This is a genomic window from Stenotrophomonas sp. SAU14A_NAIMI4_8, from assembly GCF_003086695.1.
Classification (GTDB): domain Bacteria; phylum Pseudomonadota; class Gammaproteobacteria; order Xanthomonadales; family Xanthomonadaceae; genus Stenotrophomonas.
Genome location: NZ_CP025999.1, coordinates 2,326,676 through 2,786,045, shown reverse-complemented (window position 1 = coordinate 2,786,045; position 459,370 = coordinate 2,326,676). Strand labels below are relative to the sequence as shown.

The following is a 459,370-nucleotide window of genomic DNA, read 5'->3' as shown; positions in this document are numbered from 1 at the left end:
GCTGCCATCCTGGCGGTGCGGGAACGGGCCGCCGCGCTGGATGAGGGCGATGGTCTGCCGCGCCTCGGCCGGCAGGAAGGCGGGCAGGGCGTCGTTGCGGGCGCTGGCCTTCGGTGCCGCCACGGCCGGTTGGCCGGCAAGGCTGGGCGCGAACTGTGGCGGCGCCGGCCGCTGCAGGAAATGGTTGGCCAGCAGGCCCAGCAACAGCAGGGCGATGGCGGTGATCAGCAGCCGGGGGTTGCGCATGGGTGGGCGGGGCAGGGAAGGTGCAGGCACTGTAGCGCCTGCGCGCTGCATCGCGCATGAGGACAGCGACAGCGTCACCGCTGCGTAACAATTGCCGGAGGGCTCACGGGCAGGACGCAATTTCCTTTACATCCCCCTTGGTAATCTGCGCGTCTGTCCCCATCATTCAACGCGCACTGCCCGGCGACACCGCCGGGTGCCCTCGCTATCAGGAGATGCATCATGGCCTACACCCTGCCCAAGCTGTCCTACGCCTACGACGCTCTGGAACCGCATATCGATGCGGCGACGATGGAAATCCATCACACCAAGCACCACCAGACCTACATCAACAACGTCAACGCAGCGCTGGAAGGCACCGAGTACGCCGACCTGCCGGTGGACGAACTGGTGAAGAAGCTGAAGTCGCTGCCGGAAAACCTGCAGGGTCCGGTGCGCAACAACGGTGGTGGCCATGCCAACCACTCGCTGTTCTGGACCGTGATGGCCCCCAACGCCGGTGGCAACCCGGTGGGCGACGTGGCCAAGGCCATCGACAAGGACCTGGGCGGCTTCGACAAGTTCAAGGATGCCTTCACCAAGGCGGCGCTGACCCGCTTCGGCAGCGGCTGGGCCTGGCTGAGCGTCACCCCGGACAAGAAGGTCGTGGTTGAAAGCACCGGCAACCAGGACAGCCCGCTGATGGAAGGCAACACGCCGATCCTGGGCCTGGACGTGTGGGAACACGCGTACTACCTGAAGTACCAGAACCGCCGTCCGGAATACATCGGCGCGTTCTTCAACGTGATCGACTGGAACGAAGTCGAGCGTCGTTACCAGGAAGCGATCGCCTGATCGCGGCACTGGAATGAAACGAAGAGGCCGGGGCAAACCCCGGCCTTTTTGTTTGCGTGCGATGGCATCCGCCGGGCATGGCCCGGCGCTACCGGGCGTCGGCGCGGCGCATCGGGATGCCCGGCCGGCAGGACGAGGCGATCATTCGCTGGACGCGGGCACACCCTGCAGGCGCAGCGTGGCCATCACCCCCAGCCGCACGCCGGGTGCTTCCCCTGCGGCCGGCAGGTCGATGGCCTGCTGGCGGATGCCGCCGAAATGTTTGACCTGGAACAGCACGTCCAAGCCGTGCCCGCTGGCACCGCCACCATTGGCGGCCGCCGTGTCCGGGCGTCCGCCGGGATTGCGCCGGGCCGGCTGGAAGCCCGGCGTGCTGCGTACCAGTTCGGTGGTGGGCGCGGCGAAGTCGCCGGCAATCAGGCTGGGCAGCCCTTCGGCGGTGGCGCCGATCCAGGCCATAAGATCGCTGGTCTGGTGCTGGCGCGCGCTGGCCTCGTCCGCTTCCGGGCGCAGGCGCGCCACATAGACGTTCAGCAGCGCCTCGCCCAGCCGCAGCCGCAGCATGCCCGCCGCGCTGAAGGTGCCCGGCGGATGCAGCAGGGTCACCCCGTCTTCGCTTACCGGCAGTCGGGTCAGCATGGCGTTGCCGTGGCGCAGTGGCTGGCTCGGCGGGTCGGCGGTGACGAAGTCGCAGCTGTAACGCAGGCGGCTGGCCAGCCAGCACGCCGGGTTGCGGCCCTGTTCCTGCAGCACCTGCTGCACGGAAATGACATCGGGCTGCAGCTCGGTCAGCAGTTGCAGCACCTGTTCGCGCCGCTGCTTCCACTGCGCGTCGTCGCGGCTGGGCAGTTCCAGCGCCGCCACCGTCAGCTGCCGCACGTCGCTGGCCGCGCCGGGCGCCGGCGGCAGCTGCGGGCGCGCCAGGGCAGGCAGGACCAGCAGCAGCGCAAGGCTGCCGAGCAGGAAGCGGGCGGGGGCGAGGGGGCGCATAACGATAAGTTTACGCTTTCGCCGTGCAGGTGCCGTGACTTCCGGCACGGTGTGGTGCGCCTGCCATGGATTGGCGGCGCTGTCATGCAGCCCTGCAGCGTGCTTCGCGGGCGCAGGTTCCGGTAACCTTCACCCTTTCGCTTTGCAGGAATGCCTTACAGGATGAGCCACGACGCAGTCGCCCCCATCGCCGGCCAGGGAAAGATGCCGCGCCAGATTCCGTACATCATCGGCAATGAGGCCTGCGAACGGTTCAGTTTCTACGGGATGCGCAACATCCTGGTGCAGTTCCTGATCACCTCGCTGCTGCTGCAGGAACTCACTGCAGAAGGCCGCGCCGGTGAAGCCAAGGACATCATGCACAGCTTCATGATCGGCGTGTACTTCTTCCCGCTGCTCGGTGGCTGGCTGGCCGACAAGTTCTTCGGCAAGTACCACACCATCCTGTGGTTCAGTCTGGTCTACTGCGCCGGCCACCTGTGCCTGGCGCTGTTCGAGAACAGCCGCGAAGGCTTCTTCCTGGGCCTGGGCCTGATCGCGCTGGGCGCCGGTGGCATCAAGCCGCTGGTGGCCTCGTTCATGGGCGACCAGTTCGACCAGAGCAACAAGCACCTGGCCAAGATCGTCTTCGACGCCTTCTACTGGATCATCAACTTCGGCTCGCTGTTCGCCTCGCTGCTGATCCCGCTGGTGCTGAAGAACTGGGGCCCGCAGTGGGCCTTCGGTATTCCCGGCATCCTGATGTTCATCGCCACCTTCGTGTTCTGGCTGGGCCGCAAGCGCTACGTGCTGGTGCCGCTGCCGCCGAAGGATCCGCATTCGTTCGCCAACGTGGTGCGCACCGCGCTGACCGCGCGCGTGGCCGGCCGGGGCCGTCCGGGCCTGGTGATGGCCGTTGCCGGTCTGGTGCTGGCCGCTGCCTCGTTCGGCCTGGTCGGTTCGCTGGGCATCGTGATCTGCCTGTGCCTGGCGCTGGTGGCCATCCTGGCCGGCATCGGCGGCGGCACCTGGCTGCAGCTGGACCGCGCCCGCGCGCAGCATCCGGCCGAAGCCGTGGAAGGCGTGCGCGCCGTGCTGCGCGTGCTGGTCATCTTCGCCCTGACCACGCCGTTCTTCTCGCTGTTCGACCAGAAGGCCTCCACCTGGGTGCTGCAGGGCCAGCAGATGCAGATGCCGAGCTGGTTCACCGCCTCGCAGATGCAGGCACTGAACCCGCTGCTGGTGATGATCCTGATCCCGTTCAACAACCTGGTGCTGTACCCGGCGCTGCGCCGCTTCGGCTTCGAACCGACCGCGCTGCGCCGCATGACCGCCGGTATCGCCTTCAGCGGCCTGGCCTGGATCGTGGTGGGCGGCATCCAGGTGGTGATGGACGGTGGCAATGCCATGTCGATCTTCTGGCAGATGCTGCCGTATGCGCTGCTGACCTTCGGTGAAGTGCTGGTCTCGGCCACCGGCCTGGAGTTCGCCTACAGCCAGGCGCCGCAGGCCATGAAGGGCGTGGTGATGAGCTTCTGGAACCTGACCACCACCATCGGCAACCTGTGGGTGCTGCTGTCCAACGCGGCGGTGCGCAACGAGGCGGTGACCCACAAGATCGCCAGCACGGGCCTGAGCGAGGCGGCGTTCCTGATGTTCTTCTTCGCCGGCTTCGCCTTCATTGCGGCGTTCGCCTTCGGTTGGTATGCACGACGCTATCGTATGGTCGACAACTACCGCAGCGCCTGAGCCTGACCTGACATGACCCCCGTCAATCTCCTGTTGATCGCCATCACCGCCGTGCTGTCCTGGATGGCGTTCAACAACCGCAAGCTGGCTGACCGCCTGATCCTGTGGCCGCCGGCGGTGGACCGCCACCGCCAGTACGACCGCCTGGTCACCTACGGCTTCATCCATGCCGACTGGCCGCACCTGATCTTCAACATGTTCACCCTGTTCTTCTTCGGGGGATACATCGAGAGCGTGATGGTGCAGCTGACCGGCAGCTTCCTGACCTATCCCGCGTTCTACCTGGGGGCGCTGCTGGTGTCGATCCTGCCCAGCTACCTGAAGAACCAGAAGAATCCGAACTACCTCAGCCTGGGCGCGTCCGGTGCGGTGTCGGCGGTGCTGTTCGCCTACATCCTGCTGAACCCCTGGAAGATCATCCTGGTGTTCTTCATTCCCGCGCCGGCGATCGTGTATGCCGCGTTCTACGTCGGCTACAGCATCTGGATGGACAAGCGCGGCGGCGATCGCATCAACCACAGCGCGCATCTGGCGGGCGCAGCGTTCGGCATCATCTTCATGCTGGCCATGCAGCCGGCCATCTTCAGCCACTTCCTGCGCGAGCTGTCCAACCCCACCTTCAGCCTGGGCGGCTGAAGCGTGCCTGGGGTCGGATCCGCTGGATCCGACCCCGGTCTACCCGGTTTCAGGCCTGGCTGGCCTGGCCGTAGGTATCCAGCAGCCGCGAATACACTTCCTCGCCGATGCGCTGGAAGTCCTGCTCTTCGGTCTGCCCTTCCACAGCCAGCTGCAGGAGGCCTTCCAGCAGGGCGCGGTCGGTATCGGATGGGGACGGGTTGGGGTGCATGACGGGCCTCCACGGCAGAGTACGGGGACATCTTTCGCAAGGGCCGTGCCAGCGCGGCCGTACCCCTGCGAAGGGGTTAGCGGCCGCCCGCGCTGCAGCTTGAGGGGCACAAACTGACGCAGCCCGGCAGTCCTTGCCCATGTTCAGGCTTCACGCGATCATGGCGCCCGGCTGCGCACCATCCACGCAGTCGCCGCAGGAGACAGTCCCATGGCTTCGGTCACACCCCCCGGTCTGGCCTATGAGGTCGCGCATGACCAGGCCAACCACCGTTTCACCGCCCGCGTACGCGGGCACGTGGCGGTGCTGGACTACCAGCTCAAGCGCAAGCGCATGGTGATCACCCACACCGAAGTGCCCGAGCCGATTGCCGGCCGCGGTGTTGCCGGCGAGTTGACGCGGGTGGCGCTACGCTTCGCCCGGGAGCACAAGTACAAAGTGGTGCCGGCCTGCGCCTATGCCGAGGCATTCCTGCAGCGGCACGAGGAGTTCCACGACCTGCTGGTGGGGTGATGCCGGCGGGCCACGCTTCAGCCACCGCGGGCGATGATGTACGAACATGAACAGGGGATCCCGATGAAGAACGGAAACAACCGGCCGTTGCGCGCAAGCGTGCTGGCCGGGGCAATGGGCGTGCTGCTGCTGGCCGGTTGCCAGCGCGGCGACGATGCGGCACCGGCCACCGACAGCGCACCCAGCGCGGATGCCAGCGCGCCGGCCACGGTGCAGGCGCCTGCCGCTGAAGCGCCGCTGGACCTGCGCGATGTGATCGAGAACAACGAACGCGAGGTGGTGGGAATCAGTTACCCGGCCGGCATCGACCGCTACCCGGGCCTGGCCCGCGCGCTGCAGGACTACGCGACCTCGGCACGCAGCGATCTGCAGCAGGCGCTCGATGGCCTGGGCAACGACAAGCCGACCATGCCTTACGAGCTGTCGCTGAGCTTCGAGAAAGTGCTGGAAACCCCGCAGCTGGTGGTGGTCAGTGCCGATGGCAGTCGCTACACCGGTGGCGCCCACGGCGAACCGCTGGTGGCACGCTTCGTCTGGCTGCCGCCGCAGCAGCAGATGCTGAGCGCCGACAAGCTGGTGGCCGACAGCAAGGGCTGGAAGGCGGTCAGTGATTTCGTCGCCGACCAGCTGCGCGAGCGCGTGGCCACGCGCCTGAGCGGCGAAGACATGGAACCGGCCGAACTGCAGGAATCGCTGCGCAATGCCTCGCGCATGATTGCCGAGGGCACCGGCCCGCAGGCCGACAACTTCAGCCAGTTCCAGCCGCTGACCGATGATAAGGGCCAGATCACCGCCCTGCGGTTCGTGTTCCCGCCCTACCAGGTGGGGCCGTATTCGGATGGCACGCAGACCGCTGATGTGCCGGCCGCCGTGCTGCTGCCGCACGTGGCCAAGGACTACGTGGAGCTGTTCGCCCGCGGTTGACCGCCCAGCAGGAGGTGTCGTGGATACAGGGTTGCAGGAGCGGGTGACCGGCCTGCTCCACGAAGCCGGGGTCCGCATTGGCGGCACCCAGCCACAGGACATCCAGGTACATGACCCGCGCTTCTTCGCGCGGGTCATGGGCCAGGGCTCGCTCGGCCTGGGCGAAAGCTACATGGATGGCTGGTGGGACGCCAACGTGCTGGATGAATTCCTGGTGCAGCTGATGCAGGCGCACCTGGATGAGCGCGTGCACGGCTGGCGCGAAGTGGCCGATGCCTTGAAAGCGCGCCTGTTCAACCTGCAGGCCGGGCAGGGCAGCTACGAGGTGGGCCGGCGCCATTACGACCTGGGCAACGATCTCTACCAGGCCATGCTGGGCCAGTACATGGTCTACAGCTGTGGCTACTGGCGCAACGCGGTGGACCTGGATGCGGCGCAGGAGGCCAAGCTGGATCTGGTCTGCCGCAAGCTGGGCCTGCGCCCGGGCCAGCGGGTGCTGGACATCGGCTGCGGCTGGGGCGAAGCATTGAAGTACGCTGCCGAGCGCTACGGCGTCAGCGGTGTGGGCGTGACCATTTCCCAGGAGCAGGCTGCGTTCGCCCGTGAGCGCTGTGCCGGGTTGCCGATCGAGATCCGCCTGCAGGATTACCGCGAACTGGACGAACCGTTCGATGCGATTTTCTCGATCGGCATGTTCGAACACGTGGGCGACAAGAATTACGGCAGTTTCTTCGAGGTGGCACGGCGCTGCCTGTCGCCACGTGGCCTGCTGCTGCTGCACACCATCGGCAGCAACGTTTCCCGCCACCGCACCGACCCGTGGATCGCCCGCTACATCTTTCCCAACTCGATGCTGCCCTCGGCGGTGCAGATCAGCCGCGCGTTCGAAGGGCAGTTCGTGCTGGAGGACTGGCACAACTTCGGCACCGACTACGACCTGACGCTGCAGGCGTGGCGGCGGAATGTCGAAGCGGCCTGGCCGACCCTGGACGCGCAGCGCTACGACGAGCGCTTCCGCCGCATGTGGCGGTTCTACCTGGCCGGTTCGATGGCCAGTTTCCGCTGCCGCCATGCGCAGCTGTGGCAGCTGGTGTTGTCGCCCGACGGCGTGCCGGGTGGATACGTCGCGCCGCGTTGAGGGCAGGCATGGGGTCCAGGCATGGGGTCAGAGCCCTTTCCTGCGGAAAGGGATCCGACCCCGGGGTCGGATCCCATTTCGTAGAAATGGGCTCTGACCCCGACCAACAAAAAACCGCCCGGTTTCCCGGGCGGTTTTCGTTTCACGCTACCAGGCGGGCGATCAGTTGCCGGCGCCGGTCAGGCCACGCTTTTCCAGCAGCGGTTCGATCTGCGGCTCGTGGCCGGCGAAATCGCGGAACAGCTGCATGGCATCCACGCTGCCGCCCTTGGACAGCAGGGTGGCGCGGAAGTGGTCGCCATTCTTGCGGCTCAGGCCGCCGTTGTCGCGGAACCACTTCTGGGTGTTGGCGTCCAGCACTTCCGACCAGATGTAGGCGTAGTAGCCGGCCGAGTAGCCGCCCATGATGTGGCTGAAGTACGGGGTCTTGTAGCGCGGCGGCACCGGCGCGTAGTAGATGCCGTCCTTTTCCAGGGCCGCACGCTCGAAGGCCATCACGTCCTTGGCCGCCGGCACCTGGTCAGCGCCGATCTGGTGCCAGCGCTGGTCCAGCATGGCCGCACCCAGGTATTCGGTGGTGGCAAAGCCCTGGTTGAACTTGGCCGCGGCCAGCACCTTGTCCAGCAGCGCCTGCGGCATGGCCGAACCGTTCTGGTAGTGCTTGGCGTAGTTCTTCAGGATGGCCGGGTTGTCCGCCCACATCTCGTTCACCTGCGAGGGGAACTCGACGAAGTCACGCGGCACCGCGGTGCCCGAGAAGTACGGGTACTTCACGTTGGAGAACATGCCGTGCAGGGCGTGGCCGAACTCGTGGAAGGTGGTGGTCACTTCATCCCAGGTCAGCAGGGTCGGCTGGCCGGCCGGCGGCTTGGGGATGTTCAGGTGGTTGGCCACCACCGGCTTGAAGCCGGTCAGTTCCGACTGCGAAACGTAGGAGTTCATCCACGCACCGCCACGCTTGGACGCGCGCGCATACGGGTCGAAGATGAAGATCGCCAGCTGGCTGCCATCGGCATCGAACACGTCGTACACGGTGACGTCATCGTGGTAGACCGGCAGGTCGGTGCGCTGCTTGAAGGTCAGGCCGAATTCCTGGTTGGCGGCGAAGAACACGCCGTTTTCCAGCACGTTCTTCATTTCGAAGTACGGCTTCAGCTGCGATTCGTCGAAGTTGTACTTGGCCTGGCGCACCTTCTCGCTGTAGAACGCCCAGTCCCACGGTTCCAGGGCGAAGGTCGGCTTGCCGGCGGCCTTCTGTTCCTTGTCGATCATCGCCTGCAGGTCGGCGGCTTCGCGCTTGGCGTTGGCCACCGCGGCCGGGGCCAGCTTGCCCAGCATGGCGTTGACCGCTTCGGGGGTCTTGGCGGTCTGGTTGGTCAGGTTGTAGGCGGCGAAGTTGGCAAAGCCCATCAGCTTGGCCTTGTCGGCACGCAGCTGCATGATGCGCGAGACCAGCGCGGTGTTGTCGAACTCACCGCCACGGCTGCCACGGCTGATCGACGCTTCGTAGATCTTCTGGCGCAGCGCGCGGTTGGCCAGGTTGGTCAGCGGCGGCTGGCCGGTGGTGTTGAGCAGGGTGATCACGTACTTGCCGTCCAGGCCACGGGCCTTGGCGGCTTCGGCAGCGGCGGCGATCTGTTCCTGCGACAGTCCGTCCAGTTCCTTCACGTCGTTGACGGTGATCGCCGAAGCATTCACTTCCGACTGCACGTTCTGGCTGAACTTGGTGCCCAGGTTGGCCAGTTCGGCATTCATCTTCTTCAGCGTGGCCTTGTCGGCCTCGGACAGCTTGGCGCCGGCGCGCACGTAGTTGTCGTAGTACTTCTCGACCAGGCGCACGCCTTCGGCATCCAGGCCCAGCTGGGTGCGGGTGTCATACAGCGCCTGGATGCGCGCGAACAGCTTGCCGTTCAGGGCAATCGCATCGCTGTGTGCGGCGAACTTCGCCGAGTAGTCGGCCTGCAGCTTCTTGCGTGCGTCGTTGGTGTCGGCGCCGACCAGGCTGAAGAACACGGTGGTCGCACGGTCCAGCACGTCACCGCTCTTTTCCAGGGCGATGATGGTGTTGTCGAAGGTCGGCTTGGCCTTGTTGTTGGCAATCGCCTCCACTTCCTTCAGTTGCTGCGCCATGCCGGCGTCGAAGGCCGGGGCGAAGTCGCTGTCCTTGATCTTGTCGAACTGCGGGAAGTGCAGCGGCAGCGGGCTGTCGGCGAAGAACGGGTTGGCCTGCTGGGCGTTGGCGGCAGCCGCCGGGGTGGCAGCGCTGGCCGAATAGGCGGGCAGGGCAAGGCCGAGGGTCATGGCCACGGCAAGGGCAAGGCGGGTGGTCAAGGCGTAACTCCGGTAAGACAGACAAGGGCCCGAGCGTAACCTGCGCAGCGGGCTGGGCACTTGTGTCGAAAGGCATGGACGCCGCCCGCGCGGGGTGGCCCGCTGCGATTACCATGGGGGTTTCCCGCCCGGAACGCTGCCATGGCCACCGCCTTCGACTTCACCTTCGTAGACCTGGACGGCCAGCCGCAGGCCCTGGCCCAGTATGCCGGTCGCCCGCTGCTGCTGGTGAACGTGGCCAGCCGCTGCGGCTTCACCCCGCAGTACACCGGGCTGGAGCAGCTGTGGCAGGACTACCGCGAGCGGGGTCTGGTGGTGGTCGGCTTCCCCTGCAACCAGTTCGGCGCGCAGGAGCCGGGCGATGCAGCGCAGATCCGCCAGTTCTGCTCGCTGGATTACCCGGTCAGCTTCCCGCTGTCGCAGAAGATCGAGGTCAATGGCGAAGGAGCCGACCCGCTGTGGGCGTGGCTGTCGCAGCAGAAGCGCGGGCTGCTGGGCAGCGCGCGCATCAAGTGGAACTTCAGCAAGTTCCTGGTCGATCGGCAGGGCAACGTGGTGGACCGCTTTGCCCCCACCACCAAGCCCGAGCAGCTGCGTGGGGCCATCGAAGCGCTGCTGTAACCGCCACGCCCCGGGGTAGCGCCGGGTCATGCCCGGCGTTGCGCGCGCTTGCCGCCGCTCAGTTGGCTGCCGCGCCCGCCTGCGATGGGCGATTGCGCACGTCTTCGGGCAGCGCAGCGATGATTTCCTCGAGGATGCCCGGCAGGCTCGCTTCGCTGTAGCCGCGATGGGCATGGGCGACCTGTCCATCGCGACCGATGATGAACATGTGTGGCACCGCGGCGATGCCGTACTGCTCGGCCAAGGCGCCACGCGGATCGTGCAGGTAGTCCAGCTTCGGCCAGTCGCGGTGGCGCACCAGCCGGTTGACGTCGTTGCGCGGCTCGCCCCAGTTGATCGCGTAGACCTTCATCGCGTCTTCGCCGACGACCTTCTGCAGGTGCGCCAGGATCGGCAGTTCCTTGCGGCAGGGCCCGCACCAGGACGCCCAGAAGGTCACGATGACCACCTTGCCGCGTTGGTCGGCCAGGTTGACCGGCTTGCCCTGGCGGTCGTTGCCCAGCGCCTGTGGCGGCACCTCACCGGGGGCGGGCGATGCGGCCAGGGCCGGAACGGCCATGACCGCAAGCGCGGCCGCACATACCCACGCCCGCACCGACTGCGGGAACCGCTTGTTCGTCATCCTTGAGCCCCTGTTCGGACCGACGGCCCGTGCAGCGCAGACGATGCCGGGAAGGCAGCGTCCACGCAAGGGGCAGGGCAGGGCAGGACTTACTTTTCGACGAACGCGCGCTCGAACACGTAGTGGCCCGGCTGGCCGATGCGCGGCGAGACCTGGAAGCCGCGTGCATCGAGCACTGCGCGCAGGTCGGCCAGCATCTGCGGGCTGCCGCAGATCATCGCGCGGTCGTTTTCCGGGTTCAGTTCCGGCAGGCCCAGGGTGCGCTGCATCTCGCCGCTTTCCATCAGCGAGGTCAGGCGGCCCTGGTTGGCGAACGGTTCGCGGGTCACGGCCGGGTAGTACAGCAGCTTGTCGCCGATCATTTCGCCCAGGAACTCGTGCTCACGCAGTTCCTTTTCGAAGTAATCGCGGTAGGCCAGGTCCTTTTCGTAGCGCACGCCGTGGCACAGGATCACCTTGTCGAAGCGCTCGTAGGTTTCCGGGTCCTTGATGACTGACAGCCACGGCGCCATGCCGGTGCCGGTGCCCAGCAGGTACAGGTTCTTGCCCGGGTGCAGGTCGCTGATCAGCAGGGTGCCGGTGGGCTTCTTGCCAACCAGCACCTTGTCGCCCGGCTTGATGTGCTGCAGGCGTGAGGTCAGCGGGCCGTCCTGCACCTTGATGCTGAAGAACTCCAGATGCTCTTCCCAGTTCGCGCTGGCGATGGAATAGGCGCGCAGCAGCGGCCGCGCCTCGGTTTCCAGGCCGATCATCACGAACTGGCCGTTCTCGAAACGGAAACCGCTGTCGCGGGTCAGGGTGAAGCTGAAGTAGGCGTCGGTCCAGTGGCGGACCTCAAGCACCGTTTCGGCGCCGAAAGCAGAAGACATGGGGGTAGTCGGGGCATGGTTTCGTCCCCTCCATTCTACCCCAAATGAGAGAAGTTCTCATTGGCCGGAACGAGAGGCGTTCTCAGGCCGCCGGCACGGTTCAGCGATAGCCCGCCGCCTGCAGTTCGAACAGCTCGGCATAGCGCCCGCCCTGGGCCATCAGTTCGGCGTGGGTGCCGCTGGCCTCCAGCCGACCTTCGGCCAGCACCAGGATGCGATCGGCCATGCGCACCGAAGAGAAACGGTGCGAAATAAGCACCGCGGTGCGCTGCTCGGCCAGCTCGCGGAAGCGCTGGAACACTTCGAACTCGGCGCGGGCATCCAGTGCCGCGGTGGGCTCGTCCAGGATCATCACCTGCGCATCGCGCATCCATGCGCGGGCGATGGCGATCTTCTGCCACTGCCCCCCGGACAGGTCCACGCCCTGCTTGAAGCGCCGCCCGATCAGCTGTTCGTAGCCACCGGGCAGGGCATCGATCACCTCTTCGGCCATGCCGCGGCGTGCCGCATCTGCAATGCGCGCCTGGTCGGCCATGGCCTCCACCTGGCCCACGCCGATGTTCTCGGCGGCGGTCAGGTTGTAGCGCACGAAATCCTGGAAGATCACGCCCAGGTTGGCGCGCAGGTCGTCCAGGTCGTAGTCGCGCAGGTCGCGCCCGTCCAGCAGGATGCGGCCTTCATCCGGCTCGTACAGGCGTGCCAGCAGCTTTACCAGGGTGGTCTTGCCGGCGCCGTTCTCGCCCACCAGGGCCAGTACTTCGCCGGCGTGCAGCTGGAAGTCCAGGTGGCGTACGGCCCACTGCTCGGCATCGGGGTAGCGGAAGCCCACGTTCTCGAACACGAATCCCTGCTGGATCGGGCGCGGCACGGCCACGGCGTTGTCGTGCGAATGGATTTCCGGCTGGATCTGGAAGAACGAATACAGATCGTCCAGGTACAGCGCCTGGCTGGCCACCTGCGAGAACCCGATCAGCAGTCCTTCCAGCAGCTGGCGCAGGCGCAGGAAACTGCCGGCCAGGAAGGTCAGGTCACCGATGCTGAAATCCCCGCGCACGGTGCGCCAGGCGATGTAGGCGTAGGCGGTGTAGTAGCCCAGCGTGCCCAGCGCCGCCAGCAGCGTGCCCCAGAACGCGCGGCGCCGCGCCAGCGAACGGTTGGCCAGGAACAGCGCCGCCGACAGCCGTCGGTAGCGCTCCACCAGGAAACGGTGCAGGTTGAAGATCTTTACTTCCTTGGCCGTTTCCACGCTGGCGCCGAGCTGGCGCAGGTAGTCCAGCTGGCGGCGCTCGGGCGTCCACAGGAAGTTGAGGCTGTAGCCGGCCGCGTTGAAGTGCGATTCACCGATGAAGGCGGGCACCAGGGCCAGCGCCAGCAGCACGATCAGCCACGGCGCGTAGACCAGCAGGCCCACGGCCAGGCTGACCACGGTGATCGCATCCTGCACCTGGCCGAACAACTGGCTCATCAGGTTCATCCGGCCCATGGTCTGGCGCCGGGCGCGGTCCAGTTTGTCCTGCAGGTCGGGGTCTTCGAAGTCTTCCAGGTCCAGCGTGGCGGCATGTTCCATCAAGCGCACGCTGGTGGCGTTGGCGAACAGTTCCGACAGCAGCGCGTCGGCGTAGCTGACCAGCCGCCCCAGCAGGTCCGAGGCGATGGCCAGGCCGAATTCCAGCGCCAGCAATCCCAGCAGCGGGTTCAACAGGCCGCTGGACAGCGCTTCGTTCAACGGCGGGAAGCCGGCACCGTGCTGGCTCAGGTGCAGGGCGGTATCGATGATCAGCTTGCCCACGTACAGCATCGCCACCGGCAGCAGGGCGCGGATGATGCGCAGGCCAAGGCTGGCCAGGGTCAATGCCGGGCTGGTCTGCCATACCTGGCGCAGGAACGGCGGCAGGTTGCGCATGGCCTTGAAGCGCTGGCGCAGGCTGGGTTTCTTTTCGTTGGCAGCAGGCATGCCGCCATTGTGCGCGCGCACGGCGTGCAGATGGGGTCAGATGGGGTCAGATCCCTTTGCAGCGCAAAGGGCTCTGACCCCGCCACCGCACCTCGGGGTCAGAGCCCTTCGCCATGCGAAGGGATCCGACCCCATCTGAGCTCTCACATCCACGATCGATGATCAGCTTGCCCACGTACAGCATCGCCACCGGCAGCAGGGCGCGGATGATGCGCAGGCCAAGGCTGGCCAGGGTCAATGCCGGGCTGGTCTGCCATACCTGGCGCAGGAACGGCGGCAGGTTGCGCATGGCCTTGAAGCGCTGGCGCAGGCTGGGTTTCTTTTCGTTGGCAGCAGGCATGCCGCCATTGTGCGCGCGCACGGCGTGCAGATGGGGTCAGATGGGGTCAGATCCCTTTGCAGCGCAAAGGGCTCTGACCCCGCCACCGCACCTCGGGGTCAGAGCCCTTCGCCATGCGAGGGGATCCGACCCCATCTGAGCCCTCACATCCACGCATGAGGTGGACCCATCGTGTCGACCAAGGTCGACACCTACCAACAGCAGCGGGACATCTGTCGACGGCGGGGCGGGCCAGGTCGCAGGGGCGTGAGCCGCATGGATGCGGCGACCGAGCTTACATGGACGTACGTGCAGCGTCCCCTGCGACCTGACCCGCCCCGCCATCCCACAGAGCCCCAGCTGTTGACGTTGCTCTTGCTCTGGCCGTTGCCTCTGCGGGTGCCGGGCGCAGCCCGGCCAGGCAACCCCCTTACGGCAGCGGCGGCAGCAGGCCGGCGCCCAGCCGGTTCCAGGCATTGATCACCGCGATGCCCATGCTCAGGTCGCTGATGCCCTTGTCGTCGAAGTGCGGCGCCAGCGCGTCGAACGCCTCCTGCGACGGCGCACCGTCGGTCAGCCGGGTCAGCGCCTCGGCCCAGCCCAGCGCCGCGCGTTCGCGGGCATCGAAGAAGCGGCTTTCGTGCCACGCGGGCAGGGTGTCCAGCTTGCGCGGCTCGATGCCGCCCTTGCGCAGCGCGGTGCCGTGCATGTCCATGCAGTAGCCACAGCCGTTGAGCTGGGAAACGCGCAGGAACACCAGTTCCATCAACGTCGGGTCGATCGAGCTGTCATGCACCGCCTTGCTGGTGGCCAGCAGGCCCTTGAAGGCCTCGGCGGCCAGGCGGGTGTAGGGAACGCGGGGAGAGGCGTGGTCGGACATGTTCGGCTCCACGGCGGCCACGATGGCCGCCTTTCACTACCAGGACGCCGCCGCGTCCGCCGCCGTGACAACCGCCGACAATTTTTCCGGGTTCAGCACGCTGTAGACCTCGGCGATGCGCCCGTCCACCACCTGCACCGTGGTGACCGAATGCAGGCGTTGACCATCGAAGCGCAGGATCGCCGGTTCGCCGTTTACATAGCCCAGCTGCGCGGTGTGGCCCAGGCCGCGCTGGGCAATGGCCCAGAACAGCCGGCCGATGCGCTCGGCGCCCAGCAGCGGCCGGATCGCGGCGGTGACCACGCCGCCGCCATCGGAGACCAGGCGCGCGTTGGCATGCAGCAGGGCCTGCACGGCCTGGCTGTCGCCCTGCTGGGTGGCGTGCATGAAGCGCGCCAGCAGTTTGCGGTGCTGGCTGGCATCGGCGTTGAAGCGCGGGCGCCCGGCCTGCAGACGCTGCCGGGCCCGATGCACCAGCTGGCGGCAGTTGGCCTGGCTGTGGCCGATCAGCTCGGCGATCTCGGCATAGTCGTGGTCGAACACTTCCTTCAGCAGGAACGCGGCGCGCTCTTCCGGTCCCAACTGTTCCAGCAGGGTCAGGAAGGCCACCGACACATCGTCGGCCAGCGCGTGGCGTTGCGCCGGGCCAGGGGCCGGGTCGGGCTCGAGGCTGATCGCGAGCGGTTCGGCCAGCCACGGGCCCACGTAGTGCGCGCGCTCGCGCCGGGCCGCGCGCAGGCGGTCCAGGCCCAGTCGCGTGGTGGCGGTCACCAGCCACGCCTCGGCATCGCGCACGCTGGCCGGGTCGGCGCCGGACCAGCGCAGCCAGGCGTCCTGGACGACATCCTCGGCGTCGGCGCGGCTGCCCAGCAGGCGGTAGGCCAGCGCCATCAGGCGCGGGCGGTGGGTCTGGAAGGTCGATTCAGCGTTCATGTTGGCAAGGACGCCAGAGAGGACGGGGGCGTGACAAGGGGGCGGGGTCAGAGCCCTTTCCCGCGGAAAGGGATCTGCCCCTGCGAATCTACGCGCAGTCGGCGGAGGGGGTAAAATGGGCGGATTACCCCCGCCAGCCTTGAGCAAGCGAGCAAGCCGTGACATCGATCAAGCAGGAAGACCTCATCCAGTCCATCGCCGACGCGCTGCAGTACATCTCGTACTACCACCCGGTCGACTACATCAAGAACCTCGCCGCTGCCTACGAGCGCGAAGAGTCGCCGGCCGCGAAGGAAGCGATGGCCCAGATCCTGATCAATTCGCGGATGTGCGCCGAAGGCCACCGTCCGATCTGCCAGGACACCGGCATCGTCACCGTGTTCCTGGAAATCGGCATGGACGTGCGTTGGGACGACGCCACCATGGGCGTGGAAGACATGGCCAATGAAGGCGTGCGCCGCGCCTATCTGCACCCGGACAACAAGCTGCGCGCCTCGGTGCTGGCCGATCCGGCCGGCAAGCGCATCAACACCAAGGACAACACCCCGGGCGTGGTGAACGTGAAGGTGGTGCCGGGCAACACGGTCGATGTGATCGTGGCCGCCAAGGGCGGTGGTTCGGAAGCCAAGACCAAGTTCGCCATGCTCAACCCGTCCGACTCCATCGTCGACTGGGTGCTGAAGACCGTGCCGACCATGGGCGCTGGCTGGTGCCCGCCGGGCATGCTCGGCATCGGCATTGGCGGCACCGCCGAAAAGGCGATGCTGCTGGCCAAGGAAGCGCTGATGGAGCCGATCGACATCACCGAGCTGCAGGCCCGTGGTGCATCCAACCGCATCGAAGAGCTGCGCCTGGAATTGTACGAAAAAGTCAATGCGCTGGGCATCGGCGCGCAGGGCCTGGGCGGCCTGACCACCGTGCTGGACATCAAGATCAACGATTACCCGACCCACGCGGCCAACCTGCCGGTGGCGATGATCCCGAACTGCGCGGCCACCCGCCATGCGCACTTCACCCTGGATGGCAGCGGCCCGGTGATGCTGGACCCGCCGTCGCTGGAAGACTGGCCGAAGCTGACCTACGACGCGTCCAAGGGCACCCGCGTGGACCTGGACACGATCACCCCCGAAGACGTGGCCAACTGGAAGCCGGGCCAGACCCTGCTGCTCAACGGCAAGCTGCTGACCGGCCGCGACGCCGCGCACAAGCGCATGGTCGACATGCTCAACAAGGGTGAGGAACTGCCGGTCGACCTGAAGGGTCGCTTCATCTACTACGTGGGCCCGGTCGATCCGGTGCGCGATGAAGTGGTGGGCCCGGCCGGCCCGACCACCGCCACCCGCATGGACAAGTTCACCGAACAGGTGCTCGCCCAGACCGGCCTGCTGGGCATGGTCGGCAAGGCCGAGCGCGGCCCGGCCGCCATCGAGGCGATCAAGAAGCACAAGTCGGCCTACCTGATGGCCGTCGGTGGTTCGGCCTACCTGGTGTCCAAGGCGATCAAGGCGGCCAAGGTGGTCGGCTTCGCCGATCTGGGCATGGAAGCGATCTACGAATTCACCGTGCAGGACATGCCGGTGACCGTGGCGGTCGATTCCACCGGCGAATCGGTGCACAAGACCGGCCCGCGCGAATGGCAGGCCCGCATCGGCAAGATTCCGGTGGTGGTGGAGTAATCCGCAACGGGATTACGGAAAACGGCGCCGCAGGGCGCCGTTTTTCGTTGGCGGGCCATGATCGCCCGCGACACGACGGGGTAGAGTCGACTGTCAGTCGACTATCGCGCGCAGCGCGGGGTTTTCGTGGCCTGCGCGAAGGGCAGTCGACTGACAGTCGACTCTACCGAGCGGGTTTGATCGACCGGTGGCGGTCCCGTGGTCAGATCCCCGAAGGGGCTCTGACCCCAGGGCCAAGCGCAGGGCCAGCCGAGCATGGCTCGGCTCTACCGGGGCGGGTGGCCGCGCGTAGCGCGGGATTTTCGTGGCCTGGGCGAACAGCAGTCGACTGACAGTCGACTCTACCAAGGCGGGTGGCTTACAGCAGCTCCAGCACGGTTTCCGGCGGTCGGCACAGCCGCGTGCCCTTGGGCGTGCGCACCACCGGTCGATTGATCAGGCGCGGGTGTTCGGCCATCGCGGCCAACAGCGCGGCGTCATCCGCATCGGCCAGGCCCAGTTCGGCGAACTGCGCCTCCTTGCTGCGCACCAGCTCAGCGGCGCTCAGGCCGGATTCGGCCAGCACCGCACGCAGGGTCGCGATGTCAGGCGGGGTGCCCAGGTAATCGACCACCACCGGTTCGATGCCGGCCTCGCGGATCAAGGCCAGGGCCCCGCGCGAATTGCTGCACGCCGGGTTGTGCCAGATCGTCACGGTCATCAGAACCACTCCAGCAGCGACACGCCAACGCCCACGTAGGTGGCCTTGTGGTTGTAGTCGATCAGGCTTTCGCCGTAGCCGTCGAAGATCTGCACGTGGCCGCGCAGCAGGTTGCTGATCGGGAAGCCGTAATCGAGCTGCAGCGCGCCGTGCGAGCGGTCGCCGGTGCGCAGCGAATGGCGTGCCATCAGCGAGACCTCGTGGCCGTTGCGGTTCCAGATCAGCGTGGCATCGCCACGGCCCATGTAGTCTTCGATGTCCGGGTTGTTGTCGTCGCTGCGCGTTTCCGGAATGCGGTACCAGGGCCGCAGTACCAGCGCCCAGTTCTCGCGGTCCAGGCCGATGTTGAGCATCACCCGGTTCCAGCTGCGCGACAGCGGGTCGGCGCGGCCGTTGGACTGGTGGTTCAGGCTGATGCCGGTCATGCGCCCGCGCCAGCCGCCAATCGAATAGCCGTTGCGGAACACCATCATCACTTCCGGCTCGTAGTTCGTTTCGCGGAAGGGGCGGGAATTCTCGGCGTTGTAGGCCTGCCAGCGGGAGCTCTGGGTGTAGCCGGCCCAGATATCGCCGTTGTCGCCGAACAGGTTCTCGGCGATCTTGGTCTTGAAGCTGATCTGGAACTTCAGCTCGGTGCTGTCCAGCACCTGCGGCGTGGTCACGCTGTTGGCCGGGTTCGGCGACTGCGGCATCTGGTTCTTGTCGCTGGTCCAGAACGCGGGCAGCAGGTACACCGGCTTATAGGCGCGCAGCTGGAACGGGCCCAGCTTGGAGTCTTCGGCCAGTTCCCAGCGGCTGTCCAGCAGCGAGCCACGGCCGGCGTTGGCCAGCGCGCTGTCATCCGGGGCAGGGCGGAAGATGTCACCCACGCGGGCGCGCAGGTTCTCTTCACCCTGGCTCAGGCGTGCGGCGCGGCGTTGTTCGCGCAGCGTCTGTGCGGCCTGCTGGGCGGCCGCATCGGCGGCGGCGGTGGCCTCGGCACTGCGGCCGAACAGCCGGTCGTAGCAGGCCAGGCGGGCGGCGTCGGTGTCGATGGCCGCGCAACCGGCCGGTGTGGTGGTGGCGGTCGGCACGATCTCCTGCGCGGCCACGGGTGCGGCGGCCAGGGCCAGCGCCAGCGGAGCAAGGCGGGGGAGCAGAGCGGGGAGGGTCATTGCAGCAGGCCCTTCAAAATGAATACGGTGGATGCACAGTGTGGCGGCTGCCCGCACCTGCGGCCAGCCCCTTCGGTTTATGCCCGGCACCGGCGTGCGTGGGGTGTGAAGACGGGGGCGTCAGAAGAACCACGCAAAGGCGAACAGCCCCAGCATGGCGATGACCAGCGCCAGCTTCAGTGCCAGCCCCAGCAGGATGCCCAGCCAGGTGGCCAGGCCCACCTTGGTGGAGCGGCCCAGCTCGCGGCTGTGCCAGTACTCGCCCAGCAGGGCGCCCACCAGCGGCCCGGCGAACAGGCCGATGGGCATGAAGAACAGGCCCACGATGCTGCCCACGAAGGTGCCCCACAGCGCCTTGCGGCTGGCGCCGACCCGTTGCGCACCCACCACCGTGGCCAACACGTCGACCAGCAGCGACAGCACGGTCAACACGGCCAGGATCACCAGGGTGGGCCAGCCCACATGCGCGAAACCGTCAGCCCAGGCAGCCAGCAGCAGGCCCAGGAACACCAGCGGCACCCCCGGAAGGGCCGGCAGCACGATGCCGGCCAGGCCGACCAGGACAGAAATGACCGCTAGCAGATACAAGATGAATGAGAGGTCCATGCTGTTCCGTATGGTTGGCTTTTTGGGGTTGACAGTGAAAGATTTTGCCAGTTGCTTTTTCGTTTTGGTCGGGTTAAGTTGCAGTCGCTGAGCTTGGCAAGGTCACCGTGGATCGTGGCCTGATGAAGCAAGATCTCACCGATCCGCTGCATCGTTGCACCTCGCTTCCCCCTTGCTTGTCAGCCGCCCAACCAGGCGTATCCAACAACAAGAGAGAGTCACCAGGGAGTTAGTGAGATGTCTGATCGCGAGAGCGGTACCGTCAAGTGGTTCAACGATGCGAAGGGCTTCGGCTTCATCAGCCGTGAAAACGGCGAAGATGTGTTCGTGCACTTCCGTGCCATCCAGACCCAGGGCTTCAAGAGCCTGAAGGAAGGCCAGAAGGTCACCTTCACCGTTGTGCAGGGCCAGAAGGGCCTGCAGGCCGATGCCGTGCAGCCGGTCTGACCGGAACGCATCGCGTTGAACGAAAAAGGCCCGCGCAAGCGGGCCTTTTTCTTTGCCAGTGGCCCGGGGAGGTCAGCGCAGGATCACCCGGCCGTTGACCACGCGCACGTAGGTGTTTTCGCGGATGCCGGCCAGGTCGCGCTGGTTCACCACCACGGTGCGGCCATCATCCATGCGCACGGTGATGTCGTAGGTATCGCTGGTCACGTTCTTCTGGATCTGGTTGCCGGCCAGCGCGCCACCCACCGCGCCAGCGGCGGCGGCGATGTTCTTGTTGCCGCGGCTGCCGCCGGTGTGGTCGGAAATCTCATGGCCGGCAACGGCGCCGACCAGGCCGCCCAGGATCGCGCCGGTGGCGGCAGGTGCGGTGCGGCCCGAGGCCACGGTGTTGATGCGGGTGACGATGCCGCAGTCCGCGCAACGGCCCTGGTTGTAGCCGGAGTTGTTGCCGTAGCCGCCGTTGTTGTAGCCATTGTTGTAACCACCGCCGCCGTAACCGGGCGAGGTGGCGCAGCCGGCCAGCGCGAGGGTGGCGATGGTGGCGGCAGCGATGAGCTGGATCTTCATGGGGCGTCTCCTGGCCGTGAAAGCGGGTGCGGGTGGTACTGCGTCATGCAGCGGGGTGGCTGGAATCGTCCGCTTTCACACGTGAACAAGGTGCCAACCGCGACAGCGCATTCCGGCTGGAAGATGAATCAGCGGAAATCCTGGTGGCAGGCGCGGCAATCGTCCTGCACGGCCTGCACCAGTGTTGCCAGTGCTGTGCAGTCGGCGGGCGGCGCGGCCAGCGCGTCGTTGAGCCTGCCCCGGTAGGCACTGGCATGGGCCTGGAAGCGGCGGTCGTGCTGCAGTTGCGGGAAGGCCAGGTCCAGGTCGTTGGACAGCAGGCGCAACGCCTGCAGGCGCGGCACGCTGTCGGCCAGGCTGCAGCGGTTCTGCTGCTGGGCCTGCTGCAGCAGTTGCGACTGCCGCTGCATCACCTGCATCAGGCTGTCGGGAAACGGATCGCGACGGGCCTGCAGGGCACGGCCTACCATCACCGTGGCCACCAGACCGATCAGCAGGCCAAGGGCCAGCACGAACAGATAGCGGTAGGCCGTGGTATGGCCGGGGGAGGGGCTGGCAGTCATGCGGGCACTCCGGGCATGCAACGGTGGGTTCGGTTGCGGCGCGCTGTGGCGACCGCCGCCTGCACGTTAAAATAGCCGCATGAACGAACAGGTCAAAGAACGCTTCGCCGGCATTGAACGGCTGTATGGCGTGGGTGCGCTCGAGCGCCTGCAGGGCAGCCGCGTGGCGGTGGTGGGCATGGGCGGCGTCGGCTCGTGGGTGGTCGAAGCGCTGGCGCGTTCGGCGGTGGGGCACCTGACCCTGATCGATGCCGACGATATCTGCGTGTCCAACACCAACCGCCAGTTGCCCGCCATGGAAGGCAACTACGGGCGCAACAAGTCGGTGGCGATGGCCGAGCGCTGCCGTGCCATCAATCCGCAGATCCAGGTGGATGCGGTGGAGGCGTTCCTGACCACCGGCAACATGGCCGAACTGCTGGACCGCAGCTTCGATCTGGTCATCGACGCCTGCGACAGCTTCCGGGTGAAGGTGGAAACCATTGCCTGGTGCCGCCGCCGCAAGCTGCCGCTGTTGACCGTGGGCGCAGCCGGTGGCCGCACCGATCCCACCCTGGTGCGCATCCGCGATGTCTCGCGCACCGAACATGACGCCATGCTGGCGCTGATCCGCAAGAAGCTGCGCAGCGAGTTCAACTTCCCCAAGAACGCCAAGCGCTACTTCGGTGTGCCGGCGGTGTATTCGCTGGAAAACGTGAAGTACCCGCAGGCCGATGGCAGCGTCTGTGGCCTGCGCCCGAACCTGGGTGCCGATGCGGCGCTGAAGCTGGATTGCGGTGCCGGCCTGGGTGCGGCCACGCACATCACCGGAGCCTTCGCCTTCGCAGCAGTGGGCAAGGCGCTGGAGATGCTGCTGGAGCCGAAGAAGGTGAAAGCCGAAGCGGACGCCGCGTAGGACCGGTAGCGCCGGGCCATGCCCGGCGACGCGTCAGACTGCGGGCAGATTGAACAGCCGCCGGGCGTTGTCGGCGGTCGCCTGGGCCACCGCCTCTACCGCTATCCCGCGCAGCGCGGCCACGTGGCGGGCAATCACTGCCAGCCGCGCCGGCTCGTTGCGCTGGCCGCGAATGCCGGCATCGGGCTGGTCGGGTGCATCGGTTTCCAGCAGCAGCTGTTCCAGCGGCATGTCGCGCACCAGACGGTGCAGGCGCTGGGCGCGCTCATGGGTCAGCGGCCCGCCCAGGCCCAGCAGAAAGCCCTGCTTGTGCAGCTGCACGGCCTGTTCGGGGCTGCCGGAATAGCTGTGCACCACCCCGCGCAGCCCGCCGATGCGGCGTATCGCGGCGATCACCGCATCCACTGCCTTGCGCGCGTGCACGATCACCGGCAGGTCGAATTCCCGCGCCAGCTGCAACTGGCCCAGGAAATAGTCCTGCTGGGCCTGCATATCCAGATCGCCCACGAAGAAATCCAGGCCGCATTCGCCGATGGCACATGGGCGCTCGCGCTCGATCCAGTCGCGCAGCTGCTGCAGATGCTCTGGCCGGTGCTCGGCCAGGAACATCGGGTGCAGGCCGTACGCCGGGTACAGCCCCGGCGCCTGCTGGCAGACCTGTCGCAGCTTCGGCCAGCTGGCCGCAGTAACCGCCGGCACCACCTGGGCCTGCACCCCGGCCGCCTGGGCGCGGGCGATCACCGCATCGCGGTCGGGGTCGAATTCGCTGGCATCCAGGTGGCAATGGCTGTCGATCAGCACGCTCAACCCTGCTGCAACGGCGGTGGCACGGCCGCGCCGCGCTGCTTCCAGTTGGCCAGCAGCAGCGTGCCCAGGCCCAGCAGCAGCTCATCCACGAACGGAATCGGGTCCGGGATGAAGAAGGTGATGGCAAACAGACCGGCGGTCAGCTTGAACAGGGTGGGGTAGCGCAGCCGGCGTGCCCATTGCAGAACCGGCAGCAGCATCGGGTTGGCCATGGTGGAAGTCCATGCGGGGAATGTGCAAACGCTACCACGGGCACAGCATTTCCAGATGCTGAATGGGTTACGGCCGTGAGCAGGAAATGTGGAGATTCCGTTCAGGCGGACCATGCTGCAATCTGTCCCAAGAACGTTGCGGATCGTCCGCAGGGAGCAGGTCATGAAAAGCACAACTACAACGGTCCTGGTCGCAGCAGGCGCACTGCTGGTCGGTGGTATCGCTACCGCCGCCTTCATGAAGAGTGGCTCGTCGGCCGATGTGGCCGGTTCGGCCCAGCCCTCGGCCGAATCCCGCCTGGCCGACGGCAGCACCGCCGATGACGGTGCGCGCACCGATACGCTCGACCCGAGCGCGCCGCGCGGGCTGGAATACGCCGATGTGCTGAAGGTCGATCCGATCACTGAAAAGCAGAAGGCCTACGCCACGGTCATCGGTACCGATGCGGTGCGCGAGACCTCCACCACCCAGACCCCGCACGAAGTCTGCCAGGACGTTGTTGTGCAGGAGCGCCTGCCCGAGCGTGATGGCAACGTCGGTGGCACCGTGGTCGGCGCCGTGGTCGGTGGCCTGCTGGGCAACCAGGTCGGTGGCGGCAACGGCAAGAAGGCCGCTACCGCTGCCGGTGCCGTGGCCGGTGGCTTCATCGGCAACCAGGTGGACAAGCGCCACGTGGGCGGCCGCGTGGTGAACCGCACCGAGCGCCAGTGCCACACCGAAACGGCCACCTCCGAATCCAGCCGCGTGACCGGCTACAACGTGACCTACCGCAACGAAGACGGCACCACCGGCACCATGCGCATGGCCAGCAAGCCGGGCAACCGCATCGCCATGGGCACCAACGACGTGGTGAAGGGGTACAACGTGACCTACCGCTACGACGGTGCCGAAAAGACCGTGCGCCTGGACAACAAGCCGGCCAGCGATCGCCTGCCGGTGGTCGACGGCCAGCTGGTCACCCAGACCGCGGCAGCGGGCGATACGGCGGCCAACCGCCAGTAACGCACGCAGCGCAATGGGAATCGGACAGGCCGGCATTTGCCGGCCTGTTTCGTTTGCGGGTCTGGATTCCGGGCCGGTATCGACGATGATGTCCGGCCATGGTCTGGCAGAGGAACCGGAATGAGCATCTTCGATCTGCGCATCGAAACCGAGCGGCTGATCCTGCGTCCGCCGCAGGCGCAGGACCTGGAACCTTACCTGGCGTTCTGTGCCGATGAAGAAACGATGCGCAGCCTGGGCGGGGTGCAGCCACCGTCGGTGGCCTGGCGCAGTTTCTGCAGCCTGGCCGGTGCCTGGCAGTTGTTCGGGTACTCGATGTTCAGCGTGATCGAAAAAGCCAGCGGTGAGTGGGTCGGCCGCATGGGCCCCTGGCAGCCGCTGGGCTGGCCCGGCCCGGAGGTGGGCTGGAGCGTCCGCCGCGCCAGTTGGGGCCAGGGCTATGCGCCGGAAGCGGCGGTGGCGGCCATCGATTGGGCCTTCGCTACGCAGGACTGGCAGGAAGTGATCCATACCATTGCCGAGGACAACGAAAAATCCAGGGCCGTGGCGCGCAAGCTGGGCAGCCAGCTGCTGCGCATGGGCCAGTTGCCGCCGCCCTACCAGGGCGCGCCGCTGCAGATCTGGGGGCAGTCGCGCGCGCAGTGGCAGCAGCGCCCGCGCTGATTGTGTGACGGCCTGCGCGGCGATGCTGCATCCGCGCTTGGCAGCGCTGCCAGCAGTTGCCAGACTGCACCCAGCCGGCCGTCGGCCGGGTTTCGCTGGAGCAGGCAATGGTGGAAGAACGCGTTCCGTTGACGGTGCATGGCATGTCGGTGTCCGGCAACTGCCACAAGGTGCGGCTGCTGCTGGAACAGGTGGGCAGCCGCTACCGCTGGGTGGAAGTGGACAGTGCGCATGGCCAGACCCACACGCCTGAATTCCTGGCGCTCAATCCCAATGCCAAAGTGCCGTTGATCGTGCGCGATGACGGCCGCGTGCTGACCGAATCCAATGCGATCCTGTTCTGGCTGGCCGAAGGCACCCCGTACCTGCCGGCCGATGGCTGGGAGCGCGCGCAGGCCCTGAGCTGGATGTTCTTCGAGCAGTACACCCATGAGCCCTGCATCGCGGTGGCGCGCTTCATCCGCGGCTGGACCGAGCAGGATTCGCCGCGCCGGGCCGAGCTGCCGCGCCTGCACGAGCGTGCGCAGCACGCGCTGGCGGTGATGGAACAGCACCTGCGGCAGGCGATGTGGTTCACCGGCAGCCATTACGGTATTGCCGATATCGCGCTGTTTGCCTACACGCATGTGGCCGAAGACGGTGGCATCAGCCTGCAGCCGTTCCCGGAAGTACGCGGCTGGCTGCAGCGGGTGCGCGAACAACCGCGCTTCGTGCCCATGCCGGCGGTCACCGCCGAGGTGCAGGCACGCCTGGATGCACGCGGGTAGGTAGCGCCGGGCCATGCCCGGCGGAATGCAGCAACGACACGGAGGGTGTTCGATGTTTGCAGTCGTTCCAGATCCGATTCCCGCACGCATGCGCGCGCTGAACCGCGCCGAGGTGTGCGACGTCAATTTCCTTGAAGCGGTGCGTGGATGGGATGGGGTGGCGCGACAGCGCCCGGCACCGAATGCGCCGATCCTGCCCGGCAGCGGCCTGGGCGCCGCCGCGTTCGGCGAGCTGTTCGAATCACAGCTGGCCAGCCGCCAGCTGGACCTGATGGCCCGCGTGCTGCGGGTACAGAACAAGGTCTTCTACACCATCGGTTCGTCCGGGCATGAAGGCAACGCGTTGCTGGCGCGGGCGTGCCGGCACACCGATCCGGCCTTCCTGCACTACCGGTCCGGGGCGTTCATGATCGAGCGTTCGCGGCACGTGCCCGGGCTGGACCCGCTGCGTGATGCGGCGCTGTCCTTTGCCGCCAGCGCCGAAGACCCGGCCAGCGGGGGGCGGCACAAGGTCTGGGGCAGCCGCCCGCTGTGGGTGCTGCCGCAGACGTCCACCATTGCCTCGCACCTGCCCAAGGCGGTCGGCACCGCCCTGGCCATCGAGAGCGGCAAGCGCCTGGGGCAGCCACTGCCGATTCCGGCCGACAGTCTGGTGCTGTGTTCCTTCGGCGATGCCTCGGCCAACCATGCCACCGCGCAGACCGCGTTCAACACCGCCATGTGGGCCGCCTACCAGAAGCTGCCGGTGCCGGTGCTGTTCGTCTGCGAAGACAACGGCCTGGGCATTTCGGTGAAGACGCCCGAAGGCTGGATCGCCGAACGTTTCAGCCGCCAGCCGGGCCTGGATTACTTCTTTGCCGATGGTCTGGACCTGGCCGCCGGCCACAGCCAGGTGCAGGCCGCGGTGGAGCACTGCCGGCGCACGCGGCGGCCCACCTTCCTGCACCTGCGCACCACGCGGCTGATGGGCCACGCCGGCACCGACTTCGAGGTGGAATGGCGCGCGCTGGCCGACCTGTGCGCGGCCGAGGCGCAGGACCCGCTGCTGCGCTCGGCGCAGATTGCGCTGGAATCGGGTTGGATGACGGCCGCGCAGATCGAGCAGGCCTACGAAGACCTGCGCGCACGCTGCCTGACGGCGGCCCATCAGGCCGATGCACGGCCGAAGCTGCAGTCGCTGGACGAAGTGCTGGCGCCGCTGGCGCCGTACTCGCCGGCCGCGGTGCAGGCCGAAGCGGAGCGGGTGCTGGCGCCGGCGCTGCGTGAATCGATGTACGGCGGCGCCGATCATCTGCCCGAGGTGCAGCCGCCACGGCATCTGGCGGTGCAGATCAACCAGGCCCTGCAGGAGCTGCTGGGCAAGTACCCGCAGGCGGTGCTGTTCGGCGAAGACGTGGCACAGAAAGGCGGGGTCTACACCGTCACCCGCGACCTGCTGCGCCGCTTCGGTCCACGCCGGGTGTTCAACACCCTGCTGGATGAAACCATGATCCTGGGCATGGCCCAGGGCCTGGCCAACCTGGGCCTGCTGCCGATACCGGAAATCCAGTACCTGGCTTACCTGCACAACGCCATCGACCAGCTGCGCGGCGAGGCCTGCTCGCTGCAGTTCTTCTCCAACGACCAGTTCCGCAACCCGATGCTGGTGCGGGTGGCCGGCCTGGGCTACCAGAAGGGCTTCGGCGGCCACTTCCACAACGACAACTCCATTACCGCCCTGCGCGATATTCCCGGGCTGGTGGTCGGCTGCCCCTCGCGCGGCGACGATGCGGTGATGATGCTGCGCACGCTGGCTGCGCTGGCGCGGGTGGATGGGCGGGTGTCGGTGTTCCTGGAGCCGATCGCGCTGTACATGACCAAGGACCTGCACGCAGCAGGCGATGGCCAGTGGCTGTTCGACTATCCGCCGCCGGGGCAGGCACTGGTGCCCGACGAAGGGCGCATCTATGCGCCCGAGGCGCAGGACCTGCTGGTGATCACCTATGGCAACGGCGTGCCGATGGCCCTGCGCGCGGCACGCAGTATCGAGCAGCAGCTGGGCTGGCAGGTGCGCGTGCTCGACCTGCGCTGGCTGGTGCCGCTGCCGGCGGCGTTCATTGCCGCCCAGGCCGCCGACGCACGGCGGGTGCTGGTGCTGGACGAGGGCCGCCACAGCGGCGGGGTGGGCGAGGGCGTGGTGACCGCCCTGGTCGAGGCCGGGCTGGGCCACCTGCCGCTGCGCCGGGTCTGCGGCGCCGATACCTATACGCCGCTGGCGGGGGCAGCAATGTTCGGGCTTCCAAGCGACAATGCAGTGGTTGGCGCCGCCCTGGACCTGGCGCAGGAAACCTGATGCATGTGTGGATTGGCGGGAATGTTGTTGCCGGCGGCGCAGGCCCCGGCCGAGCGGCTGCAGGCGCAGGCGCTGGCCATGGGCCAGGCGCTGCACCACCGTGGGCCCGATGACGGTGGCACCTGGGTGGATGCGGCCGCCGGCATTGCCCTGGCCCACCGGCGGCTGAGCATCCTCGACCTGTCGCCGCTGGGGCATCAACCGATGGCGTCCAGCGATGGCCGTTACGTGATGGCCTACAACGGCGAGGTCTACAACTTCGCCGAGCTGCGTGCCGAGCTGGAACCGCTGGGCCACAGCTTCCGCGGCCATTCCGATACCGAAGTGCTGCTGGCGGCGGTGTTGCAATGGGGCGTGGAAGACACCCTGCAGCGCGCCAACGGCATGTTCGCCATCGCCCTGTGGGACCGCCAGCAGCAGTGCCTGTGGCTGGCCCGCGACCGGGTGGGCAAGAAACCGCTGTACTACGGCTGGGCCGGCGACACCCTGGTGTTCGGTTCGGAACTGAAGGCGCTGTGGCAGCACCCGGATTTCGACAACGAGATCGACCGCGATGCGCTGACCCTGCTGCTGCGCCTGGATTACATTCCCGCCCCGCACAGCATCCACCAGCGCTGCTTCAAGCTGATGCCCGGCCGGGTGCTGCGGCTGGATGCGGCCACGGTGGCCGCCGGTGCGGGCGCACACCGTCCCGAGCAGGCGCAGCGGCCGTACTGGGATGCGCGTGCGCGCATGCAGTCGGCGCTGGCCGCACCGTTCCAGGGCAGCATTGAGGAGGCCGAAGAACAGCTCGACGGCCTGCTGCGCGATGCGGTATCGCTGCGCATGGTGGCCGACGTGCCGGTGGGCGTGTTCCTGTCCGGTGGTACCGACTCCTCGCTGGTGGCCGCGCTGATGCAGGCGCAGAGCGCCACGCCGGTGCACAGCTTCAGCATCGGCTTTACTGGTTCGCACCACGACGAGGCGCCGCTGGCGCGGGAACTGGCCACCCACCTGGGCTGCGACCACACCGAACTTTATGTGAGCGGTGCCGATGCGCTGGCGGTGGTGCCGCAGTTGCCGGCCATGTTCGATGAACCCTTCGCCGATGCCTCGCAGGTGCCGACCGCACTGGTCGCGCGGCTGGCGCGGCAGGGCGTGACCGTGGCGCTGTCTGGCGACGGTGGCGACGAACTGTTCTTTGGCTACATGCGCTACGTGCGCGCGCTGCGCAACTGGCAGATGCTGGGGCGCGTGCCGGCGCCGCTGCGGCGCTGGATGGGCGCGCGTGCGCACCAGCAGGGCGAGGCCTCGCGCACCGGCGGGCTGGCCGCGCTGCTGGCCGAAACCGGCGCGCGCGGTATCGGCGATGTGTACCGCAACCGCATTTCGCGCTGGCGCGACCCGGCGGCGGCGGTGATCGGTGCACGCGAGGCGGGCAGCTTCTACGACCTGGCCGACCCGCTGCACGGGGCCGGCACCCCGGCCGACGCGATGATGCTGGCCGATTTCGTGTCCTACCTGCCCGATGACCTGCTGTGCAAGGTGGACCGCACCTCGATGGCGGTCAGCCTGGAGGCGCGGGCACCGCTGCTGGATTGGCGGGTGGCCGAATTTGCCTGGTCGCTGCCGCTGGCGTTCAAGCGCAGCCAGGACACCAGCAAGGTGCTGCTCAAGCGCGTGCTCGGCCGCTACGTGCCGCAGAACATGGTGCATCGACCGAAGCGCGGCTTTGGCGCACCGGTGAGCGACTGGCTGAAGGGCGACCTGCGCCCGTGGGCCGACGATCTGCTGCAGCCGGCGCGGCTGGAGCGCGAGGGCGTACTGTCGGCGGCGGCGGTGCAGCCGCTGTGGCAGCAGTTCCTGGGCGGCCAGCGCAAGTGGCATACCCATCTGTGGAACGTGCTGATGTTCCAGGCCTGGCAGGACCATTGGCGGCAGGTGCGCGCAGGCGTCACCCGCGGCTGATCTTCACCGGGGCACATCGGGCCGGCCGCTAGGCTGGCCCTTTCCCCGTCAGGAGTGTGCCGCCATGCCTGTACCCACCATCGCCGTGTTCGTTGGCAGCCTGCGCAAGGAATCGTGCAACCGCCGGTTGGCGCTGGCCCTGGAGAAGCTGGCCGGCGAGCGCGCGCGGTTCCAGTACGTGCGCATCGACGATCTGCCGCTGTACAACCAGGATTTCGATGGCAGCTACCCGGCCCAGGGCACCCGTCTGAAGGACGAGGTGCGCGGTGCCGACGCGGTGCTGTTCGTCACCCCCGAATACAACCGCTCGGTGCCGGGCGTGCTGAAGAACGCCATCGACATCGGCTCGCGGCCGTATGGCGACAGCGCCTTCGGCGGCAAGCCGGCGGCGGTGATCGGTGCCTCCATCGGCCAGATCGGCACGGCCGTGGCCCAGCAGCACCTGCGCAACAGCCTGGCCTTCCTGGACATGCACGTGCTCGGCCAGCCCGAAGCGTTCATCCACTTCAAGGATGAGCTGATCGGCGCCGATGGCACGATCCACAACGAGGGCACGCAGAAGTTCCTGCAGGGCTATGTGGACCGCTTCCTGCAGTTGATCGCGCTGCACGCCAAGGGCGACTGAGGTTGCCAGCGGGGTCAGAGCCCTCTGCTGCCGGGGTCGGATCCCGTCGCGAAGCGGCGGGCTCTGACCCCCGTTTCCCGATCTGCGATAATGACCAGCTCAGGCTTGGCAACCGCGCTGTGTCGCGGTAGCCATCCCCCGTTCGTCCACGGCTTATCCACAGAGTTGTCCATGGCCGCCGGTGTGGGTGCATGCCTACACTGGCCCCGGCCACTTTCGCAGGAAACACCGCAGCATGTCCGCCCGTCCCGGCTTCCGTTCCAACCGCAAAGACCGCGGCGATGGCTTTGATCGTGATCGTGACGATTCGCGCATCGACCAGCTGCGCGTGCCCCCGCATTCGGTGGAAGCCGAACAGGCGGTGCTGGGCGGCCTGATGCTGGCCCCGGAAGCCTACGACCGGGTCAACGACCAGCTGAACGAAACTGACTTCTATCGTCGCGATCACCAGATGATCTACCGGGCGATCCGCGAGCTGTCCGAGCGCGAGCGTCCGTTCGATGCGGTCACCCTGGGCGAGTGGTTCGAGTCGCAGGGCAGGATGGAGCTGGTGGGCGATGGCGCTTACCTGATCGAGCTGGCCAGCACCACGCCGTCGGCGGCCAACATCGTGGCCTATGCCGAGATCGTGCGCGACAAGGCGGTGCTGCGGCAGCTGATCCAGGTCGGCACGGACATCGTCAACGACGGTTTCCAGCCCGAAGGGCGCGACAGCAGTGAACTGCTGGCATCGGCGGAAAAGAGCGTGTTCGCCATTGCCGAACAGGGCGCGCGCGGCCGTACCGATTTCGTGGCGATGCCCGGCGCACTGAAGGACGCCTTCGAAGAGCTGCGCAACCGCTTCGAGAACGGCGGCAACATCACCGGCCTGCCCACCGGCTACACCGACTTCGATGCGATGACCGCCGGCCTGCAGCCGACCGATCTGATCATCCTGGCCGCGCGCCCGGCAATGGGCAAGACCACCTTCGCGCTGAACATCGCCGAGTATGCGGCGATCAAGTCGAAGAAGGGCGTGGCGGTGTTTTCGATGGAAATGTCGGCATCGCAGCTGGCGATGCGCCTGATCTCCTCCAACGGCCGCATCAACGCCTCGCGCCTGCGTACCGGCCAGCTGGAAGACGAGGACTGGAGCCGGGTCACCAGCGCGATCAAGATGCTGAAGGAAACCAAGATCTTCATCGACGATACGCCGGGCGTGTCGCCGGAGATCCTGCGTTCCAAGTGCCGCCGCCTGAAGCGCGAGCACGACCTGGGCCTGATCGTGATCGACTACCTGCAGCTGATGAGCGTGCCGGGCAACAGCGAAAACCGCGCGACCGAAATCTCGGAAATCTCGCGTTCGCTGAAGGGCCTGGCCAAGGAACTGAACGTGCCGGTGATCGCGCTTTCGCAGCTGAACCGCTCGCTGGAAACGCGTACCGACAAGCGCCCGGTGATGGCCGACCTTCGCGAATCGGGCGCAATCGAGCAGGACGCGGACATGATCGTGTTCATCTACCGCGACGATTACTACAACAAGGAAAATTCCCCGGACAAGGGCCTGGCCGAAATCATCATCGGCAAGCACCGTGGTGGTCCCACCGGTTCGTGCAAGCTGAAGTTCTTCGGCGAATACACCCGTTTCGACAACCTGTCCCACGATTCGGTGGGTTCGTTCGAATAACGCCTGCGGGCGTTACCGTAGCGCCGGGCAATGCCCGGCCGCTTCCCGCGGTTTCGTCAGCCCCAGCCCGGTTTCGTCGCAAACCGTTTGCGGGCGGGCGGGCAGGGCGCCAAGGTGATCCCAGGCGGCAGGGTGCCGCTGCAAGGGAGACCTGTCATGAAGACGCTGTTCGCGCTGGGCGTGTGGTGCCTGCTGTTCGTGCTGTGCTGGCCGTTGGCGATCCTGGCCCTGCTGCTGTGGCCAGTGGTCTGGCTGCTGAGCCTGCCGTTCCGCCTGGTCGGCATCACCTTCTCGGCGCTGTTTGCCTTCCTGCGTGCGCTGTTCATGCTGCCGGCACGGCTGCTGGGTGGCCGGGCGGTGGCGGCATGAGGGCGCTGCTGATGCTCGGCCTGGCCCTGCTGGCAGGCCCGGCCCTGGCCGAACCGCCGCCGCCGGCACCCACCTCGGCCTGGCTGGAGCGGCAGCAGGTGGCTGCCGCCGATGAAGCCAACGCCGCGGCGGCCACGCCGTCGAAGAAGCCCGAGGCCGAGCAGAACTGCCGGGTGGTCAAGCAATGGAAGGTGGGTGACACGGTGGTCAAGCACCGCGTGTGTGACGACGCGGCGAAGCCGGTCCCGCCCGCCAAGGAAGGGTAGCGCCGCGCCCACGCTCGGCGCGACATCAACGTGAGGGCACTGCCGGGAAGACCTGCTGCTGCCCATCGCGGTACATCATCATGATTCTCTCGCCGCGGTAAGGCAGCACGACATCCGGCCGCCACGTTTCTTCCTTCGGCGCGATGGTCCTGGCCACGGCGGTACATGCGCTGTTCTTGATCCCGCAACGGCGGATGGCGACCTGCAGGGTGCCGTTGGCAGACCTGAAATCGACGCCGGGCGAATGGAACAAGGTTTCGCCCGGCACGCTGTAGCGGATCCTGATCTGGTCCGATCCCATCGGGGTCACCTCGACGGGTTGCACCGAGGCCCTGCCGTAGTCGCCCTCGAGGGGTTCGCCGGTGCAGGCTGGCAGTGCCGCCAGCATTGCCAGCAGCGCCACTGCGATGCAGGAACTGCGGCCGAGCGGCATCCGTTGCATGGAATCGTGGTCCGTACGTGTGTGCCACGATCATCGTGGCCGCAGCGGGCAGGCGTCAATGCGCAGGCGCCGCAGTGGTGATGAGCGGTCTCCCGCTCTAGACTGGGCGCCCCGACAACATGGACGTTGTGCATGGAAACCGCCGCCCCCTGGTTCAACGAACTGTGTACGCAGCACGGCCTTGCGGCCGAAGCCGATGCACTGTCCGCGCTGCTGCGGCCCAGCCTGGCGTTCGCGCCCACTGCCGCGGATACGGTGGCGCTGGGGACATCGCGCAAGGGCGGCGGCCCGGATGTGCCCGACGGGTTTGTCTGGCCGGTCCACCGGGGGCGTGCGCTGGACTTCCTGCTGCAGGTCAACCTGGCCGATCTTCTCGATGCACCGACCGGGCTGGATCTGCCGGCCACCGGCGTTCTGTCGTTCTTCTACGATGTCCACGAGCAGCCGTGGGGCTACGAGCCCGAACACCGCATGGGGCATCGTGTGTTCCTGTTTGACGCTGACATGCTGCTGGAGCGTCGGCCGCCGCCCGATGAGGCACTCGCCCTGCTGCCGTCGGGCCTGTCCTTCAAGCGCGGCCTGCGCCTGCCGCACCGGGAATCTGCCGAGGGCGAACGCATCGGTATTTGGATGGCGCAACACGGCCTGGACTGGGACGAAGATCGCGAAGAGGCCTACTTCGAACTGACCCAAGCTGTGGCGGCCCACCATGCGGGCGCGGCCCAACCGCTGCATGCGCTGGGTGGGCCTGCGCACAACGTGCAGGGCGACATGCAGATGGAAGCGCAGCTTGTCGCCCATGGCCTGTCGTGCGGCGACGGCACGGCGTACAAGGATCCACGCAGGCCAGCGCTGGAGCGCGAACGCGAGCAGTGGCAACTGCTGCTGCAGCTGGACTCGGCCGATGATGATGCGATGTGGGGCGACTCGGGGATGCTGTATTTCTCGGTTCGCCGCCAGGACCTGGCCGCGCGCGATCTGTCGCAGACCTGGGTGGCGCTGCAGAGTTGTTGAGCTGGCTGTGCCGCGCGCACAAAAAACCCCGCCGAAGCGGGGTTTTCCGTTTGCGGTTCAGTGCCGACCAACAGTCGGCACCCACCCCGAAGACGAACGATCAGTTCGCCTTGTGGATGGCGCGCTTGCTGACCGCCATGGCCGCGTCGTGGATCACTTCCGACAGCGACGGGTGGGCGTGGCAGATGCGGGCCAGATCATCGGCCGAACCGCTGAACTCCATGGTCAGCACGCCTTCGTGCACCAGCTCGGACACGTTGGCGCCGACCAGGTGCATGCCGAGGATGCGATCAGTTTCGGCATGGGCCAGGATCTTCACGAAGCCCGCCGGCTCGATCATCGCCACGGCACGGCCGTTGGCGGCGAACGGGAAGCTGCCGGCCTTGTACGGAATGCCTTCGGCCTTCAGCTGGGCTTCGGTCTTGCCAACCCAGGCCAGTTCCGGCTCGGTGTAGATGACCCACGGAATGGTGTCGAAGTTGACGTGGCCCGGCAGGCCAGCGATCAGCTCAGCCACCGCGATGCCTTCCTCGAAGCCCTTGTGCGCCAGCATCGGGCCGCGCACGCAGTCACCGACCGCCCACACGCCGTCAACGCCGGTGTGGCAGTGCGCGTCGACTTCGATCTGGCCACGGTCGTTGATCTTCACGCCGGTGCCTTCGGCCAGCAGGCCCTTGGTGGCGGCGCGACGGCCAACGGCCACCAGCAGCTTGTCCACGGTCAGGGTCTTTTCGCCGTCGCTGTCGGTATAGGTGACAACGACTTCCTTCTTCTTGCCCTTGCCGGTGATCTCGGTCTTGGAGACCTTGGCACCCAGGCGGATATCCAGGCCCTGCTTCTTGAATTCCTTGGCAGCGGTCTTGGCCACTTCGGCGTCGGCCACGGCCAGGAACTCCGGCAGTGCTTCCAGGATGGTGACTTCAGCGCCCAGGCGCTTCCACACGCTGCCCAGTTCCAGGCCGATCACGCCGGCGCCGATCACGGCCAGGCGGTTCGGCACTTCGGTGAAGTCCAGGCCGCCGACGTTGTCGACGATGGTCTCGCCGTCGAACTTGGCGAACGGCAGTTCGATCGAATCCGAACCGGCGGCGATGATCACGTTGGTGCCCTTCAGCTCGACGATGGAACCGTCATGCTGGGTGACCTTGACCACGTTGCCCGGCTGCAGTTCGCCGAAGCCGTAATAGGCGGCGACCTTGTTGGCCTTGAACAGCATGCCGATGCCGCCGGTGAACTGCTTGACGATCTTGTCCTTGCGGCCAACCATCGCTTCGACGTCGATCTTGGCGTCCTTGAAGCTGATGCCGTGGTCGCCAAAGATGTGGCCCATGTTCCAGAACTGGCGCGAGGAATCCAGCAGCGCCTTGGACGGGATGCAGCCCACGCGCAGGCAGGTGCCACCCAGGGCCGGCTTGCCGTCCTTGCCCAGCGCTGCGTCGATGCAGGCGGTCTTCAGGCCCAGCTGTGCGGCGCGGATGGCCGCGTGGTAACCGGCCGGGCCGGCACCGATGACGACGACGTCGAATTGTTCAGCCATTGAATTATTCCTTGTTGCTATACCAGAACCCCTCCGCGCGGACGCGGAGGGGCGGGAGGTCTCTTACAGGCCGAACAGCATGCGGCCCGGGTTTTCCAGCTGGTTCTTGATGTCCACCAGGAACTGCACCGAGTCCTTGCCATCGATGATGCGGTGGTCGTAGGACAGCGCCAGGTACATCATCGGCGCGATTACGACCTGGCCGTTCTGGGCGATCGGACGCTCCTTGATGGCGTGCATGCCCAGGATGGCGCTCTGCGGCGGGTTGATGATCGGGGTCGACAGCAGCGAACCGAAGGTGCCGCCGTTGGTCACGGTGAAGGTGCCGCCCTGCAGTTCGTCCAGGCCCAGCTTGCCGTCACGCGCCTTCTTGGCGTAGTCGGCAATGGTCTTTTCGATGTCGGCGAAGGACATGCGCTCGACGTTGCGCAGCACCGGGGTCACCAGACCCTTTTCGGTCGACACGGCAATCGAGATGTCCGAGTAGCCGTGGTAGATGATGTCGTCGCCGTCGATGGAGGCGTTGACCAGCGGGAAGCGCTGCAGGGCGTTGGCCGCGGCCTTCACGAAGAAGCTCATGAAGCCCAGCTTGATGCCGTGGGTCTTGACGAACTCGTCCTGCAGTTCCTTGCGCGCAGCCGACACCTTGGACAGGTCGACTTCGTTGAAGGTGGTCAGCATGGCGGTGGAGTTCTTCGACTCCATCAGGCGTTCGGCAATGCGCTTGCGGATGCGGGTCATCGGCACGCGTTCTTCCGGACGTGCGCCACCGGCCTTGCCGGCGCCGCCGTTGCGGGCGAAGTTGACGATGTCTTCCTTGGTGACCGCGCCGCGACGGCCGGTGCCGTCCACGTCGGCCGGGTTCACGCCTTCGGTGATGGCGGTGAAGCGGGCGCCCGGGGGCAGGCTGTCGGCAGCCGACTTGGCAGCCGGGGCCGGTGCAGCAGCGGCGGCCGGAGCGGCAGCAGCCGGGGCAGCGGCGGCAGCCGGAGCGGCTTCAGCGGCCGGGGCCGGGGCAGCAGCCACGGCGCCTTCTTCGATGATCGCCACGACCTGGCTGGAGGTGACGGTGTCGCCTTCCTTGAACTTGATTTCCTTGATCACGCCATCGACCGGCGACGGCACTTCCAGGACGACCTTGTCGGTTTCCAGGTCAAGCAGGTTTTCGTCGCGCTTGACGGCGTCGCCCACCTTCTTGTGCCAGGTGGCGATGGTGCCGTCGGCGACGGATTCGGGCAGTACCGGGGCTTTGACTTCGGTGGCCATTGCGGGAGCTTCCTGGTTTGTCTTCTAAATAGGGGGAGGAGTTATTCAGCGACCTGGTCGTTGAACGGGTTGACCAGTGCGTCGGCGACCAGCTGCTGCTGTTCACGCACGTGGTCAGCCATGTGGCCGGCAGCCGGCGAAGCCGAACGCGCGCGACCGGCGTAGTGCAGGTTCTGGCCATCGGCCAGGCAGAACTGCAGGTGGTGGCGGATCTGGTACCACGCGCCCTGGTTCTGCGGTTCTTCCTGCGTCCACACCACGTCGGTGGCGTTGCCGTACTTCTTCAGCTCGGCGGCCAGCAGCGCGCGCGGGAACGGGTACAGCTGTTCCACGCGGATGATGGCCACGTCGTCCTGGCCGCGCTTGGTCTGGTCTTCCAGCAGGTCGTAGTAGACCTTGCCCGAGCACAGCACCACGCGCTTGACCTTCTTGGCGTCTGCGTTGGCGTCGCCGATCAGGTGCTGGAACTCGCCATTGGCCAGTTCGTCCAGGGTCGACACGGCCAGCTTGTGGCGCAGCAGCGACTTGGGCGACATCACCACCAGCGGCTTGCGGGTGGTCAGGTGCAGCTGGCGGCGCAGCATGTGGAAGGCCTGGGCCGGGGTGGACGGCACCACGACCAGCATGTTTTCCAGTGCGCACAGCTGCAGGAAGCGCTCCAGGCGCGCCGAGCTGTGTTCCGGGCCCTGACCTTCGTAGCCGTGCGGCAGCAGCAGGGTCAGGCCGGAAATGCGGCCCCACTTGGCTTCACCGGCGGCGATGAACTGGTCGATGACCACCTGCGCGCCGTTGGCGAAGTCACCGAACTGGCCTTCCCAGATGCACAGGGTGTTGGGGTCGGTGGTGGAGAAGCCGTATTCGTAGGCCATCACCGCTTCTTCGCTCAGCAGCGAATCGATGACGGTGGCCTTTTCCGGCGAATCCACCAGCTGCCGCAGCGGCAGGTAGTAGTTGTCGGTGGCCTGGTCGTGCAGGATCGCGTGGCGGTGGGTGAAGGTGCCGCGGCCCACGTCCTGGCCGACCAGGCGCAGGGCATTGCCCTCGTCCAGCAGGGTGGCGTAGGCCAGGTTCTCGGCAAAGCCCCAGTCACCCGGGATCTCGCCGGCGGCCATCTTGCGGCGGTCGTCGTACACCTTGGCCACGCGCGAGTGCAGCTGTACTTCTTCGGGCACGGTGTTGATCAGCTTGGCCAGCTCCAGCAGCTTGGCCTTGTCGACCTTGGTCGAGATCGGATCGGACAGCTTGCCTTCCAGCAGCTTGGGCCAATCGACGAACAGCGGGCTGGTCGGCGGGGTCTTCTCGACCTTGGCCAGCTCGGTGGTCACTTCGCCGCCGTCCAGCTTGTCGCGGTATGCATCGACCATCGCCTTGCCGGCGCCGGCGGCGATCACGCCTGCCTTTTCCAGCTGCTCGGCGTACATCTCGCGGGTGGTCGGGTGCTTGCGGATCACCTGGTACATCAGCGGCTGGGTGATCGCCGGTTCGTCGGCCTCGTTGTGGCCCCAACGGCGGTAGCACATCAGGTCGATGACCACGTCCTTGGCGAACTTCTGGCGGAACTCGAAGGCCAGCTGTGCAGCGAACACCACCGCTTCCGGGTCATCGCCGTTCACGTGCAGCACCGGGGCGGCGATCATCTTCGCCACGTCGGTGGCATAGCGCGTGGAGCGCGTGTCCTGCGGGTTGGAGGTGGTGAAACCGACCTGGTTGTTGACCACGATGTGCACGGTGCCGCCAACGGCGAAGCCGCGGGCCTGCGACATCTGGAACAGCTCCATGACCACGCCCTGGCCGGAGAAGGCCGCGTCGCCGTGGATCAGGATCGGCATGACCTGCTTGCGCGCGGTGTCCTTGCGGCGCTCCTGGCGCGAACGCACGGAACCGGCCACGACCGGGTCAGCGATTTCCAGGTGCGACGGGTTGAACGCCAGCGCCAGGTGCACCGGGCCGCCTTCGGTGGCCACGTCGGCCGAGAAGCCCATGTGGTACTTCACGTCGCCGGCCGAGGCGTGTTCGTCGTGCTCGAACTTGCCTTCGAATTCGTCGAACAGCTTGCGCGGGTTCTTGCCCAGGGTGTTGACCAGCACGTTCAGGCGGCCACGGTGGGCCATGCCGACCACCACGTCCTTGACGCCATCCTTGCCGGCGCTGCGGATGATGGTGTCCATCATCGGGATCAGCGAGTCGCCGCCTTCCAGCGAGAAGCGCTTCTGGCCGACGTACTTGGTGTGCAGGTAGCGTTCCAGGCCTTCGGCAGCGGTCAGGCGCTCCAGGGTGCGGCGCTGGGTGTCAGCGTCCAGCTGATAGTTGCCACCGGCCAGTTCCAGCTTCTTGTAGATCCACTGGCGCTGCTCGACCTCGGAGATGTGCATGAACTCCGCACCGATCGAGCCGGTGTAGGTCGCCTTCAGGCGTGCCAGCAGGTCGCGCAGCTTCATGCGCGGCTGGCCGCCCACTCCGCCGGTGCTGAACTCGCTGTTCAGATCGCCATCGGACAGGCTGTGGAAGGGCAGGCCCAGGTCCGGGGTGTTGACCGGCTTGGTCAGGCCCAGCGGGTCCAGGCGGGCATCGAGGTGGCCGCGCGAACGGTAGGCGGTGATCAGACGACCGACATTGCGCTCACGCTCGTCGCCCGCACCGCTGCCGGTGCCGGCTTTCAGCGCATCCTTGGCCGCGTCCGCAATGTGGGAGATGACGGCCGAGTGCGGAATGTCGCCTGCTTCGCGGCCCTTGAAGCCGTCGAAGTAGGTCTTCCATTTGGGATCGACACTATCCGGGGAGACCAGGTACTGCTCGTACAGGTCCTCGACATAGGAGGCGTTGCCGCCGGCGAGTTGCGAAGATTGCGCAAACTGCTTCAGTTGATTGTCCACGATGGAGGGTGTTGATTCGCTTTGTGGGGTATGGCTTCAGAAGGACCCTGCAGGAAAATGAATAGCCCTGCACGGGCGCGTTCAAACAGCCAAATTGTACCCCCATCCGCACGGGATGGGGCAGCAACGGCGGCATTGCGCGCGCCGCGGTGTCGGTGCCAGACAGGTTTGTCCGCGTCGGCCGTGTCAGATGCCCAGGGCGCGCAGTTCGCTGCATTCGCGCGAACGGTCCCAGACGCGCTGCAATTGCTGCTCGAACGGCTGTGAACGTGCAGGCAGGGCGATCGCTGCCTCGCCGTCGAGGCGGTGGCCGATAAGACGAAAGTAGAAGTCGCCCGCGTCGTTGACCAGGCAGGCCGAGGCCAGTGCGCGGTCGACCGGATCGCTCACTTCGCGGAACTGGATCACGCTGGGCAGGCGCTGGTACAGCGCCAGCAGCGGTGCCCCGGCACTGGCAATCGCGGCAGCGTCGTGCACGATCACCCGCAGCTGCTTGTCATGGCGGGCCGTGGCGAAGCGGCGCAGGGCCGCCTGCACCGGCGGCGCATCCAGCAGCCCGGGGTCCAGCTGGCGGCTGTGCAGCCAGAGCTGGCGGCGGGCGCGGTGGATGATGGCGGTGGTGATGGCCACCGCCTCGGCGCGGCTGTCGATGGCGCTGGCCACGCCCAGCCGCCGGCGCATCTGCTGGTGGCCGATCCCGGCTTCCTCGAATACCTCGCCTTCGGGCAGGAATCCCAGGCGCGCGTAGAAGTCACGCGCCGGCAGCTGCGCGTGCAGGTGCAGGTCGGCCAGGCCCAGACGGCGACCGGCGTCCACCAGCGCCTCCAGCAGGGCCTCGCCAACGCCCTGGTTGCGGTGGCTGGCCAGCACGGCCATGCGGCCGATGCGGCCATCCGGGGCCAGGCGCCCGGTGCCGACGGGCTGGCCATCGGCATCCAGGGCCAGCACATGGGCACTGACCGGGTCCAGCGCGTCGCGCTCCAGTTCGGCGGCAATGCCCTGTTCCTGCACGAACACCCGCTGCCGCACGTCGTGGATGGCAACGTGGGCATCGGCGTGGCTGACCTGCTGGACCCGGATCATGGCCATGGCTCAGGCGCGACCGTCGTCGCTGTCGTCTTCGTCGTGGTCATCGAAGTTGACAATGACCTCGATCCCGTCGTCGTGCACGGTCACGGTGTGGACATCGTCGGACACGACCTCGTCGTCCAGTTCGGCCACCTGGTCGTGGCCTTCCACCACTTCGCCCAGCACGTCGTGGTCGCCGGCTTCCTCGTCTTCATCCTCGTCGGCGTAGACCTCGTTCGGGTCGATCAGCTGGAACACGCCGCCGACCAGCAGCTGCTGCAGCACCGCGCGGCCCTTGTCCGACAGCCCGCGATAGGCGGCGGCATCGAGCTGTTCGGCGCCGGCCAGGCGCTGCGCGTCCTTCACCGGCAGGGCGAAATCCTGGCCGCTGACATACAGGCTGGCGCCGCGCTTGGCCCGGCGCCAGGCCAGGCGCGCCCAGGGGTGGCGCTGCAGCAGCAGGCCCGAGGCCAGCGCCTGCACCACTTCTTCCGGCGCCGGCGCGGCCTGGTGGGCCATCACTTCGCCGGCGGCGCGGTAGGTGGTGATGAAGCGGCCGAACCAGTCGCCCAGCTTGTCCGGGTCATTCATGCGGATGGCGTTGAGCGCGGTGATCACCCGGGCCATCGCCACCGTATCGATTTCGTTCGGGTCGGCCGGCACCTTCAGGTCGGCATCCTGGTAGCGGATGTTCTCGTCGGCATCGGCGATCAGGGTGTCCAGGTAGTCGCTGATCAGCTCGGCCGAGGACGGCGCGCGCATGCCGAAGGAGAACGTCAGGCAGGGGTCTTCGGCCACGCCGTGGTGCGGCACGTTCGGCGGCAGGTACAGCATGTCACCCGGCGCCAGCACCCAGTCGTGGGTGGGCTTGAACACCTGCAGCAGCTTCAGTTCCACATCCGGGCGGAAGCCCAGCGGCGGGCGCTTGCCCTTGATCGATTCGCTGGCATCGATCTGCCAGCGGCGGTGGCCGTGGGCCTGTAGCAGGAACACGTCGTACTGGTCGACATGGGCGCCGACCGAGCCGCCGGTGGCGGCGAAGCTGATCATCACATCGTCCATGCGCCAGCGCGGCAGGAAGCTGAAGTGCTCGATCAGCGCGCGCACGTCCTTGTCCCACTTGTCCACGTCCTGCACCAGCAGGGTCCAGTCGTGGTCGGGCAGGGCGGGGAACACGTCTTCCTGGAACGGGCCGCTGCGCACGCGCCAGCTGTCCTGGGCCTTGTCATGCTGGATCAGGCGCGCCAGCACGCCTTCTTCGCAGGCAAGCCCGGCCAGGTCTTCCGGCTGCACCGGGGTCTGGAAATCGGCGAAGGCATTGCGGATCAGCAGCGGGCGCTTCTGCCAGAAGTCGCGCAGGAAGGTGGCCGGGGCCATGCCCAGCGGCTTGCCGGGGCGGGCGGTGACTTCAATGAGCGGAGCGGAGGACTTGCGGGCGGCCATGGGGGAATCCTTGCAGCGGAATGCGGGAGGGGCGGCGCGGCGGGCCGCCAAGGTCTCCATTGTCCGCCGTTCGCTGGGATTGCGCACGTGCGATGGTTTGTCGCGGGGTTCCGGCCAACGGCGAAGCCCCTCGTGGCGGGGTCTGGATTCACCGGCAAAAGCCGCGCTTGGCCGGGCGGGTGGGCTGCGCGGGGGACGCCGTTAACCCGTCCATGGGGGCTTGGCCGCGCGCAGCCCACCCGCCCGGCCCCTGACAGTTTCCTGCGCGGCCCGCCACGCCAGTAGATCCACGCCATGCGTGGATGGAGCTTTCTCCCCGCAACGTCATCCACGCATGGCGTGGATCTACCATTGTCGGGAATGTGCGGGCGCCCAAAACAAAGAGGGACGCGGCGAAGCCGCGTCCCTCTTTCAAATTCCGTCCCGACAACGTCATCCACGCATGGCGTGGATCTACCCATCCGTCACCGGGAAACTGTCAGGGGTGGGGCGGGTTGGGTTCGCGGGACCGCAGGCGCCATGGATGGCGCCTACGAGCCTCCATGGATGGATTCACGGCGTGTCCCGCGAACCCAACCCGCCCCACCCAGCTCGCAGCAACCCAGAGCCCGGATCGCAGTTGCAGTTGCAGTTGCCTGCCGCAGGCAGCGCCCGCGGCCGCCGCCGCAAAGGAAACCCTTAGATCTTCTTCGCCAGCGACTCGGCCAGGCCGGTGTAGCTGCCCGGGGTCATCTCCAGCAGGCGCTGCTTGGCATCGGCCGGCAGCTCCAGACCCTGCACGAACGTACGCATCGACTCGGCCGTGATGCCCTGGCCACGGGTCAGCGCCTTCAGCTGCTCGTACGGGTTGGGCAGGCCGTGGCGGCGCATCACCGTCTGCACGGCCTCGGCCAGCACTTCCCACGCCGCATCCAGATCGGCATCCAGGCGCTGCGGGTTCACTTCCAGCTTGCCCAGGCCCTTGGCCAGCGAATCCAGCGCCACCTGGCTGTGGCCGAACGCGGTGCCCAGTGCGCGCAGCACGGTGGAATCGGTCAGGTCACGCTGCCAGCGGCTGATCGGCAGCTTGGCGCTGAAGTGTTCGAACAGCGCGTTGGCAATGCCGAAGTTGCCTTCGGCATTCTCGAAATCGATCGGGTTGACCTTGTGCGGCATGGTCGACGAGCCCACTTCGCCTTCCTTCAGGCGCTGCTTGAAGTAGCCCAGCGAGATGTAGCCCCAGATGTCACGGGCCAGGTCGATCAGGATGATGTTGGCGCGACGCGCGGCATCGCCGATCTCGGCCACGTTGTCGTGCGGCTCGATCTGGGTGGTGTACGGGTTGAACACCAGGCCCAGGCCGGTGACGAAGCGCTCGGCGAACGCCGGCCAGTCCACGTCCGGGTAGCTGGCCACGTGCGCGTTGTAGTTGCCCACCGCACCGTTGATCTTGCCGGTCAGTTCCACCGCGGCGATCTGCCGGCGCTGGCGCTCCAGGCGGGCGACCACGTTGGCCAGTTCCTTGCCCAGGGTGGTGGGCGAAGCGGTCTGGCCATGGGTGCGCGACAACATCGGCTGGCCGGCATGGGCGTGGGCCAGGGTGCGCAGCGTGGTGGCAATGCCGTCCAGGGTCGGCAGCAGCACTTCGCGGCGGGCCTGTTCCAGCATCAGGCCGTAGCTGAGGTTGTTGATGTCTTCGCTGGTGCAGGCGAAATGCACGAATTCCAGCGCCGGGGCCAGTTCGGCGTCGTCCTTCAGCTGTTCCTTGATGAAGTACTCGACGGCCTTGACGTCGTGGTTGGTGGTGCGCTCGATTTCCTTCACGCGCGCGGCCTGGGCCGGGCTGAAGCCAGCGGCCAGGGCGCGCAGGCGGGCGATGGCGCCCTCGGAGAACGGCGCCAGCTCGACGATGCCCGGCTCGGCGGCCAGCGCCAGCAGCCATTCCACCTCGACCACGATACGGGCCTTGATCAGGCCATATTCGGAGAAGATCGGACGCAGGGCGTCGACCTTGCCGGCATAACGGCCATCGAGCGGGGACAGGGCGAGCAGGGCGGAATCGGACATGTCGGCAGGGCTGGGGCAGGCGGCGGGGGCCATATTCTACGACGCGGGGCCTTTGCATGCTCGGTAGCGCCGGGCCATGCCCGGCCGATGGCGGCCGCGCTGCGCGCTCGCTGGGCACGGCCCGGCGCTACCCGTGTAAACGGCCTTGCGGACGGAACGATCTGGCCCGTCCTCGTCATCCCATGCTTCGGACAAGAGAGTATCGTTACCGCAGCCGCCAGCCCGGGAAGCGACACCCTGCCAGCCGCCGCTTCCCTTTCCCCAACAGAAGTAGTGCGGAGTCGATGCAATGAGCAAAGCTGCAAGCAAGGGTGGAACCGCCGGGTTCCGTGTTGAACATGACAGCATGGGTGAACTGCAGGTACCTGCCGACGCCCTGTGGGGCGCGCAGACCCAGCGCGCGGTGCAGAACTTCCCGGTGTCGGGCCAGCGCATGCCGCGCGGCTTCATTCGTGCCCTGGGCCTGGTGAAGGGCGCCGCCGCCGGCGTCAATGCCGACCTGGGCCATCTGCCCAAGGGCGTGGCGAAGGCCATCCAGTCGGCCGCGGCCGAGGTGGCCCGTGGTGACTGGGACGCGCATTTCCCGATCGACGTCTACCAGACCGGTTCGGGCACGTCCTCGAACATGAACGCCAACGAGGTCATCGCCACCCTGGCCAATCGCGGCGGCAAGGCCGGCAAGGCCAGCGTGCACCCCAATGACCACGTCAACCAGGGCCAGAGCTCCAACGATGTGATTCCCACCGCGCTGCGGGTTTCGGCCGTGCTGGCCGCGCAGGAGCACCTGCTGCCGGCGCTGGCGCACCTGCGCAAGGTGATCGATCGCAAGGGCCGCAGCCTGCGCAAGGTGGTCAAGACCGGCCGCACCCATCTGATGGATGCCATGCCGCTGACCTTCGAGCAGGAGTTCGGCGCGTGGTCGGCGCAGCTGGCCTCGGCCCAGGCGCGCATCGACGACAGCCTCAAGCGCCTGCGCCGCCTGCCGCTGGGCGGTACCGCCATCGGCACCGGCATCAATGCCGATCCGCGCTTCGGCGCGCAGGTGGCCAAGGCGTTGAAGCAGCAGACCGGGGCGAAGTTCGACAGCGCCGACAACAAGTTCGAGGGGCTGGCCGCGCAGGACGATGCGGTGGAACTGTCCGGTCAGCTCAATGCGCTGGCGGTGGCCCTGATCAAGATCGCCAACGATCTGCGCTGGATGAATGCCGGCCCGTTGGCCGGCCTGGGCGAGATCGAACTGCCGGCGCTGCAGCCGGGCAGCTCGATCATGCCGGGCAAGGTGAATCCGGTCATTCCCGAAGCGACCGTGATGGCCTGCGCGCAGGTGATCGGCCACCACACCGCGATCACCGTGGCCGGGCAGACCGGCAACTTCCAGTTGAACGTGACCCTGCCGCTGATCGCAGTGAACCTGCTCGATGGCATCGGCCTGCTGGCCAATGTGTCCACCCTGCTGGCCGACAGTGCCATCGACGGCCTGAAGGTGCGCCAGGACCGCGTGGCCGAAGCGCTGGCCCGCAACCCGATCCTGGTGACGGCGCTGAACCCGATCATCGGCTATGAGAAGGCCGCGGCAATTGCCAAGCGCGCCTACAAGGAACAGCGCCCGGTGCTGGAGGTGGCGCTGGAAGACAGCGGGCTGGCCGAGGCCGAGCTGCGCCGCCTGCTGGATCCGACCGCGCTGACCGCCGGTGGCATCCAGGCCGGTGGTGGTGGCGCCGGCGGTTGATCGTCCGGTTGCGTACGTAAACGGGAAACGCCGCCCTGGGGCGGCGTTTTTCGTTTCAGCGACGGTCGGCGACGATGTTGCCGAAGGTGTCGGTGTAATCCTTGAATTCGGGGATGGTCTGCACCAGGTTGGCGGGGATGACCTCCAGCCCGTCCGGCGGCTGGATCTTCACCGGCTGCATGTCGGGGTCGGCCGGGGCGGCCACCAGGGTGTTCTGGCGCAGCACCTGCAGCTTGCCGAACATGGTCTGCAGCATCTGCCGCTGGGTGTCGTCCAGCGGAATCTGAATCTCGTCCATCTTCATCGTGCCGTCGGCCAGGATGATGATGTTCGGCGCGGGCTGGCGGCGCACGGTCACCATGGTCTGGCTGACCGAAATCTTCGGCTTGCCGCGTTCGGCGCGGTGGTTGCGGTACTCCTGGTCGCAGCCGGCCAGGCCCAGGCAGAGCAGGGCGGTCAGCAGCAGAAACAGCTTCTTCATGGCGGTCGATCGGGGCAAACGGGGTGCTTAGTGTAATCCCGCCCGGCCGCGGCGGCCGGCAACGCGGGGGCGCTGCCGGCCGGGTGCGACGAAATGTCTCAGGGCGCGCGCACGACTACGTCGTCCTTGCCGCAGTCGTCCACGTCGCTCTGGTCCATGGTGGCGTAGGGCTGGAAAGCCGGCAGGTCGCGTGCCAGCGCCTGCTGGCTGGCCAGCATCGCCGGCAGGCGGTTGCACAGCTGCTTGGCTTGGGCTTCGATCTTGGCCGCTTCGTCGTTGATGCGCTTTTCGATGCCCTCGCTGTCACCGCTGAAGACGCCCTTCAGGGCTTCGCCGGCGGCATTAACGCCCAGCCGCGCACCGGCCATGCCGATGTCCATGCCATCGCTGGCGATGCCGGCGATGTGGCCGCGGTATTCCTGCAGCTGGCGCCGCTGCGCTTCATTGGTCGGCGACTCGGTGCCGCCGATCAGCAGGCGGCCGTCCGGGGTGATCTCGGCACGGGCCTGGCCCTTGCCGGAAATCTTGATGTTGCCCTGGGCGATCTCGCGGCGCGCCTTGTCGGTGGCGTCCTTGATCTCCTTGCCCACCGTGCTGCTGGCCTCGGCCACGGTCTTGCCGGCGCTGTCGGTGGTGGACGATGGGGACGTGCCGCCGCAGGCCATCAGCGGCAGGCACAGCAGGGTAGCGGGCAGCAGGCGCAGCAGGTTCATGACAGTTCCCTTCCGTTGAATGAGGTGGAATTACTTGCCGCGCGGCAGGGTGACGCTGCCGCCGATATCGCGGTGGCGCACATCGCCACTGCCGCTGTGCTGCACGGTCAGGCTGCCGCGGGCGCCGTTGACGGTGATGTCGCCCGAGCCGTGGCTGCGCACGCGGACGTTGCCGCCCACCTCGCTGATCTCCACATCGCCGGAGCCGACCACGCCCACCTCGACATCGCCCTTGACCCGCTGGAAATCGATATCGCCCGAGCCCACGGTTTCCAGACGCACGCTGCCGCCCACGTCGAACAGGTCCAGATCGCCCGAGCCGACGGTGCCGGTGCGGGCATCGCCACGGATGTTGCGCGCCTTCACTTCGCCCGAGCCCAGCGACAGCAGCTCCAGCGAGCCGGCGCCGTCGATGTCCAGGTCGCCCGAACCGACGGCGGCATGCACGCTGCCGCGGGTGCCGCGGGCACGGCCATCGCCGGAGCCCACGTCCATGCTCAGCGACTGTGCGTTCTCAACGCTGCCATCGCCGGAGCCGATCTTGAACTGCAGCGGCAGGTTGTCCGGCACGCTGCCGCCGATGTCCAGCCAGGCGTAGCTGTTGCCCAGCGACAGCGCCGAGCGGCCGTCGCGGCGCAGGCTGACCACCAGCTTGTCGCCCACCCGCTGCTGGTCCAGCACCAGCTGGTCCAGCCAGTCGGCAGTGGAGGCGCAGGCGCGTCCTTCCAGCTGGCCGCCACCACTGCGGGCGACGACCTTCAGGTCATGCTGGTTCACTTCGAACACCACCGCTTTCACCCCGGCCGTTTCCAGCTTCAGCGCGCGTGGCGCCGAATGCTTGCAGTTCGGGGCATCGGCAGCCAGCGCCGACAGCGGCAACAGCAACAACGCAGAGCAGGCAAGCAGGGTACGCATATGGGTGCCTCCAGTAGTGGTAGAGGGGAGCGTCAGATTTCGCCAGCGCGCCTGCGCAGGCGGATGGCGATGAAGATGAAGGCCACGCCGAACGCCGCGCCGATCCATAGATCGGGCATCGCCAGCGACTTCAACTGCTGGGCAGGGTTCATCAACGAGACGATCGTATCCAGGCTCTTGTGTTCGTCGCTGGCGCCAAGGCGATACAGCAGATCCACGCCTGGAACGGTGCCCAGCAGCAGGCGGCCGACGATGTGCTGCCAGAACCAGCCGGTGCTCATGTCGAACAGGTGCATCACCTTGGTGGTGCTGACGATGATGCCGGCGAACAGGGGCAGCATCACTGCCCACAGGAACGGCTTGCTCTTGGCCCAGGCCGAGCAGAGCAGCAGCCAGCCGGCAGTGGGCAGCGCCCACAACGCGTAGACGGGGATGGCCGCGAGCAGGCCGGCGGACAGGGTGAGCGGGCTGGCCGGCCCCCAGATCAGGGTGGTCGGGCTGCCGCCATGGGTCAACGCAACCAGGCTGATGATCAGCAGGAAGCCGAACATGGTGGCGATGGCAGCCAGGGTGGCTACCAGCGGGGCCACGACCAGTGCGCTGAGCACCTTGGACAGGACGGTCTGGGTATCGGACAGCGGCAGCGACTTCCAGAACAGGATGCTGCGGTCGCGGCGATCGTCGTACAGCGCACCCAGGCAGTAGAAGAACACCACGAAGGCCAGTACCAGGAAGGGCCAGGTCGAGCTGAGGATGAGGGTCAGGTCCAGGCCGTTGCCCAGGTCCGCCATGTCCTTTGCGCTGATCTGGCGGGTCAACAGGCCCAGATCCAGGCCGTTGATGTTCACGTCCTCGCCGTCGATGTGCAGGCCGCCATCGCGCGCGGCACGATGCAGGGCGAACAGGCCCAGGCCGATGCCGATGCCGCTCATCAGCAACGAAACAATGCCGGCGATAACCGGGGCGTACAGGAAACCACCGCGGTTTTCCCAGTATTCGCGCTTGAGCAGCCAGCGCAGCGTGCCTGCGGGGCTGACCGGATGATTGACGGCATTCATGCGTAGGTCCCCTTCATGACAGCAACGAACAGATCGGCCAGGCCCGCAGTGCGGGTTTCGCCCAGGGTGGAAAGCTGGCTGCGCGGCACGCCGTCATACAGCAGCACGGTCTTGCCGAAGGCCTGGCTGCGCTCGTCGATCGGCTTGAGGGCGCGCGCGGTTTCCAGCTGTTCGGCGCCGACCAGCAGTTCGGTATAACGCTCGCCCACTTCGTCCATTTCGGCGCTGAGCACGATGCGGCCGTCACGGATGAACATCACATCGCTGAGGATGTGCTCGATCTCTTCCACCTGGTGGGTGGTGACGATGATGGTCTTCTGCTCGTCGAAGTAGTCTTCCAGCAGGCGCTGGTAGAACTCCTTGCGGTACAGGATGTCCAGGCCCAGGGTCGGCTCGTCCAGCACCAGGATGCGGGCGTCGATGGCCATCACCAGGGCCAGGTGCAGCTGCACGATCATGCCCTTGGACAGCTCGCGCACGCGCTGCTTGGGCTGCAGTTTGGTGTTGGCCAGGAAGCGTTCGCAGCGGGCGCGGTCGAAGCGCGGATGCACGCCGGCGACGAAGTCGATGGCCTCGCGCACGCGCAGCCAGCGCGGCAGCACCGCCACGTCGGCGATGAAGCAGATCTCCTTCATCAGCTCGTCGCGGTGCAGGCGCGGGTCACGGCCGAGCACGCTCAGCTCGCCCTCCACCGAGGTCAGGCCCAGGATGGCCTTCAGCGCGGTGGTCTTGCCGGCGCCATTGGGGCCGATCAGGCCGACGATGCGCCCGGCGGGGATGTCGAAGGTGGTGTTGTCGAGGGCGAGGGTGTTCTTGTAAGCCTTGCGCAGACCCTTGGCGGTAATCACCGCTGGGCTGGATTCAACGTTCACGACACTGGCATTCATGAGGATTTCCCCTGGGGCAGCAATTCGTTCAGGCTCAGGCCCAGGCGCTGGATGCGCTCCAGGACCGCCGGCCATTCTTCGTTGAGGAAGCGGTCGCGCTCGCTGCTGCGCAGCTGCGTGGCCGCCTGCTCGGTCATGAACATGCCCAAGCCGCGGCGCTTTTCCACCAGGCCTTCATCGGCCAGTTCCTGGTAAGCGCGCGAAACGGTGATGGGGTTCAGTTGATAGTCGGCCGCCACCTGGCGGACCGAGGGCAGGGCATCGCCCGGCTTCAGGATGCCGTCGAGCATCATGGCAATCACGCGCTCCTTCAGCTGGCGGTAGATGGGAGCGCCGTCGCTCCACTGGATGTCGCTCATGGTCAGCTCCGTGGGGTCAGCGGCTGTGCGAACGAGAAATACGGCATGGACAGGGAGCTGTGCAGCCGACGCGGGGGGGAGGGTTCGGCGGTCCCTGCCGGGGTGGAGATCGCGTCCTGCGTGGAATCGGGGGAGGGGGAGGATTCTGCCGGCGGTGCCGGCAGCAGCAGCCACGTCAGCACGAACAGGGTTGAAACAGCGGTGACCGCGGGAGCGGTATGGCTGCGACGCATCCGGATGTTCATGGTTCCCCCTGTCTCAGGTGACTGGTGTTGTATGCAACTATAACACCGGCACGCCTATGTGCAACCCCCGACGCGCCCCAACTGATGGCAGGGGCCATGAACGGGCGCGGTTGCAAATCCAAGCTGTTGATTTCATTGCAATGGCATCGGCGAACGCCGTCCTGGACACGGGCCTGGCATTCATACATGTGTACGGCGTGTCCAGCAAGGGCGCGCCAATCGGGCCCCGCGCGTGCCGCCACGGCGGGCAAAGTGGATGCCCGGCGGCCGCGACAGTGCGCTGGCAGGCCGGTGCTATAGTTCGGCCGATCCCCGGTCTGCAAGGGCCGGGCCCCTGTTGCAGCTACCGTGGAATGTCCCGCATGCCTGTGTTTCTCACTGCTCCGCGCCGCCTGCGCGGCCTGTCCCTGCTGGCTGTGCTGGCGCTGGGCCTGGCGGGTTCCGCCAGCGCCGTGGCCGCCGACCTGTTGGACGTGAATTACCGGCCGCTGGCCGGCAAGCAGCAGGTGAACCTGCTCAAGCGCTACCAGGGCCAGGTGCTGCTGGTGGTCAATACGGCCAGCAAGTGCGGCTACACCCCCCAGTACGAAGGGCTGGAAGCGCTGCAGAAGCAGTACGCCAGCCGCGGTTTCGCCGTGTTGGGTTTCCCGTCCAACGACTTCAAGGGGCAGGAACCGGGCGATGAGAAGCAGATCCAGGATTTCTGCACGCTCACCTATGGGGTGAAGTTCCCCATGTTCGAGAAGGTGCACGTGGTGGGCGAACAGGCCACGCCGCTGTATCAGCGCCTGACCGCCGCCACCGGCGTGGCACCGGGCTGGAACTTCCACAAATACCTGATCGGCCGCGACGGCAAGGTCATCGCCCAGTTCGCCAGCAAGGTCACCCCGGATGATCCGCAGCTGGGCGCGGCCATCAGCAAGGCGCTGGCCGCACCGGCACCGCGTTGATCACCGGCACGCATGCCTCGACATCTCCGGCATGCGTGCGACAATGGTTCTTTTCGCGCCGACGTCGGCGCCCAGACACTTCCAGGAATGCAGCGAATGAAGATGGGAATGCGCGGCGCCGCGGCGTCGGTTCTGATTCTGGCGATGGGTACCTCTGGTGTCGCCCTGTCGCAACAACCGGCCGCAGCGGCGGCCGCCAAGGAGACCGCAACCTTGAATTCCCCCAAGCAGAAGCTCGGCTACGCCATCGGTCTGGATGTGGCCAAGTCGTTCGCGCCGATCGCCGATGAAATCGACGTGGCCGCCCTGCGCACCGCCGTGGAGCGTTCGTTCGAAGGCCTGCAGCCGCAGATCACCCAGGACCAGGCCAAGGCCACCGATGCCGCCCTGCGCCAGGTAGTGATGGCCCGCAACGGCCAGCAGGTGCCGGGCGTTGCGCCGGGCTCGCAGCCGCCGAAGGTGGACCGCGTGAAGGTCGCGCAGATGATCGGTTCGTACTCCATCGGTCCGTCGCTGGCGCAGCTGAAGGACGATATCGATACCGCCTCGCTGTTTGACGCGATCAGCACCGGCCTGACCAAGGGCCAGGCGAAGATGACCGAAGCCGACGCAACCGCCACCATCCAGTCGTTCATGGGTGCCAAGCAGGCCGAGATGCAGGCCAAGGCCGCGCAGGCCGCGCAGACCAACCGCAGCGAAGGCAACGCCTTCCTGGCCAAGAACAAGACCCAGCCGGGCGTGGTGACCACCCCGTCGGGCCTGCAGTACCAGGTGATCCGCCCGGGTAGCGGCGAGCGTCCGCTGCCGAGCAGCAAGGTGCGCGTGAACTACGAAGGCAAGCTGCTGGACGGCACCGTCTTCGACAGCTCCGCGGGCCGTGGCCCGGCCGAATTCGGTCTGGACCAGGTCATCAAGGGCTGGACCGAAGGTGTGGCGCTGATGCCGGTGGGCTCGAAGTACCGCTTCTGGATCCCGGGCGAACTGGCCTACGGTGAGAACGGTACCCCGGGCGGCCCGATCGGCCCGAACGCCACCCTGACCTTCGACGTCGAGCTGCTGGGCGTCCTGCCGTAAGCGACCACGGAGCCAGCACGGATATGCGCGTTGCGATTTTCGGTACCGGGTACGTCGGTCTGGTGACCGGCACTTGCCTGGCCGACGTAGGCCACCAGGTGGTCTGTGTCGACATCGACCAGGCCAAGGTGGATGGGCTCAACCAGGGCATCATCCCGATCTACGAACCCGGCCTTGAGCCGATGGTGAAGGCCAACCATGCCGCGCTGCGGCTGTCCTTCACCACCGATGGCGCCAGCGCCATCGGCCACGGCCAGGTGGTCTTCATCGCGGTGGGTACGCCCCCCGACGAAGACGGCAGTGCCGATCTGCAGTACGTGCTGGCCGTGGCCCGCACCATCGGCCGCCACATGGCGGTGCCGACGGTGGTGGTGAACAAGTCGACGGTGCCGGTGGGCACCGCCGACAAGGTGCGCGCGGCCATTGCCGAAGAGCTGGCGGCGCGCGGTGCGGACATCGCCTTCGATGTGGTGTCCAACCCCGAATTCCTGAAGGAAGGCGATGCGGTGGCCGACTGCATGCGCCCGGACCGCATCATCATCGGTGCCAGCAGCGCCGACTCGGTGGCGGTGATGCGCCGCCTGTACGCACCGTTCAACCGCAACCACGATCGCGTGGTGGAAATGGACGTGCGTTCGGCCGAGCTGACCAAGTACGCGGCCAACGCGATGCTGGCGACCAAGATTTCGTTCATGAACGAAATCGCCAACATCGCCGAACGCGTGGGTGCCGACGTCGAACAGGTCCGCCAGGGCATCGGTTCGGACCCGCGTATCGGCTGGCACTTCATCTATCCCGGTGCCGGCTACGGCGGCTCGTGCTTCCCCAAGGACGTGCAGGCGCTGGCGCGCACCGCCCAGCAGTACGGCCTGGAGCCGAAGCTGTTGAACGCGGTCGAAGCGGTGAACGATGCCCAGAAGGGGCACTTGTTCGCGCTCATCCAGCGCCACTACGACAAGGGCGAGGACGAAGGTGTGCGCGGCAAGACCTTTGCCGTTTGGGGCCTGGCCTTCAAGCCCAACACCGACGACATGCGCGAAGCCTCCAGCCGCCGCCTGCTGGCGCAGCTGTGGGAAGGCGGTGCCACGGTGCGTGCCTACGATCCGGAAGCGATGCACGAATCGCAGCGCATCTTCGGTGAACGTGACGACCTGGTGTTCTGCGCCAATGCCAGCGAAGCGCTGGAAGGCGCCGATGCACTGGTGGTGGTGACCGAGTGGAAGCAGTTCCGCAGCCCCGATTTCCAGATGCTGCGCGAGCGGCTGAAGGATGCGGTGGTGTTCGACGGTCGCAATCTGTACGACCCGGCCGAGGTGGAAGCCGCTGGCGTGGCGTACTACGGCATTGGTCGGGGGCGTTCGCTGCATGTCTGAGCTGCCCACCGAACGCGAACAGGCGCTGGAAGCGCGCCTGGTCGAACTGGAAATGCGCGTGTCCTTCCAGGAACACGCGCTGGCCGAACTGAGCGATGCACTGGCCGACGCCCGCATGCAGGGCACGCGCAACGCCGATGTGCTGCGCGTGCTGCTGGAAGACCTGGGCAAGGTGCGCAACGCACTGAATTCTTCTGATCCGGCGAGCGAACCGCCGCCGCCGCACTACTGATCTGCATTCCTATGAGCGATACCCTCCGCGACCAGCTGATGGGCCTGGGCTTCAAGCCGGCGCCCAAGCCCGAGCGCAAGAACGATGCCCCCCGCCGTGATGGCCGCCCGCAGGGCAAGGGCGGCAATGGCAATGGAAAGCCGCAGGGCGCAGGCAAGGGCGAGCACAAGCCCGGTGAGCGCCGTGGTGGCCACGGCCACGCTGGCGCAGGCAAGCCCGGGCAGTCCCGTGGGCCGGGCGCGCAGGGCCCGCGCAAGCCGCGTTCTGCCGAGGAAATGGACCTGGCCAAGGCCTATGCCATCCGCGCGCAGAAAGAAAAGCAGGAACGCATTGAAAGCGAACGCCTGAAGCAGGAAGAAGCGCGCGTGCGCCGCGAGGCCAAGGCCAAGCTGGAAGAGCTGCTGAAGGACAAGAGCCTGAATGCCGAGGCGGCCGACATCGCCCGCCATTTCCCGTATGGCGGCAAGATCAAGCGCATCTACGTCACCCCCGAACAGCTGACCGCGCTCAATGCCGGTGAACTGGGCGTGGTCCAGCTCAATGGCCGCTACCTGCTGGTGACCGCCGAAGTGCTGGCGCAGTCCGAGGCGGTGTTCGCCGCGTCGGTGGCGCTGAAGGTCGACCCGAACGCGCCGGCCGAGGAAGACCCGTACGCCGATCCGCAGTACCAGGTGCCCGACGACCTGGTCTGGTAACGCACGACCGCCGTGGCGCCCCCTGCGGCAGCAGCGGCAGGGGGAGACGGATGTCCACTGATCCAAGCCGCGGCTACGTGCCGCACATTGACGGCCTGCGCGCGATTGCCGTGCTGGCCGTCATCGTGTTCCACCTCGATCCGGCCTGGCTGCCGGGTGGCTTCACCGGGGTAGACGTGTTCTTCGTCATCTCCGGCTTCGTGGTCAGTGCGTCGGTGCATCGCCTGCCGGCCCTGTCCTGGCGCGCCTCGATGCTGCGCTTCTATGCGCGCCGGGTACGCCGCATCGCGCCTGCGCTGGTGGCCTGCCTGCTGGCGACGGCCGTGGCCAGCGTGTTGTTCATTCCCGATTCGTGGCTGAGCGAAGCATCCGACAAGACCGGGTTGATGGCCTTCTTCGGGCTGAGCAACTGGGTGCTGGCGGCCGTTGGCAACGACTACTTCGCGCCCAAGGCCGAGTTCAATCCCTATACGCACACGTGGTCGCTGGGCGTGGAAGAGCAGTTCTACCTGCTGTTCCCGCTGCTGTTCCTGGCCTGGGCCCGCGGCCCGCGCGGCCGTTGGCTGAGCCTTGCGCTGTTCGCCGCGGTAAGCGTGGGCTCGTTGCTGCATGCGGCCCTGCTGGGGTTGCGTGATGCGCCGCCGGCCTGGGCGTTCTATGCCACCAGCACCCGCTTGTGGCAGCTGGGCGTGGGCGTTCTGCTGTTCCAGCTGCTGCATGTGGCCGATCGTGGTGAGCCTGGCAGTGCTGCACCGGTGGTCCGTTGGCGCTGGGCGTGGTCAGCGTTGGCCCTGCTGTCGCTGGGCGCACTGGGGTGGGCGCTGTGGACGGCGCGCGCCGGGCGCTCGCCGTGGCCGGACGGCGTGCTGCCGGCGCTTGCCACCGCCGGCCTGCTGCTGGCCCTGCACCAGCACCCGCAGGCATGGATCGCGCGGCTGTTGGCCAGTGCGCCGATGCGGCGGATCGGCCTGCTGTCCTATTCGCTGTACCTGTGGCATTGGCCGGTGTTCGTGCTGATGCGCTGGACCGTGGGCCTGGAAACCGCCCTGCAGATGGCCGCGGCCAGTGCGCTGGTGGCGCTGCTGGCATGGATCTCGTGGCGCTGGATCGAGCAGCCCTTCCGTGGCCCCAGGTGGCAGCATCTTGCACCCGGGCGCTGGGTGGCCGCCGGCGTGCTGACCCTGCTGCTGGCCGGTGGCCTGCAGGCGTTGCTGTACTGGCAGTCGCCCCTGCTGTCACTGAGCACGGTCAGTCGCCATCCGGCGGACTGGTACCCCGACGGCAAGAGCGTGGCGGCTGATTACCCCGGGTGCGCGCTGCAGGTGAGCAAGCACCGCTACCCCGGTGGCAGCGCGCGCACCTTCGCCCGCGGCGATTGCCCGCGCGCAGGGGCCGTGCAGGGGCCGGCGCAGGTGTTCCTGGCCGGCGATTCGCATGCCATGGCCTACCGCGAGCTGCTGCAGCGGCTGGCGCTGGAGACCGGTTCGACGGTGTCGCTGTACGGCCGCGGTGGCTGCCCGCAGATCAGCCTGCAGCAGTGGCGGGGTGCCGGTGCGGGCTGTGCCGAGCATGATGCGGCCGTGCGCGCGGACATCGCCGCGCGTGCGCAGCCGGGTGATGTGGTGGTGCTGGTGTCGCTGCGGGTACCGCGCCTGTCCGACCAGTACGTGCTGTTCGACGCGCAGGCGCAGTTGGCGGGCGAGCGCAGTGCGCAGGCCGCCGCCGGCCGCAACGCCGAGGTGGCCGAGGCCATTGCGCAGTGGCTGCCGCTGGCCCAGCGCGGCGTGCGTATCGTGATCGAAGCGCCCAAGCCGGTGCTGCCGGCACCGCCGTACCGGTGTTCCGACCGCTTCAATGCAGGCAATGCCGTCTGCCGCAACGGGCTGGATATTGCGCGGGCGGACATGGAAGCGCTGCGCGCACCGATGCTGGGCAGTCTGCAGCAGGTGGTCGATGGCCTGCCAGGCGCAGTGCTGTGGGATCCCTTGCCCGACCTCTGCACGGCTACGACGTGCGCGGCGCAGCGTGATGGCCGACCGTTGTTCTTCGACGGCGACCATCTGAGCGGTCATGGCAACCGCGTGCTGCTGCCGTCCCTGCAGCGGGTGCTGCAGCCCTAGCGCCGGGCCGTGCCCGGCACACGGGCCATCGGCCATCAGCGCTCGACCGCTTGCCCGGCCTGCCACACGGCGTGGATGTGCTGTGTATTGCCGATGTCGGCCAGGGGATCGGCATCGAGCACCAGCAGGTCGGCACGCTTGCCGGCGGCAATGCGGCCGCGATCGTCCATGCCCAGCAGCGTGGCGGCGTCGGCGGTGGCGGTCTGCAGGGCCTGGGCCGGGCTGAAGCCGGCCTCGGTCAGCAGCTTCAGTTCGCGGTGTTCGGCAAATCCAATCACCCGCTGCGGCATCGCCCCGGCATCGGTGCCGAAACCGAACTTCACCTTGGCCGCGCTCAGTCGGCGCAAGTTTTCCAGGTTCATCGCCACCGCTGCGCGCGCACCGGGAATGTTGGCCCCGGCCAGCTGCTCGCGCTGCCACTGCGGCTGCTGCCAGCGCGCGCGCACCGCAGCGGGCAGGGCATCGCGCAGGAACGGCTGCTGCAGTGCCTGCGGGTTTTCCGCATACCAGTAGTTGGCTTCGTCGATGTTCACCGTGGCGATGTACCAGGTGCCCTGGTCGTGCATTTTCCGCGCCAGCATCGGGTCCACCGCGCGATCGCGGATACCGTGGGCGATGATGTCCACGCGTGCATCCACCAGGTCGCGCGCCTGGTCAAGGTCGTGGATGTGCGCGGCCACCTTCAGGCCGCGCGCGTGGGCCTCGGCAATGGCGGCGCGGTAGATCTCCGGCGCCATCATCGGGAACTTGCCGCCCAGCGAATCCACCCAGAGCTTGATCACGTCCACGCCGTCGGCCTGCTGCGTGGCGACGGCGGCGCGGGCTTCTTCGGCATTGCGTGGCCGCGCCACCGGGTCGTGGGCCAGGCCCATCGCGGCCGCCGGCGGTGCACCGGCGAAGGCACCGATGCCGGCGCCAGCGCCGTACAGCTGCGCGCCCAGCGCGGGCGAGGCGTTCACTTCCTTGCGGATATCGAAGAAGGCCGGGCCGTTCATGCCCAGCGCGGTGACGGTGGTGATGCCGTAGCGCTGGAATTGGCGCAGGTCGCGCACCACGTTGTCGCGGGTGTAATAGCGATCACCGTGCTGCAGCCCTTCGGTGTTGCCCACGTGCGCGTGGTTGCTGACCAGGCCGGGCAGCAGGGTCTTGCCCTGGTAGTCGATGCGCCGGGCTGCGGTGGCGGCGGCCGGCAGCGGCGTGCCGACATGCACGATGCGCTCGCCGTCGATCAGGACCGGGGTAATGCCCAGGTCGCGGCGGCCGTCGAATACCCGGGCATTTTCCAGCAGGATCGGCTGCGCGGGGGCAGGAACGGCGGCGGTGGCGGCAAGCAGCAGCGCCCACAGGCGGGTCGGTCGCATCGGCAACTCCGGTCAGGGGGAAGCCCGAGGGTAACCGATGGGCCGCCCGCAGGCGTGTGCGCCGGGTCTATTCGGGGTCGTAATCCAGGTTCGACGCCAGCCAGCGCTCGGCCTGTGCACGCTCCACGCCCTTGCGCCGCGCGTAGTCGGTCACCTGTTCACGGCTCAGGCGGCCGACCACGAAGTACTGACTCTGCGGGTGGCTGAAGTAATAGCCCGACACGGCAGCGGTGGGCAGCATAGCGAAGCTTTCGGTCAGTTCCATGCTGGCGTGGGTTTGTGCCTGCAGCAGATCGAACAGCCGGCGCTTCTCGCTGTGCTCGGGGCAGGCCGGGTAGCCCGGGGCGGGGCGGATGCCGCGGTACTGCTCGTCGATCAGCGCGTCGTTGTCGAGCGTCTCGGCATGGTCGTAGCCCCAGAACCCGGTGCGCACCCGCTGGTGCAGGCGTTCGGCCAGCGCTTCAGCGAAGCGGTCGGCCAGCGCCTTCAGCAGGATCGCGTTGTAGTCATCGTGGTCGGCCTCGAAGCGGGCCACGTGTGCATCGATGCCGATGCCGGCGGTGACTGCGAATGCGCCGATCCAGTCCTGTTTGCCGCTGTCGGCGGGGGCGATGAAATCGGCCAGGCAGAAGTCGGGGCGCTCGGCCGGCTTGTCCACCTGCTGGCGCAGGAAGTGCAGGGTGGTCTCACCTGACGGGTGCTGCACGCGGACATCATCGCCCACGCTGTTGGCCGGCCACAGGCCGAACACCGCCTTGGCGGTCAGCCACTGCTCGTCCACGATGCGCGCCAGCATCGCCCGCGCATCGCGGTACAGATCGCTGGCCTGGGGGCCGACGATCTCGTCGGTCAGGATCGCCGGGAACTTGCCGGCCAGTTCCCAGGCCTGGAAGAACGGGGTCCAGTCGATGTAGTCGACCAGCTCGGCCAACGGGTAGTCATCGAAGACATGCAGGCCAGGCTGCTTCGGCGCAGGCGGGGTGTAGCTGTCCCAGCCGCCCTGGAACTTCTGCCCGCGTGCATGTTCCAGGCTGACCAGGCGCTTGGCGTCACCGCGGTTGCGATGGCGCGCGCGGATCTCGGCATAGTCCGCTTCGTTGGCGGCCACGAAGGCATCGCGCAGCTCGCGCGAGATCAGCGACTGTGCAACGCCCACCGCGCGCGAGGCATCCTTCACCCACACGGTGGGGGCCTGGTAATGCGGGTCGATCTTCAGCGCGGTGTGCGCGCGCGAGGTGGTGGCGCCGCCGATCAGCAAGGGCAGGTCGAAGCCCTGCCGCTGCATTTCGCGGGCAACGTGGCTCATCTCCTCCAGCGAGGGGGTGATCAGGCCGGACAGGCCGACCAGATCGGCGTTGTGTTCGCGCGCGGCGTGGAGGATCTTCTGCGCCGGCACCATCACGCCCAGGTCGATCACTTCGAAGTTGTTGCAGGCCAGGACCACGCCGACGATGTTCTTGCCGATGTCATGCACATCGCCCTTCACCGTGGCCATGATGATGCGGCCGTTGCTCTTGGCGGTATCGCCGCTGCGTGCCTTTTCGGCCTCGATGTACGGCAGCAGGTAGGCCACCGCTTTCTTCATCACGCGCGCGGATTTGACTACCTGCGGCAGGAACATCTTGCCGGCCCCGAACAGGTCGCCGACGATGTTCATGCCATCCATCAATGGGCCTTCGATCACGTCCAGCGGGCGGCTGGAGCCCTGCCGCGCCAGTTCGGTGTCTTCTTCCACCCAGGCATCCAGGCCGTGCACAAGCGCATGCGCCAGGCGCTGCGCCACCGGTTTTTCACGCCAGGACAGGTCCTCGGTCCTGGCCGCGCCCTTTTTGCCCTTGTAGCGCTCGGCAATCTCCAGCAGGCGCTCGGTGGCGTCGCTGCGGCGGTTGAGGATCACATCCTCCACGCGCTCGCGCAGGTCCGGTTCCAGCTCGTCGTAGATCGGCATGGCGCCGGCGTTGACGATGCCCATGTCCATGCCGGCGGCAATGGCGTGGTACAGGAAGACCGAATGGATGGCCTGGCGTACCGTCTCGTTGCCACGGAACGAGAACGACACGTTGGAGACGCCGCCGGAGACATGGCAGTGCGGCAGGGTCTGCTTGATGATGCGGGTGGCTTCGATGAAGTCCACCGCATAGTTGTCGTGTTCTTCGATGCCGGTGGCCACGGCGAAGATGTTCGGGTCGAAGATGATGTCCTGCGGCGGGAAGCCGATCTCATCGACCAGGATGCGGTAGGCGCGGGTGCAGATCTCCACCTTGCGCGCGGAGGTGTCGGCCTGGCCGGTTTCGTCGAAGGCCATCACCACCGCGGCAGCGCCGTAGCGCAGCACCTTGCGCGCGTGCTCGCGGAACAGGGCTTCGCCTTCCTTCAGCGAGATCGAGTTGACCACGCTCTTGCCCTGCAGGCACTTCAGGCCGGCTTCGATCACGCTCCACTTCGACGAATCGACCATCACCGGAATGCGCGCGATGTCCGGCTCGGACATGATCAGGTTCAGGTAGCGGGTCATCGCCGCTTCCGAATCGATCAGGCCTTCGTCCATGTTCACATCGAGGATCTGCGCGCCGCTGGCCACCTGCTGCCGGGCAACGTCCACCGCCTCTTCGTAGCGGCCTTCCTTGATGAGCTTGCGGAACTGCGCGCTGCCGGTGACGTTGGTGCGTTCGCCGACGTTGACGAACAGCAGGTCGGGGGTGATGACCAGTGGTTCCAGGCCGGACAGTCGGGTGTAGGGCGTGGTGCTCATGCGGCCTGCTGCTCCTGTGCGCCGGGCACCGCGCGCGGTGGCAGCCCGGCCACGGCCTGGGCGATGGCACGGATATGGTCCGGGGTGGAGCCGCAGCAACCCCCGACCAGGTTCAGCAGCCCATCTTCGGCAAAGCTGCGCAGCGTGGCGGCCATTTCCTCGGGCGTTTCATCGTATTCGCCGAAGGCATTGGGCAGGCCGGCGTTGGGGTGCGCGCTGACGTAGCAGTGGGCGACCTGGGCCAGGGTTTCCACATGCGGGCGCATCGCGTCGGCGCCCAGCGCGCAGTTCAGGCCGATCGACAGCGGCCGCGAATGCGCCAGCGAGGCGTGGAAGGCTTCGGCGGTCTGCCCGGACAGGGTGCGCCCGGAGGCATCGGTAATCGTGCCGGAGATCATGATGGGCAGCCGCGCACCGCGCGCATCGAAGGCCTCTTCGATGGCGTACAGGGCGGCCTTGGCGTTCAGTGTGTCGAAGATGGTTTCGACCATCAGGGTGTCCGCGCCGCCATCGATCAGGCCGTCAATGGCTTCGCGATAGGTATCGCGCAGCGCATCGAAGCTGGTGTTGCGGAAGCCGGGATCGTTCACGTCCGGGCTGATCGAGGCGGTGCGGCTGGTCGGGCCGAGTACGCCGATCACGAAGCGCGGCTTGTCCGGGGTGCTGGCCTGCACCGCATCGCAGCAGGCGCGCGCCACGGCGGCACCGGCCTTGTTCAGTTCGTACACCAGGTGTTCCAGGTGGTAGTCGGCCTGGCTGACCGAGGTCGCGTTGAACGTATTGGTTTCCACCAGATCCGCGCCGGCCTGCAGGTAGGCGGTGTGGATGTCGGCGATGACCTGCGGCCGGGTCAGCAGCAGCAGATCGTTGTTGCCCTTCAGGTCATGGCCTTCCGGCGCGCCATGGTCGCAGCCGGGGCCGTGGCTGTGGTCGTAGCCATCGGCGAAGCGTTCGCCGCGGTAGTCCGCTTCCTGCAGACCGTGGCGCTGGATCATCGTGCCCATTGCACCATCGATGATCAGGATGCGCGCGCGCAGGGCGTCAAGCAGGGCGTTGGCACGTTCGGGATGCAACCACGGCAGGCTGGACACGGCGACCTCAGGGTTTGTTGGCGATCAGCGAAATGACTTCAAAGTGCGGCGGGCGCTTTTCGCGGGTCACCGTTTCCAGGCTCGATACCTGCAGGCCGGCCTTGTCCACGAACTTGCGCAGTTCCTTGTCGCTGAAACCGAGATTGACGTGGCCATAGGCTTCCACCGCCGCCTTGTGTTCGTGGCGGGCCAGGCTGCACAGCAGCAGGCGACCGCCCGGGCGCAGCACGCGGGCCGCCTCGGTCACCGCCTGTGCCGGCTTGCTGGCATAGGTCAGCGCGTGCATCAGCACCACCAGGTCGAAGCTGCGGTCCTTGAAGGGCAGGGCATGCATGTCGCCTTCGCGCACTTCCACGTTGGGCAGGCGGCGCAGGCGCTCGCTGGCCGCGGCCACCACGCGCGCGCTGGTGTCGATGCAGATGTAGCGCTTGGCATGCGGGGCCACCAGCTCGGCCAGCACGCCATCGCCGGAAGCGATGTCCAGCACGTCGCCGGTTTCCAGCAGCGGCAGTGCGGTGCGCGCCAGCGCCTCCCAGGTGCGGCCCGGGGAATAGTGGCGTTCCATGTCGCCGGCCACGCTGTCGGCCCAGTTCTGGTCGGCGGCGCGGTGGGCCAGCACGGCGGCCACGCGTTCAGCATCCTGGCGCAGCAGCGGATCATCGCTTCCATTGCTCAGGGCATGCCACAATGCACGCTGCGCCGGGTCCAGCTGGGCCTCGTCGAAGCGGTAGTAGGCCGACACGCCCGAGCGGCGGTCGCGTACCAGGCCGGCTTCCTTCAGCCGCGCCAGATGGGTGGACACCCGCGGCTGTGCCAGCCGGGTGATGGCCGACAACTCGGCCACGGTCAGCTCTTCCTGCTCCAGCAGCGCCAGCAGGCGCACGCGGGTGGCGTCGGCGAACACCTTCAGGCGGGTCGACCAGTCTTCCAGATCCATAAATATCTACCTATCGCGATATAGAGATATATTCGCCGACGGGTGCTGTCGTGGTCAAGCCGGTGCGAGGGGCGAGTCAGCCGCCGATGCCCGCCCGCAGTTACAATCGGCACATCCGGGGGCGCCTGTTGCGGCCCCCGTCATCATGTACCTGGGAGGGTGTTGTGGATTTCAGCTTTACCGAAGAGCAGTTGATGCTGCAGGACGTGGCGCGGCGCATCGCGCAGGAAAAGATCGCCCCCAGCGCGGAGCACCATGACCGCACCGGCGAGTTCCCCCTTGAGAACATCCGCCTGCTGGGCGAGAACGGCCTGATGGGCATCGAAGTGCCGACCGAGTACGGTGGCGCGGGCATGGACCCGATCGCTTACGTGCTGGCGATGGTGGAAGTGGCCGCCGGCGATGCCGCGCATTCGACCATCATGTCGGTGAACAATTCGCTGTTCTGCAACGGCATCCTGACCCACGGCAGCGAGGCGCAGAAGCAGAAGTATGTGCGCGCCATTGCCGAGGGCGAGGCCATCGGCGCCTTCGCGCTGACCGAGCCGCAGTCCGGTTCCGATGCCACCGCCATGCGCTGCCGCGCGGTGAAGCAGGCCGACGGCACCTACGTGATCAACGGCAAGAAGAGCTGGATCACCTCCGGCCCGGTGGCCAAGTACATCGTGCTGTTCGCGATGAGCGAGCCGGACAAGGGCGCGCGTGGCATTACCGCCTTCCTGGTGGACACCGACAAGGCCGGCTTCGGCCGCGGCAAGACCGAGCCGAAGCTGGGCATCCGTGCGTCGGCCACCTGCGAGATCGAGTTCAACGATTACGTGGCGCAGCCCGATGAAGTGCTGGGCCAGGAAGGCGAGGGCTTCAAGATCGCCATGGGCGTGCTCGACGCCGGCCGTATCGGCATTGCCTCGCAGGCGATCGGCATTGCCCGTGCTGCGTATGAAGCCACGATCGAATACGTGAAGGACCGCAAGGCCTTCGGCGCGGCCATCGGCACCTTCCAGATGACCCAGGCCAAGATTGCCGACATGAAGTGCAAGCTGGACGCAGCGCTGCTGCTGACCCTGCGCGCGGCGTGGGTGAAGGGCGAGGGCAAGCGCTTCAGCAACGAGGCGGCCATCGCCAAGCTGACCGCCTCGGAAGCGGCGATGTGGATCACCCACCAGGCGGTGCAGATCCACGGCGGCATGGGCTATTCCAAGGAAATGCCGCTGGAGCGCTACTTCCGTGATGCCAAGATCACCGAGATCTACGAAGGCACCTCGGAAATCCAACGCCTGGTGATCGCCCGCAACGAGACGGGGCTGCGCTGAGCCGCATGGGGGCCCGCCCTGGTAGGTGCCAACCTTGGTTGGCACGCATCCAGGGCGCCAACCAAGGTTGGCGACTACCGGACTCCCGCCGCTCTGGCACCAACACGAAGACCCCGGTGGGCTGCGCCGCTGCAATGGCGGCGCATGGGAGCCCCCTCGGTAGGTGCCAACCTTGGTTGGCACGCATCTACGAGCGCCAACCAAGGTTGGCGCCTACCGCAAGGCCAGGCGCAGGCTAGCGCGGCACCTGGCAGTGCAGCTGCCTGCCATCCCATCGGCAGATCGGGCCGGAGGGTGCCGCACCCGGGTTGACCTCGATCTGCACCCCGTACAGGTGCGCCGAGTCCAGCCAGCGCTGGTAGTCGTCATCATTGTTGAAGTGGTAGTTGCCCACATACCCTTCGCCGGTTTCTGTATTGGATGCGGCGCCATCGGGAATGCGGTTGCCCTGGGCATCCACGCTTTCACCGGTCACGTACCGGGCCTTGTCCACGGCGTCTGGTGAGATGACCAATCGGGTCTGCGAGCCGTCCCGCCAGGTGATGACATAGGTGACGGTGTCGACGCCGAACAGCTTGCTCACCCAGCTCAGGACAATGGATGAAATGGTCGTCGCGAGTGAATTCCAGGCGGGTTGCTGGCTGTCAGCGCCGCTGAAGGCCCGGCCGATGGCCAGCTCCAGTTGGCTGCGGTAGGTCGCTGACTGCACTACGTCGTACGCGTTGAGAGCTTTCATGGCGTCAGGAAAGGTGATGCCGTTGGCCATCTGCGGATCGTCCGGATGCACGGGCACCACGGCGCCGCGCCCGAATGCCTGCGGCACGAACTGGGTGCCGGGGCCGAGATGCGCGTTTGGCAGGCCAAGAATTCGGTTGAACATGCGCGTGACCTCGGCCGGGGCCGGCGTGGGCAGCGCGCGGTATCGCTGAAGTTCGCGGTCGTATTCCACGTTATAGGCGCTCAGTCGCTGTTGCTGCGGATCGACGACGACGGTAAGCCCGGTGCCCGACTGCAGCGCCGCGGCGCGAGGGTCTGCACAGTTGACGCAGGGCACGACGCCTCCGGCGCGGGCATCCAGATGCGGGGCCAGGCCGGCCGTAAGTAGAAGCCAGGCCGCGACAAGACGTCTGGCAGAAGAGAGTGATGGGTGCATGGTTCGGTCATTCCATTGAAGGAATGCTCTGGATAGCGTTCTGCGCGCGTGCGAACCGGGAACCGGATCCCATCCGCCGAATGTCTGATCGCATGCGTAGGTTTGAGTCGCGATTGACGCGCTGGAAGGCCGCAGACGCAGCGCGATACCCAGCACAAGGCGCTGGCAGCCGCAGTCAGGCCCGACAATTGCGACACAACGCGCGCCGCCATGGTCAAATGCGATCCGCTTTTCGTTGTGGAGACGTTGAATGATCTATCGCGGTTGGGGGGTTGTGACCCTGGTGACGCCGATTGCAGCGATCCTGCTGCTGGCGTATTTCTTCCCGCAGGAAGGCCCGAAGGGCAATATTCCACTGCAGCAGGTGCTGCTGGGCGCGGGCCTGGGTGCTGCGCTGAACGTGCTGCTGGGGCTGTGGTTGAACCGCGCGCCGCGGCAGAAGGGTGAGGCCGCGCCGCATCATTTCTTCTTCGTGCCGATGCAGTGGGTGGCGCTGCTGATCGTGGTGGTGTGCGGCGCGATCGCGTTGCTGCGCTGAAGCGCGGCGAGTGCCAACCAAGGTTGGCACCTACCCGAAGCGCCCGCACATGGTGGGTGCCAACCAAGGTTGGCACCTACCCGAACCGCGCGCACCCGGTAGGTGCCAACCTTGGTTGGCACCCATCCCGGTAGTCGCCAACAAAAAGGCCCCGGATCGCTCCGGGGCCTTTTCATTTCACTTCACTGCCGGATCAACGATCCGGACGGTGTGCCGATTCGGCGTCGCGCTGGCGTTCCATGAACTCCTTGGACGGCTCGTCGAGCTTGTCGCCCAGCATGCGGCGCACCACCACGAAGAACACCGGGATCATCAGCAGACCCAACAGGGTGGCAAACAGCATGCCGCCGATCACGCCGGTACCGATGGCATGGCGCGAGTTGGCGCCGGCACCGGTGGAGATGGCCATCGGGATCACGCCCATGATGAAGGCGAACGAGGTCATCAGGATCGGGCGGAAACGCAGGCGGGCCGCTTCGATGGTGGCATCGCGCAGGGTCTTGCCCGCCGCACGCTGCTCCACCGCGAATTCCACGATCAGGATCGCGTTCTTCGCGGCCAGGCCGATCACGGTGATCATGCCGATCTTGAAGAAGATGTCGTTGGGCAGGCCACGCATCATCGACAGACCGATGGCACCCAGCACGCCCAGCGGCACCACCAGCAGCACCGCCACCGGAATCGACCAGCTTTCATACAGCGCGGCCAGGCAGAGGAACACCACCACCACCGACAGCACCAGCAGCAGGGTGGCTGCGTTGCCCGCCAGGATTTCCTGGTAGGACATGCCTGACCAGTCGTAACCATAGCCGGCCGGCAGGTCGTTGTTGACGATGTCTTCCATCGCCGTCATCGCTTCACCCGAGCTCTTGCCCGGTGCCTGCGAGCCGACGATGTTGATGGCCGAATAGCCGTTGTAGCGGCTCAGCGACGGCGGTGCCGACACCCACTCGGAACTGACCACGGTGCTCAGCGGGATCATCGCGCTGGTACCGTCGGCATTGGTGGTCAGGCTGGACGGGCTGTAGAAGCTCTTCAGCGATTCCTGGCCGGTACGGTACGGCGCGTCGGCCTGCATGGTCACGCGCTTGATGCGGCCCTGGTAGAAGAAGTCGTTCACGTACACCGGGGCCAGCATCAGCTGCACCGTGCTGTACACGTCCGACACCGACATGCCCATCGACTGCGCCTGCACGCGGTCCACGTGCAGCTGCAGCTGCGGGGCGTTTTCCAGGCCGTTGGGGCGCACGCCGGCCAGCTTGTCGGTTTCCTGCGCGGCCTTGCCCAGCAGCATGTTGCGCGCCTGGGTCAGCTGTTCGTAGCCCTGGCCGCCACGGTCCTGCAGCCACATGTCGAAGCCGCCGAACTGGCCCAGACCCTGCACGGTGGGCAGGTTGACCACGAAGATCTGCGCTTCCTTGATGCCGTAGAACGCGCCGTTCATGTTCTGGATGAACTCCGGAACGGTGACCTTGCGCTCGTCCCAGGGCTTGAGGCGGATGAAGCCCATGCCCACGTTTTCGCCGGAACCGACGAAGCTGAAGCCGGCGATCTGCATCAGGCCTTCATAGCCTTCCTGCTTTTCCAGGATGCCGCGCATCTGGGCGAAGACTTCGTTGGTCTGGCTCTTCGGCGAACCCGGCGGCAGCTGCACGATGGCCAGTGCGTAGCCCTGGTCTTCTTCAGGCAGGAAGCTGCCCGGCATGCGGGTGAACAGGAAGCCGCACAGTGCGGTCAGCACCACGGCCAGGATCATCCAGCGCGGCGCATGCTTCACCGCCGAGGTGATGTGGCCGACGTAGGTGTGGCTGATCTTGTCGTAGTACTTGTTGAAGGTGCGGTAGACGATGTTCGGGTGGTCGTTGTGGGTCGGCTTCAGGAAGGTGGCACACAGGGCCGGGGTGAAGCCCAGCGCCAGGAACGCCGAGAAGCCCATCGAAATGGCGATGGTCAGTGCGAACTGCTTGTAGATCTCACCGGCCGCACCGCCCTGCAGCGCCGAGGGGATGAACACTGCCGCCAGCACGACGGTGATGGCCACCACCGCGCCGGTGATCTGGGTCATCGCTTTCTGGGTGGCCGGCTTGGGCGCCAGGCCCTCCTCGGTCATGATGCGCTCGACGTTCTCGATCACCACGATCGCGTCATCGACCACGATGCCGATCGCCAGCACCATCGCGAACAGGGTCAGCTGGTTGATCGTGAAGCCGATCATCCACATGCCCAGGAAGGTACCCAGCAGGGCCACCGGAATGACCAGGGTGGGGATGATGGTGGCGCGGAAGTTCTGCAGGAAGATCAGCATCACCAGGAACACCAGCAACACCGCTTCAAACAGCGTCTTGACCACTTCCTCGATGGAGATCTTGACGAAGGTGGTGCTGTCGTACGGCGAGAACCAGCTCACGCCCGCCGGGAAGCTGGGCTGCAGTTCGTCCATCTTGGCGCGCACCGCATCGGCCACGTTCAGGGCGTTTGCGCCCGGCAGCAGCTGGATGGCGAAGGCGCCGGTGGGGGCACCGTTGTACTGGGTGTCGAAGCCGTAGTTGTTGGCACCGAAGCCGATACGGGCGATGTCCTTCAGCAGCACGCGCGAGCCGTCGGCGTTGGCGCGCAGGATGATGTTCTCGAACTCTTCGGGCGAGCTGAAGCGGCCTTCGGCCGAGACCGTGGCGGTGAAGTGGCCATCGGGCGAGGGGTCCGAACCCAGCGAACCGGCAGCGAACTGCACGTTCTGGGCGCGCACCGCCGCCAGCACCTGGCTGGCCGACAGGCCGTAGCCCTGCATCTTTTCCGGGTTCAGCCAGATGTTCATGGCGTACTCGGAACCGAACTGCTGGGTGCTGCCGACGCCGGGGATACGCGAGACCTGGTCGAGCACGCGCGAGCCGACGATGTCGTTCAGCGCATCACGGGTGATCGACGGGGTTTCCGAACGCAGGCCCACCACCATCAGGAAGCCGGCGTTGGCCTTGGCCACCACCACGCCCTGCTGGGTCACTTCGGTGGGCAGGCGCGGCGTGGCCAGCGAAACCTTGTTCTGCACCTGCACCTGGGCGATGTCCGGGTCGGTACCGGTTTCAAAGGTCAGGGTGATCTGCGCTCGGCCGTTGGACGAGGACGACGAGCTGAAATACAGCAGGTGATCGATACCGGTCAGCTGCTGCTCGATCACCTGGGTGACCGATTTTTCCGTCGTGTCCGCGCTGGCGCCCGGGTAGGTGGCCGACACGGTCACCTGCGGTGGGGCGATGTTGGGGTAGGACTCCACGCCAAGGTTGAGGATCGCGATCACGCCGCTGAGCGAGATCAGGATCGCCACCACCCAGGCGAAGACCGGATGTTCGATGAAAAATTTAGGCATGACGGAAGGGTCCCGTTACTGCTTGTTCGATTCGGTGGCAGCCGGTTCGGCCTGGTCGGCCGCTTCGGCCGGGGCCTTGTCGGCGGCCGGTGCGGCACCGGCGGCGGCCGGCTTGGCGCTGGCATTGGCGTCCTGGCCCGGGGTCCAGGGCTTGGCCGTGGCCGGCGCCCCTTCCTTGACCTTCTGCACGCCGGCCACGATCACCTTGTCACCGGCGGCCAGGCCGTCGCTGACCAGCCAGTTGCCGCCCTGGGCACCGTCGGTCTTCACGTTCTTGCGCACCACCTTGCCGTCGGCGCCGACCACCATCACGAAGCCGCCCATGGTGTCGCGCTGCAGGGCCTGCTGCGGAACCAGGTAGGCGTTGTTGCGGTCACCCAGGTTGGCCTGGAAGCTGACGAAGGCGCCCGGCAGCAGGATCTGCTGCGGGTTCGGCAGCACCGCACGCAGGGACACCGCACCGGTGGTCGGGTCCACGGTGGTGGACGAGAAGTCCAGGGTGCCCTGTTCGCCGTAGGTGGTGCCGTCGGACAGCTTCACCGCCACGGTGGCCTTGCCATCGCCGGACAGCGCCAGCGCACCCTTGGCCTGCTGCGCACGCAGCAGGCTCAGTTCGTCCACGCTCAGCGAGAAGTTCACGTACAGCGGGTCCAGCTGGTCCACGGTGGTCAGCAGGGTCACATCGCCCTGGCCGACCAGCGCGCCTTCGGTCACCTGCTGCTTGTTGGCCACGCCGCTGATCGGCGCGGTCACTTCGGCATAGCCCAGGCTGATGCGCGAGGACGACACGGCCGCCTCGGCCTGCTTCACCGCGGCCAGCGCGGTGCGCTCGGTGGCCTGGGCCGCGTCCAGGTCGGACTTGGACACGTACTGCTGCGGGGCCAGCGAACGGGCGCGGTCGGCGGCGACCTTGGCGTTGGCATAGGTGGCGCGGGCCGAGGCCAGCTGGGCCTCGGAAGCATTCAGTTCGGCGCGCAGCGGGGCCGGATCGATCAGGAACAGGGTCTGGCCCTGCTTGACCTGGCTGCCTTCCTGGTAGACGCGCTTGAGCAGCACGCCGGGCACGCGGGCGCGCACGTCGGCACTGCGGTAGGGCGACAGGCGGCCGACCAGTTCACGCTGCAGCGGCAGGGTCTGCGGCTTGGCATCGATCACGCCCACTTCCGGCGGCGGGGGCGTCTGCTGTTCCGGCTTCTTGCAGGCCGCCAGGGCGACAGCGACGGCGCACGTCAAGGCAAGGGTGCGGAGTGGGGCGGTCATCAGGAGAAACTCCGGTGTTGGTTTGTAGACGGGACCGCTGCCGGTTCCGGCGCGAACGCGCGCAGGAAACCGTCAACGGAGAACTCGGCCCAGCGCCTGCGCGCACGCGCGTCATCGCGATGGGGGGTATGGAAGCGTTGTTTGTCGAAATCCTGACCGGCGATCATGCTCAGCAGCAGTTCGGCCATGTAGTGCGGGTCGTCATGCCGGAGCAGGCCACGCCTGCAAACGGTTTCAATCCATTCAGCAAGATGAAGTGTCAGCGCCCCGGCGCCTTCCCGGTACAGCGTACGCGCCTCTTCGGGGAACTGGGATGCATCGGCGGCAATCAGTCGGCAGGCCTGGCCCACGTGGGGCTGGTTGAAGTGCTCCAGGAAGTCGGTGGCGAACTGCAACAGGCTGGCACGCAGGTCGTCACTGCGGAGTGCACGCAGCAGGATGCCGCTGGCATCGCCCACGTGCCGCTGCACGACCCGGCGCAGCAGGTCCTGCTTGTTGCCGTAGCGCGAATAGAGCGTCTGTTTGGAACAGCCGGCCTGCTGGGCCACCGCGTCCATGCTCATCTGCATGCCCTGGCGGCCCAGCAGTTCGCGCACGGCATCGAACACGCGCTCATCGCGCGCGTCCACGGCAACGGGGAGGGTAGTGGGGTTCACGCGGTGGACTATACCGTCCAGTTCAGGATTGTGGAATCGTGCCGATAGTCCTGCCTGTTACCTGCCGCGTGGTTTTCCGTAACACGCTTTGCCGATCCTGTCGGCAGCGGCGCAACGCCCGTGCGCGCCATACCGGTGCGAACTGAATAGGCGTCTAAACCGCAGCAAACCCGAATCTGGTTATTCCGTCCTGCAGCAAGGCCTTTACGCGGGATAGGTCTACAATTTCATTTTCCCAACTGAGCAAGCGCATCGCTCTGCCATGAAACCGCAAAAAACCGCAGCCAAGACCGTGAAAAACAAGACCAAGCCAGCTGAGTCGGAGGTCGCAGTGACCGCTGGTTTCTCCCTGGAGCCGGTGTACACGGCCTTGCGCAAGCGTTACCCCTCTGCCGCGCAGGCCGAGGCAGTGGCATTCGCCGCGGATTTCTACAAGCGCATGGAGTCGGACGAGTTCCCGCACCACAGCGCTGACGAGTGGGCCGCGCTGGCCGCCGACACGCTGGAATTCGCCCGTGCCCGCAAGGCCGGCAAGGCCAATGTGCGCGTGTTCAATCCGACCACCAAGGCCAACGGCTGGGAATCGCCGCACACGGTGCTGCAGATCGTCAATGACGATATGCCGTTCCTCGTCGATACCGTCACCATGACCCTGGCCGAACAGGGCGTGGGCGTGCATGTGCTGGGCCACCCGGTGCTGCGCTTCACCCGCGACAAGGCCGGCAAGCTGGCCAAGGTGGGCGAGGGCGACGCCGAATCGGTGATGCTGCTGGAGATCGACCGCCAGCCGGCCGATGCCATGGCCGCCATCGAGCAGGCCATCAACAAGGCGCTGGACGAAGTGCGCGCCATCGTGCGCGACTGGCAGCCGATGAAGGACAAGGCCCTTGCCCTGGCCGACGACCTCGGCAGCCGCACCCTGCCTGTGGACGACACCTCGCGCGCCGAAGCACAGGAATTCCTGCGCTGGGCCGCCGACAACCACTTCACCTTCTTCGGCTACCGCGAATACCGCGTTGAGAAGCAGGGCAAGGAAGAAGTGCTGGCACCGCTGAACGACACCGGCCTGGGCCTGATGCGCGGCAAGGACAAGTCCGCTGCGCGCCCGGTCAAGACGCTGGCCGCGCAGGGCCTGAACACCACGTCCGGGCTGAAGGACGCGCTGATCCTGACCAAGACCAATGCCCGTTCGCGCGTGCACCGCGCCGGCTACATGGACTACATCGGCGTGCTGGAATTCGACGCCAAGGGCAAGATCATCGGCGAACAGCGCTTCCTGGGCCTGTTCACCTCCAGCGCCTACAACCGCCGCCCGTGGGAAATCCCGCTGGTGCGCCAGCGCCACGAACACGTGATGAAGCAGTCCGGCCTGGCCCCGGCCAGCCACAGCGGCAAGGCCCTGCGCCACATCCTGGAAACCCTGCCGCGCGAAGAGCTGTTCCAGTCCAGCGAGGACGAACTGCTGCGCACCGCCATGGGCGTGCTGGGCCTGCAGGAACGCGTGCGCAGCCGCCTGTTCCTGCGCCGCGACAAGTACAGCCGTTTCATTTCCGCACTGGTCTACCTGCCGCGCGAGCGCTTCAACACCGACGTGCGCCTGCGCATCGAGGCCATGCTCAAGGAAGCGCTGCACGGTGAGTACGTGGACAGCTCGGTGGTGCTGGGCGAATCGCCGCTGGCCCAGGTGCACCTGATCGTGCGCCCCAAGCCGGGCGAAATGCTGGACGTCGATACCGCCGAACTGGAACAGAAGCTGGCCCAGGTGCTGCGCAACTGGCAGGACGACCTGCGTGAAGCGCTGGTGTCGCGCCATGGCGAAACCGAAGGCCTGCGCATTGCCGCACGCATCGGCAAGGCACTGCCGGCCGGCTACATCGAAGACAACAGCACCGCCGTTGCCGCCAACGATGTCAGCCAGCTCGATGCGCTGACCGGCCCGGACGACCTGCGCCTGAGCCTGCAGGCCGTGCCGCGCGAAAGCGGCGATGGCCTGCGCCTGAAGCTGTACCGCCAGCTGGACGACATTCCGCTGTCGGACGCGCTGCCGATGATGGAAAACATGGGCCTGCGCGTGATCGCCGAGCGCCCGTACCGCCTGTCGGTGGACAACGCGCCGGTGTACGTGCAGGACTTCGAAGTCGAATCGACCGCCGGCGCCATCGATGCCGCGCGCGTGGATGAAGCCTTCGGCGAGACCTTCGCCCGCGTCTGGCACGGCGATGCCGAGAACGATGGCTTCAACCGCCTGGTGCTGGCCGCCGGCCTGCACTGGCGCCAGGTCGCCATGCTGCGTGGCTACTGCAAGTACCTGCTGCAGACCGGCGTGCCGTTCTCGCAGGCCTATGTGGAGGGCACTTTCGCCCGCTACCCGCTGCTGGCGCGCCTGCTGGTGGAGCTGTTCGAAGCCCGCTTCGATCCGGCCACCGGCCACGAAAGCAAGGACGACATCGCCGCGGGCCAGGCCCATCTGAAGGCGCACTTCGATGTGCTGGCCGCCGGCGACGAGGCCACCCTGAAGGTGCTCAAGACCGTGGTCGACGCCCGCAAGGGTGACCGCGATGCGCAGATGCAGGCCGCGCGCGATGCGCTGCTGAAGCTGATGGACCGCGTGTCCAGCCTGGACGAGGACCGCATCCTGCGCTCGTTCATGGGCGTGATCGACGCGACCCTGCGTACCAGCTACTACCAGACCGATGCCAATGGCCAGCACGGCCATGTCATCAGCTTCAAGTTCGATTCGGCGCTGGTGCCGGACCTGCCCAAGCCGCGCCCGTACCGCGAAATCTTCGTGTACGGCCCGCGCGTGGAAGGTACCCACCTGCGCTTCGGTGCCGTGGCCCGTGGCGGCCTGCGCTGGTCGGATCGTCGCGAAGACTTCCGTACCGAGGTGCTGGGCCTGGTCAAGGCGCAGATGGTGAAGAACACCGTGATCGTGCCGGTCGGCGCCAAGGGCGGCTTCTTCGCCAAGATGCCGCCGGTGAACGGTGATCGCGATGCGATCTTCGCCAACGGCGTGGCCTGCTACAAGCTGTTCATCCAGGGCCTGCTGGACATCACCGACAACATCGTCAACAACAAGATCGTGCCGCCGGTGGACGTTGTGCGCCACGACATGGACGACCCGTACCTGGTGGTGGCGGCCGACAAGGGCACGGCGACCTTCAGTGACATCGCCAACGGCCTGGCCATCGCCCACGGCTTCTGGATGGGCGATGCGTTCGCCTCCGGTGGTTCGGTCGGTTACGACCACAAGGGCATGGGCATCACCGCGCGCGGTGCGTGGGAATCGGTCAAGCGCCACTTCCGTGCGCTGGGCCGTGACAGCCAGACCCAGGACTTCACCACCGCCGGCGTCGGCGACATGTCCGGCGACGTGTTCGGCAACGGCATGCTGCTGTCGCGCCACATCCGCCTGCTGGCCGCGTTCGACCACCGCCACATCTTCCTGGACCCGAACCCGGATGCGGCCACCTCGTTCGTCGAGCGCGAGCGCATGTTCACCGTGCCGCGTTCCAGCTGGGCCGACTACGATGCCAAGCTGATCAGCAAGGGCGGCGGCATCTATCCGCGCAGCCTGAAGTCGATCGAGATCACCCCGCAGGTGCGTGAAGCGCTGGGCCTGGACGAGAACGTCAAGGCGCTGTCGCCGAACGATCTGATGAGCGCGATCCTGAAGGCGCCGGTGGACCTGCTGTGGAACGGCGGCATCGGTACCTACGTGAAGGCTGCCAGCGAGCAGCACAGCGACGTCGGCGACCGCGCCAACAACGCGCTGCGCGTGAACGGTGGCGAGCTGCGCTGCAAGGTGGTGGGCGAGGGCGGCAACCTGGGCATGACCCAGCTGGGCCGCATCGAAGCCGCCCAGGCCGGCGTGCTGCTCAACACCGACTTCATCGACAACTCGGCCGGTGTGGATACCTCCGACCACGAAGTCAACATCAAGATCCTGCTCAACGATGTGGTGCGGGCCAAGAAGCTGACCGTTGAACAGCGCAACAAGCTGCTGGCGTCGATGACCGACGAAGTGGCCGATCTGGTGCTGAACGACAACTACCGCCAGAACCAGGCGCTGAGCCTGATGGAGCGGATGGCCGTCAAGCGCCTGGGTTCCAAGCAGCACTTCATCCGCACGCTGGAACAGCAGGGCCTGCTGGACCGCCAGATCGAGTTCCTGCCGTCCGATGCCGAGCTGTCCCAGCGCAAGGCACGCGGCCAGGGCCTGACCCGTCCGGAACTGTCGGTGCTGCTGTCCTATTCCAAGCTGGTGGCGTTCGCCCAGCTGCTGGATTCGGACATTCCCGAAGACCCGTACCTGTCCAAGGAACTGCAGCGCTACTTCCCGACCCCTCTGCAGAAGAAGTACGCCGACGCGATGGAGCGTCACCGCCTGAAGCGCGAAATCATCGCCACGGCCGTGACCAACCAGACCATCAACCGCATGGGTGCCACCTTCCTGATGCGCATGCAGGAAGACACCGGCCGTTCCATTGCCGAGGTTGCCAAGGCCTACACCATCAGCCGCGAAACGCTGGATGCCCGCGCGCTGTGGGCGCAGATCGATGCGCTGGACGGCAAGCTGCCCGAATCGGTGCAGATCGACGCACTGGAAGTGATCTGGAAGCTGCAGCGTTCGTTCGTGCGTTGGCTGCTGTCGCGTCCGGGCCCGATGCCGGGCATCACCGAGGCGGTGAACCGCTACCAGGGTCCGTTCAACGACATCCGCGTCGCGTCGGGCGTGCTGCCTGATTCGCAGCGTCCGACCTACGAAGCCCTGGTGGCTGAGTGGAAGGAGAAGGGCCTGCCGTCGGCACTGGCACAGCAGCTGGCGGAACTGCACTTCCTGGAGCCGGCGTTCGACATCATCGAACTGGCCCGTACCCGCAAGCTGAAGCCGGTGGACGTGTCCAAGATCCACTTCCGCCTGGGCGATGCCCTGCAGCTGCCGTGGCTGTTCGAGCAGATCGACGCGCTGGAGGTCAACGGCCGCTGGCATGCCGTGGCCCGTGGCGTGCTGCGCGACGAGCTGGCCCACCACCACCGCAACCTGGCCGGCCAGGTGCTGGCGACCAAGGGCAGCAGTGCCGAGGCCAAGGTGTCGGCGTGGATCGGCCGCGACGACAACAGCCTGCGCTTCACCCTGTCGATGCTGGCCGAACTGGCCGAGCAGAAGACCCTGGACTACCCGACCGTTTCGGTCGCGGTGCAGCGCCTGGGTCAGCTCGCAGCACATGGTGCGTAACTGAAGTAGTGCCAGGCCACGCCTGGCATGCATGAACCAGAACGGCCCCGCGAAAGCGGGGCCGTTCTGCGTTGGGGGCCGCCGTTCGCCGGGCATGGCCCGGCGCTACCAGCGTGCGGGATTGCAGGTGGCGCCGGGCCATGCCCGGCGAGCGCAGCGGCGCTCGGTTATGCTCTTGAACAGCCTTCCCCCGGATCCACCCATGAGCGACACCCCCCGCATCGCTTTCCTGGCCAGCACCACCGAACCTGCGCAGATGGCCCGCGCGGCCATGGTGTCGCGCTATGGCGACCATGCGCCCGACCAGGCCGATGTGCTGTGCCCGCTGGGCGGCGACGGTTTCATGCTGCAGACCCTGCACCGCCATGGCCACCTGGGCAAGCCGGTGTTCGGCATGAAGCTGGGCACGGTGGGCTTCCTGATGAATCAGTACCGTGGCGACGATGACGTGCAGGCCCGCATCGCCCGTGCCGAGCCGGCCAACCTGCGCCCGCTGGAAATGATCGCGCTGACCGAATCGGGCACCAGTACCGGCTCGCTGGCCTACAACGATGTGTCGCTGCTGCGGCAGACCCGCCAGGCCGCGCATATCGGCATCGATCTGAACGGCCAGGAGCGCGTGGCCGAGCTGATCGGCGATGGCGTGCTGGTGGCCACCCCGGCCGGTAGTACGGCCTACAACTATTCCGCGCACGGCCCGGTACTGCCCCTGGGCTCCCACACCATCGCCCTGACGCCGCTGGCCCCGTACCGGCCACGCCGCTGGCGCGGCGCCATCCTCAAGGCCGACACCGAAGTGCGCTTCCGCGTGCTGGACCCGTACAAGCGCCCGGTGAGCGTGACCGCCGATTCGCACGAGACGCGTGACGTGGTGGAAGTGACCATCCGCGAATCCAAGGACCGCCGGGTGACCCTGCTGTTCGACCCGGAGCACAACCTGGAAGACCGGATCCTGAGCGAACAGTTCGTTTTTTAAGGGACAATACGCCGCCGGCCCCCGCCGTCCGCTGCAAGGAACCCCCGCCATGGGCGACAACACCCCCCGTTTGCTGACCGTCGCGGTAACCTCGCGCGCGCTGTTCGATCTGGAAGAGAGCCACGCGCTGTTCGAGAGCGATGGCGTGGCGGCCTATGCCGAATACCAGCGCCAGCACGAGGATGACATCCTGGGGCCGGGTGTCGCGTTCCCGGTGGTGCGCAAGCTGTTGGCCCTGAACCAGGGCGCCAGCCCGGAAAACCCGCGGGTGGAAGTGATCCTGCTGTCGCGCAACTCGGCCGATACCGGCCTGCGCATCTTCAATTCCATCCAGCATTACGGGCTGGGCATCATCCGCGCCACCTTCACCGCCGGCGAGCCGACCTGGCCGTACGTGAAGCCGTTCGGCACCGATCTGTTCCTGTCGGCCAACCCCGAGTCGGTGCGCAGTGCGCTGCGCCATGGCATCGCCGCCGCCACCATCCTGCCCAAGCCGCCCGGCGAAACCGCCGCGGCCGCCGAGGACCAGGTGGTACACAGCGAGCGCAACGCCGGCCAGCTGCGCATCGCCTTCGATGGCGACGCGGTGATCTTCGGCGATGAAAGCGAGCGCATTTCGCGCGAGCAGGGCGTGGAAGCGTTTGGTCGCCACGAGCGCGAGCGGGCGCGCGAGCCGCTCAGCGGCGGGCCGTTCCGCGGCTTCCTGTCGGCGCTGCACACGCTGCAGGAAGTGTTCCCGGCCGGTGAGAGTGCGCCGATCCGCACCGCGCTGGTGACCGCGCGTTCGGCGCCGGCGCACGAGCGGGTGATCCGCACCCTGCGCGAATGGGGCGTGCGCCTGGATGAAGCGTTGTTCCTGGGCGGCCGGCACAAGGGGCCGTTCCTGCAGGCCTTCGGCGCGGACATCTTCTTCGACGATTCCCAGCACAACATCGACAGCGCCCGCGAACACGTGGCCGCCGGCCACGTGCCGCACGGCGTCGCCAACGAGGGGTGACGCCATGATGGGTGGGTGCCAACCGTTGGTTGGCACGTCATCGCCCCGGTAGGTGCCAACCTTGGTTGGCACGGTTGTGCGTCAATGCCCACCAAGGTGGGCATCTACCAAAGTGGGGCTTAGGGGCTGCCCGACATCCCCAGCTGCAGGTCCACCACTTTCCAGCGCAGGCCCTGCGGTTCCAGCACCACCTTCAAGGGGGGCTGGCCCGGCCCGCGGTCCACGTCCACCACGAAACGGTCCAGTGCCTCGAAATGGTGTTTGGCGTGTTTCAGCGGCTGCGCCGGTTCGGTCGGGCCGAAGGCATCGCCGCCCTGCAGTTCGTTGCGGCCACGCTTCCACAACACGTGGCCCTGCAGCAAGGCGCCGATGCCCGTAGGCGTGATCATCGTGTCCACCGCCGCGCCGCCCAACTGGTCGCCCAGGCCATACAACAGCGCGCCGAAGGGGCTGCTGGCCACCTCGGGCCCGGCCTGGCGCACCAGGTAATCATTGAGCTGCGCGCGCAGGCTGCTGCGCACGCGCGGGAAATCCACGTAGCGCTCCAGCCGCGCGGTGTCGCGCTGCTCGATGGCCTTGGACAGGCCGTGGACGGTCAGGTAGGGGCCGCCGAACCACCACGCACACACGGCCGCAACCGCCAGGATCAGGACGCCGATGAGCTTCTTCATGCCGCCCAGACTGCCGCAAACGCCGGCCGCGCAGGTGAAGACTCAGTGACTGGGTGAGCCGCGGCCGTCACCGAAGGCGGCCACCAGCCGCTGCCGTTCGGCGGCGCTGAGTGCGTCCACGCGGGTAGCCAGCACCTCATCCAGGCTGCGCAGGCGGGTAGTGCCGAGGATGCCGCTGGCCACGCCCGGGTGTTGCAGCACGTAGGCGAAGGCGGTCTGCGCCGGGCGTTGGCTGTGGATGCTCGCTACCGCGCGGCGCATCACGCCCGCACTGCGCATCAACTGGCGGCTGCTCGGTTTCAGCCATGCGCGGGCCAGATACCAGGCATCGGCCAGCCGGGGCAGGCGCGGGCGTGCGGGCAGCAGGTGCCCCTGTGCCAGCACCGTGCCGGCCAGCACGCCGATTCCGGCCGCGTGCAGCCGATCGATCAGCGGCGCACGGTCCTGCTGCAACGCGTTGAAATCCAGCAGCACCACGTCGAAGGCCTGCGGGTGGTCAATCATCCATTCCAGCGTGGCGGCCGAATGGGTGTTGATGCCGGTGTGCCGGATCAGCCCGCGTTCGCGCAGGCGGGCCAGCGCGTGCAGCAGATCGTCGTTGATGTCGTGCTGGCTGGCGCCGTGCAACTGGTACACGTCCAGGTAGTCCAGGCCCAGGTTGCGCAGCGACGCCTCGCAACTGGCGGTGATCGCCGCCGGCGAGAAATCACGCTGCTCGGCACCGCTGATCCCGGCCTGCCCGGTCAGCGTGCCGCCCTTGCTGGAAATCACCAGCGATTCGCGCGGAAAGCGTGCCAGCAGCGGGCGCAGGATGCGGCCCAGGCGCGGTTCGGCGTGGAAGCCGGAGTAGTTGTGGCCGGTGTCGAGCAGGTTCACGCCCTGCGCCAGCGCGTGCTCGACCACTGCTGCAGCGGCGTCCTCGGCGAAGCGCGGATGGCCCCAGAAGCCGGAACAGCCCAGCCCGACCGGTGAGACGGCCAGCCCGGTGCGGCCCAGCATGCGGCGCTGCAGGGGCAGGGCGTTGCCCATCAGAACTCCAGGTCCAGTGCCGCGCACAGGTAGTCCACGAACGGCGCCAGAGTGGCCAGGTCCTTGCCCAGGGTGGACAGCAGGCGCGGGCCGGTCATGGTGTCATCGTCCAGCGAACGCCACATGACCCAGTTGCGATGCTTCAGATCGTCGATGAATTCGAAGTCGGCCGGGAAGCCGCGCGGCGGCCGCACCAGCTTTTCGCTCTGCTCGAAGTCGAAGCGCTTGCGCAGGGGCGCGCCGTGCGCGGCCGCCTTCCAGCTGCCCGGGTTGTCCAAAATGAAGTGGCGCACGCGCCGCTGGGTCTCCGGTTCCGGGTGCCACAGGCCGGCGCCGACGAAGCTTTCGCCGGGCTGCAGGTGGATGTAGAACGAGGGCGCGGCCACTTCACGGCGGCGCTCGTGGAACAGGCGCGCACCCTGCCAGGTCTTGTACGGCGACTTGTCGTTGGAAAAGCGTGCATCACGGTGGATGCGGAACAGCGAGCCGCCCACGCCGCGGGTGTCGGCGCGGAAGTGCTCGCTGACCTCGCCCAGGGCGGGCTGCAGGTCGCCCAGCAGGCGCAGGAACGGCTGCCGCACGTGGTCTTCGTACTGCTGGCGATGGTCGTTGAACCACGCCTTTTCGTTATGCCGCGCCAGGCTGCGCAGGAACTTGAAACTGGCCTCGGAAAAATACGTACTCACAGCTGCTCCTGCAGGTGGTGGCCCCAGTCGCGCAGCGACTGCAGCAGCTCGGCGCGGCGCACGTCGTCGGGCGCTTCGGCGGCCAGCGCGTCGATCTGCTGCTGGTACTGGGGCAGGTTCAGTTCGCCGAGGCCCTGTTCGCCCAGCAGGCGTTGGCGGCGGTACGCCTGCCATCGTTCCTGTTCGGCCGGCGACAGGGTGCCGGGATGGTTGCGGGCGCGGTAGCGGAACAGCAGTTCGGGCAATCGCGGGTCGCGGAAGCGTTCTTCCAGCGCGGCCAGCTGCTGCGGCGCACTGGTGCGGGCCAGGGCCAGCAACGGCTTGTCGCCGGCGCCGAGGAAACCGTCGTACAACGAGGCGTCCACATCGGTCAGCATTGGTGGGCGCGGCTGGTTGAACACCTGGCGGGCCTTCTCGGCCAGTTGCGGCGCCACCTCGCGCAGGCGCGCGGCCTTGGCTTCGATCGCGGCCACGTCCAGTCCCAGTCGCGCATGGTCATCGGCACGCAGGTGGTTCCAGGCCACCAGCGCCGGCACCTTGTTCAGATGCACTTCCTTCAGCGGCACGCGGGCCACGCCCTCGGGCAGTTCGCTGGCGCGCAGGTACAGGCGCTGGGCGATCACCTCGGCCGGCAGCGCCAGCAGGTCGTCCACTTCGCCGTCCAGATCGAACACGATGGCGCGGTTGCCGATGGTCGGGTGCATGGCCAGCGGCAGCACTGGCGCCGCGCACAGGCGGCTGGCCGGGTAGCGCATGGAAATGTGCAGTACTGGCTGCATCGCGGCCACGTCCAGCAGGCCGCCGACGAAGCGCTTGTCGCGCAGCTTCAGGGCGTAGTCCCACAAGCGCGGCTGCGATTGCTTGAACAGGCGGGCCATGCCCAGCGTGGCGCGCACATCGGAAAGCGCTTCGTGCGCATCGCCTTCGCGCACGCCATTGGCCTCGGCCAGGTGTTCGAGCTTGAACGAGGTCGCGCCGTCTTCGCGCTGCGGCCACTGGATGCCGTCCGGGCGCAGTGCGCGCATCAGCCGCAGCATGTCCAGCAGGTCCCAGCGCGAATTGCCGTTGCGCCACTCGCGCTCGTAGGGATCGTGGAAGTTGCGGAACAGGCCGTAGCGGATGAACTCGTCGTCGAAACGCAGGGTGTTGTAGCCCAGCGCACAGGTGCCGGGGCGCGACAACTGCTCGTTGATGCGGTCGAACGCCTCGGCCTCGCTCACGCCCTCGGCCATGGCCTGCTGCGGGGTGATGCCGGTCACCAGGGTGGCCATGGGCGAGGGCAGCAGATCATCGGCCGGGCGCACGAAGAAGCTGACCGGCGTGTCGATCACGTTCAGATCGGCGTCGGTACGCATGGCCGCGAACTGCGCGATGCGGGTGCGGCGCGGATCCTGGCCGAAGGTTTCCAGGTCGTAGAACAGGAAGCTGTCAGCCATCAGTGCGCGCCCTCCAGCACCGGCAGCTGCGCGTGGATCTGCGCTTCCAGTGCGGCCCAGTCGATGTTGTCCAGCGTGGTGTGGCCGGCACTGGCCGCCACCAGCATGTCGCGCTGCAGTTCGGTGCGGCGCAGCGCTTCGGCATACGGCGTGTGCAGGAAGGTGACCATGGTGTAGTGCGGCACGAAGCGGGTCGGCCAGCGCCGCTGCAGTTCCTGTTCCAGCTCGCGCTGCAGCAGGAAGGCCGGGTCGGCCACGCGGTCACGCATTTCCAGGTAGTTTTCCAGCGCCATCTGCTGGATCGCCTGCGCATTGGGCTTGCGCTCGGCTTCGAAGGCGGCGAAGGCGCCCTGCAGATCGTCGGCGTCCATCAGCTGCCGGGCCAGCGCCACGCAATCCTCGAACGCGCAGTTCATGCCCTGGCCGTGGAACGGCACCATCGCGTGCGCGGCATCGCCGATCAGCACGGCGCGGCCGTCCTGGTGCCAGCGCTCCAGGGTCAGCGTGCCCAGCAGGCCCGGCGGGTGCTGCTCCCAATCGGCGCGCAGGTCCGGGATCAGCGGCAGCGCATCGGCGAATTCGGCGGCGAACAGCGCCTCGGCCTGCGCACCGGTGTTGACCGTGGCGAAGCTGGGGTTGCCCTGGTTGGGCAGGAACAGGGTGACGGTGAAGGTGCCTTCGTGGTTGGGCAGGGCGATGCACATGTAGTGGCCGCGCGGCCAGATGTGCAGCGCATTGCGCTCGATGCGGAAGCTGCCATCGGCGGCCGGCGGGATTTCCAGTTCCTTGTAGGAATGGTCGAGGAAGGCGATGTCCTCACCCAGCGGCGCGCGCCGGTTCATTGCCGCACGCAGTGCCGAACCGGCACCGTCGGCGCCGATCAGGCTGTCGAAGCGGATGTCATGCGGGCTGTCGTCGCGGTCATCGATGAAGCGCGCGTAGCCGGCGTCGAAATCCACGGTGTGCAGGCGGCGGTGGAAATGCACGGTGGCACCGGCTTCTTCGGCCAGCTGCAGCAGCGTGGTGTTCAGTTCACTGCGATGGATCGACCAGATCACTTCGCTGTCGTCGCGGCCATAGCGTTGCAGCTGCGGCTGGCCGTCGCGTGGGTGAACCATGCGCCCGCGCATCATCACCGCGCGGGCCATCACTTCGTCTTCCACGCCGGCCTGGCGCAGCGCATTGCGGCCGCGCTCGGCCAGGGCCAGGTTGATCGAACGGCCGCTTTCATAATCGGCCACGCGTGGGTCGCCGCGGCGTTCGTACAGGGTGATGCGCCAGCCCTGCCGCGACAGCAGGATGGCCAGCAGGGAACCGGCCAGGCCGGCGCCGATGATGCTCAGGGAGCGGGAGGCGTGTGCGATCAACGAACTGTCCAGCAATAGGGGAGGGCGCGGCTTACAGGCCGGCCCAGGCTTCCACTTCCTCGACGAAATGGTGCACGTCCAGGTAGCGGTTGTAGAGCGGGGTGGGCGAAATGCGGATGACGTCCGGCTCGCGCCAGTCGCCGAGCACGCCGACGCCACGCAGGTATTCGAACAGCGCGCGTCCACGTTCGCGGCCACCGATCACCCGCAGCGACAGCTGGCAGCCGCGGCGTTCCGGTTCGGACGGGGTGACCACGTCCAGCACCTGCGGCAGGCGCGCGCGCACCAGTGCATCGAGCAGGCCGGTCAGCGCCAGCGATTTGCTGCGCAGCGCTTCCATGCCGGCGCGCTCGAACAGGTCCAGCGAGGCGCGCAGCGGGGCCAGGCCCAGGATCGGCGGATTGCTCAGCTGCCAGCCCTCGGCGCCCACCGCCGGGGTGAACTGTGGCGACATCTGGAAGCGCGTGGCTTCTTCATGGCCCCACCAGCCGGCGAAGCGCGGCAGGGTGGTATCGCGGTGGTGGCGCTCGTGGACGAAGGCACCGGCCACGGCACCCGGGCCGCTGTTGAGGTACTTGTAGTGGCACCACACGGCGAAGTCTGGCGCCACATCGTGCAGGTGCAGCGGCACGTTGCCGACCGAATGGGCCAGGTCGAAACCGATGCGGGCGCCCTGCAGGCGCGCGGCGCGGGTGATCGCGTCCAGGTCGAACACCTGGCCGCTGCGGTATTGCACGCCCGGCCACAGCACCAGCGCCAGGCGCGGGCCGTGTTCGGCGATGGCGCGCTCGATCGCGGCCAGCGAAATCGTGCCGTTGGCTTCATCCGGCTGCACTTCCACCAGGCAGTCGGCCGGGTCGAAACCGTGGAAGCGGATCTGTGCTTCCACCGCGTGGCGGTCGGTCGGGAAGGCGCCGGCTTCCATCAGGATGACCGGGCGCTGTGCGGTGGGGCGGTAGAAGCTGACCATCATCAGGTGCAGGTTCACGCTCAGCGTGTTCATCGCCACCACTTCGCTGGGCAGGGCGCCGACCACGCGGGCCAGCTGCGCGCTCACCAGGCGGTGGTAGGACAGCCACTGGGTAGGGCCGGTGAAATGACCTTCCACGGCCAGCTCGCCCCACTGCTTCATGACCTCCTGCACGGCGGCCTGCGCGCCGCGCGGCTGCAGGCCCAGCGAGTTGCCGACAAAGTAGGTCTGCTCACCGCCGCCATGGCGCGGAATCAGGAATTCGTTGCGCAGCGGGCGCAGCGGATCGGCAGCGTCCAGGGCAATGGCGTGGGTGCGGCTGAGCAGATCGGACATGGGCGGGCAACAGGCTGCAACGGGATTGCCAGTGTAGCGCCTGGCGCCTGCCCGGGGCGTCGCGGCCGCGCTTCGGGCGCCGCGTTTTCTGGTAGTGGCCAACCTTGGTTGGCGCTCTTAGATCCATGCGCCCACCAAGGTGGGCGCCTACCGGTGCGGGCGTCGCGTTTTCTGGTAGTGGCCAACCTTGGTTGGCGCTCTTAGATCCATGCGCCCACCAAGGTGGGCGCCTACCGGTGCGGGCGTCGCGTTTTCTGGTAGTGGCCAACCTTGGTTGGCGCCTACCGGTGTGGGCCTCAGCCCGCTGCGGGTGCCGGCAACGGGTCCACGTGCCCGCATTCACTGCAGGTGCGCAGTTCCAGGCTCGCCTGGTAGCGCGCGAACACCTTGGGCAGGTCGGTCTCGATGTTCTGCAGGGTGAAGTACTCTTCGTACAGCTTGTGGTTGCACTGCTCGCAATGCCAGATCACGCCATCGCGCTCGTGCGCCAGGCGCTTGCGCTCGACCACCAGGCCGACGCCGCCGGGCGGGCGCCGCGGCGAATGCGGCACCTTGCCCGGCAACAGGAAGATCTCGCCGGCGCGGATCGGGATATCGCGCACGGCGCCCTCTTCCTGCACCTTCAGCACCATCTCGCCTTCCAGCTGGTAGAACCACTCCGGGCCTTCGTCGTAGTGGTAGTCGGTGCGCGAGTTCGGCCCGCCCACCACCATCACGATGAAGTCGCCGTTCTCGATCATCTTGTTGCCCACCGGCGGCTTCAGCAGGTGCCGGTGTTCTTCGATCCAGGCCAGCAGGTTGATCGGCGAGGCGAGCATGGCAGTCTCCGGTCGGTCAGTCGCGCTTGCCGTGGCGGGGCACGAAGGCCAGGGCCTTTTCGTACGCCGGCTTCAGCTCGTCCTGGGCGCCGACGTCGATGCCCATCTCGCTCACCCGGCCGTCCTTCAGGCTGTATACCCAGCCGTGCACCATCAGCTTCTGGCCACGCGCCCAGGCGTCTTCCACGATGGTGGAGCGGCACAGGTTGGCCACCTGTTCGATCACGTTCAGTTCGCACAGGCGCGCGTGCTTGAGCTCGTCATCGTCGATCGCATCGAGGATGGCCGCGTGCTTCTGTGCCACATCGCCCACGTGGCGCAGCCAGTTGTCGGCCAGGCCCACGCGGGTGTTGTGCAAGCAGGCGTGCACGCCACCGCAGCCGTAGTGGCCCACGATCAGGATGTGCTTCACCTTCAGCTGGTCCACCGCGTACTGCACCACGCTCAGGCAGTTCAGGTCGCTGTGGGCCACCACGTTGGCCACGTTGCGGTGCACGAACACCTCGCCCGGGGCCATGCCGATGATCTGGTTGGCCGGCACGCGCGAATCGGAACAGCCGATCCACAGGTATTCCGGATGCTGCTGCTTGGCCAGCTGGTGGAAGAACTCAGGGTCTTCCTTTTCGATGCGGTCGGCCCATTCGCGGTTGTTCTGCAGCAGCTTGTGGATGTCTTTCATGTTCGTGTATCCCTGACGTCAGGTGGGCGCACGAGGCGACCCTGCCGGCCGCGTCGTGGTGGGGAAACGGGCGCTCAGCCGCCGGCGGCGGCCTCGTCGCGGTGCCAGCGCATCCACTGCGCCAGCTCGGTGGATGCGGGGGTGTGCAGCTCATCCAGCGCAGCGATCACCGCCAGCTGGTTGGCTTCAGGATGGTTCTGGCTCAGCTTCAGCTTCACCTGCACCTGTTCAACCTGGAAACGGAAGCCGACGATGGCGCGCAGTTCCGGACCGTGTTCGGGGCGGTCGGCCTCGAACTGCCACTGCTGGTCGACACTGGCTTCGTAATGGTCGCTGATGGCGCCGACCAGGTCGGCCAGTGCGGCAGGGTCGTCGAACCGCTGCAGCTGCCCGCGCAGTTCGGCGGCGGCGTAGTTCCAGGTGGGAACGCGTGCGGCGGGTTCCTTGTCGGGGTACCAGCTGGCCGACACGTACCCGTGCGGGCCATCCACCAGCACCTTGGCCGGGCCGTCGCGGCGCGACTGCGGGTTGGCCCGGGCCCAGTGCCCGCGCAGTTCGATCTGCGTGCCCTGGCGCTGGTACAGCACCGGCATCCGGGTCAGTTCCGGCAGGCCGTCCTCACCGGTGGTCAGCACCGTGACAAACGCATCGCGGGCCAGCAGGCGGTCCAGCCAGCGCAGGTCGGTTTCGGCGAAGGCGCGCGGGGTGAACATCGGCCTGGGCTCAGGCGCGCCCGCCCAGCGACTGCACCATGCGGCCGCGCAGGCCTTCATCGCTGCCGGCCTGCGGCGGCTGCACTTCATGCAGGCTGAAGCCGCGGACCAGCGCGTCTTCTTCGTCCAGGCCGTCGTACTCGACGAATTCGGCATCGAACAGCTGCGAACGGGCGGTGTCTTCGCTGTCGTAGCTCAGCGTGTTGCCGTCGCTGTCGAGCACTTCGGCGGTGCCGGCCGGGCGCACGCGCAGGCGGGCCCAGATCAGGGTGTTGCCAAGGCTGGCCAGCCACCAGCTGTCGCGGGCGTCGTTGTTGTCGTTCATGTGCGTATTACCAGAGCGAGGCCAGCCAGAGCAGGGCAGCCATGCCCAGTCCGGCCAGCAGGGTCAGCAGCGATACCCAGGCCGGCGTCGCCAGCCCGGACAGCGAGCGGTCCGGCTGCTGGCGATAGTCGCGGCGCAGCAGCCAGGCCAGGGCGTCGGGCTTGAGGAAGGCGCCACTGCCAAAGCGCGCGGCGAGCGCCGGGTGGCGGTCGCGCACGTGTACCAGAGTCAGCGGCCAGAAGATCACGAAGGCACTGAACCCGGCCACTGCAACGCCGACGAAACAGAGGGCGAAGAACAGGGTCATGGGGGCAGTACCTCCGTGCTCGTGTGGGGCTTAGAAGTCCGCGCTGCCCGGGGCGCGCGGGTAAGGAATGGCATCGCGGATGTTGGACAGGCCGCAGACGTAGACCACCAGGCGCTCGAAGCCCAGCCCGAAGCCGGCGTGCGGCACCGAGCCGTAGCGGCGGAAATCGCGGTACCAGCTGTAATGCTCGCGATCCAGGCCGAACTGCGCCATGCGCGCGTCCAGCACGTCCAAGCGCTCTTCGCGCTGGCTGCCGCCGATGATCTCGCCGATGCCCGGGGCCAGCACGTCCATCGCGGCCACGGTCTTGCCGTCGTCGTTCAGGCGCATGTAGAAGGCCTTGATGTGCTCGGGGTAGTTGGTCACCACCACCGGGCGGCCGACGTGTTCTTCGGTCAGCCAGCGCTCGTGCTCGGTCTGCAGGTCCAGGCCCCATTCGACCGGGAAGTCGAACTTCTTGCCGGACTTCTGCAGCAGGCTGACCGCATCGGTGTAGTCGATGCGCTCGAACGGCGCGTTGATGAAGTCTTCCAGCTTGGTGATCGCGTTCTTGTCCACGCGCTCGGCGATGAAGGCGAGGTCGTCACCGCGCTCGTTCAGCACGGCACGGAACAGGTACTTCAGGAACTCTTCGGCCAGGCGTGCGTCTTCGGCCAGGTCGGCGAAGGCGATTTCCGGCTCGATCATCCAGAACTCCGCCAGATGGCGGGTGGTATGGCTGTTTTCGGCGCGGAAGGTCGGGCCGAAGGTGTAGACCTTGCTCAGCGCCAGGCAGTAGGCCTCGACGTTCAGCTGGCCGGACACGGTCAGGAAGGTTTCCTTGCCGAAGAAGTCGCGGCTGAAGTCGATCGCGCCCTTCTCATCGCGCGGCAGGTTCACCATGTCCAGGGTGGACACGCGGAACATCTGACCGGCGCCTTCGGCGTCGGAGGTGGTGATGATCGGGGTGCTGATCCAGTTGAAGCCGTTCTCGTGGAAGAAACGGTGCACGGCCTGGGCCAGGCAGTTGCGGATGCGGGTGACCGCGCCGAACAGGTTGGTGCGCGGGCGCAGGTGCGCCACTTCACGCAGGAACTCCGGCGACATCGGCTTGGGCTGGATCGGGTAGGTCAGCGGGTCTTCCACCCAACCAACCACGTCCAGCGCGCTGGCCTGGATCTCGAACGACTGGCCCTTGCCCTGCGACTTCACCAGGGTGCCGGTGGCGATGACCGAGCAGCCGCTGGTCAGGCGCTTGATCTCGTCGAAGTTGCCCAGGGTGTCGTTGGCCACGACCTGGATCGGGGCGAAGCAGGAGCCGTCGCTCACATTCACGAAAGCCAGATTCGCTGAACCGCGCACCGTGCGCACCCAACCGCGTACCGTGACTTCGCCGCCTTCCGGGATCTTCCCGGCAAGCGCATGTTCAACGCTGACCACCGTCATGACTTGAATCCTCTGCTGATCGACTCGATCTGTGAACACGGGAGTTTACCGGTTGCAGCGTTCTGCTTGCGAGGCATTTTTCGCGCCGCTGGGCTCCTTATAATGTCCCCGTACCCCTGGAGTGAGCCTCATGGCCGTCAGCCTGACCCCCATCGCCTTCGAGCGCGTGCAGCGCTTTGTAGCCCAGACCCCCGGCGCCCTGGGCCTGCGCTTCGGCGTGACCAAGACCGGCTGCTCCGGCTGGGGGCATGTGACCGACCTGGCCCGCGACGAGCGCGAGGGTGACACCGTGTTCGACCAGGACGGGGTGAAGATCTATGTCGATGCCAAGAGCCTGGCCCTGGTGGACGGCACCGTGATCGACTTCGGCAAGCATGGCCTGAGCGAGACGTTCACGTTCAGCAACCCGAACGCCACCGCCGAGTGCGGGTGCGGTGAAAGCTTCACCACCGACGCCGACAAGGCCTGACGCACGGTTGTGGCGCCCGCCGGGCATGGCCCGGCGCTACCTCGCCTGCCATGGCCCGGCGCAACCCGCCTGGCAGGTGCCGACCGCACCCCGCCTGGTAGGTGCCGACCTTGGTCGGCACGAATGGACCCACGGATGGAACGCCCGGTTTTCACCTACCACCCCAACGCCTACGCGATCGCCTTTGAAGCGGTCGATGGGGTCTGTGACGGCTGCGGCCAGTCGCGCACGCTGCGCTACCGCGGGCCGTTCTACGCCGCCCGGAAACCCGACTACCTGTGCCCGTGGTGTATCGCCGATGGCAGTGCGTCGGCACGTTTCGATGGCGAATTCACCGGCTGGAGTGACATCGAGGGGGTTTCCCCGGACCCGGCCGACCCGCCGCCGACCATCCCCCGCGAGCATCTGCTGGAGATCTGCGAGCGCACCCCGGGCTACCGGTCCTGGCAGCAGTCGGTCTGGCTGAGCCATTGTGAACGGCCCTGCGCGTTCCTCGGATTCGCCAGCGGCGAAGACCTGCTGCCGATCCTGGACCAGGTCCGGCCGGACGTGGCGGCGGTCAACCCGCGCGACGCCGACGGGGTACTGGAATGCCTGACCCGTGATGGCGAGATGGTCGGTTGCCTGTTCCAGTGCCTGCAGTGCGGCCAGCACCGCCTTCACGTCGATCTGGGCTGAATACGTTCGCCGGGCCCGGTAGGTGCCGACCTTGGTCGGCACGACGGCAGGGCGGGCCGGGTTGCCCGCCACCCCCATCTGCGCCATAATGCGCGGCTTCCTGCCCTCTGGGCGGGAACCCTTGCCCCACCGCGGTATCCACGGCGGGGGGCTGTCCGGCCGCAAGGCCACATCCGAAAGGTAGAAAAAACATGAGTCGTCATTACGAAATCGTGTTCATGGTCCACCCGGACCAGAGCGAGCAGGTCCCGGCCATGATCGAGCGCTACAAGTCGCTGGTCGAGAACGGCAACGGCACCATCCACCGTCTGGAAGACTGGGGCCGCCGCCAGCTGGCGTACCCGATCCAGAACCTGGTGAAGGCGCACTACGTGCTGCTGAACATCGAAGCCGACCAGGCCGTGCTGAACGAGCTGACCGAAAGCTTCCGCTTCAACGACGCCGTGCTGCGCAACCTGGTCATCAAGCGTGACGAGGCTGACACCGAGCAGTCGCTGATCATGAAGAGCAAGGACGAGAAGGGTGACAAGCCGGAGCGCGGTGAGCGCCGTCGTCGTGACGACGAAGAAGGCGAGTCCACCACCACCGCTGACAACGAAGCCGGCGACGACGCCGCTTCCGCCGCCTAAGGAGCCTTCCCATGTCCAAGTTCTTCCGTCGCCGCAAGTTCTGCAAGTTCACGGCTGAAGGTGTGAAGGAGATCGACTACAAGGATCTCAACACCCTGCGCCAGTACCTGACCGAGAACGGCAAGATCGTGCCGAGCCGCGTCACCGGTACCAAGTCGAAGTACCAGCGTCAGCTGGCGACCGCCGTCAAGCGCGCTCGCTTCCTGGCCCTGATTCCGTACACCGACAACCACGACGTCTGATGCCCGGCGGGGCGGCCCCGTGCCGCCCCGCTGTGCCAGCTATTCGGACAGCCACAGTTGCGGGGCGCTGCCTCGCTAACGAATAACTTATCTGGAGCACTACCATGCAGCTGATCCTCCTGCAGAAGGTCACCAACCTCGGCAACCTGGGTGACCTGGTCACCGTCAAGCCGGGCTACGGCCGTAACTTCCTCGTGCCGCAGGGCAAGGCCGTGCCGGCCACCGAGAGCAACAAGGCCGAGTTCGAAGCCAAGCGCGCCGAATACGAAGCCAAGGCACAGGCCATCCACGCCGACGCTGAAGCCCGCAAGGCCAAGCTGGAAGGCGCGAGCGTGACCATCGCCGCCAACGCTTCGACCGAAGGCAAGCTGTACGGCTCGGTCGGCGCCCGCGAAATCGCCGATGCCTTCACCGCTGCCGGCCTGGAGCTGAGCAAGAGCGAAGTCATCCTGGGCGAAGGCGCCTTCCGCAACATCGGTGAATACGACGTCCTGGTGCACCTGCACGCCGACGTGGAAACCACCGTCAAGGTTGTGGTCGAAGCCGAAAAGGCCTGATTCCGGGCCGAAAGGCCGGGTATCACCGCAGAACGGGCGCCCGCAGGGGTGCCCGTTTTGTTTTGGGCGGCCGCCGCCCGCCCTGCCATGTTCCACGCCCCGCGTAGAACATGCCGTGTAGAACCGGGCCACATCGGTATACTCAGGGCGTCACGCCCATGTCATTGTCGGCGATCCCAGTAGGATCAATGACTTGCAGGGCAAGCAGGCCGCCCGCCGGCCCCAGCCCGGAACCCCTATGCGTCTTTCCACGATCAAGCTGTCCGGCTTCAAGTCGTTCGTCGATCCGACCACCCTGCACCTGCCGACCAACATGACCGGCGTGGTGGGCCCCAATGGGTGCGGCAAGTCGAACATCATCGACGCCGTGCGCTGGGTCATGGGTGAGAGTTCGGCCAGCCGTCTGCGTGGCGACTCGCTGACCGACGTGATCTTCTCCGGTTCCAATGCGCGCAAGCCGGTCTCGCAGGCCACCGTCGAGCTGATCTTCGACAACTCCGACCATACGATTTCCGGCGAGTACGCCTCGTTCAACGAAATCTCGGTCAAGCGCACGGTCAGCCGCGATGGCACCAGCAATTACTATCTGAACGGCACCAAGTGCCGCCGCCGCGATATCACCGATCTGTTCCTGGGCACCGGCCTGGGCCCGCGCAGCTACTCGATCATCGAGCAGGGCATGATCAGCCAGATCATCGAGGCGCGCCCGGAAGACCTGCGCGTGTACCTGGAAGAGGCCGCCGGCATTTCCAAGTACAAGGAACGCCGCAAGGAAACTGAAACCCGCATCCGCCATACCCGCGAGAACCTGGACCGGCTGGGCGACCTGCGCGATGAGATCGGCAAGCAGCTGGAGCACCTGAAGCGCCAGGCCAAGCAGGCCGAGCAGTACCAGGCGCTGCAGGAAGAGCGCCGGGTGAAGGACGGGCAGTGGAAGGCGCTGGAATTCCGCGGCCTGGATGGCCGTCTTTCCAAGCTGCGCGAAGGCCTGCTGCAGGAAGAAACGCGTCTGCAGCAGCTGATTGCCGAGCAGCGTGAAGCCGAAGCTCATATCGAGACCTCGCGCGTGCGCCGCGAAGAGGCGGCCGACGCTCTGAACACCGCACAGGCTGCCGTCTATCAGGTGGGCAGCACGCTGGCCCGGGTAGAACAGCAGATCCAGCACCAGCGCGAGCTGTCGCAGCGCCTGCACAAGGCGCGCGACGAAACCCAGCAGGCGCTGGCCGAGCTGGGCCAGCACATCAGCGGCGACGAGGCGCGCCTGGGCGTGCTGCGCGAGGCCGTCGAAGACGCGACCCCGCAGCTGGAAGCGCTGCAGGAAGAGCACGAGATCAAGCAGGAAAGCCTGCGCGAGGCCGAGGACCGCCTGGCCAGCTGGCAGCAGCGCTGGGAACACCACACCTCGCAGAGTTCGGAAGCCTCGCGCGCCGGCGATGTCGAGCGCACCCGCGTGGACTACCTGGACAAGCAGATCCTGGATGCCGACCGCCGCCGCGAGGCGCTGGCGGCCGAGCGCGCCGGCCTGGATGTCGAGGCACTGGAAGAGGCGTTCGAACAGCTGCACCTGCAGCACGACACGCAGAAGACCGCGCTGGACGAGCTGACCGAAGAGGTCGAGCACCGCAAGGAAGGCGTGGCCGTCGTGCAGGAACAGCAGCGCGCGGGCCAGAACGAGCTGGCCGAGCTGCGCAAGCAGGTCAATGGCCTGCGCGGGCGCCTGGCCTCGCTGGAAACCCTGCAGCAGGCCGCACTGGGCCAGGAGCAGGGTGCTGCGGTGGCCTGGCTGCAGTCGCACGGCCTGGATTCGGCGGCGCGTGTCGGCGAGCGTCTGGACGTCGATGCCGGCTGGGAAAATGCCGTTGAAAGTGCGCTGGGCGAACTGATCGAAGGCGTGCTGGTCGACGACCCGTCCCGCCTGGTCGACGCGCTCGGCGAGCTGGGCGAGGGCCGCATTGCCCTGGTCGCCAGCGATGACGCCGCGCTGGATGTGGCGCCGACCTCGTTGGCCGCGCGCGTGCGTGGCCCGGTGGCGATCCGTCGCCTGCTGGCGCACCTGCACGGTGCCCGCGACCTGGCCGAGGCCAAGACGCTGCAGGCCGGTCTGCCTGAAGGCGATTCCATCATCACCCAGCACGGCGAGCGCCTGGGCCGGGGCTGGCTGCGCGTGTCGCGCTCCGGCGCCGCGCAGCAGGGCGCCTTGCTGCGCGAACGTGAGATCAATGAGCTGCGCGAACAGATCGAACAGCTGCAGGACCGCGAGGCCGAGCTGGAAGAGCGCTTGGCCGGCCTGCGCGAGCAGTTGCTGGCCGCCGAGCAGCAGCGCGAGGACGCGCAGCGCACCTTGTACCAGGCCCATCGCGGCGTATCCGAACTGGCCGGCCAGCTGCAGGGCCAGCAGGGCAAGGTAGAGGCCGCGCGTGCCCGCATCGACCGCATCGAAGGTGAGCTGAAGCAGTTGCTGGAGACGCTGGACGCCAACAACGAACAGGCGCGCGAAGCGCGTTCGCGGCTGGAAAACGCGGTCAGCAGCATGGGCGACCTGGAATCGATCCGGCAGGGTCTGGAAGGCGAGCGCCGCCAGCTGACCGAAGCGCGCGACCTGGCCCGTGATGCTGCACGTGCAGTGCGCGAGCGTTCGCATGCGCTGGCACTGACCCTCGAATCGCAGCGTGCGCAGCTGGCGTCGCTGGGGCAGGCGCTGGAGCGCATGAGCACCCAGCGTGGCCAGCTGGATTCGCGCCTGGGCGAACTGCATTCGCAGCTGGACGATGGCGATTCACCGGTGGAATCGCTGCAGGCCGAGCACCAGAGCGCGCTGGAAGAGCGTGTGCGCGCCGATCGCGTGCTGACCGAGGCACGCACCCTGCTGGACGGCATCGATGCCGACCTGCGCACCTATGAACAGACCCGCCACCAGCGTGACGAGCAGGCATTGGCGCAGCGCGAGCGAATTTCTCAGCGCCGGCTGGACCAGCAGGCGCTGGTGCTGAGCGCCGAAACCCTGCAGGCCGCCGTGGAAAAGGCCGGCTTCGTGATGGCTGAAGTGCTGGAGGCGCTGCCGGATGATGCGCGCCTGGGCGAGTGGGAACAGGCCGTGCACCAGATCGACGCGCGCATGCGCCGGCTGGAGCCGGTGAACCTGGCCGCCATCCACGAGTACGGCGAGGCCTCGCAGCGCTCGGATTACCTGGATGCGCAGCACACCGACCTGACCACCGCACTGGAAACCCTGGAAGATGCGATCCGCAAGATCGACCGCGAAACCCGCGGGCGCTTCAAGGACACCTTCGACCGGGTCAACGCCGGCGTGCAGGCGCTGTATCCGCGCCTGTTCGGTGGCGGCCATGCCTACCTGGAACTGACCGGCGAAGACCTGCTCGACACCGGCGTGACCATCATGGCGCGCCCGCCGGGCAAGCGCGTGTCCAGCATTTCGCTGCTGTCCGGCGGCGAAAAGGCGATGACTGCGGTGGCTCTGGTGTTTGCCATCTTCCAGCTCAACCCCGCGCCGTTCTGCCTGCTGGACGAAGTGGACGCGCCACTGGACGAGGCCAACGTCGGTCGCCTGGCCAACATGGTCAAGGAAATGAGCGAGAAGGTGCAGTTCCTGTTCGTCAGCCACAACAAGGCGACGATGGAAGCGGCGCACCAGCTTTCCGGCGTGACCATGCGCGAACCCGGCGTCAGCCGCCTGGTCAGCGTGGACCTGGAAGAAGCCGCGCGATTGGCGGGCGCGGCCTGACGTGCCATTCTAGTTACCTGAATGAACTAGCCGGAGAACCCATCGAATGTCCGACACGGCACTGTTGCGCATCGGCATCCTGGCCGCCGGCCTGCTGCTGGTGGCTGCGATCTTCCTGTTTGGTCGCCCCAAGAAGAAGCCGCAGGGGCGTCGCGTGGACGGCCCCGAGCCGGCTGCAGGCGAGCGCCGCGAACCGGTACTGGGCGAAGACGGCGTACCGCTGGCCGAGACCCGCAGCGAACCCGGCCTGGGCGAAGAGGGCCAGCAGGCCGAACTGGGCCTGGCCGATGCAGACGGCGCGGCCAACGACCTTGGCAAGCGCGCCACCCAGGATTTCGACAAGATCGTTTCGCTGTTCGTGGCCGCCCGCGCGGGCGAACAGCTGCGCGGCGAAGACATCGTGGTGGCGGCGGAAAAGACCGGCCTGGTATTCGGCCACATGAACGTGTTCCACCGGCTGGTGGAAGGCCACCCCGAGCGCGGCCCGATCTTCTCGATGGCCAGCATCATGAAGCCGGGCAGCTTCGACATGGCCAACATCCGCGCCATGGAAACCCCGGCCATCGCCTTCTTCCTGACCCTGCCGGCGCCGCTGACCGCGCTCGATGCCTGGGAAAAGATGCTGCCCACCGTGCAGCGCATGGCCGAACTGCTCGATGGCGTGGTGCTGGATGACAGCCGCAACGCCCTGGGCCGCCAGCGCATCGCCCATATCCGTGACGAACTGCGCGCCTACGACCGCCAGCACCAGGCCCCGCCGCTGACCAAGACCCCGCGCTGGTAACAGCGTTCTTTTCGGTGTGCCGACCAACGGTCGGCACCCACCCGTACCGTCGGGCGGCACCCACCCGTACCGTCGGGCGGCACCCACCCGTACCGTCGGGCGGCACCCACCCGGGTAGATCCACGCCACGCGTGGATGGGGCGAACCGAGGTTCGCCCCCACCTTCTACGTTACGCCGGTACGCCGGCCACCTTTGCAAACGCGCGGCGGAATGCCGCCATCTCCGCTTCGGTGCCCACGGTGACCCGCACGCGCTGCGGCCAGATCGGCCAGCTGCGGCCGATCACCACGCCGTTGTCGGCCATGGCCTTGGCAAAGGCACTGCCGTCGCGCTGCACATCCACCACGAAGCAGTTCGCTTCCGACGGCACGCAACTGAAACCTCGCTTGCCCAGCCAGGCGATGGTGGCCTGGCGTACCTGCGCGTTCTGCAGGCGCCGCTGCGGCACCAGCTGTGCGTCGCCCAGGCTGGCCAGCGCGGCGGCCAGGGCGGGTACGGGCAGGGGGTTCTCGCCCAGGCTGGACAGTTCGCGCAGGCGCTCGGGATGGGCGGCGGCCACGCCCAGGCGCAGGCCGGCCATGCCATACAGCTTGGAAAACGTGCGCAGCACGATCAGGTCATCGCGCTGGGCGACCTGGCCGATCAGGCTGGGCAGGTCGCTGTACTGCAGGTAGGCCTCGTCCACCAGCACACGGGTGGACGCCGGCTTGTTGGCCAGCAGCCAGGCCAGTTCGGCCGGCGCACTGATCGATCCGGTCGGGTTGTTCGGGTTGCACACGTAGATCAGGCCCGTGGGCCGCGCGTGGGCTGCTGCCACCATCGCCCGCAGGTCGTGAGCACCGTCCTCGCGCAGTGGCACCTTTGTTACCTGCGCGCCGCGCGCAGCAGCCAGGTCACCCAGCGCCTCGAAGGTGGGGTCGGCCACCACCAGCGCAGACTGCGGCCCGGTCCAAAGCGTGGCGGCGCGGTTCAGGGGTTCGCTGGAACCCGGGTACAGGCGCACATGGTCGGCCGGCACGGCGTTCTGGGTGGCGAAGACATCGCGCACCTGCCCGGCCAGCGCAAACTGATAGCGGCCGCTGCCGGCGATGCTGTCGCGAGCGGCCTGTTGGGCGGCGGACGCAGGGCCGTAGGGGCACTCATTGAAGTTCAACAGCACTGGGACAGCTGCCACGGGCGCCGGTTGCGCTGCAGCAGCGCGGGGCAGACCCGTGCCGGCAACAGCCAGGCCGACGCCGGCCAGGTGCAGGAAATGGCGGCGCGATGTGGGCAGGGTCACGGGCGGGATTCCAAGGGGCGGTTGCCGCACGCTAGCGCTGGTAGGGGCAGGGCGGCAAGCCCACCGCCCGGTAGAGTCGAGCTTGCTCGACTGCCGTCCAGACCCAGTCGAGCAAGCTCGACTCTACACAAAGCAGTCGAGCAAGCTCGACTCTACAAACCATCGGGCAATACGGGGCCTGACGGCCGGGCGCGGTAGAATTCCCGGCCATCCCAGAACCACCGGATTCCGATGAGCCCCAGCCCCGCCGAACGCGCCGAGGATCTCCGCCGGCAGATCGCCCAGGCCAACCGTGCCTATCACGAGCTGGATGCGCCGGAAATTCCCGATGCCGACTACGACCGCCTGGTCCGCGCGCTGGAGGCACTGGAGCGCGAGCATCCCGAGCTGGCCCGCGCCGACAGCCCGACCCAGCAGGTGGGCGCGCGCCCGTCCGGCCGCTTCGCCGAAGTCGCCCACGCGGTCCCGATGCTGTCGCTGTCCAATGCGTTCAGCGATGAGGAAGTGGCGGACTTCGTGCGCCGTATCGACGAGCGCCTGCGCCGTGGCGCGCTGCGCTTTTCCGCCGAACCGAAGATGGACGGCCTGGCGATCAGCCTGCGCTACGAGGACGGCCAGTTCGTGCTGGGCGCGACCCGTGGGGATGGCAGCACCGGCGAGGACGTGACCGCGAACCTGCGGCAGATCGCCGATATTCCCAAGCGCCTGCAGGGCAGTGGTTGGCCCGATGTGCTGGAAGTGCGCGGCGAGGTGTACATGGCCCGCGCCGATTTCGAGGCCTACAACGAACGTGCGCGCCTGCACGGCGGCAAGGTGCTGGCCAACCCGCGCAACGCAGCGGCGGGATCACTGCGCCAGCTCGACGCGAAAATCAGCGCCCAGCGTCGGCTCAGCTTCTTTGCCTACGGCACCGGCGAAGTGCAGGGCGGCGAGCTGCCGGACACCCATTCGGGCACGCTGGCGCAGCTTGGGGCCTGGGGTTTCCCGGTCAGCGACCTGTGCCAGGTGGTGGAAGGCAGCGACGGGCTGCTGGGCTACTACCGCATGATCGGCGAGCGCCGTGACGGCCTGCCTTTCGATATCGACGGGGTGGTCTACAAGCTGGACGACCGCGCCGGCCAGCAGACGATGGGCTTCGTTTCGCGCGCGCCGCGCTGGGCCATCGCACACAAGTTCCCGGCGCAGGAACAGAGCACCACGGTCGAGGCGATCGAGATCCAGATCGGCCGTACCGGTGCGGCAACGCCGGTCGCGCGTCTGGCGCCGGTGGCAGTGGCCGGGGTGATCGTGTCCAACGCCACCCTGCACAACGCCGATCAGATCGCGCGGCTGGACGTGCGCGTTGGCGACAGCGTGATCGTGCGCCGTGCCGGCGATGTCATTCCCGAAGTGGTCAGCGTCATCGTGGACCGTCGCCCGCCGGGCACCACGCCCTGGCAGATGCCCACCCACTGCCCGGTGTGCGGTGCGGAGATCGTGCGCGAAGAAGGTGCAGCGGCATGGCGCTGTTCGGGCGAACTGTCCTGCCCTGCGCAGCGCAAGGAAGCCATTGCGCACTTCGCATCGCGCCGCGCCATGGATATCGATGGCTTGGGCGACAAGTACATTGAAACGCTGGTGGACGCCGGCATCGTGAAAAGCGTGGCGGATCTGTACCGCCTCAGCCGCGACACGCTGCTGCACCTGAAGCTGGTGCTCGATGCCGAAGATCCTTCGGCCCTGGCCGCAGCATTGAAGCTGCACCTGCCCGCCGAGGGCAGTGGCGCGGTGCTCACGGCGGTGCTGAAGCTGGACGCCGCCGATGCGGGCTGGCGCGCGCAGGCGCTGGTGCAGCCGGCCAGCTTCGAATGGAACACGAAGAAGATCGCCACCAAGTGGGCCGACAACCTGATCGCGGCCATCGACGCCAGCCGCGATGCCACGCTGGAACGGCTGCTGTTCGCGCTGGGCATCGAGCACGTGGGCGAAAGCACGGCCAAGGCACTGGCGCAGTGGTTCGGTGATCTGGAACTGATCCGCCACCTGCCGTGGCCGCTGTTCAAGCGCGTGCCAGACATCGGCGGTGAAGTCGCGCGCTCGCTGGGGCATTTCTTCGAGCAGCCCGGCAACCAGCAGGCCATCGACGATCTGCTGCAGGTGGGGCAGGTGCGCATTGCCGACGCCCATCCGCCCAGCGCCAAGCTGCGCGAAGGGCTGGATCTGGCCCAGCTGCTGGTGGAAGCCGAGATTCCCGGCATCACCCGTCTCCGCGCGGAAAAGCTGGTGGCAGTATTGCCATCCGCGCAGGCAGTGCTGGACGCCGAGCACGGCCAGTTCGTCAACGCCGGCCTGCCCGATGACACCGCGCGCGGGCTGGCGCAGTGGCTGGACAGCGACGGCCATGGCGCAATGCTGCTGGCCGCCGAGCGCGCCATGCAGCACATCCTGGCGCACGCACCGGCCCTGGCCGAGGTGGTGGCCGGGCCGCTGGACGGGCAGACCGTGGTGCTGACCGGCACCCTGGCCCAGCTTACCCGCGATGTGGCCAAGGAGCGCCTGGAAGCGCTGGGCGCCAAGGTGTCGGGCAGCGTCTCGAAGAAGACCAGCTTCCTGGTGGCAGGCACCGAAGCCGGTTCCAAGCTGGACAAGGCGCAGTCGCTGGGCGTGCCGGTGTGGGACGAAGATCGCCTGCTGGCCTATCTGGCCGAACACGAGTGATGAACCCGCCGGGCGCCGCGCGCGCCCGGCCTGAAGCAAGAGAGGACTACCGATGCAGATCGCCCCGCTGGATTTCCGCCTGGCCACCCGTGCCGATGAAGAGGCATTGATTGCCTTGATGCGCGACTTCTACGCCGAAGACAAGATCGAATTCGATGATGCCCGCGTTCGCCGCGGGGTCGGTGCGCTGCTGGCCGACCCGCGCAATGGCGAGGTACTGCTGTGGCTGGACGAAGCCGGCGAGGTGGTCGGCCATGCCGTGCTGGCGATGGGCTTCAGCCTGGAGCAGGGCGGCCATTTCGTGCTGCTGGACGAGCTCTACCTGAGCCATCGCGCACGTGGCCGTGGCCGCGGCAAGCAGGCGCTGGCCATCTGCGAACAGCGTGCACGCGGCCGCGGCGTCACCCGTCTGCGGCTGGAAGTGAACCACCACAACGAACTGGCACGCCGCCTGTACCTGGCCAGCGGCTACATCGATGACACCCGCAGCCTGCTGACCCTGCCGCTGGACCATCCGCGCGCCGAGGGCATCCTGTGAATCCGCAGCTGATGCGCACGCTGCAGCAGCGCGCGGCGTTGAATGCGCTGCTGCGCCGTTTCTTCGCCGAACGCGATGTGATGGAAGTGGAAACGCCGATCCTGTCGGTGGCCGGTAACACCGAGCCGAACATCGACAGCTTCCATACCGATTTCAGTGGCCACGTCGATGCCGGTGGCCGCCGCCGCTGGCTGCGCACCTCGCCCGAATACCCGCTCAAGCGTCTGCTGGCGGCCGGCGTGGGCGACTGCTACGAGCTGGGCCGGGTGTTCCGTAACGGCGAAGCGGGCGGCCGCCACAACCCCGAATTCACCATGCTGGAATGGTATCGGGTCGGCTGGGACCACCACCGCTTGATGCACGAAACCGCCGAGCTGGTACGCCAGGCGCTGGCCCTGGTGGGGCGCACCGCCAGCCTGCGCGTGCTCAGCTATCGCGAGCTGTTCCAGCAGCATGCCGGGGTGGATCCCTTCGCTGCCGACGAGACAGCACTGCGCGCGGCGCTGGGCGAGGTACACATCGACCCGGTCGGGCTGACCCGCGATGACTGGCTGGACCTGCTGATGACCCATCGCATCCAGCCGCACTTCGATGACGCGGTGATGACGGTGGTGCATGACTGGCCCGCCAGCCAGGCGGCGCTGGCCCGCATCCGTGCCGGCAGCCCGCCGCTGGCCGAACGCTTCGAGCTGTACCTGGGCACGGTGGAACTGGCCAACGGCTACCACGAACTGAACGATGCCCATGAACAGCGCGCGCGCTTCAACAACGATCTGCAGCGCCGCCACGCGCGTGGGCAGGTGCAGCCGGCACTGGATGAAGCGCTGCTGGACGCACTGCCGGGCCTGCCCGACTGCGCGGGCGTGGCGGTGGGCGTGGACCGCCTGCTGATGGCGATGAACGGCACGCCGCGCATCGCCGATGTGCTGGCCTTCGACTTCGCCCATGCATGAGCGCGGCGTGCGCGCGCTCTTCGCGGCGCCGCTGCAGCGCCTGAACGGATCGAGCACATTCCACGCTTGATTCAGCAACGACGATGATGCTCTTATCACGCCTGATGCCAGACACTGGCAGCGTGGTTATCGACACGGTTGGGGAAAGCTTTGGTCAAGTGGTTGGCGGTCGTGGCGGCACCGGTGTACTCCATGGCGATATGGGGCGCGGTCATGCCGTTGCCGGCGTCGGCGCAGACCGGTTATGACGGCCAGGTCATCACCTGTGAATCGCGCGACATGGGTTGGGTGCACTGCGACCTGGACGTCAGCAATGGCGTCGACCTGGTACGGCAGTTGTCCAGCAACAGCTGCATCCGCGGCAGCGAATGGGGCACCGACCGCAGCGGCGTGTGGGTCACCCTGGGCTGCCGCGCCGAGTTCCGCGCACGCCCGGCCGCCGGTGCTGCGGCCACGACGGCCAGCCCCGAGACCGGCAAGCGCCTGGTGCGCCGCGTGGTGCGCTGCGAATCCAGCGGACGGCCGCAGAGCTGCCCCGTGCGGCTGGACGGCGCGCCAGTGCGGCTGCTGCGCCAGTTGTCGGTGCTGCCGTGCCGGGAAGGGCAGGGCTGGGGCTACAAGCGCAATGAAATCTGGACCAGCCGTGGCTGCCAGGGCGATTTCGAGGTGGCCGACGAACAGGGCCGCTTCGTCGATATGCCGCGCCGGCTGACCTGCGAATCCAAATCCAAGCGGCGTCGCTTCTGCGGGGCCAGCATCAGCGCCGGCGCCGAGGTGTCGCGGCAGATTTCCGGCACCGCCTGCGTGGAAGGGCAGACCTGGGGCTGGAACCGCAACGGGATCTGGGTGGACGGCGGCTGCCGGGCCGAATTCTCGGTGAATTGACCGCCCGGCAGGGCCACGGGGCAGGGGCTGGCCCTACAATGGGCGCATGAACACTGCCACCGATCTCGATTACGCCCGTTACGACCATATCCGCCCGATCCTGTGGACCGGAGACGCGCTGCAGCTGCTGGACCAGCGCAAGCTGCCGTTCGTGGTGGAACACGTAGCCTGCCATGACAGCGACGAAGTCGCCGCCGCCATCCATGCGCTGACCGTACGTGGCGCGCCGGCCATCGGCATCGCCGCGGCCTGGGGCGTGGTGCTGGCCGCGCGCGATGTGCAGGCCGCCGACGGCGCGCATGCGCTGCAGCAGCTGGAACCGGCGCTGCAGCGCCTGAATGCCTCGCGCCCGACCGCAGTGAACCTGGCTTGGGCGCTGGCGCGCATGCGCCGCGCGCTGTCCGCCGCCGGCGCCGACTGGAAGGCCGTGCTGGAAGCCGAGGCGCAGGCCATTGCCGAAGAAGACCTGGCCGCCAACCGCCACATGGGCGCACTGGGCGCGGGCCTGATCGAGACCGGCAGCGGCGTGCTGACCCACTGCAACACCGGTTCGCTGGCCACGGCCGGTTTCGGCACCGCCCTGGGCGTGATCCGCGCGGGCATGGCCCAGCAGCGCATCGCCCGGGTGTTTGCCGGCGAAACCCGGCCGTGGCTGCAGGGCGCGCGCTTGACCGTGTGGGAACTGCAGCAGGACGGCATCGATGCCACCCTGATCGCCGATTCGGCCGCCTCGCACCTGATGAAGACCGGTGCGGTGCAGTGGGTGATCGTCGGCGCCGACCGCATCTGCGCCAACGGCGATACCGCCAACAAGATCGGCACCTACCAGCTGGCCATCGCCGCCCGCCACCACGGGGTGAAGTTCATGGTGGTGGCACCCTCGTCCACGGTGGACATGGATACCGTGGACGGCAGCCAGATCGAGATCGAGCAGCGCGACCCGGGCGAGCTGTACGGCGTGGGCGGTACCCGCACCGTGGCCGAGGGCATCGCCGCCTGGAACCCGGTGTTCGACGTGACCCCGGGCGAGCTGATCGACGCCATCGTGACCGAGCGCGGGGTCATCCTGAACCCGACCGTGGAAAACATGCGGGCCGCTTTCGGCGGCTGACGGACAGGCGGGGTCAGAGCCCTTTCCTGCGGAAAGGGATCTGACCCCGGCCCCGACCAGGCTGGCCGGGCCGGTAGATCCACGCCATGCGTGGATGGTTCGCCGTTCCGTCGCCCGGCTACCCCTAAGTTCCTGATTTGTGCCGGTAAAACCCCCGTAAACACGGGCGGAAAACGGCCCGTTGTGGTAGTATCGGCAGGTTGAATCGAGGTTCCGGCACGACCCCTCCTGCAGTGGGCTGCGCCGGACTGGACCGCTACCAGACAACGGAACCCGAATGGCAGAAACCGCCAAGGAAATCATCCAGGTCAACCTGGAAGACGAGATGCGCAAGAGCTACCTCGATTACGCCATGAGCGTGATCGTGGGGCGTGCGCTGCCCGATGCGCGCGATGGCCTCAAGCCCGTGCATCGCCGTGTGCTGTTCGCGATGAACGAACTGAACGCGCACAGCAACAAGCCTTACTTCAAGTCGGCGCGTATCGTCGGTGACGTGATCGGTAAGTACCACCCGCACGGCGATCAGTCGGTCTACGACACGCTGGTGCGCCTGGCACAGCCGTTCTCGCTGCGCTACATGCTGGTCGATGGCCAGGGTAACTTCGGTTCGATCGACGGCGACTCCGCCGCGGCGATGCGTTACACCGAAGCCCGCATGTCCCGCCTCGCCCACGAGCTGATGGCGGACATCGACAAGGAAACCGTCGATTTCCAGCCCAACTACGACGAAAAGGAACTGGAGCCGACGGTCATGCCGACCCGGTTCCCGAACCTGCTGGTCAATGGTTCGGCCGGTATCGCGGTGGGCATGGCCACCAACATCCCGCCGCACAACCTGAGCGAATCGATCAACGCCTGCATCGCGCTGATCGACAACCCGGAAATCGATGTCGACGGCCTGATGGAGTACATCCCGGGCCCGGATTTCCCGACCGCAGGCATCATCAACGGCACCGCCGGCATCGTCGCCGGCTACCGCACCGGCCGTGGCCGCGTGCGCATCCGTGCCAAGGCCGATATCGAAGTGGCCGACAACGGCCGCGAATCGATCATCGTCACTGAAATTCCTTACCAGGTGAACAAGGCGCGTCTGATCGAAAAGATCGCCGAACTGGTCAAGGAAAAGAAGATCGAAGGCATCAGCGAGCTGCGCGATGAGTCCGACAAGGACGGCATGCGCATCTACATCGAGATCAAGCGCGGTGAATCTGCCGAGGTTGTGCTGAACAACCTGTACCAGCAGACGCAGATGGAATCGGTGTTCGGCATCAACATGGTGGCGCTGGTCGATGGCCGCCCGCAGTTGATGAACCTCAAGCAGATGCTGGAGGCCTTCGTCCGCCACCGTCGCGAAGTGGTCACCCGCCGCACCGTGTTCGAGCTGCGCAAGGCGCGCGCCCGTGCCCACGTGCTGGAAGGCCTGACCGTTGCGCTGGCCAACATCGACGAGATGATCGAACTGATCAAGACCTCGCCGAACCCCAACGAAGCGCGCGAACGCATGCTCGCCCGCCTGTGGGAGCCGGGCCTGGTCGGTTCGATGCTGGGTGCCGCCGGCGCTGAAGCCTCGCGCCCGGAAGACCTGCCAAAGGGCGTGGGCCTGATCGAGGGCGGCTACCAGCTGACCGAGATCCAGGCCACGCAGATCCTGGAAATGCGCCTGCACCGCCTGACCGGGCTGGAGCAGGACCGCCTGACCGAGGAATACAAGCAGCTGCTGGAAGTGATCGCCGGGCTCATCCACATCCTGGAAGATCCCGACCGCCTGCTGCAGGTGATCCGCGAAGAGCTGATCAACGTGAAGGCCGAGTTCGGCGACGAGCGTCGTACCGAAATCCGCCACAGCGAAGAAGACCTGGACATCCTGGACCTGATCGCGCCGGAAGACGTGGTGGTGACCGTGTCCCACGCCGGTTACGTGAAGCGCCAGCCGGTCAGCGTCTACCGCGCGCAGCGCCGCGGTGGCCGTGGCCGCAGTGCGGCGGCGACCAAGGAAGAGGATTTCATCGAACAGCTGTGGCTGGTCAACACGCACGATACGCTGCTGACCTTCACCAGCTCGGGCAAGGTGTTCTGGCTGCCGGTCTACCAGCTGCCCGAAGCTGGTTCCAACGCCCGCGGCCGTCCGATCATCAACTGGATTCCGCTGGAGCCGGGCGAGCGCGTGCAGGCCGTGCTGCCGGTGCGTGAGTACGCCGATGGCCAGTTCGTGTTCTTCGCCACCAGAAACGGCACGGTGAAGAAGACCCCGCTGAGCGAATTCGCCTTCCGTCTGGCCCGCGGCAAGATCGCCATCAACCTGGACGAAGGCGATGCCCTGGTTGGCGTCGGCCTGACCGATGGCGAGCGTGACATCCTGCTGTTCGCCTCCAACGGCAAGACCGTGCGCTTCGGTGAAGACAAGGTCCGTTCGATGGGCCGTACCGCTACCGGCGTGCGCGGCATCAAGATGCCGGCGGGCGAGGAAGTGGTCAGCCTGATCGTGGCCGAAAGTGCCGGTGGCATCGAGGACGAGAACGAGGACGACAACGGTGTCGAGGAAACCGCCGCCAATGGCGATGCGGTGATCGACGGCGCCGACGACGCCAGCGTGCAGTACATCCTGACCGCCACCGAAAACGGCTACGGCAAGCGCACCCCGCTGCCGGACTACCCGCGCAAGGGCCGTGGCACGCAGGGCGTGATCGGCATCCAGACCACCGAGCGCAACGGCAAGCTGGTCGCCGCGGTGCTGATGGGGTCGGGCGACGAAGTCCTGCTGATCTCCGACGGCGGCACCCTGGTGCGTACGCGCGGTTCGGAAATCAGCCGCGTGGGCCGCAACACCCAGGGCGTGACCCTCATCCGCCTGTCGAAGGACGAGAAGCTGCAGGCGGTGGAGCGCATGGACGCCTCGATCGACGAGGACGAGGACGAGGTGGCTGCTGCCGCCCCGGCCGAAGCCCCCGCACCGAGCGAGGACGCGCCGCAGGCATAAGCCCGCTTCGCGACGTCACCTCAACAACGCCGGCCTCGTGCCGGCGTTGTTGTATCCGGCGCTCACCGCACGCGCACTTCACAGCGACGGTGGGATAACAGGCCATGCTGCCCCCGGAGATCGACGATGTCCGCCACGCCGCAGTCCGCCGCACCCGCTGTGTCCCGCCATCCGTTGGTAACCGTGCTGGCCCTGCTGCTGGTCGTGCTGGGGCTGGTCATCGGTGGCCTAGGCGCGTGGCTGGGTAGCCTGGGCGGCTCCTGGTACTACGCCATCGCCGGTGCCGGCCTGCTGGCCAGCGGCATCCTGCTGTGGGGCAATCGGCGCAGTGGCGCGCTGGTCTACGCGGCGCTGTTCGTCGGCACCGTGCTGTGGACCTGGTGGGAATCGGGCAGCGATTACTGGCGCTGGGTGCCGCGGCTGGGCATGGTGACCGCGCTGGGCATCGTGCTGGCATTCGTGGCGCCCACCCTGCGCGCGCCGGTGCCCAAGCGGCTGTCGCGCAGCGTTGGATGTGTGCTGATCCTGGTCTTCGTGGCCGCCTTTGCACTGGCCTTTGCGCCACACGGCGAAGTGGACGGCCGCCAGCCATACCCCGAGGCCGCCGTCAGTGCCGGCCTGGACCCCACGCGCGACACCACCGGGCTGCAGCCGTCCGACCAACCTGCCGAAGAGGACTGGGCGGCATGGGGCCGCAGCAACGCGGCCACGCGTTTTTCGCCGCTGCAGCAGATCACCCCGAAGAACGTGGGCACGCTGCAGCTGGCCTGGCAGTTCCGCACCGGCGACGTACCCCGCAAGCGCTGGGGGGCCGAGACCACGCCGCTGAAGATCGGCAACCGGCTGTACCTGTGCAGCGCGCGCAACCAGCTGATCGCGCTGGACGCGGCCAGCGGCAATGAAGTCTGGCGCTTCGATCCCAAGGTGCGCGACGCCTCCATTCCCTATACCGCCGCCTGCCGTGGCGTGGCCTATTACGAGCAGCCCAGTGCGCCCACGGTGGCCGATGCCGTGCTGGCCGATGTGGCCGCCGACCTGGCTCTGCCGGCGCCGCCGCCCACCCCGATGCACCGCGCAGCCGCAGACGGCAGCCGTCCGTTCTGCAGTGCCCGCATCATCGAAGGCACGCTGGATGGCCGCCTGATTGCCGTGGATGCCGATACCGGACGACCCTGCGCCGCCTTCGGCAACAACGGCCAGGTGGACATCACCCTGGGCATGGGCGAGGTGCCGCCGGGCTATGTGTCCATCACCTCGCCGCCGGCCATCGTGCGGGGGCTGATCATCACCGGCCACCAGGTGCTGGATGGCCAGCGCCGCGATGCGCCGTCCGGTGTCATCCAGGCCTACGACGCGATGACCGGCAAGCTGCGCTGGGCCTGGGACATGGACCAGCCCGAGCGCAGCGGCCTGCCGCCGCGCGACCAGACCTACACCCGCGGCACCCCCAACATGTGGACCACGGCCACCGGCGATGAGCAGCTGGGCCTGGTCTACCTGCCGATGGGCAATTCGGCCGGTGACTATTGGAGCGGCTCGCGCACCGAGAACCAGAACCGCTACGCCACCTCGCTGGTGGCCCTGGACGTGACCACCGGCAAGCCCGCCTGGCATTTCCAGGCCGTGCGCAAGGATGTCTGGGATTACGACCTGGGATCGCAGGCCAGCCTGATCGATTACCCGACCGCGGCCGGCAAGGTGCCGGCCATCCTGCTGCCCACCAAGCAGGGCGACCTGTACATCCTGGACCGGCGCAACGGCCAACTGCTGACGCCCGCCGAAGAGCGCCCGGTGCCGCAGGGTGGGGTGGAGCCCGAACAGCGCTCGCCCACCCAGCTGTTTTCGCTGTACCACACGCTGCGCCGCGACCATGACCTGACCGAGCGTGACATGTGGGGGCTGACCCCCATCGACCAGCTGGTGTGCCGCATCCAGTTCCGCAAGGCGCACTACGAAGGGTTCTATACGCCGCCCACCAGCGACCGCCACTCCATCGAATACCCCGGCTACAACGGCGGCTCGGACTGGGGAAGCGTGGCCATCGATACGCGGCGCGGCATCATCGTGGCCAACTACAACGACATGCCCAACTACAACCGGCTGGTGCCGCGTGCCGAAGCCGACCGCAAGGGCTGGCTGCCGCGCGAACAGATCCGTGCCGACAACAAGGGCGGTGCCGAAGGGGCAGGCGACCCGCAGGTCGGCACGCCGTATGCGATCGACGTCAATGCCGGTTGGCGCCTGCCGTTCACTGGCCTGCTGTGCAAGCAGCCCCCTTATGGCGGCATCCGCGCCATCGACCTGCGCAGTGGCAAGCTGCTGTGGGACCGCCCGTTCGGTAGCGCGCGCGGCAACGGCCCGTTCGGTATCCGTTCCGGCCTGCCGATCGAGATCGGCACGCCCAACAATGGTGGCGCCGTGGTGACCGCCAGCGGACTGATCTTCATCGCCGCCGCCACCGATGATCTGCTGCGCGCCATCGACCTGAAGACCGGCAAGGAACTGTGGCATGCCAAGCTGCCGGCCGGCGGCCAGGCCAACCCGATGGTGTACGCGCAGGGCGGGCGGCAGTATGTCGTGATCGTCGCGGCCGGGCACCACTTCATGGAAACCCCGAAGGGCGATTACGTGATGGCGTATGCGTTGCCGGAATGACGATGCCCTTGGGGTCGTGTTCTGGATGCCTCCTGGGTACCGCCGATGGAAAGCTGTGACTGGCGTGGCAGAACGTGGACGCGGCAACGGGCAGCATCCATCATCGGAAGAACACGGGGCCAGCCCAGTGCCCCCATGGAAGGCATCGTATGTTGACGTTTCAACGTGTGCGCGGGCGGCGCATCGCAGTTCCGGCGGCACTGCTGACTCTGGCCGCGTGCTTGTGCATTGCGGTACACGCTGCACCTCAGGCGGAGGCACGGAAGCGGCCAAGCGGAGCTCAGCTCCTGGCTGGTGATGCACGACACCTTACGCCGGTGTACGGGCAATGCATGGCCAGCGCCAATGCGCTTGACGCCCGCCAACGCTGTGTCGACGCTGAGTTCAGGATCCATGACACCGCTCTTAACGAAGCTTACGTTGCAGCACGATCGAAGATGGCCGTCGCTGACCAGGTCGTGCTTCGCAATCTGCAGCGGCAGTGGCTTGGCCAGCGTGACAGCAGATGCCCGCAGGCAGGGGATGCCGCGGTCCAGCTGGATGCGCAGCAGTGCCGCACCCATATGACGTTGCTACGCGCCCGTCAGCTGCAGGGCAGTGGGGCTGCAGCCCTGGTCGCCGAAGCCAAAGCAGTCCTAGTCACACCAGCGCAGGGCGCCACCTATACAGCCGACGCCGCGCCTGATGACGACGGCAGGATCATCCTGCAGCCTGGTCAGGGTGTGATCTCGCCTCCATTACAGGTGGCCTTCAACGTGGCCGATTGTAGTGGCACGGACAACGTGACCACCTGTCAGGTGGAGGCGATGAAGGTGACGCGCGGCGCTCGCAACGTCGCTGTCACCGGCGTGCAGCCGCAGCTGACCCGCGCGGGTGCAGGCGCCGGTGCAAAGGTAGCCGAGCTGCTGACAGTCTCCGATCTGAACGGAGACGGTGCGCCGGATCTGCAGGTCTGGTTGGACAACAACGGTGTCTATAACGTCCCCGTGTATGCGTTTTACCTGCTCGACGCCAACGCCAATCGCTATGTTCGTGCAAGCGCGCTGGAAACGGCCATTGGTGGGCGGGACATCGACCGTGTCGAAAACGGCAGGTTTGTTCTGCGCGCCCAAGTCAGTCCGTGCGAGCGCGAGGACAAGGTTATCCAGCTCAGGGGAAGCGAAACGCGCACGTTGCTGGAACACCGCTACAACACCTGCAACGGTGAACGCCCGACCGAATCAGAGCTTCTGAATTAGCGTCCGCAGCGAACGGAATCGATCTGTACAAGGAGTATTGAGATATGAGTGACGGCTATGGAAAAAGCAGCGTCGGATTCGGCCTGACCCGTGATCAGTCGGTGGCGATGATCGTCCGGACCTGCATCGATAATGGCATTACCGATCACCGGCAGATCGCGTATGTGCTGGCGACAGCTCAGCACGAATCGCGCGATTTCGCGGCACCTGAGGAAGATTGGGGAAGGAAGCAGGCAGTGGATCTTCGTTACTTTGGTGGCGAAGAGTACTACGGTCGTGGCTTTGCACATCTTACCCATGTGAACAACTACGAACGGCTGGGTGAGGCACTCGGCATGGGTCGCGAGTTGGCCGAACATCCGGAACGGGCGGCGGAAGCGGAAATCGCTACGAAAGTGCTGGTTGTTGGCATGCGCGACGGTATGTTTGGTGCGCGCCTGTCGGACCATATCAATAGCAATCATGTTGACTATCGGCAGGCACGGGCCTCGGTCAATGGTGGCGAGCTGAACAATGGCAGCCCGTATCCTGACAGCATCGCCGTATTGGCCACCGGTTGGGAGACTGAGGTGGCAGGCTTGGTCCAGCGTGTACAGCAGCCGGGCTTCCAAATGCCGGTGCCGACCAGCCAAGGGCCGGTTGCCGCAATGGACCTTCACCGTGGGGACGCCAGCCAGCACGTGTTCGAGGCACAGCAGTACCTCCAGCGTCTGGGAATGCGCAACAATGCCAATGTCGAGATCAAGCCTGATGGAGACTTCGGCGCATCCACCGAGCAGGCCGTACTCCGTTTTCAGACCGAGCGCGGAATCATTCCGGCCAACGGGCACATCGACGAGGCGTTGATGCAGCGCTTGCGGGCGGACACGCTCACACTCGACCCGGACTTCAAGCGCAGATCGGTGACCGACCTGACCGGCCCACTCGCCGATGGCAACCTGCAGCCCGGCGAGCGGGGGGAGCCGGTGTTCGAGATGCGTCGCCAACTTGAAGCGCTGGGTTATCTGACCGAACCCAACCAACGCCAGGAGCGTGCCGCGCGCACCTATGACGCAGACATGCAGGCCGCAATGCGCAGTTTCCAGCAGGATCAGGGCCTGCCGCTGCGACCGGGCGGTGTCATCGATGGAGATGCGCGACACCAGCTCAACGATGCTGCCGTAGCATTGAGCACGCTCCCACCACAGAGTTCGATCGCGCCGAGAACTGGCCGCCTCAGCGCCCACCCTATACCCGCACCGAGTTTCAGCCGGACCAAGTGCAGGCACGGCAACAGGCCGTTGCCGACCCAGTAGTGCCGGCATCTGAACAAGCGGAACTGGCGTGGGTGCAGCCCGGCAGCGCAGCCCCGTCGCTGTCGCCGAACGATGCCGCGTTGTTCCAGCGCATTCGCGATGGCGCCCCGGATGCCGTTGGTGATGACCATGTTCTACAAGCGGTTCTGGAGTCCAAGCGCAACGGCATCCAGAGTGCCGAGCGCGTGGATCGGGTGATGGTGGCGGGTGATCGACTATGGGTGGCCGGTCTGATACCCGGCGAACGCGCCAGTGTTGATACCGCGCAGCCCGCACGCTCGATGGATGAGACAGCTCGTGAGCTGTCGAGTGAAAGCCTGCAGCGCGAGCAACAATGGGCCATCGACACCCGCCAACACGAGAATCGAGGGCCCTCGCTGGTCTGATGCTGGGGGAGAGTGGCAGCGTAGGATGGCCACAGACTTGGTACGCGAGGAAGTATCCATGTTCATGCGCTTTCGTCTGACAAGCCTGTTGATCCTGGCGCTTACGTTGCCCTCACTTTGTACGCAGACCGCCAACGCGGCCCCACCGGCGCCCGATGCCCGCACAGCCGCCGATGACTGGCTGGCCGCGTTCAATGCAGGCAGCCTGCAGCAGCTGCAGTCCTTTGCCGAGCGCTATGCCAAGACCGAAGGCAGCACCCCGCAGGACTATCTGGAATTCCGCGACTCCACCGGGCCGCTGAAGCTGCTGGAGGTACGGCAGAGCACGCCAATGCAGACCACCCTGCTGGTGCTGGGCGAGCGCAGCGAGCGCGCGCTGCTGGTGCACGCGCAGATGGATCCGGCCCATCCGGCGCAGCTGAAACAGTTCCACCTGGAAGGTACGCCGACGCCGAAGCAATACCAGCCGGCCCGCGTTCCGCTGCCGCAGTTGATGTCCGATGCGCGCACGAAGCTGGATGCGTTGGCGGCCCGCGATGCCCTGTCCGGCAGCGTACTGGTCGCGCAGAACGGGCGCGTGCTGCTGGAATGGACGGGCGGGCTGGCCGACCGTGTCGCGAAGACGCCGGTGGCGGCGCATACCCGCTTCCGGCTGGCTTCATCCAACAAGATGTTCACCGCGGTTGCCATCCTCCAACTGGTGCAGGCCGGCAAGCTTGGTCTGGACGATACGATCGGCAAACACCTGCCGGACTACCCGAACACGACCGTCGCCGAAGCGGTGACCGTGCGGCAGCTGCTGAACCACACCAGCGGCCTGGGCGACTTCTTCGCGGATGATTTCGAACAGTACTCCGCATCATTGAAGACGCTGGACGACTACGTGCAGCGCTTCGCCAAGGATGCACCGCAGTTCACGCCGGGCAGTCAGGACAGCTACTCGAACTACGGCTTCATCGTGCTCGGGCGCCTCATCGAGGCGGTATCCGGCCAGTCGTACTACGACTATGTGGATGCGCGCATCCTGCGACCGGCAGGCATGACCGGCACCGGCTTCGAGCCGGAAGCGGTGGACGTTCCACAGCGTGCGGTCGCCTACACTCGGGTGGATGGGCAATGGGCGCGCGAAACGAAGACGCTGCCCTGGCGTGGCATGTCCGCCGGCGGCGGCTACAGCACCGCCGGCGACATGCTGAAGTTCTGCGAAGCGCTGCGCAGCGGCGCACTGGTCGCGCCAGAGCTGCTGCAGCAGGCCACGCGCGCACAGAACCACAAAGGGTGGTATGGCTACGGCTTCGTGGTACAGGGGCAGGGCCGCCAGCGCCAGTACGGGCACGAGGGCGGCGCACCCGGGTCGAACAGTGCCATCGTGGTGCTGCCCGAGCAGGGTTACGTGGTGATCGGGTTGGCCAACGTCGATCCGGACGCGGTGGGCAATGTGGTCAACTACATCGCCCGACGCCTGCCGCTTTGATCAACGCTTGCCAGGAACCGGCGCATCGGCGGCAATCAGTTTTTCCTGCTTCAGCTCGGCCCAGAAATCGGCGGGAATGGCGATGGCCATCGAGGCCACGTTCGCTTGTACCTGCTCGGCGCTGCGCGCACCGGGAATGATCGAGGACACCACCTCGGGGGCATCGGCGAACTGCAGGGCCGCGGTGCGCAGGTCGATGCCGTGGCGTTCGCAGATGGCGGCGATGCGTGCACGTTTGGCCGGTGCCCACTCGGGAATCGGACTGCCGTACAGGTAGCGCTCGCGGCCGGTCAGATAGCCGGCCAGCAGGGGTGAGCCGACCATCACCGACACGCCTTTCTCGGCCAGCTTCGGGAAGGTGTCGTGCAGGGTGGCTTCGTGGTCCAGCAGCGAGTACTGGCAGGCCAGCAGCATGATGTCCGGATCGGCTTCTGCCACTGCGCGCAACGCGGGCTGGGGGCGATTCACGCCGAAGCCCCAGGCCTTGATCAGCCCTTCCTCGCGCATGCGCGTCAGCTCCGGCATGGCGCCTTTCAGGGCCTCGGTGAAGCGTTGTTCCCAGGGCATGCCCAGGTCGGTGTTCTCGGGCGAAAGATCATGGATCAGCACGATATCCAGCTGCGCCACGCCCAGCCGGTTCAGGCTGTCTTCCACCGAGCGCCGGGTGCCGGCCGCGGAGTAATCATAGGCGTAGCGGAACGGGGCCGGGTCGTGCCAGTTGGTCTTCTGCAACGGTCCGGCGGTGCCGGTCAGCAGGCGCCCGGTCTTGCTGGACAGGGTGTACTGGTCCAGCGCGTGGGTGTGCAGTTCGCGGCCCATGCGCCGTTCGCTCAGGCCCAGCCCGTACCACGGCGATGTATCAAACGTGCGGATGCCGGCCGCCCACGCGGCGGCCATGGTGGCTTGTGCGGCCGCATCGGTGGTGGGCGCCAGGCTGCCGCCCAGCGGCGCCCCGCCCAGTCCCAGGCGGGTCTGCGGGCGATAGCGACCACCTGCCTGCGGCGGGTTGCGGGCCAATGTGGCCCCAGGGCGCGGGGTGCCGCGGGTCGGCAGTACGCTGCCCGGCGCAGGCGATTGCGCGAACAGCGGTGCGGTGGCCGAAAGAGCGGCCGCAGCGGCGGCCAGGGAAAGGAAGCGGCGTCGTGAGGTCACGTCAGTCTCCTGTGCGGAAGGCGGGCGGGTGTCTCGCAGAGCCGTTTCACTGTACCGCGCAGGTGTGTCGGGCGCGTTCACGCGCGGCGCCCGCTCGCACGCTCAGCGCAGCGGCACCCGCACCATCCTGTTCATCAGGTGTTCCACCACGCCGGCCGGATCGGCGCTGCGGCCCACGTGCGTGCTGGACATCTGCACGATGGAGCTGCGCTTGGCGGTGAGGAAATGGAAACGCGCGCGCGCGGGCAACTGCGCGATCGGGCCCGCGTTGGCGTCGCCGCGGCAGATCGCCACGATTGCATCCAGCCAGGGCTGCAGCGCGTCCTGGTCGAGTGCGGGCGCGAACGCGTGCATGCGCGCCGGGTCGATCTCAATGGCCGCTTCCAGATGGCGAGCGCCAGGGCAGGAGACGATCACCCCGACGTTGATGAATTCTTCGCGTTCCACCCGCGGTACCACGCGGATGACCGCATAGTCATACGTGTGCAGCGTGGGCACGGATGGCCTCCTGCACGAACACGGCACGTACCTTCAGGCGGTGCTTGAGATAGTTGATATAGCCCTGGCGGTAGGCCTGCGGGCTGTCGAAGGCCGGCTCGTTGACCAGCCAGCTGTCCGGTACCAGGCCGACGATGCGCTCGATTTCCGCATCGGGAAGGCGCGCGGCCAGTTCGGCATCCACCTCGGCGATGCGGCTGGCGAAGGACAGCAGCACGTGGTCGCGGATCAGCGTGAAGGGCTTCTCGCAGGCATCGGCGGCGTTGTCCCAGTCGTGATGGAAGTACATCGCCGCACCGTGGTCGATCAGGTACAGCTTGCGATGCCAGACCATCAGGTTGGGGTTGCGCGTGGTGCGGTCCACGTTGCTGGTGAAGGCATCGAACCAGACGATGCGCGAGGCCAGGTCGGCGTCGACCGGCATGGCGGCCGGGTCGTAGTTGATCGCGCCGGGCAGGTAGTCCAGGCCCAGGTTCAGGCCTTCGCTGGCGCGGATCAGGTCCTGGATCTCCGGGTCCGGTTCGGTGCGGGCGAACTCGCTGTCCAGCTCAACGAACAGGAGTTCCGGAATCGGCAGGCCCACGCTGCGGGCCATTTCGCCGGCGATCAGCTCAGCAATCAGGGCCTTGGGCCCCTGGCCGGCGCCGCGGAACTTGAGCACGGCCATGCCGTCGTCGTCGGTCTCGACCACGGCGGGCAGGGAACCCCCTTCGCGGAGAGGGGTGATGTAACGGAGGGCATGGACGGTGCGCATGCGCGCATTCTAGCGTGGCGTGCGCAGGGAGCGCCGGAGGATCTTCCGCTGTGCCGGTGCCCGGCAGCCTCGGAGGGGCTGCCGACCGCCTTCTATTGCACGCTCACCAGGCGAACGCAGTCGTGCACTGCCTGGCCATTGGCTGCAGCGTGTTCCGGGACCGTGTCCACCTTGATGCTCAGCTGCGCGCGCTCAAAGCGGTGGTAGATGGTCCGGCCGTGCTCGCCGCGCACCGTTTCCCGGGCAAATCCCGCCGCATGAAGCGCCGTTGCGAACCGGTTGAAATCCACCTGGCAGATGGCGGTGGCCTGCGCCTTCTGCTGTGGACCGGTGTCGATGAAGTTCAGATCCAGTCGCGCGTCCGGCGTGCCAGCCTGTTTCACTTCCAGGCCGTAGCTCCACTCAGAAGTGAGGGCGCCACCATAACCGAAGTGACCGGGTGCGAAGGTGCGGGCGGGCTCGCGCAATGCGGCGGATACGCGCTCGAGGGTCAGGTCGCTTCCGGAGGTTGTGGTCTGGATCAGTTCGAGCAGACGCAACAGTAGCTGTCCGGCGCCCAGTGGTGTGGTGGGCAGGTTATCCGAGGCCGCTGCGACCGCGGCGCCAGGACGTTGCGCTGTCGGCGCGGTGCTCGCCTTGATGGTCATCCCGCGAATGCAACGCTTGCCTTTGCTTTCCTGGGTGCCTGATGCTCCTATCGTATCAACGGATATATCTATTCCAGGCTTTGCAAATGCTTCAGACACCGGCCTCCCGTGCTCGCCATGGACGGTGGCGTTCGAGAATCCCGACTGGACAAGTTCCGAGGAGGCCTGCTCAAAATCCATTGCGCAGATTGCGTCAGTGCTGGCAGACCTTGAGGGCGTCGAATCAAAGAAATCGAGGTCCAGGCGCTTGCCCGTCCTTACATTTCCGGAAAGCTCCAGTGCGAACGTCCAGTCTGATCCGACTCTGTCGCTGTAGCCAACGCGGCCATCGCCGAGATCTTCCGCGGGCGAGCCGAGCATGGATGCAAGCGTTTCTCTGTCTATTTCATTCGGGGATGAAACGCTGGCAGCAAGTTCTACAACCCTTCTCAACAGCTGATCAGCAGCCAGTGGAGAATGCGCTGTAGGCGCTGTGGCGCTGGCCATCCTTGCTGGGCTCTTGCTTTCGTGCGCCTCTGAATAGCGGCTGCAAAAGCTTGAGAGCATGATCAGAATCACCGCGCAGAGGCGTGCGGGTTGCCGTCTAAAAGTCATGATTCCGGTCTCTCTGAGGGAGCTTTTCTGAGCATCGCGCGTTGCCGTTGAAGAGGCAATGAGCAATCGTTTGCTTCTCTGCATGACGATGGTTGATCGATGCGGTGTGCGCAGTTTACGTTTAAGCCCCCCGTCGCGACGTGCGTACGCGGTTGGCAACGGAATGGAGCAATGCGATGGCGTGGGGTGTTGACGAAATCTATCTGGCTGCGACAGCGCGGGCGATGGCTTGGGCTGCGTCATCGTCGTTCGCGCACCTGGCATACGTGGTGAAGGACCCGGTTGCATCGTGCTGGACGCAGAGCTTGCATCGCCACGAAGTTGGCAAGTCGGGCCTGCTGGTGCTCCGCGGTGTGGGCAGTCCGGAGGGGAGTCAGTCCGGGCGCACGCCGGGTGCGGTGCACTGGACCGGGCTGCTGCCGGACGCAGGCGCGGCGCCGGCCGATGCAACTGTCGGCGCGCAGCTCCAGGCCTATATCACGCAGGTGGACATGCGCGGCCTGGATGCGCCGGATACCTTCCGTATGTGGTTGCGCGATCTGTCGCACCGCCTGCAGCAGCCGGTGATGTTCTACACCGCATCAACGTTCGGTGGGTCATACGACTACGACTATGCGCTGACCTACACGCCGCAGGAGCGTCTGCATGCAACGCGTTTCGACGGCCTGCGTCCCTGCAGCCCAACGGCGCTGCAGTCAGGCCTCGCGTGCCTGTCGATCACGCTGCCAACTACCTTTTTCGCGCTGCACGAGCGGGCTTTCGACTGGCCGTCGCGGGCGTTGCTGCGCTGAGCCAGCAGAGTCGGCTGCTGCTGTCGGAGTGACCACGGCCGTATGAATGCGTGGGGCTTCAGCTGTGCTTCCTGCAGTGGGTGAACTTACCGGAGGTCGCGCAGCATCGGCACCGAACGTAACGGCCGCTGTCTGCCAGTACCCGTGTCCCTGCATTGGACCCGATCTTCACTTCCCCCTGCCGCAGCCGATGGCAGCATCGAGCCGTGGGGAGACTGAACCGGCCAGGATGGCCGTGGTGTACGCAAGCTGCCATCCTTCAAGCGTTTCCACGATGTACTTGCAGGCTTTGGAGGTGCACCGATGAGCGACGAATCCATTCCCATGCTGCCGCCACTGGACAACGCCAAGGCGCGGCAGATGATCGGCAAGGTGGTATTGGTCGGCATCACCCGTTATGGCGGTGATGGCCAGATGCGCGATCAGCAGCAGTATTCAGGTACCGTGCTGCGCATCAGCGCCGAAGAGGGCGTGGTGCTGGCCGACGAGGACGATGGCCACGAGCATTATCTGCCACCGATGCTGGACCAGTACCGGCCGGCCGAGCCGGGCGAGTATCAGCTGCGTACCGGGGGCGCCATCGTGGTGGACCCCGATTACCTGACCACCTGGGATCTGCACGCCCAGCAGTAAAACACCGACCCCGTTTCGCCGGGCATGGCCCGGCGCTACCGGAGGTTGCCAACGCCCGTGGTAGCGCCGGGCCATGCCGGGCGTGCATTGCTTCCGGCCCATGGACGGGCGGGGCCGGGGTGCTAGATTCGGTGCATGCCCATAGCACGGGCACCGGATCGAACCCAGGGGTTGAGGATGCTCATTCGTCGTACGTCACTGGCAGCGGCCATCGCCGTTGCTTCCTTCGGCCTGCTGGCCGCCGGCCCGGCACTTGCCGATTACGCAAAGCCGCCAGAACAACTGCTCAAGGTGCTGAAGGCACCGCCGCCGCCGGTTCCCAGCGTGGACCCCAGCGGCCAGCGCCTGTTGCTGACCACCGCACAGACCTATCCGTCCATCGCCCGCGTGGCCCAGCCCTACCTGAAGCTGGCCGGCGTGCGTCTGGAGCCGAAGAACCGCAGCCGCCATGACACTCCCGGTGGTTACGGCATTCCGGCCTGCGTGGCCGACTTCAGCGTGGTGGAGATCGCCAGCGGCAAGACCACCCCGGTGACGCTGCCGCAGGGCTGCGCCGGCGGCGCGCAGTGGTCGGCCGACGGCCGCCATTTCGCGTTCCAGAATGCGGTGGCCGACAGCGTGCAGCTGTGGGTGGGCGACGCCGCCACCGGCCAGGTCAAGCAGGTGCCGGGCGTGCAGCTGAACCCGATCTTCGGCAGCACCGTGCAGTGGCTGGGCGGCAGCAACAACCTGCTGGTGAAGCTGGTGCCGGCCAACCAGGGCGCCGCGCCGTCCAACGGCGGCGTGCCGACCGGCCCGGATGCACAGGAATCGCTGGGCAGCAGTGGCGAAAGCAGCACCTACGAGGCCCGCGATACGCTGACCAGCGTGCACGATGAAAAGCTGTTCGCGTACTACGGCGCTTCGCAGCTGGCCGTGGTCGACACCGCCAGCGGCCAGGTGCGCCCGGTGGGCAGCGCCGCGATCTTCAACGACGTGAGCGCGGCGCCCGATGGCGTGCACGTGCTGACCGAATCGATCAAGCCGCCGTTCTCGCATGCGGTCACCTACCAGCGCTTCGCCAACGATGTGGCGGTGCTGGACATCACCAGTGGCAAGAGCACCGCCATCGCCAGCCTGCCGCTGGCCGACCGCGTGCCGGTGCACGGCGTGCCCGAAGGCCCGCGCGGTTTTGACTGGCGCTCCACCGATCCGGCCACCCTGGTCTATGCCGAAGCGCTGGACAAGGGCGACTGGAAGGTGACTGTGCCGCACCGCGACCGTGTGCTGATGCTGAAGGCGCCGTTCAACGGCAAGCCGGTGGAGATCGCCCGCACCGCGCAGCGGTTCGAAGGCCTGGCCTGGTCGGCCGACCCGGCCGTGTCGTTCCTGTTCGAGAATGATGAGAACCGGCACTGGGTGCAGACCCGCATCGTTGATGTCGACCAGCCGAAGAAGGAAGGTCGCCTGCTGTGGGACATGTCCAGCGATGAGCTGTACGGCGATCCGGGCAACCTGGTGTTCAAGCGCCTGCCCAACGGTGCGGCCGTGGTGCGCCAGGAAGGCAATTTCGTGTTCCTGCGCGGGCAGGGGGCTTCGCCGCAGGGTGACCGCCCGTTCCTGGACCGCCTGGACCTGGGTTCGCTGAAGAGCGAGCGCCTGTTCCGCAGCGATGCCGATGCCTACGAGCAGTTCCTTGGTTTCAGCAACACGCCCGGCCGCTACCTGACCTGGCACCAGTCGGTGATGGACCCGCCGAATGCCTTCGTGCGCCAGCAGGGTGAAGCGGTGGCCGCTGCGAAAGAAGGCGAGGCGCAGTTCGCCTCCACTGCCACCGCACTGACCACGCTGACCGACCCGACCCCGGAAGTGCGGCAGATCAAGAAGCAGCTGGTGACCTACAAGCGCGCCGATGGCGTGGATCTGTCCTTCACCCTGTACACCCCGCCGGGCTACAAGGAAGGCCAGCGCGTGCCGGCCATCCTGTATGCCTATCCGGCGGACTTCGCCAATGCCGCGCAGGCCGGGCAGGTGTCCGGTTCGCAGCAGACCTTCACCCGCCTGCAGCCCTACCGGCTGATGCTGCTGGCCGGTTACGCGATCATCGACAATGCCTCGTTCCCGATCGTCGGCGATCCCAAGACTGCCTATGACACCTACCTGGAGCAGCTGGAAGCCGACGCCAAGGCGGCGGTGGACAAGGCCGTGGACATGGGCGTGGTCGACCGCAACCGTATCGGTGTGACCGGCCACAGCCACGGCGGTCTGATGACCGCCAACCTGATCGCCCACACCAACCTGTTCAAGGCCGGTGTGGCGACCAGCGGCTCGTACAACAAGACCTTCACCCCGTTCGGCTTCCAGAACGAGCGTCGGTCGGTGTGGCAGGCGCAGGACGTGTACCTGAAGGCCTCGCCGTTCTTCTACGCCGACAAGATCAAGCTGCCGCTGCTGCTGGTACACGGCGAGGACGATGCCAACCCGGGCACCGAACCGTTCCAGTCGCGCAAGCTGTACCAGGCGATCCGTGGCAATGGTGGTACCACCCGCCTGGTCATGCTGCCCAACGAGCCGCACTGGTACACCGCGCTGGAATCGAACGAACAGCTGGTATCGGAAATGCTGAACTGGTTCGACACCTACGTGAAGAACGCCCGGTAACGTCGAGCTCGCTCGACTGCCTTTGTAGAGTCGAGCTCGCTCGACTGCTGTAAACAGGGCCGCCCCAGGGCGGCCCTTCTTGCCACGGATACTCATGACAAAGGCTGTGCAGAAAATCTCAGGATGGGGATGGCTGCTGATCGGCCTGTTGTCCAGCGGCACAGCCGCCGTGGGTTGCACCGCGCTGGGCCGGTTTGCGATCCCGCAGTTCGTTGAGCGGTTTGCCGAAGCGGGCCAGCCGCTGCCGCTGATCACCCAGCTGTTTGCCAACAATTACGGGCTGGCCTGGCTGGGTCCAGCGCTGGTGGTTGCCGCCTGGCTGGCAGGACGTGCGCGGCTGTCGGCGTTGATCGGCAGCGTGGCGGTGATGCTGGCAACTCCGCTCGCCCTGTTTGCCGCCTACCTGCCGTTGTTCAAGCTGGGCACGTTGTACTGATCGGCGCGCGGCCCGATGGCCGCGATCGTGACCGGGTACCGCCAACCATGACCTCCGGCCCGTCGCAGGGCGCTCAGCGCGTACTACTCTCAGTGATTCAAGGCGCGTGCGTGCCACCTTCCACTGGAGTTGTCGATGTCCCGTTCGTTGCTGGTCGTCGTTTCCGCAGTGTTGACGCTGTCCCCGCTGCCGCTGCTGGCCGCCAGGGCGCCCGCACAGGACCTGGCCGCCGAGGTCAATCCTTTCATCGGCACCACCAACGCCGGCAACGTCTACCCGGGGCCCACGGTGCCCTTCGGCATGGTGGCCTTCAGCCCGGAAATGACCGCGCTGCCAGGCAAGCGTTTTCCCATTGCCGCCCCCGGTGGCTACGAGTGGCGCAGCAACGGCGTGCGCGGTTTCAGCCTGACCCACGTCAATGGAACCGGCTGTACCGGTGCCAGCGGCGATATTCCGCTCATGCCGGTCACGCTGCCGGTAGAGCTGTCGCCGTCTTCAGCCGATGCCGGCATGCGTTACACCAGCCTGCTGGACCACCGTAAGGAATCGGCCAGCCCCGGCGCCTACACACTCACCCTGGACAACGGGGTGGCGGTCAGCCTGGCGGCCACGGCGCGCACCGCGGTCGGCCAGTTCCAGTTCCCGGCCGACAAGCCGGCCAACCTGTTGTTCCGCACCTCCGACAGCGAAGTGGGCAGCAGCGATTCGACCCTCATCATCGACCCGTCCACGCGCACCGTGCGCGGTTCGGTCACCAGCGGCAACTTCTGCGGCTATCTGGCTGAAGATCGCCGCGAGAGCTACTACACCCTGCATTTCGTGGCCGAGTTCGACCAGCCCTTCGAGGTGGGGGGCACCTGGCGCGATGACACCGTGCAGGCCGGCGCACGCGAGGGCGGCGGCGGCACCACCTATGGCAGCAAGGGCCACCCACCGGCCGGCAAGGGCGCGGGTGGCTGGATCAGTTTCGATGCCACGCGCACGCCGGTGGTGACCGCACGCATCGGCATTTCCTACGTGGATGAAGCCGGCGCGCGGGCCAACCTGCGCCGCGAGAGTCCGCAGGGCACCACGGTGGCCGCCACCCAGGCCGCCACGCGTGCGAAGTGGAATGACCTGCTGGGCCAGGTGCGGGTGCAGGGTGGCACGCCCGATGAGCGGACCGTGTTCTACACCGCGCTGTACCACGCCATGCTGGCGCCCAACCTGCACAGCGATGCCGATGGGCGTTACCGCGGCATGGACGGCAGGGTGCACGCGCTGGCCAAGCGGCAGCAGGCGCAGTACGCCAATTACTCGGGCTGGGATGTCTACCGTTCGCAGCTGCAGCTGCTGACCCTGCTGCAGCCGCAGGTGGGCTCGGACGTGGCGCAGTCGCTGCTCAACCAGGCCGACCAGAACGGCGGGGTGTGGGATCGCTGGACCCACATCACCGGCGCCACCGGCGTGATGAACGGCGATCCATCGCCGCCGTCGGTGGCGGCCATCCATGCGTTCGGCGGGCGCAGTTTCGATCTGCAGCGTGCCTACGCCTCGCTTAAGAAGGCCGCGACCGTTCCGACCGCGCGCGATCTCGACACGCGTGGTTGCCCGGTGTTGTGCGTGGGCCAGCGCCCGGGCCTGGACCAGTGGCTGGCGCTGAACTACATGCCCGAAGGAGCACCGGGGTGGGGGAGCGCGGCCGATACGCTGGAAATGGTCAGCGCCGATTTCGGCCTGTCCGAACTGGCGCTGGCGGCCGGCGATGTGCAGGGGGCGCGCCAGTTCCGTGAGCGCTCCGGTTGGTGGCGCAATCTGTACAACCCGAAGGCCACCGCGCAGCAGGGCTACATCCAGCCGCGCAACGCAGATGGCAGCTGGCCGGCGTTCGACCCGGCCGCCGACGAAGGTTTTGTCGAAGGCAGCGGTGCGCAGTACCTGTGGATGGTGCCGTTCGATCCCGCCGGGCTGTTCGCAGCATTGGGTGGGCGCGAGGCCAGCATCGCGCGGCTCGATGCGTTCTTCCGCAAGCCCGACGGTACATGGGCGGTGACCAAGTCCGGCCCGCTGCACGCCGAACTGGACAACGAACCATCCATCGCCGCGCCGTGGCTGTACAACTTCCTCGGCCAGCCGTGGAAGACCCAGGAAACCGTGCGGCAGGCGATGCGCCAGATCTGGACCAACACGCCCGAGGGCATGCCCGGCAACGATGACCTTGGCCAGATGTCGTCGTGGTACGTGTGGTCGGCGCTGGGCCTGTACCCGGTGTACCCGGGTCGCGCGGACCTGGTGATCGGCAGCCCATTGTTCACCGAAGCGGTGATCACCCGCCCGGGTGCGAAGATCGTGGTGCGTGCACGCGGCGCAGCGATGGATGCGCCGTACGTGCAGTCGCTGCGGGTGGACGGCAGGGCCAGCAACGCAAGCTGGCTGCCGGCCAGTTTCGTACAGCGCGGCGGCACCCTGGACTTCGAGCTGGGTAGCACCAAGAACGAGCAGTGGGGCGCGCAGGATGTTCCGCCCTCCCACGGCCCCCGCTGATCGATGCCCTGTGAGGATGAACCACCGGTAGATCCACGCCATGCGTGGATGAGCCGCCCCCCGACCGTGCCGGCCTCACCGTGCAACAGGCAAACGGCAGCCAGAGTCTCCAGGAACAACAATGAGCCACTTTCTACTTACCCGATGCTGCGCCACCGCAGTGGCCCTCGCAATGAGCGCCACCTGCGCTCAGGCGCGGCCGCCCGTGGCGATCAATCCTTTGCTGGTGAAGCCCGTGGACCAGCTCCGCCCGGATGAGGTGCGCTACATGCAGCAGCGCCTTTCCGACTGGCCCGATCTGGGCCGCTACCGTGAAGCCAATGCGCGCGTGCCCGCCAAGCAGGCCGGCGTGCCGCGCGTGCTGTTCTTCGGCGATTCCATTACCCAGGGGTGGGGCGAAAAGGATCCTGCGGCGTTCTTCCCCGGCAAGGGCTATCTCAACCGCGGTATCAGCGGGCAGACCACGCCGCAGATGCTGCTGCGCTTCGGCCAGGATGTCATCGCGCTGCAGCCGGACGTGGTGGTCATCCTTGCCGGTACCAACGATATCGCCGGCAACACCGGTGCCAGCACGCAGGCGATGATCGAAGACAACCTGCACGCGATGGTCGAGCTGGCGCGCGTGCACGGCATACGCGTGGTGGTGGCGTCGGTACTGCCGGTGAGCGAGTACCCGTGGATGCCGGGCATCGAACCTGCGCCGAAGGTGCGCGCCCTGAACGCCGCGCTCAAACAGTACGCCCACGCGCAGGGGCTCGTGTACCTGGACTATTACAAGGTCATGGCCAATGCAGCCGGTGGCCTGGATCCGGCCCTGGCCGCCGACGGCGTGCACCCCACCGCGAAGGGTTATGCGCTGATGGCGCCGTTGGCTGAGGCCGCTATTGCGCGCGCATTGGCACAGAAGCCGCGCCGCTAGAGCGCGCGCTGCTCAGGCAGCGTGGCCATCGCGGTCGGCCAGCGCAGCGCACAGCCACTGGCAAAAACCTTGTACCAGAGGGTCTTCCGCGCTGTCGTCGTGGACCAGCCAACTCCACTGCGGGCCACGTACCCGCGCTGTGGCGAGCGGATGCAGCAGGCCGCGTTCGCGGGCGGTGGCCGACAGCAGCTCGCTGACCAGGGCAATGCCCAGGCCCTGGCAGGCGGCATCCAGCAACTGCCCGGGCTCGGAAAAATTCATGCCTTCGCTGCGCTGGCCAACGTCGGCGCCACCCTGTACCTGCCATTGGCTCCAGTCCATTTCGCGCTCGCCATGCAGGGTCAAGCGCTGTGCGCTGGGGCGTGACAGCAGATCCGGATGGCAGGCGGGATACAACTGGTCCTGCAGCAGCACGCGGAACTGGCACTCGGCCTGTGCCTGCAGATCGTCGCGCACCGCGATGTCCACGGTCTGGGTGGTCATGTCCGGCGGGTCTTCGCTGGTCAGCAGCCACAGGTCGGCTTCGGGAAAGCGCTCGGCGAAGGCCGCCAGCCTGGGGACCAGCCAATGGCGGGCAAAGGCGGGCGTGGTGTTCACGATCAACTGGTTGGGCTTGCGGTACTGATCGAGGCGACGGATGCCACTGGCCAGTTGCCGCAGCAGGGCCTGGGTGGTTTCCAGCAGATCAACGCCGGCATCGGTGAGCGTCACGCTGCGCCCCTGGCGGAAGAACAGCGGCTGCTGCAGGGACTCCTCCAGGCCTCGGATCTGCTGGCTGATGGCCGATTGGCTCAGGTGCAGCGCTTCAGCGGCACGATGGAAACTGCCCAGCCGGGCAGCCGCCTCGAAACCACGCAGGGCCGTGAGTGAGGGCCAGTGCTTGAGCATTTCAGATAAGTAGAAGTGATCAGAAGTTGGGTAAATTTATCGTTTGTGCTTAACAGTGGGCAAGCGCAGCATGCATTTCATCCCTTGCGCCCCTGTCGGATCCCGCCATGAATACCCGTCGCTACTTTCTGAACCAACTGGCCACTGCTGCCGGTCTGGGCGCCGTCGCGGCACTGGGCCTGGGCGGCACGGCCACGCGTGTGCAGGCATCGACTGTGCCTGGCTGGCGCATGCCCGACGAGCACGCCCCGCAGGAACGGGTGTTCCTGGCCTTCGCGGCGCAGCCGCGGGTCTGGGGGGCGCAGGCCGGTGCCGTGAACGAGGCCATTGCCCGCCTGGCACGCACCATCGCGCGCTACCAGCCGGTCAGCGTGCTGTGCCGGCCGGCAGATCTGCCGTTGGCGCGGGCGCGCTGTGGCCGCGACAACATAGAGTTCCTCGACGTTGCGCTGGATGACATCTGGGTGCGCGACTACGGCGGCTGCTTCGTTACCGACCACCGCGGTGGGCTGGGCCTGGTCGACTTCAACTTCAATGGCTGGGGTGGCAAGCAATCCGCGCGCAACGATGGCGCCGTGGCGCGCTGGCTGGCACAGGCCACCGGTGCCACCCTGCTGGAAAGCGATCTGGTGGGCGAGGGCGGTGGCATCGAGGTCGATGGGCATGGCACGGCCATCCTCACCGAAAGCTGCTGGGTGAACCGCAACCGAAATCCGGGCTGGTCGCGTGCCGATATCGAAGCCGAACTGAAACACCATCTCGGCCTGCGCAAGGTCATCTGGCTGCCGGGCATTGCCGGTGAAGACATCACCGATGCACACGTGGATTTCTATGCGCGCTTCGTGCGCCCGGGCGTGGTGATCGCCAACCTGGACAACGATCCGGAATCCTACGATTACGACCTGACCCGCGAGCATCTGCGTATCCTGCGCGCAGCAACCGATGCCGACGGTCGCAGGCTGCAGGTGCATACGCTGCCGCCGCCGCTGGGTGGGCGCGACAACGTGCATACCCGTGACAATGATGATCTGGCCCGGGGCTACATCAATTACCTGCCGATCAATGGTGCGGTGATCGCACCGCAGTTTGGCGATGCGAAGGCCGATGGCTACTGCCGTGAACTGCTGCAGGACCTGTATCCCGGTCGCACCATCGAGCAGGTGGATATCGATGCGATTGCTGGCGGTGGCGGCGGCATCCACTGCGTCACCAAGAACATGCCGCAGGTCTGAGCGGCGCTGCTCAGCCGTCGTCGCGCTTCAACGCCGCATCTGCCGCCAGCAGCGCTTCGGCCGCTGCACTCAGTGGCGGCGAGGGCGGCGTAGTGCTGCCAATGGCCTCCATCATCCGTTCCATGCCGACGAAGGCACGCGCGCGCCGGTCGTAGATGCCGGTGACCAGCAACGCCCGCGTGGCGATTTTCTGTTCCGGCCCGATCAGTACGCGTTGTTCCATGATCACCCGCGTGCCCACCCAGCCGGCAAGTCGGGTTTCCAGGGTGTAGCGCTGGAACGGGCGCAGTTCGCGGCGGAACTGGATGGTGCCGGCGCCGACGATGGGCGCCCATTTCTCGCGCAGCGCCACCTTGCCCAGGCCCATGCGCAGGATCAGGTCCAGCCGGCCCAGATCATAGATGTTCCAGTAGCGGCCGTTGGTCATGTGCAGGTTGCTGTCCAGGTCGTTGGGCAGCACGCGGAACTGCAGGCGTGACACCCCGAACGGGGCATCCAGGCGCGGGCGGAAGAGGCTGCACAGCAGCAGGTGGAGCAGGCGGAACCAGAGATTCATGGCTATGACGACTGTTATAGAACGGGCGTTACGCTAATCTATGACGACTGTCCTAGCAAGGAGCCCAGCATGAGCCCACGCGCGAGCGATGCCCCCCAGCGTGTCATCGATGCGGCGGCCCAGATGCTGGCGCGGGTGGGCCTCAATGCCACCAGCATCCGCGAGGTCACCAAGCTGGCCGAAGCCCCGCTGGGGTCGACCTACCACCACTTCCCCGGCGGCAAGCAGGAACTGCTGGCCAAGGCCACGACGCTGGCCGGCGACAAGGTGGAAGCCCTGCTACTGGAACTGCTGCGCGATGGCGCCGTGCCTGGTCTGGAACGATTCCTGGCGATGTGGCGCGAGCGCCTGCTGCGCTCGCAGTTCCGGGCCGGCTGCCCGGTACTTGCCGCGGCCGTGGAAGAGCCCGTGGAGGCGGTTGCCAGCCAGCCGCGCGCGGCGGCGGCCGAGGTGTTCGCGCGCTGGCAGGGGCACCTGGCCCAGGCCTTCATCAGCGATGGTCATGCGCCGGAACAGGCCGCGGCTCTGGCCAGCCTGGTCATTGCCAGCGTGGAAGGCGCGGTGGCGATGAGCCGCGCGCTGCAGGACATCGCCCCGTTCGACCAGGTAGCCGCGCAACTGCTGAAGGCGGCGCGCGTGGGTTGAGCGGTCGGCGGGTTGAGCAGCGTGCTATTTGAACAGCATGTACAGCCAGCCGAGCAGCACCGGAACCACCACCGAAACGATTGATGCCGCCAGCCAGCACAGGTAACCGACCTGCGCCGGCAAGCCCTGCCGCTTCAACGCCCAGGCATGCAGTGGCAGCACCAGCAGGGCCTGTACGACCAGGGCAGCCAATGCAGCCATCCAGAGCAGGATGACCCCCAGGCAGCCGTCGCTGAAGCAGTAGGTGGCGGCCCACGATCCCCAGCCGGCCAGGCCGATCATCGGCACGAAAAGAAGGAGCGCAAGGGGGCGGGTGAACTGGCGGGCCTGCATGGCGTGCAACGTCCTGTGTCAGGCCAGCCACGATAGCGGCCCCGCTGCAGCAGCGCCATGCCGCAGTCACGTTCATTCGCGGTTAGAATCGGCCATCACCACCACCGCGTGCCCGGCAAGGATGTCCGCATGCTGCACCACCTCTCCCTGGGTGTCCGTGATCTGGATACCGCCGCGCGTTTCTACGATGCCGCCCTGGCAGCGCTCGGTTTCCGCCGCGTGTTTGAGGACGACGAGGCGATCGGCTACGGCCTGATCGACGATGAAGACATCCTGTGCCTGAAACAGCGTGACGATGCGCTGGCGCCCGGGCCGGGCTTCCATCTTGCGTTTGCCGCACCATCGCGCGAGGCCGTGGATGCATTCCATGCAGCGGCGCTGGCCACGGGCGGGCGTGACAACGGTGCCCCCGGGCTGCGCATCGATTACGGCGACCATTACTACGCCACCTTTGTTGTCGACCCGGATGGTCATCGTATCGAGGCTGTCTACAAGGGAGCAACGCCTTGACCGCACTGGGTTGGCTGGCGCAGACGCTGGCGCCCGATGTGGTCACGCCGATCCAAGTGGCGCGCGCGCCGTAGCGTGGCGCCAAGGTTGCAGGACGAAGCAGGGAGGATCATGCACGTACGCATCACCTGGAGGCGCATCTTGTGGTTGGTCGCGGCCTTTGTGGCGCTGGCGCTGCTGGTGGAGCGCGCGTGGCAGGCGCCACCGGTCCGCATCGGTCCAAGGCCCGTGGTGCTGGGCACTGCGCAGATGCAGGCCGAGGTGATGGCGCTGGCGATCCGGCAGGTCCAGCCGCCGCTTCCGCCGCTGCCCCCGCCGCCGCCGATGGTGAAAGCGCTGTCGAGGCAGGAGGTCGCTGCCTTGCCACTCCCGTCCTCGCCGCACACAGGTACAGCGGTTCCGGCGGCAAGGGCGGACATGACCACGCCCGCCGACACCGCGCCTGCGGTGAAGAATGTCGGGCGCTGGCGACCACCGCGACAGCCCACGCTGGATACCCCGGCGCCTTCGTGGGCCAGGGTGATGGAGTGGACGTTGCCTTTCTGCAGGCAGCGGCCCGCCATGACCGATTGCCAGAATGATGCTCCGCTGGCCCGTTTCCCCGATGACGAAGGTGAGGCGCTGTTCCGGCTGCGGCAGGAACTGGAGGCTGCACAGCGCGCCGCCAATGCGCGGCGTTCGCGTGTGCCCGAGCAGGCGCTGGCGGGTGCGCAGCGCATGACCCTTCAACAGTTGCAGAGGATGAAGGCGGAGGGCGGGCCGGGCTGCGACGGGAACGTGACCCAACGGCAGCTGCAGATCGTTTCGCTGTCACGCCCGGTGTTCAGTGTCGACGGGCAGTGGGCGATGATTTCGGTGGTCAGTGGCAGCTGCTTCAGCGGCCATGGTCAGCAGGAAAAGTTCCTGCTGCACCGAGAGGATGGCCGTTGGGTATTTGAGCGGGAGGACTGGGCGGCGGAGTACGCAGCCGCCGTGGGGCGTGCCCCGATACGGGGCGAACAGATCAACTGACAGGAAGGAGACGCGAAATGGATATCGCAATGCGCAGCAACAGCATCTGGTTTCGATGGGCGTTGGGGGTGGTTCTGGCGCTGCTGCTGCCGCTCACCGGCCTGGCACAGTCGTCGCCTCCCGCCGCGGTGCCGGCCACCGAAGCGGCGACCGCCAGCGAAGAGGCGAAATGCCGTGCCTGCCGATACGAACGCGTCGGGCGCGAGGTGGATATCGCCCTGGTGGTGTTGATCGCCGTGTCGCTGGTCAGCGTGCTGGTCGCGCTGTCGCGCGAATGGGGTACGACCTCGCAGCGCTGGACGTGCCGCAGCCTGGCGTTGTTCATGCTGGCCGTGGGGGCGGTGCTGCTGTGGCGCACGGGCAGCGTGTTGTATCTGGGCTACAACCCCTGGCAGGAAGACGCTGCAGCCGTTGATGCGGGCTGGGCTACTGCACTGCTCAGCACATCGCCGAAGTGGCTGATGGCGGTGCTGCTGATCGGCTCTGCACCGACGCTGTGGAAGCGCAGCGAGCGACTGCCGCGCTGGCGTATTTCCTGATCCGCATCGTCCGGGCTTGAATCACTTCTGCGCTGGCGGGCGCCGGGATGTTCCCGGCGCCAATCGCCGTGCTCAGTCGAAGCGCCAGCGCATCCCTGCATAGACGCCACGGCCTTCGCCCGGTGTCGAACGGGCCACGTCCTTGCCGGCGTCGTCATAGCCGGGCGTGACCGTTGCCGCGTAATGGCGGTCGCCGATGTTGCGCACTTCGGCCCAGGCCTGCCAGCGGCCACCCGGTGCGTCGTAACCGATGCGGCTGCCGAAGATCACGTGGCTGTCGGCCCAGTAGCTGTTGGCGTAATCCACGGCAATGCGCGAGGCATATTCGGTGTTCAGCGCCGCGTACAGGCCCGAGACGTGATCGAAACGCAGTTCGGCCTGGTAGCTGTGCTGCGGCAGGCCGGGCAGGCGGTTGCTGCCGAAGCGCGCATCGTGGCGATAGCGGAAATCGCTGAAGGTGTACGCCTGGCGCAGTGACAGGCGGCCCGGCACGCCCTGCCACAGGGTGCTGTCCAGGCCGGCTTCAATGCCACGGTGCACGGTAGGGCTGGCGTTGTTTTCGGCGATGAACAGGTTCGGCACCGGTTGCAGTTCCACCGTCAGCAGCTCGTGGTTCACGTGCGCGTAGTAGCCGGTCAGCTCCCAGCGGCCGAGCGCCGCGTCACCGCGCGCACCCAGTTCCAGCGTGGTGGCGGTCTGGTTCTGCATCGGCACCGGGCTGCGCTGGCGGCCGGTGGACGGCCCGTTGCCCGCAGCGAAGTATTGGTTCGAACCCCAGATCATCGACCACGGATGCGGCGCTTCCACCGAACGGCTCAGGTTGCCGAACCACTGCGTCTGCGCGCTGTGCTGCCAGGTGAAGCCCAGGCGCGGCGCATAGTCCCAGTCGTGCTCGCGCAGGCGGCCACCACTGCTGGGCCAGGTCACCTGCACGTCGCGCTGGGTGTTGATCAGGGCCAGGCCGGTCTGCACGCGCAGGCGCTCGTTCAAGGCCAGGCTGTTGCTGATGTGCAGGGTGCTGTCGGTGCCGTGGTGGCGGAAATCACGCGTGCGGGTACCGGCGGCGTAGCCATTGCTGGCAAAGCGCAGCGACTCGCGCACGTTCGCCTGCAGGTCGTGGGTTACGCGCAGGCCGACGGTGGTTTCGCTGTCCCGCCCGAACAGCAGATGGCGACGGTGGTAGTCCAGCGTGGCATTCAGATTGGCGTAATCCAGCTGCTGGCGGTACAGGCTCTCGTTCAAGTCCATCGGGTACTTGTGATAGACCAGCCCGGCCTGCAGCGAGGAATCCTCGTCGATCTGCAGCGTGGTCATGTTGCCGATCCAGGTGCTGCCCGGCTGCGGGCGGCGCGCGTCGATGGCCAGGTTGGCGGCGTTGGCCGCGCGTGGGTCGTTGCGGATCTGCGCGCGGGTCAGGCGTCCGGGCGTTTCGTGATTGGTCTCGCGGTAGCGCACGAAGAAGCGGGTCTGCAGGTCCGGGGTGATCTGCCAGCCGATGTTGGCCATCGCGCCCTTGCCATCGCCACGCGCGTGGTCCTGGTAGCCGTCAAACTCGGTATCGGTATAGGCGAGGAAGTAGTCGACATCGCCGCTGACGCCGCCCCAGCTGATGCCGCGCTTCTGGTAGCCACGGCTGCCGGCTTCGTAATGCAGCTGCACACCGGCCGAATCACGGCCGCTGCGGCTGACGTAGTCGATCGCGCCGCCGAGTGCCAGCGCACCGCGCTCGAAGCCGTTGGCGCCGCGCAGCACCTCCACCCGCGACAGCCACAGCGGTTCCAGCAGTTCGTAGGGCGTGCCGCCCGCGCCGGTCAACGGCAGGCCATCGAGGGAAACGGCGATGCCCGAGGCATGCGCGCCGGGTCCACGGTTGATGCCTGAGCCGCGGATCGACACCTTGGTGCCCTCGTTGCCCGGCGACTGCGCACTGATGCCCGGCTGGTAGGCCAGCACATCGGCGCTGCTGGACAACCGGCTGTCGGCCTTGGCCACATCGATGACATTGCTGGCGCCCGGCACGCGCTTCAGCGCCTCACGTGCCTGCGCGCTGGCATCGGCAGCGGTCACCTGCACGGCATCGAGGGTGGTGGCCTGCGGGGCGGCGTTGGCCGGGGCAGCAAGGCTGAAGGACACGGCCAGGAACAGCAGCGACGGGGTGGGGCGGTACGACGGAAGCGACATGCGGACAGGCTGTAAACCACGAAAGTGGCGCGCAAGTTAACAGGTCGCGCGCGCCACGTCACCCACCGGCAGCGTATGGGCCGCCCGCGCTCTTGTAGAGTCGAGCTGGCTCGACTGGCCTTTCCCGGGACGGCGAGAAGAGCAGTCGAGCAAGCTCGACTCTACAGGAGCATCCCGGTTGCGCCGGGCCATGCCCGGCGACTCTCGATCAGCGCAGAATCCCCGGCAGATCCAATCCCTTCTCCTTCGCGCATTCCACCGCGATCTCATATCCGGCATCGGCATGGCGCATCACGCCGGTGGCCGGGTCGTTCCACAGCACGCGGCCAATCCGCTTGGCGGCCGCTTCGGTGCCGTCGCAGACGATCACCATGCCGGCATGCTGCGAGAAGCCCATGCCCACGCCGCCGCCATGGTGCAGCGACACCCAGGTGGCGCCGCTGGCGGTGTTCAACAGGGCATTGAGCAGCGGCCAGTCGGACACTGCATCGGAGCCGTCGGCCATCGCTTCGGTTTCGCGGTTCGGCGAGGCCACGCTGCCGCTGTCCAGATGGTCGCGGCCGATCACTACCGGCGCCTTCAGTTCACCGTTGGCCACCATCTCGTTGAACGCCAGGCCCAGGCGATCACGGTCGCCCAGACCGACCCAGCAGATGCGTGCCGGCAGGCCCTGGAACTTGATCTTCTCGGCGGCCATGTCCAGCCAGCGGTGCAGGTGCGGGTTGTCCGGAATCAGTTCCTTCACCTTGGCATCGGTCTTGGCGATGTCTTCCGGATCGCCGCTCAGTGCGGCCCAGCGGAACGGGCCGATGCCGCGGCAGAACAGCGGGCGGATATAGGCCGGCACGAAGCCGGGGAAATCGAAGGCATCGTCCACGCCTTCTTCCAGCGCCATCTGCCGCAGGTTGTTGCCGTAATCCACGGTGGGCACGCCCAGCGCATGGAAGCCGAGCATGGCGCGGATGTGGTTGGCCATCGATTCGCGCGCGGCCTTTTCCACGACCTTCGGCGCGGAAACGCGCTTCTGGTCCCATTCCTCCACGGTCCAGCCCTGCGGCAGGTAGCCGTTCACCGGGTCGTGGGCCGAGGTCTGGTCGGTCAGCAGGTCCGGCTTCACGCCGCGGATCAGCAGTTCGTCCAGCACGTCGGCCACGTTGCCCAGCAGGCCCACCGACAGCGGCTTCTTGGCCGTGCACGATTCCTCGATCAGGCGCAGCGCCTCGTCCAGGTTGTCGGTCCAGGTGTCCAGGTAACCGGTGCGCAGGCGCATGTCGATGCTGCTCTTGCGGCATTCCACCGCCAGGCACGAGGCACCGGCCATCACCGCGGCCAGCGGCTGTGCGCCGCCCATGCCGCCCAGGCCACCGGTGAACAGCCACTTGCCGGCCAGGTTGCCGTTGTAGTGCTGGCGGCCCATTTCCACGAAGGTTTCGTAGGTGCCCTGCACGATGCCCTGCGCGCCGATGTAGATCCAGCTGCCGGCGGTCATCTGGCCGTACATGGCCAGGCCCTTCTTATCCAGCTCGTTGAAGTGGTCCCAGTTGGCCCAGCGCGGCACCAGGTTGGAATTGGCGATCAGCACGCGCGGCGCATCGGCATGGGTGCGGAACACGCCCACCGGCTTGCCTGACTGCACCAGCAGGGTCTGGTCATCGTCCAGCCGCTTCAGCGTTTCCACGATGGCATCGAAGCTTTCCCAGTCGCGCGCGGCGCGGCCGATGCCGCCGTACACCACCAGTTCCTGCGGGCGCTCGGCCACGTCCGGGTGCAGGTTGTTCATCAGCATGCGCAGCGGCGCCTCGGTCAGCCAGCTTTTGGCATTCAGCGTGGTACCGGTCGGCGCGGTGATGGTGCGGCTGGGGTCGTTGCGGGTCATGCGGCGCTCCGGTTGGTAGCGAATTCAAGGCAGGCGTTGAGCACCTGCGCCAGGGTGTGGCGCAGCGGTGCGGCGTGGTCGGGGTCCAGCGGGGTGGGCCAGCTGTGCTCGTCCACCTGGTCGGGCAGCGGCTCGTGCATGTACCCGCGGCAGGCCAGTTCCATCTGCAGCGAATGCACGCCGCCGGGGATGTCGCTGTAATGCCGGGTGATCCAGCCGCCCTTGAAGCGGCCGTTGCGCACCTGGCTCATGCTGCTGATCTTCAGCAGGTTTTCCACCACATCGCTGAGCGCGTTGTCGCAGGACGTATCCGGTGCGCCAGACGGACCGGCGGTGCCCAGGTTGAACTGCGGCAGTTCGCCATCGAACAGATGCGGAATGTGCGAACGGATCGAATGCGCGTCGTACACCACCACCGTACCGTGCTGCGCGCGCAGACGCGCGATCTGTGCGGCCAGTTCATCGTGGTAGGGCGCGAAATACGTGTCGCGGCGGCGCGCGATTTCCGCTTCGTCCGGCTCGCGACCTGCGTGGTACAGCGGCTGGTTGTCGAAGGTGGTCAGCGGGCACAGGCCGGTTGTGTTCTGGCCCGGGTAAAGCGAAACGCCACTCGGGTCGCGGTTGAGGTCGATCACCGAACGCGAGATCGCCGAACGCACGGTGGTCGCGCCCATGCCGCGCGCGAAGTCGTACAGCTCGTGCACCCACCAGTCGGCATCGCGCCGCGCCAGCCACGGCGAGTGGTAGTCGCCCATCAGCTCGTGCGGCAGTTCGCTGCCGGTATGCGGGAAGCTGACAATCAGCGGGGCATCGCCCTCGTGCACCGTCAGCCAGTCGGGGCGGGCATTCATGCCTGCGGCTCCACGGTGGGAAGCAGGTCACCCAGGCCCTGTGCCAGCGCACCGCTGCGCACCAGATCGGTGGCGGCCACCATGTCCGGGTGGAAGTAGCGGTCTTCTTCCAGCGTCGGCACCTGCGCGCGCAGGGTGGCGCGCACGGTTTCCAGTGCGGCGCTGGAGCGCAGGGGCGCGTGGAAATCGCAGCCCTGGGCCGCGGCCAGCAGCTCGATGCCGATCACGTTGGCCGCGTTCTCGGCCATCTGCATCAGGCGGCGCGCGCCATGTGCGGCCATCGATACATGGTCTTCCTGGTTGGCCGAGGTCGGGATCGAATCGACACTGGCCGGGTACGCGCGCTGCTTGTTTTCCGAAACCAGCGCCGCAGCGGTCACCTGCGGAATCATGAAGCCGGAATTCAAACCGGGGCGCGGGGTCAGGAACGCCGGCAGGCCGGACAGTGCCGGGTCCACCAGCATGGCCAGGCGGCGCTCGCTGATCGACCCGATCTCGCACACCGCCATCGCCAGCATGTCGGCGGCGAAGGCCACCGGCTCGGCGTGGAAGTTGCCACCGGACAACGCTTCGCCGGTATCGGTGAACACCAGCGGATTATCGGACACGCCGTTGGCTTCGATTTCCAGCGTGGTCGCCGCCTGGCGCAGGATGTCCAGTGCCGCGCCCATCACCTGCGGCTGGCAGCGCAGGCAGTACGGGTCCTGCACGCGTACGTCGTTGTCGCGGTGCGATTCGCGGATGTCCGAGCCCTGCATCAGCGAACGCAGGGTGGCGGCGGTGGCGATCTGCCCGCGTTGGCCACGGATGGCATGGATGCGCGGATCAAACGGCGTGTCCGAGCCCTTGGCCGCTTCCACGGAAAGTGCGCCGGTCACCAGCGCGGCCTGGAACACGGTCTCGATCTCGAACAGCCCGGCCAGCGCGTACGCGGTGGAGAACTGGGTGCCGTTGAGCAGGGCCAGGCCTTCCTTCGCGCCCAGTTCCACCGGCTGCAGGCCCGCGCGTGCCAGGGCTTCCACGGCCGGCAGGCGCTCTTCGCCAACGAAGGCCTCGCCCACGCCCAGCATCACGCTGGCCAGGTGCGAGAGCGGTGCCAGATCGCCGGACGCACCCACCGAACCCTGCGCGGGCACCACCGGCAGCACGCCCTTCACCAGCATCGCTTCCAGCAGCAACAGGGTTTCTTCGCGCACGCCTGAAGCACCCTGGGCCAGGCTGACCAGCTTCAGCGCCATCATCAGCCGCACCACGCTGGCCGGCATCGGTTCGCCCACGCCAGCGGCATGCGACAGCACGATGTTCCGCTGCAGGGTGGCCAGGTCTTCGCGCTCGATGCGCACGCTGGCCAGCTTGCCGAAGCCGGTGTTGATGCCATACACCGGCGCGCCCTTGGCGACGATGGCGGCCACGGCGGCGGCACTGGCGCGCACCACCGGCAGCGCGGCCGGGTCCAGTGCAAGCGGCGCGCCGCGGTAGACCTGCCGCCACTGGGCAAGGGTGACATGGCCGGGGCGAAGAACCAGGGTGTTGCTCATGTGTTGCTCCAGGAAGCAGGCAGGTCGGGCTGCCCGCGCACCACGCGCGCGTGCAGCGGGTTGAATCCCATGCGATAGACCAGGTCGGCCGGCGCGTCGATGTCCCAGATCGCCAGGTCGCAGTCCATGCCCACGGCCAGGCGGCCGATGCGTTCGCCGCGGCCCAGCGCGCGCGCCGCTTCACGGGTGAAGCCGGCAATGCATTCGTCCACGGTCAGGCGGAACAGGGTGGCGCCCATGTTCATGGCCAGCAGCGGGCTGGTCAGCGGCGAGGTGCCGGGGTTGCTGTCGGTGGCCAGGGCCAGCGGCACGCCGGCCGCACGCAGCGCGGCAATCGGGGGCAGGGTGGTATCGCGGGTGAAATAGAAGGCGCCGGGCAGCAGTACGGCCACGGTGCCGGCGGCGGCCATGGCGGCGATGCCGGCCGCATCCAGATGTTCGATATGGTCGGCCGACAGCGCACCGAAGCCGGCGGCCAGTTCGGCGCCATGCTGGTTGCTCATCTGTTCGGCGTGGATCTTCACCGCCAGGCCGCTGGCACGGGCCGCCTCGAACACCTGCCGCGCCTGTGCGGGCGAGAACGCGATGTTCTCGCAGAACACGTCCACCGCTTCGGCCAGGCCTTCGGCGGCGATGGCCGGAATCATCACGTTGCACACCTCGTCGGTGTACTCCTGCGCCTGTCGGCCCGGCGGCACCGCGTGCGCGCCCAGGAAGGTGGTGGCCACGTTCACCTGGCATTGCTCGCCCAGCGCGCGCGCGACCTGCAACTGCTTGCGTTCGTCGGCCAGGGTCAGGCCATAGCCGGATTTGATCTCGACCGTGGTCACGCCTTCGGCACGCATCGCCAGCAGGCGTGGGCGGCTTTCTGCGGCCAACTGCTCCGCACTGGCGGCACGGGTGGCGCGTACGGTGGAGACGATGCCGCCGCCGGCGCGGGCGATATCGGCATAGCTGACGCCCTGCAGGCGCTGCTCGAATTCGTTGGCGCGGTTGCCGGCGTAGACCAGGTGCGTGTGGCAGTCGACCAGCCCGGGCGAGATCCAGCGGCCCTCGCCATCGAAACGCGTGGTCGGGCGCAGGTGGGTATCGCTGCCGGCCGGGCCGACGTGCACGATGCGGCCGTCGGCGCAGGCCAGCACGCCGTCGCGGATGATTCCCAGGCCCTCGCCATCAAGGGTCATCAGGTGGACATTGGACCAGAGGGTGTCGACGTGCATGGCATCCACTACGCGGCTGTGCTTATATGTCTATACAATATAAGCGTCCCTTTCGGGTTGTCCAGCCATGTCTGATTCGCGTTCCCCTGCCGCTTTCCACGCCGCCCATGCCTTGCTGGCCGACGGCTGGGCCCGTGACGTGCGCCTGCAGGTGCAGCACGGTCGCATCACCGCGATCAGCACGGGGCAGGCTGCCGAAGCAGGGGATACCCGCGTCGGCATCGCGGTGCCGGGCCTGCCGAATCTGCACAGCCACGCCTTCCAGCGCGGCATGGCGGGGCTGACCGAGATCGGCGGCGGCGACGGCGACAGCTTCTGGAGCTGGCGCGAGCTGATGTACCGCTTCCTGGCGCACCTGCGTCCCGATGCCGTGCAGGCCATTGCCGCGCAGGCGTACATGGAAATGCTGGAAAGCGGCTTCACCCGGGTGGGCGAATTCCACTACCTGCACCACGACGCCGATGGCCAGCGGTACGCGAACCGCGCCGAGATGAGCGCGCGCATTGCCGCCGCTGCGGCGCAGACCGGCATCGGCCTGACTCTGCTGCCGGTGTTCTATGCGCACGCCGATTTCGGCGGCGCGCCGCCCAATCCCGCGCAGCGCCGCTTGATCCACGACGTGGAAGGTTTCGCGCAGCTGCTGGATGCGGCCAAGCCGGCCCTGGCCGCCCTGCCCGATGCGGTGCTGGGCATCGCGCCGCACAGCCTGCGGGCAGTGACCGGTGAAGAACTGAGCGCGCTGCTGCCGTTGACCGAAGGCCCCGTGCACATTCATATCGCCGAGCAGGTGCGCGAAGTCGACGCCTGCCTGGCCTGGAGCGGCCAGCGCCCGGTGCAGTGGCTGTACAACCATGCGCCGGTGGATGCGCGCTGGTGCCTGGTGCATGCCACCCACATCACCGACGACGAGCGCGCCGCGATCGTGGCCAGCCAGGCGGTGGCCGGCCTGTGCCCGATCACCGAGGCCAACCTGGGCGACGGCCTGTTCCCGATGCAGGCGTTCGCGCGCGAAGGCGGGCGCTTCGGCGTCGGCTCCGATTCGAACGTGCTGATCGACGCGGCCGAAGAGCTGCGCCTGCTGGAATATGGCCAGCGTCTGAGCCTGCGCGGCCGCAACGTGCTGGCCCCGGACGCCCGCCGCAGCAGTGGCCGCTTCCTGTTCGAAGGCGCCCTGCACGGCGGTGCGCAGGCGCTGGGCGTGGCCGCCGGCCTGCAGGTTGGCGCCAGTGCCGATCTGCTGGAACTGGACGCCGCGCACCCGGCGCTGCAGGCGCGACAGAATGACGCATGGCTTGACAGCTGGGTCTTCGCTGCACGTAATGGCGCGCTGCGTTCGGTCTGGCGCCATGGCCGCCAGGTCGTGGCCGACGGCCGCCATCTGCAGCGCGAGGCCATCACCACCGTCTTTGCCGCTGCCCTGCGTGGCGTGCTGGGCTGATCGCCTCCCTGTTTGTCGAGATCCTCATCGAGACCCCCACCCCCGTGAAGGCCCGCAAGTCCGCCACGCTCAACCAGCGTATCCGCAGCGATCTGGAAAGCCGCATCCTAAGTGGAGAGTGGGCGCCGGGTTTCCGCATTCCGTACGAACACGAGCTGATGGAACAGTACGGCTGTTCGCGGATGACGGTTAACAAGGTGCTGACCGCGCTGGCCGAGAGCGGCATGATCGAGCGTCGGCGCCGGGCCGGTTCGTTCGTGGCCCGGCAGCCGCCGCACCTGGAACAGGTGGCGCTGGAAATTCCCGATATCGCGATGGAAGTCGGCTCGCGTGGCCATCAGTACAGCTACCGCCTGCTGCAGCGCGAGCTGCGCGGGGCCAGCGCGGGTAATGCCGGCGAAGAAGAGCTGGCCGGTGCGGGCTCGCTGTTGGCGATGCGCTGCCTGCATCTGGCCGATGACCGGCCGCTGGCGCTGGAACATCGCCTGATCAGCCCGGTGGGCGTGCCCGAAGTGCTGGCGGTGGATTTCAGCACCACCGCGCCCGGCAGCTGGCTGCTGCAGAACGTGTCCTGGACCCGCGCCCAGCACCGCATCAGTGCCTGGGGCGCCGACGCCGCCGCGGCCAAGCTGCTGCAGGTGGCGCCGGGCACCGCCTGCCTGGTGATCGAGCGCCTGACCTGGCGCGGCGATCAGCCGATCACCCGGGTGCGGCAGGTGTTCCTGGGCGATGCCTGGGACCTGGTGGCGCGCTTCGCGCCGGGCGGGCGCTGAGGCGGCCAATCCACGCATGGCGTGGATCTACCGGGTGAGACCACGCAGGGGTGGTACACGTAATGCCGGGACCCCGCACGGGTGATCCACCCCATGGGTGACACCATGCCGGTAGATCCACGCCATGCGTGGATGGCGTTCCTTCAACGGGTAGATCTGTCGCCTTGAACTCTGTCGGGGCGTGTGGACGGTGTGTATCGTCCCCGGGATGAAGAGCGGGGACATAATCGCACATCGTTACCGTGCCCCATCCCAGGAAGGATCTGGGAATTGGCCTGGTCAAGGCAATCCGGAAGCTCGCTGGACTGAAGTAGAGGCTCCCATGCGATATCCAGTCTTGATCGAAGCCGGTGATGAACACACTGCTTGGGGCGTGGTGGTGCCGGATCTACCGGGCTGCTTCTCTGCCGCGGACACGCTCGATGACGCCCTGCGTTCGGCGGAAGAGGCTGCGCTTGCCTGGATTGACGCCGCACTGGATGCCGGGCACTCGATTCCAACACCGTCTGCACCACAGAAACTGGTCGCCGACGCGGCAGGTGGAACGCAATGGATTCTTGCCTATATCAGCATTGATCCAGCACTGCTGGATGACACCATCGAGCGGGTGAACATCAGCCTGCCGCGACGGATCCTGTCCAGGTTGGATGCGCAGGCCAAGGCGGCCGGGGAAACACGTTCAAGCTACATCGCCCATCTTGCCGCGTTGGCTTGACGGCGGCGGGCGGCGCAACCATCCACGCCATGCGTGGATGGCGCACCACTCAATACGTGGCGCACTGCCGCCAGCGCACCGGCTCGTCCACGCCCGGGCGGGCGTTGAGCTGCACGCGCACGGTGCGCAGGGCGGGGTAGCGCAGCACTTCCTGGCAGACGCGCGGCCAGACCTGCTCCAGTTCGCCGGTGCGGTTGATGGCCAGGGTCTGCCGGGTCAGCCAGACGCCGCTGGCAATGCCGCTCTGGCCGGCCAGGGCGCGGGCCAGTTCGGCCTGGTAGCGCTCCAGCGTGGCCGCATCGGGATTGGGGTTGCTGCGGCTGTCGTCGCCGGCCTTGGCGGCCGGCACCACGGGCGCGCTGGCCGGGGCCGCATCCGCCGCAGGTGACGGCGCTGCCACGGGGGCGGCTGGTGCAACCGCTGCGCTGGAAGCGGCCACGGGCGTAGGCTCTGGGGCGGCAACCGGTGCATCGGCGTGCAGCCCCTGCAGGCTGACCCCGACCAGCAGGCCCACGGTCACCGCGCCCAGTGCGGAAATGGCGATGCGGCGCACGGCCTCGTGGCGGGCGCTGGCACGCACGCGGCTTTCGATATCGCCTGGCAGGTAAGGCTGCAGCAGCGGCCACAGGCGCGGGCCGTCCAGCACTTCCACCGCCTGCTTCTCGGCGGCAGCCAGGCCATCACGCTCCACCCGCCCTTCGGTGATCAACAGGCCACCCTTGGCGCCGCCCAGGCGCGTGGCCGCGCCCAGCTCGTTCACCGCTGCCGTACCAATGCGGTAGGCCAGGCCGTGCTTGCACCAGACCATCCAGGTGTTGGGGCCGTCGGTCAGCACGAAATCGCTGCGCGGCTCGCGCGCATCCTCGTCCGCGTCATGCGCCTCGCGCAGCCCGCGCTGCTCGCTCAGCATGCGCTTGATCAGCGTGGAAAACTCACGCCAATGCATACCGGCCAGGGCCTGCAGGCCCAGTCGCATTTCCGTTTGCCGCCGCTTCACCCACCACAGGTAGACAACAGCCAGGGTACAGATGAGCAGGGCCGACAGCAGGGCCAGAATCCAAGGGAGCATGCAGGTGCGAACGGAAGGAAAAATTCAGAAGCCGACAGTGTAAAGGCCACACTGGGCGATTGCGTCAGGGTGTTCCCGACAAGAAGCGTGATGCAGCGCGCAGATCAGCGCTGTGCAGACACGAAAAAACCCGCCAATCCTGAAGCCGTGAGGGGAGGGAACAAACGGCAGGCGAAGCGATTGGCGGGTTCTCGCGATTGTCAGATAAATTTTATTGCATTGCAACAATTGGCCGGTCAGGCGGCGCCCGGCCCCTGGTGGCTGCCGGGGGCGGGGGCATCAGTGCCCGATGCGGCACGGTTTTCCAGCTTGGCCAGGCGCGCATGCAGCGCATCCAAGCGAGCTTCCAGTGCAGTCACATCCTGCGCGGTGGGCACATGCATGCGTTTCAGCACGCCCTGCACCTGTTCGTCGAAGGCCTTCTCCACCTTCGTCCAGGTGCCCGACGCCTTTTCGCGGGCCTCATCCAGTGACTGTTCCACATTGTCGCGCCAGCCCGGGCCCTGTTCGCCGCTGCGTTCGCGGCGGCGCGCTTCCCAGGCTTCGCCTTCCTTCACCAGGCCATCGAAGAAGCGGTTGCCTTCGGCCTGTGCCCGGCCCAGTGCGCCCAGCCCGGCCAGCCAGACCTGTTGTGCCGAATCGCTCAACTTGCGCGAAAAGCGCCCCGCCTGCTCGCCGAAGCTGGCGTCATCATCGCGGCGGTCGTCGTTGTCGTAAGTGTTCATCGCACTCCCGGGGAGGTTGGGCCTGCCCCGAGAGTAGCGCGGCGTTGCGTTGCTGGGCCGTGATGGCCCGGCGCCGGGGTTCAGCCCAGCTTTTCCTTCAGCACACGCTGGATCTCGCTTTCCACCATGCCCTTCATGGCCGACAGCAGGAAACCGAGCTTGGCGGTCACGCGCACCGCGCCCGGCTGCAGTTCGATGGCACCGTCCACGCCGCTGCCGCTGAAGTTCAGTACGTCGGCGGCCCAGCTCGACTTCAGGCCGAAGCGCTCAGACAGCTTGGCGGCCACCTGTTCGATGGCCTCGCGCGCCTGCGCGTCGGGCAGGGAGTGGGCGTGGCGGACGTCGATGCTGGACATGCAGGCTCCTGGCGCAGGGCCGGGTTGTAGTAAGAGGGCGGTCATTGTGCGCATCGGCGGGCGCGGCGCCAAGCACTCACGCGGGGTTCTTCTGCGTTGGCGGTCAACCTGCTAGTCTGCGCCGCGTGCAGAACCTGCTTGTTCACTTCAGTCAACACCAACAGCCCGACCAGCCGCTGCGGCCCGGGGTGCAGCGCATCGTGCGCCAGGCCAATGGCAGCGTGCGGCTGGGCGATGCCGGCAACGGCGCCCTGCTGCTGGCCCAGTTCTGCCTGGATGATCGCGGTCTGTGGCTGCAGGTCGGCAACGGTATCCGTGGCATCCACGTGAATGGTCGCCCGGTGCGCCGCATGGCCCTGCTGCGTGCGGGTGATGCGGTGTACGTGGACGGCGTGGAAATGGTCCTGCAGGGCGAGGTGGAAACCCTGCTGCAGGCACCGGCGCCGACGGCGCAGGCTGATCCGGGCATCGACGAACAGCGCGTGTTGCGCGGCGTGGGCGGCCTGCACCATGGCCGCGGTTTCACCCTGGCACGGCCGCGGGTGATCGGTCGCGGTGACGATGCCGACATCGCTATTGATGAGCCGGCCTTCGCCGACCAGCACGCTCGGGTCGAACTGCATGGCGAGCGGGTACTGCTGCGTGACCTGGGCAGTGCCGAAGGCAGCCGGGTGAACGGCGTGGCCGTGCGCCACTGCTGGCTGCAGGCCGGTGACCAGCTGGTGTTCGACGGCCAGCATCGCTTCGTGCTGGAAGTGCCGCACGACCCGCGCCGGCGCCCGGCGCCCAGCCCGGACGACGAGGCGGCAGACAGCGAGCAGGCGCCGGTGGCCCCGGCGGCGCCGCGTCACGTGCGCCGCTGGCCGTGGCTGCTGGTCAGCGCCCTCCTGCTGGCTGGCGTGCTCAGCCTGCTGCTCTGGTTCGGCGCGCGCTGAACCCGCTCCGCCGGGCATGGCCCGGCGCTACCGCCCGACCCACCCCGCTTCGGTAGGTGCCAACCTTGGTTGGCACGATGTCCCGGCCGCATGACCCCTGACGGCGTACGCCGACCAAGGTCGGCGGCTACCAAAGCAGGGCACGCCCCCGCTTCGGTAGGTGCCAACCTTGGTTGGCACATTGCCCCGCCGGCAATTGGATACGAATGCAACCAAATTTCCCTTGCGCGACAAGGCCGCAACGCTGGTGCGCTGCGGCATACTACGGGTCTTGCCCCACAGGTGTGACATGACGCGCGCGTTCAACTTCAGTGCCGGCCCTGCAACCTTGCCGGAATCGGTCCTGCGCCAGGCGCAGGCGGAAATGCTGGACTGGCACGGTGCCGGCGCCTCGATCGTGGAAATGAGCCATCGCGGCCCGGAATTCATGTCCGTGGCTGCCGAGGCCGAGGCCGACCTGCGCCGCCTGCTCGATATCCCCGACGACTACGCGGTGCTGTTCCTGCCCGGGGGTGCCACCACCCAGCAGGCGCTCATCCCGCTCAACTTCGCCCAGCCCGGCCAGCGCGCCGACTATGTCGTAAGCGGCCATTGGGGAAAGACAGCGGTCAAACAGGCCGGCCCCTATGTGGATGTGAACATCGCCGCCAGCAGCGAAGCCAACGGCTATCGCGAACTGCCCGCGCGCGAGGGCTGGCAGCTCTCGGCCGATGCCGCCTACGTGCACATCACCGCCAATGAGACCATCCACGGCGTCGAATTCCGTGATGTGCCCGATACCGGTACTGTGCCGCTGGTGGCCGATTTCAGCTCGTCCATCGCCAGCGAACCGCTGGATGTGCGCCGCTACGGCATCATCTATGCCGGTGCGCAGAAGAATCTGGGCCCGGTCGGCATTGCGGTGATGATCATCCGCCGCGACCTGCTGGAGCGCGCCGGCCAGCCGCGTGCAGACATCTTCGATTACCGCTCGCACGTCGCGCGCGATTCCATGCTCAACACCCCGCCCACCTGGAACTGGTACCTGGCCGGCCTGGTGTTCAAGTGGATGCTGGCCGAAGGTGGCGTGGTCGAATTCGCCAAGCGCAATGCCGCCAAGGCCGCGCTGGTGTACGGCGCCATCGATGCTTCCGGCGGCTTCTATCGCAATGAAGTGGCGCCCTCGGCGCGCTCGCGGATGAACATCCCGTTCTTCCTGCCCAGCACCGACCTGGACGCGCGCTTCGTGGCCGAGGCCAAGACCGCTGGCCTGCTGGCGCTGAAGGGCCACAAGGTGGTGGGCGGCATCCGCGCTTCGCTGTACAACGCCATGCCGCTGGCCGGGGCCGAGGCGCTGGTCGCCTTCATGGCCGATTTCCAGCAGCGTCACGGTTGAGCACTGAACGGCGCGCACCGTCCGGTGCGTGCCCTGCAACAAGGAATTCCAATGGCAAGCAAACCCGCCAAGAAGGCGCCCGCCAAGGCTGAAACGGCCAAGGGCAGCGCGGCCCCCAAGGGCAAGAAGACCGCCACCGCGGCCCCCACGCTGGCACCGCTGGCGCTGGCCGACGTGCGCGCCAAGATCGACCAGATCGACCGTGACATCCAGGGCCTGATCGCCGAACGCGCTCAGTTCGCGCACCAGGTGGGCAAGGCCAAGGGCAAGCTGGCCGCCGCCGTCGATTACTACCGCCCCGAGCGCGAAGCCCAGGTGCTGCGCATGGTGGTGGACCGCAACGAAGGCCCGCTCAGCGACGAACTGCTGGTGCACGTGTTCCGCGAAATCATGTCGGCCTGTCTGGCCCAGCAGGAACCGCTGAAGATCGGTTACCTCGGCCCGGAAGGCACCTTCAGCCAGCAGGCTGTGCTCAAGCACTTCGGCCGCTCGGCACTGGGCCTGCCGATGGCCAGCATCGAAGAAGTGTTCCAGGAAGTGGAAGCGGGCAACGCCGATTTCGGCGTGGTGCCGGTGGAAAATTCGGGGCAGGGCACCATCCAGATCACTCTGGACATGTTCCTGACCTCCAACCTGAAGATCTGCGGCGAAGTGGAACTGCGTGTGCATCAGTACCTGATGTCACGCAGCGGGCGCATCGAAGATATCGAGCGCATCTACGGCCACCCGCAGTCCTTCATGCAGACCTCGGCCTGGATGCGTGCCAACCTGCCGAAGGCTGAGAAGATCCCCGTGTCCAGCAACGCCGAAGGCGCGCGCCGTGCGCGTAACGCCGACGATGCCGCGGCCATCGGTGGTGAAAGCGCCGGCCACGTGTACGGCCTGAAGAAGGTCGTGACCAAGCCGATCCAGAACGATGCCGACAACACCACCCGTTTCCTGGTGGTGGGCCGCAACATCTTCCCGACCTCCGGCCACGACCGCACCTCGGTGCTGGTGTTCATCCATGACAAGCCCGGCGCGCTGTTCGATGTGCTCAGCCCGTTCGCCCGCCACGGCATCAGCATGAACCGCATCGAATCGCGCCCGTCGCACCACGGCAAGTGGGAATACGGCTTCTTCATCGATCTGGCCGGCCATATCGACGATGCCCCCATGCAGGCCGCGCTGGCCGAACTGGAAGCGCACTCGGCGCAGATCAAGGTGCTGGGTTCCTACCCGGTGGCCGTGCCCTGATTGCTGTGGCGGCCATGTGCCGCGCCCCTTGAAGCACCGCCGGCCCGCCGGCGTTTACGGAACGATCGAACGATGAGCAACGCGCAACACTGGATTGCCCGCAAGGGCCAGCCCCTGCAGGGCAGCCTGACCATTCCCGGCGACAAGTCGGTGTCGCACCGCTCGGTGATGTTCGCCGCGCTGGCCGATGGCACCTCGCAGATCGACGGCTTCCTGGAAGGCGAAGACACCCGCGCCACCGCGCGCATCTTCAGCCAGCTGGGCGTGCGCATCGAAACCCCCAGCGCCTCGCAGCGCATCGTGCATGGCGTTGGCATCGACGGTCTGCAGGCGCCCAGCGCGCCGCTGGACTGTGGCAACGCCGGCACCGGCATGCGCCTGCTGGCCGGTCTGCTGGCCGGCCAGGCGTTCGGCTGCACGCTGGTGGGTGATGAATCGCTGTCGGGCCGACCGATGCGCCGGGTGACCGGTCCGCTGTCGCAGATGGGCGCGAAGATCGACACGCAGGACGATGGCACCCCGCCGCTGCACGTGCACGGTGGCCAGGCGCTGCACGGCATCGACTTCGCCTCGCCGGTGGCCAGCGCGCAGGTCAAATCGGCGGTCCTGCTGGCTGGCCTGTATGCGCAGGGCGAAACCAGCGTGGTCGAACCGCACCCGACCCGCGATTACACCGAGCGCATGCTGTCAGCGTTCGGCGTGGACATTGAATTCTCGCCGGGCAAGGCCCGCCTGCGCGGCGGCCAGCGCCTGCGCGCCACCGATATCGTGGTGCCGGCTGATTTCTCCTCGGCCGCATTCTTCCTGGTCGCTGCCAGCATCATTCCCGGCTCGCACATCCGTTTGAAGCAGGTGGGCCTGAACCCGCGCCGCACCGGTCTGCTGCACGCACTGCGCCTGATGGGCGCGGATATCACCGAAGAAAACCCGGCCGAGCAGGGCGGGGAAGCGGTGGCCGACCTGGTCGTGCGCCATGCCCCGCTGAAGGCCGCGCGCATTCCCGAGGAACTGGTGCCGGACATGATCGATGAGTTCCCGGCGCTGTTCGTTGCCGCCGCGGCCGCCGAAGGCCAGACCGTGGTGACCGGCGCGGCCGAACTGCGGGTGAAGGAATCGGACCGTCTTGCCGCCATGGCCACCGGCCTGCGCGCGCTGGGTATGCAGGTGGACGAAACCGAAGACGGCGCCACCCTGCATGGTGGTGTGACCCTGGGCAGCGGCACCATCGAAAGCCACGGCGACCATCGCATTGCCATGGCGTTTGCCATTGCCGGGCAGATCAGCAGCGGCGAGGTGCGCATCAACGACATCGCCAACGTCGCCACTTCGTTCCCGGATTTCGACGGCCTGGCCCGCAGCGCAGGCTTCAACCTGGCCTGACCTCGGCGCGATACCGCTGCGCTCGCCGGGCCATGCCCGGTGTAGCGCATCAGCACCCGCACCCAGGTAGCGCCGGGCCATGCCCGGCGGAATCCATCAGCGCCCGCGTCCGGTAGCGCCGGGCCATGCCCGGCGAACAGGCAATCCCGGGCAAAAAAAGGCGGAGGCCGAAGCCTCCGCCACATCACGAACCCCTCGTCCGCGATCAACGCTGTTCGGTACGGAAATCCACCGGCACGCGCACCACACTGGCCACGGCGCGCCCCTCATGCATCGCCGGCTGGAACTTCCAGCCCTGCACGGTATTGATGACGGCGCGATCCAGGTCGCGGCTGCGTTCGCCGCTGCGCGACACGATGCTGGCCTGGGTGACGTTGCCGCGGGTATCCACGTTAAGGCTGGCCACCACGCTGCCCTGCACGCCGCTACGCAGCGCCGCAGCGGGATAGGTCGGCTTGGCATTGCTGGCCAGCGGGCGCGCCTCACGGTTGCTCACGGCCGGAGCGCTGCGTCGGGTGGCGTTGGCCGGTGCCGCGGTGCGGGCCGCCGGCGCTGTGGTTGCGACCGGGGTCTCGGTGGCCGGCAGCATGCGCTCGCCCACCGGGGCCGGCGCCACATCTTCCTGGTTGGCAAAGCGCAGCCAGACGAAGGCCGCCGCGAACATTGCCACGATCAGCGCCATCCACAGCCACGGCGAGGTCGGCCGGTGCGGCACGTCCTGCTGCAGCTGGGGCGAATGAAGGTTTTCGTGGGTAGTAGCCGTCATTGCTTGCTCCTCGCGTCTGTAACGACGCCCCGAGTCTGGACCGGGCAGCAGTGGCAATGTGTCAGCGTTGCGTCAACGCAACCGGCAGGGTTCAGGTTGCCTGCCGGGCACCGTTCAGTTACTGCGGCTTGAAGTCGAACGGCACTTCAATGCTGCCCGGCACGGCCTGGCCATTGCTCTGCGCGGGGGTGAAACGCCAGCGGCGCACGGCGTCGGTGGCCGCACGGTCCAGGTCACGCGAACCGCTGCGCTGGATCACCGTTACGTTGTTCGGGTAGCCGGTGGCATCTACGTCCACGCGTACCACCACGCTGCCGGCCTCGCCACGGCGCAGGGCGGCGGGCGGGTAGCTGGGCGCGGGCGACTGCTCGGCAATCGGCATCGGTTGCGAGGTGGCTGCAGCCGGCGCGGCCGTGCCCGGCGCAGGGGCGGCCGGGTCCACTGCGGCCGGCGGCGGCGGGGCGGTTTCCACCAGCTTCGGCGCCTCGTCCTCGGGCAGCGGCGCCGGCTTGGCATCGGGCATTTCGCTGGAGCCCGCCGCGGCCGGCAACGGCTCGGGCAGCGGCTCGATCTGCGCCGTTTCCTGCGGGGTGGCCGTGGCCGGGTCGGCGCGGAAGAATTCCTTGTCGCGGCCGGTCAGCCAGACCACCACGAACAGCGCGATGCCCACGCCGAAGGCGATGCCGGCGATCTTCAGGGCGTTGCGCGGAATGTGCACAGTGAACGACTTGGCAGAGGACGAGCGGGGTGCAGACATGGACCAGACCAGCGTGAAGTACCCCGATTCTGCCACGCCCGGAATGAACCGGGCGGCAGAAATCCGTATAACAGGCGATAATCCCGTCCCTGTTACCCACCACGACACCTGCCATGCTTGATCCAGCCCTGCTCCGCCACCAGCCCGCCGACCTCGCCGAACGCCTGCGCACCAGCCGCGGCTTCGAGCTCGACGTGTCTGCCCTGGAGTCCCTGGAGGCTGATCGCAAGCGTATCCAGGTGCGTACCCAGGAACTGCAGAGCCTGCGCAACAGCCGTTCCAAGGCCATCGGCCAGGCCAAGGCCAAGGGCGAGGACGTCTCGGCCATCATGGCTGAAGTGGCCGCGTTCGCCGACGAGCTGAAGGCCTCGGAAGTGGCACTGGACGCGCTGCGCGAGAAGATCGACACCATCGCCGCCGGCATCCCGAACCTGCCGGCCGACGATGTGCCGGCCGGCGCGGACGAGAACGACAACGTCGAACAGGCGCGCTGGGGCACTCCGCGCAGCTTCGATTTCCCGGTGCTCGACCACGTTGAACTGGGCGCGCGCAATGCCGGCCTGGACGCGGAAACCGCGGCCAAGCTGTCCGGCTCGCGCTTCACCGTGCTGCGCGGCCAGGTCGCCCGCCTGCACCGTGCCCTGGCCCAGTTCATGCTGGACCTGCACGCCGGTGAGCACGGCTACGAAGAAACCAACGTGCCGCTGCTGGTCAACGCCGATTCGCTGCGTGGCACCGGCCAGCTGCCGAAGTTCGAGGACGACCTGTTCAAGACCGCCGTGGGCGATTCCACGCGCTACCTGATCCCGACCTCGGAAGTGCCGCTGACCAACCTGGTGCGCGACGAGATTGTCGACGCCGAGCGCCTGCCGCTGCGCGTGACCGCCCATTCCATGTGCTTCCGCGCCGAAGCCGGCAGTGGTGGCCGCGACGTGCGCGGCATGATCCGCCAGCACCAGTTCGAGAAGGTGGAACTGGTCTCGATCTGCCGCCCGGAAGACAGCGACGCCGAGCACCAGCGCATGACCCGTTGCGCCGAAGTGGTGCTGGAAAAGCTGGGCCTGCCGTACCGGAAGGTGCTGCTGTGCACCGGCGACATGGGCTTCTCGGCCATCAAGACCTACGATCTGGAAGTCTGGCTGCCGTCGCAGAACACCTACCGCGAAATCAGCTCGTGCTCGAACACGGGCGATTTCCAGGCGCGCCGCATGCAGGCCCGCTGGCGCAACCCGGCCACCGGCAAGCCGGAGCTGGTGCACACCCTGAACGGCTCGGGCGTGGCCGTGGGCCGCGCCATGATCGCGGTGATGGAGAACTACCAGAACGCCGACGGCACTATCACCGTGCCTGACGTGCTGCGCCCGTACATGGGCGGTATCGAAACCATCGGCTGAGCCCGGTAGCGCCGGGCCATGCCCGGCGCTTTTGGGTGGGGCATCCACGCATGGCGTGGATCTACCGCGTCCACGCTATGCGTGGATGAACCCCCGCGATCACCCCACCACCCGCACCTTCTCCAACGGCACCCAACCGGGCTCGCCGTGCTCTGGCACACACCACGCCCATCCATTCAGCGTGCGCAGCCCGCGCAATCGTTGGCCCGGGTCCACATCCAGCTCCCGCGCGCAGTAATCCTGCGTGGCAAATGCGCCACCGTGCGCATCGCGCCCGATCACCGGCGCCGGCACGAAGCCCGGTTCCTGCCCCTCGGCCTGGCATAGAAACCAGTCTTCCCAGCCCTCAGGGCCTTCATAACGTTCACCCACCACCAGCGCCTGCCCACGGCGCAGGGTGATCGGTTGCGGAAATTCGCTGCGGTGCGCAGTGGTCACGATGTAGTCCATACCCCCAGCCTACCGGCTCCACACAACAAAAAACGGCCCCGCAATGCGGAGCCGTCAGGGTGGGCCGGGATGGGGGAGGGGCTCCCGGCCCGCAATCAGCGCCCCCGACGAGGAGGGGGAGGGCGCCGATCGCTGGAACGCAGTACTTACGCGGCCACTTCTTCGCCAGCGTGCGACGGCAGGGCCGACAGCGCGCCGGCAATGGCGTCTTCGCGGTGCTTCGGCGAATAGGCAATGCCTTCGGCGCGCACGAATTCCACGTTGTCGATGCCCATGAAGGCGAACACCTGGCGCAGGAAGGGCTCCTGGAAGTCGGCCGGCGAATCGGTGTAGATGCCGCCGCGGGCGCTCACCACGATCACACGCTTGCCGCCGGCCAGGCCCACCGGGCCGTTCTCGGTGTACTTGAAGGTGCGGCCGGCCACGGCCACGCGGTCAATCCAGGCCTTCAGCGTGGACGGAATGCTGAAGTTGTACATCGGCGCGCCGATGACAAGGATGTCGGCGGCCAGGAACTGCTGCATCACCTGTTCAGCATCGGCCGCCTCGGCGGCATCGGCGCCGGCCAGCGAACCGCTGCGCAGATGGGGTACCGGGTTGGCGTCCAGATCGCGATAATCGACCTGCAGGCCGTCGATCTGGTCCTTGAACTGGGCGACCACCGCCGCAGTCAGCTGACGCGAGACGGAGTTGTCGCCAAGCACGCTGGCGTCGAGATGCAGAAGCTTCATGGCAGTCACCTATGTTCGGGAAGGAGGGGCGGGTTCGCCGCCGACGGAGAGAACGATAGGTTGTTGCATGGGCGGGATAAAGGTGGTTCAATGCCACGAATTGTTCTAGATATGGAACTCGGGTATGCATGACCTGAATGACCTGTACTACTTCGCCATGGTCGTGGACCATGGCGGTTTCGCCGCCGCCGAGCGCGCCCTGGGTATCCCCAAATCGCGCCTGAGCCGCCGTATCAGCCAGCTGGAAACCGACCTGGGCGTGCGCCTGTTGCAGCGTTCCACGCGCCGCTTCGCCGTCACCGACGTCGGCACCAGCGTGCATCGCCATGCGCAGACCATGCTGGCTGAGGCCCAGGCCGCGCGCGAAGTGGTGGACCGCCTGAGCGCCGAGCCGCGCGGCGTGGTGCGCGCCAGCGTGCCCGTCTCGTTGGCGCAGATGCAGCTGCCCAAGCTGCTGCCCAAGTTCCTGGAGCAGTACCCGAAGGTGCGCCTGCAGCTGAACATCAGCAACCGCCGCGTGGACATCATCAATGAAGGCTACGACGTGGCCCTGCGCGTGCGTTCGCGCCTGGACGACGACGGCAGCCTGGTCATGCGCAGCTTCGGCCAGGTGCAGGAACTGCTGGTGGCCAGCCCGAAGTACCTGGACCGCGCCGGCCGACCGAAGGACCCGGAAGAGCTGACCCAGCACGTCACCCTCAGCATCAGCGAAGACGAGGCGCGCCAGCGCTGGGAACTGCATGGCCCGGAAGGCGAAGTGCGCCGCGTGGACCTGCAGCCGCGTGTGGCCGGCTTCGACTTCCCGCTGCTGCAGAGCATGGTGAAGGACGGTTTCGGCATCACCATGCTGCCGGAGACCGTGTGCGCCGAAGCCGTGCGCAACGGTGAGCTGGAAGTGGTGCTGCCGGACTGGTCGCTGCCGCAGGGCGTGTGCCATGCCGTGTTCGCCTCGCGCCGTGGCCTGTTGCCGGCGGTGCGCGTGTTCATCGACTTCCTGGCCGAACACCTGCCGCCGCAGCTGGAGGCCTCGCGCCTGGACTGCGGTGGCGCGTGCGAGAAGGCCAAGGAGAAGATCAAGGCCAGCGCCCTGGGCGCCTTGGCCGTGGATGCGGGCTGAAGCCTGCCGATAGCGCCGGGTCACGCCCGGCGTTACGCCGGTCTTGGGCAAATCGCCCGGCCGTGCGAGAATGCGTGCCCGGCCAGCAGGCTGGGCCGATACGGAGAGATGGCCGAGCGGTTTAAGGCACCGGTCTTGAAAACCGGCGAAGGGTTAAACCTTCCGTGGGTTCGAATCCCACTCTCTCCGCCAAATAAGCAGTAAAACCAATATCTTAAATAAGACTTTTGGTTTTAACCTACATAAGAGCCCACAACGAAACGCCGATTGTTGGCTTTCTTTTTGTCGCTAGATGCGATCGAAGCTGGAAGGCGCTGCTATGCTGGTCATAACTACTAAAAATGGTAGTAGTTTGATTAGGTATCTGTTACGATGCTCCCACGTTCCCTCAGGAGTATCGAAGTGGCTCGGCCACTTGCCCCTATCCCACCACAACCAGTGCCCCGCCATAGTTCCGTCGGGGAAATTTCACAGCAGCTGGTCAATGATCCCAATGTTGATTCCTTCGACGTTCGGGTGAACAAACGAACTGGCATCGTTCAAGTAAATGCCCGCCATACGGATGGCCGGACTGTTCACTACGAAGAACCAGTGCCCGGCCTGACGCGCACAACTCGCTTCGATCCGAATACCATCACCATCGACCAACGCGATGATGCAGTGATGTACCTCCTCGACGAAGGCTTGTCGCAAGCGGATGTGGGGCGACGACTGGGGATTTCTCAGTCGCGTGTTTCTCAAATTTCCCGTAACCGCCGCTAATCGGAGAGCCAAGATGGGCAAAATAGTAGATGCAGGTCGCGAAGTTCTGGGAACTTGCCGCGAGGCAAAGGAAAACTTCGACTTTGACCAGCTGGTCAAAAAATATGACCGTCACACTGCCGAAATGCTGGTATCCGACCAGTTGCGCGCTGGTAACATCGATATCGAAGAATTTCGCACATATAAGAAGGTCAAAACGTTCGTGCAAAACGGCGGACTAGACGTGGCGAAAGCTCACAAGGAAGCTCGAAAGGCTGCTTCGGACGCTTTGGCTGCGGATGGATTCTCACCCAATCCCGCTTGATAAAAAAAGCCCGGTGCGAAGGCCTGGTAAGGTCACTATGGCACGTGAATTCAGGTGCGAAGGTTCGCCAATTCGGCTGCGGACCTTCGCCAGCAAGTTGCGATGCTGCTGTTCCGCCGCCACTTCCCATGCCGCCGTCGCGCTGAAGTACAAGGGCGAAGCGGCCAGAAAACGCCCCTAGGGGCTGGCTGGCGGGATCTTCACCCATTCGCCAGTACCCAAGCCCGAACAGGAAAGTCGTCGCTTACAGGGCCGTCCCCAAGGTGGGCGGGGTTGTAGCGAAGAACCCGGTTCGGGCTTGGCCCCTACGGGGCCTTTCCATCTTGCGAAGCCTGTTGCGAAGTCCCATGCGCGCCATGTTTAGCCTCGGCCTTCCAAGGTGCCCCGCGTGGAAACGCGTATCAGAAACGCGCTGAGGCCTTACTACTCGGTGATGGTGGTATCCACCGGATCACGCAGGCCCAGCATGTTCGCTCCAGTGCGGTAATACTCTACCAAGAATGCGGCCAAGCGCAGAGTGCCAGCCTGCTGGTGCTTGGTTTTAGCTCTCGGGATCTTTCGGAGGTTCAATCCTATGCGGCCTAAGAGCGCCGATGGCGGAGTTCTTCATTCTCCAAGCGAAAAACAGGGCTCGCGCGGGCAATGACATATAGCTATTACTGATTGCCTCGGCCTCCAAACGAAGTGCTCGTATAGTTTTCGCCTCACTTTCCGCAAGCTCAAAGTGGAATGTGCAAACGCGTGTCGTGCCGTCAACTACTTTGTCGTATCGAAGAGAAAGCTGAAAGCAGCTGAAGGCTGCACTTCTGAGAACTCGCACCAGTCGATGATCTGGAACTTCATTGAATGGGACCTCACGAAAGGATCGCTCCAATCCAGCGAAATCCATCGGCGGTGCCACGACCTCCACGTTCTCACTGGCAGCATCTCTCAGCACTTCTAAGGCGCATTCGGCAGCCTCATCGGCTTCATAGAGAAGCGCAACGTAGGTGTCAATTTTCTCGCGCTTTGCAGATCGCGATTGTCCGTATGCAAGGCGACCCGAGTAAAGGATTGCGAGACCAGACAATACCGCTTGTGCCCAAGCAGCAGCGTTGCTCCCAGTCCAATCAACCATCGTTTAGATCCCGTGTGAATTGACAGAATGATATGTCCTATCGCGATTAAATTCGCGGAGGCCGTCTGATGCACGGCAATCACAGTGATCGTTACGTACTGGGCCTTGCCCGCCGCGTCCAGCGCACTCTGCTGATACTTGGCGCCTGCGTTTGTGGCTAGTGTGCGCTGGATGGCCCTCAGTCGCTGCGATGTTGCCTCGGCTTGTTATGGCACAACGGATAACTCGAACACGACCGGAACGCCCCATGCGGCCCATTCCGCTCCACGAACACCCCCACCTTGCACACCGGGCAGCGCTCCTCATTGATCGCCACACCCGACACGCTCGTAACCTCCACCACGCCATTCTCCACCAGCTCATCCAGGAACGGCGAGCGCTTGCCCTGCAGCGTGAACATCGCAACACCGCGCCGAGCGCGCGTCAGTGCCACATAGAACAGCCGCCGCTCTTCGCCCAGCGGGAAGGTATCGCCTTCGGGCATCGCCAGCGAAAGTACCGGGTCATCCGCGCGCAGGCTGGGGAAACCGAGGTTCACCATTCCCGGCAGAATCACATAGTCGGCCTCGCGTCCCTTTGAACGGTGCGCGGTCAGGAACTCCACGTCCATCGTGCTGCCGAACGCTGCCTTCCAGTCCGCCGGCAGTACGCTGCGCTCATTCCGGTACCGGCCCAGAATGAAAACGGTCACGCGCCCGCTGCGGCCACGAGGCACCGCGCCGGACAGAAGTTGCTGATGCAGCGTAGCCAGATACTGGCGAACGCCATCCTGCACTTCTTCGCGCCGGGTCATCTGGAAGGCCTGCAGCACCGGCCCAATTGCCGGCGCGGTAGAGCGAACCGTCTTGGCAATCTGCGCAGGATTGCGGCTGATGAAGCGGCTGGAGATATCGCACAGTTCCTGCGGGCAGCGGAAGGTCTGCTCCAGTTTCAGTACCTGGCCGTGCCCCATCCATTCGCGGAAACCGGTCATCACCGAAACATCGGCACCGGCGAAACGGTTGATCGACTGCCAGTCGTCGCCCACCGCAAACAGGTAGCGTCCCGGGCGGTTGACCAGGGCGCGGCACAGGCGGGCGCGGGCGCGCGAGGCATCCTGGAACTCGTCGGCCATCACCAGTTCGTAGGGCGATTCATAATGGCCCTGTTCCAGCAGTCCGGCGGCCATGTTCAACATGTCTTCGAAGTCGATGCTGCGCTCGTCCGCCAGTGCGTCATCCCAGGCCTGGAATACGGGCCCGGCGATTTCCAGGAAGCGCCGGTAGCGTTCCTTGAACTGGTCTTCGGGCATCTGCCTCAGGCGCTCGGCCATGTCTTCCAGGCTCAGGCAGTTGCTCTTGGCATGGGCGATGAAGGTGCGCATCAAGCCGATCAGATCGGCATCGGGCATGGGCTTGGCGCCGGCGTCGGGCAGTTCGCGGTCCGGATTCGGGTCCAGTTCAATGCGCGATTCGCCCAGCCGTTCGGACAGGTGGTGCAGGGCCTCGCCACTGCGCAGCCCGAACGACGTGGTCTCGATCAGTGCGGTCCCGCGTGCGGCGTGCTGCTCGCGTTTCCAGCGCACACCCTCGGCGTAGTTGGCGAACTGCTGCGGCGGCTGGCCGTCGGCATCCAGCGCGAAGTGCTCGTGGTACAGCGCGGCATCCGGGTAATAGAAGTCTGGTCGATACTGGCGATGCGTATCGGTGGCGGTATCGAACTCGTAGCGCCGCTCGTAGTCGTAGGCCACGCCGTTGTAGAACAGCCAATCGGCAATCACGCACTCTTCCAGGCTCTTCACCCGCTCGCCCTGCAGGGTGCGGATATAGGGCGTGCCATCGCGGTCGTAGCCATCGGCCAGCATCTGCGCGCCCAGTGGCGGCAGATCGCGGCCGAACACCAGGCGGAACATGTCCCACTGGGTGCGGAAGTGGGGCGAGCGGTCCTTCAGGTCATCCACCAGCTCGGCCAGCTTGTTGAAGCCCAGCGCTGCATCGATGGCCCATTCGGGAATGTCGGGCTTGCGTCCGGTCGCCTTGGCGATGATCGACAGGCCCAGTGCGTGGAAGGTGCGTGCTTCCACCACGGTATCGCCCATGCCCAGCCGTTCGAACGACCGCTGCGCGCGGTCCTCCAGTTCCTTGGCGGCATCTTTGTTGAAGGCCAGCATCACGATGCGTTCGGGCGCAACGAAGCCGCGATCAATGGCATAGGCGGCCTTGGCGACCATGGTCGAGGTCTTGCCGGAACCGGCTGCGGCGACCACCTGCACATGATTGTCGAAACAGATGACCGCGCGGGCCTGTTCTTCGGTCAGTGGCTTGCTCTCGACCCGGTGCAGGAAACCGCGGGCCAGCGCCAGCTCGCGCGTTGCCATGGTCGCGTTGGCTTCGGCCCAGACGGACGGCCAGTCCAGTTCCCAATCGTGCAGGGCGTCCAGCGCGGCACGGTGGCTGGGCGAATGCAGGTCGTCGTGCACGTCCTCGTCGAGGAACAGCCGCTTCAGCGCGGACGGCTGCAACGGCAGGGCAGGGCGCTCGGCCAGCAGGGCCTGCTGTTGTTCGTGCGTGATCCAGCGGCGACCGGCGCTGCCGCGGTCGGTCAGGGCGTCTGCCTCGGCCAGCCAGCCCTGGATCTGCGTCAGGATGTCTTGAAAGAGCGCCTTGCGCCCACGGGTGGTGCAGGCAAGCAAGACCTGCTGCACGGCGGCCGAAAGCTGCGATGCCTGACGGTTGGGCAGGCCATCGACGGACAGCGTTTCACCGTCGTCGCGCTGCAGCTCGATCCGGGCCCAGAACAGGCCCGGAATGATCCGCACACGCGCGTCGCCATCTACGTGGTGCTGGTACAGCGCGCTCCCAATCGAGAGTTCGACCTGTTCGCCATCCAGCCGCAGCCGCCAGTCCGGCGAGCGGGTCACACGTTGGCCCCAGCCCGAGGGGCGCCATTCCATAGACATCCAGATACTGCCTTGCGTACGTCACTGGGCGTAAAGCGCCCTTACAGCCCCATGATAAAGGGGCTTGATGGCGTGCGCGGCGTTTCCGGGTCAGGCAAAGCAGTGGGCCAGCGCTGGCGTTGCAGCAGCGCTGGCCCGATCGCCCTCAGGCATTCACATCCACCACGATCCGCCCGCGCACCTTGCCCGGGATGATCTGCTCGTACACATCCAGCACTTCAGCCAGCCCGATCTGCTGCACCGTGCTTTCCAGCTTCTTCGGGTCCAGATCGGTGGCCAGGCGATCCCAGGCGCGCTGGCGCACGTCCTGCGGTGCGTTCACCGAATCCACGCCTGCCAGGGTCACGTTGCGCAGGATGAACGGCAGCACCGAGCCGTGCAGTGCATCGCTCTGGGCCAGGCCGCAGGCGGCCACCGCGCCGCGGTACTTGGTTTCGGCCAGGGCATTGACCAGGGTGGGGCCGCCGGCCACGTCCACCACGCCGGCCCAGCGTTCGGCGCTGATTGGCTTCTTGCGCGGCTCGGACAGCTCCGCGCGGTCGATGATCTCGGCCGCGCCCAGGCTGTGCAGGTAGTCGGCATGTTCGGGGCGGCCGGTCGCGGCCACAACGCGGTAACCCAGCTTGGACAGAATGGCCACGGCAATCGAGCCGACGCCGCCATTGGCGCCGGTTACCAGCACATCGCCCTTGTCCGGGGTCACGCCCGCATCTTCCAATGCCAGCACGCACAGCATGGCGGTATAGCCGGCGGTGCCGATGGCCATGGCATCGCGGGTGGTCAGGTTGCCGGGAATCTTGTTCAGCCACTCACCACGCACGCGGGCGCGCTGGGCCAGGCCGCCATGGTGGCCCATGCTCAGGTCCCAGCCGTTCAGTACCACGCGATCACCGGTCTCGAAATCGGCATTGCTGGATTCCAGCACCACGCCGGCCAGGTCGATGCCGGGAATCAGCGGGAATTTCTGGATGACCGGGCGGCTGTTGGTCAGCGCCAGCGCGTCCTTGTAATTCAGGGTCGAATAATCGACCTGTACCAGCACATCGCCGTCCATCAGGTCGGCCTCATCAAAATCGACCAGTTCAGTAACGACGCGGTCGTCGGTCTTGCTGGAAAGTAGTGCCTTGAATGTCATCGCGGGCCTCACCGTCAATGGATGCGCCCATGCTAGGCTCGCACCGTTATTGCAACAAGAACGATGGTTTTTCGTAGGTACTATGGTTTTCCGGAGTATTCATGCGTAGCAGGCGTTGGGACAACAAAAGTGGTTGTGCCGTGGAAGTCACGCTTTCGGTGATGGGGGCGTGTGGAAGCCGATCATTCTGTTTCACCTGATCAAGGGCAGGCGCCGGTTCATGGAACTGACGCGGCGTGTGCCCAACGCCACCCAATCGATGTTGACCAGCCAATTGCGCGAGCTCGAGGCCGATGGCGTGGTGATCCGCCATGTCTATCCGGAAGTGCCGCCGAAGGTGGAGTACGAACTGTCCGAGTTTGGCCACACGCTGGTGCCGGTGCTGCTGGCCATGCGTGAGTGGGGCGAAACCTATCGTGGTTATCAGAGCGCGCGCGATGACAGTTGACGCATGAGGTGTCGCGATTGGCCCGTCGGGGCGAGTTGAATTGCGGCTGGCGTGGATGAAGGCTGCAGGCCGGCAGCGCCATTGAAGGGGGCGCCCGTCACCGCATGACGCATGTGCCCTGAGCACACCATGGCGGTGTATTTCCCTACTTTTCATCCACGAAAGACTGCGGCAATCATCGCCACGCCAAGGCACCCGCCCTGGCCGGGATTGGCGTCCCGAACTTACGAAGTACACGGCGTCGGGCTTGCACTGCAACGTGCAGTCCCGACAATGCACCGCTTGCCAGTCCATGGTGGACGGTGCGTGGGGATCTTCCGATCCGCCGGCTTCTCGTACTTCGTATCCGGCACGCCAACCCGCACCGTCCGCCACCTTGCTTTCGCAGGTGGCCACACCGTGAGGTTGCCGCCATGTCCGACCTGCTTCCCGACTATCCCCGCCTGCATGCGCTGCTGGGGAATGCCACGCGCGATCTGCCCAATGCCATCGCCGAACAGCTGGAAGACGCGCTCTGCGATTCGCCCGACGGCCTCGCGCCGTCTGCCTTCTTCGCGCACCTGAAAGGCCACGGCAGGAACCTCCGTGCCGACGGCCAACCGTGGGGCGAACATCGCCTGACCCCCACCCGCGCGTTCGATCTGGCCCTGGCCACACGCTGCGCGTCGGGCATTACCGCATTGACCGCCGTGCTGCATGCCGCCCATGTGGCACGGGAAAGTGATGATCCGGCGGGCTGTCCCTCCGCGGCCGTGGTCGATGGATTGTTCGACGCCTGCGAAGCCTTGTCGCTGCAGGTAGAACGGTGTCTGGTTGCGTGACAACCCACGATCCGCGGCCTGCCCGGTAGGTGCCCACCTTGGTGGGCACGAGCGGCAAAGCGGGACCGAGCAGGGTGGCGGGCATCTCGGTAGGTGCCCACCTTGGTGGGCACGAACGGCAAAGCGGGACCGAGCAGGGTGGCGGGCATCTCGGTAGGTGCCCACCTTGGTGGGCACGAAGGGTAGGCAGAGAGCCATGCCCACCAAGGTGGGCATCTACCAAAGCGAGACCGCGCAGGGTATGCAGAGAGCAATGCCCACCAAGGTGGGCATCTACCAAAGCGAGACCGCGCAGGGTAGGCGGAGAGCCATGCCCACCAAGGTGGGCGTCTACCGGGCGCTGCCGTGCGCCGCTTCGGACATCACCTGGGCCAGTTGCTTCAGCGAATACGGTTTTCGCAGCAGGGTGAAGCCGTGCCCCGGGTCGCGTGCCAGCAGTTCGCTGTAGCCGCTGGTCAGGATGATCGGCAGCTTCGGGAACTGCGCGCGGATCGTGCGTGCCAGTTCCAGGCCGTTGGTGCCGGGCATCACCACGTCGGTGAACACCAGCTGGAAGCGCGCGGCGTCATGTTCCAGTTCGGCCATGGCCTCGGCCGCGTTTCGCGCCAGCACCACGCCGTAGTCCAGCTCGCGCAGCGCGCCCACGGCGAAGTCGGCCACGTCCACGTTGTCTTCCACCACCAGCACGCACAGCCCGTCGCCACTGGCCAGGCCGGGGTGCGGGGCAGGGCGCGGCACGCTGTCGGTGCATTGGGTCAGCGGCAGGTACAGGGTGAAGCAGGTGCCCGCGCCCGGCCGGCTCTGCACGTCCACTTCGCCTTCGGACTGCTTCACGAAGCCGAACACCTGGCTCAGCCCCAGCCCGGTGCCGGCGCCCACGCCCTTGGTGGTGAAGAACGGTTCGAAGATGCGTTCCAGCACCGAAGGATCAATACCACTGCCCGAATCAGTCACGCTGATCGCCGCAAAATCGCCCTTCAGCGGAATCGACTGGCGCACAGATGGCACGGTGCTGACCCGTTGCACTGCCAGTGTCACCTTGCCGTGGCCTTCGATCGCATCGCGCGCGTTCACCGCAATATTGATCAGCGCGGTATCCAGTTGGTTGCGGTCCAGCAGCACCGGCAGCGGCACGTCGGGCAAGTGCAGGTCCACATCGATACGCGCGCCCACCACGGTGGTGATGATGTCCGCCAGCGCCTGCACGCTCTCGCACAGGTCGAACACTTCCGGCGACAGGCTCTGCCGCCGCGAGAACGCCAGCAACTGGGCGGTCAGTTTGGTCGCACGCTCGGCCGCCGATTCGATCGCCTGGGCGTAGCGCCGGCGCGGGTCATCACTGGGCCAGCCGTACAGCAGCATGTCCACCGAACCGGTGATCACCTGCAGCAGGTTGTTGAAGTCGTGCGCCACGCCGCCGGTCAACTGGCCCATGGCTTCCAGTTTCTGTGCCTGGCGCAGCTGCTCGCGTGCGCGCACCAGTTCCAGGTGCGCCTCGCGTGCTTCCTGGGTAATGGCGGCCACCTGGCGGCTGTGCAGGTCGCGTTCGATCACCCGCTCGGTCTGCTCGCTCACCACGCACAGCAGGCCGGCGATCTCGCCGTTGCCCAGCCGCAGCGGCGAATACGAGAAGGTCCACCAGGTTTCCTTCATCGTGCCGTCGCGGTCCATCATCAGGCGCAGGTTCTGGAAGCTGCGCGCGGTGCCGGCGAAGGCATCGTCGATGGCCTGGCTGACGTCGGCCCAGACATCGGCCCACACCACGTCCAGTCGTGCGCCCATGGCGCCGTGCAGCTTGCCGCCCAGCAGCGGCAGGTAGGCATCGTTGAAGAAGAACGCCTTGTCCTGCGGGCCCCAGGCAATCCACATCGGCTCGGGTGAATCGAACACCATGGCCAGCACGGTGCGCAGTTCGGCCGGCATCTGCGCGGCCTGCGCGGTCTGTGCCCAGTCACTGTCCTGCAGCAGACGGTACGCCAGCTGCTCGGGCGCAGAGACCGGAAGGGAAAAGGCGTGCATGGCCGCTCAGGGCAGGAAGGTGGCACAGCGTACCCGACGGCGTGTGTGCATGCTCTACACGCCGCCGGGTGGTCACGACGGCATTAGAAACTGTACGCCGCCTGCAGGTAGACCCGGCGCGGCTCGCCGGGGAAGTGGCCATTGCGCTCGATGAAGCCGCTGGCCGCATACACCTTGTCGAAGAGGTTCTTCACGTTGGCCTGGAACTGCCACTGCTGCCACGTGGTCTTCCAGCTCATGTCGAACACGGCATAAGGCTTCACCCGCTGGCCGTCCAGGCTGACGCGCTCACCCACGTAATCGGCGCCGAAGCCGACGGCCGAATGCAGGGCGGGCAGGTCGTAGCGGGTCCACAGGCCCAGCTTGTTGCGCGGCGCATTGGCGAAGCGGTCGCCGGAGGCATTGGTGATCCCGTTCGGGCCGGCATCCTTCACCCGCGCATCGTTGTAGGCGTAGGTCAGGTTCAGCACCCAGCGTTCGGTCACGTCGGCCAGCAGGTCCATCTCCATGCCGGTGCTGCGCACCAGGCCCAGCGCGGCAAGCTGGTTCACCCCGCCCACCACTTCGCCGGTGGCCTGCACGATGTTGCTGCGGTCGATGCGGTAGGCGGCCAGGTTCAGTGTTACCCGGTCGGCCAGCAGCGATTTCATGCCCACCTCCCACTGCTTGCTGCGCTCGGCATCGAACGGACCGCCGGCGGCTGAATTCTGGTTCGCCGCGGTCTGCGGCACGAAACCACTGGCCACGTTGGCGTACAGGTTCAGGCCGTCGCGCACGATGAAGGTGCTGCCGAGGCGCCAGCTGATGTCGTTGCCATCCACGCTGCTGTGGGCGATGCGGTCTTCGTCCTTGAAGCCGTCCCAGCGCAGGCCGGCCAGCACGTGCCAGCGCGGGGTCAGGGTCAGCTCGTCCTGCAGGTAGCCGCCGTAGCGCTGGCTGCGGGTGGACGTGCTGCGCCAGGGCAGGGCGGCCAGGTTGTAGTCATGCCAGGTGCTGGCGCCGTACACCGGGTTGAACAAGTCGATGCCCTGCACCGGGCCTGCGCCACGGGCCAGGTCGGCGCTGTTGGCGGTCTGCGCGGTGAAGTCCGCATCGGTCTGGTACACATCAGCGCCGAACAGCACCTTGTGCTCGATGCCGCCGGTGCGGGTGCGCCACACCGCATTGGCGTTGGCGGTCACCGCGTCGTTGTCGCGGATCTGGTTGCGCAGCTGGCGGGTCATCCACTCGGCCACGCCGTCGCCGTCACGGTCGATCAGCCCCATCGGCTCGTGGTACATCTGGTGTTCGCTGTTCTTGAACCAGCGCGCCGCCACGTCCACGTCCAGCGCGTCAGTGGGGGCGAAGCGGTACTGCGCCAGCGCCACCTTGGCACGCATGTCCAGGAAATCGCTCGCTTCGTTGTGGTTCCAGCGGCGGTCGGTCAGGAAGGTGCCGTTGTCGTCCACTGGCACGCCGCGCAGGCGGTTGCCGCCCAGGTTCTGGGTGATATCGGTGAACTGCAGCACCAGCTCGCCGCTGTCGCCCACGTCGAAGGCCAGCGAGGCATCGCCAATCACGCTTTCACTGTCGGTGTTCCAGCGCACGCCCGATTCGGTATCGCCATAGAGGCCCGCGCGGTAGCGCACGCTGCCGCTGCGGTTCAACGGGCCGGTGCCTTCGATCGAGGCGGCGCGGAAGTCCTCGTTGCCGACCTGCAGCTCGATGCGGCGCTCGGCGCTGGCCTTGGGCTTGCGGGTCACGTAGTTGATCACGCCGCCGGCATCGCCGCCGCCGTACAGCGCGCCGGCCGGGCCCTTCAGTACTTCCACCCGTTCGATGTTGAACAGCTGCGGCACCGAAAAGCCGGCGTAGGGATCGCCGCGCAGGCCGTCGTACAGCACGTTTTCCTGGCGGAAGCCGCGCAGGGTCACGCCGGCGTAGCTGAAGAAACTGATGCCGCTGATGCTGCGGTACAGATCAGTCACCTGGCGGGCGGCCTGGTCATCGATCAGTTCGCGCGGCAGCACCTGGATCGACTGCGGCACCAGGGCCAGGGGCGTGTCGGTGCGGGTGCCGACGGCGGCGTCGTCGGCCCGGTACAGGGTCTGTGCGCGGCCGCGCACCTCTACCTTGTCCAGGTCCTGGACGCTGGAAGGCGGGCTATCGGCGGCGTGGGTAGTGTGTGCGGCAATAGCCAAGGGCAGGGCGAGCGCGGCGCACAGGGCGCGGCGGCGGGGCAAATTGACGGGCATGGGCAGTGTGGGGGTGGCTGCAAATGAGAAATATTAGCATTTGCAACACTTCGACACGCATCCCCCGTTCGGGCAATGCCGTTTCGTTTCAGAGGCGCAGGGTCAGTACCGTGCCCGAATCGCTGGCGCTGGCCACCGACAGGGTGCCGCCATGGGCCTTGGCGATCTGCGAGGCGATATACAGCCCCAGGCCGAGGCCGGAATCCAGGCGCTTCTCCTGCGGGCGCGAGAACGGCTCGAACAACGCCGCCAGCTGCGCCTGCGGGATCACCCCGGCGTTGGCCACCTCGATGCACAGGCCGTCTCCCTCGCTGCGGCCGGTCACGCGAATGGGTTCCCCGGCGGTGCCATGCACGGCGGCGTTGATGACCAGGTTGGCCAGCAGCTGGCACAGGCGCGCACCGTCGCAGCGGAACACCGGCGGCAACTGCAGATCCACCTCGCAACGGCGCTGCGGATAGGCACGCATGGCCTCGCGGCAGGCCACGGCCAGTACCCCGGAAAGATCGGACCAGTCTTCCAGCTTCAGGGCAATGCCGGTGCCCAGCCGGCCCCGGGCGAAATCCAGGGTCACATCGATCAGCTCGGCAATGCGGTCGGTGCTGTCGTTGATGTGCTCCAGCACCTTCTGCTGCGCCACGCTCAGCGCGCCCAGCGAAAGCAGGTCGGCGCCGGCACGGATGGCCTGCACGGGGTTGCGCAGATCGTGGGCCAGCACCGCGATGAACTCCTCGCGCTCCTTGCCCACCCGCAGCAGCTCGGCGTTGTTGTGCTCGGATTCGGCCAACTGCGCGTCGCGGCTGGTCCCATCACGCTTCAGGCCATCGATCAGTTCCGCATCGGCGTCGTGGCTGTGCACGGCATCGATCTGCGCGGCCACCAGCCGCGCCAGCATCGTCAGCGCCGCCACATGGCTCTCGTCCACCGGCCGAGGCAGCGGATCGAGCGTGCAGAGCGTACCGAAGATGCTGCCGTCAGCCAGGGTGATCGGCACGGAGATATAGCTGCGGAAACCATACAGGCCGGGTACCGGGCTGTGCTGGAAATCCGGGTGGGCGTGTGCGTCGGCAAACCAGACCGGGCACTGCTGGGCCTTCACGTCCCTGCAGAAGGTCTTGTTGATGTCCAGCACCATGCCGTTGCTGATGCCCAGGCCGGCGCGGTCAACGCTCTGCACGGCCCGCCAGTGCGCATCGGTTATTTCGCCCACCAGCGCCACGCGCATGCCAGTCAACTGGCAGGCGAGGTCCAGCGAGGTGCGGAAGTCGATTCGTGAGGGCATCGCAGGCAATCCGGCATCGCGTCTGGGCAGGAGCAGTATAGCGACGCGCGGCGCGCGCCAGTGGTTCAACCGGCCAGGTGGGCACCCAGCAGCGGACGGCTGTGGCCGGTGAACAGCTGATCCGGATCCATCGGCCGGGCCAGGGCAAATCCCTGGATCTCATCGCAGCCCAGTGCGCGCAGGCGGCTGACCTGGTCGGCACTCTCGGCGCCTTCGGCCACCACGCTGTAGCCCAGGCGATGGGCCAGGCCGATGATCGCTTCCACCTTCACGCTGGACCGGTTGTCCAGGCACAGGCGATCGATCAGCGACTTGTCCAGCTTCAGCGTGCTGATCGGCAGTTCGGTCAGGTAACCAAAGTTGCTGTAGCCGCTGCCGAAGTCGTCCACCGCCACGCGGATGCCCGCATCGGCCATCCGCTTCAGTTGTACGCCCTGCTGCGAATCGGCACGCAGCCATTGGCTTTCCGTGATCTCCACCTCGACCTGCGTGCAGGCCAGGCCGCGCCGGTCAATCCCGGCGATCAAGCGCTCGGCCGCGCCTTCGCGGGCCATGTCGCGGGCCGAGTAGTTGATCGACAGGTTCAGCAGCAGGCCATCGGCGTGCCAGCGTGCAAGCTGGTCCAGTGCACGGTCCACCACCCAGTCGGTAATGCCGTGCATCAATGCGGTGCGTTCGAACACCGGAATGAACTCGGCCGGGCTGACCGGTCCCAGCTGCGGGTGGTTCCAGCGGATCAGCACTTCGGCCGCGACGGGCTGCAGGTCGCGGGCGCGGAAGCGGGGCTGGTAGACCAGATGGAACTCGTCCTGCTGCAGCGCCGTGCGCCCGTCGGTGGCCAGCCGGTAGCCGCGGCGGGTACTGGCATCGTGGCCTTGCGAGTACCAGCGGAAAGGGGCGCGGGCGGACACCGCCGCGCTCAGCCCGACCAGCAGGCGGCGGATCACTTCTCCCGCGCTGTGCTGGCCCAGGGTCAGCTCGCAAACGCCGGCGTGGAAGCCGGGTGACATCGGCACTTCGGCGGCCATCATCGGCCGGGTCACCCGTGCCTGCAGTTCGGCCAGCAGGGCTTCCACCGCACTGGCCTGCTCCAGCTCCAGCACGAAGGCGAAGCGCGCCACGCCCACATGGTAGACCTGGGCCAGCCCGTCCAGTGCCACCTTCAGGCGCACGCCGGTGCGCCGAATCAGCGTTTCCAGCGGCGCCATGCCCAGCACCTGTCCCGCCTCGGTGGAAATGGCGGTATCGAACACGTCCACCAGCACCGCATGCATGAAGGTTCCCGGCTCGCGTTCGGCCAGTGCATCGTGGTCCAGCATGAACTGCTGGCGATCAGGCAGGCCGCTCACCGGGTCGCTGCGCCCGCTCATTGCGCGCAGCTCCAGTTCGTTCATGGCCGCCCGGGCCAGCGTTTCCAACTGCCGCCGCTCGGCCTCGGACAGCGTGCGCGGTGCATCGTCCATCACGCAGAACGCGCCGATGGCCACGCCGTTGCGCGCCACCAGGGGCGCCCCGGCGTAGAAACGCAGGTGCGGCTCGCCGGCCACCAGCGGATTGCTGGCATGCCGCGGGTGCTGCAGCAGATCGTCGATCACCAGCGTTTCGGCTGAACCAATCGTGCTGGCGCAGATGGAATCGCGGATATGGGTCTGCGACATGGCCAGGCCACGGCGGGAGACCAGCCGCTGGCGGTCGATCTGCAGCAGCGAAACAAACGCCACCGGCACGTTGAAGGTGTGCGTGGCCAGCTCGGTCAGGCTGTCCAGCGAGGCGCCACTGATCTCGCCCAGCGCATTGAGGCCGGCGAGGGTGGACATTCGTTCTTCATCACGGCTGGCAGGCATGTACGGGACATCGTTACGGCGGTCGGGGCGCTACACCGCCAGCATGCCGCAGGCGGCGCGAAGGCGGTGTGGCGTCGGCTTGCACGGTGCGCCCCTGCGATCCTGCCCACTGAATCCTTCAGCTGGGCAGGGCAGGGCATGTGCTTACGCTGCGCGCTGCAACGTCGCGTGCGGTGCGCCAGCGGCTGCGATCTTGAACGTCGCTGCGGCCTGGTCCAGCGCACTGGCCTGCTCGGCCATGGCGCGCGCCGATGCACTGGCTTCTTCCACCAGCGCGGCATTCTGCTGGGTGGCCTCGTCCATCTGCGCGATGGTCTGGTTCACCTGCTCGATGCCGGATGCCTGTTCGCTGCTGGCCTGGGCGATCTGCTGGATCAGCGTATCGGTCTGGGCAGCGGCGGTACGCAGCTGGTCGATGGCCTGTTCCGACTGGCGGGCAATGCCGATGCCGGCCTGCACGTTCTCGCCGGAGGTCTCGATCAGCGCCTTGATGTCCTTGGCCGACGCTGCCGCGCGCTGGGCCAGGGTACGCACCTCGCTGGCCACCACGGCGAAACCGCGCCCCTGTTCCCCGGCGCGTGCCGCTTCCACGGCGGCATTCAGGGCCAGGATGTTGGTCTGGAAGGCGATGCCATCGATCAGGCCCACCATCTCGCCGATCCGCTGGGACGAGGCGTCGATCTGCTGCATCACCTGCACCACATCCTGCACCGCGCGGGCGGTGCGCTGCACGGCGTCGCCGGCGCTGCGCGATGCGGCATTGGCATGCTGGGCATGCTCGGCGTTCTGGCGCACCGTCGACGTCAGCTCTTCCATTGACGCGGCGGTTTCCTCCAGGTTGGCCGCCTGGCTCTCGGTGCGGCGCGAAAGATCGGCGTTGCCGGCGGCGATTTCGTCCGAGCCGCTGGCAATGGACGCTGCCGCCGTCTGGATGCGTTGCACGATGCCCGACAGGTTTTCAGCGGTGCGGTTGGTGTCGCGCTGCATGGCCGCGAACACACCCTGGTAGTCGCCCTGCAGGCGTCGGCTCAGGTCACCCTCGGCCATCGCGCCCAGCACCACCGACAAGGCCTTCAGGCTGCCATCGGCGGTTTCCATCAACTGGTTCAGATCCACGACCATGCGCTGGAAGTCGTGGCGATAGGCACCGGCATCGCCGCGCGCGCTGAAGTCGCCGGCCGCTGCCGCGCGGGCCAGGCGTTGGATGTCCTGGTTGATCGCATGCAGACTGGCCTTGGCCGCATCCATCGATTCATGCAGCATCGCGCGGCTGCCGGGCAGGCGCCGGGCGTCGCGGCGCAGATCGCCCTGGGCGTATTCGTTCAGCACCTCGATCGCATCCACGATGGCGTCCAGATGCTCGAATACCATGGTGTTCATGCCCTCGGCCAGCTCGCCATACACGCCCGGGAAGTCGGTCGGCATGCGATGGGTGATGTCCTCGGCGGCATGTTTGTCGATCATCTGCCGGGTCTGCTGGGAAAAGCGCTGCAGCAGCTGCACCATGCCATCGGTGGCGCGCAGCATCTGGCCCACCTCGTCCTGGCTGTCATCCTGGGCGCGCACGCTCAGGTCGCCACGGGTCACCGCATTGATCGAGGCCTGCACGCGTGCCAGCGGCACGGTCAGGCTGCGCGAGATCAGCCACGCGGCCAGGACGCCCAGCGCCAGGCTGGCCACGCCGAACAGGGTCAGCAGACCGGTGGTGCGCGCCGCCAGCGACTGCATCTCCGCCGCAGCTTCCGCTACCAGCTTCTGCTGCAGATCGGCGAACTCGCTCAGTGCCGTGTTCCATTGCGCCGCCGCCGGCGCCACCTTGTCCAGCAGCAGGGTGTCGGCGGTCTCGAAATCGCCGGCACGCATGCGTGCGTCCAGCTCGGCCAATGCGGCCTGTGTGGCCTGCTGGTGCGCGGCCACCTTGTCACGCATGGTCTGTGCCAGCGGGCTGGTGGCTGGCCGCGCAGTGAAGTGCTGCCAGATCTGGTCGTAGCGCGCGGTCTGCGCCTGCACCATGGCCAGGTCGCGGTCCAGTGCCTGGCCGCGGCGCAGCAGCATATCGCGGCGCAGCAGCAACAGTTCCTTGTTGATGATCAGCATGTCGTACAGCTCGCCCATGCGGGTCACGCGTACGTTCACCGCGTTGTCGAACTGTTGCCGCTGTTTGTAGTTGCTGTGCAGGGCGATCGCAAGAATGGTGGCGATCATCAACAGCAGGATGGAAAAACCAGCGGTAAGGCGGGTGCCTACCTTGAAGCGGCGCAGTGTGTTCAATTTGTGAAGTCCGGTAGTCGTCGTAAGCCCGACTGCCGGGCGTGTCTGCACAGGAGAGAGTCCCGGCAGGCAGTAAGAGGGTAGCGGCGCTGCAAGCCGAAGCTTTAGCGCAATGGTTCGGTTTTTTTTCGAAGGCGCCTGCGCATCAAGCAATGCAGAGCACGAACACCGCCGACAGCGCGACCATCAGCACGAACACGCGTCGGCTCAGGGCCAGGCAAGCGAGGCCTGCGGCCAATGCCCATGCACCGAGCAGGACACAGGCCAGCAGCCACAGGCCCATGCCCATCAGCGAGCCGGACACTACGCCCGACAGCGCCAGCGCCTTGAACAGGCCCACGCCCAGCACGCTGCCCAACAGCCCTGCCTGCAGGGCGACGGCATCATGGCGGGCAGGGGAGGGGCGGTGCTGCATGGCTGCACTCTGCCGCAAGCCACATCCACGCCATGTGTTTTTCAAGGGGTCGGATCCCTTTCCAGCGGAAAGGGCTCTGACCCCAATCCCGTAGCTCACGCATCGTCATCCAGCGCATCGCCATCCCAATCGGGCAGCGCGCTGTCGGCACGCAGCGCATCGGGGTTCACCGGCTCCAGCAGGGTGTAATCATCGCGTTGCGGGTCGCGGATACCCAGGCCGACATAGGCAGCCTCCAGCACGGCGGTATGCGCCTGTCGTCGCAGTTGCGCCGGGGTGGTCAGCTCGCCACGCAGCCAGGCCGCCGCGGCCGCGGGTTCCACAAACACCGGCCCATCGGCAGACAGCGGCGCCGGGATCGACGGATTGCCATCGGTCAGGATCGAAAACGTGTCGCGCATGTCGCCGGCCTCGTCCTGCCAGTGTTCCCACAGCCCCGCCGCCAGCAGGGCCAGGCCATCCTGGCGCTGCACGAACATGGGCCAGGGCTGTCGTCGTTGCCGGTCCCATTTGAAATAGCCCGTCATCGGCACGATGCAGCGCCGCTTGCTCCAGGCATCGGCAAAGATGCGGCTGCGCGGGGCGCGCTCCAGCCGGGCCGTGACGGTGGTGTAGGGCGTGGACGGTTGTTTCGACCAGCGCGGCACCAGGCCCCACTGCATTTCCGCAACGACTGTCGTGGTCGCGTCATCGGCGGCGCCGGCCGCCCAGACCCAGGCGTGGCCGTCCTTGCCAATGTTGTAGTGCGCATCTCCCGTTGCCAGTGCTGCGGCCACGTCACCGGGCAGGGCAGCAGGGAAGCTGTCCGCGTCCACGAAGGCCTGCACGAAACGTCGCATGACCGCTCCGTCGCTGCCTCAGCGCGGCGGATGTGCCTGCAGCACGTCGCGTCCTCGCGGGGTCAGGTCGATGTCACCGTCCTCGGCCTGTACGGCAAGGCCTGCGGCGACCGCCCAGGTTGCGGCGTCGCTGTCTACCTGTTCCGCATCGGCAATGGCCTGCAGGATCCGTCGCTGTGCGCCGGTCAGTGACGTGTCCATGTTCATACGCCGAGCACGCGCGGCTGCCAGTCGGCCACGCGTGCATTGCTCACGGCCTGATGGCAGCCGCAGTCTTCACAGCGGAACAGGGTGCCGCCCGGCAGGTGCAGTAGATTGCCTTCGGTGGACGAGGTCGTGGCTTCGCAATGGTTGCACGTCACCGTCAGCGACGTGATGCGTTCGACCCCGCCGGCCATGTTGAAGACGGCCTCGAAGGCGCGAATGGCGAAATGACCGGTGTCCGACATGAGGGGAAGGGGGGCAGGGGAAGGTGCATTCATCGTCACACTTTCACCTGTGATGACCCCGTCAGCCCGATGCGGTGGCGAGATCAAATCCAGCTGCTGGACACAGCCCTGCCAGCTGCAAGGGCTGTGTCCAGGGCCTCAGGCGGCCTTGCGGCGGCGGTCCACCATTACCGATACGCACCACAGCAGCAGGCCGCCGATGGCGGTCGCCGCGCCCACGTAACCGGTGGTGGCCGGGCTGAAGCCGGCGCTGATGGCCATGCCGCCCAGCCACGGGCCCAGTGCATTGGCCGTGTTGAACGCAGCGTGGTTGGACGCGGCGGCCAGGGTCTGCGCTTCGCCGGCCACGTCCATCAGGCGGGTCTGCAGCACGGCCGCCAGTGCGCCCATGGTGCCCACCGTCACGATCATCGGGCCGATGGACCACACCGACTGCGCTGCAACCGGGTACAGCAGCAGCATTACGATCGACCAGGCCAGCACCACGGCGGCGGCCTTGAAGTGGAACTTGTCCACCAGCCAGCCGCCGGCAATATTGCCGATGATCGCGCCAATGCCGAACACGCCTACCGCCAGCGGCATCCACGATTCGGCCACGCCGGTCACCTGCACCAGCGTCGGGGCCAGATAGGTGAACACACAGAACATGCCGGCAAAGCCGACCGCACCGATCGCCAGTGCCAGCCACACCTGGGTGGTGTTGAAGGCGCGCAGTTCACGCATGGGCGAGGTGCGCACCTCGTCCGGATCGGGCAGCAGGAAGCGGGCAATCATCACCACGGTGGCGATGGCCAGCAGGCTGACCAGGGCGAAGGCGGTGCGCCAGCTCACCTGCTGGCCCAGCCAGGTGGTCAGCGGGTTGCCGATCAGGATGGCAATCGACAGGCCCAACAGCACCCGCGACATGGCCTGGCCGCGCTGGCCGGCCGGGCTGATTGCCGCAGCCACCAGCATGGCCACGCCGAAGTAGGCGCCGTGCGGCAGGCCGGCGACGAAGCGGGCGACCAGCATGGTGGTGTAGTTGGGCGCCAGGGCGCTGGCCAGGTTGCCCACGGCGTAGAAGCCCATCAGCGCCAGCAGCAGCTTGCGCCGCGGGAAGCTGGCGCCGACGAAGGCCAGGATCGGGGCGCCGACCACCACGCCGATGGCGTAGGCACTGATCAGGTGGCCCACCTGGGTTTCGCTGATGGACAGGCCGCGGCTGATTTCCAGCATCAGGCCCATGCTGGCGAACTCACTGGTGCCGATGGCAAAGCCGCCCAGCGATAGGGCGATGATGATCAGGGTGCGCTGGCGCGGCGTCAGCCGTGCGGCCAGGGAGGAATTGGGGCTCATGCGGGCGCGCGATGGGGCAGGGGAACGGGCCATTGTACTGCTGCGCTGCAGCAGACGGCAGCGGCGTTCAGGAAAATCAGTGTTCGGCCGGTGGCGCGCCTAGACGGCCGTCGGCCCCAGCTGCGCCCGTGCGGCGCGATACTTCCCGCGCAGGGGCTCGGCGGTGGCCGCATCCAGGGCCGACAGCCGCGTTTCGTCGGCATTGTCGGCAATATCGGCCAGCTTCACTTTCAGGGCCAGCGGGTTGGCCGCGATGCCTGCATAGTAATGAGCGGTGTCGGCGCTGTGGTTGCGGCTCAGCAGCTGCACCGCGTGCTGGATCGCCGGCGGGAAGTCCTGCACCTGGGCGGCGAAGCCCGGGCAGTCCTCCAGCACGTCGTGCAGCCAGGCCACCACTTCGGCGTCGTCATCGCCGCGTACCCGTTCCGCGACGCGGGCCACATGCCCGATGTAGGGCGCACCGGCCTTGTCGATCTGCCCGGCGTGGGCGTCGGCAGCCAGTGCGCGGGCGCGTGCAATCCAATCCATGGTGGTCTCCGAAGCGCAGACGTGTATTGTCAGGGGTGGCACCCGCGCGTTGCCAGCCCTGATCGGAGCGACGCACGGGCCCGTCGTGGGAACGACATGTGAACGCCGTCACGGAGTGAAGCAATGCAGCAGTACACACACCAACTTGAACTACGCGGGCGCTACCGATTGGTAGCGGTGACCCACGCGCCGGTGTACGCTCCCGGCGATGTGATCGGGCATGCGGTCATCGCCGATGACGGGGAGCGTCTGTCCGATCTGATGTCGCTGGCCGAGGCGCGGCACTACCTGGAAGGGCTGCTGCGGGAAGAGGGCATCGAGCCCGGGCTGGAGGATGAAAACCACCTGCGGAAGAAGGCGTCACGCTGGCGCCGCCGCTAGTTCGTCGCGCCCTTGGGCGCATCATGGAGGATTCGGGTGTTGCCCAGTAAGAAGTATCTGCTCATCGCCATCGCCACCCTGGCGACCCTGGTGCTCGGGTTTGCGCTGTCCGGTTATCTGACCCTGCTGTTGCTCGGCCTGGATACCAAGCTCTTCACCTGGAACACCTACTACCAGTATTTCAATGCCCTGGGCCAGCCGCAGGTCGCCCCGTTCGTGGGCAAGATCAAGTGGGCCGGCTACCTGGGCTTCGGCGTGCCGCTGCTGCTGCTGGCGGTGATCGCACTGGTGGCGCTGCTGAAGAAGGACAAGCGCTCGCTGCACGGCGATGCCCGCTTTGCCACCAGCGCCGACCTGGCCAAGCACGGCATGTTCAAGAAGACCGGGCAGAGCATTGTGGTCGGCAGCCACGGCGGCAAGCTGGTGCGCCTGGATGGCCAGCAGTTCGTGATCCTGGCCGCGCCCACCCGTTCGGGCAAGGGCGTGGGCGTGGTCATTCCGAACCTGCTGGAATACGGCGAATCGCTGGTGGTGCTGGACATCAAGCAGGAAAACTTCGACCTGACCAGTGGCTGGCGCGCCAGCCAGGGCCAGGAAATCTACCTGTTCAATCCCTTCGCCGAAGACCGCCGCACGCACCGCTGGAACCCGCTCAGCTATGTGTCCGACGATCCGGCCTTCCGTGTCTCGGACCTGATGAGCATCGCCGCCATGCTGTACCCCGATGGCGCCGAGGACCAGAAGTTCTGGGTCAGCCAGGCCCGCAATGCCTTCATCGCCTTCACCCTGTACCTGTTCGAGAACTGGGACGACGAGCGCGCCAGCGGCTTCCCCGGCGGCATGGGCACGCCCACGCTGGGTTCGGTCTACCGCCTGTCCTCCGGTGACGGCACCGATCTGAAGAAGTTCCTGAAGGGCCTGTCCGAGCGGCCGTTCCTGAGCAGCAACGCGCGCTCGGCGTTCGCCAACATGCTGTCCCAGGCCGATGAGACCTTCGCCTCGATCCTGGGCACCTTCAAGGAGCCGCTGAACGCCTGGATCAATCCGGTGCTGGACAAGGCCACCAGCACCAACGACTTCCTGCTCACCGACGTGCGCAAGAAGAAGATGACCATCTATATCGGCATCCAGCCCAACAAGCTGGCCGAGAGCCGCCTGATCATCAACCTGTTCTTCAGCCAGCTGATCAACCTCAACACCAAGGAACTGCCCAAGTCCAACCCGGACCTGAAGTACCAGTGCCTGCTGCTGATGGACGAATTCACATCGATCGGCAAGGTGGACATCATCGCCTCGGCCGTGTCCTACATGGCCGGCTACAACGTGCGCCTGCTGCCCATCATCCAGAGCATGTCCCAGCTCGATGCCACCTATGGCCGGGAAACCTCGCGCACCATCATCACCAACCACGCGCTGCAGATCCTGTACGCGCCGCGCGAACAGCAGGACGCCAACGACTACTCGGACATGCTGGGCTACACCACCATCCGCAAGAAGAACGTGACCCATGCCCGTGAGAAGACCCACAGCTACAGCGAAGAGCGGCGTGCGCTGATGCTGCCGCAGGAGCTGAAGGCGATGGGTCCGGACCAGGAGGTATTCCTGTATGAAGGCATCCCGCATCCGGTGAAGTGCGACAAGATCCGCTATTACAAGGATCGCTATTTCACGTCGCGTCTACTTCCGAAAGTTGACGCGCCGGTGCTCGATATTTGAGTTGTCGAGTGCTGAATGTGACGCATGCACGAATTCAGGGATGTGAATTAGTGAAGCGCGTCAAAAAAACACCATACGTTGATGGAATTCAGACTTGTCTGACATGGAATTGACGTGCGGTTGTGCGACTCTATGCACGGCTTGGGAATCCTCGTGATTCAGCTTGCTTTCAGAGTGGCCAGGAGTTTCAGCCATTGGAACAGGGATGGTTCCGACGTTGGTGAGGGCGCATGAGCGCGGCTTGGAAAGGCCGTGGTATGCGACCTGGTTGGCAGCTTTCGGGCTGCAGGGGAACCGTGACAGTTGTGCCCTGTTAAGTGCGCTTACTGTGACGTTTCTGGCGTGCGCCATGCAGCGCCGGACGACCAGGGGACCAACATCGGGACTGCTTTTTCGTACGTCAAAGTGAAGCCCGTATGAATCAGGCGTTTATCGTGAAAATGTCCATCGCCGCAGCCGCGGCGTTGATGGTGGCCGGTTGCGCCACCAAGCCCGCACCCGATTTCGGCGGACGCTGGAAGCCGGTGAACCGGTTTGCCACGGCCCCGACCGAAATCCCGCTCTATACCAGCTACGTGTACCAGGCGTCGCCGATGGACGGCACGCTGAAGGCGATGCTTGAGCGTTGGGCCAAGGATTCCGGCCGCACCCTGGATTATCGCCTCAGCTCGGATTTCACCCTGTATGGCGCGGTGTCGGACATCGACACCACCAACGCACAGCAGGCCGTGATCGACCTCACGGCAGCCTATGCGGCACAAGGTGTTTCCGTCTCCATCGTGGGCAACCAGATTGTCGTGCAGAACGCCGGATCGACGCCCACGGCGGCGGTTCCGGCGGCTGACGCCAACAGCGGCAGCTGAGCCCCACCGAAATCATCGAACGTGCCGCACCCCGCGCCCGCCGCAGGGGCGTCACGCCCATTGATGTTTCAGCAGTACGGAAGAATCCATGTTCCGCAAGAAGGATGCAGGCAACAGCCAGAAGGTCGAGCAGTCGGTCGCCAAGGCGGTCAGCTACGAGATCACCGTGGCCGACATGGCACGACGCAGCGAGCGCCGCGCCTGGTGGGTGGCCACCGGCTCGTTGCTGATGTCGCTGGCGCTGGCGGGCGGCTACTACTACATGCTGCCGCTGAAAGAGAAGGTGCCGTTCCTGGTGATGGCCGATGCCTACACCGGTACGGCCACGGTGGCGCGGCTGACGGGCACCTTCCAGGGCGAGACCATTACGTCCAACGAAGCGGTCAATCGCAGCAACGTGGCCCAGTACGTGCTGGCACGTGAGTCGTTCGACTCGGCGGTCATGGGCCTGCGCGACTGGGAACTGGTGTTCGTGATGTCCAACGGGCCGGTGGCGCAGAGCATGAAGCAGCGCTATGCGGGGAACAATCCGCAGAATCCGTTCCTCATGTATGGCCGCGAAAAGGCCATCCGCATCAAGATCCTCAGCATCACCCCGCTCATGCAGCAGGCCAATGGCAGCTTCCGTGGTGCCTCCGTGCGTATCCAGCGCAGTCTGCTGGACAAGCGTACGGGCGCCACCAGTTACCTGGATAACCAGCTGGTGACGATGCGCTTCGAGTACAACCAGAATCTGGCGCTGTCCGAGCAGGATCGTGTGCTGAACCCGCTGGCCTTCCAGGTCACCGAGTACCGGGTCGACAACGACTACGCACGCGGCGTCCCGGTGCCTGACGACAGTGCCATGCAGGCGCAGGCGCAGCAGGCCGCCCAACAGGCGCAGGGCATCTACGACCCGAACAATCCCGCGGCAGCCACCATGATCGACCCGGCCACCGGGCAGCCGCTGGCCGCGCCGGCCAACGGCCAGGTGCCGCCAATGCAGGGCCAGCCAATGCAGGGCCAGCCAGTGCAGGGTGCGCCGCAGATGCAGGGGCAGCCGATGCAGGGTGTGCCCCAGATGCAGGGGCAGCCCATGCAGGGACAGCAGGCCCCCGCGCCCGCCTACCCGGGCCAGCAGCCCATGCAGGCGCAGCCGCAGGCACAACCGATGCAGGGCGGCCGATGAAACGTGTAACGAACCATTCCACCGGAAATGCTGATGGAGCAAGCAACCGATGAGTAGTCGAAAAGTCAGGGGGGGCGCATTGGCGCTGCTGTCGTTGCTGTCGCTGGTGTTTTCCACCGCGGCGATGGCGCAGGCAGTAGACCATTACGAGTATGAAAAGGATCGCATCTACCCGGTTCGCACCGGCCTGGGCCTGACCACCCAGATCGAGCTGAGCCCGAACGAAAAGATCCTCGACTACAGCACAGGCTTCAGCAATGGCTGGGAGCTGACCCGTCGCGAGAACGTGTTCTACATCAAGCCGAAGAACGTGGACGTGGACACCAACATGATGGTGCGCACCGAAACCCATTCGTACATCTTCGAACTGAAGGTGGTGGCTACCGACTGGCGCCAGCTGGAGCAGGCACGCAGGGCGGGTGTGCAGTACAAGATTGCCTTCAGCTATCCCAGCGATACCGAATTCGGCGTGGCCCAGTCGGCAGTGGAGGAGGAGGCCCAGCCGCTGCTGAGCACGGAGCTGGCCAAGGATCGCCAGTACAACTTCAACTATTCGTACTCGACCAGCCGGGCGAAGAAGATGGGCTGGCTGATTCCGGTCAATGCCTACGACGACGGTCGTTTCACTTACCTGAAGCTGCCGAACTCGCCGGAATACAAGACCGGCATCTTCCCGGCCGTGTTTGGCCGTGAGAAGGAATACGGTGAAGACTTCGTGGTCAATACCACCGTTGAGGGCAATACGCTGATCGTGCACGGGACCTACCCGTACCTGGTCATCCGCCACGGCGATTACGTCGTCGGTCTGCGAAGGAACGTGAAGAAATGAGCCAGCAGAACACTCCCGGAAACGATCCGAACACCGGACGCGAAGAGGGCCAGAGCCCGTACGGCTCGGTGTCCGGCAGCGCGTCGGAAAATCCGTCCAATCCCTACTTCGGTGGTAATACCCAGAACGCCTCGCCGGACCTGGATGCGGGTGCGCCACAGCTGCGCTCGGCCGAAGAGCAGCGGCTGAATCGCAAGGCGCTGTTGTTCCTCGGCGGCATTGTGGTGCTGCTGGTGGCGATGGGCTTCCTGCTGTTCCGCAAGGGCAGCGACGACGCCGATACGAAGAGCAAGCCCCGTGAGGTGGCACGCGTCTCCACGCCAGACCTGCCTAATGTCGCGCCGGCTGCACCGCAGGCCGCCCCGGCCCAGGTCGCCGAGCCGATTCCGATGCTTCCGGACAGGCCGCGCGACGAGGGTCCGCAGCTGGTGCCGATCACCGCTCGCCCTGAGCCGATGCAGCCGCGCGGTCCGACGCTTCTGGAGCGCCGCATTGCCGGTGCTGATGACGCAGCGGTCGGCGCTGGTAATCGCCCGGGTGGCCCGCAGTCGCAGCGTTCGGCCATCGACGAACAGACCCGACAGGCATTGCTGGCCAACATGATGCCCAACCAGCAGGGGCCGCAGAAGGTGCGTCGTGGCCCCGACGTGGAAGACATATCTTCTGCAACCTACATCCACAGTCCGGATGCCTTGCTGGTGCGCGGTACCTACCTGCGCTGTGTGCTGGAAACCCGCATCATCACCGACCTGGCCGGCTACACCTCGTGCCTGCTGACTGAGCCGGTGTACTCCATCAATGGTCGCAGCCTGCTGCTGCCGAAGGGTTCGAAGATCTACGGTTCCTATGGTGGCGGTCCGGCTGGCAAGCGTGTGGAAGTGATCTGGGATCGCGTCACCACGCCGAACGGCATCGACGTGGCCATGTCCAGCCCGGGCATCGACGGTCTGGGTGGGGCGGGTCATCCGGGGCAGTACAGCGCGCACTGGGGCAGCCGAATCGCGTCCGCGCTGATGATCAGCCTGATCTCCGACGTGTTCAAGTACGCCGCTGCCGAACACGGCCCGGAGTCGACCACGGTGGCCAGCAACGGGTTCGCCGTGCAGTCGCCGTATGAGAGCGCGACCGCCCGCACCATGGAGCGCCTGGCCAACGAAGCGCTCAGCGAAGGTCGTCGCCCGCCGACGGTCACCATCAACCAGGGCACCGTTGTGAATGTCTACGTCGCAAAAGACGTTGATTTCACCAACGTGCTCAACCCGCGCCGGTAATTCATAGAACGATCATGGACGCCGAAGTGTCTCCCATCGCCCTTGTTTCCAGCGAATTCCTGCGCTATCAGTACGAAGTGCTGGGCATCGCGGAGTACATGAGCTCGCCCGACGTGACGGAAATCTGCATCAACCGTCCGGGCGAGTTGTACCTGGAAACCCGGGCAGGGTGGCAGCGCGTGGACGTGCCGGGCCTGACCTTCGAGCGGGCCCGGCAGTTCTGCACCGCGGTGGTGAACGAGAGCAACACCGGCCAGCGCATCACCGATGCCGATCCGGTGGTCTCGCTCACGTTCCCCACCGGGCAGCGTGCGCAGTTCGTGATCCCGCCTGCGTGCGATGCCGGCAAGGTGTCCATCACCATCCGTCTGCCGTCCAAGCACACCAAGTCGCTCACCCAGTATCACGAAGACGGGTTCTTCAACCAGATCCTGGAGCAGGACGGCAGCCTGAGCGAGCAGGACCGCGAGCTGCTGGAGCTGCGGCATTCGCGCGAATACGCCGAGTTCTTCCGGCGTGCGGTGATGTATCGCAAGAACATCGTGGTGTCCGGCGCCACCGGTAGTGGCAAGACCACCTTCATGAAGGCACTGGTCAACCACATTCCAGACAGCGAACGCCTGGTCACCATCGAGGACGCACGCGAGCTGTTCCTGACCCAGCCCAACGTGGTTCACCTGCTGTACTCCAAGGGCGGCCAGAGTGCCAGCAACGTCACCGCCAAGAGCTGCATGGAAGCCTGCCTGCGCATGAAGCCCGAGCGCATCATCCTGGCCGAGCTGCGTGGCGATGAAGCGTTCTACTTCATCCGTAACTGCGCGTCCGGTCACCCCGGTTCCATCACTAGCTGCCATGCCGGCAGCCCGGAGCAGACCTGGGACCAGCTGGCGCTGATGGTGAAGGCCTCCACGGAGGGCTCTGGCCTGGAATTCGAGGTCATCAAGCGTCTGCTGATGATGACCATCGACATCGTGGTGCATATCAAGGCGCATGCCGGTTCGCGTTACATCACCGGCATTGATTTCAATCCTGGGCGCGCCCAGGGGCAGGAGGGTTGAACGATGTTGCCAGGCCTGGAAATGATGGCATGCCCGGAAATGGCCGTGTCCATGGACGTCATGCAGCACGTCATCAACGTGGAATCCTCGCGCAACCCCTTCGCCATCGGCGTGGTGGGCGGCGCGCTGGTGCGCCAGCCCAAGGCGCTGGATGAAGCGCTGGCCACCGTGCGCATGCTGGAAGAGAAGGGTTACAACTTCTCGGTCGGCCTGGCCCAGGTGAACCGCTACAACCTGGCCAAGTACGGCCTGGATTCGTACGAAAAAGCCTTCCAACAGTGCGCCAACCTGCAGGCGGGCTCGCGCATCCTGGCCGAATGCTACAAGCGTTCCGGCCAGGACTGGGGCAAGTCGTTCAGCTGCTACTACTCGGGTAATTTCACCACCGGCTTCCGCCATGGCTACGTGCAGAAGATCTACGATTCGATGCGCCGTGGGCAGCAGGTGGCCAGCAATGGCGCACTGCCGATCGATGTGGTCAGCCGCGGCGAGCGTCGTACGGTGAAGGTTGAACACCATCCGCAGACCCTGTCGCCGGTGCAGTCGCGCATCGTCGCCCAGGCCGACGCGCCGGTGTACGTGCCGTCCAACGATCCGGCCCGTGCCTACACGGTCTACCCGTCGGCGGGCGCGATGGCGCGCAGCAGTGCGTTGAACCTTGCCGATCAGGCGCTGTCGCGCGTGGTGCTGGGCTCGGTGGACCGCATGATGCAGCCGCAACAGGCTGCGGCACAGGGTGCGCAGGGGCAGGCTTATCCGCAGCAGCTGCCGCAGGCAGCCGGCGCCCCCGGTCCGCAGGCAATGCCGCAACAGCTGCCGGGAATGGCGGCCTCTGGCGAGCAGCCGGTCATGCTGCGCCCCTGGGGCGAGCGCGAACAGCCGACCGCCGCCCAGGAAAACGTCTATAACGCGCCGGCCCAGCAGCTGCCGGTGCAACAGATTCCCGCAGGGGATGCGGCCTTCGTGTTCTGACGAAGTCGTGGTGCGGCCAGTCCCCCGGCTGGTCGATTCAGTTCTGTTAGTCCATCAACAAGGAAATCAATCCATGAAGCGATCCAATATTGACCTCGTCCAGGCGCAGCGCACGCTGAAGTCGCTGCTGATGGCCACCCTTTTCGTCGGCGCCGTGTTCGCGCCGCAGGTGTTCGCCGGCGGTCCCGACTACGGCGGCACCGACACCAAGGTCTGTGGCTTCTTCGACAACATCAACGGCCTGCTGAACATGGCCTCGATCGCGGTGGTCACCATCGCCGTCATCTTTGCCGGTTACCAGATCGCCTTCGCTCACAAGCGCATCTCTGAAGTGGCGCCTATCCTGATCGGTGGCGTTCTGATCGGCGCTGCCAGCCAGATCGCGCGCATGCTGCTGGGTGACGGCAGCGATGGCAACTGCTCCAACTCGGGCGGCGGCACCACCTTCCTGATCCAGAACGCCATCCAGTACTACAGTGCATAAGAACGTACTGTTTCGGGGTTGCACGCGCCCGGCCATGTTTCTGGGCGTGCCCTACCTGCCTTTCTTCATGGTGGCGGGCGGGTTGCTGTTGCTGAGCGTCTACACCAATTTCTGGTTCCTGCTCACCATACCGGTGGCCATTTTCATCATGCGGCAGATGGCCAAGCGTGACGAGATGATCTTCCGGCTGCTGGGCCTGCGGCTGCTGTTCAAGCTGCGCGCCCGCAATGTGCAGGAACACGATGGGATGTGGGTGTTCAACCCGAATCACTACCGCACCAAGCCGGCCCCCAAGGATTGAGGGCCACATGCACCGGCCGGCCGACAGGCTGGCCGGTGCAGCTTCAAACCACTTCTGCAGTACCCCTTTGGAAGCCGTCGCATGTTCAGTCCAGACACCTCCATCAGCGAATTCATTCCGTTGTCATCACATGTGGCACCGAACGTGGTGAAGACCACGGGCGGCGACTATCTCATGACCTGGCATCTGGAAGGCTTGCCGTTCGTGGGCCGTGAGGAATGGGAGCTCGAGCATCGGCACAACACCTTCAACCGGCTGCTGCAGACCCTGCGCGCGCCGGATTTCGTCAACGTCGCCTTCTGGGTGCATGACATCCGTCGCCGTCGCACGCTGAAGGGCAAGAGCGAGTACAAGCAGCGGTTCAACCAGGACGTGTCCGATCAGTACATGGGCATGCTGTCGTCGCAGCGCATCATGCAGAACGAACTGTATCTGACCATGATCTTCAGGCCGGTCGTGGCCGGAAAGCGCTTCGTCGAAAAGTCCGCCAACATCGAAAAGCTGCGCGCCGAGCAGGAGCAGGCGGTCGAGAAGCTGCTGGAACTGGCGGGCAACGTTGAAGCGGTGATCCGCGACTACGCGCCTTACCGCTTGGGCATGTACGAGGCCAAGAACGGCGTGGTGTTCTCGGAAACGCTGGAGCTGTTTGGTTACCTCATCAACCGCATTGATGAGCCGGTGCCGGTGTTGTCGGCTCCCGTGAAGGACTACCTGCCGGTCAGCCGGCACATGTTCTCGGCCAAGACCGGTGACTTCGTCATCAATACGCCCAATGGCGTCAATCACTTCGGCGCCATCCTGAACATCAAGGAGTATGCCGAGGGAACCTACCCGGGCATCCTCAACGGTCTGAAGTATCTGGACTACGAATACGTCATCACCCACTCCTTCAGCCCGATGGGGCGCCAGGATGCTCTGAAGGTGCTGGACCGCACCAAGGGCATGATGATCTCGTCCGGTGACAAGGCGGTCAGTCAGATCGTGGAGCTGGACCAGGCCATGGATCAGCTCTCCTCAGGCAATTTCGTGCTGGGCGAGTACCACTTCATGATGACGGTCTACGGCGACAGCCAGGCCAAGCTCTCGCAGAACGTGGCCACCACCCGCGCCGAGCTGTCCAACGCTGGGTTCGTATCGACCAAGGAAGACCTGGCCGTCACCTCGTCGTTCTACTCGCAGCTGCCGGGCAACTGGCGCTATCGCACGCGGCTGGCCAACGTCAGCTCGCTGAACTTCCTGGGCCTGTCGCCGTTGCACAACTTCGCCACCGGCAAGCAGCACAACAACCCGTGGGGCGACTGCGTCACCACGCTGCAGACCACCAACGGCCAGCCGTACTACTTCAACTTCCACGCCACCCATCCCTCCGAGAATTCGCTGGGTGAAAAGGCCATCGCCAACACCATGGTGATCGGTAAGTCCGGTACCGGTAAGACCGCGCTGATCAATTTCCTGCTCAGCCAGGTGCAGAAGTACGACCCGTCGCCGACGATCTTCTTCTTCGACAAGGACCGCGGCGCAGAGATCTTCGTGCGTGCCTGTGGCGGCAACTACCTGGCCCTGGAGAACGGCGCGCCGACCGGCTTCAATCCGTTCCAGTGCGAAAACAGCGAAGCCAACGTGCAGTTCCTGGCCGACCTGATCAAGGTGCTGGCCGGCAAGCGCGAATACAGCGCCCGCGAAGAGGAAGACATCTACCGCGCGGTGGAAAGCATGCTGGACACGCCCATGCACCTGCGCAGCATGACCAACTTCCAGAAGAGCCTGCCCAACATGGGCGACGACGGTCTGTACGCGCGCATGCGCCGCTGGACCTCGGGCAACTCGCTGGGCTGGGTGTTCGACAACCCCGTTGATACCGTGGACCTGAGCAAGGCCAACATCATTGGCTTTGACTACACCGACATCATCGACAACCCCGAAGTGCGCGTGCCGGTCATCAACTACCTGCTGCACCGACTGGAATCGCTGATCGACGGTCGTCCGCTGATCTACGTGATGGACGAATTCTGGAAGATCCTGGACGGCGAGGGTGGCCTGAAGGAGTTCGCCAAGAACAAGCAGAAGACCATCCGTAAGCAGAATGGGCTGGGCATCTTCGCCACGCAGAGCCCGGAAGACGCGCTGAAGAGCGACATCTCCGCTGCCCTGATCGAACAGACCGCCACGCTGATCCTGCTGCCGAACCCGAACGCCAGCAAGAGCGACTACATGGACGGCCTGAAGCTGACCGAGGCCGAGTTCCGTGTCGTCACCGCGCTGGATGAGCGCTCACGCTGTTTCCTGGTCAAGCAGGGCCACGCTTCCAGCGTGTGCCAGCTCAACCTGCGCGGCATGGACGACATCCTGTCGGTGATCTCTGCATCCACCGACAACATCGACGTCATGCACCGTGTGCTGCAGAGCGCTGCCGTGCGTGCCCGCGTAACGGTCGATGAGCTGACGCCGGAGCAGTGGCTGGAAGATTTCTACAAGAACCGGAAGGGCTCTGGAAAGCCCGCATCCAACAATAAGGAGGTTGCAGCATGACTGTCGCAACGGACGTGAACGCAGCAAGCCCCTTGATTACGATGGAGAAGAACATGGAAACCGCACCTCGCGCTCTCAAGAAGAAGTCCCTGTCCTCCCGCATCCGTACCTCGCTGATGGGTGCAAGCCTGACGGCGATGCTGGTGGCGCCTGTCCAGGCCTACACGCTTCCGGTAGTCGAGATCGGCATGCAGCTGTTCAACGGCACGATGACCGAGGTCAATACCCTGACCAGTCAGGCTGAGGCCTTTATCGAGTACGGCGAGCAGTACAAGCGCTTCTATGACACAACGCAGAACTGGCTGCAGAAGCTGGCCCAGTTCCAGCAGATCATCGCCGCTCCGAACATGCCCTCGGGCATCACGTTGACGCCTGTTCCGGATGACTGGAATGTTTCCGAACGCTGTGGCTTGGGCGTGATCGGTGGGATCGGTGATCTGCTTTCGGCGATGAAGCTCAATCCCAAGGGTGATATCGCACAGCAGCAGAAGGAGATCTGCGCGGCGATCCAGCTCATCCAGAACAAGAAATACAACGAAACCATCAGTGTCGTCCAGGATACGCTTCCGGAGATTCGCGGCGTCCTTGACAAGATCAAGAGCATTCGCGAGCTGACGTCCAAGGAAGGCGGAATGACGGAAACCATGACCAATGCCCAACTGTCCGACTCGTACATGCAGGCGGACTTCACCGCATGGGAAACGCGCATCAAGATGTATGACCGGCAGATCTCGGCCCTGGAGCGCCAACAGGAGTTCCTGACTGAGCGCGCGCTCAAGGGGACACGATCGCCGTTGGGAACCGTCGTCAAGACCGCTGCACTCAAGGCGGCGTTGTCCCTCTAATGCAGACGCCGGTTGGCCAATGCTGCGTTCTTTAATCAGGTGATGTCATGAGTCTAGGGATGGTCGGTGGTGCATTTGGCTTGAATGCACTGGATATGTTGCAGAACCTTCACGTGACGTCGTCCATTGGCGACTTCATGTTCTTCAGGCTGATCCTCGACTACCTGCATAAGGAGATCGCTGAGTTTGGCGTTGATCTGCTGGGACGCGTGATGAAGTGGGTCGGCGCCATGGCGCTGACATTGATGACTCTGTGGGTTCTCATTCAGGGCTATCGCATAGCCACCGGCCAGAGCCGGGATTCCATGATGGTGCTTGTAACCAACATGGCCAAGGCAGCGCTTATCGTATCGGTCGCCACGACGATGGCCATGTTTGGTAGCAATCTTCACAGCTTCCTCAACAAGGACGTAAAGAACGAAATCACTCATGTGATTACGGGTGAGGACGAATCGCCGGAAGACCTCATTGACCGGAACCTTGGCTACATGCAGCTTGCACTGGCGTCTGTGGATACGCTGGACGTCGTGGGTGATGTCACTCTGGACAATGCGAAAACGCGGACCATGTGGTTTATCGGCATGGGTACCGGTGGTCCTGCCGTGACTGCAGGCTCGATGTTGCTGCTCTACGAAGTAGCGCTGGCCCTCTTCATTGGCCTCGGTCCGCTGTTCATCTTGTGCCTGCTATTTGAACAGACCAAGCAGCTGTTCCAGAAATGGTTGCTGTATGGCATAGGCACGATGTTCTCAATGGCGGTACTTGCCGCAATGACGGCCATTGCAATGAAGATGGTTGCCAAGGTTGCCTTCGCGTTTTGGGGGAGCACGCTAGCCGGTGCCCTGATGGGCGAGAATTTCACCGAGGGCATGTCCAGCATGGCGCTGCAGCAGGGCGGCATGGGGCTTATTCTCACGACGCTGATCCTGACTGCGCCCCCAATGGCGGCGATGTTCTTCCAGGGCACCCTGGGTAGCTTCATGGCATATTCGCAGATAGGCGGGAGTGCCGTACCTGCATCGCCGGGCCCGAATGGGCAGCCGCCGGGTTCGCATGGGTCAGGTAGCGGCGGGACTGCAATCGCGCCCACTCCCATTGCGCACGATACCGGGCAGAGAATGAACGATTCCAGCGGGCAGCGTTCCGGTTTCGGTAGTGACTCAACTACTGGCACGGGGCAGCGAGGTGTCGCTAACAACGATAGGGGGTGAGGTCTGCTATGTCACATCGTTTGATCTGTTTTGCACTGGTAATGTTTGGGTTCTTTGCCGCTCCAGTGGTGCGGGCGGAAGGCGGATGCCCTCCGGGGATGTATCCCATTGGCGGACAGGGCGTGAGAGGCTGTGCGCCGATCCCTGGTGCACAGCAGCCTTCAGGGACGAGTGCGTCTCCTTCCGCGCCGGCGTCCGAGCGACTGACAGGAGAATGGGTCAAGACGTGGGGAGCTCTGGCCGGTGCAATTGAGGGAAAGGAGGGCGGCGCTGCAGTCGGTGCGTTCAGCGAACGCACAGCGCGGAGCAGGGCGATTGAGAACTGTGAGAAGAGGGCTGGCGGTCCATGCAAGGTTGAGTTCGTCTATCAGAATCAGTGCGTGGCGGCAGTTGTTTCAGAACTGGCTTCAACTGGAACAAACTACGTCAGCGCTGCGACCGTAAAGGAAGCGACTCAGTCTGCCCTGCAGAACTGCCGAAACAAAGGAGGATCTCAATGCAGATCGATTTATTCGGCTTGTAGTGAGCCTTTCTTCAAGCGCTATTGATGGTGGTCCCGCTCGTTCGGGGGCAGGCTGGTGCGCGTGACATTAGTAATGCCGGCGGTTAGCTCAGTTTCGTGTTCCCATGGCGGAATTTGTACTTGATCAACTCCGCGGGGCGCGAACAAACGTGCGAGGTGATGTCGGTAGGATCGATTCCGGAGGGCATGTGGGAACGCGTTTCAGTTTGAATCTGTTGGTGGCCCTCATGACGTTGTCCTCAGTGGCTCTTGCCGAGGGCAATTGCCCGGCTGGGTTCTATCCCATCGGGGGGTAGGGTGTCCAAGGCTGCGCACCGATCCCCGGCCGAGCAGTGCCGCAGGCGCAGAGCCAGCCTCGCGCAACCCCTGGCGTGTGGGAAGATCGCTGGGGGGCCATCGCGGATGACAGCGCTGATCGCCTCGGCGCGACGCTGGTGACAGGTGTCGTACGGTCCCGCGGGTCCGAAGCAGAGGCCAAACGCATGGCTTTGGCAGAGTGCGTTCGGTTGGGGGGCAAGGAGTGTGCTGTGCGAATGACCTATTACAATCAGTGTGTCGCAATTGCGGACCCGATGAACGTGAAGGGAGGCTCGCCGGTGGGTCAGGCGGTAATCGCGCGCGCGCCGTCTGAAGCGAAGGCCCGTGCCAACGCGGTTTCCAGTTGTTCGCGATTGAGGAATGGACAGGTTTGTGAGATTGCCTACTCCGCATGCAGTTTCGCGGAGTTCCGCGCTTACTGACTGCATGTTCGGCTCGTTCCGGCACCACAGCCGTGAAGGGGGGGGGGGCGCGTGTTGCGCGTGTCCGCCGCCCTGATCTGCCTGAGCATGTACGGCATGAATCCAGTTCAGGCTGAGGGTGACTGTCCATCCGGCATGTATCCCACAGGAGGAGAGGGCGTACGGGGTTGTGCGCCTTTCCAGGTGGATCTTCGGGTAGTAGCGGCCAGACTGAAGTCCCGCCAACTCTCCGACCGGGCATTGGATAAAAACGTTGGGATCCATATCGGAATCCACTACTTCAGATGATGCTGGTGTGTCTGATGGTAAGCGAACGAAGGCTCAGGCCGAGGCGGCGGCTGCTGCGCGGTGTGCGAGCGTAGGTGCCAAGAACCGTAAGATCACCATGAGCTACTACATTCAGTGCGTCTCTTGGGTGATTCCTCGTGGGCGCAGTGGGCAGGGCGCTTAGGGAACAGGGCGGGGGGCGACGCCAGAAGATGGTCGATTTTCAGCGCAGGCGCACTGAAAGAACGACGGTCCGGGTCCCTGTGAGCAGATCTACGCGAATTGCACCACGCCGATTTCCAGGGCACGCTGGGCAGCTTCATGGCATATTCCCAGATAGGCGGCAGCCCGGTGCCTGTATCGCAAGGCCCGAACGGTCAGCCTCCGGGCTCCAGCGGTGGGCAGGGTTATAGGCCTGAAGCGCCGGCCAATAGTGGTGCTCGACCAAGTTTTGGTGGTGAGGGCTTAGCTCCTCGAATTCACGCAGGTACTGATTTGCAGCAGGGGCAGTCGGGCATGCGTGGAAACGCAAACACTAACACCGCATGACTTCGGCTTGCTGATTGAAAATCCCCAAGGTGATTGAGATGAAGTGGATGTTGGCCGTGGTGACGTGTATTGGCTCAATGTTCCTTGGAAGCGTCGGCACTGCGTCTGCAGAGGGCGGAAGCTGTCCTCCTGGCTACTACCCTATCGGTGGGCAGGGGGTTCAGGGTTGCGCTCCTATTCCTGGCGGGGCCTCGGGTGGGGTGTCTCAGTCTGAGGTCCCAGCCAATTCACCGACTGGTCGATGGATAAAGACGTGGGGATCCATATCTGAGTCCACTACTTCAGATGATGCTGGCGTGTCCGATGGTAAGCGGACGAAGGCTGAGGCCGAGGCGGCTGCTATTGCGCGGTGTGCGAGTGCAGGTGCCAAGAACTGTAAGATCACCATGAGCTACTACAATCAGTGCGTCTCTTGGTTGATTCCTCGTTGGCGCAGCGGGCAGGGCGCTTCGGGGATAGGTGGGGGGCCGACGCCAGAAGATGCTCGATTCTCAGCGCAGGCGCACTGCAAGAACGACGGCCCGGGTCCCTGTGAGGAGATTTACGCGAACTGCACGAAGCCAATTTTTGAAGAGTTTTGATGTCGCCTTGATAAGCATAAGCATTTCGCGCTTGAGTTGGCCGAAGACGGATTGATATCCACTCGATGCACGCTCAGTGCTGATGAACCCGCTTTGGGCGAGCGAGTAGCTGGTTGACCGTAGGTCCTTCATTGGCATTGGATCACGCTGGAGCTTCTGGGCTACCCTCTGGATACAGCTGTTCTGTTCGGGGCAGGACCGGTATCGCAAATCAGACCAAGAGGCTGCACGTTGATTTGCCTGATCCTGGAGTGCCTTGTAAAGGTGTATCGCGAGCGTGTGTGTGCTTTGTTGTCCCATGTCGCCACGGCAGCGCGCATGACAACTACGATTGCCGCTCGGTCGACAGGAGCGCAGCAACGCCTTTCTCCCGTGCAGACGTCGTGAGGTGATGGTGATGAAGCAGATATCGGTGGTGCTGGCGGTTGTGGTATCGCTCTTCCTTGGGAGCGCCAGCACTGCATCTGCAGAAGGTGGAAGCTGTCCTCAAGGCTATTATCCGATTGGCGGGCAAGGAGCGCAGGGTTGTGCGCCAATTCCGGGTGGTTCTTCAGGAAGTGGCGGCCAGTCCGAAGTTCCGGCAAATTCTCCGACCGGGCATTGGATAAAGACTTGGGGATCCATTGCTTCGTCCACTACCTCAGATGATGTTGGTGTTTCCGATGGCAAGCGAACAAAGGATGAAGCGGAGAAGGTAGCGTTGTCGAAGTGCACCACTGGCGGTGGCGGCGTCTGCAAGATCACCATGAGTTACTTCAATCAATGCGTATCGTGGCTAATTCCCAAGGGTCGCACTGGCCGGGGGGAGGCAGCGATTGCGAGCGGGCCGAGTCCGGAGCTTGCTCGATTTTCAGCGCAGGCGCACTGCAAGAACGACGGTCCGGGTCCCTGTGAGCAGATCTACGCGAACTGTACGAAGCCGATCTTCGAAGAGTTCTGATACTGTCGTAATTGGTCTGCCACTTTTCGAGCCTGACGGGGGCGGTGGGTGCGTGGAAACTAGCTGGACGGAGCTGGGAACCTGGTAAGACGTGGGTCCGGCATCTCGGGTCGGACCAAGACGTCTTCGGTCATAGCGCTTGGTGTTCTGGTAGATAGTGCAACCGAATTGAGGATGCAGGTACAGCATTTTGTCAGTGCCAACTGTGCGAGGTAATTGTGTTGATGTGGATAAAGGCAGTGGTTGCGGGTTTGATCCTGCTCCTCATCGGAAGCGTCGGCACCGCGTCGGCAGAAGGCGGAAGCTGCCCTCCAGGCTACTACCCCATTGGCGGGCAAGGCGTGCAGGGCTGTGCGCCTATTCCAAGTGGAACGTCGGGCACTAGTGGCCAGACCGAAGTCCCCGCCAACTCTCCAACCGGGCATTGGATAAAGACGTGGGGATCCATCGCAGAATCAGCGACGTCAGATGACGCAGGCGTTTCCGATGGGAAACGAACGAAGGGCGAGGCTGAGGCGTTGGCCGTTTCGCGGTGTGCAACCGCGGGTGCCAAAGACTGCACGGTCACCATGAGTTACTACAATCAGTGTGTGTCCTGGCTCGTTCCCAAAGGTCGCACTGGTAGGGGCAGGGGAGGTGTGGGCGGAGGTCCAAACCCCGAACTCGCTCGACGGGCCGCCCAGACGCAGTGCAGGAACGACGGCCCGGGGCCGTGTGAAGAGGTCTATGCGAATTGCACGAAGCCGATCTTCGAGGCGTTCTGATCAACATTGTGTCACCGTGCCGTAGCTGTCGCATTCAGCGCGGCCGGCTTGTCAATTGAGAACGGGCCCGCGTAGCCAAATGCACCGCGGATGCGCTTTCCCATCGGAACGAATGTCCAACCCGATCACGCATGCAATCCTGGTCAAGGCCTCGTATTGTCTGCTTCGGGAATCATCAAGGAACGATCATGCCGAACCCCCTTCGTCTGTTGCTTGTCGCCGCAGGGATGACCGTGGCGACCAACGCCTCGGCTACCGACAGCTGGGTGATCTTTGCCAGTGGCGAGAAGCCCAATCGGGAGGCCTGGGTAGTGGATGCCCAGCAATTGAGTGACAAATCCGATCTGATGGCATTCCTGGCCACAGCAACACCGGAAGAGACGAAGGCGTACAACAAGGTTCTGCTGCGTCGTAAGCCACCCAAGCCCGGCGAAGTCACAGTTGGCCCGGACCCGGTGTACGACATCGGTGTCAACCGCGTGTTCGAGAATGGTCAGAAGCCCAATCGTGTCATGGGTCGTTATACGGTGAACTGTCGGCGGAACACGGTGGCCATGAAGGACAGCATCGTGCAATGGCGCGACCGTCCCCTGCAGGATATACCTCCAGAGCAGCTGGATCTGAGGACAGAGGCAACCGAGCCGTGGCAGGTACAGATGGTTCGTTTTGTCTGTCTGGTGGGGCCTGATCCGAACGCGGCGAAGCTCCCCGAAGCGATGATGCAGCGCGGTTTCCTACCGATCGGTGATGTTGGCCAGTCCCCGGTCAACTTCATCTGGGCGCACCTGTGGAAGGATGGTACGCGCCCTGCGTTCACCTACCAGACCACCGATGCTGAACTGGACAAATCGATAAGCAATCTGGAGTCGAATCTGGCCAAGGGTTACAGCCAGAGCGAACGGGTCGTTGACGATTTCCAGCGGTCGGCCAACCGGGTTGGGCGCAATAGCCTGATGGAGATGTGGGTCGGTAAGACCGAGCATGAGTTCGTGCGCAACTGGGGTACGCCGGATCGTGTCGAGGAAGGTCCCAATGGCTCGCGTACCTTGTATCTGCATCGTGGCGCACGCATCCAGGGCTTGAACGTCTATGGTCATGTGATCAGCGACGTGAACAACCGCTGTGATATCACCGTGTTCTCGGTGGATGGGTATATCCGCGATTACGCCACCCAGGGCGCCGCCTGCACCCAACAGGTACGCTGAGTGCAGAAGAGGCGGGTGTCGCCTACAGCGCACCCCCTTCGTGAAAGTCACACTTTTTTTGTGACTGAAACCGCTCTTTCAGCGCTTACCCCTTCGACGTAACGAATGCCCTCGCGGTAAGCTCGCTTTGCGTCAGAAACATGACGCGTCGGTGCACCGCATGCAGGAGCTTTCCCGTCCATGAGGACTCTGTCTGTCCCGTCCCAGGGTGACGCTTGCCACCATCGCCGCGGCGACGGTGCCGGGGCTATGATCCGTTTCGACGGACAGCCCGGTGCAGGTGGACCTGGCGTCCGTGCCCGCGGAGCGGGTGGGCACCGGCGGCATGACATTGAAGGAGTGGGAGGGGATGGAGAACCGGAGTGGCGCGCACATGGACAATGCCCTGGCATTCGTTCCGTCTGGCGCGAACCTGCTGGAAGCCGTCAGGGGCGTGTGCAACGGCGACGGTGTGCAGTATCAGCTGCTGGTGATCGACCAGCCCGCGCCGGAAGGCCTGGTGGCCGGCCAGCATGGTCCCAACCGGGTATTGCTGTTGCTGCGCGGTGACGGCGGCGGCCGCTGGCAGCTGGCTGCGCGCAACGACAAGCTGGTGCCGTGTTCGACCCGGGGTGGCCTGGCCGGCGACCCTTTTGCGTATGCAATGGTTGAGGAAGACACGTTCAGCGTGATCACCAACGGCGGCAGCCGGCAGCGCTGGAGCAGCACCTACACGTTCCGCTATGCCTCGGCGGAGCGGGACTGCTGGGTCGATACCGTGCGCCGCAAGGTGGTGGACATCGAAACCGAGGCGACCAACATCCGTGAATTCTCGGCGGCCGAAATCGGCCGGGTGCGATTCGAGGATTTTGATCCGGCCAGCGTCGCAGAGGTGACGCTTCCATGAGCCAGGCTTCAACTGGCGGGAAGGAACCCGCGCTGATGACTACCCAGGAGTGGCACCGTGTCGAGGGATAGGGAGTCGCAACTGCTGCGGCAGGCGACTGCGGCAGGCATCGATTCGCCACGCGAGCTGGCCAATTTCATGGCCCAGGCGGGGCACGAGTCGCGCGGCCTGTCGCGTCTGAACGAGAGCTTCAACTACACCCGGGGCATCTCGCAGATTCCGGTGGAAGCGGCGTGGCGCAACGGCAACGACGCGCTGGAGTCGGCGCGCCAGGAGGCCCTGCGTGGGCGCCCGGAGGCGCTGGCCGAGCTGATGTACGGCGGCCGGCTGGGCAACGATGCGCCAGGCGATGCGCTGACCTACCACGGGCGCGGCTATCTGCCGCTGACCGGAAAGGACGCTTACGCGCGCGCCGGCCAGGCGCTGGATCTGGATCTGTTGAACCACCCCGAGCTGGCCGCGCAGCCCGAACACGCTGGTCGCATCGCGGTCTGGCAGTGGCAGCAGCACGTACCGGAGCAGGCGCGCGAGGATGTGCGCGAGGCAACCTATGCCATCAATGGTGCGATGAACGGGGTGGAGGATCGGCTGCGGCGCTTCGATGGCTGGCAGCAGAAGCTGACCCCCGACGTGATGGAGCGCCTGGGGCGTGGCGAGGTGGGCGAACGCGCCGCGGTGGCGCGCGATATGACCGATCCCAGCCACGTCGGCCATGGCCTGTTCCTGGGCGCGCGCAACGGGTTGCAGCAGCTTGGGCCGGGCAGTGGCCTGCGCACGCCGCAGGAACTGGACAACGCGGCCGCCGCGCTGGCGGCAGGCGCGCACAAGGCCGGGCTGCAACAGATTGACCACGTGGTCGCTGGCGCGGACGGGCGCATGCTGTTTGCAGTGCAGGGCAACATGGGCGACCCGGCCATGCAGCGCTGTGCGGTGGAACGCGTGCAGGCCACCCAGCAACCGCTGGAAGAAAGCAGCCGGCAACTGGCGGCCGATGCCACTGCACGGCAGGAACAGTCGGCTTCGATCAACCGCGAGCAGGAACAGCAGCGCTCGCGAACGCTGTAAGCGCGGTCCGCCTGGGCACAGGCGTGGGATCGCATGGGTTGGGCGCCTGCGGGCGCCTTCATGGAACTTCCTTGTAGGGACACAACATGCAGAATCGTGAATCACCCGCGCGGCGTGCTGCCGCGCATCGCCCGCGCTGCGGCGTGCGCCTGGCGCCGTTGTGGGCGCTGTCGCTGGCACTGACCGCCACGCTGGCCCAGGCACAGGACGCGCCTGCGGCTGCGGAAGACGTTGCACCGGCAGTCGCATCGGCAGTGGCGGCTGAGGCCGTACCGGCTCCGGCGCCCGTGGCCGAGGCGGCACAGGCACCGGCGCCTGCTCCGGCTACCGAACCGGCAGCGGAACCTGCGGCAGCGGTAGCGCCGGCCGCACCGGTGGCGGCTGAAGCTGCTCCGGCTCCGGCTCCGGCTCCGGCGCCTGCGCCTGAAGCTGCACCCGCACCCGCACCCGCACCCGCACCCGCAGCACCTGCCGCGCCGGTAGCCGGGGCGCCTGCCGCTCCCGCCGCTCCGCCGGCACCCGTCACGCCACCCGCGCCACCAGCACCACCTGCACTGGCCGTAGTGCCGCTGCCACCGGACCAGGCTACCGAACGCCAGCTCGGCGCGCGTTGCCCGGTCGATCTGGCCGGGCGCCTGGCGCCGCAGGGCGATCTGATGATCGGCGCCTGCCAGGGCACGCCGCCCGCGCATCTGGCCGCATTGCTGGTGGCCGTGCCGGAACAGGACATCCTGCTGCCGCGCGCCTGGCGCGAACGCGAGGTGCGCCAGCGCGTGTGGTTCAAGGCGGTTGCTGGCTTCGGCCAGCGGCCGGATTTCATCGCCCGCCTGGGCGATATCTGGGTGCGTTCGTTCGAAGGCGCCGATCCGGCGGTCACCACCTATCTGGTGCAGGCACCGTTCGAGTGCGCCGACCGGGCGTTGCCGACCGACGCCCGTCCCGATCCGGTGCGCGTGCCGGCCGGTGCCTGCCAGCAGGCCTACGTCAGCCAGCGGGTGTACCAGATGGGGGCCGATGGCGTGGCCCAGGACGTCACCGCCAAGGTGATGCCGTCGGCACCGTCGATCACCGAGGCCGACCGCGCCCGCCAGCAGGCGCGCGAAGGCCGGGTGCTGCTGGACCACAGCAAGCTGCAGTACGGTCCGGCGCTGCGCTGGTACGTGCAGTATCCGGAATCGCCGCAGAAGACCGGCCCGCACGCATTCAGCGACTGGAATCGCGAACACCTGGCCTTCGTGGTCTGGAACGGGCAGAACTTCGAACTGCGCGAGCGCGTGGCGCGCAGGCAATGGCCCTGTGATCCGGTCGCGCCCGGCGATCGCGCCTGTGGTGGCTTCCCGGATTCGGGCCCGGATGTCTACGTGACGGCCGACAACGCGGCCGGCGACAGCACCGCGGCGATCTCCAGCCCGTAACGGCGCTATTGCGTGCTGCACGAACGGGAGCCGGCAGGTCCGGCCCCCGTTTGCGCAAGCCGTCGCCCGTCAGGAGGGCAGGGCGCGTGCCTGGCTCTGCAGCAGCTCCTGCTGCGGGTCGCGTTCCTGGCTCTGGCGCTGCGCGGTCTGCTGCTCGATGCGCTGGGTGCTCTGTTCCAGCGGCGTGTGGGTGGCCACTGCGGTATCCACCGATACCCGCAGATGGCCGGGATCACCACTCTGGCCCTGCACCGCAAAGCTGCGCGCGGCATCGCCGCTCATCACCACCTCGTCGATGCGCTGGCCGCCGGCGGCGTGCATTTCCGCTGCCAGTGAACCTGCCAGCTGCATACTCATCGCATCGGGCGTGCGCCCGGCACGTGCGTCCAGGGCGTGAACGCCGCGCAGGGCATCGTTGAACAGTGGATTGCCGGCATGGTCACGTTCGGTGATACCCGGCAACGGCGCCACCGGGCCTTCCCGCCGTGCCGGTTCGCCCGGCTGCAGCGGGCCGCGGCTGTGGTCGTAGATGTCGTACAGATTGCCGGTGATGCCACGCGCACCAATGGTGATGCCACGGCGCACGCGCTCCACTTCGTTGCGGTACTCGCCGATCATCCGGCTGTTGTCGCGGGCAAGCTCCTGCGTGCCCGCGGTGTTCAAGACCGAATCGTCGCCGAGGAAGTTACTGAGCTTGTGCGAGCCCAGCGATGAGGCGGCCGCGCCCAGCGCACTGTCGGGAATGAGCGCGCGGAAGCGGCTGTTGCTGAAGCCCCAGCTGCCCAGCGTGTCGATCTCCTTCTGCGTGGCGTACATGCGCACGTCACCGAAGTGCTGCGAGGCCGCACTGACCGGGTCGGCCGCCATCACGTGGTTGAGCACGTTGTGGCCGCCTTCGGGAATGCGGTAGGTCAGGCTGACCGCGCCGTAGGCGTTGAAGGTTTCGCCCTTCAGATCGAAGTGATGGGCCGAAATCTGCGCCAGCGTGCCGCCCAGCGAATGCCCGGTCACGCTTACTTCCGGGGTCTGGCCCAGGTCGCGGCCTTCCTTCTGCGCATAGGCCAGGGCGTGGCGGGTCAGTTCCAGTGCGTCGTTGGCCTGCAGGTTGCGCCGGGCCAGCACCATGCCACCGTCGGTCAGGATGCCGTCGCGGCCGATCTGTTCGGTGCCACGGTGGGCGACCACGATCTCGTGGGTATCCACGCGCTGATAGATGGTGCCCTGGTAGCCGTTGAGGCGGTTGTTGGCGTGTTCCAGCACGCGGTAGGCGTGGCCATTGAGGATGACCGGCTGCTCCTGCGCTGGATCGTGGCGGCCGACCCGTTCGTCGCGGTAGGCATCGCTGGCCAGCGCGGCGTAGTCCTGGCTGGTCACGGTCATGGGCTGACCTCGTGCGCGCTCAGGGTGGCCGAGAACAGGGCGTCGCGCAGCTCGGCGCGGAAGCGGTTGGGGTCCTGCTGGCCGCTGGCGCCGTAGTCGGGCATGTCATCCACGCGTGGGTAGTCGCCGCGCGGGTAGTGGCGGGTTTCGGTGCGCCCGCCCATGAACGGATCGGCGCCTAGGAAGGACAGGAAACGGGTTTCGCCGTCGGCGCCGGTGGCCTTGAGCATGGCGCCGGCACCGCTGAACGACCAGGTGCAGACGCCGCGGCCGTAGTAGTCCTCGTCCAGCATGCGGTCCAGGTACACCGTGCCGCGATACTCGTTGTCGGCCACCTTGCGCAGGGTCACCGGCTCCTGGCTGGTGATGCGCGCGGGGGTGCCGGTTTCCGGCTCGATGTAGCCGCACTGGTCTTCGTTGGTGACATCGTACTGGGCCACGCCTTCGACCACCGCGAAATCGCCGGGTGGGTTGGCCAACCGCAGGACCAGTTCATAGGCCTTGCGGGGGGCGGGGTTGAGCTTTGCCAGGCCGCGCCCTCCCTGGGCGACGTTGGCGGCGGCGGAATCAAACTCCTGTGACATGAGAGCCTCCGGGCTGCAGGCGATCAGCAGCGACAGAACAACGCAGGGAAATGTGCGGCCGCGCATCCTCAGGCCGCCTGTGGGGCGGGACAGGGACGGTGCAGCAACACGGCAGGCAGCGTCTGCAGATGTACAGCCGTGCGCGCGAACGCCAACGCAATGTGCACGGCAGGTCTCCTTTCCTTGGGGACGGGAGTTTTGATTATGGGAGGCCATGACGACACGCTGCCACCGCTTGCGGCCTGGTTCCGTCATGAATTTGACGCAAGCAGCCCAGCCGATGCCGTGGAAATGCCTGTTTGCACAAGGGCTTGCGCATGCTGCAGCACGCTGGAACCGGCTGCGGACGGGTGTCTCAATTCGTGAGGTGTATCAACAATTCACGCGGGGCGCATTGCGCGGTGGAGGTAACGGTTGCGTGAATCCGCGCCTGGGGCCATGGTGTGCGCGCTTCCATGGAGTTCCCCAGATGCCCTTGATCCGCCCCGAACAACCGGCCGACGTGGCCGCCATTCACGCCCTGACCGAGGCCGCCTTCCGCCAGGCCGAGCACAGCAGCCATACCGAGCAGCTCATCGTGGACGCGCTGCGCGACCGGGGCGAACTGACGGTGTCGCTGGTGGCCGAGCAGGACGGTGCGGTGGTCGGCCATGTGGCGGTGTCGCCAGTTGCGGTGAGCGACGGCAGTACCGGCTGGTTTGGCCTGGGGCCCATTTCCGTGCTGCCGGCCCGGCAGGGGCAGGGTGTGGGCGCGGCGTTGATGCAGGCCGCGATCGATGCACTGCGCAGCCAGCAGGCGCACGGCTGCGTGCTGCTGGGCGAGCCGGCCTACTACGGTCGGTTTGGTTTCCGCGCCGAACCGGGGCTGATCCTGCCGGGGGTGCCTGCGGAGTACTTCCAGGCCCTGTGCCTGCAGCCGCCGATGGCGCAGGGCGAGGTGCGCTATTCGCCGGCGTTCGAGGCGACTGCGCCGCTGTGATGGGGTCAGATCCGTTTTCCGACGGAGCGCGGCTCTGACCCCGGCTTCACGGCGCCTGCCACGGGCGCGGTTCCGGCGCCGGCGGCGGAATGCGGTAGCCACCGATGTGCGTCAGCAGTTCATTGGTGCGGCGTTGTTCGGCCAGCAGTTCACGCATGAGGCTGCGCACACCGAAGATCGCGAACGGCACCAGGATCCACACCACGCTCATGACGGTGGCGAAGATGAAGAACAGAATCTGACCCCCCATTGCGGGCACTCCTTCCTTGGGAAAACGTCGAATCTAGCATTGTGGGCGGCCGGCCACCCGGCCTGCACGCGCCCGGGGCGTACAATGCCGGCCGTCCGGCGTGGCCGGGTCTTCACTGCGAGAACCACCATGAGCGATTCCCTGGGCGTGCCCGTGCACGATGCTGACGAACACTGGATGCGCCACGCGCTGGCGCTGGCCGAGCGCGCGCAGCACGTGTTCGATGAGATTCCGGTGGGCGCGGTGCTGGTAGGCGCCGATGGCCAGGTGCTGGGCGAGGGCTGGAACCTCAACATCGCCAGCCACGACCCCAGCGCGCATGCCGAAATCGTCGCCATGCGCGAGGGCGGCCGGGTGCTGGCCAACCACCGTCTGGTGGGCAGCACCCTGTACGTGACGCTGGAGCCGTGTGCCATGTGCGCCATGGCCATCGTGCATGCGCGCGTGTCGCGCCTGGTCTATGGCGCCAGCGACCCGAAGACCGGCGCCTGCGGCAGCGTCTTCGACCTGCTGGGCGATGCGCGACACAACCACCGGGTGGAGATCCATGGCGGCGTGCTGGCCAAGGAGGCCAGCCTCCGCCTGACCAACTACTTCCGCGCCAAGCGTGGCAAGCCACCGTTGCTGCTGGAAAACCACGCCGACGAGGCCTGAGCAGCGAAAGGGTATGATGGTCGCCCCCTTTCCTATTCCTGCGGCGGGCCACGTGCCTGCCCGGCAACGAGACGACACGATGGCCGACAACGGCGCGAGCAACGAGCGACTGATCTGGATCGACCTGGAAATGACCGGGTTGGATACCGACAACGATTCGATCATCGAGATCGCCACGGTTGTGACCGACGCGCAGTTGAACGTGCTGGCCGAAGGCCCGGAATTCGCCATTCACCACCCGCTGGAAACGCTGGAGGCGATGGACGAATGGAACCGCAACCAGCACCGCCGTTCCGGGCTGTGGCAGCGCGTGCTGGACAGCACCACTACGCTGGGCCAGGCCGAAGCGCAGACCATCAACTTCCTGGCGCAGTGGATTCCGGCCGGCGCCTCGCCAATGAGCGGCAACTCGATCTGCCAGGATCGCCGCTTCCTGCACCGGCAGATGCCGCGGCTGGAAAAGTATTTCCATTACCGCAATCTGGACGTGTCCACGGTGAAGGAACTGGCCAAGCGCTGGGCACCGAGCGTGGCCGCGGGCCTGACCAAGAACAGCAACCACACCGCGCTGAGCGATGTGCACGATTCCATCGCCGAACTGCGCCATTACCGCCAGTTCATGGGCGAGCTGTCGGGCCTGCCGGTCGCCTGAGCAGGTGGCCGGGCATGGCCCGGCGCTACCCATTCCCGGGGTCGGATCCCTTTCCAGCGGAAAGGGCTCTGCCCCCAGTAACGCCGGGCCGCGTGTCCGCGACGATCCGTTCAACTTCCCGGCGCTATGATCGGCCCCATGAACGAGCCGATCCTGCTGCCGCGCGATATTGCCCACGATGCCCAGGACTGGGGCGACCTGCAGCGGGCGGTCGCCCTGCTGGAGGCGCCTACGATCACTGCGCGCATGGCCAACCTGGTGGGCACGCCGCTGGAATTTGCGGTGAAGGCGTTGCCGACCGCGGTGTCTGGGCGCATCCATGGCGCCGTGCAGGCCGCCTTGTCCAAGTCCGCGCAGGCGGCGTTGTGGAGCATGGGCAACACGCCGGGCAAATCCGCGTCTACGCGCTGGCACAAGCTGGCCGCGGCCACGTCCGGCGCGGTGGGTGGTGCGTTCGGCTTCGCCGCGCTGTTCATCGAACTGCCGGTGTCGACAACGATCATGATGCGCGCGGTGGCCGATGTCGCCCGCAGCGAAGGCTTCGACCTGTCGCAGTTCAGCACGCGCCAGGCCTGCCTGGAGGTGTTCGCACTGGGCGGCAATTCGCCGCGTGACGATGCCAGCGAAACCGGCTATTACCTGGCGCGCGGCTTCACCACCGATGTGATGCGGCATCTGTCGGCCGAACTTGCTGGGCGCGTGGTGACCGGGCGCGACCTGACCCTGGGCGTGGCACCGAAGGAAGCTGGCAAGCTGCTGGCCAAGCTGGTGGAGAAAGTGGCGGCCCGCTTCGGCGTGGTGGTGACTGAAAAGTTCGCCGCGCAGGCGGTGCCGATTGTCGGCGCCGCGGCGGGTGCGACGCTCAATACGATGTTCACCGACTACTACCAGGACATGGCGCGCGGCCATTTCATCGTGCGCCGACTGGAGCTGAAGTACGGCGAAGATGTGGTGCGCGCGTGCTACGACCGCATTGCCCATGGCGGGGCGTTGATCGAGCCGACGCTGTAACCGTGCAGCACCGCGGGGGCGGCCTTCATCCTTGCCCGCTGTATCCGCGCAGCGTTGACGGTAGAGTCGACCGTTGGTCGACTGCTTTTGGCCGACCGGTCCTGAAAGCCCGCGCTGCGCGCGATAGTCGACCAACGGTCGACTCTACCGTTCATCCTTGCCTGAGCGGCACAACTGTTTTGCCAGACTGCGTCTGTTGCGCCGTGCGCGGTACCCCCACTCTTGTGGGCAGTCCCCCGCACGAGATGCTGCCATGTTGTTCACCCCCTACCGCCTGGGCCCGTTGCGCCTGCCCAACCGTATCGTGATGCCGCCGATGACCCGCTCGCGGGCGGCGGCTGGCAATGTCGCCACCGCGCAGATGGCGCAGTACTACGCGCAGCGTGCCAGCGCGGGGCTGATCGTGAGCGAAGGCACGCAGATCAGCCCGCAGGGCCAGGGCTATGCGTGGACGCCGGGCATCCACAGCGCCGAGCAGGTGCAGGGCTGGCGGCAGGTGACCGACGCGGTGCACGCCGCCGGTGGCCGCATCTACGCGCAGCTGTGGCATGTGGGCCGCGTTTCGCACGTGGCCCTGCAACCCGACGGCGCCGCGCCGGTGTCTTCGTCGGCGCTGCGGGCCGAGGGCGTGAAGGTGTTCGTGGACCCGACCGGTGCCGGCCCGGACGCCGGCGTGGGCGAGATGCTGCAGCACTCGATGCCGCGCGCGCTGGCCGAGGACGAGATTCCCGGCATCATCGCCGATTACGCCCAGGCCACCCGTAATGCGCTGGCCGCCGGATTCGATGGCGTGGAGCTGCATGGCGCCAATGGCTACCTGATCAACCAGTTCATCGATTCGCAGGCCAACCAGCGCACCGATGGCTACGGTGGCGCGCTGCAGAACCGCCTGCGCTTCCTGCGCGAGGTGGTGCAGGCGGTGGTGGCGGTGGCCGGTGGTGATCGCGTGGGCGTGCGGCTGGCGCCGCTGACCACCCTGCAGGGTGCGGTGGATGACACGCCGCAGGCGACCTATCTGGCCGCTGCGCACCTGCTGGGCCAGCTGGGTGTGGGCTACGCGCACATTGCCGAGGCCGACTGGGAAGACGCACCGGAGATGCCGGTGGCGTTCAAGCAGGCGCTGCGGATGGTGTACCCGGGCACGCTGATCTATGCCGGCAAGTACAGTGCCGAGCGCGCCGAACAGGCGCTGGCCGAGGGCTGGGCCGATCTGATCGGGTTCGGCAGGCCGTTCATTGCCAACCCGGACCTGCCCGAGCGGCTGCGTACCGGGGCGGCGTTGAACGCACCGGACCGCGCGACCTACTTCGGTGGCGGAGCGACCGGCTACACCGACTACCCGGTGCTGGACGAGGTCGTCGAGGCCTGAATCCGCATCCGCCGGGTATGGCCCGGCGCTACCGATGCCGGTAGGTGCCGACCGTTGGTCGGCACTGCCGATCAGGGCTTGTCGCGCACCAGCGCGTCGGCTTCCAGCACGCCGCCGTCCTTGCCGTGCAGGTACAGGTGCATGTCCTGCTGCGGGTAGGGAATATTGATGCCGGCCTTGTCGTAGCCCAGCTTGATCTGCTCCAGCAGCGTGACCTTGGTGCCGAAGTGGTCGGCCGACTTCACGTAGCAGCGTATGCCCAGGTTGATGGCATGGGCGCCCAGTTCGTACACCACCACGTCCGGTTCGGGCGTGGCCAGCACGCGCGGGTCGGCCTTCATCAGCGCCAATGCAGTGTCGCGCGCCTGCTGGATGTTGTCCTCGTAGCCGATGCCCACCACCAGCTCCACGCGGCGGGTAGGTTCGGCGGTCAGGTTGATGATCGGCGCGGCGGTGATCAGCGTGTTGGGAATGGTGGTGTGCTGGTTGTCGGTGCCGGTGATGACGGTCTGGAAGATGCGCACTTCGCGCACGGTGCCGGTCTGCCCGGCCACGGTGACCACGTCACCCACGCGGAACGGGCGCAGGGTCACCAGCATCACCCCGGAGGCGATGTTCGACAGCGAATCCTTCAATGCCAGGCCGACGGCCAGGCCGGCGGTGCCGAGCACGGCCAGCAGCGGGGTGATCTGCACCCCCAATGTGCCGATGGCCAGGATCACCACGATCACCAGCGAGGCGGCGTAGACCACGTTGCGCAGGAAGCTGCCCAGCATCGGGTCCACGCCCATGCGCGCGGTGGCGCGCGGCATCGCGTTGGACAGGCGGCGGGCCAGCCACATGCCGATCAACAGCACCACGATGGCGGCCAGCAGCGGCACCCCGTACGTTTCCAGCAGGCGCTCCCAGTCCAGCGAGTGGAACCAGGACGCAGTGGCGGGGGCGGGTGGGGCAGTGGCGGTCATGGGGGCTCCTTGGCAGGGACGGCAACGGCGTGCGCGCACGCCAGAAACAACAAACCCCGCAGTAGCGGGGTTTGCATGTGCTGCCAGTATGGGCTGGCGCCGATGAACACGACGTCAGCCCATGCCACTACGGCATCAGCCGTTGGCCTTCAGCTTGGCCAGGCGCAGCCAAGTGTCGACCACGGTGTCCGGGTTCAGTGACACCGACTCGATGCCTTCCTGCATCAGCCATTCGGCCAGATCCGGATGGTCGGACGGGCCCTGGCCGCAGATGCCGACGTACTTGCCCTTGGCACGCGCCGACTTGATGGCCATCGACAGCAGCTTCTTCACCGCCGGGTTACGTTCGTCGAACAGGTGCGCAACGATGGACGAATCGCGGTCCAGGCCCAGGGTGAGCTGGGTCAGATCGTTGGAACCGATCGAGAAGCCATCGAAGATTTCCAGGAACTCATCGGCCAGCAGTGCGTTGGACGGCACTTCGCACATCATGATGATCTTCAGGCCGTTCTCGCCCTGCTTCAGACCGTTCTGGGCCAGAACCTCGACCACCTTGCGGCCTTCTTCCAGGGTGCGCACGAACGGAATCATGACCCACAGGTTGTCCAGGCCCATTTCGTTGCGCACGCGCAGCACGGCCTGGCATTCCAGCGCGAAGGCGGCGGCAAAGCTCGGATCGACGTAACGGCTGGCGCCGCGGAAGCCGATCATCGGGTTCTCTTCGTGCGGCTCGTAGTTGCTGCCGCCGACCAGGTTGGCGTACTCGTTGGACTTGAAGTCCGACAGGCGCACGATCACCGGGTTCGGTGCTACCGAGGCGGTGAGGGTGGCGATGCCTTCGGCCAGGCGGTTCACGTAGAAGCTGACCGGATCACCGTAGCCGGCGATCTTCTCGTCGATCTTCTTCTTGGTGGCCGCATCCTGGCGGTCGTATTCCAGCAGCGCGTTCGGGTGGATGCCGATGTGGCTGGCGATGATCATTTCCAGGCGGGCCAGGCCGATGCCGGCGTTCGGCAGCTGGCCGAAGTCGAAGGCACGTTCCGGGTTGGCCACGTTCATCATGATCTTCAGCGGCGCCGCCGGCATGTTGCCCAGGTCGGTGGTGGTGCGCTCGAACTTCAGCTGGCCTTCGTAGATGAAGCCGGTATCGCCTTCAGCGCAGCTGACGGTGACCGGCTGGCCATCTTCGATGACCTTGGTCGCATTGCCCGAACCGACCACGGCCGGCACGCCCAGTTCGCGGGCGATGATGGCGGCGTGGCAGGTGCGGCCGCCGCGGTTGGTGACGATGGCCGAGGCGCGCTTCATCACCGGTTCCCAATCCGGGTCGGTCATGTCGGCGATCAGCACGTCGCCGGGCTGCACGCGGTTCATGTCGTCCAGGGTCTTGACCACGCGGGCCACGCCCGAGCCGATCTTGGCACCGACGGCGCGACCTTCAGCCAGCACGTTGCCGCCCTTTTCGGTCAGCGCGAAGCGCTCGATCTGGGTGGCGTGGCTGCGCGACTTCACCGTTTCCGGGCGTGCCTGCACGATGAACAGCTTGCCGCTGACACCGTCCTTGGCCCACTCGATATCCATCGGGCGGCCGTAGTGCTTTTCGATCACCAGCGCCTGCTTGGACAGTTCCTGCACGTCCTCGTCGCTGATGGAGAAGGTGCTGCGCAGTTCGGCCGGGGTGTCTTCGATCTTGACGCGCTCACCGGGCACGTCCGAATACACCATGCGGATCGCCTTGCTGCCCAGCGAGCGGCGCAGGATCGCCGGCTTGCCGGCCTGCAGGGTGGGCTTGTAGACGTAGAACTCGTCCGGGTTCACCGCGCCCTGCACGACCATTTCGCCCAGGCCGAACGAGGAGGTGACGAAGACCACGTCACGGAAGCCCGATTCGGTGTCCAGGGTGAACAGCACGCCGGAGGAACCGACGCCCGAACGCACCATCAGCTGCACGCCGGCGGACAGGAACACGTCTTCGTGCTTGAAGCCGTGGTGCACGCGGTAGGCGATGGCGCGGTCGTTGTACAGCGAGGCGAACACTTCCTTGACCTTGTGCACGACATCGTCGGCACCGGTCACGTTGAGGAAGGTTTCCTGCTGGCCGGCGAAGGAGGCATCGGGCAGATCTTCGGCGGTGGCCGAGGAGCGCACGGCCACGGCCACGTCGCCGCCGCCGTTGTCGGCGCTCAGCTTGGCGTAGGCACTGCGGATGTCCTGGTCCAGCTGCGGCTGCAGCGGCGCATCGATCACCCAGCTGCGGATCTCCTTGCCGGCCGCGGTCAGCGCGGTCACGTCTTCGACGTCCAGCGTGGCCAGCTTGTCGAAGATGCGCTTGGACAGGTCGTTGTGTGCGATGAAGTCCTTGAAGGCTTCAGACGTGGTCGCATAGCCTCCGGGAACGGAGACGCCCAGACCGGCCAGGTTGCCGATCATCTCGCCCAGCGAGGAATTCTTGCCGCCCACGCGGGCCAGATCGGCCAGACGCAGTTCGTGCAACCACAGGATGTTCTCGTTCAAGCGCGATGCTCCGTTTGGCCATCGCCCGAGGCGGGCTGAGTGGCCGCGTCCGTAGGAAGAAGTCGATATGATGCCGGGCAGACCACCGTCGGCACAAGCTTGTGCTGGCGGCCCTTTTAAGCTTCGTAGGGGGTAAAAGCGCGCATGTCGACCATCCGACCGGTGTTCTACGTTTCCGATGGAACCGGTATCACCGCTGAAACCATTGGGCATAGCCTGCTCACCCAGTTCACCGGGTTCAGCTTCATTACCGACCGAATGTCTTTTGTCGATGACCCCGAAAAAGCGCGTGAAGCCTGTGCCCGGATCCATGCGGCGGGGGAGCGCTACCAGGTTCGGCCGATCGTGGTGAACAGTTGCGTGGACCAGAGCCTGAGCCTGATCCTGGCCGAAAGCGGGGCGCTGATGCTGGATGTGTTCGCCCCGTTCATCGAGCCGCTGGAGCGGGAACTGGCCAGCCCGCGCCTGGCCCGGGTCGGCCAGGCCCACGGCATGGTCGACTTCGACACCTACCACCGCCGCATCAATGCGATGAACTTCGCCCTGACCCACGATGATGGGATCGCGGTGAACTATGACGATGCCGACGTGATCCTGGTGGCGGTGTCGCGGGCTGGCAAGACCCCCACCTGCATCTACCTGGCCCTGCATTACGGGGTGCGCGCGGCCAATTACCCGCTCACCGACGAGGACCTGGAAAGCGACCGCCTGCCGCCGCGCCTGCGCAACTACCGGCGCAAGCTGTTCGGCCTGACCATCGACCCGGACCGCCTGCAGCAGATCCGCCAGGAACGTCGGCCGAATTCGCGCTACGCCAACCTGGAAACCTGCAAGCGCGAGGTGGCCGCGGCCGAGGTGATGTTCCAGATGGAGCGGATCCCGACCCTGAGCACCACCCATACCTCGATCGAGGAGATTTCCAGCAAGGTGCTGGCCACGCTGGGGCTGCAGCGCGAGCTGTACTGACCGACGGATGCGCCCGGTAGCGCCGGGCCATGCCCGGCGGTGGTTGAACCGCCCCCTTTGGCCGGGGCCATCGTGCCCCCACGTTGTATGGCCAACGTGTAGGATCGACCCATGGCCCACGCCTCGCCCCGAACCGAACGCATTCCCCGCCTCAGCCGGCTGAGCTGGCTGATGGGGCTGTACGCCGAGAATTACCGGCACCTGGTGCGCCTGTTCGCGCCGGCCGAACTGACCGCTGGCAGTTATGTGTCCTCGGTGGGCGACGGCCTGGACGTGCGCCTGGACGTGATCGAATGCCACCGCTACACGGTAGAGCTGCGCCTGACCTACGACCTGGCCGACCCGGTGACCGGCGAACCGGACCCCTCGGCCTATGTGCGCCTTTACCGTGATGCCCGCCAGGCCGAGACCACCCACTGCTACGTGGGCCGGCGCTGGCAGGACACTATGGGGCTGTATCCGCCGCCGGCCGAGCTGATCAACCACCGCATGCGCATGAACACCTTCCTGGGCAAGTGGCTGGAATACCTGGCCGAGCGCGGCCATGGCGTGGCCACCCTGCGCCGCGACCCGGACGGCCCGGCAGCGGTTTCGGCCGAGCGCCGCCTGTCGCTGGTGCGCTGATCGGCCATAATCGTGGGCTGACCCGCCGCCGGATCCGCCCCATGCCGTATACCCCGATCGTCGCCACCCTGGGCTATGTGCTTTCGCCCGATCGCCGCCAGGTGCTGATGATCCACCGCAATACCCGGCCCGGTGACCACCACCTGGGCAAGTACAACGGTTTGGGCGGCAAGGTCGAACCCAGCGAAGACGTGGCCGCCGGCATGCGCCGTGAGATCGCCGAAGAGGCGGGCATTGACTGCACCGCCATGCGCCTGCGCGGGACCATCAGCTGGCCGGGCTTCGGCAAGCACGGCGAGGACTGGTTCGGCTTTGTGTTCGTGATCGACAGCTTCGAGGGCACCCCGCACGGCGGCAACCACGAGGGCACCCTGGAGTGGGTGGACGTGGACAAGCTGGACACGCTGCCGATGTGGGAAGGCGACCGCAACTTCCTGCCGCTGGTGTTCGATGCCGACCCGCGGCCGTTCCACGGGGTGATGCCCTACCGCGACGGGCGCATGCAGAGCTGGTCGTTCAGCCGGCTGTGAGGTGGTCGCGCGCCGCAGTGCTCGCCGGGCATGGCCCGGCGCTACCGATCTGACACCGGCGGGGGTGGCTCAGCGGCGCTGGGCCAGCAGCAGGTGGAAATACTTGTCCCGCGTCTGCCCGTCATTGCCGGCCGCCGTCTCGCGGTGCGCGCGCCAGCCGCACACACTGAACCCGGCCACGCGCAGGGCCAGCTCCACCGCGTCCAGTTCGTGCAGGTGGAAATCATCGGTGAAGGGCAGGGTGCGCATGAAGGCGGCATCGCCGAAGGCCAGGCACACGCGGCCACCCCGGCGCAGCACGCGGGCCAGCTCGGTCAGTACCGGGGCCAGGTCCGGCCAGAAGTACAGCGTGTTGACCGCCAATGCGGCATCGATGCTGGCATCGGCGACCGGCAAGGCGTGGGCATCGCCCGTGCGCAGCGCGGCGCGGCCGGCCAGCCCTGCCGACGCCAGGCGCTGGTTGCCGGCCTCGACCATGGCCGTGGACAGTTCAATGCCCAGATAGCGGCTGCCCTGGGCCTGCAGCAGCAGCGGCACGAAGGCCGCGTTGCCGGGGCCGATTTCCAGCACCTGTTCGTGATCGGCAACGGCCAGCAGGGCGATGGCGGTCTGGTTCAGTGCCGCGTTGCTGCGGTTCATCGATTCGGCCACGGCCAGCGCGGCCTCGCCATGGGGCTGCCGCAACTGCGCGGCCAGCGTACGTGCATCCAGCATCAACATCGTCCGTCAAGGGGGGAACTCGGACGTGGCGGCGGCGGGTCCGCCGTTGACCATAGCGCTGCGCGCCCGGGTTGGGAAGTAGGAAAACCCCGCAGCGTGGTGATGAGAAAATAGCCAGCGTCGCAGCCTCTGCGACCGGGTTGTCCACAGCGGGTGTGGATTACGCGTGGGCAACTTTGTGGATAAGCCATGGCAGGCGCCACCCCCCTAGGCTGTCAAGATGGGTGGCGAAAAATTCACCGCAGGTGAGTGCGTGTGATGCCGGGGTGAAGGCGGGTCATCGCCGCGCTGTTGTCCGCGCCGGTGGTCGCGGTACCCTGTGGCCCTTGATGCCCCGTGAGATTCCATGAAACGTCATTTCTCGATGCTGCGCGAATTCCAGCTGGCCGATTGGTTCACCCTGGCCAATGCGTTCTGCGGCACCGGCGCGGTGTTTGCCGCGATGCGCTTCCTGCAGGACGGCGAGCGTGGCTACCTGCTGTTTGGCATGGCGCTGATCCCGCTGGCCTTCATCTTCGACGCGCTGGATGGCCGCATCGCACGCTGGCGCAAATCCAGTTCCACCCTGGGCCGCGAACTCGATTCGCTGTCCGACGTGATCTCCTTCGGCGTGGCGCCGGCGGCGCTGGCCTATGCCTGTGGCATGCAGGGCGGCTGGGACTGGCTGGTACTGAGCTATTTCGTCTGCTGCGGCGTCAGCCGCCTGGCCCGCTACAACGTGACCGCCGAGGCGCTGGCCGGTGACGAGGGCAAGGTGAAGTACTTCGAGGGCACGCCCATTCCCACCAGCCTGGCGCTGGTGATCGTGCTGGCCATTGCCGCCGGCACCGATGCCATCGGCCGGGACATCTGGTTCGGGCAGTGGCAGATCGGCCCGTGGCAGCTGCACCCCATGGTGCTGTTGTTCGCACTGTCCGGTTCGCTGATGATCAGCAAGACCCTGCGCATTCCCAAGCCCTGATGCAGCCCCGCGGAGGCGCACGATGACCAGCTCGGCCCACGACGCCGGCAGCAGCGATTTCGAAGCCCTGGCCCGGCAGTACTTCGGCGCCTGGGGCGATGCCCTGCGCCACGCCGGCGCACCGGGGGCACCGGCCGGCGATGACCCGGCCAGCTGGCAGCGCCTGTTCGACTGGTGGGGGCAGCTGTTGCCCGAACAGGGGCAGGGTGCGCCGGAAGACGCGCTGCGCCGCTTCCGCGAACAGGCCGGCAGCTGGTACGGCACCATGCAGGAAGTGGCCGCGCGCTTTGCCGGCCGCGACGCCAGCAGTGCCGATGTGGCCCAGGCCTGGCGCGAGGCGGTGAACGGACAGGGCGAGGGCATGCTGCAGTGGATGCTGCAGGGCGCGCGCGGCAGCACCCAGGCCGGAGCGGCGGTGCCCGAATTCGCCGCCTGGCTGCAGCAGTGGCAGCTGCAGGCCGGCCCATGGCTGCAAAGCCCGGCCTTCGGCCCGGGCCGCGAGCACCAGGCGCGCTGGCAGTCGCTGCTGCGCGCGCAGGAGGAATACCAGCAGCACTCGCGCGCCTACGTGGAACAGATCAAGCAGGCGCTGGAAGAAGCCTTCACCCTATTCGAGCAACGCCTGGCCGAGCACGAACAGCCCGGCAGCCAGCTGACCAGTGCGCGGGCGATGTTCGACCTGTGGATTGAAGTGGCCGAAGAGGCCTATGCCAAGGTCGCCCTGTCCGAGCCGTTCCAGCAGGTGTACGCCTCGCTGGGCAATGCGCAGATGCGCCTGCGCGCAGGCCTGCAACGCGAGGTGGAACAGATGAGTGAACGCATCGGCCTGCCGACGCGGAGTGAGATGGATACCGCGCACCGGCGCATTGCCGAGCTGGAGCGCAGCCTGCGCCGCCTGCAGGCGCAGGTGGCGGTGCTGGCCGGAACTGAAGCCGTGGACCCGGTGGCACAGCCGGCGGCGGCCAAGGTGAAGCCGGCGCCGCGCAAGGCTGCGAAGAAGGCGGCGCCGATGAAGAAGGCGGCGGCAAAGAAGGCACCTGCAAGGAAGGCACCGGCCAAAAAGGCACCTGCCAAGAAGACCACCGCGCGTGCGACGCCGAAGGTGCGTGGGCGATGAAAGGTCCGCTGGGCTTCAATGCCGACGATCTGATGCAGGAAACCCTGGCCATGCAGCGCAAGCTGATGCAAGGGTTGAAGCTGCTGCCGCAGGTGGAGGACGTGGACTACGGCGCCACCGCCCGCGAGGAAGTCTGGCGCGATGGCAAGGTGGTGCTGTACCGCTTCGTGGGCGAACACGCGCCCACCCGGCGCCGGCCCCTGCTGATCGTCTACGCGCTGGTGAACCGGCCGTACATGGTCGACCTGCAGGCCGACCGCTCGCTGGTGCAGAAGCTGCTGGCACTGGGCCAGGATGTGTATGTGCTGGACTGGGGCTACCCGGACCGCTCCGAACGTTTCCAGACGCTGGAAGACTACCTGCTGCGCTATATCGACGGCGCCGTGGATGCGCTGCGCGCGCGCAGCGGCGAGCCGGTGGACATGCTGGGCATCTGCCAGGGCGGCGTGTTCGCGCTCTGCTACGCCGCACTGCGCCGGCAGAAGCTGGCCAGCCTGATCACCATGGTCACCCCGGTCGATTTTCATACCGCCGACAACATGCTGTCGCACTGGGCCCGGCAGGTGGACGTGGACCTGCTGGTCGATACGCTGGGCAACATCCCGGCCGACCTGATGAACGCCAGCTACCTGATGCTCAAGCCGTTCCGCTTGAACGTGCAGAAATACGTGGGCCTGCTCGACATCCTGGATGACAAGGCGGCGCTGGAAGATTTCCTGCGCATGGAGAAATGGATCTTCGACTCGCCGGATCTGGCCGGTGAGGCATTCCGTGACTTCATCAAGCAGTTCTACCAGGGCAACGGGCTGGTGAACGGCACCGTGCGCATCGGCGAAGAGGCGGTGGATCTGTCGCAAGTGACCCTGCCGGTGCTGAACATCTATGCCGAGCAGGATCACCTGGTGCCGCCGGATGCCTCGCGCGCCATGCGCGGGCGCCTGGGCACGCAGGACTACACCGAGTCCAGTTTCCGCGGCGGCCACATCGGCATCTACGTCTCCGGCCGCGCCCAGCGCGAAGTCCCGGCTACCATCGACGGCTGGCTGAACGCCCGCGACCGGTAGAGTCGAGCTTGCTCGACTGCCCTTGGCCACGACCCGGAAACCACGATGTCCCGACGAACCCTTCTGATCCTCGCTGCAGTGCTGGCCGCCCCGCTGGCCCATGCCGCCCCCGATCCCCAGGCCCAGCGTGAGATCGCCCAGCTGATCGGCAGCCTGGACGGTTCGACCTGCCAGTTCCAGCGCAACGGCAGCTGGCATGACGCCGCCGCCGCCCGCGCGCACCTGCAGCGCAAGTACGACTACCTGTTGAAGAAGAAGCTGGTCGATACCCCGGAACAGTTCATTGAACGGGCTGCCAGCCAGAGCAGCATGAGCGGCAAGCCGTACCGGATCCGCTGCCCGGGCCAGCCGGAGCAGACCGCAGCGGCCTGGTTCGGCGCCCGCCTGCAGGCCCTGCGCCAACGCACGCCGTAGACATGGCCCGGGTGTAGAGTCGAGCTTGCTCGACTGCTTTTCGCCCGTGACCCAGGAGGTGCCACCATGAACACCACGCCGAAAACGCTGTCGCGTTCACTGAACGACCGCATGATCGCCGGCGTGATGGGCGGCATCGCCCACCGTTTCGGCTGGAGCCCGACGCTGCTGCGGGTGGTCTATGTGCTGGTGTCGCTGGCGTCGGCCGCGTTCCCCGGCATCCTGGTCTATCTGATCCTGTGGCTGCTGATTCCCAACGAGGCCGATTGAACGCGGCCGCGTCCCGACCGGTGCCGTTGTGGCTGCGCGCCGTGCAGGTGCTGGGCGCGCTGTGGACCTTGCCCAATTCGTTGATCGGCCTGCTGGCCGGGCTGGCGGGCCTGCTGGGTGGCGCCAGGCCGCGCTGGAGCGGCCGCGACTGCGCGCTGGTGTTCGACCGCTGGCCGTGGGGCCCGGGCGGGGCGATCACCCTGGGCAATGTGATCCTGCACACCGGCCACGATCTGGGCATGTGCTGCCGCACCTATGCGCACCAGGCGGGGTGGGGCGTGGAGCCGCTGATCCGGCTGGATGACCATGAACGGGCGCACGTGTACCAGTATCTGGTGCTGGGGCCGCTGTACCTGCCGGTGTATCTGCTGTGCGGGGGCGTGAGCGCGCGTAATCCGTTCGAGCGCGCGGCCGATCACTACGCCCGGTTCGGGCACGGCTGGTGGCCGTAGGTTCCAGCCAACGGCGCAGCCCCTCGTGGCTGGGGCGCTGCATCTGATTCACAGGGTTGGCCGGGCAGGTGGGTTGCGCAGGGGACGCTGCAAGTACGTCCATGTAAGCTCGGTCGCCGCATCCATGCGGCTCACGCCCCTGCGCAACCCACCTGCCCGGCCACGGACACGTTCCTGCGGCGGCCAGCCACGGAAAAGAAAAAGAAAAGCAGAAGCGGGTCGCGCGCTGCGCTTGCTCGCAGCCGAGCATGGCTATGCCGGTCGTCCTGACCGGCACCCTTCGGCTCTACAGGAAGCAAAGAGCCGCCGGACCGGTTGCTCTGCTCTTGATCTTCTTTTTCTTTTCCGTGGGTGGCGGACGCAGCAGCCATCTGTCAGAGGGCGGTCGGGTCGGGTTCGCGGGGGTGTCCGCGGCATGGATGCCGCGGCCAAGCCCCCATGGACGGGTTTACGGCGTCCCCCGCGAACCCGACCCGACCGCCCAGCACGACGATTTTTCCCTGGGTCGACCCACCCACCTGCCACCCACGAGGGGCTGCGCCGTTGGCTGGAAACCCTCGTTTGTTAGTTGAAAGTTAAAGATCCGTAAGCGTTCTGCTGTGATCGGGTCGTCATCTGCATGCAACCGATCGTCATTAGCCTTCGTGACGTTCCAGTCAGCTTGGTCGCGGTAAGCTCTACCCCGATGAGCCCACAAGTACCGCTCATCGTGTGCAGTACGTAGTAGCAATTTGGAGGAAGACATCACATGGCGATTGTTCTTTATGTCGGTGGTAGCAAGGACGGCGAGAAGGGCGTGGTGCCCTACGGCTTCAGCAAATCCCGCGCCGACACCGCGCTGGGGCCGGAGTTCTACACAGAGCGGTTCATGGAACTGCAGGGTGTCGGCAAGGTCCGCCTGATGGCACTGGAAAGCATGCGTGACGAGATCGTCATGCAGCGTGCGGCCCGCCATTACCGCTGACCTTCGCTACACGCGGCAGGGTGCGCCCACGCGCGCGCACCCGCGCCGGCATCCCAGCCGGGCCAGCACGGCCCCTTCTGCCAGGATGCCGGCGTCCCCACCCGGCGCTGCCGCCTGAACCCCGCCGCTGTCAACGCTTGTATGCCCGCGCCGGGCATGGCCAGAATGGGTCTTTCCCGTAAAGCGGCACAGACCGGAAGCAATGCACGACGCCAAGAACGCCCAGAGCGCGCTCGCCCAGCAGATCGCCCAGACCATCGCCGTCGAGATCGGTGCCCAGTCCGCCCAGGTGCGTGCCGCCGTCGGCCTGCTCGACGAGGGCGCCAGCGTCCCCTTCATCGCCCGCTACCGCAAGGAAGTGACCGGTGGCCTGGACGATACCCAGCTGCGCAACCTGGAAGTGCGCCTGACCTATCTGCGTGAGCTGGAAGACCGCCGTGCCGCAGTGCTGGCCAGCATCGAAGAGCAGGGCAAGCTGAGCGATGCGCTGCGCAACGACATCCTGGCCGCCGATACCAAGAGCCGGCTGGAAGATCTGTACCTGCCCTACAAGCCCAAGCGCCGCACCCGCGCGCAGATTGCACGCGAAGCGGGGCTGGAGCCGCTGGCCGATGGCCTGCTGGGCGACCCCAGCCAGGACCCGCAGGCCTTCGCCGCCACCTTCGTCGACAGCGACAAGGGCGTGGCCGATGCCAAGGCCGCGCTGGAAGGCGCACGCGCGATCCTGATGGAGCGCTGGGGCGAGGATGCTGCGCTGGTGGGCGAACTGCGCACCTGGCTGGGCGATACCGGCGTGATCCGCGCGCGCGTGGCCGAGGGCAAGGAAAACGAGGGCGCCAAGTACCGCGACTATTTCGAACATGCCGAAGCGCTGGCGAAGATTCCGTCGCATCGGCTGCTGGCGCTGTTCCGTGCCCGCCGCGAGGAAATCCTGTTCCTGGAGCTGGACCCGGGCAGTGATGCCGAGGCCGGCCACCAGTACGCCGAAGGGCGGGTGGCACGCAAGGCCGGTATTGCCGACCAGGGCCGGGCGGCCGACCGCTGGCTGCTGGACGCCTGCCGCCTGACCTGGCGGGCCAAGCTGCATACCCACCTGTTGCTGGACCTGTTCAACCAGGCCCGCGAAAAGGCCGAGGCCGAAGCAATCGCGGTGTTCGGTGACAACCTGAAGGATCTGCTGCTGGCCGCGCCGGCCGGGCCGAAGACGGTGCTGGGGTTGGACCCGGGTATCCGCACCGGCTGCAAGATCGCCGTGGTCGATGCCACCGGCAAGCTGCTGGCCACCGAAACCATCTACCCGCACGAGCCGCGCCGGCAGTGGGATCAGTCGCTGCAGACGATCAAGCAGCTGTGCGCCAAGCACAACGTTGAACTGATCGCGATCGGCAACGGCACCGCCAGCCGCGAGACCGACAAACTGGCCGGCGAGGCGATCAAGGCCATCGGCAACCCGAAGCTGCAGAAGGTGGTGGTCAGCGAGGCCGGTGCGTCGGTGTATTCGGCCTCGGAATTCGCCGCCAAGGAGTTCCCGGGCCTGGACGTGTCGCTGCGTGGCGCGGTGTCCATTGCCCGCCGCCTGCAGGATCCGCTGGCCGAACTGGTGAAGATCGAGCCCAAGGCCATTGGTGTGGGCCAGTACCAGCACGACGTGGACCAGTACCGCCTGGCGCGCGCGCTGGATGCCCGCGTGGAGGACTGCGTGAACGCAGTGGGCGTGTACGTGAACACCGCCTCGGCGGCGCTGCTGTCGCGCGTGTCGGGGCTGTCGTCCACGGTGGCCGAGAACATCGTGCGCCACCGCGATGACAACGGCCCGTTCAAGCGTCGCAAGGATTTGCTGAAGGTCGCGCGGCTGGGTGAAAAGACCTTCGAACAGTGCGCCGGCTTCCTGCGCATTGCCGATGGCGACCAGCCGCTGGATGCCTCGGCCGTGCACCCGGAAGCCTACCCGCTGGTCGAGCGCATCGTGGCCAGCACCGCGCGCCCGATCAAGGCGCTGATCGGTGATGGCAGCTTCCTGCGTGGGCTCAAGCCGGAACAGTTCACCGACGCCACCTTCGGCGTGCCGACCGTGCGTGACATCCTGAAAGAGCTGGAAAAGCCGGGCCGCGACCCGCGCCCCGAGTTCAAGGCGGCGCGCTTTGCCGAGGGCGTGGAGGACATCAAGGACCTGCGCGAAGGCATGGTGCTGGAAGGCGTGGTCAGCAACGTGGCCGCCTTCGGCGCGTTCGTCGATATCGGCGTGCACCAGGACGGCCTGGTCCACATTTCCGCGCTGTCGGACACCTTCGTGAAGGACCCGCGCGAGGTGGTCAAGGCCGGCGACATCGTGAAGGTGAAGGTGCTGGAGGTGGACGTGGCGCGCAAGCGCATCGCCCTGACCCGGCGCCTGGACGATGCCCCGGGCCAGGCCACCAGCCGCCCCGGTGCGCGTGATGAGCGCGGCCAGGGCGGGCCGGCGCGGCGCGATGGCGGCGCAAACCGCGGCCCCAACCGCGGCCCCAACCGTGGCCAGGGGCAGGGCGCGGCGCGTCCCGCCACCTCGGCCCCGCCGGCCAACAATGCCTTGGCCGAGGCCTTCGCCCGGGCCAAGCGCAGCTGAGCCAACCGCCCCCGGCCACGAGCACCGTGGCGGGGGGACTTGTCGGCCTTCCCCGGCGTGCGCACACTGGCGCCCATGGGGGGGCCGCGGGCCGCCCTGCAGGGTGCCGGGGAGGGCCATGACGCCAGCACGACCCGCCAACGCGACCGCAGGCTGCAGCGCCGGGCTGCGGAATGCGTGCGCCCGCCGTTCCGCGCGGGGGCGCCGATGACCGGGCACGGCCATGACGCCAATGCGCTGCTGGAGCGACGCCTGCAGGAGCTGTCCGAAGAGCGCCGCCGTCTGGCGATGATCATTGAAGGGACCGCCGCCGGCACCTGGGAATGGAACGTGCAGACCGGGCAGATGCGGGTGAACGCGCGCTGGGCCGAGATCGTCGGCTACCGCCTGGACGAGCTGGAGCCGATCTGCCAGGAAACCTTCATCGCGCTGGTGCACCCCGACGACCTGGCCCATTCCGACGCGGCGCTGGAGGCGCACTTCCAGGGCCACAGCGACCATTACCGCTGCCTGCTGCGCATGCGCCACAAGAACGGCCAGTGGATCTGGATCCACGACCGTGGCCGCGTGTACGAATGGGACGGGCAGGGGCGCCCGCTGTGGATGGCCGGCGCGCATGCCGACGTGACCGAACTGCAGATGGCGCGCCAGGACGCTGCCGACATGCGCCACCGGCTGCAGGCGGTGGTCGATGCGTCCGACGAAGTGGCGGTGATCGCCACCGATACCGAGGGGCTGATCACCCTGTTCAACACCGGCGCCGAACGCCTGCTGGGCTATGCCGCCAGTGAGGTGGTCGGCAAGCTCAACCCCGGCGTGTTCCATGAGCCGGACGAAATGCGTGCCTACCTGGCCCCGCTGGCCGACGCCGATGGCCACCCACCGTCGGTCTTCCAGGCGTTGACCGCGCAGGCGCAGGGCCAGACCTTTTCGCGGCAGTGGACCTTCCTGCGCAAGGACGGCCAGCGCCGCCAGGTGCGCCTGTCGATCAGCCGCATGGACGGCGCCGACGGCGAGCGCATCGGTTATGTCGGCATGGCCATCGACATCACCGAGATCCTGCAGGCGCGTGCCGAAGCGCGACTGGCGGCGGACAAGTTCGCCGGTGCTTTCACCTCCGCGGCGCTGGGCATGGCCCTGGTGTCGCTGGAAGGGCGCTGGCTGGATGTGAACGATGCGCTGTGCCGCATCCTGGGCTACCCGCGCGAAGAACTGCTGCAGGTCGACTTCCAGCGCCTGACCCACCCGGCCGACCTGCAGGCCGACCTGCAGCTGGTGCAGGACCTGTTGAGTGGCCGGCGCAACCACTACCACCTGGAAAAGCGCTACCTGGACCGCGATGGCAACACCATCTGGGCGCGTCTTTCCGTTTCGCTGGTGCGCAACGAACGCGGCGAGCCGCTGCATTTCGTGTCGCAGATCCAGGACATCACCGGCCAGCGCAGCAGCGAACAGCGCCTGTTCGAAAGCGAGCAGCGCAGTCGCATCACCCTGGATGCGGTGGCCGACCTGGTGCTGAGCGTGACCCTGCAGGGGCGCATCGAATACGCCAATGCCGCCGCGGTGCGCATGCTGTCCGGTGATGGCGCGTTGACCCTGGCCGGGCACAATGTGAAGGACGTGCTGGCGCTGACCACCGAATACGCGCCGAACTCGGTGCTGGACGTGGCGGTGCTGCTGGACCCGGACAGCAATGCGGTGGATCTGCATGCCGACCTGCTGCTGCGCCTGGGCACGGCCACCGTGCCGGTGGACCTGACCCGCGCCTGGCTGCGCGACGACGAAGGGCATGTGCGCGGGGCAGTATGGGTGCTGCGCGATGACACCCAGCAGCGTGCCCGCCAGCGCGAGGCCCGGCACCTGGCCGAGATGGACCCGCTGACCGAACTGAGCAACCGTCGTGGCTTCGAGGTGCACCTGCAGCAGGCGATTACCCATGTCGAGCGCACCGGCCAGGCTGCGTCGCTGATGTACATCGACCTGGACCGCTTCAAGCCGGTGAACGATACCTGGGGCCATCTGGCCGGCGATGCGGTGCTGTGGGCGGTGGCCAGCGTGCTGCGCCATGGCGTGCGCGATTCGGACGTCGTGGCCCGGCTGGGCGGCGACGAATTCGCGGTGATCCTGTCCGGCTGCGGCCCGCGGCGCGCTGCACGCATTGCCGGCGAACTGCTGAACACCCTGGCCGCGCTGGCCATTCCGTGGGACAAGGCGGTGCTGCGCATCGGTGCCAGCATCGGCATTGCGCCGCTGGCGCCGGGCATGGGCGTGGACCAGGCGGTGGCCGCCGCCGACGCGCAGTGCTACCGGGCCAAGGCCCTGGGCCGCAACAACGTGCAGGTGCAGGGCCTGACCGCCGACCTGCCGCCCGAAGACGGCGACGGCGGCTGAACCGGCCCGTACCGACGGCCCGCATGAAGGATGTTTCATTTGCCCGCCCCGGCCGATTTGGCGAGCATGGGCGGGTCTGAGCACCCCAGGGCCCCATGTCGCGCGTACTGACCATCGAGGACGATGCCATCACTGCCCAGGAAATCGTGGCGGAGCTGGGCAGCCATGGCCTGCAGGTGGACTGGGTGGCCGACGGGCGCGAAGGCCTGGTGCGCGCGGCCAGCGGCGAGTACGACGCCATCACCCTGGACCGCATGCTGCCGGGGCTGGACGGCCTGGCGATCGTGACCACCCTGCGCCGCATCGGCGTGAACACCCCGGTGCTGATGCTCAGTGCGCTGTCGGATGTCGACGAGCGTGTGCGCGGCCTGCGTGCCGGTGGCGATGACTACCTGACCAAGCCGTTTGCCTCCGATGAAATGGCCGCGCGAGTGGAGGTGCTGCTGCGCCGCCGCCAGCAACCGGCCGGCAACGATACCGCGCTGCGCGTGGGCGACCTGCAGCTGGACCTGCTGGCGCGCACCGCACAGCGCGGTGGCCGCACCCTGAGCCTGCTGCCGACCGAGTTCAAGCTGCTGGAATACCTGATGCGCAATGCCGGCCAGGTGCTGACCCGCATGATGCTGTTCGAGGAAGTGTGGGGCTACCACTTCGACCCGGGCACGAACCTGATCGACGTCCACATCGGCCGGCTGCGGCGCAAGCTCGACCTGCCCGGCGGCCCTTCCATGATCCGCACCGTGCGGGGTTCGGGTTATGTCCTCAGCGAAGCTGTCTGACGGCTGGCGCTCATCCAGCAGCCGCCTGCTGGGCCTGTACAGCCTGCTGTTCGTGGCGTGGTGCAGCGTGCTGCTGGGTGTCCTGTACTGGCGGGTGTCGCATTACCTGGATGACCTGGCGCAGTCGGCGCTGCTGCAGCGTGCGCATCTGTTCGAACACTTCACCGGCGATGCGCTGTGCGAGGCGCTGCGCGAGAACCGCCGGTACGACGTGCACGGCATCGATGCCTATGGTGTCTTCACCGCGGCGGGCACGCCCTTGGCCGGCCCGTTGAAGGCGCTGCCGGCGCAGCTGCCGCTCGATGGCCAGGTGCACCGGGTCAGCGGATTGCCCTTGTCCGATCCAACGGCGGTGGGCAAGCGCGGCTTCGGCCTGGCCATGCCCACCCGCGATGACCGCGTGCTGGTGCTGGTGCGCTACAGCGGGCCCTTGAACGAAGTGAACCACCTGATCCTGGACGCGCTGCTGTGGGGGGTATCGCTGACCCTGCTGCCGGGCCTGCTGGGCTGGCAGCTGCTGCGGCGGCGCCCGCTGCGGCGCATCCAGGCGATCGAGCAGGCCACCGCGCGCATCGTTGCCGGTGACCTGGGGCAACGCCTGCCGGTGGCCGATCGCCGTGACGAACTGGACATGCTGGCGGCCATCGTCAACGCCATGCTGGACCGCATCGAGCAGCTGATGACCGAGGTGAAAGGCGTCTGCGACAACATTGCGCATGACCTGCGCACGCCACTGACCCGCATGCGCGCGCAGTTGTATCGGCTGCGACAGCAGCTGGGCGAGGGTGATGCGCAGGCCGTGGCGCTGGACCAGGTGCTGGATGAAACCGATACGTTGATGGCGCGCTTCCGCGCGCTGCTGCGCATTTCCGAACTGGAGGACCACCAGCGGCGCTCCGGTTTCGTGGAGCTGGCGCCGGAAGCGCTGCTGCAGGAAATCCATGCGTTCTACGCGCCATTGGCCGAGGAAAAGGGGCAGTGGCTGCGGCTGGAAGTGGCGCCGGAGCTGCCCAGTGTGGTGGGTGATCGCGGGCTGTTGTTCGAAGCCATCGGCAACCTGCTGGACAACGCGATCCGGTTTGCGCCCGAAGGCGGGCGCGTGCAGTTGTCGGCGCGTGCGGAAGCCGGGGCGACGCGCATTGTGGTGGAAGATTCCGGGCCGGGCATTGCCGAGGCCGAGCGTGAGCTGGTGTTCCAGCGTTTCCATCGTAGCGAGGCCAGCCAGGGCGGCGGCTTCGGTCTGGGGCTGTCGATCGTGGCGGCCATCGCCGGCCTGCACGGTTTCAGGCTGGGGGTAGGGCAGTCGCCACTGGGCGGCGCCAGCTTCAGCCTGCTGTGCCGGCCGCAGGTGTTGTAGGGGGGTGTTTATGCAGGGCTTGCAGCCCTGCACCCGCTCAACGCAACGGCAAAAGCCGGGCATCCGTGGGATGGCGGGGTGGGTCCGGTTGCGGGGGACGGCGCAAGTACGTCCATGTAGCCTCGGTCGCGCCATCCATGGCGCTCACGCCCCCGCAACCGGACCCACCCCGCCTTCGACAGTTGTCCGGTGGCCAGTAGATCCACGCCATGCGTGGATGCTTTTCGAATTCAATTCGAAATCTTCGATTCCGATTGAGATTCATCCACGCATGGCGTCGATCTACCAGATCGCTGGAATCTGTCAGAGGTGGGGCGGTGTCGGATTGCGGGGTGTCAGCCGCATGGATGCGGCTGCCAAGCCTACAAGGACGTACTTGCGGCGTCCCCGCAATCCGACACCGCCCCGCCATCCCACGGATACACAGCTTTTGCCGTCGCCGTTGCCGTTGCATTGAGCGGGTGCAGGGCGCAGCCCTGCCGAACACCCCTTTCATGAAATATGTTTCATGCGCGGCACAGCCTTGTTTTAGGCGCCAGCGCGGATACTTCACGGCCTGCGCTGCCCGCGGTGGGCAGTGGCACTGCTGGAGAGCTGCATGCTCGGCTTGGTCAGGACCGCGCTCAACAAGCCTTACACCTTCGTGGTGATGGCCATTTTCATCTGCATCGTCGGCCCGCTCAGCGCGCTGCGCACGCCCACCGATGTGTTTCCCGACATCGGCATTCCGGTCGTGGCCGTGGTCTGGCAGTACACCGGCCTGTCGCCCGATGCGATGGCCGGCCGCGTGATCTCGCCCTACGAGCGCGCGCTCAGCACCACCGTCAACGACATCGAGCACATCGAATCGCAGTCGCTGGCCGGCATGGGCGTGGTCAAGGTGTTCTTCCAGCCCGGCGTGGATATCCGCACGGCCAACGCGCAGATCACCGCCATCTCGCAGACCATCGTCAAGCAGATGCCGGCCGGCATGACTCCGCCGCTGATCCTCAACTACAGCGCCTCCACCGTGCCGGTGCTGCAGATGGCGTTCTCCAGCCCCACGCTGGGTGAATCGCAGATCCGCGACCTGGCGCAGAACAGCGTGCGCCCCCCGCTCACCTCCATTGCCGGCCTGGCCATTCCCGCGCCCTACGGCGGCAAGCAGCGGCAGATCACCCTGGACCTGGACCCGCAGGCGCTGGCTGCCAAGGGCCTGTCGGCGCAGGACGTGGGCAACGCGCTGGCAGCGCAGAACCAGATCACCCCGGTGGGTACGGCCAAGCTGGGCAGCAATGAGTTCACCGTGCTGCTCAACAACAGCCCCAGTGACATCCAGGCGCTGAATGATCTGCCGATCCGCACGGTGAACGGTGCAGTGGTGACCATCGGCCAGGTGGCGCACGTGCGCGACGGCTCACCGCCGCAGACCAACATCGTGCGGGTGAACGGCGGCCATTCGGTGTTGATGGCCGCCCTGAAGAACGGCGATGCATCCACGCTCACCCTGGTCAGCCGCATCCGCGACATGCTGCCGCAGATCAGCGAGACCCTGCCGCCGTCGCTGAAGATCTCGCTGCTGGGCGATGCGTCCACTTTCGTGCGCGAATCGATCGGCAGCGTGGCCCGCGAGGGCATCATTGCCGCGCTGCTGACCAGCGTGATGATCCTGGTGTTCCTGGGCAGCTGGCGCTCGACCGTGATCATCGCGGCGTCCATTCCGCTGGCGGTGCTGTCGGCCATCGCGCTGCTGTCGGCGGCGGGGCAGACACTGAACGTGATGACCCTGGGTGGCCTGGCGCTGGCGGTGGGCATCCTGGTGGACGATGCGACGGTCACCATCGAAAACGTCAACTGGCACCTGGAGCAGGGCAAGGGCGTGCGCGAGGCGATCCTGGACGGCGCCGCACAGATCGTCGGCCCGGCGTTCGTGTCGCTGCTGTGCATCTGCATCGTATTCGTGCCGATGTTCCTGCTGGACGGCATTGCCGGCTATCTGTTCCGGCCGATGGCGCTGGCGGTGATTTTCGCCATGGCCAGTTCGTTCGTGCTGTCGCGCACTCTGGTACCGACCATGGCGCTGTACCTGCTGAAGCCGCACCGGGTGGAAGGGGGCGTGGGTCACCACCCCGAAGATGCCTTCCTGAACCACCATGAGGGCGACCACCCGCAGCATCGCCGCGCACGTCTGGCCGCGATGCTGGTGCGCTGGCAGCAGCGCTTCGAGGGCGGTTTCTCATTGGTGCGCGACCGCTATCACGCGCTGCTGGGGCTGGCCCTGGCCAACCGCCGACGCTTCCTGGTCGGCTTCATGGCCTGCGTGCTGGTGTCCTTCGCGCTGCTGCCCACCCTGGGCCAGGACTTCTTCCCGGCCACCGAAGCCAGTGCATTGTCGCTGCACGTGCGGCTGCCGCTGGGCACGCGCATCGAGGAAACCGCAGCGGCCTTCGACCGCATCGAAGCGCGCATCCGGCAGGTGGTGCCGCCGCACGAGATCGACGCCATCGTCGACAACCTGGGCCTGCCGATGACCGGTATCAACATGGCCTACAGTGCCAGCGGCACCATCGGGCCGCAGGACGGTGACATCCAGGTCTCGCTGAAGCCGGGCCACGGCGATGCCGTCGCGTATGAAAAGCGCCTGCGCGAAGTACTGCCGTCGGCCTTCCCCGGCACCAGCTTCGCCTTCCTGCCGGCCGACACCAGCAGCCAGATCCTGAACTTCGGTTCGCCCGCGCCGCTGGATGTACGCATTGCCGGGCCCGATGCCGCCGGCAACCGCGCCTATGCGCAGGAACTGCAGCGCCGCCTGCGGCATGTGCCGGGGCTGGTGGACCTGCGCCTGCAGCAGCCCGATGGCTACCCGACCCTGCAGGTGGACGTGGATCGTCTGCGTGCCAACGGGTTGGGCATCACCGAACGCGATGTGACCAACAGCATGGTGGCCTCGCTGGCCGGTAGCGGGCAGGTGGCGCCCACGTTCTGGCTCAGCCCGAAGAACGGCATCTCCTACAGCGTGGTGGCCGCCACCCCGCAGTACCGCATGGACAGCCTGGCGGCGCTGCAGGCACTGCCGGTGACCGGCAGCAGTGGCACGCCGCAGGTACTGGGCGGCCTGGCGCAGATCCAGCGCGGTTCCAGCTCGGCGGTGGTCAGCCACTACAACGTGCAGCCCACGCTGGATCTGTACGCCAGCGTGCAGGGCCGCGATCTGGGTGCCGTGGCGGCCGACGTGCAGCACGTGATCGATGGCATGGCCGGCCAGCGCCCGCGCGGTACCCAGGTCGGCCTGCATGGCCAGATCGATGCGCTGCATGTGGCCTTCACTGGCCTGGGCTACGGCCTGCTGGCCGCGATCGTGCTGATCTACCTGCTGATCGTCATCAACTTCCAGTCCTGGACCGATCCGTTCGTGATCATCACCGCTTTGCCCGCTGGCCTGGCCGGGGTGGTGTGGATGCTGTTCCTGACCCACACCACGCTGTCGGTGCCGGCATTGACCGGAGCCATCCTGTGCATGGGCGTGGCCACGGCCAACTCCATCCTGGTGGTCAGCTTCTGCCGCGAGCGCCTGGCCGAGCATGGCGATGCTGCCAAGGCCGCGCTGGAAGCCGGCTTCACCCGTTTCCGCCCGGTCTGCATGACCGCGCTGGCGATGATCCTGGGCATGTTGCCGACCGCACTGTCCACCGAACAGAACGCGCCGCTGGGCCGCGCGGTGATCGGCGGCCTGCTGCTGGCGACCTGCGCCACCCTGTTGTTCGTGCCGGTGGTGTTCGCCCTGGCCCATTCCCGCAAGTCCGAAACCGCCCCCGCCGGAGAGCCCCTGCATGTCTGATGCTTCCTTGCCGCAGGCGCCGCTGCGCCGCCGTCTGATCCTGGGGGCTGCCATTGCCGTGGCGGTCGTGGCCGCTGGCCTGGCGCTGCGCGCGCAGCAGGCCCATGCGGTGGGCGAATGGACCGAGCAGCAGGCCGTGCCGGCCGTGCAGGTGGTCACCGCCGGTGCGCAGGGCGAAGCGGGCACGCTGACCTTGCCGGCGCACCTGGGGGCCTGGACCGAGGCGCCGATCCATGCGCGCGTGGGCGGCTACCTGAAATCCTGGAACGCCGATATCGGCCAGTCGGTGAAGGCCGGCCAGGTGCTGGCGGTGATCGACAGCCCGGAACTGGACCAGCAGATTGCCCAGGCGCATGCGCACCTGCTGCAGGCGCAGGCGGATGCAGCGTTGGCCAAGGTCAGTGCCGAGCGCTGGCAGGGCATGCTGGGCAGCCACTCGGTATCGCGCCAGGAAGCCGATGAGAAGCAGGCCAATGCCGTGGCCGCGCAGGCCAGCGTGGAAGCGGCGCAGGCCGACTATGCGCGGCTGCAGGAACTGGGGCGCTACCGCACGCTGCGCGCGCCCTTCGACGGCACCGTTACCGCACGCCTGACCGACGTGGGCCAGCTGATCCGCGCCGATGACAGTGGCCGCGAACTGTTCAACATTGCCGATACCCGCCGCCTGCGGCTGATGGTGCCGGTGCCGCAGAACAGTGCGGCCAGCATCCAGCCGGGACTGCAGGCCACGCTGCAGGTACCGGGTCTGGCCGGCCGCCATTTCACCGCCACGTTGCAGGGTGATTCCAGCGCGATCGACCGCAGCTCGGGCACGCTGCTGGCGCAGTTCGTAGTGGACAACGCCGACGGTGCCCTGCTGCCCGGCAGCTACGCCGAGGTGACCCTGCCACTGCAGGGCGGCGCCGACGGCGTAAGCGTACCGGCCGACGTGCTGATCTTCCGCGCCAAGGGCACCCAGGTAGCGGTGCTGGATGCGCACGACGTGGTGCATCTGCGTGACATCCATATCGCCAGCGACCTGGGCAGCACGCTGCGCATCGACCACGGCCTGAAGGCCGGCGAGCGGCTGATTCCGAACCCACCCGATGCGTTGCGCGAGGGCGATCACGTGCGCGTGGTGGCCGCGGCAAAGGAGCCTGCCCATGCGCGCGGTTGAGACCGGCGTCGCCGCATCGCTGGCGCTGCTGCTGGCCGGGTGTTCGCTGGCGCCAACCTACCAGGTGCCTGCGGTCCAGGTGCCGGTGGCGTATGAGCAGCCGACCGGCGGGTCGCCGCAGCCGACACTGGCGCAGGACTGGTGGCGGGCATTCAACGACCCCGTGCTGGACCAGCTGCAGGTGCAGTTGCGCCAGGCCAACCCGAACCTGGCGCTGGCCGTGGCGCACTACGACGCCGCGCGTGCTGCCGCAGGCGAGACCGCCTCGGCACGCGCGCCCCAGGTCGGCTTCAGTACCGGCCCGATGCGCGAGCGGCAGTCGGACGACAAGCCGCTGCGCAGTGCCACCCAGCCAGCGGTGTATGACAGCAATGCGGCCACGTTCTCGCTGTCCTTCGATCTGGATCTGTGGGGCCGGCTGCGCAACGCGGCGGCGGCCGGGCATGCGCGGGCCCAGGCCAGTGCCGATGACCTGGCCGCGGCACGGCTCAGCCTGTCCCAGCAGTTGACCGCCACCTACCTGCAGCTGCGCAACACCGAGGCGCAGCAGGCCATCCTGCGCGACAGCATCGACGACTACCAGCAGGCGCTGCGCCTGACCCAGGACCGCTTGCAGGGCGAGATCGCCTCGGAGCTGGATGTGGCACGCGCCCGCCATCAGCTGGCCAGCGCGCAGGCCGATCTGGATGCGCTGCAGGTGCACCAGGCCATGCTGCGGCACGCGCTGGCCGAGCTGGTGGGGGCGCCGGCAAGTGGCTTCAGCGTGGGGGTGATGGCACAGGCGCCGACCCTGCCGCAGGTGCCCACCGATCTGCCCAGCGCCCTGCTGCAGCAGCGCCCAGACATTGCCGCTGCCGAGCGCCGGGTGTTCGCCGCGAACGCCGGCATCGGCGTGGCACGCGCCGCATGGTTCCCGCAGTTGAGCCTGACCGGCCTGTTCGGTGGCCAGACCTCGGGCAGCAGCGCGCTGCTGGATGCCGGCAACCGCTACTGGGCGCTGGGACCGCTGGCGGCATTGCCGGTGTTCGACGGCGGCCGGCGCAAGGCCGCCAAGGCCGAAGCCTATGCCGAATTCGATGTGGCCTCGGCGCAGTACCGGGCCACGGTGCTGGCGGCAATCCGTGAGGTGGAGGACCAGCTGGTGCAGTTGCACGGCCTGGCCGACCAGCGCGGCCATGAGGAAGAAGCCGTGCAGGCCGCGCGCCGTACCGAGCAGATCGCCCGTGACCGCTACGCCGGTGGCGCGGTGAGCTATCTGGACGTGGTGACCGCGCAGACCGACGCGCGGCAGGCGCAACTGGGGCTGCAGGACATCCAGAGTCGCCAGCTGCAGGCAAGCGCCGCCCTGATGGCCGCCCTGGGCGGGGGCTGGTCGGTGGCGGCAGACGCGCGCGACTGAGGGTGTCTCAGCCTGTGAGAGGGCGGGGCGGAACAATGCCGCCATCGCAGTTCTCACGGGAGTACGGCATGAATGCTTGGATCGGTAACACCATTGGCGCCTACGCGCCGGCTTTCATTGGCTGGGTGCTGGCGCTGGCCGGTTGGCTGCGGCTGGAACAGCTGCGCATCGATCCGCAGGCACAGGCGCTGGTGCCGGTGCTGCAGTGGGGCGTGGTGAGCGCGCTGCTGGTCACGTTGGGGTGCATCGTGGCGGTCAGTGCGATGCTGGCCCGGCGCAGGGGTCCGTAGAGTCGAGCTTGCTCGACTGTTTCGGGAAAAGCAGTCGAGCAAGCTCGACTCTACGGAGCGCGACGTCGAGCACGCTCGACGCCACGGTTACGCGGCCCTCAGCGCAGCAGCGGCGCGGTATCAACCAGCTGCACGTCGTGCATCTGGTCCAGGTAGGCCTCGTAGTACCACTTGTGTGACGCACCGACGATGGCCAGCATGCGCGTGCCGGGGTACTGGCCCAGTACGTCGCGGATGTTGGCAACCATGCGCAGGTTGCGGGTTTCCCAGTAGCCCAGGTAATTGCGGCCGAAACCCTGCGGCGACGGTTCGACCAGCGTGGCGCCGAAGTCGCTGTCATAGACCAGCCTGGCGGTAGCCGGATCATTGTCGTTGCGGTAGATCGCCATCAGCCCGTCAGGCGCTGCGACATCGGCGTACAGGCGGTCGTAGGTCGCCCGCCGTGTTGCCCCGGCGGTGGTGTTCCATGCCGCGCGGATCGCCTTGGCGTAGTCCTTCTGCAGTGCCTGCGGGGTAGGGGCATCGGCGGTATGGTCGTCCACCGACCACAGTCGCTCCAGGCCCAGGCGTGCGGCCAGTTCGGCGGCGACCAGACTGACTTCGTCCTTGCGCGCCGCACGGGCGTCCAGGAATTCGACCAGTTCCGCGGTCAGGCTGTCGCCCGCGCGTCGCTCGGCGGTGGGCAGGCGCAGCCACTGCACGATGGCCGAACCGCGCTCGCCTGCGGCCAGGAACACGGCCGCCAGGTAGCGCCGCTGTGCTGGCGTCGGCGCCTTCGGCCAGGTCGCCAGCAGGCGTTCCATCTCGGCATTGGCGGTGGGCACATCCATGCCGGTGGCGGCTTGCGCCGGGGCCGTGTCAACGCAGTAGCTCTTGACGCTGTCGGCGTAGCGGGTGGGATTGCGGCGCATGAAATCGCACTGCAGGCCGGACACGTTCTCAACCGCGATGGCAGTGGGCTGCCAGGCCTGCAGGCGCCCCAGCAGCGGCTCCAGCTGCGCAGGCTTGAACGCCTCCGGCAGGCCGGACAGATGCGGGCTGCCCAGCACCAGCACTTCGTTTACCCGGCCGGCGGGCGGACCCTTCAATTGATCGGGGTGGAACGAGGGGCGATAGCGCCCGTCGTCGGCAGCGGCCAGGGCACTGGCACCGCACAGTGACAACAGGGCAAGACAACGCAGTGGTCGCAGCATGTAGTTTCCTTGCATGAGGTGGCTTCCGTGGAAGCGCACAGCCTGCCAGTGCGTGCCGGCATGCATATCTCCCGAAGGTCATGTAAACCTTCTGGCCCTGGCATGCATCGCAGGTTCAAGCGGTGTGCGCGACACTGCCGTTGTAGAGTCGAGCTTGCTCGACTGCTTTTTCCAGGACAGTCGAGCAAGCTCGACTCTACGAAGCGGGCAGTCGAGCAAGCTCGACTCTACGAAGCGGGCAGTCGAGCAAGCTCGACTCTACGAAGCGGGCAGTCGAGCAAGCTCGACTCTACCGGGCAGGTTGTCGGGCACGCTCGACGTGGGTGACGCACATAAAGGAAGCATCTGAATGGAAGCAGCCATTCCCATCGCAATGGTCGGCGCCCTGCTGGGCACCTTGGCCGGCTTCATTGGCCCGGTCCGCTGGCCCTGGCAGTTGCTGCGCTTGGCGCCGCTGCTGGTGCTGCCGGGGGCGTTGTACATCCTGCAGCACACCAGCTGGATCCTGGGCGGGGGCGGGCCGTGGGTGAACGCTGCCCTGATGGCGCTGGTGGGCGCGGTGGGCTACCTGCCGTCGGTGCTGGCCGTGGCCGTGCTGCGCTGGGCGATCTGGCGCCGGGGCTGAACCGACGCTGCAAAAATAGTCCTCAAGGCCCCGCCATGGCGGCCGATATCCAGACTGCCTCCCTTGCCGGAGGCGCTTGCTGCCGCTCCGCGCCATCGCTCGAGTGACGCCGCCCCCCAGTTGTCTGCAGGTTCCAGGCAATCGATGTTCCCGTGGGCATTCCGCCCATGGGTCGCACCGCTCACGGAAACCAAGGAACAGACCATGCTCATGCCAGGCTTCACCGCGGGCGCGCAGGCGCCGGCTGAAACACCGTCCCGTTGGTCTTTCTGGCGCGCCCTGCAGGGGCGTCTGGCCGGGCAGGGCGGCACCGCCGCGTCCGAGACCGCAGCCGAACGCGAGCGCGCCGAGATGGCCGCGCAGGTGGCGGCGCTGCACCGGGTGCAGGCGGTCATCGAATTCGCGCTGGACGGCACCATCCTGCAAGCCAACGACAACTTCCTGCAGGCGGTGGGTTACACCGAAGATGAGATCCGCGGCAAGCACCATTCCCTGTTCGTAGACCCCGAGCACGCCCGCAGCGCCGAGTACCGGGCGTTCTGGGCACGCCTGGGGCAGGGCGAATTCGACGCGGGCCAGTACCGCCGTTTCGGCAAGGGGGGGCGCGAGATCTGGATCCAGGCCTCGTACAACCCGGTGCTGGACCGCTTCGGGCGACCGGTGAAAGTGGTGAAGTTCGCCACTGACATCACCGCGCAGAAGCAGCAGGCCGCCGAGCTGGCCGGGCAGCTGGCGGCGATCGACAAATCACAGGCCGTGATCGAGTTCAGCATGGACGGGCGGATCCTGACCGCCAACGCGAACTTCCTGGCCGCCACCGGCTACACGCTGGACGAGGTGAAGGGGCAGCACCACTCGCTGTTCGTCGAACCGGAGTACCGCGCCAGCCCGGCCTACAAGCAGTTCTGGGAAAAGCTGGGGCGCGGCGAATACGACGCGGGCCAGTACCGGCGGCTGGGCAAGAACGGCCGCGAGGTCTGGATCCAGGCCAGCTACAACCCGATCCTGGACGTGAACGACCGACCGCTGAAGGTCGTGAAATACGCCACCGACATCACCGCGCAGATGCACGAAAGCCAGGCCATGCAGCAGGCCGTGGCGCAGACCCGCGAAGTTGTTGCGGCGGCCAAGCTGGGCGATCTGACCGGGCGCATTCCGCTGGACGGCAAGCGCGGCCCGGTGGCCGAGCTGTGCGAGGGCGTGAACGCGCTGGTGGAGACCATGGCCGGCATCATTGGCCAGATCAAGTTCGCCGCCGACACCATCGCCGTGGGTGCCAGCGAGATTGCGCTGGGCAACAGCGATCTGTCCCAGCGCACCGAACAGCAGGCCGCATCGCTGGAAGAAACGGCGGTGTCGATGAAGGGGCTGGCCGATACCGTGCAGCGCACCGCCGGCAATGCCCGCCAGGCCAGCACGTTGGCCGGCGGCGCGGCCGAAGTGGCTGCACGCGGTGGCAGCGTGGTGCACGAGGTGGTGTCCACGATGGCCGTCATCAACGCGTCGTCGCGGCGCATCGTCGACATCATCGGGGTGATCGACGGCATTGCCTTCCAGACCAACATCCTGGCGCTGAATGCCGCGGTGGAAGCCGCGCGCGCCGGCGAGCATGGGCGCGGTTTTGCCGTGGTGGCCACCGAAATCCGTGAGCTGTCGCAGCGCTCGGCCAGTGCGGCAAAGGAGATCAAGCGGTTGATCGACGAATCGGTGGCCAATGTCGGCGCCGGTACCGCCCAGGTGGAAAGCGCCGGGCGCACCATGGACGAGATCGTGCGCGACGTGCGCCGGGTGAGCGATCTGATGGCCGACATCAGCAGCGCCGCGCAGCAGCAGAGTGACGACATCCAGCAGATGAACCAGGCCGTGGACCTGATCGACCAGGGCACGCAGCAGAATGCTGCGCTGGTGGAAGAGGCATCGGCGGCGGCGCGCAGCATGGAAGAGCAATCCGCGCAGCTGCTGCAGACCGTGGCCGGGTTCCGGGTGGAGGCCGGGGTAGGGCACGGTCCTGCCGGGCATGCGCCGGTGCTGCGGGTGGTGTGAGCGCGCGGCGGGACCAGAAACGCCAAAGGCCAGGTCGATGACCTGGCCTTTGATGCGTTGGTGCCGGTGAAAGGACTCGAACCTTCATGGGGTTACCCCCGGCTGATTTTGAGTCAGCTGCGTATACCATTCCGCCACACCGGCAGCAGCGCGCTAGTGTAACCGAGCCCGACGGCTGTTCATAGAGGGCGCCGGAAACTGAGACGATCCCCCCGTAATTTGTCGGTAACGGCACTGTGATGGCTATACTGCACCGGCTTAACACGTGCCGGAGCAAGAGCCCATGTCAGCGTTGCAGGACCTTCGGGTGCTGGTGGTCGAGAACGACGAAATGAGCGCCTCGCTGCTGCAGATGCAGTTGGAACAGTTTGGCGCCGAAGTGGTCGGTGTGGCCGCCTCTGTGGCCGATGCCCTGCGTCTGCTGACCGCCCAACGCCCGGACGTGGTGCTGCTGGATTACCGCCTGGCCCGCAACGAAACCAGCGAACCGGTGGCGGCGGCCTTGGTCGAGGCGGGCGTACCGTTCGTGCTGGCCACCGGCATGAGTGCGGCGCAGTTGCCGGCCGCGATGGGCGCCGGCGTGCTGCTGGTAAAGCCGTACCTGTCCATCGATCTGTGCACCGCGCTGCAGCGTGCGGTGGGGCGATCCAGTCAGGCGGCCTCTTCGTACACGTAGTGGATGTCCTCGCGGTCGTCCAGGATCGCGTACTGCAGCCCCAGCTGGTCCGGATCAGGATTCAGCCAACCATCCAGATGTTCCGGCCGGATCGGCACCACGCCGCGGTCGTGGCCGGCGGCTGCCACGTCGGTTGGCGGCGCGTCGGTAATGGTGGCAAACGACAGCAGGCGGCCTTCGGGCCCTTCCCATTCCGCCCACAGGCAGGCCAGCAGCAGGTCGCGCGGCGGGTCGGGGCGGAATTCCAGGATCACGTCCTGTTCCTTCTCGTCGCTGCCCAGCTGTCGCCCGGCGATGGCATGGCGCGGTACATGCTCGTAGAACGCGCGCACCATCACCACCCCGTGGCGAAGGCCGAAGGCGCCGCGCCAGTAGCCCTCCAGGCTGTCGCGCCGCGCGTTGTAGGTACCCGGATAGAGCACGTCGTTGCGCGCCGGTTTGTCCGGAAGGCGGCATTGATAGCGCATCGGCTTGATCACCCGCTGGCCGTTCTCGCTGACCATGACCGGCGCGTAGGTGCCGGGGAAGATGCGGTTGTCGCGCGGCAGCAGCTGCACGCGGTGCAGATCGTCCAGGCGCGCCTGCGCACGCTCGATGCGGTTGCCGGCCACGCGCAGGTCGTTGCGGGCCTTCTGCGTGGGGCGGGTGGCCAGCGTGGCAGCGGCAATGTCGCGGCGCTCGCTCTGTTTCACCAGCTCGGCCTGCAGCGCCTGTTGTTCTTCGGCGTGCCATTGCTGGATCTTCGCCACGATGTCGCGGCCCTGCTCAGTGCGCGCGCCAGCAAAGCCATCGTCCATGGCCTTGGGGGTCTTGGGCCGCTTCTTGCCGGGATCGTGCGCGTACAGTTCGGCGAACTCCTCCAGCGACAGCACGGCGCCGTATTCACGGACAAGCTTGGCGTAGTCGGCGCGGATCAGGGCGGAATAGCACATGCGGGCGTGGCCGGTGGAGGTCGCAGCGGCTGCGACGGGAGTGCGGCAGGATAGCCGGACAATCCGGGAGAACGTGTATGAATGCTGCAAGCAACTGCCAGTTCCGCGACGCGGTGCCCACGGTGGAAGACTACTGCCAGCTGCGGGCCTTGGCTGGGCTGAGTGCGAAGACCCATGAGGCCGCCGAGCGTGCGCTGCCCAATACGGTGTTCGGGGTGTGCGCCTACCAGGGCAGTGAACTGGTGGCGATGGGCCGGATCATTGGTGATGGCGGCTGCCATCTGCAGGTGTGCGACATCGCGGTTCTGCCGCGGCTGCAGGGGCAGGGGCTGGGCAAGCAGGTGATGGCGCGGCTGGATGACTGGATGCGGGCCAATCTGCCGCCATCGGCATACGTGAGCCTGCTTGCCGATGGCGAGGCGCACCGCCTGTACGCGCAGTTCGGGTTCGCACCCACCGCGCCGGCATCGATCGGCATGTACCGGCGGTTTTGAGTTCCGTGCGTTGAGGCATTGATCCACGCATGGCGTGGATCTACCGGGATGTGCAGTAGATCCACGCCATGCGTGGATGCACCCGCCAGGATCGCAGACAAAAAAAACCCGGCCGAAGCCGGGTTTTTCAAAGAATTGGCGTCCCCACGGGGATTCGAACCCCGGTCGCCACCGTGAAAGGGTGATGTCCTAGGCCTCTAGACGATGGGGACGCACGAAAACTTCAAGTTGTAGAACTTCGACGGCCTAATGTCGAAGTGGTGGAGCCAAGCGGGATCGAACCGCTGACCTCCTGCATGCCATGCAGGCGCTCTCCCAGCTGAGCTATGGCCCCAATGAAACTGCGGATGATCTGCCGGGAGCAGAGTCCGTTTTGAAACTGGCGTCCCCACGGGGATTCGAACCCCGGTCGCCACCGTGAAAGGGTGATGTCCTAGGCCTCTAGACGATGGGGACGCACGAAAAACTTCAAGTTGTAGAACCTTCGACGGCCTAATGTCGAAAGTGGTGGAGCCAAGCGGGATCGAACCGCTGACCTCCTGCATGCCATGCAGGCGCTCTCCCAGCTGAGCTATGGCCCCGTGTTACCGAGCCGCCTATCTTACCAACGTATTCACCTTTGTGGAAGCTTTTTTTTCGCTTTCTTCGTTGGGTTCCGCCAGGCCGCGAGGGCAGGGGATCCGCAACGCCACAACCTGAACGCCGGTGGGCGGTGAACAAAAAAGACCCGGTTATCGGCCGGGTCCTGATTGTTCGTGATGAGTTGGCGTCCCCACGGGGATTCGAACCCCGGTCGCCACCGTGAAAGGGTGATGTCCTAGGCCTCTAGACGATGGGGACGCAGATCTCATCAATGTTCTTTGCGACCTTTCGACGGCCTAATGCCGAAAGTTTGGTGGAGCCAAGCGGGATCGAACCGCTGACCTCCTGCATGCCATGCAGGCGCTCTCCCAGCTGAGCTATGGCCCCACGTCGCTGAGGAGCGAAATAATAGCTGTGCCCCCGGGGGTTGGCAAGCGTTTGTTGCACTTTTCTTCACGTCGTTTACGACGCCCGTGTCAGCCACCCGGCAGACGCTGTGCGCGCAGGCGCAGCGCGTTGCTGATCACCGAAACCGAACTCAGGCTCATCGCCACCGCAGCCAGCATCGGCGACAGCGAAATGCCCCAGGGCACCAGCACGCCGGCAGCCACCGGAATGCCCAGGCCGTTGTAGAGGAAGGCGAAGCCCAGGTTCTGCCGCATGTTGCGCACGGCTGCACGCGACAACTGGCGCGCACGCAGGATGCCGCGCAGATCGCCCTTCACCAGCGTGACCTGTGCACTGGACATGGCCACATCGGTGCCGGTGCCCATGGCAATGCCGACGGCGGCGCTGGCCAGGGCCGGCGCGTCGTTGATGCCGTCGCCGGCCATCGCCACCGTGCGGCCCTGCGCCTGCAGCTGCTCCACCAGCGCGGCCTTGTCAGCCGGGCGCGTTTCGCCGTGTACCTCGTCCAGGCCCAGCGTGCTGGCCACGGCCTGTGCGGTCAGCAGGCCATCGCCGGTGGCCATGATGATGCGCAGGCCATCCTGGCGCAGCGCCGCGATCGCTTCGGCCGTGGTGGGCTTGATTGGGTCGGCCACCGACAGCAGGCCGGCCAGTTGCCCGTCCGCCGCCAGATACATCACGCTGGCACCGCGTCGGCGCAGGGCGTCGGCGGTGTCCTGCAGCGGCGTCACATCGATGCCGTGTTCGCCCATCAGCGCGGTGTTGCCCAGCCACAGTTGGCGCCCCTCAACGCGGCCGACCACACCCAGCCCGGTGATCGAATCAAAGTCCTGCACGGGCAGCAGTTCCATCGTGCGCAGGCGTGCTTCGGCCACGATGGCCGCGGCCAGCGGATGCTCGCTGCCCTGGTCCAGGCTGGCGGCCCAGTGCAGTACCTGGTCGGGTGCGTGGCCGTCGGCGGCATGCACCGTGTCGAACGCCGGGCGACCTTCGGTAAGCGTGCCGGTCTTGTCCACCACCAGCGTATCGACCTTCACCAGGGCCTCGATGGCCTCGGCGTCGCGGAACAGCACGCCGTGCTGCGCAGCGCGACCGGTGGCCACCATGATCGACATCGGTGTGGCCAAGCCCAGCGCACAGGGGCAGGCAATGATCAGCACCGCCACCGCACTCAGCACGCCATGGGTCCACGACGGCTCCGGTCCGAACAGACCCCAGCCGAACAGCGTCAACACGGCCACCGCCAGCACCGCCAGCACGAACCAATAGGCAACCTTGTCCGCCATGCGCTGCATCGGCGCGCGCGAGCGCTGTGCCTGCGCCACCAGCTGCACGATCTGCGCCAGCGTGCTGTCATCGCCCACACGCTCGGCCTCGATCACCAGCGCGCCCGAGCCGTTCAACGTGGCGCCAATCACACTGTCGCCCGCCTGCTTGCTGACAGGCACCGGTTCGCCGGTCAGCATCGATTCGTCCAGCGTGGAGCGACCTTCCAGCACGCGGCCATCCACCGGCACCTTCTCGCCGGGGCGAACGCGCAGGCGGTCGCCGGCCTTCACAGCGCTCAATTCCACGTCGTGTTCGCTGCCGTCGGCGTCGATGCGCCGCGCCGTTTTCGGCGCCAGGCCCAGCAGCGCCTTGATCGCGGCCGAGGTGCGGGCACGGGCACGCAGTTCCATCAACTGGCCCAGCAGGGTGAGCGAAATGATCACCGCCGCGGCTTCGAAGTACACGCCCACGTGCCCATGCTGCTGGAACGAGGGCGGGAACAGGCCCGGGGCCACGGTGGCGACCACGCTGTAGCCGTAAGCGGCGATCACGCCGGTGCCGATCAGGGTCCACATGTTCGGGCTGCGGTTGCGGATCGACTGCGCCCAGCGCTGCAGGAACGGCCAGCCGGCCCACAGCACCACCGGCGTGGCCAGCGCGCCTTCGATCAATACCCGCACGGTGGGCGACAGCGCGTGCAGCAGGGGCGTCATCGCCAGCATCGCCAGCGCCATCGTGGCCATGCTCAGCGGCAGCGACACCCAGAAGCGGCGGCGGAAGTCGGTAAGCTCCGGGTTCTCGCCGTCGTCCAGGCTGGGCATCATTGGTTCCAGCGCCATGCCGCAGATCGGGCAGGTGCCGGGGCCTTCCTGCACGATTTCCGGATCCATCGGGCAGGTGTACAGCGTGCCCGCCGGCACGGGGGGCGCCACATGCGAAGCCGGGTCCAGATAGCGCTGCGGATCGGCCAGGAACTTCTGCCGGCAGCCGCCGCTGCAGAAGTGGTAGGCCGTGCCCTGGTGCTGGGCGTGGTGTGGGGTGGTGGCGGGGTCGACGTCCATGCCGCAGACCAGGTCCTTCACCGTGTTGGCGGTCTTCTTCGAGCCGCCGCAGCAACTGGCCTTGGCCGCGGGCGCGTTGTGGTCGTGCGCGGGGCCGGTATGCGTGCTGCTCATGCGTTGTCCTCGGTCAGCGCGGCCAGGATCGGGCACTGTTCAAGCGCGCCGTGGCCGGGGCAGGCGTCCACCAGCTGTGACAGCGCGGCCTGCATGCGTTGCAGTTCGACCATGCGCTGTTCGATATCGGCCAGCCGCGCCCGTGCGGTATCGCGCACGCTGCCCATGTCCTGCGCATGGCGGTCGCTCAGGGCCAGCAGCTCGGCGATTTCTTCCAGGCTGAACCCCAGCGCCTTGGCGCGGCGGATGAAGCGCAGCCGGCGCAGGTCCTGCTGGCCGAAGATGCGATAGCCGCCGGCCGACCGCGCTGCGGTGGGCAGCAGGTGCTGCCGCTCGTAATAGCGGACGGTGTCGATCGGCACGCCTGCTTCGCGTGCCAGCTGCCCGATGTTCATGGCGCACTCCCGTGGAATCTGCGGCCATTGTGAACCCTTGAGTCTGGTCCAGAGTCAAGGGTTGTGAACGGAAGCCGCTCATCAGGGATATTTGCAACTTTCTTCATAGCCCCCGCTCCGGGGCGGTTCCTACCCTTCGTCTGCACCGGCCGCTGGATGGCCTGAACGAACGGAGGAAGGGCTGTGGACGCACTCAATAGCGAAGGATTCGTGGAGGTTGCAGTGGTGGAGTACCCGGGCGGTGACCCCTCGGCGGCGTCGGTCCTTGCCGAGATGGCGCATGTTGCCAATCGCCTGGCCCAGCAGAAGAAGCGCCCCTTCCCGCGGGTGCTGATCACGCGCTGGATCGTTCCGGCCAGCAACAGCGGTGTGCATCGGCTGGCGGGTGCGGACATGCTGGATGCGGCCATTCCTGCGGTCATCGCCTTGCCGACCCTGGTCAGCCCCGGGGCCGCGCTGCGTACCGAAGATGTGCTGCTGGACTGGCTGCGGGCACATTACGACGGTGGCAGCCTGCTGGCGGCCGCCGGCGATGGCGTGGGTGTGCTGGCCCGTGCCGGGCTGCTGGCCGGGCGCACCGTGTCCGGTCCGGACCTGAGCCGCTATCCCGGGCTGCAGGGCCAACCGTCCAGCTGGGCCCCCAGTGAGCGCGCGCTGGTGGACGATGGCGATGTGTTGACGGTGGGCGGCAGCCAGGCCTGGCGTTTCATGGGGCTGCGCCTGCTGTACCGGCTGCATGGGCAGGGCGTGGCCAGCGAGGTGGCCGCACAGCTGGGCATCAGCGTGCCGGTGGCGATCCAGCAGGATCTGGAACGCTTCAGTGCGAACTTCGCCCATGGCGACCGCGATGTGCTGAAGGCGCAACGCTGGCTGCACACCACCGCAGCGCGCGGCGCCACCCTCACCAGCATCTGTGAAATGTCCGGGCTGGAGCCGCGCACCCTGCAGCGGCGCTTCCTGAAGGCCACCGGCCTGCGTCCCATCGAATATTGCCAGCGGCTGCGCATTGCCAAGGCGCAGGCCATGCTGCAACAGGGCGCCAGCATAGATGAGGTCGCCTGGGGCGTGGGCTATGCCGACCAGAGCGCGTTCCGCCGCCTGTTCCTGCGCATCATCGGGATGACACCGGCCAACTATCGGCGCCACGTGAGCTGCAACAAGCAGCGCGAGCGTGCCGCGGTGGCTGCGGCCACGGCCACCGTGCGCGGGCTGCGGCCATCGCCGGAACTGCAGATGCGGCGCGATGCCGCCTGACCCGCAGCCCGGCCGCCCCTTGCCTTTGCAGCGGGCGGCTTTGAACATGCAGTGTGCTGTAACGGATTGAGTGGCGTATGTCGAGTGTAGGGCCGGTGCCGATGCCGGTGATTCTGATCGTGCTGGCCTTGTTGGCAGCGATGGGCCTGGCCCGGTTGTGGCCGCGCGCCACGGCCGGCGATGCGGCGCCGGCGCCGGCCAGCGTGGTGCTGGACATGCTGCTGTTGGGCCTGCTCTGCGGGCGCTTGGCGTTCGTCGCGTTGAACTTCGAACTGTATCGGCCGTCACCGTGGTCGGTGCTGCAGATTGCCGATGGCGGCTACTCGGTCCCCGTGGCGCTGCTGTCAGGCGCTGGCTGGGGGCCGTGGGCGCTGCGCCGGCATCCGCGCCTGCGCCTGCCGGTGTTCAGCAGTGCGGCCCTGGGTGTGTTGTTGTGGGCGGGCGGCGGCATCGCGCTGTCGCAGTGGCAGGCCGCACACATGCCGCTGCCAGCGGTGCAGACGGTGGATCTGCACGGGCAGCCACAGGCGCTGCAGCAGTTCCAGGGGCGCCCGCTGGTGCTGAACCTGTGGGCGACCTGGTGCGGCCCATGCCGGCGCGAGATGCCGGTCCTGGCCCAGGCGCAGCAGGCGCATCCACAGATCCAGTTCGCCTTCGTCAACCAGGGTGAAACCACCGGGGACGTGCAGGCATTCCTGTCCGCCAATGGTCTGGCGCTGGACAACGTGCTGCTGGATGAAGCGTCCGAGGCGTCCACGGTGCTGGGGGTGAAGGCGTACCCGTCCACGCTGTTCTTCGATGCGCAGGGGCGCCTGCAGGAGCTGCACCTGGGTGAACTGACCGCCGCCGGCCTTGAACACAAACTGCGCCGGCTGCGGTAGCCTGCCCCGGCATTTCATTCCGGAGTTCCCATGCTGTCCATTTCCCCGCGCGTTGCGCACAAGGCCCTGATCCTGCCGGCACTGCTGGCGCTGGCTGCCTGCAGCCAGGCGCAGACCCCGCAGGGCAAGGCGGAAGCCCAGCCGACAGCCGCCGCAGCCAAGGGCGATCGCCCGGCGGTGCTGCAGGGCATCGAGAAGCACGGCTTCCAGGTCGTGGCCGAGTTCGATGCGCCCGGTGGCCTGCGTGGCTTTGCCGGCGTGGTCAATGGCCAGCAGCCGGCGGCCGCTTACGTGACGGCCGATGGCAAGAACGTGCTGGTCGGCAGCCTGTTCGACGCGCAGGGCAACGAAGTGGCCGCCGACAAGGTGGAAAAGCTGGTGGCCGGCCCGATGTCCGAACGCATCTGGAAGGATCTGGAAGGCAGCGCCTGGGTGCGCGATGGCAAGGCCGACGCGCCGCGTGTGGTCTACACCTTCAGTGATGCCAACTGCCCGTACTGCCACAAGTTCTGGGAAGCGGCACGGCCGTGGGTGGATACCGGCAAGGTGCAGCTGCGCCACGTGCTGGTGGGCGTGATCCGTGAGGACAGCCCGGCCAAGGCCGCCGCCATTCTGTCCGCGCGTGACCCCAGCGCCGCACTGCTGCAGAACGAACACCAGTTCGAGCAGGGCGGCATCAAGCCGGTGGCCACGATCAGCCCCGAACTGGCCGGCAAGCTCAATGCCAACCAGGAACTGATGATCAAACTGGGCTTCCAGGGCACGCCGGGCATCCTCTTCCAGGATGCGCAGGGCCAGGTGCAGCGTCGCTCGGGCATGCCGCAGGGTACCGATCTGCAGACGGTGCTGGGCCCGCGCTGACGGCGCCGGGACGTGTGCCGACGCGGTTCGGCACACGTCGGTAGTGCTGTCGCATTCTGCGACACGGCGGCTGTGCGGACGGCGCAGTCGCCTTGCCGGTGTCACCGATGAAGCGTGACCTGGTTCAAGAGTTCTGCCTTGATTGCGATCAAGGCCAAAAGCGACACGCTGGCTACGCTGGTGTGCATGAAACCCCGCACGGCAGCGCATTTCGCACCTCCTGGCACGTGGCTGAATCCGCAGCGCCACGGCGTGCCGTTCACGACACTCTCACTCCGCGCTTGTTACCCAGACCGCTGCGACCGCCACCTCTCCGGCAGCGTGGCCGCAGCGGCGAAGACGTCGACAGCCGCAGGGCAGTGTCATCGTCCTGTTGCCTGCGATGGGCAGGCTGTCAGCGCTCGCCAACGCAGTACCTGCATTTCCAGTAGCGGTGGGGTGTCCACCTGGCTGCGCCCATGCGCACGCCGGCAGCGCCCTGCGATCGTTCGTTTGGGGAGAATGCAATGCGCGTTGCGGTACTGAGTGTGGCGTGTGCGGCGGTGCTGGCAGCAGCACCTGCCCAGGCACAGGAAGGTGCACCCGATGATGCACAGGCGCTGCGGCGCGAAATTGAAGGCATGCGGCAGACGCTGGAGCGCCTGCAGCAGCGTCTGGACCGGCTGGAGCAGCGCGATGGCAGTGCGCCGGTTGCGGCAACGCCGTCGGCACCGTTGCCCAGGCCGGAGCCGGCCACGCCAGCGCTGGCACGCACCGCGGCAGGACTGCACGCCACCCAGGTGCCAGGGGTCGCGCAACCCGTGCTGCCCCAGCGTGATTCGGTATCCGACCCCTCCACCGCGGCTTCGCGCCCGGACAGTGCGGCCGGCCCGACCGATCCTGACCTGAAGGGCTTCTTCGCCATTCCCGGTACCGACACGGTGATCCGCATCGGCGGCTACGCCAAACTGGATGCGATTGCCGATTCGCGGGCAGCCGGCGACGAAGACCAGTTCATTCCCTCGTCGATGCCCGTCGGCGGCAGCCACCGCGATGTGTCCAACTTCAACCTGCATGCCAAGCAGACCCGCTTCAGTTTCGAGGCACGCCGGCCGACCACCCACGGCAACCTGCGCTTCTACCTGGAAAACGACTTCTTCGGCAGCAGCGACGGCTATCAGTTCCGGTTGCGCCATGCCTACGGGCAGTTGGGCAACACCTATGCCGGCTACGGCTATTCCAGCTTCATGGATGCCGACAGCCTGCCCGACACCCTGGACTTCGCCGGCCCGGGTGGCGCGGGCTACCTGCTGGTGGCCGGCATCCACCACAGTTTTGCGCTGGGCAAGGGCACCACGCTGACGCTGGCCGCCGAAGACCCGGATACCGAGCTGGCCGGGGCCAGCGACAGCGTGATTGCTGCCAACCGGCTGCCGGACGTGACCGTGGCCGCGCGCGTGGAGCGCGACTGGGGCCACCTGCAGTTGGGCGCGGTGGCGCGCAGCCTGGCCTACGACGGTGAGGGCGAGCGCGACCGGCGCATGGCCGGTGGTTTGCAGCTGAGTGGTTCGGCGTCGGTGGGCGAGCGTGACCTGCTGCTGTTCGGTGCACTGGGCGGGCGCGGCCTGAGCCGCTACACCGCCGACCTGACCGGTTCCGGCCTGGACGCGGTGGTGGATGCCGACGGGCGCCTGCGCGCGCTGGACGTGCGCGGCGGCTTCGTCGGCTACACCCACTACTGGTCCGAACTGTGGCGTTCGAACCTGATCTACGGACAGCTGACGCTGGAGCGCAACGCGGCGCTGCCGGCCGACGCGTTCCGCGAGAGCCGCTACGGCGTGTTCAACCTGATCTGGAGCCCGGCCCCGTCGTGGACGATGGGCATGGAGCTGCTGTACGGGCGCCTGGAACAACAGAGCGGCGCGCGCGGCGACACGGTCCGGGTGCAGGGCAGCCTGCAATACAACTTCATCAAGTAGACGCCAGCGGCGGTACGCACGCGTTATCCGTTCCCATGCCCGGTGCTGCCGGGCCCGTGCCAGGTGCAGGAGAGTGTCATGGCAGAGAAAAAGAAGATCGGGGTGGTAGGTGCCACCTTCCTCGTGGCCGGCAACATGATGGGTTCAGGGGTGTTCCTGTTGCCATCGAGCCTGGCCAAGATCGGTACCGCCTCGATCTGGGGCTGGTTGATCACCACCGCCGGGGCGCTGCTGCTGGCGTTCGTGTTCGCCAAGCTTGGCAAGCTGGCGCCCAAGGCCGGCGGCCCATATGCCTACGCGCGTGACTGGTTCGGGCCTTACATGGGCTTCCAGACCAACACCATCTACTGGTTCGCCAACTGGATCGGCAACGTGGCCATTCCGATTGCGGCGGTGGGTTACTTCAGCTACTTCTTCCCGATCCTGTCCGAGCCGCTGGTGCGCTGCATCGCCGTGCTGGTACTGGTGTGGGCACTGAGTTTCGCCAACGTGATCGGTCCGGCCTTCGTGACCAAGGTGCAGACGGTCACCACCAGCTTCGCGCTGGTGCCGATCCTGGGCATCGCCATCTTTGGCTGGTTCTTCTTCGATGCGGACATCTTCAAGGGTGCCTACAACGTTTCGGGTGAATCGAACTTCGGCGCCATTTCCAGTGCCGCCGCACTGACCCTGTGGGCGTTCATCGGCGTGGAATCGGCGTCGGTGACCGCCGGCGTGGTGGAGAACCCGGAAAAGAACGTGGCCCGCGCCACCCTGGCCGGCGTGTTCCTGGCGGCGGTGGCCTATATCGCCAGTTCGTCGGTGATCATGGGCATGGTGCCCAATGCCGAACTGCAGACCTCCGATGCGCCGTTCGCGCTGGCCGCCGCCAAGGCGGTGGGCGGCTGGGGCGGTGGCCTGGTCAGCCTGTGCGCCTTCATCGGCGCGGCCGGTTCGCTGGGTGGCTGGATCCTGCTGACCGCGCAGAGCGCCAAGGCGGCGTCCGACGATGGCCTGTTCCCCAGCATCTTCAGCAAGACCAACAAGGACGACGTGCCGGTGAAGGGCGTGCTGATCGTGGCGGTGCTGATGACCCTGGCCGTGCTGGTCACCTCCACCTCGGAAACCGCGTCGGCACAGTTCGATGTGATCACTTCGGCGGCGGTGGTGCTGACCCTGCTGCCGTACATCTATTCCTGCGTGGCCTGCTATTTCGTGGTGGAACGCTCGCACACCATCGTGCACACCGGTGCGTTCTGGGCGCTGACCAGCCTGACGGTGGTGTACTGCCTGTGGGCGATCTACGGCTCGTCGGGAACCATCGTGCAGTACGCCTTCCTGTTCGTGCTGTTCATCACCGTGTTCTATCCCTTCTTCAGCGAGGAGCGCCGCCAGCAGCGGCAGCGCACCCGTGAGGCGGCCGCGTTGTCCGGCGGCGCCCAGCGTTCCTGAGTTCGACAAGGAGAATCAACGTGTACTTCAAGTCCCTGGATTACCCGGTCATCGTCATCGATGGCGATTACGATTCGCCGCGCATCGGCGGCATCCTGATCCGCGCGCTGGTGGAAGAGCTGCGTGGCAACGGCCAGCGCGTGCTGTGCGGCCTGAACCTGGACGATGCGCGCGCCGGCGCCCGCACCTACGTGGCGGCGTCGGCGGTGCTGATCTCGATCGATGGCAGCGAGGAGGGCGAGGGCGAGTTCCAGCGCCTGGCCGCCTTCCTGCGCGAACAGAGCGCGCGCCGGGTCAACCTGCCCGTATTCCTGTACGGCGAGCGGCGCACCATCGAGAAGGTGCCCAGCAAGCTGCTCAAGTACATCCACGGTTTCATCTTCCTGTTCGAGGACACCAAGAACTTCGTCGCCCGCCAGGTGATGCGTGCGGCCGAAGATTACATGCAGAACCTGCTGCCGCCGTTCTTCAAGGCGTTGATCCACCACGCGGCCGAATCCAACTATTCCTGGCATACCCCGGGCCATGCCGGTGGCGTGGCGTTCACCAAATCGCCGGTGGGGCGTGCGTTCCACCAGTTCTACGGCGAGAACACCCTGCGCAGCGATCTGTCGATCTCGGTGCCGGAACTGGGTTCGCTGCTGGACCATACCGGCCCGATCAAGGACGCCGAGGACGAGGCCGCACGCAATTTCGGCGCCGACCACACCTTCTTCGTCACCAACGGCACCTCCACCGCCAACAAGATCGTCTGGCACGGCACGGTGGCGCGCGGTGACGTGGTGTTCGTGGACCGCAACTGCCACAAATCGCTGCTGCATGCGTTGATCATGACCGGCGGCGTTCCGGTGTACTTCACCCCCAGCCGCAACGCGCACGGCATCATCGGGCCGATCAGTCTGGACCAGTTCACCCCCGAGGCGCTGCAGCAGCGCATTGCCGACAACCCGCTGGCCAGCCAGGCCTACCACGCCGGGTCGAAGCCGCGCATCGCGGTGGTCACCAATTCCACCTACGACGGCCTGTGCTACAACGCCGAAAAGATTGCCGAAGAGATCGGCAGCGCGGTGGACTTCCTGCACTTCGATGAAGCCTGGTACGCCTACGCGGCGTTCCATCCGTTCTACGAAAACCACTACGGCATGGCCAAAGGCAAGCCGCGCGAGCAGGACGCGATCATCTTCACCACCCATTCCACCCACAAGCTGCTGGCCGCGTTCTCGCAGGCGTCGATGATCCACGTGCGCAACTCGGCCAGCCGCGACCTGGATGCCGAGCGCTTCAACGAATCGTTCATGATGCATACCTCCACCAGCCCGCATTACGGGGTGATCGCAGCCTGCGACGTGGCCTCGAAGATGATGGAGGGCGAGGCCGGGCGTTCGCTGGTGCAGGAAATGCACGACGAAGCGATTGCCTTCCGCCGCGCCATGCTGCACGTGCGCGATGACCTGGGCCGTGACGACTGGTGGTTCAGCGTGTGGCAGCCCACGAAGGTGGAGCGCAGCCTGGACAAGGGCGATACGCCGGCACCGCTGGTTGCCAAGCGTGAGGAATGGTACCTGCAGCCCGATGCGCACTGGCACGGCTTTGACGGGCTGGTGGACGACTATGTGCTGATCGACCCGATCAAGGTGACCCTGCTGACCCCGGGCCTGTCGATGGACGGCAGCATGGGCAAGCTGGGCATTCCGGCGGCGGTGCTGAGCAAGTTCCTGTGGGGCCGCGGCATCACCGTGGAAAAGACCAACCTGTACTCGGTGCTGTTCCTGTTCTCGATGGGCATCACCAAGGGCAAGTGGAGCACCCTGGTGACCGAGCTGATGGCGTTCAAGGAGCTGTACGATCGCAACGCGCCGCTGAACCAGGCACTGCCGACGCTGGCCGCCGATTATCCGGTGGCCTATGCCGGCTGGGGCCTGCGTGACCTGTGTGAGGCGCTGCATGCCTTCAACCAGGAATTCGCCGTGGCCAAGGTGATGCGCGAGATGTACGTGGACCTGCCGACCCCGGTGATGACTCCGGCCGATGCCTACAACCATCTGGTGAAGGGCGAGATCGAGCGGGTGGACATCGAACAGCTCAGCGGCCGCATTGCCGCCACCATGCTGGTGCCGTACCCGCCGGGCATTCCCACCATCATGCCCGGCGAGCGCTTCGGCGCCAGCGACGAGCCGATCATCCAGTCGCTGCGCATTGCCCGCGAACAGAACGCGCGCTTCCCCGGTTTCGAATCGGATGTGCACGGGCTGATCATCGAGCACGACGAAGAAGGCACCACCTACCGGGTGGAGGTGCTGAAGGCCTGACCGTGACGGTCGGACCTTTGGCGCTGCATGGATACCGCCCGCGAACAACGCATCCTGATGCTGTCGATCGGGATGACCGTGGCGGTCAGTGCGGCCGGCTTCCTGGGCGGCCTGCTGGTGGGATCGCAGGCCATCCTGTTCGACGGCATCTACAGCCTGGTGGACGTGGCCCTGACCCTGGTGTCGCTGTCGGTGCTGCGGCTGGTGGCGCGGGAGCAGAGCCCGCGCTTCCAGTACGGCTATTGGCATCTGGAACCGATGGTGGAAGCACTGGGCGGGGTGATCCTGTCGCTGGCCTGCGTCTACGCGCTGGCCAACGCGGTGATCGGGCTGACCACCGGCGGCCACGTGGTGAAGTTCGGGCCGGCGCTGTGGTGGGCCGGACTGATCAGTGCAACCAACCTTGGCATGGCCGCGTTCGTGGCAGGGCAGGCACGGCGCCTGCACTCGCCCTTGCTGTGGCTGGACGTGCGTGCCTGGCTGCTGGGCGGGCTGATGGCATTGGCGGTGGTGCTGGCCTTCCTGCTGGCGCTGGCCCTGCAGGACGGGCCGTGGCAGCACTGGGTACCGTACCTGGATTCGATCGTGCTGATGCTGATCAGCCTGGCCGTGCTGCCGGTGCCCACGCGCGCTGCATTCAAGGCGCTGCGCGAGGTACTGCAGGTCGCGCCCGATGACCTGGACCAGCGCGTGCAGCAGGTGATGCAGGCGTTCGTGCGCGAGCGGGGCTATGCCGGCTTCACCAGCCACGTGGCGAAGATGGGGCGCATGCGCTTCATCGAGATCCACGTGCTGACCGACCCGGCCACGCCGCTGGGCACGGTGGGCGAGGTGGATGCCATGCGCGATGAGATTGCCGTGCGCCTGGATGCACGCGGCGGCATGTTCTGGTTGACGATCGATTTCACCGCCGACCCGGCCTGGACCTGAGCGGCGGCGCGGCGCGCTTCAGCGCAGGTAGTACTCCACCGGCACCACGCGTTCCTGCGGCGCTGGCAGGTCGTCGGGAATGCGCGGCAGCGGCTGCGCGCGGCGGAAGGTCTGCAGGGCGGCCTGGTCGAGCATGGGCTCGCCACTGCTGCGTTCCAGCAACAGAGTGCGCAGGCGGCCGCTGCGGTCGATGCTGGCGCGCACCCACGCCGTACCCTGCTGGCGGCGCGCGCGGGCGGCACTGGGGAAATAGCGGTGGCGTTCCAGACGCGCCATCAAGCGTGCTTCCCAGGTATCGCTGTGGGTGCCGGCCAACTGCGGTGCCGGTGCGGCGTCGGGGGTGGGCGGTGCTGCACTGATCGACGCCGGTGCCGGGGGCGCGTCGTGGGTCGGCAGGACCAGGGCCGGTAGGGGCTGTGCCTGTGCATCGGGGGTACGACCGTCAGCGGCGGCCAGGGTGCCTTCCTTCGCGCGGCTGGGCGGGGGCGGCGACAGGGGGCGTGGCTGCGCTGGACGCGGCTGCTGGGCCTGGCTGGGACGCTCGGCCTTCAGTTCTTCCAGCGGCTGTGGCGGCGCAGTCGGCGGCAATAGGCGCAGGCTGATGCGCACCTCTTCGACCGGCGGCGTGGGCCGGGGTGTGGACGTCGTCCAGTGCAGCAGCCCCAGCACCGGCAGCAGATGCAGGCTGGCGGTGATCGCCACCGCCATCCAGTGCGTGCGGCGCTCGCGTGCGCCGCGCCGCGCCGGGCGGGCAGGCGTCAACGGCAATGGCATTGGACGGAGCGCTTGGACGGGCACGGACGGCTGCGGAGAGCGGGACAGGACGGCCCGCGGCGGCAAGGGCAGCGCGCGCACCTTACCGCAAAAGAGAATCGTTTGCATTAATGCCGGGCCGTCAGGGCCCGCTTCACGGCGCGGCGTTGACTCCGGGGCGCACGTAGTAGGTCTGCCCACTGTCGTCCAGGAACAGCAGTTCCGGTTTGCCCTGCCACGAGGTGAGCATGGCGCCGGTATTGTTCTGGTGGCGGACCATCAGGGTGGCGCCGCGATCGGGATTGGCGACCACCTTGAACACTTCGGTGGTGCCGCTGGCATCGTCAAGGGTGAGCAGGGCTTCGCCGCCACGGTCGCTGGTGCCATAGCCGCCGCGTTCGGAACCGTCCGGGCCGAGCAGGATCACACCGGACAGTGCCGCGGCACGCGGGCCCTGGCTGCGCCCTTTGCTGGTCGGATCGGGTACCGGCGCACCGACGATGACGCGGGCCTGGCCCTTGGCATCGTGGACGACCAGGCCGCGTGCATGGATCACGCGTTCGGGCGACTGGCTGTGGTGCAGGTTCCAGGCCGTCCAGCCGGACACCAGCAGGGCGAGGGTGGACACCCCCAGGGTAGTAAGCAGCAACGCACGGGCCATCGTGTAGTCCTTCCTTGGATGTGGCGACGATAGCGGATGCAAAAGCGGATGGGTAGAGTCGACTGTTCGTCGACTGCCCTTGGAACGGCGTGCAGCAATTCCGCGCTGGTGCGCGCTAGTCGACTGACAGTCGACTCTACCGACAGTCGACTCTACACATCAATGACCCATCAATGGAAATCGCGGCTGTGGCTGCGCAGGCCCTGCAATAGATCGTCCAGCCCCAGCATGCGCTGCACGATGACATGCTGCACGCCGTCCACGCGTTCCAGCCGGCCGTCGATCTGCATCAACTGGGTATCGACCAGGATGCGGTGCTGGCGGTCGGCCACGTGCCGCCAGACCACGGCGTTGACCATGCCGGTTTCATCTTCCAGGGTCAGGAAGGTGACCCCGCTGGCGGTCTGCGGCCGCTGCCGCATGCGCACCAGCCCGGCAATGCGCACGCGGCGGCCATGCCCGTGGGCAGCCAGCTGCGCGGCATCCAGGCAGCCGCGGCTGCGCAGCTGTGCGCGCAGGAACGACAGCGGGTGGCGGCCCAGCGTGGTGCCGGTGCTGCGGTAATCGGCCTGCATGTCGTCCCAGGCGCTGGGCAGCGGCAGCGGCACGCGTGCTTCGCCGGTGGCGCGGGCCGGGTCGAACAGCGGCAGGCGGTTTTCCACGCCGGAAACATCCCAGCGTGCACGGTGGCGATGGCCACTGAGGCCGCGCAGGGCACCGGCATCGGCCAGCAGGCCCTGCTGGCGGCGATCCAGTGCGACGCGCTGGCACAGATCGCCCACATCGTCGAACGGGCGCCGTGCGCGCTCGCGCAGCAGGGCCTGCACTGCCTGTTCGCTGCAGCCATCGACCAGGCGCAGGCCCAGGCGGATGGCGGCCGCGCCCTTGCTGAAATCGAGGGTGCAGTCCCAATGGCTGTGGCGCACATCCACCGGCAGCACGGCAATGCCATGGCGGCGCGCATCCTGCAGCAACTGGTCGGGGCTGTAGAAGCCCAGCGGCTGGCTGTTGATCAGGCTGGCGGTGAACGCGGCCGGGTGGTGGCACTTCAGCCAGCAACTGACATAGGTGAGCAGGGCGAAGCTGGCGGCATGGCTTTCCGGAAAACCGTAATTGCCGAAGCCCTTGATCTGCTCGAACAGGTGTTCGCCGTACTCGCGGCTGAAGCCGTTGCGCAGCATGCCGGCCAGCAGTTTTTCCCGATGCGGTTCCAGCCCGCCACGGCGCTTCCAGGCGGCCATCGAACGGCGCAGGGCATCGGCCTCGCCCGGGGTGTAGCCGGCCGCTTCCACCGCCAGCTGCATCACCTGTTCCTGGAACAGGGGAACGCCCAGGGTGCGTGCGAACACGCGTTCCAGCTGCGGTGGGTAGAGCGGGTTGGCCGGGTCGTTCAAGGCCTCGGGCCCCTGTTCGCGCAGGATCCGGCGACGTTCCAGATAGGGGTGCACCATGTCGCCCTGGATCGGCCCGGGGCGCACGATGGCCACTTCGATCACCAGGTCGTAGAAGGTGCGCGGCTGCATGCGCGGCAGCATGGCCATCTGCGCGCGCGATTCGATCTGGAACACGCCGATGGTATCGGCGGCGCAGATCATGTCGTAGGTCGCGCTGTCCTTGGCGGGCACCGCATCCATGCGGCCGCTGTGCAGCCCGTGCTGCTGCAGCAGGGCCAGGCATTTGCGGATGGCGGTGAGCATGCCCAGCGCCAGGCAGTCGACCTTCATCAGACCGGTGGCGTCCAGATCGTCCTTGTCCCACTGGATGACGGTGCGGTCGGCCATGGCCGCGTTTTCCACCGGCACCAGGGTGGACAGTGGATGTTCGGAAATCACGAAACCGCCCGGGTGCTGCGACAGGTGGCGTGGGAAATCGATCAGCTCGGCGGTGAGGGACAGCAGCCGCCGCATCAGCGGTGTGTCCGGGTCGAAGCCGCGTTCGCGCAGGGTGTCCGGCAGCGGTATGTGCCCGCCCCAGTGGTCTATGGCGGCGCCCAGCTCGTTCACCTGGTCCATCGGCAGGCCGAGTGCGCGGGCCACATCGCGGATGGCGCTGCGGCCCCGGTAGCTGATCGCCACGGCGGTCAACGCGGCGCGTTCGCGGCCATAGCGCTTGAACACGTACTGCAGCACTTCCTCGCGCCGCTCGTGCTCGAAATCGATGTCGATGTCCGGCGGTTCGTCGCGTTCTTCGGAAATGAAGCGCTCGAACAGCAGGTTGCTGCGCGCCGGGTCGATTTCGGTGACGCCCAGCACGAAGCACACCGCCGAATTGGCCGCCGAACCGCGGCCCTGGCACAGGATCTGCTGGCTGCGGGCGAAGCGCACGATGTCCTGCACGGTGAGGAAGTACGAGGCGTAGTTCTTCTTGGCGATCAGCTCCAGTTCGTGTTCGATCTGCTGGCGCTGGGCCGGCTGGATGCCGTCCTTCCAGCGCTCGGGAATGCCTTGTTCCACCAGCGCGCGCAGCCAGCTGTCCGGGGTGTGGCCTGCCGGCACCAGTTCGCGCGGGTAGGTGTATTTCAGCTGGTCCAGGCTGAAGTGGCAGCGCGCGGCGATCTGCAGGGTTTCGGCCAGCAGTTGCGGCGGGTACAGCTGGGCCAGCGAGGTGCGCGGGCGCAGGTGGCGTTCGCCATTGGGAAACAGGCGCCAGCCGGCTTCGGCCACGCTGCAGCGGTGGCGGATGGCGGTAAGGGTGTCCTGCAGGGCGCGGCGACGGCGCACGTGCATGTGCACATCGCCGCTGGCTACCAGCGGCAGCGCATGGCGTTCGCCGAAGGCCAGCAGCTGCTGCAGGCGGCGCGCGTCGTCGTGTTCATGGTGCAGTTCCACCGCCAGCCACAGACGGTCGCCGAAGCTGGTGCGCAGCCCCTGCAGGTGGCTGGCATCGGGCTGTCGATCCAGCCACAGGCACAGCAGGCCGTCGGGCAGGCCCTGCAGATCGTCGGCCAGGCAGCGGTACTCCCCCTTGCCGGCGCGCCGGCGGCAGGTGGTGATCAGCTGGCACAGCCCGGCATAGGCATCCTGGTCGGTGCACAGCAGGGCGATCTTCGGCCCGTCTTCGATCTGCAGTTCGGCGCCGACGATCAGCGCCACGCCATGCGTCCTGGCCGCCTGCCAGGCGCGGACGATGCCGGCCAGCGAGCATTCGTCGGTGATCGCCAGGGCGCGGTAGCCCTGGCTGGCGGCGCGCGCGAACAGTTCGTCGGCGGTGGAGGCGCCGCGCTGGAAACTGAAGGCCGACAGGCAATGCAGTTCGGCATAGGCGGGCAGTTCTGCGTGCATGCCGGTTCAGCCGAACCAGCCGTGCAGCATCCACGGCGCATGCGGGTCGTTGCGCGGGCGGAACGCCCAGCCGCGTTGCCCGTGCGCGGTTTCCACCACGTAGTAGTCGCGCCGCGCATCGGCCTGGTCCCACCAGCCCGATTCGATCCGCTCCGGGCCAGCAACGATACGCAGGCGCGGGTCGCGCAGCGGCTGTGGTGCCTCCAGCAGCCAACCGGGGCGCAGCGGCCAGTGCGCGGGGGGCTTGGCTGGCGGCTGGGAGCCGCTGGCACGCTCGGGGCGATGGTCGGCCTGCACCGCCAGCGGTTGCACGGCATCATCGCCCAGCCGCGCGCGCAGGCGTTCGCGCAGCTGGTTCCAGGGCATGGCCTGGGCCGGGCGGGTGTCGAACAGATCGCGCGCCACCGGCACGAACGGCGGCAGTTGTTCGGCCTGCAGGCGCAGTGCGCGGCTGCCGGCGGGCAGGGCGAAGGCTTCCATGCGGTTGCGGGCGATTTCGAACAGCAGCGCTGCATCGCGTTCGGGTGCCAGCAGGCCGATGGTCAGCACGCTGGCCGGCAGCAGGTCGTGTTCGAAGTGCAGGTCGAAGCGCTGCACGCCGCCATCGCGCGAGCAGAGGAAGGCGGCCAGGTCCAGCAGCAGGCGCCGCAGCGGGAACAACAGGGCCTGGCTGGATTCGATTTCGTATTCGAATTCGATGCGGGCATCGAAACGGTCGGGGGGCTGGTAGTAGCGCAGCGGCGTGTTGTCCAGGCCGCGCACGGCATCGAGCTGCTGCAGTACCTGCGGGGCAAAGCGGCGGGCCAGGCTGTCGCGCGGCAGGTCGAACACCGCGCCCAGCGTACGCAGGCCGGAACGACCGAGCACGGTGACCGCATCGGCGGGCAGGCCGCTACGTGCCAGCGGCAGCGGCGCCAACGCGGCCGCCAGCTGCGTGGCATCGATGCCCAGGCCGTCGTGCACATTGGCCAGCACGCGCGCGGCATGCGGGTTGGGCGCGGCCACCAGGCGGTGGCGGAAACCGAGTTCATGCAGGCCGTGGCGCAGGCGCTGTTCGATCTGTGGCCAATCGCCGAACAGGGCGCGGCTGGCGTGGATTTCCAGCACCAGCGCATGCGGGAAATCGAGGCTGACCTGCGAACTGTAGGCGTACAGCCAGCTGGCCAGCAGTTGCCGGGTCTGCTGTTCGGCGGCGGGATCGTAGTCGTGCAGCTGCATGTCCTGCACCAGCACCTGCGCGGCCGACAGCAGCATGCCCGGGCGCAGGCCGGCGGCCCGCGCGGCCGGGCTGACCGCGCGCAGCACCCGCCGCTGGGCCGGGCCCTGCAGCAGCACCAGCGGCCGCTGCGGGTCCGGCTGCTGGCGCAGTACGCTGTCCAGCGCCAGTTGCGGCAACAGCAGGCAGGCCCAATGCATGGCGCGGCCTCAGTGGGCGATGGCCAGCGGCAAGGGCTGCGCAGGCGGCAGCCCGCCGCGGCACTTCAGCACGCGCACCTGGCCGGGGTCGAGCTGCAGGCGCAGGCTGGCCGGCGACGGATTGCGTGCGGCGCGCGCTTCGCGGAACACGAAGCCCAGGCACTGGCCACTGTCGGCGGCCACCTGCAGCCGGCGCAGGGAACGATCATCGGCCTGCTGTGGCCAGCACAGCACCGCCGCACAGGCGGCCGAGCGCAGGCACTGTTCGGCCGCCCACAGCGCCTGCTTCGGCGCGGCGTGGATGATCTGCAGCTGGGCCAGGTCCAGCCCGGCCGCGGCCCAGGCCGGGGCATGCGGCCGATGCGGCGGGGCAACCAGCACGATCGGCCGATCGCGCTGGCTCAGCTTGGCCAGCGCCGGCCAGACCAGGGCCAGTTCGCCCACGCCGGGGCAGGCCAGCAGCACTTCGCACAGCCCGCTGGCGGGCCAGCCGCCGCCGGGCAGGCGGGCGTCCAGGGCCGGGTGCCCGCTGGCCAGATGGTCGCTGGCCGGGCCATGGCGGGCCGGGCCGCGCCACAGTTGGCGGCCATCCAGCAAGCGGTCCAGGGCGACGACGGCACCCATCAGCCGGTCCTCCAGGGGAGGCGCCGGGCAGGCAGGAAGCGGCGGCATTGGACGGAAACGGCAGGCATGGAACGAGTATCGACAGGCCGGTATCAGGGGCTGAGACCGGACATGCTACTCGCCTTGTGAGTAGAATTACTAATGAAATCGAGGGGTGGGTTTCAGGTTGCTGAAGGGGCAGGGAGTGCCGACCAAGGTCGGCACCTACCGGTATGGGACGCCATGCGTGGATGGGAGAACGGTGCCGACCAAGGTCGGCACCCACCCGGCATGGCCCGGCGTTACCCGGCGCGTTACCGGCGTACCGGCAGGGCTACCGGGCGCAGTGGGGCGGCGTCGCCGCCGCGGATCTTCAGCGGGCCGCCGATGAAGGCGAACTCGTAGACCTGGTCACGGGCCAGTTCGTCCAGCGCCACCAGTTCGATGATCGGTGCGCCCTGCTGGGCCAGCAGGTAGGTGTGCAGCGGCACATAATCATCGGACACCTCCGAGGGGAAGGTCTCGAAGCTGAGGTTGTCGGCGCCGACGATCATCGCGCCACTGTCTTCCACCAGGAAACGGGCCGCGTCCAGGCCCATGCCCGGCGGGTTGACCATGTAGGCGCGGGGCTGTTCGAACAGGCGCATGCGACCGGTGCGGATCAGCACCACGTCGCCCTGCTGCAGGGTGACGTGCTGGCGTGCCAGCGCATCCTTCAGGTCCTGGCGGGTAACGCGGTAGCTGTCCGGCAGCATGTCCACGCCCTTGGCGCCGGCCACGTCGATCAGCACGCCACGGGCGATCAGCGGCGGGAATTTCTCGATGCCGGTGACCTTCCAGCCACGGTCACCAAGGTGCTCATCGGCCTCGAAGCCATTCCAGATCTTTCCGTGGATGCCGAAGTGGTTCAGCGCATCGATATGGGTGCCGGTGTGGCTGTACATCGAAAACGCGGTGCCGGTGTAGCTGCGGGTGAGGTTCATGGCCTGGCCCACACCCATCGGGTCGTCCACCACGGTGCCGCGCGGGGTATGGGTCATCCAGAACTGGTAGTGCGGGTCGCCGGCGTCCTGCCAGCTGGGCATGCCCACGTAGTATTCGGTGGCCAGGTCGTAGGCCTTGCCGCCGCTGACCCGCGACAGGATGGCGGCACGCGAGGCATCGGTGATCAGGTTGAGGCGACCGATCTCGTCCTTCGGTCCCCAGGGGCTGGTGCCGACCTGCTGACCGGACGGAACGCGTTCGTGTGCGGGCGCGGCAGTGGATGCAGCAGTGCTGGCCAGCAGCAGGGCCAGTGCGCTGGCCAGGGTACGTGGGGTCATGGGGTTTCTCCTTGCAGGGTGGGGAAGGGCGCGGCGGTGGCCACGACCAGGGGCGCCAGGGCTTGGCGCAGCTGTGGCAGCGGCAGGGTCTGCAGGCGCAGGCCGTGCCCGCCGATGACGGTGGGAATGGAACGGATGCCGAGGGCGGCGGCTTCGGCGCGGTCGGCCTGTACGCGCTGGCGCACGGCGTCGCTGCGCATGTGGCCAGCGAAGACGCCGCGCCGGTGGCCCAGCGATTCGGCGATGTCCAGCAGGACGTCGGCATTACCGATGTTGCGGTGCTGGTGCAGGTGCGCCCACTGCACCGCATCGAACATCGCGCCATGGGCATCGTTGCCGCCGAGCACGCCGGCCGCCTGGCAGGCCAGTGCGCCCAGCCAGCCGGGGGGATATTCGAACGTCTGCGCGCGCATGCCGTCGATGTCGATGCGCGCGGTGTCTTCATGCGCCGCGCAGTCGACCCAGTGGCGCAGGATCGTGTCCTTGGCGCGCGGCATGGAACCGAAGACGTCGATCATCCGGGCGCGCGAGTCCTGCAGCACGAAGCTGCGGTGGCGCACCTGGATGCCCAGTTCGGCCGAAACCTGCTGCAGGCGCGGGGCCAGCACGAAGCACCAGCCGCAGACCACATCGTGGAAGAAGTCGACCACCGGCGTGGCGGTGGTGGGGGAGGGAGCGGAAGACATCTGCCTGCCATCGGTGAGAAGGGAGGCGGCAGCGTAGGCAGCGCAGCGTGGCCGAAACAGCGGGTTTCGGGCAGCTCAGTTTTCGCTGGCGGTTACGAATCCAGTCCCGCGCAGCCGGGCAGTTCGGCGTGCAGGAAATCGATGAAGGCCCGCACCTTGGGCTGCAGGTGGCGGGCGGTGGGGTAGACCGCATGGACAAAGCGCGGGGGATAGCGGTGGTCGGCCAGCACCTGCTGCAGGTCGCCGCATGCCAGCGCAGGCGCGGCCAGGAACGAGGGCAGCGCGCCGATGCCCAGGCCCGCCAGCAGCAGGTCGCGCAGCAGCAGGCTGTTGTTGGCGGTCACCCGTGCCGGCAGGGTGATCGTGACCTGGCCATCGGGGCCCAGCAGCGGCCAGCTGCCCGGTGAATCGGACAGGCTGTAGGCCAGCACGCTATGCGCATGCAGATCCTGCACGGTGTGCGGCGCGGGGTGCTGCTGCAGGTAGGACGGTGCCGCGCACAACACCTGCTGCAGCGAGGCCAGCCGCCGCGCCACCAGGCGTGAATCGTCCAGCTCGGCGCGCAGCCGCAGCGACACATCGAAGCCTTCGCCCACCGCATCGAGCAGGCGGTCTTCCATCACCAGGTCCAGCGACAGCTGTGGATGCTGCTGCAGGAAGCGCGGCAGCAGCGGCGACAGCGTGCTCAGCGCGAACGACTGCGGTGCGTTCACCCGCAGGCGCCCGGCAACCTCGCCACGCTGCTCGGCGATGCCGCGTTCCAGCGCGTCCAGTTCGTCCAGCAGGCGGCAGCACTCGCGGTAATAGGCGTGGCCGGTTTCGGTCAGGCTCATGCGCCGCGTGGTCCGCTGCAGCAGCACCACGCCCAGGTGCGCTTCCAGCGTGCGCAGCTGTTTGCTCAAGCCGGCCGCTGACAGCCCCAGGTCTTCGGCCGCGCGGGCCAGGCCGCCGCGTTCGACGATGCGACGGAAGGTGCGCATCAGGTTGAAGGAATCCATGCCAGCCCCGGCGCGAAGAGGGCGCCATTGTAGATCCACGCCATGCGTGGATGGATTTCCATTGGAATTGAATCCATGGAGATCCGACCCCTGTGCCGACCAACGGTCGACACCCACCACCATCAGCAGCAGGTTCCATCAGCAGCAGGTTCCATCAGCAGCAGGTTCCAACAGCAGCAGGTTCCAACAGCAGCAGGTTCCAACAGCTCGCAGGAAACCGTCGAAGGCGGGGTGGGTCCAGTGGCAGGGGCGTGAGCCGCATGGATGCGGCGACCGAGCTTACATGGACGTACTTGCAGCGTCCCCTGCCACCGGACCCACACCGCCATCCCACGGAATGCGGGCTTTTGACGTCGACGTTGACGTTTCCTCTGCGGGTGCCGGGCGCCGCCCGGCCGCCCGTCAGCGCCCGTGTGGGTCCGGCCGGTGGTGCACGTACTCGACCACGGTGCCATCGGGGTGCACCGCGTTGAACGCCGCGCCGGTGGGTACCACCTGCAGCGGGAAGATGATCTGCGCGCCGGCTGCGACCAATCTGTCGTGATAGGGCCGCACGTCATCGACCAGCAGGGTGCCGGTGGTGGAGGTGAACGGCGCCAGTGCGGTGTCATTGCCTTCGATCAGCAGGAAGGCACCGACCATGGCCAGGCGCAGGCCGGCATCGGGGAAGGGGAAGCCCGCGTCGGCCACCACGCCCTGCAGTTGTTCGTAGAAGGCCACCCGTGCTTCCAGCTCCCCGGGGGCGACGAACACGCGGATCAGCACGCGTGGGCTGCGCTGGCTGGAGGTATCACAGCGGTCGCGCCAGAGATGGTCGAAGTCGCGGTGCAGGGTCATGGGCAGCGCTCGGGGCCGGGAATTCCATTATCGGCAGCACCACACGCTGCACTGATGACCAGCGGTGATGGTCTGATAACCAGCTTGCGCGCGGGCGCCTGTGACTTAGGTCCTGTTGACAGCGATCAACGCCCTCGCACAATCTTCACATGATGGGTCGCCGTGTGCGGCCCGGGCAGGCAGGTTGTCACGCCGGGAGGAGGGTCCCGCGCGCAGACCGGCCCGTCCTTTGGCCTGCAGGTGTTGCCTGGCAACGCTTGCGCGGCATGACGCTGCACCCTTCGGCGGCACTTTCCCTGGACCGATTGCCTTGGCAACGGAATTACGCCTGCCGATGAAAACGTTTACAAAGCCGCTTGCCCTGTCCCTCGCCCTGTCTGCCGCATTGGCCGCCCCGGCCTGGGCCGACCCGGCCGCCTTCACCGTGCTGACCCTGGACCAGGCGCCTGCGCCGGACGCGATGCCGGCCCTGGCGGCGCAGCTGAAGACCCTGCAGGTGGACGCGGTGAGCGTGCGCCAGGTGCAGCGCGGTGTCGGCCAGGTCGATCCGTTGCAGCTGCTGGCCGATGGCCTGGGCTACGACTACCGCTTCATTGCCGCCGGCCAGGATGATGGCCAGACCCAGCGCGGCCAGGCCGTGCTGACCCGCTTGCCGATTGCCACGGAAAGCGGCCCGGACCAGCCGGGCCTGAACTACCTGCGCCTGGATGACGGCCGCCACACCGTGGCCGTCTACACCGACGCCGGTGCCGGTGCCGCGCAGTTGCCGGCGCTGGTGTCGCGTTCGCGGTTGGGCGCACCGGCGGTGCTGCTGGGCGCGGTGGCCAGTGAATCGGCCAAGGCAGCGGGTTTCGATCCCTCGCGCGTGGCCCTGGAAGCCGATGCCAGCTATTTCAGCGATGGCTTCCAGGCGGCCAGCAGCGCACCGTTCAAGATCGATGGCAATGGCCTGCAGGCAACCCTGCTGACCCTGGCCTACGCGGCCGACAAGGGCGGTGAGCGCCCGTGGATGGATGCCAGCCTGAACGCCGATGCGCGCGCTGCGTTGCTGCTGAAGGCGATGACCGAGGACGAGAAGTTCCAGATGCTGCACAGCTACTTCGGGCTGGGCAAGGATGGCGGTCCGCTGCCGGAAGGCGCTGTGGGTTCGGCCGGTTTCGTGCCGGCGGTGCCGCGCCTGGGCATTCCGGCGCAGCAGTCGGCCGATGCCGGCGTGGGCGTGACCAATCCGGGTGGCATCCGTCCGGGTGATTTCGCCACGGCCATGCCCTCGGGCCCGTCCACCGCCTCCAGCTGGAACCGCGAAGTCGCCTTCGCCGGTGGCGCAACCATGGGCCGTGAAGCCTGGCAGCAGCGCTTCAACATCCTGCTTTCGGGCAGCGTGAACCTGCAGCGTGACCCGCGCAACGGCCGCAATTTCGAATACGCCGGTGAAGATCCGCTGCTGGCCGGTTCGATGGTGGGCGCGCTGATCCAGGGCGTGCAGAGCCAGCACGTGATTTCGTCGATGAAGCACTTCGCGCTGAACGACATGGAAACCCGCCGCAACTTCCACGACGTGCGCATCGGCGAACAGGCCATGCACGAATCGGACCTGCTGGCCTTCGAGATCGCGCTGGAAGCCGGCCGCCCGGGCGTGGCGATGTGCTCGTACAACAAGATCAACGGCACCTACGGCTGCGAGAACGGCTACCTGATGAACCAGGTGCTGAAGCAGGAGTGGAAGTTCCCCGGTTTCGTGATGTCCGACTGGGGCGGCGTGCACAGCGGTTCGAAGGCGGCGCTGGCCGGCCTGGACCAGCAGTCGGCCGGTGAAGTGTTCGACGCGGCGGTGTTCTTCGACGAGCCGCTGCGCTTGGCCGTGCACGGCGGCGTGGTGCCGCAGGCGCGCCTGAATGACATGGTGGCGCGCATCCTGCGCACGATGTTCCTGCACGGCAACTTCGACAACCCGCCGCAGCACCAGAAGATCGATGCCGAAGCCGGTTTTGCCGTGGCCCAGCGCACGGTGGAAGAAGGCAGTGTGCTGCTGCGCAACGAGGGCAACCTGCTGCCGCTGGCCGACAGCGTGAAGCGCATCGTGATCATTGGCGGCCATGCCGACAAGGGTGTGATCGGTGGCGGTGGTTCGTCGATGGTGGGCGTGACCGCCAAGGGCACCAATGCGGTGCCGGGCGTGCTGCCCACCACCTGGCCGGGCCCGGTGATGTTCCACCCGTCCTCGCCGCTGGAATCGCTGCGTGCAGCGCGTCCGGATGCGACCATCGAATATGTGGACGGCAGCAACGCTGCTGCGGCGGCCAAGGCTGCCGCGCAGGCGGACGTGGCCATCGTGTTCGCCACCCAGTGGGCGGCCGAATCGGTCGACCTGCCGGACATGAAGCTGCCTGACAACCAGGATGCACTGATTTCGGCGGTGGCCAAGGCCAACCCGAAGACCGTGCTGGTGCTGGAAACCAATGGCCCGGTGCGCACGCCGTGGCTGGCGCAGGTGCCGGCCATGCTGCAGGCCTGGTACCCGGGCATCCGTGGTGGCGAAGGCATTGCCGCGCTGCTGACCGGCCAGGTGAACCCGTCCGGCCGCCTGCCGGTGACCTGGGTGGTGGACGAATCGCAGCTGCCGCGCCCGCACGTGGATGGCCTCGGCTTCAAGCCGGCCAAGCCGTTCGGCGATGTGTTCGATTTCGATATCGAAGGCGCCAACGTGGGCTACAAGTGGATGGCTGCCAAGGGCCTGACCCCGACCTTTGCCTTCGGTCACGGCCTGTCCTACACCTCGTTCGCCTATGACAACCTGAAGGTGAGCGTGGAAGGTTCGCGCCTGGTCGCCAGCGTCGACATCCGCAACACCGGCAAGCGCGCCGGTGCCGACGTGGCCCAGCTGTACCTGAAGCTGCCGGCCGGCAGCACCACGCCGATCCGCCTGATCGGCTACGACAAGGTGAGCCTGCAGCCGGGCGAACAGCGTCGTATCCGCATCGAAGCCGAGCCGAAGACGCTGGCGCATTACGATGCGCAGGCCCGCCAGTGGAAGATCGACGGCGGCACCTACCAGGTGCAGCTGTCGCGCAATGCGGCCGAACCGCTGCAGAGCGTGGACGTGCAGCTGGTGGAGCAGGTGCTGCGCTGATTCCGCAGATGATGGATGCTTGAAGACACGGCCCCGCAAGGGGCCGTGTTTGTTTGTGGGGGTGTTGGGTTCGCCGGGCATGGCCCGGCGCTACCGTTCGGGGTGCCCGGTGAACCAGCTGCGCAGGAAATCGACCAACTGCCGCACCTTCGGCGACGGTTGCGTGCTGTGCGGGTACACCGCGTAGACGCTCTGCTGCGGGAAGCGGTGCTGGCGCAGCACCGGCCGCAGGCGATCGTGGGCCAGGTCGTCTTCGATCAACCAGCGCGGCAGCACGGTGACCCCGGCGCCAGCCAGGGCGAAGGCGCGCAGGCTGCTGGCACCGTCCACGCGCACCACCGCATTGCCGGGGTTGGTAGCGAACAGGGCGTCGCTGCCATCCGGTGCGACCACCGGCACGTCGGCCAGGCGCGGATAGCCCAGGCGGGGCAGGGTGCCCAGCTGCACCGGGTCGTCAGCTGCTTCGGTCGACGGCAGGCGTGCCAGCAGCGCAGGGGCCGCCACGGCGCACAGCGGGTGCCGTTCCAGTTCGCTGGCATGCAGCTGTGAATCGGGCAGGCGGCCAAGCCGGATCGCCAGGTCGAAGCGCTCGGGAATCAGGTCGGCCGGTGCCGGTGACGTGGACAGGTGCAACTGCAGGGCCGGGTGCTGCGCCCGGAACGCCTGCAGCGCGGGGATCAGCCGCAGCTGCGCATACTCCGGTGTGGTGGTCAGGCGCAGCAGACCCTGCAGTTGCTGCTGGTCGCGGCGCGCGGCATCGATGGCCGCCTGTGCCGCATCCAGCGCCTGCACGCAGTGCTGCAGGAACTGCTCGCCGGCCTCGGTCAGGGCCAGGTGCCGGGTACTGCGCAGCAGCAGGGTTACGCCCAGATCCTGTTCCAGCCGCTTCAGGTTGAAGCTGACCACCGCGCGGCTGAGACCAAGGCGGTCGGCGGCAGCGGTCAGGCTGCCGGCTTCGACCACGGCGCGGAAGATATCGAAGCGATCAAGGCTGACCATGACGCTGCATTGTCAAAATTGGTTTGACAGTGTTGCAGCTGGCGTCGTGTTTTTCCAATAACGCCGGTTCGCCATGCTGGCACCTTCGTTGCTGGAGCCTGCTGATGCCTTCCCCGCGCCTGCGCCATGAGGCGATTTTCCTGCTGGTGTTCGCCCTGGACCTGGTGAACATGTTCATCGCCACCGTGGCCTATCCCGCACTGGCGTCCGAGCTGCAGGCCGATGTGGGCTTGTTGGCCTGGGTGGGCACTGCCTACATGCTCGGCCTGAGCGTGGTGATTCCGCTGGCGCCGTGGCTGGCCGCGCGCTGCGGCGAACGACGCCTGTTGCTGGTCGCGCTGCTGCTGTTCGCCGCCGCTGCGGTGCTGGCGGGGGCTGCACCGTCCATCGGCTGGCTGCTGGTCTGGCGCCTGCTGCAGGGCCTGGCCGGTGGCCTGTTGATCCCGGTGGCGCAGGCCGCGGCATATCGGCAGTGCACGCCCGACCAACGTGGCGCGCTGACCCGGCGCATCCTGCTGGTGGCGCTGCTGGTCCCGGCACTGGCCCCCGCGCTGGGCGGGCTGCTGGTGCAGTGGCTGTCCTGGCGCGGCGTGCTGTGGGCCAGCCTGCCGTTGGTGGTGGTGGCCATCGCCCTGGTGCTGGCCTGGATGCCGTCCGATGGTGAACGCACTGCGCCCCGGCTGCAGGCCTATGCGCTGGCCACGGCGATGAGTGCGCTGGGCGTGCTGCTGCTGGCGCTGACCTGGCTGGGTGAACCCGGCCACCGGATTGCCGGCGCGGTGCTGTTGTTGCTGGCGCTGGTGCTGGCGACGGCCCACCTGCGCCACGCACGCCGGCAGGCGCAGCCGCTGCTGCGCTGGTCGTTGCTGTCCCATCGCGGCCTTCGACTGGCAATGCTGGTCTACCTGGCCGTACCCGGCGTGTTCATCGGCAGTCAGTTGGCCAGCACGCTGCAGCTGCACCAGGCCGGGTTCAGTGCTGCACGCATCGGTGCGCTGATGCTGCCTTGGGCGCTGGCGTCGGCCGTGGCGATCACCGGCAGCCGGCGGCTGCTGGCGCGTTTCGGGCCGGGCGCAGTACTGCGTGTCGGCATGCTGTTGCAGGCCAGTGGCCTGCTGCTGATGGCCCTGCTGCCGCAGCCTTCATTCGCGCTGGCGGCGCTGCTGTTTGCGCTGATGGGCGCGGGCGGCAGCCTGTGCAGCAGCACCGCACAGACGCTGGCCTTCCACGGTGTGGAGGCCGAGGTGCTGGGTGATGCCAGCGCGCTGTGGAATCTCAACCGACAGCTCAGCTTCTGTCTTGGCACCGCCGCCATTGCGCTGCTGCTGGCCTTGGCCATGCAGTGGCTGCCGGCGCGGGCCACCGGTGTGGCGCTGGGCCTGGCCGCTTTCCTTTCCCTGCTGCCGATGGCGCTGTTGCGCCGCGGGCAGCCCTTGGTCCTTCCGCAACCGGAGAATGCCTGATGCACCGCACCGCCGAACATGAAATCCACGAACTGCACGACAAACTGCAGGTCTGGTTCCGCGCCGAGGTGGGCGCCGAAGCGCTGGGCGACCTGATGGCGCACTTCTGCGCAGACTTCAGCATGGTCGGCATCGCCGGGCGGCGGCTGGACCGGGATGCGGTGCAGGCGCTGTTCGTGGGTGGGCACGGCGCGCGCCCCGGCCTGGAGATCGCCATCGAAGACGTGCAGCGGATCCAGGCGCCCGCACCACTGGCGGTGCTGCGTTATCGCGAAGGGCATGCGGTGGCTGGTGGAGCGCTGGCCTGGCGGGAATCGTTGGCGGTGCTGCGGCAGGACACGGGGCGCTGGCGCTGGTTGGCACTGCACGAGGTCCCCGCGGGCTGATGGATCCGCCGGGCATGGCCCGGCGCTACCGAAGACCGCGGGAACGGGTAGCGCCGGGCCATGCCCGGCGAGCGCAGCGGCCGCCAGGAATACGGTAGCGCCGGGCCATGCCCGGCGAGCGCAGCGGCCGCCGACCGCACATGTGCCATCAGTCGTGCCCCGGACACCACAGAACGCAAAGCCGGCGCACACTTCGGCGCGGTGGGCAGGAGTACGCTGGAACCTTTCCTGCCGAGGGGTCATCCATGCATGTGCGTGCCGTTGCTGTAGCCATCGCCCTGTGCCTGTCCAGCAGCGTGCTGGCCGCCGATACCCCGCCGATGACCCCGGACATCAGTGGCAAGCCGTTCGTTGCACCGGATATCGGCCGCGACTACGACAAGCGCGTGGTGATGGTGCCGATGCGCGACGGCACCCGCCTGTACACCGTGATCGTGGTGCCCAAGGGCGCCCACAATGCGCCGATCCTGCTGACCCGCACCCCCTACGATGCTGCCGGCCGCGCCAACCGCAGCGATTCGCCGCGCATGCGTGACCTGCTGCCACAGGGCGACGAGGTGTTCGTCGACGGCGGCTATATCCGCGTGTTCCAGGATATCCGCGGCAAGTACGGTTCCGAAGGCGATTACGTGATGACCCGGCCGCTGCGCGGGCCGCTGAACAACACCAAGGTCGACCACGCCACCGATGCCTGGGACACCATCGACTGGCTGGTCAAGCACGTGCCGGAAAGCAACGGCAAGGTCGGCATGCTGGGCTCGTCCTACGAAGGCTTCACCGTAGTGATGGCGCTGACCAACCCGCACCCCGCGCTGAAGGTGGCCGCGCCACAGAGCCCGATGGTGGATGGCTGGATGGGCGATGACTGGCTGAACTACGGTGCCTTCCGCCAGGTCAACTTCAACTACTTCGCCATGCAGACTGAGAAGCGCGGCAAGGGCACGCCGCTGCCCAGCCTGGGCTACGACGACTACAGCACCTTCCTGCGCATCGGCTCGGCCGGTGACTACGCGCGTTTCACCGGCGTGGACCAGCTGACCTGGTGGAAGAAGCTGGTGCAGCACCCGGCCTACGATGCGTTCTGGCAGGGCCAGGCGCTGGATGCGGTGATGGCCAACACCCCCTTGAAGGTGCCCACGATGTGGCTGCAGGGCCTGTGGGACCAGGAAGACATGTGGGGCGCCAACCATGCCTACCAGGCCATGGAAGGACGGGATACCGGCAACAACCACAACTACCTGGTGATGGGCCCGTGGCGGCACAGCCAGGTGAACTACAGCGGCAGCGAACTGGGCGCCCTGAAGTTCGATGGCGATACCGCCCTGCAGTTCCGCCGCGATGTGCTCAAGCCGTTCTTCGACCAGTATCTGGTGGACGGTGCGGCGAAGGCCGACACCCCGCCGGTGCTGGTCTACAACACCGGTGAAAACCACTGGGACCGCCTGCAGGGCTGGCCGCGCAGCTGCGAAACGAACTGCACGGCGGCCAGCAAGCCGTTGTACCTGCGTGCCGGCGGCAAGCTGGCCTTCCAGGCGCCGGCGGCAGGCGAGGGCGACTACGAGGAGTACGTGTCCGACCCGGCCAAGCCGGTGCCCTTCGTGCCGCGCCCGGTGCGCTTCGCCGACCGTGACATGTGGACCACCTGGCTGGTGAAGGACCAGCGCTTCGTGGATGGTCGGCCCGACGTGCTGACTTTCATCACCGAACCGTTGCGCGAACCGCTGCGCATTGGCGGTGCGCCGGTGGTGCACCTGCAGGCGTCCACCAGTGGCACCGACAGCGACTGGGTGGTGAAGCTGATCGATGTGTATCCGGACCAGGAAGCATCGACGCCGGAGATGGGCGGCTATGAGTTGCCGGTCTCACTGGCGATCTTCCGCGGCCGCTACCGCGAAAGCTTCAGCGAGGCCAAACCGCTGGCCGCCAACCAGGTGCTGCCGTACCGCTTCGATCTGCCCAACGCCAACCACACCTTCCAGAAGGGGCACCGGGTGATGGTGCAGGTGCAGTCCAGCCTGTTCCCGCTGTATGACCGCAACCCGCAGACCTACGTGCCGAACATCTACCTGGCCAAGCCGGGCGATTACCAGAAGGCCACGCAGCGGGTCTGGCACAGTGCCGCGCAGGCCAGCTACATCGATCTGCCGGTGTATTGAGGGGGCGGGGTGACGCCGGGCATGGCCCGGCGGACCCGATTGTGATGACGTCCAACACGTGTCGACCAAGGTCGACACCTACCAGAGCGGGTGGCAGCGCCGGGCCATGCCCGGCGGATGCGTTCCAGAGCGGGTGGTAGCGCCGGGCCATGCCCGGCGGATGCGCGGCTTATGCGCCCAAGGCGGGGTAATCGGTGTAGCCGTGCTCGCCGCCGCCATACAGCGTGGCCGGGTCCAGCTCGGCCAGGGCCGCGCCGCTGCGCAGGCGTGCAACCAGATCAGGGTTGGCGATGAACGCGCGACCGAAGGCGACCATGTCGGCGTAGCCGCTGGCGACGGCCTGCTCGGCACTGTCCACGTCATAGCCGTTGTTGGCGATCCACGGGCCGCGGAAGCGGGCACGCAGCGCGGCGTAGTCGAATGCGATGTTGTCCCGGTCACCGCCGGTGGCGCCTTCGATCACGTGAATGAAGGCCAGCCCTTCGATGCTGTCCAGACGTTCCACCGCGCGGTTGAACAGCGGCTGCGGATCGCTGTCGTGTGCATCGTTGACCGGGGTGACCGGCGACAGACGCACGCCGGTACGGGCCGCGCCGATGGCCTCGGCCACGGCACTGGTTACTTCAAACAGCAGGCGCGTGCGGTTTTCGATGCTGCCACCGTAGGCATCGCTGCGGTGGTTGCTGCCGTCGCGCAGGAACTGGTCGATCAGGTAGCCGTTGGCTGCATGGACTTCCACGCCATCAAAGCCCGCCGCGATGGCGTTGCGTGCGGCGATGCGGTAGTCCTCGATCAACGCCGGAATTTCATCGATGGCGAGTGCGCGCGGCGCGGACACATCCTCGAAGCCGTTGGCGGTGAAGGTCTTGCCGTTGGCGCGGATCGCGCTGGGTGCCACCGGCACTTCACCTTCCGGCAGCAGGCTGGTGTGGGAAATGCGGCCCACATGCCACAACTGCAGCACGATGCGGCCGCCTTCTGCGTGCACGGCATCGGTAATGGATTTCCAGGCCGCAACCTGTTCGGCGCTGTAGATGCCCGGGGTGTCCAGGTAGCCCTGGCCAAGCGGACTGATCTGGGTGGCTTCGGCAATGATCAGGCCGGCGCTGGCGCGCTGCTGGTAGTAGGTGACCGCCAGCGGCGACGGCACGCGATCGGGCAGGGCGCGGTTGCGCGTAAGCGGGGCCATGGCGATGCGGTTGGCAACGGCGATATCACCCAGGCGGGTGGGCGTGAACAACACGCGGGATTCAGCACTCATCGGGGGTCCATGCACGGCAGGGGAGGTGTGCATGAGCATAGGGCGCTGCGCGTTGCAGCGATGGGAAGGATCGTTGCGTGGCGGCGGTGCGCCGCGTGCCGTTTCCGTAACACGTTGCGGCGTAGATTCGAGAGCAGGCGGGCAGGCCCGCATCGATTGCCAACACGTGGAGTACACAGATGATCGACTATCAGCTGGGCGGAAAGACCGCCATCGTTACCGGCGGTGTTTCCGGCATCGGCTTGGCCGTGGCCGAGCTGCTGGCTGCATCGGGCGCGCGCATTTCGGTGTGGGACCTGAAGCAGGACGCCGTGGATGCGACCGTACAGGCCTTGAAGGCCAAGGGTGCCGAAGCGATCGGCATCGCGCTGGACGTGACCGACGAGGCAGCGGTGGAAGCGGCCGTGCAGCGCACGGTGAGCGAACTGGGCGGGCTGGATGTGGCCGTGAACAATGCCGGTATCGGCGGCCCGGCGGCCAGCAGCGGCGATTACCCGGTTGATGGCTGGAAGCGCGTGGTGGATGTGAACCTGACCAGCGTGTTCCTGTGCCAGCGTGCGCAGATCCAGGCGATGCGCGCGGCGGGCAAGGGCGGCAGCATCATCAACATGGCCTCGATCCTGGGCCAGGTGGGCTTTGCCGGTTCCACCGCGTACGTGGCGGCCAAGCACGGCGTGGTGGGCCTGACCCAGACTGCGGCATGGGAACACGCCGCCGACGGCATCCGCATCAACGCCGTCGGTCCGGGCTTCATTGCCACGCCGCTGCTGGACAAGATGGATGCCAACGCGCGTGCCACGCTGGAAGCCAAGCATGCCCTGAAGCGGCTGGGCAAGCCGGACGAGGTGGCGGCGCTGGTGGCCTGGCTGGCCAGCAATGACGCCTCGTTCGCGACGGGGACCTATTACGCGATCGATGGCGGTTACCTGGCGCAGTAATGCGCTGAGGTGCGGTGCCGCCGGGCAGGGCCCGGCGCTACCGGGTGAACCGCCCGTGCGGGCGCCTTCACTGTGGTGCCACGCGCCGCGCGCGACGCTCCGGGAAAATCCCGGAGCCTGCCGATGGAACTCACCCAGGACGTATCCATCCTGCTGCGCGTTGCCGCCGCCATGCTGTTTGGCGGCGTGCTGGGCGTCGAGCGCGAGATGGGCAAACATGCCGCGGGCCTGCGCACACACATGCTGATTGCGGGCGCGGCAGCGCTGATCGTCGGCCTGGGCGATTCGGTGGCCGAACATTTCCAGCAGGAGCGCTACCGTGACCTGCTGCAGGTCGATCCGGTGCGCCTGATCGAGGCCGTGGTGGCCTGCGTGGGTTTCGTTGCCGCCGGCACCATCCTGCGTGGCAACCGCGAAGACCAGGTCAGCGGTCTAACGACCGCCAGTTCTCTTGTGATGGCCGCCGCCATCGGCATTGCCGTGGGCATTGGCAAGTACGTGATCGCGATGGGGGTGAGCGTGCTGTGCCTGCTGGTGCTGGCGGTGATACGACGGGTGGAGAAGAAGCTGTGAGTGCCGGGGTGGGGTCGGAGCCCCTGCGGGGATCCGATCCCGATGCCATGTAGGTCGCAGCCCCTGCGGGGATCCGACCCCGCCGCGCCCAGGGTCAGATCCCCGCAGGGGCTCTGACCCTTTCTCTTAATGGTCATACCAATAAATCAGAACTAACGCTATGGTCTAATAGGCGTCCTGCGGGAATGGCGGTTCAATCCGCCATCAGTGGTGCATTTGTTGCGGGCAATGGTACGACCAATGTCCGCACGCCACGGACCGCCCCACTGCGGTGGGTTCCCCGTCAACGCCGAGATTTTCCATGCAGCCCTGGCAACACCTGTACGACCCCGCCGGCAACCTGTGGTTGTCCAGCCTGATCGCGCTGCTGCCGATCGCCTTCTTCTTCGTCGCCCTGGCCGTGCTGCGCATGAAGGGCTGGCTGGCCGGTACGATTACCGTGGCCATCGCGCTCGGCGTGGCCCTGCTGTTCTACCGCATGCCGCTGGCGCAGGCGCTGGGCGCGGCCGGCTATGGCTTCGTCTACGGCCTGTGGCCGATCGCCTGGATCATCATCGGCGCAGTGTTCCTGTACAAGGTTTCGGTCAAGACCGGGCAGTTCGACATCATCCGCGCATCGATCCTGTCGGTTACCGAAGACCAGCGCCTGCAGATGCTGATGGTGGGCTTTGCCTTCGGTGCCTTCCTGGAAGGCGCCGCTGGGTTCGGCGCGCCCGTGGCGATTACCGCCGCGCTGCTGGTCGGCCTGGGCTTCAAGCCGCTGTATGCGGCCGGCCTGTGCCTGATCGTCAACACCGCACCGGTGGCGTTCGGTGCCATGGGCATTCCGATCATCGTCGCCGGGCAGGTGACCGGCCTGGACGCGTTCGAGATCGGCCAGATGGCCGGCCGCCAGCTGCCGTTCCTGACCATCATCGTGCTGTTCTGGATCATGGCGATCATGGATGGCTGGCGCGGCATCAAGGAAACCTGGCCGGCGGTGCTGGTGGCCGGTGGTTCCTTCGCCATCGCCCAGTACCTGACCTCCAACTTCATCGGCCCGGAGCTGCCGGACATCACCGCCTCGCTGGCCTCGCTGGTCTGCCTGACCCTGTTCCTGCGCCGCTGGAAGCCGGTGCGCATCTTCCGTTTCGATACCGAAACCAGTGCCCAGGCCGCGGCGCAGGCGCTGGAGGCACCGCGCCATAGCGTGGGCCAGATTGCCAAGGCGTGGTCGCCGTTCCTGATCCTCACCGCAATGGTCACGCTGTGGAGCATCAAGCCGTTCAAGGCGTTGTTCGCCGCCGGCGGTGCGCTGCAAGGCTGGGTATTGAAGATTCCGGTGCCGGGTCTGGACCAGATGGTGCAGAAGATGCCGCCGATCGTGCCGGCGCCGCTCAGCTACGAAGCGGTCTACAAGTTTGACTGGTTCTCGGCCACCGGCACCGCCATCATCCTGGCCGCGGTGATCGCCATCATCGCCCTGCGCATGCCGGCCAAGGCCGCGCTGCAGACCTTCGGCGAAACCGTGCGCGAGCTGCGCGTGCCGATCTATTCCATCGGCATGGTGCTGGCCTTTGCCTTCATCGCCAACTACTCCGGGCTGTCGGCCACCCTGGCGCTGGCGCTTGCCCACACCGGTGATGCGTTCCCGTTCTTCTCGCCGTTCCTGGGCTGGCTGGGCGTGTTCCTGACCGGTTCGGATACCTCTTCGAACGCGCTGTTCTCTGCCTTGCAGGCGACCACGGCGCAGCAGATCGGCGTGTCCGATGTGCTGCTGGTGGCGGCCAACACCACTGGCGGTGTGACCGGCAAGATGATTTCCCCGCAGTCCATTGCCATTGCCTGTGCGGCGGTGGGCCTGGCCGGCAAGGAATCGGACCTGTTCCGCTTCACCGTCAAGCACAGCCTGATCTTCACCACGATGGTCGGCCTGATCACCCTGGCCCAGGCCTACTGGCTGACCTGGATGATTCCCTGAGCCATGGCCGCTCTGCTTCTCCAGCCTCGTGCGGTTCGGGTGACAATGGCGCCATGAGCATGCAACGGGTTTCGGACAAGGTGGCCGCGCAGCTGCGCGCGCTGGTGCAGGAACAGCAGCTGCAGCCGGGCGACCGGCTGCCGGCCGAACGCGCCCTGGCGGTGCAGCTGGGCGTATCGCGCACGGCGTTGCGCGAGGCCATTGCACAGCTGGCCAGCCAAGGCCTGCTGACTGCCCGTGTGGGTGGCGGCACCTTCGTGGCCGCACCGGCAGCACGCGCCCGGCAGACGCTGGATGAACCGCTGGCGCCGTACCTGCCGCTGTTCCAGGGCGACCCGGAATACCGCTTCGACGTGCTGGAAATCCGCCATGCACTGGAGGGCGCCACGGCCTGGCACGCCGCATTGCGTGCGACCGATGAGGACCGCACGCGCATCGCCGCCGCGTTCCAGACCATGATGGACGCGCACGGCAAGGATGACCCCGCCGGCGAAGCGCAGGCCGACGCCGCGTTCCATCTGTCCATTGCCGAGGCGTCGCACAACCTGGTGCTGCTGCAGGTGATGCGTGGCCTGTTCGAACTGCTGCAGACCAACATCTCGCAGAGCCGCGAGAAGCTGTACACCTCGGCCCGCACCTTCTCGCCGCTGTCCGACCAGCATCGGGAAATGATGGATGCGGTGCTGGCCGGCGACCCCGAGCGTGCGCGCGCGGCCGCGCATGCCCACCTTGAATTCGTGCACACCACGCTGCGCACGCTCGATGACAACGAAGCCCGGCGTGCACGGGCCTCGCGCCTGCCGTCCCCGCACGGCTGACTACTTCCGGTTGACCCCATGATCATTTCCGCCTCCACCGATTACCGTGCCGCAGCGCAACGCCGGCTGCCGCCGTTCCTGTTCCATTACATCGATGGCGGCGCGTATGCCGAGCACACGCTGAAGCGCAACGTTTCCGATCTGTCCGACATCGCGCTGCGCCAGCGCATCCTGCGCAACATGTCCGACCTGAGCCTGGAAACGGAGCTTTTCGGCGAGAAACTGGCGATGCCGGTGGCGCTGGCGCCGGTGGGCCTGACCGGCATGTACGCACGTCGTGGCGAAGTGCAGGCGGCACGGGCCGCGGACAGTCGCGGCATTCCGTTCACCCTGTCCACGGTGTCGGTGTGCCCGATCGAGGAAGTGGCACCGGCCATCCAGCGCCCGATGTGGTTCCAGCTGTACGTGCTGCGCGACCGCGGCTTCATGCGCAATGCGCTGGAGCGGGCGCAGGCCGCCGGCGTGACCACCCTGGTGTTCACCGTGGACATGCCGGTGCCCGGTGCGCGCTATCGTGACGCGCACTCGGGCATGAGCGGCCCCAATGCGCCGCTGCGTCGCATCGGCCAGGCCATCAGCCATCCGCGTTGGGCATGGGATGTGGGTCTGTTCGGTCGACCGCACGACTTGGGCAATATTTCCGCCTACCGCGGCCATCCGACCGGCCTGGCGGACTACATCGGCTGGCTGGGCAGCAACTTCGATCCGTCCATTTCCTGGAAGGACCTGGAATGGATCCGCGAGTTCTGGAAGGGGCCGATGGTGATCAAGGGCATCCTCGACCCGGACGATGCGCGGGATGCAGTGAAGTTCGGCGCCGATGGCATCGTGGTCTCCAACCACGGCGGCCGCCAGCTCGATGGTGTGCTGTCCACCGCGCGGGCGCTGCCGGCCATTGCCGATGCGGTGCAGGGCGATCTGAAGATCCTGGCTGACTCGGGCGTCCGCAATGGCCTGGACGTGGTGCGCATGCTGGCGCTTGGCGCCGACACGGTGTTGCTGGGGCGCGCCTTCGTCTACGCTCTGGCGGCCCAGGGCGAGGCCGGCGTAGCCAACCTGCTGGACCTGATCGCCAAGGAAATGCGGGTGGCGATGACGTTGACCGGCGCGCGCCGCATTGCCGATATCGGCCGCGATTCACTGGTGAGCCTGCCGTGAGCGGCGATGACGCGGTGCTGCAGCAGCTGCGCCAGGCGGTCGGCCGCCGCCATGTACTGACCGGCGACAAGGCCACCCGCCGTTTCCGCCGCGGCTACCGTTTCGGTGAAGGCCCGGTGCTGGCGGTGGTGCGCCCCGGTACGCTGCTGGAACTGTGGCACGTGCTGCAGGCCGCGGTGCAGGGCGGCGCGGCGATCATCCTGCAGGCGGCCAACACCGGCCTGACCGGCGGCTCGACCCCGGATGGCGATGACTATGGGCGCCCGATCGTGCTGGTCAGCACACTGCGGCTGACCGGCATCCAGCTGTTGAACGAAGGCCGCCAGGTACTGTGCCTGCCCGGTGCCACCCTGGACCGCCTTGAGCAGACGCTGGCGCCGCTGGGGCGCGAACCGCATTCGGTGATCGGTTCGTCCTGCATTGGTGCCTCGGTGCTGGGCGGGGTCTGCAACAACTCCGGCGGCGCCCTGGTGCGCCGTGGTCCGGCCTACACCGAGCTGGCGCTGTATGCACAGGTCGATGCGCAGGGCCGGCTGCAACTGGTCAACCACCTGGGCATCGCCCTGGGCGATACCCCCGAGCAGATCCTGCAGCGCCTGCAGGACGGGCAGTACAGTGCGGCCGACGTGGGCGATGGCGATGGGCGCGCCGCGTCCGACCAGCGCTACAGCGACGACGTGCGCCAGGTCGATGCCGATACCCCGGCACGCTTCAATGCCGACCCTGGCCGCCATTTCGAGGCCGCCGGCTCTGCCGGCAAGCTGGCGGTGTTCGCCGTGCGCCTGGACACGTTCGAGAAAGAAGCGGCCGAAGTGTTCTACATCGGCAGCAACCACACCGCCACGCTCACCGCCATCCGCCGCCAGCTGCTGACCGGCTTCGAGCGGCTGCCGATCGCGGGGGAATACATCCACCGTGATGCCTATGACATCGGCGAGCGCTACGGCAAGGACACCTTCCTGCTGATCGACCGGCTGGGCACCGCGCGCGTGCCAGCGGCCTTCGCCTTGAAAAGCCGGGTGGATGGCTGGTTCGAGCGGATCGGGCTGCGCGGCGTGACCGACCGGGTAATGCAGACGTTGACCACGCTGCTGCCTTCGCACCTGCCGCCGCGCATGGGCGAGTTCCGCCAGCGCTTTGAGCATCATCTGCTGTTGAAGGTCTCCGCGCAGGATGCGGCCGAGACCGAGCGATGGCTGCGCGAGTGTTTCGCCAACCATGAGGGCGGTTTCTTCCGCTGCACGGCCGAAGAAGGGCGCAAGGCGTTCCTGCACCGGTTCGCGGTGGCCGGTGCCGCGGTGCGCTACCGCGAAGTGCATCGCGCGCAGGTGCAGGACATCGTGGCGCTGGATATCGCGCTGCGCCGGGATGACGCCGAATGGTTCGAAACCCTGCCGGCAGATATCGACGGACGGCTGCTGCACAAGCTCTACTACGGCCACTTCCTGTGCCACGTGTTCCACCAGGACTACATCGCGCGCAAGGGCGAAGACCCGATGGCGATCGAACATGCGATGTGGGCACTGCTGGACCAGCGTGGGGCGGAGTATCCGGCCGAGCACAACGTGGGCCATCTGTATCCGGCCAAGCCGGCGCTGGCGGCGTTCTATCGGTCGCTGGATCCGAGCAACACGTTCAACCCCGGCATCGGCCATACCTCGAAAGCGAAGGGGTGGGGCGGGTGTGATTGCGCCGGTTCGGTAGAGTCGAGCTTGCTCGACTGAACGAAGGCAGTCGAGCAAGCTCGACGCTACGAAATGCCGGAGCCGGAGCAGTCGAGCAAGCTCGACGCTACGAAATGCCGGAGCCGGAGCAGTCGAGCAAGCTCGACTCTACTATCATGCGGGTTCGGCATGGATGCGCGGATGCGCAGGAGCGATGATGCACACCCCGATGTCACACGCGGCATTGGCCGCGCTGTTGCTGGCCAGCCCGGCACTGGCGCTGGCGCGGGGATCGATTCTTCCGCAGCAGCGCGATGCCGCTGGCAATGTGATGGAGCCCTTGGGCCAGGTGCTGCGCGTGGATGAACGCGGCGGACCCTCGGGTCTGTATGAATGCACCCGCGATGGCTTTTGGTGCGTGCGCGTGCAGCCGGCCGCTGCGGACGGCGAGCGGCCGAGCATGCTGGAAGTGCTGGAGAAAGTGGCGGGCGAGCGTGAGCCGCACGCCTACCACGTGAGCATCGATCTCCCGCCCGACGGCGAACTGTCCGTATGGCCGTGGATCGTGCGGCTGGCGCCGGGCGTGGGCGCCGACCAGACGGTAGCCGATCCGCAGCAGCGTGCGCGGCAGAATGTGCTGGTGGGCGGCATCAGCAAGGTCAGCACGATGTATTCCGGCGGCGGTGCCGAGGCGTCGCGCCTGCAGTTGGCGCGCGTGCGGCACCTGGACGACGGCATCCAGATCGACGATGCGGTGCTGGGCCTGGCGTGGACGGGCGAGGCGGAGATCCGGGCCTGCTTCGGCGAGCAGGACGTGAAGCGGCGCGCCGGGGCGTGCCATGACACCTACGGATTCACGGCACGGCTTTCGCTGGATGCCGCTGCCACGGGCATGCCGGTGCTGCGTTACCAGACCGTGGCCACGCGTTTTCCGGCCGGTGTTTCGCGAAACGAAGATTCATTGGCCAGGGCGCCACTGACCAGGAAGGACCTGCGGACCGAGCAGGTCCCGGCGTGCACCTATGCGCGCATGTTCCACTTCAGGGGTGGTGCATACCAGCCGGACCAGGCATTGCCCGATTGTTCGGGTTACACGGATCGGTAGAGTCGAGCTTGCTCGACTGAACGAAGGCAGTCGAGCAAGCTCGACCCTACGACATGCCGGGGTGCGGGCCGTGGGGCACGCGCGGGGTCATTCGCAGCGGGCGGCGGTAATGATGTTGTCCTTGTCCACGTACACGCGCAGGCGGTCGGGGCGGATGTCCTTGGTGGTGATCGTGTTCGGCCCGATCGGGTTGACCAGGCCGGCGCCGCTCTCGCGTGACAGGCGGCGCATGTTGGCTTCGTCGGCCGGCTGCCCGACGGCCCAGCCCAGTGCGCTGGCGTTGCATTGGCCGCTGCCGCTTACCTGCGGGCCGGGCGTGCTGACACAGGCCGACAGCAGCAGGGCCGAGGCGGGCAGCAGCAGGGACAGGCGGATGGCGGTCATGCGGGCGCTCCTGCGCAGGGGATTGGCTGCACCATAGCACCGCCGCCGTGCGGCCGGGAGCGATGCGATCATTGCCGCTGGCGGCGCCACGCTGCATAGTGGCCGGTGTATCGACAGGCGTGTGATCGCAGATGAAGGCAGGCAGGTTCCACCCGGCGCAGATCCTGGCAGGCGTGCTGTGCCTGTGCACGGCAGTGCTCGCCCACGCGCAGGTCGACCCGGCCCCGGCGGCCGATGGCACCCCATTCGGTGCCTGGCGCAATCTGCAGACCGAAACCGGCTACGAGCCGGCGCAGCGCAACCTCGCCTTTGCCATGCTGCCGCAGGCGGCCACCCGCGGCGACCGGTTCGCGATCCTGGACCGCGAGGGCCGGCGCACGGTGTGCTGCCTGCAGGTGGCCAGTCCATCGCTGGGGGTCAATGCACTGCGCGAGCAGTACCACCTGCCTGCCGTATGGGTGGCCGATCTGAGCAATCTGCACAGCGCCGCGCGACCGTATGTGCCGCATGTGTATGCCATGCAGCGGGTGGACGAGCTGATCGACTACCGCTTCGCCGATGTGCCTGGCGCGTACAGCGATCTGGGCGGCCTGCTGCTGCCCGAAGGTGCCGCGGTGGATGCTGCGGGCACGACCGTGCGCTGGGGCCAGGCGCAGTACCAACTGAAGTTCCAGCGTCTGCCGCAGGCCGATGAGGAAGGCGCGCTGGACCGTTACACGCTGCAGTTGCTGCCTGCCGGTACGCCGCTGCAGGTCGAAGTGCCGTTCGGCACCTACTGAGGCGTTGCCGGCAGCCGGTAGAATGGCGGCCCGCCTGTACGGAACCCGCCGTGTTCACCCGTTCGTTGCTGCTGTTGTACCTTGCCTGCGTGGCTGGCTGTGCCAGCACGCCGCCGCCGCCCGCCCACTCAGATGCGCTGTGGCGGGTCATCCAGCGTGACTGCCTGAGCGAGCGGGGCCCGCAGGGAAGCTGCCTGCAGGTGGAAACCGCCGCCGACCGGCGCGACGTGCTGGTGAAGGATACCCACGGCGATTACCAGTACCTGCTGATGCCGCTGGACAAGGTGAGCGGCATTGAAAGCCCGGTGCTGTACCGGCGCGGTGTGCCCAACTATTTCGCTGCGGCCTGGCGGGCCCGCGTACACAGCGAACGGGCACTGGGCCAGGCCCTGCCGCGTGAAGTGGCCAGCCTGGCGCTGAATTCGCCGCACGGACGTTCGCAGCACCAGCTGCATATCCATGTGGACTGCCTGCGCGCCGATGTACTGCAGGCGCTGGACGCGCATGCCGCTGCGCTGGAAACCCGCTGGGCGTCGCTGCCTGTGCCCTTGCGCGGCCACCAGTACCAGGCGCGCCTGCTGCCCGGTGCCGAACTGACCGCCAATCCGCTGAACCTGCTGGCCCATGAGCTGAGCGGCGTGGGCGATGTCGGCCAGTGGAGCCTGCTGGTGGCGGGCCGGCAGAACGTGCAGGGTACGCCCGGTTTCGTGCTGCTGGCGACCCGACTGGATCCGGCCAGCGGCAACGACGCCAGCGCCGAGGAACTGCAGGACCATGCGTGTTCGGTACTGACCGGCGCCGGCCAGGCGCTGGAGCGGGTGCGCTAGCCCAACTCGCCCTGGCGGCGGCGCCATTCCGGCGCGGTCAGCGCGTGCAGGTGGCGATCCTGCCACTGCTGGCCGTCGTAGTGCTGGCCGCGCAGCACGCCCTCGTGGGCGAAGCCCGCTTCGGTCCATGCCGATGCGATGGCCGTTGGGGTCCGTGCCGGCAGCAGGACGTACAGGCGGTGCAGGCCCACCTGTTCGAACAGGAACGGGCACAGCGCGTGCAGCGTGTCGCTCAGGCGTTCGGCACCACGCCACGGGCCCTGGCAGAACGGGTGCAGTTCGGCGCTGCGCGCCTGGGTGGACTGCAGGCGTACGCCCAGTTGATCCACCAGGCGACGGCTGCTGGCGTCGAACACGCCCAGCAGCAGTTGATCGTTGTCGAACTGCAGGCGTGAGCGCTGCACGCCGATCAGCAGTTGTACGTCGGCGTCCGGGCGGCAGCTGAAGCCGTGCTGCGCGCGGCGTGTCACGCACAGACCCAGCCACTCGTTCAGGTCATTGCGGTGCAGCGGGCGCACGATCACGCCGCCGTGGGCCAGGTGCAGCAGGTGCCGGCGCAGGACCGGGTGCAGTGCGGGAATGGGAGAGGGAAGGGGTTCGGTACACATGCATTCGACGGTGACCTGCCGGCCCGGCAGAAACCATCGAATACGTTGCAAAACGCCTGCAGGCGTCCAGTACGCTAGGGCAACGCAGCGACGCCGTAGGATTCGATCACATAGCTGAAAGGCTGCTGCTCGCGGTCGCGCAGGAGTGCACGTACTTCCAGGATCACGCCCTGATTGCCTTCGCCACGTGGCGGCCAGAACGTCTGGTCGGCCAGGGTCTGGCGCTGGAACCCGAGCGGCCCGACCACGCGGCCGAAGGGCTCGTCGGTGCTGTCCAGCACCTGGTTCATCGCCGCGCTCAGGCGGGCAGGCAGGTACCAGTTGTCGGCCTCGGACAGCACACGGCTGCCGCAGACGAGCTGCACGCGACGGTAGTGCACGGCGCTGCCATCGGTTGCACCCAGCGCGAGCAGCACATCGGCCGGGGCAGCCTTGTCCTGGCCACGCACGCGTACCGCACGCACCCGCGCCTGCTCGGCCAAGCCGTGCTCGGCACACCAGCTTTCCAAGGTGGCGGTGGCGCTCTGGCCACTGAGCACCCGCTGGTGCAGGCGTTCCACCAGCACGGCGGCGGCGATGCGCTGCTGGCCGGGGGGCGCGGGCGGCGGGGTGGTGGCCGCGGCATCGCTGGCGGACAGGCTGGCGATCGGAGCGGCGGCCAACAGGGACGCGGCCTGCCAGCGGCGAAGACGATCGTGGCGGTCGGACGGGCCCATGCGGCATCTACAGCGGGAACAGAGCGCTATGTTACCTGTTCAGGGGTGTGTGCAGCGTGGCGACGAGACGGACGCATCGCTTTGGTGAATGTGTGGCATTGCCATATTTCGTTTGCCGATGGCAGCGAGTGGGCGCACGATGGGCCCCTTGTCTGGCCTGTGGAGTAACCCATGACCCTTCAGTTCGTGCATGGTGGCGTCGACCGCCACGGGGCGCCGCTGCACTTCCACATCCGTGACGGCCAGCTGCAGGCGATCAACGCAGCGGGCGGCGCGGCAGAGGGGGCGGAAAGCGTCAATCTGGCCGGTTTCACCCTGTTGCCGGGGCTGGTCGATGGCCATATCCATCTGGACAAGAGCTTCGTCGGTGACCGCTGGCACCCGCACCAGCCGGTAGCCAGCCTGCGCGAGCGCCTGGCCGTGGAAAAGGCCGCCGTCGCCGCGGCCGCGCCCATGGTCGAGCGTGCCGAGGCGCTGATCCGCCAATGCAGTGCCTTCGGCACCGTGGCCATGCGCTGCCATGTGGACATTGATGGCAGTACCGGCCTGCAGCATCTGCAGGCGGTACGCGAAGCGGCCGACCGCTGCGCGGACATCATGCAGATCCAGCTGGTGGCGTTCCCGCAGGCCGGGGTGATGTCCTGCCCGGGCACCGCCGAGGTGCTGCGGCAGGCCCTGGACGCTGGCGTGCAGGTGTTGGGCGGCATCGATCCGACCACGCTGGACGGTGATGCGGAAGCACAGCTTGCCCTGTTGTTCGGCTTGGCCGAGCGCCACGCCGTGCGCCTGGACATCCATCTGCATGAGCCGGGCGAAACTGGACTGGCGCAGTTGCTGCGGATTGCCGCGCGCACCCAGGCCGCTGGCCTGCAGGGCCGGGTGGCGGTCAGCCATGCCTATGCGCTGGGCGAAGTGCCGCTGGCGCGTGCGCTGCAGGTGGGCGAGGCGCTGGCCCGCGCGGGCGTGGCGATCATGAGCAATGCACCGGGCGACCACCCGTTCCCGCCGTTGCGTGCGCTGCATGATGCCGGGGTACGGGTGTTTGCCGGCAACGACAACATCCGCGATTGCTGGTGGCCCTACGGCAATGGTGATCTGCTGCAGCGGGCGATGCTGCTGGGTTACCGCTCGGGGTTCTACACCGATGCGGATCTGGATCTGGCGCTGGACATGGTGACCACCCATGCCGCACAGGTGATCGGATTGCCGCAGTACGGCATTGGCGAAGGGCTGCCGGCGACGTTCGTGGCAGTGCGCGCGGACCACGGCCCGGCGGCGGTGGCGGGCGTACCGGTCGAACGGCGCGTGGTCGTGCAGGGGCGGTGGTTGTAGTTGGCAGGGCTGCGCCCTGCACCCGCTCGATGCAACGGCAACGGCCAGAGCAACAGCAACAGCTGCATTGCATGGGGTGGCGGGGCGGTGTCGGAGTGCGGGGACGCCGCAAGTACGTCCCTGTAGGCTTGGCAGCCGCATCCATGCGGCTGACACCCCGCACTCCGACACCGCCCCACCTCCGACAGATTCCCGCGCGATCCACGCCGTGCGTGGATGCATTTCGAATTCGATTCGAAATTTTCCATTTCGGTTGAGATTCATCCACGCATGGCGTGGATCTACTGTCGGTTATCGAAACAATTGTTGGTAGATCCACGCCATGCGTGGATGCATGTGTTGGATATCAATTTCAATCGGGGGTCAGAGCCCGTTGCTCAGCAACGGGATCCGACCCCGTGCCGTTCCGTCAGATCGCAGGAAACTGTCGAAGGCGGGGTGGTGTGGGTGGGCAGGACCGCAGGCGCCATGGATGGCGCCTACGAGCCTACACGGACGTACTTGCGGCGTGTCCTGCCCACCCACACCGCCCCGCCATCCCCCAGGAACCCAGCCTTTGACGTTGCTCCTACAGGGGTGCAGGGCGCAGCCCTGCAAACAAAGAACTACTCCGCTTCGCGCTGCACCTGGCGCCAGAGTTCGGCGGCCAGTGCGCGTACGGCTTCGTCTGCGTCGGGGCGGTGCAGCAACCCCAGCTCGTAGTTGTCGATCACCGGCAGGCTGCGTTCGCCATCGATGATGCGATGCTCGCGGCCCACCGCGCGGCGCGGCAGCAGGCTGATGCCGATGCCATCGGCCACCGCGCCCTGGATGCCGCTGAGCGAGGAACTGGTGAACGCAATGCGCCAGCGCAGCCCCAGCGCCTCCACCGCCTGGATCATCTCGTCGCGGTACAGCCCGCGCGGCGGGAAGGTGACCAGCGGCAGCGGATCGTGCTGCAGGCTGCTGCTGCGCACACTGTCGATCCAGTGCATCGGCTCGCGCCGGCAGTGCACCGCCTGGCGGGTGTTGCGGCGCTGCTTCACCAGCACCAGATCCAGCTCGCCATGGTCGAAACCATGGGCCAAGTCGCGGCTCAGGCCGCTGCTGATTTCCAGCTTCACCTGCGGGTGGCGACGGCTGAAGGCGGCCAGCATGCGGGTGGTCTGCGGGTTGACGAAATCTTCGGGCACGCCGATGCGTACCGCAGTTTCCACCGTGGCACCGGCCAGTGCCTGGGCCAGCTCCTCGTTCAGATCAAGCATACGCCGTGCGTAACCCAGCAGGGTGTGGCCGGCGTCGGTGGGGTGCACATCGCGGTGGCCGCGTTCCAGCAGGCGGTGTCCAGCCAGCTCCTCCAGCCGCCGTACCTTCTGGCTGACGGTGGACTGGGTGGAGTGCAGACGGGTGGCAGCGGTGGTGAAACTGCCGCAGTCCGCCACCATCACCAGGGCCCGCAGCAAGTCCAGTTCGAACAAGTTTCTATTCGATTTGGCACTGTCAGCCATTTGAACATTTCACTTCTGGATGATTGCTGCGACTTCTACCATGCAGGAAAGGGTGCGGCAAGCGGGCCGCAGCGCCGCACCGGCCCCGCCGCAGAGGAGAAACGCAGATGCGCATCCATCGTTGCCGCCGCTGTCCCACGCTCGGGCGTCTGTTGCTGCTGTGCGTACTGGCGATGCTGGCGTCGGCCTGCTCGGCCAGCACCGGCGCGGCCGATGTGCGCCTGCGCGAAGCCGCCGCCCGCGGTGACGCCGCGGCCGTACGGGTGGCGCTGGAGGGCGGTGCCCAGCTGGAAGCGCGCGACGCGCAGGGCCGTACGGCCCTGCTGCTGGCCACCCACGGCAACCGGCTGGAGGCAGCACGTGTGCTGATCGACGCCGGTGCCGACGTCAACGCCAAGGATACGATGCAGGACAGCGCCTACCTGTACGCCGGCGCGCGCGGGCTGGATGAGATCCTCGCGCTGACCCTGGCCCACGGTGCCGATCTGCGCAGTACCAACCGCTATGGCGGCACGGCCCTGATTCCCGCCGCCGAGCGCGGCCACGTGCCCACGGTGCGCATGCTGCTGCGCGCCGGGGTGGCCGTGGACCACGTCAATCGCCTGCACTGGACCGCGCTGCTGGAGGCCATCCTGCTCGGCGATGGCGGCCCACGCCACGTGCAGATCGTGCAGTTGCTGCTGGAGGCCGGCGCCGATCCGCATCTGGCGGACGGCGATGGCGTAACGCCGTTGGCGCATGCCCGCCAGCGCGGCTACACCGCGATCGAAACCCTGCTGCGCCAGCACGGCGCGACCCATTGATACCCCTTCCACCCCGCACGTGCGCGTGCCTGCCAGGATGCCATCCATGCTCCGTTCCCGCCCCTTGTCCCTTGCGATCCTTGTTGCTGTCGCGCCGCTGTCGGCGTCTGCGGCCGAACGTGCTGATTTGCTGATCCGCAATGCCACCGTGGTCGATGTCGAGCACGCGCGCAGCCTGCCCGGGCAGAGCGTGGTGATCCGTGGTGATGACATCGTGGCGGTGGGCCCCGACGCGCAGCTGCGCAGCCAATGGAGCGCCAGCCGCCAGATCGATGCCGCCGGCAAGTACCTCATCCCGGGCCTGTGGGACATGCACGTGCACTTCGGCGGCGGCCCGGCGCTGGTGGAGGAAAACAAGGCGCTGCTGCCGCTGTACATCGCCCACGGCATCACCACCATTCGTGATTGTTCGGGCGATCTGCCGGAACAGGTGCTGCAGTGGCGCGGGCAGATTGCCGACGGCACCCTGTTCGGGCCGCGCCTGCTCAGTTCAGGAGCGAAGATCGAGGGCATCAAGCCGGTGTGGAAGGGCACTATCGAAGTCGGTGACAAGGCGCAGGTCGATCAGGCAATCACGCAGCTGCAGCACGACAAGGTCGATTTCGTGAAGATCACCGACAGCACGCTGAAGCCGGACTTGTTCCTGTACTCGGCCACCGCCGCGCGCAACGCCGGTCTGAAGGCATCCGGCCATATTCCGATGGCGCTGACGGTGGAGCAGGCGGTGGATGCCGGATTGGCGTCCATCGAGCACCTGGATTACGCCTTCAAGGCCGGCAGCAAGGATGAGGCACAGATCGCTGCCGATTTCGGTGCGGGCCGCATCGATCGCGCCGAGGCCAACCGCCGCCTGGATGCCAGCTTTGACCGCGATACCGCAATGCACGCCTATCGCGACTTTGCCAAGCGCGGTGTATTCGTGACCCCGACACTCAACGGCGGGCGCATCCTGGACTTCCTGGACCAGGATGACCATGCCAATGATCCCTACCTGGCCTACATCGGCCCCGGTCTGCGCGCGACCTACACCTGGCGCGTGGAGCGTGCGGCCAAGGCCACCCCGGCGCAGATCGAAGCACGCCATGCGCAGTACCAGCAGGTGGCCGCGGTGCTGCCGATGCTGCAGGAAGCGGGGGTGACGATCATTGCCGGCACCGACGCGGGCTTCCTCAATTCGTACAACTTCCCCGGCATCGCCCTGCACCAGGAGCTGCAGTTGTTCGTGAAGGAAGGGCTGAGCGCACCGCAGGCGCTGTCGGCGGCTACCCGTTCCGGCCCGGCGTGGTTCGGGCAGATGGATCGATACGGTGGCGTGGCCGCGGGCAAGGCGGCCGATCTGGTGCTGTTGACCGCCAACCCGCTGCAGGACATCGCGGCAACGCAGAAGATCGACAGCGTGATCCTGCGCGGGGATGTGTATGACCGCGCCGTGCTGGACAAGATGCTGGCCGATACCCGCGCCAAGGTGGCCGCGTGGAATGCGCAGTCGAGCAAGCCCGACTGAGCGGAACGCCGAGAACGTAGAGTCGAGCTTGCTCGACTGAGCGGAAAGCCGTGAACGTAGAGTCGAGCGTGCTCGACTGAGCGCAACGCCGTCGAGCAAGCTCGACGCTACGGTGAGGCAGAAGCCGTCGAGCAAGCTCGACGCTACGGTAAGGCAGAAGCCGTCGAGCAAGCTCGACGCTACGGCGAGGCAAAGGCCGTCGAGCAAGCTCGACGCTACGGTGAGGCAGAGGCCGTCGAGCAAGCTCGACGTTACGGGTTGCCGTCGTCCAGGCTGATGATGCCGCGGCGCAGGGCCTGGGTGACCGCGTGAGTGCGGTCGCCCACCCCCAGCTTGTCCATCAGGCTCTTCATGTGCGCTTTCACGGTCTGCTCGGAGATCTGCATGCGCTCGCCGATGCGCTTGTTGGACAGGCCGCTGGCCACGTGACGCAGTACTTCGGTTTCCCGCGGCGACAGGCGGTCTTCCACCACGTGCGCGGCGATGCTGGCGGCCACTTCGGCCGGAATGGCCGCGCGGCGGCCGTCGGCGACGGTGCGGATGGTATCCACCAGCTCGTGGCGCAGCATGTCCTTCAGCAGATAGGCACTGGCGCCGGCCTGCAGTGCGCGCACCGCACGCACGTCGCCGCGGTAGGTGGTCAGCACGATGATGCGCGCGCGCGGATCGAGCGCGCGGATCCGCACGATGGCTTCCACGCCATCCAGGCGTGGCATCTGCAGGTCCATCAGCACCACGTCCGGCTGCAGCTGCTGGTAGCGGGCAACGGCTTCCTCGCCGTCTGCGGCTTCGCCCAGCAGGCGAAGGTCGGCATGCGCGCCCAGCAGGGCGGCCAGGCCATCGCGCAGCAGGGGGTGGTCATCGACCACCAGTACGCCGATGGGGGCAAGGGAATCAGTCATGGGTGGGGCGGCTCCAGGGCCAGCGCCAACGTGGCGCGCGTCGTTGGTACAAGCGGCGGCCGGGCACGGCCAGCGCGACTTCGGTGCCCAGGCCAGGGCGGGTCCACAGCTGCAGTTCGGCGCCCAGCCGCTGTGCACGCTCGCGCATGCCCTGCAGGCCCCAGTGGCCGTGGCTGGCGCCGGGGTCGGCAATGCCGATGCCATCGTCGCGCACGTGCAGCAGGAAGCTGCGTGGGCCGTAGGACAGCTCCACTTCGATGGCGCTGGCCTGGGCATGGCGCAAGGCGTTGCGGATGGCCTCGCGGCCGATCAGGAACACTTCCTCGGCGGCGTCGGTCTGCAGGGGCGGCGGGGTGCCTTCCACGGTCAGGCGCAGCGGATTGGTGCCTTCGCCGGCGTACTCGGCGTGCACATCGGCCAGCGCCGTGGCCAGGTCGCGCCCACTGAACGGGCCATCGCGCAGCGCGTTCACCCGTTCGCGGCCCTCGGCCAGGTTGCGCTCGGCCAGTTGCATGGCCGATTCAAGCTGCGCGCGCACCGGTTCCGGGGTGCGTTCGGATTGGCTGATGGCATGCAGGCGCAGGATCAGCCCCTGGCTGCCCTGCAGCAGGGTGTCGTGCAGGTCGCGGGCAATGCGTTCGCGCTCGCCGTGGCGTTCCTGCAGGCGGGCGCGGAACAGCGCGGCCAGCTGGCCACTGCGCACGCGCACGGCCATGGCCAGCACCAGCAGCACCGTCAGCGCGCACAGCAGCTTGAACCACACCGTCTGCACGAACGTGGGGGCGATGCGGAAGCTGCGGCTGGCCGGCTCCTGGCTCCAGACGCCGTCCTCGTTGGCCGCTTCCACTTCGAAGCGGTAGCTGCCGGCGGCCAGGTTGGTGTAATAGGCACGGGTGCTGCTGCCGGCATCCTGCCAGCTGTCATCCACCCCGGACAGGCGGTAGCGATAGCGGTTGCGTTCGGGCCGTGCCAGTGACAACGCCACGAAGTCGATCTGCAGCTGGGTGGTGCCGGCCGGCAGGTGCAGGCCTTCGGTCAGCGGCTGGTGCGTATCGCCGTACAGCACATCGCCGATACGCACGCCGGGTGCCTGGGTGTCGATATGGTTCTGGGTGGTGTCCAGCCAGGCCAGCCCTTGGTTGGTGGCCAGCCACAGCAGGCCGTCGGCGGCCAGCACCGCGGTGGGAATGGGGCCACTCTGCAGGGCGATGCCCGGCATCCCATCCACCGCATCGAACAGGCGCGGGCTCAGCGGCGTGCCCTGCAGCAGCGCGCTGCGCAGGGTGGTTTCCTGCAGGCGTACCAGGCCGCGGCTGCCGTTCAACCAGACCCGGCCGCGGCCATCGACCACGATGCCGGTGATGCCCTCCAGCACGCCGGCCAGATCGGTGCGCACGCTCATGAACCGGCCGTCGCCGATCCGTACCGACAGGCCCGACTCACCGGCAACCAGCAGCAGGTCACGGTGCTGCAGCAGGGCGGTGATCGGCCCCACGTCCAGCCCCTGCGCGCTGCCGTAGGTGGCTACGCCGTTGCTGTCGAGGCGGCGCACGCGCCCATCGGCATATCCCAGCAGCAGGCTGCCATCGCTGCCCTGGGCCAGGCTGGAGCAGGCACGCTCGGGCAGGCGCGGTTCGCGCAGCCAGTGCCCGGCCTGGTAATGCAGCACGGCCTGTTCGCCGGCACAGACCCATGCATTGTCGTTGTCAGGGAACAGCAGGGCGTGGCTGGGCTGGCCGGTGAACGGCGCCGGCAGCGGAATGCGCGTGGTCTTCCCGGCTTCGGTGCGGGCCAGGTTCACCCAGTCGAACTGCCACATCGGGCGCGCATCCCGGCGCGCGGCGGCCTGCAGCTCTTTTGCGCTGCGGTCCAGCAGCTGCCGGCGCAGATCGTAGGGCTGCAGGTCTTCGCCATAGCCGTACACGCGGCCATCGTCGGCGCGCACCAGCGAGCGGTACGGATCGGTCGGTCCGACGGTCAGGGTCTGCACGCTGCGTGCGCGGAAGCGGTTCAAACCCAGGTTGGTGCCCACCCAGATATTGCCTTCGCGATCGAGCACCACCGGTACCGCCGACGTGGCGGTCAAACCTTCGGCGGTATCGAAGCGCTCGATGCCGGTGGCGGTGTCGCCGTCGAAGCTGACCCGGGCCACGCCACCGTGCGGGCTGAAGGTCGCCCACAGGTCGCCATTGGCGGTGAACTGCATGCGCGATGCGAGCAGGCCGGGCAGGCGTCGCGCCTCGCGCTCGCTGGCCGGCAGCAGACCGTCGCGGTCGGCCAGCGGCAGGGTGCCGCGGTTGCGGTCGGCCAGCCACACTTCGCCACGCGGGCTCTCGGCCAGGGTGGACATCTGGGAGACGGCGATGCCGGTCGAGGTGAAGCGTGAGGCACCGGCCGGGCGCGACCAGACCTGCAGGTCGGCCAAGACCCACAACGTGCCGTGGCTGTCCTGGAACACCCACTGCACGCGGCGGTCGGGCAGGCCGGTGCTGGCATCGGCCTGCCAGCGCTGCCCGTCGAACCAGCGCAGGCCGCCGTTCACTGCGGCCCACAGCCGGCCATTGCGATCGTGCTCGAAGCGCGGCACCACGCCCACGGGAATACCCTGGGCGCGGCCGTAGTTGTCCAGCCGCCCGGGCTGGCTGTGGCTGATGCCCGCCTGGAAATAACCGATCCACAGGCCCTGCTGCGCGTCGCGCGCCAGGGTGACCATGTTGGTCGAGGGGAAGCGCTGGCCCGCCGGTGGCGCCTGGCGCTCGAAACGGCGGCCATCGAAGCGGTAGAGACCCGAGCCGGTGGCCAGCCACAGCAGGCCGTCGCGGTCCTGGGCGATATCCCAGATATCGCCCGGTGCGCCCTGGCCTACGCGCCAGGCCGTGTGCTGGTAGCCGGGCATGCCGGTGCTGACCGGCGGCTGCTGCACGGCCAGCGCCATTGCCGGCAACGCCAGCGACAGGCAGCAGATCAGCCCCTGCAGGCACTGCAGGAAAGAGCGGGGGAGGGCGCGCATGCCGTCATTCTGGCAGGTGCGGGGCAGCCCGGGGTGACCCGAACGGGGCAGGCGCCCAGCGTGTGGGTGCGCTATCACATCCGCATGGAGCAGGGAGGCCACCGATGCAACGCTTGTTTGTGATGTTCCCCGACCGCGCGCCGGGGATCGGCCTGCTGTGGCTGCGCCTGTGCCTGATGGCGGCGCTGTGGCCGGCGCAGGCGCCTGGCAGCGGGGTCTGGCTGGTCTGCGTGGCCGCACAGGCGCTGTTGCTGCTGGGCTGGGTGACCCCGTTGGCGGTGCCGATGGCGCTGCTCGGGCTGTGGCTGCAGGCCGCGCCGTGGCCGCTGCTGGCACTGCCGGTGGCGCTGTTCCTGCTGGGCCCCGGGGCCTATTCAGTGGATGCACGGCAGTTCGGACGGCGTGTGCTGGAGCGCGGGCCTCCCCCAAAAGGGTGAGTGGCACGCTGGACCGTCGGGGGTAGGGCGCGGCACGACCGCAGCGCACCATGAAGCCCCCCGTCGCGGTGCATTCGCATGGCCCTGCAAACCCCGCCTGCGTTCGCGGCAGACGCGCTTGCGCCGAATCAGTCGGCCGCACTGCAGCGCGCCCTGCGTTACATCGACGAGCACCTGTCGCAGCCGCTGCGGGTGACCGAGCTGGCCGAAGTGGCCTGCGTCAGCCGCTTCCATCTGGTGCGCCTGTTCCGTACCGGTACCGGTGCCAGCCCACTGCGCTATGTGCGCCGCCGGCGCATTGAGCGGGCCCGGCAACTGCTGCCCGACAGCACCGGTTCCATGTCCCACCTGGCCCAACACCTGGGCTTCTTCGACCAGAGCCATTTCGTGCGCAGTTTCCGCGCCGAGACCGGCTGCAGCCCCGGCCAGTACCTGGCCGGTGACGCCGCGCTGCGGCTGCCTGCCGAGCGCGCCTGCGGCCGCCTGACGCCCCCGCCTTCAACCACCCCTGGAGTCTGACCATGACCACCGCAACCGCCACCCCCGCCAAGGCCCTGCTGTCGCCCACCGACCACGCCCTGGTGCTGATCGACTACCAATCGCAGATGGCCTTCGCCACGCACACCATCGACATCTCGGCCCTGCGCAACAACGTCTCGCTGATCAGCAAGGGCGCCAAGGGCTTCAACGTGCCGGTGGTGCTGACCACCGTGGCCGAGAAGTCGTTCTCCGGCCCGATGTTCCCGGAACTGCCGGAGATCTTCCCCGGCCAGACCGTGTTCGACCGCACCTCGATGAACACCTGGGAAGACCAGCCGGTAATCGATGAGATCAACCGCATCGGCAAGCGCCGCCTGGTGCTGGGTGGCCTGTGGACCAGCGTCTGCATCGTCGGCCCGACCCTGTCGGCGCTGGAGCAGGGCTTCGAGGTCTACGTGATCACCGACGCCTGTGGCGACGTGAGCGAGGAAGCGCACGAGCGCGCCATCACCCGCATGGTGCAGGCCGGTGCCGTGCCGATCACCAGCGTGCAGTACCTGCTGGAACTGCAGCGCGACTGGGCGCGCGGTGAAACCTATGGCCTGACCACCGGCATCGCCCGCGACCACGCCGGCGGCTACGGCATCGGCATCCAGTACGCCAAGACCATGTTCGGCGCACAGGAAGGCGGTCACTGAGCATGACCGGCAGTCACGGCCTGGACCTGGCCTTGCTGATGCTGCGCGTGGCGGCAGGTGGATTCCTGCTGCCACACGCACTGGGCAAGCTGCTGGGCTGGTTCGGCGGCCCCGGCCTGGGTGGCTTCGCCGGCGAACTGCGCGGCTTCGGCCTGCCCTCGGCCGCGCCCCTGCCGTTGCTGCTGGCGCTGTTGCAGGTGCTGTCCGGCCTGGCCGTGCTGCTGGGCTGGCAGACCCGCGTGGCCGCCCTGGCGGCGGCCGCGTTCATTGGCTTCACTGCGCTGCTGGCCCTGCCCAAGGGCTGGTTCTGGATGCGCGGTGGCGTCGAATACCCGCTGATGTGGACTTTCGTCCTGCTGGCCATCGCCTGCGCCGGGCCCGGTGCCTGGGCGCTGGATGGCCCGCTGCTGCAGGGAGACCTTGCATGAGTTCCGACCCCCACCATCCCGGCCGCCGCAACGTGCTGCTGGGTGCCGGCGCCGCGCTGGCGCTGGGCCTGGCCGGCACTGCCGCCGGCGCCATCGAATCAACATCCAAGGAGCGCCGCATGAGCACCCTGGTCATCCGCAATGCCCGTATCACCACGCTGGACCCGCAACGCCCGCACGCGCAGGCACTGGCCGTGCAGGAAGACCGCATCGTCGCCGTAGGCAGCGATGAGGAGATCATGCGCGGCTGGGGCAACGAGGCCACCATCCTGGATGCGCAGGGCCGTCGCCTGGTTCCCGGGTTGAATGACAGCCACACCCACCTGATCCGCGGTGGCCTGAACTACAACCTGGAGCTGCGCTGGGACGGCCTGCGTTCGCTGGCCGACGCCATGGCCATGCTGAAGGCGCAGGTCGACCGCACGCCGGCGCCGCAATGGGTGCGCGTGGTCGGCGGCTTCACCGCCAGCCAGTTCACCGAAAAACGCCTGCCGACCCTGCAGGAACTCAATGACATTGCGCCGGATACGCCGGTGTTCCTGCTGCACCTGTACGACCGCGCGCTGTTGAACCGTGCGGCGCTGCGTGCCTGCGGCTACACCAAGGACACCCCGGACCCGCCGGGCGGGCAGATCGTGCGCGATTCGCTGGGCAACCCGACCGGCCTGCTGCTGGCCAAGCCCAACGCGCTCATCCTGTATGCCACGCTGGCCAAGGGCCCGCGCCTGCCGGTGGAATACCAGGCCAACTCCACCCGCCACTTCATGCGCGAACTGAACCGCCTGGGCATCACCTCGGTGATCGATGCCGGTGGCGGGTTCCAGAACTACCCCGAGGATTACCAGGTCATCGAGCAGCTGCATCGCGATGACCAGCTGACGGTGCGCATCGCCTACAACCTGTTCACCCAGAACAAGGGCAACGAGGTGAACGACTTCCGCGGCTGGAGCGAGATCCTGCAGCCGCGCCAGGGCGATGACCTGCTGCGCCACAACGGTGCCGGCGAGATGCTGGTGTTTTCGGCGGCCGATTTCGAGCTGTTCAACGAGCCGCGCCCGGAACTGCCGCCGGAGCTGGAGCCGGAGCTGCACGACGTGGTCAAGCTGCTGGTGGAAAAGCGTTGGCCGTTCCGCATCCACGCCACCTACGATGAAAGCATCACCCGCATCCTGGACGTGTACGAACAGGTGAACCGCGAGGTGCCGTTCGATGGCCTGCACTGGTTCATCGACCATGCCGAAACCATCACCCCGCGCAACATCGAACGTATCCGTGCGCTGGGCGGCGGCATTGCCGTGCAGCACCGCATGGCCTACCAGGGCGAGGCTTTCGTGCAGCGCTACGGTGTGCAGGCCGCGCGCCACACCCCGCCGGTCAAGCGCATGCTGGCCGAGGGCGTGCCGGTGGGCGCCGGTACCGATGCCACGCGTGTGGCCAGCTACAACCCGTGGGTGGCGCTGTCGTGGCTGGTGACCGGGCGCACCGTGGGCGGACTGGCGCTGTATGGCGACGAGAACCTGCTGGAACGCGAACAGGCGTTGCGCCTGTGGACCCAGGGCAGCGCGTGGTTCTCTGGCGACGAAGCGGTGAAGGGCACGCTGAAGGAAGGCCAGCTGGCCGATTTCATCGTGCTGTCGGCCGACTTCTTCCGCGTGGACGATGGGCAGATCGCCGATATCACCAGCCTGCTGACCGTGGTCGGCGGCCGCATCGTGCATGCCGACGGTGACTACGCCGGGCTGGCCCCGCAGTTGCCGCCGGCCATGCCGGACTGGTCGCCGGTGAACAAGTTCGGCGGCTACCACGTCGGTGGCGCGGCCACGGGACTGGCCGCGGCCCACCACCATCACCACGGGGCCGCATGTGGCACCCACGGTGCGCACGGCCATGCCGCCCACCACGCCGCACCGACCGATGATCTGACCGCGTTCTGGGGCGCCATGGGGTGCTCGTGCTTCGCGTTCTGACCTTGGCTGCGTTGGCCGCGCCGTCGCTGGCGCTGGCCTGCGACGGCGGTGCCTGCACGCCAGTGGGCGATGGCCAGCTGCAGTGGGATGCCTCGGTGCGCGTGCGTGGGCTGTACTACGACCCCACGCGCTTCGGCGTGGGCGGCGGCGAGGATGGCTACGGCCTGCTGCGCGCGCTGGCCGCGGCCACCTACCGCCGGGATGACTGGGAAGCCAAGCTGCAGTTGGGCGTGCACGCCGAGGACGGCAAGGCCGGCGGCCCCGGCCGCACCGATCGCAGCGCGCTGGATGTGCAGCAGGCCTACTGGCGCTGGCAGGGCGAAGGCTGGCACGTGCAGCTGGGCCGGCAGGAAGCCGGCTACGGCAGTTCGCGGCTGCTGTCCGTGCGCGATGGGCCGAACATCCGCCTGGCCTTCGATGGTGCGCGCGTTGGTTGGAACGGGCGCTTGGGACAGCTGGACCTGTTGGCGCTGCGCCCGGTGGAAAACCGCCCCGGTGTATTCGATGACCGCGGCGAACACGGTGCCCACCTGTGGGGCGCCTATGCCACCACCGCGCGTGGGCACGGTGCCGGGCAGTGGGATGTCTACGCGCTGGACTACCGCCGCGACGGCGCGCGCTTCGCCGCTGGCACGGGCGTGGAGCGGCGACAGACCGTGGGCACGCGCTGGTTTGGCCAGGCCGGCGGCCTGGACTGGAACACCGAACTGGTGGCCCAGGGCGGTGAGCTGCGCACGGCCGGCGCCGATCTGGACATCCGTGCGTGGACCATTGCCACCGATACCGGCTGGCGCTGGGCCGCGCTGCCGCTGCAACCGCGGCTGGGCCTGAAGGCCGACCTGGCCAGTGGCGATGGCAACCTGCATGACGGCCGGCTGGGCACGTTCAACGCGCTGTTCCCCAAATCGGCGTACTTCAGCGAGGCCAGCCTGTTGGCGCCGGCCAACCTGATGGACGTGCAGCCGACGCTGGCGCTGCGGCTGGACCCGAAGGTCACCACCGAACTGGGCGTGCAGATGGCCTGGAAGCACCGCCGCGCCGACGCGGTCTACACCACCCCCGCGCCGCTGTCGGCGCTGCCCGGCAGTGCCGGTGGCGCACGCCGCATCGGCACCCAATACAAATCCGAAACCCGCTGGCAAGCCAGCGAACACTGGCAATGGCAGCTGCAGCTGGCCTGGGTCGATGCCGGTCCTGCACTGAAACAGGCCGGCGGCCAGGACACCCTGTTCGCCTCGATCGTTGGAGCATGGCAATGGTGAACGCAACCGCGTCACAACCTTCCCCCCAGGCCGCAGGTGCCTGGTCCCCGCTGAAAGTCAGCATGTTCCGGGCACTGTGGCTGGCGATCCTGGCCAGCAACATCGGCACCTGGGTGAACGACGTCGCCGCGGCCTGGGTCATGGCCGAGCGCACAGGCTCGCCGCTGATGGTGGCCCTGGTGCAGTCGGCCACCACGGTGCCGATCGTGCTGCTGGCGCTGGCCGCCGGTACATTGGCCGACATCGTCGACCGCCGCAGATACCTGTTGTTGACCCAGGGCTGGATGCTGCTGGTGGCCGCGGTGATGGCCACGCTGACCGCGTTCGACCTGCTGACCCCCAACCTTTTGGTGCTGCTGACGTTCTGCATGGGCTGCGGTGCGGCCATGGCCATGCCGGCACAGGCCGCGATCGTCTCTGAACTGGTGCCGCAGCCGATGCTGGCCTCGGCGGTGGCGCTGAATTCGATCGGCATCAACATCGCCCGTTCGATCGGCCCGGCCATCGGCGGCGTGATCGTGGCGCAGCTGGGTGCGGTGTGGGCCTTCGGCTTCAATGCCATCACCTTCGCCGCCATGCTGTTCGTGGTCTGGGGCTGGAAGCGCGACCCGAAGGCATCGAGCCTGCCGCCGGAAGGCTTCGGTGCCGGCCTGAAGGCCGGCCTGCGCTATGCCAGCCGCGCCGGTCGCCTGCAGGCGGTGCTGATCAAATCGGTGGGCTTCTTCTTCTTCGCCGCCGCGATGAACGCGATGCTGCCGGTGGTGGTGCGTGGGCAGATGCATGGCGGGGCCGGGCAGTACGGCATCCTGCTGGGCTGCATCGGGATCGGCGCGGTGGGCGGTGCGCTGCTGCTGCCAAAACTTCGCGCCAAACTCGATCGCGACCTGCTGGTGCTGCTGGCGACGCTGGCGCTGGCGTGCAGCCTGGTCGGCCTGGCCCTGACCCGCAGCTGGTACGTGCTGCCGGTGGTGATGCTGGTCAATGGCTTCGCCTGGATCACCGTGCTGTCTTCGCTGCAGATCGCGGCGCAGACGGCGGTGCCGGCGTGGGTGCGTGCACGTGCGCTGGCGCTGTACATCATGGTGTTCTCGGCGGGCATGGCCGCCGGTGGCTTGAGCTGGGGCGCGCTGGCCCAGCGCACTTCGCCGGAACTGGCCCTGCTGGTGGCGGCCGTGGGCGCGGTGGTGGGCGGCCTGCTGGTCTGGCGCGTGCGCATTGCCGGCACCGAGGAACTGAACCTGCGCCCGGCCGGGCATTGGCCGGCGCCGGAGCTGGCAGTGCCGGTGTCGCATGATCGCGGCCCGGTGCTGGTGACGGTGGAATACCGCATCGAAGCCGGCGACCGCGCACTGTTCCAGGCGCAGATACGCGCGCTGGGCACGATCCGCCGCCGCGACGGTGCCGTGGTGTGGGGCGTGGTGGAAGACGTGGCGACGCCTGGCGTGCACCTGGAGTATTTCGTGACCCCGTCGTGGCTGGAACACCTGCGCCAGCATGAGCGCATCACCGCCGACGACAAGGCGATCCAGGAAACGCTGCGCGGCCTGCACCGTGGCGAGCGTGCGCCGATCGTGCGGCACTTCGTGGGTGGGCAGGACCCGTTGCCGGCCAACGTGCCGCACCATCACAGCGACATCTGAGAGCGGTCGCCGGGCATGGCCCGGCGCTACCGTGCTTCAACCGCCGGGCATGGCCCGGCGCTACCGTGCAGGGGCGGCGGCGCGCTGGGCGCCGCCGCGGCACGTCATTTGCGTGCGAACGCCAGCAGGTCGGCGTTGAACTGGTCGGCGTGGGTGACGGTCAGGCCGTGCGGCGCGCCCGCGTACACCTTCAGCTCGGCATCCTTGATGATCTGCGAGGACAGCTTGGCCGAGGCATCGAACGGCACGATCTGGTCATCGTCGCCATGCACCACCAGCGCCGGCACATCGATCTTCTGCAGATCGGCGGTGTAGTCCACTTCCGAGAACTCGTGGATGCAGTCGTACTGACCCTTCACCCCGCCCAGCATGCCTTGCTGCCAGAACGAATCGCGCATGCCCTGGGTAACGGCATTGCCGTCGCGGTTGGCGCCGAAGAACGGCGTGGTCAGGTCCTTGAAGAACTGCGAGCGGTCACCGGCGGTGCCCTTGCGGATGCCGTCGAACACCTCCAGCGGGGTGCCGGCCGGGTTGCTGGCGGTCTTCAGCATCAGCGGCGGCACCGCGCCGACCAGTACCACCTTGGCCACGCGCTTGCTGCCGTGGCGGCCAACGTAGTGCGCCACTTCGCCACCACCGGTGGAATGGCCGACCAGGATGGCGTCGTGCAGGTCCAGTGCTTCGATCACCGCGGCCAGGTCGTCGGCGTAGGTGTCCATGTTGTTGCCGTCCCAGGTCTGGCTGGAACGGCCGTGGCTGCGGCGGTCATGGGCGATTACGCGGTAACCGTTCTGGCCCATGAACAGCATCTGCGGGTCCCAGGCGTCGGACGACAGCGGCCAGCCGTGGGCGAACACGACGGGCTGGCCGGTGCCCCAGTCCTTGTAGAAGATGCGGGCGCCGTCTTTGACGGTAACGAAATTGCTCATCTTGGATTCCTTTGGCGGAAGGTGGAAGGCACCGGTCGCGGCGACCGGTGTGCGCGCAGTACAGCGCAGCCTGCTCCGCCGGCATTGCACGGCTGTGGCAGGAAGTCGCATTGGCCTCTGGCGGCACACTGGCCGGGGCGGGACCATGCCGGCAAGGAGGGCGTCATGAGCGGAGTGGTGGCAGGCGCGGTGCTCGCGCTGTTGTTGGCCGTGCCGGTGCAGGCACAGACCAACGTCTACAAATGCGTGGATGGCCCGCACCCGGTCTATCAGCAGACCCCGTGCCAGGGCCGGGCGGAATGGAAGTGGCAGGTGCCTGCGGACACGTCATCGGCCAGTCCGACCGTGCCAGCGGCCGCCGCTCGCCCGCGCAAGCGGCACGCAGGGGCGGCACGGGCGGTGCTGATTCCCATCGAGCGCGATCCGGCCGGCTGCAGTCGTGCGCGCCAGCGGCGGGCGGAGGCACTGCGGCCGGACTATCTGCAGCAGCGGCAGCTGGACGACGCCGTGCGTGCGGCCTGCCATTGAGCGGACATGAAAACGGCACCCGAAGGTGCCGTTTGCGACATGCGTGGCCGCAAGGCGCGAGGGCTTAGTGGCCGTCGCCGCCCGCACCTGCGCCAGACGCGGCATCGGTCTTGGGCAGGCTCAGTTCCGGGTTGCCCTGTTCGGCCTGCAGGATCTGGATGCGACGCTGCAGGGCATCGAGCTGGCTGTTGGTGCTCTGCACATCGGTGCTCAGGCTGACCGCCTGCTGCTGTGCCTGCTGCAGCGCCGCGCTGACCTGCGCCGACTGCGCCTGCTGCTGTTCCATTTCCTGCTGCAGGGTGCGCAGGCGCTCTTCGTTGTAGGCCACCAGGCGTTCGGTGTAGCGCTTGCCCGCTTCCAGACGGGTGGTGTCGATGTACACCTGGGCCAGCTGCTCGGTCTGCTGCACGAAGGTGCGGTACACGCGCTCGGCGTTGTCCACCGCATCGGTCTTGATCACGCGCCAGAAGTTCTTTTCCTGGAACAGCGCCACGTAGTAGGTAAGCGTGTTGGCGTTGAACAGCAGGCTGGCGCCATAGTTGCCGTTGTAGGTGGTGCGCAGTTCGGTCAGTTGCTGGGCATCCATCAACTGCTTCAGTTCATCCACCGTGTTGCGCACCACCGGCGCAGGGCGTGCCGGTTCGGCAGCGGCCTGGCGGTCGCCACGGGCCGCCATGGCCGACGGTGCGGCCAGGATCATGGCCGTGGCCAGCAGCGCTACCGCGCGCGGGTACCGGGCGAAGACAGTGCCCCCTGAAATTTCTCGCATGTCTGGACCATCCACGAACGTAGTGTGGTTGAGATGAATGTGATTCCCCGCCCGGAGTCTAGCATGGGCGCGCGCGGCGCCAAGCCGGGCGGCGGCGCTCAGTAGACCAGCTGCGCGGGCGTGCACTGGATCGACTGCACCTGCACATCGGTGCGCCCCAGCTCCAGCCCCAGCAGGCTTGCCAGAGTGCCGCTCAGCAGTGCGCCCACGCTGTTCAACACCGGCTTCAGCGCGGCCAGCACCGGGGTCAGCACGGCGCACAGCAGGCCACTGCAGCTGACCGCGTTGCCCGGCGTGGTCACGCCGCCGCCGGCGTACTGGTCCAGGAAACCGGCCGGGGCGGTCTGGATGTAGGCCGCCAGGTTGTTGCGCACGCAGCCGTTGTAGTTCAGCAGGTTGCTGACCAGGCTGTCGCAGCGGTTGATCAGCAGCCCGCCCAGCAGCGAACCCAGCACGCCGTCCAGCACGCCCAGGCCCTGGCCGGTGACGGTGGTGCGGTAGCCATCCCACACCGGGCCATCCTTGCGGCAGGTGGTCAGGTACAGCGGCGGGCAGGCGTAGGGCACGCCCTGGGTGACGGTCCAGGTGCCCAGCGGATTCAATTGGCGGCTGGCATCGCCGTCGCGCAGCAGCGGAATCACCTTGTCCACGTCGTAGCGGCCGCCGGTGGGATGCGCGGCGGCCAGGTAGCGGTCGGCCAGCGCCTTGGCCGTATCGCTGGAGCTCATGCCCTGCTGCGGGCTCTGCAGCATGCCTGACAGCACGCGCAGCAGCTCGTTGACCAGATCGGACACCGCCGTGCCCACCGCCAATGGGTTGATCCGGGTGGAACCGGTCTGCCCGGCGGCCAGGGTGAGATCCTGTTGCGCGGTCAGCGCCGGCAGGGTGATGCGGTCGTTGATCAGCGGCTGGCCCAGCAGGGTCAGCAACTGCTCGTTCTGCAGGGTGGCATCGCAGACGTTCTGTTTGGAAAAGCGATCGGCCTCGGCAATCCTGCCTACGCAGGCACGCAGCACCGACGAATCCACGCGGATGGTCGCGGTCGGTGGCGCTGCACCGCATTGCAGCGATGTCAGCGTGCCCATCGCATTGGTCACGTCCACGTGCAGCGGCAGCTTCAGGCGGGTGCCCAGCAGGTTCAGCAGCGCGCCCACGGCCGGCACGCGGTTGCTGTCCACGTCCACCATCAGGCGGACCTGTGCGTTGTAGGCGCGCGCGCCAACGCCGCCGATGGCGATGGAGGGGGGCTCGATCACCCCTGCCTTGACCTCGATGCCGACCAGGTTCAATCCGCTGATCTGCACGCCGTTGTTGTCGTTGGCAATGGAGATGGCGGTGTTCAACAGGTCCAGCACGTTGACCTTCGATTCCAGCGCGCTGCCGATGGTGCCATCGGGCGAGATGACTTCGGCGAACAGGCCGCCGCCACCGCTTTTGCTGCCCAGCGCGATGTTCAGCTGGTTGATGTCCAGACCGGTGGATACCAGGCTGGACAGCGCCTGCAGCTGCACGCCGGCGGTGCTGTTGCGGCCCACCACTTCGGCGGTGGCGTTGACCACTTGTGCCAGCGACACGCGGTGCACCGCCAGCAGGCGATTGAAGTCGGCCACGCTCAGGTCGGCGGTAACCGGAATGCCCAGCGCCTGCAGCAGGCCCGAAGGCGTAACGCTGACCTGGGCCAGGCCATCGTAGGACAGCACGGTGGCATTGCTCACATCCAGCCCGACCAGGCGCAGGGTGGCCATCAGCGGGGAATTGCCATTGCTGCGCAGCAGCTGCGAGCCCACGCTGAACACCGCGGTGGGTTCGGCGCGGCGCGCGACCGCCTGGGTGCGTACCGTGGGCAGCGTGTTGTTCTGGCCGAAGAACGGCAGCACGCTGCGTTCGGTGGTCACGCGCACGGCGTTGCGCGGATTGGCCGCATCCACGGTGCTGCTGAAGTGGTCCTCGGCGGCGTGGGCGGCATTCCAGTTGCCGCACTGCACCTGCACCTGGCCGGGGAAGCGGTTCTGGTTGACCGCGTTCTGCCGTGCCGCGGTGTTGTCACTGTTGTCGGCGCTGCACAGGTCCAGGCGTTGGGCGCCGGCCAGCGCTGCCAGGTCGGCCACCTTCTGTGCATCGCGCTTGGCCCAGTACAGGTAGCCCACTTCGATCAGGCCGAGCATGGCCACCAGCGCGATCATCACCAGCATCAAGGTGACCGACATGCCGCCGCGCTGGCGGTTGAAGGTGATGCGGCGTGACCGGTGCATGGCCGACCTCAGCGTGATGAGCTGGAACGGTTGCTGGAACGACCGACGTCTGGATCGAAGAAGTCGGGGATCTCGTGCTCGAAACTCTTCAGGTAGCGCGCATAGCTGGCCGTGGCCTGGTCGCCCAGGATCGGCAGGCGTGCGCCGGCCTGCTGGCCCGAGGCCTGCAGCCGCAGCAGGTTGCGGACGCTGTCGCCGTGCTGCGGGCGGGCGGTGCTGGCCGGGATATAGGTGGGTGGCGGCGGTGCTGGCGGCGCAGCCGTGGTATCCACCGTGGCCAGCGGCTGCGCGGACTGCACCGTGGGTGCCGGTGTCATCCGCTCGCCCAGCATCTGTCCGGTCAGCGGTGACTGCGTGGATTGCGCCGATGCGTGCGGCGCCGACAGGGCGACGGCAAGGGTTGCCAGGGGCAGCACGGTGCGCAGCAGGGCGGGCAGGGTCATGGGGTTCCCTCGTTGGCAGGGCGGGCGGAGCCGAAACGTTCCAGCATGGACGGTGGCAGGTGCGCCGGATCGCGGTCGGTGGTGCTGTCGCGCCGGGCTTCCGCTGCCAGCCGCATGCTGCGCGCCGGCGCTGCGGTGGCCGGCGGCGGCGGTGCCATGGCGGCGCTCTGGCGCTGCTGCAGACGGCTGCGGATCTGCTGCGCCTGCTGCTGGATGCTGCGACGGGTCTCGTCGTTGAGGTTGGCCTGCTGCGCGAGCTGTTCGGCCGTGGCCGTATCACCGCGCAGCAGCGCCCACAGCGACAGGTTGGCGGTGGCCTTGGCGTTGCCCGGGGTCAGTTCCAGCGCCTTGGCCAGCGGTTCGCGCGCCTGGTCGAACTGCCCGGCGCGCAGCCGCGCGTAGCCCAGGTCGCCCAGGTAGTCGGTGTTCAAGGGTTGCAGCTGGCTGGCGCGTGCCAGTGCCTGCTCGGCCGCCGCATCATCCCCGGCATGGGCGGCGATCAGTCCCAGCCCGTGCGCGGCCGCGGCGGCCTGCGCGCCGTTGGCCAGTTGCTGGTAGAGCGCGCTGGCAGCGGCGGTCTGCCCGGTTTCGCGCAGCGCGTCCGCCTGCAGCAGGCGCAGCGCGGGCAGGTCGCCGTAGCGCTGGCGGAACGCATCCACGTGCGCCAGCGAGGCGTACCACGCGCCCTGCTGCTGCATGCGCGAAATCAGTTCCAGATAGGTGTTGCGGCTGTCCTGCGGTGCCGGCGTGGGTTCGGCCAGCGTCGGGGTGTGCAGGTACTTGGCGGTGCTGGACGCACAGCCGCTGGCCAGGGTGGCCAGGGCGAACAGCAGCAGGGCAGGGCGTGCAGCAGGCATGGACGTCATCCCATCTTCGACATGGTGGTGGCCAGCGCGACCAGCGCCGGGCCGGAAAGCACGAGCATCAGCGCTGGCAGCAGGGTCAGCATCATCACCACGGTCATCTTCACCGACAGCTTGCCGACCTTCTCTTTCAGGGTGTTGCGGCGCTGTTCGCGCAGGCGCAGGCTGAACTGCTTCAACGGCTCCTGTACCGCGCCGCCGTGCGCATGCACCTGCAGGATCAGCTGCACAAGGCTGGACAGATCGTCATCGCCGTACACCTCATTCAAGCGGCGCAGTGATTGCGCGCGGCTGCGGCCGTGGGTGTAGGCCACGTTGGCTTCCTGCAGTTCGCCGCCCAGCACCGGCAGTGCGTCGCGCAGCTTGTCGCCCAGGGTCTGCAGGCTCTGGTCCATGCTGAAACCCACGCCCTGCAGCAGCCGAAGCAGGTCGATCAGCAGGGGCAGTTCGTTGTGCACGGCGCGCTGGCGTCGCCTCACCCAGGCGCCCAGCACGAACTTGGGCAGCAGCAGGCCGGCGGCCAGTGCGCCGACCACCACCATCACCTTGGCCAGCCCCTGTGCATCGCTGAGAGCGATCGCCAGTGCGACCACCACCGCGGCCAGCAGCAGGCGCAGGCCCAGGTAGATGGCCGTGCCGCGGCGGGTGTTCCAGCCGGCCAGGTCCAGCAGCAGGCGGTCTTCGCTGGCCAGCAGTGCGGCCTCCAGGCGGCCGCCGCTCAGTTGCCGGCCCAGGCGTTCCAGCCAGCCCAGCGAATCGCGGCGGGTCGCTTCGGTCTCGGCATCACGCGGCTGCAGGGCGGTCTTCAGCGTGGCCTCACCACGCGCCTCGCGCTGCCCGCGCACCCAGCCGCCCAGGCCGAGCAGGGCAATGCCGGCGGCCAGCAGCAACAGCGCGCACATCCACCAGGTGTTGGCGCTCATGGTTCACCTGCGCTGGCAGTAAGTGCGGTCATAGCGATTTGGCCAGTCGGTACAGCAGGAAGGCGCCCACCAGTTCCAGGCCGACGGCCAGCGCCAGGATCTTGTGGCCCAGCGGGTGGTGCAGGATCGGCTGGAAGAAGTCGGGGCTGGAAATGGCCATCAGCACGGCACTGGCCGGCGGCAGCAGGCCCAGCACCCAGGCCGACATGCGCGTTTCCGACGTGGTCGCGGCCAACTCCTGCTGCGCCTGTTCCAGGTCGCGCATGAAGTCGCCCAGCCGTTGCAGGATCTGGTCCGAGCGCCCGCCAATGCGTACGCTGACCCCGATCACCACCGCCAGCACCTTCAGCACGTCCATGCGGTAGGGCTGCGCGGCCAGCGACAGGGCGCGGTCCAGTTCCATGCCGCCGCGCGCGTAGCGCACCGTGGTGTCCAGCAGCTCGCGCAGGGGCGCGGCGGTCTGCGTGCTGGCCACCTGGAAGGCGGCCTGCAGGCTGTTGCCCAGGGCGGTCAGGCGCACCAGGTTGTCGAGGAAATCCGGCAGCTGATGCAGCAGCTTGGCCTGCAGCTTGCCGATGCGGCGCAGCAGCCACAGCCAGCAGCCGATCAGGTACAGGCCCAGGGTGAGCGGGAACATCCACGCGGTGCCCAGCCGCGCCACCGCGATGGCCGACAGCACCAGGCCGGGCACCAGCAGCAGGACCGGCAGTTTCCAGCCGGGCTGCAGGCCTGCCCGCTGCAGCAGCGGATCCCACGGCAGCGTTCGCCGGTTGCTCGCGGCAGCGGCAGCGGCCACGGGCGTAGCGCGGCCGCTGTCTGCAACCGGGCTGCCGGCGCCGCGGGCCAGCTGCTGTTCGGCATGCTGCAGCGAGGCCTGCCGCTGCTCGCGACTGTGCGCACTGCTCCACAACCAGGCGGCCAGGCCCAGCAGCACCGAGACGATGCTCAACACCATCAGCAGTACGCCGGCGCCCATGCTTACAGGTCTCCGTACAGCGAATCGCGCAGCTGCTGGCGGAAGGGCTCCAGCTTGTGCGAATGCGGGTGGAAGCCCAGCCCGATCCAGCGGTCGGTTTCGCGCCCGCTGCCGTCGACCTGCACCTCGTGGCGGAACATTTCCTGGGTGGTGATCAGGTTGTCGCTCACCCCGGTGATTTCGGTGATCGAGACCAGCACGCGGCGGCCGCTGCCCAGCCGCGAGATCTGCACGATGAAGTCGATGGCGCTGGCGATCTGCCGGCGCAGGCTGTCTTCGCTGCCCTGGAAGCCGGCGAAACCGGCCAGCATCTCGATGCGGTACAGGCAATCGCGCGGGGTGTTGGCGTGGATGGTGGCCATCGAGCCATCGTGGCCGGTGTTCATGGCCTGCAGCATTTCCAGCACTTCGGCACCACGCACTTCGCCCACCACGATGCGGTCCGGGCGCATGCGCAGGCTGTTGCGCACCAGGTCGCGGATGCTGATCGCACCGTGGCCGTCGGCACCGCCGATGCGGCTTTCCAGGCGCACCACGTGCGGGTGGTTCAACGACAGTTCGGCGGTGTCTTCCACGGTGATCACCCGCTCGTTGGCCGGGATGTAGCTGGCCAGCGCGTTCAGCAGCGAGGTCTTGCCCGAACTGGTGCCGCCGGACACCAGGATGTTGCAGCGCCCCAGCACCATGGCTTTCAGCAGCGCCTGCATCGGTGCATCGAACGTGCCCTTGGCCAGCAGCTCGTCGGGGGTGAACGGGTCCTTGCGGAACTTGCGGATGGAGACCATCGGGCCGTCCACCGCCAACGGCGCGATGATGGCATTCAGGCGGCCGCCGTTGGGCAGGCGCGCATCCACCATCGGGTTGGAATCGTCCAGGCGGCGGCCCAGCGGGGCCAGGATGCGGCGCAGGATGCGCAGCAGGTGGGTGTCGTCGGTGAAGCGCTGGGTGGCACGCTTGAGCTGGCCGCCCTGAGAAACATGCACATCCTTGAAGCCGTTGATCAGGATGTCTTCGATGGTCGGGTCATGCAGCAGATCATCCAGCGGCCCGAAGCCGGTCAGCTCCTTCACCAGGCCTTCGGCCACCACCTGCATCTCTTCTTCATTGATGGGGATGCGCCATTCCTGGATGAAGCTGACCGTCTGCACCTGAACCCAGCGGGCGATGGTGTCCGGCGCCCAGGAATCGATGTCGATGCGCTCGTCTTCAATGCTGTTGAGCAGGTGTTCGTGCGCGGCCGACAGCACCTTCTGGTACTGCTCGGTCTGCGCGAACGGCAGCACGCCCGGGGCCGCGTCGGGGGCGCTGGCACGGGCGAGGGCGTTCGGGAACAGGGTTACTTTGTCTTCCATTGCGATCCACCCAGGGCAAGGGCAAGTCTTTCCCGCAGGCCGTGCGGCTGCACCGGGCAGGCAGCAGGGTCCAGGCGCTGGACCAGCGGGGCGAGGGCGCGCAGGTACGGGTCGCGCGGGGCGTCCTGCAGCAGCAGATGGCCGTGGCTGGCTGCGGTGCGTACTCGCGAGCGTTCGGGCAGCGTGGCCAGCAGGGGCAGTTCGAAGCGTCGTGCAATCTGTTCCGGGCTCATGCCGGCGCTGTCGTCATGGCGGTTGATGACCAGCTGCAGGCGCTTTTCGCGGTCACGCTGGCCAGCAAGGTGCTTCAGCGCGTGGTCCAGCGACACCAAGGTGGCGATGGACGCATCGGCGATCAGCCAGATCTCGTCGGCCTGTTCCAGCAGCAGCGGCGGCAGTTGCCGCAGCGGGCAGCCGCCGGCATCGCACAGCACGCTGGCAAATACTCCGCGCAGGCGCTGCAGCAGGGCGCCGGGATCGGAGGGCGGCACCGCGTCGCTGCCGCTGGCGCGATCCAGCAGCACCAGGCCGCTGGTGTGGCGTGCCATGGCCGTGCGCGCCAGCGTGGCATCGATGCGGCTGGCATTACGCAGGGCGTCTTCGTAGTGGAAGCGGCTGTCCAGGTTCAGGTACAGGGCCAGATCGCCGGCCGGCTGCGCCAGTTCCAGCAGCAGGCCGTCCTGGGGGTTGGTTTCGCCCTGTGCAAGCAGGTGGGTCTGCTGCGCCAGCACCGAAAGATGCGCGGCCAGGGTGCTGGTGCCCACGCCGGCGCGCACGCCCAGCAGCACGATCAGCCGTGCCTTGTGCGCCTGCTGTGGGACGGCGGCGGTACGTGGCGAAAGCGCACGCCGCAGCGCGGCCTCGATGCCGGTGTTGTCGCTGTCCATGTCCAGCACATCGCGCAGCCCCGCGCGCAACGCCAGCACCACCCCTTCCACCTGACCGGCACTGGTCGAACCCACGGCCACCAGCACCAGGTCCGGCTGGGTCTGCTGCAGTTGCTGGGCCAGCACGGTGGACGCCGACGCGTGCTCGGGGCGGAAGTCGAGCAGCACCAGGTTCTGCTGCCCGCGCTGCAGATCCTGCGCGGAGGTCGGCTGGGTACTGTCCTGCCAATGCAGCGCCGTGCCCGGTGGCAGCTTCGCGGCCAGGCGCGGCAGCAGATCGCGGTCCACACCGTACAGGACCAGGTTCATCGGCGGTCCGGCGGCATGCAGGGGCTGTGCGGTGGCATAGGGCATGGGGGTGTCCTTGCAGTGGCCGGTCAGCGCGAGAAGCCCGGTACCGGGTCGCGACTGATCGGGCCCAGCAGCCAGGCGCCCCATTCGGGCAGGTTCGGGCGTGCTTCCTGTTCGCCGGGCAGCGCCAGTTCGGTGTCGCGCGCCAGCGGTTGCACCAGGCGCGGGGTCACGATGATCACCAGTTCCTTGTCCTGGCGCTTGTAGTCGAAGTTGCGGAAGAACGAGCCGATGATCGGCAGGTCGCCCAGCAGCGGAATCTTGTTCACCGTCGATGCCACGCTGGAACTGACCAGGCCGCCGATCACGAAGCTCTCGCCATCGCCCAGCTCCACCGTGGTATCGGCGCGGCGGGTGGTGATGGAGGGAATCTGCACGCCATCGAGCGCGATCGCGTTGCTGTAGTCCAGGTCGCTGGCTTCGGGCGCGACCTTCAGTGCAATGCGGTTTGGTGCCAGAACCGTGGGGGTGACGGTCAAGCCGATGCCGAACGGCTTGTAGGTGATGGTGGTGGTGCCCAGGCCCTGCGGTTCCAGGATCGGCAGTTCGCCGCCGGCCAGGAAGCTGGCGCTCTGTCCGGAAAGCGCGACCAGGGTGGGTTCGGCCAGCACGCGGGCCATGCCGTTGGCCTGCAACAGGTCCACGTCGGCATTCCAGCGGTGCTTGGTGGAACCGAACACCAGGCGGAACGCGGAGGACAGCGGCGATTCATCCTCGTTGACGCTGCCGCCTTCTTCCATGCCCGGCAGCAAGCCGGTGTCGCCGGGCAGGCGGCCGCCGGGGCGGGCGATACCATAGGCGAACGAACCATTCTTGTTCTGGAAGTTGATGCCGATCTGCTTCAGCGCGGTCTTGTTGAACTCCACCACCTTCACTTCCACCTGCACCACGCCGCCACTGACGATAGTGGAGGCATCGGCCAGCAGGCCGTCCTTGCCCAGCGCCATGGCGGCGGTCTTCTGCGCCTGCATGTGCGACAGCACGCTGTCGGTGCTTCCCTGCAGCAGACCCTGCTGGTCCTGCTGGGTGAACGAAAGCCCGCTGTCGGCGGCGCCCGCAGCGCCCTGCACCGCGCTCTGCACGCGCACCTGCACGCGCTGCGGTTCGGCGCGGGCGCGGTGCCACAGCAGCAGCGTGGTGCTGCCGGGTGCCTTGCCGACCAGCAGGGCCTGGCGCTGCCCACGCAGCATCACGATGTCGGCCACGCCGGGATCGGCAATGGCCACCCGTTCCAGATCGGCGGGCAGGGTCCACGGGCGCTGCTCACGTGCCTGCAGCACCAGATCGTCGGCGGCCAGGCTGGTGGCAGGCGCCAGCACCACCAGCAGCAGGGCCAACCAGCGCTGGTGCAGTGATCGGGCAGGGCGGTGGCGGCGTTGGGTCATGGAGGCTCCGGAATCCGGTCAGAGGGAACCGCGGGGCGCAGCGGTATCGCCGCGGATGATTTCGATGCCGGCCGGGCGCGGCGCACTGCGGCGCGGCGCGCTGGCGCTGGCGCGGGCGGTGGGTGCGGCGGGCGTGCGCTCGGTCAGGCCCTTGCCGGCCAGTGCTTCGCCGTCCAGGCCGGCAAAGGCGTTGTTTTCGGGGCGCTGCAGCGCCGCCTGCTGTTCGGCGTCCAGGCCGCGCACGGGATCGAGCACGCCCTTGGCCGGCGCGAACAACGCCACATCGGGCAGGCCGGTGTCGGCCGGATTGCGCAGGGCCAGGAACAGCTTGCCCTGCTGCGCGCCCAGCAGCAGCCGGTTCGCTTCGGCGACCGGCACGGCCAGCACCGCGCTGCGCGCCGGTTGGGTGGCCTCGGCGCTGCCCTTGCTGGCGCTGCTGGAACTGCCGGCGCCGGTGATGTCGGCCGCGCGCGGGTCGTTGTCGGCGGACGTGGCCGCGGCCGGTTCCGCCGCAACGGGAACGATGTCCTGCTGGCCGTAGCTCAACACCCGCAGCCGTGACAGCAGCAGGCGGGTCTGTGCCACGTCCTGTGTGCCATTGATTGCATTGCTGTTGCTGCGCAGGTTCATGAAGACATCGACGAAATCGCCGGGAAGAATGCGGTTGCCGGCGCCGACCAGTTCATCCACCGGCACCGCCAGCGCGCGTTCGCCAGGCCGCAGCTGCAGCGAGAAGCCCTGCGCCAGCAACCCCTGGCTGATCGCGCTGCCTTCGGCGATGTCCTGCACCGGCACCTTGCCGACCACGGCCGCCAGTTCCGTGGGGGCGCCGGGTACCGGCTGGGTGCGCTGGGCCAGGCGTACGCCGGCCGCGGTGATCGGCTCACCGGCGGGCAGCCGGGCAATGGCTTCCACCACGGTAATGGTGGCCGCGCCGGGCTGGCTGGCAATCGGTGCGGCGGCCGGCGCGGCGGCGGGCGTGCGGCCGACAACGAAGGCGACCAGGGCCAGCAGCACGGCCAATGCGATCAGCGCGATGGCGGCGATGCGGGTCAGCTTCAACATGATTCGCCTCTCCTGGTACGTGGGTCAGTTGCTGCCCAGATCGAGCTGGGCCACGGCACTGCTGCGGATCGGATCGCCCATCACCCAGCCATACAGCGTGCCGGTGCCGGGCAGGAAGGGGTGGGCGGCATAGTCATAGCTGACCGTGACCGTCACGCATTGCGCGCTGGCCAGGCCGTTGCATGCGGCCAAGGGGGAGACGACGATGGCGCCACTGCCGCCAGCGCTGCAATCCGGTTCCTGGCTGGAAAACTGCAACAGCCACTGCATTGAGCGGCGTGCTGCGGTACAGGCGGCCACCCGGCGCTCGTTCGCGCTGGCATAGCGCAGCGATGCGCGTGCGCCCTCGGCCGACGCCGTTGCCAGCGTCTGCTGCGCGGCCATGATCATCACCCCGGAAAAGGTAAACATCAGCAGCGGAATCAGCCCGAGCATCAGCATCAGCGCGAATTCAATCGTGGCAGCGCCGTGTTGCCGGCGTGGCGCGCAGCGCTTCATGCGGCGCCTCCATAGGTGGTAACCAGCAGCCAGCCGATGGCCGCCAGGGCCAGATAGCTCGCGTAGGGCGCGCCCGTACGGCCCTGTCGCGCCTGCTGCATGTCGCGCAGGGCATGGTGGGCCTGCCAGTGCTGCGCCTGCAGCGTTGCCGGCAGTCGCGGTGCCAGCAGCCGCGAGGCCACGACGATGCCAGCGTGCAGTCCCGCGGCCAGGCTGGCCACGATCCAGACCGGCAACAGCGCCTGCCAGCCCAGCAGCAAACCCAGCACCGCGAAGAACTTCACATCGCCGGCGCCCATCATGCGCAGCAGATGGAACGGCAGCAGCGCCAGCAAGCCCAGTACCGCGCCCAGCAGGTGCGCCGCCAGCGGTTGCGGCGTGGCGGTCAGCTGGCTGACCAGCAACCACGGCAGCGCCAGTGCGCAGGCGGCCAGCAGCCAGGCGTTGGGCACCCGACGGGCGTACAGGTCGCTGATCGCAACCCGCAGGCACAGTCCAATGGCCAGCAGTCCCAGCAGTGTCATCACGCACCCTCGTCGTCCATTACCCGCTTGTTCCGTCTGCCCCGGGCGCGGCATCGCGGTGCGATACCGGCACCGGGCCGGCGGCAGCTGCGCGTTCGGTCAGCTGCCGGTGCCGCCGCTGGCCGAGCCAGCCGCGTTGGTCACCACGTTCTTGAGTGTGGTGAACAGCGTTTCGAAGAAATCGCGGATCTGGTCGTTGCCGACCGCCACCAGGATTCCGGCGATCACGGCGGCCAGCAGGCCGTATTCCAGCGCGGTAACGCCGTCTTCTTCTTTCAGGAACTTCTTGATGGAAGCGTTCATGACGGTGATCTCCCTCTACCTGTCAGATGGTGTTGCAGGGCACTGCATGGGTGGTGGCCCGGCTCCGCCGGGATCACTCCTGGGCCTTCGCCGTCCTGGCGGAGGAGGCCGGGCGGATGGTTCCGCCTGGCGCGTCTGCGAAGATCCGGCTCCCGGGGGCGGGCATCGGCGCATACGCGCACGCAGCCGACCGGTCATGGCCGTCGTGCGTGCCTGTCGTGCTGCTGCGCATGTCCATCGTCTTCCCCCTGGGTGCGGCCGCTGCTGCAACGCCGGATCACCGTGCTATCGACTTTGCCTGAACGAGGGTGGGCTGCAACCGGAACCTATATGCAAATTCGGCAGATCCGGAAAAATCATGAAGATTTCAGGCCGCTTTTGTGATCGATATCCGTTGGCTGCCACAACGATTCACGAAAGTGCAGGTTTCGTGATTATGTGATGGCTGCATGCGAAAACTGTGCCATAACCCTGTTTATATTCAGGAATGAACGCGTTGGCTGCAACGAAAGTGTGATCTGTTTACGGACACCGATTATCGGGCATACTCCCATTCAAGGTTATGCGGTTTCCGATGGGCGGTATCTGTGAAGGCCGCCGTCGGCATGCACCAGGAGGTTCGTGGAAGCAGTGCACGCCCTGTAAGGCAGTGGGGGCGGTGCTGCGCGGCAAACCAACAGGGGAAAACACTGTCATGGTCGATGGTGGGGTGGCGGACAGCGCCGACAGCGGGCTCAGGTCGATCGACCTGGCCACACTCAGCGGTGTGCTGCGGGTGTGCGATGTGGAACTGCTGCTGCTGGATGGCAACGGTCCGCGCGCGGCATTCGCTTCGCGGGTGCACGAAGAAGCCTTGTTCTGCAGTCTGCACTGCGGGTTCCATTGCCGTGGCCGGTTCATGCTGCCGCCGGACTGGGCCATGCTGGGGTATCTGCATACCACCGATGACACGCTCAGCTGGTGCCACGGCGTGCCGCTGGCGCCGGGCATGGCATTGACCATTCTTCCCGAAGGCATCAGCGAATTCACCCTGAGCCCGGGCACCCAGATGACCCTGATGCTGGTGCCAGTGGAGCGCGTGCAGCGCAAGCTGGCCGAGCTGAGCCTGCGCAGCACGCCGCCGGCGGGGCAGGCCCTCTCATTGTTTACCCTGGGCGCCGATGAGCTGCCTCTGGCCCGGCATTATCACCAGCTGCACCAGCAGTTGGGCCAGGGCGGGGTGCTGCAGGCCGAAGAAACCGAGCGCCTGCTGCATGAGCACGTGCAGGCGCTGCTGGCCACCGGCCCCGGTGATCGCCCCGGGTGCAGCCGTGCGCGCCGCACCCATTACCTGATCGCGCAGCGCGCCGAGAACTTCATGCGGCTCAACCTGCGTCGCAATATATATATGAATGAAATCTGCGATGCCGCCGGGGTCAGCGAGCGTGGCCTGCGCTACGCGTTCGAGGATCTGTTTGGCACCTCGCCCAACCGATACCTGTCGATGCTGCGGCTGTGCGCGGCCTGCCGCAGCCTGTCCATGGCCGATTCCAGCCGGCGTTCGGTCAAGGCCATCGCCCTGAGCTGCGGGCTGTGGGATCTTTCGCGCTTTGCAGACAATTACCGCAAGGTATTTGGCGAACTGCCGCGCGACACGCTGATGCGCGCGCCGGCACAGATCGGCCAGCCGGCCTGAGTTACTCCCTGCGTTGCTGAATACCCGGTTCTGCCGGTTTTGCATATCCGGCTGCCGAATCTGGCCGTCGTTTTGCCGGAATGCGCGATTGCCGTGCCGGAATGAAGTGCCCCGTGCGCGTGGAAAGGCGCGAAATGTCAGTCACCTGCCTTGCGGCACTCCACTGACTTTCAAGCTGTACGCCTACGGGGGAATTGCTCATGAACCGCATCTACCGACGCGTCTGGAACCGCCAGCTCAATGCCATGGTGGTCGCTTCGGAACTGGCCACCGGTGATAACGCCGGCGCCACCCTGCACGACGCGCGCAGCGCGATGCCGGCGCCGAGCCTGCTGGCCCTGGCGCTGCTGTGCGTATTGGCCAGCGGCACAGCACACGCGACCGAAAGCAACCAGTCGCTGCGTGACCTGCAGGCGCTGGCAGCCAAGTACACGCAGACGATGCCGGTGAAGGTCGATGCCGAAGTGGCGTTGGCGGCACGGGCGGCGCAGGCCAACACCGCAACCAATGCCGATGCGCGCGTTGCGCTGCAATTGAACACCGGCGTGCTGCCGATCGTGCGCACTGTGCTGCCGGCCAAGGTGAACGTGACGCTGGCTGCGCCGGCGCAGTCGGCACCGGCGCTGGGCGGCCAGCTCAACGCATCGGTCGTGCTGGGCGGCAGCGAAGCGGTCACGCTGGATACGGGGGTGACCGCCGCACTGCAGCCTTCGGAGCAGTCGCCGCTGGCGGCAACGGTGCAGGCCAACGCGAAGGCGAACGTCGGCGTGGGTGGTCACACGGTAGCCGCGGTCGACGCCGCGGCCCGCGTCACCCTGGGCGGCAGCGTTGACCCAACCGCGCTGAAGGCGGCGGTGGAAGGCAATGTGGGTGCCAAGCTGGCGGTCATCGGCCAGCGCATCGAAGGCGATGCCGATGTGGCCGCAACCGCTGCGGTCACCCTGCCGGCCAAGGAAGAAACCCCGGGGGATACCGACGACCGCGCGATCACGGCCGCCTTCGATACCGGTGTGGCAGGCAACGTGCGCGTGCAGGGCCTGGATGGCCAGCCGGTGGTGGCCGACCGCAACCTCAAGCTGGCCGCCAACGCGACCGCCACCGCACAGACCTCCGCGCTCGGCCTGGGCGGCCTGTTGAACGGCGTCGGTTCGGCGCTGGGCGGGGTGGGCGACGCGGTGGGCAGCCTGCTCAATGGCGATCTGAATGGAACGGTCGGCAACCTGACCGGCGCCGTGGGTGGTTTGGTCGGTGGGGCGGTCGGCGGCCTGGGCCTGTCCTCGCCGTCGCCCATTGCCGCAAACACTGGCAAGGCGCCGGTCGCCGGCGATCCCAACGCCGGGCTGATCATCGGCAACGGCGGCGTGGTCGGCGGCCTGGGCGCGCTGATCGGCCCGACCACCAACGGCCTGTTTGGCGGCGATGGCTACCTGAGCAACGGCAACCTGCGGGTCAGCACCGCCAACGTCATGCAGACCTATTCGGCGGTCAACGCACTGGGTATTCCGCTGGTCAACGCCTCGCCGGTGGGCAGCACGCTGAACGGCCTGGGCGGTGCGGTCACTGGCGGCAATTCGCATCTGACGCTGATCGGTGGGGTGACCTCCGACAGCTACATCTACAACATCAACAACGGCAATCCCGGCGGCCTGCTGGGCCTGCTGCTGCCCTCCGATTCGCCCGAATGGGCCGGCAAGTGCCTGGACATCGGCCTGGCCGACATCTCCTGCTGGGCGGTCAATGCCGCGCAGGACTACCAGGTGCTGATGGGTGACGGCGCCTACGCCAACGGCTCGCGCGAAGTGGTGATCGGTGCCAACGCCCGCCACGAACTGCCGCAGGTCGATGCCAACGTCGCCTTCCCCGGCAACGGCACCAATGACCCCAGCAATCCCACCGGCGTGCCCACCGCCGACTACGCCGCGCGCATGGGCCATTCGGTCATCGTCGGCGACAGTGCAGTCGGCACCGCCAACGGCCAGACCCTGTTGGGTGCCGAAGCGACCTCCAACCAGGCCAACTCGGTCGCCCTGGGCTTCCGCTCGGCCGCGGTGCGCGGCGCCCAGGCCAGCTACAGCGCCTACGGCCTGACCACCGCGCAGGTGTCGGCCGGTGAAGTGTCGGTGGGCAGCGCCAATGGCGGCGAACGCCAGATCACCAACGTGGCCGCCGGTAGTGCCACCACCGATGCGGTGAACGTGGCCCAGCTGCAGGGCGCCATCTCGCAGATCCAGGCAGTGGGCGATGCGGCGGTCACCTACGATCTGGACGGTGCGGGCGAACCGATCTACACCCGCGTCACCCTGGGCAATGGCACCGGCGCCACCACAGTGGCCAACCTGGCCGCCGGGGCGATCAATGCCGGCAGCACCGAAGCGGTGAATGGCGCACAGCTCTACGCCAGCAACGATGCCATCGCTCGCTTCTTCGGCGGCCAGGCTGCGTTTGATCCGGCCACCAGTGCCTTCACCGCGCCGCTGTTCCAGATCAGCACGATCGGCAGCGACGGCGCGATCGCGCAGGGCCTGTATGACAACGCCACCGACGCTTTCGATGCCGTTGATGGCTCGCTGGTCAACCTCAATACGCAGATCACCGATATCCGCAACGGCGGCACCAAGTACCTGCGGGTCAATTCCACCGGTGTGGAAGCGCTGGCTGCGGGTGCCGATTCGATTGCGGTCGGCAGCAATGCGCAGGCAGCCGCAGCCAACAGCATCGCCGTCGGTGCCGGCAGCCTGGCCGACCGTGACAACACGGTGTCGGTGGGCGCGGCCGGTGCGGAACGGCAGATCACCAATGTTGCTGCGGCCACCGCGGCCACCGATGCGGTGAACCTGTCGCAGCTGCAGGCCTCGGAAGAGGGCGCGCTGCGCTACGACCTCAACGGCGACGGCAGCGTGAACTATGCCAGCGCCACCCTGGGCCAGGTCGGCACCACCACCACGCTGCGCAACCTGGGGCCGGGCCAGGTCAGCGCGGCCAGCACCGAAGCGATCAATGGCGCGCAGCTGTTCGCGGCCAACCAGACCCTGGCCACCCACCTGGGCGGTGGTGCCACGGTCGATGCCAGCGGTGTGGTGCTGGCGCCCACCTACACCCTGAACAACGTGGCCGCCGATGGCTCGCTCAGCCAGGGCAGCTACAGCGACGTCGGCACCGCGTTCGATGCGGTGAGCGTCTCCTTGGCCAACGTGGCCGAACAGAGCGACGAGCTGGACGCGCGCGCGGTGAAGTACGACGTGGACGGCAGCGGCAACGTGGTCGATTCGATCACCCTGAGCGGTACCGGCGGCGCGCCGGTGAAAGTGACCAATGTGGCCGCCGGCAGCATCCTGGCCGGTAGCAGCGATGCCATCACCGGCGACCAGCTGTTCGCCACCCACGCCACGGTGGCCAACTACTTCGGTGGCAGCACCACCTACGATGGCAGCACCGGCCTGTGGGTGGCGCCCAGCTTCCGCATCTCCTCCATCGCCACCGATGGCACGCTCATCCAGAACGACTACAGCAACGTCACCGCGGCGTTCTCGGCCGTGGATGGTTCGCTGCAGGTGCTCAACCAGCGCATCAGCAGTGGCGGCAGCAGCCCGTATCTGGCAGTGAACTCCAGCGCCGCCGCCGCGACCGCCGCTGGCGCCGAAGCGCTGGCGCTGGGGCCGCAGGCCAGTGCGGCCGGTGCCGGCAGCTTGGCGGTGGGCAACGGGGCCAGTGCCAGCGCAGACAACAGCGTGGCCCTGGGCAGCGGCGCGGTGGCCAGCGTGGGCGCGCAGAGCGGCTACACCGGCGCCTATGGCCAGGCCGGTGCCAGCAACTCGGCCGGCGAAGTGTCGGTGGGCAGCACCGGCAGCGAACGCAAGGTGACCCATGTGGCCGATGGTTCGGACACCTACGATGCGGTGAACGTGGGCCAGTTGAACAACGGCGTGAACTACGCCATCGACCAGTCCAAGGCCTACACCGACCAGAAGATCCAGAACATCACCAACGTGGCGGGCAGCTTCCGCGCCAACAACAGCAACAACCTGGCCGATCCGGCCGCCACCGGCGCCAATTCCGCCGCCGGTGGTGCCGGTTCGGTGGCTGCCGGGGCCAATTCCACGGCATTGGGCAACGGCGCCCAGGCGCAGGCCGACAATGCGGTGGCGCTGGGCGCTGGTTCGGTGGCCGACCGTGCCAACACGGTGTCGGTGGGCGCGGCCGGGGCAGAGCGGCAGGTGGTGAACGTGGCCGACGGCAGCGCCGCCACCGATGCGGTGAACGTGCGCCAGCTGCAGGCCTCGCAGCAGGGCAACATCCGCTACGACACCACCACCAACGGTGCCACCAACTACAACAGCGTCACCCTGGGCAGCACCAGCAGCGGCCCGACCACGGTGCGCAACGTGGCCGCCGGCACGGCCGGAACCGATGCGGTGAACGTGGACCAGCTGAAGTCGGGCATGGCGCAGACCCTGGACTGGTCCAAGGCCTATACCGATGAGCGCATGGGCGGCTTCGAGCGCAACCTGCGCAAGACCGACAGCCGTGCCTCGGCAGGCGTGGCCTCGGCCATGGCCACCGCTTCGCTGCCGCAGCCCAGCGAAGCCGGCCGCAACATGGCCTCGTTCGCCGCAGGCAGCTACAACGGCGAATCGGGTGTGGCGGTCGGTATCTCCGGTGTCTCCGAAGGCGGGCGCTGGATCTACAAGTTCAGCGGTTCCACCAACAGCCGCGGCGAAGCCGGCGTGGCCGTCGGCGCCGGCATCCAGTGGTGAAGCACGCCGCCGGGGTGCCGACGCATCCCGGCGGCGCTGTCCCGAACAACAGGGGGAAGCACATGAAACCGCATCGCATCCTGCAATCGCGCCGCATCGTGGCCTGGCTTGTGCTGTTGCTGGTGGCCGGCCTGCTGGCCGCCTGCCGCAGCCACGCGCCGGCCGGCGATGGCCCGGCCGAAGCCAACGTGGTCTTCCCGGAGGCACGCAAGGCCTCGCTGAAGGAGGGCATCTATCCGGACATCGCCGATCTGCGCCGGTTCGCACCGGGCATGAGCAAGCGCCAGCTGTACACCCTGCTGGGCACGCCGCACTTCAACGAGGGCATGTGGGGCGTGCGCCAGTGGAATTACCTGTTCAACTTCCGCACCGCGCAGGGCGCCGAATACTTCACCTGCCAGTTCCAGGTCCGCTTCGATGACAAGGGCATTGCCCAGGGCGGTTACTGGAAGCCCGAATCGTGCGCCGCCGTGCTCGACCCGCCGCGCCCGCCGCCGCCGCCGCAGGCCGCCGCGCTGCCGGAACAGCCGCTGCATCTGTCCGCCGATGCGCTGTTTGCCTTCGACAGCGCCGCCCTGAGCGCCAACGGGCAGCAGGTGGTGCAGGGCGTGCTGGGGCAGGTGCGTGAAGCCAGCCAGGTGCAGTCCATCCAGGTGGTGGGCTACACCGACCGCATCGGCAGCGCCGCGTATAACCAGCACCTGTCGCAGCGGCGCGCCGAGGCCGTGCGCAGTGCGCTGGTCCAGGGCGGGGTCCCTGGCACCAGCATCCGTGCGGAAGGACGCGGCGCTGCCGACCCCCTGGTGCAGTGCACGCAGCGCGATCGCGCCCAGCTGATCGCGTGCCTGGCGCCGAACCGGCGCGTACAGATCGCCGGTGTGGCGCAGCCGCATTGACAGCCCGGCCACCGGGTGTGCGTTGTTCCCCGTGTTTCCCCCCTGGTCTACCGGCGGGCAGGGCTACGTCTCCCCCGTCACCCTGCCTGCCGGTGGTCCAGGCTTTACCCGGTGCCCACGATGAATGCCCAATTCCTGCCCCTGCGCATGAAGACCGATGAAACGCTGACGGTGTACGGGCCGCTGGGCAACCATGCGGTGGTGCGCATCCCCGGCCGCCGCCTGCCCGGATTGATCGTGCAGGCCGATACGGTGCTGGGCTTCCTGACCCAGCTGCAGGAAGCCCAGGCCAGCCTGCGCAGTGGCCGGGCGCAGCGCGCCGATGCCGAACTGGACATGCTGGTGGACCTGCTGCAGCAGTGGCAGGCGCTGATCGAATCGCGCCTGGCCGACGCCGGCGAGGCGTTGTAGCCTCGCGCCCGCGCCGGATCTATTCGCTGTCGTCCACCCGTTCGCCCATCAGTTCGCGCTGGCGCTTGTCCAGTTCTTCGGCATAGCGCTTGCGCACGAACGCCTCGGATACCACGCCCAGTACCTGGCCATCGCTGGCCACCACGGCCAGCTCATCGGCCTGGGTCTGGTCGAAGCGCTGCATCACGCTCACCACGTCGGCGCTGGCCGACAGGGCCACGTCACGGTTCTCGGCGAAATCGGTGACCGGTGCATCGGCCTTCACCCCGTCGCCGAACAGGCGGGCAATCTGCACGATGCCGGCGTAGTGGCCTTCGCCGTCGATCAGGATCACCCGGGTGCCCGAGCCCAGCGGGAAGCGCTGGCGGAAGGTGGCCGCGTCCAGGCTGTCCGGCGCGGTGGCCACGCCCTTGCGCATCATCCGCCCGGCGCTGAGGGTATGAATCCAGCCCACGTCGCGGGCACTGCGGATGTTCTCGCCACGCAGATGCATGCGCCAGGTGGAGAACGAGTAGCCGAACCACTGCCGCACCAGCGTGCTCGATACCAGCACCGCGCTCATTACCACGCTGGTCAGCAGGAAGTCGTGGGTGCCTTCCAGCACCAGCATGGCCATGGTCATCGGTGCGCCCACCACCGCCGCGGCCAGTGCGGCCATGCCCGCCAGCGCGGCCGAGGTGGCATCGATCACCGGCACGCCGGTGGCCAGTGCCAACAGGCCGGCGAACAGCGCGCCCACCAGGGTGCCCATGAACAGTGAGGCGAAGAACAGCCCGCCGCGGAAGCCGAAGCCCAGCGAAATGCCCGAGGCCAGGCACTTCAGGGTCAGCAGCCCGCCGATCCAGATCAGCGGCAGGTGGGTGGTCAGGTCCAGGTGCAGCGCGCCATGCCCGGACGACAGCACCTGTGGGCTGGCCAGCGCCAGCGGAATCAGCAGCAGGCCGCCCACCACCGGACGGCCCCAGGCGGGGAGGGGGCTGCGCTTCACTCCGCCTTCGATCGAGGCGATCAGGCGCATGATGACGATGCCCACCATTGCGCAGCAGCAACCCAGCAGGCCGTAGATCGCATAGTCGGCCGCGCGCACGTCGATGGTGGCGGCAGCCGGCAGCAGGTAGGCATCCATGCCGGCCTGATCGGCCACGAAGGCACCGGCCAGCGCGGCCACCGCCACCGGCGCCAGGGCCGAGGGCGTGTATGCGCCAATGACGATTTCGAAGGCATAGAAGGCGCCGGCCAGCGGTGCGCCGAAGGCGGCGGCGATCGCCCCGGCCGCACCGGCGCCCACCAGGGTGCGCACATCATTGCGGCGCAGGCGCATCACCCGGCCCAGCTGCGAACCACTGCCCGCGCCCATCTGCGTGTACGAAGCTTCCAGCCCGACCGAGGCGCCGCTGCCGTTGGACAGCAGGGTCTGCACCAGCACGATCAGGTTGTCCCGCATCGACATGCGGCCGCCGTGCAGGGCATTGGCTTCCACGGCGTCCAGCAGCGGGCGCTTCAGGCGGCTGGCGGCCAGGCTGACCAGGCCCACCAGCAGGCCGCCCAGCGGCAGCACCAGCAGCGCGGTCCACGGCAGGGAAGGCAGCGAGCTCAGCCGGATGCCGTCGTCCAGGCCATACAGGCTGGCCTGCAGGCTGCGCGCCAGCCCGGCCTGCAGCAGGGTCAGGCCGCCGGCGATCAGGCCCACCACCAGGGCCAGCGCAATGAACCACAGGTCGCTGCCACGCAGGCGCAGGCGCAGGCCCTGGAAGGCCAGATGCAGGCGCGATGGCGAAGCGGTGGGCAACATGGTGGCGGCATGATACGCCGCCACCGTGATCGCCACCGTCACCGCATCAGGCGGCTAGGCGCTCAGAAGTGGTAACGGCCCTGCACGTAGAACGTGCGCGGTGCGGCCACCATGCGGCCGGCATTGCCGTCCACGTTGCGGGTGTACCAGCGCTTGTCGGCCAGGTTGTTCACGCCCAGCGCAATCTCGCTGTCGCCCAGCCCCGGCACCTGCCAGGCCAACTGCGCGTTCCACAGGCGCACGCCGGGCACGCGGCCCACGCGCGCATCGGCGCTCTCGGCCCAGGTGTTGGCGGCATCGGAGAACTGGCCGCTCTGGTGGGTGCTGGACAGGTTGAAGGTCCAGCCCGACAGGGCATAGCGGGCGCCCACGCTGTCGGTGTCGCGCGAATAGAACGGCACATCCAGGCCGCGGTTGTCACCGGACTGCTGGATCGCCTTGGTCCAGGTGTAGTTCGCGTACAGCTCCAGCCCGGCCAGCGCGCTGTCTTCGGCGAACTGATAAGCCACGGCGCTTTCCACGCCCTTGTGGTCGGTGGCGCCGATGTTCTGGAAGGTGGCCGGGGTGATGCCCGGCACCTGCAGGATCTGGTTGTCAAAGCGCATCTTGAACACGGTCACTTCCGCGCGCAGCGCACCGTCCTGCCAGCGCGCACCCAGTTCGGTGGTCTTGGCCACTTCCGGGTTCAGCGGGTTGCTGGCGGTCTGCGAATTCAACTGGATGTTCTGCACCGGCCCGAACGAGGTGGTGTAGTTGCCGAACACGGTCAACTGCGGGGTCAGCAGGTAGGCGATGTTCAGCGACGGCAGCGCCTTGTCGTTGCGGCTGCTGAAGGTGGCCGCGCCACCGGCCTGGCGGCGGTCCATGTCGATCCATTCCATGCGCACGCCCGGGGTGATGCGCCACTGGCCCACGGCAATGCGGTCGTCGATGTAGAACGAATGCGCGTCGGTGGCGTTGTTGAAGCGGGTGGTGGCACTTTCCGCGCCGGTGCGGCGGGTGATGGTGTAGCTGCGGTCGTTGCCGCGTTCGCGCAGGAAGCGGTAGCCGGCGGTCACGTCATGCACGGTGCTGCCCCACTGCAGGCGCTGGGTATGGCGCGGCTCGACGCCCAGCACGCGGTAGTCGCGCGGCTGCACGGTGATCTGCGTGTTGGCGGCGTTGATGAGCGCGCTGGCGCGGTTGCTTTCGTTGTAATACGCCAGTACTTCGAATTCGCGGGTATCGGACAGGGTGTTGGTGTAACCCAGGTCGATGCCGGCGCGGTGGCCCTTCCAGAAATCGGTCGGGCGGGTGTTCTGGAACGGGTCGGCTTCGTACTGGGCGCGGGTCAGGCCGCCGGGAGTGAGCGAACGCACGTTGTAGTAGGACAGCTTGGCGCGCAGCTGCTGGCGCTCGTCCAGCGCATAGGCGAACTTCAGCGCCAGATCGTCGAAGCGGTCGTCGCTGCCCTGGCGCCAGCCGCGGCCATCCTGGCCGGAGTACAGCAGGGCCATGCCCAGTCCGTTGTCCGCGGTGCCGCCCAGGAAGGCGTTGTATTGGGTGCTGTCACCGCCGCCGTGGTCATTGGCGCTGTAGCGCACACCGGCCTCGCCGTGCAGGCCGGCTTCGGTAGGAATGGCGCGGGTGCTGAAGTTGATGATGCCGCCCACGTTCTGCGGTCCGTAGCGCACCGCGCCGCCGCCACGCACCACGTCGATCGATTCGATGTTGGACAGGCTGGCGGGCGCGAAGGAGAGCTGCGGCTGGCCGTACGGCGCCACCGCCAGCGGCACGCCGTCCAGCAGCACGGTGGAGCGCGGCGAGTAGCGGCCGGTGAGGCCGCGCACGCCGATGTTCAGCGAAATCGAGCTGCCGGCGGTACCGGAATTGTCGGTCACCTGCACACCAGGAATGCGGCGCATGGCATCGCCGATGCTGGCCGCGCCGCTGGCGTCGATGCTCTGCCGGTCGACCACGGTGCGGGCGCCGGCGAAACGCTTGACGCTGTCGTGCAGGCCGGTGCCCAGCCAGCTGCCCGAGACCTGGATGCTGTCCAGGGTGGTGGCGCTGTCCTGCGCCTGGGCGGTGGCAGTCAGGCACAGGGCAAGGGCGGCGGCCAGCGGCAGGCGCGCGCCGGGGCGCAGGGTAGGGGTAGGCATCGGGGCAGGTCGGGAAGGGTGGTAAATGAGAATTATTGCTGATTGGTTGCGCGAAGGGAATCGCTCCTTCGTTCAGTGCCCTGGCCCCGGTGCTAAAGTGCTGGGCTGCTTCCTGATACTGCGAGAACTGCATGTCCCACGCCGCTTTCTACCCCGTCGGAACCCCTGGCCAGCCGTGGGGCGCGGCCGAGCGTGCTCAGTGGCAGGCGCGCCAGCAACGCCTGCGCCGCTACGACCAGGACGTGCAGCCGCGCATCGAGGCGCTGGCCGATCGCTTCGACAAGGTGGCCTACGGCCAGCTGGACTATGCCGGCGAGACCTACACCCTGTTCGCCCTGCGCAGCCACAACTGGAACCCGGCGCTGCCGGCCGTGCTGGTCACCGGCGGCGTGCACGGTTACGAAACCAGCGGGGTGATGGGCGCGCTGGAGTTCCTGGAAAAGCAGGCCGGTCGCTACGCCGGCCAGGCCAATGTGCTGGTGGCCCCGTGCGTGAACCCGTGGGGTTACGAGCGCATCAACCGCTGGAACCATGATGCGATCGACCCGAACCGCAACTTCCGCGCCGACGGCCCGGCGCGCGAATCGACCGCGCTGATCGAGCTGATCGCCCCGTACCAGGGCCAGTTCGTGCTGCACATCGACCTGCACGAAACCACCGACAGCGACGAAAGCGAGTTCCGCCCGGCGCTGGCCGCGCGCGATGGCAAGCCGTTCGAGCCGGGCCTGATTCCCGATGGGTTCTACCTGGTCGATGACAGCGAGAACCCGCAGCCGGCGTTCCAGCAGGCGGTGATTGCTGCGGTGGAGCAGGTGACCCACATCGCCCCGGCCGATGACAAGGGCGAGATCATCGGTTCGCCGGTGGTGGCGCACGGGGTGATCGAGTACCCGCTGGTGAAGCTGGGCCTGTGCGCTGGCATCACCGGTGCGAAGTACACCACCACCACCGAGGTCTACCCCGACAGCCCTCGGGCCACGCTGCAGCAGTGCAACGATGCGCAGGTGGCCGCGGTGTGTTCGGCGCTGGAGTACGCGCTGGCGCAGGGGTGATCGCGGGGCGGCCATCCACGCATGGCGTGGTTCTACTGAAGCATGATCATCCACGCCGGGCGTGGATGTACCGGCGGATGGGTTGAGGCCCACGGCCGCGCGCGCGATAGCACGTCCGGCCTGTCCCCCCGCTGTCATCGCGCGGGGGCACTTCATGCGGCGTCCACTGCGGTTCAGCCAGACTCGGCCGGCTCATTCTTTGATCGACCGGAGACCGCCGCCCCATGGAAGCACTGGAGCCGCAACCTTCCCCGGTGCGCACCCTACGGCCTGTGTTCGCCTTCGCGGCGATCGTTGTCGTGGCGTTCGCGCTGTTTGTCAGCCTGTTCCCGCTGGGTGCCGGCCGCCTGCTGGTAAAGGCCCAGGACTGGGCCGCGCTGAACGTGGGCTGGTACTACCTGCTGGCCATGACCCTGTACCTGGTGTTCGTGGTCGGCGTGGCGCTTTCGCGCTATGGCGGCATCAAGCTGGGCGCCGACCATGACGAACCCGAGTTCAGCTATCTGTCGTGGGCCGGCATGCTGTTCGCCGCCGGCATCAGCATCACCCTGTTCTTCTTCTGCGTTTCCGAACCGCTGACCCACTACCTGCAGCCGCCACAGGGCAATGCCGCCGCCGGCGAGGCCGGTGCGCGCCAGGCCATGCAGCTGCTGTTCCTGCACTGGGGCCTGCATGGTTGGGGCGTGTTCGCCCTGGCGGCGATGGCGATGGCCTATTTCGCCTATCGCCACAACCTGCCGCTGGCGCTGCGCTCGGCGCTGTACCCGCTCATCGGCAAGCGCATAAACGGCCCCATCGGCTATACCGTGGATGCGCTGGGTATCGTCGCCACCGTGTTCGGCATCGGTGCCGACATGGGCTTTGGCGTGCTGCACCTCAACGCTGGCCTCACCCACCTGTTCAACGTGCCGCATTCCAACCTGGTGCAGATCCTGCTGGTGGTGGCGATGATGGGCGCGGCGGTGGTGGTGGCCGTGTCCGGCGTGGAGAAGGGCGTGCGCTGGATGGCCAACATCAACATGCTGCTGGCCATCGCGCTGGTGCTGTTCATGCTGTGCGCCGGCCCCACGCAGTACCTGCTGAGCACCCTGATGCAGAACCTGGGCGACTATCTGGGCAGCGTGGTCGGCAAGAGTTTCGACGTCTACGCCTACGGCGGGCGGCCGGAATGGCTGGGCGGCTGGACAGTGTTCTACTGGGCGTGGTGGATCGGCTGGGCGCCGTTCGTGGGCCTGTTCATCGCGCGCATCTCGCGCGGGCGCACCATCCGCGAATTCGTGTTCGGCGTGCTGCTGATCCCGCTGGGGTTCACCTTGGCGTGGCTGTCGATCTTCGGCAACAGCGCGCTGGACCAGGTACTGCACCATGGCCAGCAGCAGCTGGCGCAGCTGGCGGTGGATGACCCGCCCACGGTGCTGTACGCGCTGCTGGACGGCTACCCGTGGAGCCGCGTGGTGATTGCAGTGACCGTGCTGGTCAGCTTCATCTTCTTCGTAACCTCGGCCGATTCGGGCGCGGTGGTGTTGTCCACGCTGTCCTCGCATGGCGGCGCGCCGGAAGACGACGGCCCGCGTTGGCTGCGCGTGTTCTGGGGCACGGTGATCGCCGTACTGACCGCCGGCCTGCTGCTGGCCGGCAGCATCGATGCGTTGAAGTCTGCGGTGGTGCTGGCCTCGCTGCCGTTCTCGGCGGTGCTGCTGTTGATGATGTGGGGCCTGACCCGCGCCTTCAGTGACGAATCACACCGCGAGCGGGCGCAGCAGTTCCGGCCGTCGCCGTTGATTGGCGATGACCGCCACCACCAGGGCTGGCGCCAGCGCTTGAGCCAGGCCATGCACTTCCCGGTACGCGACCAGGTGTATCGCTTCATGGATGACACGGTGAAGCCGGCGATGGAAGCGGTGGCCGAACAGCTGAGCGGGCAGGGCTGGGAGGTGAGTACGCGCTTCGAGGCCGGCGACATGGAATTGTCCGTGAACCACGGCGAGCAGCAGGATTTCCTGTACCGGGTGATCCTGAGTGGCTACCTGACGCCGTCGTTCGCCGCACAGCAGCTGCGCAACCAGCGATATTACCGGGCCGAAGTGCATCTGTTCGAAGGCAGCCAGGATTACGACCTGGTGGGATACAGCCGCAAGCAGATCATCAACGACATCATCAGCCAGTACGAACGGCACCTGCAGTTCCTGCATCTGAGCCGGTGATGGGGCCGGGCCGCCGGGCATGGCCCGGCGCTACCGGTGTGCGTGATGCTTGGTAGAGTCGAGCTTGCTCGACTGCTTTTGGCGACGGCAGTCGAGCAAGCTCGACTCTACGGCCTCGCTCGCGGCCCGGCGTTACCGGTCATGCACGAACGCCGGGCATGGCCCGGCGCTACCACGGGTCAGGGGCGCAGCAACACTTTGCCGCCGCGGCCGGGCTTGCCGCTGGCGGTCACTGCGGCGGCGACATCGTCCAGCGCGAAGACACCTTCCACCGGCAGCTTCAGTTCGCCGCTGGCCGCGCGCTGCAGCAGCTCGCCCACCAGTCGGCGCTTGTCTTCCACCGCCATCGCCTGGCTGACCTTGCTGCCCCAGAAGCCCTTCACCGTGGCCTGCTTGAAGATCACATCGCCGGACGGAATCTGCATCGGCTCGCCGGTCATCGAACCGAACGACACCAGGGTGCCGCCGTCACCGAGCAGGCCCACCAGATCGCCAGCCGCCGTGCCACCCACCGAATCGACCGCGGCAGTGGCACCGGCGTCGCCCAGCACCGCGCGTACCGCATCCTTCCAACCATCGCTGGCGGTAGAGAACACATGGGCGATGCCCAGCGCGGCCATTTCCTGCACGCCGGCATCGCGCCGCACCAGGTTCACCACCGGAATGCCGCGCGCGGCGGCCAGCATTGCCAGGGTCTTGCCCACCGCGCCATTGGCGGTGTTCTGCACGACCCACTGGCCCGGTTCCACCCGCAGGTATTCCAGCAGCATCAGCGCACTCAACGGCATGGCGATCAACTGCGCGGCGGTTTCATCGGCAATCGCCTCGGGCATCGGAATGACCATGCGCGCCGGGGCGATGAACGCTTCGGACCAGGTGCCGTGCACCGACGCGGCAGCCACGCGCTGGCCGATCTGCAGGCCCTGCACGCCGTCGCCCAGCGCGTCGATGGTGCCCAAGCCTTCGCTGCCACCGATGGCCGGCAGCGTCGGCTTGTAGCCGTACTGGCCGCGCACGGTCCACAGATCGTGGTTGTGGATCGGCGCCAGTACGGTGCGGATGCGCACCTCGCCGGGGCCGGGAACCGGCAGGTCGGCGTCACCGGCGGCCAACACCGTGGCCGGATCGCCGAAGGAAGAGTGCAGGGCTGCGCGCATGGGGAAGGTCCTGTGGAAAGAGAGATCTGATGTGGGGCCAGCGCCGCTGGCGACAAGCGTTGGTGTGTGCAACACCGTATCCTGCGACCGTTCGTCGCGACGCGGTGTGATTACCGCATCTTGTGTTGACGATCTGCCGCATCCCCACTATGTTGTGGCCGTCACTCCCGGTCAGCCGCCGCCGCCGGACGATGCAACAGACGTCCCGCGGCCCGCCCCTGATGGCTTGCCGTGTCGACGCGGCCGCCTTCGTGCGGACCCAGGTCGCCCCCACGGTCCGGATACCGGCCGCAGGCGCAGGCACATGCCGACGATCTGGTGTTCCCGCGCATGGGCATCCCCAACCGACAGCCCCGTGCGCCGGTATCGCGCTCTGGGCCGCCACGGCGCTGCACGTTGTCCGCGTGCAGGCCTGGAGACGCACCACCATGAACGACACCCCCTATCGCACGGCCGATCTGGCCGGCGCCGGCGAAGCCTTGTCTGCCGGCGGCGAACAGGTACCGACCTGGATCAGCAAGGAAGCCGGTAACCGTCGCCTGCCGTTCGACGCCGAGCGCCTGCAGCGCAGCATCGACAGCATCCACGCCGAGTTCCCGCAGCTGGACGTGGCCGATTACCGGCGCGTGGTGCAGGCCATGGTCGAGCGCAAGCCCAGCATCAGCGCAGACGACCTGGTCGACCTGCTGATCCGCGAAGCCGAATCGCGCGTGGACCTGACTGCACCGGAATGGGAGCAGTTCGCCGCCCGCCTGTACCTGCGCCGCCTGTACAAGCGCGCCAGCCGCAACCGCTTCTACGATGTAGCGCTGAAGTACGGTTCGTTCGTCGGCCTGCAGGAGAGCCTGGCCGACCGCGGCGTGTACAGCAACGATGTGCTGCGCTGCTATTCGAAGGAAGAACTGCAGCAGGCCGGGCAAATGATCGATCCCGATCGTGACCGCCTGTTCGCTTACAACGGCCTGTATCTGTTGGCCACGCGCTACCTGGCCACCGACCGCACCCGCGAGGTCTACGAACTGCCGCAGGAGCGCTGGCTGACCATTGCCCTGTACCTGATGCAGGACGAAAAGCCACGCGAACGGCGCATGCAGCTGGTGGGCGAGGCCTACTGGGCGCTGTCGAACCTGTACATGACCGTGGCCACGCCCACCCTGGCCAACGCCGGCAAGGTCGGTGGCCAGCTCTCCAGCTGCTTCATCGACACGGTGGACGACAGCCTGCAGGGCATCTATGACTCCAACACCGATATCGCCCGTGTTTCCAAGCATGGCGGCGGTGTCGGTGCGTACCTGGGCTACGTGCGCAGCAGCGGCGCGCCGATCCGTGGTGTGCCCAATTCATCGGGTGGCGTGGTGCCGTGGATCAAGCAGCTCAACAATACGGCCGTGTCGGTGGACCAGCTTGGCCAGCGCAAGGGCGCGGTGGCGGTCTACCTGGATATCTGGCACCGCGACATCGAAGCGTTCCTGGACCTGCGCCTGAACAATGGCGACCAGCGCCTGCGCGCGCACGACGTGTTCACCGCCGTGTGCGTGCCGGATCTGTTCATGGAAGCGGTGGAGCGCCGCGCCGACTGGTACCTGTTCGACCCGCACGAAGTGAAGCAGGCCAAGGGCTGGTACCTGCAGGACTTCTACGATGAGCAGCGCGGGCAGGGCAGTTTCCGCGATCGCTATGCCGAACTGGTGGCCGACGAACGCATCAGCCGGCGCACGGTGAAGGCCATCGACCTGTTCAAGCGCATCATGCTCAGCCAGCTGGAGACCGGCAATCCGTTCCTGTTCTACCGCGATGAAGTGAACCGGAAGAACCCGAACAAGCATGCGGGCATGGTCTATTCCAGCAACCTGTGCACCGAGATCCTGCAGAACATGAGCCCCACCCGGATGATCCAGGAGATCGTCAGCGGTGACCAGATCGTAACCACGCGCCGGGCAGGGGATTTCGTGGTCTGCAACCTGTCCTCGATCAACCTCGGCCGGGCGATCACTGCGCCGCACGATTTGTTGGCCACCGATGTGCTGGAGCGGCTGATTCCGATCCAGGTGCGCATGCTGGACAACGTGATCGATCTGAATGCCCTGCCGGTTCCGCAGGCCACCATCACCAACCGCAAGTACCGCGCCATCGGTCTGGGCACCTTCGGCTGGCACCACCTGCTGGCGCAGCAGGGCGTGCACTGGGAATCGCCGCAGGCCGAGGCACTGTCGGACAGCCTGTTCGAGCGCATCAACTTCCTCACCATCCAGGCCAGTGCCGCGCTGGCGCAGGAGAAGGGCAGCTACCCGATGTTCGCCGGCAGCGACTGGCAGACCGGTCGCTACTTCCGTGATCGCCAGTACGCCGGCGACGGCTGGGATGCGCTGGCGCAGACCGTGGCCACCCAGGGCCTGCGCAATGGCTGGCTGCTGGCAGTGGCGCCGAACATGAGCACCGCGCAGATTGCCGGCTCCACCGCCTCCATCGACCCGATCTACAGCGCGTTCTACTACGAGGAAAAGAAGGACTTCCGCCGTCCGGTCGCCGCCCCGGGGCTGTCGCTGGACACCTGGCCGTACTACGAAAAGGGCGCCTACAAGGTCGACCAGTTCGCCAGCGTGCGGCAGAACGCGCGCCGCCAGCGCCATGTGGACCAGGCCATCAGTTTCAACCTGTACGTGCCCAGCAGCATCCGCGCCAGCACCCTGCTGGAACTGCACCTGAGCGCCTGGCGCCTGGGCCTGAAGACCACCTACTACGTGCGCTCCAACGACATCGACGTGAGCGAATGCGAGTGGTGCTCCAGCTGATCGGCGAGCGCATCGCGCGGCCACCGCACATTCCGCCGGGCGTGGCCCGGCGCTACCTTTGCAGGAACGACCATGGCAACTCCGCTCGACCGCATCAAGATCCTGGAACCCCGCCACCCCAACCGCAGCACCGGCATCATCAACGGGCGCACCAGCGGCATCCTGAACTGGAACGACATTCCGTACCCCTCGTTCTATCGCGCCTACAAGGAGCTTTCCACCAACTTCTGGATTCCCGATGAGGTGGACATGAAGCTGGACGCGCGCCAGTACGGCGAACTGTCCGGCCGCGAGAAGAACGCCTACGACTCGATCATCGGCCTGCTGGCCACGCTGGATTCACCGCAGACGCGCTTCATCTACAACGTGGCCGAGTACATCACCGACCCGGCCGCGCATGCCAATGCGGCGATCATCGGCCAGCAGGAAGTGATCCACAACGAGAGCTACAGCTACGTGCTGGCCTCGATCACCGACCTGCCCAACCAGAACCGCATCTTCGAAATCGCCCGAACCCACCCGACCATCATCAAGCGCAACGCGCCGATCATGGGCGCGTATGACGATTTCATGCGCGAGAAGACCGCCGAGACCCTGCTCAAGTCGCTCATCCAGTCATCCATCCTGGAAGGCATCAACTTCTATTCCGGGTTCGCGTACTTCTACAACATGGTGCGGCAGAACCGGATGACCGGCACCGGCAAGATCATCAGCTTCATCAACCGCGACGAACTGGCCCATACCAAGTTCATCAGCGAACTGATCCGCGCCATCATCGGTGAAAACCCGGAACTGCAGACCCAGCAGCTGAGCGACTACGTGCATGGGGCGTTCCAGCACGCCATCGAGCTGGAAACCCAGTGGTCCAGTGAAGTGCTCGACGGCATTGATGGCATCGACGTGGACGAGATGGTGCGCTACGTGAAATACCGGGCCAACAAGATGGCCGGCATGCTGGGCATCGAGCGGCTGTACAGCGATACCACCGACAACGTGATGCCCTGGATCAAGGCCTACGCCGACAACTTCACCGAAACCAAGACCGACTTCTTCGAGATGCGCAATGCAAGCTACAAGAAGACCAACGTCGACAACGGCTTCGACGATCTGTGAGTCGCGTGGCGCGCTGCGCATCCTGATCGTGGTGGCCTCGCTCAGTGGCAACACGCGCGAACTGGGGCGGATGATCGCCGGCCACTGCCGCGCGGCGGGGCACGCCGTGTACTGGCAGGAGGCCGATGCCGCAGACCCGTCGGAAGCACTGGCCGCAGACCAGGCCGATCTGGTGCTGCTGGGCAGCTGGACCGACAACGCCGGGCGTACGCCATCGGAAATGAAGGCCTGGATTGCCGCCACTGCCGAACGCGGGCAGCGGCCGGCGCAGGTGGCGGTGTTCGGCACCGGTGAAACGCAGTGGGGGCAGGAGTACTACTGCGGCGCCGTGCAGCGCTTGATCCGCTATTTCAACAGCACTTATCCGCCGCTGCGGATTGAACAGATGCCGCATGGTGAGCGCCATGCCGCTGCCATCGCCGAATGGACCGCCGCGGTCCTGGCGCATTACTGGAGTACCGCCGATGCAGATCATCAACGCCACCACGCCTGAACAGTTCCAGCAGTTGCTGGCCGAGCACCCCCGGGTGCTGGTGGATTTCCACAAGGACGACTGCCCCGGCTGCCGCATGCTGGACATGTCGCTGCATCGGGTGGCCACCAGCGCGGCCGGGCAGGGCACAACCCTGCTGCGGGTGCAGCTGGAAGCGGTCGGTGAAGCCTTCTTCCGCCAGTTGGGCCTGCGGCAGACGCCCACGTTGTCGCTGTTCCGTGACGGCGACGAGCGCGCGCGCCTGCCCGGTTTCCAGTCGCCGCAGCAGATTGAAGCCGCGATCGCACAGCATCTGTAACCCCAATCGGCCGGGGTCGGATCCCTTGCCGAAGGCAAGGGCTCCGACCCCGCAACGGGCGCACCCGCTTTTGTAGACTCGAGCCATGCTCGACTGCCCTTCGCGCGATGGCCGATCAGTCGAGCATGGCTCGACTCTACAGGCGCATCCACGCATGGTGTGGATCTACCGGCCGCTGCATCGGTAGCGCCGGCCCGTGCCCGGCGGCGTTTGTAAACCCGATCAACCGGGGTCAGAGCCCTTGCCTGCGGCAAGGGATCCGACCCCGGCGAATCAGTTGCCGGCGAAGGTGTCCAGCAGCAGCTTCACGTTCAAGCCCACGATCAGCAGTGCGATCACCCACGCGGTGCCGCCCAGCCAGCGCGGTGCCACCAGGGCGCCCATCGTGGCCTTGTCGGTCACGATGCGCACCAGCGGGATGATCGCGAACGGCAGCTGCATCGACAGCACCACCTGGCTCAGCACCAGCAGTTTCACCGTGCCCTGGTCGCCGAACAGCACGATCACCACCACCACCGGAATGATCGCCAGCAGGCGGGTGATCAGCCGCCGCAGCCAGGGCGGCAGGCGCAGGCGCAGGAAGCCTTCCATCACAATCTGCCCGGCCAGGGTGGCGGTCACCGTGGAATTCAGGCCCGAGGCGAGCAGGGCCACCGCAAACAGGGTCGATGCCAGGCCCACGCCCAGCATCGGTGCCAACAGTTGATGTGCCTGCTCGATGTCTTCCACATCCAGGCGGCCGTTGGCATGGAACACCGCCGCGGCCAGGATCAGGATGCTGGCGTTGATGAACAGCGCCAGGGTCAGCGCGATGGTGCTGTCGGTCACCGCCCAGCGCAGTGCACTGCGGCGCCCTTCATCGGTGCGCGGGTAGGCCCTGGTCTGCACGATGGACGAGTGCAGGTACAGGTTGTGCGGCATCACGGTGGCGCCGATGATGCCGATGGCGATGTACAGCGCGTGCGGATCGGTCACCACCTGCGCGCGCGGAATGAAGCCGCCCAGCACCTCCATCACCGGGGGCGCGGCCAGCGCGATCTGCACCAGGAAGCAGCCGAAGATGATCATCAGCAGGGCGATCACGAACGCTTCCAGCGCGCGGAAGCCACGATTCATCAACAGCAGCACCAGCAGCGTGTCCAGCGCGGTGATCACCGCACCCCACAGCAGCGGCAGATCGAACAGCAGCTTCAGAGCGATGGCCGTGCCGATCACCTCGGCCAGATCGCAGGCGATGATCGCCGCCTCGCACAGCGCCCACAGTGCCAGGTTCACCGGCTTGGGATAGCGCGCGCGGCATGCCTGCGCCAGGTCCATGCCGGTGGCGATGCCCAGCCGCGCCGACAGCGCCTGCAGAATCACCGCCATCAGGTTCGAAATCAGGATGACCGACAGCAGCAGGTAGCCGAAGCGCGAGCCGCCGGCCAGGTCGGTGGCCCAGTTGCCCGGGTCCATGTAACCGACCGACACCATGTAGCCCGGGCCGATGAAGGCCAGCAGGCGGAACCACCAATGGCCCTTGTCGGGTACGGCCACCGACGCGTTGAGCGCGCCCAGGCTGGCCGCAGGGGCGGCCGGGGAGTCGGTTTGCGCGACAGTGCTCATGGGTGCAATATAGCCACTGCTATACCGATTAGCAATGTGAAACAATCGTCTTTACCGTGTCACTGGTCCAGAATTCAGCTTCGAATACAGGCATGACTGGAAGGGCGGGCAGACGCGTGCGCAGGAAGGACGATCCGACAACGGCAAAAGCCACCCCCTTGATCGAGGCCGAGCGCCAGGTCGAGAGCTTCCGCCAGGTGCGCGAGGCGCACCGGATGGAGCTGGTGGAAGACTATGTCGAGCTGATTTCCGACCTGCTGGCCGACGGCGGTGAAGCCCGCCAGGTCGATATCGCCACCCGCCTGGGCGTGGCCCAGCCCACCGTGGCCAAGATGCTGCGCCGGCTGGCGCGCGATGGCTGGGTGGTACAGCGGCCTTACCGTGGCGTGTTCCTGACCCCGGAAGGCGAGGCGCTGGCCCACGCCAGTCGCCAGCGCCACCAGACGGTGGAGCGCTTCCTGCTGGCGCTGGGTGTCGATCCGGATACCGCCCGCCGCGATGCCGAGGGCATCGAGCACCATGTGAGCGAACAGACCCTGGCGCTGTTCGAAGCCTTCGTGCGCAAGGCCGAAGGCTGAGGTTTGTGCGCAGGGCTTGCAGCCCTGCACCCGCTGCAGATCAACGGCAACGGCAAAAGGCGGCTATCCGTGGGATGGCGGGGTGGGTCCGGTTGAGGGGGGCGGCGTAAATACATCCATGTAGCCTCGGTCGCGCCATCCATGGCGCTCACGCCCCCTCAACCGGACCCACCCCGCCTTCGACAGTTTCCCGCGAGCTGTTGGAAGGGTGTTCTGCTTTGGTGGGTGTCGACCTTGGGCGACACAGTAGATCCACGCCATGCGTGGATGAATTCATTCGATATCTGACAGATTTCATCCACGCATGGCGTGGACCTACCGGCCGCGGCGGAATGCGGCCGGGCTGCGGGCGCCGACGATGATCATGCGGATCATCGTGGAAATCTGTTCGATCAGTTCCGGGTCTTTTTCCGGCGGCAGGTCCATGGCGGTAGCGCCCATGGCGAACACCAGCCGGGTGATGGCGGTGGCCACCAGTTCGGGCTTGTAGAGCTTGGCGCCATCCAGCGCGGCCAGGCGCACCAGGTCGTGCTGCAGCTCTTCTTCGAAGTAGTGCAGCTCGCGTTCCACCGCGTGCTTGAAGTCGTCCGATCCCACCGCGCCCTCGCGCAGCAGCACGTGCAGCAGCTTGTCGTCGGCGCGCAGCTGTTCCATGAAGGTTTCCACCGACACCCGCACCACGCTGGTCGCGCTGGAGGTGGCGCGCTGGCGGGCCTCACCGATGATGGTGCGCAGCGAGCGCCCGGCCACGTCGATCAGCGCCACGGCCAGTTCGTCCATGTCGCGGAACTGGCGGTAGAAGCTGTTGGGCGCAATGCCGGCTTCGCGCGCCACTTCGCGCAGGCTGAGCGTGGACAGGCTGCGATGCGGGCCGATCAGTTTCAGCGCGGCGGCCAACAGGTCCTCGCGGCTCACCGTACGGCGGGCCGGGCTGTTGGCATCTTCGGGCGGCGTCAGGGCGGTGGCAGCGGCCATGGGACTTCCGGAGGGACAAGGCTGAATCATACCCAATCCGGTTCAATATACACATGTATACACAGGTGTATGTGCGCCCGTATAGTGGCCCCATGAGCGCTGTCATCCGTCCGTCCCTGTTCTCTCCGTACCGCTGGCTGTCGCCGTCGCTGTTCGATTTCTGGGCGGGCCAGCTCAATCCGCTGTGGACCCTGCGCGAGCCCCTGGCCCGCCTGGTGCGGCGTGAACCGGCCGGGGAGGGCGCCACGACCCTGGTCCTGCGCTGCAACCGGCACTGGAAGGGCATGCGTGCCGGCCAGCACATCACCCTGGGCGTGGAGCTGGGTGGGCGCATCCTGCGCCGCAGCTACAGCCCGACGATGATCGGGCGCCGCGAACTGGCCATTACCGTCAAAGGCGTGGAAGGCGGGCAGGTCAGCCAGCACCTGCTGCAGCATGCGCGCCCGGGCGATCTGTTCCGCCTGGATGCCGCCTTCGGTGATTTCCACATGCCCGCCGCGGCGCCGGTGCTGTTGCTGGCCGCCGGCAGCGGCATCACCCCCATGCGCAGCCTGTTGCGCGAGGCCTGCCAGCGCCCGTTGGCCGCGCCGGTGGATCTGTTCTATTGGGAACGCACGGCGGCAACCCAGCAGTTCCGTGACGAACTGCAGGCGCTGGCCGCGGCCACCCCGAACCTGCGCGTGCACCTGCTCACCACCCGCGAGGGCGATGCCCCGGCCGCGCGCATCGACCGCCACACCTTGATGGTGCCCGGCGATGACACCCCGCTGGCCCAGCGCCATGTGCTGGCCTGCGGCCCGGACGGTTTCGTCGCCGCCGCGCGTGCGCGCCTGGCCCACCAGGTGGCCGGCTTCCAGGCCGAGGCCTTCACCCCGCCGGCGCCGATCACCGGCGCCGACAGCGAGGGCGAAGTGGCCCTGACCCTGGCCCGCAGCGGCCGCCAGCTGAAAGTACCGCGCAACCGCTCGCTGCTGGAAAGCCTGGAAGCGCAGGGCATCAAGCCCAAGCACGGCTGCCGCATGGGCATCTGCAATACCTGCACCTGCGAAGGCGTCAGTGGCGGCACCCGCCACCTGCGCACCGGCGAAACCCAGTCTGGCCCGGCCGCCCCGGTACGGATCTGCGTGAGTGCGCCGACCACCGACCTGACTTTGGATCTCTGAGGAACCGTTGCCATGACCCGCGCTACTGACCGTGCCCTGAGCCCCGTGGAGATGGATGCCTTCGGCAGGGAACTCGACGCGATCCGCGACCGTGTGATCGGCAGCCTGGGCGCGTCCGACACCCGCTACATCCGCCGCGTGGCTGCTGCCGTGCGCTGGTCCGGCGTGCTCGGTCGTGGCCTGCTGTTCCTGGGCGCGTTCTCGCCGCTGTTCTGGGCGCCGCTGCTGTGGCCGGCCTGCATCGCCGGCACGCTGCTGCTGGCGCTGGCCAAGATCCTGGAAAACATGGAGCTGGGCCACAACGTGATGCACGGCCAGTACGACTGGACCGGCGACCCCAAGCTCAACGGCAACACGTACGAATGGGACATCGTCGCCACCGGTGACAACTGGCGCAAGACCCACAATTTCCGCCACCACACCTACACCAATGTGCGCGGCATGGACGATGACATCGGCTACGGCCTGCTGCGCATCTTCCCCGAACAGCGCTGGAAGCCGTTCTACCTGCTGCAGCCGATCATCGCGCCGATCTTCGCGCTGTTGTTCCAGTGGGGCGTTGCCGCGCAGGACCTGCGCCTGGGCCGTTGGTTCAAGGGCCGCATCAGCAGCCGCGCCATGTGGCTGCAGACCCGCCCGGTGGCGCGCAAGATGCTGCGCCAGGTGCTGAAGGACTACGTGTTCTTCCCGCTGCTGGCCGGCCCGTTCTTCCTGCCGGTGATGCTGGGCAACCTGGTGGCCAATGGCCTGCGCAACATCTGGACCTACGTCATCATCTTCTGCGGCCATTTCACCGCCGAATCGGAAACCTTCCCCAAGGAATGCCTGCGCAATGAATCGCGCGGCCACTGGTACCTGCGCCAGCTGCGCGGCTCGTCCAACATCAGCGGTGGTTTCATCATCAACGTGCTGTCGGGCAACCTGAGCCACCAGATCGAGCACCACTTCTATCCCGATCTGCCGGCCAACCGCTACGCGACCATTGCCAAGGAAGTGAAGGACATCTGCCGCCGCTACGGCCAGCACTACAACAACGGCTCGCTGCCGCGCCAGTTCGGCCAGGTGGTCTGGCGCATCCTGCGCCATGCCTTCCCCAGCAAGCCGCGTCGTATGCCGTTGGCCGACATCCTGTCGCCGCCCAGCCCGGCACCGGCCAACGCGGGTTGATCGCTCAGCCCGCCTGCCCCTGGGCGGCGCCGCCGGCGCGGTCCAGGCGGCGCAGGAACACCTGCATTTCCCGCTGCGCCTGCTGGTCGCCTTTGCTGCCGGACACGCACAGCCCACGTTCCCAGGCGGCGCGCGCAGCGCCCGGCTGGCCACCGGCTAGCCACGCCTTGCCCAGCAGCTTCCACGCGGCCGAATACTGCGGGTCCAAGGCCACGCAGCGGCCCAGATGCATCGCCGCGCGCAGCGCGTCACCGGCATCCAGCCAGCCCTTGCCCAGGCCGAAGCGCAGCAGCGCGCTGTCCTTGCCCGCGGCCAACAGCGCTTCCAGGGCCTGCACGTTCATGGGATGACCTCGAACACGGGCTGCAGCGATCCGGCCTGGAAGCGGCCGCGATGGAACAGCAGCGGGGCCTGGTCGGCGTCGCTGGCCTGCAGCACGCGGCCCACCAGCAGCAGATGGTCGCCGACCGGCCAGTGCGCGTGGCGGCTGCAGACCAGGTGTGCCACCGCGCCGGCAATGCGCGGCGGCAGGCCGTCTTCCTCATCCAGCAGCGGCACGCCTTCGAAGCGATCGCGCACCAGTGGGTCGGCGAACTGGCGTGCCAGCGCCACCTGGTGCGCGCCCAGCACGCTGATCGCAAACTGCGGTGCGCGCTGGAAGGCCTTCAAACTGTGCGCGTGCAGTGCCAGGGTCCACGACACCAGCGGCGGCTGCAGCGAAACCGGCACGAACGAGTTGATGGTCAGGCCGTGCAGCTTGCCGCGCGCGTCGCGGGTGGTGGCGATGGCCACGCCGGTGGGGTAGTGGCCCAGCAACCGCCGCAGGGCGCGCGGTGCCAGCGCGACCGACGGCTGGACGGCCGCGGCGGGGTAGACCCCCGCCCACGGCCCGGCATAGGGCATGCCTTCGGCGCTCATGCGTGCATCGCCTGTGTGTAGCGACGCTCCACTTCGGCCCAGTGGATGATCTGGAAGAAAGCGCCGATATAGTCCGGGCGACGGTTCTGGTAGTGCAGGTAGTAGGCGTGCTCCCAGACATCCAGCGCCAGGATGGGCGTGTTGCCGGACAGGCCCACGGCCGCGCCCATCAGCGGGTTGTCCTGGTTGGCGCTGCTTTCAATCTGCAGCCGCCCGCTGCGATCGCTGGTCAGCCACGCCCAACCGCTGCCGAAGCGGGACTGCGCGGCCTTGCTGAAGGCGTCCTTGAAAGCATCGAATCCACCCAGGTCGCGTTCGATCGCTGCGGCCACGGCGGCGCCGGGGGTGCCGCCGGCCGGGCTCAGTACCGACCAGAACAGACTGTGGTTGGCATGGCCGCCGCCGTTGTTGCGGACCGGCGGGCGCAGCGCTTCGGGCAGGGCCTCCAGATCGGCAATCAGGTCTTCCACCGGCGTGGCCGGCAGCCCGGCCTGTTCCAGGGCTGCGTTGAGGTTGTTGATGTAGGTCTGGTGGTGCTTGCCATGGTGGATTTCCATGGTGAGCGCATCGAAGTGCGGTTCCAGCGCGTCGTAGGCGTAGGGCAGGGCGGGAAGCGAGTACGGCATTGCAACAGTCTCCGTGGGTGGCCAGGTGTCTGGCCGAGGGAGCACTGTTATCGCACCTCAACGTTGGTTGAGGTCAAGCATCGCCTGCGGTCGCCGGGCGTGGCCCGGCGCTACCTTCGAACGCGGCTTCGAGCTTGTCCAGGAACGTGAAGAGGACCTCGTTCATGACCGCGTAGTCCTGCGCCAGCAGCTTGGCCGGCTGCTGGACAAAGCGCGATGGACGGAAGGCGTCGAGCTCCTGCGTGGACGCGGCAATCAGCAGCGCAACCACCTCGCGATTGAACTCCATGTGGCATTGGAAGCCATACACCAAGGGGCCGTACTGCACGATCTGCCGCGGGCAGCCTTCGCTCTGGGCGATCACCGTGGCATCGGCGGTCAGGCCGGGCATGTCGTTGTGCCAATGGCCAACGTCGAGCGTGTCGCCGAAGTGGGCGAACGCCGGGTTGGCACGCCCTGCGGCGGTCAGGGTGATCGGGAACGTGCCGATTTCCTTGTTCGGGCTGTGCTCGAAGGAAGCACCCAGCGCTTCGCCGATCAACTGCGCGCCCAGGCAGACGCCCAGCACCGGCTTGCCCGCCGCGGCAAACGCTGCAATCAGGTGCGTCTCTGCTGCGGCGTTGAAATGCGGGCACTCGTCGAGGGTCGTCGCCGGGGATTGCGGGCCGCCCATGACGATCAGCATGTCGTGGGCGTTGGCATCGGGCGGCAGCTGATCGCCCGCATGCAGTCGAGTGAAGCTTGTTCCGTGGCCCCTGCTGTCGGCCCATTGCGCATACGCGCCGGGCGCCTCGAAGGCTTCATGGATGACAAAGTGAACCTGCATCGGTGGCGTCCTGGGTTGAGCGGCGTGTGGGGTGGGGGCAAGGACGGCGCGCTACAACGCGAGACGTTGCATTGCAGCGGCCAGGTCATCGGCAAAACGCGCCGCATCATCGGGTGCGAGGGAGGAAATGGTCAGGCGCAGGCCATGCGACGGCGCCTGCACCCCGAACGACTCGCCACTTCGGGTCAGCCAGCCGTGCTTGGCCAGTTCGATGACCAACGGCTGGCTGTCGGCTTCAAGGGGAATCCAGACGTTCAGCCCATCGCTGGACGTAGCGGTGCCGATACCGCGGTCGTGCAGAAGGTGGACCAATCGGTAGCGTCTTTTCGCGTAGTCGTCGCGTGCGGCTGCAACCTGGGCGTTGACCGTGGGCGAGCCAAGGCAGCCGATCACCGCCTGTTGCAGCAGATGGCTGACCCAGTGGGCGCCGGCAGCCAATCGAAGCCGCAGTCGGCTGGAGGTCTGCACGTCGCTGGCAACAAGGGCCACGCGCAGATCGGGGCCCAGGGCTTTCGAGACGGACCTGACCAGCGCCCAGCGCCGCGCATCGGCAGGAATCACATCGAAATAGTCGTTAGTTGCGAGCAATGCAAAGTGATCGTCAACGATCACCAGGACATTGGGATGGCGTGACAGTACGTCCCGGATCTCGGTCGCGCGCGTAGCTCCAAGCGAACATCCCGTGGGGTTCTGCGCACGGGGCGTCAGGATCACGGCCTGCGCCCCGCGGGCAAGTGCCTCCTCCAGCGCCGCCGGGATCATGCCCTCGGCATCCATGCCGACAGGGAATGGCTGCAGACCCGACACGCGCAGGGTATTCACGCTGCTGACAAAGCAGGGGTTCTCAACGGCCACCTTGTCGCCGGGCACCAGATGGCAGGCGAGAAGCCGCTCCACCGCGTCTACCGCGCCCCCGGTGATGTCCATCTGGAACGCGGGCGGGCAGTCGCCCTGCATCCACGCGGTGGCCAGCGCTTCCAGCTCCGGATGCACCGCCGGCGCCCCGTACAGCGCAGGCGGCTGGGGCCGTTGGCCAAGCACCTGCACGATGTCCGGCAGCCATTCTGGGTTCGGGTTGCCTCCGGCCAGGTCGGTCAACCTGCATCCTGGAACGGTCCCCTCGGCTTCGCCCAGGCGCATCGGATCACGGATGGTCGTGCCCAGGCGGCCCTGTGTGGTCGCCACCCCGGCGCTGACCAGGCGTTTGTAGGCGCTGGAAACCGTATTGCGGTTCACGCCCAGCGCGGCCGCCAAATCCCGCACCGTCGGCAGCTCCTGCCCGGCCCGCAGCTGCCCCGCCTGGACCAGGCCACGAACGCTTTCGAAGATGGCCGCAGCCGAGGTGCCTACGATTTCCACAGTGTCCTGGGACGTGATAGCTTATTGGCCTAGGACAATAGCACGGAAGCCGTCGCGCAGGGCGCGAAGCGGCAACCACCCCACGTGAGGCATTGAATGACGACTGGCGGCAACCCACAGACAGCCACACGGCACGACCTCCACGGTCTGTGGCCCGAGGCGACCTCGGTGCAGGACATCGTGGCGAACCTGGCCACGGTGCAGTCCCGGATCGACGCGGCCTGCCTGCGCGTTGGGCGCGACGCGGCCAGCGTCAGGCTGCTGCCGGTCAGTAAGACCAAGCCGGAGGCCACCGTGCGCCGCGCCTTTGCGGCGGGCTGCCGGATGCTGGGCGAGAACAAGGTCCAGGAGGCAGTGGCGAAATGGGAAGCGACGCAGGATCTGCCGGCGTTGAAGTGGTCGATCATCGGCCATCTGCAGACCAACAAGGCCAAGGTGGTCGCCCGGTTCGCCGATGAGTTCCAGGCACTGGACAGCCTGAAACTGGCCGAAGCGCTGGACCGCAGGCTGCAGATCGAGGGGCGCGGCCTGGACGTCTTCGTGCAGGTCAATACGTCAGGTGAAGCCAGCAAGTACGGGCTGGACATCGACAGCGTGCCGGGATTCCTGCGCCAGTTGGCACCCTACCGTTCGCTGCGCGTGCGGGGCTTGATGACCTTGGCCATGCTCTCGGCGCAACCCGAACAGGTGCGTCCGTGCTTCATCCGCCTGCGGCAGCTGAGAGAGCGCCTGCAGCAAGAGGCGATCGACGGGGTGTCACTGCAGGAGTTGTCCATGGGGATGTCGGGCGATTACGAGATCGCCATTGAAGAAGGCGCCACGGTTGTGCGCGTCGGCCAGGCCATTTTCGGCGCGCGCGCCACGCCTGATTCCCACTACTGGCCTTCTGATGGCGAGGGGAGCGGGGCATGACGGTGTACCGACTGAACCTGTACCGGGGCGATCGCCTGCTCGGGCACTTTGAAACGGGAACGGCCACCCGCCGGGAGGAGCTACGGGAGCTGGTGGACCGCTTGAGCGCGGACTATCGGGTCGAGACGCTGGCGAGCTACGACGAAAAGCGACTGGTCGAGGCGTCTGCCGAAGGCATCAAGGTGCTTTACCGGGAGCTGCAGTTCAGAGCGATCGACCTGACCTGACAACGGCTGGGCTCGCCGAGCATGGCCCGGCGCTACCGCTCAATCCGTCGGTAGGTGTCCACCTTGGTGGACACGCCGTGATGGCCGGACGTTCGCCGGGCATGGCCCGGCGCTACCGCTCAATCCGTCGGTAGGTGTCCACCTTGGTGGACACGCCGTGATCGCCGCACGTTCGCCGGGCATGGCCCGGCGCTACCGGTCGATCCGCCGGTAGGTGTCCACCTTGGTGGACACGCCGTGATCGCCGGATGCTCGCCGGGCATGGCCCGGCGCTACCGGTCGATCCGCCGGTAGGTGTCCACCTTGGTGGACACGCGGTGATCGCCGGATGCTCGCCGGGCATGGCCCGGCGCTACCGCTCAATCTGTCGGCAGGTGTCCATCTTGGTGGACACGCCGTGATCGCTCAGCTCAACCAATTCCGGCACGCACTGTCGCTCTGCTCGCCGCAGGCCTGCTGCATGCGCTGCTGCAGGCGGGCCAGGGTCTGCGCGCCCTGGTGCTTGCCGCTCCAGGTCTTCAACTGCGCCGCCAGCCGCTCGAAGCGCTGCCGCGTGCGCTGGTGGTAGCCCGACGGCTGGCCCTGCAGTTCGGCAATCAACGCATCGGTGGCCTGTTCAATGCGCGGCGCGTCTTCGGGCGCCAGCCGCAGCAGGCCTTCCACGTACAGCACGCCCCATTGCACGCGCGTGGCCGGGCCCTGTGCGCCTTCATAGGCGCGCTTCAGCCATTCCAGCGCACCGGCGGTGTCGCCGCGTTGCTCGGCCAGTTCGGCCAGTTCGGGCATGTAGTAGTAGGGCTGCTCGCTGCGCTTGATCTCGGCCAACAGCAGCGCCTCGGCACCGGCGTCATCGCCGATCTGGCGCAGGGCGTATACCGCGCTGCTGATCGTGGCCTGGCGTGCGTGGGCATCGCTGGCGGCGGCATCGGCGGCGGCCACGCGCTGCTTCACCTGCGCCACAAGCGTGGGCGGCAGCGCGCCTTCGGGTTGCTGCTGGCGTGCCAATGCCAGTTCGGTCAGCGCACGCGACAGGGCATCGTCGGCGCGGTTGCCCTGGGCGGCGTCGGCGCGCTCCAGCGCGACCAACAGCTGCTGGCCCAGACGCTGCTCGGTGGCGGGGCCGGCGCTGGCCAGTTTCACCAGTTTGGCACCGGCATAGCCCAGCAGTTCGCGATTGCGGCGCACCTCGGCCGGCTGTGCCAGCACGGCCTCCAGCAGTTCGCGGGTGGCGGTCGGGGCGCTGCGCGGCGTCTCGGCCGTGGCCAGTGCCAGCAGCGCGAAGCGGCGCTGCAACGCAGGCTCCGGTGCGGCGGCGGCCAGTGCGTTCAAGACATCCGTGCTGCTGCGCGTGCCGGCCAGCTTGTTGGCGTCCACTTCCCAGCCGTAGTCGCCCAGTACCTGCCAGTCCTCTGCGCCCAGTCTGGCGGGCGTGGCCAGTGCGGTGGCCAGGGTGTCGGCCACCGCGCTGCGGCGACCGGCGGCCACGGTCAGCACCCGGGTCAGTTCGGCCGCATCGTTGCCGCCGGCCACCCGGGTAATCTCATTGCGCTGCGGGTCCAGCACGATCAGCGTGGGGTAACCGCGCACGCCGAAGCGCTCGCCCCAGGCCTGCGCGCCTTCCTCGTCGCCGTCCAGGTAGACCGGCACGAACTTTCCGGTCAGGGCGATGAAGGCCGGATCCTTGAATAGCCCGGCCTTCAGCTGGTTGCACGGCGGGCACCACGCCGCGCCCCAGTACAGCAGCACCGGCTTGCCACTTTCGGCTGCTTCATTGAAGGCATCGTCCACGTCGCCCTGGCGCCAGGCGATGGCCGTGGCCGGCGCGGCGCTGGCCGCATTGGCCGAAGCAACCGGGGCCTGCGCGGGTGAGCAGGCGCTCAGTGCCGAGGCGAGCAGCAGTACGGAAAGGGCAGTGCGCATCGGCGGGCGGTCCGTTGGGGGAATAGCGCATTGTAGGAAGGCCGCCCCCTGCGGTTGATGCAGTTTGGGCATGACGGCCGTGCCTGCCGGCATATGCGGGTCAGGGGGCCCGCGCCGCCTGCAGTTCGTCGGCCAGCAGGCCGGCCAGCCAGTGCATGAAGGCCTGCACGCGGCGGGGCAGATGTCGGCGCTGCGCATAGACCAGGTTCACCGGCATCGGCTCGGCCACGCAGTCGGGCAGCACCTGTACCAGCCGGCCCTCGCGCAGCGCCTGGCGGGCGCCCATTTCCGGCACCTGGATGATGCCCAGCCCGGCCAGTGCGGCGGCGCTGTAGCCGTCGGCATTGCTCACCGTCAGCGCGCCGCGCATCGGCCAGCTGCGGTACTGCTGGCCATCGAAGTATTCAAACCCCGGCGAGCGCTGGCCCAGCGTGCCCACGTAATGCACCAGCGCATGCTGGTCCAGGTCGGCCAGTTCGCGCGGCACACCGCGCGCGGCCAGGTAGGCCGGGCTGGCCACGTTGACGATGTGCATGTGGCCCAGTGGGCGCGCCACCAGGCTGCTGTCGTCCAGGCTGCCGACCCGCAGCACGCAGTCGAAGCCTTCGCGCACCACATCCACGCGGCGGTCGGTCGCGCTCAGTTCCACTTCCAGCGCCGGGTGCTGGGCCAGGAAGGCCGGCAGCTGCGGAATCACCAGGTTGCGCGCCAGCCCGCCGGGCATGTCCACGCGCAGGCGCCCGCTCAGTTCGCTGGTCTGGCGGCGGAACAGGCCCTGCAGTTCCTCCATGTCGTCCAGCAGATCGTGCGCACGCTGCTGCAGCTGGGTGCCGTCGGCCGTCAGGTGAACGCGGCGGGTGGTGCGGTGCAGAAGCTGGGTGCCCAGTTCAGCCTCCAGGCGCTGGATCGCCTGGGACACACTGGCCTTGGGCAGGCCCAGGCCGTCGGCGGCGCGGGTGAACGAGCCCAGCTCGGCCACGCGCAGGAAGACCCGCAGGGTATCAAGGCGGTCCATGGATTGTTTGGCCAGGTTGAACAGTCAAATCAGGATCGCGCGATTTATGGCGCCCGGCAATCCCAATAGTCTGGTCCCACTTCCTCCTCAACCAGGTGCACCGTCATGACGTCTTCCTCCCGTGTTGTCCTTGTCACCGGCGGCAGCCGCGGCCTGGGCCGTAACGCCGCCTTGGCGCTGGCCGCCGATGGCGCCGATATCGTCATTACCTACCGCGCCCAGGCCGACGCGGCCGAACAGGTCGTGCAGCAGATCCAGGCCCTGGGCCGTCGTGCCGCCGCGTTGCCGCTGGACATGGCCGACAGCGCTGGCTTCGCCGCCTTCGCCACGCAACTGCAGAACGTGCTGCAGGGCTGGGGTGCCACGGCGCTGCAGGGCCTGTTGAACAATGCCGGTGAGGGCCTGTACGCGCCGATTGCCGACACCACCGAAGCCCAGTTCGACAACGCCGTGGCCGTACACCTGAAGGGCCCGTACTTCCTCACCCAGGCGCTGCTGCCGCTGATCGCCGATGGCGGTCGCATCCTCAACGTGTCCAGCGGGCTGGCGCGCTTCTCGCTGCCCGGCAGTTCCGCCTACGCCATGATGAAGGGCGGCATTGAAGTGTTCACCCGCTATCTGGCACGCGAACTGGGCGCGCGTGGCATCAGCGCCAACACGCTGGCGCCGGGCGCCATCGAGACCGACTTCGGCGGCGGCCGCGTGCGCGACGATGCGCAGACCAATGCCATGGTGTCGTCGATCACCGCGCTGGGCCGCGCCGGCCTGCCCGATGACATCGGCCCGGTGGTGGTGGCGCTGCTGTCGCCGGCCACCGGCTGGGTGAATGGCCAGCGCGTGGAAGCGTCCGGCGGCATGTTCGTCTGATCAGCGCGCTCAGTGCCGGGGCGGGGCGGCCAGGGTCAGCGGCTGGTAGACCAGTCCGTGCGATTCGGCCACTTCGCCATCCAGCACGAAGCCGTAGCGCTGGTAGGTGGGCACGGCATTCAGTGACGCGCTGACGCTCATCTGCGGCGTGCGCAGGTGCGGCAGTACCGCCTGCAGCAGCGCATGGCCGATGCCCTTGCCCTGGCAGGCCGGGGCCACGAACAACATCGTCAGGTGCCGGCCCTCCTTCAGTTCCACCACGCCCACGATGCGCGCGTCCTGTTCGGCCACCAGGATGTGGTTGTCGCCCTGCAGGCGATCGCCGAAAGCGGCAGGCGCGGCCACCGCAGTAAACGTCGCGACACCCTGGTCGCTCAGGGTGGGCGCCACCGCCTGTTCGAACGCGGCCATGCACACGGCGCTGATCGCCGGGGTGTCCTGGGCGAGGGCGGGGCGGATCCTGTGCATGCAGTGTTCTTCCTGTGGTGGCGTGGTGGTCAGCCTGCCACGCTAAGCTGCCTGCATGAGCGATTTCAATGCCGCCCATGCGCGGGTGTTTCCATCGCAGGGCCTCAGTCTGGGCCTGATGACCCCGCTGGCCGCGCACGGTCTGGCCGACCTGCGCAGCGCACGTGCGCATGCACGGCTGGCCGACGATCTGGGCTTTGCCGCGCTATGGGCGCGCGATGTGCCGCTGATGGTGCCGCAGGGGCCGGATGCGACGGCCAGCGCACTCGATGATCCGTTCCTGTGGCTGGCAGCGCTGGCCGGTGCCACCGAGCGCATTGGGCTGGGCACCGCGGCCATCGTGCTGCCGCTGCGGCATCCGCTGCATGTGGCCAAGGCCGCGCGCAGCCTGGACCGGATCAGCGAGGGGCGCTTCATCCTCGGCCTGGGTTCGGGTGACCGCCCGGAAGAGTTCGCCGCGTTCGGCGAAGACCTGGACCATCGCGGTGCGGCGTTCCGCCAGCGCTGGTGGGTGTTGCGCGCGGCGCTGTCGCCCGACGCGCATGCGCAGGCCGAACTGGCCGATGCCACCGGTGGCTTTGCGGTACTGCCGCCGCCGCAGCAGCGTATTCCCATGCTGGTGGTGGGCACGGCGCGGCAGAGCCTGCAGTGGATCGCACGCGACGCCGAGGGCTGGGCCACCTATCACCGCGAAGAAGGCGCACAGGAAGGCCGCATCGGGCTGTGGCAACAGGCGCTGGCCCAGGCCGGCGCCGCCAAGCCGTTCGTGCAATCGATGCAGCTGGATCTGCAGGCCGATCCGCACGCGCCGGCCACGCCATTGCCATTGGGCATGAAAGTGGGCCGCCACGGTCTGCAGGCGTATCTGCAGCGCGTGCATGCGCAGGGCGTGGCGCATGTGATGTTCAACCTGGTCGACAACGGGCGGCCGGTGCAGGCGGTGCTTGAGGAAATCGCGTCGGTCGGGCTGTGAGGGTGCGAACCCCGGGTACGGCCCGGCGCTACCCGGCACGGCGGGTTCCTGCCGGCGTTCGCATCTGCGTATCATTCGCGTTTGATTCCCCGGCCCGGAGCCTTTCGTGACCCCACGTTCCCCCCTGCACCCGTTCGGGCGCGCGTTCGCCATCGTTGCCTTCATCGAGGCGCTCACCTGGGCCGGGCTGCTGCTGGGCATGTGGCTGAAGTACGGCCCCGCCGACACTGTGGCGCTGGTGAAGCTGTTTGGTCCGCTACATGGCGGGGCCTTCCTGGTCTACGTGGCGGTCAGCCTGCTGGCGGCGCTGCGCCTGCGCTGGCCGTGGTGGGCCACCGGGCTGGCCCTGCTGGCGGCGATTCCGCCGCTGGTCACGCTGCCGCTGGAATGGTGGTTCCGCCGCCGGGGCCTGCTGTCGGCGCGTAGCGTCGGCTGAGCCTGCGCAAGCGCACGTTGCTGTCCCATTCAAGTGAATGGGTATCAAATGCAAATACGAGCCGTTATCATTTGAAGGCTGGATGCACGCCTGACGGTGCCGCGCCAGACGGGCCCACAAGGCGCCCGCGCTCCTTTCCTGAAACGGCTGGTGTTCCATGAATGCACGTCCCGTCGTCGCCGGTCTGCCGGCATTGGTGTTGGCTGCCCTGATCGGCACCATGGCGATGATGTCCTTCGTCGCGGTCATCGGCCCGGTGGTGCGCTTGCTGGGCCTGGCCGAATGGCATGCCGGTCTGTCGGTTACCGCCGCCGGTGTGCTGTGGATGCTCGCCGCCCGCCCGTGGGGCCTGCTGAGCGACCGCATCGGCCGCAAGCGTGTGCTGCTGGTGGCCATGAGCGCCTACACGGTGGTCTACATCGGCCTGGCGGTGTTCATCGACCGCGCGCTGCAGTCGGTGCCGGCGGTGCTGGTGTCGGTGGCGGTGCTGGTCGGCACGCGCGGTCTGATCGGGCTGTTCTATGCCGCCGTGCCGCCGACGGCCGCGGCGCTGATCGCCGATCAGTCACCGCCGGGGCAGCGCACGCAGTTGCTGGCGCGGCTGGGCAGCGCCAATGCGCTGGGCATGGTGCTGGGGCCGGCCGCGGCCGGTTGGTTGGCCTACCGCAATCTGCCGCTGGCCCTGTACGCCGCCGCGCTGCTGCCGTTGCTGGCGCTGGCGCTGCTGGCCTGGCGCCTGCCGGCCACGCCACCGGTGGCGGCCAACGCGGCACAGAAGCGCACGCCGTTGGCGCGCATGGATGCACGCGTGCGGCTGCCGCAGCTGACCGCGTTCCTGGCCATGATCTCGGTCACGATCGCCCAGGTTACGGTCGGTTTCTTTGCGATTGATCGGCTGGCGCTGGACGCCGCCGCCGGCGCGCGCATGGCGGGCCTGGCGCTTACCGCGGTCGGCGTCGGCCTGATCCTGGCGCAGGTGCTGGTGATGAAGCTGGACGTGCATCCGCGGCGCTGGATCGCGCTGGGCGCGTTGATCGGCGGCCTGGGCTTCGCCTCGGTCGCGCTGGTGCAGCAGCCCTGGCAGCTGCCGGCGGCCTACGCCATCGCGGCGTTCGGCATGGGCTTTGTGTTCCCGTCCTTCCAGGCGCTGGCCGCCGATGCGGTGGAACCGCATGAGCAGGGTGCCGCCGCCGGTACCGTGGCCGCCGCGCAGGGCGTGGGCATGGTGGTCGGGCCGATGCTGGGCACGCTGCTGTACCGCGCCAACGCCAGCCTGCCGTACCTGATGGTGGGCGTGCTGCTGTTGCTGCTGTGCGCACTGGCGCTGGCCCACCGTCGCACGGAGGCCGCATGAACGATTCGATCGTGTTGGGTGATCGCAACCCCGATGCAGCGCTGGCCGACACGGCGATCAACGCCGATCAGGCCGACCTGTTCGTGCTGCAGCAGGCGGGCCAGCAGGTGCATGCGCGCGGCTGCCGTGCGCGGCTGCCTGCCGGTGCACTGACCACGCTGGCCGACCGCGTAGCGGATTTCTTCAGCCAGCAGCGCGGTGGTCCGGGGCTGCTGGTCGGCGCGGTACCGTTCGAGCCGCGCGCCGACGATGCGTTGTTCCAACCCGAGCGCCTGTTGCCGGCGCTGCCGCTGCGGCCACAGGCCGCACCGGTACTGCAGGGTGCGTTGCAGGCCGAGCCGTCCGCACAGGCCTACGCCGATGCGGTGGCGCAGGCGGTGCTGGCCCTGCGTGACAGCGACGACCCGTTGCACAAGGTGGTGCTGGCGCGCAGCCTGCTGGCGCAGACGCAGCAGCCGTTGGCGCCGGATGCGCTGCTGGCGCGCCTGGGCGCCGACCCGTCGGTGGCGACCTACGCGGTGCCGCTGCCGGTCGACCCGGCGCAGCCGCCGGCCTGGCTGGTGGGCGCAACGCCGGAGCTGCTGCTGCGCAAGCGCGGTGCCCAGGTGTTGTCGCATCCGCTGGCTGGTTCGGCCCGACGCAGCGCCGACCCTGCCCAGGACCAGGCCGCTGCGCAGGCGCTGCTGGCCTCGCGCAAGGATCACGACGAACACCGCCACGTGGTCGAGGCCATCGTGGCCGCGCTGTCACCGTGGTGCCGCCAGGTGGACGCGCAGCCGCGCCCGGTGCTGCATGCCACCGCCAGCATGTGGCACCTGGGCACGCGCATCCACGCCACGCTGGATGATCCGTCCACGCCGGCAGCGCAGCTGCTGGCCGCCCTGCATCCCACCCCGGCGGTGTGTGGCACGCCGCAACAGGCTGCGCTGCAGCGCATCCGCGCACTGGAACCGGTGCCGCGCGGCTTCTATGCCGGTGCCGTGGGCTGGCTCGACGCGCAGGGCGATGGTGACTGGTACGTTGCGATCCGCTGTGCGCGACTGCAGGGCCGCCAGCTGCGGCTGTATGCCGGCGCCGGCATCGTCGCCGAATCCTCGCCGCAGGCCGAAGTGGCCGAAACGGCGGCCAAGTTCACCGCCTTGTTGAATGCGCTGGGGGTCCATGACCCGGCGCCGCTGCAGGAAATCCTGTCATGACCACGCCTTCTGTTTCCCACCGTGTTCCGCTGCAGCAGGTCTGGCCGGCCGAGCGCGCGCAGCGCTATCGCCAGGCCGGCTATTGGCGCGGCGAAACCTTCCCCGGCTTCCTGCGCGAGCGCGCCGAACGCTATGCCGACGATGTTGCCGTGGTTGCCGGGGATACCCGCCTGACCTACGCGCAGCTGTGGCATGAAGCCGGGCGCATCGGCGCCGGTCTGCTTGCACTCGGGCTGCAACCGGGTGACCGGGTGCTGCTGCAGCTGGGCAACACGGCCAGCTTCATCAGCGTGGCCTGTGGTCTGTTCCGCGCCGGGCTGGTTCCGGTGTACGCGCTGCCGGCGCACCGCATCACCGAACTGGTGCATTTCGCGACCAAGGCCCAGGTCAGTGCCTATGTCACCACGGCGCTGCACGAGGGCTTCGATCATCGCGAACTGGCGCGGGCCCTGCAGGCGGCGGTGCCGGCCGTGCAGCAGGTGGTGATCGATGGCGAGGCGGCCGAGTTCACCGCGCTGGATGCGCTGCAGGGCGACCGCGGCACGCTGCCGGCAGACCCTGACCCGCAGTCGGTGGCCTTCCTGCAGATTTCCGGGGGCAGCACTGGCCTGTCCAAACTGATTCCGCGCACGCACGACGATTACCTCTATTCGTTCCGCGCCAGCAACGAGATCTGCGGCATCGACCGCGACAGCGTGTATCTGGTGGCCCTGCCGGCTGCGCACAATTTCCCGATGAGCTCGCCCGGCTTCTTTGGTGCGCTGTACGCCGGTGCGCGCGTGGTGATGAGCCCGGGCCCCGGGCCTGACGCCGCATTTCCGCTGATTGCCCGCGAAAAAGTGACCTGCTGCGGCCTGGTGCCTCCGCTGGCCTTGCTGTGGGCGCAGGCGGCGGCCAGCCGTAGCGAGGACCTTTCCAGCCTGCAGGTGCTGCAGGTGGGCGGTGCCAAGCTGGTGCCCGAAGCCGCGCGGCGCGTGGTGGACGGGTTGGGCTGCACGCTGCAGCAGGTGTTCGGCATGGCCGAAGGGCTGGTGAACTACACCCGGCTGGACGACCCGCTGGAACTGATCGTGGCCTGCCAGGGCCGGCCGATCAGTCCCGACGACGAAGTGCGCGTGGTGGATGACCACGACCAGCCGGTGGCCGAAGGCGAAGTCGGCCACCTGATCACCCGCGGCCCGTACACGATCAATGGCTACCACAACGATCCGGTGGCCAATGCACGCGCCTTCACCGACGACGGTTTCTATCGCACCGGCGATCGCGTCCAGCAGCTGCCCGGCGGCTACCTGGTGGTGCAGGGCAGGGCCGGCGACCACATCAATCGTGCCGGCGAGAAGATTTCCGCCGAAGAGATCGAAGACCATCTGCTGGCGCACCCGGCGGTGTTCGACGCGGCCGTGGTCTCCATTCCCGATGAGTACCTGGGCGAGCGCAGCTGTGCCTTCGTCATTGCCCAGGGCGAGCCGATCAAGGCGCCGGCGCTGAAGGCCTGGATGCGCACCCGTGGCCTGGCCGCGTTCAAGGTGCCCGACCAGGTGCTGTTCGTGGACAGTTTCGATACCACGGCGGTCGGCAAGATCAGCCGCCGCGAACTGCGTGCGCAGCTGCGCGCGCGTCATCTGCAACAGACAGGAGGAACGCGCTGATGGCGCTGCCCCGCATTACCCCTTACGCGCTGCCCACGGCCAGCGAACTGCCGGCCGCACGCGGCCCCTGGCAGCCCCAGCGCGACCGCGTGGCGCTGCTGGTGCACGACATGCAGCGCTACTTCCTGGCCGCCTTCGATGGCGAACAGGCACCGCTGCAGCCGGCCGTGGCCAACATCGCGCGGCTGCTGGCGCATTGCCGCGCGCAGGGCATTCCGGTGTTCTACACCGCCCAGCATGGCAACCAGGACCGGCGCGACCGTGGCCTGCAGGCCGATCTGTGGGGCCCGGGCATGCAGCGCGGGCAAGCGCATGAAGCGATCATCGACGCGTTGGCGCCGCAGGAAGGCGAGCACGTGCTGGTCAAGCACCGCTACAGCGCGTTCCAGCGCAGCAACCTGGAAACCCTGATGCGCGTACGCGGCCGCGACCAGTTGCTGGTCACTGGCGTCTATGCCCATATCGGCTGCACGGCGACCGTGGCCGAGGCCTTCCAGCGCGATATCGAAGCGTTCATCGCCGCCGATGCCGTGGCCGATTTCTCGCGTGCCGACCACGACCAGGCGCTGTACTGGATCGCCCGGACCTGCGGGGTGCCGATGACTACCGACCGACTGCTGGAGCTGCTGTGATGAGCGCAGGCGCTGAACCGCTGACCCTGGAACGCATGCGCGCCGACCTGGCGCGGGTGCTGGACTGCACGCCGGGCGAGATCGGTGACGATGACAACCTGATGGATCTGGACCTGGATTCGATGCGCATGCTCGGCCTGGTGCTGGCCTGGGGCAATACCGGCCTGCCGCTGGAATTTTCGCAGCTGGCCGAACACAGCACGCTGCGCCAGTGGTGGACGGTGGTGCAGCGGCTGCAGGCTGCGCAGGCGGCATGAACGCGGCAGCGCTGGCCACGGCCGTTGCCCTGACCGAAGCGCAGACCGGGCTGTGGTACGCGCAGCGGCTGGCTCCGCAGAGCCCCGCGTTCAATACCGCACATGCGGTATGGATCGACGGCGCGCTGGATGTTCCGCGCTTTCTGGCGGCGGCCGACCAGGCGGCGGTGGAGGCGCAGGCGTTCGCGCTGCGCTTCACCCAGAGCGCGCAGGGCGAGCCGCTGCAATGGCACGATCCGGCGCATGTGCCGGGCGTGCAGCTGCAGGATGTCTCCGGCGCGGCCGATCCGGCGGCGGCGGCGCGCGCGGCGATGCAGCGCGACCGGCTGACGGCGGTGGATCCCACCCGCGATCGGCTGTCACGCCAGGTGCTGTTCCAACTGGGCCCGCAGCGCTGGGTCTGGTACCTGCGCGTGCACCATCTGGGCACCGATGGCTACGGCATGGCCTTGTTCAGCAATCGCGTCTGCGCGCTGTACGCCGGCCGCGGCGGCGATCCGTTGCCGTCGTTGGATGCCGTGTTGGCCGACGATGCCGCATACCGTGACCACACTCGCCGCGAGCAGGCCGGGCAGTGGTGGCATGCGCAGCTGCAGGGGGCGCCGGCGGGCACCGGCCTGGCGGGCACCGCGGCGGCCAGCGACGATGCGCTGCGCTGGGTGCAGCCACTGGACAGCAGCTTCCGTGAGCGCCTGCTGCAGACTGCTGCGGCGTGGCTGCAGCCATGGCCGGATGTGCTGACCGCGCTCACCGCCGAGTATCTGCGGCGCATGGGCGCGGCCGACGAAGTGGTGCTGGGCATTCCCTACATGGGGCGGCTGGGCAACGCCTCGGCACGCGTGCCGGCGATGGTGATGAACGTGCTGCCGCTGCGCGTTGCCGCCGCCGAAGGCAGCGTGGAATCGCACTGTCGCGCGCTGGGCCGTCAGCTCAGCCAGGGCCGCAAGCATGGCCGTTATCGGGGTGAACAGCTGCGCCGCGACCTGGGCCTGGTGGGGGCGCAGCAGCGGCTGCATGGGCCGCTGGTGAACGTGCAGCCGTTCTACCGCCCGCTGGCGGTGCCTGGTGTGCAGGCCACCCTGGAGGTGCTGTGCACCGGCCCGGTGGATGATCTGACCCTGGGCTTCCGTGGCGACGGCCAGCAGATGCTGGATCTTGAGATCGAAGCCAATCCCGCGCTGTACGGCGCGCAGGACCTGCAGGCGCATGCGCAGCGCCTGCTGCATTTCGTGTCGGCGGCCCTGCAGGCCGACGACATCGGCGATGTGCCACTGGCCACGCCCGAAGAAACACAGCAGCTGGTGCATGGCTTCAACGCCACCGACCACCCGCTGCCACACACCACCCTGGCCGAGCTGCTGCGGCAAGGTATGGATCGCGACCCGCAAGCCCCCGCGCTGGTGCTGGGCGCGCAGACGCTGGACCACGCCACCCTGGAAGCACGCAGCTTCGCGTTGGCCGCGCAGTTGCGCGCGCGGGGCGCCGGCCCGGGCACGCGGGTGGCGGTGGCCTTGCCGCGTTCGCTGGACCTGGTGATCGCGATGGTGGCCGTGCTGCGCGCAGGCGCCGCCTACCTGCCGCTGGATCTGGACCATCCGGATGAGCGCCTGGCGCGCATCCTGGTCTCGGCAAAGCCGCTGTGCGTGTTGGGCGAAGCGGACATCGCGCCGCGCCTGGCGGGTGTACCGGTACTGGCACCCACGCAGTGGACCGATGTCAGCTTCGCCGCGCCATGGCCGGGGCCCGACGCGCACGATGCGGCCTATGTGATCTACACCTCCGGCTCGACCGGCGAGCCCAAGGGCGTGGTCATCGAGCATCGCGCCATCGTCAACCGCCTGCTGTGGATGCGCGAGCACTACGGCTTCAGCGCCGATGACCGCGTGCTGCAGAAGACACCGGCCACCTTCGACGTGTCGGTCTGGGAATTCTTCCTGCCGCTGCTGTGCGGGGCGACCCTGGTGCTGGCCCCGCCGCAGACGCATCGTGATCCTGCCGCGCTGGCGCGGTTGATCCGTGCGCATGGCATCAGCACCGCGCACTTCGTGCCGTCCATGCTCGATGCGTTCCTGGCCGCGCCGGATACGCAGGGCCTGCAGCTGCGCCGCGTGTTCACCAGTGGCGAAGCGCTGGATGCCTCGCTGCGCGACCGCTTCCATGCGCGCGTGCAGGCACAGTTGCACAATCTGTACGGGCCGACCGAAGCTGCAGTGGATGTGAGCTATTGGCCTGCATCGGCGGACGATGCGTCGCGCCCGGTGCCGATCGGCTTCCCGGTCTGGAACACGCGCCTGTACGTGCTCGATGCCGCGCTGCGGCCGCAGCCGGTGGGGGTGCCGGGCGATCTGTACCTGGGCGGCGTGCAACTGGCACGCGGCTATCTGGGCCGCGACGACCTGACCGCCGACCGCTTCCTGGCCGATCCGTTCCTGCCCGGCGAGCGCATCTACCGCACCGGCGACGTGGCGCGCTGGCGCCCGGATGGCGGGGTCGAGTACCTCGGCCGCAGCGACCACCAGGTGAAGCTGCGCGGGCTGCGCATCGAACTGGGCGAGATCGAGGCGGCGCTGCGCGAACTGCCCGGCATGCAGCGGGTGGAAGTACTGCTGCGCCACGATGCGCCGGCCGAGCCGCGGCTGGTGGCCTATGTGCCTGCTGGCCTGGACGATGCGGCCGCGCTGCGCAGCCATCTGGCCGCGCGCGTGCCCGACTACATGGTGCCGTCGCTGTTCGTGGGGGTGGAACAGTGGCCGGTCACCGCCAATGGCAAGCTGGACCGCGCGGCGTTGCCCGCACCTGCGCAGGTGGTAGCTACCGGCCTGGCGCCGCGCACGCCGCTGGAACAGGAGCTGGCGCAGCTGTTCGCGCAGGCGCTGGGGCGCGATGCGCCGGTGCCGGTGGACGCGGACTTCTTCAGCCTGGGCGGCGACTCGTTGTCGGCGGTGCATCTGTTGCTGGCCATCGAACAGCGCTGGCGCTGCGAGCTGGGCCTGGGTGCGCTGTTCGCCCAGCCCACGGTGGCCGGGCTGGCCACGCGACTGGCCGAACCGCCGGCCAACGCCGACCATGCGCTGGGGCCGGTGATCGCACTGGCAGCGGCGGAGGGCGAACCTGCGCCTGCACCGCTGTTCGTGCTGCACCCGGCTGGTGGCATCGCCTGGAATTACCGCACGCTGGCGCGTGCACTGCAGCCGGCGCGCCCCGTGTATGGCCTGCAGTCGCCTGCGCTCGACCCCGCGCAGCCGCTGCCGGGCAGCATCGATGCCATGGCCAACGACTACGTGCAGCGCGTGGTGGCCCTGCAGCCGCGCGGCCCCGTGCATCTGCTCGGCTGGTCGGTGGGTGGCATCCTGGCCCAGGCCATGGCCGTGCGCCTGCACGACATCGGGCGTGAGGTGGGCGAACTGGTGCTGCTGGATGCCTATCCCGCTGAATGCTGGCGGGCCGAACCCGAGCCCGACCCGATTGCCGCGCTGCGGGCGCTGCTGGCCATTGCCGGGCACGATCCCGACGCGCACCCGGAACTGGACAGCCGCGAGGCCATCCTGGCCTTCCTGCGCCAGGGCGGCAGCGCGCTGGGCAGCCTGCCGGATGTGGTGCTGGAAGGCGTGGTGCGCGCGGTGACCGGCACCAATCGATTGATCCGGGCCCACCACCACCGCCCGTACGTGGGCACGCTGGTGCATGTGCGGGCAGGGCGCGACCACGTGGCCCGGCCGCAACTGCAGTCGGCGCTGTGGCAGGCGCATGCGCTGGACGTACAGGCGCTGGAACTGCCGTTCCTGCACGCCGAACTGACCGGCCGCGACGCGGTGGCGCAACTGGCGCCGTGGCTGTCGGCACGCCTGCAGCACTGGGATGAACAACAGGAGATCGCAACATGCAGTTGACCGGGTTTGCAGGCCGCGTGGCGCTGGTGACCGGCGCCGGCGGGGGCATCGGCGCGGCGCTGGTTGAACTGCTGGCGGCGGCCGGGTGCACGGTGGTGGCCACCGATCGTGCCGCGCCCGTGGCGCAGGCACGTGGGGTACACGCCTTCGCACTGGACGTGACCGACAGCGGTGCGGTGGACGCGCTGGTGGACCAGGTGGAAGCGCGCATCGGCCCGATTGCGCTGGTGGCGAATGTGGCTGGCGTGCTGCACGTGGGCGAGGTGGTGCAGACCACCGATGCCGATTGGCGCCGCGTGTTCGCGGTCAATGCCGAAGGCGTGTTCCATGTCAGCCGCGCGGTGGCGCGGGTGATGTCACCGCGTCGGCAGGGGGCGCTGGTGACGGTCAGCTCGAACGCGGCCGGTGTGCCGCGGCATGGCATGGCTGCTTATGCGGCCTCGAAGGCAGCGGCGACCATGTTCACCCGTTGCCTGGGCCTGGAGCTGGCCCCGCTGGGCATCCGCTGCAACATCGTCGCCCCGGGCTCCACGCTCACCTCCATGCAGACCGGCATGTGGGAAGACGCGCAGGGCGCCGAACGGGTGATCGCGGGCAACCTGGATACCTACAAGGCAGGTATTCCGCTGCGCAAGCTGGCGACCCCGGACGACATCGCCCATTCAGTGATGTTCCTGCTGTCCGAGCAGGCCGGCCACGTGGCCATGAGTGATCTGTACGTGGACGGCGGCGCCACCCTGCGCGGGTGACGCACGCGTCGCCGATTCCCGGTAGGTGCCCACCAAGGTTGGCACCTACCAGGCGTCGGGGCGGTGCGCGTGCCACGGGCCGCCGATCCCCGGTAGGTGCCCACCTTGGTGGGCACGCGGGCGCCGCACGTGCCAACCAAGGTTGGCACCTACCAAAAGCGGGTCAATTGGCACCCATCAAAAGCGGATCAAATCGCGTTTTGAAGTTTGCGACGGGCCGGTCAGCCTGCGGTTCGGGGTTTGCGCGTGCGCTTGGGCTTTGCCGCATCGCTGCTGCTGGCTACGCCGTCCTGCAACGCCTGCAGCCACGACAACGTATCCACGTAATCAATGAAATGCCGCAGGTAGCCGGGGCTGGCGCCCTGCATGGTGTCCAGCATGCGCTGCACCAGCACCGCCGAATTCAGCGGCCCGCCGTCGGCCGGGGCTTCGGCGCGCAACGATCGCTTTACCTGCAGTTCGCTGCGCAGGGCCGACCACTCGCGGCGCACCGTTTCCAGCATCGGCACCTGCGGGTAGTGTTCGCGCGCGCGCGAACCGGCATCCAGATCGCGCACCAGGGCACGCAACCCCTCACGCGCAGCGCTGGTAGCCGGCTTATTCGCCATCGCCAGCCTTCGGCTTGGGAATGGGCGCGATCTCCACGCGGCGGTTGCGCGCGCGACCGGCTTCATCGGCGTTGGAACTGACCGGCTGCTCGCTGCCGAAGGCGGCGGCGAAGACCGCATCGGCCGGCACGCCGTCGGCAATCAGGGTACGGGTCACCGTCAGCGAACGCTGCGCGGACAGCTCCCAGTTGTCGGCGAAGCGTCGGTTGCCATCGCGGATCGGCGCATCGTCGGTGAAGCCGCTCACCATCAGGATTTCATCGCGCGAACCCAGATAGGCCGACAGCGGGGCAGCCAGGCTGCGCAGCAGTTCCTGGCCTTCCGGCTGCAACTGGTCCGAGTTCAACGCGAACAGCACGTTGCCGCTGATGCCGATGCGGCCATCGACCAGGGTCACCCGTCCGGCAGCCAGCGGCCCAGCCAGTGCCTGTTCCAGCGTCTGCAGCCGCTTGGCCTCGGCTTGGCGCTGCTTTACTTCGGCGTCCAGGCGCTGCGACAACTCCAGCTGCACCGCTACCACGCCCACCAGGATCAGCACGAAGGCGCCCAGCAGCACCGACATCAGATCGCCGAAGGCGGCCCAGATCGGGGCGTGCGAACCGCCATCGACCTCCAGTTCGTCGCTCATGCGCTGCCGGCCTTGCCACGGCGCGCGGCCAGCTGCTGCAGTTCGTCCATCACCTGCTTCTGCGACAGCAGGCTCAGGTCGACCACTTCACGGGCCTGGGCCACGTAGTAGGCCAGCTGTTCATCGCTGCGTGCCAGCGAGGCATCCAGCGCGCCGCCAATCTGTTCCAGGCGGCCGGACAGCTCTGCCGCTGCGCTGCCGAACTGTTCCACCGCCGCGCCGAAGCTGCCGGCCAGCTGGCCCACGTCGCCGGCGCTGCCGCTCAGCTGCGCGGCAATGCCATCCAGCTTGCCGGTCTCGGCGGCAATGTGGTCGGTGAAGCGGCTGCCCACGCATTCCAGCAGCTCGGCCGAACCGCCTACCAGTGCGTCCACCGCGCTGCGCTGTTCGTGCGAGGCATGGTTGATGGCCTCCAGCAGGGTCTGCACGGTGGCCAGCAGGTGGCCGCGTTCTTCCAGCACGGCGTTGTCGCGTACCAGGCTTTCCGACAGCGTGTTGCGCAGTTCGTTGATGACTTCGGCGGCGGCCTTCGGCGCCTGCGCGGCGGTCTGCAGCAGGGTAGATACTTCGGCCAGGGTGGCGCTGGCCTGCGCGCGGCCGTTGTCGCCAATCTGCTGGGCCGTGTCGGCCAGGGCTTGGCACACGGTCTGCTGCTGCGCGGTCAGGTCGGCAGAAGCCGCCTGCAGTGCATCGGTCCAGCGCTGCAGGCGCTGTTCGTCGCTGGCCTGCAACTGCGCCTGCAGGGCGGCGTGGGCCTGCTGCAGATCGGCGCTGACTGCATCCCAGCGCGCCTGGCGCTGCTGTTCGCGGGTGTCCAGGCTGGCCTGCAGTTCGGCATGCGCGGCGGCCGCAGCGGCCTGTGCGCCGTGCCAGTCCTGCGTACGCTGCTGCTCGTGCGCCTGCAGCAGCGCCTGGCTGTCGGCGTGGCGTGCATCCAGCGTCTGCAGCAGGGCCTGCGCCTGGGTGTGCAGGGTGTCGTTGGCGCTCTGCAGCGCCTGCTGCTGGCGCTCGGCCAACTCGCGGTTCAGCGCGTGCTGCTGCTCGGCGGCCGTGCGCCAGGTGTCGGCATGGCGCTGGGCATCGCCCTGCAGGCGCTCACCCAGGCTGGCCAGCAGCGTTTCACTCTGGCGCACCTGGCCGTCGCTGAAGGCCTGCAGGTGCTGCCGCAGTTCGGTCACCAGCGCCTGCTGGGCCTGGGTCTGCTCATCCACCACGCGCGCCCAGCTGGCCTCGGTGGCCACGCGGCTGCGCTCGAAGCCATCGGCCAGACCGGCCAACTGCTGCTGCACGGCCTGTTCGACGCGCACATGCAGCGCCTGGCCGTGGCTGGCCAGACCAGCCAGCGTAGTTTCGGCCAAGGGCTGCAGGGCGCCGCCAATGGCGCTGGCGCTGGCTTCGGCACCTTCGCGCAGCGATTGCTGCAGCGAGACCGCCAGCCTTTCCTGCAGCGCCTGGCTCTGGGTCAGGAACTCGCCCTGGCCGGCCAGCAGGCGCTCGTTGGCGGCACTGCTGTGCTGTTCGAACGCACGGGTCATGTCCTGCAGGCGGTCCACCAGTGCGGGCAGGGCGGTGGACTGCGCCTGCAGCAGGCGCAGCGATTCGGCACGCTGCCAGGCCTGCGAATGCGGGTGCAGGTCGCCAGCGATGGCGCGGTCCAGCTGCTGCACGGCCTGCAGGCGGTCGCGGCGCAGCAGGGCGGCCAGCAGACCCAGCATGGCCGAACTGGCCACACCGGCAATGGAGGTGCCAAACGCCACGGCCAGACCCTGCACCGGCGACGCCAGCGAACCGCGGATGGCGGCCATGTCGGTGGCGCTCTGCAGGGCCAGGCCGGTGCCGCGCAGGGTGTCCATCATGCCCAGCAGGGTGCCCAGCATGCCCAGCAGCACCAGCAGCCCCACCAGGTACGGGGTCAGCACCGGCGCGGGCAGGGCGGTGCGCTCGCCTTCCACGCGCAGGCGCACGGCATTGCGCAGGCCGGCCGGCACGCGCTCCAGCCACGGCTGAAGGCTGTCCTTGGCCAGCGACACATCGGCCAGTGCGGCACGCAGGCCGTTGCTGGCCTGGCGGTAGCGGTACAGCTCCACGCCACCGGCCACGTAGCAGGTCGCTATAACCGCGGCCACCAGTGCGCCCAGCGGATGCACGGCCACATAGCCAATGCCGATCCAGCACACGGCCAGCAGGCCCACAAGGAAGACAACGACGGGGAAGACGGTTCTGGACATGGTGTTCCGGTCAGTGGGGGCGCAGGGCTGCAAGCAGCCCATGAATCGGGTGGAAGCGCAGTTCAAGCTCGGCCAGCAGCAGGCTGCGCATGTCATTCCTGAAGGGAGCGCGCCAGCCGGGTTGGCCATGCACGCGCTCGAAGCGCGCGCCCAGCACGGCCGGGGCGGTGGCCAGCAGGGCGTGTTCACGCGGGCTCAGGGTCTGTTCCATCACCGCGTCGACCTCGGCCAGCCGCGCCAGTTCGGGCGTGGTCTGTACCAGTTGGTCACGCAGGCGGCCGCGCAGGCGGCCGGTGGCGGTCTGCATCGCCCGTTGCAGCACCAGATAGCGCTGCCGCAGCGAGGCGAAATTGGCGGTGGCGGCCGCCTCGGCCAGGTCCAGCAGGCGCTCGGCCTCGGCATCCTCGTTCAGCGACGCCAGCAGGCTGGTCTCGGCCTGGGCGCAGTCGGCCAGCAGGTCATCCAACGTTTCGGCCGCTTCGGCGGGCTCGGGCAGACGGCCATCCAATGCCCCGGACAGGGCCACGGCACGGCTCCAGTCCACCCACTGGCCGAGGCGATCGGTCAGGGCAGGACTGGTGGCCGGCATCGCGCCGTCACTGAGACGGGCGAGCAGACGGAGAAAGTCCGGTCCGCCCAGGACCGGCTGCACTGCGTTCGCCATCAAGGGGTTGGGGGCCAAAACCGTTGATTTTACAGCCAGATGACCCCGCACGTATGAAAGGGCCGGCGGCATGCCGCCCGCGCCCGGCGGCGGGCGTACAATGGCCGGCTGCACTACCGCACCTGAATCCACTGGAGTTCCGCATGACCCTGGCGCAGTTTTACCCCATCGGCACCCCCGGCCAGCCCTGGGGCGATGCTGAACGCGCACAGTGGCGGGCCCGCCAGCAGAAGCAGCGCAGTTACCACGACGATGTGGTGGCCGAGCTGGAGCGCCTGGACGAGCGTTTCGACGTGGTGCAGTACGGCCAGCTGGATTACGCGCCCGACCATTACCCGCTGTTTGCGGTGGTGAACCACGACTGGAACCCGGCCCTGCCCACCGCGCTGGTGACCGGCGGCGTGCACGGCTACGAGACCAGTGGCGTACATGGCGCCCTGCAGTTCCTGCAGGAGCAGGCCGAGCGCTACCTGGGCCGCTACAACCTGATCGTGGCGCCCTGCGTCAGCCCCTGGGGCTACGAGCGCATCCAGCGCTGGAACCCGGACGCCATCGACCCGAACCGCAGTTTCCGTGACGGCGGCCAGATCGAGGAAGCGGCGGCCCTGATGCATTGGCTGGCCGAGCGCAAGCCGAACATCCGGGTACACCTGGACCTGCACGAAACCACCGACAGCGACCTGCACGAGTTCGACCCGGCACGCTGCGCCCGCGACGGCAAGCCGTTCGAGCGCGACACGATTCCCGATGGCTTCTACGTGATCGGCAACAGTGAAGACCCGCAGCCGGAATTCCAGAAGGCGCTGATTGCCGCGGTGGCGCCGATCACCCATATCGCCCCGGCCGACGCCGAGGGCAACCTGGTCGGTCTGCCGCTGCAGTCGCCGGGCGTGGTCTGGGGCGAATCGCGTTCGATCGGTGCCTGCGCCGGCTTTACCGATGCGTTGTATGCCACCACCACCGAGGTCTACCCGGACAGCCCGCGTACCAACCCGCAGGAATGCAACGACGCCCAGGTGGCGGCGGTGTGCGCCGGTCTGGATTTCGCGCTGGCCGCGCCGTAACTCGGTAGCGCCGGGCCATGCCCGGCGAGCGGGGCAGGGCCGCCCGGCCTAGCAGCTGGGCACTTCGTCCGGGCGCGGTGCCAGGGCCAGGGCCGGCCGTTCGTCGGCCACGGCAACGAACAGCGCGTTGTAGCCACGCATGTCGCAGTCCACGCCGGTGCGGTAGGAGTTCAATACCAGCCGTACCGGGCCGCTGAAGTAGTGCTGCTGCTTCAAGCCAGCTTTGCGCTGGGCCGGCGACAGCAGCGCGCTGATGATCGTGTCGGTGTTGCGGATCCAGATCTCACTGACCGGGCCACGGCCCGCATCGTGCGGCAATCGCCGCTGGCTGGCCGCGTCCGGTTTCAGCACCACCCGGTAGCCGCCGCCGAAGCCCTCGCTTTCCGGCTCCCAGGCGACCTGCAGCGTGCCCGATACGGTGGCGCTGCCGCTGAAACGGGTTTCGTTCGGCGCGACAAAGACCGAACGCTTGAAGGGCGACGGTTCGGAGGAGATGAATCGCGCCTCCTGGGCCTGGGCATTGGCTGCACCCAGGGCGAATGTGGCGACCACGAACAGCAGGGCGTGTGCTTTCATGCGGCGGGCCGGGGCAGGGGCGATCTGCTGCGCACACTAGCACCGCACTGGCCTGCGGTCACTCGGTGGCGACGCCTGCGCCCTGCGGCCCGTTCGGGAACGCTTTCGGGCAGACCCGTGCGAACTGCAGGGCCGAGATCGGGTTGTAGCAGTAGATGTTGGTGATGGTGAAGGTGCCGGTGGCCGCGTCGACGGGTGCCCAGCAGTCGCCGGGCACGCCAAGGGTGCAGAACAGGAAGGGGTTGTCGTTGTAGTAGGGGATGGGCTCGTAGTAGTTGTCCGACTGCGCCCCTGCCGGCAGGGCGAGCAGCTGCAGCAGCACCAGCATGCAGATGCCGCGCGTTCTCTTCATTGCAGGTTCTCCCTTCGCATCAGAGCATGCGGCTGCTGTCATGGTGGGCATTGCCGCGAAGGCCGGTCGCTTCCGGCAACGGCGACGGCGATGCGGCGAAGGTGCCCATCGGCAGCGCGTCCTGCGCCGCCACGGCTGGCGTTGCTGCCGGTGCCGGCGCCGGTGCCGGAGACAGCCCAGGTGAGCCCGACGTGCCCGGCGGCGGTGTCGGGCTGGCAAACGGCGAATAGGCCATGAAGGCGGCCATGTTGCCCTGCCACATGGCCGCGCCGATGGTCGGGGCGGTGATGATGAGGGCGGTCATCAGCAGCCCGATGCCGCCTTGTTGCAGTGCCTGCGATGACAAGCCTTCGCCAGTGTCAATCGGGATCAGCTTCACCACCCAGTAGGTGGCGGCCACTTTGGCGGTGAACTTCAGCACCATGGCTGACACCACCGACAGCAGGGACATGGAAAACAGCGTACCCAGCACGTAGAACAGCCACTTCTTGAACAGGTCTTTGGTCTGCTCGAACATCAGGGCGAGGATGAAGATCGGCCCGATGCCCATCAGGAAGGCCATGGTGAACTTGAACAGCAGCAGCATGGCACCGGCCGCCATGGGCGGGCTGGCGGTACCGAAGCTGGCCAGCTGCATGGCGCGGCCCTTCTTTTCGATCAGCTCCGGATCGCTCTCGTCCACGTGGATGGCGTCCAGCGCGGACAGCGCCAGCTGCGTGTACATCAGGTTCTCGTCAATCGCATCGGCCGCACCGCCGCTGCGCTTTCCGGTAAACAGCTGGTGGATCTCCTTGTCCAGGTTGTCGGTAACCGCCTTGTGCAGTGCGGTACCATTGGCGCCTGCGGCGGTGGCGGCCATGAGTACCAACGCCACTTTTGCCGCCCGCCCCATGATCGCCATGGCTGACTGCTGCGATCGCCCGGCGGCGAGCGCGTAGCCCTGGAGCAATACCCAGAAGGTAGTGAGCGTCATTGCGGTGAAGGTGACCCAATGCGCGGCGCGGCGGGTGAGCTCCAGCCCGAATTCGGCGATCTCCCTGTCGAAGTAGTCACTCACCAGCCGAAAGAACAGGAAGTTCCCCGGCGTGATGTCTGCAAGAAGCGGTAGGCCGAACGCGGCGCTGTCAACGAATCCATTCATGCCATCTGTCCATGGGTGGGGGGAGAGAAAAGCGCCGAGCCCTCAGTTCGACAGCGCTCGTTCCAGCACGGCCGCCTGCACCAACTGGCCCAGCAGGCTGGGGGGCTTGCCGTCCAGCGCCTGGCGCGCCAGCTGCGCCCGTTGTGCGGTCAGACCTTCGATGTAGCCGTCGTAGGCCTTCATCTGGGCCTGCCAGTGCTGCAGGTCCATTTCGTTCTGTGCAGCGAAGCGGTGGACTTCGTTGTCATTGGCGGCCAGCTTGCCCTGGCTGTTGCCGGTCTGGCTGCGCTGGCTCTGGATGGCCTCGAACTGCTGGTTGCGCTGGACCAGCCGATCGAGCATGCGCACGGTGGCGTTGTACTGGATGTTCCTGGCCTGCACGATGCGCGCGCAGATGCGCGTCTGCTCAGTCGCCGCATCGCCGCCGATGCCTGACAGCAGGTCGCCGAGCCCGCGTGGGAAACCGCCAATGCCGCGCGCTGCTGCGCCGGGGCAGCGCTCGTGCAGCTGGTAATCCTCTTTGCGCTCGGAAAAGCTGTCGGTCATCACCGAATCGGTGCGCGGCAGTGGATTAAGCTGGATCAGCTGCTGTTTGTAGTGTTCGACCTGCTGCTTGTAGTGCTCGGCCTGGCGCTTGTACTGCTCGATGGCCTTGGCCATCGACTGCGGGTCGTTCACGGTCCAGGTGGCATGCGCGGGCCCGGCCAGCAGCAGCGTGGCAACGGCGGCACACGCCAGCAGGCGCAGCGCGCGGGAACGAACGGGTGAGATGCGGGTCATGGCAGTCCTTGCAAACCGGGCGGGGTACCTGCGGTTCCAGCGCCGTGCGATCACGGCTCCTTCCGCGGTGCCCACATTCCATTGCCGGGCCACGAGGGCGGTCAATCAGAAACCTTGCACCTCGTGTCGCATGTGACTGGTGGCGCCGTGCCGACGGCAGCGGGAATGAAGACGCGGCACGGATTTGCGGTAGTTCAGCCGCCGCAGCTCGCAGACGACATGCCGCTCAACAGCCTGTGGAAGCGGCGCCCTGAATCTGTCCGTTCGCGCCATCGCGCGCGGGAATGGCCGCGCGCGATGGCGCCAGAGGCTAACCGTTGAACAGTTCCTTCCCGCAACGCGGGCATTCACCGGTGGCCAGCGCGCGTTTGCCAAACCTGCCCAGCAGATGGCGCGAACAGGCCGGGCAGACCAGTCCGTCGGGCAGCGGGCGGTGGCGTGGGTTGTGCAGCAGGATGTGGGCGAGCAGGCCCAGCAGCACACCCAGATGCAGCAGCGTGGGCAATGGCTTCAGGTGCAGGGGGGTTATCGAAAGCAGCAGCGACGGCACCGTTGCGACAATGCCGAACAGCCAGAGGTGCTTGATCAGGAACTGCTTTTCCACGGCACGGAAGGCTGTCTGCCGGTAGCGGAGGCGGCCGCGGGTCATGGCTGTGCGCCTGCGCCATCGCCGTGCAGGCGATCACCGACCTGCGCGCTCAGCGCCACGCAGGCCATCATCAGCCCTTCCATCACGCGATCGCCCAGGCATTCCTTGTCGTTGCCGCTCTGCCGCACGCGTTCGGCAGCCAGCAGCAGTTCCTGCACCACACGCAGGCCGGCCACGGCGCAGTCGGCGTCGGCCAGTTGCACCCGCCGGGTCGGCAACGGGTGCTGTTCGCGCCAGGGCTGGCCATTGGCGGCGGCGCCGCGGCCGATACGGTGCAGCGTGGCGGCGAAGGTGGTGGGGTCGGCGGCCGCCGGGCGGGCAGGGCGCAGCGGCGAAACATCAGGCGTGGTCATGGCGTGGCTCCGAAAGGGGCAAGCAACAACCGCCACACAAAAGGTGGCGGGCGGTACGCGGTTCGAATCCGGATGACCTCAAGCCGGCGGGCGCGAACGCCCCCGCGCACCGCCCGCCATGGCCGGCAGGCGGATTGCCAGCCGACGCCGCACACGGCGGCGCCGACTGGCAAGCGCAATCACTCAAGATCACGACGGGATTCGAAGCCCGGCCATCCGTTTTCGATGGCCCGCCATCTGTAACCGCGGTGATGCCGAATGCCAATCAGAAAAGTTGAAGAACGCATTCTGATAGCGACGCTTTCGGCATTGTCGCAGGCTGTTAAGTAACCGCTATCCAAAGTGGCGCGTGGCGCTGCACCCAACCGGCAATCTGCGACACAGTGCCGGATAGAACACCTGCACTTACACCCCGTAACGTGGCATTTGCGACACCGCCTTAGCCCAGCGCGTCCTGCACCGCCGCCACGAACGCGCGCACTTTCGGCGGCACCCGGCTGGCGCTGGGGTAGACCGCCCAGACATCCAGCGGTTCGGGCACGGCATCATCCAGCGTGATCGCCTGCACATCGCCACGCGCCAGCGCATCGCGCACATACCACTGCGACAGATTGGCGATGCCCAGCCCGCCCGCGCAGGCTTCGTACACGGCCTCCACCGAACTGGCCGTCAGCCGGCCCGCCACCCGCTGCCGCAGCGGCTTGCCCTCGCGCAGGAACGCCCAGTGGCGGGTGCCGCTGGCGGCCAGGCACTCGTGCGCGGCCAGGTCGGACAGCAGTTGCGGCTGCCCACGCTGTTGCAGGTACGCCGACGACGCGATCAGCACGCGCGGGTTGTCGGCCAGGCGCCGCGCCACCAGCCGGTTGTCGCGCAGCGGCGCAATGCGGATGGCCACATCAATCCCCTGGGCGACGATATCCACCTGTTCGTCGGTGGTGTGCAGATCCACGTGCAGGCGCGGGTGCTCGGCCATGAAGGCCGGCAGCAGCGGCGCCACCACCCGGCGCCCGAATGCGGTGGACGCGGTGATGCGCAACTGGCCGCTCAGGCCGCCGCCATCGGGGTGCAGGTCGGCCAGGGCATTGGCCTGGCCTTCCAGCAGGGCCTGCGCATAGGGCAGGAACACCTCGCCATCGCTGCTGGGCGACAGGGAACGGGTGGTCCGGTGCAGCAGGCGCGCCCCCAGTTCGGCTTCCAGCGCCCCCAGGCTGCGCGAGGCCGACATGGCGGTCAGGCCCAGCTTGCGCGCCGCGCCGGCCAGGCTGCCCACGCGCACGGCTTCCACGAACACCTGCACATCGCTCAGGTTCATTGTAACGATTTCCGTTTGGCTGGCCTAACTGATTGGCAGTCTACTGCATGAATCGATACGCGCTCATAGTTTCGCCACGCCCACTCCGGGTGCGAACCGAGCCCGATTCATGCGCACTGCAACGTCACCGGCACAACCCGCCGCGCTACCGGCCCTGACCCCGGCCCTCACCCTGGTGATGGCCCTGTGTGCGGGCCTGGCCGTGGCCAACATCTATTACAACCAGCCCATGCTGGGCCTGATGCAGCGCGAGCTGCCGGGCACGCTGACCGGCCTGGTGCCCACCGCCACCCAGCTGGGCTACGCGCTGGGCCTGTTCGCGCTGGTGCCGCTGGGCGATCGCGTGGAGCGCCGCCGCCTGATCGTGGTGCAGTTCAGCCTGCTGGCCGTGGCCCTGGCGTTGACCGCCTTGGCGCCCAGCGGCGCCGTGCTGCTGGCCGCCTCGCTGCTGGTGGGGGTGACCGCTACCGTGGCCCAGCAGATCGTGCCGCTGGCCGCCGCACTGGCCGCGCCCGAACGTCGCGGCGCCACCATCGGCATCGTCATGTCCGGCGTGCTGTGCGGCATCCTGCTCAGCCGCACCCTGTCTGGCGCGGTGGGCGACCACGCCGGCTGGCGCGCCATGTTCTGGCTGGGCGTGCCGCTGGCGCTGGGTGCGGCGGTGCTGGCACGCACGCTGCTGCCGGTCAGCCAGCCCACGCAGGGCGCAAGCTATCCGGCGCTGATGCGTTCGCTGGTGGGCCTGTGGCGGGAACTGCCGGTACTGCGCCGCGCCGCCATCACCCAGGCCTTGCTGTTTGCTGCGTTCGCCGCGTTCTGGACCACCTTGTCGCTGCGCCTGCCGCAGGTGAATGCCCACTACGGCGCCCAGGTGGCCGGGCTGTTCGGCATCGTCGGCGCGGTCGGCATCCTGGCTGCACCGCTGGCCGGCCGCATTGCCGACCGCCGTGGCCCGCACCTGGCCATCATCGCTGGCAGCGCGCTCACCCTGCTGTCGTGGCTGCTGCTGGGCCTGTGGCCGTCCATCATCGGCCTGGTCGTGGGCTGCGTGCTGCTGGACCTGGCGGTGCAGGGCGTGCTGGTTTCGCAGCAGCACGTGGTCTACGCATTGCGGCCCGAAGCCCGTTCGCGGCTTAACACGCTGTTCATGGGCTCGATGTTCCTGGGCGGTGCCGCCGGTGCCGCAGCCGCCAGCTGGGCCTGGTCGCTGGATGGCTGGCGTGGCGTGGTGGCGCTGTCGATTGGCCTGGCGGCGCTGGCCACCGCACTGCAGCTCGGCACCCGCGCCGCTGCGCGCTGAAAACTCTCTCCTCTCCCCCACGTTGAAAGGACACCCTGATGAACCCGTTCGTCAGCCACACCGTGCGTGCCAATGGCATCCGCCAGAACTTCATCGACGCCGGCAATGGCGCCCCGGTGGTACTGCTGCACGGCTTTCCGGAAACCAACTACGCCTGGCGTCACCAGATTCCGGTGCTTGCGGCCAACCACCGGGTGATTGCGCCCGATCTGCGCGGTTACGGTGAAACCGAGAAGCCGGCCACCGGCTACGACAAGCGCAGCATGGCGCAGGACATCGTGGCCCTGCTCGACACGCTGGGCATCGACAAGGTGGCGCTGGTCGGGCACGACCGCGGCGCCCGCGTGGCCACGCGCTTGGCCAAGGATCACCCGCAGCGCGTGGACCGCCTGGTGGTGATGGACAACGTGCCCACCCGCATCGTGGCGCGTGAGCTGAATGCCTCCATCGCCAAGGCGTACTGGTTCTTCCTGTTCCACCTGGTGCCGGACCTGCCCGAAGCGCTGATTGCCGGCAATGAAGCGAAATGGCTGCGCTGGTTCTTCTCTGACTGGGCCTACGATCCGGCCGCGATCAGCGGCGAAGCCTTCGACACCTATGTGCGCGCCTACAGTGCGCCCGGCGCGGTGCGCGGGGCGATGTCGGACTACCGCGCCAACGCAGTGGATGTACAGCAGGACCTGGAAGACGCGCACGTGCGCATTGCCTGCCCGACGCTGGCGCTATGGGGTGCGGAGTTCGAGGCGGTGGGGCGCATGTTCGACATGCCGCAGGTCTGGGCGGAAATGGCCGAGAACCTGCGTGCGGTTGCCATCGAACGCTGTGGCCACCTGCCGCATGAAGAACGCCCGGAGGTGGTGAACGGCCTGCTGATGGAGTTCCTGCAGGACTGGAGGGGCTGATGGACAGCGCTGTTGAAAACGCGGCTGCACACGGTGCAGTACACCGCCAACTATCTCCGGGCCCATCGGCCTTTTCGTTCAACACACGCAGGAATGCAATGATGCACAAGACACACACACTCGCGGCCGCACTGTTGCTGGCCGCTGCCTCGGCGCTGCCGATGGCTGGCATGGCGGCCGAACCCGCTGCGGCGGCCGTGCAGCAGCCGCAGCAGGCACCGGGCTTCTACCGCATGCAGCTGGGCACGTTCCAGGTGACCGCGCTGCTGGACGGCACGCATCTGTTCCCCGTGGACCAGTTGCTGCTGGGCGCGCGTCCCGGTGAAGTGGATCGGCTGCTGGCCCAGCAGTACCTGAAGGCACCGGTGGAAGGCATGATCAACGCCTTCCTGATCGAGCAGGGCGACCGGGTGATGCTGGTCGATACCGGCGCCGGCGATCTGTACGGCGCCGAGGGTGGCGGCCTGGTGGCGGCGCTGCGGGCATCGGGGCATAGCCCGGCCGATGTGGATGACATCTTCATCACCCACCTGCATGAAGACCATGCCGGCGGCCTGCTGCGTGATGGCAAGGCAGTGTTCCCCAATGCCACGGTGCATGTGGCCAAACGCGAGTTCGACTTCTGGACCAACAGCCGCAACCAGGACCAGGTGGGGCCGCTGCAGCGTCCGTTCTTCGCCGCCGCGCAGAGCGTGCTGGCGCCGTATCGTGCGGCCGGCCGCGTGCAGACCTTCGAACCGGCAGGCCAGGACCTGCTGCCGGGGCTGCGCGCCCTGCCAGCCCCCGGCCACACCCCCGGCCACAGTGTTTACCTGCTGCACGATGCCGATCAGGCCATGCTGTTCTGGGGTGACACCGTGCATGTGGCGGCGGTGCAGTTCGACGACCCGCAGGTCGCCATCCGCTACGACTGGCAGAGCACCCAGGCCATTGCTTCGCGCGATGCCTTGTACCAGCAGGCGGTGGCCAGTGGCTGGTGGATCGCCGCGGCGCACATCTCCTTCCCCGGCATCGGCCATATCGCCGAAGGCGCGCCGTACCAGTACCGCTGGGTGCCGGCGAACTACACGCTCAATCGTTGAACCACTTCCCCCAACTGCATACAGGATCCGACATGACCAATTTCGTTGCTGCCCAGGATGGCACCCAGATCTTCTACCGCGATATCGGCAGTGGCCGCCCGATCGTGCTCTCGCACGGCTGGCCGTTGAACAGCGATGCCTGGGACCCGCAGATGCAGTTCCTGGCCGACGCCGGCTTCCGTGTGGTGGCGTATGACCGCCGCGGGCATGGGCGCTCGGACCAGCCGCCCGGCGGCTATGACATGGACACCTTCGCCGATGATCTGGCGGCGGTGATGCAGGCCCTGGACCTGCGCGATGCGGTACTGGTGGGACACTCAATGGGCGGCGGTGAAGTGGTGCGCTATGTCACCCGGCACGGTACCGATCGCGTTGCCAAGCTGGTTCTTCTGGGTGCCATCACACCGCTGATGGGCGCCATCGACGGCCATCCCGAAGGCGTACCGAAGGCGGTGGCCGACGGGGTGAAGCAGGCCGTGCTGGACAATCGTTCACAGCTGTACCTGGACTTCCCGACAGCGTTCTTCGCCATGGGCCAGGGTGACGTGCCGCATAACGCGGGCTGGCAGATGGCGTTCTGGCAGCAGGGCATGAGCGGCGCGCTGCATGCGCAGCTTGCCTGCGTCGACCAGTTCTGGGGCACTGACTTCCGCGCAGAAATGGCATCGATCACGCTGCCGACGCTGGTGGTGCACGGCAGCGGCGATGACATCGTGCCGCTGGACACCACCGCGCGTCGCGCCGTCGAGATCCTGCCCAATGCCACCCTGGTGGTGTACGAGGGCGCGTCGCACGGTTTCCCGGTCACCCATCGGGATCGCCTGAACGCCGATCTGGCCGCATTTGCCTACGTCTGAGTGCACGTGGAGGCGTAGAATTCCTTCGCCGTTGGCGCCTGCATCCGCAGTGCCAGCGGCAAGGAACCCCACTGCAAATGGAATGTAGGTAATGAACGTAACTCCCTCCTTGTCGCGTGCACGCCGCACGCGCCTGAAGCTGCTGGCCCCGCTGCTGGCTGTCGCCGCCGCTGCACCGGCCGCCCACGCCTTGAACGCCAGCCAGTGGCAGGCCATTGCGCCGTCGCTGCAGGCCGCGCTGGAATGCCGCGCCGCCCCCGATACCAACAACGCCGCCTGGAAGGCGCTGCCGCGCGAAGAAGACGGCAGCCTGAAGCCGATCACCCCGGCCGCCGGGTTCACTCTGTATGGTCTGCCGGTGAAGGAAATCACCGCCTATATCGACGATAGCGATGGCATGGGCCAGAGCTACACTGCCGAACTGGGCGCCAGCGTTGCCGCCGTGCGCAAGGCGGCCAAGCTGGATGCCGGCGGTGGCCGCGAGACCAAGCTGGGTTCGCTGATGGTGAGCGAGGGCAGCCCGGTTACGCTGACCTGCACCGTGCCGGGTGAGTACGACGAGCGCGACTACCAGGAAAACTGAGCGCGGTAGACCCTGCCGGGGTGGCGCAGCGCATGTGCTGCGCCACCAGCAGCAGGCTGACACCCGCCGACGCCGCCAGCAGCCGTGCCAGTGGCAGGCTGCTGGCATCGGCAGGCAACTGCGCCCACAGCAGCAACGCGGCGCCAGCGCTGGCCAGTACCGGCGCCACTGGCGCCTGCCCAAGCGACAGTCCGCGGCAGAGCTGGGCGACCACGCCTGCACACACCAGCGGTGTGCACAGGCCACGCAGCCCGGTGCCGCTTGTGGCCCAGAGGGCGTGGGGCAGGTTGCCCGGCATCAGCTGCGGCAGCCAGGCCGCGCAGAGCACGGCCACGAAGTAACCTGCGGCCGCCCCGTGCAGCAACACGTGCGGCCTGGATGGCATGTACACCTTGCTGCCGCCCTTACAGCTTCACGTTCAGCCCGATCTGGAAGCCGCGCCCCGGCAAGGGGGCGATGTACTTCAGCGGCGAGTTGTGCGGTCGCGCCTCTTCGTCCAGCAGGTTGCTGCCGTTGACGAAGACCTCCAGCGCCGACACATACGCATTGCGGATCGGGAAGGCATAGCTGACCTGCATATCGACCAGGGTGAAGGCAGGCAGTGGGATTTCCTCGCTCACGTTCCGGCCCAGGTACTGCTGGGTGTCGTAGTAGGTGCCGGACAGGTGTGCCTTCCAGCCGCCGCGCTGCCAGGCCACGTTCGCACCGTAGCGGTTGGTGGGCATGTTGGGCAGGTACTGGCCATCGTTGTGGGCGCGCAGTGAGTCGGGGTGGTCGGCCTTGTTTTTCACCAGATCGGAGAACGCCGACAGCTGCAGGCTGCCGTAACGCCCCAGTTCCAGTGCCTGCGACACATCCACCTCAAAGCCCTTCACCGTGGTGTCAGTCTGCTTCCAGTATTTCAGCGGCAAGCGGTTGGCAGTCTGCAGGCCGGAATAGCCCAGGTAGAGATAGTTCTCGTACTTCATCTCATACGCGGTGGCCGTGGCGTCGAAGCCCGCATTGCTGAAGGCCAGCGTGAACTCCAGGGTCTTGGCGCGCTCGGGTTTCAGCGCCTGGTTCCCTTCCTCCTGGGTCATGGTGGAGTAGTGCGCGTTGCTGGCGTAGAGCTCGTTCACGTCGGGGGCGCGCTGTGAATCGGCGTAGCGCAGGGTTGCCGCGAACCACTTGCCGAGCGTGAAGTAGCCACCGGCGCTGTAGCTTTCCAGATTGAAATCGCGGTCTTTCAAGCTGCCATTGGGGGAGTTGCGGCCGCTCTGGAAGCGGCTGACCTGGATTTCGTGATCGATCTTCTCGTGCCGGTAGCCAGCATCGAAGGTGGCCCACGGCAGGGTCAGGGTCTCCTTCACGAACAGCGCTTTTGCCTGCGTATCCACGTCGGGCAGGTAGCGTTGCGGGCCACTGCCGGTAATGGAACGGGACTGGTAGCTGGTGCCCAGCTGGCCGGTCAACGCACCTACGCGGCGATGGTTCAGGACAAGCTCGCCCTGGTAGGTGTCAAAGGCGTACTGGTTGGCCTTGCTGGCGCCCAGGTATTCGCCTGCGGTGCTGCTGAGCTTGGACAGATTCACTTCGGCGCTGTCCAACAGCGGCAGCGGCTCGCGCACGTTGGCCAGCACCGTGTAGGTGTCCTGCTGCAGCTTCACGCCCACCGGGCGGCCCTGGCTGTAGTCCGAGCCGAAGGACAGGTTCTCCATCGAGAAGCCCGGTACGCCGTATTCGCTGTCCTTGCTGTCGATGCTGGCGGCCACGTAGCCGCGATCAAAGAAGTAGGTCGAGCCCGCGGCAAGATGGGTATTGCGGAAGTAGCTGTTGCCCAGTGTGCCGGAGTAGTTCGGCGTGACATCGCGGTTGATCTGCTGCTGCACGTACGACGGCGTGCCCTGCACGTACTGCGGGTTGGCCGGGTTGACGTAGGTCTTGCCCATCCACACGGATGTGGGCTGGTTGGTGAAGAAGGAGAAATCACCGTCCGCCCAGTCGGGGTTCTCGGTCATGAACTGGTCGATGAAGGGTTGCGAGGCCTTGTTGTAGACCCGCTGCACGCGCGCTTCCTTCTGGCAGGCGTCGGCCAGTGCGCTGTTCACACCACCAGCGGCAGGAAACAGCTGGCTGTCGCACACGCTGGCCTTGCTGTTGCCGGGAATGTCGTAGTGGGAGATGCGCTGCACCGACATCTGCAGGTTGGTGGACACATTCCGCTGGTTGTTGAAGTTCATGCGGAAACCCTGCGCATCGGCGGCATTGAAGCCCTGGCGCAGCAGCAGTTCCATTTCCTGGTCCTTGGTTTCCATCTGCCGCGAGATGAGCCCGGTATCGACGTTCACGCTGCCGCCGATGGCATTGCCGCCGTAGCGCACGCTGTCCGCGGACTTGTTCACCGTTACCTGCTTCACGAACAGCGGGTCGAACGGCACGTTGATGTTGCCGCTGATCGCATTCATGCCGAGGATCGAATGGCCGTCTTCGAGCAGCTGCACGCGGTTGCCGCCCAGGCTGCGGATGACCGGCGCGCCAGCATTGGGCCCGAACGCGCTGCTCTGCACGCCCGACACGTGTTCCAGCATCTCGCCCAGGGTGCGGTTGGGCGCATCGGTGTTTTCGACGACCACCACCGAATCAACCTTGGAAAGGCGATCGGCGCGGACATCCAGCGTGGGCAGCGTGGTGTTTTCGGCGGCGCAGGCGCCATGGACAGCAAGCAGTACAGCAACGGCAAGAACGTGACGACGCATACATCCCCCTGAAAAAGAGGCGGGATGTTATAACATCACATTGGAGGCGACAAGCAGCCGTTGGCAGGGCCTGCGCGGGTGCAGGTCAGGGCGCCATCGATTCGAGTGCTGCAGAGAACTTCGCCATCAGGCGCACCAGGTCCTTGACGTCCTGCGGCTGCCACGTGGCGAAAATGCCGGCCGCGATGCGCGCACGCGCTGCATCCAGGTGGTCGGTCATCGCCTTGCCCTTCGGCGCGATCACCGCCTCGCGCATGCGCCGGTCGGCGGGGTTGCCCTGGCGGGTCACCAGCTCCTTGGCCACCAGCTTGGCCACCTGGCGGCTGATGGTGGTGTAGTCGCGGCCCAGCCGGTCGGCCAGTTCGACAACGCCAATCGGCCCGACCCGTTCAATCACCACCATCAGGCGAAACAGGGCCGGGTCCAGGGTGATGCCGGCTTCCTTGATGAGTCGCAGGTCGTTGGCCGGGCGGTTCATCACGCTCACGATGCCCAGCATGGACAGGTGCAGCGACTTCAGGTCCGCCGAGATATGTGTATCTTGCACGCGCTTTTGGGTGGGCATAGGCTGCTCCTGAAATATGTGCATCCTACACATATATGTGGGTGGTCGAAATGAAGGCGTCAACTGAAGTACTCATCTGTGGCGCAGGTGCCGCAGGCCTGGCCCTGGCCATTGAACTGGCCAGGCGCGGCGTTGCCATACGCGTGATCGAGCAGCGCGAAGCGCCCTTCCAGGGCTCGCGCGGCAAGGGCATCCAACCGCGCAGCCTGGAGATCTTTGAAGACATGGGCGTGGTCAACCGCCTGTTTGCCGTCGGCGGTGCCTACCCGCCAACCCGCACGCATCACCCGGACGGCAGCAGCACCGATGCAGTGATGCTGGAGGCATCCCGTGCGACCGTAGCCGAGCCCTATGGCGTGCCGTTGATGGTCCCGCAGTTCGCCACCGAGCAGGTGCTGCGCGCACGCCTGGCCGAACTGGGCCACCACGTGGCGTTTGCCCATGTGCTGCGCGACTTCGAGCAGGACGCTGACGGGGTCACGCTGCAGCTGGATACCCCGGTGGGCCCGCAGGCGCTGCGCGCGCGCTATCTGGTCGGCGCCGATGGCGGCCGCAGCACGGTGCGCCGGGTCCTGCAGATCGGATTCCCTGGCAAAACGCTGGGCGTGCGCGGGGTGGTTGCCGATATCAGCCTTCAGGGCCTGCCGCGCGATGCCTGGCACACCTTCAACGAGCACGACCCGCAGCAACGGCTGATGCTGTGCCCGCTGATGGGAACGGCGTTGTTCCAACTGCAGGCACCGGTACCGCTGGAAGGCGAGGTGGACTTGTCCGCCGCGGGGCTGCAGGCGATGGTGCAGCTGCGCTCGGGGCGCGATGACATCGTGGTGCAGCAGGTGCACTGGGCATCGGCCTACCAGATGAATGCGCGGCTTGCCGACTGCTACCGCAGCGGCAATGTGCTGTTGGTGGGCGACGCGGCCCACACCCATCCGCCCACCGGCGGGCAGGGCTTGAACACCAGCGTGCAGGATGCCTACAACCTGGGGTGGAAGCTGGCAGCGGTGCTGCGCGGCGCGCCGCCTGTGCTGCTGGACAGCTACGAGCAGGAGCGCCGGCCGATAGCCGCCGCCATGCTGGGCCTTGCCACGAGCCTGCTGGAGCGCGCACAGCAAGGGGACCACCGGCGCGGGCGCGAGGTGCAGCAGCTGGATCTGCAGTACCGCAGCTCGCCACTGACCCTACCGGCGGAGGCGAGCATCACCAAGGTGCTTCCCGGCGATCGCGTCCCGGATGCGCGGCTGCAGGGCGCGGGCGGTCAGCCGGCACGGCTGTTCGATCTGCTGCGCGGCACCCATTGGACGCTGCTGGGCCACGCCACGGACCGGCACAGCGTTGTGCCGCGTGCCGGGCTGCAGGTGCATGTGCTGGGCGCCCAGGGCGAATGGCGGGACGTGCACGGCGACGTTGCCGCGGCGCTGGACCTTGCCCAAGGCCATTGGCTGCTGATCCGACCCGATGGCTACGCATGCGCGCTGGGTGCGGCGGCCGAGGTGGAGCGCGTGCTCGCCCGATTCGATGCCTGCATGCCGGCGCGCTGACGCAGGGGCGTTGGCAGTACCATGCACGCCCACGATCGTTCCGGCCTTGAATCATGATGTCTGCGTACAGCCCCGCCCAGGTGCCCGCATGAAAGTAGAACTGCAGCAGCAATCGCTGCGCCTGTGCCTGGAGCCCGCCGAACTGCAGGTGCTGCTGGGCGGGGAAACGGTGGAGAACATGACCCGCTTCGGCGGCGTGGAAGGCTGGGGCCTTGCGCTGTCGCTGCACGCAGGCGAACAGCCGGTGCTGCTGGATGGCGGCACGTTCTGTCGGCTGGTGCTGCCGCGCGCGATCGTGCAGCCGCTGGCGGACGCGGGTTCGGTGCCGGTGCAGCAGGTGCTGTACCTGGACGATGGCAGCACGCTGCAGGTGCAGCTTCTGGTCGCGCCGGCGCAGCCTGGCGCGTGACCTCGCAATGCGGGGCGGCGTTGCCCCCCCCCCAAGACCGGCGCGCATGCTGGCCAGATGGCTGCCGCAGGCACAGGGCGGGCTGCATCGAACGATGCGTACTGAGCTCATGAAGCCCTGTCACAAATAAATCGCCATCACTTCACAGCTGTTTGATATGCAACAGGGCACATTCGCGTAGAGCCTACGCGCACGTCCCCCACGTTCCGCGACGACTTCCTTTCCAGCACGCGCGCCCAGCAGGGCGCCGCTGGCGTCTGCCTGACTGATTCAGAGAAGCATCATGGCCCTCGATCTCGTCGCCGGTTCCCCGTTCGACTCCATGGCAGACACTGCGCTGCCCGCACCCGGCGCTGTGCCCATCGGCACGCGCCGCGGTCCCTCACAGCCCATTGAACTGCCCGCGCTTGTGCAGCGGGTGCTGTTCGTGGCCACCGAGATGGCCGACTTCATCAAGGCCGGTGGCCTGGGTGATGTCGCTGCGGCCCTGCCACGCGCAGTGCGCGCCGGCTGTGATGCGCGGGTGCTGTTGCCGGGCTATCCCGAAGTGCTGCAGCGTCTGCCGCAACTGCGCGAGGTGGGCCGCATTGGCGGCCGCGCCGGGCTTCCCGCATGCACCCTCGGCATGGCGCTGCAGGCTGACGGGCTGCCGATCTACGTACTGCTTTCGCCCGCCCTGTATGAGCGCGACGGCTCGCCCTACGTGGATGCGCAGGGCAGGGAGTGGCCGGACAACGCGGTGCGCTTTGCCACGCTTTCGCATGCCGCCGCCGAGCTCGCCGCGGGCAGGGCGGGGCTGGACTGGACCCCGCAGTTGCTGCACCTGAATGACTGGCCGGTGGCGCTGGCCGCTGCCTACGTGCGCTGGGACCGCACCGCCGTACCAACCCTGCTGACCATCCACAACCTGGCCTACCAGGGGCTGTTTCCCTTCGCGCTGGCGCCTGCCCTGGGCGTGCCGGCCGAACGGCTGGATGAACTGCACTTCCACGGCCAGATGTCCTTCCTGCAGGGCGGCATTGCCAATGCGACACGGCTGAACACGGTCAGCCTTCGCTACGCGCAGCAGATCACCGCGGCCGAGGATGGTTGCGGCCTGCATGAACTGCTGGCACGACGCGCGGCCGGCGGTCACCTCAGCGGCATCGTCAATGGCATCGATGCCAGTTGGGACCCGCGCCGCGACATCCATCTGAAAGCGCGTTTCAGCGTGGGCCAGTGTGCGGGGCGCGATGCCAACGCGCAGGCCGTGCGCCAGGCCTTCGGTCTGCAGCCATCGCAGGGTCCGTTGTTTGCCGTGGTATCGCGCCTGGTCCACCAGAAGGGCCTGGACATCACCTGTGATGTGGCCCCGCAGATCGTGGCCGCCGGTGGGCAGCTGGTGGTGATCGGCGGTGGCGAGCCGCAGGTCGAGGCGCAGGTGCAGGCATTGGCGCAGCGCTACCCGGGCCGGGTGGGCGCCTTCATCGGTTTCGAAGAAGGCTTGGCGCGGCAGATGTTCGCCGGCGCGGATTTCCTGCTGATGCCATCGCGTTTCGAACCGTGCGGGCTCAGCCAGATGTATGCGCAGCGCTTTGGCTGCCTGCCGGTGGCGCACGCCACGGGCGGCCTGGTCGACACGGTGGAGGACGGTGTGACCGGCTTCCTGTTCCATGGCGCCAGCGCCGATGGGCTTCGCCGCTGCGTGGAACGGGCCATGCGTACCTTCCGGCTACCGGTGCTGATGCAGGCCATGCGGCGTGCTGCGATGCTGCGGCCGGGCGGGTGGGAAACTGCCGGCCGCGCGTACCTGGCGCTGTACCAGCAGACCTGCGGGGTAGGGGCATGACCGACGGCGGGCGCGGCACGGTCGGTGTGGAATGCGGGCTGGACCCGCAGGCGGATGTTGCCGTGGCGGTGGCGGCCGAACTGCAGGATCTGGCCCAGGCCCGGCCTGCGGACGCGTTTGCATGGCTGGGGCCGCATGTCGACGCCGATGACAATCGGCTGATCCGCGTACTGGTGCCGGACGCGCGTCGGGTGGAGGTGGTGTCAGCGGGCGGCCGACGCTGGGACCTTCGCAGTACCGGACTGGCCGGACTGTTTGTGGGGCCGGCCGGCGACGAGGATATTCCGCTGCTGGCGCTGCATTTCGCCCACGGTATCGAGCAGGTGCATGACGCCTACGCGTTTGGTCCGTTGCTGGACGAGGAGCTGCTGCAACGCATCCACCAGGGCGATGCCGATGCCATGCGCGCGCTCGGCGCGACCGCGATGACACTGCACGGTGTTGCCGGTGTGCGCTTTGCGGTGTGGGCACCGAATGCGCGGCGCGTGGCGGTCATCGGTGATTTCAACGGATGGGATGGACGCCGCCACCCCATGCGCCTGCGCCATCGCGCGGGGGTGTGGGAACTGTTCGTGCCTGGGGTGAAACCGGGGGACTGCTACAAGTTCCGCATCATGGGTGCGCAGGGCCAGCTGCTGCCGGACAAACTGGATCCGATGGCGCGGTGGGCCGAGCGCGCACCGGCGACCGCATCGCGCGTACCTGCCGCCGCACCGCTGCACTGGAACGATCAGCCCTGGCTGGACCGCCGCCGTCGGCTGGGCGCTGCAGCGCCGCTGTCCATCTACGAGGTGCACGCCGGCTCGTGGCAACGGCTGGACGACGGCGGCGCGCTGGACTGGGATGGGCTGGCAGAGCGGCTGATCCCCCACGTGACCGGCCTGGGATTCACCCATATCGAACTGCTGCCGGTCAGCGAGCACCCATTCGGTGGATCGTGGGGCTACCAGCCCCTGGGTATCTATGCGCCAACGGCGCGCTACGGTACCCCGGAGGACTTCGCCCGCTTCGTGGACCGCTGCCACCAGGCTGGGCTGGGTGTGATCGTGGACTGGGTGGGCGCGCACTTTCCCGAGGATGGCCACGGCCTGGCACGCTTCGATGGCACCGCCCTGTACGAGCATGCCGATCCGCGCGAGGGCAAACACGCCGACTGGGACACGCTGATCTACAACTATGGCCGCAACGAAGTGGCGGGCTATCTGCTGGGCAGCGCGGTGGAATGGATCGAGCGCTTCCACATCGATGGGCTGCGCGTGGATGCCGTGGCTTCGATGCTGTACCGCGACTACAGCCGCGCCGACGGGCAGTGGGTGCCCAATGTGCAGGGGGGGCGTGAGAATCTGGAGGCGGTTGCGTTCCTGCAGCGCATGAACCAGACCCTTCAGGAGCGCTTCCCGGACGTGCTGGTCATTGCCGAGGAAAGCACGGCCTGGCCGGGCGTCACCCGTGCGGTGGCCGACGGCGGCCTGGGCTTCACCCATAAATGGAACATGGGCTGGATGCACGACACGCTGCAGTACCTGCGGCGCGATCCCGTGCATCGCCCGCATCACCACAGCGAGATCAGCTTCGGCCTGGTCTACGCGTTCTCCGAACGTTTCGTGTTGCCGCTGTCGCACGACGAAGTGGTGCACGGCAAGGGCTCGCTGCTGCGCAAGATGCCGGGCGAGCGCCGCCAGCAGTTTGCCCAGCTGCGCGCGTACTACGCTTTCATGTGGGCGCACCCGGGCAGCAAGCTGCTCTTCATGGGCGGCGAGTTCGGCCAGGCGGAGGAGTGGGCCCACCAGCGCCGGCTGGAATGGCAGCAGGCCGGCACGCCCGAGGGGGGCGGACTGATGCGCCTGGTGGCCGATCTGAACGCGCAGTTGCGACAGGAACCTGTCCTACATCAGCACGAGCATGACGAACGCGGGTTTGCCTGGAGCGTGGGTGACGACAACGGCAACAGCGTCTTCGCCTTCGTGCGGCAGGACCCCACAGGCAGGGCGCCTGCGGTGCTGGTGGTCAGCAATTTCACCCCGGTGCGGCGCGACGGCTATCGCGTGGGCGTGCCCACGCCGGGCCGCTGGTCAGAGTGCCTGAACACCGACAGCCACCATTACGCCGGCGGCAACGCAGGCAACCTGGGTACGGTTGGCACCGATGCCCGGCCCATGCACGGCCATGCCCAGTCATTGCGACTGACGCTGCCGCCGCTGTCGACCCTGTACCTGCAGGTAGCGCAATGACCGTAGACGCGCGCCTGGGCGCGTGGCCGGTGGACGACGGTGCGGTGGCGTTCCGGCTGTGGGCGCCGGATGCCGCGCAGGTGGAACTGGTGCTGGCGGGTGCGGCGATACCGATGCGCCGGGAACCTGACGGTACCCATTGGGTTCATACCTCTGCTGGGCATGGCGACTGCTACCGGTACCGTCTGCCCGACGGCAGTGAAGTGCCAGACCCCGCCTCGCGCTGGCAACCGGACGGCATCGATGGCCCCAGCGCCGTGGTCATGCCTGGCCACCACGTGTGGCTGACCGGGCAACGCAACCCGGTTGCATGGTCGGACATGGTGATCTACGAAGTGCATGTGGGCGCAGCGGGTGGCTTCGAAGCGCTGATCGCACAACTGCCGATGCTGGCTGAGACCGGCATCACCGCGATCGAGTTGATGCCGGTGGCCCAGTTTCCGGGCAACCGCAACTGGGGCTATGACGGTGTGTTTCCGTATGCCCCGGCGCAGGCCTACGGTGGCCCTGACGCGTTGAAAGGCTTTGTTGATGCCGCACATGCGGCCGGCATGGCCGTGCTGCTGGATGTGGTCTACAACCATTTCGGCCCGCAGGGGAACCATCTGGCCCAGTACGCCAAGGCATTCTTCCGCAGTGGGCACAGCACGCCGTGGGGCGAGGCCATCGATTTCTCGCAGCCGCAGGTGCAGCGCTTCTTCATCGACAACGCGCTGATGTGGCTGCAGGAGTACCGTTTCGACGGCTTGCGCCTGGATGCCGTGCATGCCATCGCCGATGACCGGTTCCTGCAGCAGCTCAGTGATGCGGTGCGAGCCCAGGTGCCGCATGCCTGCCTGGTGCTTGAGAACGAACGAAACCAGGCGCACTGGCTGCGCGGTGCCTACCAGGCACAGTGGAATGACGACTTCCACAATGCGCTGCACGTGTTACTGACCGGCGAGAACGAAGGCTATTACGCCGCCTATGCCGGGCGGGCCGAAGCGCTGCTGGCACGCTGTCTGGCCGAAGGCTTTGCCTGGCAGGGCGAGCCCGACCTGCACGGCGTACCACGTGGCGAAGCCAGCGCAGACCTGCCGCCGTCGCGGTTCGTGGTGTTCGCGCAGAACCATGACCAGGTCGGCAACCGCGCGTTCGGTGATCGGCTGAGTACGCTGGTTTCGCCGCCGCAGCTGCGCATGGCCACGGCGCTGACCGTGCTGACGCCGATGGTGCCGTTGCTGTTCATGGGCGAGCCGTGGCAGGCAACATCGCCCTTCCTGTTCTTCACCGATTTCGAAGCGCCGCTGGACGAGGCCGTACGCGAAGGACGCCGGCGCGAGTTTGCCGGGTTCAGTGCCTTTGCCGATGCCGCGTCACGCGCGCGCATTCCGGACCCGAACGATCCGGCAACGCTGCAGGCGTCCTGTGTTGCCTCGCCCGGTGCTGACCCCACGGCGCAGGCCGCACTGGCATGGCTGCGGGAGCTGCTCGTAGCGCGCCGGCGTTACCTGCAGCCGGGCCTGGAACAGGCGCGTTCGTTGGGTGCGACGGTACTGGGTGCGGGCGCCGTGCAGGCCGGCTGGCAGTTGCCTGCCGGGCAATGGTGGATCGCCATCAATGCCGGCGCAGAAGCGGTGGCCCATTCGCTTCCGGAGGGCGATTCGCCGCTGCAGCTTCCGGCCGGTTCACGGCTGGCGCCCAAGGGTGGGCTGCAGCTGCGCTGGTTGCCGGCATGAGCACCGACGCAGCGCTGCAGAGCGCCGCCCGTGCGGCCGGACTGATGCCCGAGTGGGAAGACGTATCCGGGCGCCACTGCACAGTGTCGCCCGCGGTGCTGCGTGTGGTGCTGGCGCAGTTGCAGCCGGATGCAGACGCCCTGCATGCCCCGCTGCGTACGGCCATCTGCGGCCAGCCCGTGGCGCTGCCGGCAGTATCCGGCATGGCGGGCTGGGTGGATGAAGCGGGCAGGACGCACGACGCGCGGCAGGATTCGCGCGGTGCGTGGACCGCGCCGGAAAAGCCGGGTTACTGGCACTGGCAACAGGGGCGCAGGTCCATCGCCATCGCGGTGGCGCCGCAGAAAGCGTGGTGGCCCGCGCAGCTTGATCGGGCCTGGGGCCTGGCTGCGCAGGTATACAGCCTGCGCAGCGACGCCGACGCGGGGATCGGAGACAGTGCCGGGTGCGGGCCGTGGCTGCAGCGCCTGGTCGCGCACGGCGGGCACGCACTGGCACTGAGCCCTTTGCATGCCGGCTTGCCACCGACGGCCGGCTACAGCCCTTACTCACCCAGCGACCGCCGCTGGCTGGACCCGTTGCAGGCCTCGCTGCTGCAGGGCGTTCCCGATGCGGCCCGAGCCGCGCTGGCAAGCGATTCCGCCCTGACCGAGGCCGTGAAGGCCGCTACCGCGGCGCGGCGTATTGACTGGCCCTCCGCAGCCGACCTGAAGTGGCGCTGGCTGCGTTCGGCCAGGGCCCAACTTCAGCGCCTGCAGCCGGAGCTCTGGAACGCGATGGGCCAGTGGCGGTCCGACGCCGGGCCCGCGTTGGAGGCGTACTGCGCCTTGGCCGCCGACCCGCGCAGTGGCGATGCGGACGATCACGCGTTCGCGCAATGGCTGGCGCAGCGGTGCTGGTCGCAGGTGCAGCAGCGCGCGCGCAGCGGCGGTGCCGGCATCGGACTGATCGCCGATCTTGCCGTCGGCTGCGCGCCCGAGGGTGCCGAAGCGCGTTCGCAGCCGCAGTGCATGCTCTCGGGTCTGGAGCTGGGTGCGCCGCCGGATGCCTTCAACACCCAGGGCCAGGCCTGGGGGATTACGGGGTTCTCGCCGCTTGCGCTGCGCAGGCAGGGCTATGCCCCCTTCATCAACCTGCTGCGATCGGTGATGGCCGACCGCGGCGGCGTGCGTATCGACCATATCCTGGGCCTGCACCGGCTGTGGGTGCTGCCCAACGGCGGCTCGGCCAGTGACGGCGTCTACCTGCAGTTTCCGTTGGATGATCTGTTGAACCTGCTGGTGCTGGAGTCGTGGCGGCATCAGTGCGTGGTCATCGGTGAAGACCTGGGGGTGGTGCCTGCAGGCATCCGCCAGCTGCTGGCCAGCCGTGGCGTGCTGGGGGTGGACGTGCTGCCGTTTACGCGCGATGCGAGCGGCTTCCTGGCGCCTGCCGCCTGGCGGCGCGAGGCCGTCGCGATGCCTTCGACCCATGACCTGCCGCCGCTGGCGGGATGGCTGCGCGGGCGCGATCTGCGCTGGCGGGCGCGGCTGGGTGAGATGGACGATCTACCCGCTGCGATGGCACAGCGTCGCGCCGATGCGCTGGCGCTTGCGCAGGCCGCGCACGGTGAGGAGGTGGAAGACGCTGCACTGGAGCGGCTGGCCGCCACGCCGTCACGGTTGGCGCTGCTGCCGCTGGAGGACGCGCTGGGATTGCGCACGCAGGTCAACCTGCCCGGCACCGTCGGCGTCCATCCGAACTGGCGGCGGCGACTGCCGCTGCACTGGGATGAGCCTGCACTGCAATCGCGGCTGGGGCGCATCAGTGCCGGTCGCGGCGGAGCCGGCCGATGACCGCGCTGCGCGCCACCGCCCGCCTGCAGTTGCACGCCGGCTTCGACTTCGCCGCTGCCGCGGACAAGGTGGGCTATTTCTCTTCGCTGGGCGTCAGTCACCTGTATCTGTCGCCGATTGCGGCGGCCATGCCCGGTTCCAGCCACGGCTACGATGGCATCGACCCCACCCGCATCAACCCGGAACTGGGCGGTGAAGCAGGCTTCCTGCACCTTGCTGGCCGCGCCCGCGCGCATGGACTGGGCCTGATCCTGGACTGGGTGCCCAACCACCTGGCGGCCGCGCCACAGAATGCCTGGTGGCCGGACGTGCTGATGCATGGCCGGCGCAGCCCTTACGCGCATTGGTTCGATATTGACTGGGATGCCGCAGCCTGCGGGCAGCGCCTGTGGCTGCCGGTACTGGATCGGCCGCTGGACGCGGCCATCGGATCCGGCATGCTGCGCGTGGACGACGACGGCGATCTGCCCGTGCTGCGCCACCACGACCTGTGCCTGCCGTTGTCACCGCGCAGCTATCCGCTGGACCGCGGCGCGCGGAATGGCTGGGTGGCACGCTGCAATCGTTCTGCCGAGCGCATGCATGCGCTGCTGGAGCGGCAGCACTACCATCTGGCGTGGTGGCGCACCGCCGGCGACCAGGTCAACTACCGCCGGTTCTTCGACATCACGACGCTGGTTGCGCTGCGGGTGGAGCGCGAGGACGTGTTCGAGGCGGTGCACACGCTGCCGCTGCGGCTGGTTCGCGAGGGCCGGGTGGACGGGCTGCGCATCGACCACGTTGATGGGCTGTCCGACCCAGGTGGCTATCTGGCGCGGTTGCGCGCCTGCCTTGACGCGGCGGCGGTAGAGGGCGGCCGCGCGGGCAATGAGATCACCCTGCACGTGGAGAAGATCCTGGCCGAGGGCGAATCCTTGCCAGAACGGTGGTGCTGCGATGGCACTACCGGCTACGACTTCATGGACCAGGTGGGCGCATGGCTGCATGACGATGCAGGGTCCGACGCGCTGACGGCACAGTGGCAGGCCCGTGCCGGGGACCGGCGTACGGTTGATGAGGTGCAACGGGCGGCCCGCGACGCGCTGTTGGACGGCTCCCTGCATGCGGATCTGCAGCGACTGCGGGTCTGCGTGCGGCAGGTGCTGGGCGCAGCGGCACGGCAGGCCGATGTGACCGACGCAACGCTGCGCAGGGCGGTGTGTGCGCTGCTGCGCTGCTACCCGGTGTATCGGCCGTATCATCTGCAGACCGAAGCCGAGCGCGATGCCTTGCAGCGCGCCAGTGAAGCAGCTGCCGAAGGGCTGGATGAAGCCGCACGCACAGCGTTGCGCCTTCTGGTGGATGCCTTGCAGGCTCCGGATGCGGACGCGCTGCGCGTGCGCTTTGGCCAGCTCTCGGCACCACTGAACGCCAAGGCGGTGGAGGATACCGCCTTCTATCGCTACTTCCGCCTGCTGTCGCGCAATGAAGTGGGCAGCGACGCGCAACGGAACGGTCTTGATGGCAGCGAGCTGCTTGCGCTGGCACAGGCGCGTGCGCGGCAGCACCCGCTGGCGATGCTGGCGTTGGCCACGCATGACCACAAGCGTGGACCGGATGCCCGGGCGCGCCTGGCGCTGCTGAGCAGCGATGTGGCGGCGTGGCAGGCAGCGCTGGCGGACTGGGAACGGCGCTGTGATGCGGCGGGCATGGCCATGCCATTGCCCGCTGCCGAAGCCTATGCGCTCTGGCAGGCGCTGGTCGCAGCGTGGCCGATGCAGGGCAAGCCAGAGGCGGATTTCGCAGGGCGGATGCAGCAGTGGCTGCGCAAGGCCCTGCGCGAGGGCAAGCGGATCAGCAGTTGGCTCGACCCCGATCTGCCGTTGGAAGATGCGGCCTGTGCGTGGCTGCAGTCATTGCTTGCCGGCAGCCGCCTGCAGGATGTCCGCGCCGCGCTGGCCGCATTTGTTGAACGCATCGCGCCTGCCGGCGCAAGCAACGGGCTGGCACAACTGTGCCTGCAGCTGTGTCTGCCAGGTGTCCCGGACATCTACCAGGGCACCGAGTTCTGGGATCTGAGCCTGGTCGACCCGGACAATCGGCGCGCGGTCGATTTCGCGCAGCGCGCACATGCACTGGCCGATGATCGATCGTGGGCAGCGTTGCTGCAGGACTGGCACAGCGGATTGCCCAAGCTGCGGCTGCTGGCCGCGCTGCTGCGACTGCGCAGCAACAATGCCCCGCTGTTCCTGCAGGGCACGCTGCGCAGGCTGTCCGAACCGGGGTGCTCGCGCCTGGTGTTCGTACGTGAGTACAGGGGGCAGCAGTTGCTGGTGGCAGTCAGGCGGGCGGGGATGGAACAGCCTGCCGGCCCGGGCCTTGCCTGGCAGGACGCCGCGCAGCAGGGGGTGGCAGGGGTCCCGCAGCGACGCATGCGCAACGTGCTGGATGGTCGCACGCAGATGTTCAACGGTTCCGCCACCGACGCGCTGCTGTTTGCAGGCAGCCCGGTGGCGGTGTGGATCAGCCAGGAGAGTGGGGCAGATGGACAGCAGTGAGCGGCGACGCCGCATCGAATTGTTGGCGCACCAGATCTGGGAGGCCGAAGGGCGCCCGGATGACCAGCAGCAGCGGCATTGGCACATGGCCGAACGCCTTGTTGAAGCAGAAATGGCGGCCCTGCATGCGGCTGAGGACGAGCACGATGGCAACGCGTAAGTGGACCCAGACCTCGCGCGTGCGCGAAGGCCGCCCCTTCCCGCTGGGCGCGACCTGGGACGGCCTGGGAGTGAACTTCTCGCTGTACTCGCGGCATGCCACCAAGGTGGAACTGTGCCTGTTCGATGCGCGCAACCGGGAAGTCGAACGGATCGTGCTGCCCGAATACACCAACGAGGTGTGGCACGGCTATCTGCCGGATGTGCGGCCGGGCCAGCGCTACGGCTACCGCGTGCATGGACCGTACGCGCCGGCGGACGGGCATCGCTTCAACCCCAACAAGCTGCTGCTGGATCCGTATGCAAAGCAGATCGTGGGTGAAATCAAGTGGGCGCCGCACCTGTTCGGCTACACCTTGGGCCACCGCGATGCGGACCTGAGTTTCGACCGTCGCGACAGCGCGCCGTACATGCCGCGCTGTGCAGTGATCGATCCGGCCTTCAGCTGGGGCGGCGAGCGCGCACCGGCGACAGCCTGGGACCGATCGGTGATCTACGAGGCACACGTGCGTGGCCTGACCATGCAGCACCCCGGCGTACCGCCGGCCGAGCGCGGCACGTTCTCGGCGCTACGCCACGACGCGGTGGTGGACCACCTGGCGTACCTGGGAGTGACCGCGATCGAGCTGCTGCCCGTGCACGCCTACGTGGATGACCAGCAACTGCTGGAACGCGGTCTGCGCAATTACTGGGGCTACAACACGATCGGCTTCTTCGCGCCGCAACCGCGCTACCTGTCGCTGGAAACTGTTGCCGAATTCAAGCAGATGGTGGCGCGCCTGCACAGCGCGGGCATCGAGGTGATTCTGGATGTGGTCTACAACCACACCGCCGAAGGCAACGAGCTGGGGCCCACGCTGTCGTTCAAGGGCATCGACAACGCCAGTTACTACCGCCTTGCCGAAGACCGTCGCTATTACATCAACGATACCGGCACCGGCAACACCTTCGACCTGACCAATGCCGGTGCCTTGCGCATGGTCATGGATTCGCTGCGCTATTGGGTGACCGAGATGCGCGTGGATGGCTTCCGTTTCGACCTGGCCACCATTCTCGGCCGCGAACGCCATGGGTTTGATCCGTCGGGCAGCTTCCTTGATGCCGTGCGCCAGGACCCGGTGCTGAGCCAGGTGAAACTGATTGCCGAACCGTGGGATATCGGCCCGGGCGGCTACCAGCTTGGTCAGTTCCCGCCGGGCTGGGCCGAATGGAACGACCGTTTCCGTGACACCACCCGTGCGCTGTGGCGCGGTGATGCCGGGCAGCTGCCGGAGTTTGCGGCGCGCTTTACCGGATCGGCCGATCTGTTTGACCATCACGGCCGCCGGCCGTCGGCCAGCATCAACCTGGTCACCGCCCACGACGGGTATACGCTGCATGATCTGGTGAGCTACAACGACCGCCACAACGAGGCCAACGGCGAGGACAACCGCGACGGCCATTCGCACAACCTGTCGTGGAACCACGGCGTGGAAGGCGATACAGACGACGAAGGCATCCTGACCCTGCGTGCGCGGCAGATGCGTAATCTGCTGGCCACGCTGCTGCTGGCGCAGGGCACGCCGATGCTGCTGGCCGGCGATGAGTTCGGCCATTCGCAGCGCGGCAACAACAATGCCTACTGCCAGGACAATCCGCTGAGCTGGATCGACTGGGAACGCGCGGCGCAACCCGGCCCGCAGGCGCAGGCAGCGTTCGTGCGGCGCGTCCTTGCGCTGAGGCGGCGCTACGGCCTGCTGCGGCGCAATCGCTTCCTGACCGGTGACTACGACGCATCCCTGGGCATGCGTGACATCGAGTGGCGGCGGCCGGATGGCGAGCCGATGGGCGAAAGTGATTGGCACGATGCGGAACAGCGCGCCCTGCTGATCGTGCTCGATGGCCGCAGCCCTGACAGTGGCCTACGGGAACCGGGGCGCCACGTCAGCCTGGCCCTGCTGCTGAACCCGAGTGACCAGCCGCAGCGGTTCCGCCCGTCCGACCAGGTGCTTTCGTTCCGCCGGGTGGTGCTGCAGACCGATGAGGCGCCACTGGACATGGATGAAGAGGGGCAGTGGACGCTGCCGGCGCGCAGTCTGTGCCTGTTGGCATCGAGCAGCGCCGCGTGATGGCGTGACCGTTGTGGGCCGGCAGCGCCGGGCCATGCCCGGCGGGCGCTTTACCCAAGCACGTAACGCAGCACGCCCGCTGCAACCACGCCGATCAGCACGGTGGGCAGCATCGACCAGCGCGTTGCGGCCAGAAGGGTGATGGCCAGCGCGGCCAGGTCGGCCGGGTTGTTGGCCACGAAGTCCGGTGCGATCACCGAGATCAGCACGCAGCCCGGCGCTGCTTCCATTACGGTCACCGCGCGCTTGCTCAGGGTGCGGTTGCGTAGTGCCAGGAAGCCGACGATGCGGGTCAGGTAGGTCACCGCAGCCATCAGCACGATGGTCAGCAGCGAGGTCCAGTGCAGCAGGCCGTCGAAGATCATGCCTCGTCTCCTGCCAGCCACCACGCGGCGGCCAGGCCAGCCAGCGCGCCGCTGGCCACGTACCAGGCACCCGGCACCAGCAGGTAAGTGGCCGCCGCCACTACCAGGCTGACCAGCCACGGGCGCGCCGCGCGCAGGCCCTGCCACATGCCGCGCAGCAGCACCAGGAACACCGCCGGGAAGGCCATGTCGAAACCGTAGGCGTGGATGTCGCCCAGCAGCGGGCCTACCAGTGCGCCGATGCAGGTGCACAGCACCCACACCGTATACAGGCCGGCCGAAACACCCAGGTAGTAGGCCAGGCTGAACCCCAGGGCGCGCCGGCGCGCGTCGGCCACGCCCAGTGCCCAGCTTTCATCGCACATGAAGAACAGCGCCGGCAGCACGCGGCGGCGCGGCAGGTGCTGCAGCAGGGGGGCCAGGCTGGCGCCCATCAGCAGGTGGCGGCTGTTGACCAGCGCGGTGATGGCCACGATCAGCGCGATATGCGGCGGCGAGGTCCACAGCTCAACGGCAGCAAATTCTGAGCCGCCGGCGAAGTTCAGGCCGGTCATCAAGGGCACTTCCAGCGCGCTCAGGCCCTTCTGTGCGGCTTGTGCGCCCAGCACCAGGGCAAAGGGCAGGAAGCCGATCATCACCGGAACGGCGGCGCGCAGCCCGCGCAGGAATTCGCTGCGGGTGCTGGTCTGGCAGGCGGGGTCGGGCAGGGGCAGGGTGGTGCGGGCGTCCATGGAGCGTGCTTGCGTGGGGGTGGCCCATGCTAGCGGGCGCGGCGCAGAATCGGGTTGCGTTGATGCGGCAGTTGTGCGGAATTTCCGCATATGATGCGTCAAGACCGCGAAATGATGGAATCCGATGCTTGACGCCCTGGACAACCTGGATAAGCGCATCCTGCAGGCCCTGCAGCACGATGGCCGCCTGCAGAACCTGGAACTGGCGCGGCAGGTGGGCCTCTCACCCTCGGCCTGCCTGCGGCGCGTGCGCCTGCTGGAAGAGGGCGGCTACATCGACCGCTACGTGGCCCTGCTGAATTCGGCCAAGGTCGGGCGCGGGTTCACGGTGTTCGTGCGGGTGTGGCTGCGCGGGCAGGATGAGGACACCACCAACCACTTCATCAACAGCGTCAAATCCTTCCCGGAAGTGCTGGAGTGCCACCTGATGGCCGGTGACTGCGATTTCCTGCTGCGGGTGGCCGTGGCCGACCTGGATGCCTACCGGCAGTTCCAGATCCAGCACTTGAACCGCATTGCCGGGGTGCAGAACACCAAGACCGAAATCCCCATGCAGAGGGTGAAGCAGACCACCGAACTGCCGCTCTAGCGCGGCATCACCACATGCCCAGCAGCTTCCACCACGCGCTGCCGACCAGGGCGAACACCAGCAGTTCCAGTACGCACATCACAAAGCCCACCCGCCACCAGGTGCCCAGGGTGACGTAGCCGCTGCCGAAGATGATGGGCGAGGTGCCGGTCGCGTAGTGGGTCAGGGTCATCATGATGGCCGAGCCGGCCGTCATCATCAGCAGGAACGGCACCATGTACTCGCCGGGAATCAGCTGCACGCCCACGCCCAGGAAGGCCAGCAGCATGGCGCTGATATGCGCGGTGGTGCTGGCGAACAGGTAATGCGAGAACACGAAGGCCAGCACCAGCACCGCGGCGATGGCCTGCCAGCCCATGCCGCTGCTGGCGATGGCGCCCTTCATGCCCTGCGAGAACCAGTCGATCACGCCCAGCTTGTTCAACTGCTCGGCCAGCATTACCAGCGCGCCGAACCAGATCAGGGTGTCCCAGGCGCTCTTTTCGGAAAGCACATCGTCCCAGTTGATCGTGCCGGTGATGATGAGCACGAACAAGCCGACGAAGGCGACCACGGTCGGATCCAGAGTCCAGGCGGGGCCGAAGATCATCGCCGGCACGTTCGCCCACAGCAGCAACAGCAGGCCGAAGGTGCCCAGCATGACTTTCTCTTTGGCGGCCAGCGGGCCCATCGCGGCCAGTTCGCTGCGCGCAAAGGTGACCGCGTCGGGGGTGTGCTTCAACTGCGGTGGGCTGAGCAGGTATACCACCAGCGGCATCAGCAACAGGCACAGCAGGCCGGGCAGCAGCATGCACAGCGCCCAGGTGGTCCAGCTCAACTGCAGCTGCTGGCCGCTGGCCTTGGCCACGAAATCCACCACCAGCGGGTTGGGCGCGGTGGCGGTCAGGAACATGGCCGAGGTGATCGGGTTGGCGTGGTAATTCACCAATGCCAGGTAGGTGCCGACCTTGCCCTGGGTGCCCTTGGCCGGATCGGAATCGAAGGCGGTGGCGATCGAGCGCATGACCGGATGCACGATGCCGCCACCACGCGCGGTATTGCTGGGGGTGAACGGCGCCAGCAGCAATTCGCACACCGCCAGGCCGTAGCCGATGCCCACCGTGCGCTTGCCCAGCAGCGCAATGAACATCAGACCGATGCGGTTGCCCAGCCCGGTTTTCTTCAGGCCGCGGGAGATGAGGATGGCCACCACGATCAACCAGATCAGCGGGCTGGCGAAGCTGCTCAGTGCATCGGTGATGGCGCCCTTGGAGCTGTTGGAGGTGACCTGCGAAAGCGAAACGATGACGATGGCCATCATCGCCATCACCCCGATTGGCATCACTTTCAGGATGATCGCCACGATGGTGGTCAGGAAGATGGCTACCAGCCGCCAGCCATCGGCGGTCAGGCCCTGCGGGCAAGGCAGCAGCAACAGGGTGACCAGCACCGCCGTGGTGATGAGGGCGGGCACCAGGCGGAACGGAACGGCCTGGTTGAAGTACTGCAGTGCGGCCTTGATGCGTTCGAGCATCGTTGCTTCCTTACCGGATGAGGGGAGGGCACGGCACCTGCCGCGCCATGATGGCACGGGCGATCAGCGCGGGCGTGACAGGCGCGCGGCCTGGGCCAGCTGCGCGGCCAGTTCGGCATGCAGCTGCGCGTAGTCCACATCGGTGAAGGCTGCGGCCATGGGCGAGTGCGCGGCGGCACGGGCCTCTTCGGCGAGGGCCTCGTCCAGTGAATCGCTGCGCGCGGCCAGGTCGGCCAGCACGATCACCCGGTCCGGCTGCACTTCCACGTAGCCGCCGCTCACGTGGATTTCCACCGTGGCGGTATTGTCGGCGGGAAACAGCCGCACCAGGCCGGCGGACAACGGCGCCATCAATGGCGTGTGGCCGGGCAGGAAGCCGAGGCGGCCGGCGGCGCCGGGCACGCTGGCTTCGCGCACATCGCCGTCCCAGTGCAGGCCATCCAGGCTGATGACCTGCAGGGCGAAGCTGGAACCGGGGGTTGCAACCGCCACGGGGGCGGCTGGAGGCAGAGAAGACATAAGACCGTGGTGCGGTGTGGGGACTTCAGGGTGGCAGCAACGGCGCCTGCGGGCCGTGATCTGGGTCAAATGCGGGGTGGATCGTGTGCGATCATCGGCGCATGGATGGCATTGCCAAGGGAGCTGTAATGAAAGAACGCAGGCAGGGGCCGTTGCAGGCCGCGTGCGCCGTGATGTTGATGATGCTGGCGGCCACGGCGGTGGCACAGACTGCGCCGGCAGAAGGGGCGGCCGCGCCGGTCGAGGGCATCAGCTATGACAAGGCACGGCGCACCGCCGAGGCCTCGCTGCGGCTGCACCCGGCCACCGACAGCACCTACGACTACCGCCCGCTGTGGGCCGGCAATGCCGATCTGGATGGCGATGGCCGCCCGGAGATCGTCTATGTGTACACGGCCGCGCAGACCGGCACGGCGCAGCAGTTGAACTAACTGGTGGTGATGACCGCGCTGGCCGACAACGACCCGCGCGCGCAGGCACCCGCCCCCGGCAAGAGCCTGTACGACGATGAGACCTATGCGCTGATCCGTGCATCGGGGTACGCGGACGATGCGAGCGTGCATGTGCCCGGCGAAGTGGAAAGCGTGACGTTCGACGCGGGGCGGATCGTGGTGGCATTCAGCAGTGCACGGCCCACCCGGCTGTGTGGGGCTGGCAAGGGGCGAATGGCCTGCCCACCTGATGGGCGGCACACCTGGACCTATGCCTGGACCGCAGGGAAGCTGGCCCGCGCCGATTGACGGAATGGGCGGGGCCAACCCGCTTTTGTAGAGTCGAGCTTGCTCGACTGGCGGTGCACGTGCAGTCGAGCAAGCTCGACTCTACCTCGACCTCCCTGGTAGGCGCCAACCTTGGTTGGCGCGCGGTTACCAAAATACCAACCAAGGTTGGCACCTACCAAAATACCAACCAAGGTTGGCACCTACCAAAGTGCCAACCAAGGTTGGCACCTACCAGAGCGGGGCGGTCAGGCCGGGCGCGCTTGTTCCGGCTCGGCCGGTTCCGGCAGCGGCGGGAGGGTCGGGTCGACCGTCACCGGGATGTCGCTCTTCAGCAACGCAGCAGCTTCGCGGTCGCTGCCCACCGCCGGCGGTGAACCGCGCAGCGGCAGGCCGGCGGTTTCCTTCACGAACAGCATGGTGATCAGGCCGATCACCGCTGCGCCCATCAGGTAGTACGCCGGCACCAGCGGGTCGCCGGTGCGTTCCACCAGCCAGGCGGTGACCAGCGGCGTGGTGCCACCAAACAGCGACACCGACACGTTGAACGCAATCGACAGCGCGCTGTAGCGCACCGGGGTATAGAACAGCGCCGGCAGGGTGGACGGCATCGAACTGGTGAAGCACACCAGCGCCAGGCCCAGCAGCATCAGGCCCAGGAAGATCAGCCAGTCATTGCCGCTGCCGACCAGCAGCAGGCACGGCACGGCCAGCACCAGCAGCGCGATGCAGGCACCGATGATCATCGGGCGGCGGCCCAGCTTGTCACTGAACAGCCCGCCGACCACGTTCAACGGCATCATCACCAGCATCACGATGATGATCAGAAGCAGACCCTTGCTCTCGGCGTAGCCCATGGTCACGCTCAGGTAGCTGGGCATGTAGGTCAGCAGCATGTAGTCGGTCACGTTGAAGACCAGCACCAGGCCCATGCACACCAGCAACTGGCGGCCGTGTACCTGGAACAGCGCGCCCAGGCCCGGGCGCTCATGCTCGCGCTTGTCCGCTTCTTCGGCGAAAGCGCGGAACGCCGGGGTCTCCTCCAGCTTCATGCGCATGTACAGACCCAACAGGCCCAGCGGGCCGGCAATCAGGAACGGAATGCGCCAGCCCCAATCCAGCATGTCTTCGCTGCTCAACAGCATGTGCAGTGCGGTCACCGTGCCGGCACCGGCGATGTAACCGCCCAGCGTGCCGAACTCCAGCCAACTGCCCATCAGGCCGCGGTTGCGGTCGGTGGAATATTCGGCAATGAAAGTGGCCGCGCCGCCGTACTCACCACCGGTGGAAAAGCCCTGCACGATGCGCGCCAGCAGCAACAGCACCGGTGCCCAGATGCCAATGCGCTCGTAGGACGGAATCAGACCGATGGCGAAGGTGCCCAGCGCCATCAGGATCATGGTGAAGGCCAATACCTTCTGCCGCCCATAGCGGTCGCCGAGCGGACCGAATACCAGGCCGCCCAGCGGGCGCACCAGGAACGCCACGGTGAACGTGGCAAAGGCCGCAATGACCTGCGCGGTGGGGTTGCTGGAGGGGAAGAAGACCTGGCCGATGGTGACGGCCAGATAGCCGTAGACACCGAAATCGAACCATTCCATCGCGTTGCCCAGTGCAGCGGCGCCCACGGCGCGCTTGAGCATGGGCTTGTCGACAACCGTGATCTCGTCGACGTTCAGATGGCGGCGGCGTTTGAACCAGCCGAAATGGGCATGGGCATCGGAGTTGTCCTGCATGGGGACTCCTTGTTTAGTGAATGCAGTGCGGAATAGACGGTGTGGTGTGTCCCGAAAAACGGAAACGGCGATGCGGGCGCAACTGGCGCAGGGGCATCGGGGCGGGAGGCCAAACGGCCAAGAAAGCGCGCAGCAGCAGGGTCGAGCTCGCTCGACCAAGGCGCGAAACACAGAGAAACGACGCGGCTAAAACCCGCGCAAGCGTAGGATCAGGCCTGCACCATCATCCGCCGGGATCCAGCGCCAGGCGGTGGAATTTCGGGGCGGATGCGGTTGCGGCAGGCGAAGCGCCGGTCGGCAGTGCTTTCCACGTAACGGGAATGCCCATTACGCAGTGGGTCGTGTCGATCATCCGTTCATGATAACGGTTACAACGTGAGCGTGCCGACAATACGGCCGAACCAGACGCTGTGTTCCATCGCGCCTGTTCATGCTGACAACGATTGAACGCTCTGTGCTCGTGCCGCTCACATGCGTTTTTCTACGGTGGAGCTGAAACGTAACCAGAAGGAACATCGCATGACCCGACGCATTCCCGAAGGCACCCTGGTGGTGGTGACCGATGGTGGTTCCGCACGTGTATTCACCAACGTTGGCACCGAGCACCAGATCACCCTGAAGCAGGAAGGTGAGCTGCGCCTGGCCGATATCAGCGAACAGGGCGTGTCCGGACAGGGGCCGTCTGGCGCCGTGCCGAAGGACATGTCGATCTCGCAGTTGAATGAAGCGACCTTTGCCAAGCAGGTGGCCGAGCAGTTGAACGATGATGCGCTGAACAACCGGTTCTCGCATCTGATCCTGGTGGCCGACCCGATCACGCTGGGGCGCATTCGCCCGCTGCTGCACAAGGAAACCCAGGCGCGGTTGCTGGATGACATCGCCAAGAACTTCACCAACGCGCCGCTGGAAGACATCCAGCGCGCCGTTGCGGCCTGAGCCATGCCGTTCATGCGCAGCCATCTTGCTGCCGAACCTGCGCCTGCCGATGTGCAGGCGCAGGCGGGCTGGCTGTTGTTGGAGTTCGGCGCGCCGTGGTGTGGTCACTGCCAGGCCGCGCAACCAGCGTTGCAGGCGTTTGTGGATGCGCACGACCTGGCGCATTGGAAGATCGAGGATGGCAAGGGGCGGCCGCTGGGGCGCGCTTTTGCGGTGAAGCTGTGGCCAACGGTGGTGTTGTTGCGCGATGGCCAGGAGATGGCGCGGGTGGTGCGGCCGGTGGAGAGTGCGGATCTGTCCACGCTGCAGGCAGCGCTGCCGACGTAGAGTCGAGCTTGCTCGACTGCTCTTCCAGCCGAGCATGGCTCGGCTCTACGCAATGGCAAGAGCAAAAGCAGTCGAGCAAGCTCGACTCTACCGCCGCGTGGGGCGCTGACTGGCGGCGCTATAATCCACCCGTGCTGTCGCTCTGCTTGAATTCCAATGAACTCTCCGCTTTCCGCTGAACCGCCGCGGCGCCTTGCCGCGCCCGCACTCTGGGATGACCTGCTCGCCCAGCGCTTCGCAAACGTCCAAGCCGCGTTGCCAGATCTGCTTGCCAGGCAGGACGCTGAAGGTGGCGCGCACGCGCTGGCCGTGCTTGTACCGCCGCCGTTGCAGCCGATCAACGCTCTCTGGCAGGCGCTGACGGTGTGGCAACAGCAATCGCCGCAGGCCGATGAACCGTCGCTGCTGGCTGCGCTGGTCTGGGACCGCATCGCGGTGGATGCGCGCGGCTCGGGCTGGTCGTCTGCGGTGGGCGAGGGCGCATGGTCCACGGTGCAGGCCGCGCAGACCGCGTTGTTCGTGCATGCCGTCGCCCTGGCCGATCGCGGGCCGCTGTGCTGGCCGCTGCTGCACCAGCTGATGCGCAGCGTGGCAGCGCTGGGTGTTCCGGTGTGGATGAGCGACTGGATGCACGATGGTTTTCACCCGGCCGACGGCGCTGGCCCATGGCGCGACATGCAGTCGCTGCTGGATGCGTGGATGGCCGACGCGCCTCGCTTGCCTGCCTTGCCGGCGCAGATGCCCAGCGCGTGGGCAGCCGCCATTCCTCGGCCGCCGGAGTTTGATGCGGACGGCGAGGTTATCGACGATGGAGAGGACGCATCGCGCGAGGTCACACTGGCCTGGTTGCAGATGGGACTTCAGGCCGCAGGGCATGGCCTGCCGCTGCTGGATACCTATGCGCGTCTGCGCACACCTCGATGGGGCGGCAGCCATGAGGAGATCCTTGCCTTGGCCGACGGTCCATTGGCTGAGGGTCTGGATGCATCGCAACGCAACCAGCTGCGGATGATCGCCTGGCTGGATGCCATTGACGTGGACAGCATCGACACCGACGATCGCGGCGCCGTGCAGCAGGCCTTTGCCCGGGGCATGGCGCTGTTGGCGCAGCCGCAGTCGGCGCTGGAGCGTACCGGCATCCATCTGCAGTTGGCCGAACTGGCCGCGCGGGTGGACAACACAGAGGTGGCGGCAGCGCACTACGCTGCGGCAGCCGACCCCAGTGTTCCGCGTGGGTTTGACGATCATCAGTTGATGCGCATGCTGCACTCGGCCGCCGCGACCGGCATGGGCGACTGGCTGGCGCCGGTGGTGGCCCGGCAGTGGCGCACGTCCGCGTGGGCAGCGGTGTTGCACGGCGTGCTGCTGGACACCGGCTGGTGCGGAGCTCTGCGTGATACGGCGCAGGCCGAGGCCGCGTACCGGCAGGCGGGCGTGCTGATGGCTGTGCCTGAGCCGGGCGCGGACTGCCCGTTCAACGACGTGTATTACACCTTCGACGATGCCGAGCAGCACGGCGCGCTGCTGCATATGGCGCAGGTAGGCGCGGAGCTGGGCTTCCCGGAAATGCAGGCAGCGCTGGGGTACCACTATTTTGAGCATGCGCCGGCGTACGACCCGGCGCTGGCCATTCAGTGGTACAGCCGTGCTGCCGCGCAGGACAGTGGGCGCGCGCTTTACAACCTCAGCCTGATCTACGACCGGGGTCTGGAGGAGGGCGGCATTGCCGGCATCGACGTTGGCGCGCTGGTGCACCTGTCCAACGCCTGCGAGTTGCGCTGCCTGGAACTGGCGGCGACGGAGGCGGGGTGGGGTGAGCGCATGCAGCGCCGCGTGCGCAGCTGCGTGGCCGGGGTGGGCTATTACCTGCGCACGCAGGTGCCTGCCGAAGGCCGCCTGCCGCGTCTGCTGGAGACGCTGGGTTTCTGGGCAGACCACGATTGGACACGGGCGGCCTGGATGCTGGCGCAGTACTACGCCTCACGTAGCGATAGTGAGTTTGATCGCGCGGTAGTGTGGGTCGAGCGCGCGTGCGCGCAGCAGCCGGAAGACGATGACGTGCTGGCGCTGCGGGCTGACCTGCAGCGCGGCCTGTTTGGCAGCCGACGCTACCGACAGGCACTGGAGCGCGTAAGCGACGGGGTTCTGTAGAGTCGAGCTTGCTCGACTGTTCTTGCCTTTGCGTAGAGTCGAGCTTGCTCGACTGCATTTGCTCTTCAGCCGAGCATGGCTCGGCTCTACAGATAGCGGCAGTCGAGCAAGCTCGACTCTACCGGAGCAGTCGAGCAAGCTCGACTCTACGGGGCGGGGTGCACGTGTATGTTGAGCTGCTCCGGCCAGTCGCGGTACAGGGCGACCTGGCCTTCGCGGCGCACGGCGGCCACGGATTTCGCATCAATCTGCCCGATCACCCAGAGGCTCTGTTCGGTGAACACCGCTTCGCTTTCGCACAGCACGCCATTGGCCGGCATGCCCCGGTCCGCCGGTACGTACAGCGCGGCGCGGCCGAAGTTAACGTCTACCGAGGGGCTCCACGGTGCCCGGCCGGCGGTGGCCGATACCAGTACCGGCATCTGGTTTTCCAGCGCTCGCGCCTGCGAACCGATGCGCACGCGGTGGTAACCGGCTTCGGTGTCGGTGCAACTGGGTGCCAGCAGCAGGTCCACGCCGGCTTCGGCCAACCGCCGCGCCAGCATCGGGAATTCGGTGTCGTAGCAGATCAGGATGGCCAAGGTGCCGAGGGGCGTTTCGAACACACGCAGCCCCTCGCGACCACCGGCGATATTCCATTCCTCGCGCTCGAAGCGGGTCATGATCTGCTTGTCCTGGTGGCCCAGCAGACCGTCCGGGCCGCACAGGAAGGCGCGGTTGCGATAGCACCCATCATCGTCCAGTACGGGTGCCGAGCCGGGGCAGAACCAGATCTGGTGGCGCCGCGCGATCTGTTCGCACAGTGCCTGCCAGCGCGGCAGCAGTGCCTGCATGCCGGCGATCGATGCGGCCAGATCGCTGCGCTGCGCGGCGGGCAGCTGACCGGTCAGAGTCATGGCCGCGTACTCGGGCAGCAGCACCAGCTGCGCGCCGGCGGCGGCAGCTTCGGCCACGTGTGCATCCAGATGGGCGGCGTAGTCGTCCCACTGTTCAATCAGCTCGATGGCGTACTGGCTGGCGGCGAAGCGGATCATGCGCGCAGCTCCTTCAGCCAGAACGACATCGGCTTGGCGCTTGGGTGGTCTTCGCCCGCGTCGCGCCAGCGGAAGGTGGTGTGCAGTTCCGGGTGGTGCACATAGCCGCGCTTGTGCCAGAACGTGTCCAGCGGAACGTAGTCGCGCGGGCGGGCGGGGTGGTCCAATGGGCGCTGCACGGCGCTGAAGCAGCAGATGTCGAAACCGCCGGCCTGGCGCGCATGCGCTTCGCGTGCTTCGAAGAAACGCACGCCCAGTCCCTGGCCGCGGTAGGCCGGCAGCAGCACCGATTCGCCGAAGTAGAAGATGCGCTGCGGGTCCCATGGGCCGCTGAGGAAGGGCGCCTGGAATTCTGCGGTTTCTTCGCACAGGGGCAGGGCAGTGGACGCGCCCACCACGGTGTCGCCGTCCTGGGCCAGCACGATGATGCTGCCGGGGGCGGCGGCGTAGGTGGCCACGTAGTCGCGCTCGTAGCCCAGGTCGCCTTCGTACAGGTAGGGGAAGTCGCGGAAGACGCCGATGCGCAGGCGCGCCAGGTCGTCCAGATACGGGGCGGCGGCGGCCCCCTGCAGCGTGGTGATGCGCACGATCGCTCAAGCCCATGGATACTGGGGGTGAGTATAGGCTATGCTCCGCAGCCCGCCCACCCTCAGGACACCCCCATGAGCGCCACCGACGTCATCCATGCTTACTATGCCGCCTTCAACAGCGGGGATATCGAGGCCTTCGTGGCCCAGGTGACCGACGATGTGGTGCACGACATCAACCAGGGTGGCCGCGAGGTGGGCAAGGACGCGTTCCGTGCGTTCTGCCGGAAGATGGCCCGCTCCTACCGTGAGCAGTTGACCGATATCGTGGTGTTCGGCAATGCCGACGGTACCCGCGGGGCGGCCGAGTTCACCGTGAACGGCCAGTACCTGGCCACCGACGAAGGCCTGCCCGAAGCCACCGGCCAGGCCCACGTGCTGCCGGCCGGCGCCTTCTTCGAGATTCGTGATGGCAAGGTGGCGCGCATCACCAACTACTACAACCTGCCGCACTGGATCGCGGCGGTAGGCGGCTGAGGACGGATCCGGTTGCCCAGCGGTTCAATGCAGGGTGACCTTCAGGTACTGCTGGCGCAGCTCGTTCAGCAGCCGGCGGCCATGCTGGCTGAGCGCCATCATCGCCACGCTGATCTTCTGCACGTTGTAGCCCGGCCGCGTGTGCGCGGTGGGGTCGGCCGGTTCGTTGTCGCTGATCATCAAGGCCATGCCCTCGGCCGAACTGAGGGCGTGGTCGATACGGGACAGCAGGGATTCCACTTCCGGGGTCAGGACAGGCGGTTGCGGTGACATGTGATGGCTCCTGGCAGGACAGGCCACCGGTAAGGTGGCGGGCGATGCGGGGTTGGAACTTCGGCTGAGCTACACGAAAGGCCGAGGGCCATAAGGCCGCCGCGCACCGCCCGCCGTAGTTACGGCAGGCAGCTCGTGTAGTTCATTTCGGGGTTCCACACCCGGCAGCGGTGTATCCGCTGCGGGGGCATCGTGCGCAGGTTCTGATGGGCATTGCCATGGGTTTGCGTGGTGTTGCCTGGATGAAGCGCAGGCGGTCAAGCGTGGTTGAGACGCAGCGGGGTGGAAGCGTCACAATAAGGCACATGTAGGCCGGCCCGTGCGGTGCGTTGCGTGGAGGCTGAGACGGCTTTCGTTCCCCAAGCAGTAATTCCCACGCCAGAAGCGACGCCGCCGACCACGCTTTTGTAGAGTCGAGCTTGCTCGACTGCTTCAAAACCAGCCGAGCATGGCTCGGCTCTACCACGGGGTGCCGCGCAGCCGGGCATGGCCCGGTTGCCCGCGAAAAGCCATTCGAGCAAGCTCGACTCTACGGGCCAACGGTTGTCGAACAAGGCTCCATGTGGTCTGAGACGTTGTGGAGCCGGGATTCGCCCGGCTCCACCAGCACGCCGCTTTACCAGCTATAACTCACACCCACCTGCGCACTCGTCTGGTGGAAGCCGCTCGCCTTCTGCAGCGACAGCCCACCCCACGCGCCCACGCCGTTGGCAAACTTCAACGACGCGCCGGCACTGAACTCGCCGCGATTGCGCGGAATGCGCGCATCCACCACCTCATCATCCATGCGGATCTGCGATTCGCTGCGGGTATGCAGCCAGTTGGCGGCCACATAGGGCTGCACATCCACCGCACCATTGCCCCAGCGGGTCACGCCAGACAGACGCACGCCCGCACGCCCGAACAGGCCATCGGCGTTTTCGGCACCGACCACCGTGCCGTTGGTTTCGGTATGGCGATAATCATCCCAGCGGCTGTAGCCGACCTGCAGTTGCGGTTCCAGGTAAATGCCGCCGTTGCTCGCGCCGCCCACGCGGAAGGCGTAGCCGCCTTCCACCGCACCCTGCCAGGCACGGCTGTCGTAGCGCTCATCGGCCAGGCCGATGCCTTCCACGCGGTTGCGGAACTGGGCACGCTGCACCGAGCCATCCACGTAGAAGCCGACATACGGATCGCCGCCGTTGCCGCCGCGCCACGTGCCGTACACGCCCAGCGCTTCGCCCTTCACCTTGCCGCGGGCGTAATAGCCGGTCAGTTCATTGGTGGAGGTGCTGCTGGCATTGCCTGTGGACAGCATCACGCCAACGCTGCTGCCCGAATCGTGACGCCACAGGTCGGCGCCGACGGTCAACGCTTGGCTGTTGCCACGGATGTCGAGCTGGCGGCTGATCGCATCGAAGCCGCTGCGCGAGCCATCCACGCGCGCCCAGGCACGGCCGGCATTCTGGCCGTCATGACGGTCGTGGTAGCCGATGCGGAACATGCTCTGCGCGGCCTGCAGGTTGGCCAGGTAGGCGCCGGGTTCGGGGCGCAGTACCGGATCCGGATCCGGGCCCGGCAGCACCGGGTTGCACTCGGGCAGCGTCGGGTCGGTATCGCAGGGGTCCGGCTGGGTCGGCAGCTGCGAGCGCAGGTACCAGTTGCCATCGGCGCCAGTGCCCTTGAACAGGAAGTACTCGTACTGACCGCCCACCGCACGACCTGCCAGATTGAACTGGCCGTTGGAGGCGCCGCCGACCGAGATCAGCTCGATGCCCTGGCTGGTCTGCGCGCCGGCACCACCGACGTTGTTTACGCGCACATTGGCGGTGCCGCTGGTGTCGCCGCCGATGACCAGCTTGTCCGAAGCCGAGCTATCGCCGGCCAGCACCGTGTTGAACACGATCGTTCCGTCAGCGCCGGTGAAGTTACCGGCCACGGTGACGGTGTTGAAGGCGGAGCCGTTGCCCAGCGAAACGGTGCCGTTGCCAAGGTCGAGCGTGCCAACCGAGGAGTTGCCAGTCACGTTCCAGGTAGCAGAATCCAATGCGAGGCTGGTGACATTGGTCATCGCACCGGTGATGCTGGCGTTGTTGGAGAGATTGACGTCCAGCGTGCTTCCAGCCGTGTTGACGATGTTTCCGGTAAGACGCGAGTCATCGACATCCAGGCCGACCGTGGCATCGGGCGCCTCAACGAACAGCAGGTTGCCGTCTCCACCGACGAGCTCGCCATTGTTCTGGACCGTGAAGTTCACGCTGGTCCTCGGCTCCGTCGGTGCACGCGAGGGCGCAACGTGGATGGCCGCAGCGGAGCGGCCCTCCACCCGTGCATTGTCGATGATGACGTTGGATGCACCATCGACATCGGTATCAATCGCAAAGATGCCGTTCTGTGCGCCTATGACGTTGCTGCCGTTCTGAATGGAGACATCGGCGGTCCCGATCAACAGCAGCCCGTTACCGCCAAGAGCAGGAGCTGCGCTGATGTTGGACAGCGCCTCGACGCGCGTTGCGTCCAGCACGAGAGTCGCTCTTTGACCGGCTTGGGTAGTGGTCACGCTGGCGCCCACCCCCAATCCCACCAGATCACTCCGGCGAACGGTGGCTGTTGCGGCAGGCCTGCCCCCGCCACCCACGTTGTCGTCGGACAGGGTAAGAGCTCGTCCGAGCGTGCTGCTGATGGTTGAATCGCTGATGTCGGCGGTGCTGTTATTGAGAACAACAGCACCTCTGGTGAGGCTTCCGGTCGTCGTTGCGCCTGCAAGTACCAACGTGGATGCAGATCCGGCAAAGATATCCTGGGTCTGCCCGCCCGGATTGACCGTCAACCTGGCGGTGCGCAGAAACCACGACTCGCTCACGTCGCCTGGCTCTACGGTATCGGACTGGCCAGGATCGAGCGTCCCGGCATATGCGGGGGCCCACAGGGAGAGAGAACTGGCCACAGCCAGCGCGAGGGAACGACGAACAGCGATTTTCATGACGGAACTCCTGTTGATTCAAAACTTCAGGAAGACACCCGTACGCACTGCGTCAGCGCGCATCACACGCTAAAAGGCTGTGAAGCCACTGTGATCCGGGTGTTCTTGCCTGCCGGGTGGCGCAGCGGAGATCGCGTCCCGTCCCGGCAGGTGTCCGTCCAGGCCACCGTCGGCTCCGCTGCGCCGTTAAGGCACCTGTGCAGTTTTGGGGGAGGGGCTGGATCGATCCATACAAAAAGTTGCAGTCGAATCCGGAAAGGTCCTGTCGCGTATTGAACGGTTCAGCCGCAGCGCAACATGCCACCGGCGTGGGGCGGTGCTACTCTCTGACCACCACCTGAATCGATCCAAATGCCGATGCCCATGCTGGACCGTCGTCTCCTGATCGCTGTCGCCGCCACGGCGATGTTCGCTTCCGGCCTGGCCAGTGCGGCCCCGGCCCGAACCGCCGCCGACAAGGCCTATGCCTCGGTGGACCCGTTCATCGGCACCGGCGGGGAAGGCCACACCTACCCGGGCGCCACGCTGCCGTTCGGCATGGTCCAGCTCAGCCCGGACACGCGCATCCAGCCGCGCGAGAAGGCCTATGGCTGGGCCGCGGGCTACCGCTACGACGACAGCAGCATCGTCGGCTTCTCGCACACGCATTTTTCCGGCACCGGCCATTCCGATCTGGGCGACATCCTGGTGATGCCGTTCACCGGCACTCCGGGCCTGGAGCGCGGCGACCCGGAGAAGCCGCGCAGTGGCTATGCCTCGCGCTTCCGCCATGACGAGGAAAAGGCCGAGCCGGGCTACTACGCGGTTACCCTGGACGACTACAAGGTGCGCGCCGAGCTGACCACCACCGCGCGCGTGGGCGTGCACCGTTACGCCTTCCCCAAGGGCGCCGATGCCAAGGTGCTGCTGGACATGCGCACCAGCATGTACGACTACCCGGGCAAGGTGCTGTGGTCGCGGGTGCGTGTGCGTGCCGATGGCACCATCACCGGCTTCCGTGAAACCCGCGGCTGGGCGCCGGGCCGCCAGCTGTACTTCGCCATGCGCTTCTCGCGCCCGTTGGCCGCCCACGAACTGCACAACACCGAGCAGGACATCGCCTACAAGGGCTTCCCGCCGCCGGGCCACCAGGACCCGAAGCAGCGCGCACAGATTGAAGGCCGGCAGCTGGTCGGCACCTTCGACTTCGGCAAGCTGGACGCGCCGCTGGTGGTGAAGGTGGCGATTTCGCCGGTGAGCGAGGCCGGTGCGATGGCCAACCTGGATGCCGAAGTGGCCGACTTCGATTTCGACCGCGTGCGTGCGCAGGCCAAGCAGGAGTGGACGCAGGCGCTGTCGGTGCTGGATATCGACGCGCCCGAGCATGCGCGCCGCAGCGCCTACACCGCGCTGTACCACACGCTGCTGGGGCCGACGCTGTTCATGGATGCCGATGGCCAGTACCGCGGCCCGGATAACGCCGTACACAAGGCCGAGGGCTACACGAACTATTCCACGTTCTCGCTGTGGGATACCTACCGGGCACTGCACCCGCTGCTGACCCTGGTGCAGCCGGAAAAGCGCAACAGCGATTTCATCAACTCGATGCTGGCCCATCATGAGCACAGCCCCTACGGCATGCTGCCGGTGTGGTCGTTCCACGGGCTGGAGGACTGGTGCATGATCGGCTACCACGCCGTACCGGTGATCGCCGATGCCTACGTGAAGGGCATTCGTGGCTTCGATGCCGACAAGGCGTTGAAGGCGATGGTGGAGACCGCCAACTACGGCCCCTATGACGGCATCGCGCAGTACCGCGAGCTGGGTTACGTGCCGATTGATGAAGAAGGCGAAGCGGCCAGCAAGACGCTGGAATATGCGTTCGACGACTGGACCATCGCGCGCATGGCCCAGGCGATGGGCAAGACTGAAGTGGCGGCGACCTTCGACAAGCGCGCCGGCAACTGGCGCAACGCCTTCGACAAGGACACCGGCTTCATGCGCGCACGCAAGCGCGATGGCAGCTTCCGTACCCCGTTCGACCCCAGCGCCAGCGGTTACGGCACCGACTACACCGAAGGCAACGCCTGGCAGTATTCGTGGTACGTGCCGCAGGACGTGGCCGGCCTGGCCGCTGCGCACGGTGGCAGCGACAAGCTGCTGGCGCGGTTGGACGAGGTGTTCAACGCCAAGGTCGATCCGGCGATCTTCGAGCACATGGAAGACATCACCGGGCTGATCGGCTGGTACGCGCATGGCAACGAGCCCAGCCACCATGTGGCCTACCTGTATTCGTATGCCGGGCAGCCGTGGCGCACGCAGGCGCGCTTGAAGCAGATCATGGACACCCAGTATGCCGACCGCCCCGATGGCCTGGCCGGCAATGATGACGTGGGCCAGATGTCGGCGTGGTACGTGTTCACCGCGCTGGGCTTCTACCCGGTGGCGCCGGGCTCGGGCGAGTACATCCTGGGCCGGCCGTTCCTGCCGAAGACTGCGATGCGCCTGCCCAATGGCAAGACGTTCACCATCGTGGCCGACGGGCTGGATGACAAGCACACCTATGTGGGCGGTGTGATGTTGAACGGCAAGCCGCTGCAGCGCACGTTCCTGCGCCACGACGAGATTCTGGCCGGAGGCGAGCTGCGGTTCACCATGCAGGCCGAGCCGAACAAGGACTGGCCGGGGCAGGGCGCGCAGGCGCCGTATTCGATGAGCCGGTAACCGCGGCGAAAGGGCGGAAACTGCTTCGGTAGGTGCCCACCCTGGTGGGCACAAGGAATCCGCTCTGGTAGGTGCCCACCTTGGTGGGCACAAGCGTGCCGACCAAGGTCGGCACCTACCAAGGCAGAGGCGCGCCGACCAAGGTCGGCACCTACCGGGCAGAGGCGTGCCCACCAAGGTGGGCACCTACCAAGGCAGAGGCGTGCCGCCCCATCCGTTGGTCGGGTTACTGGGCGGCCATTACGGTCTGCGGTTCCAGGAACGCTTCCAGGCCCCACTGGCCGCTTTCGCGGCCAATGCCCGATTGCTTCATGCCGCCAAACGGGGCCAGCGATTCGTGCAGCAGGGTATTCACCAGCACGCGGCCGGACTGGATCTGCCGGCCTACGGCGGTGGCGCGCGGGGTGTCAGCGCCGATCACCAGGGCACTCAGGCCATAGGGGCTGTCGTTGGCAATCGCTACGGCATCGGCCTCGTCGCGGTAGCCGATGATGCACAGCACGGGCCCGAAGATTTCCTCGCGGGCCACGGTCATATCGTTCCGCACATCGGTGAACAGCGTGGGGCGTACTAACCAGCCGCGCTGCAGGCCGTCGGGGCGGCCTTCGCCACCGGCCAGCAGCCGCGCGCCTTCGCCCAGGCCGGTGCGGATGTAGCCCTGCACGCGCTCCCACTGCCGTTGGCTGACCATCGGCCCGACCTGGGTGGCGGGATCCTGCGGGTCACCGCTGCGCACGGCCTTCACCGCACGCGCCAGGGCGTCCTCGAATTCGGCACGGCGGGATTCCGGCACCAGGATGCGGGTGCCGGCCACGCAGGCCTGGCCGCTGTTGATGAAGCCGGCCTGCACCGCCAAGGCGGCGGCGCTGTCCGCGTCGGCGTCGTCGAGGATGATCGTGGGCGACTTGCCGCCCAGTTCCAGAGTGACCCGCTTGAAGCTGTCCGCGGCCGCGCGCAGGATCGCGCGGCCGGTGCCGGTGGAGCCGGTGAAGGAGATCTTGGCCACCTGCGGCGAGGCACTGAGCGCGGCACCGACATCGTGCCCGGCGCCGTTGACGATGTTGGCCACGCCCGGCGGCAACTGCGCGGCGTGCAGTGCCTGCATCACCACCTGGGTCTGCAGGCCCGACAGTTCGCTGGGCTTGACCACGGCCGTGCAACCGGCGGCCAGCGCGGTGACCAGCTTGGCGCAGATGAAGGCGGCGTTGCTGTTCCAGGGTGTGATGATGCCGGCCACACCCACCGGCAGGTAGTGCACCTGGGCCTGGCCGACACTGCGCTGGAACGGGAAGTCGGACAGGACCTTCATGGCGTCGTCGATCACCTGCACCGGGTGCTCCACCATCCAGCGCGAGCGCGCCGAAGGTGCGCCGTACTCGGCCAGCACGGCAGCATGCAGGTCATCGCGGCGGGCGGCCATGGCATCGCGGAAACGACCCAGCTGGGCCAGTCGTTCTTCCACGCTACGCGCGGCCTGGGCCGGCAGTGCGGCGTGGGCCGCGGCGATGGCGCGCTCTGCGTCTACCGCGTCGCCCAGCCGCACCTGGCCGATCACCGCTTCGGTGGCGGGGTTGTGCAGGTCGGCCAGCTGCTGGCCGTGCGAGGCGACGAAGGCGCCGTTGATGTAGTGCTGCTCGATGCGCTGCATGGCGAGGAATCCGTTGGGAAGGTGCGGCCAGTCTGTGCCCGCTCGACCGTGCTGGGAATCCGGTTTATGGTGGATGGGGAGTCCCGATTTCCGGGACTATGTGAGTGCGACCGTGCATCGATCCGGACTGGTGGAGCTGGAGGCCGTACTGGCCGTGGCCCGGCGTGGCAGCTTCCGCGCGGCGGCGCGCGAGCTGGGCATGTCCACCTCGGCGCTCAGCCATGCGGTGGCCAGCCTGGAAGCGCGGCTGCAGGCACGTCTGTTCCACCGCACCACGCGCAGCGTGGCGCTGACCGAGGCCGGCGCGCGTTATGTGGCGCAGGTGGGGCCGGCGGTGGAGGCGATCCGCGGCGCAGGCGACGCGCTTCACGAGGATGAGCGTGACCCCGGCGGCACCTTGCGCATCAACGTGCCGCCGGAAAGCACGCGCATGCTGTGTGGGCTGGTGGCCGAGTTCGTGCAGCGCTACCCGCGCGTGCGGCTGGAGATGGCCGCCGAGGCGCGGCTGGTGGATATCGTGGCCGATGGTTTCGATGCCGGCGTGCGCCTGCACGAGCAGGTGCCGCAGGACATGGTGGCGGTGCCGCTGTACCGCCAGCAGCGCATGCGCGTGGTGGCCGCGCCGGGCTATCTGGCCGCGCACGGCACGCCGGACACGCCGGACGCGCTGGCCACGCACGCGGCGATCCGCATGCGCCTGTCGCACGGTGGGCTGTACCGCTGGGAGCTGGAGCATCGTGGCCAGGTGCTGCAGGTGGACCCGCCGGCGCGGCTGGTGGTGGCCGAACTGCAGGCGGCGCGCGCGGCCGCGCTGGCCGGCGTGGGCCTGGCATTCCTGTCCGAATGGCACATCCGTGACGACCTGGACAGCGGCGCGCTGGTGCCGGTGCTGGACGCGTGGTGCCCGCCGTTCCCGGGCTTGTACCTGTACTTCCCCGGGCACCGGCACGTGCCACCGGCGCTGAAGGCGTTCACCGATCTGCAGCGCGAACGCGATGCCGCGGGGCTGGCGCCGGACGCGCTGCGCGCGGTTCCGTAGCCAGCTCCTGTTGTCGGAGGCGGATCAGCGCTGGCGCAGATTGCGCTCGGCGGCATCGGCATACGCGCTGCAGGTCAACGCCTTGGCGGCCGCATCGCTGCCGGCGCGGTAGTTCCAGTTACTGGCACCCGGGTGCGGGGTCAGCAGCAGATCGCAGGGCAGGCTGCGCACGGTGGCGAAGCTGCGCTGGAAGTCCTGCGGCAGGTGCGGGTAGCGCGGGTTGTCCTTCACCGTATAGCCCGGTGCGCTCAGGCTGTCCACATAGGCGATGCGCAGCGGTGCGCCGTCGCGGGTATCGGTCCAGGTCCAGGCGGTGCTGCCAGGGGTGTGACCGGGCACGAAATGCGCGGTGAAGCGGATGCCGCCGAATTCGACGACCTCGCCATCCATCACGATGCGGTCGGCCTGCACCGGCGGGAAGGTGATGGCATCGCCGAAGTGCAGGTCGTTGCTGCCGCCGCGTGCCAGCAATACGGCGGTTTCGGCGTTGGCCAGCACCTGCGCGCCGGTGCGGCGCTTCAGTTCGGCCACCGGGCCGGCGTGGTCGGCATGGGCATGGCTGAGCAGGATAAGCCGCAGATCGTGCGGTGCCACGCCGCGCAGTTTCATGTTGGCCAGCAGATGATCGGCCATCTGGGGCATGCCGCCATCGAGCAGCACCGCGCCTTCGGGCGTCTGCACCAGCAGCGCGGTGAGTTCGGCAGTGCCGATCTGCCAGGTGTGGTCGGCAATCTGCAGCGGCGCGATGGGCTGCAGCCAGGCGCTGTCGACGGTGTAGGCCTTCAGTTGCGGCAGCGGCGCGGGCTCGGCGCTGGTGGCGGCGAAGGGCAGGGTGGAGAGCAGGATCAGGGCGAATGTGCGCATGGCGGTGGGTTGTGTGATGGCAGTGGGGACGCTATCACGCGGGCCGCGCGGGCCGTTTCGCGTATTTTTCATGGCAGCCATAAGGGCGGCGCACATGACCGGTAGAGTCGAGCTTGCTCGACTGCTCCGTGCAACACGACCCCGCGCGGCAATGCGGCATTGCGCGAACGGCAGTCGAGCAAGCTCGACTCTACGGACAAGCAGCACGGCGCGTTGGACATGCTTGGTTGCCCATGACCGGTAGAGTCGAGCTTGCTCGACTGCTCTGTGCAGCATTACGCGAACGGCACAAGCTCGACTCTACGGATAAGCAGCACGGCGCGTTGGGCATGCCTGATTGCCCATGACCGGTAGAGTCGAGCTTGCTCGACTGCTCTGTGCGGCATTGCGCGAACGGCAGTCGAGCACGCTCGACTCTACGGATCATGAGCGGTCGATCACGCGCGGCGGTTTGCGATATGCGCGGCGGCCAGCAGCATGCCACCGCATGCGGTCAGCAGGCCATGCCACAGCAGCGATTCCTTCAGCGGCAGATACAGCGCCGAAGGCATCAGCAACAACGCGCCCGCAAACGCCAAGCCCTGCGGCAGGCGCCGATGATGCCGGCGCCGCCCCAACGTGGTGCTGGCCATCGCCAACACCGTGGCCAAGAGCGCGAACACCCATTCCCAGCGCGACATGACCAGCAAGGCGGTCATCAGGCTGTGCGCAGGGTGCTGGAAAGAGCGCAGCGCCATCAGTGCCGCAGGCACGAAGGCCAGCAGCAGCGGCAAGGTGATGCAGTGCGCGGCGCAGGCCATGGCCAGCCAGGCAGCACCGAAATCGAAGCGGGCATGCCAGCGTGCCGATGCTGGCGGTTGGGGGGCGTGGCTTGCGGGAAGCGTGGTGATGTGGTCCATAATGTTACATAGTAACAAATAGGATCGATCATGAAGTACACCTTTGCCTTCCTGCTGCTGAGTGCCTTGCCAACGGCGCACGCACATGACCACCGACAGCTGGGCGCGCACGTGCACGGCCAGGCCAATGTTGATCTGGCCGTGGACAACGGCGCCCTGGAGCTGACCCTGGCCGCGCCGGGCATGGGCGTGCTGGATTACGAACGTCCGCCGACGAACGAAGCCGAGCGCGCGGCGCTGCAGCGCGCCCTGACGGTGCTGCGTGAGGGGCGTTGGTTGACCCTGCCCAGCGCCGCGCAGTGCACACGCATCCGCGCCGATGCACAGGCCGAGGGCTTCCAGCCACAGACCGCCAACACCGCCAACACCGGCAGCACCACGCACGCCCATGCGGGCTTTACTGCATCGCTGGCGTACCGCTGCGCCAACCCGGCGGCGCTGCGGGTGGTGCTGGTCACGCTGCCCACCGTGTTCCCGGGTCTGCGCGAGGTCATCGTCAACACGGCCACGGCCGCCGGCCAGGGGCGCAGTATCGTGACGCCGGACAATCTGCGGGTGGTGCTGGCGCCATGACCGGCACGCCCATCATCGCTCTGGACGCGGTGCGCTTCGGTTACGGCGCGCACGCGGTGCTGGATATACCCCAGCTGCACATTGCCGCCGGCAGCAGCGTGTTGCTGCGCGGGGCCAGCGGCTCGGGCAAGAGCACGCTGCTGGGCCTGTTGTCCGGGGTGCTACGGGTGCAGCAGGGCAGCGTGCAGGTGGCCGGGCACGCGCTGCGCGCACTGGGTGGAGCGGCCCGCGATCGTTTCCGTGCCGACCAGCTGGGCGTGGTTTTCCAGCAGTTCAACCTGTTGCCGTTCCTGAGCGTGCACGACAACGTGGCGCTGGGCGTGCGCTTTTCGAGGGCACGCAGCGCCCGCGTGCAGGGCGGCCTGACCGCTGAGATCGCGCGGCTGTTGCAGGCGCTGCAGCTGGACCCGGCAGTGATGCAGCGGCGCGCCGGAACACTCAGCGTGGGCCAGCAGCAACGTGTGGCCGCGGCACGTGCGCTGATCGGTCGGCCCGCCGTGCTGCTGGCCGATGAGCCGACCTCGGCGCTGGACCGCGAGGCAGCGAATGCCTTCCTGCGGCTGATGACCGCGCAATGCCAGGCGGCCGGAACCACGGCGGTGGTGGTCAGCCACGATGACAGCCTGCCGGCGCTGTTCGACCAGGTGCTGGACCTTAAGGCGATCAACCACGCGGGGGTGGCCCATGCTTGAACTGGCCTGGGCCAGCCTGCGCAGTCGTGCGCTGGGCGCGGGCCTGACGATGCTGGTCATTGCCCTGAGCGTGACCCTGCTGCTGGGCGTGGAGCGGGTACGCACGCAGGCGCATGAAGGTTTCGCCAGCACGGTGTCGGGCACCGACCTGATCGTGGGCGCACGCTCGGGGCCGGTGAACCTGCTGCTGTATTCGGTATTCCACATGGGCGATGCGACCAACAACGTGTCCTGGCAGTCCTACCAGGAGCTGGCCGCGTTGCCGCAGGTGAAGTGGGCGGTGCCGCTGTCGCTGGGCGATTCGTGGCGTGGCTACCGGGTGATCGGCACCACGGCCGGCTACTTCGACCACTACCGCTATGGCGCCGGCCATGCCCTGCAGCTTGCCGATGGCCGGGTCTTCGATGATCTGTACGACGCCGTGCTGGGCGCCGATGTGGCGCGCGCACAGCGGGTGGGGGTGGGCGATACGCTGGTGGTGGCCCACGGTACCGCTGCGGTGACCCTGACCACGCATGCCGACAAGCCTTTCCGGGTCAGCGGCGTGCTGCAGCGTACCGGCACGCCGGTGGATTCGTCGGTGCTGGTGTCACTGCCGGCGATCGAAGCGATCCATCTGGATTGGCGCTCGGGCGTGCCGATGCGCAGCCAGCAGATCAGTGCCGAGGCGGCGCGCCACAGCGACCTGACCCCGACCAGCATCACCGCGTTCATGCTGGGCCTGCATTCGCGGGTGGCGACGTTTGCGGTGCAGCGGCGCATCAACGAGTACCCCGATGAGGCATTGATGGCGATTCTTCCGGGGGTGACGCTGCAGCAGCTGTGGCAGAGCCTGGGCGGTGCCGAGCAGGCGCTGCGGCTGATCAGCGCGATGGTGGTGCTGCTGGGGCTGGTGTCGCTGGTGGCGATGCTGGTCAGCACGCTGCAGGAGCGCCGCCGCGAGATGGCGGTGCTGCGCGCCTGCGGTGCGCGCCCGGTCGCGGTGGCCGGACGGCTGGTGCTGGAAGCGGTGGCCAGCAGCACGGTGGCCGTCGTGCTGGCGCTGGGCGTCTTGGCGGCCGTCAGCCTGGCTGGACGCGAGTGGGCATTGGCCCACTACGGGCTTTCGATCACGCATGTGTGGCCGGATCTGCGCGAACTAGCCTGGGTGGCGGCGGTGGTGGCGCTGAGTGCAGTGGCCGGGCTGGTGCCGGCGCTGCTGGCTTATCGGCGCACGCTGGCCGATGGCCTGGCGCCGGCGCTATGAACATGCGCCACGTGTTTGCGTTGTCGTTGCTGCTGTTGGCGGCCTGCCAGCGTCCGGTGGATACCGGCGTGACGGCGCTACCGCAGGATGCGCCTGCCGCTGCGGCGGCGGTCGAACAGGAACTGGATTGGCTGCAGATGCTGCCGCCCGACGAGCTGGCAGCGCTGGAGCGCGGCGACGGGCCGCAGGTGCAGCACAGCGGTAACCGGCGCATGGCGCAGTTCGGTACGTTCCGCACGGTCGACGCGGTGCTGCAGCGACCGGTGCGGTTGCCGGGCTACGTGGTACCGCTGGGCACCGCGGCGGACGGGCGCTTGAGTGAGTTCCTGTTCGTGCCGTATTACGGCGCGTGCATCCACGTGCCACCACCGCCGCCGAACCAGATCGTGCATGTGCGGCTGCCGGAACCCATCGCGATGCCGGACATGTATGCGCCGTATTTTCTTGCAGGGCATCTGCAGGCCGAGCGGGTGGACGACGATCTGGGTGGGTCGGCCTACAGCATGCGCGAACCGAGGTTGAGGCCTTATGAACCCTAGATGCTTGCTGATCGCGATGCTGGGTCTGCTGGGAGCCTGCGGGCGCGAACCGGCCGTGGCGCCCAGTGCTGCCGCGGCGCCGAGCAGTCCTCCCGAGGCTGCGGTGATCGCGCAATGGGACAGCTTGATGCCGGACCAGGATGTCTTCCAGCGCCCCCCGCCGCAGATCGGTGTTGCACGCGGCAATGGGATGCAGGGCATTGGCGGGCTGATCGATGACAGCGGTGCCGGCAGTGCGCCGGGAACGGTGATCGACCATTCCAGCCCGGTGCGCGCCAAGCAGTTTGGTTCGTCGGCGGTGGTGGAGGCGGTGGACGGTAGACCGGTGCGCCTGCAGGGCTATCTGGTGCCGCTGGGCGGCGACGATGCCGGGCGGGTGAGCGAGGGATTGTTCGTACCGTTCTACGGCGCGTGCATCCATGTGCCACCGCCACCGCCTAACCAGGTGATTCATGTGCGCCTGGCGCAGCCGATGGCGCCCGGGGCGTTGTGGGATGCGTATCGGTTGACCGGCACGCTGCGGGTGCAGCGGTTCGATGCGGATATCGCCAGTGCGTCGTATGAGGTGGGGGATGGGGAGCTGGTGGTGGTGGCGCCGTGAGGTGGGGTGTGTGGTGACCTGTTGAGGGCCGAGATGATGTGGATCGAGGTGCGATGATCTTTGGGGCGTCGCGATGGTGGGGATTGGGGTGCGGCGACCGTTCGGGCGACGCGATGATGGGAAAACGCGGTGCCGCGACCTTTCGGGCGTTGCGATGATGGGAAACGGGGCGTCGTGACGTGTCGGGCGCGGCGATGATCGGAAACGAGGTGTCGTGACGTGTCGGGCGGCGATGATCGGAAACGAGGCGTCGTAGAGTCGAGCTTGCTCGACTGCTTTTGGCAGGAGCAGTCGAGCAAGCTCGACTCTACGAAGGGCGCGAAGCAGTCGAGCAAGCTCGACTCTACGAAGGGCGCGAAGCAGTCGAGCAAGCTCGACTCTACGAAGAGCGCGGAGCAGTCGAGCAAGCTCGACTCTACGAAGAGCGCGGAGCAGTCGAGCAAGCTCGACTCTACGGGGCCCAGGGGTGGGTTGGGTTCATCTAACTATACCGGACGTCCTGTATAGTTATGGCCGTCAATTCTCCTTGCGGGCGTGTTCCATGGCGGTTTCCCAGTCTCTGGCCGGTGCCCCGGCCCTGTCGCGTGCCCGGCGCTGGGCGCTGCTGTTCACCGTGGCCGCAGGCCTGTTGCTGGTCACCCTGGACAATTCGGTGCTGTACACCGCGCTGCCCACCCTGAGCGAGGCGCTGGCGGCCACGCCGGCGCAGGCGCTGTGGATCATCAATGCCTATCCGCTGGTGATGGCGGGCCTGCTGCTGGGCGCCGGTACGCTGGGCGACCGCATCGGCCACCGCCGCATGTTCCTGATCGGGCTGGTGGTATTCGGGCTGGCCTCGATCGTGGCCGCCTATGCGGGCAGCGCCGCACAGTTGATCGCCGCGCGGGCGCTGCTGGCGGTGGGCGCGGCGGCGATGATGCCGGCCACCCTGGCGCTGATCGGGCTCAGCTTCCACGACCCGCGCGAGCGCACGATGGCCATTGCGATCTGGGGCTCGGTGTCGCTGGTGGGTGCGGCGCTGGGGCCGATCATCGGTGGCTGGCTTCTGCAGCATTTCTGGTGGGGTTCGGTGTTCCTGGTGAACGTGCCGGTGGTCGTGGTCGCTTTCGTGGCCACGCTTGTGCTGGCGCCTGAGGGCCAGCGCGATCACTCGCGCCCGTGGGATCTGTGGTCGTCGCTGCTGGCGCTGGCCGCGCTGTCGGGCCTGGTGTTGGCGATCAAGTCGTGGATTGCCGCGCCGCCGGCCTATGCCGTGGGCGCCGCGGCGCTGCTGCTGGCCGCGGTAGCCGGCTACGCGTTCGTGCGCAGACAGCGTCGACTGCCGTACCCCTTGCTGGATTTCAGCGTGTTCCAGAACCCGGCGTTCCTGGCCGGCACCTTGTCGGCGGTTTTCACGCTGTTTGCGCTGGCCGGCCTGCAGCTGGTCACCACCCAGCGCTTCCAGCTGGTGGCCGGCTTCAGCCCGTTGCATGCGGGGCTGCTGGTGTCGGTGGCCGCGCTCGGCAGCCTGCCCAGTGCCCTGCTGGGCGGCAGCCTGGTGCATCGGCTGGGCCTGCGGCCGCTGATCGCAGGTGGTCTGGGCATTGGTGCGGTGGGTGTGGCGGTGGTCGCGTTCGGCTTCCCGCTGGGGCTGGGCTGGGTGATCGCCGGTATGGCCATCACCGGTTTCGGCATGGGTGCGGCAATCTCGGTGGCGTCGGCGGCGATCCTCAACAACGTGCCGGCCCACCGTGCCGGCATGGCATCGTCGGTGGAAGAGGTGTCCTACGAGTTCGGCGGCCTGCTGGCGGTGGCCCTGCTGGGCAGCCTGAGCGCGGCCCTGTACGGCGCGTTCCTGCCGGCGAGGGGGCTGCCCGATGCTGCTCGGGAGGGCTTCGTGCAGGCTGTGCATGTGGCCCGACAGAGCGGGCCGGAGGCCTGGTTCGCGCAGGCCACGGCGGCCTACGACCGCAGCTACCGCATCGTGCTGTGGGTGGTGGCCGTGGTGCTGGCGGTCGGCGCGATCATCACCGGCCGACTGCTGCGTGGCCGCGCCGGCAGCCGCGAGGCCGCGGCTGATCGCGTAAAGTAGCGCGAATGAGAACCAGCAAGCGCCAACGCATCCTCGACGCGGCCGTGGCCGTCATCAATCGCGAGGGCGTGCGCGCGGTCACCTTCGAATCGGTGGCTGCCGAAGCGCAGTTGACCCGCGGCGGGTTGCTGTACCACTTTCCATCGCGCGAGGCGCTGCTGCGTGGGATCGACGAGCATCTGGTGCAGCAGTGGGAAGCGTCGATGGAGGTGCTGCTGGGCAAGCGCGCCGAAGAAGCCAGTGCGCTGGAGCGTTACCAGACGTTCGTGCGCGTTTCAGCGCAGAGTGCTACGCGGGCCGAGCTGTTGTTCATGCTGGAATCGATGGACCCGGAGGCCGGTGAACGCCCGTGGGCGCCGGTGATGGAGCGCTGGGCGCCGGCGCCACCGGCCGCCGGCAGCGACGATCCTGCGGCGCTGGACAATTTCGTGGCGCGGCTGGCTGCCGATGGGCTGTGGATCTATGAAGCCATGTATGAAGGCAAGCTGGAGCCGGCGCTGCGCGCGCAGGTGGCCGAGCGCATTGCTGGGTTGTTGGCGAAGCCGTAGCGTCGAGCTTGCTCGACGAATTTTCGCGTGGGGTAGTCGAGCAAGCTCGACTCTACCTCCCGATCAGCCTGGGAAGGACTAGCTGCACGCTACAGCGTCGCTGGCATGCCAGTCACAAGCGCCAAGCAAGCAGATCGCTGGCGGACGGCTGCATTACGTCGCTACAAGTGCGCGGTCTACGGCAACGCGCCGCGATCGCTCCTGGTGTGGGCGGCGGGGCTGGTGGTGCTCGGCTTCGTTCTGCCATAGACGCCTCTGCTGGCCGCAGGGCCGCCAGTCCGGTGGTGGCGGATCGAACTCAGCCGTGTCCTATGGGGAGGGAGGTCAAAGCACCGATAACCTCGTGAACCCACCACCGGCCCTCCACGAGCGCGCCGCCCCGACGCGGTGCGTCGCTGGCGCCTGCTTCACCTTCCATGCACTGGTTTTCCTCCCTTCCAGCTCTGTTGCGCGGACGCGCCTCCTTCGACGGTGAAGACTGCGATGTCAGTGCGCTGCGCCGATACCAGCACCGCGTGCTGCTGTGGGGCGGGTGCCTGCTCAGCTTCGCCGTCGTTGCGGGTGTGGTCGCGTTGGTGCTGCTGCATGCCAGCGGCTTCCAGACACGTCGCCTGGAGGGGCTGCAGCGCACCCATGCCGCTGTCGAGGCGCATCTGGTGGCGGCGGACGCGGCCCACCAGCGCATGCTGAACATGGCCGAGTATGCCTGGCGACATCGTCCGGACAGCGACGCCGCTACCCGACTGGCAGAGCGGCAGCGCTACCTGGCCGGCGGCCAGCGGATGATCGTCAGCGCCGGGCCTGAGAGCGCTCCGCAGATGGTGTTGGGGGTGGGGACCGAGACCTGGCCGCTTGCCCGTCTCGACCGCTATCTCACGTTGGCCCATTCGCTGTCGGTGATCCGCAGGCTGAGCACGCCGCAAGGGGAAGCGGATACCGCTGCCAGCGGTTTCTTCTTCGACCCGAGCCACCAGTTCCTGGTGCTTGGAGATGGCCTGACCGAACAGCGCCTGCTTGCGGCCACCGGCGCCGAGCATCGCGCTGGATTGTTCCAGCAACTGCAATTGCTGTCCTCGTCCTCCGCAGATGCCGGGAACGCGTCGGGCGCCGCTGCGCGGGGCGGCGATGGTGCGATGCAGATCGCACTGGTGCGCGATCCCGTGTACGCCGCACCTTCGATCGCCGTGCGGCTTTCAGCGCACGACAAGACAGGTGCAATCGGTACCTTCGTGACCCTGGAGCCCACGGACCGGCTGGTAGGGGTGATGATGGCTGCTGATCGTGGCACGTCATTTGTGGTTGCCGCTGATGGCCGGGTGGTTGCGGGTACTGCGGACGCGGCGGAACTGCCACTGGCTAATGCGGTGCGTGGACTGCGCGCAGGCAGGCAGGGTGATGGGGCCGTGGTGGCGTTCCGGCGAGGGCTCCGCTTCTATCAGGCGCTGCGTGTCGCCGGCACCGACTGGCTGCTGGTGAACACCTATTGCGTGGGCGACATCGCTCATGATGGCCGGCGACTGTATGGTGTGGCTGCCGCGCTGGGAGGTGGGTTGCTGCTGGGCCTCTGGACGTTGCTTGCCTGGCTGCACTGGCGTGTATTCGGCCCGGCGCTGGCGCGTGCCGCGCGGGTCTACCAGGGAGAGCAGCTCAGCCGTTCCCTCATCCAGTTGTCGCCGGTGGGCCTGTGCCTGATCGACCGCGGCGAGGCCCGTCCTGTCCTGCAGAACGAGCTGATGCGCCACTATGCGGCCGCGGCTGAGCGCAGCGGCATGCCGCTGTACCTGCAACTGGTGCAGCTGGCATCCGAGCACGAATCGGGCGCCGGCACGTTCCAGGCGCCGGTGGAGTTCGAGCTGCCTGTTCCGGCAAACGATACATCACCCGGCCAGCAACTGCTGGTGGGTGCGGTGGGCGCCACCTACCAGGGGCGCAGCGTACTGCTGTGCGCACTGCGCGATCTCAGTGCGCGAGTGGAGCTTGAGCAGCAGCAGGCGCAGGCACGCCAGGCGGCCGAAGCGGCAAGCCAGGCCAAGGGCATCTTCCTGGCGACGATGAGCCACGAAATCCGCACGCCACTGCACGGCATCCTTGGACACCTGGAACTGCTGGGCCGCTCCTCGCTCGATGAGGATCAACAGGCCCGACTGCGTCGCATCAACCAATCGGCCGACTCGCTGTTGCAGATCATCAACGACGTGCTGGATTACTCCCGTGCAGAGGCGGGCCAGCTGGAGCTGCACACCGAAACGTTTGAGCCGATCGTCCTGCTGGAACGGGTTGCCCTGCTGTTCGCGCCGCTGGCCGAAGCCAAGGGACTGGTGATGGACCTGTCAGTGGATGCGTCCGTGCCTGCCCAGGTGGAAGGCCCGCAGGCGCGCATCGAGCAGGTATTGCGCAACCTGGTCAGCAATGCAGTGAAGTTCACCCTGTCCGGCCGCATCGCGCTGCGTGCGCGGGTGGAACTTCAGGGCGAAACACTGTTGCTGCAGGTGGAGGTGGCTGACTCAGGTATCGGTTTGGACCCGTTGCAGCTGGAGCGATTGTTCCAGCCCTACGTGCAGGCCGATGCCAGCATCATCAGCCGCTTCGGTGGGTCCGGCCTGGGGCTGTCGCTGTGCCGCGAACTGTGCATGCGGCTAGGCGGGGAGATCCATGCGCGCAGCACGCCTGCGGTCGGCAGCGTGTTCACCTTCGCGGTACCGGTGGGGCGTGTGGCTGGCGCCGCGCCTCGGCCGCTTGCAGGACGCAGCGTGGTACTCGTCTCGGCGGCGGCCGGCTGGAGCGAGGAACTGAGCCGACGCCTGCAGGCATGGGGCGCCCATGTGCAGGTGTTCGATGATCCCGCGCTGCTGGCCCAGCACGATGTCGATGCGGCTACGCCGCTGGTGCTGTTCGAGCGGGGGCCAGGTCGGGAACTGCCCGCCGCCGTCGAGGACGGGCGCTGCGTGGTCCGGGTGAGTGCCAATGGCCCCCTGCGAGCGCAGCGGCGGGGATCCACGTGGCGGGTATCCTGCTATTCCGGCGAGTCGCTGCTGCAGGCGCTGCAGGCACCGGCCCGACCAGGGCAGCGGCTGCTGGCGGTCGGGCAGGGCTTGGACTAGATTCATCGCGGGCGACACCGCACGACTTCATTCAAGGGGAATCTCCATGCTTCCGGCCGTGCCTGCAGCGAACAGCAACCAGATCGACGCACTGCGCAGGCTGCAGCGACGCCTGCTGTTCGGCGGGGGCGGCCTGATCAGCATCCTGATCGTGCTGACGGCCGTAGCCAGTCTCGTCGGTGGCATCGGCGCCTTCCATTCACGCGAGCGGCAGACCTTCCAGGAGGCGCAGTCGGCACTGGATTACTTCCTGTCCCAGCGCGACCGTGCCTATGCCAACAGCATCAATGCCAACGACGCCTTGTGGACGGACCAGCGCGACGAGCTGCGGCGACTGGGCGCGCCGTTGCTGCCCTCTTTCCACGCGCAGGGACAACAGCTGGTGGTACGCGCCGAAGGACGAGCGTCGGTGCCGTGGCTGGTACTTGGCAATACCGCACAGCCGATGCCGGCAGGCGAGCTCGAAGCCTACCTGGGCATGCTGCACGAGTATTCGGCCTATACGGCCGGGACCATCACTGCCTTGCAGACGCAGGGGCCGATCATCATGTACGCGTATGAGCCCAAGGGGCGGCTGCTGGCCGTAGCCGGTGTGATCGACGAGGCCCAGCTGCTGCAGACCCTGCGTGTGCCGACCCGTGCCCAAGCGTTCGAGAAGCTGATGCAGATGGAAGCCTCGGTGGGTGATCGGACGCCCGCGCCGGGCCCGGTGGCGAGCGCCGCGCAGGGGCGCCGCCTGGTGTCATTCCTCGGTGACAATCCACTAAACGGTCAACCGGCACTGATCGGCGTGATGACGATGGCCCGCGCCGACGTGCCGTACTTCCGGCGCGTGGTGTTCGAATCCATCGACAACCTCAAGGAACGACTGGAGGCTACCGATCCTGGCAGTTACCTGGTGACCACCGGTGACGGGCGCGTGGTGATGGCAGGCGGTCCGCTCGCGCAGTCACCCGCAACGCTGGCTGCAGCGCTGTCGGATGCGTCGTCCGCCGCTGGGCAGCGCCAGTACCACGATGGATGGTTCCTGGTCAGCGGTCCACTGCGCGGGGTGGATTGGCGCCTTACGCATCTGTACGGCTGGGCGGACCTGTGGCGCGAGCAGCACGCGGCGATCCTGCTGCGGGTGTTCACCGCACTGCTGATCCTGGCTGCACTGTGGATGCTGCTGTGGCGGATGGACCGTCGCGTCTTCGCACCGGCGCTGGCCGATGCCTCGCGGGTATATGAGAGCGAAGCGCTGAGCCAGGCCATCATTGGTACCGCGCCGGTTGGCTTGGCGCTGCTGCGCCGCCGTGATGGTGCCGCACTGCTGCAGAACCAGGTGGCGCGCGAACTGGTCGGCGAATCCGGCCAGGAAGCAGCCGTGCCGGAGCTCTATGCCCAACTGGTCGCGCACGCGCGCGGGCTGCTGCCGGCCCGTGGCGGTGAATTCAACTGGGCGCTCGACGCCGGTACCAACGACGCCCGCCAGCTGCAGGTCGCCCTGGCGGCAGCCAGCTACCGCGACCAGGCCGTCTGGGTGTGCGCGATGCGCGATGCCACCGCGCAGGTCGAGCTTCAGCAAACGCTGCAGCAGGCGCGGCAGGATTCGGAGCGCGCGCGCGAAGCGGCCGAGGCAGCCAGCCGCGCCAAGACCGCGTTCGTGGCGACGATGAGCCATGAGATCCGCACGCCGCTCAATGGCGTGCTGGGACATCTTGAGCTGCTGGCCCGTTCGCCGCTGCAGCCGGACCAGCACGAGCGCCTGCAGCGGATTCGTCTGTCGGCCGATTCACTGATGGCGATCATCAGCGACGTGCTGGACTTTTCCAAAATAGAAGCGGGGCAGCTCGATATCGATCCGCTGCCGTTCGCGCTGCGTGCGCTGATCGAACAGGCTGCGCTGCTGTACGCCCCGGAGGCCCAGCGCAAGGACGTAAAGCTGTACTTCGCCATTGATCCCGCGCTGGATGAGGTCTTCATCGGCGACGTGCATCGTATCCGCCAGATCCTCAACAATCTTCTGAGCAATGCGGTGAAGTTCACCGCATCCGGTCGCATCACCCTGCGCGCCGAGGATGCTGGTGGAGCAGGCGGGGAACGGCAGCTGCGCTTGCAGGTGATCGATTCGGGCATTGGCCTTTCAGAAGAACAGGTCGCCTCGCTGTTTCGACCTTTCCAGCAGGGTGATGCCAGCGTGTCCCGCCGCTATGGCGGCAGCGGGCTTGGGCTGGCGTTGTGCCGGCAGCTGGCGCAGCTGCTCGGCGGCAGCATCCATGTGCAGAGCACCTTGGGCGTGGGTAGCGTGTTCACTCTTGACGTCCCCGTTCAGCGTTCAACGGTTGCGGCGGCGCCGGACCAGCCGCTGTCCGGCTGCCGCATTTCCCTGCTGTCGTCGGCGCAGGAGTGGCGGCAGGAGATAGGGCAGTTGCTGCACCGCTGGGGCGCCGAGGTGACGGTGATCGAGCGGCCTGCGGATGGCGCCGCGGGGGCCGCGCTGGTGATCGTCGGCGAGCGCCGGGCCTGGACCGAGGATGAAGAGCTGGCGGTACTGCCCAGCTATGCCAGGGTACTGCGAGCCTATCCCAGGGGACCGTTGTCGCCTGAGCAACGCGATGATGCGGTGCACGTCTCCTGCTACGCCAGTCCGGCACTGCTGCAGGCGCTGCGCGGGGATGGGATGCCCGTGCTGCGGACGCACGGTGCGGTGCCGCAGGCCGGAGCACGCCGCACGAGGGGCCGCGTTCTTCTGGTGGAGGACAACCCGGTCAATCGGGAACTGATCCAGCAGCAGCTGGAGGAGCTGGACTGCCAGGTCGATGCGATGGAAAACGGGCAGGTGGCTCTGACTGACTGGCGATCCGGACTATGGGATATCGTGATGACCGACATCAACATGCCGGTCCTTGATGGCTACCAGCTTGCACGGGCGCTGCGGGGTCGCGGCGAAACGCTGCCGATCCTGGCCGTAACGGCTACTGCGCTGGCCAGTGAACGCGAACGCTGTCGCGCGGCGGGCATCGACGACCTGCTGCTGAAGCCACTGGACCTTGCCCGGCTGCAGGCGATGCTGGACCGCTACCTGCAGGCGCCAGCATCGTCGCCACGGCTGTGCGCTGTCGCAGGAAAGGACAAGCCGCACAAGCTGCGTGCACTATTCGTGGAAACCAGTACCCGCGACCTCGACAGGATGCAGGCCACAGGCGAGCGCCGCGACGACGCGGCGTTGCTGGAACAGCTGCATGCGCTGAAGGGCGTACTGCTGATGATGGGGGAAAAGCCGCTTGGCGCCCGCTTCGGCGATGCCGAGCGCTTGCTGCGCGAAGGACAGGCGCTGCCGGAACACGAACGCATCGCGCTGCTGTCCGATCTGCGCCATCTGATCGAAGCCTATCGCGATGGCCTGCGGGACGAAGCGTGAGCAGGCTGCCGCTATCAAGTATCCGGCTTGGCGGTGCGCAGCCCCAGCTCGCTGGCGAACTTGAACAGATCGGCATCCTTGTCGATGCCGAGCTTGGCCATTCCTGCGGTCTTCTGGGTACTGATCGTCTGCTTGCGGCGGTCCAGCCGGGCTGCGATTTCATTGATGCTAAGCCCCGACACGAACAACGCCAGCACCTCGTGCTCGCGCGGCGAAAGCGCCGCAGTGGCACGTGGCGCCCTGCGTGTGGGGAGCAGCTGGGCGATCGACGGCGACAGGTAGCGACGGTTGGCCCAAGCGGCCGCAATCGCCGCCGGCACGTGGCTGGTGTCGTCGGCCTTGCTCAGGATGTGGTCGATGCCGCTGGCGTGCAGCGCCTGGATCATCGCCGGCTGGTCCAGGCCGGTCATCACGATCAGACGCAGGTCCGGAAAGTGCGTGCGCAGATGGTCAAGCAGCTGCAACCCGTCACCGAAGGCGCCGCCTGGCATCGCGTAGTCGGTCACCACCACGTCGCAGGCGGTCTGCTCGAGCAACGTGACCAGCGCAGAGGAATCGCCCACCGCGCCGATGCAGGACAGGGTAGGTACTTCGTCGATGGCGGCTTCGATGCCCATGCGGATGACCGGATGATCGTCGGCGATGGCAACGCGTATGACGGGATGGGACATGGGAGACCCTGTTGAGTAGGCCGACAGAAATTGCCGTAGTTTGCGTTGACCACTATAAGGCAGCCGCCCCTGCTCTGGCAGGCCGTGCGGCGCGCCATCACCGGAGGAAGCAAGCATGCCGTTGAACATCGTTGTGGCCGATGACCATCCGGTCCTGCTGGCCGGCATGGAACACCTGCTGCAGGCTGTGCCGGGCCTGGCTGTTGTCGGGCTGGTGCGGGACTCCACCGAACTGGTCGATCTGCTCAGCCGTACAGCCGTCGACGTGGCGGTCTGTGATTTCTCGATGCCCAACGGCCGTTACGGGGATGGCGTCACGCTGCTGCGCTTCCTGCAGCGCCGCTTCCCGGCCCTGCACCTGGTGGTGCTGACCGGCATGGAAAGCCCCTTGGTGCTACGCTCGATCCAGCGGGCCGGGGTGTCGTGCATCGTCAGCAAGAGTGACCCCCTTGAACAGCTGGTGCCAGCGGTACACGCCGCCAGCTGCAGGCAGGCCTACATCTCGGCGGAGATCGCGCGGCTGATCGCCGGGGACGGCCTTCGGGGTGAGGTGCAGGTGGCCGGAGGGCTGTCGAAGCGTGAGTCGGAGGTGCTGCGGATGTTTGCCGAAGGGCTGAGCGTGATGCAGATTGCCGAGCGCGTTGGACGCAGCCGCAAGACCGTCAGTACGCAGAAGGTTGCAGCGATGCGCAAGCTTGGATTGCAGCGCGATGCGGACATTTTCGAGTACGCGCTGACGCATGGCCTTGTGCAGGCGTCACAGAACGCACGCGCAGGCGCAGGCGGTGAAGGATCCACCGACTGATTGAAGACCGGTCCGATGGACCCGGCATCGTCCATGTCTAGGCTCGGAGACGGACCCCTTGCTGCGGTGATGACGTGCCCGTTCGAGACGACCCCCGATTGACTACCCTGCTGCTGCACTTCACCCGGCTGCCGGCAGCGGCGCAGGCGCACTTCCTCGAACTGTTGAACCACTACCTGTTTGCCTCGCCGAAGCGCCGCAGCCAGCTACGCCGTCATTGGCACCTGCAGGCGCCCGCCGAGGACGATGGCGATGACGTGTGATCCCGGGTAAGGCGCGGTCTGCGCCCGTGGCCGAAATCTCGGCCGGGTCCGATGGAGGCCATCGACTTAGATTCCTAGCATTCCTCCCGTAGGCCAATGAACCGGCCTGCCGGGAAGGACGCTTATTCCCCAGGTGTCCCGCCCGTTCCCGGCCCCGCCGCTCTCCCCGGCGGCGGGGCCATTCCTCCGCCTCGCGCGGATCACACCTGTGAAGAAGAATCCAACACCATGAAGCTCCTCCCGATTGCTTCCGCTGCAACCCTGCTGCTGGCCGCTGCGGCCGCCAATGCCCAGTCCTACGGCTCGGGCATCATTGAGTTCACCGGCGAAGTGACCGACCTGACCTGCACGATTTCCGGCGGTGCAGGTGCCATCGGCACCACCAACATCACCGTGCCGATGGACGCGGTCCAGGCCAACCAGCTGGCAGCCGCCGGTGACATCGCCGGTCTGCACCCGTTCCAGCTGGTCATTGGCGGCCCGGGCCAGGGTACCTGCCAGAACGGCAAGATCGCCGAGCTGTACTTCGACCCGACTGCGGGCCAGGTGGACGCCGGCAACGGCAACCTGCGCAACCAGGAAGCCAATGCGCCGGCCGTCAACACCCAGATCCAGGTGCTGTACAAGAACGCCGTGGTGGACCTGCGCGATCCGTCCTTCAAGACCGATCCGGTGACCATCGCCAACAACACCGCCGTGATTGACATGGCCAGCCAGTACGTCGCCGTCAATGGCGCGGCTGCGCCCGGCTTCGTGCAGTCGTACGTCAACTACAAGGTTGTCTACAACTGATGCCGCGCGGGGCCGTCGGCGCATGCCGGCGGCCCTGTGGCCGGCCTCATCCATGAGGTGATCCATGCTTTCCTTCAACCGCATGCTGTGTGCCGGCGCGCTCGCCATTGGCACTTTGTTCGCCCAGGCTGCCGACGCATCGGTGGTGATTGGTGGCACCCGCGTGGTCTATCCCGCGCAGGACAAGGAAGTCACCCTCAAATTCATGAACGAGGGCGAGCGCGCAGCGCTGGTCCAGGTGTGGCTGGATGATGGCGACGACCAGTCGACGCCCGATACCGCCCGTGCCCCGTTCGCCGTGGCGCCTCCGGTGTTCCGGCTGGACCCGAAGAAGCAGCAGACCGCGCGCATCATGTTCACCGGTGCAGCGCTGGCCGCTGACCGCGAAACGCTGTACTGGCTCAACATGCTGGAGATTCCGCCCAAGACCGGCAGCAACGGCGCCAACATCCTGCAATTCGCCTTCCGCACCCGCATCAAGGTCTTCTACCGTCCGCCGAACCTGACGGGCGAGCCGGTGCTGGCGCACCAGAAGCTGCGGTGGTCGTTGCAGTCCGGGCCCAAGGGGCTGCTGCTGCGGGCCGATAACCCGACCCCGTACTACGTCAATTTCGCCAGCGTCGGCCTGCTTGTCGCAGGCAAGGAGCTGGGCAGCCAGGGAGGCGGCATGGTCGCGCCGTTCGCGCAGGCCGAGTTCCTGCTCGACGGGGTGAGCGGACGTCCGCCGGGTGAACTGAAAGGCGCGGTCACCGTGATCAATGATTTTGGTGCGCTGGTGCCGACCCAGGTGGCCCTGCAGCCCTGATCCCCGGAGAACCTCCTGATGAACGCCCCGAACCGGGCGCCGGGCAACGGCGCCTGCCGCCCGCTGCGTGCCCGGCTGCCGATACTGGTGGCGGCCATCCTGTTCGCCCGTGCAACGACGTCGTCCGCGTCGACGGCAGACGATGAAGTGTCCTTCGATGCCGCATTCCTGCCGGTCGGCGCTTCGGCGCGGCTGGACCTGGAGCGCTTCACCCAGGCGGACTACGTGGCGCCAGGAACCTACCGTGGGGACATCCGCCTCAATGGCCAATGGCAGGCACGCACCGATATCGTCTATCGCGAGGTGGATGGCAGCTCGCGCCTGTGCCTGGACGCCGAACGCCTGCAGGGTTATGGCATCGCACCCTCGCGGCTGCTGGCCGACCCGGCTCAGGCACCGCTGCGGCCGTGGCCGCAGGGCGAATACTGTGAGCCGCTGGGCGATCTGGTTCCGGGCGCCACGGCGGTCTTCGACGCTGGCACACAGACCCTGGATCTGCAGGTGCCCCAGCTGTACCTGCGCAATGAGGCACGCGGCTATGTCGATCCCAGCCAATGGGATGCGGGCATTCCGGCGCTGGCGGTGGGCTACAACGCCAATGCCTACCACTACAACAACGGCAGTCGTGCGCGCTATTCGGGTTTCGTCGGCCTCAACGCCAGCGGTCGTGTGGCTGGCTGGCAGCTGGTGCACCAGGGTGCGCTGACGCTCGGCGGCAGCCAGCCGCAACGCTACCGCTCCAGTGCCGCTTACCTGCAGCATGACGTCGTGCCGTGGAAGGCGCAGCTGACCGTGGGCGATACCGCGACCCCCGGTGACCTGTTCGAGAGCGTGCGCCTTCGTGGCGTACTGCTGGGCAGCGATGACCGGATGCTGCCGCAGTCGCAGCGCGGTTTCGCGCCGGTCGTGCGCGGTGTGGCCGAAAGCAACGCGCGGGTGATCGTGCGCCAGCGCGGCGCGGTGCTGCACGAGGCCAGCGTGGCACCCGGCCCGTTCGAGCTGACCGATCTGTACCCGACCGGCTACGCCGGCGATCTGGAAGTGGAAGTGCGCGAGGCCGATGGCCGCTCGCGCCGCTTCAGCGTGCCGTATTCGGCGGTACCGCAGCTGCTGCGACCGGGCCAGTCGCGTTGGAGCGCGGGCCTGGGCCAGGTTGATGAGAACGGCCTGAGCGATGCCCCGGGGCTGCTGCAGCTGCAGTACCAGCGAGGCCTCAACAATGCGCTCAGCGCCTACGGCGGCGTGTCGGCCGGCGAAGACTACCGCACGGCGGTGGCCGGTGCCGCTTTCAATACCGCGTGGGGCGCCCTGGCGGCCGATGTCTCGCTGGCGCGCACCGCCGTGCAGGGCCTGCCGGTGATGTCAGGCAGCAGCTTCCGGCTCGCCTACAACCGTAACGTGGTGCGCACCGGCACCAGCTTCGCCGTGGCCGCGTACCGCTATGCCACGCGCGACTACGTGAGCCTGCGCGACTGGGCCTCGCTGCGCGATGCCCGCGCCCGCGACCAGGACGCCGACAGCGTGGCGCGGCAGCGTAACCGCATGGACCTGAGCATGAACCAGCAGCTGGGCGAGCGCGGCGGACAGCTGTTCGTCATCGGAACCCGTCGCGATTTCTGGAACGCGCCGGGTCGCCAGTTGGATCTGAGCATCGGCTACAGCAACCAGTGGAAATCGCTGAGCTACAGCCTGAATTTCCAGCGCACCCGCGATTCGATCGATTTCGGCCGCGGCTACCTGCAGGACCGCGTGCCGGGTGCGGATCTGCCAGTGGCACGTGCGCAGGACGCCCGCGTGGACAATCGACTGATGCTGATGGTGTCGCTGCCGCTGGGCCGCTCGGCACGGGCCCCGCTGGGCAACCTGATGCATACCCGCAGCCGCAACGGCGAACCTGCCACCCAGCTGTCGACCAACGGAATCTCCTCGCTGGATGACCGTTTCAGTTATGGCGCGACCCTGTCGCGCATCGCGGGCAGCAACAGTGTTGATCTCAATACCGGCTATCGCGGCGCACGCGGACAGTGGGCGGCCAGCATCAGCAACGGCAGCAGCTACACGCAGCTGGGCCTGGGCGCCTCCGGCGGCGCGGTGCTGCACGGCGACGGACTGACCCTGTCGCCGCCGCTGGGTGACACGGTGGCGTTGGTACACGCGGCCGGTGCGACGGGCGCGCGCATCGAGAACGGGGGAGGCGCGCGGCTGGACAAGCGAGGCTATGCGGTGGTGCCGTTCCTGACGCCTTACCAGCTGAACACCATCTCGATCGATCCGAAGGGCACCGGTTTCAATGTGGAACTGCAGGAGACTGCACGCAGCGTCGCGCCGCGTGCCGGTGCGATGGTGCGGCTGGATTTCAGCACCCGCAGCAGCCACGGCCTGATGGTCGATGCGCGCACCGAGGACGGCCGGCCGCTGCCGTTCGGCGCCGAGGCCACCGATGCGGCCGGCAGCAACGTCGGCATGGTCGGGCAGGGCAGTCGCCTGCTGTTGAGCGGCCTGCAGGACTCCGGACCGGTGCAGGTGCAGTGGGGCACCGGCGCGGACCAGCAGTGCGTGCTGCAGGTGCAGATTCCCGCTGCCCGTTCCACCGATGGCTACACCGTGATTGACGGACGCTGCCTGCGACCGACGCCCACCGCGAATTCGCACCCCGCTGCGCCGCCACCGCTGGCCGCGCTGGAGAACGCTCCGTGAACGCCTTTCAATTCGTGATTCGCCTGCTGCTGGCAGTCCTGGCGCTCGCCTGGGCCAGCAGCTCGGCGTCCGCGCAGAACTGCCGGATGGCCGATGGCAACAGCGCGCTGGTCAACATCGCCAATCTCAACGGCTCGATCACGGTCGGCCCCGACGTGTCGGTGGGGACCGAGATCTTCCGGGCGACCTACTATGCCGGCCCCAGCAATCTGGTCAACTGCACCGCAGGACGGCTTGACCGCATCCGCCAGTACACCTCGCTGCCTTACCGCGCGTCCGGCTACGTGCACCCGCGCTACGGCACGGTGTATGAAACCAACGTGCCGGGCGTCGGCGTGGCAGTGTGGTTCAACGGCAGCGGCTTTCCCATCGTCACCGAAGGTGACACCCAGGTGCAGCCACCCACTGTCTTCCAGTACTGGCCGATGCAGTCCTACGACGTTAGCCTGATCAAGATCGGCCCCATCAGTGCGGGAACCGTGACCGGCGCCAACCTGCCGCAGTTCGAGTACCGCATGACCGGGGTCAACCGCAACGTGCTGCTGTGGAGCGGCCGCGTGCAGGGCAACCTGAGCATCGTCTCGCGCACCTGCTCGACCAGTGACGTGCCGATCGACCTGGGAACGCATCAGATGAGCGAGATTCCCACGGTCGGCAGCGGCACCGGCTGGGTGAACGTGCCGGTGGTGCTGCGCAACTGCCCCGCGTTCTTCGGCCGCTACCGCGGCCACCTGACCACCGGGACCGTGCAGACCGCCAACGGACGGGTCGACAACAGCATCCGCTTCCGGGTCGATCCGGTCACGGCCGTGGCCGATCGCACCCAATCGGTCATGGCGCTGCAGGACGACGGGGTCAACTTGACCGCAACCGGCATCGGAATCCAGATCGGTACGCAGACCCAGGACTCGGTGGGCTTCAATGCCATGCGCGATTCCGGCCTGGCACTGACCGAGGTCAACAACGCGCAGTACACGCTGATGCTGCGGGCACGCTACTACCGGCTGAATGCCGCCGCATCGTCGGGGCAGGCCAACGGTGCTGCCACGATCACCCTGGAGTACAACTGAGATGCGCCTGCTGCTCGCCATCGCGCTGCTGCTGTCCGCGCTCCCGCTGCAGGCAGCGGACCTGACCGTGCGCTTCAGCGGACGCTTCCAGCCGGGCACCTGCCAGTTCAGCGTGGCCGATGTCGACGTGGGCACCTTCGAGGCGCCGTACTTCAGCAGCAACCCCAGCTCGCCCGCGGTCAGCTTCGTACTCAACCGCAGCAGCTGCGCCGCCGACCTGCGGGTGCTGCATGTGCGTCTGGCCGGCAATGCCGACAGCAGTGATGCGCGCTACTTTGCGGTGCCCGCCAACGGCGGCGTGCGCGGCCTGGCCGTGCATCTGTACACATCGGGGCGGCAGACGCTGGCGCCCAACCAGCCTGGATTCGACTGGTACACCAGCGGCTCGGCGGCCGGTGGCTATCTGCTCTACGCGCAGCTGATCCGTACCGGCACGGTATCGGCCGGCACCCTTCGTACCCCGGTGACCGTCCAGGTCACCTACAACTGAGAAACCACCATGCATCGTTCGACCGTTGTGCTGATGCTGGCCCTGGCCACTGCGAACGTGCAGGCACAGGACAGCCAACCCTTTTCCGTCTCCGGCGAAATCCTGCCCGGTGCCTGCCGCGTTTCGTTCCCCGATGTCGATCTGGGCTCGCATTCGGCGACCCTGTTCACCGGAAGCTTTGGCACGCCCTACGTGGATTTCAACGGCACGGTCAGCGATTGCGACCCGCTGGTGACGCGCGTGGCGATGACCTTCGACGGCAGCGCCGACGCCGACAACGCTCAGCTGTTCCAGGGCGTGAAGGGGGTGGGCATCGAGCTGGTGCGTGTGGTTGGCAGCACGCCCGTGCCGATTCCGCCGGGAAGCCGCACGCAGTACGTGACCGCAGCCGGCAGCTATCCGTTCCGTGCGCGCTTCCTGCAGTCTGCCGCCAGCGTGGGGGCGGGCCGGGTGACCCGGCCGATCACCGTCTCGCTGTCCTACAACTGAGGGCCCGCCATGCGTCGTTTCCGCTCCCTGTTGCTGATGTCCGGCCTGTTGCTGTGCGCTGCTGCCGCGCAGGCACAGACCGCCACCACCACCAATTTCAACGTCACCGGCACCATCCTGCCCGGGGTATGCCGGATCGCCGTGGCCGACGTCGACCTTGGCACCTACCAGTCGACCCAGTTCACCGGTGCGTTCACTACGCCGTTCCAGAACATCAACGTGGTGGTCAGCCAGTGCGATCCGTTGATCACCCGCGTCGGGCTGCACTTCGACGGCAGTGCCGACGTCAACGATGCGACCCTGTTCCAGGGCGTGGCCGGCATCGGCATTGAGCTGCAGCGCACCAGCAGCGGGGCACGCCTGCGGCCGGGAGGATGGACGCAGATGACCACTGCGGCCGGCACTCATGCGTTCCGCGCGCGGTTCGTACAGAGTGCGGCCGCAGTGTCCGCGGGTACGGTCAGCCGGCCGATCACGGTCTCGATGACCTACAACTAGCCCTCCTCATTGCGCTGAACGCCGCCCACGCGTTTGCCACGCCACACCGCAATTAGGCCCGGTCCGATTCGGCCCGGGCCTTGTCTTTCCTACGATTTTCCCCGTGGACGCGGCCCTGGCCGCCTTTCGACCCGTTCGACCAACCAGGCACTTCGCCTACGGAGAATTTCATGAACAGCATCTATCGGATTGTCTGGAATGCGGCCATCGGCAAGTGGGTGGTCGCCTCGGAACTGGCCACGGGCCGCAGCAAGAAGGGCACCAAGGGGGCTGCACGCGCACTTGCTGCGCTGGGCCTGCTGACGCTCGCCGTGCCGCTGTGGGCGGCCGAGGACAACGGCACCACCTGTGTCCTGGCCCAGGGCCAGCCGGGCGTGCTCGATGCGCAGGGCCGCTGCGTCGCGCCCGATGCCGATGCCGACGCTGGCGCCGGGGTGTCGCCGCAGGCCCGCACCATCGGTGTGCAGGCCGCCGTCGACGACCAGTATGTGAAGGTGAATGGCTCGGGTGCCGCCGCCACGGCCGCAGGGGTGGGCGCGATCGCCATCGGCAACAACGCACGCGCGTTGGCCGATGCGGACGGCAACGCCGACAACGCCATCGCGATGGGCGCCAACGCCAGCACCCAGGGCAACAATGCGGTGGCCATCGGCATGGGCGCCAGCGCCAACAGCCAGAACGCACAGGGCGCGGCAGGCTCGCTGGCCGTGGGCGCCAATGCCAACGCCGGCGGCTGGAACAGCGTGGCCGTGGGCTACAACACCAATGCCAGCGGCTCGGGGGCGGTGGCCGTGGGCCGCGGTGCGCGCGGCAGCGCTTCCGAAGCAGTGGCAATGGGTGACAACAGTTCGGTCAGCGCCGAAGGCGGCGTCGCCCTCGGTGGCTCGTCGCAGGTCACGGCTGCCGGTGCGGTGGCGATCGGCCGTGCGTCGGTCGCCAACCGCGCCAATACGGTGTCGGTCGGCAGCGGCACGCTGCGCCGCCAGGTCGTCAATGTCGCCGCGGGTACGCAGGCCAATGATGCGGTGATCGTGCAGCAGCTGCGGGCGGGCGTGCAGGCGCTGGGCGGCGGCGCCGACGTTGCCGCCAACGGCAGCATCACTGCGCCCAGCTACGTGCTCGGCCATGGCGGCACCCACACCACCGTTGGCAGCGCGCTGGAAGCGCTGGACGATGGCCTGACCACCACCACCACGACCCTGAACCAGTTGAGCACTTCGCTGGACAACGGCACCGTGGGCCTGGTGCAGCAGGCGGCACCGGGTGCCGAGTTGACCGTGGGCGCCAGCACCGACGGTGCGGCGGTGGACTTCAGTGGCACTGCCGGGGCGCGTCGCCTCCGTGGCGTGGCCGATGCCGCCTCGGCCGACGAAGCCGTGACGCTGGCGCAGCTGCAGGCATCTTCGGCGTCGGTGGCCGATGCGCTTGGCGGTGGCAGCGTTGCCGATGCGCAGGGGCGCATCGGTGCACCCACCTACACCGTGGGTGGCAGCAACTACGGCAACGTGGGCGATGCATTGACGGCGCTGGACGGCCGTGTCGGCGGCACCGGCCAGGACCTGGCCGACCTGCGCGACGCACTGGATGCAGGCAGCCGCTATTTCAAGGCGGACGGTTCGGGCGTGGCCGACGAGGCGGCTGCAACGGGTTCGGGCAGCATCGCTGCGGGTGCCAGTGCCGCCGCCAGCGCTGAACACGGCGTGGCAATCGGCTGGGGCGCGCGCGCGAGCAATGGTGACGGTGCGATTGCCCTCGGTGCGAATGCGCGCGCCACGGGTGAGAATTCGGTGGCGCTGGGTGCCGAGGCGGTAGCAGACCGCGACAACGTCGTGTCGGTTGGCTGGGGCATGGGCGGTAACGGCACCCGCCAGGTCATCAACGTGGCCAACGGCACCGACGCGGCGGATGCGGTGAACGTGCAGCAGCTGCGTCCGGTCATCGATGGCCTAGGCGGCGGCGCCGCGCACAACGCGTCGACTGGCACGGTGACCGGCCCGCAGTACAGCGTGCAGGGCCAGACCTTCGACAACGTGGGCGATGCGCTGTCTTCGGTGGATGGTGGCCTGACCGTGATCGACGGCCGCGTGACCCGCAACGAAGGCGATATCACCCAGTTGCGTCAGCAGCTGGTGGAACTGGGCAATGGCGAAGCCGGCCTGGTGCAGCAGGCGGCCGCGGACGCCGCTGTGACGATCGGTGCCGGTACCGGTGGCGCCGTGGTGGACCTGCGCGGTACCGACGGCGAACGCCAGCTCAAGGGCGTGGCCGCGGGCACCGACGCCAATGATGCGGTGAACCTGGGCCAGCTGGCCTCGGCCGTCGATGACCTTCGCGCCACCGGCAACCGCTATGTGCGGGTGGATGGTGCAGGCGATGGCAGTGATGATGCGCAGGCCAACGGGCAGGGCGCGATGGCGGTAGGTGCATCGGCCCAGGCCAATGGTGCGGGCAGCGTGGCATTGGGCCAGGGTGCGGTGGCACAGGCTGACAACAGCGTGGCGCTGGGCGCGGGCGCCGTTGCCGATCGCGCCAACAGCGTGTCGGTCGGTGCGGCCGGTGCCGAACGCCAGATCACCCATGTGGCCGATGGCAGCGAGGATACCGATGCGGTGAACCTGCGCCAGCTGAAGGCGGCCGGGCTGGTCGGCGATGGGGGGCAGATGCTGGATGCGGTGACCTACGATGCCGGCAGCCAGCGTGCACAGGTCACCTTCGGCGGCGCCAATGGCACCGTACTGTCCAACGTGGCCGATGGTCGTGTGGGTGCAGGCAGCCGCGAGGCCGTGAACGGTGGCCAGCTGGCCGCGCTGCGCGACCAGCTGCAGGGCCGCATCGGCGAGCTGGATGGCCGCGTCGGTGCCCTGGAAGCCGGCGATGCCGGCGGTGGCAGCGGCGGCAATCCGCCGTACTACGGTGCGAATCCGCAGCCCGGCGATCAGGCCGGTGACAACCCGGCCCAGGCCGTCGGCCAGGGCAGCGTGGCGGCGGGTGCCGGTGCAGAGGCCCGAGCTGACAACAGCGTTGCGCTGGGTGCCGGTTCGTTGGCCGACCGCGACAACAGCGTGTCGGTCGGCCGCGAAGGCGGCGTGCGCCAGATCACCCACGTGGCGGCCGGCGTGCAGGCCACCGATGCGGTGAACGTGGGCCAGCTGCAACAGGGTGTGCACGACGCCAAGGCGTATGCCGACGAGCGTGTGCAGGATGCCTGGAGCGGCATGGAGCAGCGCCTGGACCAGGTCAACCGCCAGGCCAACCGGGGCATCGCCGCAGCCGCTGCGCTGGCACCGATGACGCCGTACCTGCCGGGCAAGACCACGATCAACGCCAACCTGGCCAATTACCGCAGCGAAACGGCGATGGGCGTGGGCGTGTCGCGCTGGAGCGACAACGGGCGCGTCAATGTCAACGGTGGCGCGTCCATGGCGCGCGGCGACAAGCCGATCTTCCGCATGGGCGTCGGCGTGGTGCTGGGCGACTGAGACCGGCGCGGGGTGCGCGAGTTCAGCGCGCACCCCGCCGCAACCTGCTGAATCACAAACCATTCCACGGGTGTATCCGGGCGCGCTTTAGGCCGCGTCCGATACGCCAGCGGGGGGCGCTTGCCTAGCATCCAGTCATGGCTGCAACGACCTGCTGCCTACCCCCAACGGGCGTCCCGCCCTCGGAGAACGACCATGAACTGCATCTATCGCATTGTCTGGAACGCGGCCACCGGCAAGTGGGTCGTCGCCTCGGAACTGGCCCAGGGCCGTCGCCGTCGCATGTGCGCGGGCGTTGCCGCCGTACTGCTCGCGATGATTGCTCCGAACGTGCTGGCCAACGAAATCCAGCAGGCACTGTGCAATGCGCTGGACGAACTGCAGCAGGGGGCCTGCGTGGACCCGACTGCGCTGCGTGGCGTCCTGCCGCTGGCCGCAACCGATGACAGCCTGCTGGTGGTCAACGCCGGCAGCAACGCCACGGCCGCCAGCGTCAACGGTATCAACATGATTGCCATCGGCAGCAATGCCGTTGCACGACCGGCCAGCAATGGCGCCAACAACGGTGCCATCGCACTGGGCAGCAACACGCTGGCCGCCGGCACCAACGCCGTCTCGATCGGCTACGGTGCCACGTCCGACAGCCAGAACGGCTCGGGTACCAGCGGCGCGACCTCGCTGGGCGCCAGCACCCGCACCACCTGGAACGCGACCGCGATCGGCTTCCAGGCCAATGGCGCCGGTACGGTGGTAACCGCATTGGGTTCAGCGGCGGTGGCCACGGGCGAGCGCGGCATCGCTCTCGGCCGTGCAGCGACGGCCAGCGGGCAGTATTCCTCCGCGATCGGCGCAGGTGCCCGTGCGACGCACGCCAACAGTGTTGCCATCGGCGCCGGTTCGGTCAGCCGCGGCAACGCCACGGTTGCCCTGGGTTCAACCACGGCACGCCGTGGCATCGAGAACATGGCCGATGGCACCCAGGACAATGACGCGGTCAGCGTGCAGCAGCTGCAGGGACTTCTGCAGGCGACCGGTGGTGCGTTGTCGGCCGACGGCACTGTCATCGCCCCCGGCTTCGATCTCGCCCACGGCGGAACCCATACCAGCATCGGCAGCGCGCTCACCGGGCTGGACGGCGGCCTGTCCAGCGTCGAAGTGTCGGTGAATGATCTGCACACGCGTGTCAGCCAGGGCACCATCGGCATGGTCCAGCAGGCCACGGCCGGCGCCGACCTGACCGTCGGCGCGGATCGTGATGGCGCCGCCATTGGCATGGCTGGAACGGCGGATGCCCGCCGTCTGGGCGGTGTTGCCGATGCGGCCGCCGGCGACGAGGCCATCAACAAGGCGCAGGCCGACGCCGCCGTGGCCAGTGTGGCGACGGCGCTGGGCGCTGGCGCAGGCGTGGCTGCAGATGGCACGTTGCGGGCACCGGACTTCAATGTGCTGGGTACCACCGTGCACAGCACCGGTGACGCACTGCACGCACTGGATGCGGAAGACCGCGCGCAGCGTGCCGGACTGGTCGATCTGGGCAGCGATATGGTGGTTGCCCAGCGCTACTTCCAGGCAGCAGCCGGTGATGTCGATACGCCCGCGACCACCGGCGCTACCGGCAGCACGGCGCTGGGCAGTGCGGCCGCAGCGGGCGGTCAACATTCACTGGCCGTGGGTGCCGACGCGCGTGCGGCCGGGCAGGACAGCGTCGCCATCGGTGCCGGCGCGCGCGCCAACGGTGAGAACGCGGTGGCGCTGGGCGCCGGCTCGGTTGCGGATCGCGACCAGGTGCTGTCCCTTGGCGGCGGCACTGTGGGTACGCGCCAGTTGATCAACGTGGCCAACGGCACTGACGCGACCGATGTGGTCAACCTGCAGCAGTTGCAGGCCACGGTCGCCGCCCTCGGTGGCGGTGCGCAGGTGGACGCGGCCACCGGTATCGTGACAGGCCCGACCTATGTCGTGCAGGGCAGCCGTTTCCACGATGCGGGTTCCGCGCTGGGTGCAGTGGACGGGCAGCTGCAGCTGTTGGACCAGCGGGTCACCCATACCGAAGACGACGTGCTGGACACGCAGCGCCAGATCGATGCGTGGAACGACGGCGACGCAGGCCTGGTACGCCAGGATGCCGCCAGCGGCGACATTGCCGTGGCGGCCGGCCGTGCCGGTAGCGTGGTCGACCTGACAGGGTCGACGGGTGCGCGGCAGTTGAAGGGCCTGGCGGCTGCCGATGACGCGACCGATGCAGTGACCCTGGCACAGATGCAGGACGGCCTGTCGATGGCGCAGCCAGAGGACAGCCGCTATCTGAAGGTCGATGGCCGTGGTGATGGCAGCGACGATGCCTCGATCAGCGGCGGTGGGGCGCTGGCCATCGGTGCGTCTGCGCAGGCTGAAGGTGCCGGGGCCATCGCGTTGGGTCAGGGCGCACAGGCTTCTGTGGACGGTTCCATTGCACTGGGCGCAGGGTCGGTGGCCGACCGTGCCAACGCCGTATCGATCGGGCGTGATGGTGCCGAGCGCCAGATCACCCACGTGGCCGATGCGAGCGACGACACCGACGCCATCAATCTGCGCCAGCTGAAGCAGGCGGGGCTGGTGGGCGACAATGGTGATGTCATGGAGACGGTTGGCTATGTGGCGGGCAGCGATCGCAGCCAGGTGATGTTCGGTGGGGCCGCAGGCACCGTGCTGGCCAACGTCGCCGACGGTCGCGTACAGCTGGGCAGCCGCGAGGTGGTCAATGGTGGCCAGTTGTCGGCCATTGGCGAAGGCATCGGCCGCCAGTTGGATGGACTGCAGGATCGTGTCGGGGTGCTGGAAGGCCAACCGGGCGGTGGTGCGGGGGCGGATCTTCCGTACTACGGCGCTACCGGCAACGAGGCGCTGGTGGCCAATGGTGCGCCGGCTGAAGCCACGGGCCAGGGCGCCGTGGCAGCCGGTTCCGGCGCACAGGCGAGTGCAGACAACAGCGTGGCGCTCGGTTCCGATGCCATCGCCGATCGCGCTGACAGCGTGTCGGTCGGGCACGCCGGGGGCGAGCGCCAGATTGCCCATGTTGCCGCTGGCAGCGCCGATACCGACGCGGTCAACGTGGCGCAGCTGCAGGAGCAGATGGCGTCGGTGAATCGTTACACCGACCAGCGCGTTGAAGCGATGGAGCAGGCCATTGGCGCACAGGCGTCGAATATGTCGCGACAGATCAATCGCGGTATCGCTGCCTCGGCGGCGCTGGTGCAGGTCACGCCTAACCTGCCGGGGAAAGTGACACTGAACCTGGGCACGGCGACCTACCGGGGGGAATCGGCCTTCGCGCTGGGTGTGTCGCGCTGGAGCCGGTCCGGTCGATTCAACCTCAATGCCGGTGTGGCCATGTCGCGGGGTGACCAAGCGTTGTTCAACATTGGCTTTGGCATGGCGTTCGACTGAGTCCAGACACATTGAGGAAAAACGCAGAACAGCGCCCTCGGGCGCTGTTCTGCGTTTCGGTGCATGCGCTGTGTGGCTTATTCGGGCACGGCGCGCCAGCCGCGACTGTCCTGCTGCAGGTACAGAATCGCTGGGTGTGAGGCCTGGGATCGTGCGTGGCCAATACCGGGGAACGCTTCAAGCACACGGGGGTGCGTAGCCCACGGCGCCAGTTCAAGGTGGTAGCTGTACACCGCGCGACCGCGCGCGAACGGCGGCGTGGTCGTTGTCCACTCGGTGACGGCATCCAACGCCTTGCGGCCCCAGCAGATGTCCTGCAGGGCGCGCGCCTCGGTGCCCATCAGCGTGGGTTGTTCGATGCTGCGCGTATGCAGATATGGGGTGGCAGCGTCCGTTGGAACATAGCGGATACCCATGACCCGATGGCCGTCCGCCAATGGATCCAGCTCCATCTCTTCGGAAAGCAGCAATCCAAGCGCAGCCAGTGCGGCCGCCTGGCGGGCCTGTGGGCCTTCCTGGACGACATCGAGCGGCCATTGTGTGAGCCCCAGGCACAGCAGGTCGTCACGCTGCAGTGCGGCGCGCACGATGGGCGTGGGATCAGCATCGGAAGCGAGGTGTGCGGTCACGAGCAATGCCGCGCTGCAGGCCAGCGCAAGCAGTGCGCAGCGCCGAGGTTGGGCACGCATGGGTGCCTCCGGAAGCAAGAGTCAGCGGCGATGCTAGGTGTTGCGGCCGTTCGCTGAATTAGGACCGGTCCGGAATTGAAGCACCGTAGGCGTGCGGTGGCTTCGTAGCGTTGAGCTTGCTCGACGGATTTTCGCGTGGAGCAGTCGAGCAAGCTCGACTCTACGGGTGTTCGGGCTGCACGCGGTCGTAGAGGCGGACCAGGTCGATCAGGGTGCGTGCGCCCAGCTTGCGCATCAGTTGGCCGCGCCGGACCTTCACCGTGATTTCGCTGACGCCCAGATCGGCGGCAATCTGCTTGTTCAAGCGGCCGGCAACCACGCCCTGGGCGACCTCGCGCTCGCCGGCGCTGAGGGTGGCCCAGCGTGCCTGCAGGGCGGCCGTTTCGTTGTGCTCGCTGCGGCGCTGCCGGTCCTGTGCGATGCCTTTCTGGATGGCGTCCAGCAACTGCTGGTCGCGGAACGGCTTGGTCAGGAATTCCAGCGCGCCATCCTTGATGGCATTCACGCCCATGGCGATATCGCCGTGGCCGGTGATGAACACCACCGGCAGGTACAGCCCGTGGCCAGCCATCTGCCGGTGGAAGTCCAGGCCGCTCTGGCCGGGCATGCGCACGTCCAGCACCAGGCACGCCGGCGCATCGTCGCGCGCCGCGTCCAGGAACGCCTGGGTTGAAGCAAAGCTGCGCACCTGCAGCCCCATCGAGGCCAGCAGATCCTCCAATGCCGCACGCACCGAAGCGTCGTCATCCACGACGTAGACCACGGCATCGGGTTCAGTGTGCGCGGCGCGGGTCATGTGCGGCGTCCTCAATGGCAGGCAGTTCGATGATGAAGCAGGCACCGCCGCCACTGGCGCGCTCGGCGTGGATGCGGCCGCCGTTTGCTTCCAGCATGCTGCGGCTCAGGCTGAGGCCCAGCCCCAGGCCGTCGGGCTTGGTGGTCCAGAAGGCGTCGAACACCTGCTCGAGGTCTTCGCTGGGCAGGCCGGCGCCGCGGTCGCGCACGCTAAGGCGCACGTGCTGGTCGCGGGCGTGGGTGAGCACCGACAGGCGGCGCTCGGGCAGCGGCGTGCTGGCCATGGATTCGATGGCGTTCAGCAGCAGGTTGCCGATCACCTGCTGCACTTGCACGCGATCGGCCAGCACCGTGGGCAGGGCCGGGTCCAGCAGCGCGGCCACGGTGATGTGCTGGCGCTCCAGTTCGGCCTGCGACAGGGCAAGCATGTCCTGCACGGCCTGGTTCAGGTCGAACACTTCGCGCTGTGGCGCTGCGCCGCGGGTCAGTCCGCGCACCCGGGCGATCACGTCACTGGCACGGTGCGCGTCGGCCAGGATCCGCGTCAGTGCCTGCTGCGCGCGGTCCACGTTGGCCGGCTGCTGGGCCAGCCAGCGCTGGGCGGCCTCGGCACTGCTGGCGATGGCGGCCAGGGGCTGGTTCACCTCGTGCGCGATGGACGTGGTGAGCTCGCCCACGGTAGACGCACGGGCCACCCGCAGCAGCCGCGTCTGCGCGTCGTGCACGGCGGCCTTGGCTGCCTCCATCTTCAACGACAGGTAGGTGGTGATGCCGATGACCAGGATGCCGATGGCGGTGTTCACCAGGCCGATGCGATAGGCCCCGGCGCGGGTGAGCAGGAAGCTGGTGATGGTCAGGGCGACGCAGGCCAGGGCCAGGCCCAGCAGCGGGCGGGGCAGCAGCCGCCGCGACATGGCCAGGATCAGCGCGGCGTAGAAGCAGGCGGCGGCGACGGCATAGTCACTGAAGGTGTCGACCAGGAAGATCGCCGTCATGGCGACGATCAGGGCCAGGTGGGCCAGCGGGCGGCGGAGCGGGGGGCGGGGCATCGGCAACGGTTCCCGGGCGGGCAGGCGCGAGGATAGCAAAGGCTGTTGGGGGCGCTGGCGGGCAGCGCCCCAGTCATTCTTCCAGAGTGGCATTCCAGAACCCCTGCAACATGCCCGGTTGCGCCGCCAGCTCGGCCAGCACGGCGTCCAGTTCGGTGCCATCGACGGTAGTGGCGTACAGCACCGCTTCGATCTCCACGTCGCGCTCGCCGAACGGGCGCTGGTCCACCGCACGCACCGGGTACTGGGCCTGTTCCAGCAACAGCAGCAGACGGTCCAGCACCTCGGCCTGCTGTTCGCGCTGGCACACCACGTTGATGGCGTAGGTTGCTTCGCTGAAGGTTTCCGGCAGCGGCTGGCGCTGGATACGGTTGACCACCGGCCGCAGCAGGGTGTTCGAGGCGAGGACGAAGACGGCGGCCAGCAGCGCTTCGGGGAACAGCTTCAGCCCCGCACAGGCCCCGACTGCGGCCGAACCCCACAGTGTCGCGGCGGTGTTCAGGCCCGATATCTGGGCGCCGTCCTTCATGATGGCGCCGGCGCCGAGGAAGCCCACGCCGGAAATCACGTAGGCGACCACGTGCAGCGGTGACGGCGTGCCGCCGTGCAGGCCGTGATAGCGCACGGCCAGATCGACGAACACCGCCGCGCTCACCGCGACCAGGGTGTTGGTACGCAGACCGGCGGTGCGCTGGCGAACCTGCCGTTCCAGACCGATGGCGCCACCCAGCACAAAGGCGGTGGACAGGCTGAGCAGGGATGCCAGGGTGGCGCCGGCATCGAATGCCGGCAGGTGCAGATCGAGATTCATGGGGTGTAGCCCTCCACGGATTGACGCCGCTCAGGTGTGATGAAGTGCGAGTGCGGCGGCTGCGCCCAGCTGCAGGCGGACACGCGGACTGCTGCCGATGCACAGCGGCTTCATGGTTTCGCGCAGTGGCGCAGGCAGGTGGCGCAGTACCGTGATGCGTTCGCTCATTGGCAGCAGCGACAGTGCGTCGGCCACCACGCGGGGTGAGCCCAGCGCCAGCGCACGCGCAAACAGCACCGGGCCGTGCTGCAGCAGCTGGCTGCGCAGCGCCGGTACCGCGCGTTCACCGATCAGGCGGCGCAGGGTGATGTAGAGGATCTTGTAGGACATGGGTGGGCTCCGGGCAGGTGATGCCCGCAGCCCCGGTCACGCAAGGTGATGCGAACCGGCTGCCAGGCACCAGCAGAGAGGGACAAGGGGGCAGGGCGCGCGCGCAGCGCACCGGACAGGATCGGGATCCATCTTCAATTCCGCAGTGGATGCAGGCCGGTATTGTCCGCCGGTGGTCCTGCCCGGCCTAGAGGCCCGTGGTACAGCGCGGGTATACGTGGGTATATCCGCGCGTGCGGGTGGTGCGAGGCTTTCGTAGCGTCGAGCTTGCTCGACGGCTGTTGGCGTGCGGCAGTCGAGCAAGCTCGACGCTACCAGGGCGGCGCGTGCGCCAGGGTCAGCCGGCGTGGCTGCCGAGGGCCGCATCGGTGGCGCGGATCAGTGCATCGGTGGTGGCCGCTTCGGTGGCGCTGTGGCCGGACAGCACCATTTCCAGCCGTGCTTCGGGCCAGGCCTGGGCCAGATCCCAGGCGCTGCGGGCGGGGCAGATGATGTCGTAGCGGCCCTGCACGATTACGCCGGGCAGGTGACGGATGCGGTCGAGGTTGCGCAGCAGCTGGCCGTGTTCCAGGAATGCGTTGTGGCGGAAGTAGTGCGCTTCGATGCGGGCCTTGGCCAGGGTCTGCTGCGGGTCTTCATCGGAGGCGGCGTTGACGTCGTGCAGCAGGGTGGCCGCGCTGTCTTCCCAGCCCAGCCAGGCCTGCGCGGCGGCAATGCGAACGGACAGGTCCGGGCTGTCCAGGCGCTTCCAGTACGCCGCGATCATGTCGCCGCGCTCGTCTTCGGGAATGAAGGCCTCGTAGCGTGCCCAGCGCTCCGGGAAGATCCAGCGTGCGCCGCCGTCGGCTTCGGCGAACCAGCGGTTTTCTTCCGCACGGCCCAGATAGACCCCGCGTACGATCACCCCGGTGGCGCGCTGCGGGTGCGCCTGCGCATAGGCCAGTGCCAGCGTGGAGCCCCACGAGCCACCGAACACCAGCCAGCGCTCGATGCCCAGGTGTGCGCGCACCTGCTCGATGTCGGCCACCAGGTGCGCGGTGGTGTTGTCGCGCAGTTCGCCAAAGGGCGTGGAGCGGCCACAGCCACGCTGGTCGATCAGCACAATGCGGTAGCGGGCTGGGTCGAAGAAGCGGCGGTGCACCGGCGAAACGCCCGCACCGGGCCCACCGTGCAGGAACACCACGGGCTGGCCCTGTGGGTTGCCGCATTCCTCGATATGCAGGGTGTGCAGTGCATCCACGGCCAGGCTGTGCTGGCGGTAGGGTTCGATGGATGGATACAGGGTGCGCATGGCGGTGCCTCACGTGCAGGACGCACAAGCATAGCCAGCCGTGGCAAGATTTTGGGGCGCAACCAGAAACCCAACCTCCATGCAGGATGCAACCGCAGCCCCGACCGCCGATCCCTACGTGCTGCCCAGCGGGGCGCGCGAGGCGTTGAAGTGGCTGGCGCTGCTGTTGATGACCGGCGACCACGTGGCCAAGGTGGTCCATGGTGGCTACGTGCCGGTGGTGAGCGAGCTGGGGCGTATCGCATTCCCGCTGTTTGCGGCGGTGATGGCCTGCAACCTGGCCCAGCCCGGCGCAGACCTGGGCAAGTCGATCCGCCGCCTGGCCCTGTGGGGCGTGCTGGCGCAGCCGGTGCATGCCTGGGCGTTCGGCGGCTGGCTGCCGGTGAACATCCTGCTGACCTTTGCCCTGGCGGCCCTGGCCATTCAGGCGCTTGCACGGAATCGACCGTGGTGGCTGTTGCTGGCCGCCGGTGTGTTGCCGTTCTTCGTGGATTACCGCTGGGCCGGCGTGGGGCTGGTGCTGCTGTGCTGGATCGCGTTCCGCCACCGGGTGTGGTGGCTGCCGCTGCCGGCGCTGGCCGCGCTGTGCTGGTTCAACGGCAACGCGTGGGCGCTGCTGGCGGTGCCGGTGCTGTGGCTGATGGCGCGCTGGCCTTGGGCCATTGCGCGCACGCGCTGGTGGTTCTACGTGTACTACGTGGGACATCTGGCGGTGTTGGCGGCATACGCACAGCTGCTGCGCTGAGCGGCTACTGCGCGTGGCTGCCGGCAAGATCGCTGCTGTACTGCAGGACTTTGTCCTCGTGCTGCAGCGGAACGACCTGCACGGGCTGGCCGACCAGCGCCGCGGCCAGCCGCCGTGCAGCGTCGTCGGCATGCTGCAGTTCGCCCGATGGCAGCGACAGCTGCACGCTGCCATCGGCGTGCTGGTGCACGACGAATCGTGACAGCGGCAATGGCGCCAACGCATGGGTCAGGTCGATGTTGTTGATCCACTGCCCCTGCGCGGTTCGGTAGCGCAGGGGGCGGCGCCCCTGCAGCCCGACGATCATCGGGGTGTCACCGGCCATGGCCAGGGCACCGCGATCACCGGTGCGGTAGCGCAGCAGTGGCAGGCAGAAGTTGAAGCCGCCGCTGAGCGTGATCTCGCCGGTCTGCCCGGCCGGCAGTGCGGTGCCGTCGGCATCCAGGATTTCCACGTACATGCCCGGCTGCAGCAGCACGTGGCCGCCGGCCTCGGCATCGAATACCGCCAGCGGCCCGGCCTCGTTCATGGAATACAGATCCAGCACGGGGCAAGCGAAGCGCTCGGCCAGCTGCGTGCGCAGCCCGTGTGACAGGGCCATCGACACCGACAGCAGCGCGCGTGGGCGGTGCTGCACCGGCAACTGCAGCAGCGCGGCAAATGAGATCGGATCGCCGGCGATCACTTCCGGTTGCATCTGGTCGATGTAGCGCGCGCGATCATCGGGATGGCGCCAGTCGTCCGGGTGCAGGTTGATCTTGGCCAACCCCGATTCGCCCATGCTGGGGGTGACCGACACATAGGTGAAGCAGCGCTGCTGCATGCCCAGCAGCATCACCCCCATCTGCCCGGCGCCGTGCTGCAGGGTGATGCCGAAGCGGTGCAGCGCGCGCTTGTGGTAGGCCAGATAGCGCGCGGCCACCACCGGGTGCGAGGGCAGCACCAGCGGATGGCCGGTGGTGCCGGTGGTGCGGAAGTTGATCATCCGCTGCAGCGGCACCGGGTCGGGCACGAAGCGGGCCACGTCGGCGGCCAGGTCGCCGCGGTGCACGCTGTGGATGTCCTGGAACGCTGGCGGGCGACCCAGTGCCCGGTAGTGCGGCACCTGGGCGAAGGTGTCTGCCACGAACGCGTCCAGCCACGGCGGCGGACTGCCGGGCTGCCAGTCGAACCGCGCCTGGGCGATGTCGCGTTCGTAGACGCGCAGCGCGGCCACTTCATCGGCCAACAGACGGTTGCCGCTGGCGTTGCGGAACAGCGGCGCGGCCGGGTGCTCGCGCATGAGCCGCAGCATCGCGCGGCCGTCATCGCTCAGGGTGGGGTAGCGATCGGCCTCGGTCGGTTCGGTGTTCATCGCCACCGGGTTACTCGCGCGTCCACTTGTCGGCCGATTCTTCGGCGGCCTTGCGCGCCAGCGCTTCGCGGATCGCGCGGGCGCGCGCCTCGGTGGCGCGGCTGGCGTCGAGCAGGCGCTGCCGTTCCACCCCGCTGATGCGGGCCAGGCGGTCGGCGGCCTGGGCGGCGGTTTCCCCGTCCGGCAGCAGGCCCAGGCGGGCAATGGTGGTGCGCGCCAGTTCTTCGCGGCGGTCGGCCTCGAACACGAACTGATCGGCCGGGGCGCTGGCCGCCAACGCGGGGATGGCGTCTGCGAACAGGCCTTGCCAGCGTTCCTTCTGCAGGGCGATCTGCTGCCAGTGCGGGTCGGCCATCAGCCAGGCGGCAACGGCGGCCACGCTGAGCTGGTTGGCGCCCACGCCCGGCAGATCGCCGGACAGGGTGGCGCGCAGTGCGGGCGGCAGATCCAGGCCGTGCTGGGCGAACACATCGCCGACCACGGCTGCCACATGCACGCCGCCCTGGCCGGCACGGCGTGGTACGGCGAGGAAATCCGGCGGGGTCTCCAGCAGACGGCGCAGCAGGACATCAAGGTCGGGGCCAGCGGTCATGGTCATGTTCCGAATTTTGCAAACACCAGGGTGGAAGGACAATCACCGCAGACCGCGGCCGGCGTCTGCAGGCGCTGTTGCCGCAGCCGCTCGCGCAGCGTATCGAGGTCGTCGGGCTGGCGCAGGTCGCGGCTGTCGATGGCGTGGGTGTCGACGGTGAAACTGCAGGCGCCGATGCGGCCGTGTTCGTCGATGAACAGGGTCGGGCGGCGGGCCTCGCAATCGAGCACCGGCAGCGCGGCGCCGATGGCGCTGGCATGGAAGCGGTCCAGGTAGGCCGGCTGGGCATGCAGCTGCACGCCGCGCTCGGCCAGTTGAACGGCCAGCGCGGGCAGGGCATGACGCAGCTGTGCCACATCGGCGGCCGTCAGTGCGTGCTGGCGGTGAAACAGCGGGCGGTCGCGGCCACCCAGCTGGTTGAAGGTGATCTCATCCACGCCCCAGTCGGCCAACTGCAGGCACAGATCGGAGAAGTGTTCGAGGGTGGGGTGCATGAGCACCACGTTGGCACGCAGGCGCGGGCGGTTCTGGTTGCCGCTGGCGCGTAGGCCAGCAAGGGCGCGGATCGCCTGTTCCAGCCTGCGCGCACCGCCGGGCCAGCCGCGCAGCGCATCGTGCACGGGGCCCGGGGCATCGATGCTGAAGGTGATCTCGTCGAAGGCCTCGGCCAACGCCTGCGCAGCACCTGGTTGCCAGGCGCGGGTGCCGTTACTGGTCATGCTGATCCGCAGGCCCTGTCGACGTAGTTGCTGCGACAGCGGCAGCAGGCCGGGCCAGAGCAGCGGCTCGCCACCCAGCCAGCTCAGCAGTACCGGCTGGTCGCTGCCCTGCTGGTAGCGCACGAACAGGTCCGCGACACGCTCCACCTCTGCGGCCGGCATGTGCACGCGGGGCTGGCGGACGCGGCGGTCGTAGGCACAGAACCCACAGGCCAGGTTGCACAGCGTGGTCAGCCGCCACAGCACGATCACGGTCGTGGACCGGCCGGGCCCGGCGCGTAGTGGCGCTGGGCAAAGACGCGCGCGAACTGCAGCAGATCCGCCATGTCGCGCACTACGTGGATATCCCAGCCGGCGTCGCGCGCGCGCAGCAGGTCGGCGGTCCAGCCGGTGGCCGCGGCATCGGCCAGGCGTGCCGGCAGCGGGCTGTACAGGTTCAGCGCCATGGTGCCGCCACCGCGCGCGGCCTGCAGCGCATGGCGGGCGATGTCCCAGCCGCTGCCGCCACGTTCGTCCTGGTCGAACAGGGTGGTGATGCCGTCGTCGGAGATATGCAGGATGTGCACGGCGCGGTCGCGCGGCGTGCGCGCGGCATAGGTGTCGCGCAGGCGATGGATCGGGAAGGCGGTGGCGCCGCCGAAGTACCCGGTCAGCACGTGCAGGATGGGGTCTTCGGCGCGCACGAAGCCATCGGTATGCAGGTGCTGGTGAGTGCCGCTCCACAGCGTGGCCTGCACGCGCGCGCCGGCGCGCAGCGCCGACAACGCAATGATGGCACCGGCCAAGGCCAGGTAGGAAGTGTGCTGCTGCGGGTTGGGCATCGAGCCCGAGCTGTCCACGTACAGATCCAGATCGATGGGCTCGGCCGCCGACTCGTGGCCGGGCGCGAGCCCGTACACCCGCTGCACGGTGGTGACCCCGGGGATGACGTGCGGCGATTGCAGTACCGACTGCAGCCAGTCCACCGCATCCAGTGCATCGCCCGGCTCCCACGGTTCCAGGCCTTCGGGCAGTGCTTCCAGTGCCTGCGGCTGCGGCGCGCTGGGGTAGCGGATCAGGTGCGGAAGCGCGCGTTCGCGGTAGTAGCGGATGGCGATCTGGTCGTCATCCAGATCCAGCCCGGCCGCGCGCAGGATCTGCCCATACTCGAACGGTTCACGCATCTGCCCGCGCGAGGTGGCGGCCGCCGTATCCTGCGGTGCTTGCGCTGGGCCTGCTTCATCGGCCTGGCCGGTGATGAGCGGGTCGTGTGCCGGGTGCAGGACCGGCGACAGCTCATCGTCATCCAACTGGCCCAGGCCCGCTGGCTGGCTGCCGTGGCCGGCGTGCTGGGTGTCCATCAGGGCCTCCAGCCGTGCATCGGTCTGCGCCTGCAGCAACCAGGGCAGCAGCAGGGTCGCAAAGCGCGTGGCACCGGCCATCCAGTCGTTGGCGTAGACGCGCACCACCCGCGCGCCCAGCCACGCATCGGCGTGCACGGCCGCATCGTCCGGGGAACCGCCCAGTGCGCCACGCGGCTGCTGCCACAGTTCCTCGTAGATGCCCATGTACAGCTGCCAGACCGTGGATGCCGGCTGGGTGGCCGCCTGCGCCAGGCGCTGGTAGATGGCATCCATGTGCAGGCCGTTCTGGCGCTGCAGGCGGTCGTTGATGAGCAGGTCGGTGTAGAGGTTGGCCACCATCGGCGCGTGTGCTTCCAGCGTCGGCAGCGCGCGGCGGATGCGGGCCAGCATGCGCGCATGGTCACTGGCGGTGGCCGGGGCCAGCACGTGGTGGCCGATCTCGTGCGCCAGGATCTCCACCGCATAGGGCTGCAGGCCGAGCTGCTGAATCTGCTCAAGATCAATCACGATGCGCTGGTCGGCCAGGCGGATGGCGGCGAAGCTGCCGGTCAAGCCCTCGGCAGCGGCCTGCACGTGTGAGTCGCACAGGCGCGGGTCCTGCAGGCGGGTGAACCGGCTCCAGGCGGCCAGTGCCTGCGGCCACGCCTGCTGCCAGGCGAGCAGGGAACCGGGAAGCGGTGGCGGGTTCATTGCGGTGGCAGCACGCGCAGCGCATGCGACCAGGGTGAGAACAGGACGATGCCGGCGTCACCGGCCACCGCCTGCACCTCATGGCGTGCAGCTGCGTGCGGCAGGTGCTGTTCGGCCAGGCGCGCGCCGGTGGCGGCCGGCAGCGTACCGGCCGGCGCCGCATCGAACTCCTCGGCATGGGCCGGCAGCAGGGCGGCACCGAAGGCGTCGGCCAGCAGCAGGAAGTGCTGTTCGCCGCTGCGGATGACAAAGCCCTGAGGCGTGGCCCGCACCAGAGGCGGTGCGCTGAACGACCCACCAAAACCGGTGAAGGCGCCCGTGCTGTGGCCGACCGCGGCACTCGGCGCTGGGTGGTACCAGCGGTCGGCGCGCAGCCGCGCGGGCAGGTCGTCTACGCTGGCGGCAGGGGCGCCGATGATCGCCGCGGTCACTGCGAGCGGAAGGCTGTCCAGTTGCTGCAGTACCGGCTCACGCAGCTGCGCCATGCCCGCGCGCCAGGCCGCCAGTGCGCCCAGGTCGCGCAGCTGCTGGACGTTGCTGCACTGCGCACCGTGTGCGGCCACGATGGCAATCCACGCGTCCACGCGTACGCCGGGTTGTTCGGCCATGCGCAGTACGGCGTTGGCCACGGTGCCCAGCACCGCCTGCGGTTCACGCCGCAGCAACGGTGCCAGCGCGGGCGCCAGCGTGCACCAGGCCGCATCGACCCAGGGCAGGCGCGCACGCGGGCCGGCCTGGCCATGGGCCACCAGCTGCAGCCCCAGTTCGAAGGCCACCTCGCACACCTGGGCGGTACACGCTGGGTCGTCGCCGTCCACGGCCTGGCACAGCGTATCCAGGGTTTCGCGCACGAACTGACTGAACGCGGCCAGGTCCAGGCCGGGCCAGCGGTGGCGTGCATCGGACACGGCCTGGTTGAACAGCGCACGCCGCGATGCCAGCAGCGACGCCAGAGTGGGCGACACCATCTCAGCGCGCCCGCAGCCAGTGCAGGTAATTGGTGTAGCGCTGGTGCAGGTACTTCAGTTTCAGCAGATCGTCGTACAGGTGGCCGTACAGCTTGCGCCCCTTCACGCGCTCTTCCACCAGCCGTTCGATGCGGGTCAGGCGCTTGCGGGTCTCGCCTTCGCCCAGGCCGTCCAGGCCCTGCGCGAACTGCTCGGACAGCGCGCCCACCGGATCGTCGCGGTCCAGGTCCAGGCGGTCGTACTCGGCGGTGGACGCATCGAACAGCCAACGCAGCCAGCCCAGGTGGTCGCTGCGGTAGGCGGCGTTTTCCGGCAGCGCGAAGAACGGTGCGTCCGGGTCGGGCTGCAGCTTGTCGTTCAGTACGAACGGCAGCACCTGGCGCACATCGTCCAGGGCCACGGTGGTGTTGCCGCGGAAGTAGGCCATGGCCTTGGCAAACATCAGCAGTGTCATCAGGTTGCGCACGGACAAGCCGTTGCGGGTCTGGCAGCCGAGGTCCTTCATGCGGTCGCGGCCACTGTCGGCGGCGGTCAGCTGTGCCCAGTCGGCGCCAGCCAGGCGCGCGGTGTCCTTGGTCATGTATTCGAACTGCGCACCGGCGGTTTCCATCAGCTCGAACTGGCTGCTGAAGAATTCGATACGGCGGCGCACATCCTGCGGAACCTCGACCGCGCGGATTTCCTGCAGCAGCTGGTCACCCTCGGCCTCGGTGAAGATGATGTCGCGCGGCACGACTTCTTCGGGGCGGATGTCCTGTTCGATGCGCAGCAGCATCTCTTCCAGGAAGCGCGGGTTGAATGCCAGCGCCTGCACGACCACGTCGATGCGGTCGCGCAGGGCCTCGATCACCTGGTAGGTGCCGCCTCCGCGATCATCGTTGGCGGTCAGGTACCAGGCCGATTCGGGGCATTCGTAGACGTGGTTGAGGATTTCGGCGTAGTTGTCGCCCATCACCGTGAGCAGGGCGCTCTGGGTGCGGGTGGGAATGCGGTTGTACTCGTCGATGATCTTCACCCGCATGCTCAGCCAGCTGCGCCAGGCGATGCGGATCTGGTTCATGTCCTGGGCGGCGACCAGGTCGGCCGGCAGCGGGTTGCCAAGCAGATCGGCAATGGTCATCTGCGGGTGGCCGTGCTGCATGGCGCGGCGCACCTCGCGCACCGGGTAGCCGGCCAGCACCCCCATCAGGATGGCGCTGGCGGTCTTGCCACGACCGGGCCCGCCCACGAACAGGCACTTGCGGCGGGTGGCGAAGGTCAGCAGCGGCAGCAGCACGTAGCTGGAGTAGCTCTGCGCCGACGGCAGGGTGAGCGGACGGCGGCTGTCACCCACGTTGAACCGCGGTGACGGACCGTCGTGGTATTCGATGTCGTAGTGCGGGCTGATGATCGCGTTGTTGACGATCCAGAAGTAGGCCTGGCGCAGCTTCTCGTCCAGCGCCAGCGGGGCCGCAGCGGCATCACCGGGCAGTGCCACCGGGCCCGCGTACAGTTCGGCCACATCGAAGCTGCGTGGCGCCGGCTCGGCGCGGGGATTGGTCGGCGCCTGCGAAAGACGCTGGAACAGATTGAACGGGGGCACGCAGATCCTTGGGTGACGGCCTGCCCGGATTGTAGAACGGCCGCGCGTGGTCTGCGCCCTGCGGCTGGGGAAACGTCGGGGAAACGTCGACTGGGTAGGGTCGGTTGGGGATGCGCGACCGGGCTTTGCCGACTGGGAATGTCCGACTGGAAATGGTCGGCTGGAAATGGTCGGCTGGAAATGGTCGGCTGGAAATGGTCGGCTTGGTAGAGTCGACTGTTAGTTGTGTAAACCCACTACGTTATTCAGCGGCACTCTGGAGATAGGTGGCTGGCCGCCGATCCCCATATGGGGACGGTGCCAGTTGTAGTGGTGCAGCCATTGGGTCAGCACGGAATTGCGTTGGTCCGACGGCGTTAAACGGGCATTTTTATGGTTGTTCATCCGGGCTCTTTGGGATCTGGAGAGGTGTGGTAACCACCATTTTCCAGAGATGTCCCGGATGAACAACGTACAGAGAGATCACAACTAACAGTCGACTCTACCCCGTCGTTGCCTCCCGTCGTCGCCGTCCCGTCGTGGCCCCCCAGTCGTCGCCGTGCCGTCGTTGCCCCCAGTCGTCAGCGTCCCGTCGTTGCCACCCAGTCGGTGTCATCCGTCGCCGGGGTCCAGTCGCCGCCATCCGGCTGCCGCACCGATCTACAATGGCCCATGGCCGCATCGCCCACCCTGGACCAGTTGCGCCGCTACGCGGTGTCACGCACGTTGTTCGCGCCTACCACGCTGATGGCGGCGATTCGTCGCCTGGGGTTCGTGCAGGCCGATCCGATCCGCGCGCCTGCCCGTGCACAGGACCTGACCCTGCGGCACCGGGTGAAGGACTACCGCGCTGGTGACCTGGAGCGCCGCTATGCGCGGCTGCCGGTGGAAGAAGACTGCCTGGTGAACTACGGCTTCCTGCCGCGCGAGCACGTGGCGCTGATGCACCCGCGCGTGCCCAAGCGGGCCTGGGATGCGGCCACCCGGCGCCGCGCCGAGCAGGTGCTGGCATTCGTGCAGGCGCAGGGTGCGGTGCACCCGCGCGAGGTGGACCAGGTCTTTGCGCATGGACGGGTGACCAATTACTGGGGCGGCACCAGCAACGCCAGCACGCAGCTGCTTGATGGCATGCACTACCGCGGGCTGCTGCGGGTGCAGCGGCGTGACAGTGGCACGCGCATCTACGCACCGGCGCTGCACGCGCCGCTTGAGGCCGATGGCCTGACCGCGCAGCAGCGTGCCGAGGCCTTGCTGGCCCTGGTGGTGCGCAAGTACGCGCCGCTGCCGGCGGCCAGCCTGACTTATCTGGTGCGGCTGCTGGGCTACGGCGCTCCGCACCTGGCCGCGCCGCTGCAGCAGGCCCTGCGCGACGCGCGCGCGCAGTTGGCCAGCTGCACGGTCGATGGCACGGTCTGGTTCTGGCCGGCCGACGAGAACCCGCGTTCGCGACGCCACGCAGTGGATGAGGCCGTGCGCCTGCTGGCGCCGTTCGATCCGGTGGTCTGGGACCGTCGCCGCTTCGAACAGCTGTGGGGCTGGGTCTACCGGTTCGAGGCCTATACGCCTGCACCCAAGCGGCGCTTCGGCTACTACGCGTTGCCCCTGCTGTGGCACGACCAGGTGATTGGCTGGGCCAACGTGGCGGTGGCCGGCGGCCAGCTGCTGCCGCAGTTCGGTTACATCGGCGGCGCCGCACCGCGCGGTGCGGCGTTCAGCAACGCGCTGGACGATGAGCTGCAGCGCATGAGTCGTTTCCTGCTGGACTAGCGCCCGCCATCTCCGCGCGGCGACCGGCGGACGCGGGCACGCGCGCGGTATAGATGGTCATCGGCGCGGTGGATGGTGTCGGCCACGCTTTCGCCGGGCACATGCTGCGCTGCGCCCATCGAGAAGGCGCAGGGCGAATCGCTGCAATGATCGTTGTACCAGCGCTCCAGTTCCTGCAGCCGTGCCGGGTCGGGGTTGTTGGACACCACCAGGAATTCATCGCCACCCAGCCTTACTACGGCCTCGTCCTTGCCCAGCGGTGTACGCAGGAAGGTGGCGAAGCCGACCAGGATCGCATCGCCGCGGCGATGGCCTTCGCTGTCGTTGATCTGCTTGAAGTGGTCCAGGTCGAACACCAGGCAGGCCCAAGCTTGTCCGGTCTGCGCTTCCAGGGTGTGCAGGTAGCGCCGGTTGTTGCACTGGGTCAGCGGATCCTTGAAGGACAGTTCGCGCAGCTGCTGTTCCTGGGTGCGCAGGGCGGTGACATCCTGCGCGTGGCCCAGCACATAGGGCGGCTGGGCTTCCGAATCCAGCACGTTGTGGTAGGCCCAGTAGCGCCGGGTGCCATCGGCGGCGATCAGTTCAATCACGCCCGAATCGGTGTGGTTGGCGCCGATGCGGCGCAGATAGGCGGCAAAGTGGTCCTGCTTTTCCTCGGGCATGAACTCGCCCAGGCTGCGGCCGACCACGTGCGCTTCGTCGTAGCCCAGCGACTGCATGGCGGCGGGGTTCACCGAGGTGAGCGTGCCATCCAGGGTATGGGTGCAGATCAGCCCCAGGCTGTAGTGGAACAGGCGCCGGTAGCGCACTTCGCTGGCTTCCAGCGCATCGCGGGTGCTGCGTTCCTCGCTGATGTCCTGGATGGCGCCGACCAGCCGCTGGCGGCCTTCGACGATCTGCCGGTTGCCGACCACGCGCACCCAGATGTCGCGCCCATCGGCGGTGGTCATCGGCAGCTGCAGTTCGTACGGTGTGCCTTCGTCCACGCAGCGCTTCACCGCCGTCTGGATGATGCCGCGGGTGTCGGGCCGGTAGAAGGACAGGGCGGTGGCCAGCGTGGGTTCGTAACTGGAACGCACGCCGTGGATCTGCTTGGTTTCGCGGGTCCAGCGCACTTCGCCGGTGGCCAGCTCCAGTTCCCAGCCACCCACGCGCGCGGCGGTGTTGGTGCGCTCCAGGAAATCTTCGCTGCGCTTCAGTTCGCGGTGCAGCACGCGCGCTTGTTCCACCTGGGCCAGCAGCGCGCTGCGTTGTTCCAGCACCTGGGTGGTGACCCGGCCCAGGTGCACCATCAGTTCGCGCTGCGAGGGCGAGAGCACGCCGGGCAGGGTGTCGAGCAGGCACAGCGTGCCGATCTGTGCGCCGTGCGCCGTTTCCAGCGGAATGCCCGCGTAGTGGCGGATGCGCGGCCCGCCCAGCACCAGCGGGTTCTGCTGGAAACGTGGGTCCTGGCGCGCATCGGCAACTTCCATCAGCCCCTGCTGCTCGATGGCGTGGGTGCAGAAGGAGATGTCACGCGGCGTTTCGCAGGTGCCTTCCAGGCCGATGTTGGCCTTGAACCATTGGCGATCGTGGTCGACCAGCGAGATCAGGCCGGTCGGCATGCCGGTGGCGGCGCGCGCGGCCGCCACGATGGCGTCGAACACGGGTTCCGGTGCGGTATCCAGCACCCCCAGGCGATTCAGTTCTTCAAGTCGGGCGACTTCATCCATGGCAAGCATGTGCTGTGTAGGGAAGTGTGGTGCTGCGACCTGCGGTCCGATGCTGACAATGAACGGGTTATGCTGATGCGCACACCAGTGAAGCGTGCGTCAATGCGGGGTACTGGCGCATTGACGCAGTTCACGAAGCAGTGCAGCCACGCGCGCCGCACGCTTCCTGTTGCATTGCCGCATTCAACGCCGCGCGTGCGCCACCAGGGCCAGCACCACCGCACCGGCGGCCACGCTGGTATGGCCCGAATACAGCGCCAGCCCCAAGCCAAGGCCGCGCAGTGCGATGGCCACGCCGAGCGCCATCAGCAGCAGGCTCCAGCCAGCCAATCGCCAGCGCCGTGAACTTGCCGGCACGAGGCTGCGGCCCAGCAGGTCGCGCTGGTGGCGTTCCATCGCCAGCGCCAGGCAGGCAAAGCCGGCGCCGCACAGCAGCAACAGCAGGGCGTGCATCACGAGGCCACCCCGCTGGCAGCCGCAGTGCGTGGCGCGCGTGCACGGGCGACTCGCGGAGTGAAGCGCCAGGTGCGCCAGGCCAGACAAGCGTGCAGGCCGGCCAATGCCAGCAGGGTCAGGTCGGTACCGGCAAAGGCCCAATCGGCGGCCGGCAGGGTGACCCACAACGGGCGTGCGGTGGTCGCTGCGTTCAGTACCGGCACCAGGGCCAGCAGCATCGCCGCCAGGCAGAACTGTTCCACCCAGGCGCGTTTGGGCGTGCGCAGGCAGGCATGGACCAGCATGGCTGCCCACACGATGAAGAACACATGCACTTCCCAGGCGGCCCGTTGCGGCAGGCTGATCGGCAGCAGGCGGTTGGCCCAGAAGAACGCTGCCATCGCCACCGACAGCCCGGCGACGGTGGCGATGTTCAGGCGTTCCACCAGGCGGAAGCCGAAGTACGGCCGCTTCGGGTCTGGCAGTTGGCTGCGCCGTTTCACTGTCCACAGCACCAGGCCGGTGCCGACCATGGCCGTGCCGACCAGGCTGACCACGAAGTACAACCAGCGCGTGGCGGCGTCGGCGAAGCGGCCCAGGTGCAGGCCGTACAGCACGCCCTGGGTCTGCGCGGCCGCGCCGGAATGTTCCTTGGCCTGCAGCAGGCGGCCGCTGCTGCCATCGAACAGCAGGTAGTGCGGCGTGGTGGACACACGGCTGGACTGCGCACGCACCACGGCCACCCGCGCGGCGGCATCGCCGGGGTTCTGCACCTGCACGGCGCCGATGCTGCCGACCCCCCAGCGCTGCTCGGCCTGGGCGACCAGTGGCGCGACATCGACCAGCGCGGCGGCTACGCCGGCGGCAGGCTGGCGTGGCAATGACAGCCGCATTTCACTGGTCACCTGCTGTTGCTGGCGCTTGTCAGGCAGTTTCGACAGGCCCCAGGGCATGTACAGCACCGCCAGCATGACCAGCCCGCTCCAGGTGATCATGAAGTGGAAGGGCAGGCCCAGCACCGATACCGCCGCATGGCCATCCAGCCACGAGCGCTGCCCCTTGCCCCAGCGGAAGGTGAAGAAGTCGGCGAAGATCTTCTTGTGGGTGATCACCCCGCTGACGATGGCCACCAGCATGAACATAGCGCACAGGCCGACGATCCAGCGCGCCCACAGCGCGGGCATGTAGTGCAGGTTGAAGTGGAAGGCGTAGAAGAAGTCACCACCGGCAGTTTCGCGCGAGGGCAGCGGCGTGCCGGTGGCGGCGTCGAACAGGCCCGACTGCATGCCGTGGCGACCGCCACCCCCGCCCGCGGGCGCCCACATGGCCGCTACCCAGGGCGTGCGCGCGGTGGGCAGGGTCAGGCTGATCTGGCGGGCGCCGGGGCTGTCGTGCTGAAGCTGCGCAATGAGCCGTGCGCTGGTTTCTGCCGGGGGCGGCAGCTGCTGCGGCGTGGCGATCTCCGGCCGCGTGTAGCGCGAAATCTCGTCGCGGAAGTAACTGGCGGTGCCGGTCAGGAACATGGCGTACAGGATCCAGCCGGCCAGCAAGCCCACCCAGATATGCAGGTCGGACATGGTCTGGCGGATGCCACGTGGCTTGCTGGCGCGTGTGGCAGTGGTCGTGCTCATGCGCCCCCCGTGCCGTGCACGGCCAGCGTGACCAGCCACAGTGGCACCGCCAGCAGCGCCAGGCCGGCCCATGCGCGGCGCGCCGAGCGTACGGCGAACACCCACACCACCGCGCCGGCATACAGCAGGAAGCT

Annotated in this window: 405 protein-coding genes, 8 tRNA genes and 2 pseudogenes (2 of these 415 cut by a window edge); 226 read left to right on the top strand and 189 right to left on the bottom strand. The window is 67.3% G+C overall.

The window, feature by feature from the left end:
* A protein-coding gene (locus C1930_RS12845; RefSeq protein WP_108756636.1) for a ribonuclease domain-containing protein crosses the window boundary here: on the bottom strand, positions 1-246 show its 5' portion. 204 nt of this gene lie to the left of the window's left edge; the window shows 246 of its 450 coding nt (coding positions 1-246); its start codon is at positions 244-246; its stop codon lies beyond the left edge, outside the window.
* Positions 247-468: 222 nt separating this feature from the next.
* On the opposite strand from C1930_RS12845, the gene C1930_RS12840 reads away from it, so the two are divergent.
* Positions 469-1,080: a superoxide dismutase gene (locus C1930_RS12840; protein WP_108750080.1), complete on the top strand. Its 612-nt coding sequence runs from the start codon at positions 469-471 to the stop codon at positions 1,078-1,080.
* A 141-nt stretch (positions 1,081-1,221) separates the two neighbouring features.
* Here C1930_RS12840 and C1930_RS12835 read toward each other — a convergent pair whose 3' ends face one another.
* Positions 1,222-2,070 (bottom strand): endonuclease/exonuclease/phosphatase family protein, encoded by an 849-nt coding sequence (locus C1930_RS12835; protein WP_108756635.1) that lies wholly within the window; start codon positions 2,068-2,070, stop codon positions 1,222-1,224.
* Positions 2,071-2,232: 162 nt separating this feature from the next.
* On the opposite strand from C1930_RS12835, the gene C1930_RS12830 reads away from it, so the two are divergent.
* Together C1930_RS12830 and C1930_RS12825 are read left to right on the top strand one after the other, a co-directional pair.
* On the top strand, positions 2,233-3,798 hold the full coding sequence (locus tag C1930_RS12830; RefSeq protein ID WP_108756634.1) for an oligopeptide:H+ symporter: 1,566 nt from the start codon (positions 2,233-2,235) through the stop codon (positions 3,796-3,798).
* A 12-nt stretch (positions 3,799-3,810) separates the two neighbouring features.
* A complete protein-coding gene (locus C1930_RS12825; RefSeq protein ID WP_108750077.1) occupies positions 3,811-4,434 on the top strand; it encodes a rhomboid family intramembrane serine protease in 624 nt (207 codons plus the stop codon).
* Between the two features lie 49 nt (positions 4,435-4,483).
* Here C1930_RS12825 and C1930_RS20440 read toward each other — a convergent pair whose 3' ends face one another.
* Positions 4,484-4,645, bottom strand: coding sequence for a hypothetical protein (locus C1930_RS20440; protein WP_199911963.1), 162 nt, complete (start codon positions 4,643-4,645; stop codon positions 4,484-4,486).
* 210 nt (positions 4,646-4,855) lie between these two features.
* Between C1930_RS20440 and C1930_RS12820 the strand changes: the two genes are divergently transcribed.
* The 3 genes from C1930_RS12820 to cfa are packed head-to-tail and all read left to right on the top strand — an operon-like array spanning position 4,856 to position 7,220.
* Positions 4,856-5,158: a GNAT family N-acetyltransferase gene (locus tag C1930_RS12820; protein ID WP_108750076.1), complete on the top strand. Its 303-nt coding sequence runs from the start codon at positions 4,856-4,858 to the stop codon at positions 5,156-5,158.
* Between the two features lie 36 nt (positions 5,159-5,194).
* Positions 5,195-6,082 (top strand): DUF3298 and DUF4163 domain-containing protein, encoded by an 888-nt coding sequence (locus C1930_RS12815; RefSeq protein ID WP_108757758.1) that lies wholly within the window; start codon positions 5,195-5,197, stop codon positions 6,080-6,082.
* Positions 6,083-6,101: 19 nt separating this feature from the next.
* Positions 6,102-7,220, top strand: a complete 1,119-nt coding sequence (gene cfa, locus C1930_RS12810) for a cyclopropane fatty acyl phospholipid synthase (RefSeq protein ID WP_108771910.1) — start codon at positions 6,102-6,104, stop codon at positions 7,218-7,220.
* Positions 7,221-7,382: 162 nt separating this feature from the next.
* On the opposite strand, the gene C1930_RS12805 is transcribed toward cfa, so the two are convergent.
* Positions 7,383-9,551, bottom strand: a complete 2,169-nt coding sequence (locus C1930_RS12805) for a M3 family metallopeptidase (RefSeq protein ID WP_108771909.1) — start codon at positions 9,549-9,551, stop codon at positions 7,383-7,385.
* A 141-nt stretch (positions 9,552-9,692) separates the two neighbouring features.
* Between C1930_RS12805 and C1930_RS12800 the strand changes: the two genes are divergently transcribed.
* On the top strand, positions 9,693-10,172 hold the full coding sequence (locus C1930_RS12800; RefSeq protein WP_108756632.1) for a glutathione peroxidase: 480 nt from the start codon (positions 9,693-9,695) through the stop codon (positions 10,170-10,172).
* A 58-nt stretch (positions 10,173-10,230) separates the two neighbouring features.
* On the opposite strand, the gene C1930_RS12795 is transcribed toward C1930_RS12800, so the two are convergent.
* The 6 genes and pseudogenes from C1930_RS12795 to C1930_RS12770 form a co-directional block, all read right to left on the bottom strand.
* Positions 10,231-10,794 (bottom strand): TlpA disulfide reductase family protein, encoded by a 564-nt coding sequence (locus C1930_RS12795; RefSeq protein ID WP_234412662.1) that lies wholly within the window; start codon positions 10,792-10,794, stop codon positions 10,231-10,233.
* Between the two features lie 89 nt (positions 10,795-10,883).
* Positions 10,884-11,663, bottom strand: a complete 780-nt coding sequence (locus C1930_RS12790) for a ferredoxin--NADP reductase (RefSeq protein WP_108753581.1) — start codon at positions 11,661-11,663, stop codon at positions 10,884-10,886.
* A 100-nt stretch (positions 11,664-11,763) separates the two neighbouring features.
* Positions 11,764-13,617: an ABC transporter ATP-binding protein gene (locus C1930_RS12785; RefSeq protein WP_108757756.1), complete on the bottom strand. Its 1,854-nt coding sequence runs from the start codon at positions 13,615-13,617 to the stop codon at positions 11,764-11,766.
* 154 nt (positions 13,618-13,771) lie between these two features.
* Positions 13,772-13,957 (bottom strand): annotated as a pseudogene (locus C1930_RS20655) (hypothetical protein); the annotation flags it as partial.
* A 409-nt stretch (positions 13,958-14,366) separates the two neighbouring features.
* Positions 14,367-14,816 (bottom strand): carboxymuconolactone decarboxylase family protein, encoded by a 450-nt coding sequence (locus C1930_RS12775; protein WP_108772596.1) that lies wholly within the window; start codon positions 14,814-14,816, stop codon positions 14,367-14,369.
* 36 nt (positions 14,817-14,852) lie between these two features.
* Entirely contained in the window at positions 14,853-15,749 is an 897-nt protein-coding gene (locus tag C1930_RS12770; RefSeq protein WP_108771908.1) for an RNA polymerase sigma-70 factor, read from the bottom strand.
* A 158-nt stretch (positions 15,750-15,907) separates the two neighbouring features.
* Between C1930_RS12770 and C1930_RS12765 the strand changes: the two genes are divergently transcribed.
* Entirely contained in the window at positions 15,908-17,425 is a 1,518-nt protein-coding gene (locus C1930_RS12765; RefSeq protein ID WP_108753578.1) for a fumarate hydratase, read from the top strand.
* A gap of 358 nt (positions 17,426-17,783) precedes the next feature.
* On the opposite strand, the gene arsC is transcribed toward C1930_RS12765, so the two are convergent.
* From arsC to C1930_RS12750, 3 genes are all read right to left on the bottom strand, one after another.
* Positions 17,784-18,125: an arsenate reductase (glutaredoxin) gene (arsC, locus tag C1930_RS12760; RefSeq protein WP_108756628.1), complete on the bottom strand. Its 342-nt coding sequence runs from the start codon at positions 18,123-18,125 to the stop codon at positions 17,784-17,786.
* Entirely contained in the window at positions 18,125-19,279 is a 1,155-nt protein-coding gene (locus tag C1930_RS12755; RefSeq protein ID WP_108756627.1) for a phospholipase A, read from the bottom strand. Before C1930_RS12755 ends, arsC begins: the two co-directional genes overlap by 1 nt.
* 120 nt (positions 19,280-19,399) lie before the next feature.
* On the bottom strand, positions 19,400-19,885 hold the full coding sequence (locus tag C1930_RS12750; RefSeq protein WP_108756626.1) for a DUF456 domain-containing protein: 486 nt from the start codon (positions 19,883-19,885) through the stop codon (positions 19,400-19,402).
* A 237-nt stretch (positions 19,886-20,122) separates the two neighbouring features.
* On the opposite strand from C1930_RS12750, the gene C1930_RS12745 reads away from it, so the two are divergent.
* The gene (locus C1930_RS12745; protein WP_065197592.1) at positions 20,123-20,332 is read left to right on the top strand and encodes a cold-shock protein; all 210 of its coding nucleotides are present in this window, start codon (positions 20,123-20,125) and stop codon (positions 20,330-20,332) included.
* Between the two features lie 72 nt (positions 20,333-20,404).
* Here C1930_RS12745 and C1930_RS12740 read toward each other — a convergent pair whose 3' ends face one another.
* Together C1930_RS12740 and C1930_RS12735 are read right to left on the bottom strand one after the other, a co-directional pair.
* On the bottom strand, positions 20,405-20,899 hold the full coding sequence (locus C1930_RS12740; protein WP_108750065.1) for a glycine zipper 2TM domain-containing protein: 495 nt from the start codon (positions 20,897-20,899) through the stop codon (positions 20,405-20,407).
* 128 nt (positions 20,900-21,027) lie between these two features.
* The gene (locus C1930_RS12735; RefSeq protein WP_108771907.1) at positions 21,028-21,462 is read right to left on the bottom strand and encodes a hypothetical protein; all 435 of its coding nucleotides are present in this window, start codon (positions 21,460-21,462) and stop codon (positions 21,028-21,030) included.
* Positions 21,463-21,541: 79 nt separating this feature from the next.
* On the opposite strand from C1930_RS12735, the gene C1930_RS12730 reads away from it, so the two are divergent.
* Positions 21,542-22,357: a tRNA threonylcarbamoyladenosine dehydratase gene (locus C1930_RS12730; RefSeq protein WP_108756624.1), complete on the top strand. Its 816-nt coding sequence runs from the start codon at positions 21,542-21,544 to the stop codon at positions 22,355-22,357.
* A gap of 33 nt (positions 22,358-22,390) precedes the next feature.
* On the opposite strand, the gene C1930_RS12725 is transcribed toward C1930_RS12730, so the two are convergent.
* Complete coding sequence (locus tag C1930_RS12725; protein ID WP_108756623.1) at positions 22,391-23,164, bottom strand: TatD family hydrolase; 774 nt, start codon at positions 23,162-23,164, stop codon at positions 22,391-22,393.
* Complete coding sequence (locus tag C1930_RS12720) at positions 23,161-23,376, bottom strand: DUF6116 family protein (RefSeq protein WP_108750061.1); 216 nt, start codon at positions 23,374-23,376, stop codon at positions 23,161-23,163. Before C1930_RS12720 ends, C1930_RS12725 begins: the two co-directional genes overlap by 4 nt.
* A 163-nt stretch (positions 23,377-23,539) precedes the next feature.
* Here C1930_RS12720 and C1930_RS12715 point away from each other — a divergent pair, with 163 nt between their 5' ends.
* From C1930_RS12715 to C1930_RS12675, 9 genes are all read left to right on the top strand, one after another.
* On the top strand, positions 23,540-24,379 hold the full coding sequence (locus C1930_RS12715) for a glycine zipper 2TM domain-containing protein (protein WP_108756622.1): 840 nt from the start codon (positions 23,540-23,542) through the stop codon (positions 24,377-24,379).
* Positions 24,380-24,499: 120 nt separating this feature from the next.
* The gene (locus C1930_RS12710; RefSeq protein WP_108771906.1) at positions 24,500-25,042 is read left to right on the top strand and encodes a GNAT family N-acetyltransferase; all 543 of its coding nucleotides are present in this window, start codon (positions 24,500-24,502) and stop codon (positions 25,040-25,042) included.
* A gap of 107 nt (positions 25,043-25,149) precedes the next feature.
* On the top strand, positions 25,150-25,809 hold the full coding sequence (locus C1930_RS12705; protein WP_108756620.1) for a glutathione S-transferase family protein: 660 nt from the start codon (positions 25,150-25,152) through the stop codon (positions 25,807-25,809).
* Between the two features lie 52 nt (positions 25,810-25,861).
* Entirely contained in the window at positions 25,862-28,141 is a 2,280-nt protein-coding gene (locus tag C1930_RS12700; RefSeq protein WP_108771905.1) for a thiamine pyrophosphate-dependent enzyme, read from the top strand.
* A 3-nt stretch (positions 28,142-28,144) separates the two neighbouring features.
* A complete protein-coding gene (gene asnB, locus C1930_RS12695; RefSeq protein WP_108771904.1) occupies positions 28,145-30,088 on the top strand; it encodes an asparagine synthase (glutamine-hydrolyzing) in 1,944 nt (647 codons plus the stop codon).
* A 64-nt stretch (positions 30,089-30,152) separates the two neighbouring features.
* Entirely contained in the window at positions 30,153-30,713 is a 561-nt protein-coding gene (locus tag C1930_RS12690) for an NAD(P)H-dependent oxidoreductase (protein WP_108771903.1), read from the top strand.
* Positions 30,714-30,948: 235 nt separating this feature from the next.
* Positions 30,949-32,379 carry a replicative DNA helicase gene (locus C1930_RS12685; RefSeq protein ID WP_108756616.1) on the top strand — a complete coding sequence of 477 codons (1,431 nt, stop codon included), beginning with the start codon at positions 30,949-30,951 and terminating at the stop codon, positions 32,377-32,379.
* Between the two features lie 156 nt (positions 32,380-32,535).
* Positions 32,536-32,748 (top strand): hypothetical protein, encoded by a 213-nt coding sequence (locus tag C1930_RS12680; RefSeq protein WP_108753563.1) that lies wholly within the window; start codon positions 32,536-32,538, stop codon positions 32,746-32,748.
* Positions 32,745-33,014 (top strand): hypothetical protein, encoded by a 270-nt coding sequence (locus C1930_RS12675; RefSeq protein ID WP_108771902.1) that lies wholly within the window; start codon positions 32,745-32,747, stop codon positions 33,012-33,014. The genes C1930_RS12680 and C1930_RS12675 overlap by 4 nt, the downstream gene beginning before the upstream one ends.
* 25 nt (positions 33,015-33,039) lie before the next feature.
* Here C1930_RS12675 and C1930_RS12670 read toward each other — a convergent pair whose 3' ends face one another.
* Positions 33,040-33,456, bottom strand: coding sequence for a hypothetical protein (locus C1930_RS12670; RefSeq protein ID WP_159093608.1), 417 nt, complete (start codon positions 33,454-33,456; stop codon positions 33,040-33,042).
* Positions 33,457-33,588: 132 nt separating this feature from the next.
* On the opposite strand from C1930_RS12670, the gene C1930_RS12665 reads away from it, so the two are divergent.
* Positions 33,589-34,470, top strand: coding sequence for a YwqG family protein (locus tag C1930_RS12665; protein WP_108771900.1), 882 nt, complete (start codon positions 33,589-33,591; stop codon positions 34,468-34,470).
* A gap of 100 nt (positions 34,471-34,570) precedes the next feature.
* Here C1930_RS12665 and lpdA read toward each other — a convergent pair whose 3' ends face one another.
* From lpdA to purB, 6 genes are all read right to left on the bottom strand, one after another.
* Complete coding sequence (gene lpdA, locus C1930_RS12660) at positions 34,571-36,007, bottom strand: dihydrolipoyl dehydrogenase (protein ID WP_108771899.1); 1,437 nt, start codon at positions 36,005-36,007, stop codon at positions 34,571-34,573.
* A gap of 63 nt (positions 36,008-36,070) precedes the next feature.
* Entirely contained in the window at positions 36,071-37,273 is a 1,203-nt protein-coding gene (gene sucB / locus C1930_RS12655) for a dihydrolipoyllysine-residue succinyltransferase (protein ID WP_108756612.1), read from the bottom strand.
* A gap of 41 nt (positions 37,274-37,314) precedes the next feature.
* Complete coding sequence (locus tag C1930_RS12650; protein WP_108753560.1) at positions 37,315-40,146, bottom strand: 2-oxoglutarate dehydrogenase E1 component; 2,832 nt, start codon at positions 40,144-40,146, stop codon at positions 37,315-37,317.
* Between the two features lie 186 nt (positions 40,147-40,332).
* The gene (locus tag C1930_RS12645) at positions 40,333-41,229 is read right to left on the bottom strand and encodes a GNAT family N-acetyltransferase (protein ID WP_108772595.1); all 897 of its coding nucleotides are present in this window, start codon (positions 41,227-41,229) and stop codon (positions 40,333-40,335) included.
* Between the two features lie 9 nt (positions 41,230-41,238).
* Positions 41,239-42,657: a cupin domain-containing protein gene (locus tag C1930_RS12640; protein WP_108756611.1), complete on the bottom strand. Its 1,419-nt coding sequence runs from the start codon at positions 42,655-42,657 to the stop codon at positions 41,239-41,241.
* Between the two features lie 678 nt (positions 42,658-43,335).
* Positions 43,336-44,703, bottom strand: coding sequence for an adenylosuccinate lyase (gene purB, locus C1930_RS12635; protein ID WP_108771898.1), 1,368 nt, complete (start codon positions 44,701-44,703; stop codon positions 43,336-43,338).
* 289 nt (positions 44,704-44,992) lie between these two features.
* Here purB and C1930_RS12630 point away from each other — a divergent pair, with 289 nt between their 5' ends.
* The gene (locus C1930_RS12630) at positions 44,993-46,432 is read left to right on the top strand and encodes a class II fumarate hydratase (protein WP_108753557.1); all 1,440 of its coding nucleotides are present in this window, start codon (positions 44,993-44,995) and stop codon (positions 46,430-46,432) included.
* Positions 46,433-46,487: 55 nt separating this feature from the next.
* On the opposite strand, the gene C1930_RS12625 is transcribed toward C1930_RS12630, so the two are convergent.
* From C1930_RS12625 to C1930_RS12600, 6 genes are all read right to left on the bottom strand, one after another.
* A complete protein-coding gene (locus C1930_RS12625; protein WP_108771897.1) occupies positions 46,488-46,913 on the bottom strand; it encodes a hypothetical protein in 426 nt (141 codons plus the stop codon).
* A gap of 98 nt (positions 46,914-47,011) precedes the next feature.
* Positions 47,012-47,626: a hypothetical protein gene (locus C1930_RS12620; RefSeq protein ID WP_108771896.1), complete on the bottom strand. Its 615-nt coding sequence runs from the start codon at positions 47,624-47,626 to the stop codon at positions 47,012-47,014.
* A gap of 30 nt (positions 47,627-47,656) precedes the next feature.
* The gene (locus C1930_RS12615) at positions 47,657-48,541 is read right to left on the bottom strand and encodes a DUF2807 domain-containing protein (RefSeq protein ID WP_108750042.1); all 885 of its coding nucleotides are present in this window, start codon (positions 48,539-48,541) and stop codon (positions 47,657-47,659) included.
* Positions 48,542-48,573: 32 nt separating this feature from the next.
* Positions 48,574-49,599, bottom strand: coding sequence for a hypothetical protein (locus tag C1930_RS12610; RefSeq protein ID WP_108756607.1), 1,026 nt, complete (start codon positions 49,597-49,599; stop codon positions 48,574-48,576).
* Positions 49,596-50,486: an ABC transporter ATP-binding protein gene (locus tag C1930_RS12605; protein WP_108756606.1), complete on the bottom strand. Its 891-nt coding sequence runs from the start codon at positions 50,484-50,486 to the stop codon at positions 49,596-49,598. Before C1930_RS12605 ends, C1930_RS12610 begins: the two co-directional genes overlap by 4 nt.
* Entirely contained in the window at positions 50,483-50,845 is a 363-nt protein-coding gene (locus C1930_RS12600; protein ID WP_108756605.1) for a GntR family transcriptional regulator, read from the bottom strand. The genes C1930_RS12605 and C1930_RS12600 overlap by 4 nt, the downstream gene beginning before the upstream one ends.
* Before the next feature lie 607 nt (positions 50,846-51,452).
* Between C1930_RS12600 and C1930_RS12590 the strand changes: the two genes are divergently transcribed.
* From C1930_RS12590 to C1930_RS12565, 6 genes are all read left to right on the top strand, one after another.
* Positions 51,453-52,040, top strand: a complete 588-nt coding sequence (locus C1930_RS12590) for a glutathione peroxidase (protein WP_108757754.1) — start codon at positions 51,453-51,455, stop codon at positions 52,038-52,040.
* A gap of 96 nt (positions 52,041-52,136) precedes the next feature.
* Positions 52,137-53,114, top strand: a complete 978-nt coding sequence (locus tag C1930_RS12585) for an FKBP-type peptidyl-prolyl cis-trans isomerase (protein WP_108756603.1) — start codon at positions 52,137-52,139, stop codon at positions 53,112-53,114.
* Positions 53,115-53,137: 23 nt separating this feature from the next.
* Positions 53,138-54,487: a UDP-glucose/GDP-mannose dehydrogenase family protein gene (locus tag C1930_RS12580; RefSeq protein ID WP_108753550.1), complete on the top strand. Its 1,350-nt coding sequence runs from the start codon at positions 53,138-53,140 to the stop codon at positions 54,485-54,487.
* A complete protein-coding gene (locus C1930_RS12575; protein WP_053515402.1) occupies positions 54,480-54,719 on the top strand; it encodes a SlyX family protein in 240 nt (79 codons plus the stop codon). Before C1930_RS12580 ends, C1930_RS12575 begins: the two co-directional genes overlap by 8 nt.
* A gap of 11 nt (positions 54,720-54,730) precedes the next feature.
* Positions 54,731-55,414, top strand: coding sequence for a DUF2058 family protein (locus C1930_RS12570; RefSeq protein ID WP_108756602.1), 684 nt, complete (start codon positions 54,731-54,733; stop codon positions 55,412-55,414).
* A 50-nt stretch (positions 55,415-55,464) separates the two neighbouring features.
* Positions 55,465-57,534, top strand: a complete 2,070-nt coding sequence (locus C1930_RS12565) for an acyltransferase family protein (RefSeq protein WP_108756601.1) — start codon at positions 55,465-55,467, stop codon at positions 57,532-57,534.
* 35 nt (positions 57,535-57,569) lie between these two features.
* On the opposite strand, the gene C1930_RS12560 is transcribed toward C1930_RS12565, so the two are convergent.
* The 4 genes from C1930_RS12560 to C1930_RS12545 form a co-directional block, all read right to left on the bottom strand.
* The gene (locus C1930_RS12560) at positions 57,570-58,895 is read right to left on the bottom strand and encodes an amidohydrolase family protein (RefSeq protein WP_108771895.1); all 1,326 of its coding nucleotides are present in this window, start codon (positions 58,893-58,895) and stop codon (positions 57,570-57,572) included.
* A gap of 67 nt (positions 58,896-58,962) precedes the next feature.
* Positions 58,963-61,647: a methionine synthase gene (gene metH / locus C1930_RS12555; RefSeq protein WP_108771894.1), complete on the bottom strand. Its 2,685-nt coding sequence runs from the start codon at positions 61,645-61,647 to the stop codon at positions 58,963-58,965.
* Positions 61,644-62,738, bottom strand: a complete 1,095-nt coding sequence (locus C1930_RS12550) for a homocysteine S-methyltransferase family protein (RefSeq protein WP_108771893.1) — start codon at positions 62,736-62,738, stop codon at positions 61,644-61,646. The genes metH and C1930_RS12550 overlap by 4 nt, the downstream gene beginning before the upstream one ends.
* A gap of 7 nt (positions 62,739-62,745) precedes the next feature.
* Positions 62,746-63,675, bottom strand: a complete 930-nt coding sequence (locus C1930_RS12545) for a metalloregulator ArsR/SmtB family transcription factor (RefSeq protein ID WP_108750029.1) — start codon at positions 63,673-63,675, stop codon at positions 62,746-62,748.
* Positions 63,676-63,839: 164 nt separating this feature from the next.
* Here C1930_RS12545 and C1930_RS12540 point away from each other — a divergent pair, with 164 nt between their 5' ends.
* The gene (locus C1930_RS12540) at positions 63,840-64,988 is read left to right on the top strand and encodes an acyl-CoA dehydrogenase family protein (RefSeq protein ID WP_108756597.1); all 1,149 of its coding nucleotides are present in this window, start codon (positions 63,840-63,842) and stop codon (positions 64,986-64,988) included.
* Between the two features lie 235 nt (positions 64,989-65,223).
* On the opposite strand, the gene C1930_RS12535 is transcribed toward C1930_RS12540, so the two are convergent.
* Entirely contained in the window at positions 65,224-66,141 is a 918-nt protein-coding gene (locus tag C1930_RS12535) for a hypothetical protein (RefSeq protein WP_108756596.1), read from the bottom strand.
* Between the two features lie 250 nt (positions 66,142-66,391).
* Between C1930_RS12535 and C1930_RS12530 the strand changes: the two genes are divergently transcribed.
* Positions 66,392-66,679, top strand: a complete 288-nt coding sequence (locus C1930_RS12530) for a hypothetical protein (RefSeq protein ID WP_108771892.1) — start codon at positions 66,392-66,394, stop codon at positions 66,677-66,679.
* Positions 66,680-66,872: 193 nt separating this feature from the next.
* Here the strand turns inward: C1930_RS12530 and C1930_RS12525 are convergent, their stop codons facing one another.
* The 3 genes from C1930_RS12525 to C1930_RS12515 are packed head-to-tail and all read right to left on the bottom strand — an operon-like array spanning position 66,873 to position 71,959.
* Positions 66,873-70,043 (bottom strand): multidrug efflux RND transporter permease subunit, encoded by a 3,171-nt coding sequence (locus C1930_RS12525; RefSeq protein ID WP_108750025.1) that lies wholly within the window; start codon positions 70,041-70,043, stop codon positions 66,873-66,875.
* A gap of 15 nt (positions 70,044-70,058) precedes the next feature.
* Positions 70,059-71,303, bottom strand: coding sequence for an efflux RND transporter periplasmic adaptor subunit (locus C1930_RS12520; RefSeq protein ID WP_108756594.1), 1,245 nt, complete (start codon positions 71,301-71,303; stop codon positions 70,059-70,061).
* Entirely contained in the window at positions 71,303-71,959 is a 657-nt protein-coding gene (locus tag C1930_RS12515) for a TetR/AcrR family transcriptional regulator (protein ID WP_108750023.1), read from the bottom strand. Before C1930_RS12515 ends, C1930_RS12520 begins: the two co-directional genes overlap by 1 nt.
* A 262-nt stretch (positions 71,960-72,221) precedes the next feature.
* Between C1930_RS12515 and C1930_RS12510 the strand changes: the two genes are divergently transcribed.
* From C1930_RS12510 to C1930_RS12500, 3 genes are all read left to right on the top strand, one after another.
* The gene (locus C1930_RS12510) at positions 72,222-77,198 is read left to right on the top strand and encodes an NAD-glutamate dehydrogenase domain-containing protein (RefSeq protein WP_108771891.1); all 4,977 of its coding nucleotides are present in this window, start codon (positions 72,222-72,224) and stop codon (positions 77,196-77,198) included.
* 202 nt (positions 77,199-77,400) lie between these two features.
* Positions 77,401-78,174: an NAD kinase gene (locus tag C1930_RS12505; RefSeq protein ID WP_108750021.1), complete on the top strand. Its 774-nt coding sequence runs from the start codon at positions 77,401-77,403 to the stop codon at positions 78,172-78,174.
* Positions 78,175-78,223: 49 nt separating this feature from the next.
* Positions 78,224-79,171 carry a 5'-nucleotidase gene (locus C1930_RS12500; protein ID WP_108750020.1) on the top strand — a complete coding sequence of 316 codons (948 nt, stop codon included), beginning with the start codon at positions 78,224-78,226 and terminating at the stop codon, positions 79,169-79,171.
* A gap of 119 nt (positions 79,172-79,290) precedes the next feature.
* Here C1930_RS12500 and C1930_RS12495 read toward each other — a convergent pair whose 3' ends face one another.
* From C1930_RS12495 to asnS, 12 genes are all read right to left on the bottom strand, one after another.
* Positions 79,291-79,842 carry a DUF2939 domain-containing protein gene (locus C1930_RS12495; RefSeq protein WP_108771890.1) on the bottom strand — a complete coding sequence of 184 codons (552 nt, stop codon included), beginning with the start codon at positions 79,840-79,842 and terminating at the stop codon, positions 79,291-79,293.
* 42 nt (positions 79,843-79,884) lie between these two features.
* Positions 79,885-80,871 (bottom strand): aldo/keto reductase, encoded by a 987-nt coding sequence (locus tag C1930_RS12490; RefSeq protein WP_108771889.1) that lies wholly within the window; start codon positions 80,869-80,871, stop codon positions 79,885-79,887.
* Positions 80,871-81,557, bottom strand: a complete 687-nt coding sequence (locus C1930_RS12485) for a DUF2461 domain-containing protein (RefSeq protein WP_108756590.1) — start codon at positions 81,555-81,557, stop codon at positions 80,871-80,873. The genes C1930_RS12490 and C1930_RS12485 overlap by 1 nt, the downstream gene beginning before the upstream one ends.
* Positions 81,554-82,993 (bottom strand): exodeoxyribonuclease I, encoded by a 1,440-nt coding sequence (gene sbcB, locus C1930_RS12480; protein WP_108771888.1) that lies wholly within the window; start codon positions 82,991-82,993, stop codon positions 81,554-81,556. The genes C1930_RS12485 and sbcB overlap by 4 nt, the downstream gene beginning before the upstream one ends.
* Positions 82,993-84,360, bottom strand: a complete 1,368-nt coding sequence (locus tag C1930_RS12475; RefSeq protein ID WP_108772594.1) for an NAD(P)/FAD-dependent oxidoreductase — start codon at positions 84,358-84,360, stop codon at positions 82,993-82,995. Before C1930_RS12475 ends, sbcB begins: the two co-directional genes overlap by 1 nt.
* 31 nt (positions 84,361-84,391) lie before the next feature.
* Complete coding sequence (gene kynU / locus C1930_RS12470; protein ID WP_108771887.1) at positions 84,392-85,666, bottom strand: kynureninase; 1,275 nt, start codon at positions 85,664-85,666, stop codon at positions 84,392-84,394.
* Between the two features lie 296 nt (positions 85,667-85,962).
* On the bottom strand, positions 85,963-86,484 hold the full coding sequence (locus tag C1930_RS12465; RefSeq protein WP_108771886.1) for a 3-hydroxyanthranilate 3,4-dioxygenase: 522 nt from the start codon (positions 86,482-86,484) through the stop codon (positions 85,963-85,965).
* Between the two features lie 16 nt (positions 86,485-86,500).
* A complete protein-coding gene (can, locus tag C1930_RS12460) occupies positions 86,501-87,163 on the bottom strand; it encodes a carbonate dehydratase (RefSeq protein WP_108750013.1) in 663 nt (220 codons plus the stop codon).
* Between the two features lie 74 nt (positions 87,164-87,237).
* Positions 87,238-87,876 carry an FMN-binding negative transcriptional regulator gene (locus C1930_RS12455; protein ID WP_108771885.1) on the bottom strand — a complete coding sequence of 213 codons (639 nt, stop codon included), beginning with the start codon at positions 87,874-87,876 and terminating at the stop codon, positions 87,238-87,240.
* A gap of 10 nt (positions 87,877-87,886) precedes the next feature.
* On the bottom strand, positions 87,887-88,201 hold the full coding sequence (locus C1930_RS12450; protein WP_108750011.1) for a hypothetical protein: 315 nt from the start codon (positions 88,199-88,201) through the stop codon (positions 87,887-87,889).
* A gap of 7 nt (positions 88,202-88,208) precedes the next feature.
* Entirely contained in the window at positions 88,209-88,508 is a 300-nt protein-coding gene (locus C1930_RS12445; protein ID WP_005410232.1) for a hypothetical protein, read from the bottom strand.
* Positions 88,509-88,538: 30 nt separating this feature from the next.
* Positions 88,539-89,933, bottom strand: a complete 1,395-nt coding sequence (asnS, locus tag C1930_RS12440) for an asparagine--tRNA ligase (protein WP_108771884.1) — start codon at positions 89,931-89,933, stop codon at positions 88,539-88,541.
* 130 nt (positions 89,934-90,063) lie between these two features.
* Between asnS and C1930_RS12435 the strand changes: the two genes are divergently transcribed.
* The 7 genes from C1930_RS12435 to zipA all read left to right on the top strand — a co-directional run bounded on the left by C1930_RS12435 (position 90,064) and on the right by zipA (position 97,034).
* Positions 90,064-90,402, top strand: a complete 339-nt coding sequence (locus C1930_RS12435) for an iron-sulfur cluster assembly accessory protein (protein WP_006452998.1) — start codon at positions 90,064-90,066, stop codon at positions 90,400-90,402.
* Positions 90,403-90,537: 135 nt separating this feature from the next.
* Positions 90,538-91,080, top strand: coding sequence for a CbrC family protein (locus tag C1930_RS12430; RefSeq protein ID WP_108771883.1), 543 nt, complete (start codon positions 90,538-90,540; stop codon positions 91,078-91,080).
* Positions 91,081-91,271: 191 nt separating this feature from the next.
* Positions 91,272-91,709 (top strand): 30S ribosomal protein S6, encoded by a 438-nt coding sequence (rpsF, locus tag C1930_RS12425; protein ID WP_049445625.1) that lies wholly within the window; start codon positions 91,272-91,274, stop codon positions 91,707-91,709.
* Between the two features lie 11 nt (positions 91,710-91,720).
* Positions 91,721-91,951 carry a 30S ribosomal protein S18 gene (gene rpsR, locus C1930_RS12420; protein WP_002804494.1) on the top strand — a complete coding sequence of 77 codons (231 nt, stop codon included), beginning with the start codon at positions 91,721-91,723 and terminating at the stop codon, positions 91,949-91,951.
* 104 nt (positions 91,952-92,055) lie between these two features.
* The gene (rplI, locus tag C1930_RS12415) at positions 92,056-92,508 is read left to right on the top strand and encodes a 50S ribosomal protein L9 (RefSeq protein ID WP_108756585.1); all 453 of its coding nucleotides are present in this window, start codon (positions 92,056-92,058) and stop codon (positions 92,506-92,508) included.
* Between the two features lie 238 nt (positions 92,509-92,746).
* Positions 92,747-96,250 (top strand): chromosome segregation protein SMC, encoded by a 3,504-nt coding sequence (gene smc / locus C1930_RS12410; protein WP_108771882.1) that lies wholly within the window; start codon positions 92,747-92,749, stop codon positions 96,248-96,250.
* 46 nt (positions 96,251-96,296) lie between these two features.
* On the top strand, positions 96,297-97,034 hold the full coding sequence (gene zipA / locus C1930_RS12405) for a cell division protein ZipA (RefSeq protein ID WP_108753528.1): 738 nt from the start codon (positions 96,297-96,299) through the stop codon (positions 97,032-97,034).
* A 170-nt stretch (positions 97,035-97,204) separates the two neighbouring features.
* Here the strand turns inward: zipA and C1930_RS12400 are convergent, their stop codons facing one another.
* Entirely contained in the window at positions 97,205-98,314 is a 1,110-nt protein-coding gene (locus tag C1930_RS12400; RefSeq protein WP_108771881.1) for a pyridoxal phosphate-dependent aminotransferase, read from the bottom strand.
* A 225-nt stretch (positions 98,315-98,539) separates the two neighbouring features.
* Between C1930_RS12400 and ligA the strand changes: the two genes are divergently transcribed.
* The 11 genes from ligA to C1930_RS12350 all read left to right on the top strand — a co-directional run bounded on the left by ligA (position 98,540) and on the right by C1930_RS12350 (position 114,523).
* Positions 98,540-101,011: an NAD-dependent DNA ligase LigA gene (ligA, locus tag C1930_RS12395; RefSeq protein WP_199912439.1), complete on the top strand. Its 2,472-nt coding sequence runs from the start codon at positions 98,540-98,542 to the stop codon at positions 101,009-101,011.
* Positions 101,012-101,063: 52 nt separating this feature from the next.
* On the top strand, positions 101,064-101,549 hold the full coding sequence (locus tag C1930_RS12390) for a GNAT family N-acetyltransferase (RefSeq protein WP_108771879.1): 486 nt from the start codon (positions 101,064-101,066) through the stop codon (positions 101,547-101,549).
* Positions 101,546-102,502 carry an EF-P lysine aminoacylase EpmA gene (gene epmA, locus C1930_RS12385; RefSeq protein ID WP_108771878.1) on the top strand — a complete coding sequence of 319 codons (957 nt, stop codon included), beginning with the start codon at positions 101,546-101,548 and terminating at the stop codon, positions 102,500-102,502. Before C1930_RS12390 ends, epmA begins: the two co-directional genes overlap by 4 nt.
* 150 nt (positions 102,503-102,652) lie before the next feature.
* A complete protein-coding gene (locus tag C1930_RS12380; protein WP_108771877.1) occupies positions 102,653-103,387 on the top strand; it encodes a DUF3011 domain-containing protein in 735 nt (244 codons plus the stop codon).
* 46 nt (positions 103,388-103,433) lie between these two features.
* Positions 103,434-104,498 carry an S-methyl-5-thioribose-1-phosphate isomerase gene (gene mtnA, locus C1930_RS12375; protein WP_108771876.1) on the top strand — a complete coding sequence of 355 codons (1,065 nt, stop codon included), beginning with the start codon at positions 103,434-103,436 and terminating at the stop codon, positions 104,496-104,498.
* A gap of 277 nt (positions 104,499-104,775) precedes the next feature.
* Positions 104,776-107,475, top strand: coding sequence for a DNA gyrase subunit A (gene gyrA, locus C1930_RS12370; protein WP_108753520.1), 2,700 nt, complete (start codon positions 104,776-104,778; stop codon positions 107,473-107,475).
* Positions 107,476-107,601: 126 nt separating this feature from the next.
* Positions 107,602-110,130, top strand: a complete 2,529-nt coding sequence (locus C1930_RS12365) for a membrane-bound PQQ-dependent dehydrogenase, glucose/quinate/shikimate family (protein ID WP_108771875.1) — start codon at positions 107,602-107,604, stop codon at positions 110,128-110,130.
* Positions 110,131-110,462: 332 nt separating this feature from the next.
* Positions 110,463-111,368: a lysozyme inhibitor LprI family protein gene (locus tag C1930_RS12360; RefSeq protein WP_234412660.1), complete on the top strand. Its 906-nt coding sequence runs from the start codon at positions 110,463-110,465 to the stop codon at positions 111,366-111,368.
* A gap of 44 nt (positions 111,369-111,412) precedes the next feature.
* Entirely contained in the window at positions 111,413-112,663 is a 1,251-nt protein-coding gene (locus C1930_RS12355) for a peptidoglycan-binding protein (protein WP_234412659.1), read from the top strand.
* On the top strand, positions 112,663-113,049 hold the full coding sequence (locus C1930_RS20560; RefSeq protein ID WP_234412658.1) for a hypothetical protein: 387 nt from the start codon (positions 112,663-112,665) through the stop codon (positions 113,047-113,049). The genes C1930_RS12355 and C1930_RS20560 overlap by 1 nt, the downstream gene beginning before the upstream one ends.
* Positions 113,050-113,107: 58 nt before the next feature.
* Positions 113,108-114,523 (top strand): serine hydrolase domain-containing protein, encoded by a 1,416-nt coding sequence (locus C1930_RS12350; RefSeq protein WP_108771873.1) that lies wholly within the window; start codon positions 113,108-113,110, stop codon positions 114,521-114,523.
* Here C1930_RS12350 and C1930_RS12345 read toward each other — a convergent pair whose 3' ends face one another.
* From C1930_RS12345 to C1930_RS20555, 4 genes are all read right to left on the bottom strand, one after another.
* Entirely contained in the window at positions 114,524-115,675 is a 1,152-nt protein-coding gene (locus tag C1930_RS12345) for an aldo/keto reductase (RefSeq protein ID WP_108771872.1), read from the bottom strand.
* A 102-nt stretch (positions 115,676-115,777) separates the two neighbouring features.
* The gene (locus tag C1930_RS12340; protein ID WP_108756571.1) at positions 115,778-116,173 is read right to left on the bottom strand and encodes a DUF3037 domain-containing protein; all 396 of its coding nucleotides are present in this window, start codon (positions 116,171-116,173) and stop codon (positions 115,778-115,780) included.
* Positions 116,151-116,927, bottom strand: coding sequence for a HipA family kinase (locus C1930_RS12335; protein ID WP_108756570.1), 777 nt, complete (start codon positions 116,925-116,927; stop codon positions 116,151-116,153). Before C1930_RS12335 ends, C1930_RS12340 begins: the two co-directional genes overlap by 23 nt.
* Before the next feature lie 92 nt (positions 116,928-117,019).
* Positions 117,020-118,060, bottom strand: a complete 1,041-nt coding sequence (locus C1930_RS20555; RefSeq protein WP_234412657.1) for a hypothetical protein — start codon at positions 118,058-118,060, stop codon at positions 117,020-117,022.
* Between the two features lie 284 nt (positions 118,061-118,344).
* Here C1930_RS20555 and C1930_RS12325 point away from each other — a divergent pair, with 284 nt between their 5' ends.
* The 6 genes from C1930_RS12325 to C1930_RS12300 all read left to right on the top strand — a co-directional run bounded on the left by C1930_RS12325 (position 118,345) and on the right by C1930_RS12300 (position 126,110).
* The gene (locus C1930_RS12325) at positions 118,345-118,959 is read left to right on the top strand and encodes a hypothetical protein (protein ID WP_108771871.1); all 615 of its coding nucleotides are present in this window, start codon (positions 118,345-118,347) and stop codon (positions 118,957-118,959) included.
* A 303-nt stretch (positions 118,960-119,262) separates the two neighbouring features.
* Positions 119,263-119,592: a hypothetical protein gene (locus tag C1930_RS12320; protein WP_108753511.1), complete on the top strand. Its 330-nt coding sequence runs from the start codon at positions 119,263-119,265 to the stop codon at positions 119,590-119,592.
* A gap of 177 nt (positions 119,593-119,769) precedes the next feature.
* Positions 119,770-122,232, top strand: coding sequence for a prolyl oligopeptidase family serine peptidase (locus C1930_RS12315; protein WP_108771870.1), 2,463 nt, complete (start codon positions 119,770-119,772; stop codon positions 122,230-122,232).
* A gap of 94 nt (positions 122,233-122,326) precedes the next feature.
* Positions 122,327-122,668, top strand: a complete 342-nt coding sequence (locus tag C1930_RS12310) for a hypothetical protein (protein WP_159093607.1) — start codon at positions 122,327-122,329, stop codon at positions 122,666-122,668.
* 135 nt (positions 122,669-122,803) lie between these two features.
* Positions 122,804-125,191 (top strand): GH92 family glycosyl hydrolase, encoded by a 2,388-nt coding sequence (locus C1930_RS12305; RefSeq protein WP_108771868.1) that lies wholly within the window; start codon positions 122,804-122,806, stop codon positions 125,189-125,191.
* A 172-nt stretch (positions 125,192-125,363) separates the two neighbouring features.
* The gene (locus tag C1930_RS12300; RefSeq protein WP_234412656.1) at positions 125,364-126,110 is read left to right on the top strand and encodes an SGNH/GDSL hydrolase family protein; all 747 of its coding nucleotides are present in this window, start codon (positions 125,364-125,366) and stop codon (positions 126,108-126,110) included.
* A 12-nt stretch (positions 126,111-126,122) separates the two neighbouring features.
* On the opposite strand, the gene C1930_RS12295 is transcribed toward C1930_RS12300, so the two are convergent.
* Positions 126,123-126,998, bottom strand: a complete 876-nt coding sequence (locus tag C1930_RS12295) for a LysR family transcriptional regulator (RefSeq protein WP_108771866.1) — start codon at positions 126,996-126,998, stop codon at positions 126,123-126,125.
* Between the two features lie 107 nt (positions 126,999-127,105).
* Here C1930_RS12295 and C1930_RS12290 point away from each other — a divergent pair, with 107 nt between their 5' ends.
* On the top strand, positions 127,106-128,230 hold the full coding sequence (locus tag C1930_RS12290; RefSeq protein ID WP_108771865.1) for an agmatine deiminase family protein: 1,125 nt from the start codon (positions 127,106-127,108) through the stop codon (positions 128,228-128,230).
* A 10-nt stretch (positions 128,231-128,240) separates the two neighbouring features.
* On the opposite strand, the gene C1930_RS12285 is transcribed toward C1930_RS12290, so the two are convergent.
* Positions 128,241-128,786, bottom strand: a complete 546-nt coding sequence (locus C1930_RS12285) for a thioesterase family protein (RefSeq protein WP_108771864.1) — start codon at positions 128,784-128,786, stop codon at positions 128,241-128,243.
* 69 nt (positions 128,787-128,855) lie between these two features.
* On the opposite strand from C1930_RS12285, the gene C1930_RS12280 reads away from it, so the two are divergent.
* Positions 128,856-129,431: a TetR/AcrR family transcriptional regulator gene (locus C1930_RS12280; RefSeq protein WP_108771863.1), complete on the top strand. Its 576-nt coding sequence runs from the start codon at positions 128,856-128,858 to the stop codon at positions 129,429-129,431.
* Positions 129,432-129,455: 24 nt separating this feature from the next.
* Here C1930_RS12280 and C1930_RS12275 read toward each other — a convergent pair whose 3' ends face one another.
* Positions 129,456-129,764 (bottom strand): hypothetical protein, encoded by a 309-nt coding sequence (locus C1930_RS12275; RefSeq protein WP_108756559.1) that lies wholly within the window; start codon positions 129,762-129,764, stop codon positions 129,456-129,458.
* 129 nt (positions 129,765-129,893) lie between these two features.
* On the opposite strand from C1930_RS12275, the gene C1930_RS12270 reads away from it, so the two are divergent.
* The 3 genes from C1930_RS12270 to C1930_RS12260 all read left to right on the top strand — a co-directional run bounded on the left by C1930_RS12270 (position 129,894) and on the right by C1930_RS12260 (position 131,824).
* Positions 129,894-130,274 carry a VOC family protein gene (locus tag C1930_RS12270; RefSeq protein ID WP_108771862.1) on the top strand — a complete coding sequence of 127 codons (381 nt, stop codon included), beginning with the start codon at positions 129,894-129,896 and terminating at the stop codon, positions 130,272-130,274.
* Positions 130,275-130,385: 111 nt separating this feature from the next.
* Positions 130,386-131,285: a hypothetical protein gene (locus C1930_RS12265; protein WP_108771861.1), complete on the top strand. Its 900-nt coding sequence runs from the start codon at positions 130,386-130,388 to the stop codon at positions 131,283-131,285.
* A gap of 17 nt (positions 131,286-131,302) precedes the next feature.
* Positions 131,303-131,824, top strand: a complete 522-nt coding sequence (locus C1930_RS12260) for a hypothetical protein (RefSeq protein WP_108771860.1) — start codon at positions 131,303-131,305, stop codon at positions 131,822-131,824.
* Positions 131,825-131,896: 72 nt separating this feature from the next.
* Here C1930_RS12260 and C1930_RS12255 read toward each other — a convergent pair whose 3' ends face one another.
* The 5 genes from C1930_RS12255 to hutI form a co-directional block, all read right to left on the bottom strand.
* Positions 131,897-134,005 carry a TonB-dependent receptor gene (locus tag C1930_RS12255; protein WP_108771859.1) on the bottom strand — a complete coding sequence of 703 codons (2,109 nt, stop codon included), beginning with the start codon at positions 134,003-134,005 and terminating at the stop codon, positions 131,897-131,899.
* A 208-nt stretch (positions 134,006-134,213) separates the two neighbouring features.
* A complete protein-coding gene (hutU, locus tag C1930_RS12250) occupies positions 134,214-135,881 on the bottom strand; it encodes a urocanate hydratase (protein WP_108771858.1) in 1,668 nt (555 codons plus the stop codon).
* Positions 135,878-136,732, bottom strand: coding sequence for an N-formylglutamate deformylase (gene hutG, locus C1930_RS12245; protein ID WP_108771857.1), 855 nt, complete (start codon positions 136,730-136,732; stop codon positions 135,878-135,880). Before hutG ends, hutU begins: the two co-directional genes overlap by 4 nt.
* Positions 136,729-138,270 (bottom strand): histidine ammonia-lyase, encoded by a 1,542-nt coding sequence (hutH, locus tag C1930_RS12240; RefSeq protein ID WP_108771856.1) that lies wholly within the window; start codon positions 138,268-138,270, stop codon positions 136,729-136,731. Before hutH ends, hutG begins: the two co-directional genes overlap by 4 nt.
* Positions 138,267-139,490, bottom strand: coding sequence for an imidazolonepropionase (gene hutI / locus C1930_RS12235; protein WP_108772593.1), 1,224 nt, complete (start codon positions 139,488-139,490; stop codon positions 138,267-138,269). Before hutI ends, hutH begins: the two co-directional genes overlap by 4 nt.
* 67 nt (positions 139,491-139,557) lie before the next feature.
* Between hutI and C1930_RS12230 the strand changes: the two genes are divergently transcribed.
* The 4 genes from C1930_RS12230 (at position 139,558) to C1930_RS12215 (ending at position 142,416) form a co-directional block, all read left to right on the top strand.
* Positions 139,558-140,928 (top strand): formimidoylglutamate deiminase, encoded by a 1,371-nt coding sequence (locus C1930_RS12230; RefSeq protein WP_108771855.1) that lies wholly within the window; start codon positions 139,558-139,560, stop codon positions 140,926-140,928.
* 44 nt (positions 140,929-140,972) lie between these two features.
* Positions 140,973-141,701 carry a histidine utilization repressor gene (hutC, locus tag C1930_RS12225; RefSeq protein WP_108756550.1) on the top strand — a complete coding sequence of 243 codons (729 nt, stop codon included), beginning with the start codon at positions 140,973-140,975 and terminating at the stop codon, positions 141,699-141,701.
* A gap of 242 nt (positions 141,702-141,943) precedes the next feature.
* Positions 141,944-142,015 (top strand): hypothetical protein, encoded by a 72-nt coding sequence (locus C1930_RS20650; protein WP_325051543.1) that lies wholly within the window; start codon positions 141,944-141,946, stop codon positions 142,013-142,015.
* Between the two features lie 8 nt (positions 142,016-142,023).
* Positions 142,024-142,416 carry a type II toxin-antitoxin system HicB family antitoxin gene (locus C1930_RS12215; protein ID WP_108756549.1) on the top strand — a complete coding sequence of 131 codons (393 nt, stop codon included), beginning with the start codon at positions 142,024-142,026 and terminating at the stop codon, positions 142,414-142,416.
* A gap of 49 nt (positions 142,417-142,465) precedes the next feature.
* Here the strand turns inward: C1930_RS12215 and C1930_RS12210 are convergent, their stop codons facing one another.
* From C1930_RS12210 to C1930_RS12200, 3 genes are all read right to left on the bottom strand, one after another.
* Positions 142,466-143,485: a restriction endonuclease gene (locus tag C1930_RS12210; protein ID WP_108771854.1), complete on the bottom strand. Its 1,020-nt coding sequence runs from the start codon at positions 143,483-143,485 to the stop codon at positions 142,466-142,468.
* Between the two features lie 236 nt (positions 143,486-143,721).
* Positions 143,722-144,210 carry a phasin family protein gene (locus C1930_RS12205; RefSeq protein WP_108771853.1) on the bottom strand — a complete coding sequence of 163 codons (489 nt, stop codon included), beginning with the start codon at positions 144,208-144,210 and terminating at the stop codon, positions 143,722-143,724.
* Positions 144,211-144,290: 80 nt separating this feature from the next.
* Entirely contained in the window at positions 144,291-144,566 is a 276-nt protein-coding gene (locus C1930_RS12200) for a polyhydroxyalkanoic acid system family protein (RefSeq protein WP_108749971.1), read from the bottom strand.
* A 125-nt stretch (positions 144,567-144,691) separates the two neighbouring features.
* Between C1930_RS12200 and C1930_RS12195 the strand changes: the two genes are divergently transcribed.
* The 4 genes from C1930_RS12195 (at position 144,692) to aroA (ending at position 149,492) form a co-directional block, all read left to right on the top strand.
* On the top strand, positions 144,692-145,501 hold the full coding sequence (locus tag C1930_RS12195; RefSeq protein WP_108756547.1) for an FHA domain-containing protein: 810 nt from the start codon (positions 144,692-144,694) through the stop codon (positions 145,499-145,501).
* Between the two features lie 289 nt (positions 145,502-145,790).
* Complete coding sequence (gene serC / locus C1930_RS12190; protein ID WP_108771852.1) at positions 145,791-146,876, top strand: 3-phosphoserine/phosphohydroxythreonine transaminase; 1,086 nt, start codon at positions 145,791-145,793, stop codon at positions 146,874-146,876.
* A 51-nt stretch (positions 146,877-146,927) separates the two neighbouring features.
* Complete coding sequence (gene pheA / locus C1930_RS12185) at positions 146,928-148,112, top strand: prephenate dehydratase (RefSeq protein ID WP_108756545.1); 1,185 nt, start codon at positions 146,928-146,930, stop codon at positions 148,110-148,112.
* Positions 148,113-148,184: 72 nt separating this feature from the next.
* Positions 148,185-149,492: a 3-phosphoshikimate 1-carboxyvinyltransferase gene (gene aroA / locus C1930_RS12180; RefSeq protein WP_108771851.1), complete on the top strand. Its 1,308-nt coding sequence runs from the start codon at positions 148,185-148,187 to the stop codon at positions 149,490-149,492.
* 205 nt (positions 149,493-149,697) lie between these two features.
* Here the strand turns inward: aroA and C1930_RS12175 are convergent, their stop codons facing one another.
* Entirely contained in the window at positions 149,698-150,258 is a 561-nt protein-coding gene (locus C1930_RS12175; protein WP_108771850.1) for an energy transducer TonB, read from the bottom strand.
* A 118-nt stretch (positions 150,259-150,376) separates the two neighbouring features.
* Complete coding sequence (locus C1930_RS12170) at positions 150,377-151,015, bottom strand: energy transducer TonB (protein ID WP_108772592.1); 639 nt, start codon at positions 151,013-151,015, stop codon at positions 150,377-150,379.
* Between the two features lie 113 nt (positions 151,016-151,128).
* Between C1930_RS12170 and serS the strand changes: the two genes are divergently transcribed.
* Positions 151,129-152,409: a serine--tRNA ligase gene (serS, locus tag C1930_RS12165; protein WP_108771849.1), complete on the top strand. Its 1,281-nt coding sequence runs from the start codon at positions 151,129-151,131 to the stop codon at positions 152,407-152,409.
* A 99-nt stretch (positions 152,410-152,508) separates the two neighbouring features.
* On the opposite strand, the gene C1930_RS12160 is transcribed toward serS, so the two are convergent.
* Together C1930_RS12160 and C1930_RS12155 are read right to left on the bottom strand one after the other, a co-directional pair.
* The gene (locus C1930_RS12160; protein ID WP_108771848.1) at positions 152,509-152,859 is read right to left on the bottom strand and encodes a ligand-binding protein SH3; all 351 of its coding nucleotides are present in this window, start codon (positions 152,857-152,859) and stop codon (positions 152,509-152,511) included.
* Positions 152,860-153,005: 146 nt separating this feature from the next.
* Positions 153,006-153,590, bottom strand: a complete 585-nt coding sequence (locus C1930_RS12155; protein ID WP_108771847.1) for an NAD(P)H-dependent oxidoreductase — start codon at positions 153,588-153,590, stop codon at positions 153,006-153,008.
* A 124-nt stretch (positions 153,591-153,714) separates the two neighbouring features.
* On the opposite strand from C1930_RS12155, the gene C1930_RS12150 reads away from it, so the two are divergent.
* From C1930_RS12150 to C1930_RS20310, 4 genes are all read left to right on the top strand, one after another.
* Entirely contained in the window at positions 153,715-154,707 is a 993-nt protein-coding gene (locus C1930_RS12150) for a LysR family transcriptional regulator (RefSeq protein ID WP_079222336.1), read from the top strand.
* 102 nt (positions 154,708-154,809) lie between these two features.
* A tRNA-Ser gene (locus C1930_RS12145) sits at positions 154,810-154,899 on the top strand.
* A gap of 324 nt (positions 154,900-155,223) precedes the next feature.
* Complete coding sequence (locus tag C1930_RS20315; protein WP_159093606.1) at positions 155,224-155,469, top strand: sigma factor-like helix-turn-helix DNA-binding protein; 246 nt, start codon at positions 155,224-155,226, stop codon at positions 155,467-155,469.
* A gap of 13 nt (positions 155,470-155,482) precedes the next feature.
* Entirely contained in the window at positions 155,483-155,773 is a 291-nt protein-coding gene (locus tag C1930_RS20310) for a hypothetical protein (RefSeq protein WP_159093605.1), read from the top strand.
* A 541-nt stretch (positions 155,774-156,314) separates the two neighbouring features.
* Here the strand turns inward: C1930_RS20310 and C1930_RS20305 are convergent.
* The 3 genes from C1930_RS20305 to C1930_RS12130 all read right to left on the bottom strand — a co-directional run bounded on the left by C1930_RS20305 (position 156,315) and on the right by C1930_RS12130 (position 160,963).
* Positions 156,315-156,890 carry a hypothetical protein gene (locus C1930_RS20305; RefSeq protein WP_159093604.1) on the bottom strand — a complete coding sequence of 192 codons (576 nt, stop codon included), beginning with the start codon at positions 156,888-156,890 and terminating at the stop codon, positions 156,315-156,317.
* Between the two features lie 178 nt (positions 156,891-157,068).
* Positions 157,069-159,822 (bottom strand): UvrD-helicase domain-containing protein, encoded by a 2,754-nt coding sequence (locus tag C1930_RS12135; protein ID WP_108771845.1) that lies wholly within the window; start codon positions 159,820-159,822, stop codon positions 157,069-157,071.
* Between the two features lie 151 nt (positions 159,823-159,973).
* Positions 159,974-160,963, bottom strand: coding sequence for an MDR family oxidoreductase (locus tag C1930_RS12130; RefSeq protein ID WP_108756500.1), 990 nt, complete (start codon positions 160,961-160,963; stop codon positions 159,974-159,976).
* A gap of 101 nt (positions 160,964-161,064) precedes the next feature.
* On the opposite strand from C1930_RS12130, the pseudogene C1930_RS12125 reads away from it, so the two are divergent.
* Both C1930_RS12125 and C1930_RS12120 read left to right on the top strand, forming a co-directional pair.
* Positions 161,065-161,411 (top strand): annotated as a pseudogene (locus tag C1930_RS12125) (helix-turn-helix domain-containing protein).
* Positions 161,412-161,824: 413 nt separating this feature from the next.
* Positions 161,825-162,232 (top strand): hypothetical protein, encoded by a 408-nt coding sequence (locus C1930_RS12120; protein ID WP_108771844.1) that lies wholly within the window; start codon positions 161,825-161,827, stop codon positions 162,230-162,232.
* Between the two features lie 330 nt (positions 162,233-162,562).
* On the opposite strand, the gene C1930_RS12115 is transcribed toward C1930_RS12120, so the two are convergent.
* The 11 genes from C1930_RS12115 to C1930_RS12065 form a co-directional block, all read right to left on the bottom strand.
* Positions 162,563-164,251: a PAS domain-containing sensor histidine kinase gene (locus C1930_RS12115; RefSeq protein ID WP_108771843.1), complete on the bottom strand. Its 1,689-nt coding sequence runs from the start codon at positions 164,249-164,251 to the stop codon at positions 162,563-162,565.
* A gap of 83 nt (positions 164,252-164,334) precedes the next feature.
* Positions 164,335-166,485 (bottom strand): TonB-dependent siderophore receptor, encoded by a 2,151-nt coding sequence (locus tag C1930_RS12110; RefSeq protein ID WP_108771842.1) that lies wholly within the window; start codon positions 166,483-166,485, stop codon positions 164,335-164,337.
* An 88-nt stretch (positions 166,486-166,573) separates the two neighbouring features.
* Complete coding sequence (locus C1930_RS12105) at positions 166,574-167,767, bottom strand: GAF domain-containing sensor histidine kinase (protein ID WP_108756496.1); 1,194 nt, start codon at positions 167,765-167,767, stop codon at positions 166,574-166,576.
* A 65-nt stretch (positions 167,768-167,832) separates the two neighbouring features.
* Entirely contained in the window at positions 167,833-169,584 is a 1,752-nt protein-coding gene (locus C1930_RS12100; RefSeq protein WP_108756495.1) for an EAL domain-containing protein, read from the bottom strand.
* A 171-nt stretch (positions 169,585-169,755) separates the two neighbouring features.
* Positions 169,756-171,882, bottom strand: coding sequence for a methyl-accepting chemotaxis protein (locus C1930_RS12095; RefSeq protein WP_108771841.1), 2,127 nt, complete (start codon positions 171,880-171,882; stop codon positions 169,756-169,758).
* Between the two features lie 145 nt (positions 171,883-172,027).
* Complete coding sequence (locus tag C1930_RS12090; RefSeq protein WP_108756493.1) at positions 172,028-172,297, bottom strand: hypothetical protein; 270 nt, start codon at positions 172,295-172,297, stop codon at positions 172,028-172,030.
* A gap of 95 nt (positions 172,298-172,392) precedes the next feature.
* Positions 172,393-173,136 carry an SOS response-associated peptidase family protein gene (locus tag C1930_RS12085; protein ID WP_108771840.1) on the bottom strand — a complete coding sequence of 248 codons (744 nt, stop codon included), beginning with the start codon at positions 173,134-173,136 and terminating at the stop codon, positions 172,393-172,395.
* Positions 173,137-173,154: 18 nt separating this feature from the next.
* Positions 173,155-173,343 carry a hypothetical protein gene (locus tag C1930_RS12080; RefSeq protein ID WP_108771839.1) on the bottom strand — a complete coding sequence of 63 codons (189 nt, stop codon included), beginning with the start codon at positions 173,341-173,343 and terminating at the stop codon, positions 173,155-173,157.
* Positions 173,340-173,618: a hypothetical protein gene (locus C1930_RS12075; RefSeq protein WP_234412116.1), complete on the bottom strand. Its 279-nt coding sequence runs from the start codon at positions 173,616-173,618 to the stop codon at positions 173,340-173,342. Before C1930_RS12075 ends, C1930_RS12080 begins: the two co-directional genes overlap by 4 nt.
* A gap of 105 nt (positions 173,619-173,723) precedes the next feature.
* Positions 173,724-174,920, bottom strand: a complete 1,197-nt coding sequence (locus C1930_RS12070; protein WP_108756489.1) for an MFS transporter — start codon at positions 174,918-174,920, stop codon at positions 173,724-173,726.
* A 99-nt stretch (positions 174,921-175,019) separates the two neighbouring features.
* Positions 175,020-175,448 carry an HD domain-containing protein gene (locus C1930_RS12065; protein ID WP_108756488.1) on the bottom strand — a complete coding sequence of 143 codons (429 nt, stop codon included), beginning with the start codon at positions 175,446-175,448 and terminating at the stop codon, positions 175,020-175,022.
* 123 nt (positions 175,449-175,571) lie between these two features.
* Between C1930_RS12065 and C1930_RS12060 the strand changes: the two genes are divergently transcribed.
* The 21 genes from C1930_RS12060 to C1930_RS11945 all read left to right on the top strand — a co-directional run bounded on the left by C1930_RS12060 (position 175,572) and on the right by C1930_RS11945 (position 198,011).
* Positions 175,572-175,829 (top strand): hypothetical protein, encoded by a 258-nt coding sequence (locus C1930_RS12060; protein ID WP_108753406.1) that lies wholly within the window; start codon positions 175,572-175,574, stop codon positions 175,827-175,829.
* Between the two features lie 36 nt (positions 175,830-175,865).
* The gene (locus tag C1930_RS12055; RefSeq protein ID WP_108756487.1) at positions 175,866-177,545 is read left to right on the top strand and encodes a type IV secretory system conjugative DNA transfer family protein; all 1,680 of its coding nucleotides are present in this window, start codon (positions 175,866-175,868) and stop codon (positions 177,543-177,545) included.
* A 416-nt stretch (positions 177,546-177,961) separates the two neighbouring features.
* A complete protein-coding gene (locus C1930_RS12050; RefSeq protein WP_108749944.1) occupies positions 177,962-178,408 on the top strand; it encodes a hypothetical protein in 447 nt (148 codons plus the stop codon).
* Positions 178,409-178,496: 88 nt separating this feature from the next.
* A complete protein-coding gene (locus C1930_RS12045) occupies positions 178,497-179,576 on the top strand; it encodes a type IV secretion system protein (protein ID WP_108756486.1) in 1,080 nt (359 codons plus the stop codon).
* Between the two features lie 49 nt (positions 179,577-179,625).
* The gene (locus C1930_RS12040; protein ID WP_108756485.1) at positions 179,626-180,405 is read left to right on the top strand and encodes a TrbG/VirB9 family P-type conjugative transfer protein; all 780 of its coding nucleotides are present in this window, start codon (positions 179,626-179,628) and stop codon (positions 180,403-180,405) included.
* Entirely contained in the window at positions 180,402-181,676 is a 1,275-nt protein-coding gene (locus tag C1930_RS12035) for a TrbI/VirB10 family protein (RefSeq protein ID WP_108756484.1), read from the top strand. The genes C1930_RS12040 and C1930_RS12035 overlap by 4 nt, the downstream gene beginning before the upstream one ends.
* A 14-nt stretch (positions 181,677-181,690) precedes the next feature.
* Positions 181,691-182,734, top strand: a complete 1,044-nt coding sequence (virB11, locus tag C1930_RS12030) for a P-type DNA transfer ATPase VirB11 (RefSeq protein WP_108756483.1) — start codon at positions 181,691-181,693, stop codon at positions 182,732-182,734.
* 3 nt (positions 182,735-182,737) lie between these two features.
* Positions 182,738-183,706 (top strand): lytic transglycosylase domain-containing protein, encoded by a 969-nt coding sequence (locus C1930_RS12025; protein ID WP_108756482.1) that lies wholly within the window; start codon positions 182,738-182,740, stop codon positions 183,704-183,706.
* Positions 183,707-183,779: 73 nt separating this feature from the next.
* Positions 183,780-184,190 carry a TrbC/VirB2 family protein gene (locus C1930_RS12020; protein WP_108756481.1) on the top strand — a complete coding sequence of 137 codons (411 nt, stop codon included), beginning with the start codon at positions 183,780-183,782 and terminating at the stop codon, positions 184,188-184,190.
* Positions 184,183-184,491 carry a VirB3 family type IV secretion system protein gene (locus tag C1930_RS12015; protein WP_108756480.1) on the top strand — a complete coding sequence of 103 codons (309 nt, stop codon included), beginning with the start codon at positions 184,183-184,185 and terminating at the stop codon, positions 184,489-184,491. Before C1930_RS12020 ends, C1930_RS12015 begins: the two co-directional genes overlap by 8 nt.
* A gap of 81 nt (positions 184,492-184,572) precedes the next feature.
* Positions 184,573-187,020, top strand: a complete 2,448-nt coding sequence (locus tag C1930_RS12010) for a VirB4 family type IV secretion/conjugal transfer ATPase (protein WP_108756479.1) — start codon at positions 184,573-184,575, stop codon at positions 187,018-187,020.
* A complete protein-coding gene (locus C1930_RS12005) occupies positions 187,017-187,865 on the top strand; it encodes a hypothetical protein (RefSeq protein ID WP_108771838.1) in 849 nt (282 codons plus the stop codon). The genes C1930_RS12010 and C1930_RS12005 overlap by 4 nt, the downstream gene beginning before the upstream one ends.
* A 95-nt stretch (positions 187,866-187,960) precedes the next feature.
* Positions 187,961-189,076, top strand: coding sequence for a type IV secretion system protein (locus C1930_RS12000; protein ID WP_108756477.1), 1,116 nt, complete (start codon positions 187,961-187,963; stop codon positions 189,074-189,076).
* Between the two features lie 1,558 nt (positions 189,077-190,634).
* On the top strand, positions 190,635-190,790 hold the full coding sequence (locus C1930_RS20550; RefSeq protein ID WP_234412655.1) for a hypothetical protein: 156 nt from the start codon (positions 190,635-190,637) through the stop codon (positions 190,788-190,790).
* A 403-nt stretch (positions 190,791-191,193) separates the two neighbouring features.
* Positions 191,194-191,736, top strand: a complete 543-nt coding sequence (locus C1930_RS11975; protein WP_108772591.1) for a DUF4189 domain-containing protein — start codon at positions 191,194-191,196, stop codon at positions 191,734-191,736.
* Positions 191,737-192,133: 397 nt separating this feature from the next.
* Positions 192,134-192,676 (top strand): DUF4189 domain-containing protein, encoded by a 543-nt coding sequence (locus C1930_RS11970; protein ID WP_108757744.1) that lies wholly within the window; start codon positions 192,134-192,136, stop codon positions 192,674-192,676.
* A gap of 224 nt (positions 192,677-192,900) precedes the next feature.
* Entirely contained in the window at positions 192,901-193,440 is a 540-nt protein-coding gene (locus C1930_RS11965; RefSeq protein ID WP_108756473.1) for a DUF4189 domain-containing protein, read from the top strand.
* A 188-nt stretch (positions 193,441-193,628) separates the two neighbouring features.
* Positions 193,629-194,645, top strand: coding sequence for a hypothetical protein (locus tag C1930_RS11960; RefSeq protein WP_108756472.1), 1,017 nt, complete (start codon positions 193,629-193,631; stop codon positions 194,643-194,645).
* 349 nt (positions 194,646-194,994) lie between these two features.
* Positions 194,995-195,531 carry a hypothetical protein gene (locus C1930_RS11955; protein WP_108749931.1) on the top strand — a complete coding sequence of 179 codons (537 nt, stop codon included), beginning with the start codon at positions 194,995-194,997 and terminating at the stop codon, positions 195,529-195,531.
* A 57-nt stretch (positions 195,532-195,588) separates the two neighbouring features.
* A complete protein-coding gene (locus tag C1930_RS11950) occupies positions 195,589-196,596 on the top strand; it encodes an XVIPCD domain-containing protein (RefSeq protein ID WP_108756470.1) in 1,008 nt (335 codons plus the stop codon).
* 563 nt (positions 196,597-197,159) lie between these two features.
* Positions 197,160-198,011 (top strand): hypothetical protein, encoded by an 852-nt coding sequence (locus tag C1930_RS11945; protein WP_234412654.1) that lies wholly within the window; start codon positions 197,160-197,162, stop codon positions 198,009-198,011.
* A gap of 69 nt (positions 198,012-198,080) precedes the next feature.
* Here the strand turns inward: C1930_RS11945 and C1930_RS11940 are convergent, their stop codons facing one another.
* The gene (locus C1930_RS11940; protein WP_108756469.1) at positions 198,081-199,391 is read right to left on the bottom strand and encodes an XVIPCD domain-containing protein; all 1,311 of its coding nucleotides are present in this window, start codon (positions 199,389-199,391) and stop codon (positions 198,081-198,083) included.
* Positions 199,388-200,041 (bottom strand): hypothetical protein, encoded by a 654-nt coding sequence (locus C1930_RS11935; protein ID WP_108753390.1) that lies wholly within the window; start codon positions 200,039-200,041, stop codon positions 199,388-199,390. Before C1930_RS11935 ends, C1930_RS11940 begins: the two co-directional genes overlap by 4 nt.
* Positions 200,042-200,444: 403 nt before the next feature.
* Here C1930_RS11935 and C1930_RS11930 point away from each other — a divergent pair, with 403 nt between their 5' ends.
* Entirely contained in the window at positions 200,445-200,954 is a 510-nt protein-coding gene (locus C1930_RS11930; protein WP_108771834.1) for an N-acetyltransferase, read from the top strand.
* 46 nt (positions 200,955-201,000) lie between these two features.
* On the opposite strand, the gene C1930_RS11925 is transcribed toward C1930_RS11930, so the two are convergent.
* Positions 201,001-201,204 carry a hypothetical protein gene (locus C1930_RS11925; RefSeq protein ID WP_108749926.1) on the bottom strand — a complete coding sequence of 68 codons (204 nt, stop codon included), beginning with the start codon at positions 201,202-201,204 and terminating at the stop codon, positions 201,001-201,003.
* Positions 201,205-201,333: 129 nt separating this feature from the next.
* Here C1930_RS11925 and tadA point away from each other — a divergent pair, with 129 nt between their 5' ends.
* From tadA to C1930_RS11905, 4 genes are all read left to right on the top strand, one after another.
* Entirely contained in the window at positions 201,334-201,858 is a 525-nt protein-coding gene (gene tadA, locus C1930_RS11920) for a tRNA adenosine(34) deaminase TadA (protein ID WP_108749925.1), read from the top strand.
* Between the two features lie 79 nt (positions 201,859-201,937).
* On the top strand, positions 201,938-202,510 hold the full coding sequence (gene orn, locus C1930_RS11915; protein ID WP_108749924.1) for an oligoribonuclease: 573 nt from the start codon (positions 201,938-201,940) through the stop codon (positions 202,508-202,510).
* 138 nt (positions 202,511-202,648) lie between these two features.
* Positions 202,649-203,521, top strand: a complete 873-nt coding sequence (locus tag C1930_RS11910) for an EcsC family protein (RefSeq protein ID WP_108754824.1) — start codon at positions 202,649-202,651, stop codon at positions 203,519-203,521.
* Between the two features lie 253 nt (positions 203,522-203,774).
* Positions 203,775-204,890 (top strand): alkene reductase, encoded by a 1,116-nt coding sequence (locus tag C1930_RS11905; RefSeq protein ID WP_108771833.1) that lies wholly within the window; start codon positions 203,775-203,777, stop codon positions 204,888-204,890.
* Between the two features lie 71 nt (positions 204,891-204,961).
* On the opposite strand, the gene C1930_RS11900 is transcribed toward C1930_RS11905, so the two are convergent.
* Together C1930_RS11900 and ppsA are read right to left on the bottom strand one after the other, a co-directional pair.
* A complete protein-coding gene (locus C1930_RS11900) occupies positions 204,962-205,855 on the bottom strand; it encodes a mechanosensitive ion channel domain-containing protein (protein ID WP_108771832.1) in 894 nt (297 codons plus the stop codon).
* 135 nt (positions 205,856-205,990) lie between these two features.
* Positions 205,991-208,369: a phosphoenolpyruvate synthase gene (gene ppsA / locus C1930_RS11895; RefSeq protein ID WP_108749920.1), complete on the bottom strand. Its 2,379-nt coding sequence runs from the start codon at positions 208,367-208,369 to the stop codon at positions 205,991-205,993.
* A gap of 144 nt (positions 208,370-208,513) precedes the next feature.
* On the opposite strand from ppsA, the gene C1930_RS11890 reads away from it, so the two are divergent.
* From C1930_RS11890 to C1930_RS11880, 3 genes are all read left to right on the top strand, one after another.
* A complete protein-coding gene (locus C1930_RS11890) occupies positions 208,514-209,335 on the top strand; it encodes a pyruvate, water dikinase regulatory protein (RefSeq protein ID WP_108771831.1) in 822 nt (273 codons plus the stop codon).
* A gap of 111 nt (positions 209,336-209,446) precedes the next feature.
* A complete protein-coding gene (locus C1930_RS11885; protein WP_108749918.1) occupies positions 209,447-209,959 on the top strand; it encodes a DUF1249 domain-containing protein in 513 nt (170 codons plus the stop codon).
* A 41-nt stretch (positions 209,960-210,000) separates the two neighbouring features.
* Positions 210,001-210,489 (top strand): 8-oxo-dGTP diphosphatase, encoded by a 489-nt coding sequence (locus C1930_RS11880; protein ID WP_108753381.1) that lies wholly within the window; start codon positions 210,001-210,003, stop codon positions 210,487-210,489.
* Positions 210,490-210,558: 69 nt separating this feature from the next.
* Here C1930_RS11880 and C1930_RS11875 read toward each other — a convergent pair whose 3' ends face one another.
* Complete coding sequence (locus tag C1930_RS11875; RefSeq protein ID WP_108756463.1) at positions 210,559-211,209, bottom strand: class I SAM-dependent methyltransferase; 651 nt, start codon at positions 211,207-211,209, stop codon at positions 210,559-210,561.
* A gap of 346 nt (positions 211,210-211,555) precedes the next feature.
* On the opposite strand from C1930_RS11875, the gene C1930_RS11870 reads away from it, so the two are divergent.
* From C1930_RS11870 to C1930_RS11790, 15 genes are all read left to right on the top strand, one after another.
* A complete protein-coding gene (locus C1930_RS11870) occupies positions 211,556-212,170 on the top strand; it encodes a phosphatidylcholine/phosphatidylserine synthase (protein ID WP_108749915.1) in 615 nt (204 codons plus the stop codon).
* A gap of 22 nt (positions 212,171-212,192) precedes the next feature.
* On the top strand, positions 212,193-213,287 hold the full coding sequence (gene phaE, locus C1930_RS11865) for a class III poly(R)-hydroxyalkanoic acid synthase subunit PhaE (RefSeq protein ID WP_108771830.1): 1,095 nt from the start codon (positions 212,193-212,195) through the stop codon (positions 213,285-213,287).
* Positions 213,284-214,351 (top strand): class III poly(R)-hydroxyalkanoic acid synthase subunit PhaC, encoded by a 1,068-nt coding sequence (gene phaC, locus C1930_RS11860; protein WP_108771829.1) that lies wholly within the window; start codon positions 213,284-213,286, stop codon positions 214,349-214,351. The genes phaE and phaC overlap by 4 nt, the downstream gene beginning before the upstream one ends.
* Positions 214,352-214,396: 45 nt before the next feature.
* The gene (locus tag C1930_RS11855; protein ID WP_108756459.1) at positions 214,397-214,765 is read left to right on the top strand and encodes a YfeK family protein; all 369 of its coding nucleotides are present in this window, start codon (positions 214,397-214,399) and stop codon (positions 214,763-214,765) included.
* Between the two features lie 66 nt (positions 214,766-214,831).
* Entirely contained in the window at positions 214,832-215,035 is a 204-nt protein-coding gene (locus C1930_RS11850; protein ID WP_108749910.1) for a PspC domain-containing protein, read from the top strand.
* Positions 215,032-215,487 (top strand): hypothetical protein, encoded by a 456-nt coding sequence (locus C1930_RS11845; protein WP_108756458.1) that lies wholly within the window; start codon positions 215,032-215,034, stop codon positions 215,485-215,487. Before C1930_RS11850 ends, C1930_RS11845 begins: the two co-directional genes overlap by 4 nt.
* Positions 215,488-216,235: 748 nt before the next feature.
* The gene (locus tag C1930_RS11840) at positions 216,236-216,451 is read left to right on the top strand and encodes a hypothetical protein (RefSeq protein ID WP_006374014.1); all 216 of its coding nucleotides are present in this window, start codon (positions 216,236-216,238) and stop codon (positions 216,449-216,451) included.
* Positions 216,452-216,653: 202 nt separating this feature from the next.
* Positions 216,654-219,053 carry a Tex family protein gene (locus C1930_RS11835; protein WP_108771828.1) on the top strand — a complete coding sequence of 800 codons (2,400 nt, stop codon included), beginning with the start codon at positions 216,654-216,656 and terminating at the stop codon, positions 219,051-219,053.
* A gap of 207 nt (positions 219,054-219,260) precedes the next feature.
* Positions 219,261-221,444: a PAS domain S-box protein gene (locus C1930_RS11830; RefSeq protein WP_108771827.1), complete on the top strand. Its 2,184-nt coding sequence runs from the start codon at positions 219,261-219,263 to the stop codon at positions 221,442-221,444.
* A 95-nt stretch (positions 221,445-221,539) separates the two neighbouring features.
* Positions 221,540-222,223: a response regulator transcription factor gene (locus C1930_RS11825; RefSeq protein ID WP_108753371.1), complete on the top strand. Its 684-nt coding sequence runs from the start codon at positions 221,540-221,542 to the stop codon at positions 222,221-222,223.
* The gene (locus C1930_RS11820) at positions 222,201-223,580 is read left to right on the top strand and encodes an ATP-binding protein (protein ID WP_108756455.1); all 1,380 of its coding nucleotides are present in this window, start codon (positions 222,201-222,203) and stop codon (positions 223,578-223,580) included. Before C1930_RS11825 ends, C1930_RS11820 begins: the two co-directional genes overlap by 23 nt.
* A 598-nt stretch (positions 223,581-224,178) precedes the next feature.
* The gene (locus tag C1930_RS11805; RefSeq protein ID WP_108771826.1) at positions 224,179-227,397 is read left to right on the top strand and encodes an efflux RND transporter permease subunit; all 3,219 of its coding nucleotides are present in this window, start codon (positions 224,179-224,181) and stop codon (positions 227,395-227,397) included.
* Positions 227,390-228,553: an efflux RND transporter periplasmic adaptor subunit gene (locus tag C1930_RS11800; RefSeq protein ID WP_108756454.1), complete on the top strand. Its 1,164-nt coding sequence runs from the start codon at positions 227,390-227,392 to the stop codon at positions 228,551-228,553. Before C1930_RS11805 ends, C1930_RS11800 begins: the two co-directional genes overlap by 8 nt.
* Complete coding sequence (locus C1930_RS11795) at positions 228,540-229,952, top strand: efflux transporter outer membrane subunit (RefSeq protein ID WP_108771825.1); 1,413 nt, start codon at positions 228,540-228,542, stop codon at positions 229,950-229,952. The genes C1930_RS11800 and C1930_RS11795 overlap by 14 nt, the downstream gene beginning before the upstream one ends.
* A gap of 68 nt (positions 229,953-230,020) precedes the next feature.
* On the top strand, positions 230,021-230,242 hold the full coding sequence (locus C1930_RS11790; RefSeq protein WP_108756452.1) for a hypothetical protein: 222 nt from the start codon (positions 230,021-230,023) through the stop codon (positions 230,240-230,242).
* A gap of 98 nt (positions 230,243-230,340) precedes the next feature.
* Here the strand turns inward: C1930_RS11790 and C1930_RS11785 are convergent, their stop codons facing one another.
* Positions 230,341-231,435, bottom strand: coding sequence for a DUF5694 domain-containing protein (locus C1930_RS11785; RefSeq protein ID WP_108771824.1), 1,095 nt, complete (start codon positions 231,433-231,435; stop codon positions 230,341-230,343).
* Between the two features lie 349 nt (positions 231,436-231,784).
* Between C1930_RS11785 and C1930_RS11780 the strand changes: the two genes are divergently transcribed.
* Positions 231,785-232,060, top strand: a complete 276-nt coding sequence (locus C1930_RS11780; RefSeq protein ID WP_108771823.1) for a hypothetical protein — start codon at positions 231,785-231,787, stop codon at positions 232,058-232,060.
* Positions 232,061-232,264: 204 nt separating this feature from the next.
* Positions 232,265-234,103 (top strand): methyl-accepting chemotaxis protein, encoded by a 1,839-nt coding sequence (locus C1930_RS11775; RefSeq protein WP_108757741.1) that lies wholly within the window; start codon positions 232,265-232,267, stop codon positions 234,101-234,103.
* Between the two features lie 58 nt (positions 234,104-234,161).
* Here C1930_RS11775 and C1930_RS11770 read toward each other — a convergent pair.
* Positions 234,162-234,247 (bottom strand) — tRNA-Leu (locus C1930_RS11770).
* Positions 234,248-234,386: 139 nt separating this feature from the next.
* Here C1930_RS11770 and C1930_RS11765 point away from each other — a divergent pair.
* A complete protein-coding gene (locus C1930_RS11765) occupies positions 234,387-234,779 on the top strand; it encodes a response regulator (RefSeq protein ID WP_108771822.1) in 393 nt (130 codons plus the stop codon).
* On the opposite strand, the gene C1930_RS11760 is transcribed toward C1930_RS11765, so the two are convergent.
* Positions 234,755-235,711, bottom strand: coding sequence for an SOS response-associated peptidase family protein (locus tag C1930_RS11760; protein ID WP_108771821.1), 957 nt, complete (start codon positions 235,709-235,711; stop codon positions 234,755-234,757). The genes C1930_RS11765 and C1930_RS11760 overlap by 25 nt on opposite strands.
* Positions 235,712-235,788: 77 nt before the next feature.
* Here C1930_RS11760 and C1930_RS11755 point away from each other — a divergent pair, with 77 nt between their 5' ends.
* A complete protein-coding gene (locus C1930_RS11755) occupies positions 235,789-236,205 on the top strand; it encodes a GNAT family N-acetyltransferase (RefSeq protein WP_108756447.1) in 417 nt (138 codons plus the stop codon).
* A gap of 136 nt (positions 236,206-236,341) precedes the next feature.
* Here C1930_RS11755 and C1930_RS11750 read toward each other — a convergent pair.
* The 8 genes from C1930_RS11750 to C1930_RS11715 form a co-directional block, all read right to left on the bottom strand.
* Positions 236,342-236,417: transfer RNA gene (locus C1930_RS11750), tRNA-Glu, on the bottom strand.
* Positions 236,418-236,463: 46 nt separating this feature from the next.
* A tRNA-Ala gene (locus C1930_RS11745) sits at positions 236,464-236,539 on the bottom strand.
* Positions 236,540-236,585: 46 nt separating this feature from the next.
* Positions 236,586-236,661 (bottom strand) — tRNA-Glu (locus C1930_RS11740).
* A gap of 49 nt (positions 236,662-236,710) precedes the next feature.
* Positions 236,711-236,786, bottom strand: a tRNA-Ala gene (locus C1930_RS11735).
* 183 nt (positions 236,787-236,969) lie between these two features.
* A tRNA-Glu gene (locus C1930_RS11730) sits at positions 236,970-237,045 on the bottom strand.
* Positions 237,046-237,098: 53 nt separating this feature from the next.
* Positions 237,099-237,174 (bottom strand) — tRNA-Ala (locus C1930_RS11725).
* An 89-nt stretch (positions 237,175-237,263) separates the two neighbouring features.
* Positions 237,264-239,639 (bottom strand): heavy metal translocating P-type ATPase, encoded by a 2,376-nt coding sequence (locus tag C1930_RS11720; RefSeq protein WP_108771820.1) that lies wholly within the window; start codon positions 239,637-239,639, stop codon positions 237,264-237,266.
* Positions 239,636-240,034, bottom strand: a complete 399-nt coding sequence (locus C1930_RS11715; protein ID WP_108756445.1) for a heavy metal-responsive transcriptional regulator — start codon at positions 240,032-240,034, stop codon at positions 239,636-239,638. Before C1930_RS11715 ends, C1930_RS11720 begins: the two co-directional genes overlap by 4 nt.
* Before the next feature lie 183 nt (positions 240,035-240,217).
* Between C1930_RS11715 and C1930_RS11710 the strand changes: the two genes are divergently transcribed.
* The 7 genes from C1930_RS11710 to C1930_RS11680 all read left to right on the top strand — a co-directional run bounded on the left by C1930_RS11710 (position 240,218) and on the right by C1930_RS11680 (position 249,658).
* Positions 240,218-241,288 carry a helix-turn-helix domain-containing protein gene (locus tag C1930_RS11710; RefSeq protein ID WP_108756444.1) on the top strand — a complete coding sequence of 357 codons (1,071 nt, stop codon included), beginning with the start codon at positions 240,218-240,220 and terminating at the stop codon, positions 241,286-241,288.
* A gap of 77 nt (positions 241,289-241,365) precedes the next feature.
* Positions 241,366-242,169 carry a TlpA disulfide reductase family protein gene (locus C1930_RS11705; RefSeq protein WP_108771819.1) on the top strand — a complete coding sequence of 268 codons (804 nt, stop codon included), beginning with the start codon at positions 241,366-241,368 and terminating at the stop codon, positions 242,167-242,169.
* A gap of 30 nt (positions 242,170-242,199) precedes the next feature.
* The gene (dsbG, locus tag C1930_RS11700; RefSeq protein ID WP_108756442.1) at positions 242,200-243,030 is read left to right on the top strand and encodes a thiol:disulfide interchange protein DsbG; all 831 of its coding nucleotides are present in this window, start codon (positions 242,200-242,202) and stop codon (positions 243,028-243,030) included.
* A gap of 506 nt (positions 243,031-243,536) precedes the next feature.
* Complete coding sequence (locus C1930_RS11695) at positions 243,537-244,988, top strand: DcaP family trimeric outer membrane transporter (protein WP_108756441.1); 1,452 nt, start codon at positions 243,537-243,539, stop codon at positions 244,986-244,988.
* Positions 244,989-245,066: 78 nt separating this feature from the next.
* Positions 245,067-246,419 (top strand): arginine/agmatine antiporter, encoded by a 1,353-nt coding sequence (gene adiC, locus C1930_RS11690; protein WP_108771818.1) that lies wholly within the window; start codon positions 245,067-245,069, stop codon positions 246,417-246,419.
* 20 nt (positions 246,420-246,439) lie between these two features.
* Positions 246,440-248,728 carry an Orn/Lys/Arg decarboxylase N-terminal domain-containing protein gene (locus C1930_RS11685; protein WP_108771817.1) on the top strand — a complete coding sequence of 763 codons (2,289 nt, stop codon included), beginning with the start codon at positions 246,440-246,442 and terminating at the stop codon, positions 248,726-248,728.
* A gap of 27 nt (positions 248,729-248,755) precedes the next feature.
* Positions 248,756-249,658 carry a cation diffusion facilitator family transporter gene (locus C1930_RS11680; RefSeq protein ID WP_108771816.1) on the top strand — a complete coding sequence of 301 codons (903 nt, stop codon included), beginning with the start codon at positions 248,756-248,758 and terminating at the stop codon, positions 249,656-249,658.
* A gap of 18 nt (positions 249,659-249,676) precedes the next feature.
* On the opposite strand, the gene C1930_RS11675 is transcribed toward C1930_RS11680, so the two are convergent.
* The 9 genes from C1930_RS11675 to C1930_RS11635 form a co-directional block, all read right to left on the bottom strand.
* Positions 249,677-250,432 carry an energy transducer TonB gene (locus C1930_RS11675; protein ID WP_108771815.1) on the bottom strand — a complete coding sequence of 252 codons (756 nt, stop codon included), beginning with the start codon at positions 250,430-250,432 and terminating at the stop codon, positions 249,677-249,679.
* 133 nt (positions 250,433-250,565) lie between these two features.
* Positions 250,566-251,072 carry a hypothetical protein gene (locus C1930_RS11670; protein WP_108756436.1) on the bottom strand — a complete coding sequence of 169 codons (507 nt, stop codon included), beginning with the start codon at positions 251,070-251,072 and terminating at the stop codon, positions 250,566-250,568.
* Between the two features lie 170 nt (positions 251,073-251,242).
* Positions 251,243-254,353 carry an error-prone DNA polymerase gene (locus C1930_RS11665; protein WP_108771814.1) on the bottom strand — a complete coding sequence of 1,037 codons (3,111 nt, stop codon included), beginning with the start codon at positions 254,351-254,353 and terminating at the stop codon, positions 251,243-251,245.
* A 6-nt stretch (positions 254,354-254,359) separates the two neighbouring features.
* Positions 254,360-255,769 (bottom strand): DNA polymerase Y family protein, encoded by a 1,410-nt coding sequence (locus C1930_RS11660; RefSeq protein ID WP_108771813.1) that lies wholly within the window; start codon positions 255,767-255,769, stop codon positions 254,360-254,362.
* Between the two features lie 9 nt (positions 255,770-255,778).
* Positions 255,779-256,393, bottom strand: a complete 615-nt coding sequence (gene imuA, locus C1930_RS11655) for a translesion DNA synthesis-associated protein ImuA (RefSeq protein ID WP_108753349.1) — start codon at positions 256,391-256,393, stop codon at positions 255,779-255,781.
* Between the two features lie 293 nt (positions 256,394-256,686).
* Positions 256,687-257,694, bottom strand: a complete 1,008-nt coding sequence (locus C1930_RS11650; RefSeq protein WP_108756433.1) for a cyclase family protein — start codon at positions 257,692-257,694, stop codon at positions 256,687-256,689.
* The gene (locus tag C1930_RS11645; RefSeq protein WP_108771812.1) at positions 257,691-258,380 is read right to left on the bottom strand and encodes a DsbA family protein; all 690 of its coding nucleotides are present in this window, start codon (positions 258,378-258,380) and stop codon (positions 257,691-257,693) included. Before C1930_RS11645 ends, C1930_RS11650 begins: the two co-directional genes overlap by 4 nt.
* A gap of 92 nt (positions 258,381-258,472) precedes the next feature.
* Positions 258,473-259,378 (bottom strand): LysR family transcriptional regulator, encoded by a 906-nt coding sequence (locus tag C1930_RS11640; protein ID WP_108756431.1) that lies wholly within the window; start codon positions 259,376-259,378, stop codon positions 258,473-258,475.
* Positions 259,379-259,780: 402 nt separating this feature from the next.
* Complete coding sequence (locus C1930_RS11635; RefSeq protein ID WP_108753345.1) at positions 259,781-260,215, bottom strand: glyoxalase; 435 nt, start codon at positions 260,213-260,215, stop codon at positions 259,781-259,783.
* Positions 260,216-260,549: 334 nt separating this feature from the next.
* On the opposite strand from C1930_RS11635, the gene C1930_RS11630 reads away from it, so the two are divergent.
* A complete protein-coding gene (locus C1930_RS11630; RefSeq protein ID WP_108756430.1) occupies positions 260,550-263,345 on the top strand; it encodes a glycoside hydrolase family 3 C-terminal domain-containing protein in 2,796 nt (931 codons plus the stop codon).
* Positions 263,346-263,435: 90 nt separating this feature from the next.
* Here C1930_RS11630 and C1930_RS11625 read toward each other — a convergent pair whose 3' ends face one another.
* On the bottom strand, positions 263,436-264,344 hold the full coding sequence (locus C1930_RS11625; RefSeq protein WP_108771811.1) for a LysR family transcriptional regulator: 909 nt from the start codon (positions 264,342-264,344) through the stop codon (positions 263,436-263,438).
* A gap of 104 nt (positions 264,345-264,448) precedes the next feature.
* Here C1930_RS11625 and C1930_RS11620 point away from each other — a divergent pair, with 104 nt between their 5' ends.
* The 3 genes from C1930_RS11620 (at position 264,449) to C1930_RS11610 (ending at position 268,349) form a co-directional block, all read left to right on the top strand.
* On the top strand, positions 264,449-265,807 hold the full coding sequence (locus C1930_RS11620; RefSeq protein WP_108756428.1) for an MFS transporter: 1,359 nt from the start codon (positions 264,449-264,451) through the stop codon (positions 265,805-265,807).
* On the top strand, positions 265,807-266,193 hold the full coding sequence (locus tag C1930_RS11615; protein WP_108756427.1) for a DUF4440 domain-containing protein: 387 nt from the start codon (positions 265,807-265,809) through the stop codon (positions 266,191-266,193). Before C1930_RS11620 ends, C1930_RS11615 begins: the two co-directional genes overlap by 1 nt.
* Before the next feature lie 245 nt (positions 266,194-266,438).
* The gene (locus C1930_RS11610) at positions 266,439-268,349 is read left to right on the top strand and encodes a CocE/NonD family hydrolase (RefSeq protein WP_108756426.1); all 1,911 of its coding nucleotides are present in this window, start codon (positions 266,439-266,441) and stop codon (positions 268,347-268,349) included.
* Between the two features lie 169 nt (positions 268,350-268,518).
* Here the strand turns inward: C1930_RS11610 and C1930_RS11605 are convergent, their stop codons facing one another.
* Positions 268,519-269,643 (bottom strand): alkene reductase, encoded by a 1,125-nt coding sequence (locus C1930_RS11605; protein WP_325051536.1) that lies wholly within the window; start codon positions 269,641-269,643, stop codon positions 268,519-268,521.
* 146 nt (positions 269,644-269,789) lie between these two features.
* Here C1930_RS11605 and C1930_RS11600 point away from each other — a divergent pair, with 146 nt between their 5' ends.
* The 7 genes from C1930_RS11600 (at position 269,790) to C1930_RS11570 (ending at position 277,826) form a co-directional block, all read left to right on the top strand.
* Positions 269,790-270,548 (top strand): SDR family NAD(P)-dependent oxidoreductase, encoded by a 759-nt coding sequence (locus tag C1930_RS11600; RefSeq protein WP_108756424.1) that lies wholly within the window; start codon positions 269,790-269,792, stop codon positions 270,546-270,548.
* A 123-nt stretch (positions 270,549-270,671) separates the two neighbouring features.
* Entirely contained in the window at positions 270,672-271,121 is a 450-nt protein-coding gene (locus C1930_RS11595; protein ID WP_108756423.1) for an MgtC/SapB family protein, read from the top strand.
* Between the two features lie 301 nt (positions 271,122-271,422).
* Positions 271,423-273,081: an L-lactate permease gene (gene lldP / locus C1930_RS11590; protein ID WP_108756422.1), complete on the top strand. Its 1,659-nt coding sequence runs from the start codon at positions 271,423-271,425 to the stop codon at positions 273,079-273,081.
* 53 nt (positions 273,082-273,134) lie between these two features.
* The gene (lldR, locus tag C1930_RS11585; RefSeq protein ID WP_108756421.1) at positions 273,135-273,899 is read left to right on the top strand and encodes a transcriptional regulator LldR; all 765 of its coding nucleotides are present in this window, start codon (positions 273,135-273,137) and stop codon (positions 273,897-273,899) included.
* 18 nt (positions 273,900-273,917) lie between these two features.
* On the top strand, positions 273,918-275,057 hold the full coding sequence (lldD, locus tag C1930_RS11580; RefSeq protein WP_108771810.1) for an FMN-dependent L-lactate dehydrogenase LldD: 1,140 nt from the start codon (positions 273,918-273,920) through the stop codon (positions 275,055-275,057).
* Positions 275,054-276,781 carry a D-lactate dehydrogenase gene (dld, locus tag C1930_RS11575; RefSeq protein WP_108771809.1) on the top strand — a complete coding sequence of 576 codons (1,728 nt, stop codon included), beginning with the start codon at positions 275,054-275,056 and terminating at the stop codon, positions 276,779-276,781. The genes lldD and dld overlap by 4 nt, the downstream gene beginning before the upstream one ends.
* A gap of 157 nt (positions 276,782-276,938) precedes the next feature.
* On the top strand, positions 276,939-277,826 hold the full coding sequence (locus C1930_RS11570) for a hypothetical protein (protein ID WP_108771808.1): 888 nt from the start codon (positions 276,939-276,941) through the stop codon (positions 277,824-277,826).
* A gap of 87 nt (positions 277,827-277,913) precedes the next feature.
* On the opposite strand, the gene C1930_RS11565 is transcribed toward C1930_RS11570, so the two are convergent.
* Complete coding sequence (locus tag C1930_RS11565; protein ID WP_108753333.1) at positions 277,914-278,210, bottom strand: I78 family peptidase inhibitor; 297 nt, start codon at positions 278,208-278,210, stop codon at positions 277,914-277,916.
* Positions 278,211-278,341: 131 nt separating this feature from the next.
* Here C1930_RS11565 and C1930_RS11560 point away from each other — a divergent pair, with 131 nt between their 5' ends.
* Positions 278,342-278,989 (top strand): decarboxylase, encoded by a 648-nt coding sequence (locus tag C1930_RS11560; RefSeq protein ID WP_234412653.1) that lies wholly within the window; start codon positions 278,342-278,344, stop codon positions 278,987-278,989.
* Between the two features lie 50 nt (positions 278,990-279,039).
* Positions 279,040-279,816, top strand: coding sequence for a CDP-diacylglycerol diphosphatase (locus tag C1930_RS11555; RefSeq protein WP_108756418.1), 777 nt, complete (start codon positions 279,040-279,042; stop codon positions 279,814-279,816).
* On the opposite strand, the gene C1930_RS11550 is transcribed toward C1930_RS11555, so the two are convergent.
* Together C1930_RS11550 and C1930_RS11545 are read right to left on the bottom strand one after the other, a co-directional pair.
* Positions 279,813-280,424 carry a GNAT family protein gene (locus tag C1930_RS11550; protein ID WP_108756417.1) on the bottom strand — a complete coding sequence of 204 codons (612 nt, stop codon included), beginning with the start codon at positions 280,422-280,424 and terminating at the stop codon, positions 279,813-279,815. The genes C1930_RS11555 and C1930_RS11550 overlap by 4 nt on opposite strands.
* 74 nt (positions 280,425-280,498) lie before the next feature.
* The gene (locus C1930_RS11545; protein ID WP_108756416.1) at positions 280,499-281,140 is read right to left on the bottom strand and encodes a hypothetical protein; all 642 of its coding nucleotides are present in this window, start codon (positions 281,138-281,140) and stop codon (positions 280,499-280,501) included.
* A 171-nt stretch (positions 281,141-281,311) separates the two neighbouring features.
* Here C1930_RS11545 and C1930_RS11540 point away from each other — a divergent pair, with 171 nt between their 5' ends.
* Positions 281,312-282,472 carry an amidohydrolase family protein gene (locus C1930_RS11540; RefSeq protein WP_108771807.1) on the top strand — a complete coding sequence of 387 codons (1,161 nt, stop codon included), beginning with the start codon at positions 281,312-281,314 and terminating at the stop codon, positions 282,470-282,472.
* A gap of 605 nt (positions 282,473-283,077) precedes the next feature.
* Here C1930_RS11540 and C1930_RS11530 read toward each other — a convergent pair.
* Complete coding sequence (locus C1930_RS11530; RefSeq protein WP_108771805.1) at positions 283,078-283,959, bottom strand: LysR substrate-binding domain-containing protein; 882 nt, start codon at positions 283,957-283,959, stop codon at positions 283,078-283,080.
* Between the two features lie 107 nt (positions 283,960-284,066).
* Here C1930_RS11530 and C1930_RS11525 point away from each other — a divergent pair, with 107 nt between their 5' ends.
* Complete coding sequence (locus tag C1930_RS11525) at positions 284,067-284,762, top strand: ankyrin repeat domain-containing protein (protein WP_108771804.1); 696 nt, start codon at positions 284,067-284,069, stop codon at positions 284,760-284,762.
* A gap of 46 nt (positions 284,763-284,808) precedes the next feature.
* On the top strand, positions 284,809-286,266 hold the full coding sequence (locus C1930_RS11520) for an amidohydrolase family protein (RefSeq protein WP_108771803.1): 1,458 nt from the start codon (positions 284,809-284,811) through the stop codon (positions 286,264-286,266).
* A 251-nt stretch (positions 286,267-286,517) separates the two neighbouring features.
* On the opposite strand, the gene C1930_RS11515 is transcribed toward C1930_RS11520, so the two are convergent.
* Both C1930_RS11515 and C1930_RS11510 read right to left on the bottom strand, forming a co-directional pair.
* Complete coding sequence (locus C1930_RS11515) at positions 286,518-287,168, bottom strand: response regulator transcription factor (RefSeq protein WP_108753325.1); 651 nt, start codon at positions 287,166-287,168, stop codon at positions 286,518-286,520.
* Complete coding sequence (locus C1930_RS11510; protein ID WP_108771802.1) at positions 287,161-290,178, bottom strand: sensor histidine kinase; 3,018 nt, start codon at positions 290,176-290,178, stop codon at positions 287,161-287,163. Before C1930_RS11510 ends, C1930_RS11515 begins: the two co-directional genes overlap by 8 nt.
* A gap of 104 nt (positions 290,179-290,282) precedes the next feature.
* Between C1930_RS11510 and C1930_RS11505 the strand changes: the two genes are divergently transcribed.
* The 7 genes from C1930_RS11505 to C1930_RS11475 all read left to right on the top strand — a co-directional run bounded on the left by C1930_RS11505 (position 290,283) and on the right by C1930_RS11475 (position 297,090).
* Positions 290,283-290,615, top strand: a complete 333-nt coding sequence (locus C1930_RS11505) for a hypothetical protein (RefSeq protein WP_108771801.1) — start codon at positions 290,283-290,285, stop codon at positions 290,613-290,615.
* A 78-nt stretch (positions 290,616-290,693) separates the two neighbouring features.
* Positions 290,694-291,134, top strand: a complete 441-nt coding sequence (locus C1930_RS11500) for an AraC family transcriptional regulator (RefSeq protein ID WP_108762207.1) — start codon at positions 290,694-290,696, stop codon at positions 291,132-291,134.
* A 2-nt stretch (positions 291,135-291,136) separates the two neighbouring features.
* Complete coding sequence (locus tag C1930_RS11495) at positions 291,137-291,793, top strand: hydrolase (RefSeq protein ID WP_108771800.1); 657 nt, start codon at positions 291,137-291,139, stop codon at positions 291,791-291,793.
* A 2-nt stretch (positions 291,794-291,795) separates the two neighbouring features.
* The gene (locus tag C1930_RS11490) at positions 291,796-292,221 is read left to right on the top strand and encodes a DoxX family membrane protein (protein ID WP_108749848.1); all 426 of its coding nucleotides are present in this window, start codon (positions 291,796-291,798) and stop codon (positions 292,219-292,221) included.
* Between the two features lie 119 nt (positions 292,222-292,340).
* On the top strand, positions 292,341-294,188 hold the full coding sequence (locus tag C1930_RS11485; protein WP_199912438.1) for an amidohydrolase: 1,848 nt from the start codon (positions 292,341-292,343) through the stop codon (positions 294,186-294,188).
* Positions 294,167-295,450: an alginate export family protein gene (locus tag C1930_RS11480; protein WP_108771798.1), complete on the top strand. Its 1,284-nt coding sequence runs from the start codon at positions 294,167-294,169 to the stop codon at positions 295,448-295,450. The genes C1930_RS11485 and C1930_RS11480 overlap by 22 nt, the downstream gene beginning before the upstream one ends.
* Positions 295,444-297,090 carry an MFS transporter gene (locus tag C1930_RS11475; RefSeq protein ID WP_108756405.1) on the top strand — a complete coding sequence of 549 codons (1,647 nt, stop codon included), beginning with the start codon at positions 295,444-295,446 and terminating at the stop codon, positions 297,088-297,090. Before C1930_RS11480 ends, C1930_RS11475 begins: the two co-directional genes overlap by 7 nt.
* 104 nt (positions 297,091-297,194) lie before the next feature.
* On the opposite strand, the gene C1930_RS11470 is transcribed toward C1930_RS11475, so the two are convergent.
* Positions 297,195-298,019, bottom strand: coding sequence for an alpha/beta hydrolase (locus tag C1930_RS11470; protein WP_108749844.1), 825 nt, complete (start codon positions 298,017-298,019; stop codon positions 297,195-297,197).
* Positions 298,020-298,184: 165 nt separating this feature from the next.
* Here C1930_RS11470 and C1930_RS11465 point away from each other — a divergent pair, with 165 nt between their 5' ends.
* On the top strand, positions 298,185-298,547 hold the full coding sequence (locus tag C1930_RS11465; RefSeq protein ID WP_108756404.1) for a hypothetical protein: 363 nt from the start codon (positions 298,185-298,187) through the stop codon (positions 298,545-298,547).
* A 64-nt stretch (positions 298,548-298,611) separates the two neighbouring features.
* Here C1930_RS11465 and C1930_RS11460 read toward each other — a convergent pair whose 3' ends face one another.
* The 13 genes from C1930_RS11460 to C1930_RS11400 all read right to left on the bottom strand — a co-directional run bounded on the left by C1930_RS11460 (position 298,612) and on the right by C1930_RS11400 (position 311,138).
* On the bottom strand, positions 298,612-299,316 hold the full coding sequence (locus C1930_RS11460; protein WP_108771797.1) for a DUF2968 domain-containing protein: 705 nt from the start codon (positions 299,314-299,316) through the stop codon (positions 298,612-298,614).
* 98 nt (positions 299,317-299,414) lie between these two features.
* Complete coding sequence (locus tag C1930_RS11455) at positions 299,415-301,568, bottom strand: TadG family pilus assembly protein (RefSeq protein WP_108771796.1); 2,154 nt, start codon at positions 301,566-301,568, stop codon at positions 299,415-299,417.
* Between the two features lie 8 nt (positions 301,569-301,576).
* On the bottom strand, positions 301,577-302,011 hold the full coding sequence (locus tag C1930_RS11450; protein ID WP_108756401.1) for a DUF3613 domain-containing protein: 435 nt from the start codon (positions 302,009-302,011) through the stop codon (positions 301,577-301,579).
* Complete coding sequence (locus tag C1930_RS11445; protein WP_108756400.1) at positions 302,008-302,868, bottom strand: Flp pilus assembly protein TadD; 861 nt, start codon at positions 302,866-302,868, stop codon at positions 302,008-302,010. Before C1930_RS11445 ends, C1930_RS11450 begins: the two co-directional genes overlap by 4 nt.
* A 5-nt stretch (positions 302,869-302,873) precedes the next feature.
* A complete protein-coding gene (locus C1930_RS11440) occupies positions 302,874-303,797 on the bottom strand; it encodes a type II secretion system F family protein (RefSeq protein ID WP_108771795.1) in 924 nt (307 codons plus the stop codon).
* A gap of 28 nt (positions 303,798-303,825) precedes the next feature.
* Complete coding sequence (locus C1930_RS11435) at positions 303,826-304,773, bottom strand: type II secretion system F family protein (protein WP_108756398.1); 948 nt, start codon at positions 304,771-304,773, stop codon at positions 303,826-303,828.
* Positions 304,774-304,775: 2 nt separating this feature from the next.
* Positions 304,776-306,125: a CpaF family protein gene (locus tag C1930_RS11430; RefSeq protein ID WP_108749836.1), complete on the bottom strand. Its 1,350-nt coding sequence runs from the start codon at positions 306,123-306,125 to the stop codon at positions 304,776-304,778.
* A complete protein-coding gene (locus tag C1930_RS11425; RefSeq protein WP_108771794.1) occupies positions 306,110-307,366 on the bottom strand; it encodes a fimbrial protein in 1,257 nt (418 codons plus the stop codon). Before C1930_RS11425 ends, C1930_RS11430 begins: the two co-directional genes overlap by 16 nt.
* A gap of 23 nt (positions 307,367-307,389) precedes the next feature.
* On the bottom strand, positions 307,390-308,748 hold the full coding sequence (locus tag C1930_RS11420) for a type II and III secretion system protein family protein (RefSeq protein WP_108771793.1): 1,359 nt from the start codon (positions 308,746-308,748) through the stop codon (positions 307,390-307,392).
* 18 nt (positions 308,749-308,766) lie between these two features.
* A complete protein-coding gene (cpaB, locus tag C1930_RS11415; RefSeq protein WP_108771792.1) occupies positions 308,767-309,813 on the bottom strand; it encodes a Flp pilus assembly protein CpaB in 1,047 nt (348 codons plus the stop codon).
* Between the two features lie 24 nt (positions 309,814-309,837).
* The gene (locus C1930_RS11410; protein WP_108753307.1) at positions 309,838-310,311 is read right to left on the bottom strand and encodes a TadE/TadG family type IV pilus assembly protein; all 474 of its coding nucleotides are present in this window, start codon (positions 310,309-310,311) and stop codon (positions 309,838-309,840) included.
* The gene (locus tag C1930_RS11405; protein ID WP_108771791.1) at positions 310,308-310,835 is read right to left on the bottom strand and encodes a prepilin peptidase; all 528 of its coding nucleotides are present in this window, start codon (positions 310,833-310,835) and stop codon (positions 310,308-310,310) included. Before C1930_RS11405 ends, C1930_RS11410 begins: the two co-directional genes overlap by 4 nt.
* A gap of 99 nt (positions 310,836-310,934) precedes the next feature.
* Positions 310,935-311,138 (bottom strand): Flp family type IVb pilin, encoded by a 204-nt coding sequence (locus tag C1930_RS11400; protein ID WP_108749830.1) that lies wholly within the window; start codon positions 311,136-311,138, stop codon positions 310,935-310,937.
* 694 nt (positions 311,139-311,832) lie between these two features.
* On the opposite strand from C1930_RS11400, the gene C1930_RS11390 reads away from it, so the two are divergent.
* From C1930_RS11390 to C1930_RS11375, 4 genes are all read left to right on the top strand, one after another.
* Complete coding sequence (locus tag C1930_RS11390; protein ID WP_108749828.1) at positions 311,833-312,813, top strand: AraC family transcriptional regulator; 981 nt, start codon at positions 311,833-311,835, stop codon at positions 312,811-312,813.
* A gap of 200 nt (positions 312,814-313,013) precedes the next feature.
* Positions 313,014-317,567: a YadA-like family protein gene (locus C1930_RS11385; protein WP_108771790.1), complete on the top strand. Its 4,554-nt coding sequence runs from the start codon at positions 313,014-313,016 to the stop codon at positions 317,565-317,567.
* A 62-nt stretch (positions 317,568-317,629) separates the two neighbouring features.
* Entirely contained in the window at positions 317,630-318,463 is an 834-nt protein-coding gene (locus tag C1930_RS11380) for an OmpA family protein (protein WP_108771789.1), read from the top strand.
* Positions 318,464-318,583: 120 nt separating this feature from the next.
* The gene (locus tag C1930_RS11375) at positions 318,584-318,874 is read left to right on the top strand and encodes a hypothetical protein (protein WP_108753301.1); all 291 of its coding nucleotides are present in this window, start codon (positions 318,584-318,586) and stop codon (positions 318,872-318,874) included.
* A gap of 19 nt (positions 318,875-318,893) precedes the next feature.
* Here the strand turns inward: C1930_RS11375 and C1930_RS11370 are convergent, their stop codons facing one another.
* Together C1930_RS11370 and C1930_RS11365 are read right to left on the bottom strand one after the other, a co-directional pair.
* Entirely contained in the window at positions 318,894-320,666 is a 1,773-nt protein-coding gene (locus C1930_RS11370; protein ID WP_234412650.1) for a chloride channel protein, read from the bottom strand.
* Positions 320,667-320,728: 62 nt separating this feature from the next.
* Positions 320,729-322,807 (bottom strand): TonB-dependent siderophore receptor, encoded by a 2,079-nt coding sequence (locus C1930_RS11365; protein ID WP_108771787.1) that lies wholly within the window; start codon positions 322,805-322,807, stop codon positions 320,729-320,731.
* A 131-nt stretch (positions 322,808-322,938) separates the two neighbouring features.
* On the opposite strand from C1930_RS11365, the gene C1930_RS11360 reads away from it, so the two are divergent.
* Positions 322,939-323,859: a M14 family metallocarboxypeptidase gene (locus C1930_RS11360; RefSeq protein ID WP_108771786.1), complete on the top strand. Its 921-nt coding sequence runs from the start codon at positions 322,939-322,941 to the stop codon at positions 323,857-323,859.
* A 224-nt stretch (positions 323,860-324,083) separates the two neighbouring features.
* On the top strand, positions 324,084-326,063 hold the full coding sequence (betT, locus tag C1930_RS11355; protein ID WP_108756387.1) for a choline BCCT transporter BetT: 1,980 nt from the start codon (positions 324,084-324,086) through the stop codon (positions 326,061-326,063).
* 179 nt (positions 326,064-326,242) lie between these two features.
* Here betT and C1930_RS11350 read toward each other — a convergent pair whose 3' ends face one another.
* Positions 326,243-327,220: a zinc-binding dehydrogenase gene (locus C1930_RS11350; RefSeq protein WP_108756386.1), complete on the bottom strand. Its 978-nt coding sequence runs from the start codon at positions 327,218-327,220 to the stop codon at positions 326,243-326,245.
* A 428-nt stretch (positions 327,221-327,648) separates the two neighbouring features.
* Between C1930_RS11350 and C1930_RS11345 the strand changes: the two genes are divergently transcribed.
* The 4 genes from C1930_RS11345 (at position 327,649) to C1930_RS11330 (ending at position 331,916) form a co-directional block, all read left to right on the top strand.
* Complete coding sequence (locus C1930_RS11345; RefSeq protein WP_108756385.1) at positions 327,649-330,012, top strand: ribonucleoside-diphosphate reductase subunit alpha; 2,364 nt, start codon at positions 327,649-327,651, stop codon at positions 330,010-330,012.
* Positions 330,013-330,084: 72 nt separating this feature from the next.
* Positions 330,085-331,125, top strand: coding sequence for a ribonucleotide-diphosphate reductase subunit beta (locus tag C1930_RS11340; protein WP_108749818.1), 1,041 nt, complete (start codon positions 330,085-330,087; stop codon positions 331,123-331,125).
* 25 nt (positions 331,126-331,150) lie between these two features.
* Entirely contained in the window at positions 331,151-331,618 is a 468-nt protein-coding gene (locus C1930_RS11335; RefSeq protein ID WP_325051542.1) for a flavodoxin, read from the top strand.
* Complete coding sequence (locus C1930_RS11330; protein WP_108756383.1) at positions 331,590-331,916, top strand: thioredoxin family protein; 327 nt, start codon at positions 331,590-331,592, stop codon at positions 331,914-331,916. The genes C1930_RS11335 and C1930_RS11330 overlap by 29 nt, the downstream gene beginning before the upstream one ends.
* Positions 331,917-332,189: 273 nt before the next feature.
* Here the strand turns inward: C1930_RS11330 and C1930_RS11325 are convergent, their stop codons facing one another.
* Positions 332,190-333,521, bottom strand: a complete 1,332-nt coding sequence (locus C1930_RS11325) for an Nramp family divalent metal transporter (RefSeq protein ID WP_108771785.1) — start codon at positions 333,519-333,521, stop codon at positions 332,190-332,192.
* Between the two features lie 116 nt (positions 333,522-333,637).
* Here C1930_RS11325 and mntR point away from each other — a divergent pair, with 116 nt between their 5' ends.
* A complete protein-coding gene (mntR, locus tag C1930_RS11320; protein ID WP_108749814.1) occupies positions 333,638-334,099 on the top strand; it encodes a manganese-binding transcriptional regulator MntR in 462 nt (153 codons plus the stop codon).
* A 315-nt stretch (positions 334,100-334,414) separates the two neighbouring features.
* Here the strand turns inward: mntR and fabR are convergent, their stop codons facing one another.
* The gene (fabR, locus tag C1930_RS11310; RefSeq protein WP_108753290.1) at positions 334,415-335,074 is read right to left on the bottom strand and encodes an HTH-type transcriptional repressor FabR; all 660 of its coding nucleotides are present in this window, start codon (positions 335,072-335,074) and stop codon (positions 334,415-334,417) included.
* Between the two features lie 92 nt (positions 335,075-335,166).
* On the opposite strand from fabR, the gene C1930_RS11305 reads away from it, so the two are divergent.
* Positions 335,167-336,237 carry a ferredoxin reductase gene (locus tag C1930_RS11305; RefSeq protein ID WP_234412649.1) on the top strand — a complete coding sequence of 357 codons (1,071 nt, stop codon included), beginning with the start codon at positions 335,167-335,169 and terminating at the stop codon, positions 336,235-336,237.
* A gap of 12 nt (positions 336,238-336,249) precedes the next feature.
* Complete coding sequence (locus C1930_RS11300; RefSeq protein ID WP_108771783.1) at positions 336,250-337,404, top strand: acyl-CoA desaturase; 1,155 nt, start codon at positions 336,250-336,252, stop codon at positions 337,402-337,404.
* A 4-nt stretch (positions 337,405-337,408) separates the two neighbouring features.
* Here C1930_RS11300 and C1930_RS11295 read toward each other — a convergent pair whose 3' ends face one another.
* The 5 genes from C1930_RS11295 to ptsJ form a co-directional block, all read right to left on the bottom strand.
* Entirely contained in the window at positions 337,409-337,747 is a 339-nt protein-coding gene (locus C1930_RS11295) for a hypothetical protein (RefSeq protein ID WP_108756378.1), read from the bottom strand.
* Positions 337,744-338,322: a flavin reductase family protein gene (locus tag C1930_RS11290; RefSeq protein WP_108756377.1), complete on the bottom strand. Its 579-nt coding sequence runs from the start codon at positions 338,320-338,322 to the stop codon at positions 337,744-337,746. The genes C1930_RS11295 and C1930_RS11290 overlap by 4 nt, the downstream gene beginning before the upstream one ends.
* Entirely contained in the window at positions 338,319-338,948 is a 630-nt protein-coding gene (locus tag C1930_RS11285) for a superoxide dismutase (RefSeq protein WP_108771782.1), read from the bottom strand. Before C1930_RS11285 ends, C1930_RS11290 begins: the two co-directional genes overlap by 4 nt.
* A 73-nt stretch (positions 338,949-339,021) precedes the next feature.
* Positions 339,022-339,774: a gamma-glutamyl-gamma-aminobutyrate hydrolase family protein gene (locus C1930_RS11280; RefSeq protein WP_108771781.1), complete on the bottom strand. Its 753-nt coding sequence runs from the start codon at positions 339,772-339,774 to the stop codon at positions 339,022-339,024.
* 51 nt (positions 339,775-339,825) lie between these two features.
* On the bottom strand, positions 339,826-341,133 hold the full coding sequence (gene ptsJ, locus C1930_RS11275; RefSeq protein ID WP_108771780.1) for a transcriptional regulator PtsJ: 1,308 nt from the start codon (positions 341,131-341,133) through the stop codon (positions 339,826-339,828).
* 96 nt (positions 341,134-341,229) lie between these two features.
* Here ptsJ and C1930_RS11270 point away from each other — a divergent pair, with 96 nt between their 5' ends.
* Positions 341,230-342,045 (top strand): YggS family pyridoxal phosphate-dependent enzyme, encoded by an 816-nt coding sequence (locus tag C1930_RS11270; RefSeq protein WP_108771779.1) that lies wholly within the window; start codon positions 341,230-341,232, stop codon positions 342,043-342,045.
* Positions 342,042-342,272: a cytoplasmic protein gene (locus C1930_RS11265; RefSeq protein WP_108756372.1), complete on the top strand. Its 231-nt coding sequence runs from the start codon at positions 342,042-342,044 to the stop codon at positions 342,270-342,272. The genes C1930_RS11270 and C1930_RS11265 overlap by 4 nt, the downstream gene beginning before the upstream one ends.
* Before the next feature lie 405 nt (positions 342,273-342,677).
* On the opposite strand, the gene C1930_RS11260 is transcribed toward C1930_RS11265, so the two are convergent.
* Together C1930_RS11260 and C1930_RS11255 are read right to left on the bottom strand one after the other, a co-directional pair.
* Entirely contained in the window at positions 342,678-344,192 is a 1,515-nt protein-coding gene (locus tag C1930_RS11260; RefSeq protein WP_234412648.1) for a thioredoxin family protein, read from the bottom strand.
* A gap of 100 nt (positions 344,193-344,292) precedes the next feature.
* Positions 344,293-345,207 (bottom strand): LysR family transcriptional regulator, encoded by a 915-nt coding sequence (locus C1930_RS11255; RefSeq protein WP_108771777.1) that lies wholly within the window; start codon positions 345,205-345,207, stop codon positions 344,293-344,295.
* Between the two features lie 105 nt (positions 345,208-345,312).
* Here C1930_RS11255 and C1930_RS11250 point away from each other — a divergent pair, with 105 nt between their 5' ends.
* The gene (locus C1930_RS11250; RefSeq protein ID WP_108756369.1) at positions 345,313-346,074 is read left to right on the top strand and encodes an SDR family oxidoreductase; all 762 of its coding nucleotides are present in this window, start codon (positions 345,313-345,315) and stop codon (positions 346,072-346,074) included.
* A 9-nt stretch (positions 346,075-346,083) separates the two neighbouring features.
* Here C1930_RS11250 and C1930_RS11245 read toward each other — a convergent pair whose 3' ends face one another.
* Positions 346,084-346,542, bottom strand: a complete 459-nt coding sequence (locus C1930_RS11245; protein ID WP_108771776.1) for a GNAT family N-acetyltransferase — start codon at positions 346,540-346,542, stop codon at positions 346,084-346,086.
* A 55-nt stretch (positions 346,543-346,597) separates the two neighbouring features.
* On the opposite strand from C1930_RS11245, the gene C1930_RS11240 reads away from it, so the two are divergent.
* The 9 genes from C1930_RS11240 to C1930_RS11200 all read left to right on the top strand — a co-directional run bounded on the left by C1930_RS11240 (position 346,598) and on the right by C1930_RS11200 (position 357,678).
* Entirely contained in the window at positions 346,598-347,515 is a 918-nt protein-coding gene (locus C1930_RS11240; RefSeq protein WP_108771775.1) for a TIGR03571 family LLM class oxidoreductase, read from the top strand.
* A gap of 106 nt (positions 347,516-347,621) precedes the next feature.
* Positions 347,622-347,951 carry a DUF3817 domain-containing protein gene (locus C1930_RS11235; protein WP_199912356.1) on the top strand — a complete coding sequence of 110 codons (330 nt, stop codon included), beginning with the start codon at positions 347,622-347,624 and terminating at the stop codon, positions 347,949-347,951.
* Between the two features lie 157 nt (positions 347,952-348,108).
* A complete protein-coding gene (locus C1930_RS11230; RefSeq protein WP_108771774.1) occupies positions 348,109-349,305 on the top strand; it encodes an MFS transporter in 1,197 nt (398 codons plus the stop codon).
* Complete coding sequence (locus tag C1930_RS11225; protein ID WP_108771773.1) at positions 349,302-350,501, top strand: isochorismate synthase; 1,200 nt, start codon at positions 349,302-349,304, stop codon at positions 350,499-350,501. The genes C1930_RS11230 and C1930_RS11225 overlap by 4 nt, the downstream gene beginning before the upstream one ends.
* Positions 350,498-352,150 (top strand): AMP-binding protein, encoded by a 1,653-nt coding sequence (locus C1930_RS11220; protein ID WP_108771772.1) that lies wholly within the window; start codon positions 350,498-350,500, stop codon positions 352,148-352,150. The genes C1930_RS11225 and C1930_RS11220 overlap by 4 nt, the downstream gene beginning before the upstream one ends.
* Positions 352,150-352,782: an isochorismatase family protein gene (locus C1930_RS11215; RefSeq protein WP_108771771.1), complete on the top strand. Its 633-nt coding sequence runs from the start codon at positions 352,150-352,152 to the stop codon at positions 352,780-352,782. Before C1930_RS11220 ends, C1930_RS11215 begins: the two co-directional genes overlap by 1 nt.
* Positions 352,782-353,039 (top strand): phosphopantetheine-binding protein, encoded by a 258-nt coding sequence (locus C1930_RS11210; RefSeq protein ID WP_108771770.1) that lies wholly within the window; start codon positions 352,782-352,784, stop codon positions 353,037-353,039. Before C1930_RS11215 ends, C1930_RS11210 begins: the two co-directional genes overlap by 1 nt.
* Positions 353,036-356,929 carry a non-ribosomal peptide synthetase gene (locus tag C1930_RS11205; protein ID WP_108771769.1) on the top strand — a complete coding sequence of 1,298 codons (3,894 nt, stop codon included), beginning with the start codon at positions 353,036-353,038 and terminating at the stop codon, positions 356,927-356,929. Before C1930_RS11210 ends, C1930_RS11205 begins: the two co-directional genes overlap by 4 nt.
* Positions 356,920-357,678 (top strand): 2,3-dihydro-2,3-dihydroxybenzoate dehydrogenase, encoded by a 759-nt coding sequence (locus tag C1930_RS11200; protein WP_108756360.1) that lies wholly within the window; start codon positions 356,920-356,922, stop codon positions 357,676-357,678. Before C1930_RS11205 ends, C1930_RS11200 begins: the two co-directional genes overlap by 10 nt.
* A 221-nt stretch (positions 357,679-357,899) precedes the next feature.
* On the opposite strand, the gene C1930_RS11195 is transcribed toward C1930_RS11200, so the two are convergent.
* Genes C1930_RS11195 through C1930_RS11180 form a run of 4 tightly spaced genes read right to left on the bottom strand, consistent with a single transcriptional unit; the run spans position 357,900 to position 361,806 of the window.
* On the bottom strand, positions 357,900-358,286 hold the full coding sequence (locus tag C1930_RS11195) for a DUF2894 domain-containing protein (protein ID WP_108753270.1): 387 nt from the start codon (positions 358,284-358,286) through the stop codon (positions 357,900-357,902).
* The gene (locus C1930_RS11190; RefSeq protein WP_108771768.1) at positions 358,276-358,914 is read right to left on the bottom strand and encodes an OmpA family protein; all 639 of its coding nucleotides are present in this window, start codon (positions 358,912-358,914) and stop codon (positions 358,276-358,278) included. Before C1930_RS11190 ends, C1930_RS11195 begins: the two co-directional genes overlap by 11 nt.
* Positions 358,911-361,142, bottom strand: a complete 2,232-nt coding sequence (locus C1930_RS11185) for a DUF802 domain-containing protein (RefSeq protein WP_108771767.1) — start codon at positions 361,140-361,142, stop codon at positions 358,911-358,913. Before C1930_RS11185 ends, C1930_RS11190 begins: the two co-directional genes overlap by 4 nt.
* Positions 361,143-361,152: 10 nt before the next feature.
* Positions 361,153-361,806 (bottom strand): DUF3348 family protein, encoded by a 654-nt coding sequence (locus C1930_RS11180; protein ID WP_108771766.1) that lies wholly within the window; start codon positions 361,804-361,806, stop codon positions 361,153-361,155.
* Positions 361,807-361,949: 143 nt separating this feature from the next.
* On the opposite strand from C1930_RS11180, the gene C1930_RS11175 reads away from it, so the two are divergent.
* Positions 361,950-362,870 carry a M14 family metallocarboxypeptidase gene (locus C1930_RS11175; protein ID WP_108771765.1) on the top strand — a complete coding sequence of 307 codons (921 nt, stop codon included), beginning with the start codon at positions 361,950-361,952 and terminating at the stop codon, positions 362,868-362,870.
* A 48-nt stretch (positions 362,871-362,918) separates the two neighbouring features.
* On the opposite strand, the gene C1930_RS11170 is transcribed toward C1930_RS11175, so the two are convergent.
* From C1930_RS11170 to C1930_RS11140, 7 genes are all read right to left on the bottom strand, one after another.
* Positions 362,919-363,446 (bottom strand): hypothetical protein, encoded by a 528-nt coding sequence (locus tag C1930_RS11170; protein WP_108762154.1) that lies wholly within the window; start codon positions 363,444-363,446, stop codon positions 362,919-362,921.
* 58 nt (positions 363,447-363,504) lie between these two features.
* On the bottom strand, positions 363,505-363,798 hold the full coding sequence (locus C1930_RS11165) for a hypothetical protein (RefSeq protein ID WP_159093602.1): 294 nt from the start codon (positions 363,796-363,798) through the stop codon (positions 363,505-363,507).
* Between the two features lie 19 nt (positions 363,799-363,817).
* Complete coding sequence (locus C1930_RS11160; RefSeq protein ID WP_108771763.1) at positions 363,818-364,939, bottom strand: type IV secretion system protein; 1,122 nt, start codon at positions 364,937-364,939, stop codon at positions 363,818-363,820.
* Positions 364,940-364,981: 42 nt separating this feature from the next.
* A complete protein-coding gene (locus tag C1930_RS11155) occupies positions 364,982-365,719 on the bottom strand; it encodes a hypothetical protein (RefSeq protein WP_234412647.1) in 738 nt (245 codons plus the stop codon).
* A gap of 310 nt (positions 365,720-366,029) precedes the next feature.
* Positions 366,030-366,368 (bottom strand): hypothetical protein, encoded by a 339-nt coding sequence (locus tag C1930_RS11150; protein WP_108771762.1) that lies wholly within the window; start codon positions 366,366-366,368, stop codon positions 366,030-366,032.
* Positions 366,365-366,721, bottom strand: coding sequence for a hypothetical protein (locus C1930_RS20545; RefSeq protein WP_234412646.1), 357 nt, complete (start codon positions 366,719-366,721; stop codon positions 366,365-366,367). The genes C1930_RS11150 and C1930_RS20545 overlap by 4 nt, the downstream gene beginning before the upstream one ends.
* 439 nt (positions 366,722-367,160) lie before the next feature.
* Positions 367,161-368,033, bottom strand: a complete 873-nt coding sequence (locus C1930_RS11140; RefSeq protein WP_108756351.1) for a LysR family transcriptional regulator — start codon at positions 368,031-368,033, stop codon at positions 367,161-367,163.
* 109 nt (positions 368,034-368,142) lie between these two features.
* On the opposite strand from C1930_RS11140, the gene C1930_RS11135 reads away from it, so the two are divergent.
* From C1930_RS11135 to C1930_RS11115, 5 genes are all read left to right on the top strand, one after another.
* Positions 368,143-369,333: an MFS transporter gene (locus C1930_RS11135; RefSeq protein WP_234412645.1), complete on the top strand. Its 1,191-nt coding sequence runs from the start codon at positions 368,143-368,145 to the stop codon at positions 369,331-369,333.
* 38 nt (positions 369,334-369,371) lie between these two features.
* Positions 369,372-370,235, top strand: a complete 864-nt coding sequence (locus C1930_RS11130) for an alpha/beta hydrolase (RefSeq protein WP_108753259.1) — start codon at positions 369,372-369,374, stop codon at positions 370,233-370,235.
* Between the two features lie 101 nt (positions 370,236-370,336).
* On the top strand, positions 370,337-371,317 hold the full coding sequence (locus C1930_RS11125; protein ID WP_108771760.1) for an MBL fold metallo-hydrolase: 981 nt from the start codon (positions 370,337-370,339) through the stop codon (positions 371,315-371,317).
* Positions 371,318-371,349: 32 nt separating this feature from the next.
* Positions 371,350-372,174 carry an alpha/beta hydrolase gene (locus tag C1930_RS11120; RefSeq protein ID WP_108756348.1) on the top strand — a complete coding sequence of 275 codons (825 nt, stop codon included), beginning with the start codon at positions 371,350-371,352 and terminating at the stop codon, positions 372,172-372,174.
* Between the two features lie 91 nt (positions 372,175-372,265).
* A complete protein-coding gene (locus C1930_RS11115) occupies positions 372,266-372,757 on the top strand; it encodes a hypothetical protein (protein ID WP_159093601.1) in 492 nt (163 codons plus the stop codon).
* Here C1930_RS11115 and C1930_RS20295 read toward each other — a convergent pair.
* From C1930_RS20295 to C1930_RS11100, 3 genes are all read right to left on the bottom strand, one after another.
* On the bottom strand, positions 372,699-373,142 hold the full coding sequence (locus tag C1930_RS20295) for a hypothetical protein (protein ID WP_159093600.1): 444 nt from the start codon (positions 373,140-373,142) through the stop codon (positions 372,699-372,701). The genes C1930_RS11115 and C1930_RS20295 overlap by 59 nt on opposite strands.
* A 19-nt stretch (positions 373,143-373,161) precedes the next feature.
* Complete coding sequence (locus tag C1930_RS11105) at positions 373,162-375,492, bottom strand: TonB-dependent receptor (RefSeq protein WP_108771757.1); 2,331 nt, start codon at positions 375,490-375,492, stop codon at positions 373,162-373,164.
* Positions 375,493-375,577: 85 nt separating this feature from the next.
* Entirely contained in the window at positions 375,578-376,039 is a 462-nt protein-coding gene (locus C1930_RS11100; RefSeq protein WP_234412644.1) for a MarR family winged helix-turn-helix transcriptional regulator, read from the bottom strand.
* 68 nt (positions 376,040-376,107) lie between these two features.
* On the opposite strand from C1930_RS11100, the gene C1930_RS11095 reads away from it, so the two are divergent.
* From C1930_RS11095 to glgX, 9 genes are all read left to right on the top strand, one after another.
* Positions 376,108-377,598, top strand: coding sequence for an FAD-dependent oxidoreductase (locus C1930_RS11095; RefSeq protein WP_108772589.1), 1,491 nt, complete (start codon positions 376,108-376,110; stop codon positions 377,596-377,598).
* A gap of 88 nt (positions 377,599-377,686) precedes the next feature.
* Positions 377,687-378,007, top strand: a complete 321-nt coding sequence (locus tag C1930_RS20435; protein ID WP_199912355.1) for a hypothetical protein — start codon at positions 377,687-377,689, stop codon at positions 378,005-378,007.
* Positions 378,008-378,275: 268 nt separating this feature from the next.
* Positions 378,276-379,835 carry a glycogen synthase GlgA gene (gene glgA / locus C1930_RS11085; RefSeq protein ID WP_108771755.1) on the top strand — a complete coding sequence of 520 codons (1,560 nt, stop codon included), beginning with the start codon at positions 378,276-378,278 and terminating at the stop codon, positions 379,833-379,835.
* The gene (gene glgB / locus C1930_RS11080; RefSeq protein ID WP_108771754.1) at positions 379,832-382,066 is read left to right on the top strand and encodes a 1,4-alpha-glucan branching protein GlgB; all 2,235 of its coding nucleotides are present in this window, start codon (positions 379,832-379,834) and stop codon (positions 382,064-382,066) included. Before glgA ends, glgB begins: the two co-directional genes overlap by 4 nt.
* Positions 382,063-383,784 (top strand): malto-oligosyltrehalose trehalohydrolase, encoded by a 1,722-nt coding sequence (gene treZ / locus C1930_RS11075; protein WP_108771753.1) that lies wholly within the window; start codon positions 382,063-382,065, stop codon positions 383,782-383,784. Before glgB ends, treZ begins: the two co-directional genes overlap by 4 nt.
* Positions 383,781-385,619 carry a 4-alpha-glucanotransferase gene (locus tag C1930_RS11070; RefSeq protein ID WP_108771752.1) on the top strand — a complete coding sequence of 613 codons (1,839 nt, stop codon included), beginning with the start codon at positions 383,781-383,783 and terminating at the stop codon, positions 385,617-385,619. The genes treZ and C1930_RS11070 overlap by 4 nt, the downstream gene beginning before the upstream one ends.
* Positions 385,616-388,156 (top strand): malto-oligosyltrehalose synthase, encoded by a 2,541-nt coding sequence (gene treY, locus C1930_RS11065; RefSeq protein ID WP_108771751.1) that lies wholly within the window; start codon positions 385,616-385,618, stop codon positions 388,154-388,156. Before C1930_RS11070 ends, treY begins: the two co-directional genes overlap by 4 nt.
* Positions 388,143-388,316 (top strand): DUF2934 domain-containing protein, encoded by a 174-nt coding sequence (locus C1930_RS11060; RefSeq protein WP_108771750.1) that lies wholly within the window; start codon positions 388,143-388,145, stop codon positions 388,314-388,316. Before treY ends, C1930_RS11060 begins: the two co-directional genes overlap by 14 nt.
* Positions 388,303-390,423: a glycogen debranching protein GlgX gene (gene glgX / locus C1930_RS11055; protein ID WP_108756339.1), complete on the top strand. Its 2,121-nt coding sequence runs from the start codon at positions 388,303-388,305 to the stop codon at positions 390,421-390,423. Before C1930_RS11060 ends, glgX begins: the two co-directional genes overlap by 14 nt.
* Positions 390,424-390,473: 50 nt before the next feature.
* Here the strand turns inward: glgX and C1930_RS11050 are convergent, their stop codons facing one another.
* Both C1930_RS11050 and C1930_RS11045 read right to left on the bottom strand, forming a co-directional pair.
* Complete coding sequence (locus C1930_RS11050) at positions 390,474-390,788, bottom strand: AzlD family protein (protein ID WP_108756338.1); 315 nt, start codon at positions 390,786-390,788, stop codon at positions 390,474-390,476.
* A complete protein-coding gene (locus C1930_RS11045) occupies positions 390,785-391,519 on the bottom strand; it encodes an AzlC family ABC transporter permease (protein WP_108756337.1) in 735 nt (244 codons plus the stop codon). Before C1930_RS11045 ends, C1930_RS11050 begins: the two co-directional genes overlap by 4 nt.
* Before the next feature lie 124 nt (positions 391,520-391,643).
* Here C1930_RS11045 and C1930_RS11040 point away from each other — a divergent pair, with 124 nt between their 5' ends.
* On the top strand, positions 391,644-392,108 hold the full coding sequence (locus tag C1930_RS11040; protein ID WP_108771749.1) for an Lrp/AsnC family transcriptional regulator: 465 nt from the start codon (positions 391,644-391,646) through the stop codon (positions 392,106-392,108).
* A 7-nt stretch (positions 392,109-392,115) separates the two neighbouring features.
* Here the strand turns inward: C1930_RS11040 and C1930_RS11035 are convergent, their stop codons facing one another.
* Positions 392,116-393,621, bottom strand: coding sequence for a DASS family sodium-coupled anion symporter (locus tag C1930_RS11035; protein ID WP_108762133.1), 1,506 nt, complete (start codon positions 393,619-393,621; stop codon positions 392,116-392,118).
* A gap of 63 nt (positions 393,622-393,684) precedes the next feature.
* Positions 393,685-394,113, bottom strand: coding sequence for an ATP synthase F1 subunit epsilon (gene atpC, locus C1930_RS11030; RefSeq protein ID WP_234412643.1), 429 nt, complete (start codon positions 394,111-394,113; stop codon positions 393,685-393,687).
* 155 nt (positions 394,114-394,268) lie between these two features.
* On the opposite strand from atpC, the gene C1930_RS11025 reads away from it, so the two are divergent.
* Positions 394,269-394,571 (top strand): hypothetical protein, encoded by a 303-nt coding sequence (locus C1930_RS11025; RefSeq protein ID WP_159093599.1) that lies wholly within the window; start codon positions 394,269-394,271, stop codon positions 394,569-394,571.
* Between the two features lie 9 nt (positions 394,572-394,580).
* Positions 394,581-394,880 (top strand): hypothetical protein, encoded by a 300-nt coding sequence (locus C1930_RS11020; RefSeq protein ID WP_159093598.1) that lies wholly within the window; start codon positions 394,581-394,583, stop codon positions 394,878-394,880.
* Between the two features lie 227 nt (positions 394,881-395,107).
* On the opposite strand, the gene proP is transcribed toward C1930_RS11020, so the two are convergent.
* Positions 395,108-396,595 carry a glycine betaine/L-proline transporter ProP gene (gene proP / locus C1930_RS11015; RefSeq protein WP_108771745.1) on the bottom strand — a complete coding sequence of 496 codons (1,488 nt, stop codon included), beginning with the start codon at positions 396,593-396,595 and terminating at the stop codon, positions 395,108-395,110.
* Positions 396,596-397,114: 519 nt separating this feature from the next.
* Between proP and C1930_RS11010 the strand changes: the two genes are divergently transcribed.
* From C1930_RS11010 to C1930_RS11000, 3 genes are all read left to right on the top strand, one after another.
* Positions 397,115-397,531: a host attachment family protein gene (locus tag C1930_RS11010; RefSeq protein ID WP_108757735.1), complete on the top strand. Its 417-nt coding sequence runs from the start codon at positions 397,115-397,117 to the stop codon at positions 397,529-397,531.
* 3 nt (positions 397,532-397,534) lie between these two features.
* Positions 397,535-397,858, top strand: a complete 324-nt coding sequence (locus C1930_RS11005) for a thioredoxin family protein (RefSeq protein WP_108771744.1) — start codon at positions 397,535-397,537, stop codon at positions 397,856-397,858.
* 156 nt (positions 397,859-398,014) lie between these two features.
* Entirely contained in the window at positions 398,015-400,009 is a 1,995-nt protein-coding gene (locus C1930_RS11000; RefSeq protein WP_108771743.1) for a DUF4034 domain-containing protein, read from the top strand.
* 146 nt (positions 400,010-400,155) lie between these two features.
* On the opposite strand, the gene C1930_RS10995 is transcribed toward C1930_RS11000, so the two are convergent.
* Positions 400,156-401,043, bottom strand: a complete 888-nt coding sequence (locus C1930_RS10995) for a carbon-nitrogen hydrolase family protein (RefSeq protein WP_108771742.1) — start codon at positions 401,041-401,043, stop codon at positions 400,156-400,158.
* Positions 401,040-401,630, bottom strand: coding sequence for a GNAT family N-acetyltransferase (locus C1930_RS10990; protein WP_108771741.1), 591 nt, complete (start codon positions 401,628-401,630; stop codon positions 401,040-401,042). The genes C1930_RS10995 and C1930_RS10990 overlap by 4 nt, the downstream gene beginning before the upstream one ends.
* A 75-nt stretch (positions 401,631-401,705) precedes the next feature.
* Between C1930_RS10990 and C1930_RS10985 the strand changes: the two genes are divergently transcribed.
* Positions 401,706-402,107 carry a ketosteroid isomerase-related protein gene (locus C1930_RS10985; protein WP_108771740.1) on the top strand — a complete coding sequence of 134 codons (402 nt, stop codon included), beginning with the start codon at positions 401,706-401,708 and terminating at the stop codon, positions 402,105-402,107.
* 24 nt (positions 402,108-402,131) lie between these two features.
* Here C1930_RS10985 and C1930_RS10980 read toward each other — a convergent pair whose 3' ends face one another.
* Together C1930_RS10980 and C1930_RS10975 are read right to left on the bottom strand one after the other, a co-directional pair.
* Positions 402,132-402,380: a hypothetical protein gene (locus C1930_RS10980; protein ID WP_108753237.1), complete on the bottom strand. Its 249-nt coding sequence runs from the start codon at positions 402,378-402,380 to the stop codon at positions 402,132-402,134.
* A gap of 616 nt (positions 402,381-402,996) precedes the next feature.
* A complete protein-coding gene (locus tag C1930_RS10975) occupies positions 402,997-405,342 on the bottom strand; it encodes an autotransporter outer membrane beta-barrel domain-containing protein (RefSeq protein ID WP_108771739.1) in 2,346 nt (781 codons plus the stop codon).
* Positions 405,343-405,693: 351 nt separating this feature from the next.
* On the opposite strand from C1930_RS10975, the gene C1930_RS10970 reads away from it, so the two are divergent.
* Complete coding sequence (locus C1930_RS10970; RefSeq protein WP_108771738.1) at positions 405,694-408,045, top strand: GH92 family glycosyl hydrolase; 2,352 nt, start codon at positions 405,694-405,696, stop codon at positions 408,043-408,045.
* Positions 408,046-408,271: 226 nt separating this feature from the next.
* On the opposite strand, the gene C1930_RS10965 is transcribed toward C1930_RS10970, so the two are convergent.
* Positions 408,272-409,693, bottom strand: coding sequence for an aldehyde dehydrogenase family protein (locus C1930_RS10965; protein ID WP_108771737.1), 1,422 nt, complete (start codon positions 409,691-409,693; stop codon positions 408,272-408,274).
* A 112-nt stretch (positions 409,694-409,805) separates the two neighbouring features.
* On the opposite strand from C1930_RS10965, the gene C1930_RS10960 reads away from it, so the two are divergent.
* Positions 409,806-410,732: a LysR family transcriptional regulator gene (locus C1930_RS10960; RefSeq protein WP_108772588.1), complete on the top strand. Its 927-nt coding sequence runs from the start codon at positions 409,806-409,808 to the stop codon at positions 410,730-410,732.
* A gap of 24 nt (positions 410,733-410,756) precedes the next feature.
* Here C1930_RS10960 and bla read toward each other — a convergent pair whose 3' ends face one another.
* Entirely contained in the window at positions 410,757-411,596 is an 840-nt protein-coding gene (bla, locus tag C1930_RS10955; protein ID WP_108771736.1) for a subclass B3 metallo-beta-lactamase, read from the bottom strand.
* A gap of 437 nt (positions 411,597-412,033) precedes the next feature.
* Positions 412,034-412,495 (bottom strand): MerC family mercury resistance protein, encoded by a 462-nt coding sequence (locus tag C1930_RS10950; RefSeq protein ID WP_108756323.1) that lies wholly within the window; start codon positions 412,493-412,495, stop codon positions 412,034-412,036.
* A 30-nt stretch (positions 412,496-412,525) separates the two neighbouring features.
* Here C1930_RS10950 and C1930_RS10945 point away from each other — a divergent pair, with 30 nt between their 5' ends.
* The 9 genes from C1930_RS10945 (at position 412,526) to C1930_RS10900 (ending at position 425,269) form a co-directional block, all read left to right on the top strand.
* Positions 412,526-413,068 (top strand): DUF2796 domain-containing protein, encoded by a 543-nt coding sequence (locus C1930_RS10945; RefSeq protein ID WP_108771735.1) that lies wholly within the window; start codon positions 412,526-412,528, stop codon positions 413,066-413,068.
* Positions 413,065-413,760 (top strand): ATP-binding cassette domain-containing protein, encoded by a 696-nt coding sequence (locus C1930_RS10940; RefSeq protein WP_108771734.1) that lies wholly within the window; start codon positions 413,065-413,067, stop codon positions 413,758-413,760. Before C1930_RS10945 ends, C1930_RS10940 begins: the two co-directional genes overlap by 4 nt.
* Complete coding sequence (locus C1930_RS10935; RefSeq protein WP_108771733.1) at positions 413,753-415,006, top strand: ABC transporter permease; 1,254 nt, start codon at positions 413,753-413,755, stop codon at positions 415,004-415,006. The genes C1930_RS10940 and C1930_RS10935 overlap by 8 nt, the downstream gene beginning before the upstream one ends.
* A gap of 2 nt (positions 415,007-415,008) precedes the next feature.
* Entirely contained in the window at positions 415,009-415,545 is a 537-nt protein-coding gene (locus tag C1930_RS10930; RefSeq protein ID WP_108772587.1) for a DUF3299 domain-containing protein, read from the top strand.
* Complete coding sequence (locus C1930_RS10925; protein WP_108771732.1) at positions 415,535-416,146, top strand: DUF3299 domain-containing protein; 612 nt, start codon at positions 415,535-415,537, stop codon at positions 416,144-416,146. The genes C1930_RS10930 and C1930_RS10925 overlap by 11 nt, the downstream gene beginning before the upstream one ends.
* 541 nt (positions 416,147-416,687) lie before the next feature.
* Positions 416,688-418,217, top strand: coding sequence for an MFS transporter (locus tag C1930_RS10915; RefSeq protein WP_108771730.1), 1,530 nt, complete (start codon positions 416,688-416,690; stop codon positions 418,215-418,217).
* 5 nt (positions 418,218-418,222) lie between these two features.
* On the top strand, positions 418,223-418,765 hold the full coding sequence (locus C1930_RS10910) for a TetR family transcriptional regulator (RefSeq protein WP_108771729.1): 543 nt from the start codon (positions 418,223-418,225) through the stop codon (positions 418,763-418,765).
* A gap of 416 nt (positions 418,766-419,181) precedes the next feature.
* Positions 419,182-421,866 (top strand): ATP-binding protein, encoded by a 2,685-nt coding sequence (locus tag C1930_RS10905; RefSeq protein ID WP_108771728.1) that lies wholly within the window; start codon positions 419,182-419,184, stop codon positions 421,864-421,866.
* Between the two features lie 46 nt (positions 421,867-421,912).
* The gene (locus C1930_RS10900) at positions 421,913-425,269 is read left to right on the top strand and encodes a hybrid sensor histidine kinase/response regulator (protein ID WP_108771727.1); all 3,357 of its coding nucleotides are present in this window, start codon (positions 421,913-421,915) and stop codon (positions 425,267-425,269) included.
* 14 nt (positions 425,270-425,283) lie between these two features.
* Here the strand turns inward: C1930_RS10900 and C1930_RS10895 are convergent, their stop codons facing one another.
* Complete coding sequence (locus C1930_RS10895) at positions 425,284-426,057, bottom strand: response regulator (protein WP_234412642.1); 774 nt, start codon at positions 426,055-426,057, stop codon at positions 425,284-425,286.
* Between C1930_RS10895 and C1930_RS10890 the strand changes: the two genes are divergently transcribed.
* The 11 genes from C1930_RS10890 to C1930_RS10845 all read left to right on the top strand — a co-directional run bounded on the left by C1930_RS10890 (position 426,056) and on the right by C1930_RS10845 (position 440,754).
* Positions 426,056-426,745, top strand: coding sequence for a response regulator transcription factor (locus C1930_RS10890; protein ID WP_108771725.1), 690 nt, complete (start codon positions 426,056-426,058; stop codon positions 426,743-426,745). The two genes, C1930_RS10895 and C1930_RS10890, sit on opposite strands and share 2 nt — an antisense overlap.
* Positions 426,746-426,843: 98 nt before the next feature.
* Entirely contained in the window at positions 426,844-427,008 is a 165-nt protein-coding gene (locus tag C1930_RS20290; RefSeq protein ID WP_159093597.1) for a hypothetical protein, read from the top strand.
* Between the two features lie 228 nt (positions 427,009-427,236).
* Complete coding sequence (locus C1930_RS10885) at positions 427,237-427,800, top strand: fimbrial protein (RefSeq protein WP_108771724.1); 564 nt, start codon at positions 427,237-427,239, stop codon at positions 427,798-427,800.
* A 64-nt stretch (positions 427,801-427,864) separates the two neighbouring features.
* A complete protein-coding gene (locus C1930_RS10880) occupies positions 427,865-428,605 on the top strand; it encodes a molecular chaperone (RefSeq protein WP_199912352.1) in 741 nt (246 codons plus the stop codon).
* 18 nt (positions 428,606-428,623) lie between these two features.
* Entirely contained in the window at positions 428,624-431,302 is a 2,679-nt protein-coding gene (locus C1930_RS10875) for a fimbria/pilus outer membrane usher protein (protein ID WP_108771723.1), read from the top strand.
* Entirely contained in the window at positions 431,299-432,372 is a 1,074-nt protein-coding gene (locus C1930_RS10870) for a fimbrial protein (RefSeq protein ID WP_108771722.1), read from the top strand. The genes C1930_RS10875 and C1930_RS10870 overlap by 4 nt, the downstream gene beginning before the upstream one ends.
* 1 nt (position 432,373) lies before the next feature.
* Positions 432,374-432,862: a fimbrial protein gene (locus C1930_RS10865; protein WP_159093596.1), complete on the top strand. Its 489-nt coding sequence runs from the start codon at positions 432,374-432,376 to the stop codon at positions 432,860-432,862.
* A gap of 9 nt (positions 432,863-432,871) precedes the next feature.
* Positions 432,872-433,351, top strand: a complete 480-nt coding sequence (locus C1930_RS10860) for a fimbrial protein (protein ID WP_108771720.1) — start codon at positions 432,872-432,874, stop codon at positions 433,349-433,351.
* Between the two features lie 9 nt (positions 433,352-433,360).
* Positions 433,361-433,849 (top strand): type 1 fimbrial protein, encoded by a 489-nt coding sequence (locus C1930_RS10855; RefSeq protein ID WP_108771719.1) that lies wholly within the window; start codon positions 433,361-433,363, stop codon positions 433,847-433,849.
* Between the two features lie 170 nt (positions 433,850-434,019).
* Complete coding sequence (locus tag C1930_RS20540) at positions 434,020-437,328, top strand: ESPR-type extended signal peptide-containing protein (protein WP_108771718.1); 3,309 nt, start codon at positions 434,020-434,022, stop codon at positions 437,326-437,328.
* Positions 437,329-437,523: 195 nt separating this feature from the next.
* Positions 437,524-440,754, top strand: coding sequence for a YadA-like family protein (locus C1930_RS10845; protein WP_108771717.1), 3,231 nt, complete (start codon positions 437,524-437,526; stop codon positions 440,752-440,754).
* A gap of 77 nt (positions 440,755-440,831) precedes the next feature.
* Here the strand turns inward: C1930_RS10845 and C1930_RS20255 are convergent, their stop codons facing one another.
* The 6 genes from C1930_RS20255 to pip all read right to left on the bottom strand — a co-directional run bounded on the left by C1930_RS20255 (position 440,832) and on the right by pip (position 445,719).
* Positions 440,832-441,443 (bottom strand): hypothetical protein, encoded by a 612-nt coding sequence (locus C1930_RS20255; protein WP_159093595.1) that lies wholly within the window; start codon positions 441,441-441,443, stop codon positions 440,832-440,834.
* 160 nt (positions 441,444-441,603) lie between these two features.
* On the bottom strand, positions 441,604-442,239 hold the full coding sequence (locus C1930_RS10830) for a response regulator (RefSeq protein WP_108771714.1): 636 nt from the start codon (positions 442,237-442,239) through the stop codon (positions 441,604-441,606).
* Positions 442,217-443,287 carry an ATP-binding protein gene (locus tag C1930_RS10825; RefSeq protein WP_108771713.1) on the bottom strand — a complete coding sequence of 357 codons (1,071 nt, stop codon included), beginning with the start codon at positions 443,285-443,287 and terminating at the stop codon, positions 442,217-442,219. The genes C1930_RS10830 and C1930_RS10825 overlap by 23 nt, the downstream gene beginning before the upstream one ends.
* A gap of 73 nt (positions 443,288-443,360) precedes the next feature.
* Positions 443,361-444,098: an MgtC/SapB family protein gene (locus tag C1930_RS10820; RefSeq protein ID WP_108762111.1), complete on the bottom strand. Its 738-nt coding sequence runs from the start codon at positions 444,096-444,098 to the stop codon at positions 443,361-443,363.
* A 30-nt stretch (positions 444,099-444,128) separates the two neighbouring features.
* Entirely contained in the window at positions 444,129-444,428 is a 300-nt protein-coding gene (locus tag C1930_RS10815) for a hypothetical protein (protein ID WP_108756311.1), read from the bottom strand.
* A 337-nt stretch (positions 444,429-444,765) separates the two neighbouring features.
* The gene (pip, locus tag C1930_RS10810) at positions 444,766-445,719 is read right to left on the bottom strand and encodes a prolyl aminopeptidase (RefSeq protein ID WP_108771712.1); all 954 of its coding nucleotides are present in this window, start codon (positions 445,717-445,719) and stop codon (positions 444,766-444,768) included.
* A gap of 79 nt (positions 445,720-445,798) precedes the next feature.
* On the opposite strand from pip, the gene C1930_RS10805 reads away from it, so the two are divergent.
* Positions 445,799-446,464, top strand: coding sequence for a TraX family protein (locus tag C1930_RS10805; protein WP_108756309.1), 666 nt, complete (start codon positions 445,799-445,801; stop codon positions 446,462-446,464).
* 4 nt (positions 446,465-446,468) lie between these two features.
* Here the strand turns inward: C1930_RS10805 and C1930_RS10800 are convergent, their stop codons facing one another.
* The 7 genes from C1930_RS10800 to C1930_RS20630 all read right to left on the bottom strand — a co-directional run bounded on the left by C1930_RS10800 (position 446,469) and on the right by C1930_RS20630 (position 454,162).
* Positions 446,469-447,818 carry an AMP-binding protein gene (locus tag C1930_RS10800; RefSeq protein ID WP_108771711.1) on the bottom strand — a complete coding sequence of 450 codons (1,350 nt, stop codon included), beginning with the start codon at positions 447,816-447,818 and terminating at the stop codon, positions 446,469-446,471.
* A 10-nt stretch (positions 447,819-447,828) separates the two neighbouring features.
* A complete protein-coding gene (locus C1930_RS10795; RefSeq protein WP_108771710.1) occupies positions 447,829-448,410 on the bottom strand; it encodes a hypothetical protein in 582 nt (193 codons plus the stop codon).
* 2 nt (positions 448,411-448,412) lie between these two features.
* On the bottom strand, positions 448,413-449,381 hold the full coding sequence (locus tag C1930_RS20250; RefSeq protein ID WP_159093594.1) for a radical SAM protein: 969 nt from the start codon (positions 449,379-449,381) through the stop codon (positions 448,413-448,415).
* A complete protein-coding gene (locus C1930_RS20245; RefSeq protein ID WP_159093593.1) occupies positions 449,378-451,162 on the bottom strand; it encodes a VWA domain-containing protein in 1,785 nt (594 codons plus the stop codon). Before C1930_RS20245 ends, C1930_RS20250 begins: the two co-directional genes overlap by 4 nt.
* Positions 451,159-452,130 carry a hypothetical protein gene (locus C1930_RS10785; RefSeq protein WP_108771709.1) on the bottom strand — a complete coding sequence of 324 codons (972 nt, stop codon included), beginning with the start codon at positions 452,128-452,130 and terminating at the stop codon, positions 451,159-451,161. Before C1930_RS10785 ends, C1930_RS20245 begins: the two co-directional genes overlap by 4 nt.
* Position 452,131: 1 nt before the next feature.
* A complete protein-coding gene (locus C1930_RS10780; RefSeq protein ID WP_108753202.1) occupies positions 452,132-453,712 on the bottom strand; it encodes an AAA family ATPase in 1,581 nt (526 codons plus the stop codon).
* Positions 453,713-453,931: 219 nt separating this feature from the next.
* Positions 453,932-454,162 carry an integrase core domain-containing protein gene (locus C1930_RS20630; protein ID WP_267895976.1) on the bottom strand — a complete coding sequence of 77 codons (231 nt, stop codon included), beginning with the start codon at positions 454,160-454,162 and terminating at the stop codon, positions 453,932-453,934.
* A 201-nt stretch (positions 454,163-454,363) separates the two neighbouring features.
* Here C1930_RS20630 and C1930_RS10770 point away from each other — a divergent pair, with 201 nt between their 5' ends.
* Positions 454,364-455,458: a crosslink repair DNA glycosylase YcaQ family protein gene (locus C1930_RS10770; RefSeq protein WP_108771708.1), complete on the top strand. Its 1,095-nt coding sequence runs from the start codon at positions 454,364-454,366 to the stop codon at positions 455,456-455,458.
* Here C1930_RS10770 and C1930_RS10765 read toward each other — a convergent pair.
* The 4 genes from C1930_RS10765 to C1930_RS10750 form a co-directional block, all read right to left on the bottom strand.
* Positions 455,455-457,170, bottom strand: coding sequence for a PAS domain S-box protein (locus C1930_RS10765; RefSeq protein ID WP_108757730.1), 1,716 nt, complete (start codon positions 457,168-457,170; stop codon positions 455,455-455,457). The genes C1930_RS10770 and C1930_RS10765 overlap by 4 nt on opposite strands.
* A 183-nt stretch (positions 457,171-457,353) precedes the next feature.
* A complete protein-coding gene (locus C1930_RS10760) occupies positions 457,354-457,623 on the bottom strand; it encodes a DUF3325 domain-containing protein (protein ID WP_108756258.1) in 270 nt (89 codons plus the stop codon).
* A complete protein-coding gene (locus C1930_RS10755) occupies positions 457,623-459,236 on the bottom strand; it encodes a PepSY-associated TM helix domain-containing protein (RefSeq protein WP_108756259.1) in 1,614 nt (537 codons plus the stop codon). Before C1930_RS10755 ends, C1930_RS10760 begins: the two co-directional genes overlap by 1 nt.
* Positions 459,233-459,370 carry the final stretch of a DUF3649 domain-containing protein gene (locus C1930_RS10750; RefSeq protein ID WP_108771707.1) on the bottom strand. 162 nt of this gene lie beyond the right edge of the window, so the window shows 138 of its 300 coding nt (coding positions 163-300); its start codon lies beyond the right edge, outside the window — the gene reads right to left on this strand; the stop codon is at positions 459,233-459,235. Before C1930_RS10750 ends, C1930_RS10755 begins: the two co-directional genes overlap by 4 nt.

Bases quoted from the DNA above. Each gene is read 5' to 3' on its own strand.
- C1930_RS12840 (WP_108750080.1), top strand. From the start codon at position 469: ATGGCCTACACCCTGCCCAAGCTGTCCTACGCCTACGACGCTCTGGAA.
- C1930_RS12835 (WP_108756635.1), bottom strand. From the start codon at position 2,070: ATGCGCCCCCTCGCCCCCGCCCGCTTCCTGCTCGGCAGCCTTGCGCTG.
- C1930_RS12830 (WP_108756634.1), top strand. From the start codon at position 2,233: ATGAGCCACGACGCAGTCGCCCCCATCGCCGGCCAGGGAAAGATGCCG.
- C1930_RS12825 (WP_108750077.1), top strand. From the start codon at position 3,811: ATGACCCCCGTCAATCTCCTGTTGATCGCCATCACCGCCGTGCTGTCC.
- C1930_RS20440 (WP_199911963.1), bottom strand. From the start codon at position 4,645: ATGCACCCCAACCCGTCCCCATCCGATACCGACCGCGCCCTGCTGGAA.
- C1930_RS12820 (WP_108750076.1), top strand. From the start codon at position 4,856: ATGGCTTCGGTCACACCCCCCGGTCTGGCCTATGAGGTCGCGCATGAC.
- C1930_RS12815 (WP_108757758.1), top strand. From the start codon at position 5,195: ATGTACGAACATGAACAGGGGATCCCGATGAAGAACGGAAACAACCGG.
- C1930_RS12800 (WP_108756632.1), top strand. From the start codon at position 9,693: ATGGCCACCGCCTTCGACTTCACCTTCGTAGACCTGGACGGCCAGCCG.
- C1930_RS12795 (WP_234412662.1), bottom strand. From the start codon at position 10,794: ATGACGAACAAGCGGTTCCCGCAGTCGGTGCGGGCGTGGGTATGTGCG.
- C1930_RS12790 (WP_108753581.1), bottom strand. From the start codon at position 11,663: ATGTCTTCTGCTTTCGGCGCCGAAACGGTGCTTGAGGTCCGCCACTGG.
- C1930_RS12785 (WP_108757756.1), bottom strand. From the start codon at position 13,617: ATGCCTGCTGCCAACGAAAAGAAACCCAGCCTGCGCCAGCGCTTCAAG.
- C1930_RS12775 (WP_108772596.1), bottom strand. From the start codon at position 14,816: ATGTCCGACCACGCCTCTCCCCGCGTTCCCTACACCCGCCTGGCCGCC.
- C1930_RS12770 (WP_108771908.1), bottom strand. From the start codon at position 15,749: ATGAACGCTGAATCGACCTTCCAGACCCACCGCCCGCGCCTGATGGCG.
- arsC (WP_108756628.1), bottom strand. From the start codon at position 18,125: ATGACCGTGACGATCTGGCACAACCCGGCGTGCAGCAATTCGCGCGGG.
- C1930_RS12755 (WP_108756627.1), bottom strand. From the start codon at position 19,279: ATGACCCTCCCCGCTCTGCTCCCCCGCCTTGCTCCGCTGGCGCTGGCC.
- C1930_RS12750 (WP_108756626.1), bottom strand. From the start codon at position 19,885: ATGGACCTCTCATTCATCTTGTATCTGCTAGCGGTCATTTCTGTCCTG.
- C1930_RS12745 (WP_065197592.1), top strand. From the start codon at position 20,123: ATGTCTGATCGCGAGAGCGGTACCGTCAAGTGGTTCAACGATGCGAAG.
- C1930_RS12740 (WP_108750065.1), bottom strand. From the start codon at position 20,899: ATGAAGATCCAGCTCATCGCTGCCGCCACCATCGCCACCCTCGCGCTG.
- C1930_RS12735 (WP_108771907.1), bottom strand. From the start codon at position 21,462: ATGACTGCCAGCCCCTCCCCCGGCCATACCACGGCCTACCGCTATCTG.
- C1930_RS12730 (WP_108756624.1), top strand. From the start codon at position 21,542: ATGAACGAACAGGTCAAAGAACGCTTCGCCGGCATTGAACGGCTGTAT.
- C1930_RS12720 (WP_108750061.1), bottom strand. From the start codon at position 23,376: ATGGCCAACCCGATGCTGCTGCCGGTTCTGCAATGGGCACGCCGGCTG.
- C1930_RS12715 (WP_108756622.1), top strand. From the start codon at position 23,540: ATGAAAAGCACAACTACAACGGTCCTGGTCGCAGCAGGCGCACTGCTG.
- C1930_RS12710 (WP_108771906.1), top strand. From the start codon at position 24,500: ATGAGCATCTTCGATCTGCGCATCGAAACCGAGCGGCTGATCCTGCGT.
- C1930_RS12705 (WP_108756620.1), top strand. From the start codon at position 25,150: ATGGTGGAAGAACGCGTTCCGTTGACGGTGCATGGCATGTCGGTGTCC.
- C1930_RS12700 (WP_108771905.1), top strand. From the start codon at position 25,862: ATGTTTGCAGTCGTTCCAGATCCGATTCCCGCACGCATGCGCGCGCTG.
- asnB (WP_108771904.1), top strand. From the start codon at position 28,145: ATGTGTGGATTGGCGGGAATGTTGTTGCCGGCGGCGCAGGCCCCGGCC.
- C1930_RS12690 (WP_108771903.1), top strand. From the start codon at position 30,153: ATGCCTGTACCCACCATCGCCGTGTTCGTTGGCAGCCTGCGCAAGGAA.
- C1930_RS12685 (WP_108756616.1), top strand. From the start codon at position 30,949: ATGTCCGCCCGTCCCGGCTTCCGTTCCAACCGCAAAGACCGCGGCGAT.
- C1930_RS12680 (WP_108753563.1), top strand. From the start codon at position 32,536: ATGAAGACGCTGTTCGCGCTGGGCGTGTGGTGCCTGCTGTTCGTGCTG.
- C1930_RS12675 (WP_108771902.1), top strand. From the start codon at position 32,745: ATGAGGGCGCTGCTGATGCTCGGCCTGGCCCTGCTGGCAGGCCCGGCC.
- C1930_RS12670 (WP_159093608.1), bottom strand. From the start codon at position 33,456: ATGCAACGGATGCCGCTCGGCCGCAGTTCCTGCATCGCAGTGGCGCTG.
- C1930_RS12665 (WP_108771900.1), top strand. From the start codon at position 33,589: ATGGAAACCGCCGCCCCCTGGTTCAACGAACTGTGTACGCAGCACGGC.
- lpdA (WP_108771899.1), bottom strand. From the start codon at position 36,007: ATGGCTGAACAATTCGACGTCGTCGTCATCGGTGCCGGCCCGGCCGGT.
- sucB (WP_108756612.1), bottom strand. From the start codon at position 37,273: ATGGCCACCGAAGTCAAAGCCCCGGTACTGCCCGAATCCGTCGCCGAC.
- C1930_RS12645 (WP_108772595.1), bottom strand. From the start codon at position 41,229: ATGATCCGGGTCCAGCAGGTCAGCCACGCCGATGCCCACGTTGCCATC.
- C1930_RS12640 (WP_108756611.1), bottom strand. From the start codon at position 42,657: ATGGCCGCCCGCAAGTCCTCCGCTCCGCTCATTGAAGTCACCGCCCGC.
- purB (WP_108771898.1), bottom strand. From the start codon at position 44,703: ATGTCCGATTCCGCCCTGCTCGCCCTGTCCCCGCTCGATGGCCGTTAT.
- C1930_RS12630 (WP_108753557.1), top strand. From the start codon at position 44,993: ATGAGCAAAGCTGCAAGCAAGGGTGGAACCGCCGGGTTCCGTGTTGAA.
- C1930_RS12625 (WP_108771897.1), bottom strand. From the start codon at position 46,913: ATGAAGAAGCTGTTTCTGCTGCTGACCGCCCTGCTCTGCCTGGGCCTG.
- C1930_RS12620 (WP_108771896.1), bottom strand. From the start codon at position 47,626: ATGAACCTGCTGCGCCTGCTGCCCGCTACCCTGCTGTGCCTGCCGCTG.
- C1930_RS12615 (WP_108750042.1), bottom strand. From the start codon at position 48,541: ATGCGTACCCTGCTTGCCTGCTCTGCGTTGTTGCTGTTGCCGCTGTCG.
- C1930_RS12610 (WP_108756607.1), bottom strand. From the start codon at position 49,599: ATGAATGCCGTCAATCATCCGGTCAGCCCCGCAGGCACGCTGCGCTGG.
- C1930_RS12605 (WP_108756606.1), bottom strand. From the start codon at position 50,486: ATGAATGCCAGTGTCGTGAACGTTGAATCCAGCCCAGCGGTGATTACC.
- C1930_RS12600 (WP_108756605.1), bottom strand. From the start codon at position 50,845: ATGAGCGACATCCAGTGGAGCGACGGCGCTCCCATCTACCGCCAGCTG.
- C1930_RS12590 (WP_108757754.1), top strand. From the start codon at position 51,453: ATGCCTGTGTTTCTCACTGCTCCGCGCCGCCTGCGCGGCCTGTCCCTG.
- C1930_RS12585 (WP_108756603.1), top strand. From the start codon at position 52,137: ATGAAGATGGGAATGCGCGGCGCCGCGGCGTCGGTTCTGATTCTGGCG.
- C1930_RS12580 (WP_108753550.1), top strand. From the start codon at position 53,138: ATGCGCGTTGCGATTTTCGGTACCGGGTACGTCGGTCTGGTGACCGGC.
- C1930_RS12575 (WP_053515402.1), top strand. From the start codon at position 54,480: ATGTCTGAGCTGCCCACCGAACGCGAACAGGCGCTGGAAGCGCGCCTG.
- C1930_RS12570 (WP_108756602.1), top strand. From the start codon at position 54,731: ATGAGCGATACCCTCCGCGACCAGCTGATGGGCCTGGGCTTCAAGCCG.
- C1930_RS12565 (WP_108756601.1), top strand. From the start codon at position 55,465: ATGTCCACTGATCCAAGCCGCGGCTACGTGCCGCACATTGACGGCCTG.
- C1930_RS12560 (WP_108771895.1), bottom strand. From the start codon at position 58,895: ATGCGACCGACCCGCCTGTGGGCGCTGCTGCTTGCCGCCACCGCCGCC.
- metH (WP_108771894.1), bottom strand. From the start codon at position 61,647: ATGAGCACCACGCCCTACACCCGACTGTCCGGCCTGGAACCACTGGTC.
- C1930_RS12545 (WP_108750029.1), bottom strand. From the start codon at position 63,675: ATGGATCTGGAAGACTGGTCGACCCGCCTGAAGGTGTTCGCCGACGCC.
- C1930_RS12535 (WP_108756596.1), bottom strand. From the start codon at position 66,141: ATGCACCCATCACTCTCTTCTGCCAGACGTCTTGTCGCGGCCTGGCTT.
- C1930_RS12530 (WP_108771892.1), top strand. From the start codon at position 66,392: ATGATCTATCGCGGTTGGGGGGTTGTGACCCTGGTGACGCCGATTGCA.
- C1930_RS12525 (WP_108750025.1), bottom strand. From the start codon at position 70,043: ATGCCTAAATTTTTCATCGAACATCCGGTCTTCGCCTGGGTGGTGGCG.
- C1930_RS12520 (WP_108756594.1), bottom strand. From the start codon at position 71,303: ATGACCGCCCCACTCCGCACCCTTGCCTTGACGTGCGCCGTCGCTGTC.
- C1930_RS12510 (WP_108771891.1), top strand. From the start codon at position 72,222: ATGAAACCGCAAAAAACCGCAGCCAAGACCGTGAAAAACAAGACCAAG.
- C1930_RS12505 (WP_108750021.1), top strand. From the start codon at position 77,401: ATGAGCGACACCCCCCGCATCGCTTTCCTGGCCAGCACCACCGAACCT.
- C1930_RS12500 (WP_108750020.1), top strand. From the start codon at position 78,224: ATGGGCGACAACACCCCCCGTTTGCTGACCGTCGCGGTAACCTCGCGC.
- C1930_RS12495 (WP_108771890.1), bottom strand. From the start codon at position 79,842: ATGAAGAAGCTCATCGGCGTCCTGATCCTGGCGGTTGCGGCCGTGTGT.
- C1930_RS12490 (WP_108771889.1), bottom strand. From the start codon at position 80,871: ATGGGCAACGCCCTGCCCCTGCAGCGCCGCATGCTGGGCCGCACCGGG.
- sbcB (WP_108771888.1), bottom strand. From the start codon at position 82,993: ATGGCTGACAGCTTCCTGTTCTACGACCTGGAAACCTTCGGCCAGGAT.
- kynU (WP_108771887.1), bottom strand. From the start codon at position 85,666: ATGTCCGATCTGCTCAGCCGCACCCACGCCATTGCCCTGGACGCTGCC.
- C1930_RS12465 (WP_108771886.1), bottom strand. From the start codon at position 86,484: ATGCTCGCCTCGCCGATCAACCTGCTGGCCTGGATCGAAGAACACCGG.
- can (WP_108750013.1), bottom strand. From the start codon at position 87,163: ATGAAAGACATCCACAAGCTGCTGCAGAACAACCGCGAATGGGCCGAC.
- C1930_RS12455 (WP_108771885.1), bottom strand. From the start codon at position 87,876: ATGTTCACCCCGCGCGCCTTCGCCGAAACCGACCTGCGCTGGCTGGAC.
- C1930_RS12450 (WP_108750011.1), bottom strand. From the start codon at position 88,201: ATGAACGACAACAACGACGCCCGCGACAGCTGGTGGCTGGCCAGCCTT.
- C1930_RS12445 (WP_005410232.1), bottom strand. From the start codon at position 88,508: ATGACCCTGTTCTTCGCCCTCTGTTTCGTCGGCGTTGCAGTGGCCGGG.
- asnS (WP_108771884.1), bottom strand. From the start codon at position 89,933: ATGACGGTGGTCAGCGTTGAACATGCGCTTGCCGGGAAGATCCCGGAA.
- C1930_RS12435 (WP_006452998.1), top strand. From the start codon at position 90,064: ATGGCCGTCAGCCTGACCCCCATCGCCTTCGAGCGCGTGCAGCGCTTT.
- C1930_RS12430 (WP_108771883.1), top strand. From the start codon at position 90,538: ATGGAACGCCCGGTTTTCACCTACCACCCCAACGCCTACGCGATCGCC.
- rpsF (WP_049445625.1), top strand. From the start codon at position 91,272: ATGAGTCGTCATTACGAAATCGTGTTCATGGTCCACCCGGACCAGAGC.
- rpsR (WP_002804494.1), top strand. From the start codon at position 91,721: ATGTCCAAGTTCTTCCGTCGCCGCAAGTTCTGCAAGTTCACGGCTGAA.
- rplI (WP_108756585.1), top strand. From the start codon at position 92,056: ATGCAGCTGATCCTCCTGCAGAAGGTCACCAACCTCGGCAACCTGGGT.
- smc (WP_108771882.1), top strand. From the start codon at position 92,747: ATGCGTCTTTCCACGATCAAGCTGTCCGGCTTCAAGTCGTTCGTCGAT.
- zipA (WP_108753528.1), top strand. From the start codon at position 96,297: ATGTCCGACACGGCACTGTTGCGCATCGGCATCCTGGCCGCCGGCCTG.
- C1930_RS12390 (WP_108771879.1), top strand. From the start codon at position 101,064: ATGCAGATCGCCCCGCTGGATTTCCGCCTGGCCACCCGTGCCGATGAA.
- mtnA (WP_108771876.1), top strand. From the start codon at position 103,434: ATGAACACTGCCACCGATCTCGATTACGCCCGTTACGACCATATCCGC.
- gyrA (WP_108753520.1), top strand. From the start codon at position 104,776: ATGGCAGAAACCGCCAAGGAAATCATCCAGGTCAACCTGGAAGACGAG.
- C1930_RS12365 (WP_108771875.1), top strand. From the start codon at position 107,602: ATGTCCGCCACGCCGCAGTCCGCCGCACCCGCTGTGTCCCGCCATCCG.
- C1930_RS12360 (WP_234412660.1), top strand. From the start codon at position 110,463: ATGGCCAGCGCCAATGCGCTTGACGCCCGCCAACGCTGTGTCGACGCT.
- C1930_RS12355 (WP_234412659.1), top strand. From the start codon at position 111,413: ATGAGTGACGGCTATGGAAAAAGCAGCGTCGGATTCGGCCTGACCCGT.
- C1930_RS12350 (WP_108771873.1), top strand. From the start codon at position 113,108: ATGTTCATGCGCTTTCGTCTGACAAGCCTGTTGATCCTGGCGCTTACG.
- C1930_RS12335 (WP_108756570.1), bottom strand. From the start codon at position 116,927: ATGCGCACCGTCCATGCCCTCCGTTACATCACCCCTCTCCGCGAAGGG.
- C1930_RS20555 (WP_234412657.1), bottom strand. From the start codon at position 118,060: ATGGCCAGCGCCACAGCGCCTACAGCGCATTCTCCACTGGCTGCTGAT.
- C1930_RS12325 (WP_108771871.1), top strand. From the start codon at position 118,345: ATGGCGTGGGGTGTTGACGAAATCTATCTGGCTGCGACAGCGCGGGCG.
- C1930_RS12320 (WP_108753511.1), top strand. From the start codon at position 119,263: ATGAGCGACGAATCCATTCCCATGCTGCCGCCACTGGACAACGCCAAG.
- C1930_RS12315 (WP_108771870.1), top strand. From the start codon at position 119,770: ATGCTCATTCGTCGTACGTCACTGGCAGCGGCCATCGCCGTTGCTTCC.
- C1930_RS12310 (WP_159093607.1), top strand. From the start codon at position 122,327: ATGACAAAGGCTGTGCAGAAAATCTCAGGATGGGGATGGCTGCTGATC.
- C1930_RS12305 (WP_108771868.1), top strand. From the start codon at position 122,804: ATGTCCCGTTCGTTGCTGGTCGTCGTTTCCGCAGTGTTGACGCTGTCC.
- C1930_RS12300 (WP_234412656.1), top strand. From the start codon at position 125,364: ATGAGCGCCACCTGCGCTCAGGCGCGGCCGCCCGTGGCGATCAATCCT.
- C1930_RS12295 (WP_108771866.1), bottom strand. From the start codon at position 126,998: ATGCTCAAGCACTGGCCCTCACTCACGGCCCTGCGTGGTTTCGAGGCG.
- C1930_RS12290 (WP_108771865.1), top strand. From the start codon at position 127,106: ATGAATACCCGTCGCTACTTTCTGAACCAACTGGCCACTGCTGCCGGT.
- C1930_RS12285 (WP_108771864.1), bottom strand. From the start codon at position 128,786: ATGAATCTCTGGTTCCGCCTGCTCCACCTGCTGCTGTGCAGCCTCTTC.
- C1930_RS12280 (WP_108771863.1), top strand. From the start codon at position 128,856: ATGAGCCCACGCGCGAGCGATGCCCCCCAGCGTGTCATCGATGCGGCG.
- C1930_RS12275 (WP_108756559.1), bottom strand. From the start codon at position 129,764: ATGCAGGCCCGCCAGTTCACCCGCCCCCTTGCGCTCCTTCTTTTCGTG.
- C1930_RS12270 (WP_108771862.1), top strand. From the start codon at position 129,894: ATGCTGCACCACCTCTCCCTGGGTGTCCGTGATCTGGATACCGCCGCG.
- C1930_RS12265 (WP_108771861.1), top strand. From the start codon at position 130,386: ATGCACGTACGCATCACCTGGAGGCGCATCTTGTGGTTGGTCGCGGCC.
- C1930_RS12260 (WP_108771860.1), top strand. From the start codon at position 131,303: ATGGATATCGCAATGCGCAGCAACAGCATCTGGTTTCGATGGGCGTTG.
- C1930_RS12255 (WP_108771859.1), bottom strand. From the start codon at position 134,005: ATGTCGCTTCCGTCGTACCGCCCCACCCCGTCGCTGCTGTTCCTGGCC.
- hutU (WP_108771858.1), bottom strand. From the start codon at position 135,881: ATGACCCGCAACGACCCCAGCCGCACCATCACCGCGCCGACCGGTACC.
- hutG (WP_108771857.1), bottom strand. From the start codon at position 136,732: ATGAATGCCCGCCCCGACTGGCTGACGGTGCACGAGGGCGATGCCCCG.
- hutH (WP_108771856.1), bottom strand. From the start codon at position 138,270: ATGAGCAACACCCTGGTTCTTCGCCCCGGCCATGTCACCCTTGCCCAG.
- hutI (WP_108772593.1), bottom strand. From the start codon at position 139,490: ATGCACGTCGACACCCTCTGGTCCAATGTCCACCTGATGACCCTTGAT.
- C1930_RS12230 (WP_108771855.1), top strand. From the start codon at position 139,558: ATGTCTGATTCGCGTTCCCCTGCCGCTTTCCACGCCGCCCATGCCTTG.
- C1930_RS12215 (WP_108756549.1), top strand. From the start codon at position 142,024: ATGCGATATCCAGTCTTGATCGAAGCCGGTGATGAACACACTGCTTGG.
- C1930_RS12210 (WP_108771854.1), bottom strand. From the start codon at position 143,485: ATGCTCCCTTGGATTCTGGCCCTGCTGTCGGCCCTGCTCATCTGTACC.
- C1930_RS12205 (WP_108771853.1), bottom strand. From the start codon at position 144,210: ATGAACACTTACGACAACGACGACCGCCGCGATGATGACGCCAGCTTC.
- C1930_RS12200 (WP_108749971.1), bottom strand. From the start codon at position 144,566: ATGTCCAGCATCGACGTCCGCCACGCCCACTCCCTGCCCGACGCGCAG.
- serC (WP_108771852.1), top strand. From the start codon at position 145,791: ATGACGCGCGCGTTCAACTTCAGTGCCGGCCCTGCAACCTTGCCGGAA.
- pheA (WP_108756545.1), top strand. From the start codon at position 146,928: ATGGCAAGCAAACCCGCCAAGAAGGCGCCCGCCAAGGCTGAAACGGCC.
- aroA (WP_108771851.1), top strand. From the start codon at position 148,185: ATGAGCAACGCGCAACACTGGATTGCCCGCAAGGGCCAGCCCCTGCAG.
- C1930_RS12175 (WP_108771850.1), bottom strand. From the start codon at position 150,258: ATGACGGCTACTACCCACGAAAACCTTCATTCGCCCCAGCTGCAGCAG.
- C1930_RS12170 (WP_108772592.1), bottom strand. From the start codon at position 151,015: ATGTCTGCACCCCGCTCGTCCTCTGCCAAGTCGTTCACTGTGCACATT.
- serS (WP_108771849.1), top strand. From the start codon at position 151,129: ATGCTTGATCCAGCCCTGCTCCGCCACCAGCCCGCCGACCTCGCCGAA.
- C1930_RS12160 (WP_108771848.1), bottom strand. From the start codon at position 152,859: ATGGACTACATCGTGACCACTGCGCACCGCAGCGAATTTCCGCAACCG.
- C1930_RS12155 (WP_108771847.1), bottom strand. From the start codon at position 153,590: ATGAAGCTTCTGCATCTCGACGCCAGCGTGCTTGGCGACAACTCCGTC.
- C1930_RS12150 (WP_079222336.1), top strand. From the start codon at position 153,715: ATGCATGACCTGAATGACCTGTACTACTTCGCCATGGTCGTGGACCAT.
- C1930_RS20310 (WP_159093605.1), top strand. From the start codon at position 155,483: ATGGGCAAAATAGTAGATGCAGGTCGCGAAGTTCTGGGAACTTGCCGC.
- C1930_RS20305 (WP_159093604.1), bottom strand. From the start codon at position 156,890: ATGGTTGATTGGACTGGGAGCAACGCTGCTGCTTGGGCACAAGCGGTA.
- C1930_RS12135 (WP_108771845.1), bottom strand. From the start codon at position 159,822: ATGGAATGGCGCCCCTCGGGCTGGGGCCAACGTGTGACCCGCTCGCCG.
- C1930_RS12130 (WP_108756500.1), bottom strand. From the start codon at position 160,963: ATGACATTCAAGGCACTACTTTCCAGCAAGACCGACGACCGCGTCGTT.
- C1930_RS12120 (WP_108771844.1), top strand. From the start codon at position 161,825: ATGTCCGACCTGCTTCCCGACTATCCCCGCCTGCATGCGCTGCTGGGG.
- C1930_RS12115 (WP_108771843.1), bottom strand. From the start codon at position 164,251: ATGCACGCCTTTTCCCTTCCGGTCTCTGCGCCCGAGCAGCTGGCGTAC.
- C1930_RS12110 (WP_108771842.1), bottom strand. From the start codon at position 166,485: ATGCCCGTCAATTTGCCCCGCCGCCGCGCCCTGTGCGCCGCGCTCGCC.
- C1930_RS12105 (WP_108756496.1), bottom strand. From the start codon at position 167,767: ATGCCCTCACGAATCGACTTCCGCACCTCGCTGGACCTCGCCTGCCAG.
- C1930_RS12100 (WP_108756495.1), bottom strand. From the start codon at position 169,584: ATGTCCACCCTCGCCGGCCTCAATGCGCTGGGCGAGATCAGTGGCGCC.
- C1930_RS12090 (WP_108756493.1), bottom strand. From the start codon at position 172,297: ATGCAGCACCGCCCCTCCCCTGCCCGCCATGATGCCGTCGCCCTGCAG.
- C1930_RS12085 (WP_108771840.1), bottom strand. From the start codon at position 173,136: ATGCGACGTTTCGTGCAGGCCTTCGTGGACGCGGACAGCTTCCCTGCT.
- C1930_RS12080 (WP_108771839.1), bottom strand. From the start codon at position 173,343: ATGAACATGGACACGTCACTGACCGGCGCACAGCGACGGATCCTGCAG.
- C1930_RS12075 (WP_234412116.1), bottom strand. From the start codon at position 173,618: ATGAATGCACCTTCCCCTGCCCCCCTTCCCCTCATGTCGGACACCGGT.
- C1930_RS12070 (WP_108756489.1), bottom strand. From the start codon at position 174,920: ATGAGCCCCAATTCCTCCCTGGCCGCACGGCTGACGCCGCGCCAGCGC.
- C1930_RS12065 (WP_108756488.1), bottom strand. From the start codon at position 175,448: ATGGATTGGATTGCACGCGCCCGCGCACTGGCTGCCGACGCCCACGCC.
- C1930_RS12060 (WP_108753406.1), top strand. From the start codon at position 175,572: ATGCAGCAGTACACACACCAACTTGAACTACGCGGGCGCTACCGATTG.
- C1930_RS12050 (WP_108749944.1), top strand. From the start codon at position 177,962: ATGAATCAGGCGTTTATCGTGAAAATGTCCATCGCCGCAGCCGCGGCG.
- C1930_RS12045 (WP_108756486.1), top strand. From the start codon at position 178,497: ATGTTCCGCAAGAAGGATGCAGGCAACAGCCAGAAGGTCGAGCAGTCG.
- C1930_RS12040 (WP_108756485.1), top strand. From the start codon at position 179,626: ATGAGTAGTCGAAAAGTCAGGGGGGGCGCATTGGCGCTGCTGTCGTTG.
- C1930_RS12035 (WP_108756484.1), top strand. From the start codon at position 180,402: ATGAGCCAGCAGAACACTCCCGGAAACGATCCGAACACCGGACGCGAA.
- virB11 (WP_108756483.1), top strand. From the start codon at position 181,691: ATGGACGCCGAAGTGTCTCCCATCGCCCTTGTTTCCAGCGAATTCCTG.
- C1930_RS12025 (WP_108756482.1), top strand. From the start codon at position 182,738: ATGTTGCCAGGCCTGGAAATGATGGCATGCCCGGAAATGGCCGTGTCC.
- C1930_RS12020 (WP_108756481.1), top strand. From the start codon at position 183,780: ATGAAGCGATCCAATATTGACCTCGTCCAGGCGCAGCGCACGCTGAAG.
- C1930_RS12010 (WP_108756479.1), top strand. From the start codon at position 184,573: ATGTTCAGTCCAGACACCTCCATCAGCGAATTCATTCCGTTGTCATCA.
- C1930_RS12005 (WP_108771838.1), top strand. From the start codon at position 187,017: ATGACTGTCGCAACGGACGTGAACGCAGCAAGCCCCTTGATTACGATG.
- C1930_RS12000 (WP_108756477.1), top strand. From the start codon at position 187,961: ATGTTGCAGAACCTTCACGTGACGTCGTCCATTGGCGACTTCATGTTC.
- C1930_RS11975 (WP_108772591.1), top strand. From the start codon at position 191,194: ATGAAGTGGATGTTGGCCGTGGTGACGTGTATTGGCTCAATGTTCCTT.
- C1930_RS11970 (WP_108757744.1), top strand. From the start codon at position 192,134: ATGAAGCAGATATCGGTGGTGCTGGCGGTTGTGGTATCGCTCTTCCTT.
- C1930_RS11965 (WP_108756473.1), top strand. From the start codon at position 192,901: ATGTGGATAAAGGCAGTGGTTGCGGGTTTGATCCTGCTCCTCATCGGA.
- C1930_RS11960 (WP_108756472.1), top strand. From the start codon at position 193,629: ATGCCGAACCCCCTTCGTCTGTTGCTTGTCGCCGCAGGGATGACCGTG.
- C1930_RS11955 (WP_108749931.1), top strand. From the start codon at position 194,995: ATGGAGAACCGGAGTGGCGCGCACATGGACAATGCCCTGGCATTCGTT.
- C1930_RS11940 (WP_108756469.1), bottom strand. From the start codon at position 199,391: ATGACCGTGACCAGCCAGGACTACGCCGCGCTGGCCAGCGATGCCTAC.
- C1930_RS11935 (WP_108753390.1), bottom strand. From the start codon at position 200,041: ATGCGCGGCCGCACATTTCCCTGCGTTGTTCTGTCGCTGCTGATCGCC.
- C1930_RS11930 (WP_108771834.1), top strand. From the start codon at position 200,445: ATGCCCTTGATCCGCCCCGAACAACCGGCCGACGTGGCCGCCATTCAC.
- C1930_RS11925 (WP_108749926.1), bottom strand. From the start codon at position 201,204: ATGGGGGGTCAGATTCTGTTCTTCATCTTCGCCACCGTCATGAGCGTG.
- tadA (WP_108749925.1), top strand. From the start codon at position 201,334: ATGAGCGATTCCCTGGGCGTGCCCGTGCACGATGCTGACGAACACTGG.
- orn (WP_108749924.1), top strand. From the start codon at position 201,938: ATGGCCGACAACGGCGCGAGCAACGAGCGACTGATCTGGATCGACCTG.
- C1930_RS11910 (WP_108754824.1), top strand. From the start codon at position 202,649: ATGAACGAGCCGATCCTGCTGCCGCGCGATATTGCCCACGATGCCCAG.
- C1930_RS11905 (WP_108771833.1), top strand. From the start codon at position 203,775: ATGTTGTTCACCCCCTACCGCCTGGGCCCGTTGCGCCTGCCCAACCGT.
- C1930_RS11900 (WP_108771832.1), bottom strand. From the start codon at position 205,855: ATGACCGCCACTGCCCCACCCGCCCCCGCCACTGCGTCCTGGTTCCAC.
- C1930_RS11890 (WP_108771831.1), top strand. From the start codon at position 208,514: ATGTCGACCATCCGACCGGTGTTCTACGTTTCCGATGGAACCGGTATC.
- C1930_RS11885 (WP_108749918.1), top strand. From the start codon at position 209,447: ATGGCCCACGCCTCGCCCCGAACCGAACGCATTCCCCGCCTCAGCCGG.
- C1930_RS11880 (WP_108753381.1), top strand. From the start codon at position 210,001: ATGCCGTATACCCCGATCGTCGCCACCCTGGGCTATGTGCTTTCGCCC.
- C1930_RS11875 (WP_108756463.1), bottom strand. From the start codon at position 211,209: ATGTTGATGCTGGATGCACGTACGCTGGCCGCGCAGTTGCGGCAGCCC.
- C1930_RS11870 (WP_108749915.1), top strand. From the start codon at position 211,556: ATGAAACGTCATTTCTCGATGCTGCGCGAATTCCAGCTGGCCGATTGG.
- phaE (WP_108771830.1), top strand. From the start codon at position 212,193: ATGACCAGCTCGGCCCACGACGCCGGCAGCAGCGATTTCGAAGCCCTG.
- phaC (WP_108771829.1), top strand. From the start codon at position 213,284: ATGAAAGGTCCGCTGGGCTTCAATGCCGACGATCTGATGCAGGAAACC.
- C1930_RS11855 (WP_108756459.1), top strand. From the start codon at position 214,397: ATGTCCCGACGAACCCTTCTGATCCTCGCTGCAGTGCTGGCCGCCCCG.
- C1930_RS11850 (WP_108749910.1), top strand. From the start codon at position 214,832: ATGAACACCACGCCGAAAACGCTGTCGCGTTCACTGAACGACCGCATG.
- C1930_RS11840 (WP_006374014.1), top strand. From the start codon at position 216,236: ATGGCGATTGTTCTTTATGTCGGTGGTAGCAAGGACGGCGAGAAGGGC.
- C1930_RS11835 (WP_108771828.1), top strand. From the start codon at position 216,654: ATGCACGACGCCAAGAACGCCCAGAGCGCGCTCGCCCAGCAGATCGCC.
- C1930_RS11830 (WP_108771827.1), top strand. From the start codon at position 219,261: ATGACCGGGCACGGCCATGACGCCAATGCGCTGCTGGAGCGACGCCTG.
- C1930_RS11825 (WP_108753371.1), top strand. From the start codon at position 221,540: ATGTCGCGCGTACTGACCATCGAGGACGATGCCATCACTGCCCAGGAA.
- C1930_RS11820 (WP_108756455.1), top strand. From the start codon at position 222,201: ATGTCCTCAGCGAAGCTGTCTGACGGCTGGCGCTCATCCAGCAGCCGC.
- C1930_RS11805 (WP_108771826.1), top strand. From the start codon at position 224,179: ATGCTCGGCTTGGTCAGGACCGCGCTCAACAAGCCTTACACCTTCGTG.
- C1930_RS11800 (WP_108756454.1), top strand. From the start codon at position 227,390: ATGTCTGATGCTTCCTTGCCGCAGGCGCCGCTGCGCCGCCGTCTGATC.
- C1930_RS11795 (WP_108771825.1), top strand. From the start codon at position 228,540: ATGCGCGCGGTTGAGACCGGCGTCGCCGCATCGCTGGCGCTGCTGCTG.
- C1930_RS11790 (WP_108756452.1), top strand. From the start codon at position 230,021: ATGAATGCTTGGATCGGTAACACCATTGGCGCCTACGCGCCGGCTTTC.
- C1930_RS11785 (WP_108771824.1), bottom strand. From the start codon at position 231,435: ATGCTGCGACCACTGCGTTGTCTTGCCCTGTTGTCACTGTGCGGTGCC.
- C1930_RS11780 (WP_108771823.1), top strand. From the start codon at position 231,785: ATGGAAGCAGCCATTCCCATCGCAATGGTCGGCGCCCTGCTGGGCACC.
- C1930_RS11775 (WP_108757741.1), top strand. From the start codon at position 232,265: ATGCTCATGCCAGGCTTCACCGCGGGCGCGCAGGCGCCGGCTGAAACA.
- C1930_RS11765 (WP_108771822.1), top strand. From the start codon at position 234,387: ATGTCAGCGTTGCAGGACCTTCGGGTGCTGGTGGTCGAGAACGACGAA.
- C1930_RS11760 (WP_108771821.1), bottom strand. From the start codon at position 235,711: ATGTGCTATTCCGCCCTGATCCGCGCCGACTACGCCAAGCTTGTCCGT.
- C1930_RS11755 (WP_108756447.1), top strand. From the start codon at position 235,789: ATGAATGCTGCAAGCAACTGCCAGTTCCGCGACGCGGTGCCCACGGTG.
- C1930_RS11720 (WP_108771820.1), bottom strand. From the start codon at position 239,639: ATGAGCAGCACGCATACCGGCCCCGCGCACGACCACAACGCGCCCGCG.
- C1930_RS11715 (WP_108756445.1), bottom strand. From the start codon at position 240,034: ATGAACATCGGGCAGCTGGCACGCGAAGCAGGCGTGCCGATCGACACC.
- C1930_RS11705 (WP_108771819.1), top strand. From the start codon at position 241,366: ATGTCGAGTGTAGGGCCGGTGCCGATGCCGGTGATTCTGATCGTGCTG.
- dsbG (WP_108756442.1), top strand. From the start codon at position 242,200: ATGCTGTCCATTTCCCCGCGCGTTGCGCACAAGGCCCTGATCCTGCCG.
- C1930_RS11695 (WP_108756441.1), top strand. From the start codon at position 243,537: ATGCGCGTTGCGGTACTGAGTGTGGCGTGTGCGGCGGTGCTGGCAGCA.
- adiC (WP_108771818.1), top strand. From the start codon at position 245,067: ATGGCAGAGAAAAAGAAGATCGGGGTGGTAGGTGCCACCTTCCTCGTG.
- C1930_RS11680 (WP_108771816.1), top strand. From the start codon at position 248,756: ATGGATACCGCCCGCGAACAACGCATCCTGATGCTGTCGATCGGGATG.
- C1930_RS11675 (WP_108771815.1), bottom strand. From the start codon at position 250,432: ATGCCATTGCCGTTGACGCCTGCCCGCCCGGCGCGGCGCGGCGCACGC.
- C1930_RS11670 (WP_108756436.1), bottom strand. From the start codon at position 251,072: ATGGCCCGTGCGTTGCTGCTTACTACCCTGGGGGTGTCCACCCTCGCC.
- C1930_RS11665 (WP_108771814.1), bottom strand. From the start codon at position 254,353: ATGCACGCAGAACTGCCCGCCTATGCCGAACTGCATTGCCTGTCGGCC.
- C1930_RS11660 (WP_108771813.1), bottom strand. From the start codon at position 255,769: ATGCATTGGGCCTGCCTGCTGTTGCCGCAACTGGCGCTGGACAGCGTA.
- imuA (WP_108753349.1), bottom strand. From the start codon at position 256,393: ATGGGTGCCGTCGTCGCCCTGGACCGCTTGCTGGATGGCCGCCAACTG.
- C1930_RS11650 (WP_108756433.1), bottom strand. From the start codon at position 257,694: ATGACCCCACGTACCCTGGCCAGCGCACTGGCCCTGCTGCTGGCCAGC.
- C1930_RS11645 (WP_108771812.1), bottom strand. From the start codon at position 258,380: ATGTCTTCCGCTCCCTCCCCCACCACCGCCACGCCGGTGGTCGACTTC.
- C1930_RS11640 (WP_108756431.1), bottom strand. From the start codon at position 259,378: ATGGATTCCTTCAACCTGATGCGCACCTTCCGTCGCATCGTCGAACGC.
- C1930_RS11635 (WP_108753345.1), bottom strand. From the start codon at position 260,215: ATGACCCTGCACCGCGACTTCGACCATCTCTGGCGCGACCGCTGTGAT.
- C1930_RS11630 (WP_108756430.1), top strand. From the start codon at position 260,550: ATGAAAACGTTTACAAAGCCGCTTGCCCTGTCCCTCGCCCTGTCTGCC.
- C1930_RS11625 (WP_108771811.1), bottom strand. From the start codon at position 264,344: ATGGTCAGCCTTGATCGCTTCGATATCTTCCGCGCCGTGGTCGAAGCC.
- C1930_RS11620 (WP_108756428.1), top strand. From the start codon at position 264,449: ATGCCTTCCCCGCGCCTGCGCCATGAGGCGATTTTCCTGCTGGTGTTC.
- C1930_RS11615 (WP_108756427.1), top strand. From the start codon at position 265,807: ATGCACCGCACCGCCGAACATGAAATCCACGAACTGCACGACAAACTG.
- C1930_RS11610 (WP_108756426.1), top strand. From the start codon at position 266,439: ATGCATGTGCGTGCCGTTGCTGTAGCCATCGCCCTGTGCCTGTCCAGC.
- C1930_RS11605 (WP_325051536.1), bottom strand. From the start codon at position 269,643: ATGCACACCTCCCCTGCCGTGCATGGACCCCCGATGAGTGCTGAATCC.
- C1930_RS11600 (WP_108756424.1), top strand. From the start codon at position 269,790: ATGATCGACTATCAGCTGGGCGGAAAGACCGCCATCGTTACCGGCGGT.
- C1930_RS11595 (WP_108756423.1), top strand. From the start codon at position 270,672: ATGGAACTCACCCAGGACGTATCCATCCTGCTGCGCGTTGCCGCCGCC.
- lldP (WP_108756422.1), top strand. From the start codon at position 271,423: ATGCAGCCCTGGCAACACCTGTACGACCCCGCCGGCAACCTGTGGTTG.
- lldR (WP_108756421.1), top strand. From the start codon at position 273,135: ATGAGCATGCAACGGGTTTCGGACAAGGTGGCCGCGCAGCTGCGCGCG.
- lldD (WP_108771810.1), top strand. From the start codon at position 273,918: ATGATCATTTCCGCCTCCACCGATTACCGTGCCGCAGCGCAACGCCGG.
- C1930_RS11570 (WP_108771808.1), top strand. From the start codon at position 276,939: ATGCACACCCCGATGTCACACGCGGCATTGGCCGCGCTGTTGCTGGCC.
- C1930_RS11565 (WP_108753333.1), bottom strand. From the start codon at position 278,210: ATGACCGCCATCCGCCTGTCCCTGCTGCTGCCCGCCTCGGCCCTGCTG.
- C1930_RS11560 (WP_234412653.1), top strand. From the start codon at position 278,342: ATGAAGGCAGGCAGGTTCCACCCGGCGCAGATCCTGGCAGGCGTGCTG.
- C1930_RS11550 (WP_108756417.1), bottom strand. From the start codon at position 280,424: ATGTGTACCGAACCCCTTCCCTCTCCCATTCCCGCACTGCACCCGGTC.
- C1930_RS11545 (WP_108756416.1), bottom strand. From the start codon at position 281,140: ATGGGCCCGTCCGACCGCCACGATCGTCTTCGCCGCTGGCAGGCCGCG.
- C1930_RS11540 (WP_108771807.1), top strand. From the start codon at position 281,312: ATGACCCTTCAGTTCGTGCATGGTGGCGTCGACCGCCACGGGGCGCCG.
- C1930_RS11530 (WP_108771805.1), bottom strand. From the start codon at position 283,959: ATGGCTGACAGTGCCAAATCGAATAGAAACTTGTTCGAACTGGACTTG.
- C1930_RS11525 (WP_108771804.1), top strand. From the start codon at position 284,067: ATGCGCATCCATCGTTGCCGCCGCTGTCCCACGCTCGGGCGTCTGTTG.
- C1930_RS11520 (WP_108771803.1), top strand. From the start codon at position 284,809: ATGCTCCGTTCCCGCCCCTTGTCCCTTGCGATCCTTGTTGCTGTCGCG.
- C1930_RS11515 (WP_108753325.1), bottom strand. From the start codon at position 287,168: ATGACTGATTCCCTTGCCCCCATCGGCGTACTGGTGGTCGATGACCAC.
- C1930_RS11510 (WP_108771802.1), bottom strand. From the start codon at position 290,178: ATGCGCGCCCTCCCCCGCTCTTTCCTGCAGTGCCTGCAGGGGCTGATC.
- C1930_RS11505 (WP_108771801.1), top strand. From the start codon at position 290,283: ATGCAACGCTTGTTTGTGATGTTCCCCGACCGCGCGCCGGGGATCGGC.
- C1930_RS11500 (WP_108762207.1), top strand. From the start codon at position 290,694: ATGGCCCTGCAAACCCCGCCTGCGTTCGCGGCAGACGCGCTTGCGCCG.
- C1930_RS11495 (WP_108771800.1), top strand. From the start codon at position 291,137: ATGACCACCGCAACCGCCACCCCCGCCAAGGCCCTGCTGTCGCCCACC.
- C1930_RS11490 (WP_108749848.1), top strand. From the start codon at position 291,796: ATGACCGGCAGTCACGGCCTGGACCTGGCCTTGCTGATGCTGCGCGTG.
- C1930_RS11485 (WP_199912438.1), top strand. From the start codon at position 292,341: ATGAGCACCCTGGTCATCCGCAATGCCCGTATCACCACGCTGGACCCG.
- C1930_RS11475 (WP_108756405.1), top strand. From the start codon at position 295,444: ATGGTGAACGCAACCGCGTCACAACCTTCCCCCCAGGCCGCAGGTGCC.
- C1930_RS11470 (WP_108749844.1), bottom strand. From the start codon at position 298,019: ATGAGCAATTTCGTTACCGTCAAAGACGGCGCCCGCATCTTCTACAAG.
- C1930_RS11465 (WP_108756404.1), top strand. From the start codon at position 298,185: ATGAGCGGAGTGGTGGCAGGCGCGGTGCTCGCGCTGTTGTTGGCCGTG.
- C1930_RS11460 (WP_108771797.1), bottom strand. From the start codon at position 299,316: ATGCGAGAAATTTCAGGGGGCACTGTCTTCGCCCGGTACCCGCGCGCG.
- C1930_RS11455 (WP_108771796.1), bottom strand. From the start codon at position 301,568: ATGCACCGGTCACGCCGCATCACCTTCAACCGCCAGCGCGGCGGCATG.
- C1930_RS11450 (WP_108756401.1), bottom strand. From the start codon at position 302,011: ATGACCCTGCCCGCCCTGCTGCGCACCGTGCTGCCCCTGGCAACCCTT.
- C1930_RS11445 (WP_108756400.1), bottom strand. From the start codon at position 302,868: ATGCCTGCTGCACGCCCTGCCCTGCTGCTGTTCGCCCTGGCCACCCTG.
- C1930_RS11440 (WP_108771795.1), bottom strand. From the start codon at position 303,797: ATGAGCGCCAACACCTGGTGGATGTGCGCGCTGTTGCTGCTGGCCGCC.
- C1930_RS11435 (WP_108756398.1), bottom strand. From the start codon at position 304,773: ATGGGCGCCGGCGTACTGCTGATGGTGTTGAGCATCGTCTCGGTGCTG.
- C1930_RS11430 (WP_108749836.1), bottom strand. From the start codon at position 306,125: ATGGAAGACAAAGTAACCCTGTTCCCGAACGCCCTCGCCCGTGCCAGC.
- C1930_RS11425 (WP_108771794.1), bottom strand. From the start codon at position 307,366: ATGCCCTATGCCACCGCACAGCCCCTGCATGCCGCCGGACCGCCGATG.
- C1930_RS11420 (WP_108771793.1), bottom strand. From the start codon at position 308,748: ATGACCCAACGCCGCCACCGCCCTGCCCGATCACTGCACCAGCGCTGG.
- cpaB (WP_108771792.1), bottom strand. From the start codon at position 309,813: ATGTTGAAGCTGACCCGCATCGCCGCCATCGCGCTGATCGCATTGGCC.
- C1930_RS11410 (WP_108753307.1), bottom strand. From the start codon at position 310,311: ATGAAGCGCTGCGCGCCACGCCGGCAACACGGCGCTGCCACGATTGAA.
- C1930_RS11405 (WP_108771791.1), bottom strand. From the start codon at position 310,835: ATGACACTGCTGGGACTGCTGGCCATTGGACTGTGCCTGCGGGTTGCG.
- C1930_RS11400 (WP_108749830.1), bottom strand. From the start codon at position 311,138: ATGAACGCTTCCATCAAGAAGTTCCTGAAAGAAGAAGACGGCGTTACC.
- C1930_RS11390 (WP_108749828.1), top strand. From the start codon at position 311,833: ATGGTCGATGGTGGGGTGGCGGACAGCGCCGACAGCGGGCTCAGGTCG.
- C1930_RS11385 (WP_108771790.1), top strand. From the start codon at position 313,014: ATGAACCGCATCTACCGACGCGTCTGGAACCGCCAGCTCAATGCCATG.
- C1930_RS11380 (WP_108771789.1), top strand. From the start codon at position 317,630: ATGAAACCGCATCGCATCCTGCAATCGCGCCGCATCGTGGCCTGGCTT.
- C1930_RS11375 (WP_108753301.1), top strand. From the start codon at position 318,584: ATGAATGCCCAATTCCTGCCCCTGCGCATGAAGACCGATGAAACGCTG.
- C1930_RS11370 (WP_234412650.1), bottom strand. From the start codon at position 320,666: ATGTTGCCCACCGCTTCGCCATCGCGCCTGCATCTGGCCTTCCAGGGC.
- C1930_RS11365 (WP_108771787.1), bottom strand. From the start codon at position 322,807: ATGCCTACCCCTACCCTGCGCCCCGGCGCGCGCCTGCCGCTGGCCGCC.
- C1930_RS11360 (WP_108771786.1), top strand. From the start codon at position 322,939: ATGTCCCACGCCGCTTTCTACCCCGTCGGAACCCCTGGCCAGCCGTGG.
- betT (WP_108756387.1), top strand. From the start codon at position 324,084: ATGGAAGCACTGGAGCCGCAACCTTCCCCGGTGCGCACCCTACGGCCT.
- C1930_RS11350 (WP_108756386.1), bottom strand. From the start codon at position 327,220: ATGCGCGCAGCCCTGCACTCTTCCTTCGGCGATCCGGCCACGGTGTTG.
- C1930_RS11345 (WP_108756385.1), top strand. From the start codon at position 327,649: ATGAACGACACCCCCTATCGCACGGCCGATCTGGCCGGCGCCGGCGAA.
- C1930_RS11340 (WP_108749818.1), top strand. From the start codon at position 330,085: ATGGCAACTCCGCTCGACCGCATCAAGATCCTGGAACCCCGCCACCCC.
- C1930_RS11330 (WP_108756383.1), top strand. From the start codon at position 331,590: ATGCAGATCATCAACGCCACCACGCCTGAACAGTTCCAGCAGTTGCTG.
- C1930_RS11325 (WP_108771785.1), bottom strand. From the start codon at position 333,521: ATGAGCACTGTCGCGCAAACCGACTCCCCGGCCGCCCCTGCGGCCAGC.
- fabR (WP_108753290.1), bottom strand. From the start codon at position 335,074: ATGGCCGCTGCCACCGCCCTGACGCCGCCCGAAGATGCCAACAGCCCG.
- C1930_RS11305 (WP_234412649.1), top strand. From the start codon at position 335,167: ATGAGCGCTGTCATCCGTCCGTCCCTGTTCTCTCCGTACCGCTGGCTG.
- C1930_RS11300 (WP_108771783.1), top strand. From the start codon at position 336,250: ATGACCCGCGCTACTGACCGTGCCCTGAGCCCCGTGGAGATGGATGCC.
- C1930_RS11295 (WP_108756378.1), bottom strand. From the start codon at position 337,747: ATGAACGTGCAGGCCCTGGAAGCGCTGTTGGCCGCGGGCAAGGACAGC.
- C1930_RS11290 (WP_108756377.1), bottom strand. From the start codon at position 338,322: ATGAGCGCCGAAGGCATGCCCTATGCCGGGCCGTGGGCGGGGGTCTAC.
- C1930_RS11285 (WP_108771782.1), bottom strand. From the start codon at position 338,948: ATGCCGTACTCGCTTCCCGCCCTGCCCTACGCCTACGACGCGCTGGAA.
- C1930_RS11280 (WP_108771781.1), bottom strand. From the start codon at position 339,774: ATGCAGGTTCACTTTGTCATCCATGAAGCCTTCGAGGCGCCCGGCGCG.
- C1930_RS11270 (WP_108771779.1), top strand. From the start codon at position 341,230: ATGACGACTGGCGGCAACCCACAGACAGCCACACGGCACGACCTCCAC.
- C1930_RS11265 (WP_108756372.1), top strand. From the start codon at position 342,042: ATGACGGTGTACCGACTGAACCTGTACCGGGGCGATCGCCTGCTCGGG.
- C1930_RS11260 (WP_234412648.1), bottom strand. From the start codon at position 344,192: ATGCGCACTGCCCTTTCCGTACTGCTGCTCGCCTCGGCACTGAGCGCC.
- C1930_RS11255 (WP_108771777.1), bottom strand. From the start codon at position 345,207: ATGGACCGCCTTGATACCCTGCGGGTCTTCCTGCGCGTGGCCGAGCTG.
- C1930_RS11250 (WP_108756369.1), top strand. From the start codon at position 345,313: ATGACGTCTTCCTCCCGTGTTGTCCTTGTCACCGGCGGCAGCCGCGGC.
- C1930_RS11245 (WP_108771776.1), bottom strand. From the start codon at position 346,542: ATGCACAGGATCCGCCCCGCCCTCGCCCAGGACACCCCGGCGATCAGC.
- C1930_RS11240 (WP_108771775.1), top strand. From the start codon at position 346,598: ATGAGCGATTTCAATGCCGCCCATGCGCGGGTGTTTCCATCGCAGGGC.
- C1930_RS11230 (WP_108771774.1), top strand. From the start codon at position 348,109: ATGAATGCACGTCCCGTCGTCGCCGGTCTGCCGGCATTGGTGTTGGCT.
- C1930_RS11225 (WP_108771773.1), top strand. From the start codon at position 349,302: ATGAACGATTCGATCGTGTTGGGTGATCGCAACCCCGATGCAGCGCTG.
- C1930_RS11220 (WP_108771772.1), top strand. From the start codon at position 350,498: ATGACCACGCCTTCTGTTTCCCACCGTGTTCCGCTGCAGCAGGTCTGG.
- C1930_RS11215 (WP_108771771.1), top strand. From the start codon at position 352,150: ATGGCGCTGCCCCGCATTACCCCTTACGCGCTGCCCACGGCCAGCGAA.
- C1930_RS11210 (WP_108771770.1), top strand. From the start codon at position 352,782: ATGAGCGCAGGCGCTGAACCGCTGACCCTGGAACGCATGCGCGCCGAC.
- C1930_RS11205 (WP_108771769.1), top strand. From the start codon at position 353,036: ATGAACGCGGCAGCGCTGGCCACGGCCGTTGCCCTGACCGAAGCGCAG.
- C1930_RS11200 (WP_108756360.1), top strand. From the start codon at position 356,920: ATGCAGTTGACCGGGTTTGCAGGCCGCGTGGCGCTGGTGACCGGCGCC.
- C1930_RS11195 (WP_108753270.1), bottom strand. From the start codon at position 358,286: ATGGCGAATAAGCCGGCTACCAGCGCTGCGCGTGAGGGGTTGCGTGCC.
- C1930_RS11190 (WP_108771768.1), bottom strand. From the start codon at position 358,914: ATGAGCGACGAACTGGAGGTCGATGGCGGTTCGCACGCCCCGATCTGG.
- C1930_RS11185 (WP_108771767.1), bottom strand. From the start codon at position 361,142: ATGTCCAGAACCGTCTTCCCCGTCGTTGTCTTCCTTGTGGGCCTGCTG.
- C1930_RS11180 (WP_108771766.1), bottom strand. From the start codon at position 361,806: ATGGCGAACGCAGTGCAGCCGGTCCTGGGCGGACCGGACTTTCTCCGT.
- C1930_RS11175 (WP_108771765.1), top strand. From the start codon at position 361,950: ATGACCCTGGCGCAGTTTTACCCCATCGGCACCCCCGGCCAGCCCTGG.
- C1930_RS11170 (WP_108762154.1), bottom strand. From the start codon at position 363,446: ATGAAAGCACACGCCCTGCTGTTCGTGGTCGCCACATTCGCCCTGGGT.
- C1930_RS11165 (WP_159093602.1), bottom strand. From the start codon at position 363,798: ATGAAGAGAACGCGCGGCATCTGCATGCTGGTGCTGCTGCAGCTGCTC.
- C1930_RS11160 (WP_108771763.1), bottom strand. From the start codon at position 364,939: ATGAATGGATTCGTTGACAGCGCCGCGTTCGGCCTACCGCTTCTTGCA.
- C1930_RS11155 (WP_234412647.1), bottom strand. From the start codon at position 365,719: ATGACCCGCATCTCACCCGTTCGTTCCCGCGCGCTGCGCCTGCTGGCG.
- C1930_RS11150 (WP_108771762.1), bottom strand. From the start codon at position 366,368: ATGACCCGCGGCCGCCTCCGCTACCGGCAGACAGCCTTCCGTGCCGTG.
- C1930_RS20545 (WP_234412646.1), bottom strand. From the start codon at position 366,721: ATGACCACGCCTGATGTTTCGCCGCTGCGCCCTGCCCGCCCGGCGGCC.
- C1930_RS11140 (WP_108756351.1), bottom strand. From the start codon at position 368,033: ATGAACCTGAGCGATGTGCAGGTGTTCGTGGAAGCCGTGCGCGTGGGC.
- C1930_RS11135 (WP_234412645.1), top strand. From the start codon at position 368,143: ATGCGCACTGCAACGTCACCGGCACAACCCGCCGCGCTACCGGCCCTG.
- C1930_RS11130 (WP_108753259.1), top strand. From the start codon at position 369,372: ATGAACCCGTTCGTCAGCCACACCGTGCGTGCCAATGGCATCCGCCAG.
- C1930_RS11125 (WP_108771760.1), top strand. From the start codon at position 370,337: ATGCACAAGACACACACACTCGCGGCCGCACTGTTGCTGGCCGCTGCC.
- C1930_RS11120 (WP_108756348.1), top strand. From the start codon at position 371,350: ATGACCAATTTCGTTGCTGCCCAGGATGGCACCCAGATCTTCTACCGC.
- C1930_RS11115 (WP_159093601.1), top strand. From the start codon at position 372,266: ATGAACGTAACTCCCTCCTTGTCGCGTGCACGCCGCACGCGCCTGAAG.
- C1930_RS20295 (WP_159093600.1), bottom strand. From the start codon at position 373,142: ATGCCATCCAGGCCGCACGTGTTGCTGCACGGGGCGGCCGCAGGTTAC.
- C1930_RS11105 (WP_108771757.1), bottom strand. From the start codon at position 375,492: ATGCGTCGTCACGTTCTTGCCGTTGCTGTACTGCTTGCTGTCCATGGC.
- C1930_RS11095 (WP_108772589.1), top strand. From the start codon at position 376,108: ATGAAGGCGTCAACTGAAGTACTCATCTGTGGCGCAGGTGCCGCAGGC.
- C1930_RS20435 (WP_199912355.1), top strand. From the start codon at position 377,687: ATGAAAGTAGAACTGCAGCAGCAATCGCTGCGCCTGTGCCTGGAGCCC.
- glgB (WP_108771754.1), top strand. From the start codon at position 379,832: ATGACCGACGGCGGGCGCGGCACGGTCGGTGTGGAATGCGGGCTGGAC.
- treZ (WP_108771753.1), top strand. From the start codon at position 382,063: ATGACCGTAGACGCGCGCCTGGGCGCGTGGCCGGTGGACGACGGTGCG.
- C1930_RS11070 (WP_108771752.1), top strand. From the start codon at position 383,781: ATGAGCACCGACGCAGCGCTGCAGAGCGCCGCCCGTGCGGCCGGACTG.
- treY (WP_108771751.1), top strand. From the start codon at position 385,616: ATGACCGCGCTGCGCGCCACCGCCCGCCTGCAGTTGCACGCCGGCTTC.
- C1930_RS11060 (WP_108771750.1), top strand. From the start codon at position 388,143: ATGGACAGCAGTGAGCGGCGACGCCGCATCGAATTGTTGGCGCACCAG.
- glgX (WP_108756339.1), top strand. From the start codon at position 388,303: ATGGCAACGCGTAAGTGGACCCAGACCTCGCGCGTGCGCGAAGGCCGC.
- C1930_RS11050 (WP_108756338.1), bottom strand. From the start codon at position 390,788: ATGATCTTCGACGGCCTGCTGCACTGGACCTCGCTGCTGACCATCGTG.
- C1930_RS11045 (WP_108756337.1), bottom strand. From the start codon at position 391,519: ATGGACGCCCGCACCACCCTGCCCCTGCCCGACCCCGCCTGCCAGACC.
- C1930_RS11040 (WP_108771749.1), top strand. From the start codon at position 391,644: ATGCTTGACGCCCTGGACAACCTGGATAAGCGCATCCTGCAGGCCCTG.
- C1930_RS11035 (WP_108762133.1), bottom strand. From the start codon at position 393,621: ATGCTCGAACGCATCAAGGCCGCACTGCAGTACTTCAACCAGGCCGTT.
- C1930_RS11025 (WP_159093599.1), top strand. From the start codon at position 394,269: ATGAAAGAACGCAGGCAGGGGCCGTTGCAGGCCGCGTGCGCCGTGATG.
- C1930_RS11020 (WP_159093598.1), top strand. From the start codon at position 394,581: ATGACCGCGCTGGCCGACAACGACCCGCGCGCGCAGGCACCCGCCCCC.
- proP (WP_108771745.1), bottom strand. From the start codon at position 396,595: ATGCAGGACAACTCCGATGCCCATGCCCATTTCGGCTGGTTCAAACGC.
- C1930_RS11010 (WP_108757735.1), top strand. From the start codon at position 397,115: ATGACCCGACGCATTCCCGAAGGCACCCTGGTGGTGGTGACCGATGGT.
- C1930_RS11005 (WP_108771744.1), top strand. From the start codon at position 397,535: ATGCCGTTCATGCGCAGCCATCTTGCTGCCGAACCTGCGCCTGCCGAT.
- C1930_RS11000 (WP_108771743.1), top strand. From the start codon at position 398,015: ATGAACTCTCCGCTTTCCGCTGAACCGCCGCGGCGCCTTGCCGCGCCC.
- C1930_RS10995 (WP_108771742.1), bottom strand. From the start codon at position 401,043: ATGATCCGCTTCGCCGCCAGCCAGTACGCCATCGAGCTGATTGAACAG.
- C1930_RS10985 (WP_108771740.1), top strand. From the start codon at position 401,706: ATGAGCGCCACCGACGTCATCCATGCTTACTATGCCGCCTTCAACAGC.
- C1930_RS10980 (WP_108753237.1), bottom strand. From the start codon at position 402,380: ATGTCACCGCAACCGCCTGTCCTGACCCCGGAAGTGGAATCCCTGCTG.
- C1930_RS10975 (WP_108771739.1), bottom strand. From the start codon at position 405,342: ATGAAAATCGCTGTTCGTCGTTCCCTCGCGCTGGCTGTGGCCAGTTCT.
- C1930_RS10970 (WP_108771738.1), top strand. From the start codon at position 405,694: ATGCCGATGCCCATGCTGGACCGTCGTCTCCTGATCGCTGTCGCCGCC.
- C1930_RS10965 (WP_108771737.1), bottom strand. From the start codon at position 409,693: ATGCAGCGCATCGAGCAGCACTACATCAACGGCGCCTTCGTCGCCTCG.
- bla (WP_108771736.1), bottom strand. From the start codon at position 411,596: ATGCGCACATTCGCCCTGATCCTGCTCTCCACCCTGCCCTTCGCCGCC.
- C1930_RS10950 (WP_108756323.1), bottom strand. From the start codon at position 412,495: ATGGACCACATCACCACGCTTCCCGCAAGCCACGCCCCCCAACCGCCA.
- C1930_RS10945 (WP_108771735.1), top strand. From the start codon at position 412,526: ATGAAGTACACCTTTGCCTTCCTGCTGCTGAGTGCCTTGCCAACGGCG.
- C1930_RS10940 (WP_108771734.1), top strand. From the start codon at position 413,065: ATGACCGGCACGCCCATCATCGCTCTGGACGCGGTGCGCTTCGGTTAC.
- C1930_RS10935 (WP_108771733.1), top strand. From the start codon at position 413,753: ATGCTTGAACTGGCCTGGGCCAGCCTGCGCAGTCGTGCGCTGGGCGCG.
- C1930_RS10930 (WP_108772587.1), top strand. From the start codon at position 415,009: ATGCGCCACGTGTTTGCGTTGTCGTTGCTGCTGTTGGCGGCCTGCCAG.
- C1930_RS10925 (WP_108771732.1), top strand. From the start codon at position 415,535: ATGAACCCTAGATGCTTGCTGATCGCGATGCTGGGTCTGCTGGGAGCC.
- C1930_RS10915 (WP_108771730.1), top strand. From the start codon at position 416,688: ATGGCGGTTTCCCAGTCTCTGGCCGGTGCCCCGGCCCTGTCGCGTGCC.
- C1930_RS10910 (WP_108771729.1), top strand. From the start codon at position 418,223: ATGAGAACCAGCAAGCGCCAACGCATCCTCGACGCGGCCGTGGCCGTC.
- C1930_RS10905 (WP_108771728.1), top strand. From the start codon at position 419,182: ATGCACTGGTTTTCCTCCCTTCCAGCTCTGTTGCGCGGACGCGCCTCC.
- C1930_RS10900 (WP_108771727.1), top strand. From the start codon at position 421,913: ATGCTTCCGGCCGTGCCTGCAGCGAACAGCAACCAGATCGACGCACTG.
- C1930_RS10890 (WP_108771725.1), top strand. From the start codon at position 426,056: ATGCCGTTGAACATCGTTGTGGCCGATGACCATCCGGTCCTGCTGGCC.
- C1930_RS10895 (WP_234412642.1), bottom strand. From the start codon at position 426,057: ATGCTTGCTTCCTCCGGTGATGGCGCGCCGCACGGCCTGCCAGAGCAG.
- C1930_RS10885 (WP_108771724.1), top strand. From the start codon at position 427,237: ATGAAGCTCCTCCCGATTGCTTCCGCTGCAACCCTGCTGCTGGCCGCT.
- C1930_RS10880 (WP_199912352.1), top strand. From the start codon at position 427,865: ATGCTTTCCTTCAACCGCATGCTGTGTGCCGGCGCGCTCGCCATTGGC.
- C1930_RS10875 (WP_108771723.1), top strand. From the start codon at position 428,624: ATGAACGCCCCGAACCGGGCGCCGGGCAACGGCGCCTGCCGCCCGCTG.
- C1930_RS10865 (WP_159093596.1), top strand. From the start codon at position 432,374: ATGCGCCTGCTGCTCGCCATCGCGCTGCTGCTGTCCGCGCTCCCGCTG.
- C1930_RS10860 (WP_108771720.1), top strand. From the start codon at position 432,872: ATGCATCGTTCGACCGTTGTGCTGATGCTGGCCCTGGCCACTGCGAAC.
- C1930_RS10855 (WP_108771719.1), top strand. From the start codon at position 433,361: ATGCGTCGTTTCCGCTCCCTGTTGCTGATGTCCGGCCTGTTGCTGTGC.
- C1930_RS20540 (WP_108771718.1), top strand. From the start codon at position 434,020: ATGAACAGCATCTATCGGATTGTCTGGAATGCGGCCATCGGCAAGTGG.
- C1930_RS10845 (WP_108771717.1), top strand. From the start codon at position 437,524: ATGAACTGCATCTATCGCATTGTCTGGAACGCGGCCACCGGCAAGTGG.
- C1930_RS20255 (WP_159093595.1), bottom strand. From the start codon at position 441,443: ATGCGTGCCCAACCTCGGCGCTGCGCACTGCTTGCGCTGGCCTGCAGC.
- C1930_RS10830 (WP_108771714.1), bottom strand. From the start codon at position 442,239: ATGACCCGCGCCGCGCACACTGAACCCGATGCCGTGGTCTACGTCGTG.
- C1930_RS10825 (WP_108771713.1), bottom strand. From the start codon at position 443,287: ATGCCCCGCCCCCCGCTCCGCCGCCCGCTGGCCCACCTGGCCCTGATC.
- C1930_RS10820 (WP_108762111.1), bottom strand. From the start codon at position 444,098: ATGAATCTCGATCTGCACCTGCCGGCATTCGATGCCGGCGCCACCCTG.
- C1930_RS10815 (WP_108756311.1), bottom strand. From the start codon at position 444,428: ATGTCCTACAAGATCCTCTACATCACCCTGCGCCGCCTGATCGGTGAA.
- pip (WP_108771712.1), bottom strand. From the start codon at position 445,719: ATGCGCACCCTGTATCCATCCATCGAACCCTACCGCCAGCACAGCCTG.
- C1930_RS10805 (WP_108756309.1), top strand. From the start codon at position 445,799: ATGCAGGATGCAACCGCAGCCCCGACCGCCGATCCCTACGTGCTGCCC.
- C1930_RS10800 (WP_108771711.1), bottom strand. From the start codon at position 447,818: ATGAACACCGAACCGACCGAGGCCGATCGCTACCCCACCCTGAGCGAT.
- C1930_RS10795 (WP_108771710.1), bottom strand. From the start codon at position 448,410: ATGACCGCTGGCCCCGACCTTGATGTCCTGCTGCGCCGTCTGCTGGAG.
- C1930_RS20245 (WP_159093593.1), bottom strand. From the start codon at position 451,162: ATGAACCCGCCACCGCTTCCCGGTTCCCTGCTCGCCTGGCAGCAGGCG.
- C1930_RS10785 (WP_108771709.1), bottom strand. From the start codon at position 452,130: ATGGTGTCGCCCACTCTGGCGTCGCTGCTGGCATCGCGGCGTGCGCTG.
- C1930_RS10770 (WP_108771708.1), top strand. From the start codon at position 454,364: ATGGCCGCATCGCCCACCCTGGACCAGTTGCGCCGCTACGCGGTGTCA.
- C1930_RS10765 (WP_108757730.1), bottom strand. From the start codon at position 457,170: ATGGATGAAGTCGCCCGACTTGAAGAACTGAATCGCCTGGGGGTGCTG.
- C1930_RS10760 (WP_108756258.1), bottom strand. From the start codon at position 457,623: ATGCACGCCCTGCTGTTGCTGCTGTGCGGCGCCGGCTTTGCCTGCCTG.
- C1930_RS10755 (WP_108756259.1), bottom strand. From the start codon at position 459,236: ATGAGCACGACCACTGCCACACGCGCCAGCAAGCCACGTGGCATCCGC.